Raw genomic sequence first — 461373 nt, 5'->3', positions numbered from 1 at the left:
CATGGTTGTAGACGGGGATCACCGCGCACGGACGCACACTCATGCGCCGGCCCCCAGCAGGATGCGCCCGGAGGAGCAGGCCGCGTCATCGCGGGTGAAGGCGAAGTACAGCTTGCCGCGCTCGGCGTCCCAGCGCAGGGACAGCTGACAGAGATCACCCGGCCGCAGCAGTTGCTGGAACTTCAGCACTTCCATGCCACCGAAGCGTGGCGGCAGGTCGAATACCTGGCGGCCCAGTTGCTGCGCCCACTGCACCTGGACCACGCCGGGCAGCACGGGGGCCTTGGGGAAGTGGCCGGGGAAGTAGGCGAGGTCCAGGGGGATTTCCAGCTGGAAGTGCTGCTCGCCGTCCACCGCATTGTGCGTCAGGACTTCGGGATCACGACTGCGCGGCGCGTGCAGCAGCTCGTCCACCAGGCCTTGCGGCAGCTTGCCCTGGGCATTGCCCGGCAGGCGCCGCAGCAGACGCCAGCGGCGCGGCAGGGCGAGCGCTTCGCAGTGATCGGCGAGGTGCTCGCGCAGGCCTTGGGTCAGCGCTCGGCGGCCGCCGTTACGCAGTTCATGCAGGCCGGCCTCACTGAGGGCGACCAGTGCGCCGAGGCTGGCGCGATTCTCCTGCACCACGCCCAGGCGGGCTTCGCTGACGAATGGATGTTTGGCCAGGGCGGCTTCCAGTTGTGGCAGGGAGATGCGTTTTTCTTCCAGCTTGACGATACGGTCCAGCCGGCCCAGCAGCTCGAAGCGGCCGTCGGGGCAAAGGCGTGCGGCATCGGCGGTCTGCTCGGTTTCGCCGGGCGGCAGGTAGGTCGATTCGATGCGCAGGGCGCCGTGCTCGTCCTGGCTCAGCGTTACGCCTTCGAACGGCTGCCACAGCTGGCCGCCCTGGCGCCAGGCGATGCCGCCGGTCTCGGAGCTGCCGTAGATTTCCGTTGGCGCCTGGCCGAGGCGTTCGTGCAGCCGTTCCCCGGCTTCGGCCGGCAGCGGGCCGCCGGAAGAGAACACCCGCACTACCGGGCGCAGCGCCGGCCAGTCGAGGTTGTCGCCCATGCGCTTGAGCAGCGCTGGGCTGCCCACCCAGGCGAAGCGGGGTTGTTCCAGGCTGTGGCGTTGCAGGTCTTCGGGGAAGGCGATCTGCCGTCGCAGGAAGGCGCGCCCGGCGGACAGCGGCCAGAGCACGCGGAACAGCAGGCCGTAGATGTGCTGCGCGGCGACGCTGCCGAGAATGTGGGCCGCGCCCAGCTCGGCGCCCCAGAGGTTTTCCAGCACCTGCACTTCGTTGCTCAGTTGGCGCAGGGATTTGCCGATCAGTTTGGGCTCGCCGGTAGATCCGGAAGTGCTCAGGACCAGGCGGCAGGTGTCGAGGTCAAGCTCGGCGGGTGCAAGCGAGGGGCCGTTCAGTTCGGCCAGCGTCAGGTCGCCGGGTTGGTCGCCGATCCAGGCATCGATTCGCGCCGCGAGGCGTTCACGGCTATGGGCGAGATTGTCTGCCGGCAGCACGGTTTCGGCGCCGGCCAGCCAGGCGGCATAGAGGGCGATGGCCAGTTCGGCGGCGTCTTCCAGGTGGATCGCCACGCGCTGCGTATCGCGTTGACGCAGGGCGCCCGCGGCAGCACAGACGCGCCGCACAAAATCATCGGCGGGCAGCGATGGCTCCAGCGCCAGGATGCGCCCGGCGGGCAGGTCCAGCAGTAGCCGGGCGAGAGAAATCGGTTTCATCCTTGACTCCTGACCCGCTGCCGCACCAGCCACTCGACGGCGAACAGCACGCCCATCAGCAGGTAGGAAATCAGGCCGTTGTACAGCGTCCACCAGGCCAGTGGCGCCCACAGCGTGAGGGCCGCGGCGATCAGGCCGTTGCCCAGGAAGAACAGCACCCAGACCTGCGTCACCTGGCGCGTGTAGCGCACCGCGTGGGGCGGCAGCTCAGGCTCGCGCAGGCGCGCGAGGCGTTCCACCAGCGGCGGGCCGAACTTCAGGCTGAGGGCGAACAGGCAGAGCAGGCCGGCGCTGATCAGCACCGGGTACCAGCGCAGCAGGTGCGGCTCGTTGACCAGCCACAGGGCGATGCAGAAGACCACGGCGGCCAGGGCCATCCAGCGCTGCCCGGGACGTTGCCCGCTGCCCAGGCTGCGGGCGAACCACAGGCCGCCCAGCAGCAGGGCGAAGAACTTCGGCGACAGGTGATCGATGCCGAAGTAGATCGCGAACGGGTAGAGCAGCCCGGCCAGCAACAGGCCGAGCCCGACCAGGCGTGTCATGGGTTGGCCAGGCGATAGACCGCTTCGACCACATCGCCCACGGTGCGCACCGATTTGAACTCTTCGGCGGCGATCTTCTTGCCGGTCTGGCGCTTGAGGTGATCGATCAGGTCGACGGCGTCGATGCTGTCGATCTCCAGGTCCTGGTACAGGTTGGCGTCGAGGCTGATCTGCTCCGGTTCCAGTTCGAACAGTTCGACCAGGGCGTCGCGCAGGGTGTTGTAGATGTCCTCACGGGTTTGCATGGTCGGCGTTCTCAGGCGGCTTTCTGGGCGGTCACGAAGGCGGCCAGGCTCGCCACGTTGGCGAAGTGCTGGCGGGTGTCCTTGGCATCGGCGTCGATCTTGATGCCGTAGCGTTTCTGGATGGCCAGGCCCAGTTCCAGGGCGTCCACCGAATCCAGGCCGAGGCCGTCGCCGAACAGCGCGTCTTCGGCGCCGATGTCATCAGGGCCGATATCCTCGAGCCCGAGGGCGTCGATGATCAGCTGTTTAATCTCCAGTTGCAGATCGCTCATCTCTTGCGAGCTCCTTGGTGAAATGCTGGTGCAGGAAGGCATTGAGCCGGCGTGAGGCAGCCGGGGCCGGGCCCTGGCTGGCAAAGACCCGCGGGTCCAGGTCGTCGCCGACGCGCAGCCGGAAGTGCACGCGGCGGGCGGGAATGCTGTACCAGGGCTCGGCCTTGGTCAGGGTGGTCGGGGTCACGGTGATGGTCACCGGGGTGATGACGCTCGCCCCGCGCAGGGCGATGGACGCCGCGCCGCGATGGAATTCGGGGGCCTTGCCCGGCGTGGTGCGGGTGCCTTCGGGAAAGACGATCAGGGTCTGGCCCTGCTGCAGCGCATCCACGGCTTCATCGAACATGTCCATGCTGCCGTTGTTGCTGATGTACTGCGCCGCCGTTACCGGTCCATGGGTGAAGGGGTTGTCGAACAGGCTTTGCTTCACCACGCAGTTGGCGTCGCGGATCAGCCCGATGAGGAACACCACGTCGATCAGCGAAGGATGGTTGGCGATCACCATCTGACCCGGCCGGCCCAGACGTTCGATACCTTCCACCTCATAGGTCAGCACGCCGCTGCGCTGCATGATCTGCACGAACAACCAGAACAGCCGGCTCACCGTATGGCGTGCGCGGGCGCGGCGGCGCTGTGCATCACCAGGCAGAAGCGCCAGCAGCGGAAACACCAGCACCCGCAGCAACAGGCCGCCGATGCCGAATATCGCAAAGCACATCCCGGTGGCGAACAGGCGCCACAGCCAAGCGTCGGCGCGCTTGCTCAGTGGTTGCGTTGCCAGGTCCATAGACGCTTCTTCCAGGAGTGGTGGATCAGGCCGGTGCGCTCGATCAGCGCGCGCACCAGGTTCAGGGCATTGGGGTGGGACGGTGGAGCAAGGGACGTGCCGTTTTCCGACAGCGTCAGCGACCAGTCCCTGCCGGCGCTCAGGCGCAGCGCCACGGCATAGGGAAAGGGCACATCGTCGATCCACGGCGAATAAAGCTCGGGCGGTAACTCCTCGCTGACGACCAGCATCACTTCCGGCGCCCCTTCGGCGAGAAATGCCGCGGCTTCCAGGAGGCCGTGCTCGAAGCCGTCACGTTCGCCGGCGATCGCTGTCATTTCGCTGGTGTCTTGCCGAAGGATGGACCACAGGCCGATGACCGCGTTGTGCACGGAAAGGCTGAACTGGGTCGGAGAAAGCGGCTGTTCGACGGCCAGTTCGCGCAGCAGTTCCAGGCTGCGGCCGGTTTCGCCGTGGCGGGAGACGAAGACAAGCGGCATCGGTGACCGCCCATCGGCCAGGGGCCAGGCGACACTGAACACCATGCGCGCCAGGGGGCTGAGGCGGCGGCGTTGCATGGCGGGGAGAAAGGCGACATCCGGCTGGGCAGCGGCGTCAGGAAGGCGTTCTTCCCGTACCCAGCTCTGCCAGTCGGCGATCGTGGACAGGCCGGGGGCCCAGGCGCTCCACTGGTCGATGTTGAATTGAATCACGCTGCGAGCTCTTGTTGGCCCTTGCGGGCGAATGGTCTTCCTTGATCCACCAAGAGCTGTGTCGGCACGGGCTATGGCGTAGTGCCGGCATTATCCGGGTCAAGGTAGGGCCAGGCAAACCTTTGCTTACAAAGATGTGCGGAAGACAGGGCATTTTACCCTTCGGTTTCCTGCTTTCTTCGCGATTCGTCGGAAGTGGTCCGACAGATGAAATACAGGGCCTACTCCGCTCGCCCTTGTCATGGGCTTTGCATAGAATCCCCCAGCACTCGAATGTTCCTGGAGGGATGGCTGATGCGACGCGTGGTGTTCAATCAGAAGGGCGGGGTCGGCAAGTCGAGCATCGCTTGCAACCTGGCGGCGGTGAGCGCGGCGGAGGGCTATCGGACGTTACTGGTAGACCTGGACGCCCAGGCCAACTCAACTCACTACCTGACGGGCCTGACCGGCGAAGACGTGCCCGTGGGCATCGCCGACTTCTTCAAGCAGACGCTGGCCTCCGGCCCCTTCAGCCGCAAGGGCAAGGTGGACATCTACGAGACGCCTTTCGACAACCTGCACATCGTCACCGCCAGCGCGGAGCTCGCTGATCTGCAGCCCAAGCTCGAGCAGAAGCACAAGATCAATAAGCTGCGCAAACTGCTGGACGAGCTCGCCGAAGACTACGACAGGATCTACCTGGATACTCCGCCGGCGCTGAACTTCTACACGGTTTCTGCGCTGATCGCTGCCGATCGCTGCCTGATTCCCTTCGATTGCGACAGCTTCTCCCGCCAGGCACTGTACGGCCTGCTGCAGGAGATCGAAGAGCTGAAGGAGGACCACAACGAAGGCCTGGAAGTCGAAGGCATCGTGGTCAACCAGTTCCAGCCGCGAGCCACGCTGCCGCAGCAACTGCTGGATGAGCTGGTGGAAGAGGAGCTGCCGGTGCTGCCGGTCTACCTGATGAGTTCGGTGAAAATGCGCGAGTCGCACCAGGCGTGCACCCCGCTGATCTTCCTCGAGCCCCGGCACAAGCTGACCCAGCAGTTCGTCGAACTGCACAACCTGCTGGAAGCCTGAGCGGTTACTGGCTGATCAGCACATCACAGGGTGGCCGGCGCAGGAAGTAACGCGTCGAGCTGCCCAGCATGGCTTGCTCGATGGCGCCGCGGCTGCGGCCGCCGAGTATTAGCAGGTCGGGCGACCACTCTCGCAACGCCGTTTCCAGCGCCTGCTGGGCTGTGCCCTGTTGCACTGCGCAGAGTAGCTGCGGCCCCGTGCTCGGCACGTGCTTGCGCTCATCCTGCAGCGCCTGGCGCAAGAGTTCGCGCTGCGTCTCCAGGTGGCTGTCGGCGCGGCCGGCCTTCTTGCCCGGCTGGTAGGCGTTGAGCGCCAGCAGCTCGGAGGCGGGTTCCAGCAGGCGGTAGCCGGCGCGCCAGGCCTGGCAGGAGCAGTGCGACAGGTCCAGCCCGGCCAATGCCTTGGCGTAAGGCGCGGCGGACTCTTCCACGGCCAGCAGGATCGGCGCGCGGCAATGCCGGGCGATGCGCTCCAGTGTGGTGCCGTCGAAACGCTCGAGCAGTTGCTGATGGTGCGCACCGATCACCAGCAGGTCGGCGCCCAGCTCCTGCACCGCCTGGGTGACGGTATTGGCGGCGCGCCCCTGGCGTATCACCAGCTGGTAGTCGGCGATGTCACTGGCGCGGGCTGCATCGCGCAATGCCACTTCAGCTGCTTCGCGGACGGTATCCATCATGCGGTCGGGGAAGAATTCCTCGATGACGTGCAGCAGCGTGACGCTGGCCCCGTGCTTGCGCGCCAATTGTGCAGCGCGCCGCACCGCGATGTCCGCCTCGACACTGAGGTCATGGGCGACGAGCAGGTTCCTGTACATGGTGGGTTCCCTCTATGGCGCTTCCACTGTCGCGCCACGTAGGAAATTTCACCTTGATGCAGGGCAATGGCTCGATTCAGCGACTGCGCAGCTGATAGATGGCATGGCTTTCGGCGACGACATTGCCTTCTTCGTCCTTCAACTGCAGGTCGAGGACAAACTCCGCCTTGCCTTGGTGCGTCGCCTCTTCGCCGATACGCTGGATTTCGGCTTCAGTGAGCTGCGCATCGACGGTCACGTCACTGGCGGCGGGGCGCAGGAAGCGCAACCCGGCTTCCTTGACGATGGGGTAGAAGCGCCGCGCATCGAAGCTGGTGAGCATCAGCACGCCACCGGGCAATTCGGCCACGGTGAACAGCGCGCCGGCGTACATGTTCTGGATGTGGTTCTCGTTGCCCTTGAGCGGCATGCGCAGGCGCACGTGGCCCGGCTCCAGCACTTCGGCCTTGAGGCCGCTGCGCTTGACGAAGGCGATGTGCTCTTCGGTGAGCTGGCGGATGAAGTCTTCGGGATAGGAAGGCATGGGCGTGCTCCGTTGGCTTTCGCCCAAGCCTAGACGTCCCGCGCGGCCTGGCAATGACCGCACGGATTGACCGAAACGCTCGCCCTCAGATGCCCTGGCGGGACAGCCAGTCGAGCAACTGCGGCAACGGCATCGCACCGCTCTGCCGCGCTACCTCCTGGCCATTGCGCAGCAGGATCAGGCTGGGAATCGAGCGAATGCCCAGGCGCGTGGACAGGTTCGGATTGGCATCGCTGTCCAGCTTGGCCAGGCGCACCTTGCCCGACAGCCGTGCGGCTGCCTGCTCGAATACCGGCGCAAAGCCCTTGCACGGCCCGCACCAGTCGGCCCAGACGTCCACCAGCAACGGCAGATCGCCCTTGGCCTGGGCGGCGAAACCGGCCTCGTCGAGGTCGAACGGCGTATCCAGCACTATCGGTGATTGGCAGCGGCCGCAGCTGGGCGAGTCATCCACACGGGCGGCGGGTACTCGGTTGAGGCCGTTGCAGTTCGGGCAGGGGATGATCAGGGAATCGGACATGGTGAGGCTCCAGAGTCTATGGAGCAAAGATGGAGCCTCCAAGCTCCGATCTCAACGGTACGTTGAATGCTTTTCCGAAGGTGGGCCGACGGAGCGTCGGCCCATTCACATCACACGCGGAAGTGGCTGACCAGCGTCTGCAACTGTCCGCCCAGGCGCGCGAGTTCAACGCTGGAGGCGGCGACTTCTTCGTTGGCTGAGGCAGTCTGTTCGGAGACGTCGCGCACGTTGACCACGCTGCGGCTGATTTCCTCGGCCACGGCGCTCTGTTCCTCGGCGGCGGTGGCGATCTGCTGGTTCATCGCCTGGATGTTCGACACGGTGCGGGTGATCTCGCCCAGTGACTCGCCGGCCTGGCGGCTGAGGGCGACGCTGCTGGCGGTGAGTTCGCGGCTGCCGAGCATGACGCTGGAGACCTGGCGGGTGCCGCTCTGCAGGCCGGCGACCAGGGCTTCGATTTCTTCGGTGGATTGCTGGGTGCGCTGGGCCAGCCTGCGTACTTCGTCGGCGACCACGGCGAAACCACGACCGGCTTCGCCCGCGCGGGCGGCTTCGATGGCGGCGTTGAGGGCCAGCAGGTTGGTCTGCTCGGCCACCGACTTGATCACGTCCATGACCTTGCCGATCTTCTCGCTCTCCTGCTCCAGGCGCTGCATGGCTTCGGCGGAGCGTTCGACTTCCTCGGCGAGGCGCTCGATCTGCTCCACGGCCTTGTTCACCACGCGGTCACCGTCCTGGGCCTGGTGGTCGGCGGCGGAGGCGGCCTGGGAGGCCTGCTCGGCGTTGCGCGCGACTTCCTGCACGGTGGCGGACATTTCGTGCATGGCGGTGGCGACCTGGTCCGTCTCGACCTTCTGGGTGTTCGCGCCGGCGCTGGTCTGCTCGGTGACGGCGGAGAGTTCCTCGGCGGCGCTGGCGATCTGGGTGACGCCGTCGCGGATGCCACCGATGAGCTCGCGCAGGCTCTGGCTCATGCGCTGCATGCTTTGCTGCAGGCGGCCGAGTTCGTCGCGGCGGGTGACCTGGACGGTCTGCGACAGGTCGCCGGCGGCGATGCGGTCGACCACAGCCATGGTTTCCTGCAGCGGGCGGGTGATCTGGCGGGTGATGATCAGCGCGGCGATGCCGCCCAGGACCAGCGCGAGCAGGGTGAACAGGGTCTGCAGGCTGCGGGCGCGGGCGCTTTCGGCGTCGCGGCGATCGAGCTGGAGTTGGTAGAGACTTTCGCTGATCTTGACGATGTCCTGGCCCTGGGTGGTCATTTCCTTGCGTGCCTGGACGATGGCGGCCATGTTGCCGCGCAGGGTGGTGACGGCATCGCGATAGGCGCGCAGGGCAGTGCCCAGTTGCTGGACGTACTGCGCTTCGGCGACGCCGAGGACGCTTTCCAGGGCCGGCAGGCCGGCGATGCTTTCATCCAGGCCGCGGGTCACGCCGTCACCGTTGCTGGTGAGGGCCGTGGCTAGGTAATCGCGCACGTCGTAGCGGGCCTGCAGCAGGTCTTCACGGGTGCCAGTGATGGCCTGGAAGCGGGTGGCGCGCTCTTCGTCCGCGGGGGCCTTGAGTACGTCCTGCTGGATGGTGGCCGTCAGTTCGGCGGCGCGCGTGGCGTTGTCCTGCAGGGCGCGGCGGGTGATGCCAGCGCTCTGGTAGCCGGCGCGCATGGCGGCCAGGGACTTCTCGTAGTCGGCGATGATGCCGCCGAGCTGGTCGAGCATGCGCACGTTCTCGGGGCTGACGAAGGAGGCGCGCAGTTTCTGCTGCTGCGCCTTGAAGTCGGCCAGGGTGGACATGACGTTGGCGGCTTCCTGCTCGGCGCCGTCGGCGATCATGTACTGCAGGCGAGTGATGCGCAGCTTGGTCAGGCGCGAGTTCAGCTCGGTGATATCGCTCATCCAGTTGCTGCGGTCGATCAGCGAGCCCAGGCCGACCCAACTGACGATGGCGAGGATGGCGGTGAAGGCGAGGACCAGGCCGAAGCCCAGGGCCAACTTGAGATTCACGCTCAGGTTGGAAATCCAGGTGTTCATTGACGATCTCCAGGAAAGGTTGTGTGAAGTCAGGCCGTTCGGAGATTGTTCTTGTTGGGGGCCAGGGTGGCGAACCACGTCCAAGCCCTATCGGCAGGATCGGGCGGAACCGTATGGTCACGGGCGAAAAAAGTTATCCGCCGGCCGGCGCCTGGAAGGCGGGTCGGAAAGGAATAGGCGGGGAAAGGCGGACGAAATCCCTGTTCGCTGGTGTGTCACTGGGTGCGGTCGCGCGCTGGCTTGCGGCGCTGGCCGGCATTCTACGGAAAGGCCGATGGAGCGTCTGCAAGATGATGGCAATTAGATATTGCAGGGGCCGCTGACCCGCGAATGAGGCGCCGGCCTGGCGCCTCATTCGGTTGCCGCGGGATCAGGCCTTGGCGGCGTCCAGCGCCTGGGCGAGGTCGGCGAGGATGTCGTCGATGTGCTCGATGCCGATGGACAGGCGCACCATGTCGCGCGGTACGCCGGCCTTCTGCAGTTCTTCGTCGTTGAGCTGGCGGTGGGTGGTCGAGGCCGGGTGGCAGGCCAGGGACTTGGCGTCGCCGATGTTGACCAGGCGCACCACCAGGTTCAGTGCGTCGATGAAGCGCGCGCCGGCTTCCTGCCCGCCCTTGATGCCGAACGAGAGGATCGACGCGGGCTTGCCGCCCATGTAGCGCAGCGCCAGTTCCTGCTCGGGGTGGTCGGCGAGACCGGCGTACTTCACCCAGCTGACTTGCGGGTGGTCCTGCAAATACTGGGCGACTTTCACGGCGTTCTCGCAGTGGCGCTCCATGCGCAGGGCGAGGGTTTCCAAACCTTGCAGGATCAGGAAGGCGTTGAACGGCGAGAGCGCGGCACCGGTGTTGCGCAGCGGCACGACACGGCAGCGGCCGATGAAGGCGGCGGGGCCGAAGGCTTCGGTGTAGGTCACGCCGTGATAGGACGGGTCGGGCGTGTTGAGCAGCGGGAAGCGTTCCTTGTTCTCGGCCCAGGGGAATTTGCCGGAGTCGACGACGATGCCGCCGATGCTGGTGCCGTGGCCGCCGATGTACTTGGTGAGCGAGTGCACGACGATGTCCGCGCCGTGTTCGAACGGGCGGCAGAGGATCGGCGTGGCGACGGTGTTGTCGACGATCAGCGGTACACCGTGGCGGTGCGCGGCGTCGGCCAGTGCCTGCAGGTCGACGATGTTGCCGGCCGGGTTGCCGATGGATTCGCAGAACACCGCCTTGGTGCGTTCGTCGATCAGCGCTTCGAGGGCGGCGATGTCGTCGTGCGGCGCGAAGCGCGTCTGGATGCCGAAGCGCGGCAGGGTGTGGGCGAACAGGTTGTAGGTGCCGCCGTAGAGCTTGGCCACCGAGACGATGTTGTCGCCGGCTTCGGCGACGGTCTGGATGGCGTAGGTGATGGCGGCCATGCCGGAGGCCACGGCCAGCGCTGCCACGCCGCCTTCCAGCGCGGCCACGCGCTCCTCGAGCACCGCGTTGGTGGGGTTCATGATGCGCGTGTAGATGTTGCCGGCGACCTTCAGGTCGAACAGGTCGGCGCCGTGCTGGGTGTCGTCGAAGGCGTAGGAGCTGGTCTGGTAGATCGGCACGGCCACGGCCTTGGTGGTCGGGTCGGGGCTGTAGCCGGCGTGGATGGCCAGGGTTTCCGGTTTCATTGTTCGAGCGTCCTTGTGGCAGAAAGCCCCGAGGATGCGAGCGGCGCCCCGCTCCGGTCAATGACCGGGAGCAATGTGGCCGGGGCGGCGCTAGATCGCTTTTGGCTGAGCTTATAACCGGCTCAGGAGGAGCAACTGATCTCCAGGTGCCGGCCCCAATCCGGCGGGCGGCGGGTGAAGTGCTCGGCATCCGGCTGCTCTTCGAAGGGCTTGCTGAGCACGTCATGCAGGCGCCGCACCACGCTGTTGTCACCCTGCTCGGCGGCGGTGATGGCCTCCTGGGCCAGGTAGTTGCGCAGCACGTAGAGCGGGTTGACGGCGTGCATGCGCGCGCGGCGCTGGTCCTGGCTGCCGCCTTCGCGTTCGGCGCGTGCTTGATAGTCGGCGGCCCAGGCGTCGAAGCCGGCGAGGTCGACGAAGTCGTCACGCACCACGGCCAGCGCCTGCTCCGGCGCCTGCTCGCCGAGGCGGCGGAAGAACAGCGAGTAGTCCACTGCGCCTTTCTGCATGCTCTGCAGCAGGCGCTGTACCAGCTCCAGGTCGCCATCCTCGGCAGTAGTGAAGCCCAGGCGCCGGCGCATCAGGTCCAGGTAATGCGCCTGGTACAGCGGCAGGAACAGGTCCAGCGTGGCGCGCAGGTCATCGACTTCGACGAAATGCACCAGCGTCTGGCCCAGCGCGGCGAGGTTCCAGTGGGCAATGGGCACCTGGTTGCTGAAGGAGTAGCGGCCGGTGTCGTCGGAGTGGTTGCAGATGTGGTTGGCGTCGAAGTCGTCGAGGAAGGCGTAGGGGCCGTAGTCGAAGGTGATTCCGAGGATCGACATGTTGTCGGTGTTCATCACGCCGTGGCAGAAACCGTAGGCCTGCCAGCAGGCGATCATTTGCGCGTTGCGCTCGACCACTTCGCGGAAGAATGCCAGGTAGGGCTTCTCGTCGTTCAGGCAGTCGGGGAAATACTCGCGCAGGACGAACTCGACGAGCGTCTTCAACTGCTCTTCCTGCTGGGTGTAGTAGAAGTACTCGAAGTGGCCGAAGCGCACGTGGCTGGGCGCCATGCGCAGCAGCATGGCGCCGGTTTCCCGAGTCTCGCGCCACACTGTGGTACTGGAGCCGGTGACGCACAGCGCGCGGCTGCTGGGGATGCCGAGGGCGTGGAGGTATTCGCTGGCGAGGAACTCGCGGATCGATGAGCGCAGCACCGCGCGGCCGTCGCCCATGCGCGAGTAAGGCGTTTGCCCAGCGCCCTTGAGGTGCAGGTCCCAGTGTTCGCCGGCCTCGTTCACCACTTCGCCCAGCAGCAGGCCGCGGCCGTCGCCCAGGCGTGGGTTGTAGGAGCCGAACTGGTGCCCGGAATAGACCATCGCGCGCGGCTCGGCTTCTTCCCAGAGCTTGTGGCCGGCGAAGATCTCCGCGAACACCGGGGTATCCGCCTCGCTCGGGTCTAGATCGAGCAGGGCCATGGCCGAGCGGCTGGCGACGACCAGGCGCGGGGCGGCGATGGGATCGGGCAGGACTTCGGTGGAAAACACGTCGCCCAGGCGGGCGAAGCGGTTATCGAAGGCGAGTTCGTCGAGCTTTTTCACAGGCTAACTCCGGACATGTCCGAGTATTGTGCTCGGATATGTCCGGAGGCGTCCAGCCTCAGGCCTTGTCGCCGGCGGGCTTGTCCTGGTTGATCTTCACGGGCGTGGCGGCGGGTTGCTGCTGACCGACGATGACCTGGGCTTCCTGCCCCTGGAAGTTCTTCAGGAACACGTCGACCTGGTTGAAGGCCATGTCGATACCGGCCTCGCGGAAGGCCAGGGCGATGCGCGTGAGGGTCTCGTCCACCGCCGGGTTGCGGTCGCCCAGCTCGCGCACGTGGAAGCGCAGCTCGTAGTCGAAGGTGCTGGCGCTGATGGTGGTGAAATACAGCACCGGCTCCGGGTCCCGCAGGATGCGGGTGTTGGCGTGGGCGGCGTCGAGCATGATCTTGCGCGCCAGCGGCAGGTCGCTCTCGTAGGCCAGGCCGATCTTGATGGTCACCCGCGTCACGGTATCGCTCAGCGACCAGTTCACCAGTTGCCCGGTGATGAAGGTCTGGTTGGGAACGATGATTTCCTTGCGGTCGAAGTCGGTGATGGTGGTGGCACGGATACGAATCCGGCTGACGGTGCCGGACAGCGTGCCGATGGTCACCACGTCGCCGATCCGCACCGGGCGCTCGAAGAGGATGATCAGGCCGGAGACGAAGTTGGAGAAGATTGCTTGCAGGCCGAAGCCCAGGCCCACCGACAGCGCGGCGACCAGCCATTGCAGCTTGTCCCAGCTCACCCCGAGGGTGGACAGCGCGCTGACGAAGCCGATGCCGCTGATGGTGTAGGACAGCAGGGTGGTGATGGCGTAGGCGCTGCCCTGGGCCAGGGTCAGGCGTTGCAGTACCAGCACTTCCAGCAGGCCGGGCAGGTTGCGCGCCAGGGCCACGGTGACAGCCGCGATGACCATGGCCATGAGGAAGTCGCTGAGGCTGATCGGCGTGGTGGAGGCCGCGTCGCCCGTGCCGCTGGTGTATTGGTAGAGGGTCACGTTGTCGAGGTAGGAGACCACGCTGATCAGGTCGGCCCAGACCCAGTACAGGGTGACCACGAAGCCGATCAGCAGGCCCAGGCGGATCAGGCGCATGGACTGCTCGTTGATCTGCTCGATGCCCAGGGTCGGTTCTTCCACCACCTCGGTGCCCTCGATGCCTTCCTTGGGCGCGTTCTGCCGTTTCGACAGGGCGCGCTGGTAGGCCAGGCGACGGGCGGCGACGCCCATGCCGCGGATGAAGGTGGCTTCCACGACCATCCAGAACATCAGCAGGAACAGGGTGTCGATCAGCCGGTCGGTGAGCTTGAGCGCGGTGTAGTAGTAGCCGAAGCCCACGGCGAGGAACAGCGCCACCGGCAGGGCGGTGAAGCCCAGGCCGACGACCATCTTGATCATCGACGGACGCTCGCTGGACGGGCTGTTGAACAGCAGTTGGGCGAGCAGCCAGGTCATGGCGCCGTAGCCGAAGAGCACCACGGCGATGCCGATCACGTCATCGGCGAGGGATGCCGGGGAATGCTCGGCGACGGTGACCACCGCGACCAGCGACATCACCACCAGGCCCAGTCGGCGCATCAGCTTGCCGAGGAACTGCACCTGCGACTGGCTCCAATGGAAGTGCCGCTCGGCGATGCCGCCCGGACGCAGGATGCGGTGCGCGGTGTAGAACACCAGCCAGACCTGCGCCATCTCCAGCAGCGCGCTGCCGAGGGTGGCGTTCTGGCCGCGGGCGTCGAGCAGCAGGGCGAGGCCGGCGATCCCCAGCGCCAGGGTGCCGGGCAATGCCAGCAGCACGGCGAGCAGCAGGGCCAGGGGGGTGTGGGCCTGGCTGTCGCGCTTGAAGTGGCCGATGTCGTCGTTCAGCGATTCCAGCTTGTCGTAGAGGAACTTGCGCTTCCACAGCAACCCCGCGACCAGCAGGAGCAGCGGCAGGAACAGGAACGGCCGGTCGATCAGGCCCTCGAACAGTTCCTGCACGCCCGATCCCCAGGGCACTTCGGCGAGTTGGTGGTGCAGCAGGGTCGGGGTCATCTTGAACCACGACAGGTCCAGCGGGCGGTTGCTGGGAATCCAGAACATCTGCTCGTCGAGGGTGGCGCGCAGGCTGTCGCTGGTTTCCTTGAGCTGCTTCTGGTTCAACTGCAGGGTGATGGCTTCGTTGAGCAGCGCGTTGAGCTCGTGATTGAGGCGCTCCATCAGTTCCAGCCGGGTGTCCACCAGCTCGCCGAGGTCGTGACGCAGCTGCGGGGTGATGCTCTCCTGCGGCTGCTGGGCCAGCAGGTTGTCGAGGTAGACCTGGGTGTTATTGATCTCGTCGCGCTTCTGGTTCAGCTCGAACTGGTACAGGCGCAGGTCGGCGATTTCGTCGGCGAGGTCCTGGTCGGTCCGGATGACCGGCAGCGACTGCTTCTGCTGGTAGAGAATCTTGGCCAGCAGCAGGCTGCCGCGCAGCACGTTGATCTGTTCGTCCAGGGCCTGCTCGCCCTGGGTCAGGTTGTCCAGTTGCTGCTTGGCTTCCAGGTTGCGCCGCGTGAGCGTGTTGAGGCGGTCGGTGGTGCGCAGCAGGTAGTCGGAGAGCTTGAGGTTGGCGGCGCTCTGCTGGCTCAGCAGGCTGTCGGTGCCGGCGGCCTGGCTGTCCTTGGACAGCTCGGCGACGGTCTTCTCCGACTGCTCGCGGCGCTTGTCGCTGATCATCGTCTGCAGCTCGAGGGTTTCGCGTTCCTCGCGGCCGATGCGCTCGGCCAGCAGGTCGCGCTGGCTGGAGGCGAGGTCGAGCAGCAGGTTGTTGCCGGCCAGTTGTTGGCGCAGCAGCAGGTTCTGCGACGTGAGCATCGCCTGTTCGGCGAGCAGCTCGTTGCGGCGCTCTTCGGTGATCGGCTTGGCGCCTTCCTTGCCAGCCTTGATCAGCCCGGCGATTTCCAGCAGGCGGGTCTGGTTCTTGCTCAGGTCGGCCTGAGCCCGTTCGGGGCGGGTCTGCGCGGTGAGTATCTCGCTCTTGGCGTCGACCATGTCCTTCTGCCAGGCGGCGAGCTGGGTGGATTGCTCGTTGAGCAGCATCTCCAGCTGGGTGGCGCTGGAATCCTTGTAGCGCTGGCTGGCGGGCTTTTCACTGCTGGCCTTGAGGCGGCCGAGCGCCTTCTGGTTCTCGTTGATCAGCTTGGGCGCATCGGCCAGCCGCCCCCTGAGCTCGATCAGCTGCTTTTCGCTGTCGGCCTTGGCCGCCAGCAGCTTCAGCGTGTTTTCCAGGCTCGCCTTGATCGGCTTGGCTTCGGCGTCGGCCAGCTTTCGGTCCGCCAGGCTGTCGAGGCTCTGTTGCACCTTCTCGGCGCTTGGCGGAGTCGTATCGGCGGCCAGCGCGGGCAGGCCGATGAATGAGCCGCCCAGCAGGACGGTGGTCAGAAGGGTACGCAGCAGGAATGACATGGTCGCGGGTGGCGGCTCGTGCGGAAAGTGGGCAGAGGGTAGTGCTGGCGGGCCGGCACCCGCAAGCGGGTACCGGTGGGCGGTCAGAGGAACAGACCGGGGCCGGGACGGCCTTCCGGGAATTTGACCCCGACCTTGCGAATCTTGTTCCCGTCCAGGGCGGCAACGGTCCAGGTCAGGCCGTTCCATTCCACCTGGTCGCCGATGATCGCCTGGCCGCCAATCTCGTGGGCGATGAAGCGGCCCAGGTTCTGCTCGCCGTCCACACCCTCCAGCTTCAGGCCATAGAGCGAGGCCACGGCGGAGAGCTGGGCGTCGCCCTCCAGGACGAAGTCGCCGAAGAAGCGGGCGCTCAGGCCGCGGTCCGGCGCTTGGCTGAACAGCTTGCCCAGCGGCGAGAGGTCATGCTCGTGGCCGATCACGCAGAGGATGTCGTCGGCTTCGAGGATGGTACTGCCGGACGGGTGCAGCAACTGGGTGCCGCGGAACAGTGCGGCGATACGGGTGCCTTCGGGCATTTTCAGTTCGCGCAGGGCGGCGCCGATGCACCACTTTTCCTTGCTCAGGTGATAGACGAACAGCTCCCACTCGCTGGTCGGGTGGACTTCCAGGCCGGCGCGGGAGATCGGCGCCGGGTCCGGCGGCACTACCACGCGCAGCAGTTTGGCGGCCCAGGGCAGGCTGGTGCCCTGTACCAGCAACGAGACCAGCACGATGAAGAAGGCGACGTTGAAGAACAGCTGGGCGTTGGGTAGGCCGGCCATCAGCGGGAACACTGCGAGAATGATCGGTACCGCGCCGCGCAGGCCAACCCAGGCAATGAAGGCCTTCTCGCGGCCGTGGAAGGCGCGGAATGGCGCAAGGCCCACCAGCACCGACAGCGGGCGGGCGAAGAGGATCATCCACAGCGCCAGGCCGAGGGCGGGCAGGGCGATGGGCCAGAGGTCGTGGGGCGTGACCAGCAGGCCGAGGACCAGGAACATGCCGATCTGCGCCAGCCAGGCCATGCCGTCGAGCATGTGCATGATGCCGTGGCGCGAGCGGATCGGCTGGTTGCCCAGTACCAGGCCGCACAGGTAGATGGCCAGGATGCCGCTGCCGTGCACCGCGTTGGCCACGGCGAAGATCAGCAGGCCGCCGCTGATGGCCAGCAGCGGGTACAAGCCGTTGGCCAGGTGGATGCGGTTGATTACCTGCAGCAGCAGCCAGCCGCCACCCAGGCCGAGCACCGAGCCGATGCCGAACTCGCGCAGGAAGTGCCAGAGGAAGCTCCAGGACAGGCCGCTTTCGCCGTGGACGAGCATGTCGATCAGGGTGACGGTGAGGAACACTGCCATCGGGTCGTTGCTGCCCGACTCGATCTCCAGGCTCGCGGTGACCCGTTCGTTCAGGCCCTTGCCGCCCAGCAGCGAGAACACTGCCGCGGCGTCGGTGGAGCCGACGATAGCGCCGATCAGCAGGCCCTCCATCCAGCTCAGCTTGAACAGCCAGGCGGCGGCAACGCCGGTCAGCCCGGCGGTGATCAGTACGCCTGCGGTGGCCAGCGACAACGCCGGCCAGAGCGCCACGCGGAAGCTCGACACCCGCGTGCGCAAGCCACCGTCCAGCAGGATGACCGCCAGTGCGAGGTTGCCCACCAGGTAGGCCATGGGATAGTTGGAGAAGCCGATGCCGCCGGGACCATCAGTGCCCGCGATCATGCCCACGGCCAGGAAGATCACCAGGATCGGGATGCCCAGCCGTGAAGACAGCGAGCTGACCAGGATGCTCATGCCGATCAGCACAGCAGCGATCAGGAAATAGCTGTTGATGGCCACGGCATCCAAGGTGTCGACCTCCTGGGGAATGGGGGAGTGGCGACGCTACTCAAGGATCAGGATGCAGGCCGCATGCCAATTGATTCTAACCTGCGGATTTACAAGGCTGTCAAAGGTTTGTTGAGGACCGTTCGGCGGTGCTTTCGAGCCAGCCCGCACTGCCTTGCCAGGTGGGCACCAGATTGAGCCCGGAGAGTGCGCTGGGCGCCCATTTCAGTGCCTCTTCCAGGGGCAGGCTGACGGCGTCCAGGCGGGATTGCCTGTCCCGTTGCAGGATGGCGCGCGCATTGGCGACCTCCCCGGCGATGCTATGCCCGGCGTCGGTGGTCAGGGCGCGAATCTGCGTATGCCAGAGGTGGCGGGCCGAGCTGCCGGAAACGCCGCAGCTTCCCAGCGGGTCGTAATAGGACGAGCCGAACTGCGCGTAGCCTGCATTGACCAGTGCATTGAAGTAGCGGCTCTGCGAGGTGATCGACTCGCTCTCTCCGCCGCGCAGCACGGCCAGCCCGTCGGTTATGGCCTTGTCGATTTCCTTCAGGTAGTCGTCGGCATGCTCGAAGGCTTCTGTGCTGGGCGTGCTGTAGATCGGCGAGGTGCGGGGTGAAAGGGCTGTTTCACGCTGTTTGCCGTCATCGGTCGAGCCGGTGTTGAACAGGACGAGCGTGCAGCCCAGCGCTACGGCGATAGCGAGCAGGACTAGAAAGTTCTGGTAGTAGCGCTGGAGTGACGGAAGGGTGACGGTCTGCATGGCCATGATCGTGAGGGGCGAAAAGTACGCGGGCGCTATTCAAACGCATCTGCCTCGGGCCTTGCTGTCGGTCGGTTCAGTACTGATAGTGGGAAGCTTCCTTCAATTTTTTGGACTGCCTTCCGGCAACGTGTGGGGCGCTTCTGAAGCCGTCGGCGAGGCCTTCATCCAGGCATAAAAAAGCCCCGGACGTGACCGGGGCGTAAGGGACATACGAGACGCTTAGAACCAGGCGTCCTGCATGGTGGAACAGGTGTCGTCGCGGGTTTCCAGCAGCGCCAGCTCGTGGTGGCAGGACGGTACTTCCCAGGTCAGGAAGTAGCGCGCAGCTTGCAGCTTGCCGCGATAGAAGTCGGCATCGGCGGCGTCGCCGCGTGCCATTCCTTCTTCGGCGCGGATGGCCTGCTCCAGCCAGCGCCAGCCGATCACGGCGTGGCCGAAGACCTTCAGGTACAACGCCGAGTTGGCCAGGCCTTGGGCCACGCGGCCCTGCATCAGGTCGCCGAGCAGGCTCAGGGTGGTGGCCGACAGGCGCGCCATCAGGTGTTCCAGCGGCTCGCGCAGCTTGTCCAGCGACGGATGCGCGCTGGCGCGCTCGCAGCACTGGTTGATCAGGCGGGTAAGCTGTTTCAGGCCGGCGCCGTTGTTCTGCGCCAGCTTGCGGCCGAGCAGGTCCAGCGACTGGATGCCGTGGGTGCCTTCGTGGATCGGGTTCAGGCGGTTGTCGCGGTAGTACTGCTCCACCGGGTATTCGCGGGTGTAGCCATGGCCGCCGAGGATCTGGATCGCCAGCTCGTTGGCCTTCAGGCAGAACTCCGAGGGCCAGGATTTGACGATCGGAGTGAGCAGGTCGAGCAGTTCATGGGCCTGCTTGCGCTCTTCCTCGGTGGGCAGGGTTTCGCAGTCGTCCACCAGGCGCGAGGCGTACAGGCCCAGGTCGAAGGCGCCCTCGACGTAGGACTTCTGGGTCAACAGCATGCGTTTCACGTCGGTGTGCTGGACGATGGAGACGGGCGCCGAGGTCGGGTCCTTGGCATCCACCGGGCGGCCTTGCGGGCGCTCACGGGCGTATTCCAGGGAGTACAGGTAGCCGGCGTAGCCGAGCATGATCGCGCCCATGCCGACGCCGATGCGCGCCTCGTTCATCATCTGGAACATATAGGCCAGGCCGTGGTGTGGCTTGCCGACGAGGTAGCCAACGCACTCGCCCTTGTCGCCGAAGTTCAGCGCGGTGGAGGTAGTGCCGCGCCAGCCCATCTTGTGGAACAGGCCTGCCAGGGTCACGTCGTTGCGTGCGCCGAGGGAACCGTCGTCGTTGACCAGGAACTTCGGCACGATGAAGAGGCTGATACCTTTCACGCCGGGCGGGGCGTCCGGCAGCTTGGCCAGGACCATGTGCACGATGTTCTCCGACAGCGGGTGGTCGCCGCCGGAGATGAAGATCTTGTTGCCCTTGATCCGGTAGCTGCCGTCGGCGGCCGGTTCCGCGCGGGTGCGGATATCCGCCAGCGACGAGCCGGCGTGGGGCTCGGTCAGCGCCATGGTGCCGAAGAAGCGCGCGTCGATCATCGGTTGCAGGAACAGGCGTTTCTGCTCGTCGCTGCCGAAGGTCTCGATCAGGTGGCTGGCGCCCATGCTCAGCATCGGATAGGACGAGGTGGCGATGTTGGCCGACTGGAAGTGTGCGAAGCAGGCGCGCGACAGCAGGTGCGGCAACTGCATGCCGCCCTGTTCGAAGCTGCGCGAGGCATTCTGGAAACCGGCTTCGTTGAACGCATCCACTGCCGGCTTCACTTCCGGAATCAGTACCGCGCCGCCGTCGACGTACTGCGGTTCGTTCTCGTCGTTCTTGCGGTTGTGCGGGGCGAACAGCTCTTCGGCGATGCCACGCGCGGTGGAGAGGGCCGCATCGAAGGTCTCGCGGTTGTGGTCGGCGAAGCGTTCGCGCTGGGTCAGGGCCTCGGCATCGAGCACTTCGTAGAGTTCGAAAGCGAGGTTGCGGGAGCTGAGCAGGGTCTCGGACATGGATCGACCTCCGTGGGAATCGGCGCAGTCTAGTCTGGTGAATGAAGCGCGCACAGAATCATCCATGAGCGTGATAAAGGGCTAAAACACTTGGCTCCCGGCAGGCCCCTGGCGACGGCGGACTCGCACCGCACCCGCCGCAGGACCTAAACTGCGCGCCTTGAGGAGTCCGCTATCCATGAACTACCGCCATGCCTACCACGCCGGTAACCACGCCGACGTGCTGAAACACATCGTCCTTGCCCGCATCTTCGCGCTGATGGCGCGCAAGGACACGCCCTTCGCCTACCTCGACAGCCATTCCGGCATCGGCCTCTACGACCTGCTGGGTAACGAAGCCAGCCGTACCGGCGAGTGGGAGTCGGGCATCGGTCGCCTGTGGGAGCGCGATGACCTGCCGGAGCTGCTGCAGGACTACCTGGAGGTAGTCCGCGCGCTGAATCCCGATGGCGGGCTGGAGTTCTACCCCGGCTCGCCCGAGCTGGCGCGGCGCCTGACCCGCCCGCAGGACCGGGTGATGCTCAACGAGCTGCACCCGGAAGACGGCCGCCTGCTCAAGGCCAACATGGCTGGCGAGCGCCGCATCTCGGTGCATCAGGGCGACGGCTGGTTGCTGCCGCGGGCCTTCCTGCCGGTTTCCGAGAAGCGCGGGGTGCTGTTGATCGATCCGCCCTTCGAGCAGCCCGATGACCTGGAGCGCTGCGTAACCGCACTGGACGAAGCCATCGGCCGCATGCGCCAGACCGTGGTTGCCATCTGGTACCCGATCAAGGACCGCCGCCAGCTCAAGCGTTTCTACCAGCGCCTGGAAAAGAGCTCGGCGCCGAAGATGCTCCGTGTGGAATTGTGCGTGCATCCGGCCGATACAGCCGATCGCCTGAATGGCTCCGGGCTGGTCATTGCCAATCCGCCGTGGCCGCTGGATGAGGAGCTGCGCGGCCTGCTGCCCTGGCTGGCCCAGACGCTGGCGCAGAGTGAAGGCAGCAGCCAGGTGGACTGGCTGATCGCCGAATGAAAAAAAGCCCCGGCAGTGCCGGGGCTTTTTCATGGTGCGGTCGCTCGTGAGGATTCGGCGCAGGCGCTGAGCCGATCGCGGACGGAGTCGGCTCCTGCGCTGCGGGCGAGCAGGGTGCTCCGTGTAGGAGCGGGCTTGCTCGCGAACAACCCCGCTGCGAGGTCAGTTTGCGAGCAGGGGCTGGGAATCCCCCATCCGTAACAGCTGGCTTACGCCGGCAGGCAGACGCCGGTACCGCCCAGGCCACAGTAGCCGTTGGGGTTCTTGGCCAGGTACTGCTGGTGGTAGGCCTCGGCGTAGTAGAACGGCGGCACCTCGCGGATTTCCGTGGTGATCTCGCCGTAGCCCTTGGCGCTCAGTTCCTTCTGGAAGGCCGCGCGGCTGGCGTCGATGGCGGCCTTCTGCGCCTGGTCGAACCAGTAGATCACCGAGCGGTATTGGGTGCCGGTATCGTTGCCCTGGCGCATGCCCTGGGTTGGGTCGTGGGATTCCCAGAACACTTTGAGCAGCGCCTCGATGCTGGTTTCGCGCGGGTCGTAGGCCACCAGCACCACTTCGCTGTGCCCGGTCAGGCCGGAACAGACTTCGTCGTAGGTCGGGTTCGGCGTGAAGCCGCCGGCATAACCCACCGCGGTAACCCAGACGCCCGGCTGCTGCCAGAAGCGCCGCTCGGCTCCCCAGAAGCAGCCCAGGCCGACAACGATCTGCTGCACGCCGGCGGGGAAGGGCGCAGTCAGCGGGTGGCCATTGACGTAATGCGCTTCGGGCACCGGCATCGGGCTCTCGCGCCCCGGCAGGGCCTGGGCGGAGCTGGGCAGTTCCAGTTTGTGGGCAAGTATTTGCGAGCGCAGGGTCATGGCATTCGTCTCCTGTCGAATAGGGGCGGCAATAGACTCGGGTACTCGCCGAAGATTACAGCGTTTGTTTTGCTTTGCGGGAGGTTTGAGACAGCTCGTGCAAATGGCTGCGGGCACGCCGCGCCAGAGTCGTTCAATGCGGGCGGCAGGGGTAGCGCTGCAGGCTGGAGGAGAGGTCGTGGCTGGGGATGGGCTTGTCGAACAGGTAGCCCTGGCCGATGTCGCAGCGGTTGCGCCGCAGGAAGGCCAACTGGGCGGCGGTCTCCACGCCTTCGGCGACCACCTGCAGCTTGAGGTTGTGCGCCATGGCGATCACCGCGGAGGTGATCTCCATGTCGTCCTGGTTGTCCGGGATGTCCTTGATGAAGCTGCGATCGATCTTGATCACATCGATGGGAAATTTCTTCAGGTAGCTCAGCGACGAGTAACCTGTGCCGAAGTCGTCCATGGCCAGGGTCAGGCCGAGGTTCTTCAGGCGTTCCAGCTGCTGGCGAGTGTCGTCGGTGGCGTCCAGCAGCAGGCTTTCGGTGAGTTCCAGTTCCAGCTGCGAGGCCGGGATGCTCTCCTCGTGGAGGATCGCGGCGATGGAGCCGACCAGGTCCGGGTCGCTGAACTGCTTGGGTGACAGGTTGATCGCCATGTGCAGGTCGCCCAGGCCCTTGGCGGCCAGCTCGCGGACCTGGCGACAGGCCTGGCGGATCACCCATTTGCCGATGGGGATGATCAGGCCGGTTTCCTCGGCGACGCTGATGAATTGGTCCGGGCGGATCATGCCCTTCTCCGGGTGTTGCCAGCGCAGCAGGGCTTCCAGGCCGAGCAGTGCGCCGCTGCGCAGGCACAGCTTGGGCTGGTAGTGCACGGCCAGCTCGTCCTGCACCAGTGCACGGCGCAGGTTGCTTTCGACGAACAGCTTGTAGCTGGCCTCTGCGGTCATCGCTTCGGTGAAGGTCTGCACCTGGTGCTTGCCGTTGGCCTTGGCCTTGTGCAGCGCGAGGCCCGCATGCTTCATCAGTGTTTGCGGGTCCTGCCCGTGCTGCGGCGCGTAGGCGATGCCCACGGAGCCGGTGATGCTGATCAGCTGGTTGTCGACGAACAGCGGCTTGTCGAGCACGTCGAGGATCTGCGCGGCGATCTTCTCGCCACGGCCCGCGACGGATTCTTCCAGCAGCACGGCGAACTCATTGCTGGCGAAGCGCGCCAGGGTGGCGCTGTCGCTCAGGCTGCTGCGCAGGCGCCGGGCGAGGTTGGCCAGCAGTTTGTCGCCGGTCTGGTGACCGAGGCTGTCGTTGATCCGCTTGAAGTTGTCGATGTCCACCAGCAGCAGGCTCAGCGAGTGCTCGCTGCCCACCTGCAGGCGCTCTTCCAGGGCATTGATGAAGAAGTGACGGTTGGCCAGCCCGGTGAGGTTGTCACGGTAGGCGAGCTTCTCGATGTGCTGCTGAGCCAGCTTGCTCTGGGTGATGTCTTCGTAGATGCCGATGTAGTGGGTCAGCTCGCCCTTGTCGTCGTAGACCTTGGACAGCGACAGCTGGCCCCAGTAGGGCTCGAGGTTCTTGCGCCGGCTGCGGAACTCGCCCTGCCAGCTGTTCTGCGTGACCAGGGTGGAGCGTGCGTCGAACAGCAGTTCGCTGAGATTCGCCAGCGCCGGCAGCTCCGGCAGGCGGCGGCCGCGGACTTCGTCGGCGCCGTACTGGGTGATCGCGGTGAAGCTCGGGTTGACGTATTCCACCAGGCCGTCGCGGTCGATCAGCAGGAAGGCGCTGGCGCTCTGCTCGACGGCGCGCTGGAACAGGTGCAGGGCGCTGGAGACGTTGCGCCGCTCGTGGTTCATCAGGACCTGGGCGTACTGGTCGGCCAGCTCGCCGGCGAAGGCGATTTCGTCGCTCTGCCACATGCGCACTTCACCGACATGTTCCAGGCAGAGCACGCCGACCACTTCGCCACCGACGCGGATGGTGGCGTCGAGCATGGCGCTGATGCCCTGCGGGCGCAGGTAGCGCATGGCCAGCTCCTGGGTGCGCGGGTCCTGCTGGGCGTTGTGGGCGTCGATGGCGCGGCCGCTGTGAACCGCGTCGAGGTAATTGGGGAAGTGGCTGGCGTCGATGTCCTGCGGCTTTTCGTACTGATCGGTATCGCGGCGGTAGATGGTCACCGCTTCCAGACGGTGGTCCGGGTGCAGGCGCCAGATGCCGGCGCGGGCGACGTCGTAAGCCTCGCAGGCGGCCTGGGCGATCAGTTGCGCAGCTTCCAGCAGCGGGTCGCTGGACAGGTAGCGGTGCCGCGCCAGGCGCACGATAAGGTTCTGCTGGGTACGCGAGCGCACCAGGTGCTGCAGGTGTTCGTCCTGGGAGCGCTGGTACATTTCCAGCGACATCTTCAGGCGGATGTTCTGTGCTTCCAGGTCCAGTAGGCGCGGGTCCAGCTCGGTTTCGTGCTCGTCTGCCTCGGTCTGTAGCAGGTAGCCGTGGAGCAGCTGGCGGCCGTGCTGCTGGAAGGCTTCGCCGACCTCCAGCACGTTCAGCGTGCCGCGCGGCGAATGGAGCAGGTAGCGCACCCGGTAACGGCCGTCCTTGAGCAGTTGCTGCTGCACCTGCTCGTGCAGGCGATGGCGCGCTTCGGGCTCCATCAGGCTGGCGTAGGGGGCGTCGAGGATGCCGCAGAGGTCCTGGGCCGGGACGCCGATCTGGCGTTCGCAGCCGGGGTCGAGGAACAGCAGGGTCCAGCTGGGCTCGTTCAGGCGCTCGAAGCGCAGCATCCCGAGCCTCGAAGGGACGGGAAGCTGCGTGACAACCTCGGCCGCCTGACGGCTGGCGGCATCGGGATGACTCTTCATGCGCGGGAGATTTCCAGGGTGCTGGATGGGGTACTTCGCCCCACCCGACTTCTATGGGCGTTGGCAAGATTTGCATGAGGCACGGGGCCATGACAAGCCAAGACTGTATCGGCCGTCACGCAGCGAAGTTGAGCGCGGTGCGGCCGCGACGCCGAGCCGCCGGTCAGAATCGTGCGGGCAAAAAGAAGCCCCGCCATCCGGCAGGGCTGGAGAGTACGAGCGTGGCGTGCTCGTCGAGAGGAAGGGCCGGCGCGGGCCGGCCCCTTACAACACTTACAGCAGCCGCACTTACAACAGCAACGTGCGGATATCACCCAGCAGGTCGGACAGGCGCTTGGTGTAGCGCGCGGCAGCGGCCCCGTTGATCACGCGGTGATCGTAGGACAGCGACAGCGGCAGCATCAGGCGCGGCTGGAAGGCCTTGCCGTCCCACACCGGCTGCATGGTCGCCTTGCTGACACCCAGGATCGCCACTTCCGGCGCGTTGACGATCGGCGTGAAGCCGGTGCCGCCAATGTGGCCGAGGCTGGAGATGGTGAAGCAGGCGCCCTGCATGGCGTCGGCGGAGAGCTTCTTGGTGCGCGCTTTCTCCGCCAGTTCGGCGGCCTCGGCGGCCAGTTGCAGCAAGCTCTTCTGGTCGACGTTCTTGATCACCGGGACCAGCAGGCCGTCCGGCGTGTCCACGGCGAAGCCGATGTTCACGTACTTCTTGCGGATCAGCGCCTTGCCGCTGGGGGCCAGCGAGCTGTTGAAGTCCGGCATTTCCTTGAGCAGGTGGGCACAGGCCTTCAGCAGGATCGGCAGCACGGTCAGCTTGACGCCAGCCTTCTCCGCCACGGCTTTCTGGGCCACGCGGAAGGCTTCCATCTCGGTGATGTCGGCCGAGTCGAACTGGGTCACGTGCGGCACGTTCAGCCAGCTGCGATGCAGGTTGGCGGCGCCGACCTGCATCAGGCGGGTCATCGCCACTTCTTCCACTTCGCCGAACTTGCTGAAGTCGACTTCCGGGATCGGCGGGATGCCCGCGCCACCGGTAGCGCCGGCCGGAGCCGACTTGGCGCGCTGCAGTTGTTCCTTGACGAACAGCTGCACGTCTTCCTTGAGGATGCGGCCTTTCGGGCCGGTGCCTTTGACTTCGCTCAGTTCGACGCCGAACTCGCGGGCGACCATGCGCACCGCGGGGCCAGCGTGGACCTTGGCGCCGTCACGGCTGGGCGCGCCCACCGGAGCGGCTTCCGCAGCCTTGGCCGGCGCGGCAGCCGGTGCCTGAGCGGCGGCTGGAGCGGCAGCGGCCGGAGCCGGAGCAGCCGCCGGAGCTGGTTCAGCAGCAGCCGGGGCAGCAGCGCCCGCGACCTTCAGCTTGAGGATCAGGTCGCCGGTGCCGACTTCGTCACCGATCTTGATCGACACGCTCTCCACCACGCCGGCAGCCGGCGAGGGGATTTCCATGCTGGCCTTGTCCGACTCCAGGGTGATCAGCGACTGGTCGGCTTCGACCGTGTCGCCGGCTTTCACCATGACTTCGATGACGTTGGCCTTGCCGGCGGAGCCGATGTCCGGGACATGGATGTCCTGGACGCTGGCGCCAGCGGCGGGTGCGGCAGCCGGCGCCGGGGCAGCGGCCGGAGCCTCTGCCTTCGGTGCCTCGGCGGCCGGTGCCGGAGCTTCGGCCTTGGGCGCTTCGGCGGTAGCCGAACCACCCTCGACTTCCAGCTCGAGGATCTCGTCGCCTTCCTTCAGGGTGTCGCCCACCTTGACCTTCAGGCTCTTCACCACGCCAGCTTTCGGCGAGGGAATCTCCATGCTGGCCTTGTCGGATTCCAGGGTCAGCAAGCTCTGGTCGGCCTCGACGGTGTCGCCGACCTTGACCAGCAGTTCGATGACTTCACCCTGACCATTGCCGATGTCGGGTACACGAATCAGTTCGCTCATCGTGCCTCTCCTCAGCAGTCCAGCGGGTTGCGTTTTTCGGGGTTGATGCCGAACTTGGCGATGGCTTCGGCCACCACTTTGGGTTCGATATCACCGCGATCGGCCAGGGCTTCCAGCGCGGCCAGCACAACCCAGTGGCGGTCGACTTCGAAGAAGTCGCGCAGCTTGCGGCGGCTGTCGCTGCGGCCGAAGCCGTCGGTGCCCAGGACCTTGAATTCCTTGCTCGGAACCCACTGGCGGATCTGCTCGGCGTAGAGCTTCATGTAGTCGGTGGAGGCGATGACCGGGCCCTTGCGGCCGGACAGGCACTCTTCGACGTAGCTCTGCTTGGGCTTCTGACCTGGGTGCAGACGGTTCCAGCGCTCAACGGCGAGGCCGTCGCGGCGCAGTTCGTTGAAGCTCGGAACGGACCAGACGTCGGCGCCGATGCCGAAGTCTTCGCGCAGGATCTTCGCGGCGGCTTCGACTTCGCGCAGGATGGTGCCCGAACCCAGCAGCTGCACGTGATGCGCGGCGTCCTTCTTGTCCTCATCGAGCAGGTACATGCCCTTGATGATGCCTTCCTCGGCGCCCTTGGGCATGGCCGGCTGGACGTAGTTCTCGTTCATCACGGTGATGTAATAGAAGATGTCCTGCTGCTCTTCGATCATCTGGCGCGAGCCTTCGCGGATGATCACCGCCAGCTCGTAGGCGTAGGTCGGATCGTAGGTGCGGCAGTTCGGGATGGTCGCCGCCAGCAGGTGGCTGTGACCGTCTTCGTGCTGCAGGCCTTCACCGTTCAGGGTGGTACGGCCGGCGGTGCCGCCGATCAGGAAGCCGTGCGCGCGGCTGTCGCCAGCGGCCCAGGCCAGGTCGCCGATACGCTGGAAGCCGAACATCGAGTAGAAGATGTAGAACGGCAGCATCGGCTGGTTGTGCGTGGAGTACGAGGTACCCGCGGCGATCCAGCTGGACATGGCGCCGGCTTCGTTGATGCCTTCCTCGAGGATCTGACCTTTCTTGTCCTCGCGGTAGAACATCACCTGGTCCTTATCCACCGGCTCATAGAGCTGGCCGACGGAGGAGTAGATGCCCAGCTGGCGGAACATGCCTTCCATACCGAAGGTACGGGCTTCGTCCGGCACGATCGGGACGATGCGCGGGCCGAGTTCCTTGTCCTTGACCAGCTGCGAGATGATCCGCACGAAGGCCATGGTGGTGGAGATTTCGCGGTCGCCCGAGCCGTCGAGCATGGCTTTGAGGGTTTCCAGTGGGGGAACCGGGACCTGGAAGCTCTTCTCGCGGCGAACCGGCATCACGCCGCCCAGCGCGGCACGGCGGGAAGCCAGGTACTTGGCTTCGGCGCTGCCTTCCTCGGGGCGGTAGAACGGCAGGTTTTCCAGATCGGCATCCTTGATCGGGATGTCGAACTTGTCTCGGAACGACTTCAGGGACTCGACGTCGACCTTCTTGACGTTGTGCGCGATGTTCTTCGCTTCGCCGGAACCGGTGCCGTAGCCTTTGATGGTCTTGGCCAGGATGACGGTGGGCTGGCCCTTGTGGTTGACCGCCTGGTGGTAGGCCGCATAGACCTTGTAGGGGTCGTGGCCGCCACGGTTGAGTTTCCAGACTTCCTCGTCGGAGAGGTCCTTGACCATCTCCAGCAGCTCCGGACGCGCACCGAAGAAGTGCTCACGCACGTAGGCGCCGTCTTTGGCCTTGTAATTCTGGTACTCGCCGTCGATGACCTCGTCCATGCGCTGCTGCAGCAGACCGGCGGTGTCCTTGGCGAACAGCGGGTCCCAGAAGCGACCCCAGACCACTTTGTTGACGTTCCACTCGGCGCCACGGAATACGCCTTCGAGTTCCTGGATGATCTTGCCGTTGCCGCGAACCGGGCCGTCGAGGCGCTGCAGGTTGCAGTTGATGACGAAGATCAGGTTGTCCAGCTTCTCGCGGCCGGCCAGGGAGATCGCGCCCAGGGATTCGGGCTCGTCGCACTCGCCGTCGCCCATGAAGCACCAGACCTTCTGCTTGCCGGCGGGGATGAAGCCGCGGCTTTCCAGGTACTTCATGAAGCGCGCCTGGTAGATCGCCTGGATCGGGCCCAGACCCATGGACACGGTCGGGAACTGCCAGAAGTCCGGCATCAGCCAGGGGTGCGGGTAGGAAGACAGGCCGTTGCCGTCCACTTCCTGACGGAAGTTGTTCAGTTGGTCTTCGCTGATGCGGCCTTCGAGGAAGGCGCGGGCGTAAACGCCGGGGGAGGCATGGCCCTGGAAGAACACCAGGTCGCCGCCGTGTTCGTCGGTCGGGGCCTGGAAGAAGTAGTTGAAGCCAACGTCGTACAGGGTCGCCGAGGAGGCGAAGGAGGAGATGTGGCCACCCAGATCCGGGTCGTTCTTGTTGGCCTTCATCACCATCGCCAGGGCGTTCCAGCGCACCAGGGAGCGGATGCGGCGCTCCATGAACAGGTCGCCGGGCATGCGCGCTTCGTGGGTGACCGGGATGCTGTTGCGGTACGGCGTGGTGATGGCGTAGGGCAGTTGGGTGCCGGACCGGCTGGCCAGCTCGCCCATGCGGGTCATCAGGTAATGGGCGCGGTCTTCACCTTCACGGTCCAGGACCGATTCCAGGGCGTCCAGCCATTCCTGGGTTTCGACGGGATCGAGGTCTTGCATGGCTTGCTCCAGGGCGGAAAGGCTTCCAGAATCGGAAGCCAGTAGATCGTTGCCGATAGCTGCGCCAACCTCGTGGGCGACGCGGCGAATTCTTGGAAGTGCTCCGGGGGTACGCCCGGCGGGTTGTAGTTTTACTACAAATCGCCAGCGGATACATCCCTCCCCTCGAAAAAGTTAGTAGTAAAACTACAGGGGCACGAAAAGACAGGAATGCCGGCGCCTCGCCGACCACTCAGGATAGACCATGAGCCTGCCGTCCCTGGCCGCTTTGCCGGCTACTCTCAAGCCCCTCGCCGAGCGGGCTGAACAGAATTTTCGTACTGCCATCGCCGCGTTTTCCCCCGAGCAGATCGCCAGCTTCGACAGCTGGTCCGACGAGCGGCACGCCGATTTCTCCCGCGTCACCGCCGGCAGCGATTTCGTTGCCGAACAGGTCCAGCGCGATCCTGCCTTTCTATTGGAGCTGGCCGCGACCGGTGAGCTGGAGCGCGTCCTGCAGCCCGGCGAAATGGGCGCGCAGCTGGAAGCGCTGCTCGCCGATTGCGCCGACGAGGACGAACTGGGTCGCCGCCTGCGTCGCTTCCGTCGGCGCCAGCAGGTGCGCATCATCTGGCGCGACCTGAGCCGTCGCAGCGACCTGGCGGGTACCTGCCGTGATCTGTCGGACCTCGCCGACGCCTGCATCGACCAGTCCCTGGCCTGGCTCTACCAGCGCCACTGCCAGCAGTTCGGCGTGCCCATCGGCAATCGCTCGGGCCTGCCGCAGAAGATGATCGTGCTGGGCATGGGCAAGCTGGGTGCGGGCGAGCTGAACCTGTCCTCCGACATCGACCTGATCTTCGGCTACCCCGAGGGCGGCGAAACCCAGGGCGCCAAGCGGGCGCTGGATAACCAGGAGTTCTTCACCCGCCTGGGGCAGAAGCTGATCAAATCGCTGGATGCCATCACCGTCGAGGGCTTCGCCTTCCGCGTCGACATGCGCCTGCGCCCCTACGGCTCCAGCGGTCCGCTGGTACACAGCTTCGCTGCGCTGGAGCAGTACTACCAGGACCAGGGCCGCGACTGGGAACGCTACGCGATGATCAAGGCGCGCGTGGTCGGCGGCGACCAGGAAGCCGGCCAGCGCCTGCTGGAGCTGCTGCGTCCGTTCGTTTACCGGCGCTACCTGGACTTCTCCGCCATCGAGGCGCTGCGCACCATGAAGCAGCTGATCCAGCAGGAAGTCCGGCGCAAGGGCATGAGCGAGAACATCAAGCTGGGTGCCGGGGGCATCCGCGAGGTGGAGTTCATCGCCCAGGCCTTCCAGCTGATCCATGGCGGCCGTGACCTGAGCCTGCAGCAGCGGCCGCTGCTGCGCGTGCTGGCGATCCTCGAAGGGCAGGGCTACCTGCCGCCGCAGGTGGTCGCCGAGTTGCGCGAGGGCTACGAGTTCCTGCGTTACGCCGAGCACGCCCTGCAGGCCATCGCCGATCGGCAGACGCAGATGCTGCCGGAGGACGAACTCGAGCGAATCCGCGTCGCCTTCATCATGGGCTTCGCCAACTGGTCGGCGTTCCACCAGGCCACCAATCAATGGCGCGATCGCATCGACTGGCATTTCCGCCAGGTCATCGCCGATCCGGACGAGGACGAAGACGGCCAGGTCGACACCACCATCGGTGGCGAATGGATTCCGCTCTGGGAAGAGGCGGTGGACGAGGAGTCCGCCTGCCGGCAGTTCGCCGACGCCGGGTTCGCCGAGCCCGCGCAGGCCTGGAAACGCCTGACCGACTTGCGCCATGGCACGCAGGTGCGTGCCATGCAGCGTCTTGGGCGCGAGCGGTTGGATGCCTTCATGCCGCGGTTGCTGAACATGATTGCCGAGCGCGGCCCGGCGGACGTGCTGCTGGAGCGCACGCTGCCGTTGATCGAGGCGGTGGCGCGGCGCTCCGCCTATCTGGTGCTGCTCACCGAGAACCCCGGTGCACTGGAGCGCCTGCTGACCCTCTGCGCGGCCAGCCCGATGGTGGCCGAGCAGATCGCTCGCTTCCCGATCCTGCTCGATGAGCTGTTGAACGAAGGGCGCCTGTTCCGCCCGCCGCAGGCCGCTGAACTGGGCGCCGAGCTGCGCGAGCGGCTGATGCGCATCCCCGAAGACGACCTTGAGCAGCAGATGGAAACCCTGCGCCACTTCAAGCTGGCCCACGGCCTGCGCGTGGTGGCCTCGGAGATCGCCGGCACCCTGCCTTTAATGAAGGTGAGCGATTACCTGACCTGGCTGGCCGAGGCGATCCTCGAACAGGTACTCGTCCTGACCTGGGACCAACTGGTGCAGCGCCATGGCCGGCCCACTCGCGTGGATGGCACGCCGTGCGATCCGGACTTCATCATCATCGGCTACGGCAAGTCCGGTGGCCTGGAGCTGGGCCACGGTTCGGACCTGGACCTGGTATTCATCCACGACGGCGACCCTCAGAGCGAGACCGACGGCGAGAAGTCCATCGACGGCGCGCAGTTCTACACGCGCCTGGGGCAGAAAATCATCCACTTCCTCACCGCGCAGACGCCTTCGGGCATGCTCTATGAAGTGGATATGCGCCTGCGCCCGAGTGGCGCTTCCGGGCTGCTGGTCAGTTCGCTGCGCGCCTTCGAGGCCTATCAACTGGGCGAGGCCTGGACCTGGGAGCACCAGGCGCTGGTGCGCGCCCGCGTGCTCGCGGGCTGCCAGCGGGTGGCCAAGGCGTTCGAGGCGATCCGCGCGAAAGTCATCGGTCAGCGGCGCGATCTGGGCGAGTTGCGCAAGGAAGTCAGCGAGATGCGCGCCAAGATGCGCGACAACCTCGGTACCCAGAGCACCGCTGCCGGTACCGCACCGAATGCCTTCGAGGCCGCGGCCCCGTTCGATCTCAAGCAGGATGCCGGTGGTATCGTCGATATCGAATTTATGGTGCAATACGCGGCCCTGGCCTGGTCGTGGCAGCACCCGGAGCTGCTGGAGTTCACCGACAATATCCGGATTCTGGAAGCGCTGGAGCGGGTCGGCTTGATGTCCGGCGAGGATGTCCTGAAGTTACAGGACGCCTACAAGGCTTACCGGGCGGCGGCGCACCGATTGTCCCTGCAGAAGCAGCCGGGCGTGGTGAGCGGCGATCACTTCCATGCGCAGCGGCGCATGGTGATGCAGATGTGGAAGGCTTTCGAGCTGACCTGAATCGCTGCGATTTCCCCTGAAGTAGCCAGCATCCGGCGATGATGTTCGCCGGAGCGCCCCGCGCTGTCAGTTGCGTTGCGCGGGTATATAGATGTCAGGAGCGAGGCGCGTGATGCCATTGCGCCAGGTCACAGGGAGTGACGAAATCCGCCCGGCCGGCTGATCGGCTGGGCTAGACTGCCGGCATTCGATGCTCGGCACCCGACCGTGAGGGCACGCGCCACACGGCTGGATGAATGGAGTACGGGGAGGCGAGAGCCTCCCCGGTCGTTTCTGGAAAAGGCATGAGAATTCTGATCGTAGGCCCCTCCTGGGTGGGCGACATGGTGATGGCGCAGACACTCTTCCAGTGTCTGAGGCAGCGGCACCCCGACTGCGTGATCGACGTGCTGGCGCCCGACTGGAGCCGGCCGATCCTCGAGCGCATGCCCGAGGTGCGCCAGGCCCTGAGCTTCCCGCTCGGCCACGGTGTGCTGGACATCGCCTCGCGCCGCCGTATCGGCAAGACCCTCAAGGGCCAGTACGACCAGGCGATTCTCCTGCCCAACTCGCTGAAGTCGGCGCTGGTGCCGTATTTTGCCGGCATCCCCAAGCGCACCGGCTGGAAGGGCGAGATGCGCTACGGCTTGCTCAACGACATCCGCGCGCTGGATAAAGAGCGCTACCCGCTGATGATCGAGCGCTTCATGGCCCTGGCTTTCGAGCCGGGCGCGGAGCTGCCGCAGCCTTATCCACAGCCGCGCCTGGCCATCGACCCGCAGAGTCGCGAGGCCGCGCTGGCCAAGTTCGGCCTGAGCCTGGACCGCCCGGTGCTGGCGCTGTGCCCCGGCGCCGAGTTCGGCGAGGCCAAGCGCTGGCCGGCGGAGTACTACGCCAAGGTCGCCGAGGTGAAGACCCGCGCCGGCTGGCAGGTGTGGATCTTCGGCTCGAAGAATGACCACCCCGGCGGCGAAGACATCCGCATGCGCCTGATCCCCGGCCTGCGTGAAGAGTCGGTGAACCTGGCGGGCGAGACCGCCCTGTCCGAAGCCATCGACCTGATGTCCTGCGCCAGTGCCGTGGTCACCAACGATTCGGGCCTGATGCATGTGGCCGCCGCGCTGAACCGCCCGCTGGTAGCGGTCTACGGCTCCACCTCGCCGCAGTTCACGCCGCCGCTGGCCGACCAGGTGGAGATCGTTCGCCTCGGCCTGGAATGCAGCCCGTGCTTCGACCGTGTGTGCCGCTTTGGTCACTACAACTGCCTGCGCGAGCTCAAGCCGCGCCCGGTGATCGAAGCGCTGGACCGACTGGTCGCCGACCCGGTGGATGTGGATAGCGCGGAATGAGGGTGCTGCTGATCAAGACCTCGTCCCTGGGCGATGTCATCCATACCCTGCCGGCGTTGACCGACGCCGCCCGCGCCATTCCCGGCATCCAGTTCGACTGGGTGGTGGAAGAGGGTTTCGCCGAGATTCCCGCCTGGCACCCGGCCGTGGCCCAGGTGATCCCGGTGGCGATCCGCCGCTGGCGCAAGAATCTCTGGCAGACCATCAAGAGCGGCGAGTGGAGCCGCTTCAAGCGCCGCCTGAAGGAAGTCGACTACGACCTGGTGATCGACGCCCAGGGCCTGCTCAAGAGCGCCTGGTTGACCCGCTACGCTCGCCGTCGCACGCCGATCGCCGGGCTGGACAAGGAGTCCGCGCGCGAGCCGGCTGCCAGCCGCTTCTATAACCGCACCTATCCGGTCGCCTGGGGCCAGCATGCCGTCGAGCGCGTGCGCCAGTTGTTCGCCCAGGCGCTGGATTACCCGCTACCCACTGGCACCGGCGATTACGGCCTGGATCGCAATCGCCTGCTGGATGCGGTGGAGACCGAGCCGTACCTGGTCTTCCTCCACGGCACCACCTGGGTGACCAAGCACTGGCCCGAGGTCTACTGGCGCGAACTGGCCCAGCGCATGGGCGAGCGTGGCTGGAAGGTTCGCCTGCCCTGGGGCAACGAGGTCGAGCGGCAACGCGCCGAGCGGCTGGCCGAGGGCTTGGAAAACGCCTCGGTGCTCCCCAGATTATCCCTCGCAGGCATGGCCAAGGTGCTGGCCGGCGCTTCCGCCTGCGTGGCGGTCGACACCGGTCTCGGACACCTGGCCGCCGCGCTGGACGTGCCGACGCTGTCGCTGTTCGGCCCAACCAATCCCGGTCTGACCGGCGCCTACGGGCGCTCGCAGGTGCACCTGGGCAGCGACTGGCCCTCGTGTGCGCCCTGCCTGCAGAAGACCTGCACCTACCAGCCGACGGCCGAAGACAAGCGCCAGTTCGACCTGCGGCATGAACAGCCTCTGTGCTTCACGCGCCTGAACCCCCAGCGCGTGGCGACCCAGCTGGAGGCACTGCTGCTGGCCCCGGAGACGCTTCGATGACCCTGGCTTTCGTCCTCTACAAATATTTCCCGTTCGGCGGGCTGCAGCGCGACTTCATGCGCATCGCCCTGGAGTGCCAGAAGCGCGGCCACTCCATCCGTGTCTACACGCCGATCTGGGAAGGCGAGGTGCCGCCCGGCTTCGACGTGCGCGTGGCACCGGTGAAGTCGCTGTTCAACCATCGCCGCAACGAGAAGTTCAGCGCCTGGCTGGCCGCGGACCTCGCGCGCTCGCCGGTAGATCGGGTGATCGGCTTCAACAAGATGCCGGGCCTGGATGTGTACTACGCCGCCGACGGCTGCTTCGAGGACAAGGCGCAGACCCTGCGCAATTCCTTCTACCGCCGCTGGGGTCGCTACAAGCATTTCGCCGACTACGAGCGCGCGGTGTTCGCGCCGGAATCGAAGACCGAGATCCTGATGATCTCCGAGGTGCAGCAGCCGCTGTTCATCAAGCATTACCGAACCCCGGAGGCGCGCTTCCACCTGTTGCCGCCGGGCATCGCCCAGGACCGCCGCGCTCCGGCCAATGCCGCCGAAATCCGCGCCGAGTTCCGCCGCGAATTCAAGCTGGCCGAGGATGACCTGCTGCTGGTGCAGATCGGTTCCGGCTTCAAGACCAAGGGCCTGGACCGCAGCCTCAAGGCGCTGGCCGCGTTGCCGCGCTCGCTGCGCAAGCGCACCCGCCTGATCGCCATCGGCCAGGACGATCCCAAGCCGTTCCTGTTGCAGGTGAAGGCGCTGGGCCTGTCGGACAATGTGCAGATTCTCAAGGGGCGCAGTGATATCCCGCGCTTCCTGCTCGGCGCTGACCTGCTGATCCACCCGGCGTACAACGAGAACACCGGTACCGTGCTGCTCGAAGCGCTGGTCGCTGGCTTGCCGGTGCTGGTCACCGATGTCTGCGGCTACGCCCATTACATCGACGAAGCGAAAGCCGGCCGTGTGGTGCCGTCGCCCTTCGAGCAGGAGCGGCTGAACACCATGCTCCAGGAGATGCTGGAAGACGACACCACGCGCGCCGACTGGTCGCGCAACGGCCTGGCCTTCGCCGACACCGCCGATCTCTACAGCATGCCGCAGCATGCGGCAGACGTGATCCTGCGGGGGCATGCATGAACGCTTTGGCTCTCGCAGGAGCGAGCTTGCTCGTGAAAGTTTTTCCGGCAAGCTGCCGTGCCCTGCGGGTTCGCGAGCAAGCTCGCTCCTACAAAGGGCGTCGCCATGAAGCTTGAGTTGCACGAGCCCTTCAAGACCCTCTGGGCCGGCAAGGACCCGTTCGTCGAAGTCGAGCGCCTGCAGGGCAAGGTCTACCGGGAACTGGAAGGCCGCCGCACGTTGCGCACCGAAGTCGACGGGCGCGGTTTCTTCGTCAAGATCCACCGCGGCATCGGCTGGGGCGAGATCGTCAAGAACCTGTTCAGCGCCAAGCTTCCGGTGCTCGGTGCAGGCCAGGAGCAGCGCGCCCTGGAGCGTCTGCACCAGGCCGGCGTGGCAACCATGACCTCGGTGGCCTACGGCGAGCGCGGCGGTAATCCGGCCAGCCAGCATTCCTTCATCGTCACCGAGGAACTGGCGCCGACCACCGACCTGGAAGTCTTCTCCCTCGACTGGCTGCAGACGCCGCCCGAGCCGCGGCTCAAGCGCGCGCTGATCGCCGAGGTGGCGAAGATGATCGGCACCATGCACCGCGCCGGGGTCAACCACCGTGACTGCTACATCTGCCACTTCCTGCTGCACACCGACCGCCCGATCAGTGCCGACGACCTGCGCCTGTCGGTGATCGACCTGCACCGCGCCCAGACCCGCAGTGCCACGCCGCGCCGCTGGCGCAACAAGGACCTGGCCGCGCTGTACTTCTCGGCGCTGGACATCGGCCTTACGCGTCGCGACAAATTGCGCTTCCTGCGCGGTTACTTCCAGCGGCCGCTGCGTGACATCCTCCGCGAGGAAGCTGCGCTGCTGGCGTGGATGGAGCGCAAGGCGGCCAAGCTCTACGACCGCAAACAACGTTACGGAGACCTGCTCTGATGGCCGGCTGGGTACTCGAAGCCGACTACCAGCACCTCGCCGCCGATTTCGGCAGCCTGGATGCCGTGTTCGCCCTCGAAGGGGAGCGCATCACCAAGGACGCGATGTCCGATGTCGTGCGCGTGGAGCGCGATGGCGTGCGCTACTACGTCAAGCGCTACCGCAAGCCGGGCAAGGGCTTTCGCCGCTTCCTGCCGCGCCCCCGGGTGAAGGCCGAGTGGCAGAACCTCAAGCAGTTTGCCAAGTGGGGTATCCCCACGGCGAAGGTAGTGGCCTACGGCCTGGAGCGCGAGCACGGTGGCTTTTCCCGTGGTGCGATAATCACACGCGAATTGCTCGGCACCGAGGACCTGCAGGCGCTGGCCAAGCAGAGGGATCCGCGCCTGAAGGACCGAGCCTGGGTCGACCACGTCATGCAGCAACTGGCGCGCTACACGCGGACCATGCATGACCACCACTTCACCCACAACGACCTGAAGTGGCGCAATATCCTGGTCGATGGTGAAGGCACGGTGTATTTCATCGACTGCCCGATCGGCGACTTCTGGATCGGTTTCATGCTGCGCTACCGGATCACCAAGGACCTGGCGACGCTCGACAAGGTCGCCAAGCGCCAGTTGTCCGCCACCCAGCGCCTGCGCTTCTATCTCCTGTACCGTCGGCGCGAGCGCCTGAATGCGTCGGACAAGAAGCGCATTCGCCACATCGTTCATTTCTTCGAGGGACGCGAGTGAAGGACTTCATCGCCAGCGACGACCAGGACCTGCTGGAAAGTAATGCCCTGGCCGATTTCGATGCCCTGTGGGACCTGGAACTGGTGGCCGTCGACGAGCCCAACACCGAGCGTGGGGGCTGGAGCAGCGTCTATCGCCTGGAGCTGGACGGCACCGCCTACTACCTCAAGCGCCAGAGCAACCACCTGACCCGCAGCCTGAAGCGCCCGCTGGGCGAGCCCACCTTCAGCCGCGAGTTCCGCAATATCCAGCGCTACCACCAGCTCGGCATTCCCTCGATGCAGGCGGCCTTTTTCGGCGCGCGGCAGGTCGGCGGCGAGCGACGGGCGATCCTCATGACCCGTGCCCTGGATGGCTGGCGTGATCTGGACAGTCTGCTGCAAGGCTGGTCGAACCTGCCTGCCGAGCGCCGCCAGGCAGTCCTGCGTGCCTGTGGCATGCTCGCCCGGCGCCTGCATGAGGCCGGGCAGATGCACGGCTGCTTCTATCCCAAGCACATCTTCCTGCGCGAGACCGACGACGCCTTCGAGGCGACCCTGATCGACCTGGAGAAGACCCGCCCGCTGTGGTTCGGCCAGCGCGACCGCGTCCGCGACCTGGAGCCGCTGCTGCGCCGCGCGCCGGACTGGAACGAGGCCGACGTACGCAACCTGCTGGCGGCTTATCTGGGTACTGCCTCGGGTGGCCCGGAGGTCGACGACTGGTATCGCCGCCTGGGCGCCCGCCGCAAGAAGAAGGAAAACCGCGCATGAGGCTGTCCGCCCTGCGCGATGCCGGCCGCGCTCCGGCGCTACCGCTGCGCATCGAACTGGAAGACGGCGCCGGCCCGGCCGAGTTGCGCCTGGACAGACTGTTGCGGGTACTGCCCGGGCAGCGCTACGTCGGTGCGGCCAATTGGCGCGGCCGCCCGGTGTTGGCCAAGTTGCTGGTCGGCAGCAAGGCTGCGCGCCATTTCCAGCGTGAGCGAGATGGCGTGCGCCTGCTCGCCGAGCAGGGCCTGACCACGCCGCAACTGCTGGCCGATGGCCTGAAGGACGGCGAGGGCGGCTGGTTGCTCTTCGAGTTCCTCGACAACGCCCAGAGCCTCTGGGATGCCTGGCGCGCCGTGGAGGGCGAGCCACTGCTGTCCGATGGCCAGACCGCCGTCATTGCCGAGGCGCTGACGGCCATCGCCCAGCTGCATGCCAAGGGCCTGTGGCAGGAAGACCTGCACCTGGACAACCTGCTGCGCCACGCCGGCAAGCTCTACCTCATCGATGGCGCCGGCATCCGCGCGGAAACTCCTGGTCAGCCGCTGTCACGCAAGCATGTGCTGGAAAACCTCGGGGTGTTCTTCGCCCAGTTGCCGGCCAGTCTCGATCCTTTTCTCGAAGAGCTGCTGATCCACTACCTGCTGGCCAATGGCGAGCACGCGTTGCCACTGGAGGCCTTGCAGAAGGAAATCGCCAGGGTGCGCCGCTGGCGCGTGGGCGACCTGATGAAGAAGATCGCCCGCGATTGCAGCCTGTTCAGCGTCTTCAAGGGGCCGTTCGGCCTGCGCGCGGTGCGCCGCGAGGAAGAGTCGGGCCTGCAGCCGTTGCTGGCCGATCCCGACGCCTTCATCGGCAAAGGGCATATCTACAAGACCGGCGGTGCCGCCACGGTTGCCCGAGTCGAGCTCGACGGCCGGCCATTGGTCATCAAGCGTTACAACATCAAGAACCTGCTGCACTGGTTCAAGCGCTTCTGGCGCCCGAGCCGCGCCTGGGCCTCCTGGCGCGAAGGCAATCGCCTGGACTTCCTCGGTATCGCCACGCCCAAACCCCTGGCGGTGATCGAGCGGCGCTGGCTGTGGCTGCGCGGGCCGGCCTTCCTGATTACCGATTACCTGGCGGGTCAGGATATAATCGCCCGTTTCAAACCCTACCTGGATCAACCGGAGGGGGGCGGCCTGCCGCCGGAAGCAGACCTTGCAGCCCTGGACAGACTGTTCGCGGCGCTGGTGCGCGAGCGCATCAGCCACGGCGACCTGAAGGGGCACAACCTGTTCTGGCAGGAGCAGGGCGAAGGCGGGCAGTGGTCATTGATCGACCTGGATGCCATGCAGCGCCACTCGCGAGAAGCGAGCTTCGCCCGCGCCTATGCCCGCGACCGTGCGCGCTTCCTGCGCAACTGGCCAGAGGGCAGCGCACTGCACCAGCTGCTCGACGAACGTTTACCGCGGGTGCCTGGCACCCGCCCAGATGAAAGAGGCTAGACCCTGTGGCATTGACCATCCTCGGCCTGTCCGGCGCCGTAAGCCATGACCCTTCCGCCGCCCTGTACATCGACGGCAAGCTGGTCGCGGCCGTCGAAGAAGAGCGCTTCGTCCGCGACAAGCACGCGAAGAACCGCATGCCCTACGAGTCGGCCAAGTTCTGCCTGGAACAGGCCGGGATCAAGCCGTCGGACGTTGACGTGGTGGCCATTCCCTTCGCCCCCATCAGCATCTTCGACAAGGCCCGCTGGCACTACGCCAAGCGCTACGCCTACGCGCCGGACCGTGCGCTGGACGCCATCCTGCTCGGCAACCGCCGCTACCACCGCTACTACAAGCGCATCCAGTGGTGCCTGCAGCAGCTGGGCTTCGACCTGAAGAAGGTCAAGATCCAGCCGGTCGAGCACCACCTGGCCCACGCCTCCAGCGCCTACCACTGCTCGGGCTTCAAGGAGAAGACGGCGATCCTCGGGATCGACGGCAAGGGCGAGTACGCCACCACCTTCTTCGGCTACGGCGAGAACGGCAAGATCCACAAGATCAAGGAGTTCTACGATCCGGACTCCCTGGGCGGCCTGTACGGCGCGCTGACCGAATACCTCGGCTTCGACATGCTCGACGGCGAGTTCAAGGTCATGGGCATGGCGCCCTACGGCGATGCCAGCAAGTACGATTTCTCCCGTCTTGCCAAGTTCGAGAACGGCGAGCTGATCATCAACACCGATTACGCCAACGTCATCGGCTTCCGTCGCTACAAGGAAAAGGGCAAGGGCTACTACTTCTCGCCCAAGCTGATCGAGTGGCTCGGCCCGAAACGTGAAGGCGACATCGCCGACGACCCCTATATCCATTACGCCGCTAGCATCCAGGCGCTGTTCGAGAAGCTGGCGCTGGAGATGATGGATTACTACCTGGGCGACATCATCCGCGAGACCGGCAAGATCGCCTTCGCCGGCGGCTGCGCGCTGAACGTCAAGCTCAACCAGAAGATCATCGCCCGTCCCGAGGTCAAGGAGCTGTACGTGCAGCCCGCGGCCAGCGACGCCGGTACCGCGGTTGGCGCGGCGGCCTATGTCTCCTGGGAGCGTGGCGTGCCGGTCGAGAAGATGGAGCACGTCTACCTCGGCCCGGAATACAGCAACGAAGACGTCATCGCCGCCTGCGCTCGCCACGAGGCCAAGCCGCAATGGCGCAAGATCGACAACGTGCCCGAGCACATCGCCAAGGTGCTGGTCGAGGGCAATCCGGTGGCCTGGTTCCAGGGTCGCCTGGAGTTCGGCCCGCGCGCCCTGGGCGGTCGCTCGATCATCGGTTGCCCAAGCATCGCCGGCGTCGCCGACCGCATCAACGCGCAGATCAAGTTCCGCGAGCGCTGGAGGCCCTTCTGCCCGTCGATGCTGGATACCGTCGGCCCGCAGATGTTCAAGATCGACCATCCGGCGCCCTTCATGACCTTCACTTTCGAAGTCAACGAAGAGTGGAAGACCCGCGTGCCGGAAGTCGTCCATGAAGACGGCACCTCCCGCGCCCAGGTCCTCAAGCGCGAGTTCAACCCGCGCTACTACGACATGATGAAGGAGCTGGAGAAGCTCACCGGCAACGGCGTGGCACTCAACACCTCGCTGAACCGTCGTGGCGAGCCGATGGTCTGCTCGCCGACCGACGCGCTGAACATGTTCTACGGCTCGGACCTGCAATACCTGATCATGCAGGACATCCTGGTGGTCAAGGACGGCGTGCAGTGACGACCGGAGCGCCCGCATGCGTGTTCTGATCATCAACCGACAGGAGCGCGCACGCTCGCTGGATACCCTCTATGAAGGCCTGATCGCACTGAACCCCGGTTCGCGCATGATCAAGCTGAGCAAGGAGGAAATCCGCGACCTGCCGCGTACCCTCGCCAACCTGGATACCTCCGGTTTCGAGCGAGTGCTCTTCGACATCCCCTTGCGCCGCGCCGCGCACGCCTTCGACAGCGTGCGCGCCTTGCCGGGGCTGGTGTACTACGAAGAGGACGCGTACCAGGAGTTCATGGGCGAGAGCAAGTTCTACGGCAAGTTCCTGCGCTTCTTCCATTCGCTCAAGGGCGCGCCGGTGATCTACACCAGCGAATCGGTGCGCAGCTATTTCGCCCAGCAGGGCGTCAATGCGCACTTCGTCGCCAAGGCCTTCGATGACCGTCAACTGAAGGACCTCGGGCAACCGCGCGACATCGACCTGGCCTTCGTCGGCCGGGTGAAGAGCAAGGTCTATGGCCGTCGCAAGGAGCTGCTCGATCGTGTCGCCGAGCTGACCCCGCTGCAGCTGCTGCGTACCGAGAATCCCGACGAGTACCTGGGCGTGCTCAACCGCATCCGCTGCTTCCTCAGCGCGGACATCGGCTTCAACGAGTACATGGCAAAGAACTTCGAGGCCATGGCGTGTGGTTGCGTGCTGGTCGCCAAGCGCCAGCCCACCGAGGATGCTCTGCTCGGCCTGGTCGACATGCACAACGTGGTGCATTACGACACGCTCGAGGAGCTGATGGAGAAGTACCGGCAACTGCTGGCCGATCCGCAGCAGGCCCAGGCCATCGCCCGCGCCGGGCATGACCTGGTGTTCGAACGGCATCGCCTGAGTCAGCGCGCCGAGGAGTTCTCCCGAGTCCTCGCGCTGCCCCATCCGAATCCCCAAGGAATCAGCCGGCCGGGTCTCCTCCGCCGGCTCGGGTCGCTGTTCTCCCGCGCCTGATGCGGGAGCCGCGGCCCCGCAATAGCAGGGTCTGAGCATGAAAATCACGATCTTCGGAAGCGGTTACGTCGGTCTGGTGACCGGTGCCTGCCTGGCAGACGCCGGCCACCAGGTGGTCTGCGTCGATACCAACAGCGAGCGCACGCAGATGCTGTGCCGGGGCGAAATCCCGATCTTCGAGCCGGGGCTGGACGTCATGGTCCGCAACAACCTGGCGGCAGGGCGCATCAGCTTTACCGAGGATGCCGCCGAGGCCATCGCCTTCGGCACGCTGCTGTTCATCGCAGTGGGCACGCCGCCGGACGAGAACGGCTCCGCCGACCTCACCTACGTACTCAACGTGGCGCGCACCATTGGCCAGCACATTGATGGCTACAAGGTGGTGGTGAACAAGTCCACTGTACCCGTTGGCACCGCCGACAAGGTCCGCGCCGCCGTGCTCGACGAGCAGGGCAAGCGCGGCTGCGACTTCCGTTTCGATGTCTGCTCCAACCCCGAATTCCTCAAGGAAGGCGCGGCGATCGAGGACTTCACCCGTGGCGCGCGCATCGTCGTCGGCACCGATTCGGAAGAAGTGCGTACGCTCATGCGTGAGTGCTACGCGCCTTACAACCGCAACCACGACAAACTGTTCTTCATGGGCGTACGCGCCTCCGAGCTGACCAAGTACGCCGCCAATGCGATGCTGGCGACCAAGATCAGCTTCATGAACGAGATCGCCAACATCGCCGAGCGCGTGGGTGCCGATGTGGAGCAGGTGCGCCTGGGGATCGGTTCCGATCCGCGCATCGGCTACCACTTCATCTACCCCGGCTGCGGCTATGGCGGCTCGTGCTTCCCCAAGGACGTGCAGGCCCTGGAACGCACCGCTGGCGAGATCGGCTACGACGCCGAGCTGCTGCGGGCGGTAGAACGGGTCAACGACCGGCAGAAGCATGTGCTTCTGCGCAAGCTGCTGCAGGCCTTCGATGGCGAGCTCTCGGGGCTGACCGTGGGCATCTGGGGCCTGGCCTTCAAGCCCAATACCGATGACATCCGTGAGGCGCCCAGTCGTGTGCTGATGGAAGCCCTGTGGGAGCGCGGTGCCCGCGTGCGTGCCTACGATCCGGTGGCATCTCACGAGATCGCCCGGGTCTACGGCGAGCGTGCCGACCTGGAACTGGTCGGCAGCCGTGAAGCTGTGCTGGAAGGCGCGGATGTGCTGGTGATCTGCACCGAGTGGAAGGAGTTCCGCGCGGTGGACTTCGCCTGGCTGGCCAAGACCCTGCGACGCCCGGTGATCGTCGATGGGCGCAACCTCTACAACCCCGACGAAGTGCGCGCCGCCGGGCTGCTCTACTACGCAGTTGGGCGCGGTGATTCGCTGGAGAAGGACGTCTGATGGGGCGTCGCTCGGAGGGTTCGAAGCTCGCCCGCAAGGTCCGCAAGTACCGTACCCGCCTGCAGCGTAAATGCCTGCTGCTCAAGTACGCCCTGGCCAACCGCTTCGGCACGAAGAAGGTGTTGGGCGAGGGCGGCCCCGTCGTTTCGCTGACCAGCTACTCGACGCGGCTGCGCAAGGTACACATCACCCTGGAATCCATCGCCGCTGGCAGCCTGCTGCCGTCGCGGCTGATCCTCTGGGTTGACGAGGAAAAGACCCTGGCCGACCTCCCGGCGCCGCTGCGGCGCTTGCAGGCACGCGGCCTGGAAGTAAAGCGCTGCAATAATTATGGGCCGCACAAGAAGTACTTTCCCTACGTCCAGGGTGAGAGAATCGGCGCGCCGCTGGTGACCGCGGACGATGACGTGCTCTATCCCGACGGCTGGCTGGCTGGCCTGCAGGCGGCCCATGAGCAGACCCCGCAGCAGGTGGTGTGCTACATGGCCAAGCGCATCGGTATCGAGGCCGGTGTTATCCAGCCCTACCACGGCTGGGTCACCCAGCTGGGCAAGGCGCCCAGCGTGGGCAACTTCGCCATCGGGGTTTCTGGCGTGCTTTATCCGGCGGCCTTGCAGGAAGTGCTCAAGCGTGAGGGCGAGGCGTTTATGCAGATCACGCCCAAGGCCGATGATATCTGGCTGCACTGGCATGCCCTGCGTGCGGGCGTTGCGGTGCGACAGATTTCCGACAGCGACGAGCATTTTCTCAGCGTGCCGGGCACTCAGGACATCGCCCTGTACAGCCAGAACCTCAAGCAGGGCGGCAACGATCAGGTCATCGCAAAGCTGTACACGGCGGACGATATCGCCACGATGTTAAAGGACTGAAGACCGATGCTGTCGGCCGCCCAACAATCATTGAACCACCTGTCGCCGGCACTGCTGGCGCGCATCCAGGCGTCGCGCCGGGTAATCCTGCTGGCGAACAACCCGGCGATCACCCGCGAACACGTCGATGCCCTGGCCCTGGGCCCGGACGACCTGGTGGTAAGCTTCAACAAGTGCCGCAACCGCACCCTGCTGCGCCGCCAGTTGCACAACCTGTTCATCCATCGGCACAACTACCGCAAGGGCGGCTACTTCGGCTTCCCCTACAAGGGTTGGTTGCGGCTGTTCCCCTGGTTCAACAAGCGCTTCCACAGCGTGCTGCTGGGCGGTGAGCAGGCCGAACTGCCGGCTTCGCACCGCGCTTCCTCGTTCCTACCGCTACGCCAGCCATTCCCGGCGCTTGAGGGATATCCCTACGAGCGCCTGCCGACGCGTGGTGGCCCGTCCACCGGCTTCTACGCGGTGGCGTTCTTCGATTATGTGAAACGACTGAAACAGGCCGACTATGAGATCGTGCTGGTCGGCTTTTCCGATGAGGGCGGGTCATTCTGGGATGGCCATGCCTGGGACTTCGAGCGGGAATGGACGCGCTCCTCTGACGTTACCGTCATCAAACTCTAATTTTCAGCGGTGGCACAGACTGCCCCTGATCACTGACTTGCCAGCGTGGTGTTATGCAACTCGAAAGACGGTCGGATTGGTTGAAACTGGTGGGGCTCGCCTTTGCGGTCGTCACCTTGAGCATGCTGGTAGTGGGGCGTTTCTGGTGGCCGACGGAGAACGGCGACTGGCTCAAGAGCATTCGCCTGGGGGCGTTCCTGGCGATCATTTTCCTGTCGCTGCAGCTGTTCCGTGAGCGCGCGCGGCTGGCCACCGTGCCCTTCCTGGCCTACCTGGTGTTCTGGGTCGGGCTGATGCTCAACTCGATACTCACCGACTCGCCCAGCTCGGTGAAGCAACTGCTGGTGATCCTGTTCTTCACCTGGATGGTGATGGTGATGGGCGGCCGCGAAAGCCGCCCCTGGCTGTTCGTGCTAGGGCTGGATGCGCTGGCAGGCGCGGGTTTTGCCGGATTCTCACTGGTCAACAAGGCGATCATGGGCCAGTTCGACGTCGGCTATCGGGTGATGAACATCAAGGATTCCGGCGTGCTCGGCATTGCGGATTTCGGCATCACCATCGAGGCTGGCATGCACTATGCCTTCTGCTTCATCGTTGCGGTCTGGCTGCTGATGCGTGCGCGAAACCTGGCGATGCGCGCGGTCTGGCTGGCCTGCTCGCTGGTTCTGTTCACCTACCTGTATTTCACCTTCGCACGTTCCGCCTGGGTCGCCGGCCTGATGGGAGCGGGCCTGCTGATCCTGTGCATGATCGAGGGTCGGCAGCGCATCTTTGCCGTCGGCCTCGCGGCGCTGGCCGGCCTGGCCGTGCTGGTATTTGGTTTCGAGCAGGTGGCGTACGAGTTTGGCGCGCGCGGGCTGACCAAGCGCGACGAGATCTGGCGCGTAGTCATCGAACGGATCGGCGAGGCCTGGTGGTTTGGCCATGGCTCGCACACCGAACTGGGCAAGGTGATGCTCTCCACTGGACAGATCGTACGCAACCCCCACAGCCTGTACCTGGAAGTGCTCTACCAGTTTGGCCTGGTGGGGCTGTTCACCATGCTGGCGGCCATGGCGGCCTGCATCTGGGGTGCCTGGAAGGCTCGCACCGACTTTGCGCGGCTGTGGTTTGCGGTGATGGTGTCGGCGGCGGTGGTGATGACCGTCGAGTTGCACTTCTTCGTGGCCGCGCCGAACCTGGTATGGATGTGGTTCTGGCTGCCGATCGCCGGCTGCCTGGCGGTGGCGACCCAGCATCGGGTCGAACGGCTGTCCTGAGCAAGTGGCCATCACGCCGGGCGGCGTGATGGCCCTGACTGTCAGCGGCCGAACAGGCGGCTGAACAACCCGCCGTTCTTCTTGCCGCGGGTCACGTCGTTACCCTTGTAGTTCTTCTGCGACGCCTTGGTGATCGTGCCGAAGCGCTGCTTCACCTTGTAGCTGTCCAGCGAATAGCCGGCAGCCTGGGCTTCGGCCAGGTAACCGTCGAACAGCTCGATCAGGTCCTTGCGCGGGTGGTCGAACACCGCGCCGTCGAACCAGTGCTTCTCGCCGTTGCCCTCCAGGCGCTTGAACGAGTGCTTGTGCGACAGCTGGGTGCCGATGTCCGAGTAGTGCAGGATTTTGATGGCCTCGATCGGGTGGCCTTCGCCGTCGATATTGTTGAACTGCGTATCGAACGCCTGGATCAGCTGGGTGTGGTCGCGGAAGTAGTCGCGCAGCTTGTGGTGAGCCTTGCGGTCGCTCTTGATTTCGCCGAGCGGCGGAAGGTGCGCCTTTGCCGCGGCGCAGTCCCACATCGACACGCAGAAGCGCCAGGATTCCTCGCCGCCCTTGGCCATGACGATCTTGCCGGGCTCGAAGGGTGCGTTCCACAGTTCGGCGATGTCGCTGAGGATCACCACGTCGGCGTCCATGTAGATCGCACGGCCTTCGAAGTTGCAGAACGCCGGAATGCTCCAGCGGAAGCCCGAGAAGGGCGTGGTCCAGTCGTCGCTGCGCCAGCCTTCGCCAGCTTCGGGGCGCGAATACCAGAAGCTCTCGGGGTTGCGGGACAGCTGCATCCAGTGGATTTCCACTGGTTGCGAGGCGTGTTTGCGCAGGCTGTACTCGAGCACCATCATTTGTTCGAGATCGCAGTCGTTCGGATCACATCCGACGAAGATCTTCATCGTTTCGCTCATTTCGGACATTCCCTGATCTGGGTGGAGTCTGGCTCCCGTTGTCTGGTTACGCCCTGGAGGCTTCGTATTCGGCGATCAGCTCGCGGCTGTCCAGGGGCGTGGTGGCGTTCTTGTTATAAAGCTCGAAGAAGGCGGCAAGGCCCAGCTTGCGCAGCAGGGCGAGGTCCTTCTTGTAGCGCAGCAAGTGCTTGAAATTACGTTTTCGCTTGGCGCGGGACAAGGGTGCCGGGCTGGTCCGCAGGTCGGAAAGATCTATCAGTCCGTAGGCGCCGGACGGCGTAAGGATCACGTTGCCCAGGTGCAGCGAGCGGAAATAGATGCCCAGGTCGTGCAGGTGCGCGATGAACACCGCCAGCTCGCGGAGCATCTCCAACTGGCGCTCCGGTTCCTGCGTGGGAATGTAGCTGCGCAGGGTGTGGCCGGGCAGCGGCTCGTAGCGCACAGCGGTGCGTTCGATCTCCGGGAAGGCGTAGGTGCGCAGCGTGCGCGGGCACGGGATACCCTTGTCGGCCAGGACCTGGCAGTTGTTCTGGAAGCGTTTTTCCGGCGGCGAGAGCAGGGCGGTGGAAATCAGGCGCTTGCGCCGGAACAGCTTGAGAAAGCTGCCGTCGCGCAGGTGCAGGACCTTGTCGCCATGGGGGTCGCGTTCGATGACTTCGGCGCCGTCGACGAGTGAAAGGTAAGTGGAATCGTCGAGGGCATTCATCGGGACGGACTGTCAGACCTGGAGGCAACATGGAGTGGGACGGCGGTGGTATCATCCGCAGTCTTCTTACGACAAGGCAGCTTGCACTTCATGAGTGATTCTCCCCGGAGCGCCCAGCCGGTGTCCAGCGTCAAGATCTACTTCCGCCTGCTCTCCTATGTGCGCCCGTATGCGGGTCTGTTCGCACTGAGCATCGTCGGCTTCCTGATCTTCGCGGCCACCCAGCCGATGCTTGCCGGCATCCTCAAGTACTTCGTCGACGGCCTGACCAACCCGGACGCCGCGCTCTTCCCTGACGCCCCCTGGGCCTGGCTGCGCGACCTGGAGCTGCTCTACGCGGTGCCCCTGCTGGTGGTGCTGATCGCTGTCTGGCAGGGCGTCGGCTCCTTCCTGGGCAACTATTTCCTGGCCAAGGTTTCCCTGGGCCTGGTGCATGACCTGCGGGTCGAGCTGTTCAACAACCTGCTGACGCTGCCCAACCGCTATTTCGACCGGCACAACTCCGGACACCTGATCTCGCGCATCACCTTCAACGTGACCATGGTCACCGGTGCTGCCACCGACGCCATCAAGGTGGTGATCCGCGAGGGCATGACCGTGGTGTTTCTGTTCGCCTCGCTGCTGTACATGAACTGGAAGCTGACCCTGGTGATGTTGGCGATCCTGCCGATCATCGCCGTCATGGTGACCAGCGCCAGCCGCAAGTTCCGCAAGCAGAGCAAGAAGATCCAGGTGGCCATGGGCGACGTGACCCACGTCTCCTCGGAAACCATCCATGGCTACCGCGTGGTCCGCAGCTTCGGCGGCGAGCCCTACGAGAGCAAGCGCTTCCTCAAGGTGAGCAGCGAGAACACCAAGAAAAACCTGCGCATGAACAAGACCTCCGCGGTCTACACGCCCATGCTGCAGCTGGTGATCTACAGCGCCATGGCCGTGTTGCTCTACCTCGTGCTGCTGCTGCGCGGCGATGCCACCGCCGGTGAACTGGTCGCCTACATCTCCATGGCCGGCCTGTTGCCCAAGCCGATCCGCCAACTGTCGGAAGTCAGCTCGACCATCCAGAAGGGCGTGGCCGGCGCGGAGAGCATCTTCGAGCAGCTCGACCAGCCGCAGGAAGTAGACAACGGTACCGTCGAGCGTGATCGCGTCAGTGGCCGCCTGGAAGTGAAGAACCTCAGCTTCACCTACCCCGGCACCGAGAAGCAGGTGCTCAACGATCTGAATTTCAGCGTCGAGCCGGGCCAGATGGTGGCGCTGGTGGGGCGCTCTGGCAGCGGCAAATCGACCCTGGCCAACCTGATCCCGCGCTTCTATACCCACAACGACGGGCAGATACTGCTCGATGGGTTGGACGTCGAGGATTACAAGTTGCGCAATCTGCGCAAGCACATCGCGTTGGTGACCCAGCAGGTCAACCTGTTCAACGACAGCGTGCTCAACAACATCGCCTACGGCGACCTGGCCAGCAAGCCGCGCGAAGCGGTGGAGAAGGCCGCCGAGGACGCCTTTGCCCGTGAGTTCATCGACCGTCTTCCCGAAGGCTTCGATACCGAAGTCGGCGAGAACGGCGTGATGCTCTCCGGCGGCCAACGCCAGCGTCTGGCAATTGCCCGCGCGCTGCTCAAGGATGCGCCGGTGCTGATCCTCGACGAGGCCACCTCGGCGCTGGACACCGAGTCCGAACGGCACATCCAGGCCGCCCTGGAAAAGGTCATGGAGGGCCGCACCACGCTGGTCATCGCCCACCGCCTGAGCACCATCGAGGCGGCGGACCTGATCCTGGTGATGGACCAGGGCCATATCGTCGAGCGCGGCAGTCACGACGAACTGATCGCGCAGAACGGCTACTACGCCCGCCTGCATGCCCGTCAGTTCGCCGACGACCCGGTCGACGGGACCGAAGAAGCACCGGTCGAGCAACCGGTATGACGGTAGTGGGGAATCGCCGTCCATGCTGAACCGCCTGCGCGTCTTCCGCGAGCGCGGCTGGACCTCCCTCAGCGCCGCCGATTACGCCGCCGCCTGGCAGCGCTTCGGCGGCAGCGTCGCGACCCATCCGGACGTGGTCGAACGTCTCGCCGCCCTGGCCGGTATCCCGGTGCGCTACCTCGGTTGGTTCGAAGGCGACGAACTGCGCGCCGCCGTGCCCACGTGGGGGCGCAACCTGGCCTTGTCCAAGGACGTGCTCAAGCGCGAAGGCAAGAAGGCGCTGTTCGACCTGGGCAACGCCGAGATCATCCTGCCGATCGCCGAGGGCGCGCGCATCGAGTTGCGCCATCAGGTGCGCTATCTCTCGGAGCTGAACCGCGAGCAAGTCAGCGACGCCCGCGAGCAACCCGAGCAGTTGGCGATGAATCGCGCGCCAGCGGATTTCTCGAAGAAATTCCGCTACAACCAGCGCCGCGAACAGCGTTTGCTGGAAGAGGCGGGCGGCGTGCTGCAGCCGATGAGCGAGCTGAGCCCCGAAGAGCAGGCGAGCATCTACGCCGACCTGTTCCAGCGCCGCTGGGAATTCGAGGTGCCGGGCAAGGCTCGGCTGGCCGAAGTTTTCAGCCTGATGCGCGAGTTCATGCGTGGTTCGCTGGTGCGCCTGGACGGCGAGCCGGTGGCGATCCAGATTCTTTACAGGGTCGAGGCGCCGAAATGGATCAGCGTCGAATATATCAATGGCGGCGTGGCACCGGAGAACCGCGAGTTCAGCCCCGGCAGCGTGCTCAGCTTCGTCAATACCCAGGAGGCCTGGGCCGAAGCCGAAGCGCTGGGCAAGCCGCTGCGCTATTCCTTCGGTCGCGCCGACCGCGAGTACAAGGACCGCTGGTGCCACCGCGTGCCGGTGTTCCAGGTCTGACCCCGCTTTTCGTAGGAGCGAGCGTGCTCGCGAACCGCATGACACGACAGTGCCAGGTGGAACACCGTTCGCGAGCAAGGGCCAGGCGCGCCCTCGTTCCTACAGTTCGTGTACGGTGCCTTGGCCCGTGCGCAGGAGTGGACTCCGTCCGCGATCGGTTTCCACGGAGAACGACATGACCGCCCGCAAACAGCACCTGCTCAAACAGCACCGCCGCAAGAAGCGTGTGGTCCTGCTCATCGCCCTGCTGGCGCTGATCCTGCTGGGTATCTTCGCGCCCTGGTGGAGTGTGCCGCTGGCCGTGTTGCTCGGCTGGGTCGCCCATGAGGCGTGGTTCGCCGATCACCTGTTCTACTCGCCGCGCGACGACTATCGCTACGACTTCCCCAACGGCTCCATCGCACTGCCGGTCTCCCTGGGCCCGCACGGCTTGCACGTTGCCACCGGCGCGTTGCCGGAGCGGGAAGAGACCCTGGTACTGGAGGTCGAGGTGAAAGCCTCGCTGCTCGGCCGCTGGCTCGATCCGCAGGTATTGATCGAGGGCGTCGAGAACGACCGCCAGGACTTCGAACGGGGTGTCAGCGGCAAGCGCTACATCAACCTCTCCGGCCAGGGTGCAGCGTTGCGTGCCGGGCACCTGCGCATCCGCAGTCGCCATTGCCGGCTGGCGCAACAGGGCGTGCTGCACGCCTTCGACAATCCCGATTACGCCCGGCAGCGCCTGCTGATCATCGCCCCTCACGCGGATGACGCCGAGCTGGCTGCCTTCGGCCAGTACAGCCGCTGCCCGGAGGCCTGGATCGTCACCCTGACCCAGGGCGAGATCGAGGCCGAATACTACCAGCGTCTCGGGCTGGGCAAGGCCGAGGCCGCCAGGCTCAAGGGCCGGCTGCGCACTTGGGACAGCATCGCCGCGCCGCTCTGGGGTGGCGTGCCGGCCGAGCGTTGTGTGCAACTGGGTTACTACTGCCTGCAACTGCCGGCCATGGCTGCCGAGCCGAGCCAGGCGTTCGGCTCGAAAGAGTCCGGTGAGACCGACATCCGCAGCGTGCGCAGCTTCAATCCGTTCGCGCTGCCGGCCGACAGCGACGGCGCACCGACCTGGCTCAATCTGGTGGCTGACCTGACAACGCTGATCGAGCACATCCGCCCGGAGGTGATCCTCACCGCCCACCCGGAGCTGGACCCCCACGCCGACCACGTCCACGCCACCCGCGCGACGCTGGAGGCGATCGAACGCAGCAGATGGAAGCCGCAGACCCTGCTGCTCTACGCCAACCACCTGCACGACAACGACCGCTGGCCCATGGGCCCGGCCGATGGTGGCATAGCCCTGCCACCTTGTATCGAGGCATTGCCGGCTGACCCGCTGTGGAGCCCGGTGCTGGATGCCGCAACGCGCATCGACAAGGCCCAGGCCCTGGCGCTGCAGCACGACCTGCAGACCCCGCTCACCGGCAAGAAGCGCCTGCGCCGGCTGATCCAGCGGGTGCTCGCCGGTCGCCAGTGGCCGGTCACCGGCGACGACGAGTTCTTCCGCAAGGCGGTGCGTCGCCACGAGCTGTTCTGGGTGCGCAGACTGCCCTGACCGGCGCAAGTCGCACCGGGCGGCTATGGTATTATCCGCGGCGATTTCGACCTGCGGAGTTCCCATGAAATTGACCATGCCCCGATTCGATCAGGCCCCTGTGCTGGTGGTAGGCGACGTGATGCTCGACCGCTACTGGCACGGAGCGACCTCGCGCATCTCGCCCGAGGCCCCGGTGCCCGTGGTGCGGGTCGAGCAGCATGAGGACCGCCCCGGTGGCGCCGCCAACGTCGCGCTGAACCTCGCCGCCCTCGGCGCCCCGGCTTTCCTGGTCGGCGTCACCGGCGTCGACGAAGCTGCCGACAGCCTGAGCGACAGCCTGCAGGCCGTGGGCGTGACTACCCGCTTCCAGCGCATCGCCGGCCAGCCGACCATCGTCAAGCTGCGGGTCATGAGCCGTCACCAGCAACTGCTGCGCGTGGACTTCGAGGAAGCCTTCCGCACCGACGCCGTGGCGCTGTCCGCCGACGTCGAGGCGCTACTGGATAAGGTCCGCGTGCTGGTGCTCTCCGACTACGGCAAGGGCGCGCTGAAGAACCACCAGGCGTTGATCCAAGCCGCCCGCCAGCGCGGTATCCCGGTGCTGGCCGACCCCAAGGGCAAGGACTTCGCCATCTACCGTGGCGCGAGCCTGATCACCCCGAACCTCTCCGAATTCGAAGCCATTGTCGGTCGTTGTACCGATGAGGCCGATCTGGTCGCCAAAGGTCAGCAACTGATGACCGAGCTGGAGCTTGGCGCCTTGCTGGTCACCCGTGGCGAACACGGCATGACCCTGCTGCGCCCCGGTCACAGTGCCCTGCACCTGCCGGCCCGCGCCCGTGAAGTGTTCGACGTCACCGGCGCCGGCGACACGGTGATTTCCACCCTGGCCGGCGCCATCGCCGCCGGTGAGGACCTGCCGCAGGCCGTGGCCCTGGCCAACCTGGCTGCTGGCATCGTCGTCGGCAAGCTGGGTACCGCCGCCATCAGCGCCCCGGAACTGCGCCGCGCCGTGCAGCGCGAGCAGGGCTCCGAGCGTGGTGTGCTGAGCCTCGACCAACTGCTGCTGGCCATCGAGGACGCCCGCGCCCACGGCGAGAAGATCGTCTTCACCAACGGCTGCTTCGACATCCTCCACGCCGGTCACGTGACCTACCTGGAACAGGCGCGCGCCCAGGGCGACCGCCTGATCGTCGGGGTCAACGACGACGGTTCGGTCACCCGCCTGAAAGGCCCGGGCCGCCCGATCAACAGCGTCGACCGCCGCATGGCAGTACTCGCCGGCCTCGGCGCGGTGGACTGGGTTGTCAGCTTCGGCGAAGACACCCCCGAGCGCCTGCTCAGCGAAGTCCGCCCGGACGTACTGGTGAAAGGTGGCGACTACGGCGTCGAGCAGGTGGTCGGTGCCGACATCGTCAAAGCCTACGGCGGCGAAGTCCGCGTGCTGGGCCTGGTGGAAAACAGCTCCACCACCGCCATCGTCGAGAAGATTCGCCACCAGGGCTGATCTGCTTTCGCTTGCCTGGGTCGTTCCAGCAGGGAACGCCTTTTGTAGGAGCGAGCTTGCCCGCGAACAAACCCCGCTGCGGGGCCATTCGCGAGCAAGCTCGCCCCTACAGACTCCCATCACCCCAGGTAGCCCCGTATACGCCCCACTGACCGCTCTGCCAGCGACCAACGGCAAAGCGGTCATGGTTCCCCCGCCATTTCCCGGCGCATGATCGGGGCATCCACCCTCCGCGGAGCGAGATGCCATGACCACCGACGTGCAGGGCCGCGCCCTGGCCGTGCTGAACCGTGTCGCCCAGGCCGATTGGCCGGACCGACTCAAGCTGCGCAAACCTTTCGAAAGACTGCTCTACAGCGGCAGCCGCACCGGTTTCCGGCTGGCCAGCGAGCGCGCCGCCAAGCAGCCCAAGACCCCACGCAAGGCCGATCCCGATGGGCTGTTCGACCTGTCCCTGTCCGACGAGCAGCAGATGTTGGTGGAGATGCTCGAAGGCTTTGCCGCCGAGGTGCTTCGCCCGGCCGCCCATGAGGCTGACGCCAAGGCCACTCTCAGCCTTGAGTTGCTGGCCCAGGCGCAGGAGCTGGGGCTGACCCACTATGGCGTCAGCGAAGTGCACGGCGGCATGGCCGGCGAACGCACCGTGGTGACCAACGCGCTGATCGCCGAATCCCTCGCCCGCGGCGACCTGAGTCTGGCTGCCGCGCTGCTGGTACCGTTGTCGGCGGCCAACTGCATTCGCCGCTGGGCCTCGCCCGAACAGCAGGCGCGCTGGCTGCCGGCCTTCGTCGCCGAGGAAGCTGCGCCGCTGATCGCCATCGCGGTGAACGAGCCGCAGTTGCTGGCCGACCCGCAGCGCCTGTCCACCAAGGCCCGCAAGCGTGGCTCAAGCTACACCCTGTCCGGCGAGAAGTGCCTGGTGGTGCGCGGCGTGGATGCGCAGAAGCTGATCGTCGCGGCGGATGCCGGGGACGGCCCGGCGCTGTTCCTCGTCGATACCCGTGCCAAGGGCGTCGAAGTGCGTGCTGAGCCGGCGATGGGGCTGAAAGCCACCGGCACCGCGCGGGTTCGCTTCAAGGGGGTGAGAGTCCCGGCCGAACAGCGGTTGGCAGCCGAGGGCTTCGACTATCAATCCTTCCTCGATTACACCGCGCTGGCCTGGTGTGCGCTGGCCGTGGGCACCGCGCAGGCTGCGCTGGACTACGTGATCACCTACTGCAACGAGCGCGAGGCCTTCGGCGAGCCGATCAGCCATCGCCAGGGCGTGGCCTTCATGGTCGCGGATATCGCCATCGAACTCGACGCCATGCGCCTGATGGTCTGGCGCGCGTGCGCGCTGGCCGAGCGCGGGCAGGCTTTCCATCGCGAGGCCTATCTGGCGAAGCTGCTCTGCGCCGAGAAGGCGATGAAGATCGGCACCGACGCGGTGCAACTGCTCGGCGGCCACGGTTTCACCCAGGAACACCCGGCCGAGCGCTGGTACCGCGACCTGCGCGCCGTCAGTTTGATGGCCGGCGCCCTGCACCTGTAAGGAGCCTTGCATGTACCTCGAGACACCGAAGAAATTCCGCACCTTGCAGAACCAGGCCCGTCAGGTCGCCGAGAACTACCTGCGGCCGATTTCGCGCAAGTACGACAAGGCCGAACACGCTTATCCCAAGGAGCTGGACTTGCTCGCTGCGCTGCTGGACGGCATGAACGCCGGTTCGCCGGACGCCGTCGGCGCCACCTCGGCCAGCAAGCGCAAGGCCGGCGCGGAGGAGGGCGTGAAGAACGGCGGCAACCTCTCCGCCTGCCTGGGCGTGATGGAGATGTGCTGGGGCGACACCGGCCTGTTGCTGGCCATGCCGCGCCAGGGCCTGGGCAACGCCGCCATCGCCGCGGTGGCCAACGAGGAGCAGCTCAAGCGCTTCTCCGGCACCTGGGCAGCCATGGCCATTACCGAGCCGGGCTGCGGCTCGGACTCGGCAGCGATCCGCACGACTGCAACCCGCGATGGCGATCACTACCTGCTCAACGGCGAGAAGATCTTCGTCACCTCCGGCGCTCGAGCCGATGCGGTGGTGGTGTGGGCGACCCTGGACAAGAGCCTTGGCCGCGCGGCGATCAAGTCCTTTGTGGTGGAGAAGGGCACGCCGGGCATGACCGTCACCCGGCTGGAGAAGAAGCTCGGGATCAAGGCCTCGGATACCGCCTCGATCAGCTTCACCGATTGCCGCGTGCCGGCGGCGAACTTGCTGGGCAATGCCGAGATCGACGTGCAGAAAGGCTTTGCCGGGGTGATGGAAACCTTCGACAACACCCGGCCGCTGGTGGCAGCCATGGCCATCGGCGTGGCGAAGGCCTCGCTGGACCGTACTCGCGAGCTACTGAAGAAGGCGGGTTGCCGCTTCGACTATCGCCAGCCGCTGCTGACCGCCAGCCATGCCGAAGCCACGCTCTATCGCCTGGAAGCTGAATGGGAAGCCGCGCGCCTGCTGACCCTGAAGGCGGCGTGGATGGCGGACAATCGCCAGCCCAATTCCAAGGAGGCCTCCATCGCCAAGGCCAAGGCCGGGCGGGTGGCCAATGAGGTGACACTCAAGTGCGTCGAGCTGGCGGGCGCGTTGGGCTACGGGGAGGAAGAGTTGCTGGAGAAGTGGGCGCGGGATTCGAAGATCCTCGACATCTTCGAGGGCACCCAGCAGATCCAGTTGCTGATCGTGGCGCGGCGCTTGCTGGGCAAGAGCTCCAGTCAATTGAAGTGAAGCTGTTGTAGGAGCGAGGGGGACGCCCAGTTATTGCTCGCGAACTGCTCAACGCCGGCGTACCCGCCTGACATGGTTCGCGAGCAAGCTCGCTCCTACAGACGTCGCCCTACCGTCAGGCAGGGCGAATCAGGTTACGGCCTCAGGCCGTGCGTCGCCCGCTACCGGCATTGCCGGCGGCGGGCGGCCACTGCTCCATCCATTCGCGGAAACGGATGCGCTCTTCGCGCACCAGCCAGCCTTCCTGTTCGGCGAAGCTTTCCGATAGCCAGAGGCCGCGGGTACTCGCCTTGCACAGTTCGCCCTTGCTCAGGGTGAAGAGTTCGCCAGTGGGTTGGCCGTGTTCCAGCGGCAACAGGTAGAGGTCCGGACGACGGCGGTCCAGGCGTGCCACCAGCGGGCCGCTTTCGAGTTTCTCATCGACATGGAACAGGCTGACCTCGCGGGCGTCCTTGGGCAGCTCCATGCGCAGGTCGTAGACCAGTTGCAGAGAGGCCGTCGGCAGGTGCACGTAGGCTTGCGGGCGCTCCAGCAGGCGCAGCGCGCCGGCCTGTACCGGACGCGAGGCGCCGGACAGCGGGGTGAGCGAGAAGTGGCTGGTTTCGCGGTAGCGCAGGATGCCCTCGTAGGGCGTCGGCAGCCAGGTATCGCCGAAGCGCCCGCCGAGCCAGCCGTCGGCGGTTTCCACCAGGCATTCCTCGGCCACTTCCTGAATTGCCGTGAGCAGCGGCAGGTTCAGTTCATGGGCCGGCACGTAGCCGGAAATCAGCTTGAGCACGGTGTCGCCACGATCCAGGCGGCGCTGGCGCACCAGGATCCAGTGGTCGCGGCCCTGGTAATTCAGGGTCAGGCGCACCGAGACGCCGAGATTGGCCAGTTCGGTGGTAAAGCGTTCGGTCTCGTTGATCTCGATGGGGCGGCGTTTCTCCAGGACCTGGGCGAAGTTCAGGGGCTTGCCGAGGGTCTGGTAGGCGAGCCCTTCCGCGCTGGCTTCGACCAGCAGCGGCAGGGTCTTGAAGGCGGTCGGGTCCTTGCGGGCGAGCGTACGGGGCATGTGGGCTTCCTTTTTCTTGCAGGGCCTGGTCGTACAGGGCACCGGGTTGCGCTGGCGCGTCTTCTTCTAGTGGCAGCTAGCAGACGACGCCGACGCGAACGCTGACCGTCTGTTCTGGGACGGTCCGGCCGATCGTTCTTTACGGGGTCGCTACAACCTAGACAGCCTGACACCGATCCTGGTGTCATCGAAAATCAAAAGGATTTCCGGATTTTTCCCTGAAAGGCTTGGCGATTCCGAGATTTTTACAGGGGAATCGCCGGCTGGCGACAGTTTCTGTGCCCACGGTTTTTGCCGGGGGAGTTGGAGCATGGCACAGGAATACGCAATCCACATGACCGAACGGCGTCTGCCGATCAGCGGTCGAGGACCTCGGCGGCGATGCTCACGTTGTGGCTCAAGTGCAACGGGTTGATGGTGCCGACGATGGCGCTGGTGACGCCTGGATGGCCCAGCACCAGCTCGAAGCTGGCGCGCACCGGGTCCACTCCTGGCGCCAGTGTGGCGTGGCCGCTGGCCAGGGCCTTCTTGATCAGGATGCCGCGACCCTGGGCCAGGGCATGGTCGATCACCGGCTTTTCTGCCTGTTCGTTGAGGTTGTAGGTGACCATGGCGCAGTCGCCGCGCTCCAGGGCCAAGAGGCCGCCGTCGGCGGTCTTGCCGGAGAAGCCGAAGCCGCGGATCAGCCCTTCGTCCTTCAGGCGCTCCAGGGTTGCGTAGACCTCGGTGCCGCGCAGGATATCCAGGTCGTTGCCGTCGGAATGCACCAGCACCAGGTCGATGTAGTCGGTCTCCAGGCGCTGGAGGCTGCGCTCGACCGAGCGGCGCGTGTGAGCAGCGCTGAAGTCGAACTGCGACTGGCCGCCGACGAACTCTTCGCCGGTCTTGCTGACGATCACCCACTGGTCACGCTGGCCGCGCAGCAACGGGCCGAGGCGCTCCTCGCTGCGGCCGTAGGCTGGCGCAGTGTCGATCAGGTTGATCCCCAGGTCGCGGGCCAGGGCGATCAAGTCGGCGGCCTCGCGGTCATTGGGAATACGGAAGCCGGAGGGGTACTTCACGCCCTGGTCGCGGCCCAGTTTCACAGTGCCCAGGCCCAGCGGCGAGATATTCAGGCCGGTGCTGCCCAACGGGCGGTGCAGGTGATGCAGGGTCTTCATCCGAACAGCTCCTCCCAGACCGGGCGGGCCATGGCCGGGCGCGGCAGGTCGGGCAGGGCGGCGCTGGCTTGCGGACGGACGCCGCCCTTCTCCAGGGATTCCAGCACGCGATCGGCGAAGTTTGGCGCGAGGGCCAGCTTGGTCGGCCACCCGACCAGCAGCGCGCCGTTCTCGGCGAGGAAGGCGCTGTCCGGGCGCAGCAGGTTGTTCTGCGAGGGTTCGGCGCGGTCCACACGCAGGGTGGCCCAGCGCGCGGCGGAGAGGTCGATCCAGGGCACCAGCTTGTGCAGTTCGCGCTGCGCCTCGGCGATCTGCTCGGCCTCGTTGCGCGCCACGCCGCCGGCTTCAGCGATGTCGCCGCCCAGGTACCAGACCCAGTCGCCATTGCTCAGCGGGTGGGTGGTGACGGTGACGCGCGGCTTCGGCCCGCCGCCGAGGCAGTGGGCGTAGAGCGGCTTCAGGGTCGGCGCGGTGACCAGCACCATGTGCAGCGGGCGGCGCTGCATTTCCGGGCGCTCCAGGCCCAGTTCGCGCAGCAGCGCCTCGTTGCCGGCGCCGGCGCTGAGCACCACGCGCTGGGCGCGGATCTCGCGGCCGTCCACGCGCAGGCCGACCAGCTTGTCGCCTTCGCGCAGTGCTTCGATGCGTTCGCCGGCCAGCAGGCCGTCACCGGCCAGTTCGGCGAGGCGCGCAACCAGGCTGGGCACGTCCAGCACCAGTTCGGTGAGGCGATAGGCCTTGCCCTTGAAGGCCTTGTCCTGCAGGGCTGGCGGCAGGTCGGCGCCCTTCACCTGGGCGACACGGCTGCGCACTGCCTTGCTGGCGAAGAAGCTGGTGAGGTTGCCGGCGAGGCCGCCCGGGGACCACAGGTAGTGGGCGTCAGAGAGCACGCGCACGCCGCGCAGGTCCACTTCGCCAGTGCCGGCCAGGCAGTCGCGCCACAACGCGGGCATGTCGGCGATGGCTTCGGAGGCACCGGTCAGCGCGCCGTGCAGCGCGTACTTGGTGCCGCCATGGATGATCCCCTGCGAGCGCATGCTCTGCACGCCGCCCAGCGCGGAGTTCTCTACCAGTACGGTAGAGAAGCCGGCGCGACGCAGGCGGGCGTTGAGCCAGAGACCGGCGATGCCGCCGCCGACGATGAGGATGTCGGTGCTCAGGGATTCGGACATGAAAGCGCCTCGAAGGGAAAAACGAAGCGCGCAGTATAACCCTTGGGAGCAGCGGCAAACGTCCGTCGCCTCAGGCTGACTTGTAGGAGCGAGCTTGCTCGCGAACCAGCTTGAGGAAGGCGTTCGCGAGCAAGCTCGCTCCTACAGGTGGCTGATGAGTGCGTCAGTGACCCGCGGTGCGGGAGAACAACTGGATGACCACCACGCCGCTGACGATCATGCACATCCCCAGCACGGCGGCAGTGTCGAGTTTCTGCTGGTAGAGGAACAGCGCCGCGATGCTGACCAGCACGATGCCGAGGCCGGCCCAGATGGCGTAGGCAATGCCCACGGGAATGCTGCGCACCACCAGGGTGAGCATCCAGAAGGAAATGGCGTAGCCGACGATGACCAGGATCAGCGGCAGGGGCGTGGAAAGGCCTTTGACCGACTTCAACGAAGCGGTGGCAACGACTTCGGCGACGATGGCGATGGCGAGGTAGAGATAGCCGGGCATGGTGGGTGCTCCCCGGAACGACACGCCGCTCGGTATGAGCGACACGCTGCTGACGTTCGATTCTGCCGGGCATTCTAGTCTTCCCGGCGATGGGATAAAGTCATTACCTATCTGTATACGAGATAGGTTGGAGAGGTGGCGATGCAGTGGAACCTGGACCAGTTGCGGCTCTTCGTCAGCGTCGCCGATCAGTCTTCCTTTTCGGCAGCGGCGCGCCAGTTGCAGCGCGTGCAGTCGGCGGTGAGTTCGTCCATCGCCCTGCTGGAAAGCGACCTGGGCGTGACCCTCTTCGAACGCAGCAGCGGCCGCCAGCCAGTGCTGACCGCCGAAGGGCGCGCGCTGCTGGACGAGGCACGGGAGGTGTTGCGCCAGTGCGAGCGCCTGGAGAGCCGTGCGCGCTCGCTGGTTTGCGGCACCGAGCCACTGTTGCGCCTGGCGCAGGACGAGGCGATGCCCTATCAGCCGGTGCTTTCGGGGCTGGAAGCGCTGGCGCAGGAATTCCCCAGCGTGGAGGTACAGCTTTCCAGCAGCGCCCAGGGCGACGTGGCGCGCAAGCTGCTGGAGCGCCGTGCGGACCTGGGCCTGCTGTTCCATCACGAGGGCATGCCGGAGGAGCTCGAGCGGCAGCGCCTGGGCACCATCGAGATGGTCACCGTGTGCGGCGCCGGGCATGAGCTGGCGAAGCTCGACTATGCCGACCGCCGCGAGCTGGCGCGGCATCGCCAGTTGTTGATGGCCCCGCAGGACAGCCATTACCCCGGCGGCGAGCAGATCAGCCCGCTGGTCTGGCGCGCCGACAGCTTCTACGCCATGGCCGAACTGCTGATGCGCGACCTCGGCTGGGCCTGGTTGCCGACTCACGTGGCGCAGTACCCGGCCTACCAGCCGTTGCTGGTCGAACTCGCCAGCGACTGGACGCCGCCGCCGCTGGTGGTGGAACTGGTCTGGCGCCGCGACGAGCCGCTGGGGCCGGCGGCGAACTGGCTGGGCGAGTGCTTTGCGGAGCATCTCGCCGCGCCGGTGTGACCTGCTCTTCGTAGGAGCGAGCTTGCTCGCGAACAGGATTTCCTGGCCGCTCCAACGTCAAGCGCTTCGCGAGCAAGCTCGCTCCTACCAGGAACAGTGCACCATGCAGGATTGTGCGGCCGCCAAGCGCGCGAATTTGCTACTCTCCGCCGCCATGAACCGGACCCTCTATACCCTGCTGTTCCACCTGGGCCTGCCGCTGGTCGCGCTGCGCCTGTTCCTGCGTTCGCGCAAGGCGCCGGCCTACGCCCAGCGCATCGGCGAGCGCTTCGCCCTCGGCCTGCCGGCGCTCAAGCCCAGCGGCATCTGGGTGCATGCGGTATCGGTGGGTGAGAGCATCGCCGCCGCGCCGATGATCCGCGCGCTGATGCAGCGTCACCCCGGCCTGCCGATCACCGTCACCTGTATGACGCCCACCGGCTCCGAGCGCATCCGCGCGCTGTTCGGTGACCAGGTGCAGCACTGCTACCTGCCGTACGACTTGCCCTGGGCAGCGGCGCGCTTCCTCGACCGCGTCCGCCCGGTGCTGGGCGTGATCATGGAAACCGAGCTGTGGCCCAACCACATCCACCAGTGCGCCAAGCGCGGCATTCCAGTGACGCTGGCCAACGCGCGCCTGTCCGAGCGTTCGGCGCGCGGCTACGCGCGTTTCGCCGGGTTGACCCGGCCGATGCTGGAGGAAATGAGCTGGATCGCCGTGCAGACCGAGGCCGAGGCCGAGCGCTTCCGCCAGCTCGGCGCGCGCCCGGAGTGTGTGAGCGTCACCGGTTCGATCAAGTTCGACCTGACCATCGACCCCGAACTGCTGGCCCGCGCCGCTGACCTGCGCAACCAATGGCAAGCACGGCAGCGGCCGATCTGGATCGCTGCCAGTACCCATGCCGGCGAAGATGAAATCGTCCTGGCGGCGCACCGCCAACTGCTGGAAAAACATCCGGACGCCTTGCTGCTTCTGGTGCCACGTCACCCGGAGCGCTTCGGCCCGATGTTCGAACTGTGCCAGCGTGAAGGCTTCCGTACCCAGCGCCGCTCCACCGGCGAACGGGTCACGGCGGACACCCAGGTCCTGCTCGGCGACACCATGGGCGAACTGCTGTTCCTCTATGCGCTGGCGGATGTCGCCTTCGTCGGTGGCAGCCTGGTGCCCAATGGCGGCCACAACCTGCTGGAGCCGGCGGCGCTGGGCAAGCCGGTGCTGTCCGGCCCGCACCTGTTCAACTTCCTGGAAATCGCTGCGCAACTGCGCGAGGTCGGCGCGCTGCGCGAAGTGGCCGATGCGCCGTCGTTGGCGGTGGGCGTGGCGGCGTTGTGGGATGAGCCGGCCAGCGCCGGGCGCATGGCCGAGGCTGGGTTGGGGGTGATGAAGGCCAATCAGGGCGCTTTGGAGCGGTTGCTGGAGGGGCTGGGCCGACTGATCAAGGGTTGATCGGGCTTCGGTGCGACGGATTTTCCTCACCCTAGCCCTTTTCCAGGGGAAGAGGGGGCCGTTCGGTGTAGGGCCAAGCGCCGAGTCAGCCGGATGTTACCGTTCTTGAAAGCCGGCAAACGGAGCCTGACAAAACGTTCACCCAGAACTTCCCGCTGCCTCGACTGTAGGAGCGAGCTTGCTCGCGAACGCTCTTTCGGCAGCAACGGTATCAGGCAGGTTCGCGAGCAAGCTCGCTCCTACGAAAAGCCCCGAGACTTCAGAAAGTCGGCGGCGTAATCACCCACAGCACCACCGCGTCCACGTCACCCGGATTGCCATAGCGGTGCGGCTCCTGGCTGGAGTAGCTGAAGCTGTCTCCCTCATTGAGCAGGAAATAGCGCTCGCCCACCCATAGCTCGAACGTGCCACTGAGCAGGTAGCCGGCTTCCTCGCCCTCATGGCTGTAGCTTTGCTGGCTGTAGGTGCCGGGCGGGAACTTCGAGTGGAGGATTTCCAGCTGGCGGCTGGGTTGCGGGCTGAGCAGTTCGTCGACGATGCCATCCTCGTAATGCACGCTGGTACGGGCGTTGCGCCGCACCACGTAACCGGCGTCGGCCGGATCGACCTGCACTTCGCTGGCGAAGAACCACTGGATGGTCACGCCCAGGCTGCGGGCGATATTGAACAGCGCCGGAATCGACGGATACGCCAGGTTGCGCTCCAGCTGGCTGATGTAGCCGGCGGTGAGCCCGCTCTGCTCGGCCAGCGCCGCCAGGGTCATGCCGCGCCGCTTGCGCAGGCCGCGGATGCGGGTGCCGAGGAACTGCGCTTCGGCGTTGGCGGGTGCTTCCTGCGGGGCTTTGCGGCTCATGCGGCGAGAGTCCTGGCGAATGTCGTCGTGGGGCATTCTAAACAATGCGCCGGGGCTGTGGCCCGTTTGCTCTTCGTAGGAGCGAGGGGGACGCCCAGTTCTTGCTCGCGAACGAGGCTCCCGGCGAGTTCGGCGCTGGGCGGTTCGCGAGCAAGCTCGCTCCTACAGGAAGTTGCCGTGCCGGGGCTCAGATCGCCCAGCCCGCCTTCAGCCCTTCGTAGATTGCTTCCTCTGCCGTGCGCGGCGCCAGGCAGTCGCCGATACGGCGGACCTCGGCGAGGTCGGCGATCTCGTCGGCCAGTTCGTCCACCGGTTGGTGGCCCTGGCAGAGCACCAGGGTATCGATGTTTTCCACCAGCATCGGCTCGCCGCTGGCGGTGTGCTGCAAGTAGACGGTGCTGTCGTCCACGCCGTACAGGCGGGCGTAGGTGGTGATGCTGATGCCCAGGCGGTGCAGCTCGCCAGCCAGGTGATCGCGCACATAGAGGGGCAGGCTTTCGCCGGCGTGGGTGCCGTTCACGGCGAGTTGCACCTGGTGGCCGTCGCGTACCAGGCGCTCGGCGATGCCGGGGGCGATCCAGTCGGCGCGCCAGTCAGTGACCAGAACGGAGCGGCCGAGCTTCACTTCGCCGCGCAGCACCTGCCAGGCGTCCACCACCTGCAGCTCGCCCGCTTCTTCGTAAGGGGGGCGATAGGGTTTGGCGCCGGTGGCGACGATCACTACATCGGGGCGCTCCGCTTCTACCAGCGCGCGGTCGACGCGGGTGTTGCGGCGCACTTCGACGCCAGCCAGCTGCATCTCGCGTTGCAGGTTGGTGGAGGCACCGCCGAACTCCGCGCGGCGCGGCAGGAGTTGGGCGAGGTTGACCTGGCCGCCCAACTGAGCGGTGGCTTCGCAAAGGGTGACGTCATGGCCACGCTGGGCAGCGACAGCGGCGGCCTTCATGCCGGCCGGCCCGCCACCGACCACCAGTACGCGCTTGCGCTGGGCGGCCGGTTTGCGTTCGGCGTAGATCAGTTCGCGGCCGGTTTCCGGATGCTGGATGCAGGAGATCGGGTAGCCGCGGTGGAAGTGGCCGATGCACGCCTGGTTGCAGGCGATGCAGGCGCGCACGTCCTCGACGTGGCCGCTTTCGGTCTTGCTCGGCATCTGCGGGTCGCAGATCAGCGCGCGGGTCATGCCGCAGACGTCGGCCTGGCCACGGGCGACGATCAGCTCGGCTTCCTGCGGCTGGTTGATGCGCCCGGTGACGAACAGCGGGATGTCCAGATTGCGCTTGAAGGTACCGGCTTCGTTGGCCAGGTAGGCCGCTTCGATGGCCATCGGCGGCACGATGTGGATGGCGCCGCCCAGGGAGGCGGATGTGCCGGCGACGATGTGCACGTAGTCCAGGTCTTTCTGCAGCCCTTTGACGCCCTGCAGCGATTCGTCTTCGGTGAGGCCTTCGGGATCGCGTTCGTCGGCGGAGATGCGCAGGCCGATGATGAAGTCCTCGTCGGTGGCGGCGCGGATGGCGGCGATCACTTCGCGGGTGAAGCGCAGGCGGGCGTCGAGATCGCCGTTGTAGCCGTCGCTGCGGCGGTTCACCCGTGGGTTGAGGAACTGCGCCGGCAGGTAGCCGTGGCTGGCCACCACTTCCACGCCGTCGATGCCGGCAGTGTGCAGGCGCCGTGCGGCGGCAGCGTAGCCTGCGATGATCTCGTCGATCATCGCCTGGCTCAGCTCGCGGGGCATCACGCGGAAGCGTTCGTTGGGCGAGGCGGACGGCGCGTAGGCCACGGCCAGCAGGCCGTCACTGGATTCCATGATTTCGCGGCCCGGGTGGAACACCTGGGACAGCACCACCGTGCCCTCGGCGTGGCACGCCTCGGCAATGCGCCGGTAGCCGGGGATGCACTCGTCATCGGTGGCCATCAGCACGTGGGAGGTGTAGCGGGCGCTGTCGTGCACGCCGGCGACCTGCAGCACGATCAGGCCGACGCCGCCCTTGGCGCGGGCGGTGTGATAGGCCACCAGCTGGTCGTTGACCAGGTTGTCGGTGGGCATCGAGGTGTCGTGCCCGGTGGACATGATGCGGTTCTTCAGCGCCTTGCCGCGGATCTGCAGCGGGCTGAACAGGTGGGGAAACTGGCTCATCGGGCAACTCCGGATTCTTGTTGTAAATACAGCACTAAACATCGACCGCGCGAGCTAGAGCGCAACAAGGCGGAAACCGGAGAGGCAGCGGAGTTTACTCCAGTAAATGAGCATGCCGAGCCGGTTTCCAACGCAGTTGCGCCGACGCGCAGCCGGTCGATCAGCTAGGCGTTGCGCGCCTGCCAGTCCACCGGGTAGAGGGCGTAGAAGACGCAGGCTTTTTCGCCTTCGTAGGCCAGCGGCGTGCGCTCCGGCACCCAGATCACATCGCCCGGCTTGGCCTCGATCACCTGGTCGGCCAGGCGCAGGCGGAAGTTGCCTTCCAGCACCACGATCAGTTCGTCGTAGAGCACTGTCCACTCGATGGAGACGCCGTCGAAGCGCGCCAGGCCCGCGCCCATGGTCTCGCTGTCCGCCGGGCCGATCAGGCGGCAGATGGCGGCGCGTTCGATGTCTTGTCCGCCGTAGGACTGGAACTGCAGGGCGGATTGCTGGAAGTGGCGAACCTGGGGCACGGCGGCTTCTCCTGGGTGGAAAGTGTTGTTTAAGTTCTTTCTATGGAAATTTACCGCCAGTAAAAAATCAACTTGTTTTTTTAAAAGTGACTGGGTAGTTTCGATGCCGCACCCGGAGTTTTCCGGGGCAACCGCGACGTGCTCCACAACAACTACAAGAGGAGAGGCGCATGAACCGTCCCGTACGGTCCCCCCTCGCACGGCGGGTCCACCCGCTGGCAATCGATTCATCTCTGCCCTGTCTTTCTTGCTCCGTGGTTCCGGCGCGCCCGTCCTGCGTGTGTGCAGCCATTCCGGCTGCGCCCGCTGCCACCTACGACTGGGGGTATGCCCGATGACTTTGCGTCAAAACACTTTCCACAAACGCTTCTTCCTCAAGACCGCCGCCGCGCCACTGCTGCTAGCCCTCGGGCTGTGCTGCGGCGTCGCCCAGGCCGCCGAGAACATGGTGGTGGTCGGTTATGGCGGCGCGGGTCAGAAGGCCCAGGAAGCGGCCTTCTTCCAGCCGTTCAGCAAGCAGTCCGGGGTTGGTGTGACCCAGACCGAATACAACGGCGAGATGGCGCGCATCAAGGTGATGGCCGATACCGGCCACGCCGACTGGGACGTGGTGCAGATCGAAGGGCCAGACCTTGCGCGTGGTTGCGACGAGGGCCTGTTCGTGCCGCTGGACTGGCAGCAGATCGGCGGCAAGGACCAGCTGATTCCCAACGCCGCCAAGGATTGCGGTTCGGCTGCGCTGGTTTGGGGCGTGGCCATCGCCTACGACGCGGACAAGCTCAAGCCGGCACCGCAGTCCTGGGCCGATTTCTGGGATGTGAAGAAATTCCCCGGCAAGCGTGGCCTGCGCAAGCGCGCCATCTACAACCTGGAGTTCGCCCTGATGGCCGACGGTGTGAAGCCGGCGGACGTCTACAAGGAGCTGGGTACCAAGGCCGGCGTCGACCGCGCCTTTGCCAAGCTCAACCAGATCAAGCCCTATGTGCAGTGGTGGGAAGCCGGCGCGCAGCCCGCGCAGTGGCTGGCCGCCGGTGACGTGGTGATGACCACCACCTACACCGGGCGCATCGCCGATGCCTTCAAGGGCGGGCGCAACCTGCAGCTGGTCTGGCCGGGCAGCCTGTATGGCATGGACTACTGGGCGATCATCAAGGGATCGCAGCACGTCGACGCGGCGAAGCGCTTCATCGCCTTCGCCAACCAGCCCGATGCGCAAGTCGACTACGTGAAGCACATTGCGTATGGTCCGACCAACAAGCAGGCCGCTGAACGCCTGCCGTCCGACCTCGCCGGCTGGGTGCCGACCTCGACGCAGAACCTGCCCCAGGGCCTGGCGATGGACGATGAGTTCTGGGTCGACCATGGCGAGGAGCTGGAAGAGCGCTTCAACGCCTGGGCCGCGCAATAACCAGAACGTGACCGTGATGCCGGGGCCTCTGCCCCGGCGTCTTCTTGCCTTGAGGAGAAGTGCACCATGACGTCGCTGCAGGCGCCCAGCCGCGCCACCTGTTCACCCGAGGAATGGAAGCTGCGCGAGGAACTGGCGGCCTGCTACCGCCTGATCGCGTACTACCGCATGTCCGACCTGATCTTCACGCATATCTCGGTGCGGATTCCCGGTCCCGAACACCATTTCCTGATCAATCCCTACGGCCTGATGTTCGACGAGATCATCGCCTCGAGCCTGGTGAAGATCGACCTGTCCGGTCATGCCGTGGAGCCGTCGCCGTACAAGGTCAACCCGGCCGGCTTCGTCATCCACAGTGCCATCCACGGTGCCCGCGAGGACGCGCAGTGCGTGCTGCACACCCACACCCGCGCCGGCTGCGCGGTGGCGGCTCAGGCTTGCGGGTTGCTGCCGCTGAACCAGATGTCGATGGAGTTCTACGGCCGGCTGGGCTACCACGATTACGAAGGGATCGCCCTGTCCATGGACGAGCAACAGCGCCTGGTCGCCGACCTGGGTGATCACCTGGGCCTGATGCTGCGCAACCATGGGCTGCTGACGGTCGGCCAGACCGTGCAGCAGGCGTTCCTGCGCATGTACTACCTGGAGAAGGCCTGCGACATCCAGTTGGCGGCCCAGGCGGGCGGCGAGCTGGTGATTCCGCCGGAGGAGGTGTGTCGTCACACCGAGCAACAGTTCAACGCCCCGGCGCGACCTCTGGCCGAAGGCGAACTGAGCGATCCGGATGGTTACGACCTGGCCTGGTCGGCGCTGCTGCGCATGCTGGATCGCGTCTCGCCCGGCTATCGGGATTGAGGAAGGGTGAAGTTCCTGCGTTGGCATTGAGCAATCGCGGACAGAGTCCGCGACCGGGTTCGCTTTACGCTGAGCTATCGGCGTGACGATCGGCCATAGAAAAAGCCCCGCATCGCGGGGCTTTTTCATGGGGCGGGATCAGTACTTCGAACCGGCCTTGAGCTGCGCCTCGGCGGCCTTGGCCAGGTCTGGCGGGAGGAAGTCCTTGTCCGGGTTGTAGTCCGGCTTCAGGTAGCTGCCCAGCGCTTCCAGATCGCTCGGCGCGAGGGTGCCGGCGGTCTGCTTGAGGCTCAGGTTGTCGAGGATGTAGTCGTAGCGGCTGTTGTTGTAGTCGCGAACCGAGTTGTACAGCGAACGCTGGGCGTCCAGTACGTCGACGATGTTGCGGGTACCGACCTGGTAGCCGATCTCGGTGGCTTCCAGCGAGCTCTGGTTGGAGATGATCGCCTGGCGCCGGGCCTTCACGGTCTCGACGTCTGTGTTGACCGCGCGGTGCTGGTTGCGCGCGTCCTGTACCACCTGGCGGCGCTGGCTTTCGCGCAGTTGCTCGCTCTGGTTCAGGCGCTGGTAAGCCTCGCGGACCTGGGAACTGGTCAGGCCGCCGCTGTAGATCGGTACGTTCAGTTGCAGGCCGATGCTGCTCTGGTCGACGTACTTGCCATAGTGCGGCTCGCCCGGTACGCCGGAGTTGGCAAAGCCCAGGGCATCGTTGTCGCCCTTCTGGTACTGGGCCACGGCGTCGACGGTCGGCAGGTGGCCGGCCTTGCGCTGGCGCAGGGTCTCTTCGGCGGCGTCGACTGCGTAGTTGCTGGCCTGCAGGCGCAGGTTCTGCTGCACCGAGGTATCCACCCAGGCCTTGGCGTCGTTGGGGATTGGCGCCACCACCGGCAGCGAGTGGAGGATGCCCTCGATGGCGCTGTACTCGCGGTTGGTCAGGGTCACCAGGGCCTGGAAGGCGTCATCCACCTGCTGCTCGGCCACCAGGCGGTTGGCCCGCGCGGTGTCGTAGCTGGCCTGGGACTCGAGTACGTCGGTCTTGTCGGACAGGCCGACGTCGAAGCGCTCGTTGGACTGGTCGAGCTGGCGCTTGAACGCCGATTCCTCGGCCTTGCTGGCGGCCAGGTTGTCCTGGGCGCGGAGCACGCCGAAGTACGTCTGGGCGGTCTGCAGGATCAGCTGTTGCTGTGTTGCAGAGAATTCCAGCTGGGCCTGTTCGGTGGTGTTTTCCGCGGCCTTGAGCTGGAACCAGCGGTCCGCACGGAACAGCGGTTGGCTCAGGCTTGCCTGCACCAGCTGCGTATTGCGGTTCAGCGTGGCGCTGGGGGTGTCCAGCGAGGTGCGGGTCGACCCGGTGCTGGCGCCTGCGTTGATCTGCGGCAGCAGGCCGGAGCGTGCCTGGGGCACGGCTTCCTTGCGCGCCAGGTAGTCAGCCTGGGCGGCGGCGAGGTCGGCGTTATTGTCGACAGCGTCCTTGTAGACGCTGATCAGGTCCGTCTTGGTGGGCAGCGGAGTAGCGGCCGGAGCGGGCTGGGCAGCCCAGGCAAAGCCTGTCGTAGCGGCAACAGCGACAGCCAGAGAGAGTCTGCGCAGCATTCGTTCATCCTGGAAAGTGATGCGAGGTGGGGCAAGGCTACGGTCGCCGCCGGTGGCGGTCAAGGCACGTTCGTACGAGCCTTCCGAGGCTGGAGTGTAGCTGCCTGTAGGAGGTCGCAAGGAATTCTGTCAGACGGCGATTGGCTAATCGCTGTGCACTTGATTAGACTGCGGGCGTTCTTGTCGGGGTGCCCCATTGCGAGGGGCTGAGATCGGATAGTTCCGGATCCCGTTGAACCTGATCGGGTTAGCACCCGCGTAGGGAACAAGAAGACCGCATCCCGCGGCGTATTCCGCCCCGGCCCCAGCCCTTCACGGGATGCGTCCCTTCGCTGCAGCAAGCAGCTCCTCTCGTTCCAGGTTCTCCCCGGCAATCAACCCAAGGAGAGCCAGGATGAGCACCCAGAAGAACAACGTCACCCGCCTTGAACAGCTTGATCGCCAGTCGACCCAGCCGTTTCCGAATTCGAAAAAGGTCTATCTGACCGGCTCGCGCCCGGACATCCGCGTCCCTGTGCGGGAAATCTCCCTCGCCGACACCCCGACCGCCTTCGGTGGCGAGAAGAACGCTCCGGTGATGGTCTACGACACCTCCGGCCCCTACACCGACCCGGATGTCCGTATCGACCTGCGCAAGGGCCTGCCGGACGTGCGTTCGGCCTGGATCGACGAGCGCGGCGACACCGAAATCCTCCCCGGCCTGACGTCCGAGTTCGGCCAGTCGCGCCTGGCCGATGCCAGCCTCGACGCCCTGCGCTTTGCTCACGTCCGCACCCCGCGCCGCGCCAAGGCAGGCGGGAACGTCACGCAGATGCACTACGCACGCCAGGGCATCATCACGCCGGAAATGGAATACATCGCCATCCGCGAGAACATGAAGCTGCAGGAGGCCCGCGCCGCCGGCCTGCTGGACGCACAGCATCCGGGCCAGAGCTTCGGCGCGAGCATTCCGCAGGAGATCACCCCCGAGTTCGTCCGCGACGAAGTGGCCCGTGGCCGCGCGATCATCCCGGCGAACATCAACCACACCGAACTGGAACCGATGATCATCGGCCGCAACTTCCTGGTGAAGGTCAACGGCAACATCGGCAACAGCGCGCTGGGTTCCTCCATCGAGGAAGAAGTGGAAAAGCTCACCTGGGGCATTCGCTGGGGCGCCGATACGGTGATGGACCTGTCCACCGGCAAGCACATCCACGAGACCCGCGAGTGGATCCTGCGCAACAGCCCCGTACCGATCGGCACCGTGCCGATCTACCAGGCGCTGGAGAAGGTCAACGGCATCGCCGAGGACCTGACCTGGGAAATCTTCCGCGACACCCTGATCGAACAGGCCGAGCAGGGCGTGGACTACTTCACCATCCACGCCGGCGTGCTGCTGCGCTATGTGCCGCTGACCGCCAAGCGGGTCACCGGCATCGTCTCCCGTGGCGGCTCGATCATGGCCAAGTGGTGCCTGGCCCATCACCAGGAGAATTTCCTCTACACCCACTTCGAGGAAATCTGCGAAATCATGAAGGCCTATGACGTCAGCTTCTCGCTGGGCGATGGCCTGCGTCCGGGTTCGATCGCCGACGCCAACGACGCCGCGCAGTTCGGCGAGCTGGAAACCCTCGGCGAGTTGACCCGCATCGCCTGGAAGCACGACGTCCAGGTGCTGATCGAGGGCCCCGGCCACGTGCCGATGCACCTGATCAAGGAAAACATGGACAAGCAGCTGGAGTGCTGCGACGAGGCGCCGTTCTACACCCTCGGCCCGCTGACCACCGACATCGCGCCGGGCTACGATCACATCACTTCCGGCATCGGCGCGGCGATGATCGGCTGGTTCGGCTGCGCCATGCTCTGCTACGTCACGCCCAAGGAACACCTGGGCCTGCCGAACAAGGATGACGTGAAGACCGGCATCATCACCTACAAGATCGCCGCGCACGCCGCCGACCTCGCCAAGGGCCATCCGGGCGCACAGATCCGTGACAACGCCCTGTCCAAGGCGCGCTTCGAGTTCCGCTGGGAAGACCAGTTCAACCTCGGCCTCGACCCGGACACCGCCCGCGCCTTCCACGACGAGACCCTGCCCAAGGACTCGGCCAAGGTCGCGCACTTCTGTTCCATGTGCGGGCCGAAGTTCTGCTCCATGAAGATCACCCAGGAAGTCCGCGACTACGCCAAGGAAAACGGCCTGACCGATGAGCAGAAAGCCATCGAGGCCGGCTTCCAGCAGCAGGCCGCGCGCTTCAAGGACGAAGGCTCGGTGATCTACAAGCAGGTGTGATGCCTGTGCAATACCTGTAGGAGCGAGTTTGCTCGCGAACCTTTGCCGGCGACTCCGCAACTGGGCGGTTCGCGAGCAAGCTCGCTCCTACAAAAAACAACAAAACCTAATCCAACCTTCGAGCCCTGCACGCATCGTGACCACTACCGCCATCGATTATTCACCGACCTCCGCCGTGGGCAGCGCCCAGCGCGTGCTCGGCCTGCGCGACCTGTTCTCCCTCTGGTTCTCCCTGGGCATCGGCCTGATGGTGCTGCAGACCGGCGCGCTGCTGGCGCCGGGCCTGGGCCTGGCCGGCGCGCTGGGCGCGATCCTGCTCGGCACCCTGGTCGGCGTGCTGCTGCTGGCCAGCGCCGGGGTGATCGGCACCGACACCGGCCTGTCCGCCATGGCCTCGCTCAAGCTCAGCCTGGGCGGCCACGGCGCCGCGTTGCCGGCGCTGCTCAACCTGCTGCAGCTGGTCGGCTGGGGCGCCTTCGAGATCATCGTCATGCGCGATGCGGCCAGCCTGCTGGCCACCCGCGCCTTCGGTGAAGGTGGCGCCTGGAGCAACCCTGCGCTGTGGACCCTGGTGTTCGGTGCGCTGGCAACCCTGCTGGCGGTCGCCGGCCCGCTGGCCTTCGTGCGCCGCGTGCTGCGCCGCTGGGGCATCTGGCTGCTGATCGCCGCGTGCATCTGGCTGACCATTGACCTGTTCAAGCGTGCCGACCTGGCCGCGCTCTGGGCCAAGGCCGGCGATGGTTCGCTGTCCTTCGCCGTGGGCTTCGACATCGCCATCGCCATGCCGCTGTCGTGGCTGCCGCTGATCGCCGACTACTCGCGCTTCGGCAAGCGCGCCGGGCACACCTTCACCGGCGCGGCACTGGGTTTCTTCATCGGCTGCTTCTGGCTGATGGGCCTGGGCGTGGCCTACACCCTGGCGTTCGCCCAGGGCAGTGACGCCAACGCGCTGCTGCTGGCGCTGGCCGGTGCGGGCATGGGCATCCCTCTGCTGCTGATCCTGCTCGACGAATCGGAGAAGGCCTTTGCCGACATCCACTCGGCGGCGGTCTCCAGTGGCATCCTGCTACCGCTCAAGGTCGAACACCTGGCGCTGGCGATCGGTGTGATCTGTACCCTGATCGCCTGGTTTGCGCCTCTGGAGCAGTATCAGAATTTCCTGCTGCTGATCGGCTCGGTGTTCGCCCCGCTGTTCGGCGTGGTGCTGATCGATCACTTCGTCCTCCGTCGCCGCGCGCCGGCCGCGATTCCCCATGGCTTACGCTGGGGCTCGCTGCTGGCCTGGGGCGGCGGCGTGGTGGTGTATCACCTGCTGGCGAACTACCAGCCGGACCTGGGCGCGACCCTGCCGGCGCTGGTGGTGGCGGGTGTGCTGCAATTGCTGCTGGGGCGTGTGGGCGTGAAAGGGCCGGCTTCTGCGTAACGCTGTTCGCGAGCAAGCTCGCTCCTACAGGCACCCGGTAACGCCGGGTGTGCTCTTCGTAGGAGCGAGCTTGCCCGCGAACCGGGCCTTTACTGCGCCCCGCGCCCAGGGAAGTAATAGGTCTTCACGATGCCGTTCAGGCGCGGGTACGGAATCTTCAGCTCCGGGTGCCCGACCGAATGCGGGGCGATGCGGTCGATGTCGTACTTGAGCGTCAGCGCGCCGAAGGTCAGGGCGAAGTGCTCGGTCGGCTGGAACGGCCAGTTCTTCGAGAAGTTCGGGTCCTGCTCGTCCAGCTTGTTCTGCAGGATCCAGGCCTGGTGCGCCATGCGCGCCACTTTCCAGAAGTTGTCCTCCTGGCCGGGCTGGAGAATGTCCTGCAGGGTGAGCACCTTGTGGAGGCGTCGATCATAATTGATGAAGGCGCGGCCGGGCTGGCCGTACTCGCCGCCGGTGAAGCGATAGCTGGACAGCTCGATGATCACCAGACCGTCATGCTGTTCGCGGATCTTCGCTTGCAGGTAGGAGCTCCAGCCGGGCTGCGCCGAATCGAGGAAGCGCTTCTCGTAGACATCCAGGCTGGCGGGGGCCGCACCGTCGCCCTCGCGGGCCAGTTGCAGCAGTTGGGCATTGATCGCTTCGTTGAGCGCCGGCTCGTCGTCGAAGCTCAGGGTATCGAGGTTGAACAGCGGGCATTGCTCGCCCTGGCAGCCCGGCTGCGCGTGTTCGAAAGCGGTGTGGCGCGCAGTGAGCGGCTCGTCGAGCGAGGGCTTGAACAGACCCTGGCACGCCCCCAGTAACAGGCAGATGCTGCCCAGGGCGGCAAGTTTCAGAAGTCGCATGGGAATCCTTGTCGTTGACGTTCGCCGGCAATTGGAGTGGTTCGACCGCCATCGGTGCTGCCGGTTCGGCGGGTGAGTATGAACCACTTTGGCGGAACGCCGGCAGTGTGCGACGGTCACAGCAGACCGGCCGCCCGGCCGCCCGCGAAAGAGGCTGCGCCTGCTCCGGCGGCGCGATAGGATGGCGCGAAGTTCAACGTACTGTCAGTAGGAACGGGAGTAGAACGGGATGTCGGAAACGTTCAAGCCAGGCCCGCAGGATATCGAGATCCAGGAGCGCGAACAGTGCTTCAAGGGCTTCTACAAGGTCGACCGCCTGCGCCTGCGGCACCGCCAGTTCGCCGGCGGCATGGGGCCGCTGCTGACCCGCGAATTGTTCGTGCGCCACGATGCCGTGTGCGTACTGCCCTACGATCCGCAGCGCGATGAAGTGGTGCTGATCGAGCAGTTCCGCGTCGGCGCCATGGACGCCGGGGTCAATCCCTGGCTGATGGAGCTGGTCGCCGGGCTGATCGACAAGGACGAGGAGCCCGAGGAGGTCGCCCGCCGCGAAGCGGTGGAAGAAGCCGGCCTGACTCTCGGCGCGCTCTGGCCGATCGCCCAGTACCTGCCGTCGCCCGGCGGCAGCAACGAACTGGTGCACCTGTTCGTTGGTCGTTGCGACAGCAGCAACGCCTCCGGCATTCACGGGCTGGAAGAGGAGGGCGAGGACATCCGCGTCCACGTCATGCCGCTGGAAGAAGCACTGCAGGCCGTGCGTGACGGCCGTATCAACAACGCGGCGAGCATGCTCGCCCTGCAATGGCTGGCGCTCAATCGCGCCGAGGTAAGGGGGCTATGGGTGTGAATCTGCTGCGCGAGCGCTATCGCGTCGACCTGGCGGGGTTGCAGGCGACCTGTGAGGCGAACTACTTGCGCCTGATGCGCCTGTTGCCGGAAATGCGCGAGGCCCAGGTCTCGCGCCGTGTGGCGCTCAGCGAAGGCGAGCGGCTGCTCGGCGTGCTGGCGCTGGACGTGATCGAAGCCTGCCCATACACCACTGTCCTGCAGGTACGCCAGGAACTGGGGTTGCCCTGGCTGCCGGCGCCGAAGCTGGAAGTGCGGGTGTACCACGATGCCCGCATGGCCGAGGTGGTCGGTGCCGAACAGGCGCGCCGCCTGCTGGCGATCTACCCCTACCCGAACCAGGCGATGCACCAGCCGGACGAGAAGAATCAGCTCAACCAGTTCCTCGGCGAATGGCTGAGCCATTGCCTGTCCTGCGGCCATGAGCTGGAGCCGGTACTGCAACGCTGAGATGGCGGTAGTGGCAGCATGCCATGATATCCTGCCCGTCCATCGCAGACTCGTGTCCCTAACTGTGATCTGTGACGCTTTCCCGGTTTGCTCAGGGGGGCGCCTGTCACCATACTTCGTCACGAATCCCCGCACGCCCGCCTCACAGGAGAAGGCGCATTGCCCACCCAGCCCACCGCTTCCGATTCCGTCCTGGTCGTCCAGCTTTCCGACAGCCACCTGTTCGCCGAAGAGAACGGCCGGCTGCTGGGCATGGACACCGCCGACAGCCTGACCCAGGTCGTCCGACTGGTGGGCGAGGAGCAACCGGCGATCGACCTGGTGCTGGCCACGGGTGATCTCTCCCAGGATGGCTCGGTAGAGTCCTACCAGCGCTTCCGCGAAATCACCGCATCGATTGCCGCGCCGGCCCGCTGGTTCCCCGGCAATCACGACGAAATGGGACCGATGCGCGAGGCCGCCGCCGATACCGACCTGCTCGACCCGGTGATCGACCTGGGCGCCTGGCGGGTGATCCTGCTGGACTCCACCATTCCCGGCGCGGTGCCGGGGCAGATGACCGTCGAGCAGATCCATCTGCTTGAGCGCGCCATCCAGGCCGCGCCAGACAAGCACCTGCTGATCAGCTTCCATCACCACCCGGTGCCCATCGGCAGCCAGTGGATGGACCGCATCGGCATCTACAACCCCGAGCGCCTGTTCGCCGTGATTGACCGCCATCCGAACGTGCGCTGCCTGCTCTGGGGCCACGTGCACCAGGAGATCGACCGCATGCGCGGCGACGTGCGCCTGCTGGCTTCGCCGTCCACCTGCGTGCAGTTCACTCCCGGCAGCGAAGACTTCTGCGTCGACAGCCCGGCGCCGGGCTATCGCTGGTTGCGGCTGATGGCCGATGGTCGGGTGGAGACAGGCGTTTCGCGCGTGACCGACATCGAGTTCGAAGTCGACTACAGCATCAAGGGTTATTGATCGGTCACGCTTCGAACGCCTTGCGACGCTGACCCACTTGCGGCATGCCACTTGCAGCTTGTAGCCTCCCGGCCCATGACCGCATTCCTCTATATCCACGGATTCAACAGTTCGCCCGGCTCGCAGAAGGCGCGCCAGTTCACGGCCGCCATGGAGCGCCTGGGCGTGGCCGAGCAACTGCGCGTGCCCGCGTTGCACCATCATCCGCGCAAGGCCATGGCGCAGCTGGAATCCGCCGTTGCCGACCTGGGCCAGCCAGTACTGATCGGCAGCTCCCTGGGCGGCTACTACGCCACGTATCTGGCCGAACGCCATGATCTGAAGGCCGTGTTGATCAACCCGGCCGTGGCCCCGCACCGGCTGTTCGACGGCCAGCTCGGCCCGCAGACCAACTACTACAGCGGCGAGACCTGGGAACTGACCCTGGACCACGTCGCCGCCCTGGCGGAACTGGAAGTCCCCACGCCCACCGACGGCTCGCGCTATCAGGTGTGGCTGCAGACCGCCGACGAAACCCTCGATTACCGCGCCGCCGAGCGCTACTACCGGGCCGCTGCCTTGCGCATCGAGTCCGGCGGCGATCACAGCTTCCAGCGCTTCGTCAGCCATCTGCCGGCGCTGCTGGCCTTCGCCGGCGTGCCGTCCAGCCAGTGGCGCGACATCGACTTCTCCGCCTTTGAAGCCATCACATCTTCGACTGATTAAGCAGGAACCCCATGGCCCAGCAGAACGCCTATAACGCAGACGCCATCGAGGTTCTCTCCGGCCTCGATCCGGTGCGCAAGCGCCCGGGCATGTACACCGACACCTCGCGCCCGAACCACCTGGCCCAGGAAGTCATCGACAACAGCGTCGACGAAGCCCTCGCCGGCCATGCCAAGAGCGTGCAGGTGATCCTCCACGAGGACAACTCGCTGGAGGTAATCGACGACGGCCGCGGCATGCCGGTGGACATCCACCCCGAAGAGGGCGTGCCCGGCGTCGAACTGATCCTCACCAAGCTGCACGCCGGCGGCAAGTTCTCCAACAAGAACTACCAGTTCTCCGGCGGTCTGCACGGCGTGGGCATCTCGGTGGTGAACGCGCTGTCGACGCTGGTCGAGGTGCGCGTCAAGCGCGACGGCAACGAATACCGCATGACCTTCGCTGACGGTTTCAAGTCCAGCGACCTGGAAGTCGTCGGTACCGTCGGCAAGCGCAATACCGGCACCAGCGTGCACTTCTGGCCGGACGCCAAGTACTTCGACTCGCACAAGTTCTCCGTCAGTCGCCTGAAACACGTGCTCAAGGCCAAGGCCGTGCTTTGCCCCGGCCTGCTGGTCAGCTTCGAGGACAAGGCCAGCGGCGAGCGCATCGAGTGGCACTACGAGGATGGCCTGCGTTCCTACCTGGTCGACTCGGTCTCCGAGAACCTGCGCCTGCCCGACGAGCCGTTCTGCGGGTCGCTGGCCGGCAACAAGGAAGCAGTGGACTGGGCCCTGCTGTGGCTGCCCGAGGGTGGCGAATCGCTGCAGGAAAGCTACGTCAACCTGATCCCCACTGCCCAGGGCGGCACCCACGTCAACGGCCTGCGCCAGGGCCTGCTGGACGCGATGCGCGAGTTCTGCGAATTCCGCAACCTGCTGCCGCGCGGCGTCAAGCTGGCGCCGGAAGATGTCTGGGAGCGCATCGCCTTCGTCCTCTCGATGAAGATGCAGGAGCCGCAGTTCTCCGGCCAGACCAAGGAGCGCCTGTCTTCCCGCGAGGCTGCCGCGTTCGTTTCCGGCGTGGTCAAGGACGCCTTCAGCCTGTGGCTCAACGCCCACCCCGAACTGGGCCTGCAATTGGCGGAGCTGGCCATCAGCAACGCCGGCCGCCGCCTTAAGGCGGGCAAGAAGGTCGAGCGCAAGAAGATCACCCAGGGCCCGGCGCTGCCCGGCAAGCTGGCCGACTGCGCAGGGCAGGACCCGATGCGCGCCGAGCTGTTCCTGGTGGAAGGTGACTCCGCCGGTGGCTCGGCCAAGCAGGCGCGGGACAAGGAGTTCCAGGCGATCATGCCGCTGCGCGGGAAGATCCTGAACACCTGGGAAGTGGACGGCGGCGAAGTGCTCGCCAGCCAGGAAGTCCACGACATCGCCGTGGCCATCGGCGTCGATCCGGGCGCGGCCGACCTCACCCAACTGCGCTACGGCAAAATCTGCATCCTCGCCGACGCCGACTCCGACGGCCTGCACATCGCCACCCTGCTGTGCGCGCTGTTCGTCCGCCACTTCCGCCCGCTGGTGGAAGCCGGCCACGTCTACGTCGCCATGCCGCCACTGTTCCGTATCGACCTGGGCAAGGAAGTCTTCTACGCCCTGGACGAAGCCGAGCGCGACGGCATCCTCGACCGCCTGGCCGCCGAAAAGCGCCGTGGCAAGCCGCAGGTCACCCGATTCAAGGGCCTGGGCGAGATGAACCCGCCGCAGCTGCGCGAAACCACGATGGACCCCAACACACGCCGCTTGGTCCAGCTGACCCTGGAAGACGCCGAAGGCACCCTGGAAATCATGGACATGCTGCTGGCCAAGAAGCGCGCCGGCGACCGCAAGTCCTGGCTGGAAACCAAAGGCAACCTGGCGGACTTCGCCTGATGCGCTGGCTGCTGGCCTGCTCCTGCCTGTTGACGAGCCTGTTCGTCGGCACCGCGGGCGCTGCCCAGGCGCCCGAACAGGCGCCGAAGGCGGGCGCGCCGCTGGCCGCGCCCGTGGCTCCTGCGTCGCTGCAGTTCGTCGCCGAGCATCCGGTGGAGGGCATGCCCAGCGGCAACCTTTCCGGCCTCGCACTGTGCGGCAACGAGATGTGGACGGTGTCCGACCGCGACGACGACCGTATCTATCGACTGCTGATCGACGAAGCGCCGGGCAAGGCCTGGCAGGCCACTGCAGAACCCTTCGTGGTGCCGGGCACCCCGGAAAGCGGGCTGTCCTGGGGCACCCGTGCGCGGGTTGCCGTCGGTGGGCTGTTGCGGGGTGGGGCCATGGACTTCGAAGGCATCAGCTGCGACCAGGCAGGCAACCGCTATGTGGTCAGCGAAGGCTACGCGGCCGTCCTGCTGCTTCCCGCCGCCGGCGAGCCGAGCTGGCTTCCGCTGCCGCAGAGCCTGCTGCGCCAGGCGCGCGCCAGCGGCCTGCTGATGGAGTTCAACGCGCTTTACGAAGGCATCGCCGTCAGCGCCGATGGCAAGCAGCTGTGGCTGGCCGCCGAGCGCCAGCGCCGTGGCCTGCTCAAGGTGCGCAACGAGAACGGCACCTGGAAGTGCGAAGGCAACTGCGTGATGCTCAGCGAGGGCGGTACGGCAATGCCGCCACCGGAACTGGGCAGCGAGCGCGCGCTGCCGATCGATTTCTCCGATATCGCGTTGTTCAAGGACAAGCTGTTCACCCTGGAGCGCCTGGCGCACCAGATCTGCCGCCGTGACGCCAAGACCGGCGCGCAGGAGTTGTGCTGGTCCTTCGCCGCCGGTGCACTGGCCCCGGAGCGCCGCTACGATCTGCCTTATGGCGTGGCCGAAGCGTTGATCCTCGACGAGCAGGGCGCCTGGATCGGCCTGGACAACGGCGAACATGCCCGCGCCGACGGCGATGGCCGCCCCTACGTGCTGCGCTTCGCGGCGCCGGCCGGCGGCTGGCTTGGTGGCAAATGAACGACGCAGTACCGGGCAAGCGGGTCGGCAAGGTCATGATGTTCCTCGCCTGGGGCGCGGGCATCCTGCTCGCCACCCACTATTTCGGCGCTTGGGAAACCCGTCAGCACAATCCCAATCCCCAACCGCAGTCGACTCGCGCCAATGGCGCCGTGGAAGTGCGGCTGGTGGGCAACCGCGCCGGCCACTATGTGGCCGACGGCCGGATCAATGGCGAGGCGGTGACCTTCATGCTCGACACCGGCGCTACCCAGGTAGCCCTGCCGCAGCGCCTGGCCGACCGGCTCGGCCTGCCGCGCGGGTTGCCGATCACCCTGGACACCGCCAACGGCCGCAGCCAGGGCTGGCGCACGCGCCTGCCCAGCCTGCAGCTCGGCGACATCCGCCTCACCGATGTGCCGGCGCTGATCGCGCCGGGCATGGAAGGCGACGAGGTGCTGCTCGGCATGAGCGCACTCAGACAACTGGATTTCACCCAGCAGGACGGCACCCTGGTGCTGCGCCAGCGATCTACACCGTGAGGCACGCATGAGCGAAACCCTCGATCTGAGTCTGGAGGGCGTGGAGCGCCGGTCACTGGCCGACTTCACCGAACAGGCTTACCTGAACTATTCCATGTACGTGATCATGGACCGCGCCCTGCCGCACATCGGCGACGGCCTCAAGCCGGTACAGCGGCGCATCGTCTATGCCATGAGCGAACTGGGCCTGGACGCGGACTCCAAGCACAAGAAGTCGGCGCGTACCGTCGGCGACGTGCTGGGCAAGTACCATCCCCATGGCGACTCGGCGTGCTACGAAGCCATGGTGCTGATGGCCCAGCCGTTCTCCTACCGCTACCCGCTGGTGGATGGCCAGGGTAACTGGGGTGCGCCGGACGACCCCAAGTCCTTCGCTGCCATGCGTTACACCGAGGCCCGCCTGTCGCGCTACGCCGAGACCCTGCTCTCCGAGCTGGGCCAGGGCACCGTGGACTGGGTGCCGAACTTCGATGGCACGCTGGACGAGCCGGCCGTGCTGCCGGCGCGCCTGCCCAACCTGCTGCTCAACGGCACCACGGGTATTGCCGTGGGCATGGCTACCGACATCCCGCCGCACAACCTGCGTGAAGTGGCGGCTGCCTGCGTGCACCTGCTGGATAACCCGGGTTCGACGGTCGCCGACCTGATCGATTTCGTGCCGGGCCCGGATTTCCCCACCGAGGCGGAAATCATCACCCCGCGTGCCGACCTGCAGAAGATCTACGAAACCGGCCGCGGCTCGGTGCGCATGCGCGCCGTCTACCGCGTCGAGGACGGCGACATCGTGGTCACCGCGCTGCCGCACCAGGTCTCCGGGGCCAAGGTGCTGGAACAGATCGCCGGGCAGATGCAGGCCAAGAAGCTGCCGATGGTCGCCGACCTGCGCGACGAGTCGGACCACGAGAACCCGACCCGCATCGTCATCATCCCGCGCTCCAACCGCGTGGACGCCGAAGAGCTGATGACCCACCTGTTCGCCACCACCGACCTGGAAAGCTCGTACCGGGTGAACATGAACGTCATCGGCCTGGACGGCAAACCCCAGGTCAAGGACCTGCGCCAGGTGCTCAGCGAGTGGCTGACCTACCGCACCGACACCGTGCGTCGCCGCCTGCAGTTCCGCCTGGACAAGGTCGAGAGGCGCCTGCACCTGTTGGAAGGCTTGCTGGTCGCCTTCCTCAACCTCGACGAAGTCATTCACATCATCCGCACCGAGGACCAGCCCAAGCCGGTCCTGATGCAGCGTTTCGAGCTCTCCGAGCTGCAGGCCGATTACATCCTCGACACCCGCCTGCGTCAGCTGGCGCGCCTGGAAGAGATGAAGATCCGCGGTGAGCAGGACGAACTGGCCAAGGAGCGCGCCAAGCTGCTGGCGATCCTGGGTTCCAATGCCAAGCTGCGCAAGCTGGTGCGCGACGAGCTGGTCGCCGACGCCGAGACCTACGGCGATGACCGCCGTTCGCCCATCGTCGCCCGCGCCGAGGCCCGTGCCCTGTCGGAAACCGAGCTGATGCCGACCGAGCCGGTGACCGTGGTGCTGTCCGAGAAGGGCTGGGTGCGTTGCGCCAAGGGCCACGATATCGACGCTACCGGCCTGTCCTACAAGGCCGGCGACGGCTTCAAGGCCGCTGCGCCGGGCCGTTCGAACCAGTATGCGGTGTTCATCGACTCCACCGGCCGCAGCTATTCGCTGGCCGCCCACGGCCTGCCATCGGCCCGCGGCCAGGGTGAGCCGTTGACCGGCCGCCTGACGCCGCCGCCGGGCGCGTCCTTCGAGCGCGTGCTGCTGCCGGAGGATAATGCCCTGTACGTGCTGGCCTCCGACGCCGGCTACGGCTTCGTCGCCAAGGGCGAAGACATGCAGGCCAAGAACAAGGCCGGCAAGGCGCTGCTCAGCCTGCCCAATGGCGCGCAGGTCATGGCGCCGCGGCCGGTCAGCGACCTGGAGCAGGACTGGATCGCCGCTGTCACCACCGAAGGCCGTCTGCTGCTGTTCAAGGTTTCCGACCTGCCGCAGCTGGCCAAGGGCAAGGGCAACAAGATCATCAGCGTGCCGGGCGACCGCGTGGCGAGCCGCGAGGAGTATCTCACCGACCTCGCCGTGCTTCCGACGGGCGCAACCCTGGTGCTGCAGGCGGGCAAGCGTACGCTTTCGCTCAAGGGTGACGATCTGGAGCACTACAAGGGCGAAAGGGGCCGTCGTGGCAACAAACTGCCGCGCGGTTTCCAGCGAGTGGACGCCTTGCTGGTAGAATCGCTGTCTCAGGATTGAAACGCGGTTCGATACATTCTGCCTCTGGAGCTGAGGCGCCGGTTGAGGGATGATACGTCCCTTTGGCTACTGGCGCCTCGGCGCGTTGCCTGAAGCCATAGTGAAATTTGTTGGAAGTAGCGCCGATTTTCGGCGAATGACGGTGAACCAGATGAGCGCTTGGCGCGTCTTGGCCTTATTTTCCCTCGTCAGCCTCCTTGGGCTGACGGGCTGTACAGTGAATCGACCGACCCAGTTGTACCAACTGGACGCGGGCGCGGTTCCTGTCCCGACCCGCGACAACGGCGTCGCTGTTCTGCTCGGCCCGGTGTCCCTGGCCGATTACCTGAAGCGCGAGACCATGGTCCAGCGCCAGGCCGACGGTATTCTCAACCTGTCGACCGAAGCCCGCTGGGCCGGCAGCCTGGAAACCAACGTCAGCCAGCAGCTGATGCGTCTGCTGTCGGGCGAGCTGGACAGCACCCGCCTGGCCCTGTTCCCGGAGAAGCCCGGCTTCACTCCGCAGGTGCAGGTCATGCTGACCATCAGTCGCCTGGATTCCGGCCCGAAGGAGCCGGCGGTGCTGGAGGCGCGCTGGCGCCTGCTCGACCAGAAGGGTGAGCTGCGCGACAGCCGCGTGTTCCGCGAGGAAGAGGCGCACTCGGGCAGCGTGCAGGACCAGGTCCGAGCCCAGGGTGACCTGCTGCGCAAGCTGTCCGCACAACTGGCTCGCGACGTGCGCCCGGTTGCCGCGGCAGTCGCTGAACAGCAGGCCGCGCCGCCGCGCAAGCCCCAGGTGGCCAACACCGAGCAGGCGGCCAAGCCCAAGGAAGAGGGGCCGAAGATCCCGCTGGTGGTGCCGATCCGCACTGACGTCGAGGTCTACCGCTTCTAAGCCGGCACGTCTCGGCGCGAAATCCCACGGCCCGCAGAGCTTGGCTTTGCGGGCCGTTTTGCTTCTGCCGTGGCCGGTTTTGACATCTTCTTGACGGCCCCTGTGGTATCTACGGGCGCTTGTGCAGGCTATTGGCGCCCGGACGTTTCCGCGCGGAGCTTGCGAGAGACTCAAGCGTGTCGTCATTCCTTCCTACCTCCGGTATTCAGGCGGATTCCGCCCTGAGTCGTCAGACGCTTTGCGTCATGCTGGCGGCTTTGGTGCTGTTCCTGCTCGGTGTGCACGGTGACGCCTTCGTTGGCTTCGATTCGCGCTTCGTGCTGTTCGCCCGCGAAATGCTGCGCCACGGACCCAGTTGGTTCCCGACCACCTACGGCGCGCCCTATCCGGACTATCCGGCTACCTCCACCTTCCTGACCTACCTGCTCTCGCTGCCGCTGGGGCGGGTCAACGAGCTCACCGCCTGGCTGCCCACCGCGGTGGCGGCGGCCATTTGCGCCGGGGTGGTGTATCGCCTGGTGGCTCCGTTCTCGCGCTCCTGGGCGCTGGTCAGCCTGGCGATGCTGTTGCTGACGGCCACCTTCGTCAGCGAGACCCGGGCTGTGTCCCTCGACTTGATGGTCGCTGCCGTAGGGCTGCTGGCCTTCTACCTGGCCTTCCACGCCGAGCGCCACCGCGTGCCGGGCCTGCTGTTGCGCCTGCTGCCGCTGCTCTTCATCGGGTTTGCCCTGCGCGGCCCGCTGGGGCTGGTGGTGCCGGCCGGCATGGTGTGCAGCCAGTTGCTGCTGGACCGGCGCTGGAAGCCCCTGGTTGCCTTCTCGGCGAGCGCGCTGGTGCTGCTGATTCTCTGCGTGCTCGGGCTGATTGCCCTGGCGCGCGCCACGGGCGGAGACGCGTTTGTCCAGGATGTCCTGCGGATGCAGGTGATCGGTCGTCTGGACGGCTCCGCCGGCTCCAGCGATGCCCTGTATTACTTCCGCAGTTCGCTGGGCAATTACGCCCTGGCGTTCCCGCTGGCGTTGCCGGCGTTGGCGCTGCTCTGGCAACGGCGCCGTGAGCCGGCGTTCCGCCTCGTGGCGGGTTGTGCCCTGGCGGCGCTGGTCGTCATGGTCGGCCTGTCCGTGCCGCAGGCCAAGAAGGCCCGCTACATCGTTGCCCTTGCGCCCTTGGCAGCCATTGTCGCCGGGTATCCCTTCATGGTCGCCGGCAGCCGTCTGGCGCAGGTGCTGCGTGGCGTACTGCGCGTGCTGTGGCTCGCCTTGCCGGCCATGCTGCTAGCCGGTTTGTGGCTGGCCTGGAAACGCTACCCGCAGGAACTTGCCGCACTGGGCTGGCGCCTGCCGGCCTGCATCGTGGTGCTTGCCGCGCTGCTGGTGCAGGGCGCATTGCGCTGGCGGCGGCCGGCTGTACTGGCCCTGGGTGCGGCGCTGGCGCTGTGGGCAAGCTACATCCTGGTCTTCGAGCCGGTGGAGCATCGCCTGTACGACAGCCAGGCGTTTTCCCGCGAGCTGGTCCTGCAGCTAGATGCGCAGCCCGCGCCACTGGCGCTCTATGGCATGGCGCCTGACGCGCGGGCGATCAAGTTGATGGTCAATCTCGACCGTGACCTGCAGCCGCTGTTCCTTAATCGTCCGGAGCAGGTGGCTGCCCAGCGCGGCCCGCTGTACCTGATGATCCAGGCGCGCGATGCCGAGCGTGTCGCCGCCTCCCTGCCCATGGCCCCGGAGCAGTTGTTCGAGGGCCGTTTCGACAATGACACCTATCGCCTGCTGCGCCTCCCCGGAGTGGGCTCCAATCCGTGATGAAAGCACTGACATCCCTTCTTGCCTGCTGCCTGCTGCTGGTCGGCTGCGACGATTCCGATACCCAGGATGTGGTGGAGAAGGATCAGGCGTTTTTCCGCCAGCATCCGCTGCCACCGCTGGAGATCGCTTCCGGCGGCGGCAGCTTCGTGTTGCCGCTGCTGCCGGACACCCAGTTCTACGCGGAGAACAACCACCGCAAGCGTCACCTGTTCCGCAGCGAGCAGCGCTTCCCTGACCTGCCTTACCAGCCGGCGCTGGCTTTCTTCGCCCAGACCTACTGGCTGGCCAAATACGCGGAGATGTTGCAGGTCCCGCTGGTGGTACACCTGGGCGACGTGGTGGAAAACGCCGGCGTCGTCACCCAGTGGCAGACGGCCAGCGGCGCCATGCGCACGCTGGAGGAGCGCGGCGTGCCCTACAGCATCGCCACGGGCGAGCGCGACGTGCATGAGGAAGCCAGTAGCGATGACCGTCGCTCGTTTCTTGACCGCTTCGCTGACCACTTCGGGCCTCAGCGCGCGGCCTGGCAGAGTACCTATGTCGGAAGCGATCCCAAGGGGCTGAGCCAGGTTCACCTGTTCCAGCGCTATGGCCAGTCGTTCCTGCTGCTGGCGCTGGACTGGAACCCTTCCGAGGCCACCCTGGTGTGGGCGCAGAGCGTTATCGACGAGCACCCGCACGTGCCGGTGATCCTGGCGTCGCACAGCATCCTGCGCCGGACTGCCGGTGGCGATGCCGAGCTGTCCCACGAGGACAACGCCAGTGGCGCGCTGCTGTGGGAGCGGCTGATCCGTCATAACGACCAGATATTCCTCACCCTCAATGCCCATTCCGATGGGGCAGTCCACAAGCGCCTGCTCAATGATCAGGGGCACAGTGTCGACATGGTCATGGTCGACTACCAGCACCAATACCTGGGAGGCAACGGCCTGCTGCAATTGCTGGAGCTGGACCTGCGGCGCAACCACCTCGGCGGGCTGGCGCTGTCGCCTTGGGTGTTGTGGAAGCGCCAGTTCTACCCGCAGGCCTACACGCCCTGTGAAACACCCCAGGCACTGCGTGATTGCGATCAACTGATGCCAGCCAATGCTCCTGGCTGGGAAAACCGCTTCCAGGTTGAGCTGGACTACGCCGCGCGCTTCGCCAGCTTCCAGGGCTACAGCGCGAGCCTTCCGCTACAGGGCGCGCAGGCGTCGCTGCTGGAGCAGCTGCAGACTCAGCTTTCTGGCCGCTGAAGTACGCGGCGCGTTCCAATGCCCGCCAGCGCCACGCCCAGGCAAGGCAGCCAGACCCAGCGCGCCTCGGAGAGCAGCACCGCCAGGCCGCGCGGGCTGAGGAAGCGCGACAGGCCGATGGGCGAGACTTCGATCGGGTGCACGGGCAGGAAGTAGCGCTGATCGCTCCAGGGCCAGAACCAGGCTACACCCAGCCCACCGTCGGTCATCGCATCCAGCACACTATGGGAGGCGGTCGCCAGGCCGATCCACAGGCCGGCTTTCAGCGGGCCGCTTCCCAGCAGCCGGCTGCAAAGGGCACCCAGCACACCGAGGCACGCGGCGAACAGCAGTGAATGGCTGAAGCCTCGATGGCCGAAGGCGTCGTGGTAGGCAATGCCCAGCTTGAAGGCCAGCACATCGAGGTCGGGCAGGCACGCGGCGATCATGCCGGCCAGCAGCAGGCGCGGCCCGATGACGCGCGAGCCGAGCGCGAGGCCCACGGCGAGCACGGGCAGGGGATGGGTGATCAGGGTGGTCATGGAATCCTTTCCACGTGGGGCCGGGCGGCCCCCTCTCTTTCTATTGGGGGTCAGGTGGTGCGCAGGGCGCGCATGCGCGAGAGCTGGCGCTCCAGCATGGACGGGTAGGGCTCTTTCAGCCATTCCACGCAGCAGGCGTTCTCCGGGCTGGCGATGGGGCGGATGCGTGCCCGCTCGCGGACCTTCTCGTCGTCGCCGATGGATTTCTCCACCAGCAGCAGATTGCGGCTGTGCTGGCTGAGGGCCAGGGCATCCTGGGCAGAGGCATCCTGCAGCAGGTCGGCCTGTTCGAGGTCCGCAACGTCTTCGCCCAGCACCAGGCCCAGTTGCAGCTGCAGGGTGATGCCGCTGTCGGCCACCTCGATCTGCAGGGCATGGCCCAGGGCGCGCATCAGCTCGCCGCAGCACAGTGCGTTGGTGAGGAATTCCTCGTCCTGGTCGCGGCTGTGGAAAAGGATCAGGCTGCCGCCGTCGCTGAGGGTGTAGAGCGTACCCTTGTACAGGCGCGCGGCTTGCTCCAGGCAGTCGCGGTAGCGTTCCAGCAGGTCGACCAGGCGTGCGCGCGGCAGGCGGCGCAGCTGTTCCTGGGCGCCCAGTTGCACGGCCAGTACAGCGCTGGTACCGGCGGAAATCGGCTCCGGCTCGGCTTCAGGTTCTTCTTCCTCGACGCCGATTTCGTCTTCGGCCTCCTCTTCCGCCACGGTCTCGAACTCTTCCTCGGGGAAGTCGTCGTCAGCATCGGCCTTGCGGCGCGCGGCGGGGGCGAGCAGCTCGTCGTCGGAGAAAATGTTTTCGTCGAACTCGTGTTCGTCTGCGGGGCCCGTTGCTTCCAGCGACGGCTCTTTGGCGGCGGGCTTGCCGGCCTTGGCGGGCGCTTTCGGGCGCGGCGCGGGAGCGCTGGCCACCGGTTCGGGAGCTGGCGGCTTCTCGGGCACCAGGCGCGCTTGCAACTGGCGGGCAAGGTCGCCGATCTCGTTCTGCAGGCCGGCGCCTGGAGCGGGGTCGTCCGGGTCACGCAGCCAGACACGAAGCTGTAACAACGGTGTGGAAATCTGCCGCCCCAGACGCAGGCCGAAGGTCAGGGTGAGCAGCAGCAGGATCAGGCTGATCAGCCCCATGCTCTGCAGGCTGACGGTCATCGGTTGCTCGAACTGGTGCATGTCGAGGCTGATGCGCAGGTGGCCGGCGATCACTTCCTGGAAGGTGATCGGCGTGGAGTACAGGCCCTCGGCATCGCCCAGCAGGCCCTGCTTGGGCCGCGTGCCGGACTCGGCGAGGATGCGGTTGTCCACGCTGTAGATGGCTGCGTGGGCCACCAGCGGGTTCTTGGATAGGTTGTTGAGCAGCACGTTGAGGCTGAGGATGTCGTTGGACACCAGCAACTCGGTGGCCGACTGCGCGGTCTGCGTGGTCAGGCTCTGGCCGAGGGCGTCGGCCTGCTGCTGCATGGCCTGCTTGAACTGCATGCCCATCACCCAGGCGTAGATCACCAGGGCAGCGGCCACCAGCAACAGGCTGTGGATGGCGATGCGCAGGGCGATCGGCACGCGGCGCTGGCGCAGGGCGTGGAAGAGCAGCAGGAAGAAATTGTCGGGCTTGACGGAGGTGGGCCGGGTCACAGTGGGCTCGGTCTTCTCTAGGGCAGATGCGGGGCAGTATAACGAGGCCCTACCGGGGGGCAAAGCGCCGCAGGGCCCGTCAAGTCGAACCGGGCCGGAATGACCCGGGCAACTCGCCGTTAATCCGATCGACGGCGCCGCTCCCGAACGGGCGAGCGGAGCATCCGCAGACGGTGAAAGCAGGTAGAATGTCTGCCTTTTTTCCATGGCGGAGACAGCGCCTTGCGCGAGATCGTCCTGATCAACATCACCGGGGAAGACCGCCCCGGCCTCACCGCAGCCATCACCGGCGTCCTGGCGCAGGGTGGCGTGAACATCCTCGATATCGGCCAGGCGGTGATCCACGACACGCTGTCCTTCGGCATCCTCGTGGAAATCCCGGACAACGAGCGCGCTTCGTCAGTGCTCAAGGATGTGCTGTTCACGGCCTATGAGCTGGACCAGCAGGTGCGCTTCACACCGGTCTCCGAGGACGATTACCGGCAGTGGGTCGGTGGCCAGGGCAAGCCGCGCCACATTGTCACGCTGCTGACTCGCCGGGTAACCGCCGAACAGTTGCAGCGGGTCAGCTCGATCACTGCCAAGTACGGCCTGAATATCGACCAGATCGATCGCCTGTCCGGACGTATGCCGCTGGACATGCCGGCCGACCAGGGCAAGGGCTGCATCGAGTTCTCCGTGCGCGGCGAGCCCGCCGATCCGGCAGCCCTGCGCGCCGAGTTTCTCAGCGTGGCCCAGGAGCTGAATGTCGACATCGCCTTCCAGCAGGACTCGGTGTTCCGCCGCAACCGTCGCCTGGCGGTGTTCGACATGGACTCGACGCTGATCGAGGCCGAGGTCATCGACGAGCTGGCCAAGGCGGCCGGCGTGGGCGAGCAGGTTTCCGAGATCACCGAGCGTGCCATGCGCGGCGAGCTGGACTTCCGCGCCAGCTTCAAGGAGCGCCTGGCGCTGCTGCAGGGGCTCTCCGAGGATGTGCTGGAAGAGATCGGCGCTTCGCTGCGCCTGACCGAAGGTGCCGAAACCCTGTTCGCCGAGCTCAAGCGCCTGGGCTACAAGACGGCCATCCTCTCCGGCGGCTTCAGCTATTTCGCCAAGCAGCTGCAGGCCAAGCTGGGCATCGACTATGTGTTCGCCAACGAACTGCAGATCGTCGACGGCAAGCTGACCGGCGTGGCCATCGAGCCCATCGTCGATGCCCAGCGCAAGGCCGACCTGCTGCGCGAACTGGCGGCGAAGGAAGGCCTGCAGCTGGAACAGACGATTGCTGTGGGCGATGGCGCCAACGACCTGCCGATGCTCGGCCTGGCCGGCCTGGGCGTGGCCTTCCGCGCCAAGCCGCTGGTCAAGCAGTCGGCCAAGCAGGCGATCTCCACTCTGGGGCTGGACGGCATCCTCTACCTGCTCGGCTTCCGTGATCGCGAAGGTGTGGACGGACTCTGATTCGCCGCAGAATGAAAAAGCCGCCTCGATGGGCGGCTTTTTTATGGGCTTCCGGCTGCTTTTTGTAGGAGCGAGCTTGCTCGCTCCCACAGGTTCCGTTCCGGGTTATTCGTCCGAGGCGAAGTCGTAGTCCATCGCCTGGCTCGGGCCCTGCAGGTAGCGGCCCTGGATGTAGTTGGCGCCGGCCTGCCACAGGGTGGCCAGCGCGGTGGCGCTTTCTACCATGGGTACGATGGTCAGTTTGGCCTGGGCGTGCAGGCTGGCCATCAGGGTCTTGAGGTTTTCCTGGTTCTCCGCCGTGTTCAGGTCCTGCACATAGGAGCCGTCGACTTTCACAAAGTCGACGTTCATGTGCTTGAGCGTGTTGAACGGGTTGAGTGCGCAACCGAACTGGCACAGCGCGACCTGGCAATGCAGTTCCGCCAGACCCTGGCTGAGCATCTTGGCCTGGCGCAGGTAGGCAATGGCGTCCGGCTCGCTGATCTGGACGATCAGCGCATCGGCTGGCAGGCGCGAGGCCTTCAGCGCCACGCTGAGCCACGGCAGCAGTTCCGGGTCCTGCAGGCTGGGGCCGGAGAGGTGCACGAAGAGCTTGGTCTCGTGACCCTTGGCGCGGTGCTCGGAAAGCAGCTTGATGGAGTTGAGCAGCACCCAGCGGTCGATTTTCTCGGCCAGGCCGCTGGCCTTGGCGGCGTTGAGGAAATCTGCCGGCGGTACTTCCTCGCCTTGCGGGTTGAGCAGGCGCAGCAGTACTTCGTAGTGCTCGTGGGTGTCGCCACGCAGGCTGATGATCGGCTGGAACAGCAGGCGGAAGCTGTTCTGCTCCAGCGCCTGGCGGATGATCGCGACGATGTCGCCACGGTAGGCGGCAGCGGCGAGTTCATCGGCCGGGTTGTAGATCTTCAGGCCGTTACCGTCCTTCTGCGCGACATCGTCGGCGCCGCGGTGGGCGCGCTCGATGACTTCCTGCGCGCGAGTGGTCTTCTCGTCCAGCCCGGCGGTGCCGATGGACAGGGTGACCTGTGCGGTGCGGCCATGGATGTCGAACAGGTGGCCTTCGACCTTCTTCAGCAGCGCATTGAAGCGCGGTGCCGATTGTTCCGGGGTTTCGCCCTGCAGCAGCACGGCGAACACGTCGTCGCCCAGGCGGGCCAGTTGTGCCTGTTCCGGGAACTGCCCGCGCAGCAGGTTGCCCAGGTCCGCCAGCAGCAGGTCGATGCTGGCGACGCCGAGGTCGAGCTGCAGGGTCTGGGCGCGATCGAGCAGCATGTAGGCGAAGGTCGCCGGCTGGCCGGCGGTCACCGCGCGTTCCACGGCGCTGTCCATCAGGTCGAGGAAGTGCGCGCGGTTGAACAGGCCGGTGACCAGGTCCTGGCTGCTGACTTCGCGCAGTTTTTCCTCGAGTTGGGCGTTGTCCGACTCGGCGCGGATTACCACCTGGATGCACGGTTCGCCGTCATAGGTGGCCGGCGAGAAGGTCATGCGCGCGGCGAAGGCCTGGCCATCGCTGCGGATGCCGCTGCAGGCCAGGTCGGCGTTGTCCTCGGTGCTTTCCTTGGTGAGATGGTAACCCTTGAGGAAGTCCTTGAAGTTGGCCTGGTCGCAGCCGGCGATCAGGTCGATCATCGGCATGCCTTCCAGCTCTTCGGCATCCTCGTAGCCGAACAGGCCGACGTAGGCCCGGTTGGCGTAGATGTGCATGCCGTCGTGGACGTAGGTGATGGCGTCCACCGAGCTGTCCAGCAGCAACTGGCAACGTTTCTCTGCTTCACGCAGCGCGACTTCGGCAGAGCGGCGGGCGCGGCGCTCCTCGAGGTTGGCCAACTCGCGGTTGGCGACCAGGATCAGCCGCTCGTCCTCGCCTTGCGGCAGGGCGTCCTGTGCGCCGAGGGCCAGGGCCTCGGTGACGGCGTCGGAGTCGTTGCCGCTGACCAACTGGATAAAGGGAATGTCCTTGGCCTGGCGGCGGATGGCGCCCAGCGCTTCGCTCGGGTCCAGTGCCTCGGCTTCGGGGGCGGCGATCAGCAGGTCCCAGCCCTGGGGCAGGATGTCCGTCAGATCTTCGCTGGAGGTGATGCGGTGGACGCGGGTCGCACGACCGGCGTTGCGGAACAGGCTGACCAGGCGCTCGGCTTCATTCTGCGAGTCTTCCAGGATCAGCAGGCGGATGGTTTTCTTTTCATTGGCCATGAGGAAGGCTGCTTATACCGCGCTGGACGGCAGCAAATTGGCGACGAATGGGAATTCTCCGGAATCTACAGAGACTTCCATAGTGAGTCAAAGTCTTCCTCCCCGCCAGCACCACGAGCATTCGGCGCTGTGATGGGTTTATCGCTCGGCGTGCTGGCCGCATCCTGGGCCTGGTATTCGAACTGGGTGAAGCTGGCGGTGGCGGTGACCTTGCGGGTCAGCGTGGCACGGCGCTCGTCGCCCTGCAGGTTGAGCTGCACGCGATTGCCTTCCTGGAACGGCAGGCGCGGGGTGATCACGGTGGCCGGGCGGGAGATGGCGGCGATTTCCGGCAGCAGCAGCGCCCGCAGGTACTGGCTGCCCTGTTCGGTCTTGCGCAGCAGTTGCAGGCCGCAGGGCTGGGCGAGCGGGGCGATCAGCTCGATGCCCATCTGCGTGCCGCCGCCACGGACCTGGCGGATCCAGCGCACCACGGCGACGCTCCAGCTGTGTTCCGGAGTGTCCTGGATGCCGAGCAACTCGCCGGCCTGCAACTGGCTGGGGATTTCCTTCGGCCAGGTCAGGCAGTAGCCGCCGGGGCTGTGGTTGACGATGTTCAGGGTGAAAATCGGGTAGTCGTCGCGCGGAGCCTCGGGTGCTGCGCCAACGCCGGTGTCTTCGGCAGTGCGCGGTGCGCTGTACTCGATCTCCTCCAGCGGCATGCCGGGTTGCCAATCATTGACCTTCTGCGCGTCGAAGGCGCCGGACCAGGCGTCCTTCACGTCGGCCTTGAAGGTTGGCAGCTGTTCCTGAATCTGGATTTTCAGCAGGTCGTTGAAGCTTTTGCGGCCGGCGAGGAAATAGTGCAGGGCGCTCATGCCGATGCACAGGGTCAACTGGCCCTGGCCGGGCGTGCGGTGGAAGGTGCGCTCGGCGATATCGCCCCAGGCGGCGGCAAGGTGCTGTAGCAGGTCGATGCTGACGCCCTCGGGGACTTTCAGACGCGCCTTGCTGCGATCCTCAGCGGGCAGCAGCAGGTATTCGCGGATTGCGTCCACCAGCGGCTGTGGGTCGATGCCCAGGGCGCCAGTGAGGTCAGCATCCTTGAACAGGGTGCGGTAGCGCGGCGGACCGTCCACCTGCGGCACCACCACGAACAGGGTGGAGGGCGCATCGGCGGCCTGCACTTTTACCTGCGCAGCCCAGCCCTCGAGGGCCTCGGCGACACGGGCGATGTTGTTCTGGCGCATCTGGTTGCAACGCGCGGAGCCGAGCATCAGCGCCGTCACGTAGGCGTGCTCGATGGACAGCCCCTGGGACTGGCGGGCCAGCGCATCGCGTACCGGTGTGTGCTGCAAGCCGTGCTGGCGAGCGAGCTGGTAGAGCTGGTGGAGTTCCAGCCAGAGGTTTTCCGGCACTGGGCAGTACAGCTGGGAGGCACGAACCAGCGGGCCGCAGAGGCTGCGGATGGCGCGCTGGGTGGCGGCGGTCATCACCTGGGCACGTTCGCGGGTGAAGCGCGAGGCTTCGCGCACGACGATCAGCTTGTAGCCGATGGCCAGGTGGTTCTGCAGCGCCTGGCAGAGATTGGCGACCTTGCGCGGGCGCTCGTCCAGGACGATGGATTGGTTGAGGAAGTGCCGCTCCAGGTTATGGCAGACGAAGTGGACTTCCGGGCGGAACAGTTCCAGCAATTGCAGGCGCGTCTCGACCGGCAGCTTGAGCTGGTTGAGTTCGATCAGCCCCTGGTAGAGCTGGCGAGCCGTCTCGCCGAGGTTGGCCTTGGGCAGGTGATCCAGCCAGTTTTTCAGCTCGCGCGCGTTGGCGTTGCAGAAGCTCAGGCTCTCGTGCGTTGGTGTGGGGACACGTAGAAACTGCTGGGGACTGTTGTCCATGGTGAGAGTCGATTCTCCACAATCCGGCTCGTTGTACGAACCAGTTGTTCAAAACTGTCGGCTTTTTCCGAACTCTAGCAGCATCCGTCGCCCGCCGCAGCCCATCGCCCGGATGGTGCGCGGACAGGTCACGGCCGAGGGCTTTGCCCCTTGATCTGACGTTGCAGGGCGTCCTTCGCCGAGTCCTGCGCCGTGCTGCGCACCCAGCCGTCGCCCTGTGCCGTCACCGGGTGGGCGGCCCAGTCGAGCAGGTCCTGGCGGCGGCAGACGCCGGTATTGCCCTTGCCGGCGCCGGCGACCACCTTGTAGACCAGCTGCTCCTGGCGGCCGCGCTTGTCCGGATGGTCGTCGATCACCTGGCGCACGGCCCAGGCGTCGCCGCTCAGGGCATTGCTGTAGCTGGCCCCTAGCAGGATGTCGCCGGGCGTCAGGCGCTGCGCCTGGGCATGTTCCTGGGCCAGTTGGAGAATCTTCAGCAGGTCGTCGAACTGCACGTCGATGTACGAATCCATCTTGCGCAGCGCGTGGTAGAGGTCCTCGGGCGCCGGGCCCGCAGGCAGCTTCGGTGTGGCCGGCAGACGTGCCAGCGGTGCGGGATAGCGGCGCCAGGCGAACAGGCCGTTGAAGGCCACCGCGACGGCCAGGATCAGCACCACGTTGAGCAGCACCGGGCTGAGCACGTAGTGGAAGCCCAGGGCCGTGATGGCCGGGCCGCCGGATACCGCCGCCAGTGCCGTAGCGCCGCCCGGAGGATGGATGCAGCGGGCGTAGTGCATGACCAGGATCGCCGCGCCCACCGCAAGGGCGGGGGTGAAGGCCTGGCCGGGGAAGAGTTTCTGGCAGATCACCCCGACGCAGGCCGAGAGGACCTGGCCGCCGAGAACAGCCCAGGGCTGCGATAGCACGCCATGGGGTACGGCGAACAGCAGCACGGCGCTGGCGCCCATGGAGGCGACGACCCAGATGGCTGCTTCGCTGGGCAGGACCCAGTGGGTGACGGCGTAGATGGCGGCGATGCCGCACAGCGCTCCCATTGCGGAGAGCCACTTTTCAAGATGGCTGGTGGCGTTGGCACGCCAGCCCATCAGGTGCAGGAAGCGTTTCATGGCAGGGAACTAGCACGATGAGGCGAAAAGCAGTGGCGGACGGCTCGTTGGCCGCCCGCCTTATGGACAGCGGGCCTTAGCCCTGGCGGGCGCCACCCAGGCGCTCGCCCATGCGCACGGCGCTGGTGGCGGCGAGGTTTTCCGCCCAGTTCACCTGCTCGGGGCCGAACAGCACGATGGCGGTCGAGCCCAGCTTGAAGCGGCCCAACTCGGCGCCTTTCTCCAGGTGGATCGGCGCACGGGAAGCTTCGTCGTAGGAGAACGATTTCAGCTCACGCTTGGGCGGCGTGACCAGGCCGGCCCAGACGGTCTCGATGGAGGCGACGATCATTGCGCCCACCAGCACCACGGCCATTGGCCCGCGCTCGGTGTCGAAGATGCACACCACGCGCTCGTTGCGAGCGAACAGCTCCGGCACCTGCTCGGCAGTCAGCTGGTTCACCGAGAACAGCCGGCCCGGCACGTAGACCATCTCGCGCAGGGTGCCGGCCAGGGGCATGTGCACGCGGTGGTAGTCCTTGGGCGACAGGTAGACGGTGGCGAACTCGCCGCCCATGAAGGGCGCGGCGCGCTCGGCGTCGCCGCCCAGCAGTTCCATCAGGCTGTAGCTGTGGCCCTTGGCCTGGAACACGCGGCCGTGCTCGATCGGGCCGAGCTGGCTGATGGCGCCGTCGGCGGGGCAGAGCACCGCGCCTGCGCTTTCATCCAGCGGGCGGGCGCCGTCTTTCAGGGCGCGGGTGAAGAAGGCGTTGAAGTGCTCGTAGGCGCGCAGGTCCTCGACCTGGGCTTCGCGCATGTCCACCTGGTAGCGACGGGCGAACCAGGGAATCAGGCGGTCCTTGAACCAGGGCGCGCGGCACTCGGCGGCGCAGCCGATCAGGCGCGACAGCAGGTGATGCGGCAGCAGGTACTGGCTGAGGATAAACAGACGATCTTTGAACGACATTCCTTAAACCTCTACGGGGGTGTCGGGATGGTTGCCCCATTCCGACCAGGAACCGGCATAACCCTTGACCCGCGGATAGCCGAGGGCCTTGGCCACCAGGTAGGTGAAGCCGGAGCGGTGGTGAGTCTGGCAGTGGGTGATCACTTCCTTGTCCTTGGTGATGCCCAGGTCCTCGAGGATCTGCGGCATATCGGTACGGATGCGCAGGGCGCGGGCCGGGTCCATGCCGGCGGTCCATTCGAAATTGACCGCGCCTGGCACGTGGCCAGCCTTGGCGGCGAGGACTTTCTGGCCACTGTACTCGCTGGGGTTGCGGGCGTCCCAGACGGCCAGGTCGGCGGCGCCCAGGCGGCTCTGCAGGTACTCGCGGGTGGCGGTCGGCTCATCGTGCAGGGTCAGCGGCAGCGGGCCGCCGGCCGGCGCAGGGACGTCCTGGCTCAGCGGCAGGTCGTCGGCGAGCCAGGCGTGCAGGCCGCCGTCGACGTAGTGGTAGTTGCCGTGGCCGATCACATCCAGCAGCCAGATGAAGCGACCGGCCCAGCCGCCGCCTTCGTCGTCATAGACCACATAGACGGCATCGGGGTTGTGGCCCAGTTCGCCGAACAGCGCTTCCAGGTCGGCCTTGGCCGGCAGCAGGCCCGGTGCCGGGCCGCCCAGCTGGGTGCGCGCAGGGGCGACGAAGCGGGCGCCGGGGATGTGGCCCTGGGCGTAGCGCGCGGCGCTGGTCAGGTCGACCAGGATCAGTTGCGGAGCATCGAGACGGCTGGCGAGGTCAGCCGGTTCGATCACCAGGGGCAGGGCGGAGAAGGCGGACATGGCGGAGACTCCCGGCGAAAAGGGTGGGGGAGGCAACGTGAGCGCGTGCCCTGGGCTACCCCGTGAGGGCGGTTAGTTTAAAGGGCAGAAGGCGGGGAGCAAACCTTTCCCGGATCACGAGCCCCGCGCCATCTGCTTCACCGCGTGCTCGATGCACTGCACGGTGCGGCCGAAGGCCTGCGCGTGCAGGTCTGCCAGCGGCTGCCCGAGGCGGTCGCAGACGACCAGCATGACTACCCGCGCGCCGTTGCCCAGCGAGCGCAGCAGCAGATGCTCGCTGGGGAGCAGCGCCTTCAGCGAGCCGGGAATCAGCGCGGAGAACTCGGCCATGTTGGTCGGGCTCAGGCGCAGTTGACCGGGTTGTTGCAGGAGTTTGCGCAGCACCGGGCTGGCGGCGACTTCCAGCTTGAAGTCGCCGATCTCGCCGTCCAGGCCGAAGTGCCGGCGCGCCTGCAACCAGCTGCCGCCCTTGTCGGCCAGCAGGATCATCCCGCGTTGCAGCCCGCAGGCCTGCAAGGCAGCCGTGGCGCAGTCGAGCAGTTGCACGGCGTTGCCGAACGGGCTGGGCGTCTGCATCAGGCGGGTGCAGTGCTGGCGCCATTCGGCGAGGGTGTCCGGCGCCTTGGCCGGCTCCTCGGCCTTCGGCCCGTTGAGCCAGCGGCGCGCATCCCAGGGCCAGAGCAACGCCTGCGCCGGGTGCCAGAGCAGCGGGCGGGCGTGGCGGCGGGCGCTCTGCGCGGCGAGGCCGTGGACGGTCTGCTGCAATTCTTCCAGCGGCATCTGCAGATAGAGGCTGGTCAGGCGCTGCCAGCGCAGCATGTGCACGCCGCCCCAGGACTGGTGTGCGGCCATGGCGATGCTGTTGGCCAGGAGGATGGTGTTGGCCGGGCGGGTCAGCCAGCGTTGCAGTTCCGGATCGGCGTCCAGGCGCTGCTGTTGGCCCAGCGGCTCGTGTTCGGTGTGGGCGACGTGCAGGGCGCGCACCAGCAGGCGCTTGTCGTCGCTGAGCAGGGCGTAGCCCTGGCCGACCCAGTCCGGCAGCCGCCAACTGTCGGCCAGCACGCGGCACAAGGGCAGCAGGGGAGTGCCGAGCAACTCCTCTTCGACTTCGCTGCTGCAGCGGCCCAGGCCGTAGACCTGGCGCTGCCAGCTCTCCATCAGCTCCGGTTTCGCGGTGGCCAGCGCCCACAGCGGCGCAAGGGTGAACAGGCTGCCCCAGTGGATTTCCTGCCAGAGCCGCGCCAGGCGGTTGGCGAACAGGCCGCTGGCCTGCTGCATGGCATGGCGGCTGATCAGCAGCAGTTGGCTCAGGGCGCGTGGCATCTGCGCCTCGGGCATCGCGGGCAGGCTGTCGAGCAATTGAGTGACGCGGGACAAGCCCAGGCGGTTGAGGGCGACCTCCAGGCTTTCCGCCGGATTGTCCCGGGCGCTCTGTGCGCGGTTGGCTTCGCGCAGGATGGCAAAGGCCAGGGTCGGCGCGTCCTGCAGCAGTTCGGCGATATCGCGGATCGAGCGGCGGCTGTCGTTCAGCGCCCGGCGAATGTCATCGCGCTGTTCCAGCGGAACTGGCAAAGGCAGGTCTTCCAGCTGGGTTAGCCAGGCCTTGAGACGCTCTGGATGAAGCAATTGCTTAGACATGCGTGAGGCGCCGAACTGGTTTTTAGTGTTTTCGGCCTATAGTCTTGCCCGAAATCTCCGATAACAACAGGGAGGCGGGAATCATGCCTCCTTTCTGTTCACAGTTTCAGTCCGGTCCCCATGGCAAAAATCATCGGCATCATCGTCATTCTGGGTAGCGTGCTCGGCGGCTACATGCTCTCCGGCGGCAAGATCGCGGCCATCATCCAGCCGTTCGAAGTGCTGATCATCGGCGGCGCCGCGCTGGGCGCCTTCCTCCAGGCCAACCCTGGCAGCACCTTCATGACCGTGCTGAAGAAGGCGCCGAAGATGTTCGGCAACCGCTTCACCCATACCTTCTACCTGGAGGTGCTGGGCATGCTCTACGAGGTGCTCAACAAGAGCCGCCGCGAAGGCATGATGGCCATCGAGGCCGACGTCGAGGACCCGGCCGCCAGCCCGATCTTCAGCAAGTACCCCGCGGTGCTCAAGGATGACCGCATGACGGCCTACGTCTGTGATTACCTGCGCATCATGTCCTCGGGCAACATGGCGCCCCACGAGCTGGAAGGCCTGTTCGACATGGAACTGGGCAGCCTCAAGGAAGACCTCGAGCACCCCGCACATGCCGTGACCCGCGTCGCCGACGCCCTGCCGGGCTTCGGTATCGTCGCCGCGGTACTGGGTATCGTGATCACCATGGCGCTGCTCGGCCAGGGCAGCCAGGCCGAGATCGGCCACCACGTCGCCGCGGCGCTGGTGGGTACCTTCCTCGGTATTCTCGCCGCGTACGGTTTCGTCGGCCCGCTGTCCAACGCGCTGGAGCACGACGCCAAGGAAGAGCTGAACCTCTACGAAGCGATCAAGGCCTGCCTGGTGGCTTCGGCTTCCGGCATGCCGCCCTCGCTGGCCGTGGAGTTCGGCCGCAAGGTGCTGCTGCCGGCGCACCGTCCGAGCTTCAGCGAGCTGGAGCAGGCCGTTCGCGGTCGCTGATAGGTCGCCTGACGCATGGATAACAATCAGCCGATCATCGTCAAGCGCGTCAAGCGCTATGCCGCTGGCCACCACGGCGGCGGCTGGAAGATCGCCTTCGCCGACTTCGCCACCGCCATGATGGCGTTCTTCCTCGTGCTCTGGCTGCTGTCCTCGGCGACGCCCGAGCAGAAGAAGGCCATCTCCGGTTACTTCCAGGACCCCATCGGCTTCACCGAGAGTGCCAGCCCCTACGTCATCGACCTGGGCGGCACGCCGACGCCGGCGCCGGACAAGACGCTGAATCCGCAGATCCAGGCTCAGCCGGATGCCGACGAGACGCGGATCAACCCGGACGAGAACGCCAAGATCAACGAGCAGCAGGCCGAGGACGTCGCCGAGAAGGTCGAGAAGGAGCGCCTGGAGTTGCTGCTGCAGGAACTGCAGAACAAGGTCGACGAGAACCCGACGCTCAAGCGCTTCAAGGACCAGATCCTCTTCGAGATCACCCAGGACGGCCTGCGTATCCAGATTGTCGATTCGGACAACCGGCCGATGTTCGATCTGGGCAGCGCGCGTTTGCAGTCCTATTTCGAGGACATCCTGCTGGCGCTGGCCGAGACCATCAAGCAGGTGCCGAACAAGATCAGCATCAGTGGCCACACCGACGCCAAGCCCTACGCCGGCAATGGCGACTTCGGCAACTGGGAGCTTTCGGCCAACCGCGCCAACGCGGCGCGGCGCGCGCTGGAAGCCGGCGGCTACCCGGAAGACCAGATCGCCCGCGTGGTGGGCTACGCCTCATCGGCGCTGTTCGACCGCGACCAGCCGCTGAATCCAGTGAACCGTCGCATCGACATCATCGTCCTGACCAAGAAGGCCCAGCGCGCCATCGAGGGGCAGGACGGCGGCAGCGACAAGCCGGTCGATGGCGCAACCCCGGCTGCCCCGGGCGCCGCCACACCGGCAGCGGCCAATGGCGCACCGGCCAAGCCGGCGAGCGGGCAGGGCGACCCTGTGCCGCCGGACCAGCTCAAGCAGAAGCTCAACCTGTTCGACGACGGCGGCACGCTGAAACTCGACGAGCTGAACAAGCAGCAGTAGGAAACGAAAAAGGCCAGCGGATCAGCTGGCCTTTTTCTTCACGTGTTCACCTCAGATCGGCGAGATGCTTTTTGTAGGAGCGAGCTCGCTCGCGAACCAGCGCCGCTGCGGAAACTGTTCGCGAGCAAGCTCGCTCCTACAGGTCTGGCGTATTCGTCTAGTACTCGTCTTCCGGCAGGCTCGCGAGGATGTGCCGGTAGCTGGCCATCCGTTGCGGCGAAACACGCCCGTCTTCCAGCGCCTTGAGTAGCGCACAGCCCGGTTCGCGATCGTGCTTGCAGTCACGGAAGCGGCAATGGCCGAGCAGGTCGTGGAACTCGATGAAGCCGGCTTCGACATCGTCACGGCTGACATGGCCGAGGCCGAATTCACGGATGCCGGGGGAGTCGATCAGGTCGCCGCCGGCGGGGAAGTGGAACAGCCGCGCGGTGGTGGTGGTGTGGGTGCCCTTGCCGGTGACTTCCGACAGATCGCCAACACGGGTATCGACGCCGGGTAGCAGCGCGTTCACCAGCGACGACTTGCCCACGCCCGACTGGCCGACGAACACGCTGACGTGCTCGTTCAGCGCCGCGCGCAGGGCGTCCAGTGCCAGGCCATTGGCGGCCGAGACTTCCAGCAGCGGGTAGCCCAGTTCGCGGTAGGTGCCCAGCAGCGAATCGAGGAAGGGCGCGTTCTCTTCGTCAATCAGGTCGGCCTTGTTCAGCAGCAGCAGCGGCTTGATACCGGCGTGCTCGGCGGCCACCAGGTAGCGGTCGATCAGGTTGGCGTGGGGTTCCGGGCGCGGGGCGAAGACGATCACGATGCGATCGACGTTGGCCGCCACCGGCTTGAGTACGCCGCGCATGTCCGGGCGACGCAGCTCGGACGTTCGCGGCAATTGCGCGACGATCACCCCGATTCCCTGATTGCCGGGGCGCCAGACCACCTGGTCGCCGGTCACCAGCGGGGGCAGGTTGGCGCGCAAGTGGCAGCGGAACACCTGGCCGGCGTGGTCGCCTTCCTGCGCTTCGACTTCCACCTGTACCCCGAAGTGAGCAATTACCTGGCCGGTCTGCTCCGGGCCGAGGTCGCCGCCTTCCAGTTCTTCCAGGGCGCGCGACTCGCGCTTCGCCGCGCGCGAAGCGCGTTCTTCCTGGACTTTTTCGATCCGCCAGCTCTGCCGGCGGGTGAGATGACGCTTGGCCATAGGGTATCCACAGGGAAAATCGCGCCGCAGTTTAGCATGCGCAGGCCCGCTTCCCGCTAAACTAGAGGGCTGAGCTGAGGAGCCCCATCATGCAGAACCCACAGAACCTGATCTGGATCGACCTGGAAATGACCGGGCTGGACCCGGACAAGGACGTCATCATCGAGATGGCGACCATCGTCACCGACAGCGACCTGAACATCCTCGAGGAAGGCCCGGTGATCGCCGTGCACCAGAGTGAGGAGCTGCTCGCCGGCATGGACGAGTGGAACACCCGTCAGCACGGCCAGTCCGGCCTGACCCAGCGCGTGCGCGAAAGCAGCATCTCGGCGGCCGAAGCCGAGGCGATGACCATCGCCTTCCTGGAAAAGTGGGTGCCCAAGCGCAGTTCGCCGATCTGCGGCAACAGCATCTGCCAGGACCGCCGCTTCCTCTACCGCCACATGCCGAAGCTGGAAGGCTACTTCCACTACCGCAACCTGGATGTCTCCACTCTCAAGGAACTGGCCGCGCGCTGGGCTCCGTCGGTGCGCGACGGCTTCAAGAAGGGCAACACCCACCTGGCCCTGGACGACATCCGCGAATCCATCGCCGAGCTGCGTTACTACCGCGAGCATTTCATCAAGGTGTAAGCGGTTCCGATCGGAGCACACTCTCCCTAGCCCTGGCTGCGCGCCCCGATCCGAAGGGAGAGGGGGCTGGATTGGCGTGATGCTGGCGCGGCATCCTTCCTGATACAGAAGTATTAGGAAAACACAGTAGACAGGCTTGGCGCGGATACTCCCTCTCCCTTCAGGGAGAGGGCGGGGGAGAGGGGCTTTCAGGCGCCGTGCCGACCCAGCGCCCACTCCACATGCTCGCGCACCAGCTCCGACGGGAACTCCCGCCGCGCGCGCAGCGCCTCGATTACCGGGATGGTCGATGGGGCGTTGCCCAGGCCCACGGCCAGGTTGCGCAGCCAGCGTTCGTAACCGGCGCGCCGCAGCGGCGAGCCCTCGGTACGGCTGAGAAATTCTTCCTCCGTCCACAGGAACAGCTCCGCCAGCGCGGCGTTGTCCAGGCTGTGGCGCGGCTGGAAGTCGCCCTGGTCGGTGGCGCGGGCGAAGCGGTTCCACGGACAGACCATCTGGCAGTCGTCGCAGCCGAACACGCGGTTGCCAATCAGCGGGCGCAGGTCCACGGGAATCGGGCCTTTCAGCTCGATGGTCAGGTAGGAGATGCAGCGCCGCGCGTCCAGCACATAGGGCGCCACGAAGGCGGCGGTGGGGCAGATATCCATGCAGGCAGAGCAGCGCCCGCAGTGCTCCGTGCCGTGCGGTTCGTCCACCGGCAGCGGCAGGTCGGTGAACAGCTCGCCGAGGAAAAAGTAGCTGCCGGCCTTGCGGTTGAGCACCAGGGTGTTCTTGCCGATCCAGCCCAGGCCCGATTGCTCGGCAATGGCTTTCTCCAGCACCGGCGCGCTGTCGACGAAGGCGCGGAAACCGAACGGACCGACCTGCTGCTGGATGCGCTCGGCCAACTGCTGCAGGCGTTTGCGGATCAGCTTGTGATAGTCGCGACCCAGGGCGTAGCGCGAGACATAGGCCTTCTCGGCATCGCCCAGCACCTGCGCCATGCGTGTGTCGCCGGGCAGGTAGTCCATGCGTAGCGAAACCACGCGCAGCGTGCCGGGCACCAGTTCGTCCGGCCGCCAGCGCTTGCTGCCGTGGGCGCCCATGTAGTCCATCTCGCCGTGGTAGCCCGCATCCAGCCAGCGCTGCAGGTGGGCGCCGTGCTCCTTGAGGTCGAGCCCGCTGATGCCGACCTGCTGGAAGCCGAGTTCGCGCCCCCAATCCTTGATGGAGCGGGCGAGGTCGGCGTAATCGAGCGTTGAATCGTGCATGGAAGGCGGGAAACCGAAGTCCGGGTGCGTATAATTCTGCCAGACCTGGCTGGCGTCGGCCCGTCCGTACGCCAATAGCCGTTCAAAATCTGCTGCGCGTCGGCACAGCTGCGTTAAAAACAGACTCGGAATGCTCATTTACAGCAGTAAACTGCGCTCCCTCGTCTCTTTTTGCCTTGCTCTGCTCTAGCTCGCGAGCTTTTGAACAGGCTCTCAGGCGACACATTCTGCCGCCCGGAACAGCGATGACTGCCCACGACGATCTGCCCCTGAATCTCTACAGCGCCCAGCAGGTGCGCGATCTTGATGCACGCCTCATCGCCGCCGGCACGCCCGGCTTCGAGCTGATGCGTCGCGCCGCCCATGCTGCCTGGCGCGCGCTGCGCCGCCAGTGGCCGGATGCTGGCGAGATCACCGTGCTGGCCGGCCATGGAAACAACGCTGGCGACGGCTACCTGATCGCTGCCCTGGCCCTGCGCGCCGGTTGGCGCGTGCGCGTGCTGGCGGTGGGCGATGCCGCCTGCCTCTCTGGCGATGCCGCCTCGGCCCATGGCGAGGCGCGCGCGGCCGGCGTGGATATCGAAGTCTGGAGCGACCGCGCCGAACTGCGTGGCGTGCTGGTCGATGCGCTGCTGGGCACCGGCCTCGGCGGCGAGGTGCGCGAACCTTATGCCTCGGCCATCGCGGCGATCAACGCCAGCAGCCTGCCAGTCCTGGCCGTGGACATTCCTTCCGGCCTCAGCGCGGATACCGGGCAAGTGTTGGGCTGCGCGGTGAACGCCGACCTGACCGTGACATTCATTGGCCTCAAGCTTGGCCTGTTCACTGCCCAGGGGCCCGACCAGTGCGGCGAACTGGTTTTCGACGGGCTCGATGCCGATCCTGCGCTGCTTCCAGAAAATGGCGTGGCGCGCCGACTCGCTCCGGCTTCCCTGCCTCTTCTCGCCACGCGCCCGAAGGCCGCGCACAAGGGCCTGTTCGGCCATGTGCTGGTGGTCGGCGGCGATACCGGCCTGGGCGGCGCCGTGCTGCTGGCCGCAGAGAGTGCGCTGCGCTGTGGCGCCGGGCTGGTTTCCCTGGCGACCCGCGTGGCCCACGTGCCCGCTGTGCTGGCTCGTCGCCCCGAACTGATGGCGCGCGGCGTCTCCTCTTCCGCAGAGTTGCTGCGCCTCGCCGAGCGCGCCGATGTGCTGGTGGTCGGCCCTGGCGTCGGTCGTGATGCCTGGGGGCGCGTACTGGTCAGCGCTGCAGCGAGCCTGGAGCGCCGACAGGTGTGGGACGCCGATGCGCTCAATCTGCTGGCCGAAGAGCGGGTGGCCCGCCCATCCGGCGACTGGGTGATCACTCCCCATCCCGCCGAAGCGGCCCGCCTGCTGGGTACCTCCACCGCGGAGGTTCAGGCGGATCGCCCCAAGGCTGCTCTCGCACTGGCGCAGCGCTATCAGGCGGTGGTCGTGCTCAAGGGCGTCGGTAGCCTGATCGCGTCCCCGGATGGCCGGCTCGCGCTGTGCGATCACGGTCATCCAGCCATGGCGGGCGCCGGGCTGGGTGACGTGCTTTCCGGCATCCTCGGTGCGCTGCTGGCGCAGGGGCTGCCGGCGTTCGATGCCGCTTGCCTGGCGGTCTGGCTGCACGCGCGCGCCGGCGAGTCGCTCGGCGCGCAAGGTCGCGGCCTGGCCGCCGCCGATCTGATTCCTGCCGTTCGTCAGTTGCTCGAGGAGTTGTGCCCATGCCTGAACTGAATCTGTTCGCCGACGGCGAAGAGGCCATGGTCGATCTGGGTCGGCGGATCGCCGAGGCGACCGGCGGGCGCGGGGTGATCTATCTGCATGGCGACCTGGGGGCGGGCAAGACCACGCTGTCGCGCGGCATCCTGCGGGGATTGGGCCACGGTGGGGCGGTCAAGAGTCCGACCTTCACCCTGGTCGAGCCCTACGAAATCGGTGATCTGCGCGCCTTCCACTTCGATCTCTATCGCCTGGCCGATCCGGAGGAACTGGAGTTCCTCGGCATCCGCGACTACTTCGAGGGCGACGCTTTGTGCCTGATCGAGTGGGCGGAGCGTGGCAAAGGCATTTTGCCAAAGGCCGACATGGACATTACCATTGTTCCGCATGCGGGCGGACGCATGCTGCGCCTCGACTCGCACGGAACACGGGGCGAAGCCTGGTGTGCCGCCCTGGCCACGGGAGCATAGAAAAAAGATGGGTTGGGGGTTGCGCCTTCGGGCGTTGTTTATCGGGGTGTCCGTTCTGCTGGCATTCGTTGCCGGCGAGGTTTCTGCCGCCACGCAAATCAAGAGCGTGCGCATCTGGCGCGCGCCGGACAACACACGTCTGGTGTTCGATCTGTCCGGCCCCGTGCAGCACAGTCTGTTCACCCTGAGCGCGCCCAACCGCATCGTCGTCGACATCAACGGCGCACAGATGTCCGCCGCCCTCGACAAGCTCAAGCTTGGCAATACCCCGATCACCGCGATGCGCTCTGCCCAGCGCTCGCCCACCGATCTGCGCCTGGTGCTGGACCTGAAGAACCAGGTCACGCCCAAGAGCTTCGTGCTGCCGCCGAACCAGCAGTACGGCAACCGCCTGGTCGTCGACCTGTATGACCAGGGCGCCGACATTGCCCCGGACGTCCCGGCGACCCCGACGCCCAGCGTGCCCGCCACGCCGGTCAGCCCTGCCCAGTCGGTGGCCAAGATTCCCGCGCCCAGCAGTGGCGGCAAGCGCGATGTGGTGATCGCCATCGACGCCGGTCACGGCGGTGAAGACCCTGGCGCCCTCGGCCCGAATGGTCTGCACGAGAAGAACATCACCCTGTCGATCGCCCGCGAACTGCAGCGGCAGATCAACCAGATGAAAGGCTTCCGCGCCGAACTGACGCGGACCGGCGACTACTTCATCCCACTGCGCAACCGCACCGTGATCGCCCGCAAGAAGGGCGCGGACCTGTTCGTTTCGATCCACGCGGACGCCGCGCCCAGCCGCAGCGCCTTCGGTGCATCGGTATTCGCCCTGTCCGACCGTGGTGCCACTTCCGAGACCGCGCGCTGGCTGGCCGACACGGAAAACCGCTCCGACCTTATCGGCGGTGACGGCGGCGTGAACCTCGACGACAAGGACAAGATGCTTGCTGGCGTGCTGCTCGACCTGTCGATGACCGCCACCATGTCCTCCAGCCTGGACGTCGGCCACAAGGTGCTGACCAGCGTCGGCCGCGTCACCCCGCTGCATAAGCGCCGCGTGGAACAGGCCGGCTTCATGGTGCTGAAGTCCCCGGACATCCCGTCGATCCTGGTGGAAACCGGGTTCATCTCCAACCCGAACGAATCGGCCAAGCTGGCCAGCGGCTCGCACCAGCAGGCCCTGGCGCGCTCCATCGCTGCGGGTGTGCGTCAGTACTTCGTGCAGACCCCGCCGCCGGGCACCTATATCGCTTCGTTGCGCGACGGCGGCCAGTTGGCTTCCGGCCCGCGTGAGTACGTCGTGCGCAGTGGCGACAGTCTGGCGATGGTTGCCAGCCGCTTCGATGTCAGCACGTCCTCGATCCGCAGCGCCAACTCGCTCAAGAGCGACGAGCTGAAAATTGGTCAGGTGCTGAAGATCCCGGGCACCTCCCTGGCGTCGCAGCAATGAGTGACGTTCGCCGAATCCAGCTGCTGACTCCGCGGCTGGCGAACCAGATCGCTGCCGGAGAAGTGGTCGAGCGGCCCGCCTCGGTCATCAAGGAACTGCTGGAAAACTGCCTGGACGCCGGTGCCAAGCGCATCGACATCGAAGTTGAGCAGGGCGGCGTCAAGCTGCTGCGTGTGCGCGACGATGGCAGCGGCATTCCTGCCGACGACCTGCCTTTGGCACTGGCGCGCCATGCCACCAGCAAGATCCGCGAGCTGGAAGACCTGGAGCGGGTAATGAGCCTGGGCTTCCGTGGCGAAGCGCTGGCCTCGATCAGCTCCGTTTCGCGCCTGACCCTGACCTCCCGTACCGCCGATGCCGAGCAGGCCTGGCAGGTGGAGGTCGAAGGCCGCGATATGGAGTCCACCGTGAAGCCGGCGGCACACCCGGTGGGCACCAGCATCGAAGTGCGCGACCTGTTCTTCAACACCCCGGCGCGTCGCAAATTCCTGCGCGCCGAGAAGACCGAGTTCGATCACCTGCAGGAAGTCATCAAGCGTCTGGCGCTGGCGCGCTTCGATGTGGCTTTCCACCTGCGCCACAACGGCAAGACCATCCTCTCGCTGCATGAGGCGAAGGACGAGGCCTCCCGCGCCCGTCGCGTCGGCGCCGTGTGCAGCGCTGGTTTCCTCGAACAGGCCCTGCCCATCGAAGTGGAGCGCAACGGCCTGCACCTGTGGGGCTGGGTCGGTCTGCCGACCTTCTCGCGTAGCCAGCCGGACCTGCAGTACTTCTACGTGAACGGCCGCATGGTGCGCGACAAGCTGGTCGCCCACGCCGTGCGCCAGGCCTATCGCGATGTGCTGTACAACGGCCGGCATCCGACCTTCGTGCTGTTCTTCGAAGTCGATCCCGCGGTGGTGGACGTCAACGTCCACCCGACCAAGCACGAAGTGCGCTTCCGCGACAGCCGCATGGTCCACGACTTCCTCTACGGCACCCTGCACCGGGCGCTGGCGGAAGTGCGTCCGGACGACCAGTTGGCTCCGCCGGGCGCCACCACCCTGACTGCGCCGCGCCCCACGGGGGCGGAAGCCGGCGAGTTCGGCCCGCAGGGCGAGATGCGCCTGTCCGAGACCGTGCTGGAGGCTCCGGCCGCCGCACGTGCCTGGCAGCCCAGCCCATCTTCCGGCGGATCCGCTGGCGGTGGCTACAGCTACCAGCCGACGCGCTCGGAAATGCCTCCTATCCAGGAGGCCCAGGGCGCCTACAAGGCCTACTTTGCTCCGCTCCCCGACCAGGCGCCGCAGGCGTTGCCGGAGAGCAGCCAGGATGTGCCGCCGCTGGGCTATGCCCTGGCGCAGCTTAAGGGCATCTACATCCTTTCGGAGAACGCCCACGGCCTGGTGCTGGTGGATATGCACGCCGCCCACGAGCGCATCATGTACGAGCGCCTGAAGACTGCGATGGCCAGTGAAGGCCTGCGTGGCCAGCCGCTGCTGGTGCCGGAGTCTATCGCCGTCAGCGAACGCGAGGCGGACTGCGCCGAAGAGCATGGCAGCTGGTTCTCCAAACTCGGCTTCGAATTGCAGCGGCTCGGCCCGGAAACCCTGGCGATCCGCCAGATTCCCGCGCTGCTCAAGCAGGCCGAGGCGACGCAGTTGGTGCGCGACGTACTTGCCGACCTGCTGGAGTACGGCACCAGCGACCGTATCCAGGCACACCTCAACGAGTTGCTCGGCACCATGGCCTGCCACGGCGCCGTGCGCGCCAATCGCCGCCTGACGCTGCCGGAGATGAACGGCCTGCTGCGTGACATGGAAGTGACCGAGCGCAGCGGCCAGTGCAACCACGGCCGGCCGACCTGGACGCAGTTGGGGCTCGACGAGCTGGACAAGCTGTTCCTGCGCGGACGTTGATTTCCGTAAGGTTGCGTTCAGGAAAGTGCAGTAAACTGCGCGCCAATCGATTCAGCAGTGCGCAATAACGAGCTCCCGATGTCCCTGCCTCCCGCCATTTTTCTCATGGGCCCCACCGCCGCCGGCAAGACCGACCTGGCGCTGGAACTGGCGCGTCTGCTGCCGGTGGAGCTGATCAGCGTGGACTCGGCGCTGATCTACCGCGACATGGACATCGGTACCGCCAAGCCTTCTCGTGACGTGCTGGCCGAGTTCCCGCATCGCCTGATCGACATCCGTGACCCCAGCGAGGCCTATTCGGCTGCGGAGTTCCGCGCTGACGCCCTGGCGGCCATGGCCGAAATCACCGCGGCCGGAAAGATCCCGCTGCTGGTCGGCGGCACCATGTTGTATTTCAAGGCGTTGCTGGAAGGCCTGGCCGATATGCCCAGTGCTGACCCCGCCGTGCGTGCCGAACTGGAAGCCTGGGCCGCCGCCGAAGGCTGGGGCGCCCTGCACGCGGAGCTTGCTCGCGTCGACCCGGAGTCGGCTGCGCGCATCCATCCCAACGATCCCCAGCGACTCGTCCGTGCCCTCGAAGTCTTTCGCGTCAGCGGTATGTCAATGACTGCACACCGCCTGCGCCAGGCGAGTGAAAATGCGGGTCTTGGCGCGCAAGGCAGTGGACAATTACCGTATACTGTGGCTCATCTGGCGATCGCACCTCTGCAGCGCCAGGTGTTGCACGAGCGTATCGCGCAACGTTTTGACCAGATGCTGGAACAGGGCTTCATCGCCGAGGTCGAACGCCTTCGCGCAAGGAGTGACTTGCACGTGGGGCTACCGTCCATAAGAGCGGTGGGTTACCGACAGGTATGGGATTACCTCGAGGGCAAACTGTCCTACGCTGAGATGGTGGAGCGCGGCGTCATCGCCACGCGGCAGCTGGCCAAGCGCCAGTTCACCTGGCTCCGCAGCTGGAGCGATCTACACTGGTTGGACAGTCAGGCAAGCGACAATTTGCCGCGTGCCTTGAAATACTTTGAGGCGGTCTCCATATAGGTTCGAGACCTTAATTCCGGCCGTCTATCCTTGGGGTTCAGGACGGCGTTAAGCCAAATTCGACTACTACTAAATCAGTTTTTTACCCTTACAAGGAGTGCGGCATATGTCAAAAGGGCATTCGCTACAAGACCCTTACCTCAATACCCTGCGCAAAGAACGCGTTCCGGTTTCCATCTACCTGGTCAACGGCATCAAGCTGCAGGGTCAGATCGAATCCTTCGACCAGTTCGTCATCCTGCTGAAGAACACTGTCAGCCAGATGGTCTACAAGCATGCGATTTCCACCGTGGTTCCCAGCCGCCCCGTGCGCCTGCCCACCGGTGATCAACCGGCCGAGCCGGGCAACGTTTGACGGGAGTCCGCCTTGTTCTTTGAGCGCCCGGGTGGTGGGGAACGGGCCATTCTGGTCCATCTGGAAGGTCAGGACCCCGAGGCGCGCGAAGACCCGCAGGAATTCCAGGAGCTGGCCCGTTCGGCAGGCGCGGAATCGGTTGCTTTCGTCAGCATTTCGCGCCATCAGCCCTCAGCCAAGTACCTGATCGGCAGCGGCAAGGTCGAAGAGTTGCACGACCTCGTCCACGCCGAGAAGGTCGAGCTGATCATCTTCAATCACACCCTTACGCCGAGCCAGGAGCGCAACCTCGAGCGAGCGCTCGAATGTCGCGTGCTCGATCGTACGGGGCTGATCCTCGATATCTTCGCCCAGCGCGCCCGTACCCATGAGGGCAAGCTGCAGGTGGAGCTCGCCCAGTTGGAACACATGAGCACGCGTCTGGTACGCGGCTGGACTCACCTTGAGCGCCAGAAAGGCGGTATCGGCCTGCGTGGCCCGGGTGAAACCCAGCTGGAAACCGACCGCCGCCTGCTGCGTGGGCGTATCCGGCAGATCAAGTCACGCCTGGAAAAGGTCCGCAGCCAACGCGAGCAGGCCCGTCGCGGCCGTCGCCGTGCGGAGATTCCGGCGGTGTCCCTGGTGGGCTACACCAACGCCGGCAAGTCCACGCTGTTCAATGCGCTGACTACTTCCGAGGTCTATGCGGCCGACCAGTTGTTCGCCACCCTCGACCCAACCCTGCGCCGCCTGGAACTGAATGACGTCGGGCCGATCGTGCTGGCCGATACCGTGGGCTTCATTCGTCACCTTCCGCACAAGCTGGTAGAGGCGTTTCGAGCTACCTTGGAAGAGTCCAGTAACTCCGATCTGCTGCTGCATGTGATCGACTCCCACGAGCCGGATCGCGATGCTCAGATCGAACAGGTGCTGGCGGTGCTGAAAGAGATCGGTGCGAATGAGTTGCCGATGCTCGAGGTGTACAACAAGATCGACCTGCTGCCGGACATGCAGCCGATGATTCAGCGCGACGAGCTGGGCAAGCCGGTGCGCGTCTGGCTGTCGGCGCGGGAGTCGCGCGGGCTGGAGTTGCTGGAGCAGGCGGTCGCCGAGTTGCTGGGGGAGGACATGTTCGTGGGAACACTCTGTCTGCCACAGCGCCTGGGACGACTCCGGGCTCAGTTCTTCGAGCTGGGTGCGGTACAGTCGGAGAATCACGACGAACAAGGACGCGCCGTTTTGCAGGTCCGCCTGCCGCGTGTCGAGTTGAACCGCATGGTGAGCCGCGAAGGCTGGCAGCCGTCGGAGTTCATTGCGCAACACACTTTGCAATAAAGCCCGGCACACTGTTTTTGGCAGGGTAAGGGGCATTCGGTAGCATAGGTGGGCGCGCCGTAGGCGCGTTTTCGCGTTATCAGATGGAGAGCGCTATGGCTTGGAATGAGCCGGGTGACAACTCGAACAAGAACGACCAGGACCCCTGGGGTGGACGCCGTGGTGGTGGTCGCCAGGGTCCTCCTGATCTGGATGAGGCCTTCCGCAAGCTGCAAGACAGCCTGAACGGAATTTTTGGCAAACCCAAGCGCGGCAGTGGTTCGGGCGGTGGCGGCGGTGGTCGGGGCGGTAGCCTCGGTCTGTTCGGTATCGGCCTGGCGATCCTTGCCGTGCTGTGGCTGTACAACGCCATTTACGTGGTGGACGAACAGGAGCAGGCAGTGATCCTGCGCTTCGGTCAGTACCACGAGACCGTGGGCCCCGGCCTGAACATCTACTTCCCGCCGATCGACAAGAAGTTCCAGGAGAACGTCACCCGCGAGCGTGCCTACAGCAAGCAGGGTCAGATGCTCACCGAGGACGAGAACATCGTCGAGGTTCCGCTGACCGTGCAGTACAAGGTCAGCAACCTGAAGGACTTCGTGCTCAACGTCGACCAGCCGGAAGTGAGCCTGCAGCACGCCACCGAAAGCGCCCTGCGCCATGTGGCCGGCTCGACCACCATGGACAAGATCCTCACCGAGGGTCGTGAACAGATGGCCACCGAGGTGCGTGATCGCCTACAGCGCTTCCTCGATACCTACAAGACCGGTATCACGGTGACTCAGGTGAACATCCAGAGTGCCGCCGCGCCGCGTGAAGTACAGGAAGCGTTCGACGACGTGATCCGTGCCCGCGAGGACGAGCAGCGCGAGAAGAACCAGGCCGAAGCCTACGCCAACGGCGTGGTGCCCGAAGCCCGTGGCCAGGCTCAGCGCATCATCGAGGAAGCCAACGGCTACCGCGATGAAGTGGTTTCCCGCGCCCAGGGTGAGGCAGACCGCTTCACCAAGTTGGCCGGTGAGTATCACAAGGCTCCGGAAGTCACCCGTCAGCGTCTGTACCTGGACTCCATGCAGGATGTCCTGAGCCAGACCAGCAAGGTGCTGGTCACCGGCCAGCAAGGTCAGAACAACCTGATCTACCTGCCGCTGGACAAGATGATGGATGGCCGTGGTTCGGCAGCTCCGAGCACCGCGCCCAGCGCGAGCAGCAGCACGCCGGATATCGGTTCGCGGGTCGCCAGCGACCTGCAGCAGCGTGACACGCGTACCCGGGAGAGCCGCTGATGAGTAACAAGTCCCTGATCGCCCTCATCGCGGGTGTGGTGGTTGCTGTTGCCGTCTGGAGCAGCGTCTACGTGGTGCAACAGACCGAGCGCGCCGTCATGCTGCGCTTCGGTCGCGTGGTCGAGCCGGACGTGAAGCCCGGTCTGCACTTCAAGATTCCGTACGTCAACACGGTGCGCAAGTTCGATGGCCGCCTGCTGACCCTGGACTCGCCGACCCAGCGCTTCCTGACGCTGGAGAAGAAAGCGGTGATGGTCGACGCCTACGCCAAGTGGCGCGTCTCCGATGCCGAGCGCTTCTACACCGCGACTTCCGGCATGAAGCAGATTGCCGACGAGCGTCTGTCCCGTCGTCTGGAAGCCGGTCTGCGTGACCAGTTCGGCAAGCGCACCCTGCACGAAGTTGTGTCTGGAGAGCGTGATGCGCTGATGGGTGACATCACTGCGTCGCTGAACCGCATGGCGCAGAAGGAGTTGGGTATCGAAGTGGTCGACGTTCGCGTCAAGGCCATCGACCTGCCCAAGGAAGTGAACCGTAGCGTGTTCGAGCGCATGAGCACCGAGCGTGAGCGGGAAGCCCGCGAGCACCGTGCCAAGGGTCGCGAACTGGCTGAAGGTATCCGCGCAGATGCCGACCGTCAGCGTCGTGTGCTGCTGGCCGAGGCCTATCGCGAATCGGAAGAAACCCGTGGTGACGGCGATGCCAAGGCGTCGGCGATCTACGCCAAGGCCTACTCTGCCGATCCGGAGTTCTACGCCTTCACCCGCAGCCTCAAGGCTTATCGCGAGAGCTTTGCGGACAAGAAGGACGTGCTGGTGCTCGATCCGAGCAGCGAGTTCTTCCGCTATCTGGAAAAAGCTAAACCGTAAGTCAAAGTCTCCGGCGGGCGGCAGCGCCCGCCGGAGAAATCGTGTTATCATGGGTCAGCCGGGAAATCCCGGCTTTTTTGCGTCCGCGAGAATGATCGACGAGAGCCATGTGGCAGGAATTCGGCAAGGCGTTCTGTCTGTTGCTGGTGCTGGAAGGCATCCTTCCATTCCTGTACCCGCGTGGTTGGCGCGACGCCGTGAGCGGGCTCGGGCGCCTTGGCGACCGCAGTCTGAGACTCATCGGGCTGGGCAGCATGCTGCTCGGCACCGTCCTTCTTTACTGCATTCATTGAAGTGCCGCCCGGCCTAAAAAAGGAGAGAGGCGACATGGCAACGGTAGACCGCTGGCTGCTGCCAGATGGAATCGAAGAAGTGCTGCCACCGGAGGCGGCTCGCGTTGAAGCAGCCCGCCGTCAGGTGCTGGACCTGTTCCAGCGCTGGGGTTACGAGTTCGTTGTCACCCCGCATATCGAATACCTGGAATCCCTGCTGACCGGTGCCGGCCAGGATCTGGACCTGCGTACCTTCAAGGTCACTGATCCGGCGTCCGGCCGTCTGATGGGCTTCCGTGCGGACATCACGCCGCAAGTGGCACGCATGGACGCCCACAGCCTGCGTCGCGAAGGGCCGAACCGCCTGTGTTACGCCGGCAGCGTGCTGCATGCCCGCCCGCGTGCGCTGGCTACTTCGCGCAGCCCGATCCAGTTGGGCGCCGAACTCTACGGTAATACCGGCTCGGCCGGTGACGTCGAAGTCATCAGCCTGCTGCTCGACATGCTCGAGATGGCCCAGGTGCCGGATGTGCACATGGACCTCGGTCATGTTGGCATCTACCGTGGCCTGGCCCAGGCTGCCGGGCTGTCCGGCGAAGTCGAGCAACTGCTGTTCGACGCCCTGCAGCGCAAGGCCGTGGATGAAATCGCGGCGCTGACCGAAGGCCTGCCAGGCGATCTCGCCGGCATGCTGCGTGCGTTGGCTGAGCTGTGTGGAGGCCGCGAGGTGCTGAGTCAGGCGCGTGAAGTGCTTGCCGGGGCTCCGGCTCCGGTGCAGGCCGCACTGGCGGACATCACGGCTATTGCCGACTCGCTGGCTGCGCGCTTCCCGCAACTGCCGCTGTACTTCGATCTCGGCGAGCTGCGTGGCTATCACTATCACACGGGCGTGGTGTTCGCCGCGTTCGTACCTGGGGTTGGCGAGTCCATCGCCCAGGGCGGCCGTTACGACGACATCGGCGCTGATTTCGGCCGTGCCCGTCCGGCGACCGGTTTTTCCACCGACCTCAAGACCCTGGTCACTCTCGGCCGCGCCCAGCTCGACGAGCTGCGCACCGGAGTCTGGGCGCCGGCCGATGGCGCCGGCTTGTGGCAGGCGGTGCAGCAGCTGCGCCGTCAGGGCGTGCGCGTGGTACAGGCGCTGCCCGGGCAGGATGCGGCTTCGGCTACCGAAGCGGGCTGCGACCGGCAACTGCTGGTTCGCGATGGCAATTGGCAGGTGGCCGCGCTCTGAGGCGCGTCACTCGAGTTTCTGCCGGCCGCGGCCGGCACCGAACATCCACGATGGGGATAAGAGTTATGGGTAAGAATGTCGTAGTCCTGGGCACCCAGTGGGGTGATGAGGGCAAAGGCAAGATCGTCGACCTGCTGACCGACCAGGCTGCTGCCGTGGTGCGTTACCAGGGCGGCCACAACGCCGGTCATACCCTGGTGGTCGCTGGCGAGAAGACCGTGCTGCACCTGATCCCGTCGGGCATCCTGCGCGAAGGCGTGCAGTGCCTGATCGGCAACGGCGTGGTGCTGGCGCCCGATGCGCTGATGCGCGAGATCGCCAAGCTGGAAGAGAAGGGCGTACCGGTGCGCGAGCGCCTGCGCATCAGCCCGTCCTGCCCGCTGATCCTGTCCTTCCACGTGGCCCTGGACCAGGCTCGCGAGAAGGCCCGTGGCGACGCCAAGATCGGCACCACCGGTCGCGGCATCGGCCCGGCCTACGAAGACAAGGTGGCCCGCCGCGGCCTGCGCGTGGGCGATCTGTTCCACCGCGAGCGCTTCGCTGCCAAGCTGGGCGAGCTGCTGGACTACCACAACTTCGTCCTGCAGAACTATTACAAGGAACCGGCCGTCGACTTCCAGAAGACTCTGGACGAGTGCATGGCCTACGCCGAAGAGCTGCGTCCGCTGATGGCCGACGTAACCTCGACCCTGCATGACCTGCGCCGTGCCGATGAGAACATCATGTTCGAAGGCGCCCAGGGCTCGCTACTGGACATCGACCACGGTACCTATCCGTTCGTCACCAGCTCCAACACCACGGCCGGCGGCACCGCCACCGGTTCGGGCTTTGGTCCGCTGTTCCTGGATTACATCCTGGGGATCACCAAGGCCTATACCACCCGCGTGGGTTCCGGCCCGTTCCCGACCGAGCTGTTCGATGAAGTCGGCGCCCGCCTGGCCAAGGTCGGTCACGAGTTCGGCGCCACCACCGGGCGCGCCCGTCGTTGCGGCTGGTTCGATGCCGTCATCCTGCGTCGCGCCATCGAGATCAACAGCCTGTCCGGCCTGTGCCTGACCAAGCTGGACGTCCTCGACGGCCTGGAAACCGTGCGCATCTGCACCGGCTACCAGAATGCCGCCGGCGAGCTGCTGACCGATGCGCCGACCGACGCCGACAGCTACATCGGCCTGCAGCCGATCTACGAAGACCTGCCGGGCTGGAGCGAGTCGACCGTCGGCGTGCAGAGCCTGGAAGGCCTGCCGGCCAATGCGCGTGCTTACATCAAGCGCATCGAGGAGCTGGTCGGTGCGCCCATCGACATCATCTCCACCGGCCCGGACCGCGCCGAGACCATCGTCCTGCGTCATCCGTTCGGCTGATCCATACGCTGTACTGCAACGGGCCGCTTATGCGGCCCGTTGTCGTTTCTGCCCTCCGTGTTTTGCTGCCCGGCACGCGCTTTGCTGGTGAAACGGATCGGCGCGCCATCTGCGCCAGAGTTCCGTTGCCTCCCGGAGGAAGCCTGCCGTGTCCGCCGTCCTGTCGCTCCTGCGCAGCCGCTTGCTGCGCCCCGCATTCATCGCCTTGGGCATTGCGCTGCTGGTGCAGCTGGCGATTGCCCTATGGCTCACTCGCAGCACCGTCGATGGCCTGGTCAGCGATCTGGGGGATCACCTGGGTAACGAATCGCAACGCCTGGCTGGTGAGCTGGAGCAGGCCGGTCGCGAAGTTACCTCCGGTTTGAATGATCTTTCCGCGCGTACTCGCGAGCGCCTGGGCTCGGCGCTCTCCGCGCGGCTGGAAGAAGAGCAGGGCGAGTTGCGCCAGAGCCTGGAGCAGAGCCTGCGCCAATCCGCCACCGAATTGGCGCAGCTGTTGGCCGCCGTGGCGCCCAAGGCCATGTGGGACAACGACGTGCCGCTGCTCTCCGATTACGCTCGGCGCGCCCAGGCCAATCCTAATGTGCTCTTCGTGGTCTACGACGATCCGCAAGGCCAGCACCTCACCCGTTACCTCAATCGCGAGGATGAGCGGGTCAAGGCGCTGCTGGAAAAAGGTAAGGGTGAGCGGGCGCTGGACAAGGTGCTGGAGGCCGCGAGCCACGACAGCTCGGTGTTTCTCGTCGAAGCGCCGATCAGCCCGAATGGCGTGGAAATCGGCAAGGTGCGCCTGGGTGTTTCCACCGATGCGATCGAAAAGCAGATCGCCGCGCTGGATCAACGCTTCTCTGCCCTGGTCGCCAGTGGCGATCAGTTGGTGGGGGACAGCCTTGCCGGCGCAGCTGCCGACAGCACCAGGGCGCTGACTGCGCGTCTGCAGTCGGCGAAACAGGCGGCAGACGGCATGAGCCAGGGCGCGAAGACTTCCATCGAAGAAGCGGCGGGTACCCTGCGTTGGCGCATCGGTATGGGCTTGGTGCTGGTTGGTCTTGGTGTGCTGCTGTGCCTGGCAATCGTGCTCGGCCATCGCGTGGTGAATCGTCTGCGCCTGCTGATCAATGCCTTGAATGACCTGGCGGCGGGAGAGGGCGACCTGACCCGCCGGGTGCGCCTGGATAGTCGTGATGAGCTGGGCGAGATGGCGACAGCGGTGAATCGCTTCGTCGACAAGCTTCAGCCCATCGTGCGAGAGGCCGGGCAGGTTGCTCAGCAGACCGGCAGTGAAATTGCCGCGCTGGCCACTCGCAGTGCCAGCGCCGAGGCGGCGACGGACCGGCAACGCAATGAAGTCGCTGGCAGCCTGGAGGCGCTCTCAGAGATGGCGGCAGAAGCGGAAATGGAGAGTCGCTCCATGGAGGCGGCCTTGGCGCGGGTCGGAGAGATCCGCAAGGCGGCGCAGGACAATGCAGCCATTGCTCGCAAGGTCGGTGGCCTGATCGAAACCCTGGAATCCCGCGTGCAGAGTGGGGCCGGTGTGATCGAGCGCCTGGCGCGGCAGAGCGAGCAGATCGAGGTGGTGCTCTCGGTGATCCATGGCATCGCCGAACAGACCAACCTGCTGGCGCTGAACGCCGCCATCGAGGCGGCCCGTGCGGGTGAAAGTGGGCGCGGTTTCGCCGTGGTGGCGGACGAGGTGCGAGCGCTGGCGAGCAAGACGCAGCAGTCCACGGGCGATATCCAGTCGCATATCGGTGCGTTGCAGCAGGGTGCACGGGAGGCAGTCTCCGCTATTGGGCAGGCTCGTGAGCAGGCTGTTCAGGGGTTGGCCGCGTTGCAGGATAGCGAGCGGCTGCAGCGGGAAGTGCAGAGTGCGGTGGAGGAAGTGCACGGGGCCATCGAGGCGGCGACCCATTCGGCGCAGCAGCAGGCGGCTGGTGCTGCCGCGGTGCGCGGCCGGGTCGAGGTGATCCATGCTGAAGCAAGTCGAGCCGCGGAAGCGGTGAGTGCGACGGCCAGCAGTGGGCGAGTGCTCGATGGGTTGGCCGGCCAGTTGCGCGCCAGCCTGGGGCAGTTCAAGGCGTGAGGGTGCGCACGGCCCCAGTGTTTGTGGGGAGGCGAACGCTGTCGGCGATTGGGTCGGGCTCGGCGCGGAGCTGATTCATTGCCGGCGGAGCCCGCTCCTGCGCCAGGTTTGAATTCTTGGCGAGGCGGAAAGCCGAAAACGAAAAAGCCGAGCAGTGCTCGGCTTTTTCGTTTGAAGATGGTGCCCAGGAGAAGACTCGAACTTCCACGGTGTTGCCACCGCTAGGACCTGAACCTAGTGCGTCTACCAATTCCGCCACCTGGGCATGCTTTTCAGCATGGGGTGCGATGATCTCTCATCGTCTTGCGGTGATGCAACCCTTGGTTGCATCTGGCGGTCTATCGTTCGGTTTCAGGGTTCCGAACCCGCCTGATAAAGCCCGTCAGTGACTGACTTTATCCTTAAATAAGTGGTGCCCAGGAGAAGACTCGAACTTCCACGGTGTTGCCACCGCTAGGACCTGAACCTAGTGCGTCTACCAATTCCGCCACCTGGGCACTGGAGTCGATGATTACTCATCGTTTCCGTGTTACAACGTCTGTGTGACGCTGTGGGCGCGAACTATACGGAGAGCGTTTTCGCTTGTAAACCCCTGATGCGATAAAAAATTTATTCCCGTCCAAAGCTGACCGACGAGCGGATTTCGCGCTTCAATAAGCAGATGGCGAACCATACCCCTATATATAAGGTGACCGCACTTTAATGGCCGATTGGCAAAACCTCGATCCCGAGGCCGCCCGCGAGGCGGAAAAATACGACAACCCTATCCCCAGCCGTGAACTCATCCTGGCGCACCTCGCCGAACGCGGCGCGCCCGCTACGCGGGCCCAATTGCTCGACGAGCTCGGCCTCTCCGGTGAGGAGCCGGAAGAAGCGCTGCGCCGCCGACTGCGCGCCATGGAGCGCGATGGCCAGCTCATCTATACCCGCCGTGGCGCCTACGCGCCGGTGGACAAGCTCGACCTGATCCTCGGACGTATCGCCGGCCACCGCGACGGCTTCGGCTTCCTCATCCCCGATGATGGCAGCGACGACCTGTTCCTCAGCCCGACGCAGATGCGCCTGGTGTTCGACGGTGATCGCGCCTTGGCGCGCGTCTCCGGCTTCGACCGCCGCGGCCGCCGTGAAGGCGCCGTGGTGGAGGTGGTCGAACGCGCCCACGAGACCATCGTCGGCCGCTATTTCGATGAAAGCGGCATCGGCACGGTCGTGGCCGACAATCCGAAGATCCAGCAGGAAGTGCTGATCCCGCCGGGCAAGGCCGGCAAGGCCAAGCACAACCAATTCGTCCAGGTGCGCATCGACGTCTGGCCGAGCGTGCACCGCCAGGCCCAGGGCGAAGTGGTGGAAGTGCTCGGCGACTACATGGCGCCGGGCATGGAAATCGAAGTCGCGCTGCGCAGCTACGACATTCCCCACACCTGGCCCGAGGCAGTGGAGAAGGAAGCCGCCAAACTCAAGCCCGAAGTGCTGGAGAAGGATAAGGAGAAGCGCGTCGACCTGCGCGCCCTGCCTTTCGTCACCATCGACGGCGAGGATGCCCGTGACTTCGACGACGCGGTCTACGCCGAGAAGCGCAAGGGTGGTGGCTGGAAGCTGTTCGTTGCCATCGCCGACGTCTCTCATTATGTGAAGGTCGGCTCGGCCCTGGATGAAGAAGCGGCCAAGCGCGGCAACTCGGTGTACTTCCCCGAGCGGGTGATCCCGATGCTGCCGGAGATTCTCTCCAACGGCCTGTGCTCCCTGAATCCGCTGGTCGATCGCCTGGCCATGGTCTGCGAGATGAATCTCTCCAAGGCCGGCAAGATGACCGACTACCAGTTCTACGAGGCCGTCATCCATTCCCACGCGCGACTGACCTACACCAAGGTCAGCCAGTACCTGGAAACCCCCGACAGCCCCGAAGGCCAGCGCCTGAAGGAACAGCTGCCGGCGGTGGTGCCGCACCTCAATACTCTTTATGACCTGTACAAGGTATTGCTCGGCGCGCGCCACGTGCGCGGGGCGATCGATTTCGAGACCCAGGAAACCCGCATCGTCTTCGGCGCGGATCGGAAGATCTCGGAGATCCGCCCGACCCAGCGCAACGATGCGCACAAGCTGATCGAGGAGTGCATGCTGGCGGCCAACGTGGCTACTGCCAGGTTCCTCGAAAAGCATGGTATTCCCGCGCTGTACCGCGTCCACGACGGCCCGCCGCAGGAAAAGCTCAACAACCTGCGCCAGTTCCTCGGCGAGCTGGGGCTGACGCTGTATCGCGGCAAGGGCGATCCAACTCCCGCGGACTACCAGAAGCTGCTGGAGTCCATCCAGGGCCGGCCGGACCTGCAACTGATCCAGACCGTGATGCTGCGCTCCCTGAGCCAGGCGGTGTACAGCCCCGAGAATGCCGGCCACTTCGGCCTGAACTACGAGGCCTACACCCATTTCACCTCGCCGATCCGTCGCTACCCGGACCTGCTGACCCACCGCGCCATCCGTGGCCTGATCCGCTCCAAGGCGGTATCGGAACACGTACAGCGCGTTGGCGCCGCCAGCATGCCGAAGGCACGCATCTACCCGTACGACGAAGCGCGCCTGGCTCAGTTGGGCGAGCAGTGCTCGATGACTGAGCGTCGTGCCGACGAGGCGACCCGCGATGTCACCAACTGGCTGAAGTGCGAGTTCATGCGCGAGCGCGTGGGCGAGACCTTCCCCGGCGTGATCACCGCAGTGACCGGTTTCGGCATCTTCGTCGAGTTGAGCGACATCTATGTCGAAGGCCTGGTGCACGTCACCGCCCTGCCGGGCGACTACTACCACTTCGACGCCGTGCATCACCGCCTCGCTGGCGAGCGCACCGGCCGCAGCTTCCGCCTGGGTGATACCGTGGAAGTGGTCGTGGCGCGCGTCGACCTGGATGAGCGCAAGATCGACTTCGAGCTCTCCGACAACGTGCTCAGCGCGCCGATTGGTCGCAAGAAGCGCGGCGAGAAGGCCGAGCCGGTTGCCAAGGGCAAAGTGGCCAAGGGCAAGGCGCCGAAGGGCGCAGTTGCCAAGGAGAAGCCGGCCAAGGCCCGCGGCCAGGTGGCGGATGATCCATTCTTCGCTCCCGACGTGGCCGTGGTGCCGTCGCACCAGCCGCGCAAGCGCAAGGTTGGCGTGGTCCAGGCGCTGCCGTCGGTGGCGCCGGAGATGCTCGCCAAGGCCGAGGAGATGCTCGGCAATACCGATGTGCGCAAGAGTCGCGAAGTGAAGAAAGCGCTGCTCGAAGAGGCCAAGGTCGGCGGTAACAAGCCGGCAACCGGCAAGGGTAAGTCCGCGTCCGCCGCAGGCAAACCGCGCAATCCTTCGAAGCAGAAGGCCCGGTCCGGCAAGTCAACCAAGCACCGCAAGGGGGCGTCGCAGCCTAAGGCGGGTGCATCGACCGGCGCTCCGGCAGGCAAAGGTAAGGCGAAGAAATGAGTCAGTGGGAAAAGGTCTACGGGGTCCATGCCGTAGAAGCGTTGCTGCGCCATCACCCGAAGCGGGTCAAGCAACTGTGGTTGGCCGAAGGTCGGCATGATCCGCGCGTCCAGGCGCTGGTCGAGCTGGCCGGCCAGGTGCGCGTGCCGGTGGGTACGCGCGACCGCAAGGAGCTGGACGAGTGGGCCGAGGGCGTTCACCAGGGTGTGGTCGCCGAGGTCAGCCCGAGCCAGGTGTGGGGCGAAAACATGCTGGAGGAGCTGCTGGAGCGCTCCACCGGTCCCGCACTGCTGCTGGCACTGGACGGCGTGACCGATCCGCACAACCTCGGCGCCTGCCTGCGCACCGCCGATGCAGCGGGCGCGCTGGCGGTGATCGTGCCTAAGGACAAGTCTGCGACCCTCAACGCCACCGTGCGTAAAGTTGCCTGCGGCGCCGCCGAGGTGATCCCGCTGGTGGCGGTGACCAACCTCGCTCGTACGCTGGAAAAGCTCCAGCAGCGCGGGCTGTGGATCGTCGGCACTGCTGGCGAAGCGACCCAGATGCTCTACGAACTCGACCTCACCGGGCCGACCGTGCTGGTGATGGGTGCCGAGGGCAAAGGCATGCGCCGCCTGACCCGCGAGCACTGCGACTACCTGGCCAAGCTTCCGATGCAGGGCAGCGTGAGCAGCCTGAACGTCTCGGTGGCTACCGGTGTGTGCCTGTTCGAGATCGTCCGCCAGCGTCAGATCAAGGCTGGCGCCTGACGTCCCCACGCAAGGCGGCCCGTGCCGCCTTGCGCTGTTCAAAGTTTCACCAGTTTTCCTTGCGCCCCCCGGCACGCTTCTCTAGAATGTCGGCCCTTGCCGTCCGGGCAGGCGCTCGCGCGCCTTCTCTGGTAGCAAGGAAAAAATCATTCACTCCTTGTCTGACCGCTTTGTCGGCAGGCTGCAATCCGTAAGGAGCATTTATGCGTCATTACGAAATCGTGTTCCTGGTTCACCCGGACCAGAGCGAACAAGTCGGTGGCATGGTCGAGCGTTACACCAAGGCCATCGAAGAAGACGGCGGCAAAGTCCACCGTCTGGAAGACTGGGGCCGTCGTCAGCTGGCTTACGCCATCAACAACGTGCACAAGGCTCACTACGTTCTGATGAACGTCGAGTGCACCGCCAAGGCCCTGGCCGAGCTGGAAGACAACTTCCGCTACAACGACGCCGTGATCCGTAACATGGTCATCCGTCGCGACGAAGCCGTTACCGGCCAGTCCGAAATGCTGAAGGCCGAAGAGAGCCGCAACGAGCGCCGCGAGCGCCGTGAGCGTCCCGAATCGAACGAGGGCGAGTCCGCTGACGGCGAAGATAGCCGCGACAGCGCTGACGAGTAATCCCGGACCAGTATTGAGGAGCCACACACATGGCACGTTTCTTCCGTCGTCGTAAGTTCTGCCGTTTCACCGCTGAAGGCGTGAAAGAGATCGATTACAAAGATCTGAACACCCTGAAAGCCTACGTTTCCGAAACCGGCAAGATCGTTCCGAGCCGTATCACCGGCACCAAAGCCAAGTACCAGCGTCAGCTGGCGACCGCTATCAAGCGCGCCCGTTACCTGGCCCTGCTTCCCTACACCGACAGCCACGGCCGTTGATCGGGCAGTCGACTGGAATTGATGGATAGATCGCATGCGCGCATTGGCTGAATTTGTCATGCGAGGCCGCATGCAGGCGACCCTGGTGGTCGTCGCAGCCGCGGTACTGCAGCCTTTGTTCTGGCTCGGTGCCGCAGCGGGCAGTCTGGTGCTGTTGCGCCGTGGCGCCGGCGATGCCTTTGGCATCCTGGTGTGGGCGCTGCTTCCGGCACTGGCCTGGTGGTACCTGGGTGACCCCAGCGTGAGTCTGGTTCTGGTGGGTAGTGCCGTGCTGGCGCAGGTTCTGCGCAGCAAGGTGTCCTGGAACCAGGTGATGCTGGCGAGCGTTGTGCTCGGTGCGGTGTTCGTGCTGCTGCTCAGCACGGTGTCGGCCGGGTTGGTCGAGGGTCTTGCCGATGCATTCGGCAAGGCACTGCCGCAGGTTCTGGCCGAAGCCAAGCTTTCGCCGGAACAGATGGCCGCCTTGCAGGCGGAGATGGTTCCGACCATCACCGGCCTGATGGCAGCCTCGCTGCAGACGATCAGCCTGTTGTGCCTGATGCTGGCGCGTTATTGGCAAGCAGTACTGTTCAACCCGGAAGGGTTTGGCCGTGAGTTCCGCGCACTGCGCCTGTCGCCGGGCACGGCTGTAGCGCTGCTGGTCGGCGTTGTGGCACTGCCCTTCGCAGGGCCCGCGGCCACCATGCTGGCGCCGCTTTGCATGATCCCGTTGCTGTTCGCCGGGATCGCACTGGGGCACGGCCTGGCCGCGCTGAAGAAGCTTCCGGGCTTCTGGCTGGCACCGCTGTACCTGCTGGTATTCGTACTGGGCAATGTGATCTGTCTTGTCGCCGTAGTCGACAGTCTGTTTGATTTTCGCGGTCGCCTGGCCAAACGCCAGAAAGCTGCGAACGGTGAAGGTTAAAAGTTAAGAGGTAAGACTCAAATGGAAGTCATCCTGCTGGAAAAGATCGCCAAACTGGGCAACCTGGGCGACAAGCTGAACGTAAAGGGCGGTTACGCTCGTAACTACCTGCTGCCGCAGGGCAAAGCCACCGCTGCCACCGCTGCTAACGTCGCTGCTTTCGAAGAGCGCCGCGCAGAGCTGGAGAAAGCCGCTGCTGAGAAAAAAGCCGCTGCCGAAGCTCGTGCTGCCCAGCTGGCCGAACTGATCGTGACCATCGGCGCCCATGCTGGCGACGAAGGCAAACTGTTCGGTTCGATCGGCACCCGCGACATCGCCGACGCCGTTTCGGCTGCCGGCTACCCGCTGGAAAAGAGCGAAGTTCGCCTGCCCGACGGCGCCCTGCGCGCTGTAGGCGAATACAACATCGAAGTGCAACTGCACATGGATGTTGATGCAACCCTGCACGTGGTTGTAGTCGCCGAGTAAGCGATCCGTCGCTAGGACGCTTCCCACGGCTTGCCTGTGTGAAGCTGTCCGCTAACAATGGGCACGGTTCCGATCTTCGGTCCGTGCCCTTTGTTTTTTCCGCCGTTTCATTCAACACGAAGAGCCCATGAACGACATCACCGTCCCCGAGCAATACGACCTGCAGACCGCTTCCCTCAAGGTGCCGCCGCACTCGATCGAAGCCGAACAGGCGGTGCTGGGTGGCCTGATGCTCGACAACAACGCCTGGGAGCGCGTCTCCGACGCCGTGTCCGATGGTGACTTCTACCGCCATGACCATCGCCTGATCTTTCGCGCTGTCTACAAGCTCGCCGAAGCCAACCAGCCGATCGACGTGGTGACGCTCTCCGAGCAGCTCGAACGCGAAGGGCAATTGCCCCAGGTGGGTGGCCTTGCTTACCTCGCCGAGCTGGCGAAGAACACGCCTTCGGTGGCGAACATCAAGGCATACGCGGGCATCATCCGCGAGCGCGCCACCTTGCGGCAGCTGATCGGCATCAGCAGCGATATCGCCGACAGCGCCTTCAACCCCGAAGGACGCAGCGCCAACGAAGTGCTCGACGAAGCCGAGCGCAAGATTTTCGAGATCGCCGAAGCGCGGCCCAAGACCGGTGGCCCGGTGGGCATCGGCGATATCCTGGTCAAGACCATCGATCGCATCGACCACCTGTTCAACACCTCGGACGCGCTGACCGGCATCACCACCGGCTTCACCGATCTCGACGAGAAGACCAGCGGCCTGCAGCCGTCCGATCTGATCATCGTGGCCGGCCGACCCTCCATGGGCAAGACCACCTTCGCCATGAACCTGGTGGAGAACGCCCTGATGCGCAGCGACAAGGCGATCCTGGTGTACTCGCTGGAGATGCCCTCCGACTCCATCGTGATGCGTATGCTCGCCTCGCTCGGGCGCATCGACCAGACCAAGGTGCGTACCGGCAAGCTGGACGACGAGGATTGGCCGCGACTGACCTCGGCGGTGAACCTGCTCAGCGACCGCAAGCTGTTCATCGACGACACCGCCGGCATCTCGCCCTCGGAAATGCGCGCGCGGACCCGTCGCCTGGCGCGCGAACACGGCGAGATCGGCATGATCATGGTGGACTACCTGCAGCTCATGCAGATCCCCGGTTCCGCCGGCGACAACCGGACCAATGAGATTTCCGAGATTTCCCGCTCGCTCAAGGCGCTGGCGAAGGAGTTCAACTGCCCGGTGGTGGCGCTCTCCCAGCTCAACCGCTCGCTGGAGCAGCGCCCCAACAAGCGCCCGGTGAACTCCGACTTGCGCGAATCCGGAGCGATCGAGCAGGACGCCGACGTGATCATGTTCGTCTACCGCGACGAGGTGTATCACCCGGAGACCGAGTTCAAGGGCGTCGCCGAGATCATCCTCGGCAAGCAGCGTAACGGCCCCATCGGCACGGTGCGCGTGGCCTTCCTCGGTCGCTACAGCCGCTTCGAGAACCTCGCGCCCGGCATGTACAACTTCGAAGACGAGTAACGATGCCGCATTCCGCGTGACCGACGGGCGCCTTAAGATAGGCGCCCGTTTTCTTTTCAGAGGCCGCCATGCGCCCGCTCGTCGCCCACGTCGATCTTGCCGCCATTCGCCACAACTACGCCGTTGCCAAGCGCTGCGCGCCTGGGCGCGAGGCTTTCGCAGTGGTCAAGGCGAACGCCTATGGGCACGGCGCTCGGGAGGTGGTGAGCTGCCTGCACGACGAGGCTGACGGCTTCGCGGTGGCTTGCCTGGAGGAGGCCGCCGAGGTACGCGCTCTGCACGCGGGCGCCCGCATCCTGCTGCTGGAGGGCTGTTTCGAGCCGGCGGAATACCTGATCGCTGCCCAGCTGCGCCTGGATGTGGCGGTGCAAGGCCCTGAGCAGGCCCCGGCGCTGCTCGCCGCGCAACTGCCCAGCGCGCTGAATGTGTGGATGAAGCTGGATACCGGCATGCACCGCCTGGGCTTCTCGCCCGAGGCGCTACGCGACTGGCATTCGCGCCTGCGCCAGGCTCCGCAGGTGGCGGAGCTGAACCTGATGAGCCACTTCGCCAACGCCGACTTGCGCGGCGACGAGCTGACCGAAGACCAGGTGGCCTGTTTCCTCAGTGTGCTGGACCTAGATTTCGACCTGCGCTCGCTGGCCAACTCTGCCGCCGTGCTGACCATTCCTGCCGCACACATGGACTGGGTTCGCCCCGGCATCATGCTCTATGGCGCCACGCCCTTCGCCGACATCGGCGCCGCTGAACTGGGCCTGCGCCCGGCCATGAGCCTGGAGGCGCGACTGATCGCCGTACGCGAGGTGGCGGTGGGTGAGAGCGTTGGTTACGGCGCGACCTGGGTGGCCGAGCGGCCGTCGCGTATCGGCACGGTGAGTTGCGGCTACGCCGATGGATACCCGCGCCACGCGCCGAGCGGTACGCCGGTGCTGGTGGATGGGCGGCGCGCATCGCTGGCCGGGCGTGTATCCATGGATATGCTTGCAGTGGACCTGACCGATCTGCCCGGCACCGCCGTGGGTGATCGCGTCGAGCTGTGGGGCGCCAACCTGCCGGTGGACGAGGTGGCCGCCCATGCCGGGACCATCGGCTATGAGCTGCTGACCAAGGTCACCGCCCGCGTGCCGCGCCGTTACCGCAGCTGATCAGGCGCGGTCTTCGCTTTCCAGCCATTCGTTTTCCAGCCAGAGATCGCTGGTCTCGCCGGCGGCCTCGCTGGCCATGGCGTAGGCCGCCCGGCCATTGCCCTTCACCTCGTAGAGCGCCTGGTCGGCGGCCTTGTAGAGCTTGCTGAACTGCATGGCGTGGCTGGGATAGATGGCCACGCCGATGCTCGGCGTGACGCGCAGCTCCAGGCTGTCGAACTTCACCGGCCGCGACAGTTCATTGAGGATGCGGCAGGCGATCTCCTTGGCGTGGCTCTCGGCATCGGGCCCGGAAATCAATGCTGCGAATTCGTCTCCGCCCAGGCGCGACACGCAATCACTGCCGCGCACGCACTGGCGCAGGCGGTTGCCGACGTTCTGCAGCATGAAGTCGCCCGCGTCATGCCCGTGGCTGTCGTTGATCGGCTTGAAGTGGTCGAGGTCGATCAGCATCAGCGCCAGGGTCTCGCCGTTCTGCTGGGCATGGGCCAGGGCGTGCTCGGCATGTTCCACCAGGTAGCGACGGTTCGGCAGGCCGGTCAGCGGGTCGTAGTGTGCGGCGTGTTGCAGCTGCACTTCGCGCTCGCGCAGCAGCTGGTTGCTCTGGGTGAGTTCGGCGGTGCGCTCGGCCACGGCTGTCGCCAGGTCTTGCTGGGCGCTCTGCATGAGGGTCAGGCGCGCGCTCTTTTCCCGATCCGCCTGCTCCAGTGCCTGCGCGCGCTCGCGCTTGAGGCCCTGGATTCGCGAGGTGAGGGCGAAGGAGAACAGTACCGACTCCATCGCTACGGCGATGGGGAAGATGTACGAGGTCAATGGCGAGGGCTGCACCACGCCGGTGGCGCGCATCACCGAGATGCTCACGCTGGTCAGTACCAGGCCGAAGCCGAGCAGGTAGAGGAAGGCCGGGAACGAACCCTGGCGCCAGCGCACCACGGCACCGCCCAGCGCTGCCGGCACGCCGATCAGGGTGATCGCCACCAGCATCCAGCCGGCCACGCCGCGCAACTGCAGTGCGCCGAGGACGATGGTCAGCACGTACAGCGCGCAGTTCAGGTTCAGCAGCCAGTGCGACCAGCGCACGTAGCGGCGGGTCTGCAGCAGGGTGATGGTGAAGCGGTGTACGCAAAGGCCCCAGAGCGAGGGCAGGGTGATGCGGTCGAGCCACCAGGGCACCGGGTGATCGGGCCAGAAGTACTCGAAACCGTGGCCGCTCATGCCCAGGCTGAACAGCAGGGCGCTGGCGGTCGTCAGCACGTACCAGAAGTACGCCGGGTCGCGCAGGGTCAGCAGGATGAACAGGTTGTACAGCAGCAGGGCGGCGATCAGGCCGTAGATGAAACCCAGGAACAGGCTGGTATCGGCGCGATGATCCTGCAGGTCATCCAGCGACCAGATGCGCAGTGGGAACGAATTGCCGGCCGGGTCGTAGACGCGGGCATAGATGCGCACCGGGCCGGTGCCTTCGGGCAGGTGGAAGAGCGGTCGGCGGTAGTCGCGGTCACGGCCCTGGGCGAAAGGCACGGCCTCGCCGGACAGCGTTTCCCGGTAGATGCCCCGCTCGTCGGGTATGTAGAGGCGCAGGTCCTTCAGGTTGACGGCATCGACTTCCAGCCACCAGCCGCCCAGCGGCGCGGTACGGCGGTCCAGGTCCAGGCGCAGCCACCAGCCGTCAGGACTCTGGCCCACGCTGGTGCGGCCGTTGGCCGGAACGAAGTCGCGGCTGGCCTGCACGGCTGCCAGCGATAGCGGGCCGTCGCGCTCCTGCAGCAATTCGAGGTGATCATTGAGCCAGGCGCCGCTGGCCTTGTCGTCGAGTTCGAAGGCTAGCGCCGTGTGGCAGAACAGCAGGGTAAGCAACAGTACGATGGCACGACGCACGACAGGCACTCCCTGGCCTGGGCGGGTTGGCCAGGCGTACTGCGGATAGTGGCTGAAGTATAGCCAGATGATGGCATTGGCAATCTACCGTCGGAAGGTTAAATCCCCCGTAAATCTGAGTTCGCTGGTCGGATTTGTACACTTTTTGTGCTATATTCCGCGCCCGCGTTTTTCCGCGATCCCTACTAGAGATACCCACGGTGCCCGTGATGCAAGCCGCCAAGCCGCTGTTCGACTATCCCAAGTTCTGGGCCGAGTGTTTCGGCCCGGCGCCGTTCCTGCCCATGAGCAAGGAAGAGATGGATCAGCTGGGCTGGGATTCCTGCGACATCATCATCGTCACCGGGGACGCCTACGTCGACCATCCGTCGTTCGGCATGGCCATCATCGGCCGCCTGCTGGAAGCCCAGGGCTTCCGCGTGGGCATCATCGCCCAGCCGGACTGGCGTTCGAAGGACGACTTCATGAAGCTCGGCCAGCCGAACCTGTTCTTCGGCGTGGCGGCGGGCAACATGGACTCGATGATCAACCGCTACACCGCGGACAAGAAGATCCGCAGCGATGACGCCTACACCCCGGGTGGCCTGGCCGGTCGTCGCCCGGATCGCGCCAGCCTGGTCTACAGCCAGCGCTGCAAGGAAGCCTTCAGCGATACCCCGGTCATCCTCGGCGGCATCGAGGCTTCGCTGCGCCGCATCGCCCACTACGACTACTGGCAGGACAAGGTGCGTCGCTCCATCCTGATGGACGCCACCGCCGATATCCTCCTGTACGGCAACGCCGAGCGCGCCGTGGTGGAGATCGCCCAGCGCATGGCTGCCGGCGAGCGGGTCGAGCAGATCACCGACGTACGCGGTACCGCCTTCGTGCGCCGCGATACCCCCGAAGGCTGGTTCGAGGTGGACTCCACCCGCATCGACCGTCCGGGCAAGGTCGACAAGATCATCAACCCCTACGTGAACACCCAGGACACCGCCGCCTGCGCCATCGAGCAGGAGAAGGGCGAGCAGGAAGATCCGAACGAAGCCAAGGTCGTGCAACTGCTGGCGCACCCGCGCCTGGAGCGCGAGCGCACGGTGATCCGCCTGCCGTCGTTCGAGAAGGTGCGCAGCGACGCGGTGCTCTACGCCCATGCCAACCGCGTGCTGCACCTGGAGACCAATCCGGGCAACGCCCGCGCCCTGGTGCAGAAGCACGGCGAGGTGGACGTGTGGTTCAACCCGCCGCCCATCCCGATGAGCACCGAGGAAATGGACTACGTGTTCGGCATGCCCTATGCGCGCGTGCCGCACCCGCTGTATGGCAAGGAGAAGATCCCGGCCTACGAGATGATCCGATTCTCGGTGAACATCATGCGTGGCTGCTTTGGTGGCTGCACCTTCTGCTCGATCACCGAGCACGAAGGGCGGATCATCCAGAACCGCTCCCACGAGTCGATCCTTGCCGAGATCGAGGCGATGCGTAAGGTGCCGGGCTTCACCGGCGTGGTCTCCGACCTCGGCGGCCCGACCGCGAACATGTACCGCATCGCCTGCAAGGACCCGGAAATCGAGCGTCACTGCCGCAAGCCGTCCTGCGTGTGGCCGGGCATCTGCGAGAACCTCAACACCGACCACTCCTCGCTCATCGAGTTGTACCGCAAGGCCCGCGCCCTGCCGGGCGTGAAGAAGATTCTGATTGCCTCCGGCCTGCGCTACGACCTGGCCGTGGAGTCGCCCGAGTACGTCAAGGAACTGGTGACGCACCATGTCGGTGGCTACCTGAAGATCGCCCCGGAGCACACCGAGGAAGGCCCGCTGTCGAAGATGATGAAGCCGGGCATCGGTACCTACGACGCCTTCAAGCGCATGTTCGAGAAGTTCTCCAAGGAGGCGGGCAAGGAGCAGTACCTGATCCCGTACTTCATCGCGGCGCATCCGGGTACCACCGACGAGGACATGATGAACCTCGCCCTGTGGCTCAAGCGCAATGGCTTCCGCGCGGACCAGGTGCAGGCGTTCTATCCCTCGCCCATGGCCAGCGCGACCGCCATGTACCACTCGGGCAAGAACCCGCTGCGCAAGGTGACATACAAGAGCGACGGCGTGACCATCGTCAAGAGCGACCAGCAGCGCCGCCTGCACAAGGCCTTCCTGCGCTACCACGACCCGAAGGGCTGGCCGATGCTGCGCGAGGCGCTGGAGCGCATGGGCCGTGCCGACCTGATCGGCAACGGCAAGCATCACCTGATCCCGACCTACCAGCCGCAGACCGACGAGTACCAGAGCGCGCGCCGCAAGAACTCCACCCCGGCCGGCAGCAAGAAGACCGGCAAGCCGCTGCTGACCCAGCACACCGGCCTGCCGCCGCGCGCCAGCAACGGCTCCAAGCCGTGGAACAAGGCCGAGGAAGGCAAGGCCAGCGGCTACGCCAAGGGCAAGAAGCGCACCACCAAGCGACAGCCCAATATTCCGCGCTGACCCCTGGTTTGCTGCAATCGAGAAAAGGCGTGCCCGCTAATCGGTCACGCCTTTTCCTTTGAAGAACGCCACGTAAGCCTTGTCCACCTTCAGGATATGGTGGATCAGCCAGGACTTGAGCAGCTCCAGGGCCTCGACCGAGACGACTTCGCCATCCTCGTGGCGGTACAGCAGGTCGATGATCTGCCGATTGAAACGATCGTGCTCGGCCCGGTGCGCTTCCTCCTCGGGGTAGCCCAGGCGCTGGAACAGCACTTCCTCGACGATGAAATGATTCATCGTGTACTCCACCAGTTGCTCCAGCAACTCGCCGATGGGCTGGCCTTCGTCCTCCGGGCCGTTCAGGCTGTCGTACAGCGCATTGGTGAGGTCGACCAGCCAGCGGTGCTGTTCATCGATCCGCTCGATTCCGATCACGAACTCGTCGTTCCAGGGCATGAAGCTCATCCGTGCACTCCTTGGGTTGGAAGCGCAGATCATCCCGATCCGCCACCGCTAAACCCTGACGTCAATCAATCAAAGTGCGATGTGCCTGAAGGGCTGGCGTGGCGCGGGATGTAGGAGTATTCTCGGTCTTATTTGGTACGATAGTTCCATATCATAAAAACAAGACCGGAGCCCGCCATGCGTCTCGCCACTCTTTCCCTTCTCGCTCTCTCCGTTGCCCTGGCCGCCTGCGGCGAAGGTGACAAGCCCACCGCTGCCGTCAGCGCCGACTTCCAGAAAGACCTGCAGGCGCGCCTGATCAAGGCCAAGGCCGGCGATGTCATCGACATTCCCGCCGGCACCTACCACCTGGACCGCAGCCTGAGCCTGAAGGTGGACGGCGTGACCATCCGCGGCGCCGGGATGGACAAGACCATCCTCAGCTTCAAGAACCAGAAGGCCGGTGCCGAAGGCCTGTTCGTCGACGCCTCCGACTTCACCATCGAGAGCCTGGCCATCGAGGACGCCAAGGGCGACGGCCTGAAGGTCATCGGTGGCAAGAACATCGTCATCCGCAACATCCGCACCGAATGGACCAACGGCCCGGCTACCGAGAACGGCGGCTACGGCATCTACCCGGTACAGACCGAAAACACGTTGCTCGAAGGCAACGTCGCGATCGGCGCCTCCGACTCGGGTATCTATGTCGGCCAGTCGCGCAACGTGGTCGTGCGCAACAACCGCGCCGAGCGCAACGTCGCCGGTATCGAGATCGAGAACACCATCGGCGCCGACGTCTACAACAACGTCGCCACCGACAATACCGGCGGCATCCTCGTCTTCAACATGCCCAACCTGCCGCAGCCGGGACGCGGCACCCGCGTCTTCGACAACGATGTGCAGGGCAACAACCACGAGAACTTCGGCCACAAGGGCACGCCAGTGGCCAGCGTACCGGCGGGCTCGGGCGTGGTGGTGAACTCCAACGATGACGTGGAGATCTTCGACAACAAGATCGGCAACCACAAGACCGCCAACGTCATCGTCAGCAGCTACTTCAGCACCGGTTATTCGGGCAAGGCCACCCAGCCCAACTTCGACCCGTACCCCGAAGGCATCTTCATCCACGGCAACACCTTCGGTCCGGGCGGCGACAGCCCCGACCACCTGGAGCTCAAGGCCCTGAAGATCGCCAAGTTCGGTCTCAACGGGCGCCTGCCGGACATCCTCTGGGACGGCTACTTCAACGACAAGAAACTGGTCGACGGCAAGCTTCCGGAAGCCCTGGCCATCTGCATCGACAACGGCAGCGCCGGCATCGTCAACGTCGACGGTCCCAACGGCTACAAGAACATCAGCACCGACATGAGCAGCCACCAGTGCAAGCTCAAGCCGCTGCCGAAAATCGAGCAGGCCGGCCTCGGCGAGAAGGGCAACAAGGCATGACGAAACCCGCTTCGTTCCTGTTGTCGCTCGCCCTGGCCGCTGCCCTTGCTGGTGCACTGGCCGGATGCGGGCAGGAGAGCAAGCCGCGTTATCAGCCCGAAGGTGATGACTACCCGGAAAAGCTCAGCGGCTGGGGCATGCTGCACCTGGCGGACGGCCACCTGACGCCGGCCGCCGAGGTGCTGCCGTATGACCTCAACACCCCGCTGTTCACCGACTACGCGCACAAGCTGCGCACCGTATGGATGCCCGAGGGTCAGTCGGCGCAGTACGCCGAGGACCGCTTCGACTACCCCGTCGGCACCGTGCTGACCAAGACCTTCTATTACCCCAGGGACGCCCAGGGCAACTTGCTGCAGAACAGCCAGGACGACCGCGACCCCAAGGCCGGGCTGGACATGGGCAAGGTCCACCTGGTGGAAACCCGTGTGCTGGTGCGGCAAAAGGACGGCTGGGCGGCGCTGCCCTACGTGTGGAATGCCGACCAGAGCGAGGCGACGCTGGAACTCGCCGGCGACAGCCCGGCGCTGGAGTTGACCGCCGAGGATGGCAAGAAGGCTGCCTTCACCTACATGGTGCCGGACGCCAATCAGTGCTCCGAATGCCACGCCGAGCAGAAGGGCGGCGGCATCGCCCCGCTGGGGCCCAAGGCGCGGCACCTGAACAAGGACTTCGCCTACGCCGAGGGCAGCGAAAACCAGCTGCAGCACTGGCAGGCACGCGGCTTCCTCAAGGGCCTGCCGGCGTTGGCGCAGGTGCCGCAGAACGCCTTGTGGGGCCATCCGCGTCCCGGTGAGGACCTGGAGAAACAGGCGCGCAGCTACCTCGACGCCAACTGCTCGCACTGCCATAACCCCAAGGGCGCGGCACGTACTTCGGGCCTGCACCTCGACCCGCACACGCCGGTTTCCATCGCCTATGGCCTCTGCAAACCACCGGTGGCGGCGGGCGGCGGCACGGGCGGGCGGTTGGAGGACATCCACCCCGGTAGCCCGGACAAATCGGTGCTCAGCTACCGGGTCGGCAGCGACAAGCCGGGCGACATGATGCCCGAGCTGGGCCGCACCCTGGTGCACCGCGAGGGGCTGGAACTGCTCAATCGCTGGATCGCCTCGCTACCCGGCGACTGCTAGCTCCATGACGCCCGGAGCCCGCCGTGGCTCTGGGCTGCGCACTGCAACGAGCAAACCGCTGGGGCCGTGCTAGCGTTCATCTGGTCCCTTTCTCTCGCAGGTGCGCTTCCATGGACGATACGAACATCATCAACGTGGGTACGGAGAAGATCAACGCACTGTGGGCGACGGTTTCGCAGTACGCGCTCGCGTTCGGTGTGAAGATTCTCGTAGCCATTCTCTTCTGGGTGCTCGGTCGCTGGCTGATCAGCTTCGCCGTCAACCTGGTGGAAAAGGCGCTGGCCAAGCAGAGCGTCGATCCGACGGTGCTGCGCTACGTCGGCTCCTTCATCACCGTCACCCTGAACATCCTTCTGGTCGTCGGCATCCTCGGCTACTTCGGCGTGCAGACCACCAGCCTCGCGGCGCTGATCGCAGCCATCGGCCTGGCCATCGGCATGGCCTGGTCGGGGCTGCTGGCGAACCTGGCAGCCGGCGGCTTCATCATCGTGCTGCGACCGTTCAAGGTGGGCGACTTCATCTGCGCCGGCGGCGTCACCGGCACCGTGAAGGAGATCGGCCTGTTCGCCACCGCGATCAACACCCCGGACAACGTGATGACCCTGGTGGGCAACAACAAGATCTTCAGCGACAACATCCAGAACTTCACCCACAACCCGTACCGTCGCGTGGAGCTCAAGGCGCAGCTTTCCGGCGCTGCCGACTGGCAGGCCGCGGCGGCCGTGCTCAAGCAGCGCATCGCGGCGATTCCCAACGTGCTGAGCGATCCGCCGGTGGATGTGGAAATCCTCGAGTTCAACCTTGTCGGCCCGGTGCTGGGGGTACGTCCGTACTGCCATAACGACGTCTACTGGCAGGTCTACTTCGACACCAACCGCACCATCAAGGAAGCCCTGGGCACCGACTTCCCGGCACCGATGCCGGCGCAGACGGTGATCGTGCAGCAGTCGGCCAACGGCTGATCGCTACGGGATCGGAAAAGGCCACCGCACGGTGGCCTTTTCTTTGGGCCCGCCGTGATGAGCGGTCGTGCCTCCGGGATCGGTGGTTTCCACCGTCGAAAGCCTTCCCGCGCCTGCGCCTGATCGTCTATTCGCGCGGAAATTTCCCGGCGATTTCGGCGCGCAGTCTGGCTGACCCGGCCTTGAAACACCTCGCACTCTAGAGATCGGAGCGCCGTCCCACGACGACGCACAATCCGCTCAGTAGCGAGGCGAAGCCATGGGAAGTCGCTTGCTGGCCAGAGGGTTCACCCTGGTCGAACTGCTCGTTTCGGTGGTGATCCTGTCCATCGGCCTGCTGGGGCTGGCGGGCCTGCAGAACGTCGGAGTCGCCGCCAGCTACAGCGCATTGCAGCGCTCACAGGCTTCCTGGCTGGCCAGCGAGATGAGCGACCTCCTGCGGGCGAACCTGCCGGCGGCCCGCGCGGGCGCCTACGACCTCGCCTTTGCCGAGCCGACCGGAGATTGCCCGGCGGTTTCCGGCAGCAGTCGTGCGCAACTCGATCTCAGCCAATGGCGCAATACGGTCTGCACGGCGCTGGGCGGATCAGGCGGCGGCTCGGTGCGGGTGTTCCGCGGCGGCGAACTGTACCGCGTGGAGATCGCTATCCGTTGGGACGACAGTCGTGCGCGAGGTCGGTGGCCCAGCGATGGCGAACGCTGGGAAACCTTTACCTATCGCACCTCACTCTGACATGGACGCCACCGCCCAGCGCGGCCTGTCGTTGGTGGAATTGCTGATCGCCATGGCACTCAGCCTGCTGCTCATGGCGGGCGTGATCGAAGTGCTGCTGAGCAGCAAGCAGACCTACCACGCCAGCCTTGCCCTGGCCGAGCTTCAGGAAAGCGGGCGTTTCGCCTTCGACATCCTCGCACAGGACCTGCGCACTGCCGGGTTCGTCAGTGCTTGTCCGTCCGGCGTGGTGAATGCCAGCGGGGCTGGCACTGCGCAGTTTGCCCTGGAAAGGGCGGGCATCGAAGGCTACGGCAGCGGCATGACGGCGCCGGCCTGGGTGCCCTCCGGGAAGCTGGCGAATACGGATGCGTTGTTGCTGCGCTATGTCGGCGAGCCCGCGCTTGCGGCGCGCTCGGTCGTCGGCAATCAGGTCGTCCTGGCCTCCGCTGGTGCCTCGACCGGGGCGTATTACCTGCTCTCCGATCTGCAGTCGTGCCTGCTGATGCGAAACGCCGGCAGTGCGAGCACCCTGGTCGCTAACCGCGCGTTGGGCCACTTCCTGGCCTCGGCCACCCGCGCCTATCCCTATCGCTACGCCATCTACTGGATCGGCAAGGGGGAAGGGGGCTCGCCGGGCCTCTTCGTCACCTACAACAGCGAGAGCAGCGACAAGCAACAGACCGACGAGCTGGTTTCCGGCGTGGCTGGGCTAAGCCTGCGCTATGGCGTTGCTGGCGTAGGCGGCGACGCCGTCGCGATCTACAAGGCCGCGTGGGAGATGGCCGCTATCGAGTGGAGCAGGGTGCGCACGGTGCGCGTCAGCCTGCTGTTGCAGAGCCTGACCCGCAACGTCGACGAGGCGCCGACAGCGCTGGTATTCGACGGACGAACGCTGACCGCCAATGCGGAGCGTCGTCTGCGCATGGTGATGAGCAGCACCACTGTGCTGCGCAATGCCGTGAGGGCCGAATGAGGCGTTGGCGCGCCCAGCGCGGCGCAGTGCTGCTGGTCACCCTGGTGATGCTGTTGCTGCTGACGCTCATCGGGCTGGCCGGTATGCGCCTGGCGAGCCTGGAGGAGCGCATGGCAGGGAATCTGCGTGATCGTCAAATGGCATTTCAGGAAGCTGAGTCTGCGTTGCGTGCGGGCGAACTGGCGGCACGCGACCTCTACAGGCGTGTTCATCTCGACGCTGCTGCCTATGACGTTGCCGCGGACATTTCGACAGGCGACGCAGGCGCTCCGGATCTCGCGCGCCAAGCGCGTTACCAATTGAAGTTCCTGCGGCTGCTGAACAACGAAGGCTTGGAAGTGGGCATGGGCAGGGCTGCGTATGGCGTGGCAGTGGAAGTGAGCGCAGCGGGCTACGGTGTGCGCCGCCAGCCTTCGGGCGAGCCGGTCTCCAGTGCGCGGTTGCGCAGCATCTACTTCATTCGCTGATGGACGACAGGGAGGTGGTGGTGGCACGAGGATGGAAATACGCGCCGCTGGCGCTCATGGCAGGGTTGCATGGGCTGGCAAGCGCCACGCCGATCAGCCAGGTGCCGTTGCAGGTTGGTGGCGGCGCTCCGGGCAATCTCGTGCTGCTGCCTACGACGGCTCATTCGGCCGTTGCGGCGGCTGCCCACTCGGGGGATACCTACATTCCCGAGTGGACGTACGCCGGCTATTTCGATCCTGCGAAGTGTTATGGCCAGGAGCCCGCGCAGCAGTACTTCCAGCCCCTGCGGGCGGCGCAGGAACATCTCTGCTCTGGCGCCTGGAGCGGCAACTTCCTCAACTGGGCAACGGCTCAGCGCCTCGATGTCGTGCGCTCCGCGCTGACCGGCGGAGACCGTTACATCGATACCGCCGGCACGACAGTGCTGCAGAAGGCGCGCAATACGGAAGTCGACGGCAGCTTCCCGGACCGCCATTTATCCACGGTGCTCGCGGGTGGAGCCACGCTGTTTTCCGGGCTGTCCTTGTCGTTCCGCATCGCCGGGCAGGATCGCAGCCTCCTGTTCAGCCGCAGCCCGGCGTTTGCCGGTGAGCCGCAGGACTACCTCGCCGGGACTGTTGTGCAGGCCGCGGAAACCTATCGCTTGCCAGTCCGGGTACAGGTCTGTGTGGCTGGCATGCTCGAGCGGAACTGCCACCGCTATGACGGCCAGTCCAAGCCCGAAGGTCTATTGCAGCAGTACGCCAGCCGGCTGCAGGTCAGCGTGCTTGGCCGGGCTGATAGCGACGGAACGAGCAATGTCGTGCTGCGCGCCCGACACACGTTCATCGGCCCGAAACTGGACGACGGCGCGGATAATCCGCAAGCGGAATGGTCCGCACGCAGCGGCATATTTCTCGCCAACCCGGACCAGGATGCATCCGGCCGCAGCGGCGTAATCGACTACCTCAACCGCTTCGACGAAGCGGCGTTGCGACGCGGGGATGACCTGGGCGAGTCGTTGTATGCGGCGATCCGCTACCTGAGAAACCAGGGCAGCCTTGCGGGGCCGGCCGATGCTGGCGCCGGCCGTGTGTTTCCTGCCGTCGCGCCCTGGGGGGACCCGATCAGCCATGCCTGCCAGCGCAACAGCGTTCTCGGCCTGGGTGGTGCGGGGCAGGCGCGAATTGGCGAGAGCCTGCCTCGCCTCGCGGGGAAGGACCCGGCCGTGGATATGGCCCAGGCCGGTAGCCGCGTGGTCGCCATCGAGGGAGCAGGTGCCGACGACGCGACCCTCGACTTCGCCGGCCTCGCTTACGACGCGCACACCCGCGATCTCCGTACGGACATTCCGGGGCGACAGACGCTTTCCACCTACTGGCTCCCCATCGAGCCGGCAGGACAGGGCAGCGCCCTCTGGCTGGCGACGAAATATGGCGGTTTCTCCGTGCCCAAGGGCTACCGCTATGAGCGGGATGCGCCGCTGCCGACGGCCTGGTGGCACGATGCAGCGATCTCCCTTGCGGTACGCCCGGACAATCTTCTGGACGCCACGGAGCCGGCGCGCTGGCGTGATGAGCTGCAGCGGGCGTTCGCACGCACTGCAGAGAGCGGCGCAGGGGCGTTCAGCCAGTTCATTGCGGGCGGGCGTTCCGACGAGGTATTCAGCACGACATTGGACCCGACGAAGTGGAGCGGCGACCTGCTGCTTTGGCAGGGGAGTTCGGCGAAGCCTGTCTGGTCGGCGGCGCAACGATTGGATGAGCTTAACCAGGCACAACTGGGCGGGAGAAACATCTTCACTGTCCGCACGCCGGACGGTTCGGGTATCGCGCGGCAGGGAGTCGCCTTCGCCTGGCCCGCGCTGGATGATCGGCAGCGTGAGGCGCTGGTCGACGATGGCAATGACGGTGAGCGCCTGCTCGACTACCTGCGTGGTTCCAGGCTGGACGAGCGCGACTCGGCGGCGAGCCTCCGACCTTACCGGCAGCGCGGCAGCCGGCTGGGCGACATCGTCCATTCGCGCCCGGCTTACTCCTGGCATGACCCACAGCCGTATGCCGCGCTGCCCCAGCCGCTGGCCAGCGGGCAGACCCTGGGCAGCGCCTATCGCGACTTCCTCGACAGTGCGGCCTATCAGCAGCGTGCGCCCCTGGTGGTGGTCGGTGCCAATGACGGCATGCTGCATGGTTTCGATGCACGCGATGGGCGTGAGCTGTTTGCCTATGTGCCGGCTGCGGTCTTCGCCCATCTGCGCGAACTGGCCGCTCCGGGCTACGTGCACCGCTACTTCGTGGATGGCTCGCCGAGCATTGGGAATGCCTGGATCGAAGGGCGCTGGCGCACCTTGCTGGTAGGCACTCCAGGAGCGGGAGGCAACAGCGTCTTCGCCCTGGATATCAGCGATCCGCAGCGTATGCAGCCAGGCAGCGTGCTGTGGGAGTTCAGTCACCCGGAACTCGGCTACAGCCTGGGCCGCCCGGCCTTGCTGGCGTTGGCGTCGGGAAGGTTTGTGGTGGCGCTGTCCTCCGGCGCCCGTGACCCGCAGGGCAAGGACGGCGAGCTCTGGCTGCTCGATGCAGCGGATGGTCGCCCGCTCAAGCGCATCAGGCTGCCCGGCGCCGGAGACCTGGGGCCGGTGACGGCGATCAGCAGTACGGGCGATGTCACGGCCGATCGCCTGTACGTCGGGGACGGTCGTGGCAATCTCTGGCGCGTGGATCTCGCAGGCGATGACGGCCAGGATTCGGCCATTCCCGTTTCGCTGGCCGGAGGGGCGCTGTTCAAGGCCGTCGATGCGAAGGGAGCGGCTCAGGTGATTTCTGCGCCCATCGCTGTGGCGCGCGATGGCAGTGGTGCGGTGCGAGTGATGTTCGGCACCGGGCGATATTACCGTGTGGGCGATAACCTGCCCGCCGAGCCTGAGAAAGTCGAAAGCCTGTACGGCGTTCTCGACGACGGTAGGGCGTACCCGCTTGTCGGCGCAAAGCCTCGACGTGCAGTCGCTGGCGCTGTCCGCCCGTTCGCCAGGCGACGGTAGTCGAGGCTGGTATCTGGACCTGCCCGCCGACGGCACTCGCGTGATCGAACGGGCGCAGGTGCGCGCGGATCGCTTCGTGCTGTTCAACCTCATGACGCCCGGGGACGACCCTTGTGACGATCCCCTGCGCTACGGCTCCGTCGTCCTGGATATTGCCAGCGGTGGTGATCCCGGCATGGCGGCGCCGGTGGTGTCAGCGGCAGGCAATGTGGTGATCGGGCAGCCTGGTGGTCTGCTGGTGCGGCCTGGGGAGGGGGGAAACGGCGTGCAGCTCACGACGCTGGACGAAGACGGGCGCCCCCGCACGCGTGAGCTCGACTGGCCGGGCGACAGCGGACGCAAGGCCTGGCAGGAGCTGCGCTGAGATGAAGGCTTCCGTGCATCGCAATGGTTTCACGTTGCTGGAAATGCTTACGACGGTGGCGCTGATCGGCATCCTGCTGGCCATCGCCGTACCGACCTACCAGGACCATATCCGCCGGGTCCACCGGGTGGACGCACAGAAATCCCTGGTGGAGTTGGCGCAGTATCTGGAACGCTACTACACCAGCCATGGCAGCTACGTGGGCGCGAGCCTGCCGTATCAGCATTCACCACGAAACGGGCCGGTGCGCTATCGCCTGGGCTTCGCCGACGAGCCTGGGGCCGCGAGCTTCACGCTGATGGCCGAACCTCAGGGCAGCATGGCGGGCGATAGCTGCGGAACACTGACGCTGGCCAGCAGCGGGCTCCGTGGTGCGGCCGCGGAGCGCTGCTGGTAGTGGCGCGTCACGTTGGCGTGCGGTCCACCCACTTGGGCGCCGCCAGGGGCTTCCACGCGGCCAGGGCGTCGACCAGTTCAGCGGGCGAGGCGGCGCGCTGCAGCATTTCGCGGTGGGGCTGGCGCACGAAACGCTCCTGAACCAGGTGGTCGAGGAAGGTCAGCAGCGGGTCGAAGAAGCCGTTCACCTCCAGCAGGCCCAGGGGCTTGGCGTGGTAGCCGAGCTGGCCCCAGGTCCAGACCTCGAACAGCTCTTCCAGGGTGCCCAGGCCACCAGGCAGGGCAATGAAAGCGTCGCTCAGCTCGGCCATGCGGGCTTTGCGCGCGTGCATGCCGTCGACCACTTCCAGGCGCGTCAGACCGCTGTGGCCGACTTCGGCGTCCTTCAGGCTCTGCGGGATGATGCCGATGACTTCGCCGCCAGCGGCCAGCGCAGCGTTGGCGACCATGCCCATCAGGCCTACGGCGCCACCGCCATAGACCAGTTGGATGCCGTTCTCGGCGAGGTGGCGGCCGAGGGCTTCGGCGGCTTCCTGGTAGATCGGGGTGGCGCCGGGGCTGGCGCCGCAGAATACGCAGATGGAACGCAAGGTCATGGAGCTTCCTCGATTGGCCGGCCTCGTTTTGCAGGCCGTCAGGGTAGCGGCAGCTTCGAGTGTGACCAAGCCCGAATTTTCCTAGTCCATTTCGGCCCGTCGGCCACCCCCGCCGCAGGCGCCGAGTGCGTAGCATGCGAGCAGGCTTTGCAGCAGTTGGCTTTGTAACATCGGAAGACGGTGCATGGCGCGAACTCCTGTTGGGCCGGGGGATGGGGTCTATGCTAGGCGGGGTGCGCTGTTCTGCCTCGTTGATCCTGCTGATCGACCTGATAGACAGTTTGAAGCTTGGCTCGTGGCTGATGGCCATTGATGCAGATCAGGGGAACCCCGATCGCCTTCGGGCAGTCTTCCCCTTCAGGATTCTCCGCCCAACCTGCCTAGGAGGCATGTCATGTTCCGTAAACTCGCCGCTGTATCCCTGCTTGGCCTGTTCAGTGCCCCGCTGCTGGCCGCCGAATGCTCCGTGGACATCCAGGGCAACGACCAGATGCAGTTCAGCACCAACGCCATCAGCGTCGACAAGAGCTGCAAGACCTTCACCGTGAACCTGTCCCACCCGGGCAGCCTGCCGAAGAACGTCATGGGCCATAACTGGGTGCTGACCACCGCCGCCGACATGCAGGGCGTGGTGACCGACGGCATGGCCGCTGGTCTGGACAAGAACTACGTGAAAGACGGCGACACCCGTGTCATCGCTCACACCAAGATCATCGGCTCCGGCGAGAAGGATTCGGTGAGCTTCGACCTTTCCAAGCTCAAGGAAGGCGAGCAGTACACCTTCTTCTGCTCCTTCCCGGGCCACTCGGCCATGATGAAGGGCACCCTGACCCTGAAGTGATCCGGCTTTGCTGAAAAGCTTGTGATTCGAAAAGCCCGACTATTGGTCGGGCTTTTTATTTCACCCTTTTTATTTCAAAAAACGGAGTTAGGGTGTCCGTTGCTGGAATTCAAACGGGGGGCCTCATGTACCACGGTGAACGCTTCAACGCCTGGACCCACCTGATCGGCGCCTTGCTGGCGCTGGTGGGCGGCATCTGGCTGCTGGTCGCCACCAGCCTGCTGGGCGAGCCGCTACGCATCGTCAGCGTGGCGATCTATGGAACGACGCTGCTTCTGCTCTACAGCATCTCCACGCTGTACCACAGCGTGCGCGGGCGGGCGAAGGTGATCCTGCGCAAACTCGACCACCTGTCGATCTATCTGCTGATTGCGGGGAGCTATACGCCTTTCTGCCTGGTGACGCTGAAGGGGCCCTGGGGCTGGACGTTGTTCGGCATCGTCTGGTCGATGGCGGTGATCGGCATGCTGCAGGAGATCAAGCCGCGCTCCGAGGCGCGGGTGCTGTCGATCATCATCTATGCGGTGATGGGGTGGATCGTGCTGATCGCCGTCGGCCCGCTCTATCGCGCACTGGGCGGTGCGGGGTTTGCCTGGCTGGTGGGCGGCGGGGCCTTCTACACCATCGGCATCATCTTCTTCGCCTATGACAGCCGCTTTCGCCACTGGCATGGCATCTGGCACCTGTTCGTGATTGCCGGCAGCCTGCTGCACTTCATCGCCATCTGGCGCTACGTCATTCCCCAGCATTGAGCCGGGCGGCGCGGGACTGCTCCCGCGCCGCCGGTTGCCGACGGCTTACGGGGCGGTCGGCAGGGCGCGCTTGTGATGGGTCTTCTCGAAGGTGCGGACGATGATGTCGAAGGCTTCCTGGCTGACCTCCTGGCCGTGCAGGAAAGCGTCGATTTCCTTGTAGGTCACACCATGGGAATGCTCGTCCGGCTTGCCGGGGGCGAGGTCTTCGAGGTCCGCAGTCGGCACCTTCTCCACCAGATGCTCCGGCGCGCCCAGGCTGCGGGCGATGCTGCGCACCTGGTTCTTCACCAGGCCGGTGAGCGGGGCGAGGTCGCAGGCGCCGTCGCCGAACTTGGTGAAGAAACCCATCACCGCCTCGGCGGCATGGTCGGTGCCGACCACCAGGCCGGCGCGGGCGTTGGCGATGGTGTACTGGGCGACCATGCGAATGCGCGCCTTGGTGTTGCCCAGGGCAAAGTCGCGGGTGGCCGGCGCCAGGCCTTCCAGCGCCTGGGTTTCAGCAGCCAGCGCCTGGACCGATGGGCCGATGTTCACGGTGTGGCGCTCGTCGGGGGCGATGCAGTCCACCGAGTCCTGGGCGTCCTGCTCGTCACCCTGCACGTTGTAGGGCAGGCGCACGGCGAGGAAGCGGTGGTCCTGGTTGCCGGTCTCGGCGCGCAGGCCTTCCACGGCGCGCTGGCAGAGCATGCCGGCGGTGAGCGAGTCGACGCCACCGCTGATGCCCAGCACCAGGGTCTTCATCCCCGAACCCTTCAGGCAGTCCTGGATGAAGCGAATGCGGCGCTGGATCTCGGCCTGCAGTTCGGCGTCGGACTGGAAGGGCGGCTGCACGTTGAGTTCTTTGGCGATGGCGGCCTGTCTGTCTTTCATCTGATGGGCTCCTGGTCGGATGCGAAAAGGGTTACACCGGCACCTTGAACACATGGCGCAGGTAGGCGACGAAATTCTCGTCGCGGCATTGGGTTTTGCCCGGGGTGTCGGAAATCTTCGCCACGGGATGGCCGTTGCAGGCCGTCATCTTGATCACGATGTTCATCGGTTCCACGCCGGGGATGTCGCAGGTCAGGTTGGTACCGATGCCGAAACTGACGTTGATCTTGCCACGCAATGCACGGAAGAGCTGCAACGCCTTGGGCATGTCGAGGCCGTCGGAGAACACCAGGGTCTTGGTCATCGGGTCGATCCCCAGGCGGCGGTAGTGGGTGATGGCCTTCTCGGCCCAGACCAGCGGGTCGCCCGAATCGTGGCGCAGGCCATCGAAGAGCTTGGCGAAGTACAGGTCGAAGTCGCTGAGGAAGGCGTCCATGGTAATGCAGTCGGTCAGCGCGATGCCCAGCTGGCCGCGGTACTCGCGCACCCAGCAGTCCAGCGCAGCGATCTGGCTGTCGATCAGTCGCGGGCCGAGCTGCTGGTGCGCCATCAGCCATTCGTGGGCCATGGTGCCAATGGGCTTCACGTCGAATTCGCGGGCCAGGTGCACGTTGCTGGTGCCGACGAAGCGGCCGGGGAAGTCCCGCTTGAGGATGTGCACGACTTCTTCCTGGGCGCGGTAGGAGAAGCGCCGACGGGTGCCGAAGTCGGCTACCTGGAATTCCGTCAGTTCGTCCGCGCTGGCGTTGCCGGCGAGCCAGTCGAGCTTACGGTACAACTGCTCGCCGACCTGCTCCAGCACCACCTCGCGGTAGCGATATCGGTTGCGCACCTCGCTGACGATGGCCAGCAGCGGCACCTCGAAGAGGATCACGTGCAGCCACGGCCCGCGCAGGCGGATGGCCAGTTGGCCGTCCTCGATACTGGTGTGCACGTAGCGCAGGTTGAAGCGGAACAGGCTGAGGAAGCGGATGAAGTCCGGCTTGATGAACGGGATGCGCTCAAGGAAGGCGAGCTGGTCCGGCGTGGCTTCCAGTTCGGCCAGGCGTTCGATCTGGTAGCGGATTTCTGCCAGGTACGGCCGCAGGTCCTCGGCGTTGCGGCAGCGGAACTCCCACTCCACTTCGGCGTTGGGATAGTTGTGCAGCACCGCCTGCATCATCGTCAGCTTGTAGAAGTCGGTGTCCATCAGGTTCTGCACGATGCTCTCGGCAAATACGCTCTCGGCCATGGTCAGTTCTCCCTGATGCCCGCGAGGGCGCTATCCAATTCGTTCTCGTCTGCGCAGAGGATCACTCCGGCGTCGCGCATCTCGGCGCAGGCAGTCTTGGCGGTTTCTTCCGCGATGGCCCGGCAGGCCGGCAGGTACAGCAGTACCTCGAAGCCGGCGCGGCGCAGTTGCAGCGCGGTGGTCTTCACGCAGTAGTCCAGCGCCAGGCCGCCCACCAGCACGTGGCTGACCGCGTTCTGCCGCAGGTATTCGATGGCCCCGGTGCTGCGCCGTTCCGCCAGGTCGTGGTAGCACGCACCGTAGGGGTGCAGGTCAGGCTCGACGCCCTTCCAGATGAAGAAGTCGTACTCCATCGGCTGCGGCAGTTCGTCCAGCAGTTCGAAGCCCGGCGTGCCCGGCACGCAGTGGCTGACCCAGGTGAGGTCGGCGTTGGGCAGGGACAGCGGTTGCAGCATCTGTGCCGGCTCGCTCACTACCCAGGGCGCTTGCGCGGTGTGCGCGTCCTTGCTGCCCAGGCGCAGGCTGGCGCGTTCAGCCAGCAGGTTCAGTGCGCCGCCGATGGCATCGCCGCCGGGCACCGGCAGTTCGTTGGGGCAGAGCGGGGTGAAGCCCTTCTGGGCATCTACGTCGAAGCTGGCGATCAGGTTCATGGAAGCCTCCGCTTGACCGTTGGTGGCCTGTCGTGACTACATAATTCACGACGTGAAATAAGTCGTCAAGTAAAAAGAACGGAAATGATCGGCAGTGGAAGATGCTTTCTATACGTGATGAAATAAGTCGCAGGATTTTCCCCGGCGAAAACCTATTCAAGGAGTTTTGATGAGTACCGCTGAAGTGCTGGCCACCGTGGATATCGTGGCGCTGCGCCTGAACCCGGAGCGCGGGCTGGAACTGCTGCTGATCCGTCGCGCCCACGGGCCGTTCGAGGGGCAGTGGGCGTTGCCCGGCGTGCTGATCAACGGCCGCTGCGCGGATCACGGCCTGGACGATGCGGCTCTGCGCGCGTTGCGCGAGAAGGCGCGGGTACAGCCGGCCTACATGGAACAGGTGGCCACGGTCGGCAACGCAGTGCGCGACCCGCGCGGCTGGTCACTGAGCGTGTTCTATCTCGTGCTGGTGGCGCCGGAGACCGAACTGGCCGCCGACGATCTCGACTTCGTGCCGCTCGACGCTGTGCGCGGCGAGCGCCTGGCCTTGCCCTTCGACCATGCCCATCTGGTGCAGCAGGCCTGTGAGCGGCTGGCCAGCAAGTCGGTGTACAGCGCATTGCCGCTGCACCTGCTGCCAGCGCGCTTTACCGTGGCGGAGGCGCTGAAGGCCTTCGAGCTATCCATCGGCGAGGAAATCCAGCATTCCAGCCTGCGCGGGCGGCTGGAGCGGATGAAGGCGGCGGGCTGGGTGCAGGACACCGGCGAGCGCCACCAGCCGCCAATGGGGCGGCCGCAGCATGTGTTGCGCTTTACGCCGCAGGGGGATGGGGCGTTTGTGTTTGATCGGAGTTTGTTGGTCTGACGCTCCGGCGCTCGGGCATTCCCCCTCACCCCAGCCCTCTCCCGGAGGGAGAGGGAGCCGTCTGTGCCAGTGAGAACAGTGGTGTACACCTGCACCGATCAGTCCCCTCTCCCTTTGGAGCGGGGCGCGCAGCCAGGGTTAGGGTGAGGGGCTCTTGGCGCCGAGCTGAACTCACCCCTCCATCCGCTCCCCAATCCACTCCACGAACGCCCTGACCTTGGGCACCGCTGCCGCATGCTCGGGGTACGCCAGGTAATACCCGCTGCGGCTTGCCAGCCCGTGCTCCCAGGCGATTACCAACTTGCCCTCGCTCAGCTCCTCCTCCACCAGGAAGCGCGGCAGCAGCGCCACACCGCAACCGGCCTGGGCGGCGCGGATGCACATGTAGAAGGTGTCGAAGCGCGGCCCGTGGTAGCTGTGCTCGCTGTGCTGGCCGAGGCTGAGGAACCACTCGTGCCAGGCCTCCTGGCGCGTGGCGTTCTGCAGCAGGACCAGGTCGGCCAGTTGGGTCGGGTCGCTCAGCGGCTGCGCCGGCAGGATCGCCGGTGAGCACACCGGCACCATTTCCTCGCCGAACAGCGCTACGCACTCCGCGCCGGGCAGGGTGCCGGCACCGAAGAAGAAGGCGATGTCGCAGCGCGACTGCAGCAGGTCGCCCGGCTCCAGTTCCTGGCGCAGGTCCAGGTGGATGTTCGGGTGGCGATGGCGCCAGCCGTTCAGCCGCGGGATCAGCCAGCGCGCACCGAAGGTCGGTGGTGTTGCCACGCGCAGTACTTCGGTTTCGCCGCCGTAGGACAGCAGGTAGTGGGTGGACATCTCTACCTGGGTGAGGATCTTGCGCACTTCCACCAGGTACAGGTCTCCCGCAGGCGTCAGCTGCAGGCGGCGGCGTACGCGACGGAACAGCAGGTGCTGGAGCATTTCTTCCAGCTGCGCCACCTGCTTGCTGACCGCGCTCTGGGTCAGGTTCAGCTCCTCGGAAGCACGGGTGAAACTCAGGTGCCGCGCCACCGCTTCGAAGCATTGCAGGGCGGTCATGGACGGCAGGTGGCGTTTGCTCAGCATGGTGGGCAGTTCATGAATTTACGGAATGATGTGCATAGGAAACGTCGTTTGTTGTGCCCAGGCAAGCCGTTTATTACTGCTGGCATTCCAACTGGTTCTGAACCCATTCAGGAGTCCGCATGATTTCCGCACTGCTCGAATCCCTCGGCGTCGACGCCCGCCTGGTCACCGGTGGCGATCAGGTCATTCACACTCCCATCGACGGCAGCCGCCTGGGCGCGGTGCGCCTGGAAAGCGCTGCCGAGGTGGAGCAGAAGATCGGCCGCGCCGCTCATGCCTTCGACGCCTGGCGCAAGGTGCCGGCGCCGCGCCGCGGCGAACTGGTGCGGCTGTTCGGCGAGGAGCTGCGGGCAAGCAAGGCCGCCTTGGGCGAGCTGGTGTCCTGGGAGGCCGGCAAGATCACCCAGGAAGGCCTGGGGGAAGTGCAGGAAATGATCGACATCTGCGACTTCGCCGTTGGCCTGTCGCGCCAGCTCTACGGCCTGACCATCGCCTCCGAGCGCCCCGGCCACCACATGCGCGAGACCTGGCATCCGCTGGGCGTGGTCGGGGTGATCAGCGCCTTCAACTTCCCGGTCGCCGTGTGGTCGTGGAACACAGCGCTGGCGCTGGTGTGCGGCAACTCGGTGGTGTGGAAGCCGTCGGAGAAGACCCCGCTCACCGCGCTGGCCTGCCAGGCGCTGTTCGAACGCGCGCTGAAGAAGTTCGGTGATGCGCCGGAGCACCTCAGCCAGGTGGTGATTGGTGATCGCAGCGCTGGCGAAGCGCTGGTGGATGACGTGCGCGTCGCCCTGGTCAGCGCCACCGGCAGCACTCGCATGGGCAGCGAAGTCGGACCGCGCGTAGCGGCTCGCTTCGGCCGCAGCATTCTCGAACTGGGCGGCAACAACGCGATGATCCTGGCGCCCAGCGCCGACCTCGACATGGCCGTGCGCGCCGTGCTGTTCAGCGCCGTCGGCACGGCGGGGCAGCGCTGCACTACGCTGCGCCGGCTGATCGCCCACGAGTCGGTGAAGGACGAGTTCGTCAGTCGCCTGAAGACGGCCTATTCCAAGGTGCGCATCGGCCATCCGCTGGAAGGCAATCTTGTTGGCCCGCTGATCGACGAGCGCAGCTTCCTGGCCATGCAGGGCGCGCTGGAGCAGGCGCGCGGCGAGGGCGGCGTGGTGTTCGGCGGCGAGCGCCAACTGGCCGATAAATTCCCCGACGCCTATTACGTGTCGCCGGCCATCGTCGAGATGCCCGAGCAGAGCGACGTGGTGCGCAGCGAGACCTTCGCGCCGATCCTCTACGTGGTGCCCTACAAGGACTTCAACGACGCAGTGGCGCTGAACAATGGCGTACCGCAGGGGCTGTCGTCGTGCATCTTCACCACCGACCTGCGCGAGGCGGAAGCCTTCATCTCGGCGGTGGGCAGCGACTGCGGCATCGCCAACGTCAACATCGGCCCCAGCGGCGCAGAGATTGGCGGCGCCTTCGGTGGCGAGAAGGAAACCGGCGGTGGCCGCGAGTCCGGCTCCGACGCCTGGAAGGGCTACATGCGCCGGCAGACCAACACCGTGAACTACTCGCGGGAACTGCCGCTGGCGCAGGGCATAGTCTTCGATTGATCGCACCGGGGCACATGCCCTTGTAGGAGCGAGCTTGCTCGCGAACGGATTCCGAGTGGACTTCGGCATCATGCGGTTCGCGAGCAAGGGCTAGGCGCCCACCTCGGTCCTGCACAACAACACAGCACCGTAGGGCGAATAACCTGGAACAGGTTATCCGCCAGCCCTCTGCGGCGGATAACGCTGGCGCGTTATGCGCCCTACGACGGCCCAACCGCCGTACAGAGTCATTCACAAGGTTCGCGTAGAAGGATCGCTGGATGTCGCTTCGCCAAGAATGTCTGTGGGAATACCTGACCCCCGATCGCCCGGAAGCTCCGGAGCTGCGCGGGGATCGCAAGGTCGACGTGTGTGTCATCGGAGCGGGCTTCACCGGCCTGTCCGCCGCGCTGCATCTGCTGGAGCGGGACCAGACGGTTTGTGTGCTGGAAGCCCACACCACCGGGCACGGTGGCTCGGGGCGCAACGTCGGGCTGGTCAACGCCGGCCTGTGGATTCCCCCGGACGAGATCGAGGCAGGCATGGGCGCGGAGGTTGGCCAGCGGGTCAACCGCATGCTCGGCAATGCGCCTTCGCTGGTGTTCTCGCTGATCGACAAGTACGGCATCGATTGCCAGGCGCGCCGCGAAGGCACCCTGCACATGGCGCACAACGCCCGCGGCCTGGCCGACCTGCGCAGCCGCTGTGAGCAGTGGGATCGCCGTGGTGCTCCGGTGGAACTGCTCACCGGCAGCGAGTGCGAGCAGGCCTGCGGCACCGACAAGATCGCCGGCGCGCTGCTCGACCGTCGCGCCGGCACGCTCAACCCCATGGCCTACGTCAGCGGCCTCGCCCGCGCTGTCGTCGGGCTGGGCGGTGAGCTGTACTACCATTCCCCAGTGGTCGGCCTGGTGCGCGTAGGCAACGCCTGGAACGTGATCACTGCCGGTGGCGTTGTGACTGCCGAGCAGGTGGTGATCGCCTCCAGTGCCTACACAGAAGGCGAGTGGACAGAACTGCGCCGCACCTTCTTCCCCGGTTACTACTACCAGGTTGCCTCGCGTCCGCTGGAGGGCGCGGAAGCCGCGCGCATCCTGCCGGGCGGGCAGGGCTCCTGGGATACCCGCCAGGTGCTCAGCAGCATCCGCCGCGATGCCGACGGCCGCCTGTTGCTCGGCAGCCTCGGCAAGGGTACCGGCAAGCCGGCGTGGTTCCTCAAGAGCTGGGCGGATCGCATCCAGCAGCATTACTTCCCCAGGCTGGGCAAGGTGGACTGGGAGTTCACCTGGACCGGCTGCATCGACTTCACCCCCGACCACCTCATGCGCCTGTTCGAGCCGGCGCCGGGGCTGGTCGCCATGAGCGGCTACAACGGCCGCGGCGTCACCACCGGCACGGTGGTGGGCAAGGCCTTCGCCGACTTCCTGCTGGACGGTGACGCCAGCGCCCTGCCGATGCCGCTGCGGCCGATGGAGGAAATCTCCGCCGTGGGCCTGCGCAGCTGTCTGTACGAAGCCGGCTTCTCCCTCTACCACGCCGGGCAGTGCCTGCGGGTGGTGATCTGAGCCTGCCGCTAAGGCGGCGCAAGCCGCCTCCGGGGTAGCCCGCCAACGCTCGCTGCACTTTGGTCTAGCCTCTTATGGTGCGTTACCCCGACGGGTCTGCACCGCGGATGTGCAGTTCGGTGACAGCGATGGTTACGGTTGGGGTTGCGCCTGTGGTGGCTGGAAAAAGGCCGCCCACGGGAAGGCGGGTTGCACCCTTTTTAGTGCTTGGTTGCACCTTTTGCTTTCAATGGGTTGCACGTGTCTAGCGCTTGATGTCTGCCAGCTCGAGCTATTTTCGCTGTAGGACTTGGTTAATAACAAAAACGAATGGCACGCCGCTTGCTGTTGATATTTCGCTGAATCGCTTAAACGAGAAATCGCCAACAAGAAATACAACGCGCCATTACAAAAACCCTCAGGAGCAAAACTCCATGTCGCAGAAGATTTACAGAAAAGGTTTTCTGGCTCTGGCGGTCACCACCGCGCTGGGCATGTCTTCCGTAGTACAGGCCGATGTTGTTATCGGGGTCGCAGGACCGCACACCGGGGCCAACGCCTCGTTCGGGGAACAGTACTGGCGTGGGGCTAGCCAGGCCGCGGAAGACATCAACGCCGCCGGCGGTATCAATGGCGAGAAGATCAAGCTGGTGAAGGCGGACGACGCCTGCGAACCGAAACAGGCCGTGGCCGTCGCCAACCGCCTGGTGGACCAGGACAAGGCGGTCGCCGTGGTCGGCCACTTCTGCTCCTCCTCCACCATTCCTGCCTCGGAGGTCTACGACGAGGCCGGCATCATCGCCATCACCCCCGGCTCCACCAACCCGCAGGTCACCGAGCGCGGCCTTTCCGGCATGTTCCGCATGTGCGGCCGTGACGACCAGCAGGGCATCGTCGCCGGCGACTACATCGTCGACGTGCTGAAGGCGAAGAAGGTCGCGGTGATCCACGACAAGGACACCTACGGCCAGGGCCTGGCGGACGCCACCAAGGCGCAGCTGAACAAGCGCGGCGTGAAGGAAGTGCTGTACGAAGGCCTGACCCGTGGCGAGAAGGACTTCAACGCCCTGGTCACCAAGATCCGCGCCTCGGGCGCAGAAGTCGTCTACTTCGGCGGCCTGCACCCGGAAGCCGGCCCGCTGGTTCGCCAGATGCGCGAGCAGGGCCTGACCGCCAAGTTCATGTCCGATGACGGTATCGTTACCGACGAACTGGTCACCACCGCCGGCGGCCCGCAGTACGTCAAGGGCGTGCTGATGACCTTCGGCGCCGACCCGCGCCTGATCCCGGACGGCAAGGCCGTGGTGGAAAAATTCCGCGCCAATGGCTTCGAGCCGGAAGGCTACACCCTCTACGCCTACTCCTCGGTTCAGGCACTGGCCGCTGCCTTCAACGGCGCGGGCAAGACCGACCCGGCCAAGGCCAGCGCCTGGCTGAAGGCCAATCCGGTACAGACCGTGATGGGCAAGAAGGAGTGGGACAAGAAAGGCGACCTGAAAGTCTCCGACTACGTGGTCTACGAGTGGGACGACAAGGGCAAGTACCACCAGCTCGACGCGTTCAAGAAGTAACCGCCTGACCCGGCCGGCGCCGCTACCCGCGGCGCCGGCTTCCCCGCAGGTCGGCGGTACGCGCGCAGCTGGTCACGAGCCGGTGATTGCGCGAGCCGTCAGCCTTTCCTGCCCTGCTTGCGCGAGTACCCAATCGTGGACGGTATCTTCCTTCAGCAAATGATCAACGGGCTGACCCTCGGGTCGGTCTACGGTCTGATCGCCATCGGCTACACGATGGTCTACGGCATCATCGGCATGATCAACTTCGCCCACGGCGAGGTGTACATGATCTCCGCCTATCTCTCGGCGGTGGGCCTGGCCCTGCTGGCCTTCTTCGGCCTGCAGTCGTTCCCGCTGCTGATCCTCGGCACCCTGGTCTTCACCATCTTCGTCACCGGCGTCTATGGCTGGGTGATCGAGCGCATCGCCTACAAGCCGCTGCGCAACTCCACGCGCCTGGCGCCGCTGATCTCTGCCATCGGCATGTCGCTGATCCTGCAGAACTACGTGCAGCTGGCCCAGGGCCCGCGCCAGCAAGGCGTGCCGACCCTGCTCGACGGTGCCTTCAAGTTCCACATCGGCGAAGGCTTCGTGCAGCTGACCTACACCAAGGTGTTCATCCTCATCGCCGCCTTCGTCGGCATGGGCGTGCTGACCTACGTGATCCAGTACACCAAGCTCGGGCGCATGTGCCGCGCCACCCAGCAGGACCGCAAGATGGCCTCGATCCTGGGGATCAACACCGACCGGGTGATCTCCTACGTGTTCGTCATCGGCGCCGCCATGGCCGCGCTGGCCGGCGTGCTGATCACCATGAACTACGGCACCTTCGACTTCTACGCCGGCTTCATCATCGGCATCAAGGCGTTCACCGCCGCGGTGCTCGGCGGCATCGGCTCGCTGCCTGGCGCCATGCTTGGCGGCCTGATCCTGGGAGTAGCCGAGGCGCAGTTCTCCGGCATGGTGAACACCGACTTCAAGGACGTGTTCGCCTTCGGCCTGCTGGTGACCATCCTGATCTTCCGACCGCAAGGGCTCCTGGGTCGTCCCCAGGTATCGAAGGTGTAAGCATGACGTCCGTTACCCAGACTTCAGCCGCGCCGGCCCCGGCGCGCATCGATATCAGGAAGAGCCTCATCGACACCGTGCTGGCCGGCCTGATCGCCCTGATCGTGTTCGGCCCCATCGTCGGCATCGTGCTCGATGGCTACAGCTTCAAGGTCGAACCGCTCCGCCTGGCCTGGATGATCGGTGCGGTGATGCTCGGCCGCCTGCTGCTCAGCCTGTTCCTGCAGACGCCCGCCGGCCTGCGTATCATGGACCGCTTCGAGAGCTCCGACTCGGGCATCAGCGTACTGCCGCCGGGCTACAAGACGCGCCTGCGCTGGATAGTCCCGCTGGTGATCCTGGCCGCGGTGATCTTCCCGTTCTTCGCCAGCAAGTACCTGCTCACCGTGATCATCCTCGGGCTGATCTACGTGCTGCTCGGCCTGGGGCTGAACATCGTGGTCGGCCTCGCCGGCCTGCTCGATCTCGGCTACGTGGCCTTCTACGCCATCGGCGCCTATGGCCTCGCGCTGGGCTACCAGTACCTCGGCCTGGGCTTCTGGACGGTGCTGCCGCTGGCCGCCATCGTCGCCGCGCTGGCGGGGGCGCTGCTGGGCTTCCCGGTGCTGCGAATGCACGGTGACTACCTGGCCATCGTGACCCTGGGCTTCGGCGAAATCATCCGCCTGATCCTCAACAACTGGCTGTCCTTCACCGGCGGCCCGAATGGCATGCCGGTGCCGTCGCCGACCTTCTTCGGTCTTGAATTCGGCCGCCGGGCGAAGGAGGGCGGCACGCCGATCCACGAGTTCCTCGGCATCGATTACAACCAGAACTTCAAGTTCCTGTTCATCTACATCGTCTTGTTCCTGGTCGTCATGCTGGTGCTCTACATCAAGCACCGGCTGACCCGCATGCCGGTCGGCCGCGCCTGGGAAGCGCTGCGTGAGGACGAAATCGCCTGCCGCGCCATGGGCCTGAACCACGTGCTGGTGAAACTCTCGGCGTTCATGCTCGGTGCCTCCACCGCAGGCCTGGCCGGAGTGTTCTTCGCCAGCTACCAGGGCTTCGTCAACCCGTCGTCGTTCACTTTCTTCGAGTCGGCGCTGATCCTCGCCATCGTGGTGCTGGGCGGCATGGGATCGACGGTCGGCGTGGTGATCGCCGCGTTCGTCCTCACCGTGGCGCCGGAACTGCTGCGCAGCTTCGCCGACTACCGCGTGCTGCTGTTCGGCATCCTCATGGTGCTGATGATGATCTGGCGGCCGCGCGGGCTGATCCGCATCAGCCGCTCGGGCTTCGCCGTACGCAAGGGGGTGGCGCCATGAGCGGTGACAAGATCCTCAGCGTCGAGCACCTGATGATGCACTTCGGCGGCATCAAGGCGCTCAACGACGTCAACCTCGATGTGGAACGCGGCTCCATCACCGCGCTGATCGGCCCCAACGGCGCCGGCAAGACCACGGTGTTCAACTGCCTCACTGGTTTCTACAAGGCCACCGGTGGCAACATCCTGCTCAACACCCAGGGTGGCACCACCGACGTCATCAAGGTGCTCGGCCAGCCGTTCCAGGGCGGCGACTTCGTCAACCCGGCGCAGTTCGGCAACCGCCTGTACTACAAGATGTTCGGCGGCACTCACCTGGTGAACCGCGCGGGCCTTGCTCGCACCTTCCAGAACATCCGGCTGTTCCGCGAGATGTCGGTGGTGGAGAACCTGCTGGTGGCCCAGCACATGTTCGTCAACCGCAACCTCATCGCCGGCGTGCTCAATACCCCCGGCTACCGCCGCGCGGAAAGCGAAGCGCTGGATCACGCTTTCTACTGGCTGGAAGTGGTGGACCTGGTGGACTGCGCCAACCGCCTGGCCGGCGAGATGTCCTACGGGCAGCAGCGCCGCCTGGAGATCGCCCGCGCCATGTGCACCCGGCCCGAGCTGATCTGCCTGGACGAACCCGCTGCCGGGCTCAACCCTGCCGAAACCCAGGCGCTGGCGCGCATCGTCCGCTACTTGCGCGACCACCACGGCATCACCGTGCTGCTGATCGAGCACGACATGGGCATGGTGATGAACATCTCCGACCACATCATCGTGCTCGACCACGGCGTGGTCATCGCCCGCGGCGGCCCGGAGGAGATTCGCCACAACGACAAGGTCATTGCCGCCTATCTCGGCGCAGACGAAGAGGAGCTGGCATGACGGCGCCGATGTTGGAATTCCGTGATGTGGATGTGTTCTACGGGCCGATCCAGGCGCTGAAGAAAGTCTCGCTGACCGTCAACGAAGGGGAGACCGTGGCGCTGATCGGCGCCAACGGCGCGGGCAAGTCCACGCTGCTGATGTCGATCTTCGGCCAGCCGCGCGCGGCGGGCGGCGCGATCCTCTACAAGGGCCAGGACATCCGCCACAAGTCCGCGCACTACGTGGCCTCCAACGGCATCGCGCAGTCGCCCGAAGGGCGCCGGGTGTTCCCCGACATGACCGTGGAGGAGAACCTGCTGATGGGCACCATCCCCATCGGCATGGACCATGCCCAGGAAGACATGCAGCGCATGTTCGACCTCTTCCCGCGCCTGAAGGAGCGACGCAACCAGCGCGCCATGACCATGTCCGGCGGCGAGCAGCAGATGCTTGCCATCGCCCGCGCGCTGATGAGCCGGCCCAAGCTGCTATTGCTCGACGAACCTTCGCTGGGGCTGGCGCCCATCGTGGTCAAGCAGATCTTCCAGACCCTGCGCGAGCTGGCACAGAGCGGGATGACGCTGTTCCTCGTGGAGCAGAACGCCAACCACGCGCTGAAGCTGTCGGACCGCGGCTACGTGATGGTCAACGGCGAGATCCGCCTGAGCGGCACGGGTGCGGAATTGCTGGGCAATCAGGAGGTTCGCAACGCGTATCTGGGCGGGCATTGACGCAGCCGCCTTTCGTAGGAGCGAGCTTGCTCGCGAACCAACCCCGCTGCGGGGCTGTTCGCGAGCAAGCTCGCTCCTACAAGGGCGTTTCCCGCCATTTTTCAGAGGGGTTTCCATGCAAGACCTCCGCTTCCTCACCAACGCCGACGTCGCCCAGCACCTGGGGTATCCCCAACTGATCGAAGCCCTGCGCATCGGCCTCGCCCATGAGTGCGAAGCCCCGGTGCGCGGCTGCCATGAACTGCCGGACAACGCCTCCCTGCTGACCATGCCGGTGTGGCGGCCGGGGCAGGACATCGGCGTGAAACTGGTCACCGTGTTTCCCGGCAACGGCGCGAAGAACCTGCCGGCGGTGGCCGCGCTGTTCTGTCTCTTCGACGGCACCAGCGGCCGCCCGCTGGCCATGCTCGAAGCCTCGGAACTGACTGCCCGGCGCACCGCCTGCACCTCCGCGCTGGCCGCCGATTACCTGGTGCGTCGCGATGCACGGCGGCTGCTGATCGTCGGTAGCGGCACCCTGGCGCCGCACATGGTCCGCGCCCACTGCTCGGTGCGCGAGTACGAAGACATCGCCCTCTGGGGTCGCCACGAAGACAAGGTACTGGCCCTGGTGAAGCAATTGCCGGACGAAGGCTATCCCGTCCATGCCTGCCCCGACTTGCGCGGCGGAGTCGCGGCGGCGGACTGCATCAGCTGCGTGACCACCTCCCGCGAGCCCATCGTGCTAGGCGAATGGTTGCGCTCGGGCTGCCACCTCGATCTGGTCGGCGCTTTCCTGCCGAGCATGCGTGAGACCGACAGTGAAGCCGTGCGCCGTGCGCGCATCGTCGTCGACACTCGCGAAGGCGCGCTGGAGGAAGCGGGCGACTTGTTGATCCCGATGGGCGAGGGCGTCATCGATAAGAGCGCCATTGCTACCCAATTGAGCGACCTGTTGCAGGGGCGCGGTGCGCGGCGGGACGACAGCGAGATCACCCTATTCAAATCCGTCGGTTATGCACTGGAAGACTTGATCGCCGCGCGCCTGTTGGTGCAGTGAAGTTGTCCCGAAAATCTGTGGGCCGGGCTGTGGATAACGTCTGGGAGAACGCTGCCAGGCCCCGTGGCCACAGGCGCCGTCACGGGCGGTCGATTTCTGTTCGATCACACCGCAACCCCTGTATGGATGGACAGTTACGGCTTCGCGGAAAAGTTCCGGGAAACTGACAGTTGTCCCCGTCAGCCGTTGAAAGACCTGTGGATAACCTTGGGAAGAACTTCTCCAGCGCAACGGCGGCGCGGCCTGCGCTGGTACGCTCGAAAATCGTCCAGCGAAAAGGGCGCTTTCTGTTTGCCCACAGAATCCGTGGAGCAGCCTGTGGAAAAGGTGAGTGCAACTTGCGCCAGGCCCGTGACCACGGGGCTTTCAAGCAGCTGTGCGGGTTTTATCCAGCGCGGCTGTAACGCAAGGCGGGCAGCCCGGGCTGTTATGCTCGACCGACCGACAAGAACGCGCGCGGCACGAATGTCCGGCAGGTACCGGCGACGGCTGCGTCCAGCATCTGGCAAGAGGAACCTGCGATGACCACTCCCACCCTGTTCATTACCGGCGCAACTTCCGGCTTCGGCGAAGCCTGTGCGCGACGTTTCGCCCGTGACGGCTGGTCGCTGGTGATCACCGGCCGCCGTGAGGATCGCCTGAATGCACTGGCCCAGGAGCTTTCCGCCGAGACCGACGTGCTGCCGCTGGTACTCGACGTGCGCGACCGCGCCGGCATGACCGCGGCGGTGGACAGCCTGCCGGAGAAGTTCGCCAGGCTGCGCGGCCTGATCAACAACGCCGGCCTCGCACTGGGCACCGACCCGGCGCAGGAATGCGAGCTGGATGACTGGGACACCATGGTCGACACCAACATCAAGGGCCTGATGTACGCCACCCGCCTGCTGCTGCCGCGCCTGATCGCCCATGGCCCGGGCGCGAGCATCCTCAACCTTGGCTCGGTCGCCGGCCACTGGCCCTATCCGGGCGGCCATGTGTACGGCGCCACCAAGGCCTTCGTCGAGCAGTTCTCGCTGAACCTGCGCTGCGACCTGCAGGGCACCGGCGTGCGCGTCACCAACCTCGAGCCGGGCATGTGCGAGAGCGAGTTCTCCCTGGTGCGCTTCGGCGGTGACCAGGCCAAGTACGACAAGACTTACGCTGGCGCCGAGCCGATCCAGTCGGCGGACATCGCCGAGACCATCCACTGGATCATGAACCAGCCGCCGCACATCAACATCAACACCCTGGAAATCATGCCGGTGAGCCAGGCGTGGGCGGGGTTCTCGGTGCATCGCAAGGTGTGAGGCGAGATCGGCCCCCGGCGGTTTCATCACTTTTGCCTTGGGGCATCTGTGCAGGGGCTTCCCCTCACCCCAGCCCTCTCCCAGAGGGAGAGGGTTAGAGTGCGGGGCTCTTGATCTTGTAGGAGCGAGCTTGCTCGCGAACCATGTCCCGCTGCGGAGGCTTGTCCGCGAGCAAGAACTAGGCGTCCCCCTCGCTCCTACAGGTAAAGCATCAGCCGGCGAGCAACCAGGCACCGGCGCCGGCCGAGGCCAGGCCGGCGGCACGCACCAGCGGTGCCGCCGCTTGTGGCAACAGGCGAACAATCCCGTAACCGGCCGCATGCAACGCGGCAGTTGCTGCGACGAAGCCGGCGGCATACAGCCACGGGCTGCTCAGTGCCGGCAGCTCCAGTCCGTGGGCCACGCCGTGGGCGAGGGCGAACAACGCGGTTGCGCCCATCGCCAGGAACAGCGGCGGGCGCACGGCCAGCGCGACGCACAGCCCCAGCGCGAGCACGGAAGCGGCGATACCGGTCTCCATGAACGGCATCTGCATTCCTTCGAAACCGAGCAGTCCGCCGATCAGCATGGTGCCGACGAAGGTGCAGGGCAGCGCCAGACGCGCCGCGCCTTTCTGCTGCGCGGCCCAGAGGCCGACGGCGAGCATCGCCAGCAGGTGGTCGAGGCCGGTGATGGGGTGGGCGATGCCGGCGACCAGGCCATGGTCGCCATGGCCCGGATGGGCGAAAGCCGCCGCCGGGATGAGGAACAGCGCCAGGCTGTAGAGGGCTTTGCGCAACTGCATGGAAAACTCCCTGGTTCTTGTCATGTGGCGGCCCCGTTTCCGTGGTCGCAGAAAATACATCAGGCCGCGGTCAACAGTCCCTGGCGCTCGATGAAGGCGATGATCTCGGCCAGGCCCTGGCCGGTCTTCTGGTTGCTGAAGACGAAGGGCTTGTCGCCGCGCATGCGCGAGGCGTCCTGGTCCATCACTTCCAGCGAGGCGCCCACCAGCGGGGCGAGGTCGATCTTGTTGATCACCAGCAGGTCGGACTTGCAGATGCCCGGCCCACCCTTGCGCGGAATCTTGTCGCCGGCCGAGACGTCGATCACGTAGAGGGTCAGGTCCGACAGCTCGGGGCTGAAGGTGGCTGAGAGGTTGTCGCCGCCGGATTCCACCAGGATCAGGTCGAGGCCGGGGAAGCGCCGGTTGAGCTGGTCCACCGCCTCCAGGTTGATCGAGGCATCCTCGCGGATTGCCGTGTGCGGGCAGCCGCCGGTTTCCACGCCGATGATCCGCTCCGGCTCCAGCGCCTCGTTGCGCACCAGGAACTGCGCGTCTTCCTGGGTGTAGATGTCGTTGGTGACCACGGCGATGTTGTAGCGCTGGCGCAGGGCGCGGCACAGCGCCAGGGTCAGGGCGGTCTTGCCGGAGCCCACCGGGCCGCCGATGCCGACGCGAAGAGGTTGAGAGTTCATGGCAGTTCTCCTAGGAGCGGAACAGACGGCTGTATTGGGTTTCGTGGTTCATGCAGGCCAGCGCGAGACCGAAGGGCGCGCCGCCGTGGGGCTGATTGGCGAGTGCTGCCTGGCAGGCGTTGTCGAGGTCGGGGAGCAATTGCGAGGTGAGCTTCTGCGCGGCCAGTTGGCCCAGCGGCAGGGTCTTCATCAGTACCGCCAATTGGTTCTCCAGCCAGCTCCACAGCCAGGCACCGAGGGCCTGTTCCGGGGATAAACCCCAGGCGCGGGCGGCCAGAGCCCAGGCGGCGGTGAAGGAGGGTTCGGGTTGCGCGGCGAGCCATTGGCGCGCGGGCTCGTCCAGCTCCGGCAGGGCTTCGAGCAACTGGCGGAGGGAGAAACCCATCTGGCGGTTTTCCAGGCCCAGCTCGCGGGTCTCGCGGCTGGCGCGGTGGCGTTCGGCGGCGTCGCGCAGGGCGGCCCAGTCTTCGGCCTGTGCCGCGCGCAGCAAGTCGGCCAGCAGCGGGCCCTCGAAGCGGGCGAGGTTCAACTGCAGCTGGTCGCTGAGCCAGATGTGCGCCGCTTCGGCGTCTGCCACCAGTCCCTGGTCGATGGCGCTTTCCAGTCCCTGGGAATAGCTGTAGCCGCCGATGGGCAACTGCGGGCTGGCCAGGCGCAGCAGTGACCAGAGGCTGGAAGAGTCACTCATGAACGACGACCTGCCCGCGTACACCGAACAGCCCTCGCTCCCTGAGGGAGAGGGCCGGGGTGTGGGAGAAAGCCCAACGCCGAAACATCACAAGCGAACTCCGAACTGATGCAACTTCGGCGCGTAGTTGAACTGCTCTTCGCCATGGTGAGAGTGATGATGGCCGCCACCATAGGCTCCATGCTCCGGCTGGAACGGCGCCTCGATGGCTTCCACCGTGGCGCCAAGCTGGTCGAGCATGGCCTTGAGCACATAGTCGTCGAGCAGGCGCAGCCAGCCGTCGCCGACCTGCAGGGCGACGTGGCGATTGCCCAGGTGATAGGCCGCGCGATTCAGTTCGCGAGGGTTGGCGCAGGTGACGTGCAGCAGCTTCTCGGGGGCCGCGCAGACACGTACCACCCGGCCATCGTTGGCCAGCAGGAATTCGCCATCCGCCAGCGGCGGCTGTCCTCGTTCGAGGAACAGGCCGACGTCTTCACCGGTGATGCTGAAGCAGCGCAGGCGGCTCTTGCTGCGCGCCTCGTAATTCAGGCGCAGCTCGGCGTCCCAGTGTTCGCGGGGTTCGGTTCGTTGGTGGATGACCAGCATGGCAGTGTCCGGCAGCAGCAATGATCGAGCTACAGCAAGGGGCTTGCCAGCGTGAGCCAACGTCAGCACTGGCGCGGGTTGCAGTGGTTGTCCGATCGATCAGGAATGGCGCGGGCGCTCGATGATGGTGCGCACGAAAACGGTGCGCACCAATACGGGGCGAAGCGAATCTTTGTGGGAGCGAGCCTGCTCGCGAACAAACTCCGCCGTGCAGCGATTCGTGAGCAAGAACTGGGCGTCCCCCTCGCTCCGACAGGTAAACGATGAGCGCGTGCGGGCGATTCAGGGCCGCGAGCCGATCCCGGTCCAGTGCTTGGCGCCGATCATGATGAAGCGCAGCTGTTGGGTGATCTTGGCCTGGGGCGAGAGGTGCGTGGGCAGCGAGTCGGCCGGCGGGTCGATCAGCTCGGGCAGGGTGGCGAATACCGTCTTCACCACCAGGTCGGCGATCACATCGATGTCCTGTGCACCCAGGTGTGGCAGCTTGTTGAGCAATGCCAGGTCGGCGGCGAGGTCGTCGGTGATGCGCTGGCGCAGGGCGCCGACTGCCTGGCGGATCGGGTGCGAACCACCGTACTGCTCGCGGGCGAGGAAGAGGAACTGGGTGCGATTGGCGGTGACGGCATCGAGGAAGATGCGCACCGAGGCCTCGATCACTCCGCCCAGCTCGAATTCGTTGTGGCGCACCACGCGCAGGGTCTCGCGGAAGGTTTCGTCGACATCGGCGACCAAGGCGAGGCCGAGCTGGTCCATGTCGGTGAAATGCCGGTAGAACCCCGCTGGGACAATCCCAGCCGTCTTCGCCACTTCCCGCAGGCTCAGGCTGCCGAAACCGCGACCGCTGTCCATCAGGCTGCGCGCGGCATCCATCAGGGCCAGGCGGGTCTGCTGCTTCTGTTCGGCGCGGGGAGTGGACATACGGCTATCCATGGTGAGGGCGCAGGCACTCTAACAAATGCCGGTCGTGGCGGGGCAAGTTCTGAGCGAAATAGTGAACAAGTGTTGACTGAAAACTCTTACGCGTGAGATTTTAAGTGAACACCTGTTTACTGTTCGGTATCCATCCATGTCCCTGCTTCCCTTCGCTGGCCTGCGTCTTGTCTCACCGCTGCTGTCGCCGCTGCGTGCCCTGGTGCGCGGCCAGTGGCTGCGCGAGTCGGACGTCGACGCGTTGCTGCGCGCCTGCAACCGCGGCTGGTCGTTGCAGCGGGTGTTCGCGCGGGTCGAGGCGCGGCAGTGGGTGGCCGATGACATGCTCGAACTGCGCCTGCGCCCCAATGCGCACTGGCGCGGTGCACGCCCGGGCCAGCACCTGCAGTTGTTCGTCGAGCGCGACGGCGTGCGACACAGCCGCAGCTACAGCCTGACGCGCATCGCCGCAGATGGCTGCCTGGAGTTCGCCGTGAAGCTGCAGCCGGGCGGCCGGGTATCTTCCTTCCTGCTGCAGCAGTTGTGCGTTGGCGATGTGCTGGAGCTGGGGCAGCCGGGCGGCGACCTGAACTGGCCGGTCGACGGGCAGGGCGTACTGCTGCTGGCGGCGGGGAGCGGGCTGACGCCGTTGCTCGGCCTGCTGCGCGAGGCACTGGCACGTGGCTACAACGGGCCAGTGACGCTTTTGCATTACGTGCGTGAGCGCGGCCAGAAGGCTTTCGTCGCCGGACTGGAAGCGCTGGCGCGACAGTATCCGAACCTTGAGCTGCGCTGGGCGCTGAGCCGCGATGCTGCGCTGGAAGGCGAGCTGGCCGGCCGCTTCCAGCGCGATCACGTTGCCGATCTGGATGGCCGCCATGTGCTGGTGTGCGGTCCCGGCGGGTTCGTCGAAAGCGTACGCCAGGCACTGGGCGCGATCAGCCCCAGCCTGCAGGTGGAAAGCTTCAGCCCTCCGGCCTGGAGCGCAAGCGAGGCGGCGAAGGCTGTGAGCCTGCATTTTGCCCGCAGTGCGCTGCAGGTGACCGGCGACAGCCATCGCAACCTGCTGGAGCAGGCCGAGGCCAGCGGCCTGCGCCCGGTGCATGGCTGCCGCCAGGGCGTCTGTACCCGTTGCACCTGCACCCTGGTCAGCGGTTGCGTGCGTGACCTGCGCAGCGGCGAGCTGTTCAGCGAACCGGGCCAGCCCATCCGTATCTGCGTCAGCGCGCCCCAGGGCGACCTGACGGTCGATCTCTGAGTCAGGACAGCCAACGATGCGCGAAGACCGCAACCTCACTGCCGCCGAGCTGGCGGCCTTCGGTGCCGAACTGGACGCCCTGCGCCAGCGCACCCTGCACGACCTGGGCGAGAAAGACGCCCGCTACATCCGGCGCATCCGCGCGGCAGTGCGCCTGTGCTGCTGGAGCGGCCGCGTGCTGCTGATGGCCGGCTGGTTCCCGCCGACCTGGCTGCTGGGCACCCTGCTGCTCGGGCTGGGCAAGATCCTGGAGAACATGGAGCTGGGCCATAACGTCATGCATGGCCAGTACGACTGGATGAACGATCCGGAACTCTCCGGCCAGCACTACGAGTGGGACATCGTCGGCCCCGCGGATTTCTGGCGGCATACGCACAACCATGTGCACCACACCTACACCAATGTGCTGGGCATGGACGACGACGTCGGTTACGGCGTGGTACGGCTGTTCCCGGAGCAGAGGTGGAAACCCTTCTACCGCTGGCAGCCGCTGTGGGTGACTCTCCAGGCGCTGCTGTTCCAGTACGCCGTGGCGGTTCAGCACCTGCGCCTGGACAAGTACGTGAAGGGGCGGATGAGCAAGGAAGAACTGCGCCCGCTGCTGCGCCAGTTCAATGCCAAGGTCGGGCGCCAGTGGGTAAAGGACTACGTCGTGTTCCCGCTGCTCGGCCTGTTCACCGGCGCCTTCGGCGCGGTGCTGCTGGGCAACGTCGTCGCCAACCTGATGCGCAACCTGTGGACCTTCACCGTGATCTTCTGCGGCCACTTCACCGAGAAGGCCGCGGTGTTCCCCCCCGAGGTACTGCAGGACGAGACGCGCGGCCACTGGTATCTGCGCCAGCTGCGCGGGTCGAGCAACCTGGAAGGCGGGCCGATCTTCCACATCATGACCGGCAACCTCAGCCACCAGATCGAGCACCACCTCTATCCGGACCTGCCCGCGCGGCGTTATGCGGCACTATCGCGGGAGGTCCGCGAAATCGCTGCGCGCTACGGCCAGACCTACAACAGCGGCCGCTTGTCGGCGCAGTTCGCCACGGTGCTCAAGCGCATCTGGATTCATCGCCGGCCCACGGTGCCGGCCGGAGCCTGATCCGGATCAGGCGCGGCGGGAAAGCGGCGAGGCGACTTCTTCGCGCAGGGCGCGCAACTCGGCGGCGTCCTGATTGAGATGATGGATGGCCTTGAGCAGTTTCTGCCGGAGCAGGTCGTCCTGGACCTGTTCGACCGCCCGCATGACCTCAAGGGCCGTGGCCTCGTTGTTGCTGGCGACGGCGTCAAGGGTCTTTCGCAGGCTGCGCGTTGTGTGGTGCACGGTGAGTTCTCCTGAAAACTGCGTGCACCCTACGACCTGATTATTTCCAATAAATTTCAACAAGTTGCTTTCTGATCGGCGGTCACGATGTCGCAGTGGTGGCGCATCGATTCAGGAAAGCATGCACAGCGCCAGCAGCGGCGCCAGGTTGAACAGCAGGACGCCGATCTTGTAGGCCGCCATGCCGCCGTAATGAATGGCGTCGAATTTATCCACCGGCAGGTCGAACCAGCGTGTGTGCAGGCGGTAGACAACGTCGTGGGCGAGGCTGAAGGCGAAGAACCAGGCCAGCAGGATGGCGTAGTTGATCAGGGTGCAGTAGAGCAGGAAGGGCTTGAGATCCTGGAGCAGCATGGCGATTCTCCGGGTACATACTGTTTAGGATCGATCCTACGACGGTATGGTTTCATGCAACTGAAGGCGCGAGGTCTGATAGCCGACGTGGTGTTGGATCACCATAATGCGCGGCTTCGTAAAACCTGTGATCTTTGTTGCGCCAGCACTGTCCGATATCGGGACGGTTTTTTCGTCGCCGCACCCTTTCATCCCATTTGCCTGCCGGACTCGCCATGTTCAGCCCGCTCGTCACCTTTCCTGCGCTCTACACTGCCACGCTGTTGATGCTTGCCGGCTCCGGCCTGTTCACCACCTACATGGGCCTGCGCCTGACCCAGGAGGGCGTCAGCGACCTGTGGGTCGGTGGCCTGATGGCGGCTTACTATTTCGGCCTGGTCTGCGGCGGCAAGTTCGGCCACAAGCTGATCGCCGGCTTCGGCCACATTCGTTCGTACGTGGCCTGTGCGGGCATGGCGACGGTGATCGTGCTGATCCACGCGCTGGTCTCGCAGCTGGAGGTGTGGATTGTCCTGCGCTTCGTGATGGGCGCGGTGATGATGAACCAGTACATGGTGATCGAGAGCTGGCTCAACGAGCAGGCCGAGGGACACCAGCGCGGCAAGGTGTTCGCTGGCTACATGGTGGCGGTGGATGCTGGCCTCGTTGTCGGCCAGGGCTTGCTGGCGCTGAGCCCGGTGCTGGATTACAAGCCGCTGCTGCTGGTCGCCATCTGCTTCTCCTCGTGCCTGATCCCGCTGGCTCTGACCCGCCGCGTCCACCCGGCCAAGCTGGTAGCGGCGCCGCTGGAGATCGGTTTCTTCTGGAAGCGCGTGCCGCAATCGCTAGGCACTATCTTCGTCGCCGGCCTGATGGTCGGCGCCTTCTACGGCCTGGCGCCGGTGTATGCGGCGCGCAACGGTCTGGACACCTCGCAGGCGAGCCTGTTCGTCGGCATGTGCATCGTCGCCGGCTTCTGCGCGCAGTGGCCTTTGGGCTGGTTGTCCGACCGGATGAACCGCAGTTGGCTGATCCGCGCCAATGCCTTGCTGCTGTGCCTGGCTGCGGTGCCGATGTGGGGGTTGATCGAGCTGCCGTACACGCTGTTGCTGGCCAACGGTTTTGTCACCGGCATGCTGCTGTTCACGCTTTATCCGCTGGCAGTGGCCTTGGGCAACGACCACGTCGAGCAGTCGCGCCGCGTGGCTCTCTCGGCGATGCTGCTGACCACCTACGGCGTTGGCGCCTGTATCGGCCCGCTGTTCGCCGGCGCGATGATGCGCCACTTCGGCCCGGGCATGTTCTACATGCTGGTGTCAGCTTATGCGCTGATCCTGATCTTCTGGGTGCAGCCCAAGCGTGTCACCGGCGTGCACCGTGTCGACGAGGCGCCGTTGCATCACGTGGCCATGCCCGACACCGTCAGCCCGATGGCTGCAGCGCTGGACCCGCGTGTCGAGGAAGTGCCGGAAGAGCTGGTGGTGGAAGCACCGGCCAGCATCGGCCGCTCCGATGGCGAGCCGGACGGCGCCGATTCGAAAAGCTGATAGGCCGCCGGATCGAGACCCTGGAAATGAGAAAGCCCGGCAGATGCCGGGCTTTTCTTTCGCCTGTTCGGCGTATTTCGCATCAATCAGGAAACACGCTTCAGGTGGGCATCGAACACGGTGTCACCACCCGACTCGGCGACCATGTTGCTGTGCAGCTTGTCGATGGTGTGCTCGGAGCCGTTCTCGGCAACGCGGGCGTCGTCCATCTGCTTGTGCAGGCGGTCGATGGTGCGCTCGGAACCGTTGTCGGCAACGCGGGCATCGTCCATTTGCTTGTGCAGGCGGTCGATGGTGCGCTCGGAGCCGTTGTCGGCGACGCGGGCTTCATCCATCTGCTTGTGCAGGCGATCGATGGTGCGCTCGGAGCCATTATCGGCAACACGGGCTTGGGCGCTCTGCTGCTGGAATTGGTGCGTGCTGCGCGGGCCGTTGTTGAGGATGGCCGGGGCGGCGAAGACGGCGCTGGCGGTCATCAGGGAGGTGAGTGCAAGGCTGAGGGCGATCTTGGTTTTCATGTTGGGTGGCTCCGAAAGGGGGCGGTTTGTTTTGGCTACAGGGTTATTTTCCCTTCGGATAAATCGATTTAAAAACGATGCCGGGTGATACAGAGCATCAGTGATGTCGATTATTTAGCCGGCTAATTTCAACTATCGCCGCCAATGATGGAACGACAAAAACCGCTCTAGGGCGGTGTTTTAAGGCGTTTCACAGGAGGTTTCAGGCAAGACGCCGTTACAAATCACGGGTGGCCTGGTATCGATGGCGTGCCTTTGCGGCCCTGGAGCGATAAGAAAGCCCGGCGGGGCCGGGCTTTTCTCTCACCTTGCGGTGTACTGCCTGGAGACTTATGCCTTCAGGTGGGCATTGAAGACGGTGTCGCCACCCGACTCGGCAACCATGTTGCTGTGCAGCTGGTCGACGGTGTGCTCGGAGCCGTTTTCGGCCACGTTCATCTCGCTGTGCAGGCGGTCGATGGTTTTGCTCGAACCGTTTTCAGCGACACCCAGTTGCTTGTGCAGGCGGTCGACGGTCTGGCTGGAGCCGTTCTCGGCGACGTTCATCTGCTGGTGCAGGCGGTCAACCGACTTGCTCGAACCATTTTCGGCAACGCTCATCTCGCTGTGCAGACGGTCGATGGTTTTGCTCGAGCCGTTTTCAGCGACGCCCAGTTGCTTGTGCAGACGGTCGACGGTCTGGCTGGAGCCGTTCTCGGCGACGTTCATCTGCTGGTGCAGGCGGTCAACCGACTTGCTCGAGCCGTTTTCGGCAACGCTCATCTCGCTGTGCAGGCGGTCGATGGTTTTGCTCGAACCGTTTTCAGCGACGCCCAGTTGCTTGTGCAGACGGTCGACGGTCTGGCTGGAGCCGTTCTCGGCGACGTTCATTTTCTGGATCAGGCGATCGACCGACTGGCTCGAGCCGTTTTCGGCGATACGGGCCTTGGCGGCGTCCAGTTGTTTCTGTTGTTGATCCAGGGTGCGCTCTGCGCCGTCCTGGACCAGAACCTGAGTCTGGCTGGCGTTGATGACCGGGGATTCCTGCTGGGAGCCGGCGAAAGCGGCATTGGCAGCAAGTACGGAGAGGGCAAAGCCAAGTACGAGGGTGCGTTTCATGATGCGGCTCCAGAAAGAGTGGGGGAGTTCGTTGGACACGGACTCAGTATCTGTTCTGGATTATCGATTGGAAAACGATGCTGGAAGATAGTCGCTATCGATGCCGATGATTGTTGGATAAATTGTTTAAAATCATATAGTTGATTTTGAAAATTGACTTCTATCAATGCCTTCGATTGGCGGTATCGGTGGGATTGTTAGCATCTGATTAATCGATATATTTGGGGCGAAATCTGCGGGCAAGGCTCTGGAACGGGGCTTTACGCTCAGCGGGAGAGGCGCGCCCACGATGCCCGGCCGGAGCCGGGTATCGATGACAGCGGTGGGGGATTGGCTATTTCAGGTCCTGGAGCAGGTCCGCCATGTCGTCGGCGTGTTCTTCTTCCTGGGCGAGGATCTCCTCGAACAGGCGGCGCGTGGTCGGGTCGTCATCGCCCAGGTAGACCACGATCTCGCGGTAGCTGTCGACGGCGATGCGCTCGGCGACCAGGTTCTCGGTGATCATCTCGCGCAGATTCTTGCCGGCCACATACTCGGCGTGGGAGCGCTCGGTCAGGCCGGCCGGGTTGAAGTCCGGTTCGCCGCCCAGTTGCATGATGCGCTCTGCCAGCAGGTCGGCATGTTGCAGTTCCTGGGTGGCATGCTCGAGGAATTCCGCCGCGGCGACGCTCGCCTTCAGGCCCGTGGCCATGAAGTAGTGGCGTTTGTAGCGCAGGTAGCAGACCAGCTCGGTGGCCAGCGACTCGTTGAGCAGACGCAGCACGGTCTTGCGATCGGCATGGTAGCCCTCGGTCACCGCGCCGTCCTCGATGTTCTGGCGCGCCCGCTGGCGCAGGGTCTGGACGTCGGTCAGTTGTGCCTGGTTCATCAGTCATCTCCTTGTGGCAAACCGGCGCTGCGGTGGCGCACGGCTCAAATCGGGTCACTAGGGTGTGAGTCGCCGGTGACGGCGAAAGTTTAAGTTTTCTCGCCATGGCGTCTGCATCGGACCTTCTGCGTACAAATCGGTGGATACAACGCACCGCTATGCTGGTCCAAGTGAACAGGCCAAGGGAGAATGCCGGCCCGGCATGCTCAGGCGGCCGATGATTACCGGCAGCGGCGTGGGGACGTCGCTGCTTCCACCGACGCGGCCAGCAGGGAGTTCAGGTATGACGCGCGGGAAACGAATCTGCCTTTGGAGCTTCACCGGTTTCATTGCGGTGATCGCCGCGCTGGTGGTGTTCATCGCCACGTTCGACTGGAACCGCGTGAAGCCGACCATTAACGAGAAGGTCTCGGCCGAGCTGGGGCGCCCCTTCGCCATCAATGGCGACCTGCAGGTGTTCTGGCGCACGGAACCTGCGGAGGGCGGCTGGCGCGCCTACGTGCCGTGGCCGCACTTCAGCGCGCAGGACATTACCCTGGGCAATCCGGACTGGGCGGCGGGCAAGACGCGCGCGCCGAACTTCGCGAGCCTCGAAAAGGTCGAGTTCCGCCTCGCCCCGCTGCCGCTGTTGTGGCAGACGGTGCGCATTCCGCAGATCGTCCTCACCCGCCCCAGCGCCGACCTGCTGCGCCTGGCCGACGGCCGTGCCACCTGGACCTTCGAGCTGCCGAAGAAGGAAGAAGACCCCAACGCCATGCCCGAGCAATCCTCGTGGAAGCTGGACATCGGCGAGATCGGCTTCGACAAGGGCAGCGTCACCCTCGATGACCAGAGCCTGAAGACCCGCCTTGAGCTGCTGGTGGATCCGCTCGGCAAGCCGGTGCCCTTCGGCCAGTTGGCGGGCAAGGCGCTGGCCGGCGGCGACAAGGCGGCCACCCAGGACTACGTGTTCGGCTGGAAGCTCAAGGGCCAGTACAAGGGCCTGCCGCTCGCGGGCGCGGGCAAGGTCGGTGGCGTGCTGGCGTTGCAGGATGCGGCCAAGCCGTTCCCGGTGCAGGCCGACGTATCCGCCGGGAGCACCCGCGCGAGCATCGTCGGCACCCTGACCGATCCGCTGAACCTTGGCGCGCTGGATTTGCGCCTGCAACTGGCCGGCACCAGCATGGCCAACCTCTTCCCGCTCACCGGCGTGACCCTGCCCGATACGCCGGCCTACGAGACCGACGGCCGCCTGAAGGCCGAGCTGCACGACTCGGGCGGCGCGCAGTTCCACTACGAGAACTTCAACGGCAAGGTCGGCGACAGTGACCTGCATGGCGACCTCGTGTTCGTCAATCGCCAGCCGCGGCCCAAGCTGTCCGGCAAGCTGCGCTCGGACCAGTTGCGCATGGCCGACCTAGGCCCGCTGATCGGCGCCGACTCGAACCAGGAGAAGCAGGCGCGTGGACAGAGCACCCGCCAGCCGGCCGACAAGGTATTGCCAGTGGAAGAGTTCCGCACCGACCGCTGGCGCGCCATGGACGCTGATGTGGAGTTCACCGGCAAGCGCATCGTGCACAGCGACAAGCTGCCGATCAGCGACCTCTATACCCACCTGGTGCTCAACGATGGCCTGCTGACCCTGGAGCCGCTGCGCTTCGGCGTGGCCGGCGGTACGCTGGATTCGCACATCCGCCTGGACGGCGGCAAGACGCCGCTGCAGAGCAAGGTCCAGTTGCAGGCGCGCAGCTTCAAGCTCAAGGAGTTGTTCCCCAGCTTCGCGCCGATGCAGTCGAGCTTCGGCGAGCTCAACGGCGACGCGACCATTGCCGGCACCGGCAATTCGGTGGCGACCATCCTGGCCGGCGCCAATGGCGAGATGAAGCTGCTGATCAATGACGGCCGCATCAGCCGCAGCCTGATGGAGATCGCCGGGCTCAACGTGGGCAACTACGTGGTGAACAAGCTGTTCGGCGATGATGAGGTGAAGATCAACTGCGCCGCCGCCGACGTGGGCATTACCAATGGTTTGGCCAAGCCGCGGGTATTCGCCTTCGATACCGAGAACGCCATCATCACGGTGAATGGCACGGCCAACTTCGCCACCGAACAACTCGACCTGGACATCACCCCGCGGAGCAAGGGCGTGCGCATTTTCTCCCTGCGTTCGCCGCTTTATGTGCAGGGCACCTTCAAGAATCCGAAAGCCGGCGTGCATGTGCTGCCGCTGGCGGCGCGTGGCGCAGGGATGGTCGCTCTCGGCGTGGCGGTGGCTCCGGCGGCGGCGCTGCTGGCGCTGATCGCTCCGAGCAAGCAGGACGACAACCAGTGTGCGGCGCTGCTGCAGCAGATGAAGCAGCCGGCGAAGGCACCGACCACGCGCAAGTGATTAGGAGGCGCCTGTAGGAGCGAGGGGGACGCCTAGTCCTTGCTCGCGAACCGCCTCGCAGCGGGGTTTGTTCGCGAGCAAGCTCGCTCCTACAAGAAGCAAAATGCGAGTGCGGTGCGTCTCAGTAGATCGGCACGTACAGGTCGGTTTCCGAGGCCGGATCTTCCGGCCCCAGGAAGCGCTCGGTGTAGCGCTCCAGGTCCACGCCCTTCTTCGGCTCCAGGCCGTGGCGGGCCAGCAGGCTGGAATAGATGGCCTGGAAGCTGTCGGCGATGGCGGTGACCGGGCCGATGTGGGTGAACACCGCGTACTTCTGCGCAGGAACCTCGTAGCGGGTCATGCCCGCGGGCACGTTCGCGCCGGGCTCCACCGGCAGCCCGGCGATGTAGTGGAACTCGCCGCCCGGCAGCTGCGTGCAGATGCCATAGGCGGCCTTGTCCTGCGCGCTGGCGCTGACTTCCTTTTCACGTGGCAGGAAGCGCTGCCACAACTGGCCGATGCTGTCGCCCGGCGCGCTGCCACGGAAATCCATGCCCACCACGTCGAAGGCGGGCAGTTCGATGATGCGGTATTTCATGGTCGGCTCCTCAGGTGGCTGCTGGGATGATAGACGGCCACCGCATGGCGGGAATATTCCCGCCTGCAGGACTGTGGCGATGTGCCGAACGAAAAAGCCCCCGCCGGCAGGCGAGGGCATGTCGTCACGCTCGGGCGGGCGTTACGGCTGGGCGTCGCGCTCGTGTCGGTCGAGCTCGGAGCAGGTCATGAAGCCCGACCCATCGACTCGGCCACTGCCGTCAAAGCTCACGTAGAAGGGCTGTTGCTGCCCGTCCTTGCTGAGGATGTAGCTGTTGCAGCTGCCCGGTTTCATCAGGCGCTTCTGCGTCGACGACGGCGTGCCGCCGATCTTCAGGACTTCTTCCTGGCTCATCCCCTTTTCGACATTGCGCACCAGCGGCTGGTCGCGGAAGGTGATGTAGTTGACCGGGTTCTGCACCTTGGTGGAAGCACAGCCCGCCACCGAAGCCAGTACCAAGAGCGCCAGCAGTGATCGCTTGTACATGGTGTTCTCCTTGGTTGAGCAACTCACTCGCACAACTTGGAGCCTAGGCCAGGATCAGGCGTTCAAGAAATCTGCAGGGCAGGCTTTTATTCGGCTTCTTTCAGGGCTTTGTCCAGGCGCTGCTGGTTCTGTACGTTGGCGGCATCGATCTGCTGCTTGAGCTGCTCGATCTGCTGCTGGGCCTGTTGCGCCTGCTGGGCTTGCAGCTTGGCGGTGGCGGCCGTGGTCGCGGCGGTTTCGCCGAGGCCGCAGGCCGAAAGGGCGGCGCAAAGCATCAGGAGGCTGCTCAGGTGGAAGAGGCGCATGGCGGGCTCCGGCGCGGGGGAGGAATGACCGCCACACTAGCGCATGGCGGCCCCGGCGTCAGTGCGCGACCGCTCAGCCGTAGCGCTTCATCGCTTCGATGGCCAGGCCGTTGCCGATCCCGCCGAAGCGGTCGCCGTCGACGTGTCGGGCGTTGGGCAACATGGCCGCCACGCTCTGGCGCAGCGCCGGTACGCCGGAGGAGCCGCCGGTGAAGAACACCGTGTCCACGCGTGCCGGGTCCACGTCGGCCGAATTGAGCAGGTTGGTGATGCTGCCGCGCACGCGCTCCAGCAGCGGGGCGATGGCGCCTTCGAACAGGTCACGGCTCAGCTCGGCGACCAGCCCCGGTTCGATGCGCATCAGGTCGATGTCGCGGCGCTCGGTGTCGGACAGCTCGATCTTGCTGGCTTCCACCTGCATCGCCAGCCAGTGGCCGGCGCGTTGCTCGATGAGCTTGAACAGGCGGTCGATGCCGGTGGCGTCGACGATGTCGTAGCGCATGTTCTGCAGCGCCAACTGGGACTTCTGCGCGTACACCGCGTTGATGGTGTGCCAGGTGGCCAGGTTGAGGTGGTAGCTGGTCGGCATGAAGGCGTCGCTCTTCATCTTGCTGCCGTAGCCGAACAGCGGCATCACGCCCTGGATGCTCAGCTGCTTGTCGAAGTCGGTGCCGCCGATGTGCACGCCGCCGGTAGCGAGGATATCGCCCTGGCGGTCGGCCACTTCGCGGCGCTCGGGCGACAGGCGCACCAGCGAGAAGTCCGAGGTACCGCCGCCGATGTCGACGATCAGCACCAGCTCCTCACGCTCGATGCTGCGCTCGTAGTCGAAGGCCGCGGCGAGGGGTTCGTACTGGAAGGAGACATCCTTGAAGCCGAGTTTCTGTGCCACGGCAACCAGGGTGTCCTGGGCTTCCTGGTCGGCCTTGGGATCGTCGTCGACGAAGAACACCGGGCGACCCAGCACGACGGACTCGAACTCGCGCCCGGCAACCGCTTCGGCGCGCTTCTTCAGCTCGCCGATGAACAGCCCCAGCAGGTCCTTGAACGGCATGGCGCTGCCCAGCACGGTGGTCTCGCTTTTCAGCAGCGAGGAACCCAACAGGCTTTTCAGTGAGCGCATCAGGCGGCCTTCGTAGCCTTCCAGGTATTCGTGCAGGGCCAGGCGGCCGTACACCGGGCGGCGTTCCTCGACGTTGAAGAAGATCACCGAGGGCAGGGTGATCTTGTCGTCTTCCAGGGCGATCAGCGGTTCGGTGTCCGGGCGCCACCAGCCGACGGTGGAGTTGGAGGTGCCGAAGTCGATGCCCAGGGCGCGGGCCGCAGTAGTCGGGAACATGGTGCGCGAGTGTCCGGAGAAAAAACGGCCGCGCAGTTTACGCGAGCGCGGAGGGAAAACCAGGGTATCCGTCGGAAGGCTATGGTGGCAAAGAGGGCTTGGGGAGTAGCTTGTAGTTTTGCTACATTGTGTTCCTGTAGTTTTCCTACAAGAGTTTTCGACTATCTGATTTCCGTTCTCCCACCCCGTATTAGCAGTTGGATCCCACCATGCACAGAGCCTCCTTCCACGAATTGCGCAAGGATTTCCGCGCCTTACTGAATTCTTCAGCCTGCTATCACACCGCTTCGGTGTTCGATCCCATGTCGGCGCGCATCGCCGGCGACCTGGGGTTCGAGGTGGGCATCCTGGGCGGTTCTGTAGCTTCACTACAAGTCCTGGCGGCGCCTGACTTCGCGCTGATCACCCTCAGCGAATTCACCGAGCAGGCCACCCGTATCGGTCGCGTTGCCCGTCTGCCGGTGATCGCCGATGCCGACCACGGCTACGGCAACGCGCTGAACACCATGCGCACCATCGTCGAACTGGAACGTGCCGGCGTGGCCGCGCTGACCATCGAGGACACGCTGCTGCCGGCGCAGTTCGGCCGCAAGTCCACCGACCTGATCCCGGTCGAGGAAGGCGTCGGCAAGATCCGCGCCGCGCTGGAAGCGCGTATCGACCCGGAAATGGCGATCATCGCCCGCACCAACGCCGAGGTGCTGGAAGTGGACGATGTGATCCGCCGTACCTTGGCCTACCAGGCCGCTGGCGCCGATGGCATCTGCATGGTCGGTATCCGCGACTTCGACCACCTGGAAGCCATCTCCCGCCACCTGTCCGTACCGCTGATGCTGGTGTCCTACGGCAACCCCGAGCTGCGTGACGACGCGCGACTGGCCGAGCTGGGCGTGCGCATCGTGGTCGACGGCCACGCTGCCTACTTCGCCGCGATCAAGGCCACTTACGACTGCCTGCGCGAGCAGCGTGGCGTGCATGCCTCCGACCTGACCGCTTCGGAACTGGCGAAGAAGTACACGCTGCCTGAGGAGTACCAGATCTGGGCACGCGAATACATGGAAGTCAAAGAGTAGGACAGCCCGTTCTGTCCTGTGCCGCTCAGCTACGCGGCAGATGCGCCAGCAGGTATTCGACCTGGGCGTTGAAGGGATAGAGCAGAGTGCCTTCGGGTTTCTCCGCCTTGCGCAGATAGCTCCAGCGCGAGAGCAGGGAGTCCCGGCTGGCACCGGCGGGTAGTGCCGCCAGACGTTCGCCGATCCGTTCCTGCAACTCCCCGATGCGCTTGGCATCGTCCCCGGTTTCCTTTCCCAGCAAGCGTTCGTTGGCTCGCCGCGCCTCCAGCAGCGCCAACTCGCGCAATTCATTTTCCAGCCCCGGTGTCAGCGTCTCCCGCGCCAGTATGAAACTGTCGAACAGGCCGGCGACTTCCCGTGTCTGCGCCACGGCGTGCTGCAGGTCTACGTCTTTCTGCACGTAAGCCGCGCGCACCTGCTCCAGTGTCTGCCGATAGAGCTGCCAGAGGTCCTGCAGGCTCGCTGCGTTCTTCTGCTGCGCGAGCTGCTGCTCGAAACTTGTGCCGAGATTGTCTAGGCGGGTCAGGAAGCGCTCGTCGCCCGTGGCGCTGTACAGCAGCAGGTAGCGCTCCATGTCGCGCAGGCTGGCATCGGTGGTATCGGCATTGGCGGCGCGGGGCAGCAGGCCGGTGAGCAACAGGCTGGCGATCAGGGCGGAGGCGTAGCGCATGGCGGATTCCCAGGCAGACGGAAGGACCGGCCATTTTCGGCAGCCGCCGGGGCGCGGAACATCAGACGCTTCTGGATTTCCACGCACGACGCACTCGTCGCTTCGTGCGCCAACGCCCTTGCAATCACCGGCTGCGCCCTGCATATCTGCAGGACATGCGAACAATCCACGGGAGGTCGCCATGGCCAGCGGCTGGGCAAACGACGGAGCGGTTCAGGAGCAGATCGACAGCACCATCGAGGATGCCATTGCACGGGCGCGCAGCCAGTTGCCCAAAGGCGAGAGCCTGACCCATTGCGAGGAGTGCGATGCGCTGATTCCCGAAGCGCGGCGCAAGGCCATTCCCGGCGTGCGCCTGTGCGTCAACTGCCAGGCCGAGCATGACAAGGAGCAGTCCGCCCACAGCGGCTACAACCGTCGCGGCAGCAAGGACAGTCAGCTGCGCTGAGCTTTTTTCGTCCACTGAGAACGGCGCCCCGAGGCGCCGTTCTGCATTGTAGGAGCGAGCTTTCCGGTATCAGGGTGTTGGCATGAGCGGCACCAGCACGCTGAAGGTGATGATGCCGTCAGCCTGTTCCACTTCGATGCGGCCGCCATGGGCGCTGACGATGGCCTGGGAAATGTACAGGCCGATGCCCAGCCCGCTCTTGTTGCGGCCATGGCCGCCGGCGTCCTGCTTGAACGGCTCGAAGAGGTTGCCCAGACGCGCCTCGTCCAGCGCTTCGGCCTCGTTGAGGATGCTCAGCCGCGCCAGCTCGCCCTGGCGGCGCAGCTCCACCAGCACCGGGCGGCCGGGGCGGCCGTGGTGGCGGGCGTTGCTCAGCAGGTTGGCGACCACCTGCAGGTAGCGGTCCGGGTCGACCTGGGCCTGCACGTCATCCTCGATGGCGGTCTCGATGGACAGGCCCGGATAGGCCACGTCGGTTTCCTGGACGATATCGCGCACCAGCCGCGAGAGCTCGGCGGCTACCGGCTTGACCGTCATTCCCGCGCCGCTTTGCAGGCGGCTCATCTCGAGAATCTGGCTGATCAGGCGCTCCATGCGGCTGCTGGAGTAGGTGATGTGCTGGCGCAGTTCGGCATTGCGCACGTCGCTGGAGGAGAGCATCGCGGCCGCCATGGAGATGGATTGCAGCGGGTTGCGCAGGTCGTGGCCGAGCACGGCGATCAGGCGCTGGCGCATGCGGTCGATCTCGCCGGCGCGGTTCAGGCACAACTCCACCAATTCGGTGCGCAGCTTGTCGGCGATGCTCAGGTCGATGCCGGTCCAGGGCATCGAGCGCCCACGCACCACTTCCTCCCAGGCTTCGAACGAGCCGCGCGGCGTCAGGCGCGCGCCGGAAGGGCCGGTCTTGACGATCTTCTCCGGCTTGCCACCCCAGCGGATGCGGTGCACCTGCTCCAGGCGCAGCCAGACGATCCAGCCCGACTCCTGGCGATGGAAACGAATCGCCATGACGCCGCAGTAGCGCGGGTCATGCAGGCCCTCGGGCAGATCCAGGCGGCGGTCGCTGTGGAACAGGTCCAGCTCGTCGTCCTGTTGCAGCTGGGCGACGATGGAAACGGCCAGGTCCTCGAAGTCGCCGCCGATGCTGCTGGCGCGCCCGCCGAGCATCACCACCGCGCCATCGCAGGGCAGCAGGTCGGCGATGCTCGCATCGGGGCGGGCCAGGGCGCTGAGCAGGTCGTCGGAGTCGCGGGTGCGGCGCAGCAGTGCCTGCTGGCGCTCGGAAGCCTGGCGCAGGAGTTCGCTGGTGCGGCTCTGTTCCAGGCGCTCGACCATGGCGCTGCAGACCTGGGAGAACACCTGGAAGGACATGCGGATCGGGTAGGGCACCACCTTCGGGCTCATGTGGTGGCAGGAGAACAGCCCCCACAGGCGCCCGCCGACCACGATGGAAATGCTCATCGACGCGCGCACGCCCATGTTCGCCAGGTACTCGCAGTGGATCGGCGAGACGCTGCGCAGGGTGCTGAAACTCAGGTCGAACGGCTTGCCGCTGCCGGGGTTCAGCGTGGGGTGCACGGCCACTGGCTGGTAGGCGGCATCGCCGATCAGCCGCACTGGATTCTGCAGGTACAGGCGGCGCGCCTGGGCGGGAATGTCCGATGCCGGGTAGCGCTGGCCGAGGTAGGTCTCCAGGTCCTCGCGGCGGGATTCGGCGACGACTTCGCCGGAGTCGTCTTCATTGAAGCGGTAGGCCATGACGCGGTCGTAACCGGTCATCCGCCGCACTTCCTCGGTGACGCTGATCAGCAGGCTCTCGACGTCGTTGCGCAGCTGCAACTGGCTGACCAGGCGCTGGGCGTTGAGGGCAAAGGTGGTGAAGGAGGCGGTGCCGGCCGCGCGCCGCTCGAACTCCAGGTAACGCACGCCGTCATGGCTGTGGCCGATCACGTCGAAGAAGCGCCGGTTGATCCGCGCTTCCACGCTGTTGACCCAGGGACCTTGCTCGGCCAGCCCTTCCGCGAGCATCGCCAGCACACCGTGCCCGACGCAGGCCTCGGCCAGCGGCTCGCCCAGCGGCGGGGCGATGCCCAGCAGGGTGCCGAGGTTGTCGCTGAAGCCGAGTACGCGACCCTGCTCGTCGAGTGCGATCAGCGCGCCGTGGGGCTGGATCGCGCCGGGCACATGGATGGGCTCGTCCTCGCAGTTGGCGAGGGTGACAGGCTGATCGCTCATGCCTGGCACGTCCGGTCGGGTGTGGCGTCGATCACCCAGTCGCGGAACGACGTGAAGGCCTGCACGGCGGCCTGTTGCGCAAGGGCGATGTCTTCGGCGGTGCTGACGTGTTCGGCCAGCAGGCGCTGGAAGCTGCCCCAGCGCTCGCCCGTGTGCTCGCCGTAGCCTTGCAGCCAGCGCAGTGGCAGGGGATCGAGGGAGGTTTTGAGGCGCTTGTAGAGTACGCGCCCGCCGAGGGTCGCGCCTTCGGCGACGTAGGCGATGCCGAAGGCTTCGGCCAGGCCATTCGGCGTGGGTACGCAGGGGCAGTCGGCCACGGGCTCTTCGGCGTGAGCGCCGGCCCGCAGGTCGTCTTCCAGCCACCGGCTCTTGCCGCGGCGCAGGGCTGCATCGTCGGCGTCCGGCCAGAGCGGCCAGAGTGCCTGCTCCAGCGGGCGCATCCAGCCGAGCACGCGGGCGGCATGATCGAGATAGTCGGCGCGGGTCAGCGCGGCAGTCAGCGGCGAGCGGCTGTCGAGGTCGGCATGCAGGGCATGGGTGGCTGCGCGCAACGCGGCCAGAGCGGGCGAAATACCCGTGCGGTCGTTTGTCTGCGGAGTCATCGCCGTCATCGCTGGTCCACCTGATTCTTCGAGCAGCAGAGCATAGCAGCCCAGCTGTACGACAGGGCCGACGGATGAAAGCTGATCGAAACGTCAGGTGTTTCCAGGAAGAGGCGAAGTGCAAAAAAAGGCCGCCGCACTCTCGTGCGACGGCCCTCGTTCAGCCTGGGATCAGAAGTTGACCTTCAGCCCCAGCGTCACCGCCTGGTCGCGGTAACCGTTGTCGCCGAACTGCTTGCCCACTTCACCCCAGACGTTGACCCGGCTGTTCACCTTGCTGGTGGCGCCGAGCTTCACTTCGAAGATGTCGCTGGCGCCGTCCATCTCGAACTTGCTGCTGCCCATCTTTGCGCCGAAGTCCTTGGAGTTGTGGATCCAGTTGGTCTCCAGGTACGGCTCCACGCCATAGGTGTTGGCGAAGCCGCCAGCCTCGTTGCTGCGCACGGCAGCGCGGGCGCCCAGGCGGGTCATGATGTTGCCGTCGCCCTTGCCGGTAACCTTGGTACCGTTGGCCTCGCGATGGCTGTCAGCCTTGACGCCCATGTACACCACCTGCGCCTGGGGCTGCACGTAGTAGCTGGCGCTCTCGGTCTTCGCCACTTCGAAGGTCTTGCCGGCCTCGATGGAAGCAGTGATGCCCTTGAGGTCGTAGCTCTCCTTGGCCAACTGGTCGCCTTTCACGTCGGCATCGAATTCGTTGTAGAGAATCCAGCTGTCGACGTACGCACCGTTCTCATCGTCCTTGTTCTCGTACCAGGTGCCATAGACGCCCAGGCTGTAGCCGTCGATCTCGCCGCGCGAGCGGTAGCCGGTGACGCGGGACTTGGTCGTCGAGTTGCCGTTGGCGTAGCCGGCCATCACACCCAGTACCCAGTCGCCGTTGTCGGTTTCCTTGCGGTACAGGTCGCTGCCGATCTGCAGCACGTAGCGGTTGGCTTCGGTCTTGAGCTGGCCGGTGCTGTCTTCCCAGCGGGTCGAGCCATCGACGTTGCGCATCCAGAGCATGGAAGTGACTTCCTTGCCGGTATCCGGATCGACGTAGGTCAGGTTGCCGGTGCGATCATGCAGGCGGTGCAGGAACATGGTGTTGGCCGCCGCGATGTTGGCGGTGTAGCTGCCGCCTTCGGGCTGGCGCACGCGGTCCTTGTCGCTGGGCTTCGGCGCTGGGTCCACGGGGCCTGGTTGCTCCGGCGCGGGATCGACCGGATCGGGGTCTTCCGGGGTCGGGTCGACCGGGCCCGGCGGGTCGACTGGCGGCGGATCAACTGGCGGCGGATCAACCGGTGGCGGATCAACCGGCGGCGGGTCAACGGGTGGCGGATCCTCCGGATCGGGATCGTTCGGCTTGTACGAGGTCAGGTACCAGTCGCTGTCCGCACCGGTGGAGCCGACGAAGCTGCCGCCGCGGCGCAGCACGTATTCATAGCCGCCAGCAGTGACGCGGTCGGATTTGAACTCGCCCGCGGAGGTGCCTCCGACGGTGATCATCTCGATCCCCTGTTCGGTTTCGTCGCCCAGCCCGGTGGTGTTGTTGACCGTGACGCGGGTCTCGCCCGAGGTACTGCCGGTGATGGCCAGCTTGTCGGTTTCCGAGGTGTCGTCGCCCAGGTAGGTGTTCATGACCAGATGGCCGCCACCGCTGAAATCGCCATCCACGGTCAGGGTCTTGTAGGTGTATGCGCCGTGTTCGTCGTGGCGGTCATAGACCAGTTGCGCGCCATTGGTGAGCGTCAGGTTGGTGAGGTTGGAGTTGCCGGTCATGAACCACTGGCTGGCGGCGCCATCCATGGCGAGGTCGATCACGCCATCGGTGGCGGTGCTGGTGGTGCCATTGAGGTAGGAGCCGGCGGCCATTTTCAGGTCCAGCTTGCCCTGGTTCTCGGCATAGAGGGCTACGCCTTTGCGGTTGGCTGTGTCGACTGCGGCACTACTGTCGAGCAGGTAGATCGCCGGGTTGTCCGATACGATGCTGGAGTCTGCGCCGTTGGCGGCCATGGCGCGGTTGCCATCGGTGACGATGACCTGAGTGTCGCCTTGCAGGTGCACCTTGCCGCCGCGCATGCCGTTGAAGTCTTCCAGGGTCTGCGCGTAGATACCATAAGCATTCGCGTCGGTGGTCTTGATCTGGGTACTGCCCAGGTTGATCACGCCACCCCGGTTCGCGAAAACAGCATGGGCTGCCTTGCCGGAGGTGGAGATAGTGCTGTCGTCGCCGATGGTGACTTCGGCATCGCCCTTGAAGGTGGCATACCCGGAATCGCGGTTGCCGGCATAGACGGCGTAGCCGTTGCCATCCGAGCCGTTGCTTCCGGCGCCGGTCGTGTTCAGTGTGGCACCGTTGCCGATGATGATCCGGTTGGTGCCACCGTTCTTCGATGTGTTGGCACGTACAGCCATGCCCGAGGTGTTGATGATGGCATCGTCGCCGACGGTGACGGTGGAGTTATAGGCGTTTTCGGTGACGTTGATACCATCGGCGGAGCTGCCAGTGGTGGAGATGGTCAGTTGGTTGACGGTGATCGTGTTGGTCCCGTTATTGGCCTGGATGGCGTCCGCCATGGCGCCCTTGGTCGTGATCGACAATTCATCGAGCGTATAGCGGCTGCTGTTGCCGTAGATGCCAAATCCCTGCAGCGGCATCCCAAGTGCTGGTATCCCGGTAGTCCCCATCTTGGTGCCGGTGTCGATGATCACGGTCGGGAAGCTGTTAGGGTCGAAACCGCTGGTGTAGTACAGCGTGTTGTCGCAGGACAGGGTCGTGTCATTGACCTTGGTGCAATCGGCCTGTGCCAGGCCCACCTGTCCCATGACAGCAATGGCCAGGGCCACGTGCGTGGCCAGAAGGGTTTTGGTAAAGCGCATTGCAAACCTCCTTGCACCCGCCGCCAGAGGGCGATGCGGGGCGGATTACCAGCGCCTTGAGCCTTTCCTGGCGGGTCTACCGGAGGGGAGGTTTCCGGAGCATTTCCTGTTTCGCTGGACGTTTTGGGGAGGCATGGTCGCGAGCTTGTGCGCCACGCCAGATCCGCGGCCGGTAAGGGCTTTGCTGGATCAGTGGGCACATTGTTCAGCGCGTGTTCAGGCAGCCGAATAAGACGAATCTCAATCGGCGGGCGGCGGGAAAGGAGATGGAGAAAAGCTTGATCTATGGCAGGGGCGGCAACCGGACCGGGCATTGCGCGCCGGTCCGGCAAGCAGGCAGGGCCTTACTTGTTCAGCTTGATCACGTCACCGGAAACGGTGGTGGTGTAGCCGGTGAGGACCCAGGCCCAGAACCAGTTTTCCTGCACCTGGGTGTTGATCAGTGCATCTCCGCCCTTGGTCTTGACTGCAACGTTCTGCGCGCGAACGAAGCGGTCGTTCTGCTGGATCGGAATGAAGCCGAACAGCAGGATCCCGGTGGCCTTGCCTTCGCCGTGTCCGATAACGGTGTACTGCTCGGGGCTGTAGGTCTGGGTCTTCATCGGGGTGCCGGTGCAGCCGGCGAGGATGGCAGTGGCCAGCAGGGTGGCGGCGATACGGGTGAACTTCACGTGACTCTCCTGAGATGTAACCCCCGGGACTCTTTCCCAGGGGGCGCGCAGGGTAGCCATCATCGTGATGTTGTGGAAGCCAGCAAGCTGCCGTTGCTGGGCTTTACCTGCTTCAGAACAGAAAATACCGCTGCGCCATCGGCAGCACATCGGCCGGTTCGCACCACAGCAGTTGTCCATCCGCGCGCACCTGATAGTTCTGCGCGTCCACCTCGATGTGCGGCAGGTAGGCGTTATGGATCAGGTCGGTCTTCTGCACGCTGCGGCAGCCCTTCACCACACCGATGGCCTTGCGCAGGCCGAGCTCGTGGTGCACGCCGAGGTCGAATGCGGCCTGGCTGATGAACGTCAGGCTCGTGGCGTGGCGGCTGCCAGCGTAGCTGGCGAACATCGGCCGGTAGTGCACCGGCTGCGGCGTCGGGATCGAGGCGTTGGCATCGCCCATCAGGCTCGCGGCGATGGCGCCGCCCTTGAGGATCAGGCTCGGCTTCACACCGAAGAAGGCCGGGCGCCAGAGCACCAGGTCGGCCAGTTTGCCCACTTCGATGGAGCCCACTTCATGGGCCACGCCGTGGGTGATCGCCGGGTTGATGGTGTACTTGGCGATGTAGCGCTTGGCGCGGAAGTTGTCGTTGCGCGCGCCGTCGCCCTCCAGCGCGCCGCGCTGCTTCTTCATCTTGTCGGCGGTCTGCCAGGTGCGCGTGATCACTTCGCCGACGCGGCCCATGGCCTGGCTGTCGGAGCTGATCATGCTGAAGGCGCCGAGGTCGTGGAGGATGTCCTCGGCGGCGATGGTCTCGCGGCGGATGCGTGACTCGGCGAAGGCCACGTCCTCGGCGATGCTCGGGTCCAGGTGGTGGCAGACCATCAGCATGTCCAGGTGCTCGTCGATGGTGTTGCGGGTGAAGGGCCGGGTCGGGTTGGTCGAGCTGGGCAGCACATTGGCGAAGCCGCAGGCCTTGATGATGTCCGGTGCGTGGCCGCCACCGGCGCCTTCGGTGTGGTAGGTGTGGATGGTGCGGCCCTTGAAGGCGGCCAGGGTGGTTTCGACGAAGCCGGACTCGTTGAGCGTGTCGGTGTGGATCGCCACCTGCACGTCGAGGCGATCGGCCACGGACAGGCAGTTGTCGATCGCCGCCGGGGTGGTGCCCCAGTCTTCGTGCAGCTTCAGGCCGATGGCGCCGGCGCGCACCTGTTCTTCCAGCGGCAGCGGCAGGCTGGCGTTGCCCTTGCCGGTGAAGCCGATGTTCATCGGGAAGGCGTCGGCGGCCTGGAGCATGCGCGCCATGTGCCAGGGCCCCGAGGTGCAGGTGGTGGCGTTGGTGCCGGTGGCCGGTCCGGTGCCGCCGCCGATCATGGTGGTCACGCCGCTCATCAGCGCCTCTTCGATCTGCTGCGGGCAGATGAAGTGGATGTGCGTGTCGATGCCACCGGCGGTGAGGATCATGCCTTCGCCGGCGATCACTTCGGTGCTGGCGCCCAGGGCGATGCTGACGCCGGGCTGGATGTCCGGGTTTCCGGCCTTGCCGATGGCGGCGATGCGCCCGTGCTTGAGGCCGACGTCGGCCTTGACGATGCCCCAGTGGTCGATGATCAGCGCGTTGGTGATCACCGTGTCGACCACTTCGGCGGCACACCGTTGGCCCTGGCCCATGCCGTCGCGGATGACCTTGCCGCCGCCGAACTTCACTTCCTCGCCGTAGACGGTGAAGTCCTGCTCCACCTCGATCCACAGGTTGGTATCGGCCAGCCGAACGCGGTCGCCGACGGTGGGGCCGAACATGTCGGCGTAGGCTTGTCTGCTGATTTTCATTGGGGCTCCCTGGTCGGTACCTGCGTTGACTCGCCCTCACCCCAACCCTCTCCCGGAGGGAGAGGCGGCGGATCGGCGCACTGCGTTTCTCCCTCTCCCCTTGGGAGAGGGCCGGGGTGGGGGGCTGTCAGAGCGCGCCCATCACCCGTCCGGCAAATCCGTAAACCTTTCTCTCGCCCGCCAGTTCCACCAGTTCCACGTCACGACGCTGCCCCGGCTCGAAGCGCACGGCAGTGCCGGCGGGAATGTTCAGGCGCATGCCGCGAGCCGCGTCACGATCAAATAGCAACGCGTCATTGGTCTCGAAGAAGTGGTAGTGCGAGCCGACCTGGATCGGCCGGTCGCCGCTGTTGGCCACCGTCAGGCCCAACGTGCGGCGGCCGGCGTTGAGTTCGATCTCGCCGGGCTGGATGTCGTATTCGCCTGGGATCATGGAGTGCTCCGTGAGTCGAGGTTGAGTTGCATGAAGGTCAGGTCCAGCCAGCGGCCGAACTTCTGGCCTACCTGCGGCATCTGCCCGGTGGTGACGAAGCCCAGGCGTTCGTGCAGGCGGATCGACGCCGCGTTACCGCTCTCGATGGCTGCAACCATCACATGCAGGCCCTGGGCGCGGGCGCGCTGGATCAGCGCCTGCATCAGGATCGGGCCGAGGCCCTTGCCGCGCTGGTCGGCGCGCACGTAGACCGAATGCTCCACGGTTTCGCGGAAGCCATCGAAGGCCCGCCACGGGCCGTAGCTGGCATAACCCAGCACCTCTGCGCCGTCTTCGGCCACCAGCACCGGGAAGCCTTGCTGCGCGCGCAGCTCCAGCCATTGGCGGCGGTTCTCCAGGTCGATGGCGACCTCGTTCCAGATCGCAGTGGTGTTGAGCACGGCGTCGTTGTAGATGTCGCGCAGACTGCCGAGGTCGGCTTGGCTGGCGTCGCGGATGAGCATGTCGGTTCCTCTGTACTGTGGGCGAATGACGCGTAAGGCTTCATCCGCCATTTTCGCCGCCCCTGGGGTGTGGGACGCGCGCGTTCAGGCGATGGGTTGGTGCACAGTGACCAGTTTGGTCCCGTCGGGGAAGGTCGCTTCTACCTGAATCTCCGGGATCATTTCCGGTACTCCCTCCATCACCTGTTCGCGGGTCAGCAGCGTGGTGCCGTAGTGCATCAGGTCAGCAACCGTCTGGCCATCGCGTGCACCTTCGAGCAGCGCGGCGGAGATCAGTGCGATGGCTTCCGGGTAATTGAGCTTCACACCGCGGGCGAGGCGGCGCTCGGCAACCAGGCCGGCGGTGAAGATCAGCAGCTTGTCTTTCTCGCGAGGGGTCAGGTCCATTTCAGGTACTCCAGATTCGGGGAGGAACGGCCTCGCGGCCGAGCAGCGCTGGCCGTAGCCGGCGCCAGAGTTCGATGAGCCAGGCGCGGGCGTGCAGCGCCTCATGGGCGAGGCAGCGGGCGACCACCAGGCCGGGCAGTTGGGTGAGGTTGCCGCGCCCCTGGCAGGGGATGGCGCGGCAGGCCTGGATGAGTGCAGCGTCGATCTGCCCGCTGGCGATCAGCGTGGCCATTACCGGATGGCCGGCGAGGCCGATGGGCGAGTCGAGCAGGCGGTCGCCGCCGTCCACGCGCTGGCGCTCGTGCCACAGGCGCTGGCCGTCACGATGGATATCCAGGGCGGCGGCGAAGTGGCCGTTGTCGAAGCGCTCGCCGCTGGCCGGGCGACCGAGGGCGACGATGTCCCAGTAGAACAGCCGGGCGTCGTGTTCGAGATCGATGCAGGTAGCCAGCTCCGCCTGGGCGCCGGAATAGACGATGGTTTCCTGCGGTAGCCATTCCAGGGTGGCGCCGGGCGCGACACGCAGTTTCAATTGCTGTTTTGCCGGACACGTGGCGCGGTACCACTTGGCTGCGCCGGGGCTGGTGAGCTGTGCCCAACTGCCGGCGCCGGCGTGGATATCCAGGTCCAGGGTGTCGCCGCCGGCGATGCCGCCGGGCGGGTGCACCACGATGTGCTGGCAGACCTGTGGGCCTTCTGCGTAGAGGTGCTTCTGCACCCGCAACGGGCCGAGATGCCTTCGCGTGACTGGGCGGGTGCAGTCGCCGACGCGGGCATAGGCCAGCTCGAGCTCGGCGTGCCAGGCAGGGTGGAAGAGGGTGGCCGGTGCGTTCATGGGCAGCTTCGAAAACGAAGGATGCACATGACAGTGCAAGCGTCGTGCCGGGGTGCGCCAGGATAGTGCGTGGCCACTGCCTGGCTAGGTGAAGCTCAGGTATGGCGCGGGATTGACGGCGATGGAGGTGATTGTCCGATCGGTCAGGTATTGGCGCGGTTGCGGTGCGTTATCGCCAGGCGTGCACCATGTTGGTGCAATGGCCGTGGGGCGAGCTTGCTCGCGAACAGTTGGTCAGACTAACGCCGGAATCATCGGTTGAATCGGCGGTTCGCGAGCAAGAACTGGGCGTTTCGCTCGCTTCTACTGGGCGAGCTGCTTGCGCATGTACACCCGGCGGAAACCGTTCTCGACCTTGCGCGCGTACTCCTGGTAACCGTTCTTCGCGTACAGCTCGATGTTCTCGGTCATCCGCTCGTTGGTATAGAGGTACAACGACGCGTAGCCCAATTGCGCGGCGGTTTGCTCAGCATGGATCAGCAGGGTGCGGCCGATGCCCTGGCCGGCGCATTCGGGCAGCACGGCGATGTTGTCGAGCAGGAAGCCCTCGTCGGTCTCGCGCATCACCAGCAGGCCGACGGGGACGCCGTCCTGTTCGGCGATGAGCACGCGGTCCTCGGCGATGATGGCGTGGTAGTCATCCAGCATCGGCCCCGGCTTGCGGCCGAGGGTGGGAATCCACTGGGCGTAGGCGGCGGCCACGCAGACTGCGGCGAAGCCGGCGTCGTCATTGACGGCGGGGCGCAGGATGAGGGGCATGACGAACTCCGGAAAGAACAGTACGGGGCCTGGCAGCTTGCCACTGGCCGCCGTCATGCGCCAGTGACAGGTCGTCTCGGCGTCGGGCGTGGTTCGCGAGGCCGAATTCGTTCCCTACGGATAACGGCATTCCCCACATCCCTGTGGGTCACAAGCTCGCTCCTACAAGGAGCATGCAGGCCCGACCTGTAGGAGCGAGCTTGCTCGCGAACCGGCGCAGAATGCCGTCGCCTCAGATGGTCACCAACCCCCGCACGCCCTCGGCTTCCATGTCCACGCCGCGCCCCTGCTGGACGATTTCCCCGCGCGACATCACCAGGTACTGGTCCGCCAGCTCGGCGGCGAAGTCATAGAACTGCTCCACCAGCAGGATGGCCATGTCGCCGCGCTCGGCAAGCTTGCGGATCACCGCGCCGATCTCCTTGATCACCGAGGGCTGGATACCTTCGGTGGGCTCGTCGAGGATCAGCAGGCGCGGCTTGCTGGCCAGGGCGCGACCGATGGCGAGCTGTTGCTGCTGGCCGCCGGAGAGGTCGCCGCCGCGGCGCTGCTTCATTTCCTTGAGCACAGGGAACAGCTCATAAATGTGCTCGGGCACCGTCTTGGCCTCGCTGGCGCCGAAGCGCGACAAGCCCATCAGCAGGTTTTCCTCCACCGTCAGCCGGGGAAAGATTTCCCGCCCCTGCGGCACGTAGGCGATGCCGGCGTGTACGCGCTGGTGCGGCTTGAACCCGGTGATCGGTTTGCCTTCCCAACTGACCTTGCCTTCCTTGGCCGGCACCAGGCCCATCAGGCAGCGCAGCAGCGTGGTCTTGCCCACGCCGTTGCGGCCGAGCAGGCAGGTGACCTCGCCGATCTTCGCGTCGAACGACAGGCCACGGAGGATGTGGCTGCCGCCGTAGTACTGGTGGAGCTTGTCGACTTGCAGCATGTGCGTATTCCTTGGAGTCGGGCTGCGGCGGATAACGCTGCGCGTTATGCGCCCTACGGTTGGCTCTGGCGTGGGGCGAATGAAGCGGAACGCTTCATCCGCCATCGGTCTAGCGCCCCAGATAGACTTCAATGACCTGCTCATTCGCCTGCACTTCCTCCAGCGAACCCTCGGCCAGCACATGCCCCTGGTGCAGCACGCTGACGTGGTCGGCGATGCTGCCGACGAAGCCCATGTCGTGCTCCACCACCATCAGCGAGTGCTTGCCGGCGAGGGACTTGAACAGCTCGGCGGTGAACTCGGTCTCGGCGTCGGTCATGCCTGCCACTGGTTCGTCCAGCAGCAGGAGTTGTGGCTCCTGTACCAGCAGCATGCCGATCTCGAGGAACTGCTTCTGCCCGTGGGAGAGCAGCCCGGCGGGGCGATTGCGCGACTCGCGCAGGCGGATGATGGTGAGGACTTCCTCGATGCGGTCCTTCTGCTCACCGGACAGCTTCGCCCTGAGGCTGGCCCACACCGACTTGTCGGTCTTCTGCGCGAGCTCCAGGTTCTCGAACACCGAAAGCGCCTCGAACACCGTGGGTTTCTGGAACTTGCGGCCGATGCCGGCCTGGGCGATGTCCACCTCGCTCATGCGGGTGAGATCGAGGGTTTCGCCGAAGTAGGCCTTGCCGTTGTCCGGGCGGGTCTTGCCGGTGATCACGTCCATCAGCGTGGTCTTGCCCGCGCCGTTGGGGCCGATGATGCAGCGCAGTTCGCCGACGCCGATGTACAGCGTCAGGTCGCGCAGGGCGCGGAAGCCGTCGAAGCTGACGTTGATGTCTTCCAGGGTGAGGATGGTGCCGTGGCGCACGTCCAGCTGGCCGCTGGCGCTCGAACCGAGGCCGATGGCATCGCGGCTGGCGCCGGGGTCACGGTTGGGATCGTAGGCCGGTTCCAGCATCAGGTGGGGGACCGCTCTCATTGCTCTTTCTCCCGCTTGATCAGGCCGAGGATGCCGCGCGGCAGGTACAGGGTGACGAGGATGAACAGCGCGCCGAGGAAGAACAGCCAGTACTCGGGGAAGGCCACGGTGAACCAGCTCTTCGCGCCGTTCACCACACCGGCGCCAAGCAGCGGGCCGATCAGCGTGCCGCGTCCGCCGAGGGCGACCCAGACGGCGGCTTCGATGGAGTTGGTCGGCGACATCTCGCTGGGGTTGATGATGCCCACCAGCGGCACGAACAGTGCGCCGGCCAAGCCGCAGATCACCGCGGAGAGTGTCCAGACGAACAGCTTGTAGCCGCGCGGGTCGTAGCCGCAGAACATCAGGCGGTTCTCCGCGTCGCGCAGGGCGGTGAGTACCCGGCCGAACTTGCTGCGTGCCAGGGCGAAACCGACCGCGAGGCTGGCCGCCAGCAGCACGACGATGGCGATGAACAGGGCCACTCGCGTGCCCGGCGCGGTGATGGAGAAGCCGAGGATGCTGCGAAAGTTGGTGAAGCCGTTGTTGCCGCCAAAGCCGGTCTCGTTGCGGAAGAACAGCAGCATGCCGGCGAAGGTCAGCGCCTGGGTCATGATCGAGAAGTACACGCCCTTGATCCGCGAACGGAAGGCGAAGAAACCGAACACCAGGGCCAGCAGCCCGGGCGCCAGCACCACCAGGCACAGCGCCCAGAGGAAGTGTTGGGTGCCGGCCCAGTACCAGGGCAGCTCCGTCCAGGAAAGGAAGGTCATGAAAGCGGGCAACTGGTCGCCGGCCGCCTCGCGCATCAGGTACATGCCCATGGCATAGCCGCCCAGGGCGAAGAACAACCCATGGCCCAAGGACAGCAGGCCGGCGTAGCCCCACACCAGGTCCAGCGCCAGCGCGACGATGGCGTAGCAGAGGATCTTGCCGGTGAGCGTCAGCCCGTAGGCGGACAGGTGCAGCGCGTTGCTCTCCGGCAGCAGGTGCAGCAACGGCAGGATCAGCAGCGCGACGAGCGCGGTCCCGACGATGCCGGCGGTGAGTTTCGGGCCGGCCTTCTGCGCGGCCGTGACGGTAAGTGGCTGGTTCACGAGTCAATCTCCCCGGCTTCTTGTAGGAGCGAGCTTGCTCGCGAACAGGTTTCCCGTTGGCTTCGGAGTTGGGCGGGTTCGCGAGCAAGCTCGCTCCTACAAAAGAAGCCTTGTTCGAGCATGGATGTTTTCATCAATCGATGACCCTCCCTTTCAGAGCGAAGAGCCCCTGCGGACGTTTCTGGATGAACAGGATGATCAGCGCGAGGATCAGGATCTTGCCCAGCACCGCGCCGATCTGCGGTTCGAGGATCTTGTTCGCCACGCCCAGGCCGAAGGCGGCGAACACGCTGCCGGCGAGCTGGCCAACACCGCCGAGCACCACCACCAGGAAGGAGTCGATGATGTAGCTCTGGCCCAGGTCCGGGCCGACGTTGCCGACCTGCGACAGCGCCACGCCACCGAGGCCGGCGATGCCCGAGCCGAGGCCGAAGGCGAGCATGTCCACGCGGCCGGTGGGCACGCCGCAGCACGCGGCCATGTTGCGGTTCTGGGTGACGGCGCGCACGTTCAGGCCCAGCCGCGTGCGGTTGAGCAGCAGCCAGGTAAGCGCCAGCACGAACAGCGCGAAGCCGATGATGACGATACGGTTCCACGGCAGCACGAGGTTGGGCAGCACCTGGATGCCACCGGACAGCCAGGCCGGGTTGGCGACCTCGACGTTCTGCGCACCGAACAGCACGCGCACCAGCTGGATCAGCACCAGGCTGATGCCCCAGGTGGCGAGCAGGGTTTCCAGCGGGCGACCGTAGAGATGGCGGATCACCGTGCGCTCCAGGGCCATGCCGACGCACGCGGTGACCAGGAAGGCCACCGGCAAGGCCAGCAACGGGTACAGCTCCAGCACGCCGGGCGCGTAACGCTGGCAGAGCAGCTGCACCACGTAGGTGGAGTAGGCGCCGAGCATCAGCATCTCGCCGTGGGCCATGTTGATCACCCCGAGCAGCCCGTAAGTGATCGCCAGGCCCAGGGCGGCGAGCAGCAGGATCGAGCCCAGCGACAGGCCGCTGAAGGCCTGGCCGAACAGGTCGCCCATCAGCAGCCGGCGCTTCACCTGGCCGAGGCTGGTGGCGGCGGCGGTGCGCACGGACTCATCCGGTTCCACGGCGGGGTCGAGGAGGTTTTCCAGGCGGGTGCGTGCCTGCGGATCGCCGGATTCGCCGAGCAGGCGTACGGCGGACAGGCGCACTGCTGGCGCCGGATCGGCCAGCTGCAGGTTGGCCAGGGCCAGTTGCAGCGCGGCCTTGACGCCGTCGTCGGACTCTTCGTTGAGGCGGTATTCGAGGAGCGTGCGTTGCGCGGGGCGTGCGCTTTTCTGCAACTGCCGTGCGGCTTCCAGGCGCACCTCGGCGTTGTCGGCGACCAACTGGTGGCTGGCCATGGCGGTATTCACCAGGCCGCGCAGGCGATTGTTCAGGCGCAGCTTGTCGGGTTCACCGACCGGTCCCGCGCCACCCTCGGCGGCGTGGTACTGCTGGTCGTCGCCCAGGAGAAAGGCGCGGTTCTGTGCGTCGAGGGCCAGGCGGCCGGACTGGATGGCCTCCAGCAGGGGCAGGCGGTCGGCGTCGGGCGCGGCGGCCCATTGTTCAAGCAGTTTCGCGCGGCCGTCGTTGTCGGCACTGGCGAAGTCCTGTGCGGGGCCGGCGAAAGCCAGCTGTGGAAGCAGCGCGGCCAGTGCAATGGCGAAGTGACGGAAAAGGTGAAGCAAGGCAGTGGGCATTGGCGTATTCCCTGGGCAGCCGTGTGGGCGTTTTGCCCTCTCCCTGTCCCTCTCCCTGAAGGGAGAGGTGACGTTCCGCCGGCCTCGGGAGTGGCCGGTCGCGCCGTGCTATCGGCAACGCGCCGAACGGCTCCCTCTCCCTTCAGGGAGAGGGCTGGGGAGAGGGACTTTGCGGACTGGCACTCAGTTACTACGCACCGCGTAATCCGGCTTCTTGTCGTTGCCCGGAATGAACGGGCTCCACGGTTGGGCGCGGATCGGCTCGGGGGTCTTCCAGACCACGTTGAACTGACCGTTGTCCTCGATCTCGCCGATCATCACCGGCTTGTGCAGGTGGTGGTTGGTCTTGTCCATGGTCAGGGTGAAGCCCGACGGCGCCTTGAAGGTCTGCCCGCCCATGGCCTCGCGGACCTTGTCGACGTCGGTGCTGCCGGCCTTCTGCACGGCCTGCGCCCACATGTGGATGCCGACGTAGGTGGCCTCCATCGGGTCGTTGGTCACGGCGGTGCTGTAGTTGGGCAGGTTCTTGGCTTTGGCGTAGGCCTTCCAGTCAGCGACGAACTTGGTGTTCTCCGGGTTCTTCACCGACTCGAAGTAGTTCCACGCGGCGAGGTTGCCCACCAGCGGCTTGGTGTCGATGCCGCGCAATTCCTCCTCGCCCACGGAGAAGGCCACCACCGGCACTTCGGTGGCTTCCAGGCCCTGGTTGGCCAGTTCCTTGTAGAACGGCACGTTGGAGTCGCCGTTGACGGTGGAGATCACCGCGGTCTTGCCGCCGGCGGAGAACTTCTTGATGTCGGCGACGATGGTCTGGTAGTCGCTGTGGCCGAACGGCGTGTAGACCTCCTGGATGTCCTTGTCGCCCACGCCCTTGCTGTGCAGGAAGGCGCGCAGGATCTTGTTGGTGGTGCGCGGGTAGACGTAGTCGGTGCCGAGCAGGAAGAAGCGCTTGGCGGCGCCGCCATCTTCGCTCATCAGGTATTCCACCGCCGGGATGGCCTGCTGGTTCGGTGCGGCGCCGGTGTAGAAGACGTTGGGCGACATTTCCTCACCCTCGTACTGCACCGGGTAGAACAACAGGCCGTTGAGTTCCTCGAACACCGGCAACACGGACTTGCGCGACACGCTGGTCCAGCAGCCGAAGACCACCGCGACCTTGTCCTGGGTCAGCAGCTGGCGCGCCTTCTCGGCGAACAGCGGCCAGTTGGAGGCCGGGTCGACCACCACCGCTTCGAGCTTCTTGCCGTTCACTCCGCCCTTGGCGTTGATCTCGTCGATGGTCATCAGCGCCATGTCCTTGAGCGAGGTCTCGGAGATCGCCATGGTGCCGGACAGCGAATGCAGGATGCCGACCTTGATGGTCTCGGCAGCCTGGGTGCTGAACGGGAACAGACCGGTGAGCAGCAGGGCACTCACGGCCAGCGTACTTTGCAACAGCGGACGACGTTTCATCGCGGCAGCCTCCTTGGCTATCCAGGGGCGGGGAGTTGCCGTCGGCGGCAGCTTCCCCGGAAATGGGGCGATCCTTGAGCGGGATCGAAGCTGCCATCGCAGCATCCGTGCCAAACAGGCAAAAGCCTCGGCGCAGATGGGCTGAACGCGATTTTCTGTCGTATTGGTGAGGTTTTTCAGTGCGCAGCTTTGGTGCGCCAAACGCCAAATGGTGCGCGGCGCTCCCCAAAGGAGCGCGTCATTGCGGGATGAAGTAGCCGCGCACGCCGGTCATGATGATCTGCGCGGCGAGGGCGCAGACGAACAGCCCCATCAGGCGGCTGACGATCATCAGGCCCTGCTCGCCGAGGACCTTCTCGATCTTGTCGGAGAGGTAGAGCGTCACACCCACGGTCAGGCAGGCCAGGAAGATCGCCGCCAGGGACAGCAGCTTGTGCTCCCAGTCCTGGTTCACGCCCATCACCAGCAACGCACCGATGGTGCCGGGGCCGACGGTGATGGGGATGGTCAGCGGGACGATGGTGACGTCCTGTTGCACGTTGTCCGCCTGCACTGCCGAGCGCCCTTGCGCCATGCCCAGCGCGGAGATGAACAGCACGGAGCCGGCGCCGATGCGGAAGGCGTCGGCGGTGATGCCGAAGAGCGTGAAGATGTAGCGCCCGAACAGATACAGCAGCACGCTGGCGATCAGCGCCGCCAGGGCCACGCGCCAGGCCATGCGCTTGCGGTCGCGGGGGGCGAAGCCGCGGTTCAGGCTGATGAAGCAGGAGAGCACGAAGAAGGGGCTGTAGAGCACCAGCATCTTCAGGTACACGCTGAACATCGCTTGCATGGGAACGACTCGTCCGGATTGAGAGGGCGCGGCTGGGCAAAGCATAGCGGGTGGGACGGCGGGTGGCATTGCGGCGGGGCAATTGCCGCTGGGGCCGTCAGGTTGTGTAGGAGGTGATCCTGAGCCTGTAGGCGCGAGGGGGACGCCATCGTTATTGCTCGCGAACGGATTTGCCGGCGGCATCAGAGTGAGGCGGGTTCGCGAGCAAGCTCGCTCCTACAAGGCCTCCTGGCTGCTCGGCGCAGTGCTTGATCCGCTCCCACCGGGATAAGAAGTGCGGCAGGTCAGGAAGGCAGTGCGTCGCTCTGCTGCTGGCGCAGGCGGCGATCACGTTCGCCGACCCAGTAGGCCACCAGCTCGCGCAGCTGCGACAGCTCCACCGGCTTGGCCATGTGGCCGTCCATGCCTACCAGTCGCGCGCGTTCCTTGTGCTCGCTGAGGATGTGCGCGGTGAGCGCCACCACCGGGGTGTGCGGGCGGTGCTCGCTGGCTTCCCAGGCGCGCAGGCGCTCGGTGGCGGAGAAGCCGTCGAGTACCGGCATCTCGCAGTCCATCAGCACCAGGTCGTACTGGGTGGACTTCATCGCGGCGAGGGCTTCCTCGCCATTGCTGGCGGTATCCGGTTGCAGATTGAGCTTGCTCAGCATGCCGCGGATGACCTTGGTGGAGATGCTGTTGTCCTCGGCGACGAGGATGCGGAAGTCGCTTGGCGGCACGTTGGACACCGGCTCGCTGGTCGGCGAGAGGTAGTTGCTCACGCCGCTCGGGCCGCGCTGCGACAGCTCCTCGGCGAGGGTCGCCTTGAGCGTGTAGCCGGCCACCGGCTTGGCCAGGATGCGCTTGATCCCGGCGTTGCGGGCGATGATCTTGCTCGGCGCGTTGCTGATGCCGGTGAGCATGATCAGCAGGATGTCGTGGTTGAGGTTCGGGTCTTCCTGGATCTTGGTGGCCAGCTGCATGCCGGTCATGCCGGGCATGTCCTGGTCCAGCAGGACCACGTCGAAGTACTCGCGCAGGTGCGCCTTGGTACGCAACTGGGCCAGCGCTTCCTTGCCCGAAGACACCGCGCTGACGTTCATGCCCCAGGCGCTGCACTGCTGCACCACCACCTTGCGGCAGGTCTGGTTGTCGTCCACCACCAGCAGGCGTGCGCCCTGCAGCGGGCTGTCGAGGTCGGCGCCGGCCTGGTCGATCTGCTGTGGGTCCAGTGGCAGGCTGAGCCACAGCAGGTTGCCCGCGCCTTCGGCGCTGTTGCCGCTCTCAATGCCGCTCTCTATTCCAAAGTCGCCCGACATCAGGCGGATCAGCTGGCGCGCGATGATCAGGCCGAGGCGGCTGCTCATGCGGGTGGCGGAGAGGAAGTCGCGGCTATGCAATTCGGCGGTGAGCAGCGCCTGGCGGTCGGCGCTGTCCAGGGGCCTGCCGCTGTCCTGCACGGCGATGCGCAGGCGTGGGCGCTCGGCCGGGCCGTCGAGGGCGACGACGAGAAGGATCTCGCCCTCGTCGGTCTGCTTGAAGGCATTGTCCAGCAGGCTCAGCACGGCCTGGCGCAGGCGCGTCGGGTCGCCACTGATGATGCGTGGCACTTGCGGCTGGGTGAAGCTGATCAGCTCGACCTTCTGCTGTTCGGCCTTGGCGCGGAAGATCGCCAGGCAGTCCTCGATCAGCGCGCCGAGGTCGAACTGCACCTCGTCCAGTTCGATCTGACCGGACTCCAGCTTGGAGATGTCGAGGATCTCGTTGATCAGCGAGAGCAACTCGTTGCCCGCACTGTGGATGGTCTGTACGTAGTCGCGCTGCTTGGCCGAGAGCGGGGTGCCGAGCAGCAGCTCGGTCATGCCCAGCACTCCGTTCATGGGGGTGCGGATCTCGTGGCTGATCTTGGCCAGGAAGTCGCCCTTGGCCTTGAGTTCGGCAACGTTGGCGGCACGCACGCGGCTGGCGGCGAAATGGTCGTTCTGGATCTTCCGCTGGCGTTCGGCCAGGGCCAGGCTGAGCAGGAAGCCGACCACCGCCGAAAGCCCCAGCAGGCCGCTGCCGAGCCATTCGGCGCGGGTCGCCGCATAGCCCAGCAGCGACGGCAGGCACAGGCACCAGATCACGACGAAGAGGCCCATGCCGATAGCGAACAGGCGCGCCGGGCGGTAGGCGTGGATCCAGTAGTAGACCGCGACGCCGAGCATGCCCAGGGTCACCAGGGTGATCAGCCCGTACACCAGGCTGCTGACGGACAGGGAGAACAACAGGTTGAGCGCGATGCCCAGCACCACGAGTGCGGCGGTGCCGCCCAGCAGCAGGCGCCTGAGCGGCAGGCGCGGGCTGAGGCCCGAGAAGAAGCTGGCGGTATAGCCCAGCGCGCAGAACAGCGTCACCACCAGGCAGGCCAGGGCGGCTATTGGCTGCAGCGACTGGCTGTTGCCGTACCAGGGGCTGAGCAGGCCGAACAGGTTGAGGCAGGCCAGCAGCAGGCTGGCGTGTACGCCGGCCAGCCACAGTCCGCTGGCAACGCGGGTGTAGGCGAAGCGCACGAGGTTGTAGGCCAGCAGCATGGCCAGGCAGCCGATCAGCACGCCGAAGTGCAGCGGGCGCTGGTCGTTGCTCGGCTGGCCGGCGGCCTCGATGCTGATGTTCGGCCGCAGTGGCATCGTCGAGGCGAGGCGCAGGTAGAGGTCCAGCGGCTCGGCGGCGGCGCGCAGGGGAATCACCAGGTCACTGTTGAGCAGCGGGCGCTGCACCGGGGAGAGGTTGCCGGCGCTCTTCTGCTCGAGCACCTTCTGCCCGTCGAGAATGAACATCTCGAAGCTGTCCAGGCTCGGCGCGAACAGGCGCAGTTGCTGGGGCTCGTCGCTGGCGGGAAGACGGAAGTGCAGCCAGGTCGCGCCGGGGCCGGCGGGGGCGTGCAGGTCGTTGATGTCGAGGGGGCTGAAGAGGGTGCGGTAGCGCGGGGAGATTACGTCCTGCAGCTGCAGGCGGGCGTCACTGTCGTGGAGCTGGGACCAGCCGGGATCCTGGCTTGCCGCGTAGGTCGGAAGACAGACCAGAGCGGCCAGCAGCAAGCTGACGAGGAGTCCTGTGGCAGTCCAGAGCCGACGCACGGCGAAGTCCCTTCGGTAGTGAGTGGGCGGATTATAGCCAAGTGTGCTGAAGGCCGTAATCCACCCGTGCACGCGGGGACCGGTGCAGCGGAGGCGTCCGACGAAGGACGCCTCCGGCCGTCGGATCAGCCTTCGCCGCGCTCGCGGGCGATGGCGCGATAACCGATGTCGGTGCGGTAGAAACTGCCGTTCCAGCGAATCTTCTCGGCCAGGCGGTAAGCCTGTTGCTGCGCGGAGGAAACGGTCGGGCCAATGGCCGTGGCGCATAGTACGCGGCCGCCGGCGGTGACGATCTGACCGTCCTTGAGCGCGGTGCCGGCGTGGAACACTTTGCCGTCGAGCTTGGCGGCTTCGTCCAGGCCTTCGATGACGTCACCCTTGGCGTAGTCGCCCGGGTAGCCGCCCGCGGCGATCACCACGCCCACGGTGGGACGTGGGTCCCAGGTGGCTTCGACCTTGTCCAGCGCCTTGGCCAGCGCAGCTTCGACCAGCAGGACCAGGGAGCTTTCCAGGCGGACCATGATCGGCTGGGTTTCCGGGTCGCCGAAGCGGCAGTTGAACTCGATGACCTTCGGCTTGCCGCTCTTGTCGATCATCAGGCCGGCATACAGGAAGCCGGTGTAGACATTGCCTTCCTCGGCCATGCCGCGCACGGTCGGGTAGATCACTTCGTCCATCACGCGCTGGTGCACGTCGGCGGTCACCACCGGTGCGGGCGAGTAAGCGCCCATGCCGCCGGTGTTCGGGCCGCTGTCGCCGTCACCGACGCGCTTGTGGTCCTGGCTGGTGGCCATGGGCAGCACGTTCTGGCCGTCGACCATGACGATGAAGCTGGCTTCCTCGCCGTCGAGGAACTCTTCGATCACCACGCGCGAACCGGCGTCACCGAAGGCGTTGCCGGCGAGCATGTCGCGCACGGCTTCTTCGGCTTCGGCCAGGGTCATGGCGACGATCACACCCTTGCCCGCGGCCAGGCCGTCGGCCTTGATGACGATGGGTGCGCCTTTCTCTTTCAGGTAGGCCAGCGCTGGCTCGACTTCGGTGAAGTTCTGGTAGTCGGCGGTGGGGATCTGGTGGCGTGCGAGGAAGTCCTTGGTGAAGGCCTTGGAGCCTTCCAGCTGGGCGGCGCCGGCGGTGGGGCCGAAGATGTCCAGGCCACGGCTGCGGAACAGATCAACCACGCCTTTGACCAGCGGAGCCTCGGGGCCGACGATGGTCAGTTGCACGTTCTTCGCGGCGAAATCAGCCAGTTCTTCCAGGGCCAGTACGTCGATGGCGACGTTCTCGCACTTGGCTTCGGTGGCGGTGCCGGCGTTGCCCGGCGCGACGAAGACCTTCTGCACGCGCGAATCCTGCGCGACCTTCCAGGCCAGCGCGTGCTCGCGACCGCCGCTGCCGATGATGAGTACGTTCATTGGAGTTCTCCTGAACAGTTCCGGCAGTGCCGGATCGTTGGGTATCGCTTCGCTCCACCCAACCTACGAAAGCTTCACGACCGAATCGCGCTTTTAATCAATCGATCTCAAGGGGCGCGATGAAGCGGGTAGATGCAAGGCGCCCGAGCGTTCACCAAGCGGAGTTGCCTTCTGGCAATGAGCATTGGGGAACGTTCGGGCAACGCAGCAGATACCTGCTTCAGCGCGTCCGATCCACCTTAGTGGCGGAAGTGGCGCATGCCGGTGAACACCATGGCAATGCCGGCTTCGTCGGCAGCGGCGATCACTTCGTTGTCACGCATCGAACCACCCGGCTGGATCACCGCGGTGATGCCGGCCTTGGCAGCGTTGTCGATGCCGTCACGGAACGGGAAGAAGGCGTCGGAAGCCATGACTGCACCCTTCACTTCCAGGCCAGCGTGCTCGGCCTTGATGGCGGCGATGCGGGCGGAGTTCACGCGGCTCATCTGGCCGGCGCCGACGCCGACGGTCTGGCGCGCCTTGGCGTAGACGATGGCGTTGGATTTGACGAACTTGGCCACTTTCCAGGCGAAGATCAGGTCATGGATTTCCTGCTCGCTCGGGGCGCGCTGGGTGACGATCTTCAGGTCATCGGCGGTGATCATGCCGATGTCGCGGCTCTGTACCAGCAGGCCACCGTTGACGCGCTTGAAGTCCCAGCCCGGCGCACGCTCGGCCGGCCACTCGCCGCATTCCAGCAGGCGCACGTTGGCCTTGGCGGCGACCACGGCGCGGGCGGCTTCGGAGATTTTCGGGGCGATGATCACTTCGACGAACTGACGCTCGACGATGGCCTGGGCGGTCTCGCCGTCCAGCTCGCGGTTGAAGGCGATGATGCCGCCGAAGGCCGACTCGGTGTCGGTGGCGTAGGCCAGGTCATAGGCCTTGCGGATGCCGCCTTCGTTCTCCGGAACCACGGCCACGCCGCACGGGTTGGCGTGCTTGACGATGACGCAGGCCGGCTTGACGAAGCTCTTCACGCACTCCAGCGCGGCGTCGGTGTCGGCCACGTTGTTGAACGACAGTTCCTTGCCCTGCAGCTGGATGGCGGTGGAGACGCTGGCCTCGCCCTTCTTCGCCTCGACGTAGAACGCCGCGCTCTGGTGCGGGTTCTCGCCGTAGCGCATCTCCTGCGCCTTGATGAACTGGCTGTTGAAGGTTCGCGGGAAGGCGCCGCGGTCGGCGGTGGACAGGGTGTCGCGCGCCTGGTCGATGGTGCCCAGGTAGTTGGCGATCATGCCGTCGTAGGCCGAGGTGTGCTCGAAGGCCTTCAGGGCCAGGTCGAAGCGCTGGGCGTAGGTCAGGCCGCCGGCCTTCAGGGCTTCGACGATGCCGGCGTAGTCACCGGCATTGACCACGATGGCGACGTCCTTGTGGTTCTTCGCCGCAGAACGGACCATGGTCGGGCCGCCGATGTCGATGTTCTCGATGGCGGTCGGCAGGTCGCAGTCGGCCTTGGCCACGGTCGCTTCGAACGGGTAGAGGTTGACCGCCACCAGGTCGATCGGCTTGATGCCGTGCTCTTCCATCACCGCGCCGTCGAGGTCGCGACGGCCGAGGATGCCGCCGTGGATCTTCGGGTGCAGGGTCTTCACGCGGCCGTCCATCATCTCCGGGAAGCCGGTGTAGTCGGCCACTTCCACGGCGGCGATGCCATTGTCCTTGAGCAGCTTGTAGGTGCCGCCGGTGGAGAGGATCTCCACGCCGAGGGCTGCCAGCTCACGGGCGAAATCGACGACGCCGGTCTTGTCGGAAACGCTGATCAGCGCACGGCGGACGGGCAGGCGGGTGGTTTGGTCGGTCATAACGGCTTCCACAAAGGCTTCGGGCTTTTCGCGTGTCAGGCGTGGGCCCGGCTGACCTTGCGGTCGCGGGCCCGCGCCTGCCACCTGTCAGAGAAGATCGTACTGCTTGAGTTTCTTGCGCAGGGTCCCGCGGTTCAGCCCCAGCAGTTCGGAGGCTTTGGTCTGGTTACCCTTCACGTGGTTCATGACGGTTTCCAGCAGCGGCGCTTCGACTTCGCAAAGCACCATGTTGTACACGTCCGTGACCGGCTGCCCTTCGAGATGGGCGAAATAGTTATGCAGTGCCTTTTCCACGCTGTCGCGGAGGGTCTGGCCCTCCTGCGTCGGAGTGGTCAGGTGCTGTTTAAGGTTGGCGTTGTCGCTCACGGGTGTCATTCCACTCACTAATGTCTCGGTCATCGTTGTCATGCGGCCACCCCTTCTCCGTTATTGTGGCGCTCGGCGAAGAACTGCCTGACGCTGGCGCTCTGTGCATCCGTGTCCTGCAAACGATTGAACTGGGCGCGGAACTCCGCCGCGCCCGGTTGGGTTGCGAGGTACCAGCCCACATGCTTGCGGGCAATGCGCACACCCATTTCCTCCCCATAAAACGCATGCAATGCAGCGAGGTGTTCGAGCAGGATGCTCTGCACCTCGTGCAGACTCGGCGCCGGCAATAGCTCGCCGGTGCTCAGGTAATGATCGATCTCGCGGAAGATCCAGGGATTGCCCTGGGCGGCGCGGCCGATCAGCAGGGCATCCACGCCCGTCTGTTCGAATACCTGCCGTGCCTTGCGCGGTGAATCGATATCACCGTTGGCGAAGACCGGAATCGAAACCGCCTGCTTGATCGCCGCGATGGTTTCGTACTCTGCTTCGCCGGTGTAGAGGTCGGCACGGGTCCTGCCGTGTACCGCCAGCGCCTGGATGCCCGACTGCTCGGCGATCCGCGCCACCGTCACACCGTTCTTGTTCGACCGGTCCCAACCGGTGCGAATCTTCAGGGTGACGGGAACCTCTACCGCCGCGACCACCGCCTCGAGGATGTCGGCCACCAGCCGTTCATCCTTCATCAGCGCCGAACCCGCGGCCTTGTTGCACACCTTCTTTGCCGGACAGCCCATGTTGATGTCGATGATCTGGGCGCCGAGCTCCACATTGCGCTGGGCAGCTTCCGCGAGCATCTGCGGGTCGCCGCCGGCGATCTGCACCGAACGCGGCTGATCTTCGTTGTCGTGCTGCAGGCGCAGGCGCGACTTGCGGCTGTTCCACAGGCGGACGTCACTGGTGACCATCTCCGATACCACCATGCCGGCGCCGAGGCGGCGGCACAGCTGGCGGAACGGACGATCGGTGACGCCGGCCATCGGGGCCAGGATCAGTCTGTTGGGCAGTGTGTAGGAGCCGATGCGTACCACCGACTGGATTTCCATGGTCAATGGGGCGGGAACACCGAGGCGCCGCGCGTTGTACCACTCGCGGATGCGTTTCGGGGCCTGCCACCGGTGCTAGCAAAAAAGGGAGGGCATGATACCCGCTCTCGATGACCGGATAAAGGCGATTTTGGATAAATTCTGAACAGCTTCGGGCTTAGCACCCAAGGTAGGAAGACGAGCGGAACTGGCGCTCTCAGGCGCTTTGAGCTACCCGCGGGGTCATTCCGGCGAGTGGAAGCTCAGGCTGTAGTTCACCGCTTTCGGGCCCGGGTCGAGGATGTCCAGGGAGATGTGGATCGGCGTCTGCGGCGGCATCTCGCTCTGCCCGGCCAGCTCGCCGGAGAGGTATTCGCTGGGCTTGAAACGGCGGCTGGCGATCAGTTGGCCGTTGAGGTCGGCGAAGCGCATTTCCAGCAGCGGGAAGGGCTGGGAGAAGTTCGCGCGGTTGTAGATGATCGCGTCCACGACCAGTGCGCCGCTGAAGTCCGGGTGGCTGCGCACCACCAGGTTGCTGCTGCGGATCTGCTCCACGTCGACCTTGGAAGGCAGGGTGCAACCCAGCTCCGGGCAGGCCTGGGCGAACCAGGGACGGTACTGGTCCTGGCGGGCCAGTTCGTCGAAGTGATAGGCGATGTACTGGCCAGCGAGGCCGGCCAGGGCCAGCAGCACCAGCAGCAGCCAGAACAGGCGGCGGCCCCAGCGGCTCTTGGGTTTCTGCCAGTCCAGTTGCAGCGGTTCGTCGCTCAGGTCGTGCAGGCCGTCGCCACCCAGCCCCGGCTCGGCGCGGCGGCTGTCGGCGCGCTGGTCGGCCAGCGGCGGCTCTTCGTCCTCATCGTCGACGGCATCGGGCTCGTCGTCATCGCGGCGGGCGCTGAAGGCAGGGAGCTTCTCGTCGTCGGTCTCGGCGCGCAGGGGGGCGGGGGCGATGCGCGGTTCGTGCGCCGGTTCGTCCTCTGCCTCTTCCGGCTCGGGCTCCTGGTCAGCTACCAGGCGTGCGCTGGCGAGCGACTCCTCCGGCTCATCGGCGGGCAGCTGGCCGAGGCTGGGCTCCTGGCGGGACACACGGCTGGCGCCTTTCTGTTCCTCTTCGATCAGGGCTTCGGCCCAGCGTTCGTCGTGCGGGTCGCGCTTCTCTTCCTGGCGAGTCTGCAGGGCTTCGCTGGGGCGCGGCGCGCGTTCGATGCTGAGAAATTCCTGGGACAGCTCGAACTCGTCGAGCTTCGCCAGCTCCTCGTCGAGATTGAGGCTATCCAGGTCGAGATCGTCGTGGATCCACAGCGTCTCGTCTTTCCTTGCCGTCATCGGGGCGGGCTTGGCTGGCTCGCTGATCACGGTTGCCGCCGGGGCGATCACCGTGGTCGCGGCAATGGTCGGGGCGGGTTCGGGGGCCGGTGTCGGTTTTGTTTCCACCTTCGCTTCAGTGATGGCGGGCTTTTCCGCCACATCGCTGGAGTGCCGCGCGGCGTGGGGCGCCAGCGGCCAGCCAAGGGTGGCGGTGCCGGGAGCGCTCACTGTGGCGGCCTTTTCGGGGGTGAAAGTGCTGAAAGCCGGCGCGGAAATCGGCGCAGAGGCGACCGGCTCCGGAGCTTTGGCTGGAGCCGCTTGCACGACCGGCTCCGGGGCAGATGCCGGTTTGGCGGCTTCGATGGGCGGTGCCGCGGTGGCAGCCACTGCCGGCCCCTGGGGCGGCTCGCCCACCATGTTCTGCGGTGCGCTGAACACTTTCAGGCAGGTTCCGCAGCGCACAGCACCGCTGGCCGCGCCCAATTGCGCCGCGTTGACGCGGAATCGGGTCTGGCAATGGGGGCACTGTGTGATGAAGCTGTCGCTCATGCGGCGGTCCGGCGGAAAAATCTGGCGGTTAGTCTAACTCAAGCCCCGTACAGCGGGCACTCAGCGGCGGCGGCCGCTGATGCGGATCCAGCCATCGCGCTCGGCGGTCGGGTCGAGGTCGAAGGCGCCGGCATAGGCGGCGCGCACTTCCTCGGCCTGCTCGGCGAGGATGCCCGAGAGGGCCAGCAGGCCACCGGACTTCACCAGCCCGGTGAGCTGTTCTGCCAATGTGACCAGCGGGCCGGCCAGAATGTTCGCCACCAGGACGTCCGCTGGTTCCTTCGGCAGATCAGCGGGCAGGTAGACGGGGAATTTCGCCGGGTCGATGCCATTGCGCGAGGCGTTGTCGCGGGAGGCTTCCAGCGCCTGCGGGTCGATGTCGGTACCCACCGCCTGTTCGGCCCCCAGCAGCAGGGCGGCGATGGCGAGGATGCCCGAGCCGCAGCCGAAATCCAGCACCTGCTGGCCGGCCAGTTCCTGGCCGTCGAGCCATTCCAGGCACAGCGCGGTGGTCGGGTGGGTGCCGGTGCCGAAGGCCAGGCCGGGGTCGAGCAGCAGGTTCACCGCTTGCGGTTCCGGGGCGTCGTGCCAGCTGGGGACGATCCACAGGCGGCGGCCGAAACGCATGGGCTTGAAGTTGTCCATCCAGCTGCGTTCCCAGTCCTGGTCCGCGATGTGCTCGATCTGGTGCTGGGGCAGTTCGCCGCCGGTCAGCAGGGTCAGATGGGCGATCAACGAGGTTTCGTCGGTGTCCGCCTCGAACAGCGCGAGCAGGTGGGTGTGGCTCCACAGCGGCGTGGTGCCCAGGTCCGGCTCGAAGATCGGCTGGTCTTCGGCATCCATGAAGGTCACCGATACAGCGCCGACTTCCAGCAGCGCATCTTCATAGGTTTCCGCCTGATCCGGGGTGATGGCGAGTCGGACTTGGAGCCAGGGCATGGGGCGGTACCTCGATCGTGCAGGGATGGCGCTGGAAAAGACAACGGACCGCCTGGGCGGCCCGCAGATAAAGGCGGCAAGCTTACTGCACGGCACCTTGCCATGCCAGCGGGCAGGAGCCGCAAAGCACAAGGGCCGCCCGGAGGCAGCCCTTGTGGTGGAGGCGAAGCAGCTTTCGACAGGCGCTTAGTGCTTGTCCATGCCCAGCTTCTTCTCCAGGTAGTGGATGTTCACGCCACCCTTGCAGAACTCTTTATCGCGGACCAACTCCTTGTGCAGCTCGGTGTTGGTCTTGATGCCATCGACGATCAGCTCGTCCAGCGCGTTGCGCATGCGCGCCATGGCTTCATCGCGATCCTTGCCGTAGGTGATGATCTTGCCCACCAGCGAGTCGTAGTTCGGCGGTACTGCGTAGCCGCTGTACAGGTGCGAATCCACACGCACGCCATTGCCGCCCGGTGCGTGGAAGTGCTTCACCTTGCCGGGGCTTGGCATGAAGGTCTTCGGGTCTTCGGCGTTGATCCGGCATTCCAGCGCATGGCCACGGATGACCACGTCCTCCTGCTTGAACGACAGCTTGTTGCCCGAGGCGATGCTGAGCATCTCCTTGACGATGTCGATGCCGGTGACCATCTCCGACACCGGATGCTCCACCTGGACGCGGGTGTTCATCTCGATGAAGTAGAAGCGGCCGTTCTCGTAGAGGAACTCGAAGGTGCCGGCGCCACGGTAGCCGATTTCCACGCAGGCCTGGACGCAGCGGGCCAGCACTTCGGCGCGGGCCTTCTCGTCGATGCCCGGGGCTGGGGCTTCTTCCAGGACCTTCTGGTGACGACGCTGCAGGGAGCAGTCGCGGTCGCCCAGGTGGATGGCGTTGCCCTGGCCGTCGGAGAGGACCTGGACTTCCACGTGGCGCGGGTTGGTCAGGAACTTCTCCAGGTAGACCATCGAGTTGCCGAAGGCCGCGCCCGCTTCGGTGCGGGTCAGCTTGGCGGACTTGATCAGGTCTTCCTCGTGGTGCACCACGCGCATGCCGCGACCACCACCGCCACCGGCGGCCTTGATGATCACCGGGTAACCCACTTCGCGGGCGATGGCCAGTGCGGTCTCTTCGTCTTCCGGCAGCGGGCCGTCGGAGCCCGGCACGGTCGGCACGCCGGCTTTCTTCATGGCGTCCTTGGCGGACACCTTGTCACCCATCAGGCGGATGACGTCGGCGCTCGGGCCGATGAAGGTGAAGCCGGAGCGTTCGACCTGCTCGGCGAAGTCGGCGTTCTCGGCGAGGAAGCCGTAGCCGGGGTGGATACCCACGGCGCCGGTGACCTCGGCCGCGGCGATGATCGCCGGGATGTGCAGGTAGGACTGCGCGGCCGGGGCCGGACCGATGCAGACCGCTTCGTCGGCCAGCGACAGGTGCATCAGCTCACGGTCGGCGGTCGAGTGCACGGCCACTGTCTTGATGCCCAGCTCCTTGCACGCGCGCAGGATGCGCAGCGCAATTTCGCCGCGGTTGGCGATCAGTACTTTTTCCAACATCGCAGGCTCCCCGCGCTTTAAACGATGGTGAACAGGGGCTGGTCGAACTCGACCGGCTGACCGTTCTCCACGAGGATCTGACCGATCACGCCGCTGGTCTCGGCCTCGATGTGGTTCATCATCTTCATGGCTTCGACGATGCAGAGGATGTCGCCTTTCTTCACGCTCTGGCCGACTTCGACGAAGTTGGCGGAAGTCGGCGAGGCAGCGCGGTAGAAGGTGCCGACCATCGGCGAGCGCACGGCGCCGGCGAGGTTCTGCGCAGCCGGGGCGGCTTCAGCGGCCGGAGCGGCAGCAGCGACCGGAGCTGCGGCAGGCGCCGGGGCGGGGGCGTAGGCAGGAGCGGCGGCATAGATCGGCTGGGCGGCGGTCTTGCTGTGGCGGCTGATGCGTACGGACTCTTCGCCCTCTTTGATCTCCAGTTCGTCGATACCGGATTCTTCGAGCAGTTCGATCAGTTTCTTGACTTTACGGATGTCCATCAGTGTTCGCTCTCCCAGGTGAGGTCACGGGCGTTCAAGTTGTTCGAGGGCGGATTCCAGGGCCAGGCGGTAGCCTGTGGCTCCCAGACCGCAGATCACCCCTACCGCCACGTCGGAGAAGTAGGAGTGATGCCGGAAAGGTTCACGTTTGTGCACGTTGGAGAGGTGCACTTCGATGAATGGGATGCTCACTGCGAGCAATGCGTCACGTAGAGCGACACTTGTATGCGTAAAAGCGGCCGGATTGATCAGGATGAAGTCCACGCCTTCGTTGCGCGCGGCGTGGATCCGGTCGATCAGTTCGTACTCGGCGTTGCTCTGCAGGTGCATCAGGTGGTGGCCGGCCTCGCGGGCGCGGCGCTCCAGGTCCTGGTTGATCTGCTCAAGGGTGACGGAGCCGTACTTGTCGGGCTCGCGGGTGCCCAGCAGGTTGAGGTTGGGCCCGTGCAGTACCAGTAAGGTCGCCATCTGGATGCTGTAGTCCTTGTTCTTGGCGGGATAAAGATAGGGCGGGACTATGCCGGAAAGCCGGCGTGACTGTCCAGTCATGCGGGTTTTGCCGTAGATGTCAGCATGTTGCCAGCCGATTACGGCAAAACCGTTGCAGTCAAACGCTGCTCAGGAGCGCGTTCCCGCCTGTTTGAGACGGTCGGCGAGGGTGGCGGCATCGGTCTCGCCGATGATGCGCAGATCGCTCCATTCGTCGCCTTTTGGCGAGAAGAACAGCAGCGCGGGCGGGCCGAACAGGTTGTAGCGGTCGAGCAGGGCGCGCTGTTCTTCGGTGCTGGCGGTCATGTCGAAACGCAACAGGACGAAGCCGGGCAGCTGCGACTGGACCTCCGGCGCCGGCAGTACCTGGCGCTCGATGATCTTGCAGCTGATGCACCAGTCGGCGTACCAGTCCAGCAGTACCGGGCGGCCGGCGGACCGGGCACTGGCCAGGGCGGCATTGAGCTGCGCGGGGCTGGTGATGTTCTGCCAGTCGCCAGGCGTGGAACTGGGTGGGCCGGCATGGATGCGCTGACCGCTGCGGCCCAGCGGGTGCAGCGGGTCGGACTCACCGCGCAGGGCGCCGGTCCAGGCGGCCACGGCGTAGACCAGCAGCATCAGGCCAAACAGTTGCCCAAGGCGCTGCAGCGGCTTCTTCGGCCCCAGTTCGAGGGTGCCGATGGCCAGGGCGACGCCGCCGGCAAGGGTGCCCCAGAGCGTCAGCGCTACCGGGCCGGAGACCAGTCGTTCGAGCATCCAGATGGCCACTGCCAGCAGCATCACGCCGAAGACGTTGCGCACGCCGTTCATCCAGGCGCCGCTCTTGGGCAGCAGTGCCCCACCGCCGACGGCGAAGATCACCAGCGGCGTGCCCATGCCCAGGCCGAGGGAGAACAGCAGCAGGCCGCCGCCCACTGCATCACCGGTGCTGCTGATATAGAGCAGCAGGCCGGCCAGCGGAGCGGTGACGCAGGGTGATACCAGCAGGCTGGAGAGCACGCCGAGGGTCGCCGCGCCGGCGATGGAGCCGCCTCGGGTGTTGTTGGCCATGTTGTCCAGGCGTTCGCGCAGGAAGCCCGGCAGGCGCATTTCGAACACGCCGAACATGGCGACGGCGAAGACCACGAAGAACGCCGCGAAGGGAATCAGCACCCAGGGCGACTGCAGCATCGCCTGCAGGTTGAGCTTGGCGCCGAACAGGCCCATCAGGGTGCCGAGCACCGCGTAGCAGGCGGCCATCGGCAGCACGTAGGCCAGCGACAGTGCCAGGCCGCGCATGCCGCCCGGACGGCCGCGCAGGACCACGCCGGAGAGGATTGGCAGCATCGGCAGCACGCAGGGGGTGAAGGTCAGCGCCAGGCCCAGCAGGAAGAAGATCACCAGCGCGCGGCCGAGTTTCTTGATCTTGCCCGGCTCGTGGTCGCCCAGCAGGCTGGCCAGCGGGTTGCCCGCGCTGGAGGCGGACTGGGCGGCGGCAGAGGGCGCGGCGCCGGCCACGACGCTGGCGGCCTGGCCGTCGGCGATCTGCAGGCGGGTGGTTTCCGGCGCGTAGCACAGGCCCTTGTCGGCGCAGCCCTGGTAGTTGACGACCAGGGTGAAGGGTTTGTGCTGCGGGTTGACCAGCGGCACGTCGATATCGGTGATGGCGTAGTAGACGACGGTGTCGCCGAAATAATCGTCGTGGTGCTGCTTGCCCGGCGGCAGCTTCACTTCGCCGACGCTCACGCCACTGTCGGCGGGCTCGATCTTGAAGCTGAACCGGTGCTGGTACAGGTAGTAGCCGTCGGCGTTGATGAAGCGCAGTTTCACCTGCTGGCTGTCGCTGTCCTCGACGCTGACGCGGAAGGCCTCGGCCACCGGCAGGAAGTCGCCCTTGGTCGGTTGCCCGACGGCGAAGCCGCCCTTGTCGGCGGGTTTGTCGAACAGGCCGGCGGAGGCGGGCAGGGCGACGAGGAGCAGGAGCAGGGTAAGCAGGCGGCGCATGGACATCTCGCGGACTACAGGGGTGGCGGGCATGATAGCGGAAAGCTTCCGGCGCAGCCCGAGGCGATGCCCGACGAGCTGTCACAAGAAGTGATCGGCCGCTTGGGACTGCGCCAGAGCGGTCGGGTTCCCCTGCTGCTCCTGCGTCAATCCGTCGCGTGCTGGCCGAAGGCTGCCAGCAGGTCGCTGACGAAAGCCTGTTCGGCGTCGCCGGGATGGCGACCGCGATGTCGCGTCAGGCTGAAGGCTACGTCGAAACCCAACTCGCCGGGCAGCAGTTCGCGCAATTGGCCGCGTTCGATCCAGGGCTGGGCGACGTGCCGGGGCAGATAGCCGATGTGCGCGCCGGAGAGGATGAAGGCCAGGCTGCCGTCCACCTGCTCGCAGCGTGCGCTGCTGCGGCTGGTCTGCAACGGTTCGTCGGCGGCGATGAAGCGGTAGGGGTGCAGCACCTGGTCGGCGTCCGCGAGGGAATCACGGGTCGGCTTCCTTTCCTTGAAGGCCGGGTGGCCGGTGCCGCAGTACAGCCCCTGCGGTTCGATGAACAAGGTGCGGTGCTGCAACGCGGCCTGGGTTCCGGCGAAGTAGCCGACCGCCAGGTGCAGCCGGTCCTGCAGGAGCAGGCGCTCCAGTTCGGCGGGCGTGGCGGTGAGCAGGTCGAGGGTGACCGCCTCGTTGCGTTGGCGGAAGCGCCGGATGGCCTCGGACAGTCGCTCCAGCGCGCTCTCTTCGAGGCTTTCCGACAGGCCGATGCGCACCTCGCCGAGCAGTTTGTCGGCCACCCCGCGCGCCTCGTCGCGGAAGTCCTCGATGGACAGGAACAGCCGCCGCGTCGCCTGCAACAGGTGCTCACCCTTGGGCGTCAGGCGGAAGCCGCCCTTGCCGCGTTCGCACAGGCGGTAGCCCAGGCGCGTCTCCAGCTTGGCCATCTGGATGCTGATGCTTGGCTGGCTCAGCCCCAGCTCGCCTTGTGCGGCGCTGAAGCCGCCGCATTCGACCACGGTGACGAACAGGCGCAGCAGCTGCAGGTCGAGATCGCGCAATTGGCTGAGCATGGTTGTCTCCAAACATTGTTATGATGAAATGCCAAAGTAATTAACTTTGTATTTTTGCAAAGTAAAGCCCGGCCCATGCTCGCCGCATAACCACAACAACTCCGAGGCGATGATCATGCGTGTGTTCTTCCGGGCGACTCTCGCGGCGCTGACCGTGGCGCTGGCCGTGCCCCTGCAGGCGCAGGAGCGGGTGCTCAACCTGTACAACTGGGCGGATTATGTCGGCGCGGATGCGCTGCAACGCTTCCAGAAGGAAACCGGCATCCGCGTCAAATACGACACCTTCGACAGCGCCGAGGTGCTCGACAGCAAGCTGATGACCGGCCGCAGCGGCTATGACGTGGTCTTCCCGGCCAGCAGCGGGCTGGCCCGCGCCATCCAGGCCAAGGCCGTGCAGCCGGTGGACGATGGGCAGCTGAAGAACTTCGCCAACCTCGATCCGGAACTGCTGGCGAAACTCGCAACCATCGATCCGGGCAATCGCTTCGGCGTGCCCTACACCTGGGGCACCGTGGGCCTGGCGATCAACAAGGACGCGGTGCTCAAGCGCATTCCCGATGCGCCGCTGGACAGCCTCGACCTGCTGTTCAAGCCCGAGTACGCCAGCCGCCTGGCTGACTGCGGCATCTCGCTGATCGATTCGCCCCAGGAAGTCATCAGCGTGGCGCTGAACTACCTGGGCAAGTCGCCCTACAGCACCGAGCCGGCTGACCTTGCCCAGGTGCGCGAGTTGCTGGCCAAGCTGCAACCCAACGTTCGCTACATCGCCAGCGGCAAGCACATCAATGACCTTGCCAACGGTTCGCTGTGCGTCGCGCTGACCTACACCGGCGACGCGCTGATGGGCGCCGCGCAAGCTAAGCAGGCGAACAAGCCGTTCGAGGTGATCTACCGGATACCCAAGGAGGGCACGCTGATCTGGTTCGACACCATGGCCATCCCGGTGGACGCCCCCCACCCGCAGGAAGCCCGCGCCTTCATCGACTTCATGCTGCGCCCGGAGTCCATCGCCGAGCTGACCAACACCCTGTATTTCGCCAACGCCAACCAGAAGGCCACGCCGCTGCTCAACGCTGACGTGGCAGGCGACCCGGACATCTACCCGCCGGCGGCGATGCGCCAGAAGTTGTTCGGCGAGCAATTGCTGACGCTCAAACAGCAGCGCGACCGCACCCGGTTGTGGTCGGCGTTCCGCACCCGTAGCTGACCTGGAACCTTTTGTCGGGTGCATAACGCGCCAGCGTTATCCGCCGAGCCGAAACAGAGCTGGCGGATAACCTGTTCCAGGTTATGCGCCCTACGTTGTGGACCGTCCCCGAACACCGTGACCCACCGATAACCAAGATGAGGAAGCCATGGATCTCGCTAACGACAACGACCAGGCCATCACCCGCAACAGCCTTTACGGCACCGCTGCCGAATCCACTTATGCCGGCATCACCAGCTTCATGCGCCGCCGCTACAGCCGCGACCTGCGCGGCGTTGACCTGGTGGTCAGCGGTGTGCCCTTCGACACCGCCACCACCAACCGCCCCGGCAGCCGCTTCGGACCGCGCGCGATTCGTGCCGCCTCGGTACAGATGGCGTGGGCCCGGCACTTTCCCTGGGAGTTCGACCCCTTCGACCACCTGGCGGTGATCGACTACGGCGACTGCTCCTTCGACCACGGCGTGCCGCAGGAAACCCCGGAAGTCATCGAAGCCCACGCCGCGCGCATCCTCGATGCCGGTTGCGCGCTGCTGACCCTGGGCGGCGACCACTTCATCAGCTACCCGCTGCTCAAGGCCCACGCGAAGAAGCACGGCCCGCTGTCGCTGATCCACTTCGACGCGCACAGCGACACCTGGCCCGACGAGGACTGCCAGCGCATCGACCACGGCACCATGTTCTACCACGCGGCCCGCGAGGGACTGGTCGACCCGTCGCGCTCGGTGCAGGTCGGCCTGCGCACCACCAACGACGACGTGATGGGCTTCCAGGTGCTGGACGCCCGCGAAGTCCATCGCAACTCGCCGCAAGCCATCGCCGAGCGCATCCGTGCGCGGGTCGGCGACAACCCGGTGTACCTGACCTTCGACATCGACTGCCTTGACCCGGCCTTCGCCCCGGGCACCGGCACGCCGGTGTGCGGCGGGCTGAGCTCGCACCAGGCGCTGGAAATCCTCCGCGCATTGCGTGGCATCAACCTGGTGGGGATGGATGTGGTGGAAGTCGCGCCGCCCTACGATAGCGCCGAGATCACCGCCCTGGCCGGCGCGACCCTGGCGATGGAGATGGTTTGCCTGTACGCGGCACGGCACAAGCTGGGCGAGCGTTGACAGCCCGCGTCCGCAATCACGGGGAAACCTGGACGTAGGATGGCGTGGAGCGCAGCGATACCCATCGATCCTGCCCAGCAGCATGGGTATCGCTGCGCTCCACCCATCCTACGGGTGCCTTTGTTTCAGACCCGGAATGCTCGAACTGCCGTATGCAATGCCCCGCCCAGCTCCTGCAACTGCTCGCCCTGGCTACGCCCCTGGCCGATCAGGCGCAGGTTCTGGCTGCCCAGTTCATGGATGCGTTCGCTGTGCGAGCGAATCTCGCTGACTGCACCGCTCTGTTGCGCGGAGCTTTCGGCAATGCGTTCGGCCATGCTGGCGATGGTGCGGATGGCGCCGACCACTTCGTCCAGCGCGCCCTCGGCGGCGCCAGCCTGGTTGGCGGTGATTTCCGCGTGCTCGACCTGGCTGCGCATTGCGTCCACTGATTGCCGCGCGGCCTGTTGCAGGCGTTTGGTGAGCTGCTGGATTTCCTCGGTGGCGCCGGCGGTGCGCAGGGCCAGCGAGCGCACTTCCTCGGCCACCACGGCGAACCCGCGGCCTTGTTCACCGGCGCGCGCGGCCTCGATGGCGGCGTTGAGCGCCAGCAGGTTGGTCTGCTCGGCGATGGAGCGGATCACCCCCAGCACGTTGCCGATGGTGGCCGATTCTTCCGCCAGGTTCTCGATGGCCTGGGCGTTGCTCTGCACTTCGTCCACCAGTGCGCGCATGCCATTGAGGCTGTTGCCGATAACCTGCTGCCCCTGTTCGACGGCCGTGCCGGCGGCATGGCTGGCCGAGGCCGCCTGGCTGGCGTCGCCGGCCACCTGCTGGATGGCCGCTTCCATGTTGCCCAGCGCGTCGCGGATTTCCCCGGTATCGCTGGCCTGGCGCTCGGCCCCGGCGTGCAGGCCGCCGCTGAGTTCGGCCAGGGCGCGGCTGCTGCCGGCTACTTCCTCGGCGCGCTGGTGGATGGTGCCGACCAGGGTACCGAGGAAGTCGCGCAGGCGGTTCAGCGACTCCTGCAGTTCCACCAGGTCGCGGGTGCGGGTGTTCAGCGCGATGGGCGTGGCGAAGTCCCCGCGCGCCCAGGTCGAGAGCGCCGGGACCAACTGACCGAGCACGCGCGCCAGACGGCGTTGCAGGGTGTCGATGAGCAGCGCGGTGGCGAGGATCAGGGCGATCAGTGCGCCCTGTATGACGCGTACCTGTGCCTGGATCTTCGAGCGCTCTTCGCGCACCTGCGGCTCCAGCGTCGCCAGGGCCTGCTGCACGGCGCCCAGGCGCTGGGCGGTGGCACTGGCCAGCTCCTGGCGCTGGGCGACCAGTTGGCGGGTGCGGTCCAGTTCGTCGGGGTAGCGACGCAAAACACTGGCAAGGTCGCGCTTGAGGGTGATGCCGCGATCCTCACTCTGCGCCTCGGCGGCCGGCTGGGAGTCCAGGCCCATCATCGCGGCGAAGTCGTCGGAGGCGGAGGCCTGCTGCTCCAGCACGCCGAGCAGCGGCAGGGCGTCGATGCGCTCGGCCAGCTGGCGCAGGGTTTCCAGCTCGCGCTGGATATCCTCGGCCAGCGCCGGGTTGCCGCTTTCCACCAGCTTGGCGCGGGCGTGAGCCAGGCGCGTCAGGTGCAGGCCGGCCTGCAGCAGCGGGGTGCGGTACTCGGCGGCGGCAGGGTTCTGGCTGGCGTCGGCGTAGGCGCCGAGCTGGTCCAGCGCGGCCAACAGGTCACGCTCGGCCTGCAGCAGCAGCCCCTGCGGATCTCCCGCCAGCTTGCCGGCGGCGAGCAACTGGGTGCCGCTGAACTGGTGCAGTTCGTCGAGGCTCTGGCCGAGCAATTGGCTGAGGCTGTCCGGCAGTTGCGGCAGCTCCGCGGCCAGTTCGTCCAATGCCTGCTGCGCGGCTTTCTGCTTGAGTGCGTCGCCGCTGGCGAGGTAGGCCTGGATGTTCTGCGCCACCTTGCGCTCGAAGCCCTGGGAGAGTTCCAGGTAGCGGTCCATCAGCGTGAAGGGGCGCTCCAGCGCGCGTTGCGACCACCAAAGGGTGGCGCCCAGCGCGAGGCACACAAGCAGGAGCAGAAAGGTGTTGAGGTTGGTGAGCAGCTTGAGGCGCATGGCAGGTCTCGACCGACAGCGAAAAAACGGCGAGCCCTGAACCTATTGCAGTTTGGTTACTGGCTGATGACACGGTGCCAGCATTTGGTCGGAAAATGGCGCGGCAGAGCGCCGCGCTGCCACTGCTGGGTGTTACTTGAAGACCTCGACGCGATTGCGGCCACCGTGCTTGGCGGTGTACAGCGCCTCGTCGGCCTGCTTGGCGAGGGTCTTGATGTCCATCTCCTCGCCGAGCTCGGCGATGCCGCAGCTGAAGGTGCAGGAGAGGTCATGGGGCTGCGCCGGATAGTGGATCTCGGCGAAGCGCTGGCGGATTTCCTCCAGCACCTTGCGCGCCGACTCGGCGTCGGTGTCCGGCAGCACCACGGCGAATTCCTCGCCGCCGTAGCGGCCGATGTGATCGGTCTTGCGCAGGCGCTGCTTGAGGAACAGCGCCAGGCTCTTGATCACCCGGTCGCCCATGGGGTGGCCGTAGGTGTCGTTGACCCGCTTGAAGTGGTCGATATCGAGCATCGCGAAGGTCAGCGGGCGCTCGTCGCGGCGTGCGCGGAAGCGGGCGTCATCCAGCAGTTGCAGGGTATGGGTGTGGTTGTACAGGCCGGTCAGGCTGTCGCGCACCATCCGCGCCTTGAGGCTGCGGGCGCGGGCGGCGCGGTTGCGCACGGTGGCAATAAGGTGGCGCGGCTTGATCGGCTTGGTGAGGAAGTCGTCGCCGCCTTCGCTCATGGCGTCCAGCTGCTTGTCCAGGTCGTCCTCGGCGGACAGGTAGATGATCGGAACGCTAACATAGCGCTCGTGCTGGCGGATCACCTTGGCCAGCTCGGTGCCCAGGCACTCGGGCATGTACATGTCGAGGATGATCAGGTCCGGCTGGAACTCGGCCAGCTCGGCCATCACCGACAGCGGCGCCGTGAGGGCGCGGGTCACGATGCCGGCGCTGTTGAGGACCATCTCGGTGTGCGCGGCCTGGGCGCGGGAGTCGTCGACGATCAGCACGCGGAACGGCTCGTAGTGCGCCACGCGGGTCAGCGTCTCGATCTTCTCCAGCAGGCCGGAAGCGTCCAGGGCGCCGCTGAAGAAGTCCTGGCCACCGGCGCGGGCGGCAGCCAGGCGGGTCGGGGTGTCGGTTTCCTCATGGCTGAAGAACAGCACCGGCAGCTTCTGCTTGAGGCCGGCCTGGGCTTCGTCGGCCAGGGTCAGGCCCTGGCCGTTGGCAAAGTCGATTTCCATGACAATGGCTGCCGGATGGCGGTCGGCCATGGCGGCACGGAAGGCGTTGGCATGCTCGCAGGGCTGCGCGGCCATGCCGAAGAATTCCAGCTGCTGGGCCAGGCGCTCGGCGCGCTCAAGGTCCTGCAGGGCCAGGTAGACCGGCTTGCGCAGCGGCGGCAGGTGGGTATGTTCGAACTGGTCGCCATGGCGCAGGCCGGTGCGCGACAGGCGCTGCATCAGCCGGTTCAGCTCGGTGATCAGCTCGCTGGACAGGCGTCCGCGGTTGTCCTGCACGGCGCGCAGGCACTGGTCGATGGCCTTGGCGAGGTCGGCGTGCTCGGCCTGCTCGAAGCGTTCGGCATAGCGCTGCAGGCGCAGGCAGGCCTCGGCCAGCTCGGCCATTCCGGCGCTGTTCCACTCCGAGCGCGACAGGCGCTGCCAGACCTCCAGCAGGTGGCGGGCCTGGTGGATCACCCGCTGGGCGAAGTGATGCTTGAGGCGGTCGAGGGATGGATCGTCGAGCTCGGTCATCGCGCGCTTCTTTATAGGGCCGTACCGGCGGCCTGCGGGGCGAATATGTTTCCGCCGTGATACACACTGATGGCCCTATGCTACCAATCCTTGATGGCAATAACAGTGCCTTCGGTCAAACATCTCAAGCTTTGTAATTCGCACCATTACCTAGCACCATGCGCAGGGTAGGCTGCGCTGGCCTGCCCGCGTGCGGCATGCTTGCGCAGCGAGGCCTAAAATCGCGGCACCCTGGGGCCGGTTGTGGGTCCAAGCTATCTTCGAATTCGGGACATCAAGGAACTTGCCATGTGGAACTGGAAGAAACGCGGCTCCGTGCGTGATCGCGTGGATGACACGGTAGACAATGCACGCGCCTACTTCGGCGGCCCCTGGCTGGGTCGCGTACTGGGCGGCCTGCTGGGTGCCTACCTGGTGGTCTGCGGGGTGATCGGCTGGTACTGGAGCCAGGAACCGGCCCTGTTCCCCGTGCAGCAGAACGCCCAGGCCGCCGCCGAGCGCGCCGGCCGGCAGATGGTGGTGGGCTACACCACGGTGGAAACCCTCAAGGAAGTAGTCGCCACCATCCTCAACAAGCCCGGCGGCTACCTGTCCAACGACATCTTCCCGCCGGGCGTCTGGCTGGACAACATGCCCAGCTGGGAATATGGCGCCCTGGTCCAGGTGCGCGACCTGTCCCGCGCGCTGCGCAAGGACTTCGCCCGCTCCCAGTCGCAGTCCACCGAGGATGCCGACCTGGCGCGCGCCGAGCCGCGCTTCAACTTCGACAACAAGAGCTGGGCGCTGCCGTCCTCGGAGTCCGAGTACGCCGAAGGCATCAAGTCCCTGGACCGCTACCTCGGCCGCCTGTCCGCCGATCCGGCCGGCGCGCAGTTCTACGCCCGCGCCGACAGCCTGAACAACTGGCTGGGTGACGTCTCCACCCGCCTGGGCTCGCTGTCCCAGCGCCTCTCGGCCAGCGTTGGCCGGGTCAAGCTGAACACCAACATCACGCCGATGCAGCCGGTCGCGCCCGGCCAGGCGCCGCAGGTCGAGGAAGTGGTCCAGGAAACCCCCTGGATGCAGATCGACAACGTGTTCTACGAAGCCCGTGGCCAGGCCTGGGCGCTGTCGCACATCCTGCGTGCCATCGAGGTGGACTTCGCCGACGTGCTGGCGAAGAAGAACGCCACCGTCAGCGTGCGCCAGATCATCCGCGAGCTGGAGGCCGCCGAGGCGCCGCTGTGGAGCCCGATGGTCCTCAACGGCAGCGGCTTCGGCGTGCTGGCCAACCACTCGCTGGTGATGGCCAACTACATCTCCCGCGCCAACGCCGCGATCATCGACCTGCGCCAACTGCTGGCCCAGGGCTGATCGATGGAAGGCATCAGCCGCAAGGAGGCCGCCCACCGGGCGGCCTCGGACGCCGAGAAGATCGCCTGGGTCGACGATGACGACCAGTTGCTGGGCAGCCTGCCGCGTGCCGAACTGCGCGCGCGCGGGCTGATCGGCCGGGGCACCTTCATCCTGCTGTTCAACTCTGCCGGCGAGCTGTGCGTGCACCGCCGTACCCTTAGCAAGGCGGTCTACCCCGGCTACTGGGACCCGGCTGCCGGCGGCATGGTCCAGGCCGACGAAAGCTACGCCGAGTCCGCCGCCCGCGAGCTGGAAGAAGAGCTGGGCATCGCCGGCGTCGAGTTGCGTCCCCACGGCACGTTCTTCTTCGACCAGCCGGACAATCGCCTGTGGTGCGCGGTGTTCTCCGCCGTTTCCGATGCGCCGCTGACATTGCAGCCCGAGGAAGTGCTGGAAGCGAAATTCATTGACCCGCACCAGGCGCTGGCCGAGGCCAAGGCGGGCACACCTTATTGCCCGGATTCGCTGGCGGCGTTGCGCAAGTACCTGGTCAGCTTCTGACGTCGGGTTGCTTTTCGTAGGAGCGAGCTTGCTCGCGAACTGAGCCCCGCTGCGGTGTTTGTTCGCGAGCAGGCTAGCTCCTACAGGCACCCCAAGACTCCGGTTGGGTTGGCCATGTCGCCAAACCACCGATCAATGACGCATTTTCGCTCTTAGCATTTGCCTCCAATGCTGCTAAATTGCGCGACCTTTCCGGCAGGGTCCTCCGCCGGGAATTGCGCAGCCCCTGCCTGAGTGGGGCGTCGCGGTCGGCACCCGCCGGCCATTCGTTGACCTGGCCCGAAGAGGCCAATCCTGGGGAAACGCCCGGTGGTCAAGAAAGCATCCTCCCTGTCCGCCCTCGGCGGGCTCGTCTACTCCACTGATTCCGGCCGGCATTGCCCGGACTGCAATCAGCCCGTTGGCGCGTGCATCTGCAAGCAGGCCGAGATTCCGGCCGGCGATGGCATCGCTCGCGTGCGTCGTGAAACCAAGGGCCGCGGTGGCAAGACCGTGACCACGGTGACCGGCGTGCCGCTGGCGGCCGATGCGCTGAAAGACCTGGCGACCGCGCTGAAGAAGCGCTGCGGCACGGGTGGCGCGCTGAAGGACGGCATCATCGAAATCCAGGGCGACCACGTCGACCTGCTGCTCGAAGAGCTGACCAAACGCGGCCTCAAGGCGAAGAAATCCGGCGGCTGAGCCGTCTCTCCCGAACGATTCTCCTCTGCAGAGAAGGGGTTCCAGGCGATGCGCGTTGCGTGCATTGCCGGCAAGCCCTTTCCCTAGATGGGAGATTTATCGGCGCGCCCTGGGCGTGTCGTCGGATTTTCCTAAACTTACCGCCAACCCCGGCGGTCAACACGGCAACGTCACGAGGCCCGGCTAGGTTTACACCACCAGGCTTTGACGACTCACCCGCACGCCGGGCGGGCGCCTGCACACATTCGCGCAAATTGAGGAGACCACCCCGCATGGCCGCTAGACGGACCCGCAAAGACGACGGCAGCAACTGGACCGTGGCAGACAGCCGCAGCATCTATGGAATTCGCCACTGGGGCGCTGGTTACTACGCCATCAACGACGCCGGTAACGTGGAAGTTCGCCCGCAGGGCGCCGATGCCCAGCCGATCGATCTGCACGGGCTGGTCGAGCAGCTGCGCGAGGCCGGCCTGTCGCTGCCGCTGCTGGTGCGTTTCCCGGACATCCTGCAGGACCGCGTGCGCAAGCTCACCGGTGCCTTCGATGCCAATATCGCGCGTCTGGAATACACCAGCCGCTACACCGCGCTGTACCCGATCAAGGTGAACCAGCAGGAAGCGGTGGTGGAAAGCATCATCGCCACGCAGAACGTCTCCATCGGCCTGGAGGCCGGCTCCAAGCCCGAGCTGATGGCCGTGCTGGCGCTGGCGCCCAAGGGCGGCACCATCGTCTGCAATGGCTACAAGGACCGCGAGTTCATCAAGCTGGCGCTGATGGGGCAGAAGCTCGGCCACAACGTGTTCATCGTGATCGAGAAGGAATCCGAGGTGCAGCTGGTGATCGAGGAAGCCGCCGTCATCGGCGTGTTGCCCCAGGTCGGCCTGCGCGTGCGCCTGTCCTCGCTGGCATCCTCCAAGTGGGCCGATACCGGTGGCGAGAAGGCCAAGTTCGGCCTGTCCGCCGCGCAGCTGCTGTCGGTGGTCGAGCGCTTCCGCGCTGCCGGCCTGGACCAGGGCGTGCGCCTGCTGCACTTCCACATGGGTTCGCAGATCGCCAACCTGGCCGACTACCAGCACGGCTTCAAGGAAGCCATCCGCTACTACGGCGAACTGCGTGCCCTCGGCCTGCCGGTGGACCACGTGGACGTCGGCGGCGGCCTGGGCGTGGACTACGACGGCACCCACTCGCGCAACGCCAGCTCGATCAACTACGACATCGACGACTACGCCGGTGTGGTGGTGGGCATGCTCAAGGAGTTCTGCGACGCGCAAGGTCTGCCGCACCCGCACATTTTCTCGGAGAGCGGCCGCGCGTTGACTGCGCACCACGCAGTGCTGATCACCCAGGTCACCGACGTCGAGCGCCATAACGACGAAGTGCCGAAGATCACCGACATCGCCGAACAGCCGGAGATTGTCCAGTGGCTGGCCGACCTGCTCGGCCCGACCGATGCCGAGATGGTCACCGAGACCTACTGGCGCGCCACCCACTACATGAGCGACGCCGCCGCACAGTACGCCGAGGGCAAGATCAACCTCGCGCAGAAGGCCCTGGCCGAGCAGTGCTACTTCGCCATCTGCCGTCGCCTGCACAACCAGCTCAAGGCCCGCCAGCGCTCGCACCGCCAGGTGCTGGATGAGCTCAACGACAAGCTCGCCGACAAGTACATCTGCAACTTCTCGGTGTTCCAGAGCCTGCCCGACACCTGGGCCATCGGCCAGGTGCTGCCGATCCTGCCGATCCACCGCCTGGGCGAAGAGCCGGACCGCCGCGCCGTCCTGCAGGACCTGACCTGCGACTCCGACGGCAAGATCACCCAGTACGTCGACGAGCAGAGCATCGAGACCAGCATGCCGGTGCACGATGTGAAGGAAGGCGAGGACTACCTGATCGGCACCTTCCTGGTCGGCGCCTACCAGGAAATCCTCGGCGACATGCACAACCTGTTCGGCGACACCGATTCGGTGAACGTCTACCAGAACGCCGACGGCAGCTACTACCACGCCGGCATCGAGACCCACGACACCATCGAGGACATGCTGCGCTACGTGCACCTGTCGCCCGAGGAACTGATGACCCACTACCGCGACAAGGTCGCCGGGGCCAAGCTCACTGCGCGCGAGCGCACGCAGTTCCTTGACTCCCTGCGCCTGGGGCTGACCCGCTCGGCCTACCTGTCGTCCTGATGGATTGGCGGTACGCGTAAGCAAAAGCCCCGCTTCGGCGGGGCTTTTCTTTGCCTGCGAATTACTAACGCCGCAGGCCCGCTGTAGGAGCGAGCTTGCTCGCGAACCGACGTCCGCAGTGGGGTTCGTTCGCTAGCAAGAACTGGGCGTCCCCCTCGTTCCTACAGAAATTCTGTGCCGCTGCGGGATATTGGCGTTCGGGGTTGCCCTCTCCCTGAGGAAGAGGGCTGGGGTGAGGGGGAAGTGCTCGCCTGGAGCTCCCGGAAATTGACCGTGGTTCCTAGCTGTCCTGGCGCAACTCGAAGTGAGGGAAAAGCGCTTCCAGTTCCCGCCAGAAATCCTCGGCCCCGTGGGGCGCAGGAGTGGCGAGCAACTGCGGATCGAGCTGCCGCCCGTTGCGGGCCAGTTGCACCACGAAGTTTTTCACACCCATTCCGCGCAGGCGCAGGGCCAGGCGCCGGAGTTTATCCAGATCGAACAACTGCCAATGCACGGTCGTCCGGCATTCGTGGTTCACGCCGCTCTCCAGCAACAGTTCCAGGCTGCGCCAGTTGGCCAGCCCGCTGCGCTTCACGCCGGTGATAGCGTCGATGTCTGCGGCCAGTCCCTTTACGTCGAAGCCGACCCAGTCCGCATGGGGCAGTGCACGGGCAAACGACTCCGGGCGGATGCCGGCGCTGTGCAGGCCGACGCGAAAGCCCATCTCGCGGACGGTCGCCATGGCACCGGGCAGGGCGTTCTGCAGCGTCGCTTCGCCGCCGCTGAAGACCACGCCTTGCAGCAGCCCCTGGCGACGACGGAGGAAGGTGAGGATATCGTCCCAACAGATTTCCTCCTCGCCGCGCGGCGCAATCAGCTCCGGGTTGTGGCAGTACCGGCAGCGCCACGCGCAACCCTGGCAGAACAGCACACAGGCGAGCAGGCCGGGATAGTCGAGGGTGGTCAGGGGCACCAGGCCCCCGACCCTGAGCGTGGCACTCATCGCGTCTCGCGGAAGTGGCGGCGCTCGCGGTGCTCGGATTGCTTGCCGGCGTTGAAGGCCGACACCGGGCGGTGATAACCCATCACGCGGGTCCACACCTCGCAGCGCTGGCGCTGGCTTTCGGGCAATTGGTTCGCGGTCATCGGTAGTGCTCCTTTTTGCGGGGATGAAAGTGAACGGAGGATCAGCCGCCACAGCAACTCTTGGGCGCGGCTTTCTGCAGCGCGGCTTCGTCGCACTTCGGGCAGAACTCATGTTCGCCGGCGAGGTAGCCGTGCACGGGGCAGATAGAGAAGGTCGGCGTTACCGTCAGATAGGGCAGGCGGAAGCGTCCGAGGGCGGTGCGCACCAGCGTCTTGCAGGCCTCGGCGCTGGAGATGCGCTCGGCCATGTACAGGTGCAATACGGTGCCGCCGGTGTACTTGCACTGCAGGGCGTCCTGCAGCTCCAGCGCCTCGAACGGATCGTCGGTGAGGCCCACCGGCAACTGCGAGGAGTTGGTGTAGTAGGGCGCGTCCGGCGTGCCGGCCTGGAGGATGTCGGCGTGGCGCTTCTGGTCCTCGCGGGCGAAGCGGTAGGTGGTGCCTTCGGCCGGGGTGGCTTCGAGGTTGTAGAGGTGGCCGCTGTCTTCCTGGAAGCGCACCAGCCGCGCCCGTACATGGTCCAGCAGCTCCAGCGCGATCTGCCGGCCGGCCTCGGTGTGCAGGCCTTCGCGGTCATCGGTGAAGTTGCGCACCATCTCGTGCAGGCCGTTCACGCCGATGGTGGAGAAGTGATTGCGCAGGGTGCCGAGGTAACGTTTGGTGTACGGGTAGAGCCCGGCGTCCATGTGCTGCTGGATGACCTTGCGCTTCACTTCGAGGCTGTCGAAGGCCAGCTCCAGCAGGTAGTCCAGCCGGCGGTGGAGCCCGGCGAGGTCGCCGCGATGGCGGTAGCCCAGGCGCGCGCAGTTGAGGGTCACCACGCCCAGCGAACCGGTCTGCTCCGCCGAGCCGAACAGCCCGTTGCCGCGCTTGAGCAGCTCGCGCACGTCCAGTTGCAGGCGGCAGCACATGGAGCGCACCTGGTTGGGCTGCATGTCCGAATTGAGGAAGTTCTGGAAGTACGGCAGGCCGTAGCGCGCGGTCATCTCGAAGAGGCGCGTGGCGTTGTCGCTGTCCCAGGGGAAGTCGTGGGTGATGTTGTAGGTCGGGATCGGGAAGGTGAACACCCGGCCATGGGCGTCGCCGGCCTGCATCACTTCGATGTAGGCGCGGTTGATCAGGTCCATCTCGGCCTGCAGGTCGCCGTAGGCGAACGGCATCTCCACGCCGCCGACGTAGGGAATCTGCTCGCGCAGGTCCTCCGGGCAGACCCAGTCGAAGGTCAGGTTGGTGAAGGGCGTCTGGGTGCCCCAGCGCGACGGCACGTTGAGGTTGTAGATAAACTCCTGCAGCGCCTGGCGCACCTGTTGATAACTCAGGCCGTCCTTGCGCACATAGGGCGCGAGGTAGGTGTCGAAGGAGCTGAAGGCCTGGGCGCCGGCCCACTCGTTCTGCAGCGTGCCGAGGAAGTTGACCATCTGCCCCAGCGCACTGGAGAGGTGTTTCGGCGGCCCGGCCTCGACCCGCCCCGGTACACCGTTCAGGCCTTCGCTGAGCAGGGTGCGCAGCGACCAACCGGCGCAGTAGCCGGCGAGCATGTCGAGGTCGTGGATGTGCAGGTCCGCCTCGCGGTGGGCGACGGCGATGGCTTCGCTGTACACCTCGTCCAGCCAGTAGTTGGCGGTGACCTTGCCGGACACGTTGAGGATCAGCCCGCCCAGGGAGTAACCCTGGTTGGCGTTGGCGCGCACCCGCCAGTCCTCGCGCGACAGGTATTCGTTCATCGAGGCGGCGACGTCCACCAGCGTCTTGCGCTCGCGGCGCAGGCGCCCGTGGCGTTCGCGGTAGACGATGTAGGCGCGCGCGGTGGGGTAGTGGCCGGCTTCCATCAGGGCGCGCTCGACCACGTCCTGCACCTGTTCCACGTCGAGATCATTCTGTGCCGGCAGGCGCGCCAGCACGCGGCGCGTCAGCTCCTGCGCGTGGGGCGCGGAGAACTCGCCGCTGGCCTCGCCGGCGGCGGCAATGGCGCGTTCGATCTTGCTCGGGTCGAAGTAAGCTTCGCTGCCGTTGCGCTTGCGCAGGCTGGTGGGAAGGGGAGCGGTCCGTGTCAGGGGCATTGGCTGTATTCCACAACATGCTGTGTCTCGATTTATTCAAGACAACAAGATGTTGTGGGAATCTAACGATATTGCCCGTAGGAAAATTGACCTCGGTCAACGTCGCCTGTCAGTCAATTTTTGCCATCGGAGGTATTGACCGTCGCTCGGCGCGACTCCGCCCGGCAAGTGCGCCAGTTGCTCTGTGACAGATGTCAGGGCTGGCTCCAGGCGGTCTGCGGTCGGTTCGCGAGCAAGCTCGCTCCTACAGCCCGGGCCGACCTGCTCTACGTAGGAGCGAGCTTGCTCGCGAACGGGACTGCGCGCCGAACGCGGAGTGCCTTCAGTCCAGCAACGGCGCCAATCGCTCTGCCAGGCGTCCGGCGAGCTTCTCGTCGGTGACGTTGGTGAAGCTCATGAGCAGAGCCGGCTCGCGCCTGGCCTCCACGCACCAGGCGTTCAGCGCTTGCAAACCGAGGCCATCCGCGTGGGCGCGGCGGGCGACGGCGAGGTCATCCTGTTCCAGCGCGCCGATCAGGTGCAGTCCGCCGGGTGTTTCGGCGAAGCGCAGGCGCTCGCCGAGGCGGTCTTCCAGCGCGCTGCGCAACCATTGGCGGCGCTGGGCGTAAAGCGTGCGGGTGCGCTTGATGTGACGGGCGAAATGGCCTTCCTGCATGAAGTCGCAGAGGGTCGCCTGGAGCAGTTCGGCGCAGCCCGAGGTGAATACCTGCTGGGCGCGCACGAAGTCTTCCACCAGCTCCGCCGGTACCACGAGATAGCCCAGGCGCAGCGCCGGGTAGAGCACCTTGCTGAAGGTGCCGGTGTAGAGCACGCGGCCGGCGCGGTCGAGGCTTTTCAGTGCCGGCAGGGGGAAGCCGGCGTAGCGGTATTCGCTGTCGTAGTCGTCCTCGACGATCCAGGCGCCGCTGCTCGCCGCCCAGTCCAGCAGGGCCAGGCGCCGCGGCAGGCTGAGGGCGACGCCGGTGGGGCTTTGCTGCGACGGCGTGATCAGGGCGAAGCGCGCATCCGGCGCGCGGGCGATGCCGTCCTCCACGCGCAGTCCATCTGCATCCACCGAGACCGGCACCGGCACGCCGCCGGCACGGCGCAGCAGCTCGCGCCCGCGCGGGTAGCCGGGGTCCTCGTGCCAGAAGCGCTGGCCGGGCTCCAGCAAAGTGCGGCTGATCAGGTCCAGCGCACCCTGGTAACCCGCGCAGATGAATACCTGTGCCGGGTCGCAGGCGATGCCGCGGGAGATGCCCAGGTAGCCCGCCACCGCCTCGCGCAGTGGGCCGTAGCCGCAGGGTTCCGGATACGCCAGCATCGATGCGCTCTGCTGGCGCAGACGGCGTGCGCACAGGCGCGACCAGAGCGCGCGGGGGAAGGCGTCCAGCGCCGGCACGCCGAGTTGGAACGGCCGTAGGGCCGGGCCGTGGGCGATCAGGCCGGGCAGGCTGCGCTCCACGGTCGCCGGGGCGATGGCCACGGGCGGTGCGCTTTCCGTGCGGCCGGCGAGTTGCGGGGAGACCACCGTGCCGGCCGGACCGCGCGCCAGCAGGTAGCCCTCGCTGGTCAGCAACTGGTAGGCGAGCTCCACCGTGCCGCGCGCCACGCCCAGTTCGCCGGCCAGCCCGCGCACCGGCGGCACGCGCTCGCCCGGTCGCAGTGCGCCACGGGTAATGGCGTCGCGAATGCGCTCATAGAGCTGCCGATAGATCGGTAGCTCATGGCTGGGGTCCAGCGGCTGGCGGAACGAATCGGTGGGCGCGCTCATGGCCTGGAAGGTTTGTGGGGAAGTGAGGAGGGTGACTATGCCATGACCGGTATCAAGTCGTCCCGGCAGACCCGATGCAGGATCAGCGTCTAGGCTTGCAGGCAGTGTTGAAAAACGGGCGCGACGCCTCCATCTGGTAGGTCAGAACCCGCTTTTTCCACCTGTTCGCCTCGCAGTGCGCGCAGTGGCTTCGGCTGCCCGCGCGAATCCCCCGTGTCCCAGGCGCCGACAGGTCCAACGCATGTGAGGAGTGACCGCTACCGATGGAATTCAAGGACTATTACGCGGCGCTCGGGGTTGAACCCGACGCCGACGAGAAGGCGATCAAGACTGCCTACCGCAAGCTCGCGCGCAAGTACCATCCGGACGTCAGCAAGGAGCCGGACGCCGAGGCGCACTTCAAGGAGGTCTCCGAGGCCTACGAAGTGCTGAAGAGCCCGGAAAAGCGCGCCGAGTACGACGAACTGCGCCGCTACGGCCCGCAGGGGCCGCAATTCGAGGCGCCACCCGGCTGGCAGCCGCGTGGCGGCTTCGATGGCCCGCCGCCAGGGCACGAGCAGGACTTCAGCGACTTCTTCGAGCAGATCTTCGGCGGCCGCGCAGGCGGCGCCCAAGGCGGTTTCGGTGGCGCTCGCCAACCGCGTCAGCACCGTGGCCAGGACATCGAGATGGAAGTGCCGCTGTTCCTCGAGGAGACCCTGTCCGGCGAGAGCCGGCCAATCAGCTTCAGCCTGCCCAGCTATGACGAGTACGGTCGCAAGCTGCCACCGCAGAACAAGACGCTGAACGTGAAGATTCCCGTGGGCACCGCCGACGGCGAACGCATCCGCCTCAAGGGGCAGGGCGCGCCAGGCATCAACGGCGGGCCGGCGGGCGACCTGTACCTGGTGATTCGCCTCGTACCGCACCCGGTGTTCGACGTCGATGGCCGCGACCTCATCGTCACCGTCCCGGTGGCGCCCTGGGAAGCGGCGCTCGGCGCCAAGGTGGAAGTGCCCACCCTCGGCGGCCGGATCAACCTCGGCATCCCGGCCAACAGCCAGGCCGGCCAGCGCCTGCGCATCAAGGGCAAGGGTCTGCCGAACAAGGGCGATGCCGCTGCCGGTGATCTCTACGCCGTGCTCAAGGTGGTGATGCCGAAAACGGCGGACGAAGCGACCCGTAAACTCTGGGAAGAACTGGCTGCCAGGGCGGCCTTCGACCCCCGTGCCGAATGGGGTAAACGCGCATGACGACGACAGTGATGGTGGTGGACCTCGACGAGCTCTGCCAGTCGGTGAACCTCCCCCGCGACGTGCTCGTCGAGATCGTCGAGGTGGGCATTGTGGAGCCGCGCGAACAACGCGCCGGGCATTGGCTCTTCGATTACCAGGCAGTCAGCGTGGTGCGCCGTGCCGTGCGCCTGCGCCGCGAGTTCGAACTGGACTGGCCGGGCATCGCCCTGGCACTGCGCCTGCTGGACGAGGTGGACGAATTGCGCGCGGAGAACCGTTACCTGCGCCAGCGCCTCGCACGCCTGCTGGAGGACTAGGCCGCTATTGCGATGCCGCTGCCGTGGCGGCATCCAGCGGGATGAACTGCACCAGGCCGATGATCGGCGCGGCGAGGATGCCTTGCACATAGTTGATGCCGCTGCGCCGCAGGCTTTCATTGGTCATCTGTGCCAGCAGCTCCAGGCGGCCCATCATGCGACCGAGCTCGCGCTCGAAGGACAGGTTGCGCCCCTTCTCGCTGATCTCGTTCGATAGCAGCAGGGGCTGCCCCTGGTCGTCTTCGCGGCTGGCCAGCAACCAGGCGGCCACCTCGATGTTCCAGGCGGCATTGGCGGTCTTCTGCGAATCCAGCCCGCTGAGCAGGTGCTGGGTCGTGGTGCCGCCGTAGAGTTCCATCAGCATGCTGCCCAGCCCGTAGATAAGGGTGCCGGCGCGGTCACCCGCGAAGCTGGCGTCGAAAGCCAGAGGTAGCACGGCGACGGATTTCTGCTCGTTCAGCCCTGCCAGTGGCCTGTTCCCGCTGATGGCGTCCATCACCGCCTTGTGTGCCTCGTCGCGGCTGGCGGCGCCGGTCTTCTTCCATTCCCGTGGGTTGCGCTTGTAGAGCTTGTCCAATAGCAGCGACAGGCTTTCCAGATTGTCACGCATGGCCAGGTTGGCGGCCCGGTTGGCGTCGCTCTGCAGCAACTGGCCGGAGCTGAAATCTTCGCCGCGGACGTCTTTGTCCACCGGCGCAGAGCTGCAGGCAGCGAGCAGGGCGAAGACACAGAGGGCGATGAGGCGCAGCGACATGATCGGTCAAGGCATGGGAGTCGGCCTTGAACCATGGCGCGCGGGGCTGGGGGCAGCCAGTTGAAATGGCGGTTATCGGGGCCGCGCCTGGAAGCCTGCGACCGGTTGCACAGATTGGCGGGAGAGGGCGCCGGCAGGAGCCGGCGCCGTGAACGATCAGCGCGGCTGGTTCTGTTCGATCCAGCCGGCGAAGGCGTCGATGATGCTCTGCAGGAAGGGCTGGGTCTTCTCGGACAGCTTGCCGGATTCGTCGAAGAAGCCACCGGCGCCGCCCAGGTAGGCCTCGGGTTGCTGCAGCACCGGCATGTTGAGGAATACCAGTGACTGGCGCAGGTGGTGGTTGGCGCCGAAGCCGCCGATGGCGCCCGGAGAGGCGCTGACCACGGCGCAGGGCTTGGCGTTCCAGGCGCTCTTGCCGTACGGCCGGGAGCCGACGTCGATGGCGTTCTTCAGCACGCCCGGCACCGAGCGGTTGTACTCGGGGGTGACGAAAAGCACCGCGTCGGCGCGGGCGATGCGCTCGCGGAAGGCGGTGTAGCTGGCGGGCGGGCTGCCCACGTCGATCTCTTCGTTGTACAGCGGCAGGTCGCCGATCTCCACGATTTCCAGCTTCAGGTTGGCCGGCGCCAGCGCGGCGAAGGCCTTGGCGATCTTGCGGTTCAGGGATTCCTTGCGCAGGCTGCCGACGACCACGGCAACATCGAAGACTTGGCTCATGACGACTCCTCGGGAAAGCGGTAGTTGAGCCGTTTGTTATAGACGATGCCGGCGGTCCTGCCCGGACCTGGGTCAACGATCCGCCGGTATGTCCCAGTCATTCTTGATGATCTTGGCTCTGTGGAGTGGGGCATGGCGTCCTTAGAGTGGGCCATGTCCTGAATGCCCGAGTCGAGGTCCACCATGTGCATGAAAGTGTTTTTCGCCGGCGCCAGCGGTGCCATCGGCCAGCGCCTGCTGCCCTTGTTGCTGGAGCGTGGCTACGAGGTGCTGGCGATCAGTCGCTCGCCGGAGCGCGCCGCTCGCATCGAGGCTGCCGGCGCTCGGGCGCTGGTGCTGGATGTCTTTGATGGTGACGGCCTGCGGGACGCCGTGCAGGCGTTCGCGCCGCGCTGGGTGATCCATCAACTGACCGATCTGCCGGCCGGTCTCGATCCGGCGCAGATGCCCGCTGCCCAGCCGCGCAATGCCCGCGTTCGCCGCGAGGGCACTGCCAACCTGGTGGCGGCTGCGCGTGCCGCCGGCGTCGAGCGCATGGTCGCGCAGAGCATTGCCTGGGCCTACCAGGCCGGCGAGCGGCCATTGCACGAGGAGCAAGCGCTGGACCTTGGCGCCGAAGGCCCGCGCGCCATCAGTGTTGGCGGCGTGGCAGCGCTGGAAAATGCCGTGCTCGGCGCCCAACCGATGGAAGGTATCGTGCTGCGCTACGGCCGGCTCTATGGCCCTGGAACAGGAGCCGAAACGGCTGATCCGTGTTTGTCCGTGCATGTCGATGACGCGGCTCGTGCCGCGCTGCTGGCGCTGGAGTGGGGCGCCCATGGCGTCTACAACATCGCCGAGCAGGACGTCGAGGTCAGCTCTGCCAAGGCCCGCCATCGGCTTGGTTGGCAGCCGGGCTTCCGCCTGGCGGGGGCTTCGGCATGAGCCTGGCCGCGGGCCGCGAGTGGCGTATCGGGTTGGCGCTGGCGGCAGCCGTTGCGGCGGGTGCATTGCTCTGGCATCCCGTATCGCGCCCCGTGGTGCTTCTTGCCGAAAGCCATGTCGGGCACTCCGCCGACGTGCGGCCGGCTACGCAGGTGAAGCGCCTTTCCTGCGAGCCCCTGGCGGACATGCCCGGCAAGGTTGTCACCACGTTGCAGGTGGACTTCCCGCCCGGGGGCTTCACGCCCGCTCACCGCCATCCCGGCGCGGTGACTGCCATCGTGCTCAGCGGCCAGGTCCGCTCGCAGATGCAGGGCCTGCCGGCGCAGACTTACGGACCGGGCGAAACCTGGTTCGAGCCCAGCCGCGAGCTGCACCTCTTCGCCGAAAACCCCAGCGCCAGCGAACCCGCGCGGCTGCTGGCGGTGATCGTCAGCGAAGAGAATTGCGGGCCGCTGGTGATTCCCGAACCCGCTGCCCGGAGCACACCTTGATGCTTCGCGAAAGGAGACTCGCATGACCCCGCTCACCCCCTTCGACGCTGCTCAACTCGATGCCACCCTGGCGCGCCTCGGCCTGCCGCCGGAGCGTCCCGCCCCGACCCTGGGAAATCTCGACCGGCTGATCGTTGCAGCACTGCACCGGTTGCCCTTCGAGAACCTCGACGTCCTGCTGGACAAGCCGGTACGGATCGAGCCGGACGCGGTGTTCGAGAAAGTCGTCGAGCGCCATCGCGGCGGCTACTGCTTCGAGCTCAACAGCCTGTTCGCCCGCCTGCTGAGCAGCCTGGATTACCGGGTGACGCTGCTGGTGGCGAGGGTGCGCTGGGGGCTTCCGGCGGATGCGCCGCTGACGCCGCAGACCCACCTGCTGCTGCGAGTCGACCTGGAGGAAGGCGCCCATCTGGTGGATATCGGCTTTGGCGGCCCGGCGTCGCCGCGCGCCCTGCCGTTGCGCGTGGATGAGGAGCTGCCCGGTGGCTGGCGCATCAGCCGCAGCGCGGATGGAGAGCTGGAAATGGCGACGCGCTCTGCATCCGGTTGGCAGACGCTTTACCGCTTCACTCTGGAGGCGCAGCACTGGGCCGATTACGCCATGCGCAACTGGTACACCTCGACCTACCCGCAGAGCGTGTTCCGCAACTCCCTGCGGGTCGCGCTGAGCGAAGAGGGGGCGCGGTTGTCGCTGCTCAACGGGCAGTTCAGCCGGCGCACAGCGGAAGGTGATGTCGAGCAGTCCAGCATCGCTGACGCGGATGACCTGCTGGAAGTCTTGCGCCAGCGTTTCCACCTGCAGCCCGCGCCGGGAGAGATCAAGGCACTGCGCATGCGGCTGGCGCAGTTGCTGCCGCCGAACAGTTGAGAGGGGTTATTGACCGAAGGCGGTGACGGTGGCGGGCACGTCGGGTGCAGAACCTATGGTCAGGCGCACGGTACGCCCCGCCAGGTCACTGCGCCGCAGCGTACCGCCCGGCGTGGCGTCGAACCAGCGGCCTTGCAGGTCCGAGGCGCTGCATTGCAGTTGCCGCTCGACGGCGGTGCCGGCCCCTGTCGGTGGGAGCAGCCAGCGACATTGGCCGTCGAAGATGATTGCCCCCTGGCTCGGTGGTTCCCAGACGCTTGCCGGCAGCTGCTCGCGGAATGTCAGGATGGCGAAGGCCAGGTCCGGCTGCACGGCGTCATTGGGGTGGACGGCGGATTCGCCGTCGAGCTGGATCCGTATGCGGCTGAGCTGGAGGTCGCAACCCTCCGCCCGAGTGCTCAGCGGCACCTGGAAGCTCACGCGCTGCGGCCGCGCTGCATGCCCCGGCGTGTTGAACAGGCGGTGCCTGAGGTTATGTCCCGTCGCACCCTGGCAGCTGTCGCCGGCGGACTGGGTGTACTCGGCATCGCCTGCCAATTGGAAGTCACCGGGCAGGTCGGCCTCCAGGGTGAATTCGTCACTGGCGCAGCCGCCCAGGGCGGTGGCAAGCAGGATGAGGGCCGGTGATGAAACGCGCCGGACGAGCGTGAGAAGCGGACGGAACATGCAAGGGGCCTGCAGCAGTTGCAACTGCACAGGAGCATCCACCGATCAGAACGGCGCCTGAATCGGACTGGTCTCGATTGGTTGTAGGAAATTGGCAGTCAAGGCGGCGCTATCGGCGGCTCAACCGATCATCCCGAAACCGCGCGCCATCAGGCTCGCCAGCAGCGGCAGGATCAGCAGCGCGAGCAGCTCGATGCGGATGGTCATGATCACCAGCTTCGCCTGGCGCTCGCTGGGCACCGGCACGCGCCCGGCCTTGAGCTCGTTGCGCCAGTTGAGGAAGGTCATGGTCGGCAGGATCGACAGCAGCGCCACCAGCACGAACAGGCCGATCTTGGCGTGGAAGATGCTGTTGTGCAGGTAGTACTCGGTGCCCTTGGCGAACCACACCACGCGTGCTGCGCCGGTCAGCAGGACCAGGCCGGCGCAGGCACCGTAGGCGAGGTCGACGATGACCAGGCTGCGCGCCCGCGACAGGTCCAGCGGCAGGCGGAACAACTGGTGCTCCAGCACCAGCAGGGCGAACAGGATGAAGATCGACAGGTAGTGCAGGTACGCGGCAATGGCTTGGGCCATGGAGGCTTCCTCGGATGGGGCCTTCTTTTGGGGATTCAGGCTTGGGCCGATGACGCGTGGAAAACCACCCGGTTGCGTCCGGCCTGCTTGGCACTGTAAAGCGCGGCGTCGGCGCGTTCCAGTGCCTGGTCCACGGCTTCCTCGCCGACCAGCAGGGTGCAGCCGATGCTCAGGCTCACCGGCAGCGGCCCGCTGGCCAACGGGACCGGCTCGTTGCCGATCAACTGGCGCACGCGTTCGGCGACCCGCTGCAATTCCTCGCCATCCTTCACCTTGAGCAGCGCGACGAACTCCTCTCCACCCTGGCGCACCAGCAGATCGTCGGGGCGGAGCGCGGCGCGCAGGCGCCGGGCACATTCGCACAGCACCTGGTCACCGGCAGCATGGCCATGCTGGTCGTTGATCGACTTGAAGAAGTCGAGGTCGGCATACAGCACACCCAGCTGCGCGTGGCTTTCCCGCGCCATCCGGCATTCGCGCTCCTGGAAGGTCTGCAGGCCGCCCCGGTTCCACAGCTGCGTCAGTGGGTCGAGCAGGGCCTTGCGCTGTTCGCGGTCCATCTCCACGCGCAGGTCGCGGTTGTTCTGGATCAGTGTGCGCAGTTGCAGGTAGCCCTCGGCGAGGGTGGCGAGGTCGCGGAAATTGGCCTGTTGCGCCTGGGTCATGCTGCGCGGGCGCGGGTCGACCATGCACAGGGTGCCGATGGCCTGACCATTGCCGGCGCGCAGCGGGCGCCCGGCGTAGAAGCGGATGTAGGGCGGGCCGAGGACCAGCGGGTTGTCGGCGAAGCGCGCGTCGAGGGTGGCGTCGGGTACCAGCAGGGTGTCCTCGCCAAGAATCGCGTAGCCGCAGAAAGACACGTCGCGCGTCGTCTCGTTGGCGTCCAGGCCGACGCGGGCCTTGAACCACTGGCGGTCCTGGTCGATCAGGCTGATCAGAACTGTGTCGACCTTCACCAGATCCTGGGTCAGCTGGACCAGGGTATCCAGGTAGTGCTCGGCCGGGGTGTCGAGCAGGTTCATCTCATCCAGGGTCTGCTGACGCAGGTGTTCGTCAACGGGAATGGGACAAGCCGGCATGGCGTTTCCTCACAGGTTCAGGGGCTGGCAGGCACCTGCCAGGCATCTTGGCGCGTGAGCCTCCAGGCGTAGAGGGCGAGGATCACGCCGCGCAGCAACATGAAGCATAGGAAGGTTAGCCATAAACCGTGATTTCCCCAGCCCTGCAGCGCGATACCCAGCGGCAGGCTGGCGGCGCAGGCGAGCAGCATGGCGTTGCGCATCTCGCGGGCGCGGGTGGCGCCGATGAACAGGCCGTCGAGCAGATAGCTCCACATGCCGATCAGCGGCAGGCAGGCGAGGTAGGGCAGGTATTGGTCGGCGGTGGCGCGTACTTCGGGGATGTCGCTCTGCAGGGCGATGAACAGGTGCCCGGCGAAGGTGAAAAGGGCAACGAACAGCAGGCTGGCGATCAGTGACCAGCCGCAGGCGACCACCAGCGAACGGCGCAGCGCGGTGCGGTCGCGGCCGCCGATGGCGTGCCCGCACAGGGCCTCCACCGCATGGGCGAGGCCGTCGAGGGCGTAGGAGGTGACCATCAGCCCGTTCAGCAACAAGGCGTTGGCGGCCACCGTGGCGTCGCCCAGGCGCGTGCCCTGCACCGTCAGCAGGAAGAACACGCCCTGCAGCGCCAGGCTGCGGATGAAGATGTCGCGGTTGACCATCAGCAGCGGGCGCCAACTGGCCCAGGCGCGCAGGCGAGTCCAGTCCGGCAGGCCGGAGTAGCGCGCCAGGGTCCTGCGGGTCAGCGCCAGGCCGAGCAGGGCGCCACTCCACTCGGCGAGCACGGAGGCCTTCGCCGCACCGGCCACGCCCCAGCCCAGGCCGATCACGAACCAGAGGCTGAGGACGATGTTGATGACGTTGGTGGTCAGCAGGATCGCCAGTGGCGCGCGGGCATTCTGCGTCCCGAGGAACCAGCCGACCAGCGCGTAGGTGGCCAGCGCTGCCGGCAGGCCGAACAGGCGGATGTGGAAGAATTCGCGAGCCAGTGCATCCAGCTCGGCAGACGGACGCATCAGCCCCAGCGCCGGACCCGTCAACGGCACCGCCAGCACGCCGAGCAGCAGCGCCAGGCCCAGTGCGAGCAGCAGGCCCTGGCCGAGAATCCGCCGCAGCGCTCCACCGTCGCCGCGTCCGGCCGCCTGCGCGGAGAAACCGGTGGTGCCCATGCGCAGGAAGCCCAGCACTCCCACCAGCAGCGTGTAGAGCCCGCCGCCGACGGCGACGGCGCCCAGTTGGTGCGCGTGTGGCAGGTGACCGATCACCGCGCTGTCGACCAGGGTGACCAGCGGCACGGAGACGTTGGAGAGGATCATCGGCGCGGCGAGCGCCCAGACGCGACGGTGGGTCGGCGAGTGCCGCCAGGCTTCGAGCAGGGAATTCATTCGGGGCTCCTGAGCAGGCCCGCAGTATAGCGAGCCACCTCAGGGACTGTCGGAGCGAGCAAGGGCTAGGCGCCCCCTCGTTCCTACGAAAAGCAGACAGCGCCCTGGGCGCTCAGGCGGGCTTCTTGCGGTACGCGCAGTAGCCAGGGCGCGGGCCGACCTGCGGGTGGTTGCGGCAGGTGTCCGGGCGCTTGGCGTAGACGCTGCAGAGGCGGGTCTTGCGGTCGAGGAAGTAGCAGTCGCCGTTGCTGGTGCGGGTCAGGGTGAAGATGCCGCTCTTCTGGTTGAAGCGTTCGACGACGCCTTCCTTCAGCAGGCGCTTGGCAATGTTCTTCGCCGGTTCGTCGCGCTCGAATTCGTCGACCACGCCGATCCGGATCAAGTCGTTGACGTTCACTTCCGCCGGCATGGTGCAGCAGGTGGCGTTGCAGTCCTTGCACAGGCCCGAGGTGTACTTGGCCCAGGTTTCCAGGCGGTCCAGTTCGGCGTTGGCGATCAGCGGTGGTTTTCTCATGGGGGCATTCGGCGGGGCGTTGCGAAGGCGCGCATCATAGTGGCGCCGCCGGAGAATTGCGCGGCCTTTCGTCTAACAGCGGGGCTGCGGGACGCCGTGGCGACGAGCAGCAGGGTTCAGTTTGCCGAAAGGCCCTGGAGCTCGCCGTGTTCGCGCAGGTGCTGCCTGAAGGCGGGATAGCAGATCAGGAACCAGGGCGTGAAGCGCTCGGGCTGCGCGGCCATCTCGGTTTCCAGGTCCGCCAGGGCGACGTAGCGGAAGTCGTCAGCCTCGTCGGGATCGGGGTGTGGCGGTTGGTCGTCGATGGCGGCGAAGATATGCCCGTACTCGTTCTCGGTCATCCCACCGGGCAGTTCCAGGCAGTAGCTGAATTCGAACAGCTTGCGCAGTGTCACGCGCACGCCCATTTCCTCGAACAGCCGCCGCTCGGCAGCATGCCTGGCCAGCTCATCCGGATAGGGATGGCCGCAGCAGGTGTTGCTCCATAGCCCGCCGCAGTGGTACTTGCCGGCCGCACGACGCTGCAGCAACAGCTCGCCGGCGCGATTGAGCAGGTAGACGGAGATGGCCCGGTGACGCAGGCCCTGCCGATGTGCCTCGAGCTTCTCCATCGTGCCGGTCGGGTGGTCGTGCTCGTCGACCAGGATCACCTGGATATCGGTCATGCTGTTCTCCTGCGAGAAAGCTTTCCGGGCTGAGCATAGAAGGATGAGGGCCAGACGACGGCGGTTCAGCCCCGGCGGATCATCCAGATACCGATGGCGATGGCGACCATGCCGGCGACCTTCATGGCGCTGACCGGCGCTTCCTTGAAGCCGGCCCAGCCGAAGTGGTCCAGGGCCAGCGCCATGCCCAGTTGCCCGGCGAGCACCAGCACCATGAACATCAGCGCACCGACACGCGGCGCGGCGAAGGCGGCGATGAAGATGAAGAACATCCCCAGGAAACCGCCGCACCATTGCCACCAGGGCATCCCGCGCATCGCTGCGAGGCTGGGGAATTCACGGTTGGCCAGGGTCAGCGCGAGCAGGCCGAGCATGCCGACGAAGAAGGAAATCAGCGCGGCGGCCAGTACGCTGGACACCTGCTTGGCCAGTTGACCGTTGATGCCCGCCTGCAACGGCAGGCAGGCGCCGGCGATCAGCGGCAGGACGAACATCCACCAGGGCGGCGTAGGCATGGGAAACTCCGGAAACGGTTCGCGGGCAGGGCGGCGAAGGGCCGTCCTGCGATCGAACGATGAAATGTAGCCGCGTAGTATGCACCAGACCGGAGTATTGCTCCCGTCCCGATGGAGGTCCCGATCATGGCCACCCGCGCTTCCCGCGTCCTCAGCGTCCGCATCGAGCGGCCTCGGGATGCGGCCTACGACTTCCTCGCCGACCCGAAGAACTTCCCTTACTGGGCTTCCGGGCTGTGCAGCGCCATCGCGCCGCTTGAAGGCGACCTGTGGCTGGCACAGACACCCCAAGGGCCCCTGCGTGTGCGCTTCTCGCCGCGCAACGGGTTCGGCGTGCTGGACCACGACGTGCTGCCCGAGCAGGCGCCGGCCATTCATATCCCGCTGCGGTTGATCCCCAACGGCGATGGCTGCGAGTTGCAGTTGACCCTGCTGCGCCAGCCGCAGATGGACGACGCCACCTTCGAGCGCGACGCGCAGTGGGTGGAGAAGGACTTGCGAGCGATCAAGGTGTTGCTGGAGTCGGCGTGAATCAGCGGGATCAGGCGACGGCTTTCAGCCGAGCGATGGGCGGGTGAGCTTGTTGGCTGACCTGCCAGAGGTCGTATGCGGCCTGCATGGCCAGCCAATGGCGGGCAGTCCCCAGGCCCGCCTGCTCTAGGCGCCAGGCCAGGTCGGCGCTGATCGGCGCGCGGCCATGGAGAACCTTGGACAGGTGCGGGCGGCTTATGTCGAGGTGGGTTGCCAGTGCCGTCACGGACAGGCATAGCTCCGGCAAGACATCCTCGAGCACGATTTCTCCGGGATGAGGCGGATTATGCATCGCCATGCTCTGCTCCTTCGGTCAGTGATAGTCGAGATAGTCCAGCAACTCTGTGTCGCTGTCGATGAAGCGGAAAATCACCCGCCAACTGCCTGAGACATTGACGGCCCAGTAACCGGCCAACGAGCCTTTGAGTCCATGCAGGCGGTAACCGGGCAGGTCCATATCCCTGGGGCCATTGGCTGTATCCAGCGCGGTGAGGATGCGTTGCAGCTTGGGCACGTGGTCAGCCCGCACGCCACGAGGATCACCATGCTGATAAAGGGCGCGCAGCCCTTTGTGGCGGAAGCTCCTGATCATCGCTGGACTGTAATCTAACAGATTACACTCTCCCTAGCTGAGATACTTGTGGGAAGTCTTCACTTGCCGGGCGCACGTCCTACAACCGCGCGGCCAGTTCGGCGCCCTCGCGGATCGCCCGCTTGGCGTCCAGCTCCCGCGCCACGCTGGCGCCGCCGATGACGTGGTAGCGCAGGTTCTCCGCCGCCAGCGTCGGTGGCAGTTCCAGCAGGGGTTCCTGGCCGGCGCAGATCACCACGTTGTCCACGGCCAGGCATTGCTCCTGGCCATCGACACGGAGGTGCAGGCCGTCATCGTCGATGCGCAGGTACTCGACGCCGCCAAGCATTCGTACACCGTGATGCCTGAGGTGTGCGCGGTGCACCCAGCCGCTGGTCTTGCCCAGCCCGGCGCCCGGTTGCCCGGCCTTGCGCTGCAGCAGCCAGAGCTGACGATGTGGTGCGGCGGCAATGGGGGCGATCAGTCCGCCCGCCGTGGCGTTGTCCAGGTCGATCCCCCATTGGCCGAGCCATTCACCGAGCGGCTGCGGCCCCTCGCGTTCGGTGAGCAGGAAACTGGCTACGTCGAAGCCGATGCCGCCGGCGCCGATCAGCGCGACCTTCGCACCCACCGGGGCGCCACGCAGCACGTCGAGGTAGCTGAGCACCTTGCTGTGGGCGATGCCGGGGATAGACGGCGTGCGCGGGCGAATGCCGGTGGCGACCACCACCTCGTCGTACTCGCCCTGCAGCTCTCCGCGGGTAATGCGCCGGCCCAATTGCACGTCGACGCCCAGCTCGCGCAGGCGTACGCCGAAGTAGCGCAATGCCTCGTGGAATTCTTCCTTGCCCGGCACGCGCTTGGCCAGGTTGAACTGCCCGCCGATTTCCTCGCTGGCCTCGAACAGTGTCACTCGATGCCCGCGCTCGGCGGCGACGCAGGCGGCGGACAGCCCGGCAGGCCCCGCGCCGATCACCGCAATGCGCTTGTGTACGCGCGCCTTGCGGTAGCGCAACTCGGTCTCGAATGCTGCGCGCGGGTTGACCAGGCAGCTGGCGCGGCGATTGGCAAAGGCGTGGTCCAGGCAGGCCTGGTTGCAGGCGATGCAGGTGTTGATCGAGTCCGCGCGGCCGGCGGCAGCTTTCTCCACGAGCTGCGGGTCGGCCAGCAGCGGCCGCGCCATGGAGACCAGGTCGGCGTGGCCCTCGGCGAGCAGCCGCTCGGCGACTTCCGGCGTGTTGATGCGGTTGCTGGCGATCACCGGCACGCGCAGTTCGCGGCGCAGGCGTGCGGTGACGTCGGCGAAGGCGGCGCGTGGCACCGAGGTGACGATGGTCGGCACCCGCGATTCGTGCCAGCCGACGCCGGTGTTGAGCAGGTCGATCCCCGCGCCTTCGAGCGCTCGTGCAACGGTGCGGACTTCGTCCCAGCTGTTGCCGCCTTCCACCAGGTCGAGCAGCGACAGGCGGTAGCTGATGACGAAGCGCTCGCCCAGTGCGCGACGCGTGCGGCGCACGATCTCCAGCGGCAGGCGCATGCGGTTGCCCAGGTCGCCGCCCCAGCGGTCCTCGCGCTGGTTGGTGCGCGGGCAGAGGAACTGGTTCAGCAGGTAGCCCTCGCTGCCCATGATCTCCACGCCGTCGTAGCCGGCGGCGTGGGCGAGCTTCGCGCAGCGCACGAAGGCGGCAATGGTGCGCAGGATGCCTCGCTCGGAGAGCTCGCGCGGGGCGAACCAGCTGATTGGCGATTTCAGCGGCGAGGCCGAGACCACCAGCGGGTGATAGCCGTAGCGCCCGGCGTGGAGGATCTGCAGGAGGATGCGCCCGCCCTCGCGGTGCACCGCCTGGGTCAACCGGCGATGGGCAGGCACCTGCAGGCCGCTGGTCAGGCTGCTGCCCAGCGGCAGCAGCCAGCCTTCGCGGTTGGGTGCGAAGCCGCCAGTAATGATCAACCCGACGCCGCCGCGTGCCCGCTCTCGGTAGTAGGCGGCGAGCTTGCCGAAGTCCCAGAGGCGATCTTCCAGCCCGGTATGCATCGAGCCCATCACCACGCGGTTGCGCAGCTGGAGGGCGCCCAGGTCGAGCGGGGCGAGCAGGTGAGGGAAAGGCGAGGCGGCGGGCGGCATGGAAGCACTCATGGGCAGTCAGGTCCTGCCACCCTAATGGGCCAGCGGTGGGTCGGTTAACGGCCCGGCTGCCGTCTCGTTCGGGCATTTCGGTCAAGCGTTTCGATTTGACAGGCTGGCCACAGGTTCCAGACTTGTTCCCATGGCAGGGCTTCGTGCCCCGAACGCTGGCTGAAGTGACGGAGGTCGTCATGAAAGCGATAAGAACAAGACATGCGCGCCATTACCTGCTCGCTGCCTTCATCGGTGTGGCCCTGCTCGGGCTGCACGAAACCCTTCAGCCGGATCGCGCGCAGTCCGCCTGTCGTTCCGATGGTGAAGCTATCTCCTGCGCCTACCCGCCCGTTGCCCATTTAGGGGTACTCGACAGCCCGTTCTGAGTGACGCACTGACGCGCGTCAATGCGCCGCAAAGTCTCCGCGTGCATGGTCAGCGCCCGGCTGAAGACTGGCTTATTGCCTCAGCTTGGCTATCTTTTAAGCAGCAAGGGTCCGGCCATGCACCGGACGTACGCTGCCTGATCAGGAGACGCACGATGGATATGAACCGTCGGCAATTTTTCAAGGTCTGCGCTGTGGGCCTTGGAGGATCGAGCCTGGCGGCACTCGGGATGGCACCCCCGGATGCATTCGCCGACCAGATCCGCCATTTCAAGCTTGCGCGCACCGTCGAGACCCGCAATACCTGCCCGTACTGCTCGGTAGGCTGCGGCATCCTCATGTACAGCCAGGGTGATGCAGCGAAGAACGTTTCGCAGAACATCATCCACATCGAGGGCGACTCGGACCATCCGGTAAACCGCGGCACCCTCTGCCCCAAAGGCGCCGGCCTCTTGGACTTCGTCCACAGCCCGAACCGCCTGAAATACCCGCAGATTCGCGAAGCTGGCTCCGCTGAGTGGAAGCGCATCGGCTGGGACGAGGCGCTCGATCGCATCGCCAAGCTGGTGAAGGACGACCGCGACGCTAACTTCATCGAGAAGAACGCCCAGGGCCAGACGGTGAACCGCTGGCTGACCACCGGCTTCCTGGCCGCGTCGGCGTCTTCCAACGAAGCCGGCTACATCACCCACAAGGTGATGCGTTCCCTCGGACTACTGGCGTTCGATAACCAAGCGCGTGTCTGACACGGCCCGACGGTGGCAAGTCTTGCCCCGACGTTTGGCCGTGGAGCCATGACCAACCATTGGACCGACATCAAGAATGCCGATCTGATTCTGATCATGGGCGGCAACGCCGCTGAAGCGCACCCGTGCGGCTTCAAGTGGGTGACCGAAGCCAAGGCGCACAACAAGGCGCGCCTGCTGGTGGTCGACCCCAGATTCACCCGTTCCGCCTCGGTGGCCGACTATTACGCGCCCATCCGCACCGGCACGGACATCGCCTTCCTCGGCGGCCTGATCAATTTCCTGCTGGAAAACGACCGGTACCAGAAGGAATACGTCCACAACTACACCGACGTCTCGTTCATCGTGAAGGAAGGCTTCGGCTTCGACGACGGCCTGTTCAACGGTTACGACGCCGAGAAGCGCACCTACCCGGACAAGTCATCCTGGCAGTACGAGCTGGGTGAGGATGGCTTCGCCAAGGTCGACCCGACCCTGACGCACCCGCGCTGTGTGTTCAACCTGATGAAGCAGCACTACAGCCGCTATACGCCGGACGTGGTGAGCAACATCTGTGGCACGCCCAAGGACATGATGCTCAAGGTGTGGGAGGAGATTTCCACCACCGCCGCGCCGACCAAGGTCATGACCATCATGTACGCCCTGGGCTGGACCCAGCACTCGGTGGGCGCGCAGATGATCCGTACCGGCGCGATGGTCCAGCTGCTGCTGGGCAACATCGGCATGCCCGGCGGCGGCATGAACGCCCTGCGCGGTCACTCCAACATCCAGGGCCTGACCGACCTCGGGCTGCTGTCCAACTCGCTGCCCGGCTACCTGACCCTGGGCATGGACGCGGAGCAGGACTACAACGCCTACATCACCAAGCGCACGTCCAAACCGCTGCGTCCGGGGCAGTTGTCCTACTGGCAGAACTATCCCAAGTTCCACGTCAGCCTGATGAAGTCCTGGTTCGGCAAGTCCGCGACCAAGGACAACAACTGGTGCTACGACTGGCTGCCCAAGCTGGACATGCCCGGCGCCGGCTACGACGTGCTGCGCTACTTCGACATGATGTACCAGGGCAAGGTCAACGGTTACTTCTGCCAGGGCTTCAACCCCATCGCCTCGTTCCCCAACAAGGCCAAGGTCAGCGCCGCGCTGGCCAAGCTGAAGTGGATGGTGGTAATGGACCCGCTGGCCACCGAGACCTCCGAGTTCTGGCGCAATGCCGGTGAACACAACGACGTCGACACCAAGGCCATCCAGACCACGGTGTTCCGCCTGCCCACCAGTTGTTTCGCAGAGGAGGACGGTTCCATCGTCAACTCCGGCCGCTGGCTGCAATGGCACTGGAAAGGCGCCGAGCCGCCGGGTGAAGCACGCACCGACATCGCCATCATGAGCGGCCTGCTGCATCGCCTGCGCGAGGCTTATCGCAAGGACGGCGGCAAGTTCCCCGACCCGATCCTGGGCCTGGACTGGCCGTACCTGACCCCCGATGAGCCGACTCCGGAGGAGATCGCCAAGGAGTACAACGGCAAGGCGCTGGCCGACCTCGTCGACCCCGCCAACGGCATGGCCCTGGCGAAAGCCGGCGAGCAGCTGCCTGGCTTTGCGCTGCTGCGTGACGACGGCAGCACCGCCAGTGGCTGCTGGATCTTCGCCGGCTCCTGGACGCAGCAGGGCAACCAGATGGGCCGCCGCGACAACAGCGACCCCTACGCCATGGGCCAGACCCTGGGCTGGGCCTGGGCGTGGCCGGCCAACCGGCGCATCCTCTACAACCGCGCCTCGGCCGACGTCAGCGGCAAGCCGTGGGACCCGGTGAAGAAGCGCCTGGTGTGGTGGAACGGCAAGGCCTGGGGCGGCACCGACATCCCGGACTTCAAGCCCGATTCGGCGCCGGAAGCGGGAATGAACCCGTTCATCATGAACCCCGAAGGCGTGGCGCGCTTCTTCGCCGTCGACAAGATGGCCGAGGGGCCGTTCCCGGAACACTACGAGCCGTTCGAAACGCCGATTGGCGTCAACCCGCTGCACAAGAACCCGCAGGCGATCAGCAGCCCGGCGGCGCGGGTGTTCAAGAACGACATGGAGCTGTTCGGCACGGCGAAGGAGTTCCCGTACGCCGCGACCACCTACCGGCTCACCGAGCACTTCCACTTCTGGACCAAGCATTGCCGCCTGAATGCCATCGTCCAGCCGGAGCAGTTCGTCGAGATCGGCGAGGCGCTGGCGAAGGAAATCGGCATCAAGGCCGGCGACCGCGTGAAGGTGTCCTCCAACCGCGGCTTCATCAAGGCGGTGGCGGTGGTGACCAAGCGCATCCGTCCGCTGCAGGTCAATGGCCAGACCGTGCACCACGTGGGCATCCCCCTGCACTGGGGTTTCTCCGGCGTGGCGCGCAACGGCTACCTGACCAACACCCTGACCCCCTTCGTGGGCGACGGGAACACGCAGACGCCGGAGTTCAAGTCCTTCCTCGTCAACGTGGAAAAGGCGTGAGGTGACCCATGAGTAGCCAAGACATCTACGCCCGCTCCGCTACCACCTTGCCGTCGCCCTCGGTGCGGCACGAGGAGGAAGTGGCCAAGCTGATCGACGTGTCCAAGTGCATCGGTTGCAAGGCCTGCCAGGTCGCCTGCTCGGAATGGAACGAGCTGCGCGACGAGGTGGGCCACAACCACGGCACCTACGACAACCCGATCGACCTGACGGACCAGTCCTGGACGGTCATGCGCTTCACCGAGCATGAGAACCCCAACGGCAACCTCGAGTGGCTGATCCGCAAGGACGGCTGCATGCACTGCGAGGAGCCCGGCTGCCTGAAGGCCTGCCCGAGCCCCGGCGCGATCGTGAAGTACGCCAACGGCATCGTCGACTTCAACCAGGACCATTGCATCGGCTGCGGCTATTGCATCACCGGCTGCCCGTTCAACATCCCGCGCATCTCGCAGAAGGACCACAAGGCGTACAAGTGCACCCTGTGTTCCGACCGCGTGGCCGTGGGCATGGAGCCGGCCTGCGTGAAGACCTGCCCGACCGGTGCCATCGTCTTCGGTACCAAGGAGGACATGAAGGAACACGCTGCCGAGCGCATCGTCGACCTGAAGTCCCGTGGCTTCGAGCACGCGGGGCTGTATGACCCCGAAGGCGTCGGCGGCACGCACGTGATGTACGTGCTGCACCATGCCGACCAGCCGTCGCTGTATGCCGGGTTACCCGACAAACCGGCGATCAGCCCGATGGTCAGCCTGTGGAAGGGCCTGACCAAGCCGCTGGGCCTGCTGGCCATGGCCGGCGTGGTGCTGGCCGGGTTCTTCCACTACACCCGCATCGGCCCCAACCGGGTCGAGGAGGACGAGGAAGACGGCCCCGACCCGCAGGCGCCGGTGCACAAGGTCGACCCTTCGGTGCATGGCTATGACCCGCGCGATCCCCGCTGATCGCCCACGCCGTACAGCTCCCTCTCCCTTCAGGGATTGGGTAGGGGAGAGGGCGCTTGCAAGCTCTCCCAGGAGCCGAGCATGAAAAAAGATATCCAGCGTTACAACGCCAACGAACGGAGCAACCACTGGATGGTGGCCATTCTGTTCTTCCTCGCCGGCCTCTCGGGGCTGGCGCTGTTCCACCCGGCCATGTTCTGGCTGACCAACCTGTTCGGCGGCGGGCCGTGGACGCGCATTCTCCATCCCTTCCTCGGGGTGGCGATGTTCCTGTTCTTCCTCGGCCTGGTGATCCGCTTCGCCCACCACAACCTGGTGGAAAAGCGCGATGTGCAGTGGCTGAAACAATGGCGCGACGTGGTGACCAACCGCGAGGAGAACCTCCCCGAGGTCGGGCGCTACAACGCCGGGCAGAAGCTGCTGTTCTGGACCCTGCTGCTGTGCATGCTGGTGCTGCTGGTGACCGGCTTCGTGATGTGGCGGGCGTACTTCAGCCACTTCTTCGGCATCGACATCATCCGCATCGCCTCGCTGCTGCATGCCTTCGCCGCCTTCGTACTCATCTGCAGCATCCTGGTGCACATCTACGCCGGCATCTGGGTGAAGGGTTCGATGGGCGCCATGCTCTACGGCTGGGTCAGCCGCGGCTGGGCGCGCAAGCACCACGCTGCCTGGCTCAAGGACGTGGACAAGGGAAAGGGCCACTGACCCTCGACGTAATCGCCGGCTGAGGCCAGTGCACCCGCCGGCACGAACCATCCCCTCTCCCCTCAGGGAGAGGGCTAGGGAGAGGGGCTATTCAGGCCCCGCTCCGAACCCAACAAGGAGTCCTGCGTGTCAGGCCGAATTCTCGAACCCGGGCAGATCGAAGCTGCCGCAAACATCCCGCCGCTGTTCAATCTACCGCCCCACGACCTGTTCTCCCGCCGCGCCGCACGCCTGCGCGAACTGGCGCCGGGCAATCCGCTGCAGGGCTACCTGGAGCTGATCGCCGGTGTCTGCGCCACCCAGCAGGTGCTGCTGGACCGCAAGCTGTTCCTGCCCACGCCGGATGCCGCCGCGCTGGCCCGCAGCCAGGAACACCGCACGCCGCCGCTGGCCTACGAAGTCCTGGTGCGCGACGGTGCCTGGCTGCCGCTGCTGGATGCTTTCCTCGATGCCTATGAACTCACCGCCAACCCGGCCGTGGTCGAGGCGCTGAAGACACTGCGCAACGCCGAATCCGGCCAGCGCAAGGCCTGGGCGCTGGGCCTGCTCAACGGCCAGTTCGATCTGCTGCCGCCAGCCCTGGTGCCCTTCCTCGGCGCCGTACTGCAGGTCGCCTTCAGCCAGTGGCTGCTGCAACTGCCGGAAGACACCCTGGTGGAAACCGACAGCCAGACCCTCTGCCCGGCCTGCGGCGCGCCGCCGGTGGCCGGGATGATCCGCCACCAGGGCAAGCACGCCGGGCTGCGTTACCTGGCCTGCTCGCTGTGCTCCTGCGAATGGCACTACGTGCGCGTGAAGTGCAGCCACTGCGCCGAGAGCAAGGGGCTGGCCTACTACTCATTGCAGCGCGAAGGCGTGGCCAGCGACCAGGCGCCGCTCAAGGCCGAGACCTGTCCCGGCTGCCAGTCCTATCTCAAGCAGTTCTACCTGCAGCACGACAAGCACGCCGAGGCCCAGGCGGACGACCTGGCCAGCCTCGCGCTGGACATCCGCCTCGCCGAGGACGGCTATTTGCGCAGCGCGCCAAACCTGCTGCTGGCGCCGGGTGGCGGTGGCTGAATCTGCTCTTCGTAGGGCGCATAACGCGGCACGCGTTATCCGCCCTACACTGACTCCAGCCATCGACTCCGCATTAAGGTTCGTCCATGACCTCGGTACGCCTGCCTTCCATCGACCGCCTGCTGCGCAGCCCGGCCTGCCAGCCGCTGCAGCAACGCTATGGCCGCGAGGCCCTGCTCAAGACCCTGCGCGACCTGCTCGACGAACTGCGCGAGCCCGCGCGCCACGGCCAGCTCGCTGCCGTCGAACTGGAAGAAACCGTACTTGCCGGCCGCGCCGGCGAACGCCTTGCCGCGCACCATGCCAGCCGCGTGCGCCGAGTGTTCAACCTGACTGGCACCGTGCTGCACACCAACCTCGGCCGAGCACTGTTGCCGGAGGAAGCCATCGAAGCCATCACGATGGCTGCGCGCTACCCGCTCAACCTCGAATTCGATCTCGCCACCGGCAAGCGTGGCGACCGTGACGACCTCATCACCGGGCTGATTCGCGAACTGACCGGCGCCGAGGCCGTCACCGTGGTCAACAACAACGCCGCTGCCGTGCTGCTGGCGCTCAACAGCCTGGGCGCGCGCAAGGAAGGGATCATTTCCCGTGGCGAGCTGATCGAGATCGGCGGCGCCTTCCGCATCCCCGACATCATGTCCCGCGCCGGGGTGAAGCTGGTCGAGGTCGGCACCACCAACCGCACCCACGCCAAGGATTACGAAGCCGTCATCGGCCCGCGCTCCGGGCTGCTGATGCGCGTGCACACCAGCAACTACAGCGTGCAGGGCTTCACTGCCAGCGTGCCGACGCCGCAACTGGCACAGATTGCCCACGCCCATGGCTTGCCGCTGCTGGAGGATCTGGGCAGCGGCACCCTGGTCGATCTCACACGCTGGGGTCTGCCAAAGGAGCCAACCGTGCAGGAAGCCCTGCGCGACGGCGCCGACATCGTCACCTTCAGTGGCGACAAACTGCTCGGCGGCCCGCAGGCCGGGTTGATCCTCGGCAGCAAGGAGCTGATCGGCAGGATCAAGAAGAACCCGCTCAAGCGTGCCTTGCGCGTGGACAAGCTGACCCTCGCCGCGCTGGAGGCCGTGCTCAATCTCTACCGCGACCCCGACCGCCTCGCCGAGCGCCTTACCAGCCTGCGCTTGCTCAGCCGGCCGCAGGCCGATATCCGCACCCAGGCGCAACGACTTGCGCCGGCCTTCGCTGCGCTGCTTGGCGATCGCTGGAGCGTCAGCGCCGTGGATGCCCTGGGCATGATCGGCAGCGGCGCGCAGCCGGTTGCGCGGCTGCCCAGCGCTGCATTGTGCCTGCGACCGAACCAGCCCAAGCGTCAGCGTGGCCGCGCATTGCTCGACCTCGAAGAGCGCCTGCGCTGCCTGCCCATCCCGGTGCTCGGCCGCATCGACGATGACGCGCTGTGGCTCGACCTGCGTCAGCTCGACGACGAGCCCGGCTTCGTCGCGCAATTGCCGATGCTGGCCGAGGGCGAGGCGTGATCGTCGGCACCGCCGGGCACATCGACCACGGCAAGACGTCCCTGCTGCGCGCCCTCACCGGCGTCGAAGGCGACCGCCGCCCGGCCGAGCGCGAGCGCGGCATCACCATCGATCTGGGTTATGTCTACGCAGAGCTCGGCGACGGTGCGTTGACCGGCTTTATCGATGTGCCGGGGCACGAGCGCTTCGTCCACAACATGCTCGCCGGCGCCAGCGGCATCGACCTGGTGTTGCTGGTGGTCGCCGCCGACGACGGCGTGATGCCGCAGACCCGCGAGCACCTGGCCATTGTCGAACTGCTCGGGATACGCCGCGCCATCGTTGCGCTGACCAAGGCCGACCGCGTGCTGTCCGAGCGGGTGGAGCAGGTCACGGACGATCTGCACGAACTGCTGGCCGCCGGACCCTTTGCCGGTGCACCGGTCATTGCGGTTTCCAGCGTCAATGGCGAGGGCATCGACATCCTGCGCGACGCTCTTCGCGAGGCGGCCCGCGAGACTCGCGAGCTGGCGGCGAACGGTGGATTCCGCCTGGCGGTGGATCGCGCGTTCAGCGTCAGTGGAGCGGGCATCGTCGTCACCGGAACGGCCTTCGCCGGCAGCGTTCAGGTCGGTGACGAACTGCTGCTGGGCACTGCCGGCCGCTGCGTTCGTGTGCGTGGCCTGCATGCACAGAACCGCGAAGCGCAGCAGGCCCACGCCGGCCAGCGGGTGGCGGTGAATATCGCCGGCGAGCGGCTGAGCCTCGACAAGATCCACCGCGGCGACTGGCTGATCGCCCCGGAGCTTCACGCACCCACCACGCGCATCGATATCGACCTGCAGTTGCTACCCAGCGAAAGCCGTGCCTTTGCACACTGGACGCCAGTGCATGTCCACCTTGGCGCGCAGGACGTCACCGCCCGTGTCGCACTACTGGAAGGCGAGCGGCTGCAGCCTGGCGAACGTGCTTTCGCGCAGTTGGTGCTGAATGCGCCCAGCCATGCCGTACACGGCGACCACCTGGTGCTGCGTGACCAGTCCGCGCAACGTACCCTTGGCGGCGGCCGCGTGCTCGACCCGTTTGCCCCGGCGCGCAACCGGCGCAGCCCGGAGCGCCTGGAACAGTTGCGCGCGCTGCAAGGCGACAGCCTCGAAGGTGCCTTGCCGACCCTGCTGGCGCACGCCGGTAGTGGCCTCGATCCGGCGCTCTTGGCGCGCCAGTTCAACCGCCCGCGAGAGGGCTGGCAACTGCCCTCGGCACTGGCCGAGATCAACACGCGGCTTGGTGCTCGGCTATTCGCCGCCGAGTGCTGGTCCGCGCTGCAGCAGCAACTGCTCGATGCCCTGCAACGCTTTCACGCAGAAGCCCCCGACGAACTCGGCCCCGACCGTGATCGCTTGCGCCGCTACGCTTTCTCTTCGCTGGAGCGGCCGGTCTTCATCGCCCTGCTGGAAAGCCTGCTGGCGACCGGGCAGGTCGCCAGCAGCGGTCCCTGGCTGCACTTGCCGGATCACCGGGTACAACTGGTCGAGGCCGACGAGAAGCTGCGCGAACGCCTCTGGCCATTGTTGCTGGCGGGCTCCTTCGACCCGCCCTGGGTGCGCGACCTGGCTCGGGAACTGGGGGAAGAGGAGGCCGACGTGCGCCTGCTGTTGCGCAAGCTCGCTCGCCTGGGCCAACTGCACCAGGTGGTGAAGGACCTGTTCTACCCCGAACAGACCCTGCGCCAACTCGCCGGCCACGCGCTGCAACTGCGCGACGAAGCCGGCATCATCCGTGCCGCCGCCTTCCGCGACCGTATCGGCATCGGCCGCAAGCGCTGCATCCAGTTGCTGGAGTACTTCGACCGCATCGGCTTCACCCGGCGCTTCGGCAATGAGCGACGGATCAGGGAGGATTCGGCGCTGGCGCAGGGCGCGTCTGACGACAATTCCTGACTATTGGTCGGAAGCGGATTCCGCTGAACAGGGGGGAGCGCCTACAGTGAGGCGGGTGTATATGAGGTATATACTTTTTCATCACCAGGTAATTCCCCCATGAGCAAAGAAGCCGTATTCACCATGAAGCTCGAACCCGAGTTGCGCGCCGAGTTCATGGCCGCCGCCGAGGCGGCTCATCGCCCTGCGTCTCAGGTCATGCGCGAACTGATGCGGGATTTCATACGCCAGCAGCGCCAGGCTCAGGACTACGACGAGTACCTGCAGGCCAAGGTCGAGGCGGGGCGTGCTTCGATGGCTGTGGGAGACGGGCGTTCGGACGAAGAAGTCGAGGCGGTATTTGCGGCGCTTCGATCAAGGGCAACCGAGCGTAAATGAAGGTCTTCTGGACGCGGGATGCCCAGCAGGATCGAATACCTTGCCTCCGAAAACCCAGGCGCTGCCGCGCAGATGGACATCCTTTTCAGCACTACCGCCGCCAGGCTCAGGAGCTTCCCGATGATGGGCAAGCCCGGCCGAATTCTCGGCACGCGTGAGCTGATTCTCCATGAGAGCTACCGGCTCGTCTATCAGATCGAGGCCGACGCTCTGTGGGTTCTCGCACTGGTGCACACATCCAGGATGTGGCCTCCATTGAGCGAGGATCGACGCCATCAACAGTGAGCCGCGCGGTTAGCGCCAATGCTTGTTTGGTACCGCCGAAGAGGCCTTCTGAACACTATATCCCCGCGTCCTTCGATAGCCTTGTTCTCTTGCGGGAAGTGGGCCCAATGCGTTCCTGGCTGATTCGACGGTTCATCACCGACAGCTGACTGCCGCCTTGCCGGACATCGGCAAGCGTTAGCGTGATGGCAAAACCTGATCCACCCGTTGCACGAGGTAGTCATAGAACGGGTTGGACGTCACGCGCTGGAACAGGTCCAGCCCGACGATCAGTACGCCCCGTTCACCGCGGGGCGTGAGGGTGCCCAGGTGGATGCCGAAGTCTTCCGATGGGTCCGGGTGCTGGCCATACAGCGCATCGTTGGGCGGGAAGGGCAACGCCACGTGGGACAGGGAGAAGAGGTCCGGCGGGTAGCTCGCCGCCAGCGCCTGACTTTCCTGTTGCTGGCTGTGGGCTGGGGTGTGCAGGGCTGAGGCCTGGCTGGACCGAGGGCTGTTGGAGATTACCGTCACGTCGTAGTTGCGCTGGCGCTCCGGCAGCAGGCGGTCGCTCAGCGTGGCCATTTCCGGGCGCAGTAGCGGGCCGTAGTTCAGCGAGCGGTTAAGGTCGAACAGCACGAGTTCGCTACCGTTGTCCGGCAGGCGGTCGTACAGGTTGCTGATTACCGCGGGGGTGCTGACGGTGCTGTCGGCCAGGGACTGGAAAGTGAGGATCGGTGGCAGGCGAGTGAGGCTACCGCTGCGATTGGCGCCCTCCAGGCTACGTTGTACGGCGTCGGTCAGCTCCACCGTCTGGCGCGCTGCAGCGATGGGGAAGGAGTTGTATTTGAAGGGATTGAACTCCGGCAGTACGTTGAGCCACGCCGCCTTGGCGAAAGCCGGCAACAGCGCGGGCAAACCGGCGAACCCGGCGAACTGGGCGTAACGGGTGACGCCGATCATCGGCGAGATCAGCACCAGTTGCTTCGGCATGGCCAGGCTCGCGTCGTCCAGCGCATCCAGGCTGTACTTCATCGCCAGCGCGCCACCGTTGGAGAAGCCCACCATCAGCAGCGGTGCGTCCTTGGGCAATTGCGCTGAGGCCTCGCGCACGGCCAGTCGGGTGGCGGCCATCCAGTCTTCCCAGTCCGCATCGGTCAGCCCGGCGGGCACCGTGCCGTGGCCCGGCATGCGAATCGCGATGACCACGAAACCCTGCTGCCGCAGGTGCTCGCCCAGATGGCGCAGGCTATAGGGCGAATCGGTCAGCCCGTGCAGCAGCACTGCAGCGCCGCGCACTTCGCCGGCGGGACGCATCTCGTAGGAACGGTTCCAGTCGGTGGCGAAGTGGCCGGGGTAGACCTCGCTCTTATCGAAATAGCGGTTGTAGGCCACCCGCTCGAAGGGCTGCAGGCTGGCCGCCATTTCCTTGTGCATGGCCTGCATGAGCCTGTCTTCGGCGGCCAGGTAACCGGTCCAGTCCAGGTGGTCGATTTCGTTGCTGCGCAGGTCGTTCGGTACCCAGGTATGCCAGGGCTCCAGCGGCGGGATGTTGCGCAGCGCGGCGACCCGCAGCCCCAGCGCCAGTACGGCGATGGCGAGGATGACGATGACTACCCAGAGCAGCGCCCTGGTGAGTTTGGCGTTCAGCATGGAGTTCCCTTGTCAGCGTGCGGGACAAGCATAGAGCCCCAGGTGCCACAAAGTCCGCCAGTGGCTCAAATGGCTGCGATCGCCTCGGCATAAGCGGAGTTGCCGATGCCCACCTGGGCCCAGACGGGGCGCGTCTCGTTGCCCTGGCGGTCGTATTGTTCGTCCGCATCCCACAACGTGATGATCTGGCCGGGGAACAGGTATTCACTGTCGGTGAATTCGTGGGCGCCGGAGTCATCCGTCGAGGCGATCAACGAGAACAGCTCGCCGGCCGACAGCGAAAACACGTCCACACCCTGGTAGCGAGCGAGGTATCGCTCGTTCTGGGAGATACCGATGAACCAGACCAGCCCTTGCTCATCGCATTCGGCCTGGATCGCCGCCTGGCAGAAGTAGTCCGTTGGCCCGTTGGACGATTCCAGCGGGAAACCGGCGGCAGCCAGCGCGTCGCGCGCCATGGCTCGCGTGTCGCCCAGACAGACCGGGCCGATGCCCTGGTGCGGGGAAATCTCGAGGATGGGTAGAGTGGGCTTCATGCCGTTGTAGCTCCCTGGGTTACTGCTAGCGAGGTTAGAGCACGGGCAGCCAGATTGCCGTCTTTTTCTGGCCAATCAATAGCAATTTGATTGTACTTGGCCATATTTGTACGCAGAACTGTCGGGAATGGCGTCACGCTCCAGCCAGCGCTGCGGCATCACTGCGCTGGCATCCTGCGTGGCAACAATGGCAACATCCGGGCTCCCGCTTTCGTCGCTGCATTCGCGCAGCCGGCTTCTGACCAGGGAAGGCAATCACGCCCGGTGGCGTGGCCGGGCTTCAAACCCGGTGGGGGACGGCAGCCGTTCCTGGGTGAGTTCGACTCTCACTGCCTTCCGCCAATTCCCCCGTCTACAGCCCGCGTGGCTCTAAGTTTCCGGCTCAGCCAGGGAAGTCCCTTCGACGTCGGTGTCGAAGCACGTTCAGTGCGTTTCGCTCTCGCCAGCCTGCATCCAGGATGGGATGTCGTTCATGCCGTGCAGCACGCGCCACACGTCGATGTGATCGCCGCGCTCGACGTAGAACACCTGGTAGGGATAGCGCTTGAGCGGCCAGCAATGCAGCCCCGGCAAATCCAGCTCATGGGCGTAGCGGGATGAACCGCTGGCAGGGTGACGGGCTATATGGGCGTATGCCTTTTCCAGGGCATCGACAAACCCCAGAGCAGCCTGTTCGGCGTCTTCGCTGAGGTAGTAATCGGCAGCTGCTTCAACGTCCTGATTGGCGAGTACACGCGGAATGACTGGCTTGGCCTTCATCCACGAGCCTTGCGCACCCGCGTGCGGAGCGATTCGAAGTAGTCACTGTCGGCAGGTGCCGCAGGCATCGACTCGGCGCCGGCAATCAGCAGGCCTCGCAGACGCTGACGGTCCTGATCCTTGCGAATCAGCTCGCGCACGTATTCGCTGCTGGTGCCGTAACCACGCTGGCTGACCTGCTCATCGACAAAGCTCTTGAGCGTATCCGGCAGGGAAATGTTCATCGTGCTCATGGGACCAGTCTCTCTGGAATGGCAAAATTTGCCAAAACATACTAGCACTCGTGATCCTCCCCGGTATGGAGCAGGTGACGAAAGTCCCTGATCCGCTCCGGCGTCAGCACATCCAGGAGGTGGCCCGGTGCGCATGGTCATGTTGAGCAAGGCGTGGCCGAGCACCCGCTGCAAGATCAGGATGTTCCCGCCACTCATCATGGAGTGGCTCGCGAAGATGTGGTGCAGCACGTGGGTTTTCTGACCCGGCGGCGGCTCCACGCCAGACATCTTCACCGTGAACTCGAAGCGGTCCCGGTTGGAGAGCGGCCCGTGCTCCTGGATGTGGTCGTGAATGCGCTGGAAGAAGCGCGTACCGGTAGTTCAGCAGCCAGAGCTGCCGGAGGAGTTCGCTCCTCTCGGCAATCGGAATCCAGATGATCCATCGGCGCACGCACTTGTCCCGCTTGCCGAGGCCCGTGTGATTGCTTACCTCTCAGGGCGTGAAAGTCGCCTTATGCAATCAGGACCTTCCATGCTTGCGCCGCCGCCACTCATCCACCACCGCACCCATGTCCGCTGGCGCGCCGCTGCGTATCCAGGCCATGAAGGCGCGGTCGAAATGGAAGTCGACGCCGCAGTGCTCGGTCATGAAGCGGCGGACGTTCTGGGTGTTGCGGTAGTGGCTATCCAGCGGGGTCTGCCGGGTGATCGGGTCGCTGTGCCAGTCGAAGGCCATGGCGTCCATTCCTGTGCCTTGGGGGAACTGCCGTTATAGCGCACTCGGCAGCCGCTGGCGCGGTCTGCCGAGGTGTTGCGGCGTCACTGGCCCCACATCATCCGCTGTTGCTGCGCCGAATAATCGTCGCTTTGCAGGCGCACGCGGGTGGGCTGGCGTTCGAGGTTGTCTTCGCCGAAGGATTCGCGCACGGGCGATTCGATGGCACCGAAGTGGTTGTAGTGCGGGGCATCGGCGCAGCCGACCAGAGTGAAGCAGGCGAAGGTGACCACGGAGAGCTTGAGCATGGGACTTCCTCCTGAGGGGGAGCCCCGAGCTTCGGCCGACTGGATTAACGGCGGATTAACGCAGGCTGTCCGGCCCCTGGATTTCGCCGCCGTGGGCTGCGTCGCCGTCACGGTGGTGCTCCGGCGGGTTGAGTGCGCGCCCCAGTATCTGCGCGACGACCTCGTCCTTGCCTTCGGTGTAGGCGTCGCGATCGGTGGGGAAGCGCTGTGCCAGGTCGTGTTTCACCTGCGCGTAGAGCCGGGCGTCTTCGGGGTGGGTGCGCAGCCAGTCGCGGAACAGCAGTCGGCGCGAGGCTTCGTTCAGTTCCATGACGTGGACATGATGGGTGCGCCCGCTGCCCAGCGGCGGCATGCCTTTGACGAAGAACAGTCGCGAGGTGTCGGGATTCTCCGCCCAGTACTGGTAACCCAGCCCTTGCAGCGGTGCGATGAGCCGGTGCGGGTCGCTGCCCGGCGGCGGCAGCAGGAGGATGTCGATGATCGGCTTGGCATCCAGCCCCGGCACGGCGGTGCTGCCGATGTGCTCGATGCCCAGGCCGGGGAGCTCGACCTGCTGGGCGATGGCGGCGGCTTCCTCGGCGAATCGTTGTGGCCAATGGGGATCGGCTGCAACGACTTCGATGCGGTCGTCTTCGGCGTTGCTCCAGCGCTGGCCGTCGAATTCGGGGGCTTGCGGGCTCATGTGGAAACTCCGGCGATAGCGGTGGGAGGGCGAGGATTGGAGGCAGGTCGGGCGGTTGGAGTTCCGAGCAAGTCCGGCAGGAGCATTCCAGGGACGCGATCATGTGGGAGACGCTCGTGGGGCGTGCTCATTGCACCGGAAAATCGAAGTAGGTCTTCGGGTAGGGCTCGGCCTTCAGGATGTAGTGCCACCACTCGGCGCCGTAGGGCTCGAAGCCGTGGCGCAGCATGGCCTGGCGCAGGGTCTCGCGGTTGCGTGTCTGCTGCACGCTGACCAGCGCGGTGCCGTGATGGGAGATGGGCCCGAAAAAGTCGAACGGGCTACCCATATCCAGTTCTTCCCCGGAGCTGGAATCCACCAGCGTGAGGTCGACGGTGCTGCCGCGCGAGTGGCCGGATTGCTTGGCGATGTAGCCGTCGCGGAACAATGCAGGCTTGTCCAGGGCCGGGTAATAGCGGGCCTTCTGGCGAATGTCCTGCGGGTCGGCGGCCCAGCGGCGGAACTCATCTACCGCCCGCTGCGGGCGATAGCCATCGAAGATCTTCAGTCCCAGGCCGCTGAGGGCGACGTCCTTCTCCACCGCTGCCAATGCGCGGGCTGCTTCGCGGGTGAGGATGATCCGCGCCTTCTGGTAGCCGTCGATGGGCTTGCCGACGAAGTTGTCGGCGCCGGCGTAGCGCACCTCATAGCGCGCGGATTTCAGTACCTGGTCGAGATAGACGAAGCCGTCCTGCGCGGGCTGGTCGGCGTACAGCGCCGGGCTGGCGAGCAGGCAGACCAGCAGCGCGAGGCGTCTGCCTGCCGGGCTCATGGGCGCAGCGCCTGGACCCCGTCGTCGTCCGGGTCGAAATTGTCCAGGTACATACGCTGCTCGAAGGCTTTCAGCGCGGCCTCGCCGTGCAGGAAACGGCCACGGGCGCTGGCCCAGTCGTCGGGCTTCAGGCGCACCATCCAGCCCTCGCCGTAGCAGTCCTGGTTGATCAGGCCGGGGCGGCGCACCACGGCTTCGTTGCTGGCGAGGACGGTGCCATCGAGCGGGCTGCGCGCCGAGGAAGCAGCCTTGGCGAACTCCACCACGCCGAAGCTGCGGTCGCAATCGATGTGCCAGCCATCGCGCTTGGGGGTGAAGGCGAAGATCTGCCCGTAGATCGCACAGCCGTAGGCCGTGAGGCCGAGGGTGACGGCGCCGCTTTCTTCCTCGCGCAGCCAGAGGTTGTACTCGGGGGCGTAGAGCAGCTGATCCGGGAATTCGAGGCCGTGCAGCTTCACAGGGTCAGTACCCGGTCACATTCAAGGATCATGCGCGCCATCTCGCCGCCGCTGGCGATCTCGTCGACCTCTTCTATCAATCGGCTCTCGTCGATGCTGATGCCCGGTGCGCGGCACATCAGCAGGCGCGCGCCGGCTTCCTTGGCCTGCTGGATGAAATGGCTGATGGGCTCGCCACCCTCCGCGGCATAAAGGTGATCGGCGATGTCCTGGAAGGCCAGGCGCGTGCCTTCGCCACTGAGGAACAGGGTGACCTGCGCGTCCATGCAGGCCAGCAGCGTGGCGGTGTAGAAGGGCGCGGCGCAGCGCGCCGGAGTACTCGGGCCGCTGCTGACGATGATCAGCACCCGCTGGACTTCAGGCATGGACAAGGGATTTCTCCAGTTGGACCAGGGCGACGCGCCGGCCTTGCGGGTCGGCGCGCTCGACGATGCCCTGCGGCCGGTAGCCCAGGCGTGCGTAGAGCAGCAGGCCGGCGGCGTTGGCATTGAAGCAGGACACTTTCATGACCTGCGCCTTGTACTGGTCGCGGGCGAGATTCTCCATGACCTCGATCAGGTACTGCGCGACGCCGTGACGCCGCGCCGATGGCGCCACCATCATGTTGCCCAGCGCGCAGAAATCGCCCGGCTGCCATTGGTAGAAATTGGCGAAGCCCGCGACGCGATCATCCAGCAGAGCGACCGTGCTGCCACGCCGCTCGGCCATGGCGGCAGCGAGTTGGCCGACGGTCAGTGGCCAGCTCGCCTTGGGGTAGCAGTAGAAAAGCTCATCGGCGTCCTGGGGGAATTCCACCACTTGCCCAAGGTCGTCGGCGAGGGCGGGTCGATGCTGCAGGGCGGGCTGGCTCACGGGGTCTCCTGTCAGTGCGGCGGGTACTGGGCGATGATCTTCTGCACCGTCTCGCGGATTGCCGCTTCGCGCTCGGCAGGCGTCGGTGGGCTGCTGCGCATGATCTGCTCGCCGCTGCCGCGCCAGACCAGCTTGCCGTCCTTGCCGTCGAGCATGTCGACCTGGATGGTGGCGACCTTGTAGGTCACGCTGCGGGTCTCGGCCATGGGCGGCGGGCCCCAGTAGCCACCCCAGTAACCGCCCCAGTAGCCGCCGGTGTAGGTGGTCACCTGGTCCTGGCGCTGGTCGACGATCAGGTAGGCGCGGATCTTCACATCGCCCGGGTTGCCGTCCTGGGCCTTGCGCAGGCCGCGCTGGTCGAACTGGTCGGCTATCGCGTCGCTGATGCGTTGCTCGGTAAGGTCGCTCTTGATGCGTGGGTCATCCGGGCGGTACTCGAACGCCGGCTGCGCCCAGCTCCAGGTCTGGTAGCGCGCGAAGTCGCGGGTGGTGTCGTAATCGCGGCTGACACTGGTGGTTTCGCAGGCGGCGAGGCCAAGCAGCAGGCCCCCGAGCATAAAGCGGCAGAGCAGACGGCGGATCATGGTCGCAGTTCTCCAGTCAGAGATTTCCATCCAAGCGCAAGGCACGGGGAATGGCAAGCACGGAATGTTCAGCGTCTGCGACGGCCCTTCCCGTTGCTAGAGTCGCTGCTTGTCTTTGATCTGGAGAAGGTCATGAAACAGAAGTGGCTGGGCGCTGCATTGGGGCTGGCAGTACTGACGGGATGCAGCCTGGACGGCATACGGCCGACATTGCAGGAACCGCAGGTGGTGGCGCACCGGGGCGGCACGGCGGATGCTCCGGAGAACACCTTGCTGGCGATTCGTCGGGCGCTGGAAAACCACAGTGAGGGGCTCTGGCTGTCGGTGCAGGTGTCTGCCGATGGTGTGGCGGTGCTGTACAGGCCAGCGGACCTGTCGGCGCTGACGGATGCGCAGGGTGCGGTCGCCTCGAAGACGCTGGAGCAACTGCGCGCGGTGAATGCGGGCTATCAGTTCAAGGACGCCGCTGGCGCTTATCCGTATCGCACGGCCCCTCAACCGATCCCGACGCTGGCCGACGCGCTGCGAACGATCCCGGCGCAGGTTCCGTTGTTCCTCGATATCAAGGCGCGACCGGTGGCCGACGTCATCGATGCGGTTGCGCGGACGCTGGATCAGGAGCGGGCCTGGGCGCGGGTGCGCTTCTACTCCACCGAGCGCGATGCCAGCGACTACCTGGCGCAGCACTATGCTGGCCGCGCACTGAATTTCGAAAGCCGCGAAGCGACGCGCAATCGACTGGTCGACCTGGCGCTGGGCGGGCGTTGTGCTCCGCCGACCGCAGGCGCCTGGATGGGCATTGAACTGGACCGCGAGCTGACGGTGACGGAACAGTTCACCCTCGGTTCGTCGTCCCATCCGGTGAAGCCGGCTCGGTTGTGGACTCCAGAGGCGATGGCGTGCGTGCGACGAGCCGGGGGAACCACGGTGATGATGTTCGGCATCAATTCGGCGGCGGCTTATCGGACGGCCCGCGATCTGGGCGCCGATGCGGTGATGGTCGATTCGCCGGCCAGCGTTCCCGACTATCGGCGCGCCGCGGCTCAGCCCGGCGGGTAACCGTCCATGGCCTTGCGCGCGGCTTCGCGCAGCGCGCGGGCCTGGTCGGTCTGGCTGCTGCCGTCTTCGTACTCGGCGCTGCCGCTCCATACCTGCTGGCGACTGTGCGCATCGAAGAGTGCGATGCGCACCACGCTGACGGTGACCACGTAGGTGCGGGTAACCGGGTAGGAGGCGCCGTAGCCGCCATACCACGGGTCGTTCCAGCGGCCGTAGCCGCCGTAGTAACCGCCGTTGTAGTAGTCGGTGGTCTGGCGGGTGCGCTGCTCGCTGGAAAGATGGGCGCTGACGGTCAGGTCCGCCGGCGCATTCGTGCGAGCCGGGCGCAGGCCGCGCTGGTCCAGCGCCTCACTGACGGCATCCTGCAGCGGGCCGCCGAAGCCGGTGCCGTCCATCCAGCTCCATGAGCGGAAGCGCCCGTAGTCCAGCGGCGGCGCGGGATAACTGCCTGGATCGAGGCTTGGATTGGCCGCCTGCGCGGGTGCCGGTGGCATCGGCAGCGAGGTGGCGGTGTAGGGGTTCTGGCCCTGGCAGGCGGCGAGGGCGGCGAACAGTGGCAGGACCAACAGATGACGCGGCATGACAGACTCCCGCACGCTCACTTCGATTGGCGTGCGCAGTGGCAACTATGCACCTAATCCTGCGGCCGGCACAGCCAGTGCAGGTAGCGGCCGAGGCCGGCGAAGGCAGGATGTCGACGGTATTGCAGCTCCATTTCCACCAGGTCCAGCGGCTCGGCCTTGTGCTGGAACTCCACCGGCATGTAGTCGTGGAACACCCGCACGCCGCTGCGCGCTTCGATGCTCCAGTGACCGGCCATGGCGGCCTCCAGTACGCGCGGATCGAGCGGTTCCTGCGGGGTCAGGCTTTGGCCCTCGCCGGCGAAGCGGTTCTTGCGCAGCTTGCGGAAATGCCCCTTGAGCAGGTTGCGGTAGATCAGCGCATCACGGTTGTAGAAGGCCAGGGACAGCCAGCCATCGGCGCGGGTCAGTTGGTGCAGCACGGGGAGGATGGCCAGCGGCTCGGCCAGCCATTCCAGCACGGCGTGGCAGATCACCAGGTCGTAGGGCTCGTTGAGCTGGCCGAGCAGATCCTGCCAGGGCGCCTCGATGAAGGTGGCGTTCAGACCTGCTTCCTCGAAGCGCTGGCGTGCAGCTTCGAGCATCGGTGCGGCAGGTTCGGCGAGGGTCACCTCATGGCCGCGCCCGGCCAGCCACAGCGACATGTGGCCCAGGCCCGCGCCGATGTCGAGTACTCGCAGCGGGCGATCGGGCAAGGCTTCGGCCAGGTCGGCCTGGAGCACGGCGAGGCGGATGGCACCCTTGGCGCCGCCGTAGATCTTCTCGGCAAAGCGTGTAGCCAGTTCGTCGAAGTGACGGTCGCCGGTCTTCGGGGATTCGCTCACTTGGCGCCTCCTTCGATGAAGCGCCGTTCGCTGTCGGCCAGCTTGGCGAGTACCGCCTGGTTCATGTCGATGCCCAGTTCTGCGCACATCAGTAGCAGGTAGAGCACGATATCGCCGACCTCCTGGCCGGCGTGGGCGAGTTTCTCCGGTGGCAACTGGCGCGATTCGTCCTCGCGCAGCCACTGGAAGATTTCCACCAGTTCGGCCATTTCCACGCTGGCCGCCATGGCCAGGTTCTTCGGGCTGTGGAAGCGACTCCAGTCGTTGTGGTCGCGGATGGCGTGCAGGCGTGCGGTGATGGCTTCGAGGTTCATTGCAGATGGGGCTCCAGCGTCAGCCCCATAGCTTCAAGCCTGGCGCTTCAAACGTCCAGCGGGCCCCAACTACCGGCCATATGCGGCAGGTCGTCCTTGCCGCGCAGGCTGAGTTGCCCGACAGGCGCGGGCTCGCTGGCCAGCAGGATGACGGAGGAGGGCAGCAGGACGGGCTTCTGGAAGCGCACATCGACCCGATAACCGGCGGCCGGCAGGCGCTCGCCCAGGGCAGCCAGGCTGCGCGCCTTGTTCCACAGGCCGTGGGCGATGGCGCGAGGAAAGCCGAACAGTTTTGCGCTGGCAGCCGACAGGTGGATCGGGTTGTAGTCACCGGCGACGCGAGCGTAACGCCGGCCGATGTCCGCTGGGCAGTTCCACGCGTCGATCTGCTGCAAAGGCAGCTCGGCCTCTTCGTGGCGCGCCGCTGGCGTGCCGTCCAGGCGCATGCCGCGGAACAGGATGCGGCTGTCACCTTCCCAGAGCAGGCCGAGCTGGTCGTGCAGCTGGGTGATGATGCTGAAGGTCACGCCTTTCTCGTGGGGCTGCAGGTCCGCCACCCGTACGCTGACGTTGAAGGGGCCCAGCCCGCCCAGCGGCCGCAACACGCTGATACGGTTTTCCAGGTGCACCAGGCCCAGCAGCGGGAACGGGAAGCTCGCGTCGGTGAGCAGGCCCATCTGCAGGCCAAAGGCGAGGATGTGCGGATAGGTAGGCGGCAACAGGTGGTTGTCGGTGAAACCGCAGACCTTGCGGTAGCGCTCCAGGTGCTTCGGATCGACCGTGACCGGGCAGCGCACGCCGCGGGTTGGCAGGCTGCGGCCACGCACGCCGCGGCGCAGCGCAGCGCGAACGAACAGGCCGGTGAGGGCGGGTGGGGCGGACAGGTCGAGCCAATCGCGGGACATCGGGTATCTCCTGAGGGGCATTCATTCAGCTTAGCCAGTGCTCGGCCCCAGGCATTGGCCGTGGCAACGCGGCACGCGGCAGGCAAGTCAATCTGACCCGCCATTGCCTGGATATTTCCCTCAACCTGCTTCCTGATTCTCTTGAGAGGCGATAAGAAAGCTGCCTAAGATGGGCCCGCCCCATGGATAACTAGAAAAAACACCATGCGTGATCTGACCGACGATGTGGCGCTGATGCGCCCGGTGATCGACGCCCTGCGCGCCAGCGGCACCGACCCCGACCGTGTGCTGGCCCGCGTCGGCCTGCCCGCCGGCAGCCTGCCTGCCGGACGATTCCCCCACAGCGCTCAGAACCTGTTCTGGAAAGCCGCCGCTGAAGAATGCGGCGAGGAGCATGTCGGCCTCTATCTGGCCGGACACCTGCCCGCATTCCATGGCTTGCTGCTGGAATACCTGTTCCTGTCCAGCGCCACGTTCGGCGAAGGGCTGCGCCATGCCCTGCGCTACGTGCGCCTGCTCTCCGACACCCTCAACGCGCGCCTGGAAGTGGAGGGCGAGAAGGCCGTGCTGCTGCTCGGCCACAGCGCCGGGACCAACCGGCACTTTCCCGAAATGCTGGCCGGTGCGGTCGTGCGCCTGTTCCATGCCCTCACCGAAGGCGACTTCAAGCCCCACGAAGTGCAGCTGATGCACGCGGAAGGCGCGCCGGCCGGGCGTTACCGTGAAGTCTACGGCTGCCCCGCCGTGCTGGGAGCCGAGCGTTATGCGCTGGTCTTCGACGCCGCCGTGCTGGACAAGGCCTCGCGCCATGCCGCCCCCGAGTTGCTGCGCATGCACGAGTCGCTGGCGCGCCGGCAACTGGCGGAAGTGGAACGCTTGGACCTGGTGCGCAAGGTACGCGAGCTGATCGGCGTGCTGCTGGTGGATGGCGGCGCAACGCTGGAGCAGGTCGCCGCGCGGCTGGACATGCCGGCCCGCCGCCTGCGCGAACGCCTGGCCATGGCGGGCGTGCGCTTCAATGACCTGGTGACCGACTACCGCTGTCGCCTGGCCAAGGAGCTGTTGCTCAAGACCGACGAGCGCATCGAGGTGATCGTCGAGCGGACCGGCTTTTCCGAGCCGAGCACCTTCTACCGTGCCTTCAAGCGCTGGGTCGGCGAGACCCCCGTGGAGTTCCGCCGCCGCGGCCGCCCGCAACCGCCGGCGGAGTGATCGAACCCTTTCGAGCCCGCCTGTGGATAGGCTTTACCGGTCAGTCCCACCTTGGAATCACCGATGCAAAGCCGAATCCGCCAAGCCTTCCTGCTGTCTGCCGCTCTGTTGTCCGCGCCCTGCGCCTTCGCGGGAGAAATGGGCGAAACGGCATTCTCCCGCCTGGATGCCAACGGCGACGGTTACATCGAGGCCAGCGACATGGCGCCGATGCGCGTGCGCATGTTCCACCGGCTGGACCGTAATCAGGACGGCTTGCTGACCCGCGAGGAAGTGACGCCGCCGAATCCCAGCGTGCAGGTCTCGCCCAATGCCATCGCCTGGCCGGACCATGACGGTGACGGCAAGGTCAGCCAGGTGGAGTTCATGACCCAGGAGCCGGCGTTGATCGTGCGTGCGGACCGCGATGGCGACCACCGGGTGAGCGCGGAGGAGTTTCGCGAGTTGATCGCCGCGCGACATTGATCGGCCGGCGCGACAGATGACCGGCTTGATGGCCGGATCGAGAGCATGGCGGGGGCAGGGGAGAGAGGCTTTATGTAGGGCGAATAACGCGCCAGCGTTATCCGCCATTAAGGGGCCGGCGCATAACCTGTTCCAGGTTATGCGCCCTACGGCCTGTGGCGTAGTTCGTAGGATGGGTGGAGCCCAAGCGATACCCATGCTGTTGCAGGGATTGATGGGTATCGCTTCGCTCCACGCCATCCTACAGATGGAGTCAATTGGAACGGATCAGGCGCCCAGCAGGCTCTGCCCGCAGACCCGCAGTACCTGGCCGCTCACTGCGCCAGAACCCGGCTGGGCGAACCAGGCCACGGCCTCGGCGACGTCCTGCGGCAGGCCGCCCTGGCCCATGGAGTTCATCCGTCGGCCGGCCTCGCGGATGGTCAACGGGATGGCGGCAGTCATCTGGGTTTCGATGAAGCCCGGCGCCACCGCGTTGATGCTGATGCCCTTCTTGCCCAGCGCCGGCGCCCAGGCCTGCGCCAGGCCGATCAGGCCGGCCTTGCTCACCGCGTAGTTGGTCTGCCCCATGTTGCCGGCGATGCCGCTGATGGAGGCGAGCAGCACCACGCGGCCATCGTCATGCAGCTTGTTCGCGTCCAGCAGGGCCTGGGTCAGCACCTGCGGCGCCTTGAGGTTCACCTCGATCACCGAATTCCAGAACGCTTCGCTCATCTTGGCGACGGTCTTGTCGCGGGTGATGCCGGCGTTGTGCACCACGATATCGACGCCATCGGGCAGTGCCGCCACCAACTGTTCTCCAGCATCAGCGGCGCAGATATCCAGCGCCACGCCACGGCCACCCAGGCGCGCGGCGAGGGCGTCGAGCGCGTCCTTGGCCGGTGGTACATCCAGCAGCACCACCTCGGCACCGTCACGGGCCAGGGTCTCGGCAATGGCTGCACCGATACCGCGAGCAGCGCCGGTCACCAGTGCGCGCTTGCCCACCAGCGGGCGGCTCCAGTCCTGCACCTGCTTGTCGTAGGCAGACAGGCGCACGACCTGCCCGGAGACATACGCGCTCTTGGGCGAAAGGAAGAAGCGCAATGCACCTTCAAGCTGGTCCTCGGCGCCCTTGCCGACATACACCAGTTGCACGTTGCCGCCGCGGCGGATTTCCTTGCCGAGCGAGCGGCTGAAGCCTTCGAGGCTGCGCTGCACGCTGGCGGCGATGGGGTCTTTGATCGATTCCGGCGCGCGGCCGAGGATCACCACGTGCGGGCATTTATCCAGGCCCTTGAGCGCGCCCTGGAAGAAGGTGCGCAATTCGATCGTCTGCTCGAAACGGGTCAGGCCGCTGGCATCGAAGACGATGGCCTTGAGCTTGGGGCCGTGCTCGGCGGTCCAGCGCGGCAGGCCGTACTGGCCGTCGCTGAAGGCGAATATCGAATCGGTCAGGCGCTCGGCGAAGGGCAGCACGGCATCGTTCAGGTTGCCCTCGCCACCGAGCAGCAGCGCCCCGTCCACCGGCCGCGTGCGCCCGGCGCTCCAACGCTCCAGGCGAACCGGCGCAGGCAGGCCGAGGGCGCCGACCAGACGGCGGCCGACGTTGGAGTTGGCGAAGGCAATGTAGCGATCGGTCATGGAACGGGCTCCTGAACGGATTCTCTAAAGTGCTGACCACTCTACGCAGGCAGGGGTTCGACGCAATTGACCGCGCTGACCTGCGCAACGGCGGGGCGGCCAATGCGACACAAGCGGCTAAGGTTAGCCTTGACCGCACTTTAACGCTCATCCATCCAGGAGCTCTGCATGACCCAATTGCGCCGGGTCGCCATCGTCGGCGGCAACCGTATTCCCTTCGCCCGCTCCAACACCGTGTACGCCACGGCGAGCAACCAGGAGATGCTGACCTCCGCGCTGGACGGCCTGATCGAGCGCTACAAGCTGCACGGCGAGCGCCTGGGCGAGGTGGTCGCCGGCGCAGTACTCAAGCATTCGCGCGACTTCAACCTGACCCGCGGATGCGTGCTGGGCACGCGCCTGGCGCCGGAAACCCCGGCCTATGACATCCAGCAGGCCTGCGGTACCGGCCTGGAAGCGGCGATTCTCGTGGCCAACAAGATCGCCCTCGGGCAGATCGACTGCGGCATCGCCGGCGGCGTGGACACCACCTCCGATGCGCCCATCGGCGTCAACGAAGGGCTGCGCAAGATCCTGCTGGAAGCCAACCGCGGCAAGTCCAACGGCGAGAAGATCAAAAGCCTGCTGAAAATCCGCCCGCGCCACCTGATGCCGCACATTCCGAAGAACGGCGAGCCGCGCACCGGGCTGTCGATGGGCGAACACTGCGAGCTGATGGCGCAGACCTGGGCCATCCCGCGCGACGAGCAGGACAAGCTGGCCTACGAGAGCCACCACAAGCTCGCCGCCGCCTACGACGAGGGCTGGCAGAACGACCTGATGACGCCGTTCCGCGGCCTGGTGCGCGACCAGAACCTGCGCCCGGACATCAACCTGGAAAAGATCGGCACCCTCAAGCCGGTGTTCGAGAAGGGCCCGCGCGGCACCCTGACGGCCGCCAACTCCACGCCGCTGACCGATGGCGCTTCCGTGGTGCTGCTGGCCAGCGAGGAGTGGGCGAAGGCGCGTGGCCTGCCGATCCTGGCGTACTTCAAGGATGGCGAAGCAGCGGCGGTGGACTTCGTCGGCGGCCACGAAGGCCTGCTGATGGCGCCGGTTTACGCAGTGCCGCGCCTGCTGGCGCGCAACGGCCTGACCCTGCAGGACTTCGACTTCTATGAAATTCACGAAGCCTTCGCCGCCCAGGTGCTGTGCACCCTCAAGGCCTGGGAAGACGCGGACTACTGCAAGGAGCGCCTGGGGCTGGACGCGCCGCTGGGTTCCATCGACCGCAGCAAGCTCAACGTGAAGGGCAGTTCGCTGGCAGCCGGGCACCCGTTTGCCGCCACTGGCGGGCGCATCGTCGCCAACCTGGCCAAGCTGCTGGATGCCGCCGGCAAGGGGCGCGGGCTGATCTCGATCTGCGCCGCGGGCGGTCAGGGTGTGACCGCGATCATCGAACGGTAATCCAATACAACGGGGCGGCCCTCTTTGCCGCCCCGCGATGTAGCAACTCCGTGACTTCAGGCGGCACCGCGCGAGCGGCGCCGCCTTTTTTTATCCTACGAAGAGCAGAGCGTAGGGCGCATAACCTGGAACAGGTTATCCGCCGATAGGGGAGTGGCGGATAACGCTGGCGCGTTATGCGCCCTACGAAACTGCGAGGGGCTGTAGGAGCGAGCTTGCTCGCGAACACCGGTTACGCCGAAGTCTGGGCTGTTCGCGAGCAAGCTCGCTCCTACAGAAAGCCGGCGGGCGGGCCTCGCCAGGTCGCTTCCGTAGGAGAGATTCTTCCCCTTGCAATTCCCTTCTAGAAAGGTCCTCAGCCACCCTGCAACATCCCCGGATGGATTCGCCGGGAGAAGGGCGTGGAGAGGACCAGTGATGTCTTGCTGGTGCCGAACTGGGCGAGGCGGTCGATCAGCTCTTCCAGTTCCTGGGTGCAGCTCACCGCTACCTTGAGCATCACGCAGGCCTCGCCGGTGATGCGGTAGCAGTCGATGATCTGCGGGATTTCCAGCAGCGGGTCGAGCATGGTCTTGCTGCGGTGGTCGTTCAGGCGCATCTCGATCAGGCACTGGATCGAACGGCCCATCTTCGACAGGTCTACGCTGGCGTGGTAGCCGGTGATCACGCCTTCGGCTTCCAGGCGCGCCACGCGGTCGGCCACGGCGGGAGGCGAGAGGTTGATGCGTCGAGCCAGTTCGGCGAAGGACAGGCGGCCGTCTTCCAGCAGGGCGGCGAGCAGGGCGCGGTCGTATTTGTCCATCAGTCTTGCCTCGGCATTCGGGTTAAAACAGATTCAACGGGAAATGACCGGAAAATCCATCGATTGAAAAGTGTTACGCCGCTATTGGCGTTGTCTGTGCCTTATCCGTGGGTGGATGCCTGCATAAAATGAATCGCCCCACCCGCCTTGTCGAGCCCCTTTCATGACCACCCTGCCCATGCCCAGAGCCCGCGTCTCCCTGACCCTGATCGCCGCGTTTTTCGCCCTCTATTTCATCTGGGGCTCGACCTACCTGGTCATCCGCATTGGTGTCGAATCCTGGCCGCCGATGCTGATGGCCGGCTGCCGCTTCATCATCGCCGGGGCGATCCTGTTCGCCTGGATGCTCTGGCGCGGTGCGCCGCTGCCGAGCCTCAAGCAGTGCTTGTCGGCGGGCGCCATTGGCATCCTGCTGCTCAGCTGCGGCAATGGCGGGGTGACGGTGGCCGAGCACTGGGGAGTGGCTTCGGGTGTGGCGGCGTTGGCCGTGGCAACCGTGCCGCTGTTCACCCTGGTGTTCGGGCGCTTCTTCGGCAACAGGACCAACGCGCTGGAGTGGGCCGGCATCGCCCTGGGCCTGTTCGGCATCGTGCTGCTCAATCTCGGCTCGAACCTGCAGGGCAGCCCGGCGGGCGCGGCGTTGATCATCTTTGCGGCGGCCACCTGGGCCTTCGGCTCGGTGTGGAGCCGGCGCCTGGACCTGCCCGCCGGCGCCATGGCCAGCGCGGTGGAGATGCTGGTGGGTGGCGGCGTGCTGCTGCTGGGCAGCCTGCTCAGCGGCGAGCGCCTGGAGCAGATGCCCACCGCCGCCGGCTGGGGCGCGCTGGCCTACCTGGTGGTCTTCGGCTCGATCATCGCCTTCAGCGCCTACATGTACCTGCTGGCCAATGTGCGCCCGGCGGCGGCGACCAGCTACGCCTACGTCAACCCGGCGGTGGCGGTAATGCTCGGCGTGGTATTCGCCGGCGAGCACATCGGCCTGGCGGAATCCCTGGCGATGGCGGTGATCATCAGCGCGGTGGTCTTGATCGGCCTGCCGCAGTGGCGACGCGGCCCCGCGAACTGATCCCGGAACGCAAAGCGCCCGCCCACAGGAGACTGTCGGCGGGCGCTGTGCTTTTCGGCGCGGGTCAGATCACGAAGAAGCCGTGGGTGCCGTCGCGGCCCAGTTGTTCGACCAGGCCGAACTCCCAGTCCAGGTAGCCCTGCATGGCTTCACGCGGGTTGTCGGTGCCTTCGTACGGGCGGCGGTAGCGATCGATGCGCGGTGCCGCCAGGCGGCTTTCGCCTTCCTCGGTGGGCAGGCCGGCGGCGACCCAGGCGCCGGTGCCGCCATCGAGCAGGAACACCGGCTTGTTGCTCAGGGCTTCCACTTCCGCCACGGCGAAGCGCGCCAGCAGGCTGCTGCCGCAGGTGAGCACATAGCGCTCGGCATTACCCAGCTGCGCCACTGCCTGCTTCAGCTGGCTGCGCAGGGCCCAGGCGGCGCCGGGGATGTGGCGCTTCACGTAGTTGGCGCTGGCGGTGAAGTCGAGCACGGCGGTGCCCGGTTCGCGCAGCCAGTCGGCCAGGGTCTGCGGGCTGATGGTCTCGGCCTGAGGCTTGGGCGGCAGCGGCGCATTCCACGCGCCCTGTTCGCTGAAGTCGGCGGCAGACAGCCCATCCAGCACTGCCACCTGCCAGCCCATCTGGGCCAGCCAGGAGGCGCTCATGTTGGCGCGCACGCCGTCGTCGTCCACCAGCACCAGACGCGCACCGCGCACGCTGGCGACGTGGTCGGTTTCCTGCACCAGCTGGCCGCCGGGAGTCGAGCGCGAACCCGGCAGGTGGCCGGCTTCGTATTCTTCCGGCGTGCGCACGTCGAACAGGTAGGTGGTGCGCTCGGTTTCGCCCTGCCATTGGCGCAGGCCGGCCAGGTCGATACGCGCGACGTTTGCGCGGTCAGCCACGGCGCGGGCGCGCTGGGCGGCGGATTCGCGAGTAGTGGCGGAAACCTCGGCGAAGCGCCGTGCCTGCCCGTGTTCCAGCTGCTGGCCGGCCAGGGTCCAGCCGATGGTGCCGTTGCGCAGCGCCGACACCGGGTTGGGAATGCCGGCGTTCACCAGCGACTGGGTGCCGATGATGCTGCGGGTGCGCCCGGCGCAGTTGACGATGACGCGGGTGGCCGGGTTCGGCGCCAACTCGGCGACGCGCAGCACCAGTTCGGCGCCTGGCACGCTGACGCCGCTGGGGATGCTCATGGTCTGGTATTCGTCGAAGCGGCGGGCGTCGAGCACCACCACGTCGGCCTGGGCGTCGAGCAGCGCCTTCACTTCCTCGGCGGCCAGCGACGGGGTGTGGCGCTCGGCCTCCACCAGTTCGCCGAACGACTTGCTCGGCACGTTCACGTCCTTGAACAGCTCGCCACCGGCCTCGCGCCAGCCGGCGAGCCCGCCGTCGAGAATGGCCACGTCGCTGTAGCCCAGCGCCAGCAGGCCCTGCGCGGCGATCTGCGCCAGGCCTTCTCCGTCGTCATAAACGGTGACCGGCGTATCGCGGCGCGGCACGCGGGCGTAGATCTCCAGCTCCAGCTTGGACAGCGGCACGTTGGCGGCGAACAGCGGGTGTTCCTGGGCGAATGGGTCTTCCTCGCGCACGTCCAGCAATGCCAACTCCTGGCGGGCGAGGAGGGCGGCGCGGATATCGTGGAAGGAACGACGGATGATCTGGCTCATGCAGGGTTCTCTTTCGACAGGTCCCAGATATTGGGCAACTGGCTGTTGGAATAGCCGGAGATGAAGGGTTTCTCTTCACCTTCGGCGCTGAAGACGGCACGCCGCACCGCGCCAATGTTGGCGCCGTAGACGTGGATGCTGATGGAGGGTTGGTCGGCGAAGGCATTGCTGACCTGGTGGATGTCGCCGATACGGGGTGACACCGCCTCCACTTCGCCCGGCTCCAGGCGATGTGGCTCGCCCACGGGTTGCAGGCTGCCATCGGCGGCGAAGGCGAACGGCTGCGAATACTCGGCGCCGCGCAGCATGCCGATCAGGCCCCAGACGCGGTGGTCGTGCACTGGCGTGCGCTGGCCCGGGCCCCAGACGAAGCTGACCACCGAAAAGCGCTGCCGCGAATCGGCGTGCAGCAGGTACTGCTGGTAGCGCTGCGGGTCGGGGCGGGCGTAGTCCTCGGGCAGCCAGTCGTCATGGCGCACCAGTTCGGCGAGCAACGGGCGGGCTTCGGCGAGCAGCGCGGCTTCGTCGGGGGCGGTGTCGATCAGGGCTGCCAGATCGCCGATGAACTGGCGCAGGCGGTCGAGGCGAAGGGGAGCTGACATGCGGGGGATTCACTCCGGAAGGATCTGGCGCTACGGTAGCAAACGCATTTTTATTCCTGAAATGCATTTTGAATCTAAGCTAATATGCGAGAAATGCAATTGGTGCCAGCCCCATGAAGATCGACGACATCGATGCCTTCGTCGCGGTGATCCGCAACGCCTCCCTCAGCCAGGCCGCCGAGAGTCTTGGCCTGACCCAGTCAGCCATCACCCGGCGGGTGCAGAGCCTGGAGGAGTCCCTCGGGGTGGAGCTGCTGGACCGCAACACCAAACCGCTCAAACCCACTGCCGCCGGGCGCCGCGTGTTCGAGCAGTGTTTGCGGGTGATGCGCGAGGTGGACGGCCTGCGTGAGCTGGTGGCCAGCGACAGCGCGCCCAGCGGCGTGTTGCGCCTGGGCGTGCCGCAGAGCATCGGCGAAGTGGTGTTGCTGGAGGCCCTGCGGCGGCTGGCCGGTGAATACCCGGAGCTGCGCGCGCAGGTCAGCAGCGGTTGGGGCAGCCATCTGCTGGCTCGGCTGGAGAATGCTGAGCTGGACGCGGCCGTGGTGCTGTTCCCGCCGAGCAAGGTGTTCCCCGATGACCTCGGCGCCACCGCGCTGGGCCGCATGGAGTTGTGCGTGGTGGCCGCGCGCGACAGTGACGTGAAGGCCCGCCGCCTGCTCGACTGCTACCAGCACGGCTGGGTGCTCAACCCCGACGGCTGTGGCTTCCGCGCCGGCCTGCAACGCGCGCTGGCCGATCAGGGGCTGGGCTTGCAACTGAACCTGGAAACCTTCGGCAGCGAGCTGCAGCTGGGCCTTGTGGCCGAAGGGCGCGGGCTGGGCCTCGTGCCGACGCCGGCCCTGGCGCGCAGTCGCTACCGCGAGCAGTTGCGCGTGCTGCAACTGGACGACTTCCAGCCGCTGATCCAGCTCTGGCTGGTGCGCCCGCGCCTGCTGGGCAATCTCGAATCGCCGGCGCGGCTGTTCGGCCAGGCCGTGGCCGAAGGTCTCGATATCGCGACGAGCTGACTTCGCTGTACCCACTTCCACCTTGTAGGAGCGAGCTTGCTCGCGAACCCCTCAACGCCACGTCTCTCTCGTAGGGCGGATAACCCGGAACGGGTTATCCGCCGATGTACCTCGCGGCGGATAACGCTGGCGCGTTATGCGCCCTACGATCCTGATTGGCTGCACCTGCTGCCCTTGTAGAAACGCGAAAATTCCGCTCTGCAACTTGGTCGCGTCTGAATATGCGTATTTAGCATATTAGGATATGACAAAAATGAATTTCCATCATGAAGAGCTTGCCTATAGCTTCTAAGAACAACGTCTAAACAGACGTTTTTCTTATAACGAAAGCCGCCGACCTTATGCAGCGGCCCAGGCGAGGGCAACACAGTGAGCGTGGAAATTCTCGGCATGATCACCGCCACCCCGAGTTCCGAGGTGGACCAGCCGCTGGGGGAGGCGGTGGATGCCGGATTCGTCCGGCGCTTTGCCCAGGCCCATGAGGACGCTGGTTTCGACCGCGTGCTGGTGGGGTATTTCAGTAATGCCGCCGAAGGAGCGGTGGTCAGTTCCTTCGTCGCTGCCGCTACCCGGCGGCTGGGCATCCTGCTGGCCTATCGACCCGGTGTGATCGCGCCGCCTCTGGCTGCCCGGCAACTTGCCACCCTCGATCAGTTCAGCGATGGCCGCCTGGCCCTCAACGTGGTCAGCGGCGGCAACGACGAAGACCTCGCCCGCGACGGCGACTACCTCGAACACGACCGCCGCTACGCCCGCACCGACGAATACCTGCAAGCGCTGCGCGACATCTGGACCGCTGAAGGCCCGGTGGACTTCGATGGCGAGTTCTACCGCTTCCAGGGCGCTTCGCCCGCCGTACGCCCGCAGCAGAAACCGCACATCCCGATCTACTTCAGCGGCTCCTCGGATGCCGCCATCGACGTCGCGGCGAAGCACGCGGACACCTACATGCTCTGGGGCGAGCCGCTGGCCGCCGTCGACGGCCACATCCGCCGCGTGCGGGCTGCCGCCCATGCCCAGGGGCGTGATCCACGCTTCTCGGTGTCCTTCCGCCCCATCGTCGCCGACACCGAGGAAGCTGCCTGGAAGCGCGCCGCCGAAGTGCTCGAACAGGTGCGGGAGAACCGCAGCCGCCTGGGCCTGCCGCTCAATGACCACCAGCCGGAAAACGTTGGCTCCCAGCGCCTGCTGGCCGCGGCGCAGCAGGGCGAGGTGCTCGACACACGCCTGTGGACCGGCGTGGCCCGGCTTACCGGTGCGCGCTGGAACTCCACTGCGCTGGTCGGCACGCCCGAGCAGGTCGCCGCCGCTCTGGGCGAGTACTACCGCCTGGGCGTTTCCACCTTCCTGATCCGTGGCTTCGACCCGCTCGGTGATGCCGTGCGCTACGGCCAGGGCCTGATTCCCGCCATCCACGACCATATCGCCCGCCTGCCGCAACTGCGGCGCGCCGGCTGAGGAGCTTTTCGATGAACCTGAAGCAACGCCTGCGCGCCACCTTCGCCGCGCTCGTCCTGGGCGCGCCGCTGGCCCAGGCTGCCGACCTGCCGACCCTGCGGGTGGGCGACCAGAACTACTACAACGTGCGCGCATCGATGGAAGCGTCCGGTGTGCTTGAAGGTGCGCCCTACACCGTCGACTGGAAGCACTTCCAGTCCGCCGCGCCGGTGGCCGAAGGCCTGCAGGCCGGCGCGCTGGACCTTGGCTTCCTTGGCGACTCGGGCTTCATCTTCCTCGCCGCCAAGGGTGCGCCGGTGAAGCTGATCGGTATCTCCCGGCAGAACCCGGACACCATTGCGCTGCTGGTGCCCAAGGATTCGCCGGTGAAAACCATCGCTGACCTCAAGGGCAAGAAGGTCGCCTACTGGCCGGGCGCCTGGAGCCAGCAATTAACCCTGCGTGCGCTGGAGAAGGCCGGCTTGCCCAGCGACTACGTGGAGTTCGTCAAGCTGATGCCCATCGACGCCGCCGCCGCATTGCCGCGCGGCAGCATCGATGCCTTCCCGGTGTGGGAGCCCTACATCTCGCAGCAGATCGTATTCTCCGGCGCGCGCCCGATCCTCACTGCCCGCGACCTGATGCCGGGGCTGTCGAGCATCGCTGCCAATGCCAATTCCATCGATCCCAAGCGCGAGCAGATCGCCGATTTCCTTGGCCGCCTGCAGAAGGCCCGCGCCTGGGTCGAGGCGCACAAGGAGCAGTACGCCGATATCTGGGCGAAAAAGGCCAACCTCGACCAGTCCGTGTCGCGCCACTGGATCGGCCAGGCCGCCATGAGCGTCGGCCCGGTGGATAAACAGGCCGCCGCCGATTACCAGGGCACCGCCGACTTCCTCCTGCAGACTGGCGCGCTGCCCAAGGCTTTCGATACCTCCAGCGTGATCGATACCTCCTTCACCACCTCATTCCACTGAGTGGCGGGTTCTCAGCTAAGGCAAAAAGGTTATTTAACCTTGCGGCGGTGCTTGGATATGGTTCTAAGTGCCGCCCCGGCCGCCGGCTCTGCCCGACGGCGTAACGGGGTTGTTCGAGGCTCCGTTTCCGCTTCAGTCCACCCGCGCGCCCAACGCCCAGGCCACTGATCCTCGCGTCTTTCCAGAGGTGTCCATGAGCGTTGTTCCATTCCGGCTGGCTGCGACCCGGCCGGTCGCACCGCCTGTTCCCAGCACGGCCGGAACCTGGGCTCGCGCCCTGCGCGAGTCCGGCCTGTTGCGGCTGTCCCTGCCGGCTCAACTGGGCGGTAGCGCCAGTCCCTGGCAAGACATCCTGCAAACCCTGCGCGATCTCTGCGAGCGGGACGGCGGGCTGGCGCGGCTGTTCGCCGTCCACCACCTGCAGCTGGCGCGGGTCAGCCTGCTGGGCAGCCGCGAGCAGGTGCAGCGCCTGCTCAACCTGACACTGTTGCGCGAGCCGCTGTGGGGTGCGCTGGGGGACGGGCAGTCGCTGCAAGCCGCCGAACATGTGCGCGGTGGTTTCCGCGTCAATGGCGCGGAGTGGGACGCCTTCACCGTCGAAGCCGCCGACTGGCTGGTGCTGCGCGCCTGGTACGAACCCGGTCGCGATTTCCTCCTCGCCGCGCTGCCCGGCGCCCGTGCGGGCCTGGTGCTGCGCGGCGGTGCGCAGTGCAACGAACTGCGTCTGCATCCGGAAGACATCCTCCTGCCGCCGGGGCTGGCGATCACGCCTCGGCGTTCGCTGTGCGATGGCTTGGCCTTGCTGCTGGAAGCCAACGTCGCCCTCGGTCTTGCACTGCATGCGGCAGAGCGGCTGGAACTGGCGCAAAGTTCTGATCTATTGCGGCTCCTCGGGCTGGGACTGGTGCTCAGCGAACAGGCCGCCGCGCAACTGGACGACGACATCGCCGCTGGCGCCGGGCTGAGCTTCAGCCGCAGCAGCCATTTCTCCAACCTGGCCATCCAGGCGCTGGCGGTGGCTCGCGAGGCCGCGCAATCGAGTCTCCGCGCGGAAGGCTTGAGGGCCCGGCTGCTGGGGGCTGCGCACTGATCGGCGGGTAAATCCGTCCGGCATTAGTTAAGAACTAAAAATTATTTATTTTGGATTTTTTATACCTGTAATCTTCGCTCTACCGGACCACCGGACTCATCCAGCATCACCTGACCTGTCCAGTGGTCCGCCTCGCTCTGCGGGCGGCCAACCCGTACCCGAGGAGCCGTATCCATGTCCCGCAGTCATTTCCTGCGCCGTTTCGCCGTTGGCCTCAGCGCGTCGGTCGCCCTGTTCGGCGCCCTGTCCGCCCAGGCCGAGCAGACCCTGCGCATCGGCTTCCAGAAGTCCTCCACGCTGCTGACCGTGGTGAAAGCCCAGGGCAACCTGGAGCGCGAACTGGGCAAGCAGGGCATCAAGGTCACCTGGCATGAGTTCCCCAGCGGCCTGCCGCTGCTCGAATCGCTGAATGTGGGCAACGTCGACCTGTCCGCCGACGTCGCCGATACCGTACCCGTCTTCGCCCAGGCCGCCGGCGCGCAGCTGACCTATTTCGCCCGCGAAACCCCGTCGCCCACCGCGCAGTCGATCCTGGTGCCGCACGATTCGCCGCTCAACTCCCTGGCCGATCTCAAAGGCAAGCGTGTGGCCGTGACCAAGGCCGCCGGCAGCCACTACCTGCTGATCGCCGCCCTGCAGAAGGCCGGGCTGAAGTTCTCCGACATCCAGCCGGCGTACCTCACTCCCGCCGATGGCCGCGCCGCCTTCGAGAACCACAAGGTCGATGCCTGGGTGACCTGGGACCCGTACGTGGCCAGCGCCCAGCGTCAGCAGAATGCCCGCGTGCTGGTCGATGGCAAGGGCCTGGCCAGCTACCAGCGCTACTACCTGGCGTCCACCGAGTACGCCAAGGCTCACCCGGAAGTGCTCAAGCAGGTCTTCGCCGAACTGCAGAAGACCGGCCGCTGGGTGAAGGAACACCCCACCGACGCCGCCAAGGTGCTCGGCCCGCTGTGGGGCAACCTCGATGTCGCCACCGTCGAACAGGCCAATGCCCGCCGCAGCTATGACGTGCAGCCGGTGCGCAAGGACGGCCTCGACGAGCAGCAACGCATTGCCGACGCCTTCTACGCCGAAGGTCTGCTGCCCAAACCTGTCGATGCCCGCGCGGTGCCGGTCTGGCAGCCGGACGTGGCGAGCAACTGATCCGCTATTTCCCGCCGCTCTCCCTAGCGGCCCGTCACGGCCCGGCCGGCCGCCTTTGTACGCATTTCCAGGAGCTCCACATGAAACACATCAGTGCCCCGCGCCGCCTGCTGGCCGCGCTTGCCCTGGTCGGCGTCGCTGGCGCCGCCCAGGCCGATATCACCCTCGGCTACCAGACCGGCATCGACCCGACCAAGGTGCCCCAGGCCGACGGTACCTACGAGAAAGTCATCGGCGAGAAGCTCGACTGGCGCCGCTTCAACAGCGGCCCGGAAGTGGTCGCCGCCATTGCCTCGGGCGACGTGCAACTGGGCAACCTCGGCTCCAGCCCGCTGGCTGCCGCGACTTCCCGTGGCCTGCCGATCGTCGCCTTCATCGTCTCCGCGCAGATCAACGCCGCCGAGGCCCTGGTGGTGCGCAACGGCAGCAAGATCGAGAAGCCCGAGGACCTGGTCGGCAAGACCATCGCCACGCCCTTCGTGTCGACCTCGCACTACAGCCTGCTGGGTGCGCTCAAGCACTGGAACATCGACCCCGGCAAAGTGAAGATCGTCAACCTCAACCCTACCGAGATCGCCGCCGCCTGGCGCCGTGGCGACATCGATGGCGCCTTCGTCTGGTCGCCCGCCCTGGGCGAGATCAAGAAATCCGGCAAGGTACTGACCGACGCCGCCGAAGTCGGCCAGTGGGGCGCACCGACCTTCGAGGTCTGGGTCGCTCGCAAGGACTTCGCCGAGAAGCACCCGGAAGTCATCGCCAAGTTCGCCAAGGTCAGCCTGGACTCCTTCGCCGACTACAACGCCCACAAGGCCGAGTGGACCGCCGATTCCGAGCAGGTGAAGAAGATCGCCAAGCTGACCGGCGCCGACCCGAAGGATGTGCCTGAGCTGCTGGCCGGTTCGGCCTTCCCTGAATCCCAGGCGCAGCTGTCTTCCGCACTGCTGGGTGGTGGCACCGCCAAGGACATCGCTGGCACCGCTGCCTTCCTGAAAGAGCAGAAGCGCGTGCCTTCGGTACTCAAGGACTACTCGCCCTACGTCAGCGCGGAATACGTGCGCCAGGCGGAGAGCGTGCAGGTCGGGCAGCGCTGACGAGTTGCTCTTCGTAGGAGCGAGCTTGCTCGCGAACTCGCCCGAGCTTCGGAGCAGACCTGGGTTCGCGAGCAAGCTCGCTCCTACAGAAAAGCGCTACGTAATCCTTCTCACCCTACGGAGGGCAGAACATGAGCCGTCTGACGGCCGAGGCGGTCAGCCTCACTTTCCAGCAGCGCGGACGCGAGCGCGTCGTGTTGCAGGACCTCACTCTCAGCCTGGCCAAGGGCGAATCCCTGGTGGTGCTCGGCCCGTCCGGCTGCGGCAAGTCCAGCCTGCTCAACGTGCTGGCAGGCTTCCAGGCGCCGGACAGCGGCCGCGTGCAGATCGATGGCCGGACCCTCGAAGGTCCTGGCGGCGAACGCGGCGTGGTGTTCCAGGATGACGCCCTGATGCCCTGGCTCAACGCCCTGGACAACGTGGCCCTGGGCTTGCGCATTCGCGGCGTGGGCGCTGCCGAGCGCAATGCCCGTGCCCACGAGGTGCTGAAACTGGTGGGCCTGGGCGAGCACGCGGACTACCGCATCTCGCAACTTTCCGGCGGCCAGCGGCAGCGACTGGGCCTCGCCCGCGCACTGGCGGTGGAACCGGATTTCCTCCTGCTCGACGAACCCTTCGGCGCGCTCGACGCGCTGACCCGCGAACGCATGCAGGTGCTGACACTCGACCTGTGGCGCAAGACCGGCAAGGGCCTGTTCCTGATTACCCACAGCGTCGACGAAGCGCTGTTCCTCGCCACTGACCTGGTGGTGATGGACGGGCCACCGGCGCGCATCGTCAAGCGCCTGTCGCTGGACTTCGCCCGCCGCTACGCCGCCGACGAGCCGGTGCGCAGCATCAAGTCCGACCCGGAATTCGCGCGACTGCGCCAACTGCTTCTCGATGAGTTCCTCGAAGAACCGGAGGCCGAGCATGCCCACTGAAACCCTCGCCGCCAAACTCCCCGCCGCCGCGCCGAAAGCCCGTAGCGTACCGGGTGATTACCGCCGCTGGGCCGCCGCCGGCAGCATCGTCGGCGTCTTCGTGCTCTGGTGGCTGGCCACGCACCTGGGCTGGGTCGACACCCTGTTCCTGCCGGCCCCGGAGCAACTGGTGGAGGCCTTCCAGCGCGTGCTGGCCGAAGGTTACGTCGACGCCTCGCTGTGGCAACACGTCGGCACCAGCCTGATGCGTGTGCTGCTGGCGCTGGGCGCTGCGGTGCTGACGGCGATTCCGCTGGGCATCCTGATGGGCCTCAATCCGCTGGTCAGCGCGGCGTTCGATCCGCTGGTGGAGTTCTATCGCCCGGTACCGCCGCTGGCGTACCTGCCGCTGATCGTCATCTGGTTCGGTATCGGCGAGCTGTCCAAGGTGCTGCTGATCTATCTCGCCCTGTTCGCGCCGCTGCTGATCGCCACCGCTGCCGGCGTGCGTCGCGTGGACAAGTCGCGCATCCAGGCCGTGCGCTGCCTGGGCGCGAGCCGCCTGCAGGTGGTGCGTCACGTCATCCTCCCCAGCGCGCTGCCGGAAGTCCTGACCGGCCTGCGCATCGCCCTGGGCGTGGGCTGGTCGACCCTGGTCGCCGCCGAACTGATCGCCGCCAACCGCGGCCTGGGCTTCATGGTGCAGTCCGCCGCGCAGTTCCTCGCCACCGACGTGGTGGTGCTGGGCATCCTGCTGATCGCCGCCATTGCGCTGAGCTTCGAGCTGGGGCTGCGCTGGCTGCAGAAGCGCTTTGCTTCCTGGGAATAAATCCACCGATTCGACACCCTCGCCTAGCCGGCGAGGGCAGGGGAGAGAACGCCTCTTCCCGTGAACCTCACGAGAGAACACGAACATGACCACCCTGAACATCGAACCCATCAGCCCGGCCCTGGGCGCCGTCGTTTCCGGCGTGCGCCTGGCCGACCCGCTGGACGACGCGGCGCAGCGACAGATCGAGCAGGCCCTGCTCGATCACCACGTGCTGTTTTTCCGCGACCAGCCGCTGACGCCGAGCCAGCAGGCGAACTTCGCCGCGCGCTTCGGCGACCTGCACATCCACCCGATCTACCCCAGCTCGCCGGAGCAGCGCGAAGTCATCGTCCTCGATACCGCCGTCACCGACGTGCGCGACAACGCCATCTGGCACACCGACGTGACCTTCCTGGAGACCCCGGCCCTGGGCGCCGTACTCGCCGCCAAACAGCTGCCCCCCTACGGTGGCGATACCCTGTGGGCCAGCGGCATCGCGGCGTTCGAGGCGCTGTCGAAACCGCTCCAGCAACTGCTCGACGGCCTTACCGCGACCCACGACATCAGCAAGTCCTTCCCCCAGGAGCGCTTCGGTGCCACCGACGCGGACCTCGCGCGCCTGGAAGAGGCGCGGAGGAAGAACCCGCCGCGCAGCCACCCGGTGATCCGTACGCACCCGGTCACCGGGCGCAAGGCGCTGTTCGTCAGCGACGGCTTCACCACCCGCATCAACGAGCTGGAGCCGGCGGAAAGCCGCGCCATTCTCGACCTGCTGTTCGCCCACTTCGCGCGTCCGGAGTTCACCGTGCGCTGGCGCTGGAAGGAAAACGACGTGGCCTTCTGGGACAACCGCGTGACCCAGCACTACGCGGTGGACGATTACCGCCCGCAGCGGCGCGTGATGCACCGTGCGACGATTCTGGGAGACAAACCGTTCTGAGTTCGCCACACGGATTGGCGGTTTGATTTGTAGGAGCGAGCTTGCTCGCGAACCGCATAACTCCGGAGTCATCCGGGAATCCGTTCGCGAGCAAGCTCGCTCCTACAGACGGCGCGGCGACTCGGAAATTACCGTCATCCCCGTGACTTAAGGCAACAAAGCCGCACGGCAGACCGCATTCGTCGCCATTCTGGGTCGCGGCGGCTGGCGCACTGTCCTACGCTTTGGCAGTTCCGCTTTATGAAGAGACTGCCTACATGCAAGAACGGATTCCCGACGAGTCCAACCTCGCCGAGCTGACGGTTCGCGGCCTGATCCTCGGCGCGCTGATCACCGTGGTGTTCACCGCTTCCAACGTCTACCTCGGCCTCAAGGTCGGCCTGACCTTCGCCTCGTCGATTCCCGCGGCAGTCATTTCCATGGCCGTGCTGCGCTACTTCTCCGGCTCCAACATCCTCGAGAACAACATGGTGCAGACCCAGGCCTCGGCGGCCGGCACCCTGTCCTCGATCATCTTCATCCTTCCGGGCCTCTTGATGATCGGCTACTGGAGCGGCTTCCCGTTCTGGCAGACGGCGGCCATCTGCTCCATCGGCGGCATCCTCGGCGTGCTCTACACCATTCCGCTGCGCCGGGTCATGGTGGTGCAGAGCAGCCTGCCATACCCCGAGGGCGTGGCGGCGGCGGAAATCCTCCGTGTCGGCAGCCAGGACGAGGAAGAGGAGAAGGCCGGCAAGCCTGCGAAAGCCGGCGGCCCGGGCCTGCGCGACATCCTTGCCGGTGGCGTGGTCGCGGCGGCCTTCAGCCTGTTCAGCAGTGGCTTCAAGGTGCTCGCCGAAGGCTTCAGCTTCTGGATCACCGCCGGGCAGGCGGCGTTCCGCTTGTCCACCGGCTTCTCCCTGGCGCTGGTCGGCGCCGGCTACCTGATGGGCATCACCGCCGGCATCGCCATCCTGATCGGCGTGGTCATCGCCTGGGGCGTGGCGGTGCCGCTGCTCTCGGTGAACAGCGTGCTGGCGGCGGGGCAAACTCTGCCGGAGCTGGCCACCAAACTGTGGAGCAGCCAGGTGCGCTTCCTCGGCGCCGGCACCATCGGCATCGCCGCACTGTGGACCCTGGCGACGCTGTTCAAACCCATGGTGCAGGGTGTCTGGTCGTCGCTCAGTGCCGTGCGCGGCCGCGGCGAAGTCAGTGACCTGCGCACCGAGCAGGACCTGTCCGCGAAATGGATAGTCGCCATCGCCGGCTTCCTGCTGGTGGCGCTGTTCGTGGTCTTCTCCTACTTCCTCAGCGACGCGGCGCCAGACCTGAAGGGCGTCGGCTTCTGGGGCCTGGTGGCGGTCTGCGTGATCTTCGCCTTCTTCTTCGGCTTCCTGATCGCCGCCGCCTGCGGCTACATGGCGGGCCTGGTCGGCTCGTCGAGCAGCCCGATCTCCGGCATCGGCATCATCGCGGTGATCCTGGTGTCGCTGCTGATTCTCGGCGTCGGTTCGCTGGAGACCGGCTTCCTCGACCAGCAGGGCGGCAAGCTCGCCATTGCCCTGGCGCTGTTCACCACCTCGGTGGTGATCGCCATCGCGGCGATTTCCAACGACAACCTGCAGGACCTGAAGACCGGTTATCTGGTCGGCGCCACGCCGTGGCGCCAGCAGGTGGCGCTGATTGTCGGCTGCCTGGTCGGCGCGCTGGTGATCCCGCCGGTGCTGGAGCTGCTGTTCAACGCCTATGGCTTCACCGGCGCACTGCCGCGCGAGGGCATGGACCCGAACGCCGCCCTGGCTGCACCGCAGGCGACACTGATGACCGCCATCGCCAGCGGGATTTTCCACAACGCGCTGAACTGGAACATGATCCTCATCGGCGTGGCGCTGGGCATCGCGCTGATCCTCGTGGACATACTGCTGCGCCGTACCGGCAAGGCCAGCCTGCCGGTGCTCGCCGTCGGCCTGGGCATCTACCTGCCGCCGACCATCGGCATGACTTTGGTGGTCGGCGCGGTGATCGGCTGGCTGCTGGAAACCGCGCTGGCCAAGCGCGCGGCAGCCGCCGGCAAGGACGTGGAGAAGTACTCCGACGAGCCCAAGCGCCGTGGCGTGCTGCTGGCTTCGGGCCTGATCGTCGGCGAGAGCCTGATGGGGATCCTGCTGGCCGGCATCATCGGTGCCACCGGTTCTGCCGCGCCCCTGGCCCTGGTCGGAGGGAGTTTCGAGGACACCGCGCAGTGGCTGGGCCTGGTGGTCTTCGTGGCGATCTGCGTGCTGTTCTACCGCAAGGTGCTGAGCGGCACCCGCGGCTGATCCTTCGCCGCGATGTGAAAAAGGCGCCTGCGGGCGCCTTTTTCATTCGGGTTTTTCGTAGGAGCAACTGTCTTTTCCTGGAAAATCCGTGCCTGTGTTTTCCTCCTCACCCCAACCCTCTCCCTCAGGGAGAGGGGGCAGATCGTGCCGGCTGACGACATAGCTTCATCCTGCACCGAACGGTCCCCTCTCCCGCGTGCGGGAGAGGGCTAGGGTGAGGGGCTCTTGATCTTTGCAGGGGGGCTCGCTCCTGCATCTGGTGCGCAAGTCCGAACCTAGCGCACCAGATGCAGGAACTGCAGGTGCCGTTCGTACTGGTCGAGCATGTCGTTGATGATCTGCTCCTTGCTGTAGCCCATCAGGTCGTAGTCCTGGCTGCCTTCGGAGAGGTGCACCTCGGCGCGGAAGTAACGACGGTTCTTCAGGTGCAGGCCACCCATGCCGGCGCGGGCGAAGGACGGAGTGAAGTAGCCGCGCATCGACACCTGGTAGAGGAACGTGTGCTGCTCGCCGTGGCCGATTTCCAGGACCAGCTCCAGGTTGCCCAGGTCGAGGTCGGACTCCACCTGCAGGCCCTTTTCGCGGAATACCTGGGACACCTCGGCAATCGCCGGGCTGACCACGTCGACCATGAAGCGGTACACCTCGTCCCGCGTGGGGAAGTGCACCGCCTGGGAGATGCGCCGCTTCCAGCCGCCGGGCTTGGCCGACGGCGGTGGCGCCAGGGAGTGGGTGCGCGCGCGCTGGCGCTGGGATTCAAGATAGAACGCCTTGTGCAGGCCCCACATCATCAGCAGCAGGATCAGCGAGAAGGGTAGTGACGTCAGCACCACGGCGGACTTCAGCGCATCGATGCTGCCGGCGAACAGCAGGCCGCCGGTGACCAGCGCGGTGGCCACGCCCCAGAACACCCGCAGCCACTTCGGGCCATCGTCGTCGGCGCTGCCGCCGTGGGCGGAGAGTGTGGAGAGCACCACGGTGCCGGAATCCGCCGAGGTAACAAAGAACACGAAGCTGACCAGCACCGTCACCGCGATCACTACACGGCTCGCGGGGTAGTTCTGCAGCATCTGGTACAGCGCCATGGACGGATCGGAAATGGCGACTCGGCCAAGCTCGCTGAAGCCGTGGTTGAGTACCTGATCCAGTGCGCTGTTGCCGAAGATCGACATCCACGCCAGGGTGAAGCCCAGTGGGATGAACAGCACGCCGAAGACGAATTCGCGAATCGTCCGCCCGCGCGAGATGCGCGCGATGAACAGCCCGACGAAGGGCGCCCAGGCGATCCACCAGGCCCAGTAGAACACCGTCCAGCCACCCAGCCAGTCGCTGCCGTCCTTGCCGTAGGCATAGAGGTCGAAGCTCTTGGTCGGCAGGCTGCCGAGGTAGTCGCCGATGTTCTGCACCAGGGTGTTGAGCAGGTGCTGGGTGGGGCCGGCGAACAGCACGAAGAGCAGCAGCGCGCAGGCCAGCAGCATGTTGATGTCAGAGAGCAGGCGGATGCCCTTGTCCACGCCTGAGACGGCGACCAGGATCGCCGCACCCATCATCAGCGCGATCAACGTCATCTGCACCGGATGGCTGTGGGCGATGCCGAACAGGAAGTCCAGCCCGGCGTTGAGTTGCAGCACGCCGAAGCCCATGTCCGCGCCCAGGCCGAACACCGTGGCGATGATGCCGAAGCAGTCCACGGTGTAGCCGATGGGGCCGTTGATGCGCTTGCCGATCAGCGGGTAGAGCGCCGAGCGCAGCGCCAGCGGCAGGTTGTGCCGGTAGGCGAAGTACGCCAGCGCCATCGCCACCAGGGCGAACACGCCCCAGCCGTGCAGGCCCCAGTGCAGGAACAGCAGCTGCATGGCCTGCCGCGCCGCTTCCGGCGTGCCGGCTTCGCCTTGCGGCGGTTGGGCGAAGTGGGTCAGCGGCTCGGACACGCAGAAGAAGAACAGGGTGATGCTGATGCCGGCGGCGAAGAGCATGCCGGCCCAGGACAGGTAGCTGAATTCCGGCTCGTCGTGGTCGGCACCGAGCTTGATCTTTCCGTAGCCGGAAAGCGCGGTGACCACCACGAAGATCAGGTACAGCGTCATCGCCAGCAGGTAGTACCAGCCGACGGTATCGGCGGCCCAGGACTGTGCGGCGAGCAGCCATTCACCGGCCCGTTGGGGCTGGCTGATGACGATCAGGGCGAAGAGAAGGATCAGCGCGGCCGCACCGTAGAAGACCGGTGGGTTCATGCGCATGGAGGGTGGGGGTGTTACGGACGGGGGCGATTGTGCAGCGGACAAAACGGGCGGGGTCCCTCGGATTTTTCCTTGAACAAGCATTCAATGAAAACACGGGAAGGCCCTGGAAAGCCAATCGGCGGGACCGATGGTCCCGCCGCCGGCCCTGTCAAAAGGGCCGAGCGGAGCGGGTACTGCTTACTTGCGGCGGTTCTTTTTGGCCTCACGAATCTCACGGCGCTCCGGATCGGCCTTGACTGGCGCGGTCAGGAAAGCGGTGGCGGCGAAAAAGTTAGCAAGAGCGGCGAAAGTCACGATGATCTCCAATGGCGCCGGGGAAAATGGGTCCCGACTGCCTGATAGCCATTTTCCCTGAACATTGTGACAAAAAGAAGTGAATGGTCTTGATGAGCGGTATTGATGTGGTCGATGAAGCTGCTTTGTTCGGTGTTTGTGGTGAATAGTCCTGATTTTGACTTCCTGCTCAGGATTCCCTCCTGCCGACCTGCAAGTCGGCACGGCCTTTCACTGCGACCATTCGTCGCCAAAGGTGAAACGGTTCAGCGCAGGCTCTGGCTTTGACGCGATAAACGGCTGTCAGCGGCGAGAAACAGGTACTCCCGTAGCACAATCGCCGAAATAGAGCGGCTTCAATTCCGGAAGCTTGAACGAGTGTGCAGTTTTTCGTGAAAAACTTGTGAATCGGCTATGGCGATTGACTTGTTGATTCCGTTAGTCTCCCCCGGCAGGACAAAAACCACCAACAGGGAGCATCTCGAGATGGACTTCAAACGCATCGCCCTTGCCACTGCACTCTTCGCTTCGCTGGCTGGCTGCCAGACCATGACCACCAACCAGGCCATCGTTCCGCTGCAGGCCGCCACCGCCCAGATGATCGGTCTGGCTTCCTCGGACGAGCTGGTCGTCAGCGACGTCAAGGCCGGCCAACCGGACGCCCTGGGTGGCCAGGAACTCTCCTACGTTGCCACCACCACCAAAGGCCGCGTGTTCAACTGCACCTCGCGCATGATGCCGGGCCTGCTGACCGATCCGGCCAAGCTGACCAACCCGTCGTGCACTCCGGTGGTCGCGCACTCCAACACCGCCACCAAGTAAGACTGCCCTGTCGCCCGTGCGCGGCCCTTCGGGTCGCGCTGGCGACTACAGCGCGGTATCAGCCGCGCTCGTGCTCCAGGCGTTGCAGCAGCGCACGTAACTGCGCCTCGACGCCGGGCTGGCGCACCAGGCGCTCCAGCGCCGCTTGGTTCACTTCCGTTTTCCCGCCTGTCCCCGCTATGCCGCCTGACCCGGCCGCGCCCCCTGAAAAATTCAGGTGCTCCGGGCGAATCTCTTCGTCCGGGCTGACCAGCAGGGCGAAGTGGATGACGTTTTCCAGCTCACGGATATTGCCCGGCCAGGAATAGCGTTCCAGCGCACGCTGGGTGTCGCTGGCGATCTGTGGCACCGGCAGTTCCAGGCGTTGTGCGTGCACGCCGAGGAAGTACTCGGCCAGCGGCTGGATATCGCCGATGCGCTCGCGCAGCGGTGGCAGCGTGAGGTTGCCGTCGTGCAGGTATTGCTGCAGTCCTTCGAGGAATTTCCCCGCCTTCACCGCCTGCCCCAGATCGATGCTGGTGGCGGCGACCAGACGCACGTCCACCGGTACCGGCTCGCGTGCGCCGACGCGCAGCACTTCACGCTCCTGCAATACGCGCAGCAGCTTCTGTTGCAGCGACAGCGGCAGGTCGGCGATCTCGTCGAGATAGAGGGTGCCGCCATTGGCCGAGCCGAACCAGCCGGCGCGGCTGCCTACCGGGCCGTTGTGCGCGCCCGGTGCGTAGCCGAACAGCTCGGCGTCGGCGTAGTTGCGGCTCAGCGCGCTGCAACTCACGGCGACGAACAGGCCGGGGCGCTCGCTGGCGCGGTGGATGTGGCGGGCCAGCAGCTCCTTGCCGGTGCCGGTCTCGCCATGGATCAGCACCGGTTGCGGCAACGGCGCCAGGCGCTCCACCTCGTCGCGCACTTCATGGGAGCGCGGGTCGAAGAACACCAGCGCCTTGGCGCGGATGCTCAGCGGGCTCTTGTCGGCGTCGGGGAAGGTCAGCAGCGGTAGCGGCGCGTGGGGTGCGTTCATGGAAAATCTCCTTCTGCTCTTAGAGCGCGTCCAGCGCCTGCAGGAAGTCACTGACGATGTCCTCGCTGTCCTCGATGCCCACCGAGACTCGGATGGTGCCGTCGTGGATGTCCAGCGCGGTCAGGGCCTCGGCGGACAGCGCGCGGTGCGAGGTCTTGCCGGGGTGGGTGATGCTGCTGGCGACACCGGCCAGCGACGGGGCGAAGGCGGCCAGTTGCAGCGCGCCGATCAGCGCGTCGACCTGGTCCAGGCCGCCCTTCAGGGTGAAGCTGAGCATGCCCGAGTGGCCTTTGCGGAACAGGCGTTGCGCCAGTGCGTGGTCCGGGTGCGAGGGCAGGCCGGGATAGTAGACGCGCTCCACCTGCGGGTGCGCCTCGAGGGCCTCGGCCAGTGCCTGGGCGTTCTGCGAATGCGCGCGCATGCGCAGTGCGAGGGTTTTCGCGCCACGGAAATTCAGCCAGCTCTCGAAGGGGCTGGCGCTGCCGCCGGCATTGATCTGGAAACGCCGCGCCGCGGCGATCCATTGTGCGTCGCCGACCAGTGCGCCACCCATGGCGTCGCTGTGGCCGTTCAGGTACTTGGTCGTGCTGTGGATCACCAGGTCGGCACCATCGTGCAGCGGCTGGTAGAGCACCGGCGAGAGGAAGGTGTTGTCCACCAGCAGCTTTAGGCCCTGGCGGTGGGCGAGATCGGCCAGCGCCGGGACATTGCTCACGCGCACCAGCGGGTTGGAGGCGGTCTCGGTGTAGATCAGTTTCGTGGTCGGGGTGATCGCCGCTTTCACCGCGGCCAGGTCGTTGAGGTCGAGCAGGGTGGCCGCGATGCCGAAGCGTGTCAGCTCCTTCTCGATCAGGCTCTGGGTGGTGCCGTACAGCTCGCGGCTGGCGATCAGGTGATCACCGGCGCCGAGCACGCCGAGCAGCGCGGCGGAAATGGCCGCCATGCCGGAGGCGGAGAACAGCGCGTCCTCGCCGCCTTCCAGGTCGCGCAGCAATTCCTCCACGGCGCTGTGATTGGGGTTGCCGATGCGCGTGTACATGTAGTTGTCGGGGTTGCCGGCGAGAAAGTCGTCGACCTGCTCCAGGGAGTCGTAGACGAACACCGAGCTCTGGTAGATCGGCTGGCTCTTGGCACGGGTGACCATGCGCCGGTCGGCGTCGTGGCCGCTGTGTACGGCGCGGGTGGAAGGGCCTTTGGCGTGGTCGCTCATGGCAAGTCCTTGGGAAAGAAAAACGCCGGTGGAACCTGCCCACCGGCGTTGAAGCGGGTGCGCCAAGGGCGCGCCCAGCGTGGGAGTCGTTGCGCCCGGCGGATGGCCGGGCGACGGATCAGAAGGCGGGCACCACGGCGCCGTTGTACTTCTTCTCGATGAAGGCTTTGACTTCCGGGCTGGTCAGGGCGGCGGAGAGCTTCTTCAGCGCATCGCTGTCCTTGTTGTCCGGGCGCGCCACCAGGTAGTTCACGTAGGGCGAGTTGCGGTCCTCGAGGATCAGCGCGTCCTTCACCGGGTTGAGCTTGGCTTCCAGCGCGTAGTTGGTGTTGATCAGGTCCAGGTCGACCTGGTCCAGCACGCGCGGCAGCAGGGCCGATTCCAGCTCCTTGAACTTCAGGTGCTTGGGGTTCTCGGCGATGTCTCGCGGGGTGGCCAGGGCGTTGCTCGGGTCCTTGAGCTTGATCACGCCGGCCTTCTGCAGCAGGAGCAGGGCACGGCCGCTGTTGCTGCCTTCGTTGGGGATGGCGACGGTGGCGCCGTCCGGCAGTTCGTCGATGGACTTGTACTTCTTCGAGTAGCCGCCGAAGGGCTCGACGTGCACGCCGGTCACGGTGACCAGGTTGGTACCCTTGCCCTTGTTGAAGTTGTCCAGGTAGGGCTTGGTCTGGAAGTAGTTGGCGTCCAGGCGCTTCTCGGCGACCTGCACGTTGGGCTGCACGTAGTCGGTGAAGACCTTGATCTCCAGGTCCACACCTTCCTTGGCCAGGGTCGGCTTGATCAGCTCGAGGATCTCGGCGTGGGGGATCGGCGTGGCGGCAACGACCAGCTTCTCGTTGGCGAAGGCGGAAGTGGTGAAGGCAGCGGCGAGGGCGGTCAGAAGCAGCAGCTTTTTCATTGCGATGTCCTTGTGGGGCAGATGACCGCTGGCGTCCGGGCCGGCCGGGATGGGGCCTTCGTACGGGCGGTGGATTCTATTTCCGCAGCTCACTTGGCAGCGGTTGAGGCGAAAGTTATCCGGCTTTTTTATTCCAATAAAATATTAATTTTTCATTTTCATATTCGATTTTGTTCATATCGAACGGGCTGATCGGATGAGACATCCTGTCGCGCGACACCCCGTCGCGCGGCAACCCACCACTCCAGGCTGCGCCGCAGGCACGCGTAAGATCGAGTCGTTTTCTTGAGCGGCGTCAATGCGGATGGCGGTCCATTCTGATTGAGCAGCGAAAGAAACCCGAACCGACAGGAGATCGGTGGCTCGAAAAAGATCCATCAAGCAACACAGACATCACGCAAGAACGCCCTGCGCATGCGCAAGGTACGGTGCCGACCCTCCGTGGGGTGGGCGTCAGCCTGAAGAGGAATCGTCATGTTCGGATTAGAGGCGCTCGACCTGGCTCGGATCCAGTTCGCCTTTACCGTGTCCTTCCACATCATCTTTCCTGCCATCACCATCGGCCTCGCCAGCTACCTGGCAGTGCTCGAAGGCCTGTGGCTGAAGACCCATGAGGAGGTCTACCGCGACCTCTATCACTTCTGGTCGAAGATCTTCGCCGTCAACTTCGGCATGGGCGTGGTCTCCGGCCTCGTCATGGCCTATCAGTTCGGCACCAACTGGAGCGCCTTCTCGGCGTTTGCCGGGAGCGTCACCGGCCCGCTGCTGACCTACGAAGTGCTGACCGCCTTCTTCCTCGAGGCCGGCTTCCTCGGCGTCATGCTCTTTGGCTGGCACCGCGTCGGCCCCGGCCTGCACTTCTTCGCCACGGTGATGGTGGCGATCGGCACGCTGATCTCGACCTTCTGGATCCTCGCTTCCAACAGCTGGATGCAGACCCCGCAGGGCCACGAGATCGTCAATGGCGTGGTGGTGCCGGTGGACTGGGTGGCGATCATCTTCAACCCGTCCTTCCCCTATCGCCTGCTGCACATGGCAATCGCCTCGTTCGTTGCCACCGCCTTCTTCGTTGGCGCCTCGGCGGCCTGGCACCTGCTGCGTGGCCGCGACAACCCGGCGATCCGCAAGATGCTGTCGATGGCGATGTGGATGGCGCTGATCGTCGCGCCGATCCAGGCCATGGTCGGTGACGCCCACGGCCTCAACACGCTGAAGCACCAGCCGGCGAAGATCGCCGCGATGGAAGGCCACTGGGATAACAGCAGCGGCGAACCGACCCCGTTGATCCTGTTCGGCTGGCCGGACATGGAGCGTGAGGAAACCCGCTTCAAGATCGAGATTCCGGTACTCGGCAGCCTGATCCTGAATCACAGCCTGACCGAGCCGATCCCGGCGCTGAAGGACTTCCCGAAGGCCGACCGGCCCAATTCCACCATCGTGTTCTGGTCGTTCCGCATCATGGCCGGCCTGGGGATGCTGATGATCTTCGTCGGCCTGTGGAGCGCCTGGCTGCGCTGGCGCAAGCGGCTGTTCGAGAGTCGCGCCTTCCTCAAGCTGGTGTTGTGGATGGGGCCGTCCGGCCTGATCGCGATCCTTGCCGGCTGGTTCACCACCGAGATCGGTCGCCAGCCGTGGGTGGTCTACGGGCTGATGCGTACCAGTGATGCGGTGTCCAACCACAGCGTGACGCAGATGAGCATCACCCTGGTGATGTTCGTGGTGGTGTACTTCTCGCTGTTCGGCGTGGGCATCGGCTACATGATGCGCCTGGTGCGCAAGGGCCCGATCACCCATGAAGGGCGCGAAACCAGCCAGGGTGGCGCTGGCCAGCAACGTACTCCGGCGCGGCCGCTGTCGGCGACCGCCGAGGGCCTCGACGACGATGAAACCGACAGTCCGGCAGGGAGGAACTGAGCATGGGCATCGACCTTCCGCTGATCTGGGCGATCATCATCATCTTCGGCGTGATGATGTATGTGGTGATGGACGGCTTCGACCTGGGGATCGGCATGCTCTATCCGTTCTGCCAGGACGAGGGCGACCGTGACGTCATGATGAACACCGTGGCGCCGGTCTGGGACGGCAACGAGACCTGGCTGGTATTGGGCGGCGCGGCGTTGTTCGGCGCCTTCCCGGTGGCCTATTCGGCGGTACTCTCGGCGCTGTACCTGCCGCTGATCCTGATGCTGATGGGGCTGATCTTCCGCGGCGTGGCCTTCGAGTTCCGCTTCAAGGCCCGGCCGGCGAAACGGCACATCTGGGACAAGTCGTTCATCGTCGGTTCGCTGGTGGCGACCTTCTTCCAGGGCGTGGCGCTGGGGGCCTTCATCGAGGGCATCCCGGTGGAAAACCGCGCCTTCGCCGGCGGCGCGCTGGACTGGCTGGCACCGTTCCCGCTGTTCTGCGGCCTCGGCCTGGTGGTGGCATACACCCTGCTGGGCTGCACCTGGCTGATCATGAAAACCGAGGGCCCGCTGCAGCAGCGCATGCATGACCTGGCGAAGCCCCTGGCGTTGGTGCTGCTGGCAGTGATCGGCATCGTCAGCCTGTGGACGCCGCTGGCCCACGAGGAAATCGCCCAGCGCTGGTTCAGCCTGCCGAACCTGTTCTGGTTCCTGCCGGTGCCGCTGCTGGTGCTGCTGACCTTCTACAGCCTGCTGCGCTCGGTGGCGCGCAATGACCATGTGAAGCCGTTCCTGCTCACCCTGGCGCTGATCTTCCTCGGCTACAGCGGCCTGGGCATCAGCCTGTGGCCGAACATCATCCCGCCGTCGATGTCGATCTGGGATGCCGCGGCGCCGCCGCAGAGCCTGGGCTTCATGCTGGTGGGCGCGCTGTTCATCATTCCCTTCATCCTCGTCTACACCGCGTGGAGCTACTACGTGTTCCGCGGCAAGGTGAAGCACGGCGACGGCTACCACTAGAGGTGCGCGTGATGACCCATGAAGAGCAGGAGAAGGCGCCGCTGCGCAAGCGGCTCGGCTGGCTGGTACTGATCTGGGCGCTGAGCGTCGCCGGCCTGGGCGTCGCAGCCTGGCTGATGCGCCTGTTCATGAGCGCGGCGGGGCTGGGCACGCCGCACTAGCCGCGCAATCGATCCCATCCGGGCGCCGTCCCCCGGCGCCCGTTCCCACATCCCTCGCCGGTGCTTCCAGCGGGGGATTTTTTTCGCCGGTTATTCGGGGCTGTTTGTAGGAGCGAGGGAGACCCACAGTCCTCGCTCGCGAACCGGCCAATTCCGGAGCCACCGGTGAACCGGCTCGCGAGCAAGCTCGCTCCTACAGAAACATCAGGCTCAGTGCAGCTTGTCGCGCTTGGCCAGCGTGGGGAACAGCTTCATCCATGCGCCGGTGACAATCAGCGTACCGACACCGCCCAGCACCACCGCCGGCACCGTGCCGAGCCAGTGCGCGGTGACGCCGGATTCGAACTCGCCCAGCTGGTTCGAGGCGCCGATGAACAGGCCGTTCACTGCGCTGACCCGGCCGCGCATCTCGTCCGGGGTTTCCAGCTGCACGAAGGCGCCGCGGATGACCATGCTGATCATGTCCGCCGCGCCCAGCACTACCAGCACCGCCAGGGAGAACCAGAAGGACGTCGACAGGCCGAAGGCGATGGTGGTGACCCCGAACACGCCCACGGCAGCGAACATGATCCGCCCGACGTTGCGCTCGATGGGGAAGCGCGCCAACCAGAACGACATCAGCAGCGCACCCACCGCCGGCGCCGAACGCAGCAGGCCCAGGCCCCACGGGCCGGTGAGCAGGATGTCCTTGGCGAACACCGGCAGCAGTGCGGTGGCGCCACCCAGCAGCACGGCGAACAGGTCCAGCGAGATGGCGCCGAAGATGTCCGGGCGGCTGCGGATGAAGCGGATGCCCGCCAGCAGCGATTCCAGTGTCGCCTTGCCCTGCGCCGCCGGCGCCTGGCGCTTGGGCAGGGTCAGCACCAGGGTGCAGGCGATGAAGTAAAGGATTGCGGTCGGCGTATAGACCCAGAACGCGCCGAAGGCATAGAGGAAGCCGCCGAAGGCCGGCGCGGCGATGGTCGCCGCCTGCATGGCCGAGGCGGACGCGGCGACGGCACGGGGGAACAGTGCCGTGGGCACGATGTTCGGCAGCAGCGCCTGGGTGGTCGGCATCTCGAAGGCCCGCGCGGTGCCCAGCAGGAAGGCCATCACGAAGATCATCTCGCGGGTCACGTTGTCGGTGCTGGCGCCCACCACCAGCGCCACGGCGATCAAGCCCTGGCCGACCTGGCAGAGCGAGGCGATGCGGCGGCGGTCGTAGCGGTCGGCGACGTGACCGGTATGCAGCATGAAGAGTACGCGCGGGGTGAATTCCACCAACCCGACCAGGCCCAGGTCGAGCACGTTGTGGGTCAGTTCGTAGATATGCCAGCCGATGGCCACGGTGATCATCTGGAAGGCGCTGGCGGTGCAGACGCGGGCCAGCCAGAAGGCGAGAAAAGGTCGGTGACGCAGCAGGGACGTGGCTTCGGCGGTCATCTTGGAGGCTTTTCTGGAGAGGTCGTTAGGAGGCTAAGCAAGGGGCGTGCAGCGTAGCACGGCGTAACACTTTTCCGCTTGTCGCCGAGGCTTTTTGCTATTGGCGAATAGTCGCGACCTGTCGACTAAAATTTTCATCTCCGCGACAAGCTGTCCGATTGACTTTGCTTCGCACTATTGAGGTGCGCTAAAGTTGACAGAAGAGTCAGGTTTTCCTGCAGGATCTTTCCTCCGGCGCCATCCCCGAGACGCCCGCGATTCCGCGGCCTCCGAACTCTCTCCAGCACAGAAAAAACCACATGGGCGGACCTTCACCGCCCAGAGGATGAACCATGTCCAACCGTGATATTTCCCGGCGCGCCTTCCTGCAAGGCGGGCTGATTGCCGGTGTCAGCGTGACCATGGCGCCGCTCGGCAGCCGGGCCTTCGCTGCCCTGATGGAAAACTCCGTCACCGTCTCGCCCCAGCAGTGGATGGGCCACGACGGCAAGGCGCGCTTCCGTAACGACGCGCTGTCCAAAGTCTGCGGCAACAAGGTGTTCGCCCGCGACATCCGCTCCAAGGACATGCCCGGCTGGCCGCAGCAGCAGGGCCACGCCATGCTGCTCAAGACCATCAAGGCCGACCGCATCTTCGACGGTATCGACCTCGCCTGGCTGGGCGCCGAGTTGCAGCCGGACCGCATCGTCACCGCCGAGGACCTGGACAAGGACGGCATCGTCTTCCCCGAAGCCCATGCCCCGGACCCGCTGCTGCCGCGCGGCAAGGTGCCGATGTTCATCGGCCACCCGGTGGCGATCCTGATCTGGAACGACTTCGAGCGCTTCCGTCAGGCCAAGCTGAAGATGAAGTTCAACGACAAGGCGATCCGCTACGGTGCGCAGGCGCCGCTGTACCAGGGCGACCCCTACGGCAGCTTCCGCTACGTGCGCGTGGGCGGGGCGACTTCGGCCGATCCGGACGAGTTTTCCAGCCTCAAGGACTCGATCCTCTTCCCGATGATCCGCGAGCGCAAACCGGTGTGGAACCAGCAGCCCAACCAGCACGGTGACCTCACCGAGCAGGGCCTGTTCTACGCGCAGAAGATCAAGGACCAGATCGAAAACCCGCCGGAGAACTGGCTGGTCTTCGACGAACGCTACAAGACCCCGTCCATCGAGCCGGCCGCCATGGAGCCGGACAACGGCAACGGCTGGTACGACCCGGCGAGCAAGACCCTGCATTTCGTGGTCGCCACCCAGTGCCCGTTCGAAGCGGCCTACGAGACGGCGCACATGATCGCCCCGTCGCGCTTCGGCCTGGCCAAATTGAACATGCACCCCGGCTACACCGTGGGTTACGGCTCCAAGGACCACAACATCTTCGTCTACTACGCGGCCCTGGCTGCGCTGTACGGCAACGGTGTACCGGTGCGCCTGGCCAACGACCGCTACGAGCAGTTCCAGAGCGGCATCAAGCGCCACCCGTTCGACATCCGCTACCAGCTCGCGGTGGACAAGAAGGACATGACCTTCAAGATCTTCCGCACCGAGATGAGCGTGGACGGCGGCGGCCGCATCAACTACAGCCCGTCCGTGGCCGCCGTGGGCGCGACCGCCGCGCAGTCGATCTACTACATGCCGCAGAACGACCTGCAGGTGACCGCCTACCATTCCCGCGCCGTCGAGGCCGGGTCCATGCGTGGCTACGGCACCCTGCAGAGCATGGCCGCCACCGAGATGATGGTGGATGAGATCGCCGGTCGCCTGGGCGTCGATGCCATCGAACTGCGCCGCGTCAACGCGCTGAAGTCGGGCATGAAGAACACCCAGGGCGCGATCCCTGCCGGTGCGCTGCGCCTGCACGAAATCCTCGACAAGGCCGCCGCCCACGAGTGGTGGAAGACCCGCGACGCGCGCAAGCAGTCGATGGACGCCAAGGACCCGGACCACTGGTACGGCGTCGGCTTCGCCATCTGCCAGAAGGACTTCGGCACCGGCTCGGAAGCGCCCATGGCGAGCATCGAGTTCGATGCCACCGGCAAGGTGCACATGCGCCACATCGGCATCGAGATCGGCACTGGCATGTCGACCTCCCAGGCGCTGGTGGTGGCCGACTTCCTCGGCAAGCCGGCGGACGAGATGAAGACCGCCGAAACCGAGTGGCCGGAACTGCAGCTGATCAGCGGTGAAGACCCCTACACCATGAGCCAGCCGACCCAGGACGAGAAGCTGCGCAACCCGCGCTGGGTCGGCAAATACGCCTCGGCGTCGTCGGCGACCAACTCGGCCTACTACTTCAGCCACGCCACCCGTGAAGCGGCGCGCGTGCTGTTCAACCACGGCCTGTGGCCGGCGGCCCTGGAAATCTGGCGTCGCGGCCCGTTCAACGGCGCTGCCAATCCGCTGGTGGTGCGCCGCGAGGACGCCCACTGGGTCGACGGCAGGCTCACCGCCAACGGCCTGCAGCCGCTGTCGTTCGCCGAGCTGGCGCAGGTCGCTCACGAGAAGGGCCTGGTCACTGGCGCCACCGTCCACGGCTTCAACCGCTGGAGCTGGGCGGAGTGCGATTACGTCATCGACGGCGTGCGCGACCGCCTGCCGCTGGACGCCCTGGCCGTGAAATACGGCGACGGCGCGCCGGGTGTGAAGAAGGCGCAAATGAACAGCGCCGGCTTCCACCTGCTGGATCGCCAGAACGTGGCCTATCCGCCGGTGCAGCTGAACAACGCCGCCGTGACCTACTACAGCCCGGTGGCGACCATCGTCGAGCTGAAGGTGAACAAGGGCAACGGCGAAGTCAGTGTGCTCAACCACCACAGCTGGATCGAGTGTGGCCGCGTGCTGGTGCCTGAACTGGTGAAAGGCCAGATCGAGGGCGGCACCGCGATGGGCATCGGCCACGCATTGCTGGAAGACATGCCGCTGTACGAGGGTGGCCCGGGCGAGGGCGACTGGAACTTCAACCGCTACCGTCTCCCGAAGGCGAAGGACGTGGCCGTCTGGCAGCAGAGCTCGGAAATCCTTCCGCCGCTCTCGCCCAGCGACCCGTCCAAGGGCATCGCCGAAGTGGTGATGATCCCGGTGGTCGGCGCCATCAGCAACGCCGTGGCCCATGCCATCGGCAAGCGCGTCCGCGACCTGCCCATCACCCCCGCTCGCATCAAGGAGGCCCTCAATGGCTAACCGTCCGCTCAACCTGACCTTGAATGGTCAAACCGTCGGTCCGGTCGAGGTTCCCGAGGACCTGCCGATGATCGACTACCTGCACGAATACCAGAACCTCACCGGTTCGCGCCTGGGCTGCGGCCAGGGCATCTGCCATGCCTGCGTGGTGATCGTCGACAACCCCGACGGCACCAGCGAGGAAGTGCGCACCTGCATCACCGGCGCGCACTACTTCGAAGGCAAGAAGGTGCGCACCATCGAGGGCCACGCCAAGCGCGAGGAAGACGGTTCGGTGAAGGAACTGAACCCCATCCAGCAGAAGTTCGTCGACCGCTTCGCCTTCCAGTGCAGCTACTGCGCACCGGGCTTCGTCAACGCCGCCACCGTGCTGGTGGAGAAGGCCCAGCGCCAGCCGTTGAAGAAGAGCGAACTGGAATCGACCATCGAGGCGAGCCTCGGCCACCACATCTGTCGTTGCACCGGGTACGTGCGTTACTACGACGCCACCCGCGAAGTGCTGACCGATCTCGGCCTGGTCAAGGAGGGTTGAGCATGCAGCGCATTCTTTCCGGCCTCGCGCTGGCTGTCGGCCTCGGCCTGGCGCTCAGCGCACAAGCCGCTGACCAGGAGCTGATCAAGCGCGGCGAGTACGTCTCCCGCGCTGCCGACTGCATGGCCTGCCACACCGCCGAGGGCGGCGCGCCGTTCGCCGGCGGCCTGCCGATCCACTCGCCGTTCGGCACCATCTACGGCAGCAACATCACCCCGGACAAGGACTTCGGCATCGGCAACTACAGCGCCGACGAGTTCTTCGCCGCCCTCACCGAGGGCAAGCGCAAGGACGGCGCCAACCTCTATCCGGCCATGCCCTACACCTCGTACCACCTCATTAAGCGCGAGGACAGCGATGCCCTCTACGCCTACCTGATGAGCCAGACGCCGGTGCACCGTGCCGCGCCGGAAACAAGCCTGAGCTTCCCGTTCAACGTACGGATGGGCCTGAGTGGCTGGAACATGCTCTACGGCAAGAGCGTCCAGCTGGAAAACACCGAGGGCAAGAGCGAGCCCTACAAGCGCGGCCAGTACCTGGTGGAAGTGCTCGGCCACTGCGGCGAGTGCCACACCCCGCGCAACCAGATCGGCGCCCTGGAGCAGGACAAGCGCCTGACCGGCGGCCTGCTCAACGGCTACAGCGCCCCGAGCCTGCTGGCCCAGGACCTGGCCGAGCGCGGCTGGACCAGCGCCGACCTGACCGGTTTCCTCAAGCACGGCATGAGCCCGCAGGGCAGCATGTTCAACGAGATGTTCCCGGTGATGCACCTGAGCACCCAGCACCTGGGTGACGAGGACCTCGCCGCCATGTCGACCTACCTGCTCGGCGAACAGCCGCCGCAGGCCAAGGTGGTCAAGGCGGTGGCCGAGGACCAGCTCAGCGACAGCGCCAAGCGTGGCCGCCAGCAGTACCTCAACGTCTGCGCCGGCTGCCACGGCAATGATGGCGAGGGCAAGCCGCACATCGCCGTGGCCATGCAGGGCAACACCACCCTGCGCCTGGCCGATTCGCGCAACCTGGCCAAGGTCATCGTCGAAGGCATCCGCGAGCAGCAGTTCACCGGTTTCGAGCGCATGCAGCCGATGCCGGGCTTTGCCGACAAGCTCAGTGACGAGCAACTCACGGACCTGATCAACTACCTGCGCCAGGCCTGGGGTGGCCTGCCGGGCGACATGGGCGTACAACAGGTCGCTCAACTCAAAGCGGAGTGAGTCGTGCAGCATCTCGATCTGCAAGTAGTCCGGCAGGCGCTCCAGTGGTCCAACGCCGGCCAGCGCGTGTGGCTGTGCAGCGTGCTCTTCACCTACGGCTCGGCGCCCCGCGCGCCGGGCTCGCTGCTGGCGGTCAACGCCAGCGGCCAGTGGGTGGGTTCGCTGTCCGGCGGCTGCGTCGAGGATGACTTTCTCGAACGCGTCGCCGAAGGCGAGTTCAGCGAGCCGGTAGTCGTCGTGCGCTATGGCGACGGCACCGATACCCGCACGAACATCCGCCTGCCCTGCGGCGGCATCCTCGACGTCCTGGTGGAAAACCTCGCGCCCGATTGCGACGTGCAGGCCCACCTGCGCGAGCTGGAGTCGGCGCTGCTTGGCCAGCGCCGCCTGCTGCGTGAAGTGAACCTGCAGGACGGCAGCCGCCGCCTGAGTGACGACCATGAGCACGGCCCGCGCGTGGAGCGGGATGAAGCCAGCGTTCGCCTGCGCGTCGGCGCGGCACAGCGTCTGCTGTTGGCTGGCTACTCCAGCGTCGCGCATTTCTGCGCGGAGTTCGGCAAGGGCCTGGGCTTCGAAGTGATCCTCTGTGATCCCCGCGAAGAGGCGCTGGATGGCGTGGTGCTGGACGGCATCGAAATCCGCCGCGAGTTGCCGTCGATCTTCATCGCCAACGGCGGCTGCCACGCGGACACCGCCGTGGTGGCGCTGACCCACGACCCGAAGATCGACGACCTGGCGATGCTCGAAGCCGTGCGCACCGAAGCGTTCTACATTGGCGTCATGGGTTCGCGCACCACTTCCGACAAGCGCCGCGAACGCCTGCACCGCATCGGTGGCCTGAACGAGACTGAGCTGGCGCGCGTGCACGCGCCCATCGGCCTCAACCTGGGCAGCAAGACCCCGGCGGAAATTGCCCTGGCGGTGCTTGCCGACATCCTGCGCACGCGCAGCGGTGTCGCCCGCGAGGCGCTGTGACAGCCGTTGCGCTGATCCTGGCCGCCGGCCAGGGCTCGCGTTTCGGCGCGGACAAGCGCCGCGCCGTTCTTCCGGATGGGCGCAGCCTGCTCGCGCATAGCGTCGAGCGGGCCCAGGCCGTGTTCAATGACGTGCGGGTGGTGCTGCGTGCTGGCGAGCAGGCGGAGGCCTTCGGTCTGCCGGTTGGCTGCCGCGTTATCCACAGCCCGGACGCAGCGCTTGGCATGGGGCACAGCCTTGCCGCGGGTGCAGCCTCATTGCAGGATTCCGACGCCCAGGCCGCGGCCATTCTGCTTGGCGACATGCCGTGGATCGCAGCGGAAACCCTGCGTGCGCTCGCCGATGCGGCCGGTGCCTCGACCATTCTCTTTCCGCTTCACGATGGCCAGCGTGGCCACCCCGTGCTGTTCGGTCGTGACTTCTGGCCGGAACTGACGCAGCTCACTGGCGATGAAGGCGCCCGCACGGTGGTGCAGGCGCATCGTGCCAGTTGCGTCGTCGTTGAAGTGAAAGACGCGGGTGTCTTGCGAGACGTAGACACCCCGGAAGCCCTGCGCTCCTGACAGGTTCGCGAGCAAGGACTGGGCGTCCCTCTCATTCCTACAGGAGAACTCCAGTGTCGTAGGGCGAATAACGCGCCAGCGTTATCCGCCGAGCAGATGCCGGCGGATAACCTGTGCCAGGTTATGCGCCCTACGGTGCTACAGGTATGCAAGGGCGCGCTCTGTGTAGGAGCGAGCTTGCTCGCGAATCCCGGCAGCACCGAATCTCGCGGTCTCAGCGCTGTTCCAGCCACTGTGCGATACGCGGCCAGATTTCCTGGCTGGCATTGCGCGACAGCAGCAGTCGGTTATGGCTGTAATTCTCTCGCGCGCCGGTCGCCAGGCCGAACAGCTCCAGCTTCGCGTCGTTGCCGCCGAACGCTTCCACCAGGGCTTCGCACCCGGCAACCGGAGCGATGAAGGTATCGCCGCTGCCTGCCACGCCCAGCACCGGTAAATCGACGTTCGCCAGTCCAGCCAGATAGTCGAACCCCGCCAGCGAGTCGAAGCGCCGCCGCAGGTTCCACTGGCACCACTGGCGCATCAGCCGTGCGCTCTCCGCCTCCGGCCCAACGCTCTTCGCCCGGCTCGGCGCGACGCGTCGCCAGCGTAGCAGCCAGTCGTAGCCGAGCACCGCCAGCCGATGAGAAAGACTGGCCCCGGCCGCCGTGGCCTGGGAGCCGATCAGCACCATCGAGCGCAGCCGCCGCTGCGCCAGTTCGGGATGGCGCGCCGCCCACATGGCGACGATCAATCCGCCGCCGGAATGGCCGATCCAGTGCAGCGCCGTTTGCCCGCTGCGCTGGCTCACCGCATCGAGAATCGCCGGCACGTCCTGCTCGGCGACATCATCGAAGCTGTGGATAAAACCGTTGCGCTCACTGTCGCCATGTCCGCGCCATTCGAACAGCCAGCAGGCGAACCCTTGTCCGGCGAGGAAGTTGGCCAGCCCCTGGCAACTTCGATGGTTGGAAAAGGTGCCGTGGGTCAGCACGACGGGCACACCATCCGCAGGGCCCACGAGGCGCAGCGCCAGGTTGACGCCGTCGGCGCTGCGGATCAGTTCCGGTGTAGAGGGGGAGGGCTCTTGTGCGGTCATGGCGTGCGTCCTGGCGAAGGCGATCCATGCTGCTCCGGCGCGCGGGCCGGAGCAATGCCAGTCGCTTATTTGGTCGCTTTCAGCACCACGAATTTCGGATTTGCCGCCACCTGCTCCACGCCGCGGAACAGGCGCTTGAGCTTGGCGTGGTAGCCCAGGTGGCGGTTGCCGACGATCCACAGCTCGCCACCCGTAACAAGCGCCGCGCGGGCCTGCTGGAACATGCGCCAGGCGAGGAAGTCGCCGACCACCTGCTGCTGGTGGAAGGGCGGGTTGCACAGCACCAGATCCAGCGAGTCGGCAGGTTGGCTGGCCAGGCCATCGTCGGGATGGATATCCACAGGTCGGTCGCCGAGGGCCGCTTGCCAGTTCTCGCGGGCCGACTGCACGGCCATGTAGGACTCATCCACCAGGGTCAGCTCGGCCTGCGGATTGAGCACGGCGAAGGCAATGCCCAGCACGCCATTGCCGCAGCCCAGGTCGGCGGCGTGCACGGCGTGATGGATCTGCGGAAGGTGCGGGAGAAAGGCGCGGGTGCCGATGTCCAGGCCGTCGCGGCAGAACACGTTGGCGTGGTTGACCAGCGTGAGTGCCGGTTTGTCCAGGCGGTAGCGGCTGGGGTAGGGCGAGGAGGGCGCGGCGCGCTGTTCGGCGGTCGCGACCAGCAGGCGGGCTTTCTTCACCGCTAGTGAGGCCTGCATTGGGCCGATGTACTTCTCCAGCAGATCACCGGCGGCGCGCGGCAGGTGCTTGATCATGCCGGCGGCGACCACCTTGGCGCCCGGCGCGAGCTGGCCGTGCAGGCGGATCAGTTGTTCCTCCAGCAGCGCCAGGGTCTTGGGCACGCGCACCAGCACGTGGCCGAACGGGCCCTGCGGCGTTTCGCTGGCGGGCACGAAGGTCAGCGGGGCGTCGGTCAGGCCGTTGCGTTCCAGGTTGCGCTGCAGGGCGATGAAACCCAGGTGTGAATCACCGCTGCTGGTCACCTTTACATGGGGCGCGAGGCTGGCGGCGAGTGCGCCGAAACTGTCGTTGAGCACCAGCACCCGGCTGTCCGCGCCAACGCCCTGTTCGTGGAGGTGCGCGAGCAGGTATTCGTCCGCCGCATCGAAGGCCTGCAGCGGGTCTTCGCGCTGTTCGGGGTGGCGGACCAGGTCGAGCTGGGCGAAGGGGCTGGCGAAGACGGGCATGGGACTCTCGAACGAAGAAGGGCTGGAAACAGGTGGAGCTGGAAGTCGCAATGAGACGAGGCTGATTGCAACGAGATTGTCATCAAACTGAGAAGCAGTTGGCCATCATCTGCTTGTGCAGGGCGGCGTTATACCGAAAAATTATGACCTATCCGCCCGCTGTCGTCTTTCCATCGCTGCGCGGCGGCCTCCCAATAATAACCGGGCGCTCCAGGCGACCCGGTAGGGCCCGATCCCGGAGCACGCCTCCGCCGACCGACGGCCACCACTCCAAGTCTTCACGAATCCTCGACACGCGACATTCGTTCGCGCGCCGGGCTATTGCCATTGCATAAGGATGTCGATGTACAAGTCGTTGCTCGGGGTGGCCCTGTCCGCCCTTTTCCTCGTGGCTCAAGCGGCCTTCGCCGATGCGCCCATCGTGATCAAGTTTTCCCACGTCGTTGCCGACGACACGCCCAAGGGCCGCGGGGCGTTGCTGTTCAAGAAGCTGGTGGAAGAGCGCCTGGCCGGCCAGGTGAAGGTCGAGGTATTCCCCAACTCCACGCTGTTCGGCGATGCCGACGAACTGCAGGCCCTGCAGGACGGCAAGGTGCAGATGCTGGCGCCATCGCTGTCGAAGTTCGAGGGCTACACCAAGCAATTGGAAGTCTTCGACCTGCCGTTCCTGTTCGATGACCTGGAGGCGGTGAAGCGCTTCCAGAAGCGCGACAAGAGCCGTGAGCTGCTGCACTCCATGGCGCGCTCGGGCATCTACGGCCTGGCCTACTGGAACAACGGCATGAAGCAGCTTTCCGCCAACCGCGAGCTGCGCGCGCCGGCCGATGCCAAGGGCCTGGCCTTCCGCATCCAGCCGTCCTCGGTGATCAACGCGCAGTTCGGCCTGCTCGATGCCACGGCGGTGAAGATGCCTTTCGCCGAAACCCTCAAGGCGCTGCAGGACGGCAAGGTGCAGGGTACCGAGAACACTTGGTCGAACATCGGCAGCCAGAAGCTCGATACCGTGCAGCCGTTCATCACCGAGACCAACCACGGTGTGCTCAGCTACATGGTGATCAGCAACCAGAAGTTCTGGAACAGCATGCCGTACCCGGTGCGCACCCAGCTGGAAAGCATCATCGAAGAGGTCACCGTCGAGGTGAACAAGGACGCCGAGGCGCTGAACCAGAAGGAGCGTGAGCACGTGGTGGCCAACGGCAAGGCGCGCATTATCGCCCTGACGCCGGCCGAGCGTGATGCCTGGCGCACCGCCATGCAGCCGTTGTGGAAGCAGTTCGAAGGCGAGATCGGCACCGATGTGCTGCGCGCCGCCCAGGTGGTGAACCGCAAGCACTGATCCCCTGGCAGTGATCTGGAGCAAGCTTGTGGCGATCTCCGCGGATAGCCACAAGCCTTGCGGGTGTTTCTATCGCCCTGAATACGGGAAAATGGGCCGTTGCCTGCAAAGGAGCGGACGATGACCGCCAGCGAAGAGAAGTTCACCCGCCAGACCCTGGTGGAGGTGCAGACGCTCACCTCGAGCCTGTTCACCCTGCGCACCACCCGCGACAGCGGCTACCGCTTCCGCGCCGGGCAGTTCGCCCGCCTGGGCGTGTACAAGCCCAGCGGCAGCATCGTCTGGCGCGCCTATTCGATGGTCTCGGCGCCCCACGACGACTTCCTCGAGTTCTTCTCCATCGTCGTTCCCGGCGGTGAGTTCACCAGCGAGCTCAGCCGCCTGCGCGTCGGCGACCAGTTGCTGGTGGATCGTCAGGCTTTCGGTTTCCTCACCCTCGATCGCTTCCCCGATGGTCGCGACTTGTGGCTGCTGTCCACCGGCACCGGCCTGGCGCCGTTCCTGTCGATCCTGCAGGACTTCGAGGTGTGGGAGCGCTTCGAGACCATCAAGCTGGTCTACAGCGCCCGCGAGGAAAAGGAGCTGGCCTACCGCGACCTGATCGCCAGCTTCGGCGCGATGGAGCACCTGGCCGAACATATCCACAAGCTGCAGTTCATTCCGGTGGTCACCCGCGAGCAGGTGCCCGGCTGCCTGAATGCGCGGATCACCACGCTGATCGAGAACGGCGAGCTGGAACGCGCCGCCGGGCTGGAACTCACCCCTGAGCATTCGCGGGTGATGCTCTGCGGCAACCCGCAGATGATCGAGGACACCCGTGCCGTGCTGAAGGCCCGCGGCATGAGCCTGGCGCTGACGCGCAAGCCCGGCCAGATCGCCGTGGAAAACTATTGGTGAGTATCGCTCGATAGATTTTGAAAAGATTGTCCGCTTAGGTCGCCCGGCCTTTGCCCTTAGGATAAGCGTCCGTTTCCCCTTTTTCGGACCTCGATGGACAGTCAAAGTACGAAGCCGACCCCGGTGCCTACCCCCGTAGAGCCCGTGATCGGCGAACCTCCCCCGGCACCCGCGCTCGCGGATGCTGCTTCCCGGCCTGCCATGGCGCGCACCCAGCGAGGTGAGTCGGCATGGAATGGCTGATGGACCCCACGGCCTGGCTTGGCCTGCTCACCCTGATCCTGCTCGAGCTGGTGCTCGGCATCGACAACCTGGTCTTCATCGCGATCCTCGCGGACAAGCTGCCGCCGCACCTGCGCGACCGCGCGCGGCTGATCGGCCTGTCGCTGGCGCTGCTGATGCGCCTGGGCTTGCTGGCGAGCATTTCCTGGCTGGTCACGCTCACCGAGCCGTTGGTCGAAGTATTCGGCAAGAGCTTCTCCGGCCGTGACCTGATCATGCTGTTCGGTGGCCTGTTCCTGTTGTTCAAGGCGACCCTGGAGCTGCACGAGCGCCTGGAGGGCCGCGTGCACACTTCCAATGGCAAGCGCGTCTATGCCGCCTTCTGGCCGGTAGTGGCGCAGATCGTGGTGCTGGACGCGGTGTTCTCCCTCGACGCGGTGATCACCGCCGTGGGCATGGTCGACCAGCTGGAAGTGATGATGATCGCGGTCATCTTCTCCATCGGCCTGATGATGGTCGCCAGCAAGCCGTTGACCCGCTTCGTCAACGAGCACCCGACGGTGATCATGCTCTGCCTGGGCTTCCTGCTGATGATCGGCTTCAGCCTGACCGCAGAAGGCCTGGGCTTCCACATCCCGAAAGGCTACCTGTACGCCGCCATCGGCTTCAGCCTGCTGATCGAGATGGCCAACCAACTGGTGCGCTGGAAGCGCCAGAAGAGCCAGCGCGGGCAACGTGGCCTACGCCAGCGCACCGCGCACGCCGTACTGCGCCTGATGGGTGGCAAGGTGGATGCCGACGAGGTGGGCGAGGAGATCGCTGACCTGGTCGGCCCGGCGGAGGGCAGCGAAGCGCCGTTCGACCGCCGCGAGCGGGTCATGATCAGTGGTGTGCTGGGCCTGGCCGAGCGCCCGGTGAAAGCCGTGATGATCGACCGCCAGCGGGTGCACCGCGTGGACGTCGCCGACAGCCCGGAGAACATCCGCCGCGCGCTGCTGGAGTCGCCGTACTCGCGCCTGCTGGTGATCCGCGAAGGCAATATCGACGAGCCGCTGGGCTATGTGCACAAGAAGGAACTGTTCGCGGACCTGTTGCAGGGCCGAGAGCTGGACATCCTGCCTCTATTGCGCGAGCCGTTGAGCCTGCCGGACAGCAGCACTGTGCTGGGCGCGCTGGAATTGATGCGCGAGGCCTCGACCCACCTGGCCTTTGTGGTCAACGAGTTCGGTGGCTTCGAAGGCATGCTGAGCATGACCGACGTGCTGGAGGCCATCGCCGGCGAGCTGCCTGATGCCAGCGAAGTCTCCGGCACTGATATCGAGCCCGATGCCGCTGGCTACCGGGTGGACGGTGCGGTGACGCTGAGTGCGCTCGCCGAGCGGGTCGGCTTCCACGCCCGCCCGACAGCGGAGTACCAGACCCTCGGCGGGCTGGCGCTCAAGCACCTTGGCCGCTTGCCGGCCAAGGGAGACACGCTGGAGCTGGGGGGCTGGCGCCTGGAAGTGACGGACGTCAGCGAGCGGCGCATAGGCCGCGTGCTGCTGACGCCGCCAGCCTGACCCGGCCGATGATCAGCGATCTGCTCAGGGAGCGCGGTTGTTCTGCTGCTTGAGCAGGTCGCGGATCTCGGTCAGCAGGGTTTCCTCGGGGGTCGGCACCGGCGGAACGCTGGGCTCCACGGCCTCTTCGCGCTTGAGGCGGTTGATCGCCTTCACGCCCATGAAGATGGCGAAGGCGACGATGATGAAGTCCAGGCAGGTCTGAATGAACTTGCCGTAGGCCAGGACCACCGCGGGCACGTCGCCTTCGGCGGCCTTGAGCGTGATCGCCAGGTCGGAGAAGTCCACGCCACCGATCAGCAGGCCAATGGGCGGCATGATCACGTCACCGACGAAGGACGAGACGATCTTGCCGAAGGCGGCGCCGATGATGATACCCACGGCCATGTCGACCACGTTGCCCTTGACGGCGAAGGCCTTGAATTCGCTAAGCAGACTCATGCACAGACTCCTTGTTACGCAATAGATGGGGACAGGCGCAGTTTAGCGGCCCGTCGTCGTCTGAACACCCCGGCAGCGTCCAATTCACACCGTATGACCGGCGGTGCTGGGCGGGTTCACAACCTGGTCTAGGATTACCGGGCAACCCATCACGCCCACGCATCCACAGAAGGAGGCCCGCCATGCCGCTCGAGCATCATCCGCTGTCCCGCGAATTTCCCGAGCAGAAGGCCCTGATGACCCGATTGCACGGGAAAGACGCCAATTTCACCCGCATGGCCGCCAGCTACGAGGAGCTGGACAAGAAGATCTACGACATCGAGGACGGCCGCGAAGCGATGGACGACCTCGCTCTCAACTCCCTCAAGCTGCAACGCGTGACACTGAAGGACGAGATTGCCGACCTGCTCAAGCGATCCGGTTGAGCTTGACCAGAGTCAAGGGTGTTGGGCGGAGCGAGGCGTAGGCTCCTGTCATCCTTTTCCAACTGGTGCCACCGCCATGCGTAAAGCCATTTCGTCCTCTGGCAAGTCCGTCACCAAGCCCTCCAAGCGTAACGTCGAAGCCCTGCGAGCCCAGGAGCGCCTGGTGCGCATGAAGTTGCAGTACGAATTGCTGGACCAGCGTATCGGGCGTGTGGAGGAGGGCATCGAGCGCCCTGATTGCACCCTCGCTTCGCTGCTGATGCGCCGCGAGAGCCTCAAGCACGACATGGAGAGCCAGTACCGCCGCCTGGCGGGCTGAAGCGCCTGGCCCGATTGGCTATGATGCGGGCTTTGTCTTTGACGGAGTCCGCCCATGGCCAAGGCCAAGCGCATGTACGGCTGCACCGAGTGCGGCGCCACCTATCCCAAATGGGCTGGGCAATGCCCTGACTGCGGCGCCTGGAACACCCTGGTCGAGGCCGTCATAGACACCACGCCCACCGGTGGCTCCGGCAGCAGCAGCTCCGGCCGCGGCGGTTGGGCCGGTCAGCAGGCCAACATCAAGACCCTCGCCGAAGTCAGCGTCGAGGAGATGCCGCGCTTCTCCACCGCCTCGGCGGAACTGGACCGTGCCCTGGGCGGCGGCCTGGTCGACGGCTCGGTGGTGCTGATTGGCGGCGACCCCGGTATCGGCAAGTCCACCATCCTTCTGCAAACCCTCTGCAACATCGCCACGCGCCTGCCGGCGCTCTATGTCACCGGCGAGGAATCCCAGCAGCAGGTCGCCATGCGTGCCCGCCGCCTGGGCCTGCCCGAAGACAAGCTCAAGGTCATGACCGAGACCTGCATCGAGACCATCATCGCCACGGCGCGCCAGGAGCAGCCCAAGGTGATGGTGATCGACTCGATCCAGACCATCTTCACCGAGCAGTTGCAATCCGCGCCCGGCGGCGTCGCCCAGGTGCGCGAGAGTGCGGCGCTGCTGGTGCGCTTCGCCAAGCAGAGCGGCACGGCAATCTTCCTGGTTGGTCACGTGACCAAGGAAGGTTCGCTGGCGGGCCCGCGCGTGCTGGAACACATGGTAGACACCGTGCTGTATTTCGAGGGCGAATCCGATGGCCGCCTGCGCCTGCTGCGAGCGGTGAAGAACCGCTTTGGCGCGGTGAACGAGTTGGGTGTTTTCGCCATGACCGACCGCGGGCTGAAGGAAGTATCCAACCCGTCGGCAATCTTCCTCACCCGTGCTCAGGAATCGGTGCCGGGCAGCGTGGTCATGGCTACCTGGGAAGGTTCGCGGCCGATGCTGGTGGAAGTACAGGCGCTGGTCGACACCAGTCACCTGGCCAATCCGCGCCGGGTGACCCTGGGCCTGGACCAGAACCGCCTGGCCATGCTGCTGGCGGTTCTGCACCGCCACGGCGGTATCCCGACCTACGACCAGGACGTATTCCTCAACGTGGTCGGTGGGGTGAAGGTGCTGGAAACCGCATCGGACCTGGCGCTGATGGCGGCGGTGATGTCCAGCCTGCGCAACCGTCCGCTGGATCACCAGTTGCTGGTGTTTGGCGAGGTCGGCCTGTCCGGTGAGGTGCGCCCGGTGCCCAGTGGTCAGGAGCGTCTGAAGGAGGCCGCCAAGCACGGTTTCAAGCGCGCCATCGTGCCCAAGGGCAACGCGCCGAAGGAGTCACCGCCCGGCCTGCAGGTCATCGCCGTTACGCGCCTGGAGCAGGCGCTGGATGCGTTGTTCGAATAGAGGCTCTTTGTAGGAGCGAGCTTGCGCGCGAACTCTCACCGGCGGCTCCGGAGTCAGGCTGTTCGCGAGCAAGCTCGCTCCTACAGGATCGGCTCAATGCTCGCTGAGCAACGTCAGCTCACGCTCCAGCAGCGATTCGTCCCCCAGGTTCAGCTCCACCAGGCGGCGCAGATGGCTGATGGAGTCCAGGTCAATGTGCCGGCAGTTGAACCCCAGCAGGCCTTCACGCTCCCAGGCGAGGTCGGCCTCCATATAGACGTTGACGTCGAAGCCCAGGTAGATGCGCACCTGCACCGGTTCCTGCGCGACTATGTTCCAGTGCTCCGGACGTTGCACCAGCAAGCCTTGCAGGGACAGATCGAGCAGCGTCACCTTCCAGCGCAGGTCGCCCTGGCTGATCTCCGTGCCGGCGTCGAAGGCGATGCGCTGGAAGCGCCGGCGCTCGTCGTGATCGTCAGTCATGTCGTGGCTCTCCGGCCGTTTCTGCTTCGCCTCACTATAGACAGAAGCCACGGGTAATGCGTCGAGCAGCCCTGCCGCCGATGTTTCGTCTGTCAGACACATCCTGCGTCGGTTTGACAGGGTGCCAGGCCTCGCCAAAGCTGCATGAGCGTTAATCCAATACCAACTGCGGAGTGCAGACGATGAATAAGAAGCTCGTGAGCAAGGGTCTGATCATTGGGGTGCTGAGCGCCGCCAGTCTGTTGGCGCAAGCCGATGAGGCGGGGCAGAGCGGCAAGGGATGCGGTTGGGGCAACATGGTCTTCGACGGTCAGCGCGGTCTGTTCCCGCACCTGCTCGCCACCACCACCAACGGCACCTCGGGTAATGCCACCTTCGGCCTGACCTCCGGTACCAACGGTTGCGATGCCAGCCAGCGCATCACTTACGGCGGCCGCTCGATCTTCGCCATGAACGGCATGCTCGACAACATCGCCGAGAACATGGCGCAGGGGCATGGCGAGGCGCTGGATGCCTACGCTGTCCTGCTGGGCATTCCGGCACAGGATCGCGCGCACTTCGCTCAAGTCACCCAGCAGCATTTCGGGGAGATCTTCGCTTCCAAGGACGCCACCGGCGAGCAGGTGCTGAACAACACCCTGGCGGTGATGAGCCGCGATCAGGTGCTGGCGCAGTACGCCAAGCAACCTGCCTGATTCATCGCCACACCACGAAGGGCCCGCCAATTGGCGGGCTTTTTCGTTTCCTGACTGTGCGGTCGGAATTCGATTGACCTCCGGCAATAAGCGCGTAATCGCCCTAGACTAAGGTCGTATGAATGGGTCGCGGGAAAGGACTAGAATTTTTCTGCGAATTCTCGCCTTCAATCTGTCGGAAGCCTCGCTATGACTAATAACAACAACCTGCTACGTCACCTCGCCTGGCTGGCGGTGGCGATAGTTGGTGCATTTGCCTTGGGAGTCGTGGCGCTACGCCGCGGCGAAGCCATCAACGCACTGTGGATCGTCGTCGCGGCCGTCGCCATCTATCTGGTCGCCTACCGCTACTACAGCCTGTTCATCGCCACCAAGGTGATGCAACTGGACCCCAATCGAGCGACCCCAGCGGTGCTCAACAACGACGGCCTGGACTACGTCCCGACCAACAAGCACATCCTCTTCGGTCACCATTTCGCCGCCATCGCCGGCGCCGGCCCGCTGGTCGGCCCCGTACTGGCCGCGCAGATGGGCTACCTGCCCGGCACGCTCTGGCTGATCGCCGGCGTGGTCCTGGCCGGCGCCGTGCAGGATTTCATGGTGCTGTTCATCTCCAGCCGCCGCAATGGGCGCTCGCTGGGTGAGCTGGTACGCGAGGAAATGGGGAAGGTGGCGGGGACCGTCGCCCTGTTCGGCGCGTTCCTGATCATGATCATTATCCTCGCAGTGCTCGCGCTGATCGTGGTGAAGGCCCTGGCCGAAAGCCCGTGGGGCATGTTCACCGTGATGGCGACCATCCCGATCGCGATCCTCATGGGCGTGTACATGCGCTACGTCCGCCCGGGCCGCATTGGCGAGATTTCCGTGGTGGGCATCGTGCTGCTGCTGGGTTCCATCTGGCTCGGTGGCCAGATTGCCGCCAGCCCCGAATGGGCCCCGGTGTTCACCTTCCATGGCGTGCAGATCGTCTGGATGCTGATCGCCTACGGTGCCATCGCCTCGGTGCTGCCGGTCTGGCTGCTGCTGGCGCCGCGTGACTACCTGTCGACCTTCCTCAAGATCGGCACCATCATCGCGCTGGCCATCGGCATCCTGATCGTCATGCCGGAACTGAAGATGCCGGCCCTGACCCAGTTCACCGATGGCACCGGCCCGGTGTGGAAAGGCGGCCTGTTCCCGTTCCTGTTCATCACCATTGCCTGTGGCGCCGTCTCCGGCTTCCACGCGCTGATCTCCTCGGGCACCACGCCCAAGCTGCTCAACCGCGAGCCCGACGCCCGCTACATCGGCTACGGCGGCATGCTGATGGAGTCCTTCGTGGCGATCATGGCGATGGTTGCCGCCTCGGTCATCGAGCCGGGCATCTACTTCGCCATGAACAGCCCGCCGGCCGTGGTCGGCACTGACGTTACCGCGGTGGCCGCGACCGTCAGCAGCTGGGGCTTCACCATCACCCCGGAAGTGCTGGCCCAGACCGCCAAGGACATCGGCGAGACCACCATCCTGGCCCGTGCCGGTGGTGCGCCGACCCTCGCCGTGGGCATCGCGCACATCCTTCACCAGGTGCTGCCGGGTGAGAACACCATGGCCTTCTGGTATCACTTCGCGATTCTCTTTGAGGCGCTGTTCATCCTCACCGCGGTGGACGCCGGTACCCGTGCCGGGCGCTTCATGCTGCAGGACCTGCTGGGCAACTTCGTCCCGGCGCTGAAGAAAACCGACTCCTGGACCGCCAACATCGTCGGCACCGGCGGCTGCGTCGCGCTGTGGGGCTGGCTGTTGTACCAGGGTGTGGTCGATCCGCTGGGTGGCATCAACACCCTGTGGCCGCTGTTTGGCATCTCCAACCAGATGCTCGCCGGCATTGCGCTGATGCTCGCCACCGTCGTGCTGATCAAGATGAAGCGCCAGCAGTACGTCTGGGTGACCGCGCTGCCGGCCGCCTGGCTGCTGATCTGCACCACCACCGCCGGCCTGATCAAGCTGTTCGACAGCAACCCGGCCGTGGGCTTCATCGCCTTGGGCAAGAAGTACTCGGCCGGCCTGGACGCCGGGCAGATCATCGCCCCGGCCAAGGACATTACGCAGATGCAACACGTGATGATGAACGCCTACATCAACGCCGGCCTCACCGTGCTGTTCCTGCTGGTGGTGCTCTGTGTGCTGGTGTATGCCATCAAGGTTGGCGCGGCTGCCTGGACCAAGAAGGAGCGCACCGACAACGAGTCGCCGTTCCAGCCGATCCCGGACGCCTGACGGAGGTTCATCATGTTCAACGACCTCAGCCGCATGGGTAAGTATCTCGGGCAGGCCGCGCGCATGTTGGTCGGCATGCCCGATTACGACACCTACGTTCAGCACATGCAGAACAAGCACCCGGACAAGACTCCGATGACCTACGAGGAGTTCTTCCGCGAGCGCCAGGAAGCGCGCTACGGCGGCGGCAAGGGGAGGCCGATCCGCTGCTGCTGATACGATGAAACTGGCTACGTGGCCGATGCTGCGTTGCCAGCGGCCGGAAAAATGCTCATCTAATGAAGTAGACACCGCTTTTTCCTGCCACTGGCGCCTTGCGTCGCCTGCCTCGTCGACGTTTCATAAAATAGAAATGCGGGCCGCGAGCGATCGCGGCCCGTTTTCTTTTCCGATTGCCTGGATGTTCCCATGACCGATTCCGCAAGCGTGCCGCAGATTCCGGTGACTGTTCTCACCGGCTTCCTCGGGGCCGGCAAGACCACCCTGCTCAAGTACATCCTCAAGGCCGAGCACGGCCTGAAGATCGCCGTGATCGAGAACGAATTCAGCGAGACGCCCATCGATGCCCAATTGCTCGGCGACGATGCGGTGCAGGTGACGACGCTGTCCAACGGCTGCGTCTGCTGCACCATCAATAACGACCTCGAGCGTGCGCTCTACGTCCTGCTGGAGCGCCGCGACAACGGCGAGCTGGATTTCGACCGCCTGGTGATTGAGTGCACCGGCCTGGCCGACCCGGCCCCGGTGGCGCAGACCTTCTTCGTCGACGAGACCCTGCGCGAGCGCTATCTGCTCGACGGCATCATCACCCTGGTGGACGCCGCCAATGCCGACCGCCACCTGCAGGAGGCCATTGCCCAGGCCCAGGTGGGCTTCGGCGACCGCATCCTGGTGAGCAAGCGCGACCTGGTGTCGCCGGAACAATACGACGCGCTGGTCGAGCGCCTGCAGCGCATCAATCGGCGCGCCGAAATCCACGCGGTGGAGCACGGCGCCATCGAACTGGAACGCCTGCTCGACGTGCGCGGTTTCAACCTCAATGCCGACGTTGGCCTGCGCCCGCTGCTGCGCCCGGTGCGCCCGGCGGCAGATACCACCGACCGCATCACCACCCTGGTGCTGCGCAGTGACAATCCGCTGGATATCGAGCGCCTCAGCGAGTTCATGGACGACCTGCTGCAATGGCACGGCAACTCGCTGCTGCGCTACAAGGGCGTGCTGAACATCGCCGGTGAGGAGCGCCGCCTGGTATTTCAGGGCGTGCTGCGGCTCTATGGATTCGACTGGGACACCGAGTGGAAGGGCGACAAACAGCGCGAGAGCGTGATCGTCTTCATCGGCGACAACCTGCCCGAAGAGGAAATCCGCCGGGGCTTCGATCGCATCACCGGCGGCCCGACCGCCTGAATGAAAACGCCCGGCCAATGCCGGGCGTTTTGCTCTCTGTAGGAGCGAGCTTGCTCGCGAATCTAACTCCAGCTTTCAACACTCGCGCCGCACAGCCCCCTATCCCCAGCTCTCTCCCTGAAGGGAGAGGGGGCCGCCCAGTGCGGTGGCGGGCTTCGGCGTAAGCTGGGAGCTGCGGTTCGCGAGCAAGCTCGCTCCTACACAAAAGCGGCGTGGCGTTACTCAGCCGCCAATCAGATGCTTGAGCGGGTGATAGTCCGCCTTCAGGTTCCCCGCCGCCTTGATGATCGCCTGTTCGATGGCGTTCAGGTGCATGCAGGTCAGCTCGATGGCCGCCGCCTGGTTGCCCGCTTCGATGTAGTCGATCAACTTCTGGTGCTCGTTGCCGCGGCAGGTCTCGTGCTGGTCGTCGTCCAGCGTGGTGGCGTAGAGCGAGGCGCGCTCGATCAGCTTGCGGAAGAAATCCAGCAGCACCGGATTGTTCAGCGCTGCCGCGAGCTTGAGATGGAACTCGCCGAGCAGGTGGACGAATCGTGCATGGTCGTGGTCATGGGTTGCCTCTTCCAGCGCCACGTGGTCACGCAGGTCCTGGATGATCGCGCTGTCTGCGCGGCGGCAGAGTTCGCTGACGATGCCGATCTCGATCAGCCGCCGCGTTTCGAACAGCGAGCGGATCTCCTCGTCGCTGGGTAATGACACCCATGCACCCTTGTTGAGCGCGCTGGACACCAGCCCATCCGCTTCCAGATGTTTCAGCGCCGCGCGCACCGAAGTGCGGCTGACCTTGAACAAATCCGCCAATGCCGCCTCGCCGAGCTTCATGCCCGGGCGCAGGCTGCGCTTGCTGATCGCCTCGTAAACCCCTTGGTAGACGCGTTCCACCGTGGATTCGGGGTGCTTCTCCGTCATGAGCGACTCCGCCTCTTGCTTGACCCTTCAAAGGATGCCGCAAAACCGTCCGTGCAAAACCAGTTGCAGAAGAAAAATACATCAGCTATTTCTAGATTGCATTCAAATATTGCATACAAAAACAAGAGGAATGCACCAAAATGAATCACTCGTCGTCAGTCGAGGTGCGTCGGGTCAGCAAGCGCTACACCGATGATCCCAACGTCGCTCCCGCCCTCAACGAAGTGTCGGTCGACATCGCCCACAACGAATTCTTCACCCTGCTGGGGCCGTCCGGCTGCGGCAAGACCACGCTTCTGCGCAGCATCGCCGGCTTCGAGAACGTCACCTCCGGCGACATCCTCGTCGGCGGCGAGCGGGTCAACGACCTGCCGCCCTACCGCCGCCGCATCAACACCGTGTTCCAGAGTTACGCCCTGTTCCCGCACATGTCGGTGAGCGAGAACATCGCCTTCGGCCTGGAGATGCAGGGCCTGCAGCGCTCGGAGATTCCGAAGCGGGTGAAGGAGATGCTCGCGCTGGTGCAGATGGAACACCTGGCGCGACGCAAGCCGGCCGAGCTCTCCGGCGGCCAGCAACAACGTGTGGCCCTGGCCCGTGCGCTGGCGCCCAAGCCTTCGGTCCTGCTGCTCGACGAGCCGCTGTCCGCGCTGGACCTGAAGCTGCGCAAGGAAATGCAGGTCGAGCTCAAGCGTGTTCAGGAAGAGGCGGGCATCACCTTCATTTTCGTCACCCACGACCAGGAAGAAGCGCTGACCCTGTCCGACCGCATTGCCGTGATGTCCCACGGCAACATCATGCAGATCGGCACGCCCAACGAAATCTACGAACGCCCGACGCATCGCTTCGTCGCGCAGTTCATCGGCGACATCAACTTCCTCCCCGGCCAGATGCGCCAGGGCGGCTTCCACCCCAACGCCATGGCCGCGGAAATCCCCTGCGAGCTGCCAGCCGGCCTCAGCAGCGCCAGCGTGCAGCTGGCCTTCCGCCCGGAGCGCTCCAAGCTGGTCGACCCCTCGCAGCCGCACCATCTGCGCGCGGTGATCGAGACGGTGATGTACGTCGGCACCGCCACGCTGTATCGCTGCCGCCTGCCCGATGCCTCGCAGATTACCCTGCGCGAGAGCAACGAGGGCGGCCGCGCCCGTGACGTCGGCGAGGCCGTGGCGGTGCATCTGCCGCCCCAGGCCTGCCTGCTGATGGAGGCTTGAGATGAAGGAGTCGCCCACCACCCGCCGCCTGTTGCTGCTCAGCCCGGTGGCGCTGACGCTGCTCGGGTTGATTGCCATCCCGCTGGCAATAATGGGCTACATCAGCCTGCTGCCGCGCAACCTCTACGGCGGCGTCGACTGGCACGCCGACTGGCAGATCCAGAGCTACGTGCAGCTGTTCTTCCAGGAGGATTTCGACGGCAACCTGGAGCTCAACTGGGTCTATGCCCAGGCGCTGCTGCGCTCGCTGTTCCAGGCCGGCGGCACCACGCTGCTGTGCTTCCTCTTCGGCTTCCCGGTGGCGCTGTGGATGACCAGCCTGAGCGAGCGCTCGCGCAACCTCATGGTGTTGCTGATCACCATCCCGTTCTGGACTAACCTGCTGATCCGCAACTACGCCTGGCTGATCATCCTGCGCGAGCACGGCTGGATCGCCCAGACGGTCAACGCGCTGTTCCCCCAGGCCGGCGGCATCACCCTGCTGTACAACGACTTCGCGGTCTGCGTCGGCCTGGTCTACAGCTTCCTGCCGTTCATGATCCTGCCGATCTACTCGACCCTGGAGAAGCTCGACTGGCGCCTCGTCGAAGCCGCCTACGACCTCGGTGCCAACCGCTGGAAGGCACTGCGTCGGGTGATCCTGCCGCTGTCCATGCCGGGCGTGATCGCCGGCTCCCTGCTGGTGTTCGTGCCGAGCCTGGGCGCCTTCATCACCCCGGCCATCCTCGGCGGCGGCAAGACGCTGATGATCGGCAACCTGATCCAGCAGCAGTTCGGCACCGCGCGCAACTGGCCCCTGGGCGGTTCGCTGTCGTTCCTGCTGCTGGCGATCATGCTGCTCGCGCTGATCGCGTTCGCCCTCTATAGCCGCCGCGCCGCCAAGGCCGTCCACCTGGGAGCTTCCGCATGATCGCCCAGCACCTGAAGAAACTCCCCGGCACCCGCGAGACCAGCCTGTTGGTGCTGGCCTACCTGTACCTGCCGATCTTCGTATTGATCGCCTACAGCTTCAACGCCAACCGTTCGGCCACGGTGTGGACCGAATTCTCCTTCGCCTGGTACGGCAAGATCGTCGCCAACCCGTCGATCCAGGCGGCGGCGTTCAACTCGCTGGTGGTTGCCGGCTTCGCCACCGTGCTGTCCACGGCGATCGCCCTGGCGGCGGCGCTGGCGACCTCGCGGCCGTTCTACGGGCGACGGATGGTCGAGGGCGGGATCAACCTGCCGCTGATCCTGCCGGAGATCGTCATCGCCGTGGCCACGCTGCTGCTGTTCATGTCGCTGGGCATCAAGCTCGGCCTGATGACGGTGATCGTTGCCCATGTCGGCTTCTGCATTCCCTTTGCCTACCTGCCGATCCGCGCGCGCCTGAACGATCTGGACAAGAGCCTGCTGGAAGCCGCCGGTGACCTCTACGCCAGCCCGTACCAGGTGTTCCGCCGGGTGACGCTGCCGCTGTTGTGGCCGGCGGTGCTGTCCGGCGCTGTACTGGCGTTCGTGGTCAGCCTCGACGACTTCATCATGACCTTCTTCGTCGCCGGCCCCGGTTCGACGACGCTGCCGGTCTACATCTTCTCGGCCATCAAGGCCGGGGTAACGCCCGAGATCAACGCCATCTCGACCCTCATGCTGGTGATTTCCATCGTCCTCGTGGTGCTGTCGTACTGGCTCGGCCAGCGCGGCAAACCGGACGCTTGATAACGACTGCCGACCCTGACCTTTAGCTTTTCGGAGAGCCCTATGAAGTTGAATGCCCTGCGTCACGGCCTTGCCGGTTTGTCTCTCGCCCTGCTGGCCGCCGGCGTCGCCCAGGCCGAGGAACCCAAGCAGCTGTTCTTCTACAACTGGACCGACTACTACCCCGTGGAACTGCTGGCCAAGTTCGAGAAGGAGACCGGCATCAAGGTCACCATGGACGGCTACGACAGCAATGAAACCCTGCTGGCGAAACTGCAGGCCGGCGGTGCGGCATACGACGTGATCGTGCCGTCGCACTCGATCATGCAGACGCTGATCAATCAGAACCTGCTGCTGGAAATCGACACGCCGACGCTGGCCAACTTCCAGTTCGTCAAACCGGCCTTCCGCGATCCGGGCTTCGATCCCGGCCGCAAATACTCGGCGCCCTACCTGTGGGGCACCACCGGTTTCTCCTACGACAGCGCGCGGGTGCCGGGCGGCAAGCTGGATGACTCGTGGAAGGAGTTCTTCGAGCCGCGTCCGGAGCTGCAGGGGCAGGTCGCCGCGCTCGACACGCCGAGTAGCCTGATCAACGCCGCCGCACATTACCTCAACGTCGACGAGTGCACCGAGAACCCGCAGGACGCGAAGAAGATTCTCGAACTGCTGCAGAAGCAGAAGCCCTTCCTGAAGATGTACAGCTCGGACAACACCGTGGACCGCATGGCCTCCGGCGAAGTGGTGCTGATGCAGAACTGGAACGGCTCCACCGCGCGCGCCACGTTGCAGAAGAGCACCATCAAGTACGTCTACCCACGCGAGGGCGTGGCCTCCTTCCAGGACAACTTCGCCGTGCCGAAAAGCGCGCCGCACCCGGAGAACGCCAAGGTCTTCATCAACTGGATGATGAAGCCGGAGAACGCCGCCGCGGTGACCAACGCCATCGCCTATTCCAACGGCATCCAGACCGACCAGTTGCTCGACGCCAAGTGGAAGGTGATGGACGCCATCAACATGCCGGAGGAATACGCACAGCGCCTGCGCCTGGAAAAGGAATGCAGCAACAAGTCCCGCGAGCTGCAGGACCGCATCTGGTCCAAGCTCAAGGGCTGACGCACCGCTTTCGCTTTTCGTAGGAGCGAGGGGGACGGCTAGTCCTTGCTCGCGAACCGCTTGATGCCGGCGTCAGGGCGGAATCCGTTCGCGAGCAAGCTCGCTCCTACAGGTTTGAACCCGGAGCACGCGTCGACGAGCTCATCGGCGGATAACCGCAAGCGCTTATCCGCCCTATGTTTTCAACAAGATCGAGGTCCCCATGACCGACAGCTACTGGCTGCGCAACATCCGTCCGCTGGGCAACGCCGCGGAAGACTTCCTCATTCGTGATGGCCGCATCGCCGAGCGCCGCCCCGCAAGCGGTGCCGACATCCAACCGGGTGACATCGACGGCGCCGGCCAGTTGCTCGTGCCGCCACTGGTAGAGAGCCACTGCCATCTGGACAAGACCCTCTGGGGCCAACCCTGGCGCCCCAATAGCGCCGGCTCCACGCTCAAGGACTACATCGCCAACGAGCGCCGCGTACTGCGCGAGATCGAAGCACCGATCTCCGAGCGTGCCGGCGCGCTCCTGGAGCAATGCATCGCCCGCGGCTCGCTGACCTTCCGCTGCCACGTCGACATCGATCCCGAGCTGGGCCTGCGCCACGTCGTCGCCATGCAGGCGCTGCGCGAACGTTACGCCGACCTGATCGACATGGAATTCGTGGTCTTTCCGCAGACTGGCCTGGTCAGCCGCCCCGGCACCGCCGAACTGATGCGCGAGGCCATGCAGCTGGGGGTGGAAAATGTCGGCGGCCTGGATCCCTGCGGCATTGATGACGACCCCATCGCCCAACTGGATATCGTCTTCGGCCTCGCTGTGGAGTTTGGCCGGGGCGTGGACATCCACCTGCACGACAAGGGCGAGCTCGGTCTCTGGCAGATCGCCCGCATCGCCGATTACACCGAGCGCCACGGTCTGCAAGGCAAGGTCATGATCAGCCACGCCTACTGTCTGGGCATGGCGCCCTGGGAGCAGGTCGAGCCGCTCGCCGAGCGACTCTCCGAGCTGGGCATTTCCCTGATGAGCTCCGCCCCGGCCGATACGCCGGTGCCGCCGTTCCTTGCGCTGCGCGACGCCGGTGTGAACCTGTGCCTGGGCAGCGACGGTATCCGCGATGCCTGGTCGCCCATGGGCAATGGTGACATGCTCGAACGCGCCATGCTGCTGGCCTTCCGCTTCGACCTGTGCAAGGACGAAGACCTTGCCGCCGCGTTTGCCGCCGCCACCGCCAACGGTGCGCGAGCGCTGGGCCGTGAGCCTGCACGCATCGAAGTCGGCGCAACAGCAGACTTCCTCCTGCTGCCGGTCCAGACCCTCGGCGAAGCCGTGGTTGCACGCCCTGCGCAGCGCCAGGTATTCAAATCCGGCAGGCTGATCGCCGAGCAGGGTCGCCTGTTGGAGTCGCGTCTGTGAACATCCCTCGTATCGGCCTGAAAGCCAGCTTCGTGGTCGGCTTCGACGGTCGCCGACACGTGCTCTGGCGCCACGGCGAAGTCGTGTTCGAAGGTGGGAAGATTGTCTTCGTCGGCCGCGGTTTTCCCGGCGAAGTCAGCCAGTGGATCGACTACGGCCAGGCGCTGATCGGCCCCGGCTTCATCGATCTCGATGCGCTTGGCGACCTCGACTCCACCGTGCTCACCTTGGACAACGGCGCCGAGTGGAACATGGGTCGCGTCTGGTCCGAGGACTATCTGCGCGCTGGCCCGAGCGAGTGCTACAGCCCGGACGAAGAGCTGTTCAAATACCGCTACGCCTTCACCCAACTGATCCGCAACGGCATCACCACCGCCATGCCGATCACCTCGATGTACTACCGGCGCTGGGCCGAGCATTACGACGAATTCGCCGGGGTTGCTGCGCTGTCGGGCGAACTTGGCCTACGCACCTATCTCGGCCCCTGCTACATGAGCGGCATGACCTACGCCCGCGCCGACGGCAGCGCCGCGCAGCATTGGAACGAAGCTGCCGGCCTCGCCGGATTGAAGGAAGCCGAACGTTTCTTCCGCGACTTCGATGGTGCGCACAACGGTCTGGTGCGCGGTGCACTGCTACCTGACCGCATTGAAACCTGCACACCCGCATTGCTGGAGCGCACCGCCGCCGTGCAGCGCGAACTGGATGCGCCGCTGCGCCTGCATTGCTGCCAGTCGCGCTACGAAGTCGAACTGGTACGCCGGCTGCGCGATACCTCGTCGCTACAGTGGCTCGATAACTACGGCCTGCTCAACCCACGCAGCGTGCTGCCGCACGGCATCCTGCACAGTGGCGAACACGAACTGCAGCGCCTCGCCGATACCGGCGCGAGCCTCGTACATTGCCCCGTCGTGTTCGCTCGCGAAGGCGATGCGCTGGACTCCTTCGGCGCTTACCGCGCACGCGGTATCAACCTCGCCATGGGTACCGACACCTTCCCGGCGGACATGCTCGACAACCTGCGCCAGGGCCTGAACATCGCGCGGGTGAAGGAGGGTGATGCCGAGCACACGCGCATGCTCGACCTCTACAACGCCGCGACACTCGGCGGTGCCCAGGCGCTGGGCCGCGATGACCTCGGCCGCCTCGCTCCAGGCGCCCGCGCAGACATCACGGTGTTCCGCCTCGGTACGTTCCACCAGGGGCCATTCTTCGATCCGCTGAAGAATCTGTTCACCGCGGGGCGGGGCGACGACTGCATTGCCAGCTTCATCGACGGCCGCAGCGTCATGCAGGACGGACTGGTGATCGGCGCCGACTACGCCGACCTGCAACGCCGCGCTGATGCGCTGTTCCAGAAGCAGATGCAGCACCACGCCGAGCGTGCCTTCGGCAACCCGCCGTGGCGCACGCTGTTCCATTCCGCGATTCCCTTTGCCGACTCGTACAGTGCCGATGCACCGCTGCTCGATGCGCGCGCACTGTCTGCCCATTGAAGGACCACCCCATGCTCAGCTTCGACTTCCAGCAGCTGTCCGCCCGCGAGAAATACAAGATCCTCATCGGCAGCGTGGTGCCGCGTCCCATCGCACTGGTCACCACCATCGACGCCGAAGGCCGCCCCAACGCCGCGCCCTTCAGCTTCTTCAATGCGTTGTCGGCCGATCCGCCGATCCTAGCCCTGGGCGTGGAGAACTACAGCGACCTGAGCCCTAAGGACACCACGCTGAACATCCGGCAGAACCAGGAATTCACCGTGAACATCGTTTCCGACGCGTTGGTGGAAGCCATGAACGTCTGCGCCGTGCCCTTCGAGCCGGGCTTCGACGAACTGGTCGCCGCCGGCCTCACCGCCATCCCTGGCACCCGCGTCGGCTGCCCGCGCATCGGCGAGGCGCCGGTGGCGCTGGAGTGCCGGCGGATGATGGCGCTGTCCATCGGCCAGTCGCGGGAAATCATCCTCGGCGAGGTGCTGATGGCCCACGTGCGCGACGACCTGATCGACCCCGCCACGCTCTACATCGACCAACTCGGCCTCGACGCCATCGGCCGCATGGGCGGGCACGGCTATGCGCGCACACGGGAGTATTTCGACCTGCCGACGCGTTCGCTCAAGCAGTGGATGGAATCGCCGGAGGCAGGAGAGCGCCTTTGGGCTTAGTCCAAAGAGTTTGTCTTGCCCTGGCGAGGGTGGGCTATGTCCCAATAGTGGGGAGGTGAGGGGCAGCAGAGACTCAGGGCTATCGTTGAGTGGCCTGCCCCTGCAGCGCTTCGTGCCAAACCTCGCGTCTTCATCGTCTCGGAGATGCTATTGGCTGCCGATCCTTCGTGCAGGCCAGGCTGTCCTGACTCGGCGGTTTTTCTCGTTCAGGTGCGGGAAATGACACGTCGAGGTCGTTCTGCATCGAACTGCACACGCACGGCATTGATACTTGCTATGGGCACCTGCGGGCGCAGTGCCAGTATCAGATTCTTCTGTTAGTCCCACTTCAAAAAGTCAACGCGTGCTGATGTGCCTGCCTATGGCCAGCAAACCAAATAAAAAACCGTTCCGCAGGCTCTGTATCGGGCTTCTAGCGGCTTTTGGATGTTACAAAATATGACTGTTTGATGATGTTTTCCGACAATCAGACGAACGGCTATTGATGTTTTTGTGTTTTTATAAAAATCAATATTGTGTGGTTTTTCCTGATATTCGCGAGCTTTTTGAAGATTTTCAGCTCATTTCTGCTGGTCGCACCCTGCTCGAAATAAAGGCAATTCGACATGCGTTCATTAATGGATCCTTAAGAAATCTATGGGTTCGTGCTAGGCTTCCCGCGTTTTTGTAATGGCCTTTTAGTGGCATTTTCAATTTGCAGGACGCCTCGCCTCGGCGAGTGTCATTCAGGGACGAAGATCAGTGACGGTGCTTTTTCAGCCTCCTGGCGCCGACATCGCGAGCAACCAGGCCTTTTCCCGAGAACTCAGTCTTCCGGGAACCCCCGTTGTCGCCATCCTCATGTGTACCTACAACGGAGCACAGTTCCTCGCCGAGCAACTCGACTCCTTCGAGCAGCAGGCTTATCGCAACTGGGTGCTCCATGTGTCGGACGATGGTTCGAAAGATGGCACGCAGGCGGTGTTGCAGGCTTATGCCGAGATGTGGGGCAGTCGCAGACTGAAGGTGGTACGCGGGCCGCGCGCGGGCTTCGCACGTAATTTCCTGTCTTTGACGTGCCGTGCGGACATCGAGGCCGACTATTTCGCCTGGTCAGATCAGGACGATATCTGGAGCGCCGACAAGCTGCAGGTTGCGCTTGACTGGCTGCGCGGAGTTCCCCCCGATGTGCCGGCGGTCTATTGCGGGCGTACCCAGATCATCTGTGAAGAGGGGGGGCGCCTCGGACTGTCACCGCACTTTTCGTTGGCGCCACATTTCAAGAATGCCCTGGTGCAGAGCATTGGGGGGGGCAACACGATGGTGTTCAACCAGGCTGCACGGGCGCTGATCGTTGAGGCGGGCGCCGAACTGAAGGTGCCTGCCCACGATTGGTGGTGCTACCAGCTGATTACCGGCGCGGGGGGAGTCGTTTATTACGACCCTGAACCTCGCGTGTTTTACCGGCAACATGGCGGAAACGTGATCGGCAGCAACTCTGATTGGTGCGCTCGCTTGCGTCGGTTGGGCATGGTCCTGCAGGGACGCTTCTATGAGTGGAGCGCGCAAAATATTCGTGCCCTCGAGTCGATGAGTCATCGCTTGAGCAAGGACCACCGTACGACTCTCAAGCTGTTCAAGGCAGCGCGCAAACGAAGACTCCCTGGCCGACTTGCCTGCATTCTCAAGGCAGGGCTGCACCGGCAGACACTCCTCGGCAACCTTGGACTGATACTCGCGATACTGCTGAATAAGATCTGATCACATGACAATTCTGGTAACTGGTGGTGCCGGTTTCATCGGCGCCAATTTCGTGCTCGATTGGGTCGCCCAGTCGGGCGAAGCCGTCGTAAACCTGGACAAGCTGACCTACGCTGGCAACCTGGAAAACCTGGCTAGCCTGGAGGGCAACGCCCAGCACATTTTCGTGCGCGGTGACATTGCTGACAGCGAACTGCTGCAGACGCTGCTGGTCAGGCATCGCCCGCGGGCTGTGGTCAATTTCGCGGCTGAATCCCATGTCGATCGTTCCATCCATGGTCCGGAAGATTTCATCCAGACCAACATTGTCGGGACATTCCGCCTGCTCGAGGCGGTGCGTGCCTACTGGAACGGGTTGGAAGGCGATGAAAACGAAAAGTTCCGCTTTCTGCATGTTTCGACCGACGAAGTGTACGGATCGCTGGCCAGCGACGCCCCGGCATTCACCGAGCAGCATCAGTACGAACCCAACAGCCCGTATTCGGCGAGCAAGGCCGCTAGCGACCATCTGGTCCGTGCGTACCACCACACCTACGGCTTGCCTGTACTCACCACCAACTGCTCGAACAACTACGGCCCCTACCACTTCCCGGAGAAGCTCATTCCTCTGACGATCGTCAATGCCCTGGCAGGCAAGGCGCTGCCGGTCTACGGCGATGGCCAGCAGATTCGAGACTGGCTGTACGTAAAGGATCATTGCAGCGCGATCCGCCGGGTGCTTGAGGCTGGCGTCGTAGGCGAGGTCTACAACGTTGGTGGCTGGAACGAAAAGCCCAACCTTGAAATCGTCAGACGTGTCTGTGCGCTGCTGGACGAGCTGCGTCCGCGCGCCGATGGCAAGGACTACTGCGAGCAGATCGCCTATGTCACCGATCGTCCCGGCCACGATCGCCGTTATGCGATTGACGCCCGCAAGCTCGAGCGCGAGCTCGGTTGGGTGCCGGCCGAAACGTTCGAGACCGGTATCCGCAAGACCGTCGAGTGGTACCTGGCTAACCAGGGCTGGGTGGAAAGTGTGCAGTCGGGCAGCTATCGCGAATGGGTAGAGACGAACTACGCCGGACGCAGCGCATGAAGATTCTCCTGCTGGGCAAGAATGGCCAGGTAGGCTGGGAGCTGCAGCGCAGCCTCGCCCCGCTGGGAGAGTTGCTGGCGCTGGACGCCCGCAGTGCGGACTACTGCGGTGACCTGGGGGACCTTGACGGCCTGGCAGAAACTCTGGCGAGCCATGCTCCGGACGTGATCGTCAATGCCGCGGCCTATACCGCGGTGGACAAGGCTGAGGCAGAGCCCCAGCAGGCCCGGCTGGTCAATGCCGAGGCGCTGCGTGTGATGGCTGAGGCCGCCGCACGCAGTGGCGCGCTGTTAGTGCACTACTCGACCGATTATGTGTTCCCTGGCCATGGCCGGACAGCCTGGCGCGAAGTCGATGCCGTAGGGCCGCTCAATGTCTACGGTCAGACCAAGCTGGCAGGCGAGCAGGCCATCCAGGCCAGTGGCTGCCGGCATCTGATCTTCCGGACCAGTTGGGTCTATGCCGCGCGTGGCAACAACTTCGCCAAGACCATGCTGCGGTTGGCGCGGGAACGCGAAACCCTGGGCGTGATCGACGACCAGTTCGGTGCGCCAACCGGTGCTGAGCTGATCGCTGATATTACGGCGCATGCCATTGTCGCAACGCTGCGCGCGCCCACGCTGTGCGGGCTGTATCACTTGGCCGCGGCTGGCGAAACCAGTTGGTATGGCTATGCCCGCTTCGTCCTTGAGTGGGCCGCCGCCGCGGGTGTCGAGCTGAACGTGACGGCCCAGGCAATCGATGCACTGACCACGGATGCCTTCCCGCTTCCGGCCAGGCGCCCGGCCAATTCTCGCCTGAACACCGAAAAACTGCAGAAAGCCTTCTTGCTGAGTCTTCCCGATTGGCAACGCGGGGTAGCACGGATGCTGACAGAAATTATCGAGAAGCAATCATGAGCAAACGTAAGGGAATTATCCTGGCCGGCGGGTCGGGCACTCGGCTGCATCCGGCGACACTGTCGATTTCCAAGCAGCTGCTGCCGGTGTACGACAAGCCGATGATCTACTATCCGCTGACCACGCTCATGCTGGCCGGAATCCGCGACATCCTGATCATCTCCACGCCCCAGGACACGCCGCGCTTCGAACAACTTCTGGGTGATGGCCATCGCTGGGGAGTGAACATCTCCTACGCGGTTCAGGCGTCGCCGGACGGCCTGGCCCAAGCATTCCTGATCGGCGAACAGTTCATCGGTAACGACCTGTCGGCGTTAGTGCTGGGCGACAACATCTTTTACGGCCACCAGTTCAGCGAGTTGCTCGACAGCGCCTCCGCGCGGGAGCAGGGCGCCTCGGTGTTCGCCTATCACGTGAATGATCCCGAGCGCTACGGCGTGGTCGAGTTCGATGGCCATGGCAAGGCTGTGAGCCTGGAAGAAAAACCTTCGCAGCCCAAGTCCAGCTACGCCGTCACTGGCTTGTATTTCTATGACCAGCAGGTCGTGGACATCGCCAAGAGTATCAAGCCATCCGCGCGTGGTGAGCTTGAGATCACCGATGTCAACCGGATCTACCTGGAGCAGGACAGCCTTTCGGTGGAAATCATGGGGCGCGGCTACGCCTGGCTCGACACCGGTACTCATGACTCGCTGTTGGAGGCCAGCCATTACATCGCGACCATCGAACACCGTCAGGGCCTGAAGGTCGCCTGCCCTGAGGAAGTGGCATTCCGTCAGCGATGGATCACGGCCGAGCAACTGGAAGAGCTCGCTGCGCCCATGCTGAAGAACGGTTACGGCCAGTACCTCAAGCGCCTGCTCCAGGAGACTATCTACGGATGAAAGCGACCCCGATGGCCATCCCTGACGTGGTGCTGTTCGAGCCCCGCGTTTTTGGCGACGAGCGCGGTTTTTTCTTTGAGAGCTTCAACCAGAAGGTCTTCGATGAGGTAGTTGGGCGTCCCGTGACCTTCGTCCAGGACAATCACTCGCGCTCGATCAAGGGTGTGCTGCGTGGCCTGCATTATCAGGTGCAGCAACCCCAGGGAAAGCTGGTGCGAGTGGTGCAGGGCGAGGTGTTCGATGTGGCGGTGGATATCCGCCGTGGCTCGCCCACCTTCGGCCAATGGGTCGGTGCTCACCTGTCTGCCGATAACAAACATCAGCTCTGGGTTCCGGAAGGCTTTGCCCATGGCTTCGTGGTGCTCTCAGATACCGCCGAGTTCCTCTACAAGACCACCGATTACTACGCCCCGGCGCATGAGCGCTGCATTGCCTGGAATGATCCGCAGATCGGTATCGAGTGGCCGATTGAGGGTGAGCCGCAGTTGTCGCCCAAGGATCGTGCCGGGTTTTCTCTGGCAGATGCCGAAGTTTTTAAATGACTGTCAGCGCCGTACCCGACACCAAGCCACTGGCCGCCGCCGATGCCTTTGAGCTCGCGCTCAAACCCATGCGAGAAAAACGCTGGGCCGATGCCTCGGCTCTCTGGAAAGTCTTTCGCGAGCAGTACCGGGGGCACCCAGCACCCTGGATACAAGGTGGCATCAGTCTGATGCGCCAAGGCGATATGATCGCAGCCGGAGAGTTGCTTGCCTTCGCGCGCGAGCATTTCGCCAAGCACTCCAGCGCTTGGCTGAGCAGTGCAGAGTGGGCGCGTCTGCAGAAGAACCCGGCTTTGGAGCGAGAGTTGCTGGCGCAGGGCTGCGGTCAATGCCCTGATCACTGGGAGTTGCTAGGCAAATCTGCTGATCTTGAACTGCGAACTGGCAATGTCCGTGAAGCCGAGAGCTTCAACAGTCGAGCCCGTGAGCACGCCCAGGGGCGTATCGAACCCTTGTTGCAGCATGCCGAGATTGCGGAACACTGTGAGGACTGGGAGCAGGCAGAGTCGCGTTGGCGTCGGGTTATAGAGACCAAGCCAGAGTACGCACGGGGTTATACGCAGCTTTCGAATGCCTGCAAGCAGCAGGGGAAGCTGGCGGAAGCGAAGAAGTTTCGCCTGGCCGCGCTGTACGGTGTCGATTGTGTGAGTGCCCCAGCGGCTGCACAGGCTGTGGAACGCAATAGTCAGGCATCTCAGGGGGGGAGGCACTTCATTCAGCTTGTCTTGATTAAGGCGCTGCTCAACCTTAAGTCCGAGTCGTCACGAAACCACCTGAACTATGCATGGGTGGTCATCGAGCCACTGTTGCATCTGGTTATCTACTACTTGCTGTTCTCCCAAGTACTCAATAGCGGCGGTGAGAACTACGGGTTGTTCCTGTTGTGTGGCCTGGTGCCATGGATGTGGTTCTCCAAGGCTATTTCCATGAGCGCGAACAGCATTATTGCCGGCCAGGGCCTGATGCTGAATACCGGCATCCTGCCGTCGTTCTTCCCGCTGGTCGCAATAGTGCAAGCGACAATGAAACAACTGCCGGCGTTGCTTTTCCTGCTGGCGCTAGGGCTTGCAGTTGATGAGAAGAGCTTGAGCCTGAATATTCTGTGGCTACCCGGAGTATTGCTCATCCAGTTTCTTTTGACGCTAGCCTTGGGGTTGTTGCTGGCGGCAGTTATCCCATTTCTCCGGGATCTTGCCAATTTAGTCGCGACTGGCTTGACGTTGCTGATGTTCTTGTCCGGGGTTATTTACGATTATCGCCATATACCTGGCGGCGTCGCCCAGATACTGGAGTACAACCCCATGGCCGTGCTGATCGCCTGTTATCGCGCAGTAGTGCTGGACGGTCGGCCGCCGGAGTGGACGGAATTGATATATGTAGGGTTTGTCGCGTTGGTTGTGATGGCTTTTGATTATGTGTTGTATCGCCATCATCGGCGGACGTTCGTGCGTCGGTGTATGCGTTGATGGCTAACAGGTTTCTATCGCTACGGAATGTAGGTGTACGATTTTCCCTAAGTGGAAAAACTAATCGCAATGGCTTCGTTGAGCCATTGAAAGACATAACCCTAGATGTGTATCGCGGGGAGACACTGGGAGTATTGGGGGGGAACGGAGCTGGTAAGTCGACGTTGCTCAAGGTGATGTCCGGAGCGCTTCGCCCTGATCGCGGAGAGGTGATTAATCATGGAGCCACGATTTCATTACTTGCGTTGCAGGCCGGCTTCGATCTGAACCTGAGCGGACGGGACAACGCACTGTTCGGTGGCATGTTGCTGGGTTACAAGCGCCAGGAAGTCCTCGCCCGTCTGGAGGAGGTCAAGGTCTACTCGGAGTTGGGTAACTTTTTCGACGAGCCGTTACGGACATATTCCAGCGGTATGGCGTCAAGACTGGGGTTCGCAATCAGCACCATCATAAGCCCGGAAGTCTTGTTGGTGGATGAGGTCCTGAGCGTCGGCGATGCACATTTCAAGAAGAAGGCCGAGCGCACCATGATGCAGAAGATCTCTGCTGGCCAGACTGTGGTGTTGGTTTCGCACTCCAGAACTCAAGTAGCCAACCTCTGTGACCGCTGCGTGATCTTGCATCAGGGTACGTTGATTGAATGTGCCTCGGTGGATGAAACATTGAGGCGCTATGACCAAATCATGCAAGTGCAATAGCTCAGGAGCAGTTGGATGTTCAGCAAGAACGTGGGTTTTCTGATTTCTGTGATTTTTCTGATGCTGCTCGCGGGATGCGGTCAGGAAATAGAGCGCAAGGCTGCAGTGCTAAAGAGCCATAAGTGTGCGGTGGACATTATTGCGGGTGAAAGGCGCAGTGTCGTCTGGACTAAGCCGGGTGTCATCGGATTTAGCGGATGGGCGGCGGACAGCGACACTAATACTGTCCCTGCTGCGCTCAATATTGTTATCACTGATCTGAACAGCAATGTCCCGACTACCTACAAGGTATCCGCTAGGCTCGATCGTCCGGATGTCGTGAAGTACTTCAATCAGCCGGCGCTGCTCAAGTCAGGCTTTAAGGCCAACATTGACCTGGGTGGCTTAGCGAAAGGGATATATGGAATTGCGTTGCAGATGCCAGTGAAGCATGGGGTAATCATGTGCTCCACCAAGAAGGCGGTTCGCATTATTTAGGGATTCTTGCTTTGAGCGACGTCTGTTCCCTCCAGTTTTCGGTGGAGTAGAGAGGACGCTTCGTTCAATTAAAAGTCATTAGATACGCACAGGATGGGTGGTGCTTTCGAGGCAGCTGCTTGGTGGGTCGTCTATTTGACTGAGCGCTACATATTTGTAAATTCGAGTTGAACTAGATCAGCATGAAAAAGACTGCAAGGAAAAAGCAAATCAGGCAGCCGAAGCTTGATAGCATCGCTGTATTAGGGAATAGGGACGCCGCGGCCGACAATGACCCGATCGTCCACCTGAACATGCTGCTGCACGACGAACTTGCAGAGCGGAAAAAGGAAAATGCTCTGCTGGAAGCCAAAATGCTTGATTCCGAAGAGAGCATCAAGGCCGAGCGCGAAAAGCTGCGATTGCAGAAAAAACAGGCCGATGACGAAATCATTCGGCTGCGTCACCAAATCGTTTCACGCGAGCGAAAGTATTCAGCGCTGCGCAAGGAGTTCCAGGAGTCGACCAGTTGGCGGCTCACTCGGCCTGTTCGCAAGTTTGGTGCACTGACTCGCCGCGCCCGATTGCTGAAAGCAACTATCACCTCCGTGTTCACCCGTGGCGGTGGGCTGAAGCAGAGCGTTCGCAAGGCTCTGGAGATTTACCGACGGGAAGGTTGGGGCGGTATCCGCTCGCGGCTGCGGCGCCATGCCTCGGAGCAGTCGATTCTTGCCGCTCATAATCTCAGCGGTGTATCGATCAAGCCTGCCCAAAAGGCAGTGAGCGCGCCTCAGGAGCGGAGCGTCTTCCTGTCTCAGGCCGTATCGCCGGAAATTCTCGTGGCCAGTGAGGAGTTCGCACAGGCCGACGCCGGCTTGCGCATCGCTGTCGTCATTCACGTGTTCCACCTGGATGTTCTGCCAGAACTGATCGGGCGTCTGAGCAACATCAAGGTCGAGCACGATGTGATCATGACCGTGGCGCCTGACAACTACGAAGCCCTCGAAGCATGGTTGGCTGATGTGTCTGTCGCTCGGCAGAACATCGAGATCGTGCAAGTCGAGAATGGCGGTTACGACATCTTGCCCTTCATCAAGGTGCTGCCCCGTGTAATCGAAGGCAAGTACGATCTAGTGTGCAAATTGCACACGAAGAAGGGGTTGGCCAATCTCGAAAAGCTTTATCCCGAAGCGGGGAATGTCTGGCTGGATATGCTGCTCAATCCTCTGATGGGCAGTGAAGAGGCTGTGCGTCAGGTGTTGCACGCTTTCGCGACTCGACCAGACCTGGGTATGGTTGGATCGGCTGATTGCTATAAATCAGTGCGCCATCTGATGTATGGCAACGAGGTGGAAGTTTCTCGCTTCGTTCAACTGTTGCAGCCTTCGGCTGACCCAGGACAACGCTGGGGCTTTTTTGCAGGCAGCATATTCTGGTCTCGACCGGTGCTGCTCAAAGGCCTGATCGACCTGATTCCGGCGCTCGAGCAACTGACCGCATCCAACGAGCAGACAGGCAACATCAGTTCCACCTGGCATGCTCTGGAGCGGGTGATGGGGCTGCTGCCCTCGCTGAGTGGTCTACACACTGCGCTCGCCTACAGTGCGAATGAAGCAGGTGAGACGACACGAGTCATGCTCGCGCAAGACAGTCCCCTGGTGAGTGGCAGCCCCTATCCCGTCGGCGCGTCGTTGGCAGGCTATATAAACCTGAAGAAGAACGCCGAGTTTCTTCAGGAACGCGTTGAGTTCAGTCAGCAGTTTTACCTTGAAGCCTATCCGTATGTGCGAACACTGGGCATCGAGCCCATTGTCCATTACCTGCGATATGGGGTCTACGAGCGCTGCAACCCTAGCCCGAATTTCGATTCGGCATGGTACTGGGATGAAAACAAGGACATTCTGAACAATCGTTGCAGCCCTTTGGTTCATTATCTGCAGCATGGCGCCAAAGAAGGTCGCAGTTGCTTCCCGGCCTCTGAAAACATCACGGCGCTCATGGCCCTGATCAGCGCGACTGGATATTTCGATAGCAAGTCCTATCTACAGGCCAATCCTGATGTCGCGCGCTCCAAGATCGAGCCATTAAGGCACTATAGCCAGTACGGTTGGCGCGAGCTTCGCCAACCGACCTCTGCTATCGACTTTGATGCCATTTGGTACGCATCCAAATATCTGGCGCAGTGGCGCAGCCCGATCAATCCATTGCTGCACTATGCAGTCTGCCAACAGCGTCAGAATCTGCTGCGTCGCCCGGTGCAGCGGGTACTAGATATGTCTTCCGGACATCGCTTGGCAACGGAGCGCAAAGCGAGACGTATTTGTCTTTTTGCGGGGTATGATCCTGACGGCTTAGTTGATCAGTATGTTCTGGATTTCATTAAGGAGCTTAAGAAGCACGCCGATGTCTATTACCTTGCGGATGGTGAGCTGCAACCAGGCGAGTTGCAGAAGTTAGCACCTATCACCAAGGGCGCCTGGGCTTTCCGTCATGGCGAATATGACTTTGGCTCTTATTCCCGTTTGGCCCGGGACTTAGTTGGCTGGGAGACGATTCGAGCATACGACGAACTGCTCTTGGTCAATGATAGTAGCTACCTACTTGGCAGCCTCCAACCGCTGTTCGACAAGATGGATTCGAAGTGCTGTGACTGGTGGGGGCTGCAGGCAACCAAAGGACTGACGGATACCCGTCACGTAGCAAGCAGCCGTTTCAATGAAAAGATTGCTATGGAAACTGTACTTCGCCGTCTCTTGCCAAGCTATGAGAGAGACGAATGCTATGACTTCCATATCGGCTCATACTTCCTCGCTTTTCGGGCGCCCGTTCTGAAAGAAAAGGGTGTGCTGCAGCAGTTGCTGGATAGTGTTCGCAAGGAACGGAACAAAAAGAATATTATTCTCCGTTATGAGATTGGCATAACTCGACAACTCTTGTTAGCAGGGCACAAGCCGGCCACCTTCATTGATCATCTATACCCGTTTCATCCGATATATACAAGATATCATTACGACCTGATAGCCGAAGGTTTTCCCTTATTCAAACGGTTCTTCCTGACCGAGAATCACTACCATGTTCCCGAACTGTGGCGCTGGAAACAATGGGTCCAAGAGGTTCTGCCAGGTGCTGATCTGCGTGTGGCTGAACGCAACTTGTTACGTATCGGTAATGCCGACAAGCTCTATCGCAGCCTGCATATCCCGGCAGATGGCAGACAGTGGCCTGAGCCGTTGCTGAGCGACGCGCAGTTCATTAAGGAAGATGCGGCAACGGTCAAGGATGACCGCTGCTGGGCGTTCCCGGTGTGTGCTTACGATCACTCACTGGGTGGTAATGAGCGCATGGTGTTCGAGGCGGTGAAGAATGACCCGAATATTCGCAAGGTAATTCTGACCCGTAGCAAGTCCGTTCTGGCAGATGGCGTCAACGTGGACATTGTGCCGCTCAAGAGCCTTGCCGGGCAGCGCTTGCTGATGCAGTCACGCTATATATTCGTCAAGCATGTACCACGTATCAATACGATTTTCCCTCTGGATGCCAAGCAACATCGTTTCATCAACCTCTGGCATGGCATTCCGTTGAAACGTATTGGTTATGCATCGCTCGATCTGCAGGACAAGTTGCAGTCCGTTTCCGCGGAGCATGCGCGCTGCCACTCGGTCATCGCCTCTTCGAAAATTGATCGCATGGCGATGGCATCGGCGTTCTATCCGCTGAACTTCCACAATATCTGGGTGACCGGTCTACCACGTAACGATGTCATCTTGCGTGAAGAAGCGTTACTGCCCGCTGACTTCCAGGAGCAATTGGTTCGCCTACGCCAAGTGCTGGGGGGGCGTCGACTGGTGCTATTCGCTCCTACATTCCGTAACGCACAGGCTGAGGCTTATTACGCCTTCAGCGAAGCGGAGCGAGAGGCTTTAGCCGAGTGTCTGCGTGCGAACAATGCGGTGTTGGGGATTCGCGAACATATGGCGGACAAGGCTCAGAGTTACTGCAAGGCCTTGGGTGGTGCCGGTGCTCCTGTAATTAGTCTGGATCGACGTTACTTTGTCGATATCGAGCTTCTTTATCGCGAGGCCGATCTGCTAATTACCGATTATTCAAGTTGTTTTATCGACTTCATGCTGACTGGCAAACCGGAAATCTGCTTTGCTTATGATTACGAATCCTATGCGGGCACGGAGCGTGGATTGTTCTACGAGTTGGCGGACGTTTTTCCTGGGCCGGTGTGTCATGACTTCAGTGCGCTGCTGCAGTCTTTGCAGGACACATTGTCCGGACAAAAGCTGGAAAGTCCGATGTCATACGAGTTCAAACGCAAAATATTCTTTGACCATGTAGATGATGGCAATACTCAGCGTGTGCTCGAACATGTTGCAAGAGATATGGAGAGGGGGAGCGTGTGAAAACTGTTATTACTTACGGTACTTTCGATGTCCTTCATGCAGGGCATATCCGTTTGCTGCAACGTGCTAGAGCGTTGGGTGACCGCCTAATCGTTGCCTTGTCCAATGATGAGTTCAACGCCGGAAAACATAAAAGCGCGTTGCTGGACTATAGCAACCGCAAAGCCGTGCTGGAGTCTATTCGATATGTCGACCTGGTCGTGGAAGAGGCGGACTGGGAGCAGAAGGTTGGCGACGTCAGCAAATACTCCGTAGATGTTTTCGTTATCGGTGATGATTGGAAAGGACACTTTGATTTTCTCAAGCCTCATTGCGAGGTCGTTTATTTGCCGCGTACGAGCGGTATCTCCTCGACGGAAATCCGTGACCAACTGAGTGAAGCTGTAGTGTAAAAAGCGCACGATGACAGTCGCCCAGTCAAGCCTCCGCAGGCTGCTTGGGCGTTTACAGGTTCGTGAGTCTGCATTGCCAGTTCTCGGCAAGCTCATGTCGCTGTGTAGAGCAAAAACGCCCGGCATCCTGCCGGGCGTTTTCATTTCACTCCAACACTTACTGCTGATGCAGCTTCCACGCGTCCCCATGGGGCGCGGTGCCCTTGTCGTACGGGCGGAACAGGGCCATGTAGGCCAGGCCCAGCACGATCACGATGCCGCCCACCAGGATGATCCCGTAGTTCAGGTACCAGGGCGCATCCGGCGTGCGCGGCCAGGACATGTTGATGATCGCCAGCACGCCGTAGGTCAGCGCCAGGATGTTCACGATCCAGCCCCAGTTGCCCAGGGTGAAGGCGCCGCTGGGCTTCCAGCCGCGCAGGCGGGCGAACAGGGCGCCACCGACGATCATCTGGAACGACAGGTAGATGCCGATGGCGGCGAAGCTCACCACCATGGCAATGGCGTTCTGCAGGTAGAAGCCGGCGCAGACGATCACGCTTGGGATCACGCCGCAGGCGATCAGCGCCGCGACCGGTACGTGGGTGTTGGGCGACAGGCGTTTGAGCAGGCCGCTGCCCATCACCATTTCGTCGCGGGCGTAGGAGTAGAGCAGGCGGCTGGCGGCGGCCTGCAGGCTGAGCACGCAGGAGACGAAGGAGACGATGATCACGGCCATCACCAGGCGCGCACCGGTCACGCCGAAGGCGTTGTCGAGGATGGTGGTCATCGGGTCCTTGTCGGCGCCGGAAATCACTGCCTGCATGTCCGGTACCGCGAGGATCAGCGCCAGGGCGGCGAAGATGGCTGCGCCGCCGCCGATCCAGATGGTCAGGCGCATGGCCTTGGGAATCCGGCGGCTGGGGTTCGGGGTTTCTTCGGCGACGTCACCGCAGGCCTCGAAGCCGTAGTAGAGGAACATCCCCGCCAGCGAGGCAGTGAGGAAGGCCGGCCAGTAGCTGCCATCGATGCGGATATCGAAGGTGTTGAACAGCACCGAGAACGGCTGGTGGCGCTCGAAGATCAGCAGGTAGGTGCCGATCACCAGGGCGCCGAGCAGTTCGCAGATGAAGCCGAACATCGCCACGCGGGCCAGCAGCTTGGTGCCGGACAGGTTGAGCAGGGTGGCGATCACCGTCAGCGCCAGGGCGACGAAGGTGTTGGTCACCGGCGTGGATTCGAAGCCGAGCAGTGTGGCGATGTACGGGCCCGCGCCAAGTGCCACGGCGGCGATGGTCACGCACAGCGACACGGAGTAGATCCAGCCGACCATCCAGGCCCAGCGCTTGCCCACCAGGCGCCGGGCCCAGGGGTAGACGCCACCGGAGATGGGGAATTGCGAGACGACTTCGCAGAAGATCAGGCACACCAGCATCTGCCCGATACCCACCAGCAGGTAGGACCAGAACATCGGCGGTCCGCCGGCGGCCAGGCACAGGCCGAACAGGGTGTATACGCCGACCACCGGCGAGAGGTAGGTGAAGCCCAGGGCGAAGTTCTGCCAGAGGGTCATGCTGCGTTCGAAATTGGAGGTGTAGCCCAGCGCGCGGAGTTGCTCCGCGTCGCGGTCCAGGGCGGCGCCTGGCTGGATAGAGCTGTTCATCGTGGGGTTCCTGTCTGAGGTTTTCGCGTCGGCAGCCAATCGGGTGCAACGGAAAGCGTTGTTGTTATTGTTCGGCGCGCGGCATTAGCCGCGCGCCGTCTTGCTCCAAACCTCTCGTGTTCCGGATCGCGTTACAGCTTGATCCAGGTCGCCTTCAGCTCGGTGTACTTGTCGAAGGCGTGCAGCGACTTGTCACGCCCGTTGCCCGACTGCTTGAAGCCGCCGAAGGGCGCGGTCATGTCGCCGCCGTCGTACATGTTCACCCACACGCTGCCGGCGCGCAGGGCGCGAGCGGTGAGGTGGGCCTTGGAGATGTCGCGAGTCCACACCGCCGCCGCCAGCCCGTATTGGGTATCGTTGGCGATGCGGATGGCCTCTTCGGCATCCTCGAACTCGATGACCGAGAGCACCGGGCCGAAGATTTCCTCGCGGGCGATCTTCATCGCGTTGCTCACGCCGTCGAACAGGGTCGGCTCGACGTAGGTGCCACCGGTTTCCTCCAGCACGCGTTTGCCGCCGGTGAGGATCTTCGCGCCTTCGTCCTGGCCTGCCTGGATATAGCCGAGCACCTGCTCCAGCTGGCGACCATCGACCAGCGCGCCGACGTTGGTTTCCGGGTCCAGCGGATGGCCGGCTTTCCAACCTTTGAGCGCCTCGACCACCAGCGGCAGGAATTTCGCTTTGATCGACCTCTGCACCAGCAGGCGCGAGCCGGCGGTGCAGACTTCGCCCTGGTTGAAGGCGATGGCGGCGGCGGCAGCTTCGGCGGCGGCCTGCAGGTCCGGGGCATCCTCGAAGACGATGTTCGGACTCTTGCCGCCGGCTTCCAGCCAAACGCGCTTCATGTTCGATTCGCCGGCATAGACCATCAGTTGCTTGGCGATCTTGGTGGAGCCGGTGAAGACCGCGGTATCGACGTCCATGTGCAGCGCCAGGGCCTTGCCGACGGTATGCCCGTAGCCGGGCAGCACGTTCAGCACGCCGGCGGGCAGGCCCGCGTCGATGGCCAGCTGGGCGATGCGGATGGCGGTGAGCGGCGAGCGCTCGGACGGCTTGAGGATCACCGAGTTGCCGGTGGCCAGCGCCGGGCCGAGCTTCCAGGCCGCCATCATCAGCGGGAAGTTCCACGGCACGATGGCGGCGACCACGCCCACCGGCTCGCGGGTGACCAGGCCGAGCTGGTCGTGGGAGGTGGCGGCTACTTCGTCGTAGACCTTGTCGATGGCCTCGCCGCTCCAGCGCAGGGAGTCAGCGGCGCCCGGAAGGTCGACATTCAGCGAGTCGCCGATCGGCTTGCCCATGTCCAGGGTTTCCAGCAGCGCCAGCTCCTCGGCATGTTCTTCCAGCAGGGCGGCGAAGCGGATCATCACGGCCTTGCGGATGGCTGGTGCTTCCCGCGACCAGACGCCGGAGTCAAAGGTGGCGCGGGCGCTCTGCACGGCACGCTCGGCATCGGCTTCATCGCAGCTGGCAACCTTGGCCAGCAGGCGGCCGTCCACCGGGCTGATGCAATCGAAGGTGTCGCCGGAGGCGGCGGCGAGGTACTCGCCCTGGATGAAGGCACGCCCCTCGATCTTCAGGGTCTTGGCGCGGGCTTCCCATTCGGCGCGGGTTGGCTGGCTCATGCGTATCGCTCCTCGTTCTTGCTGTTGTTGGCGGGGGACGGCTGGCTGGCCGTCTCTGGCAAATACATTTGAAACCATATCTTAAGATTTTGCGGTTGCCAATACGGGTCGAAAAACGAGCGTTTCAGAGCGCTTTTCGTAGCGAAATACCTTGCTGAAAGTGCGGAAAGCGATTTAAAAATATGGAGACATAGTTTTGAACGAAGCGGCTGCCAGCCTGCAGATAGACTTCGTCATCACCGCCAGAACAGGAACTTTTCGCGCAGGAAGCGTCCGCCACGAGCGCCCCTCGCACTGCCGCCTATGAATGAATTCAGGAAAGTCCGCCCCGCCAGCTTCATGCGCCTGCGCCAGGAAGGGCGCACCGAGGAAGTCGCGCGCCGTCTGGTGGAGATGGTCGATCTCGGCCTCTACGCCGAGGGCGAGCAACTGCCCAGCGAAAGCGAATTGGCCATGCAGTTCGGCGTCGCTACCGTGACCCTGCGCGATGCGCTGGCGGAACTGCGCGAGCGCGGCGTGATCGAGACCCGTCGCGGGCGCAACGGTGGCAGCTTCGTCTGCTCGCCGCAGCACACTTCGGAAGAGGCGCTGCTCGGTCAGCTGCGCCAGATGAGTGCGCTGGAGCTGCGCGACCTGGGCGACGAGCACGTCGCCATCGCCGGTGCTGCCGCACGGCTGGCTGCCCAGCGCTCCACGTCGGACGAACAGGCGCGCATCGCCCAGTACCTCGATGCCTTGGCCAGCGCCACCACGCGTCAGGAACAGCGCCGCGCCGATGCGCGCTTTCACATTGAGATTGCCGTCGCTGCCCAGTCCGTGCGCCTGACCCATGCGGAAACGCGCTTGCAGGCGGAAATCGGCGAATGGCTTTGGTTGCCGGTGGAAGGCTTCCCGGGGGCCGCGACCATTGAGCAGGAACACCGCGCCATTCTCGAAGCCATCAGCGCCGGTGACTCCAACCTTGCCGGTGCGCTGGCGGAGGCCCATGTCACCCGTGGCATCAAGCGGCTGATCAACCTGCGTCTGAGCCTGCTCGCCGACGATGGCTGACTGGCACAGCGCTTGCTGTCTTCCCGGCAGGCGCCTTCGAGCGTGCGCAGTGATTCACCGAGCAGATACAGCGGGCCGCCCTGGCCCGAGCGATAACAAGAACAGCGAGGCCACCGGTCATGTCCAGCGAACAACACACGGATGAACTCCAGTGCTGCGCCCAGCGCATCGACGCTTCCATCCGTAACGTTTTCCAGCGTCTCGACGAGCTGGCCGGCGAGGTCGTGGCGATCTGGCGCGAGCTGGCCGAGGAGGGCAGGCGGCCGTCGTCGAAGGATCTCGGCGCACTGCGTCCGCGCATCCAGCATGACCTCACCGATGACGGTACGCGCCTGCATGGTACCGGGGTGGTCATCGAGCCGGGCGAGCTGGCCGACCAGGACATGTACCTGGAATGGTGGTATCACGGCCGTGGCGACAAGGTCGTACCCATGAGCCTGAACTTCAACCGGCGCAGCGAAAGCTTCTACAACTACCTCAACATGCCGTGGTTCTCCCGGCCGCGCGCCAGCGGCCAGCCCTCGGTCGTCGGGCCCTTCGTCGACCTTTACGGCACCGATCTGTACATCCTCGCCTTCTCCGTACCGATCCAGGTGGATGGCCGCTTCATCGGCGTCGCCGCCGCAGATATTGCCCTGCATGAGTTCGAAGGCGTGCTGCTGGGCAGCCTGATGCAGATGGGGCACGAGGCCCTGGTGGTCAACGGAGAGGGGCGGGTGGTGGCTGCCAATACCGCCAATTGGTTCACCGGCGACCTCGCCCGGCGCACGCTCGGACGGGACGCGCAGGGGCGCGAACAGGAGCTGGCGGCGTCCTTCTCGCACTGGGCGGTCATCGAGCGCCCGCTGAACCGTCGCCTGGCTGGTGCGGCCTGAGGCTGCCAAACGCCGCGCAATTGGCTAGGCTAGGGCGGTTCCCAACCTGACGGAAACCGCCATGAGCCAGTCGCTCGACACACTGCCCGACTTCGAACCGCTGAGCGCCGTGGATGCTCGCGTACTCGGATGCCTGATCGAAAAGCAGCTCACCACGCCCGAAGCCTACCCGCTCACCCTCAATGCCCTGGTCACTGCCTGCAACCAGAAGACCAGCCGCGACCCGGTGATGAACCTGACTCCCGGCCAGGTCGGTCAATCCCTGCGCCACCTCGAAGGTCGCGAGATGACCCGCCTGGTCATGGGTAGCCGCGCTGACCGCTGGGAGCAGCGTCTGGACAAGGCGCTGGAGCTGGTGAAGCCGCAGGTTATCCTGCTCGGCCTGCTGTTCCTGCGCGGCCCGCAGACCCTCAACGAACTGCTCACCCGCAGCCAGCGCATGCATGACTTCGACGACACCGAGGAAGTCCGCCACCAACTCGAACGCCTCGCCGGCCGCGGCATGGCCATGCAATTGGAACGCCTGGGCGGCCAGCGCGAAGACCGCTATATGCATTTGCTGGGCACCGAGGAAGACCGCGAGGCCGCCATCGCCGCCAGCGGTAGCCGTGCCTCAGGGGAGCGCAGTGATGGCGGCGGTCATGACGAAGGGCGACTGGTTGAACTGGAAGGCCGTATTGCGGCTCTCGAAGAGCGTCTCGCCCTGCTGGAGCTGGGCGTCTCGCGCGACTGATGCAATGCGACGCGCAGGTGGACCCAGGTCAATCTGCGCGACGCTAATTCAGCGTTAAGATTTGCCGCCGATAGTTAAGCTTGACCCTTGCTGCACCCGGAGCTTTCTCATGAGTCAAAAACCCTCCCAAGCCCAGCTGAATGCAGTGCTCAGCCAGCTCACGGAAAGCGACTTCAAATCCATAACCGACCTGAGCGGGCCGCGCGAAGCCAACCTCTTCGCCATTCGTGAACTGTTTCGCCAGGGGTTGATCAAGGGCGTGCTGATTGATGACCCTTTCGGTGCCGAAGACGACGACGGGCCGCTGCTGTGCAATGCCGAACGGTTGAGGTTGCGCAAGCCTTCTGTCCAAACGGTAGGGGAAGAGCATGCCGAGTTGCTAATGCCGCGACTGGGCTTCCTCACACTCTAGGCAAATCGCAGACAAAAAAAAGGCGCTGGGCTTGAGGCTCAGCGCCTTTTTCTTTGGACTTGGTGGAGCCGGGGGGATTTGAACCCCCGTCCGCCAGTTCTCCGCTGTCGGTTCTACATGCTTAGCCATCTCTACTAGGTTAACTCCTCGCGGCCCGAGTGGCAGGGCGCTTGGAGCGAGCTGTATGAGTTTTAGCCGTTACGTCTACAGCGAACTTGGCGGCGATCCTGTTCTATATGACAGACCTAATCTTCGGGTTTACAGGCATCCCCTAGGGTCTGCTAGCGGCACTTAGGCTGCTAGGGCGTAGTTGTCGTCGTTGGCAACTATAAAGTTGTGGCAGCTGATTTACGAGAACTGTCACCTACTCGGCATGCCCCTAGAGTTTTGTTACCGGCGTCGAATCCTAATCGGCCCCAAAACCTGTCAAGGTCGGGATTCATTCTACGGGAAAGCCGCCCCGATAGCCACCGGGGCGGTGTAAAGGCTTGTCAGGCCAGGAATTTCAGGACGGCTTCGGCCACGGCCTCGGACGATGCGGGGTTCTGGCCGGTGATCAGGCCGCGGTCGACCTCCACATGGCTCTGCCAGTCCGGGCCCTTGCTGTAGCGGGCGCCGTTGGCCTTGAGCATGTCCTGGACGAGGAAGGGCACGACGTCGGTGAGGCCGACGGCTTCCTCTTCGCTGTTGGAAAAGCCTGTGACGTGGCGGCCTTGTACCAGCGGTTGGCCGTCCAGCCCACGTGGATGGCGGAACACGGCTGGGGCGTGGCAGACGGCGGAGACGGTCTTGCCGCTGGAGTGGAAGGCTTCGATCAGGGCCACCGAGGCGCGGTCCTCGGCCAGGTCCCAGAGGGGGCCGTGGCCGCCGGGGTAGAAGACGGCATCGAAGTCGTCGGCCTTCACCTCGCTGAGCTTCACGGTGCTGGCCAGCGCAGCCTGGGCTTCGCTGTCCTCGCGGAAGCGCAGGGTGGCCGGGGTCTGCGCGTCTTCCTCGTCGCTCTTGGGGTCCAGCGGTGGCTGGCCGCCCTTGGGCGAGGCCAGCGTCAGGCTGGCGCCGGCATCCTTGAAGACATAGTAGGGCGCGGCGAACTCCTCGAGCCAGAACCCGGTTTTCTTGCCGGTGTTGCCGAGCTGGTCGTGGGAGGTCAGGACTACCAGGATTTTCATGCTCACTCCTTCGGCGTATCGCTAGTCGTGCGGCTGCCGCCGAAGCGGCAGCCCGGACTGTCAGTGTAGGCAATGAGCCGCGCGCGTCAGCGCGACAGGGTGACACCCAGATAGGCGGCATACAGCACGCCATTGAGCAGCAGCACCCAGACCGGCAATCCACTGCTGCGCTGGGCGTTGAGTCGCAGCCAGAACGCGGCGCCCAGCGTGATCAGCACGCCGGTGAGGACCTCGACGCGCGGCTGCCAGGGCGTGAGCAGGATGCCGATGGCGGGCAGCAGGGTGCCCTGGAAAACCATGGCGCCACTGATGTTGCCGAAGGCCAGGGTGTCGCGGCCGCGGCGGACCCAGAGGATGCTGTTGATCTTCTCCGGCAGCTCCGTGGCGATGGGGATGATCAGCAGCGACAGCAGCAGCGCGGAGATGCCTAGCAGGTGCGACAGGCCTTCCACCCCATGGATGAAGCCTTTCGCGCCCAGCACCAGCAGCGCCAGACCCAGCAACAGCTGGAGCAGGATGGTGGCGAGGTTGGTCGGCAGGCCGATGCGCGACAGGTACATGTGGTGGTCGGCTTCGGTGCCGTGGCCGTCGTCCACCAGGCTCCGCGAGGCGCGCAGGGTCAGGGTGATGTAGGCGACGTAGGTGAGTACCAGCAGCACGCTGAGGGCGATGCGCACGGAGCGCAATTCCGCCGGCACGAACATGGCGATGGTGGCGAAGCTGAAGGCGACCAGGAAGAAGTTCAGGTCACGCTGCAGGCCGCTGCGTTCCGGGCGGATGCGCCCGAGCAGGCCGCGGGCGCGCCAGGCGAAGCAGGCCATCAGGCAGGTGGAGAGGGTGGAGAGCATCAGCGGTGCGCCGAGGATGGCGCCGACGCCGACTTCCTCGTTGAGCGTGATGTTGCTGGTGCCGGCGAACAGGGCGAGCAGCGGTATCAGGGTTTCCGGCAGCGCCGTGCCGACGGCGGCGAACAGCGAGCCTGTGACGCCTTCGGAGATACCCAGGCGTTCGCCAAAGTGTTCCAGCGCATTGGTGAAGAGTTCGGCGGCGACCAGGATCACCAGCAGCATGCCGAGCAGTTCGAGGATGAAGGTCAGCATGCGTGCAGCTCCAGACAGGTGGAGCGAAGAATGGGGTGGTGCATCACGGTGAAGCTCCCGGCCGGTGTAGTACCCATGACCACGCATCTCCCCGGCCGTTGCGGAGATCACGTGGTCAAAGGTCTTGCCAGGCAAAGCTGCTGACGACGCCATGGCCTGCGGGCCAAGTGTGTTGACGTCGCCCCCGTTCGCGGAACGGTCGGCTACTCCCCAATGACGCCGCGCATTTTAGCGGATCGGCCGCGCAGCTCAACCCATGGTTTACCAGGTATCGATCAGTGGACGCTTTTTCCCCTGACGCTGCGCCGGACGTGGCGTCGAAGCCAGCCCGCGCAGCAGCCAGCGACGAGTGTCGGCCGGGTCGATGACGTCGTCGATCTCCAGGTAGCTCGCCATGTTCAGCCCCTTGCCGTTGCGGTAGGCCGCGGCGACCAGCTTATCGAACAGCGCCTGGCGCTCCTGCGCATCTTCCACGGCGGCCAGCTCCTTGGCGTAGCCGAGGCGGATCGCGCCTTCCAGGCCCATGGCACCGAATTCGCCGCTGGGCCAGGCCACGGTGAACAGCGCCGCGTGGAAGCTGCCGGCGGCCATGGCTTGCGCGCCGAGGCCGTAGCCCTTGCGCAGCACGACGGTGAAGAAGGGCACCGTAAGGCTGGCGGCGGTAACGAACATGCGCGAGACATGGCGCACGGTGCCGGTCTTTTCCGCCTCCGGGCCGACCATGAAGCCGGGGGTGTCGCACAGCGAGATGATCGGCAGGTCGAAGGCGTCGCACAGCTGCATGAAGCGCGCGGCCTTGTCGCCGGCTTCGGCATCGATGGCGCCGCCCAGGTGCATGGGGTTGTTGGCGATCAGGCCGAAGGGTTTGCCTTCGATGCGCACCAGCGCGGTGATCATGCCGGCGGCGAAGCCACGGCGCAGCTCCAGCACCGAGCCGCTGTCCGCCAATTGTTCGATGACCAGGCGGATGTCGTAGACGCGCAGACGATTCTCCGGCACCGCATGGCGCAGCAGGCGCTGGTCGGCGCACTGCCAGTCGGCGGTGTCGCCCTGGAAGTAGGCAAGGTACTGGCGGGCGATGCGGGTGGCTTCGGCTTCGTCTTCCACCAGCACGTCGATCACGCCGTTGGCGCTCTGCACGTCGCTGGGGCCGACTTCCTCGGGGGCGAACCTGCCCAGGCCGCCACCTTCGATCATGGCCGGGCCGGCCATGCCCAGGCTGGTATCGCGGGTGGCGATGATCACGTCGCAGCAACCGAGCAGCGCGGCGTTGCCGGCGAAGCAGCGACCGGAGACCACGCCCACCAGCGGCACCAGCCCGGAGAGCCGCGCTAGGCCGACGAAGCTCATGTTGTCCAGTCCGGCCACGCCGACGAAGTCGGTATCACCCGGGCGCCCACCGCCACCTTCGGCGTAGAGCACCAGCGGGATGCGCCACTGCTCGGCGAGGTGCAGCATGCGGTCGGTCTTCTTGTGGTTCATCACGCCCTGGGTACCGGCGAACACGGTGTAGTCGTAGGCCAGGACCAGGCAGCGGGCTTTCTCGTCGCCGAACTGCGCGGCGTTGATGCTGCCCAGGCCGCTGACCAGGCCGTCGGCGGGGCTGCTGGTGATCAGTTCCTCGACGCTGCGCCGCCGCCGCTGTGCCGCGATGGCCAATGCGCCGTACTCGATGAAGCTGCCGTCATCCAGCAGGTCGGCGAGGTTTTCGCGAGTCGTGCGCTTGCCGATCCGGTGGCGCTTGGCGACGGCGTCCGGCCGACGTTCGTCGAGGCCGATGGCGTGGCGCTCGAGGACTTCGGCGAGGTCGGTGCGGATGGCGTCCAGGTCAATGGCGGCCTCGCTCTGGTTGTCCTGCGCCTGGATGTCGGCCGGTTCGACGAACAGCAGCGCGTCGCCTTCGCCGAGGCTGTCGCCGGGGGTGGCAGCCAGGCTGTGGACGATGCCGCTGGCGCTGGCCTTCACCTCGAACTCCATCTTCATCGCTTCGACCACTGCAATGGTCTGGCCCTGGGCGACGGCGTCGCCGGGCGCCACGTTCAGGCTGACGAGAACACCTGCACTGGGCGTCGCCAGCGGAACGCAGCCGGTGGGGGATTCGGCGGTGCGCTGGGCTTGCGGCGCAGCGCTGGCGTGGCTGAAGAAGCGGTGCGGGTGGGCGTGGTCCTGCGCACCGAGCAGCGCCGGCAGGTGTTCTTCGATGTAGCGCGTGGTGACCTGGTTGTCCGCCACCGCCGGCTGGCGCAGCAGGTTGAGCAGCAGCGGGATGTTGCTCGCCACGCCTTCCAGGCGGAACTCGCAGAGTGCGCGGTAGGCGCGCTGCACCAGTTGTGGATAACCACCGTTGCCGTGGACGATCAGCTTGGCCAGCAGCGAGTCGTAGCCGGCGCTGTTGCGGTAACCGGCGTAGCCGTAGCCGTCCACGCGCAGGCCGGGGCCGCTGGGTGGTTCGTAGGCGCTGAGGGTGCCGCAGGCCAGATGCGGCGTGCCGTCGCTGGCGAGGCTTTCCAGGTTGATCCGCAGTTGCAGGGCGTAGCCGCGCGGTGCGGGTATTTCGGTCTGGGTCAGGTTCAGGTCAGCGAGGCTGGCGCCGGCGGCGATGCGCAGTTGCGCCTGCACCAGGTCGATGCCGGTCACCGCCTCGGTGACGGTGTGCTCCACCTGCAGGCGCGGGTTGGCTTCCATGAAGACGAAGTCACCGCTGTCTTCGTCCAGCAGGAACTCGAAGGTGCCGAGGCCGCGATAGTTCACCGCCTCGGCCAGGCGTACGGCGGCGGCGAGGATGGCGCCACGCAGGCGTGGGTGGAGGTTGGGGCTGGGGGCGATTTCCAGCAGCTTCTGGTGGCGCCGTTGCAGCGTGCAGTCGCGTTCCCCGAGATGGCTGACGGAGCGGCCATCGCCGACGACTTGCACCTCGATATGGCGGGCGCGCTGGATCAGCCGCTCGACGTAGAGGCGATCATCGCCGAACGCCGCGCGGGCCTCGGCCTGGCAGCGGGCGTAGGCATCGGCGATGTCCTCGGCGCGGCTTACGGCGCGCATGCCGCGTCCACCGCCGCCGGCCAGGGCCTTGATCATCATTCCGGCGCCGGCGGGCAGCTCGCGGAAGAAGCGCTCGGCGTCCTCCTGCGAGGTGGCGCGATTGCTGCCGGCGGCCAGCGCAACACCATGGTCACGAGCCAGGTCGCGGGCGCGGGCCTTGTCACCGAATACATCCAGTACCTCGGCCGCGGGGCCGACGAAGGTCAGACCGGCGGCTTCGCAGCGGCGGGCGAATTCGGCGTTCTCGGAAAGGAAGCCGTAGCCTGGGTGCACGGCGTCGCAGCCGTGCGCCAGGGCGATATCAACGACCTGCTGCTGATCGAGGTAGGCACTGGCGCCACGCCCTTTCAAGGCCGCAGCCTCATCAGCCTGGCGCGTGTGCAGTGAGGCGACGTCGTCTTCGGCGTAGATCGCCAGGCTGTGGATGCCCAGTTCTGCAGCGGCGCGGGCGATACGAATGGCGATCTCGCCACGGTTGGCGATGAGCAGGCGGGACACAGGCATGGCGATTCCGGTTGTGATTCTTGTGGTCGGGAATCGCTACATCTTAGGCGTGTGAGGGGGGCGCGGAATCAACTGCGGGGCTGCGAATGCCAGAGGCTTCGCGAGCCTTATGAACGGCGACCGGCTGGATAGCCGGTCGCCATGCCGGGCATCACCCGTTGGCTCCGCCATCGCCGCTGTTTTTCTTCAGCAGCTGCAGCGCTTTTTCGGTGTGCGCGATGCACTCCTTGGTGTTGCCGGCGGCTTGCGCCTTGGCAGCCTGTTCCTGCAGGCGCATGGCCTGTTCCTGGGCCTGTGTGTTGTTGGTGGTGGTTTTCACCGCGTCATCGAGCTTCTGGATATTGTCGCTGCACAGATCGGCGGCAAAGGCCGGCGATGCCAGCAGGGCGGCGGTAATGAGCAGGGCGGCACGTTTCATGGCAGTACTCCTGTCAAATGTGACCGGTGGTAGCGGACCGTCCGAGCGGACCGTACAGGGTGGACTGCCGTTTTTTTCGTTGCGTTCAGGTTTATTGGTCGACGTTGGTCGGGAGTTCGACGCAGACGCCCAAGCCCGCACCTTCCAGGCCTTCGTGCAGGGAAATACGCCCGTGGTGGATTTCCACGATGCGCTTGACGATGGGCAGCCCCAGCCCGCTGCCGTGGCTGCTGGCAACGTTCGGGCTGCGGTAGAAGCGGGTGAAGATCGCCGCCTGTTCGGCTTGCGCGACGCCGGGGCCGTTGTCGCGCACCCACAGGGTCACCTGGTGATCGCTGGTCTCCAGAGTGACGGCAACGCGGCCGCCTTCAGGGGTGTAGCGCAGGGCGTTGCCGACGAGGTTGGTGAGCATCAGCCCGAGCCATGCTTCCACGCCCAGCAGGTTGGCGTGTTGGCTGTCGAGGGTCAGCTCGATGTGCTTGTCGATGGCTTGCGGGGCAAGGTCGGCGATGGTGTCTTCCGCCAGCAGGCCAAGATCGACGGGGCGGAAGATCTCATGCAATTCGTCGGCGTCCAGGCGGGCGAGCAGGAGGATCTGCTCCATCAGTGCACTGATCCGCTCGACACTGCGGCTGACCTGCTTCAGGCCATGGGCGTGGGCCGCGGGGTCGGAAGAGCGCAGCGCTACCTGGGCGTGGGTGCGCAGACTCGCCAATGGTGTGCGGATTTCGTGGGCGGCATCGCTGGTCAGCCGGCGTTCGGCTTCGATGGCCGAATTCAGCCGCTCCAGCAGCAGGTTCAGTTCGTTGACGAGGCTGTGTACTTCCACTGGCGCCCGACTCAGCGCCAGTGGGTGCAGGCTATGGGCGCTACGCTGGTGCACCTGTTCGATCAGGCCGCGCAACGGCGCGAGGCCCTGGCGCACGCCGAACCACACGAGTACCCCGAACAGTGGTAGGGCCAGCAGCAGCGGGAACAGTGCGCTGAACAGCAACAGGTGGAGCGTCTTGGAGCGGTAGTGCAGGTCCTCGAAGACCCAGATGCGGATTTCGTCGGCGCCAGGGGACTCGATCTGCAAGACGCGATAGTTCACCCCGTCCTGCTCAAGGTCGGAGAAACCCATCGGCTGGCGGTCCAGATGCGGAGGTGGGTTGCTGGTGGTCAGCAGCGGCTCGCCTAGGTACCAGATGGAGTACCCCAGGGTTGCTTCGCGGTGGATCAGCGGCAAGCCTTCGATGGCCTTGCGGCTGCGCGAGAGAATGTCACCGGGCGGCGTCGGCTCGGCGTCGATGGAGTCGGCAATGTCCACCAGGCTCAGTGCGGCCTGGCCGAAGTCGACCATGTCCTGGTCGTAGAGGTGGTTAACCTGTTGACGCGTGAGGTGGTAGGTGAACAGACCGGCTACCAGCCAGAGCAGCGATACGCCGCCGATCAGCGTCAGCAGCAGACGGCGGCTGATAGAGCCGGCGCGGCGCACGGTGCCGCTCAAGATTGTGTCGCGCTGTCGAGGCGGTCGATGCCGTAGCCGATGCCGCGCACGGTGCGGATCAGGCTGTTGCCCAGCTTGCGCCGCAGGTGATGGATGTGAACTTCGATGGCGTTGCTCTCCAGGTCGCCGTCCCAGCCATAGAGGGCTTCCACCAGACGAGCACGGGACAGAACCTTGCCGCGTTGTTCCAGCAGGAGGCGTAGCAGTGCGTACTCGCGCGGGGCCAGGTCGACCGGTGCACCCGCCAGGCTGACCTGGTGGGTGGCCGGGTCCAGTGAGAGCTCACCATGTTTCAGCAGCGGCGCGGCGCGCCCGGTATGGCGGCGGGTGAGGGCGCGGACGCGGGCGAGCAGCTCGTCGAGGTCGAAGGGTTTGGTCAGGTAGTCGTCGGCGCCGGCGTCCAGGCCTGCGACGCGATCGGCCACCTTGTCGCGGGCGGTAAGGATCAGGACGGGGGTCAGATTGCCACGCCGGCGCAGGCTGCGAAGCACTTCCAGGCCGTCCTTACGTGGCAGGCCGAGGTCGAGCACCAGTAGGTCGAACTCGTCGGTTTCCAGCGCCTGCTCGGCGGCTACACCGTCGTTTACCCAGTCCACGGTGTCGCCTTCCAGTCCCAGCCCCGCGCGAATGCCATCGCCCAGCAACTGGTCGTCTTCTGCCAACAGGATTCTCATGGTCGCCCCCTTTTCGTGCAGCTCCGCCGCCGTCTCGAGCAGGATAGCCGCCGCGGCGGTTTTGCGGCAAAGGGTGGCAGCGCTCGCTTAACGTGAAGTTAAGGGGCGAACCTGCAGGAGCGAGCTTGCTCGCGAAAAGCCGTCGGCCGCGTCGGCGTCAGGCGGTTCGCGAGCAAGCTCGCTCCTACGAAAAGCTCCAGGCTCCCGGTATGGTCAGTGCCTAGGCTCTTGCGCGGGTCACGCGGTCCACCAGATAGACCACGCCGCGATAGTCGATGCCGCCGTGGGCAGAGAGGCCGATTTCGCAAGTGCGGCTGGTGGAGACACCTTCCTCGCAGTACTGCACCGCGTCCTTGAGCGTGCGCAGTGAGTGTGCATTGAGCTCCGGCGTGGTGAAGCCCCTGTCGCCGGCGAAGCCGCAGCAGTGGATGCCCTCGGGGATTACTACTTCGCGGGTGCAGCGTTTCACCAGATCAATCAGCGCCTGGCTTTCGCCCAGGTGCTGGGTGCTGCAGGTGACATGCACGGCCACCGGCTTGTCCTGCGGCTGGAAGTCCAGGCGCTCCACCAGGTGCGTGCGGATGAACTTCACCGGGTCGTAGATCTTCAGTCGGTCATCGGCCAGCTCCTGCACCAGGCGCAGGGTGCAGGGGCTGGTGTCGCAATAGATCGGGTCGAGGCCGCCGCGGCTGGCGCGCAGCAACTCCGCGAGCAGCTCGTCGCGCTTGGCGTCAGCCTGCTGCTTGTAGCCCTTGGAGGCGAAAGGCTGACCGCAGCAGAGGTTGTCGGCGTTGTCCGGGAAGATCACCTGATAGCCGGCTTTCTCCAGCAACTGACGGGTCTTGTCGATCAGCGGCATCTGCTCCTCGTCCGCCGCTGCCGGTCCCATGGCGCGGGACACGCAGGCGGTCAGGTAGACCACGCGTGGGCGGCTGTCATCGAGCGTGCGCGGCGCTGCTGCGAGGCGCACCGGCTGCGGCATTGCTGGCGTCCACTGCGGCACACGGCCCTTGCTGGCGTGGCTGAGGGAGGCGCTGAGGCGGGCCAGGCGCGGCGGGCCCAGAATCATGCGCGCGCCGTTGGCCGCGTGGAGCATGAACTTCGCGCCCTTCATAGCGGTTGAGAAATTGCGCGCCAGCCAGGTGGCGGTGCCGGCGTGGTGTGCTTCCTCGCCGCGCAACTTCCTGATCAGCTCGCCGGTGTTGATGTTCACTGGGCAGCGCTGGGCGCACAGGCCGGTGGCGGCGCAGGTGTCGATGCCCTGGTACTGGTAGTCGCGCTCCAGTTCGGTGGTGTCGATGCCGGCGCGGCGCTTGGCCTGGATGTCGCGCCACAGGACGATGCGCTGGCGCGGGCTCAGGGTCAGCCCCTTGGACGGGCAGACCGGCTCGCAGAAGCCGCATTCGATGCACTTGTCGACGATCTCGTCGGCGGCCGGCAGCGGCTTGAGGTTCTTCAGGTGCAGCTGCGGGTCGTCGGTCAGCACCACGCCGGGATTGAGGATGCCGGTGGGGTCGAGCAGGCGCTTGAGTTGCCACATCAGCTGGTAGGCGTCATGGCCCCATTCCAGCTCGACGAAGGGCGCCATGTTGCGTCCGGTGCCGTGTTCGGCCTTGAGCGAGCCGCCGTACTCCACGGCGACCAGGTGCGCGACGTCGTCCATGAAGGCCGAGTAGCGCGCGATCTGTTCCGGCGATTCGAAACCTTGGGTGAAGACGAAGTGCAGGTTCCCTTCCAGCGCGTGGCCGAACAGGATGGCTTCGTCGTAGCCGTGCTTGTCGAACAGCTCGATCAGGCGATTCACGCCTTCGGCGAGTTGTTCGACGGGGAAGGTGACGTCCTCGATGATCACCGTGGTGCCGGTCTCGCGCACCGCACCGACGGCCGGGAAGGTGTCCTTGCGGATGCGCCAGAGCTGGTTGTAGACCACCGGGTCTTCGCTGAAATCGACCTGCTTCTCCACCGGGTAATCGGCGATGGAGGCGCTGATCTGCGCAAGTTGTTCGTGCAGCAGCGATTGGGTCGCTGCGCGGGATTCGATGAGCAGCGCGCAGGCGCCTTCGGAGAGGCTCTTCACCCACACCGGCATACCTTGCATGTTCTCCACCGAGCGCAGGCTGCGGCGGTCCAGCAGCTCGACGGCGGACACCGGTTGCTGCTTGAGCACGGTCACGGCCTTGCAGCAGGTTTCCACGTCGGGGAAGACGATCAGCGCGCTGGCCTTGTGCGGATGGTCCGGCACGGTGTCGTAGGTCACCGCGCTGATGAAGCCCAGGGTGCCCTCGGAGCCGACCATCAGGTGGGTGAGGATATCCAGCGGTTCGTCGTAATCGACCAGCGCATTCAGCGACAGCCCGGTGGTGTTCTTCAGCCGGTACTTGTGGCGGATCTTTGCGGCCAGCTCGGTGTTGGCACGGGTCTGCCGGCCCAGTTCGGCGAGCTGCCCGAGCAGCGCGCCGTGGCTTTCGCGGAAGGCGGCGATGCTTCCGGGCAACTCGCTGTCCAGCAGGGTGCCATCGGCCAGCAGCAGGCGCATGCCGGCCAGGGTGTGGTAGCTGTTCTGCGCGGTGCCGCAGCACATGCCGCTGGCATTGTTGGCGACGATACCGCCGATCTTGCAGGCATTGATCGAGGCCGGGTCCGGGCCGATCTTGCGGCCGAAAGGTGCCAGCCAGGCGTTGGCCTGGGCGCCGATGACGCCGGGCTGCAGGCGGATCTGCGTACCGCCTTCGCGAATGTCGCGGCCGTTCCAGTTGTCACCCAGCACCAGCAGTACCGAGTCGCTCACGGCCTGGCCGGAGAGGCTGGTTCCGGCAGCGCGGAAGGTCACTGCGACCTGGTGGGCGTGGGCGGATTTGAGCAGCGTGGCGACTTCATCCTCGCTCTCGACGCGGATCACCAGCTTGGGGATCAGCCGATAGAAGCTGGCGTCGGTGCCGAAGGCCAGGGTCGAGAGCGGGTCGTCGAAACGGCGTTCGCGGGGAATCAGGTGTTCTACCGTATCGAGGAAGGCGGCGGGGAGGCTCATGGCAGCTCCATTCATCATCGGTGAGCGTGGGCCGCTGGACGGCCCATCGGTGTTCTTTTGGATTCGAACGCACCGAGGTGTGCGTTCACTTGTAGGAGCGAGCTTGCTCGCGAACCGGGTGGGCTCGGGGCTGGGCAGGTTCGCGAGCAAGCTCGCTCCTACAGGAAAAGCTGTTATCGACCGAATTCGCGCACCAGCGAATCGCGGCTGATTTCGCCGATGGACTTGGTGCCGGTCAGCACCATGGCGACGCGCATCTCCTTCTCGAACAGGTCCAGCAGGTTCTTCACGCCGGCCTCGCCGTGAGTGGCCAGGGCGTACACGAAGGCGCGGCCGATGAGCACCGTGTCGGCGCCCAGGGCGATCATGCGCACCACGTCCAGGCCGTTGCGGATGCCGGAGTCGGCGAGGATCTTCAGGTCGCCCTTTACCGCATCGGCGATGGCCGGCAGGGCGCGGGCGCTGGAGAGTACACCGTCGAGCTGGCGGCCGCCGTGGTTGGAGACGACGATGCCATCGGCGCCGAATTTCACCGCATCCCTGGCGTCTTCCGGGTCGAGGATGCCCTTGATGATCATCGGGCCGTCCCAGAATTCGCGGATCCACTCCAGGTCCTTCCAGGAGATGGATGGGTCGAAGTTGGCGCCCAGCCAGCCGATGTAGTCGGCAAGGCCGGTGGGGTTGCCGCGGTACTTGGAGATGTTGCCCAGGTCGTGGGGCTTGCCCAGCAGGCCGACGTCCAGCGCCCAGGCCGGATGGGTCATGGCCTGCCAGACGCGGCGCAGCGGTGCGTTGGGGCCGCTCATGCCGGCGTGGGCGTCACGGTAGCGGGCGCCAGGCACGGGCATGTCGACGGTGAATACGAGGGTCTTCACGCCGGCCGCCTTGGCGCGTTCCAGGGCGTTGCGCATGAAGCCGCGGTCTTTCAGCACATAGAGTTGGAACCACATCGGCCGGTCGATGGCCGGCGCAACTTCTTCGATGGGGCAGACCGACACCGTGGACAGGGTGAAGGGGATGCCTTTCGCGGCGGCCGCGCGGGCAGCCTGCACTTCGCCGCGGCGGGCGTACATGCCGGTCAGGCCGACCGGGGCAAGGGCCATGGGCATGCTCAGGTTCTCGCCGAACAGCGTCGTTTCCAGGCTCAGCTCGGACATGTTCTTCAGCACGCGCTGGCGCAGGGCGATGCCGGCCAGATCGTCGACGTTGTTGCGCAGGGTGCGCTCGGCGTAGGCGCCACCGTCGGCGTAGTGGAAGAGGAACGGCGGCAGCTTGCGCTGGGCGGCGGCGCGGTAGTCGGTAGAGGCAGAAATGATCATGGGCGTCCCATCGGTGAAGGTCTGTCGATTAAGGCGTCACGGTGACGGCAGGAACCCTGAACAAGCTAGACGCTTTGCCGGGCTTGTTGCAGTTATCACGTGGCGCCTGGGCCGGCCGCACCGCCCTTCTGTCTGTGAATGGCGGTGCGGCGATGACTCCCTTAATGCACGAGCATGCCGGTGAAGATGTAGGCCTGCGCGAGGGTGATCAGACCCACCATGGCGGCGAACATCAGGCTGTGCTTGAGGGTGAAGCGGAACAGGTCGGACTCCTTGCCGACCATGCCGGTGGCGGCGCAGGCCACGGCGATGGACTGCGGCGAGATCATCTTGCCGGTCACGCCACCGCTGGTATTGGCCGCGACCAGGAGGGTGTCGTTGACGCCGATCTGGTGCGCGGTGGTGGCTTGCAGCGAGCTGAACAGCGCGTTGGAGGAGGTATCCGAACCGGTGAGGAACACGCCCAGCCAGCCGAGGAAAGGCGAGAAGAACGGGAACGCTGCGCCGGTGCCGGCCAGGACCAGCGCCAGGGTGGTGGACATGCCCGAGTAGTTGGTGACGAAGGCGAAGGCCAGCACCATGCCGATGGAGAGAATCGGCCACTTCAGCTCAAGCAGGGTTTCCTTGAAGGTGGTCAGACCAGTTTTCGCAGTGATCCGCAGAACAAGCATCGAGATCACGGCGGAGAGGAAGATCGCGGTACCGGTAGCGGAGATCGGGTCCAGCTTGAACACGGCGGCAATCGGCGTCGGGTTAGCGACGATGGGAGCGGTTTTCACCACCAGCTGGTCTAGGTGCGGGATGGAGAAGTTGAACACCAGGCTATACAGCGCGCCGCCCGGCGCGAACAACGCCTTGAACGGCTTCAGGGTCCAGATGGTGACCAGTACGGTCAGTACCAGGAAGGGCGACCAGGCTTTGAGGATTTCGCCGAAGCTGTAGGGCGACGGTTCGGTACTGCGAGCGCCGTTGCCGCTACCCATTACCGCCGCGCCACCTGCGGTAGCGACCACTGCACGCTCGCTGGCCGGCTGCCAGACCTTGAGGAACAGGGTCAGGGAAATCAGGCTGACCAGTGCGGAGGTGATGTCCGGCAGCTCCGGGCCGATGAAGTTGGAGGTGAAGTACTGGGTGATGGCGAAGCTGCCGCCGGCGACCAGTGCGGCCGGCCAGGTTTCCTTCACGCCCTTGAAGCCGTCCATCATGAACACCAGCCAGAACGGTACGAGGATCGACAGGAACGGCAGTTGGCGGCCGGTCATGGCGCCAATCTTGAAGGCGTCGATACCGGTGACCTGGCCGGCCACGATGATCGGGATGCCCAGGGCGCCAAAGGCCACCGGCGCGGTGTTGGCGATCAGGCACAGGCCGGCGGCGTACAGCGGGTTGAAGCCCAGGCCGACGAGCAAGGCGGCAGTGATTGCCACCGGTGCGCCGAAGCCCGCCGCACCTTCAAGGAAGGCGCCGAAGGAGAAGCCGATCAGCAGCACCTGCAGGCGCTGGTCGCCGGTGATCGACAGCACCGAGCTGCGGATCACTTCGAACTGGCCGCTCTTGACCGTGAGTTTGTAGAGGAACACCGCCGCGACGATGATCCAGGCGATCGGCCACAGGCCGTAGGCGAAGCCATAGCCGGCAGCGGCGATGGCCATGTCGGCGGGCATGCCGAAGGCGGCAATGGCGATGATGACGGAAAGGGCGAGGGTGATGCTGCCGGCGACGTGGCCCTTGAGGCGGAACACGGCGAGGGCGAGGAAGAAGAACACGATCGGGATGACGGCGACCAGCGCGGACAGGCCGAGGCTGCCGAGCGGGGTATAGATCTGCTGCCAGGTTTGCATCTGTGTTGGCTCCCTAATTGTTTTTGGGTGGAGGGCCTGGTTGCCGGTCGGGCGATTCCGGTGCGCTTGTGGCGCGTGGGCAGACGGTCGACTGATCGCGGCTTTATGTTGTCGTGCAATCCAGCTTGCGGTAAATTGGTATTACCAATTTACAAGGCTGAGCGCTCAGGGTAAAAGCCCTGCTGGCGGCGTGTCAATTTGCTGCTCTGCGACTTTTGTCGAGGGCGTTCGGAAAGGCGCGATGCTCTTGTTGCGCAAGTCCGCGCTGGGTAGGCTGCCGCGCACTGCGCAGATAGCGGCCTGGAGCGCGGCCCAGAGTGATGGAGCGAGGGAGTTCACGAAGATGAGTTTTGGTCAGGTCAAGCAGCGCCGTTTGTCGGACGACATCGTCGAGCGGCTGGAGGCGATGATCCTCGAGGGCACTCTCAAGGCCGGCGAGCGCTTGCCCGCCGAGCGCGTGCTGGCCGAGCAGTTCGGCGTGTCGCGGCCCTCACTGCGCGAGGCGATCCAGAAGCTCGGCGCCAAGGGGTTGCTGGTCAGCCGCCAGGGTGGGGGCAACTATGTCAGCGAGGGATTGGGCTCGATGTTCAGCGACCCGTTGCTGCACCTGCTGGAAAGCAACCCGGAGGCGCAGCGCGACCTGTTGGAATTCCGCCATACCCTCGAAGGTTCCTGCGCCTACTACGCGGCGCAGCGCGCGACCGAGGTGGATCACCAGCGCCTGAAGCAGGCGTTCGATGCCCTGCAGGATTGCTACCAGCGTGTTGGCAAGGTGAGCCGTGCGGAAGAAGGCGCGGCGGACGCAGCCTTCCACCTGGCCATCGCCGAGGCCAGCCATAACGCTGTCCTGCTGCACACCATCCGCGGGCTGTTCGACCTGCTCAAGCGCAACGTGGTGACCAACATCGGCGGGATGTACGCGCAACGCGACGAGACCCGCGAGCAGTTGATGCGCCAGCACCGCGAGTTGTACGAGGCAATTGTCGGCGGGCACGCGGAGGCTGCGCGGGAGATTTCCCAGCGGCATATCGACTACGTGCAGGAAGTGCTGGCCGAGGTACAGGCGAAAGAGTTACGCCTGCAGCGGGCACAGCGACGCCAGGGCGCGGTGGATGCCTGATCTGCAACACGCCCTCGCAGGAGGGCGGGTGGGGCTCAGTCGTCCTTGCCGTGACGGATGGCGCGCTGGATCTCCCGATCGGAGTCGCGCTCCTTCTCGGTGCCACGCTTGTCGTACTCTTTCTTGCCCTTGGCCAGTGCGATCTCGCACTTGATCAGGTGCTTCTTCCAGTACATCGACAGCGCGACGCAGGCGTAGCCTTTCTGCTGCACGGCACCGAACAACTTGCCCAGCTCGCGTTTGTGCAGCAGCAGCTTGCGCGTGCGCACCGGGTCGGCGATGACGTGAGTGCTGGCAGTGGTCAGCGGCGTGATGTGGCTGCCCAGCAGCCAGGCCTCGCCATCCTTGAGCAGCACGTAGCTGTCCACCAGCTGCGCCTTGCCGGCGCGCAGGCTTTTCACTTCCCAGCCGGCCAGGGCGACGCCCGCCTCGAAGCGCTGCTCGATGAAGTAGTCGTGCAGAGCCTTCTTGTTCTGCGCGATAGTCCCCGAAGGGTGTTTCTTCTGTTTAGCCATAGGCCGCGCATTATAGGGAGTCACTCGCCGCGCCGCTATCGGGACAGCATGCGACGGCATGCAAGCTTGAGGGTGCGTGGCTAATCTCGGAGAATGCGCGCTGTTTTTTTGATCAGAGGGCGCGCTGTCCGGTCAGATGCCGGTCAGATGCCCCACAACACAAAGCGAGAAATCTATGAGCACGCATATCCAGCGTTCGGCCCTGCTGCCCTATCCGGCGAAGGCGCTGTACGACCTGGTCAACGATGTGGCGCGCTACCCGGAGTTCCTGCCCTGGTGTTCGGCTTCCACCGTGCTTGCGGAAAGCGATACCGCCATGCGCGCCGAGCTGACCGTGGCCAAGGGCAGCATTACCCAGCGCTTCACCACCCGTAACGTGCTGGTGCCGGGGCAGAGCATCGAGATGAACCTCGAGGAGGGACCGTTCACCCAGCTGCATGGCGTGTGGACCTTCAAGGCGCTGGGCGACAAGGCCTGCAAGATTTCCCTGGACCTTACCTTCGACTACGCCGGGGCGCTGGTGAAAGCCACGCTCGGCCCGCTGTTCACCCAGGCGGCGAACACCATGGTCGACGCCTTCTGCCAGCGCGCCAAGCAGTTGCATGGTTGAATCCGCGAGCATCGCTATCGAGGTGGTCTACGCCTTGCCGGAAAAGCAGATGCTGCTGCGCCTGAGTGTTCCCCGCGGCACTCGGATGCGCGAGGCGGTGGTGCTGTCGGATATTTCCGCTCATTTTCCCGATCTGGATGTGCAGAGCTGTCCGCTGGGCATCTTCGGCAAGGTGGTAGCCAGGCCCGATGAGCGTGTGCTGGAGGAGGGGGAGCGGGTGGAAATCTATCGCCCGCTGATCGCCGACCCCAAGGAAGTACGCAAGCAGCGCGCGGCAAGAGCCAAGGCGGCGCGCGGTTGAATCTCCGGAAGTGAAATCACAGGCAACAAAAAGCCCGGCATTGGCCGGGCTTTTTCGTTGGCGCGAATCCCTTACTGGGGATTCTTGTCCAGCGGTTCCGGAGTCGGGATCGGTACGGTTTCCACCTGATCGACTTCCTTCTGGATCTGTTCTTCCACGGAGCCGGGCTTGGCCGGTTGCTCCTTGGGTTGCTCGGGCTGCTGCTGAGGCGCTTCCGGGGCCAGTGGCGGGGTGACGCCATCCTTGCCGAGGATCGACTCGTCGCGGCTGACGCCGGGCATGAAGTCGCCGTTCAGGCCGACCAGTTGGTCGTTCTGGCCGAAATACAGGCTCATCCGCTCCTGCTGGCGCTGACCGCCGCCGGGCTGGATGCTGTACAGGTAATCCCAGCGATTGGGGTGGAAAGTATCCACGATCAACGGGTTGCCCATGATAAACCGCACTTGGCGTCGGGTCATTCCGGGCTTCAACTGGTCTATCATATCCTGCGTTACAACGTTGCCCTGCTGGATATCGATCTTGTAGACCCCCGGGAACGAGCAACCGGCGAGTGCGGCGAGTCCCAGCCCGAAAGCGAGACTGGTCAGCATGAGCTTGGCGTTTTGCATCAAGGGGTGACTTCCACTATCTTGGCTGAGCGACGAAATCCCGATCATACCTGTATTGAGGGGTGCTGCGAAGCATTCCGCGGCGAGAAAGCACACATGGTTGAAAATAGCGAACTGCGCAAAGCCGGACTCAAGGTCACGCTGCCGCGCGTCAAGATCCTCCAGATGCTCGACTCCGCCGAGCAGCGCCACATGAGCGCAGAGGATGTTTACAAAGCGCTGATGGAGGCGGGTGAAGACGTCGGTCTGGCCACTGTCTACCGCGTCCTGACCCAGTTCGAAGCCGCCGGCCTGGTGGTGCGCCACAACTTCGATGGCGGCCATGCCGTCTTCGAGCTGGCCGACAGCGGTCACCATGACCACATGGTCTGCGTCGATACCGGCGAAGTCATCGAGTTCATGGACTCGGAAATCGAGAAACGCCAGAAAGAGATCGTCAAGGAGCGCGGCTTCGAGCTCGTCGATCACAACCTGGTGCTCTACGTGCGCAAGAAGAAGTAAGCGTACGCAGATGCAGAAACGGCGACCCTCGGGTCGCCGTTTTCGTTTGTGCGGCTCTTTGGTAGGAGTGGGCTTGGTCGCGAACAAGTTTCCCGGTTGTCTCAGTGCCAAGCGGTTCGCGAGCAAGCTCGCTCCTACAAGAGGGCCAAGGTGCTTGGGGGGATCAGCCTTGTACGGCCGAATCCACCATCTTGCGCGCGTGGGCCAGGGATTCCTTGGTCAGGTCGACGCCGCCGAGCATGCGCGCGACTTCCTCGATGCGTTCGGCCTTCTTCAGGTTGGCCACGGCGGTGCGGGTTTCGCTGGTATCACGGTCCTTGTGCACGAACAGGTGCTGGTGGCCCTGCGCGGCAACCTGCGGCAGGTGGGTGACGGTCAGCACCTGGCCGCGATCGCCGAGGCGGCGCAGCAACTGGCCGACCACTTCGGCTGTGGGGCCGCCGATGCCAACGTCCACCTCGTCAAAGACCAGCGTGGGAGTGCGTGATGTCTGTGCGGTAATCACCTGGATCGCCAGGCTGATGCGCGACAATTCGCCGCCGGAGGCAACCTTGGCCAAGCCTTTCAGCGGTTGGCCGGGGTTGGCGCTGACCAGGAATTCCAGTTGTTCGAGGCCATTGATCTGGGGCTCGTCCGAGCTGGATTCGCGCAGGTCGATGGCAAAGCGACCGCCGGGCATGCCCAGGCGCTGCATTTCCACTTCTACGGCCTTGGCCAGTTGTGGCGCGGCGCTCCGACGGATCTGGCTGAGCTCTTCGGCCTTCTCCTGATAATGGCGGGCGTAGGCGGCCAGTTCGTCGCCCAGGCGTTCCACGGCTTCGTCGTCGGCGTTCAGCGCTTCCAGTTCGTCGAGCAGGCGTTGCTGCAGGTCCTGTAGCTCGTGGGGCTGCACGCGGTGCTTGCGGGCGAGGCTATAGATAGCGTCCATGCGCTCTTCCAGTTGCTGCAGGCGCAGAGGGTCGGCGTCGAAGTGGTCGACGAAGCGATTCAGCTCGCCGATGGCTTCCTCGACCTGGATCTGTGCACTCGACAGCAGGTTCACCGCTTCGCTCAGCGCGGCCGGCTGGCTCTGGAAGGCAGTGAGGCGGTTGAGACTGGAGGTCAGTGCGGAGAGGACATTGCCAGCGTCGTTTTCGCTGCACAGTTCGACCACCTGGCGGCAGGCGGCGATCAGGCTGCCGGCGTTGCTCTGGGTCTTGTGTTCGGCTTCCAGGGCCTCCAGTTCGTTGTCACCCAGGCCGAGATTCTCCAGCTCTTCCAGCTGATAGCTGAGCAACTGGTGGCGAGCGCGCTGTTCCTCTCCGTTGCGTGACAGGCGGTCCAGTTCCTGATGGGTCTGCTTCCAGCGCTGTGCGGCGAGGTGTACCTGGCGCGCCAGGTCCTGGCTGCCGGCAAATTCGTCGAGCAGGCGGCGGTGAGTGTCGGCCTTGAGTAGCGACTGGTGCTCGTGCTGGCTGTGGATGTCGATCAGCAGTTCGCCCAGGTGCTTGAGGTCGCCCAGCGGGCAGGGCGTGCCATTGATGTAGGCGCGGGAGCGGCCTTCGGCGGTGATGACCCGGCGCAGGATGCATGGCCCGTCCTGTTCCAGGTCGCGCTCGGCGAGCCAGTCGCGGGCTTCGGCAATCGCGCTGACATCGAAACTGGCGAGAATGTCGGCCTTGTCGGAGTCGGGGCGTACCACGCCGCTGTCGGCACGATCACCCAGGGCGAGGCCGAGGGCGTCGAGCATGATCGACTTGCCGGCGCCGGTTTCGCCGGTGATCACGGTCATGCCGGCGGCGAGCTCGAGATCGAGGTGCTCGACGATGGCGTAATTGTGAACGGACAGATGAACCAGCATGGGCGGCGGCTCCGCAGATAGGTCTGTTTATTTATACAGTATTTTTTGCGGCTGGCAATTCTCCCTCGTCGCCTGCTGGTTGGTCCTTGAAGTCAAAGCCCTTGAAGTAAAAAAAACGCACCCCATATACACGGCAGAGCCGCGGACCATTGGGTTCGCCTTGTTTTCAAAGGCTTATTTTCTTTTTAGGAGAGTGGCATGTCTGACGAACAACAGACTCAGGATTCCCAGTTCAACGAGCAGCCCGAAGCCGGCGCTACCGGGGATCTGAACGCCCGCGTGCTGGAACTGGAAGAACAGGTAGCCGCGGCGAAGGATCAGAGCCTGCGCGCCGTTGCTGAGCTGCAGAACGTCCGCCGCCGTGCCGAGCAGGACGTGGAAAAAGCGCACAAGTTCGCCCTGGAGAAATTTGCCGGCGACCTGCTGCCGATCGTCGATACCCTCGAGCGCGCGCTGGAGATGTCGAACCCGGAAGATGAGGCGATCAAGCCGATGCGCGAAGGCATCGAGCTGACGCTGAAGATGTTCCACGACACACTGGTGCGCTACAACCTCGAGCCTGTCGACCCGCACGGCGAGCCGTTCAACCCTGAGCACCACCAGGCCATGGCCATGGAAGAGAGCATCCGCCTCGAGCCGGGCAGCGTGGTCAAGGTGTTCCAGAAGGGTTACCTGCTCAATGGTCGCCTGCTGCGTCCGGCCATGGTCGTGGTCAGCAAGGCACCGGAACAAACTCCGCCTTCGATCGACGAGAAGGCTTGAAATCCACCACCCGGTCCCCATCTGGGTAATCAACCGAGCCAAAGACCCGCAACAGGGTCAGCGCGGAATCTAATTTCTGGAGAGTGAAATATGGGCAAAATCATTGGTATCGACCTGGGGACCACCAACTCCTGTGTGTCCATCCTGGAGAACGGTAACGTCAAGGTCATCGAGAACGCCGAAGGCGCTCGTACCACCCCGTCGATCATCGGCTATGCCAACGACGGCGAAATCCTGGTAGGTCAGCCGGCCAAGCGCCAGGCTGTGACCAACCCGACCAACACCCTGTACGCCGTCAAGCGCCTGATCGGTCGCCGTTTCGAAGAAGACGTCGTACAGAAAGACATCAAGATGGTTCCGTACAAGATCGTCAAGGCTGATAACGGCGACGCGTGGGTCGAGGCCAAGGGCCAGAAGATGGCTCCGCCGCAGGTCTCCGCCGAAGTCCTGAAGAAGATGAAGAAGACCGCCGAGGACTACCTGGGCGAGCCGGTCACCGAAGCGGTCATCACCGTTCCGGCCTACTTCAACGACAGCCAGCGTCAAGCCACCAAGGACGCCGGCCGCATTGCCGGTCTGGACGTCAAGCGCATCATCAACGAGCCGACCGCGGCTGCGCTGGCTTATGGCCTGGACAAGGCCAAGGGTGACCACACCATCATCGTCTACGACCTGGGCGGCGGTACCTTCGACGTCTCCGTGATCGAGATCGCGGAAGTCGACGGCGAGCATCAGTTCGAAGTACTGGCCACCAACGGCGACACCTTCCTGGGTGGTGAAGACTTCGACCTGCGCCTGATCGACTACCTCGTTGAAGAGTTCAAGAAAGAATCCGGCATGGACCTCAAGGGCGACCCGCTGGCCATGCAGCGCCTGAAGGAAGCTGCCGAGAAGGCCAAGATCGAGCTGTCCTCGACCCAGCAGACCGACGTCAACCTGCCGTACGTCACCGCTGATGCATCCGGCCCGAAACACCTGAACGTCAAGGTTTCCCGTGCCAAGCTTGAATCCCTGGTGGAAGACCTGGTTACCCGTACCATCGAGCCGTGCCGCGTTGCGCTGAAAGACGCCGGCCTGGACGTCTCGAAGATCGACGAAGTGATCCTGGTCGGCGGTCAGACCCGCATGCCGCTGGTGCAGAAGACCGTTGCCGAGTTCTTCGGCAAGGAAGCGCGCAAGGACGTCAACCCGGATGAAGCCGTTGCCATGGGTGCTGCCATCCAGGGCGCCGTGCTGGCCGGCGACGTGAAGGACGTGCTGCTGCTCGACGTCACCCCGCTGACCCTGGGTATCGAAACCCTCGGTGGCGTGATGACCGCGCTGATCGACAAGAACACCACCATCCCGACCAAGAAGTCGCAGGTGTTCTCCACTGCCGATGACAACCAGGGCGCCGTGACCATCCATGTGCTGCAGGGCGAGCGCAAGCAAGCCGGGCAGAACAAGTCGCTGGGCAAGTTCGACCTGGCCGACATCCCGCCGGCTCCGCGCGGCGTGCCGCAGATCGAAGTGACCTTCGACATCGACGCCAACGGCATCCTGCATGTCGGCGCCAAGGACAAGGCCACCGGCAAGCAGCAGTCCATTGTGATCAAGGCCTCCTCCGGTCTGTCCGAGGACGAGATCCAGCAGATGGTCCGCGACGCCGAGGCGAATGCCGAGGAAGACCGCAAGTTCGAGGAACTGGCCGCTGCCCGCAACCAGGGTGACGCGCTGGTCCATGCGACTCGCAAGATGGTCACCGAGGCTGGCGACAAGGCCACTGCCGAGGAGAAGGCTGCCATCGAGAAGGCTCTTGGCGAGCTGGAAGTTGCCGTGAAGGGCGACGACAAGGCCGAGATCGAAGCGAAGATGAACGCGCTGTCCCAGGCGTCCACCCCGCTGGCGCAGAAGATGTACGCCGAACAGCCGCAGCCGGGTGCTGCCGCTCAGGGCGAGGCCGCTGACGACAAGGCAGGCGACGATGTCGTCGATGCCGAGTTCGAAGAGGTCAAGGAGAACAAGTAAGCCGCGTGCTTGCTTCCGCTCCGGCGCACCGACCAGCGTGTCGGTGCGCATGAAACGTCACGCGGGGGCTTGCTCCCGCGTTGGCGTGTCTGGGGGAACGGTTTTCAGAGTGCAGGAAAGTTATGGCCAAACGTGATTTTTACGAGGTACTGGGTGTCGAGCGCGGCGCCAGCGAAGCGGACCTGAAAAAGGCCTATCGCCGGCTCGCCATGAAGTTCCACCCGGACCGCAATCCCGGCGACAAGGAGGCCGAGGATAAATTCAAGGAGGCCAACGAGGCGTACGAGGTCCTGTCCGATGCCAGCAAGCGCGCGGCCTACGATCAGTACGGCCATGCCGGTGTCGATCCGCAGATGGGTGGCGGTGGTGCAGGCTTTGGTGGGGCGAGCTTCTCGGACATCTTCGGTGATGTCTTCAGCGATTTCTTCGGCGGTGCTGGCGGTCGCGGTGGTTCCCGTGGCGGTCCGGCGCGTGGCGCGGACTTGCGCTACACCCTGGACCTGGACCTGGAAGACGCGGTTCGCGGCACTACCGTGACTATCCGTGTTCCGACCCTGGTCGGCTGCAAGACCTGCAGCGGCAGTGGCGCCAAGCCCGGCACTACGCCGGTCACCTGTACCACCTGCGGTGGTATCGGCCAGGTGCGTATGCAGCAGGGTTTCTTCTCGGTGCAGCAGACCTGCCCGCGCTGCCATGGTAGCGGCAAGATGATCACCGACCCTTGTGGCTCCTGCCACGGCCAGGGCCGCGTAGAAGAACACAAGACCCTGTCGGTGAAAGTGCCGGCCGGTGTCGATACCGGTGACCGCATTCGCCTGACCGGCGAGGGCGAGGCCGGCGCCCACGGTGGCCCGGCAGGCGACCTGTACGTGGTGGTGAACGTGCGCGAGCACGATATCTTCCAGCGCGACGGCAAGCATCTGTACTGCGAAGTACCGATCAGCTTCGCCGATGCCGCCCTTGGAGGCGAGCTTGAAGTACCGACGCTCGATGGTCGCGTGAAGCTGAAGATTCCCGAAGGTACCCAGACCGGCAAGCTGTTCCGTCTGCGCGGCAAGGGCGTTGCCCCGGTGCGCGGCGGCGGTGCTGGCGACCTGATGTGTCGCGTGGTGGTGGAGACGCCGGTGCAGCTGGACAAGCGTCAGCGCGAGCTGCTCGAAGAGTTCCGTGGCACCCTGCAGGGCAACTCTTCCAACTCGCCCAAGGCCAGTGGCTGGTTCGAGGGCATGAAGCGCTTCTTCGACGATCTATGATGCAGGGCCCCGGCGGTGCGAATCGCCCGGGGCCTTTTTAGCTTGGAGCTGTTTTATATGCGACGTATAGCCGTAATGGGCGCCGCCGGGCGCATGGGCAAGACCCTGATCGAGGCCGTGCAGCAGACTGGCGGCAGCGCTGGCCTGACTGCTGCGGTGGACCGCCCGGACAGCACCCTGGTGGGCGCCGACGCGGGCGAGCTGGCCGGCCTGGGCCGTATCGGTGTGCCGCTGTCGGGCGATCTCGCCAAGGTGGTCGACGAGTTCGATGTGCTGATCGACTTCACTCACCCGACCGTGACCCTGAAGAACCTGGAAGTCTGCCGCAAGGCCGGCAAGGCCATGGTCATCGGCACCACGGGCTTCTCCGCGGCGGAGAAGGAACTGCTGAACGACGCGGCGAAGGAAATCCCGATCGTCTTCGCGGCCAACTACAGCGTTGGCGTCAATCTCTGTCTGAAGTTGCTCGACACCGCTGCCCGCGTGCTGGGCGACGATGTGGACATCGAGATCCTCGAGGCGCATCACCGCCACAAGGTCGACGCGCCGTCCGGCACCGCGCTGCGAATGGGCGAAGTCGTTGCCAATGCGCTGGGTCGTGATCTGGAGAAGGTCGCTGTCTATGGTCGCGAAGGCCAGACTGGCGCTCGTCCGCGCGAGACCATCGGCTTTGCCACCGTGCGTGCCGGCGACGTGGTGGGCGACCACACCGTGCTGTTCGCCGCGGATGGCGAGCGTGTGGAGATTACCCACAAGGCCTCGAGCCGCATGACCTTTGCTCGTGGCGCCGTGCGTGCCGCGCAATGGCTGGAAGGGCAGGCCAATGGCTTGTACGACATGCAGGACGTACTCGGCCTTCGCTGAGTGGCATGGCCGTACGTCGTGCAAAAGGTGGACCATGATGTCGCATTTCTGTAAACTACAGCTTTAGTGTGTCCACTAAAAGCAGCGCAGCATGAATCACATAAAAAGCGGGATGACTTCTTCTGATGTCATCCCGCTTTTTTACAATCTGCGCACGCCCAGCCAGGCTTGAACTACGGGAGGTCTTCTTGACTAAGCCAGCCATACTTGCACTTGCCGACGGCAGCGTTTTTCGCGGTGAAGCCATCGGCGCCGACGGCCAGACCGTCGGAGAGGTGGTGTTCAACACCGCCATGACCGGCTACCAGGAAATCCTTACCGATCCTTCCTACGCCCAACAGATCGTCACCCTGACCTACCCGCACATCGGCAACACCGGCACCACGCCGGAAGATGCCGAGTCGAACAAGGTCTGGGCCGCCGGCCTGATCATTCGCGATCTGCCGCTGCTCTCCAGCAGCTGGCGCGACAAGCAGTCCCTGCCGGACTACCTGAAAGAGAACGGCACCGTTGCCATCGCCGGCATCGACACCCGCCGCCTGACCCGCATCCTGCGCGAGAAGGGTTCGCAGAACGGCTGCATCCTGGTCGGCGACGATGCCACCGAGGAAAAAGCCCTCGAACTGGCACGCGGCTTCCCGGGGCTGAAGGGCATGGACCTGGCGAAAGTCGTGTCCTCCACCGAGAAGTACGAGTGGCGCTCCAGCGTCTGGAACCTGGAAACCGACAGCCACCCGGAAATCGCCGCCGCCGACCTGCCGTACCACGTAGTCGCCTATGACTTCGGCGTGAAGCTGAACATCCTGCGCATGCTGGTTGCCCGCGGCTGCCGCCTGACCGTGGTGCCGGCGCAGACCCCGGCGAGCGAAGTGCTGGCCCTGAATCCGGACGGCATCTTCCTCTCCAACGGCCCCGGTGACCCCGCTCCGTGCGACTACGCCATCCAGGCCATTCGCGAGTTCCTCGACACCGAGACGCCGATCTTCGGCATCTGCCTGGGTCACCAACTGCTGGCCCTGGCCTCCGGCGCCCAGACCGTGAAGATGGGCCATGGTCACCATGGCGCCAACCACCCGGTGCAGGACCTGGATTCGGGTGTGGTGATGATCACCAGCCAGAACCATGGTTTCGCCGTGGATGAAGCGAGCATGCCGGCCAACCTGCGCGCCACCCACAAGTCGCTGTTCGATGGCACCCTGCAGGGCGTCGAGCGCACCGACAAGGTGGCCTTCAGCTTCCAGGGTCACCCGGAAGCCAGCCCCGGCCCGCACGACGTGGCTCCGCTGTTCGACCGCTTCCTCGCGGCGATGGCCGAGCGCCGCTGAGTCCCGGCTTTCTCGAAAGAGACGGAAGAGGTAGAAGAAGATGATGCCGACCCTGGGAATCACCGACCTCTGGACCTACGTCCTGGGTACGTTGTTCATCGTCCTGTTGCCGGGGCCGAACTCGCTGTTCGTCCTCGCCACCGCCGCCCAGCGCGGTGTGGCTTCGGGCTACCGGGCAGCGAGCGCGGTGTTCCTGGGCGATGCGATCCTGATGTTCCTGTCGGCGCTGGGTATCGCCTCGGTCCTCAAGGCCGAGCCGATGCTGTTCCTGGGCCTGAAGTACGTCGGCGCCGCTTACCTGTTCTACTTAGGGTTAGGCATGCTCCGCGGAGGCTGGCAGAAGCTGCGCCAGCCACTGGATGCGGCCGCCGCGCCGGCCAAGGAAGTGGACGTCAACCAGCCGTTCCGCAAGGCGCTGCTGCTGAGCCTGTCCAATCCCAAGGCGATCCTCTTCTTCATCTCCTTCTTCATCCAGTTCGTCGACCCGGGTTACGCCTATCCCGGCCTGTCGTTCCTGGTACTGGGCACGATCCTCGAGATCATCAGCGCCCTGTACCTCAGCTTCCTGATTTTCTCCGGTGTGCGTCTGGCGGCCTGGTTCCGTCGGCGGCAACGGCTGGCTGCCGGCGCCTCGAGCGGCGTCGGCGCCCTGTTCGTCGGCTTTGGCGTGAAGCTGGCCAGCGCAACCCTTTCCTGAATATTGCAACGAGAGTCCCATGCCCAAGCGTACAGACATCAAGAGCATCCTGATCCTCGGCGCCGGCCCGATCGTCATCGGCCAGGCCTGTGAGTTCGACTACTCCGGCGCGCAGGCCTGCAAGGCCCTGAAGGAAGAAGGCTTCCGTGTCATCCTGGTGAACTCGAACCCGGCCACCATCATGACCGACCCGGCCATGGCCGACGCCACCTACATCGAGCCGATCAAGTGGCAGACCGTCGCCAAGATCATCGAGAAGGAGCGCCCTGACGCGCTGCTGCCGACGATGGGTGGCCAGACCGCTCTGAACTGCGCCCTGGACCTGGAGCGCCACGGCGTTCTGGAACAGTTCGGCGTTGAAATGATCGGCGCCAACGCCGACACCATCGACAAGGCCGAAGACCGTTCGCGCTTCGACAAGGCCATGCGCGACATCGGCCTGGCCTGTCCGCGCTCGGGTATCGCCCACACCATGGAAGAAGCCTACGGCGTGCTGGAGAAGGTCAACTTCCCGTGCATCATCCGTCCGTCCTTCACCATGGGCGGCACCGGCGGCGGCATCGCCTACAACCGCGAAGAATTCGAAGAGATCTGCACCCGTGGTCTGGACCTGTCGCCGACCAACGAGCTGCTGATCGACGAATCGCTGATCGGCTGGAAGGAATACGAGATGGAGGTTGTCCGCGACAAGAAGGACAACTGCATCATCGTCTGCGCCATCGAGAACTTCGACCCGATGGGCGTGCACACCGGTGACTCCATCACCGTCGCGCCGGCACAGACCCTCACCGACAAGGAATACCAGATCATGCGCAACGCCTCGCTGGCGGTGCTGCGTGAGATCGGCGTGGAAACCGGCGGCTCCAACGTGCAGTTCGGCATCTGCCCGAACACCGGCCGCATGGTCGTGATCGAGATGAACCCGCGTGTATCGCGTTCCTCGGCGCTGGCTTCCAAGGCCACCGGCTTCCCGATCGCCAAGATCGCCGCCAAGCTGGCTGTCGGCTACACCCTCGACGAGCTGCAGAACGACATCACCGGCGGCCGCACCCCGGCCTCCTTCGAGCCGGCGATCGACTACGTCGTCACCAAGATCCCGCGTTTCGCCTTCGAGAAATTCCCGAAAGCCGACGCCCGCCTGACCACCCAGATGAAATCCGTGGGTGAAGTCATGGCCATCGGCCGTACCTTCCAGGAGTCCGTGCAGAAAGCCCTGCGCGGCCTGGAAGTCGGCGCCACTGGTTTCGATCCCAAGCTCGACCTGAGCAACCCGGAAGCCGAGAGCATCCTCAAGCGCGAGCTGACCGTGCCCAATGCCGACCGCATCTGGTACGTCGCCGACGCCTTCCGCGCTGGCAAGAGCATTGCCGAAGTCTTCGACCTGACCCGCATCGACGAGTGGTTCCTGGTGCAGATCGAAGACCTGATCAAGGACGAGGAGCGTGTGAAGACCCTGGGTCTGTCTGCCATCGACCGCGACCTGATGCTCAAGCTCAAGCGCAAGGGCTTCTCCGATGCGCGCCTGGCCACCCTGCTGGGTGTGACCGAGAAGAACCTGCGCAACCATCGCCACAAGCTCAAGGTGCTGCCGGTGTACAAGCGCGTGGACACCTGCGCCGCCGAATTCGCCACCGACACCGCCTACATGTACTCGACCTATGAGGAAGAGTGCGAAGCCAATCCGTCGACTCGCGACAAGATCATGATCCTGGGCGGCGGTCCGAACCGTATCGGCCAGGGCATCGAGTTCGACTACTGCTGCGTACACGCAGCGCTGGCCATGCGTGAAGACGGCTTCGAGACCATCATGGTCAACTGCAACCCGGAAACCGTCTCCACCGACTACGACACGTCCGATCGCCTGTACTTCGAGCCGGTGACCCTGGAAGACGTGCTGGAAATCGTCCGCGTCGAGCAGCCCAAGGGCGTCATCGTGCAGTATGGCGGCCAGACCCCGCTGAAACTCTGCCGCGCCCTGGAAGAAGCCGGCGTGCCGATCATCGGCACCAGCCCGGACGCCATCGACCGCGCCGAAGACCGCGAGCGCTTCCAGCAGATGGTCCAGCGCCTGAACCTGCGCCAGCCGGCCAACGCCACCGCGCGCAGCGAAGACCAGGCTCTGGAACTGTCGAAGAACATCGGCTACCCGATGGTGGTGCGCCCGTCCTACGTGCTGGGCGGCCGCGCGATGGAAATCGTCTACCAGGAAGAAGAGCTCAAGCGCTACATGCGCGAAGCCGTGAAGGTCTCCAACGACAGCCCGGTGCTGCTGGACCGCTTCCTGAACTGCGCCATCGAAGTCGACATCGATGCGGTGTGCGACGGCGAGACCGTGGTGATCGGCGCGATCATGCAGCACATCGAACAGGCCGGCGTGCACTCCGGTGACTCCGCCTGCTCGCTGCCTCCGTACTCGCTGCCGCAGCACATCCAGGACGAGATCCGTGAGCAGGTCAAGAAGATGGCCCTGGAGCTCGGCGTGGTCGGCCTGATGAACGTGCAGATGGCCGTGCAGGGCGAAGACATCTACGTGATCGAGGTGAACCCGCGCGCGTCCCGTACCGTGCCGTTCGTCTCCAAGTGCATCGGCGAGTCGCTGGCGAAAGTTGCGGCCCGCGTCATGGCTGGCAAGTCCCTGGCCGAAGTCGGCTTCACCCAGGAGGTGATCCCGCCGTACTATAGCGTCAAGGAAGCGGTGTTCCCGTTCGCCAAGTTCCCCGGCGTCGACCCGATCCTCGGCCCAGAGATGAAGTCCACTGGCGAGGTGATGGGTGTCGGCGACAGCTTCGGTGAGGCATTCGCCAAGGCCCAGCTGGGCGCCAGCGAAATCCTGCCGAACGCCGGTTGCGCCTTCATCAGCGTCCGCGAGGACGACAAGCCGCAAGCCGTTCAGGTCGCCCGCGATCTGGTCGCGCTGGGCTTCGAGGTGGTTGCCACTGCTGGCACCGCCAAGGTGATCGAGGCTGCCGGCCTGCCGGTGCGTCGCGTGAACAAGGTGACCGAGGGCCGTCCTCACGTGGTCGACATGATCAAGAATGACGAAGTCACCCTGATCATCAACACCACCGAAGGTCGTCAGTCCATCGCTGACTCTTACTCCATCCGTCGTAACGCCCTGCAGCACAAGATCTACTGCACCACCACCATTGCGGCGGGTCAGGCGATCTGTGAGGCGCTCAAGTTCGGTCCCGAGAAGACCGTTCGCCGTCTGCAGGATCTCCATGCAGGAATCAACGCATGAGCAAATTTCCAATGACCGTCCAGGGCGCTCGCGCCCTGGAAGAAGAACTGAAGTACCTGAAGACCGTTCTGCGCCCGCAGATCACCCAGGCCATCGCCGAAGCGCGTGAGCTGGGTGACCTGAAGGAAAACGCCGAATACCATGCAGCCCGTGAGCAGCAGGGTATGTCCGAGGCGCGCATCCGCGACATCGAGGCCAAGCTGTCCAACGCGCAGATCATCGACGTGACCACCATCCCGCACAGCGGCAAGGTGATCTTCGGTACGACCGTGGATATCGCCAATGTCGAAACCGACGAGACGGTGACCTACCAGATCGTCGGTGACGACGAGGCGGACATCAAGAACAGCAAGATCTCCGTCAACTCGCCGATCGCCCGAGCGCTGATTGGCAAGACCGAAGGTGATGCCGTTCTGGTGAAGACTCCGGGCGGCGACGTCGAGTACGAGATCGTTGAAGTCCGTCACGCCTGATCGGCAATCCCTGAGCGCAGGCACCATCAGTTGGCTGCTGGCCCAGACATTCTGGGTCGGCGGCCTGTGGTTGCTGCAGTTCGTGGTGTTGCCTGCATTGGACAAGATCGGCCTGGCCCCGCTGCTGGTGGAGTCCGTCTCCGATGCGCTGAAGCCGTTGCTGCTGGGGTTTGCCGGTTTCTGCGTGCTGCTCCAGGCCCTGGTGCTCTGGCAGGCGCGCGGGTTCGCTGCCTTCACCCGTGAAACGCGAGGGCAATTGCTGCTCACCGTGCTGGTGATGGTGGTGGCTTATTTCGTGGTACGCCAGGTAGCGCCGGACGCTCAGCGCTGGCTGCTATTCAACTACCTGGTGGTGGCGCTGTGCGGTCTGCTGCTGGTGCTGCAGCCGGCGCCTGGGCGGGACGAGCGGGTCTGACGCAGCGGAGCCTTGCCGGCTCCGCGTTGCCGGTCTTGACTGTCAGAGGCCGCTGAAGCGGCTGATGTTCGACAGGTTCTTGTTCGGCTTCGGATTGCGGCGATAGATCAGTGCCATCTTGCCGATGGTCTGAACCAGCTCGCAGCTGCCGTTCTGGCAAAGTTCGTCGATCAGCGCGCGACGGTCGTCGCGTTCAGTGATGCGGAACTGCACCTTGATCAGTTCATGATCGTTGAGCGCGCGCTCAAGCTCGGCCATCACGCCTTCCGAAAGACCGTTTTCAGCAACGGTCAATACGGGTTTCAGGTGATGCCCGATAGATTTGAACTGCTTTTTCTGCTCCTGAGAGAGCGCCATAATCTGACCCCTGGTAAAAAAGGCGGATATTCTACCCGAGTTTCGGTACTACCGGGATGCCGCTCAGACGAGGTAATACGTGGCCCGTTCCAAGACTAGCCATCGCTGGCTGAAAGAACATTTCGACGATCCGTACGTGAAGATGGCACAGCGTGACGGTTATCGCTCGCGCGCCAGCTACAAGCTGCTGGAAATCCAGGAGAAGGATCGCATTCTGCGCCCCGGCATGACCGTGGTCGACCTCGGCGCAGCGCCGGGCGGCTGGTCGCAGGTCACCAGTCGGGTGATCGGTGACAAGGGTACCCTGATCGCTTCGGACATCCTGCCGATGGACAGCATCCCGGATGTCACCTTCATCCAGGGTGACTTCACGGAGGACGAGGTCTTCGCCCAGTTGCTCGCGGCCATCGGAGAAAATCCGGTAGACCTTGTGATTTCCGATATGGCCCCCAATATGAGTGGACTGCCCGCCGTGGACATGCCCCGTGCGATGTTCCTCTGCGAGCTGGCCCTGGACCTGTGCACCCGTGTGCTGCGTCCGGGTGGCGATTTCCTGATCAAGATTTTCCAGGGTGAGGGTTTCGACGCTTACCACAAGCAGGTTCGCGAGAACTTCGAGAAGGTGCAGATGCGCAAGCCGCTGTCGTCCCGCGACCGTTCGCGGGAGCAGTATCTGCTCGCACGAGGCTTTCGCGGCGCCTAGACTGGAATGATTGGGCCGGCTTCTGGTCTATGCCTTGCAGGTTTTGCTTGTACCGGTGAAAGCCGGGGTTCATAAAGGGTTACAGACGGCGCCTGCCTGGCGGCGGGCGTTGTGTAGTAATTTTGGCCGGAAGGAGTCTGGCCGTCGTGAGAAGCGGTTTCCAGGGCGGAGCCGGCTTCAGAGGGTAGTCAATTGAACGACATGGCAAAGAACCTGATTCTGTGGCTGATCATCGCGGCGGTACTCGTCACCGTGATGAACAACTTCTCCAGCCCGAGCGAGCCGCAGACGCTCAACTATTCGGACTTCATCCAGCAGGTGAAGGACGGCAAGGTCGAGCGCGTGACCGTGGACGGCGCGGTCATCACTGGCAAGCGCCAGGACGGTGACACCTTCAAGACCATCCGCCCGGCCATCGCCGACAACGGCCTGATTGGCGACCTGGTCAACAACAACGTCGTTGTTGAAGGCAAGCAGCCCGAGCAGCAGAGCATCTGGACTCAGCTCCTGGTGGCCAGCTTCCCGATCCTGGTGATCATCGCCGTCTTCATGTTCTTCATGCGCCAGATGCAGGGCGGCGGCGGTGGCCGCGGCGGCCCGATGAGCTTCGGCAAGAGCAAGGCGCGCCTGCTGTCGGAAGACCAGGTGAAGACCACCTTCGCCGACGTCGCCGGTTGCGACGAGGCCAAGGAAGAAGTCAGCGAACTGGTGGAATTCCTCCGCGATCCGGGCAAGTTCCAGCGCCTGGGCGGTCGTATCCCGCGCGGCGTGCTGATGGTCGGCCCGCCCGGTACCGGTAAGACCTTGCTCGCCAAGGCCATCGCCGGCGAAGCCAAGGTACCGTTCTTCACCATTTCCGGTTCGGACTTCGTGGAAATGTTCGTCGGCGTGGGCGCCTCGCGCGTTCGCGACATGTTCGACCAGGCCAAGAAGCACGCGCCCTGCATCATCTTCATCGACGAGATCGACGCCGTCGGCCGCCATCGTGGTGCCGGCCTGGGTGGCGGTCACGACGAGCGCGAGCAGACCCTCAACCAGTTACTGGTGGAGATGGACGGCTTCGAGATGAATGACGGCATCATCGTCATCGCCGCGACCAACCGTCCGGACGTGCTCGATCCCGCGTTGCTGCGTCCAGGCCGCTTCGACCGCCAGGTAGTGGTTGGCCTGCCGGACATTCGTGGCCGTGAGCAGATTCTCAAAGTACACATGCGCAAGGTCCCGCTGGGCGACAACGTCGATCCGGCCGTGATCGCGCGCGGTACGCCAGGCTTCTCTGGTGCCGACCTGGCCAACCTGGTCAACGAGGCCTCGCTGTTCGCCGCTCGTTCCAACAAGCGCATCGTCGACATGCGCGAGTTCGAACTGGCCAAGGACAAGATCATGATGGGCGCCGAGCGCAAGACCATGGTCATGTCCGAGAAGGAGAAGAAGAACACCGCGTTCCACGAAGCCGGTCACGCTATCGTTGGTCGCCTGGTTCCGGAGCACGATCCGGTCTACAAGGTTTCCATCATTCCGCGCGGCCGCGCCCTGGGCGTGACCATGTTCCTGCCGGAAGAGGATCGTTACAGCCTGTCCAAGCGTGCCCTGGAAAGCCAGATCTGCTCGCTGTTCGGTGGCCGTATCGCCGAAGAGATGACCCTGGGCTTCGAAGGTGTCACCACCGGTGCTTCCAACGACATCATGCGGGCCACTCAACTGGCGCGGAACATGGTGACCAAGTGGGGCCTGTCGGAAAAGCTCGGTCCGCTGATGTACGCGGAAGAAGAGGGCGAGGTCTTCCTCGGCCGTAGCGCCGGCGGCCAGCACTCCAATATCTCGGGTGAAACTGCCAAGCTGATCGACCAGGAAGTGCGCCGCATCATCGACGACTGCTACGGCACCGCCAAGCGATTGCTGGAAGAGAACCGTGACAAGCTCGACATGATGGCCGACGCGCTGATGAAGTACGAAACCATCGATGCCGATCAGATCGACGACATCATGGCCGGCCGCGACCCGCGCGAGCCGCGTGACTGGCAAGGTGGCAACTCCGGCTCTTCCGGCAACGCTGCTGCGCCCCGCGACGAAGGTCGCCAGGAAAACCCCATTGGCGGGCCTGCCGGCGAACACTGAGAACACTGAATGAGTTCGTTGTACCACCCGACCCGGTTGCCTTGCGGCAACCGGGTTCTTGATTTAAGTCGCCCGCACGTCATGGGCATCCTCAATGTCACTCCTGACTCCTTCTCTGACGGTGGGTGCTTCAATCGGCACGACGCTGCATTGCGGCATGCCGCGGAGATGGTCGCGGCCGGCGCCACGCTGATCGATATTGGCGGCGAGTCGACCCGCCCCGGTGCTCGCGTGGTTTCGCCCACCGAGGAGCTGGAGCGCGTCGCGCCGGTGGTCGAGGCCGTTGCCCGCGAACTGGATGTGGTGATCTCGGTAGATACCTCCACCCCGGCGGTGATGCGTGAAACCGCTCGTCTCGGGGCTGGGCTGATCAACGACGTGCGCTCCCTGCAGCGTGATGGGGCCCTGGATGCTGCTGTCGACACGGGGCTTCCGGTTTGCCTGATGCATATGCGCGGCGAGCCGGGGAACATGCAGGATGATCCGCGTTATCCGAATATCCTCGAGGAAGTCCGCGACTTCCTCGAGGAACGCATCGCGGTCTGCGAAGCCGTGGGCATTGCCCGCGAGCGGATCGTCATCGATCCTGGCTTCGGTTTTGCCAAGACTCAGAGTCACAACCTGAATCTGTTCCGGCAGATGGGGAGCCTGATGTCGATGGGCTGCCCATTGCTGGTCGGTGTTTCGCGCAAGAGCATGGTCGGGCGCGCGCTCGGTCGTGAGGTGGGCGAGCGCCTGTACGGTAGCCTAGCCCTTGCGGCTCTGGCGGTCGCCAAGGGAGCCAGCATTATCCGCGTCCATGATGTCGCCGAGACGGTGGATGTGGTCCGAATGATTCACGCAGTGGAAAGTGCAACAGAAGAGGGGATGCCCGCATGAGCAGGAAGTATTTTGGTACCGATGGAATTCGCGGACGCGTAGGCACCCCGCCGATCACCCCAGACTTCGTGCTCAAGCTGGGTTGGGCCGTGGGCATGGCATTCCGTCAGCAGGGCAAGTGTCGCGTCCTGGTGGGCAAGGACACGCGGATTTCCGGCTACATGTTCGAGTCCGCGCTGGAGGCTGGCTTGTCCGCCGCCGGTGCCGACGTGATGCTGCTGGGCCCCATGCCGACCCCGGGAATCGCCTATTTGACCCGTACCTTCCATGCGGAGGCGGGCATCGTTATCAGTGCCTCGCACAATCCGCACGACGACAACGGCATCAAATTCTTCTCCGGCCAGGGCACCAAGCTGCCGGACGAGGTGGAGCTGATCATCGAGGAGCTTCTCGATGCGCCGATGACGGTCGTCGAGTCCGCCCGCCTGGGAAAGGTCTCGCGGATCAACGATGCCGCCGGCCGCTACATCGAGTTCTGCAAGAGCAGCGTGCCATCGAACACCAGTTTCGCCGGTCTGCGTATCGCGCTCGATTGCGCCCATGGTGCGACGTACAAGATCGCTCCCAATGTATTCCGGGAGTTGGGTGCCGAAGTGTTTGTCATCGGTGCGGAGCCCAACGGCCTGAACATCAATGACCAGTGCGGCTCCACCCACATGGGAGCGCTGCAGGAGGCCGTGCTGGCCCATCATGCGGATATCGGTATCGCCTTCGACGGCGACGGCGACCGGGTGATGTTGGTCGATCACACCGGCACCATCGTTGATGGTGATGAGATCCTCTACCTCATTGCGCGCGACATGCTCGATCGCGGCAAGCTGCACGGTGGTGTGGTAGGGACTCTGATGAGCAACCTGGGGCTGGAGTTGGCTCTGCAGGATCTGCACATTCCCTTCGCTCGTGCCAAGGTAGGGGACCGCTATGTGATGTCCGAGTTGCAGTCGCGCAACTGGCAACTGGGTGGAGAGAATTCCGGCCATGTGGTCTGCTGCCAGCACACCACGACCGGTGATGCGATCATCGCCGCGCTGCAGGTGCTGATGGCGCTGAAAACCCGAGGTCAGAACCTGGCCGAGGCGCGCATGGGCATTCGCAAGTGTCCGCAAGTGCTGATCAACGTACGCTTTGCTGGTGGCGGGGTAGACCCGTTGGAGCATCCGGCGGTGAAGGAAGCCTGCGCCAAGGTGACCGAAGAGATGGCCGGCCGTGGTCGCGTGCTGCTGCGCAAGTCCGGCACCGAGCCATTGGTGCGGGTGATGGTCGAGGGCGACGAGGAAGCACGCGTGCGCGCCTATGCCGAGCAGCTGGCAAAAGTGGTTACAGAGGTATGTGCTTGATTTCTCTTGTCAGTTCCAAAAGCGTCGAGTAATATCTGCGCCCACTTTGCTCAGCGAGGTACAGCATGCGTCGACCCTTGGTGGCCGGTAATTGGAAAATGCACGGTACCCGCTCCAGCGTAACGGAGCTGATCAAAGGCCTGCGTCAACTGGCTCTTCCCACGGGTGTCGATGTGGCGGTGTTTCCGCCTTGTCTGTACATCAATCAGGTCGTCCAAGGCCTGAATGGAAAGGCGGTTGCCGTCGGTGCGCAGAATTGCGCGGTTGAGCCGATGCAGGGCGCCCTCACGGGCGAAGTCGCAGCCAGCCAGTTGGCGGATGCGAGTTGCTCCCTGGTGCTGGTCGGTCACTCCGAGCGTCGCCTGATTCTGGGTGAGAGCGATGGTGTGGTCAGTCGCAAGTTTGCGGCGGCTCAATCGTGTGGCCTGATTCCGATCCTGTGCGTGGGTGAAACCCGTGAGCAGCGTGAGGCGGGCAAGACTCTTGAGGTTGTCGGGCGCCAGTTGGGCTCGGTAATCGAAGATCTCGGTGTCGGGGCTTTTTCCCGCGCCGTTGTGGCTTACGAGCCGGTGTGGGCGATTGGGACGGGGCTGACCGCTTCTCCCGAGCAAGCCCAGGAAGTACATGCGGCGATTCGCTCGCAGATCTCGGCGGAAAACGCAGAGGTGGCAAGCGGCCTTCGTCTCCTGTACGGCGGCAGCGTCAAGGCAGCCAGTGCTGCCCAGCTGTTCGCGATGCCGGATATCGATGGGGGGCTCATTGGTGGGGCTTCCCTGAATGCGGATGAGTTCGGTGCGATCTGTCGCGCCGCAGGAAACTGAAGATGTTGGAAACAGTTGTAATCGTGATTCACCTGCTGATGGCGCTGGGTCTGGTTGTGCTGGTCCTGCTTCAGCAAGGCAAGGGTGCTGACGCTGGTGCGTCGTTCGGTGCAGGTGCTTCGGCCACCGTTTTCGGTAGCCAAGGTTCTGCTACCTTCCTGAGCCGCTTTACTGCTATACTCGCTGCGGTTTTTTTCATTACCAGCTTGGGTTTAGCGTATTTTGCTAAAGAAAAAGCTGATATGATTCGTCACGCTGGGCTTCCTGATCCAGCAGTGATGGAGCAGAAGCAGGAACAGGCTCCGGCAGCTAGCGATGTGCCGGGCGCGCAAGGGCAACCTCAAGCCCCTGCAGGCGGTAACGGCGACGTTCCGGCGGCTCCTGAGCAGAAGTAAGCAGGCAAGAGTTTTTGCCGAGGTGGTGGAATTGGTAGACACGCTACCTTGAGGTGGTAGTGGCCATAGGCTGTAGGGGTTCGAGTCCCCTCCTCGGTACCATATACGAAAGGGCCCGCAGTGCGGGCCTTGTCGTTTCGGAGTTTCGGTTGACCTTCAAGGGGCTCAACCGTATAATTTCGCACCAGCTTTGACGCGGGATGGAGCAGTCTGGTAGCTCGTCGGGCTCATAACCCGAAGGTCGTTGGTTCAAATCCAGCTCCCGCAACCAGTTTGGCAGAGCCCCTTTTCAGGGGCTTTTTGCTAGCTGGACAGTCCGCGCCGCCAGTTCAGGGCGGTCCTTAAGGGATGGGCGTTTCGCCCATTTTTTGTTTCTACAGCATACGCGAGGCGATCAGGTGTCGAGCAAGCTAGAACAGTTGCAGGCCTTGTTGGCCCCTGTAGTAGAAGCGCTCGGCTATGAGTGCTGGGGCCTGGAGTTCATTTCCCAAGGTCGCCATTCCCTGCTCCGGGTTTATATCGACCGTGCGGAAGGCATCCTGATCGACGACTGCGAAATCGTCAGTCGTCAGGTCAGTGGCATCCTCGACGTGGAAGACCCGATCAGTGGCGAGTACACCCTGGAGGTGTCGTCGCCCGGTATGGATCGGCCGCTCTTCACACTCGAACAGTTCGCCCGCTATGTCGGCGAGCAGGTGAAGATCAAGCTGCGCACGCCCTTCGAACGGCGGCGCAATTTCCAGGGCATTCTCCGTGGTGTGGAGGAGCAGGATGTGGTGGTCCTGGTGGATGACCATGAATACCTGCTGCCGGTCGACTCGATCGACAAGGCCAACATCATTCCCCGATTTGAGTGAGCCGCCAGAGCGCGGATTCCAATGGATTGAAAGGCGAGGCGTACGATGAGCAAAGAAGTACTGCTGGTTGTTGAGTCGGTATCCAACGAGAAGGGTGTACCGCCTGGCGTGATTTTCGAAGCGCTGGAGCTGGCCCTGGCAACCGCGACCAAAAAGCGTTTCGAGGACGAGGTTGATCTGCGCGTGGAAATCAACCGCGCCAACGGCAACTACGAAACCTTCCGTCGCTGGACCATCGTCGAAGACGAGGACTACTCCAATCCGGCGTCTGAACTGACCGTCGAAGACGTGCAGGAAGAGCACCCCGGCATGAAGGCCGGTGAAGTCATCGAAGAGAAGATCGAATCCATCGAGTTCGGCCGCATCGCCGCACAGACCGCCAAGCAGGTCATCGTGCAGAAGGTGCGCGAAGCCGAGCGCGCTCAGGTGGTCGACGCCTACCGCGAGAAGGTCAACGAGATCATCTCCGGCACCGTCAAGAAGGTCACCCGCGACAACGTGATCGTCGACCTGGGCAACAACGCCGAAGCGCTGTTGGCCCGCGACCAGATCATCCCGCGTGAAACCTTCCGCGTCGGCACCCGCGTGCGTGCCCTGCTGAAGGAAATTCGCAGCGAGAACCGTGGTCCTCAGCTGATCCTGTCGCGTACCGCGCCGGAAATGCTGATCGAGCTGTTCCGCATCGAAGTACCGGAAATCGCCGAGCAGCTGATCGACGTGATGGCCGCCGCCCGTGACCCGGGTTCGCGCGCCAAGATCGCCGTTCGCTCCAAGGACAAGCGTATCGACCCGCAGGGCGCCTGCATCGGTATGCGTGGCTCCCGCGTCCAGGCCGTCTCCGGCGAACTGGGTGGCGAGCGTGTGGACATCGTCCTTTGGGACGACAACCCCGCGCAGTTCGTGATCAATGCCATGGCCCCGGCCGAAGTGGCGGCGATCATCGTCGACGAAGATACCCACACCATGGATATCGCCGTTGCCGAAGACAACCTGGCCCAGGCCATTGGCCGTAGTGGCCAGAACGTACGTCTGGCCAGCCAGCTCACCGGCTGGACCCTGAACGTGATGACCGAGGCCGATATCCAGGCCAAACAGCAGGCTGAAACTGGCGACATCCTGCAGCGCTTTGTCGACGAGCTGGATGTCGACGAAGAGCTCGCCCAGGTACTGGTGGAGGAAGGCTTCACCACCCTGGAAGAAATCGCCTACGTACCGATGGAAGAGATGCTCAGCATCGACGGCTTCGACGAAGACATCGTCAACGAGCTGCGCTCGCGCGCCAAGGATCGCCTGCTGACCAAAGCCATCGCCACTGAAGAAAAACTTGCCGACGCACAACCTGCCGAAGACCTGCTCAGCCTCGATGGCATGACCAAAGAGCTGGCCGTGGACCTGGCGCTGCGCGGTGTAACCACCCGTGAAGATCTTGCCGAGCAATCGATTGACGATCTGCTCGACATCGACGGCATGGATGAAGAGCGTGCTGGCAAGTTGATCATGGCCGCCCGGGCCCATTGGTTCGAGTAAGCATTCGCGGCCTGAGGAGAGAAGTGCATGACGCAAGTCACGGTGAAAGAACTGGCCAAGACGGTCGATACGCCGGTGGAGCGCCTGCTGCAGCAGATGCGCGAAGCGGGTCTGCCCCATAACAATGCCGAGCAGGTGGTGACCGACAGCGAGAAGCAAGCGCTGCTGGCCCACCTGAAAGGCAGCCACGGTGATCGCGCGGATGAGCCGCGCAAGATCACCCTGCAACGCAAGACCACTTCGACCTTGAAAGTCGCTGGCAGCAAGACCGTCAGCGTCGAGGTTCGCAAGAAGAAAACCTACGTCAAGCGCGATCCCGAAGAGCTTGAGGCCGAGCGCCAGCGCGAGCTGGAAGAGCAGCGCGTCGCTGAAGAAGCGGTGCGTCTGAAGGCCGAGGAAGAGGCCCGTCAGCGCGCTGCTGAGGAAGAGGCCCGCCGCCAGGCGGATGCCGCTCGCCAGGCTGCTACTACCTCTGCGCCTGCCGCTGCTGCGGTTGCTGCCGACGCCCCGCGCGCCGCGGCTCCTGCTCCGGCTGTGCCGGCCGCTGCTGCTCCTGCTGCGGATGACCGCAAGAAGGAAGAGCCGCGTCGTGTGCCCAAGCGTGACGAGGAAGACGAGCGCCGCGATCGCAAGCATGCCCAGCATCGCCCGTCGATCAAGGAAAAGGAAAAGACCACCGCGCCGCGCGTCGTGCGCAGTGGTGGTGACGACGACGACAGCTTTGGCCGTCGCGGCGGTGGCCGTGGCAAGGGCAAGCTGAAGAAGCGTAACCAGCACGGGTTCCAGAGCCCGACAGGACCGATTGTGCGTGAAGTAAATATCGGTGAGACCATCACCGTGGCCGAACTGGCTGCGCAGATGTCGGTGAAGGGCGCTGAAGTCGTCAAGTTCATGTTCAAGATGGGCACCCCGGTGACCATCAACCAGGTACTCGACCAGGAGACCGCCCAGCTGATCGCCGAAGAACTTGGCCACAAGGTCAAGCTGGTCAGCGAGAACGCCCTGGAAGAGCAACTGGCCGAGTCGCTGAAGTTCGAAGGTGAGGCGGTTTCCCGTGCGCCGGTCGTGACCGTGATGGGCCACGTCGACCACGGCAAGACCTCGCTGCTCGACTATATCCGTCGTGCGAAGGTTGCAGCGGGCGAAGCCGGCGGCATCACCCAGCACATCGGCGCCTACCACGTGGAAACCGACCGCGGCATGGTCACCTTCCTCGACACCCCTGGCCACGCCGCGTTCACCGCGATGCGTGCCCGTGGTGCCCAGGCGACCGACATCGTCATCCTCGTGGTGGCAGCGGACGACGGCGTGATGCCGCAGACCCAGGAAGCCGTGCAGCACGCGAAAGCGGCTGGCGTGCCGATCGTGGTCGCGGTGAACAAGATCGACAAGCCCGATGCCAACCCGGACAACATCAAGAACGGCCTGGCCGCTCTGGACGTGATCCCGGAAGAGTGGGGCGGCGATGCTCCGTACGTTCACGTTTCCGCGAAGCTGGGTACCGGCGTCGACGAGTTGCTCGAAGCCGTACTGCTGCAGGCTGAAGTACTCGAACTCAAAGCTACTCCGTCGGCCCCGGGCCGTGGCGTGGTGGTCGAGTCCCGTCTGGACAAGGGCCGTGGCCCGGTAGCCACCGTGCTGGTCCAGGATGGCACCCTGCGTCAGGGCGACATGGTGCTGGTCGGCGTCAACTACGGCCGCGTCCGTGCGATGCTCGACGAGAACGGCAAGCCGATCAAGGAAGCCGGCCCGTCGATCCCTGTCGAGATCCTCGGCCTGGACGGCACCCCGGATGCCGGTGACGAGATGACCGTGGTCGCCGACGAGAAGAAGGCCCGCGAAGTCGCTCTGTTCCGTCAGGGCAAGTTCCGCGAAGTGAAACTGGCTCGTGCCCACGCCGGCAAGCTGGAAAACATCTTCGAGAACATGGGCCAGGAAGAGAAGAAGACCCTCAACATCGTCCTCAAGTCCGATGTCCGTGGTTCGCTGGAAGCCCTGCAGGGCTCGCTCAGTGGCCTGGGCAACGACGAGGTGCAGGTTCGCGTGGTCGGTGGCGGCGTCGGTGGTATCACCGAGTCCGATGCCAACCTGGCGCTGGCCTCCAACGCGGTGCTGTTCGGCTTCAACGTCCGTGCTGACGCTGGTGCGCGCAAGATCGTCGAGTCCGAAGGCCTCGACATGCGTTACTACAACGTGATCTACGACATCATCGAAGACGTCAAGAAAGCCCTGACCGGCATGCTCGGCAGCGATGTTCGCGAGAACATCCTGGGTATCGCCGAAGTGCGTGACGTGTTCCGTTCGCCGAAGTTCGGCGCGGTCGCCGGCTGCATGGTCACCGAGGGTCTGGTGCACCGCAACCGTCCGATCCGTGTACTGCGCGACGACGTGGTCATCTTCGAAGGCGAGCTGGAATCCCTGCGTCGCTTCAAGGATGACGTCTCCGAAGTTCGTGCCGGCATGGAGTGCGGTATCGGCGTGAAGAGCTACAACGACGTCCGCGTCGGCGACAAGATCGAAGTGTTCGAGAAGGTCGAAGTCGCTCGTACTCTGTAAGGGTATTCGAGCGTGAACGCAGCGCCCGGGCCAGCTAACCAGCTGCCCCGGGCGTTTGCCGCTTTCAGGCCCGGAGCCTCATGGCCCGGGTAAGTAGGTTAGGAAAATGGCCAAAGAGTACAGCCGTACCCAGCGTATCGGCGACCAGATGCAGCGCGAACTGGCGCTGCTGATCCAGCGTGAAATCAAGGACCCCCGTCTGGGCCTGGTGACCATCACCGGCGTCGACGTGGCGCGTGACCTGTCCCATGCCAAGGTGTACGTCACCGTGATGGGCCAGGACGACAATGCCGAAGTGGTGAAGCAGAACACCAGCATCCTCAACGATGCCGCGGGCTTCCTGCGCATGCAATTGGGCAAGGCGATGAAACTGCGCACCGTGCCGCAACTGCACTTCAGCTATGACGCCAGTATTCGCCGTGGTGCCGAACTGTCGGCGCTGATCGAGCGCGCAGTGGCAGCCGATCGCCGTCATGGCGGCGATTCCGAGGAGTAAAGCGTGGCCCAGGTGAAACGCATTCGCCGCGCGGTCAACGGCGTGCTGATTCTCGACAAGCCGCGTGGCATGAGTTCCAACCAGGCCCTGCAGAAGGTGCGCTGGCTGCTCAATGCCGAGAAGGCCGGCCATACCGGCAGCCTCGACCCGCTGGCCACTGGTGTCCTGCCACTGTGCTTCGGCGAGGCGACCAAGTTCTCCCAGTACCTGCTCGATGCCGACAAGGCCTACGAGACCGTCGCCCAGCTGGGCGTGACCACCACCACCGGCGATGCCGAGGGCGAGGTCCTTGAACAGCGCGAGGTGACCATTGGTCGGGACGCCATCGAGGCCATGCTGCCGCGTTTCCGTGGCGACATAGAGCAGGTGCCGCCGATGTACTCGGCCCTGAAGAAGGATGGTCAGCCGTTGTACAAGCTGGCTCGTGCAGGAGAGGTAGTGGAGCGCGAGGCGCGTTCTGTTACTATTGCGCGCCTGGATTTGCTCGCCTTCGAGTCGCCCTGTGCGACGCTGGCCGTTTCCTGCAGCAAGGGCACCTACATTCGCACCCTGGTCGAAGACCTCGGCGGCGAACTCGGGTGTGGTGCACACGTTGCCGCCCTGCGCCGGACCCAGGCCGGACCTTTCCAGCTGAACCAGTCGGTGACGTTGGAGGAGCTCGAGAAAGTCCATGCCGAGGGTGGCAATGAAGCCCTCGACCGTTTCCTGCTGCCGGTGGATGCCGGGCTGGAACACTGGCCGCTGTTGCAGCTCTCCGAGCACAGCGCCTATTACTGGCTGCATGGTCAGCCAGTGCGCGCTCCCGAGATGCCGAAGTTCGGCATGCTGCGGGTGCAGGATCACGAAGGCCGCTTCATCGGAATCGGTGAAGTGGTCGAAGACGGGCGCCTGGCGCCGCGTCGACTGATTCGGTCGTAAGGCCGAAACCGAGGGTGGCTGTCAGCAGGCACGGTCACTCCTCTTATTATGAACACAGGGAGAAGTCCCTGGCCTGTTACCTCAGAGGAAGCCCCATCATGGCACTGAGCGTCCAAGAAAAAGCCCAGATCGTCAACGAGTACAAGCAAGCTGAAGGCGACACCGGTTCCCCGGAAGTGCAGGTTGCACTGCTGTCCGCCAACATCAACAAGCTGCAGGACCACTTCAAGGCCAACGGCAAAGACCACCACTCCCGTCGTGGCCTGATCCGTATGGTTAACCAGCGTCGTAAGCTGCTGGACTACCTGAAGGGTAAGGACACCTCTCGTTACAGCGCCCTGATCGGTCGCCTGGGCCTGCGTCGCTAAGACGGCAAGCCTGAAGTGGGAAGCTGGGAGTCCGGAGTCGATGGGCGGTTCATACCGCTCATCGGCTCTGGCTCCCGGCTTTCTCGCTTTTATAGGGAATGAATTCGGGTCCGACTCCCGCCATTTCCACAATTTCCCCCAAGGCAACTAAAGAGAAGGTAGAGAAACCGTGAACCCGGTAATCAAGAAATTCCAGTTCGGTCAATCGACCGTAACCCTCGAGACTGGCCGCATCGCCCGCCAGGCCACCGGTGCCGTCCTGGTCACCATGGACGACGTGACCGTGCTCTGCACCGTCGTCGGCGCCAAGCAGGCCGACCCGACCAAGAGCTTCTTCCCGCTCTCCGTGCACTACCAGGAGAAGACCTACGCAGCTGGCCGTATCCCCGGTGGCTTCTTCAAGCGTGAAGGCCGTCCTTCCGAGAAGGAAACCCTGACCTCGCGCCTGATCGACCGTCCGATCCGCCCGCTGTTCCCCGAAGGTTTCATGAACGAAGTGCAGGTTGTCTGCACCGTCGTTTCCACCAACAAGAAGTCCGACCCGGACATCGCTGCCATGATCGGCACCTCCGCCGCCCTGGCGATCTCCGGCATTCCGTTCGCCGGCCCGATCGGCGCAGCCCGCGTTGGTTTCCACCCGGAAATCGGCTACATCCTCAACCCGACCTACGAGCAGCAGCAGAGCTCCAGCCTCGACATGGTCGTGGCCGGCACCTCCGACGCCGTGCTGATGGTTGAATCCGAGGCCGACGAGCTGACCGAAGACCAGATGCTCGGCGCTGTGCTCTACGCACACGAAGAGTTCCAGTCGGTCATCCGCGCCGTTGCCGAGCTGGCTACCGAAGCTGGCAAGCCGACCTGGAACTGGTCCGCTCCGGTCGAAAACACTGCCTTGGTCAACACCATCAAGGCCGAGTTCGGTGCTGCCATCTCCGAAGCCTACACCATCACCATCAAGCAGGACCGTTACGCGGCCCTGGGCGCCCTGCGCGACGAGATCGTCGCCAAGTTCGCCGGTGAAGGCGAAGGCCAGTTCCCGGCCGCTGAAGTCAAGGATGTGTTCGGCCTGCTCGAATACCGCACCGTTCGCGAAAACATCGTCAACGGCAAACCGCGTATCGACGGTCGCGACACCCGCACCGTTCGCCCGCTGCGCATCGAAGTCGGCGTACTGGGCAAGACCCACGGTTCCGCGCTGTTCACCCGCGGCGAAACCCAGGCTCTGGTCGTTGCCACCCTCGGCACCGCCCGTGACGCCCAGCTGCTCGATACCCTCGAAGGCGAGCGCAAAGACCCCTTCATGCTGCACTACAACTTCCCGCCGTTCTCGGTGGGCGAGTGTGGCCGCATGGGTAGCGCGGGCCGTCGTGAAATCGGCCACGGCCGTCTGGCACGTCGCAGCGTCGCTGCCATGCTGCCGACCCAGGATGAGTTCCCCTACACCATTCGCGTTGTTTCCGAGATCACCGAGTCCAACGGTTCCAGCTCCATGGCTTCCGTTTGCGGTGCTTCCCTGGCGCTGATGGACGCCGGTGTTCCGGTCAAGGCGCCGGTTGCCGGTATCGCCATGGGCCTGGTGAAGGAAGGTGACAAGTTCGCCATCCTGACCGACATCCTGGGTGACGAAGACCACCTGGGCGACATGGACTTCAAGGTCGCCGGTACCGACAAGGGCGTGACCGCCCTGCAGATGGACATCAAGATCAACGGCATCACCGAAGAGATCATGGAGATCGCCCTGGGCCAGGCCCTGGAAGCTCGCCTGAACATCCTCGGCCAGATGAACCAGATCATTGCCGCTCCGCGTGCAGAGCTGTCGGAAAACGCTCCGACCATGATCCAGATGAAGATCGACACCGACAAGATCCGCGACGTCATCGGCAAGGGCGGCGCCACCATTCGCAGCATCTGCGAAGAGACCAAGGCTTCGATCGATATCGAAGACGACGGCAGCGTGAAGATCTACGGCGAAACCAAGGAAGCTGCCGAGGCCGCCAAGCAGCGCGTCCTGGGCATCACCGCGGAAGCCGAGATCGGCAAGATCTACGTCGGCAAGGTCGAGCGCATCGTGGACTTCGGTGCCTTCGTCAACATCCTGCCGGGCAAAGACGGTCTGGTGCACATCTCGCAGATCAGCGACAAGCGCATCGACAAGGTCACCGACGTTCTGCAGGAAGGCCAGGAAGTCAAAGTCCTGGTTCTGGACGTGGACAACCGCGGCCGCATCAAGCTGTCCATCAAGGACGTAGCCGCTGCTGAAGCCTCTGGCGTATAAGCAAACGGTGAAATGAAAGAGGGCCCCTTGCGGGCCCTCTTTTTTTGCCTTGAGAATGCGACATTCGCCGATCTCGCTCCAAGGATGCCCCGAGATGGACAAGCGTTACTGTCACTACCACAGTGCCCAGCCCGCGACCTGGCATTGCCAGCCTTGCGAGCGCCATTATGGCGACTGCTGCATTCCGCTCAATGCCGACGCGCCGGAGTACGCGCCGTCGTGTCCGTTGTGCCGGGGCCATCTGCGCTACCTCGGCGCAGCGAATACCGCACAACCTTTCTGGGAGCGCTTGCCGAAGTTCTTCGCCTACGGCTTCCAGGTCGGGCCGTTGGCCTTCTGTGCCTTGCTGGCACTGGCCTGCGTGTTCATGCCGCCGATGTTCGTGCTGTGGATCGCTCTGTTCAGCGTGGCAACCAAATACCTGCATAGCGTGATCGAAACGGCGAGTTTTGGCGGCCAGGAAGCTCCAGGCCTGCTCGAAGCCTTCAGCCCCGACAGCCTGCGGACGTTCTTCCAGCAACTGGCGGTATTCCTGATCGCCCTGGTGCTGCTGTGGCTGGCGGCCGACTTCCATAGCGAGGCGATCTACTGGGCCGCGAACATCGGCATCATGCTGGTACTGCCGGCGAGCATCATCCGGCTGTCCCTGGACAAGAGCCTGGGGGCCGCGCTCAGCCCCAGCGAAGTGGGGCAGGTGATCGCGGCCATGGGCTGGCGCTACCTGATCCTCTGCGTGTTCCTGTTCATCCTCTGGCAGTCGCCCACTTATGTCGCCTGGCTCCTCTCCAATGGGCTGCCGCGGGTGGTGATGGTCCCGGTGGTGGCAGGCCTGACGGGTTATTTCGCCGTGGTGATGTGCGCCATGATGGGCTATGCCGTGTTCCAGTATCAGGGCGAGCTCGGCTACGTCTCCGCCGGAGAGGACGCCCCGGCCGGTTTCGCCGCGCCGGAATGGCACCGCCGCAAGGCACTGGCCGAGGCGGAGGTACGAGTCAAGGAGGGGCAGACCGGCGCGGCGCTGGAGATCCTCGTCGCGGCGCTTCGCGAAGGGCGCCAGGACCTCAAGCTGAACGAGCGCTATCACCAGTTGCTGTTCGCCCTGAACGAGCGTGCGGAATGCCTGAATCACCTGCCGCATTACCTGGGCCTGGCCAGCCGGCTCAACCCGCAGCTGGCTGCTAGCGCATTCCTCAATGCCCGGCAACTGCAGGCGGACTACCTGCCCGAGGACCCGAGCGTCTGCGAACGCATTGCCGAGGTGCTGATCGAGCGCCACAAGGCCCGCGAGGGGCTGAGCCTGCTGCGCAACCTGCACAAGCGCTACCCGGAGTACCCCGGCATTCCCCGCGCCTACCTGATGGCGGCACGGGCGTTTTCGGAGGAGCTGGGGCAGGTCGAACCCGCCCAGCAGTTGCTGGCTTTCATTCGCCAGCGTTATCCGGCGTTCGAGCAGATGGGCGAGGTTGTGCAGCTTGAGGCCGTGCTGGCGAAGTTGGGCAGAAGCTCAGGCACCTGATCGTGCAACCTGCATGGAGCGCAGCGGCAGACTTTGCAAACTGCAAGCGACTACTGTTTGGTATATGTTGATAACTTATTGATTAATAAGGTTTTTGCTGGAATGGAAAAGCTGGCACAGGGCTTGCGATAGTCCTAGTGCAACTGCAGCCAGGAACGGGCCGCAGTTTTCCAATAATTCAGGAGAAACCGCCATGAAACGTTTCAACAAACTGGCCCTTGCCGCTGCCACCGCAACCGCTCTGAGCTTCTCGTTCGCCAACTCGGTGTTCGCCCAGCCGACGACTCTGGCCGCCAATGACACCGTCCAGAAAACTGAAGAGGCGGTTTCCGACACCTGGATCACCAGCAAGGTGAAATCCAGCCTGATCGCCAACAAGGATATCAGCGGTACCAACATCAAGGTCGAAACCAACAAAGGTGTGGTTTCCCTGTCCGGTAACGTGAAAACCGACGCCGAGAAGGAACTGGCCGTCCAGACCGCCAAAGGCATCAAAGGCGTGACCGCTGTATCCGCCGATGGACTGAAGTCGGTCGAGTAAGGCCAAGCCCTTTTCCCACCGATCGCTAGAGGAGGATCGCCATGAACACTGACGTCATCAAAGGCAAGTGGAAGCAGCTGTCCGGCACGCTCAAGGAAAAGTGGGGCAAGCTCACTGACGACGACCTGCAGGCGGCGGACGGACACGCCGAGTACCTGGTAGGCAAACTGCAGGAGCGCTACGGCTGGACCCGCGAAAAAGCGGAAGAGGAAGTCCGCGACTTCAGCCGCCGTCTGTAGCGCCCACACCCAGGGATGACCCAAGCCTCGCCGGCACGCCGGCGGGGCTTTTTCATGGGTGGGATCAGGGGGCCAGGTGTTGCTGGTAGATCGTCAGTTGGCGCGTCGGGTCTGCTTCCGGGTAGTGCTGGCGGAGGAAGCGCGACAGCTCGCGTACAGCCTGCAGGTCACCCTTCTGGCCCACCTGCTTGGCCAGTTGCAGGGTCAGGCCCGGCAGCAGCTCGGGACGTTGGGCGGAGCGCGTCAGGCGGCGCCAACTGCTCAGTGCCTGCACGGACTCGTTGCGTTGCAGCAGCTTGCGCAGCAGGTGTAATTGAATGGTTGGATGGGCAAGCAGCCCGGTATCGCTGGCGGCACTTTCTTCAGCCAGCCTGCGCAGCAGTGCGTCGGCTGCCGGCGAAGGCGGCAGGGCAAACAACTGCTTGAGAGTTTCGCTCATCAAGCCCCGGTCCTGCCTCCCCTTGGCTACGCCGTACAGGCGTTCGACCAGCAAAGGTTGTCCCGGAAACTGCCGCAGCAGCTCCGCACCCCGTGCCGCGGCCTGGTCGAGGGCGAAGCGGCCGATCTGCTCATCCAGCGACGCCAGGGCGCGCTTGAAAGGGGCTTCGGGGTCTTCTTTCGCCAGGTACGCCTCGTCGACCGGCATCCGCCCCAGTTTGCGCGGCAGCCAGACGGCGAGGAAGCCGGAGACCAGCCCGCCGATGTGCGCGTAGTAGTTCACATGATCGGCGGCACGGACCAGCCCGAACAGTTCCTTGCCCAGCCACAGCGGCAGGATCCACAGCGCCGGTGCCTTCAGGTAGCCCATCAACGGCCCGAGCCAGTAGAAGAACTGGATGCGCCGCAGGCCATAGACGCCGATGTACATGCCCATCAGGCCGGAGATGGCGCCGGAGGCGCCGATGCCCGGCACCCAGGACGGATCCAGCGCCCACCACAGCAGGCCCGAGCAGAGGCCACTGAACAGGTAGAGGCCCAGGTACAGGGCACGCCCCAAGGCCGCTTCCAGAGCGAAGCCGAAGATGAACAGGAACACCATGTTGCCGGCCAGGTGCCAGAAGCTGCCATGAAGGAACATCGAGCCGAACAGGCCCTGGACGGTGAACCGCTCGGGGATGAAGCCGAAGCGCAGGCTGCTGGTCAGGTCGCGTGCGGTTTCGGCTTTCAGGCGCGCGGCCTGCCAGGCGCTGTCCTGCTGGAAGGCCGGCAGTGCACGCAGCTCATGGCCGAACTCCAGGTCCGAGAGAACGAGCCAGGCCAGCTGTTGACGCGGCAGGGCCTCCAGGGCGCGCTGCTGGTCGGCTTCCAGGCGGTCGCGGCGCTCCAGCGAGGCGCTGAACAAGGGGCGTTCATGACCCAGCAGGTCCTGGTCGAGATAGACGCGCACGGCCTCTTCGCGCCGGGTGCTGTCGCCCCCCTGGTAGCCGAAGTAGATCAGGACGTTGATGACGATGAGCAGCAGCGTGATAACGGGAGGCTTTTTCCAGTCCAGCGGATGCTCGGCGGGGACGATGACCATGGCGACCGGTCCTTGGCGCAAGTGGCGTGAGTGGCGGCGAGACTAGCACCTCGCCAGCACGGCTGTCAGTTACCGCTGCGCTTGCTCTGGATGTCGCTCAGCCGATTGCCCTCGAAGCGGACGAAATACAACATGCCGCTCCAGGGACCGTAGATCCATTCTTCCACGGCCACTTCCATGGATTCGCCGTAGCGGGGGCCAGGAACCTGCTTGTAGCCCAGGAAGGAGCGGCTGACCGGCTCGCCGCAGCGGCTGAGCACGTCGCTGGTGACGTCGCCGGTGCTGATGAGCATGCTATTGCAGCGCAAGCTGGCGGCCTGCACGTCCAGCGCAATGACAGTGAGCGGTAACACAAGCGCGGCCAGGCGCCGAGCGAAGGTGGTCTTCAATTGCGTTTGAACTCGATGCTTTTGAGTTTGTTGGCCTCGAAGGTGAGGATATAGCTGGTGCCGTTGCGCGGACCGTACACCCACTCCTCGACCCGGTACTCGCGGTGGTCGTAGCCGCTGAGGGTATAGCCGACTTCATCGCGGTGATCCGGCGCGCCGCACTTCTGCTCGACTTCCCAGGCACGGTCGCCGGCGTTGATCAGGGAACTACCGCAGCGCATGCTTTCCGCCTGGGCGCCCGCCGCGCAAAGCAGCAGGGCGCAGGGCATCCAGGTCAGGGCTTTCATCGAACGACTCCTTACTCGCTATCGAGGTGAAGCTGGGTGGCCACGTTGCCACCATTCTCCGCTTCGCCGAAGCTGACGTCGATGAGGTAGATGCGGTCGTCCCCCAGGCCGCCCTTGCTGACCAGATAGTCCTTGATCTGGGTCGCGCGCTCCTGACCGAGCTTGCGCAGCAGCAATTGGCTGTCGCTCCAGGAGTCGAGCACGGCCTGGCGCATCTTCGCCGAACGTTCGTCCTTGCTCAGGTCCTGCCACTCCGCCGGAGGTTGTTTCTTCAGGCGCGCACGGTAGACGCCTTCGAGCAGGATCGGCTGCAGGTCCTCGGGGACTTCCAACTGGCTGGCGTCACTGGGCACCTTGTCGCCGCGGCGCTGCAACATGCTGTAGTAGTTCTTCTGGTATTCCTGTTTCAGGCGCTTGTCGGCCAGCAGCGGGCCGTCGCTGGCTGCGGCGGCGACACCTTCGACTTCCAGCTTCAGGGCCGGGCGCTGCTTGAGCGCGCCGGCCAGTTTGTCGAGGTTGGCCTGGGCGGCGGAATCCAGCTCGCTGGAGCCGGGCGCGAAGGTCACGCTGCCCAGGTCCTCGTCGCCGCCGCCGGCGAGCCCGGCGATGAATTTGAAGGGTGCCTGCACCGCGCGTACCACCAGGTTGCGCAGGGTCTGCCAGACGATGGGCATGACGCTGAACTGCGGGTTGTTCAGGTCGCCTTCCACCGGCAGCTGGATATCGATGTTGCCGTTGGCGTCCTTGAGCAGCGCGATCGCCAGTTTCACCGGCAGGTCCACAGCGTCGGGGCTGTCGACCTTCTCGCCCAGTTGCAGGTGTTCTACCAGCACCTTGTTGTCGGCCTTCAGCTTGCCCTGGGTGATCTGGTAGTGCAGGTCCAGGTTCAGCCGGCCCTTGCGGATGCGATAGCCGGCGAACTTGCCGGAGTAGGGCGTCAGGGTAGTCAGCTCGACGCGCTTGAAGCTGGTGGCGATGTCCAGCTTCTCCAGCGGCGAGAAGGGGTTGAGGCTGCCCTTGATGGTGACCGGGGCGTACTTGTCGACCTTGCCCTTCACGTCCACCGAGGCGGGTGTCGGATTGCGGTTGTCGATGGTGCCGATCTCGCCGCCCAACTGCTGGATGGCGGTGGCGAAGTCCGGGCGCAGGGTCAGGTCGGCGAAGTTGGCCGAACCGTTGTTGATCTTCACCCCGCCGATGCGGATGCCCAGCGGCTTGCTGTTGCCACTGCCGCCTTTGTTCGCGGAGGACGATGCGGATTCCGGCTGCGCGATGATCAGTTCGCTGACGTTGGTGCTGCGGTCCTCGTTGATGATGAAGCGTGCGTAGGGCTCTTCCAGCGACACCGTCTGGATCACCAGGCTGTCGCCATGTTTGTAGGCCAGGCCGTCGAGGGTCAGCTTGGTCCATTTGACGAAGTCGCGGTTCTTGAGGGTGTCCAGGGTGTGCAACTGGGTGACCTGGGCGCTGCCGTTGACGCTGAAAGCCAGCGGCTCGGTGCCCTTGAGGTCGACATCTAGGTCGCTGGCCAGCAGGCCGCTGCGCAGTTCCAGGCGGATGAACGGATCGATGTAGGCCTGGGCGACGCGCAGGTCGATGTCGCGTGTGGAGACCTTGAGCTTCGCGCTGACTGGGTTGGGGATGACCTGGCCGCTGGCCTCGATCTGGCCGCGAGGGCCGAGACCGGTCTTGAGTTTGAGTTGCAGGGGCGAGGTCAGGCCGCTGTCGAGGTTCTGCAGGTCAAGGTCCAGAGGGCCGACTTCGAGATTCACCGGCTTGCTCGGTGCGCGATCGGCCAGGTGGGCCTTGTAGCCGCGCAACTGGGTGTCGCGCAGGACCACGTGCCAGGTCTTCTTCGGCTCAACCGGCGCGGCGGGCTGGGCATCTGCGGGCCGGGGTGCGGTAGCGGCTGCTGGCGGCGCCTTGGCCGTATCGTTGTCCGAAACCGTGGCGGCCTCCGCAGGGGACGTTTGCAGCTGGCCGGCGACAGTCTCGCCGGACGCTGCCTTGGCTTCGCTGGCGGGCTTCTGCTCGGGAGCGGCTTGCGCCTGCGGAGTCGGTTCCTCGGGGCGCTTGTAGGGTTTGAAGTCGGCGAAGAGCTTCTGCCAGTCCAGCTGCCCATCCTTCTCCCGCGCCGCCCAGGCTTCCAGGCCCTGGCTGCGGATCTGGCCAACGATCACTTCCTGCTTGGCGAGGTCCAGCGTAGTTTCGGCGACATCCAGGGTGGCGAGCTTGGCCAGCGGCTTGCCATCCGGCGATGCCAGGTCGAGGTCGCGCAGCTTGATGGCCGCCTTGTCCAGCAGCAACTGGGTGTCTTTCGACAGGTCCAGGTGGTAGTCGGAGGCGACGCTGAGAATGCCGTTGTTAAGGTTGAGCGGAGCGTTGTCACGCACATAGGGCCACCAGGCCTTCAGTGGCACGCCGTCCAGAGTGAAGCTGCCCTTGGAGGTGAAGGGCACGATGCTCAGGTCGCCTTTCCAGTCGAGCTTGCCGCCGTGCGGGCCGGTAGCGACCAAGGTCATTTCGGCGCCGTCGTCGGGCAGCGTGCTGAGGTTGTGCAGCTCGAACCCCAGAGGGTCGAAGACGAACTCCACCGGCTCGCTGGGGCGACGGTCGAGGAAGTGCAGGCTGCCCTCGGCCAGGCGAATGCGGTCGATGCGCAGCGGGAAGGGATCGCTCGGCTCCGCCGGCGGTGGGGTCGGTTCGCTGGGGGGCAGCTTGAACAGCTTGGTGAGATTGAGCGTGCCGTTCTCGGCGAACAGCAACTCGGTGTGCGGCGCATCCAGTTCGACATCCGCCAGGTGCAACTGGCGCTTCCACAGGCTATCGAGTTCGAGGTTGGCGTAGAGGCGGCGGAAACGTACCTGTTCCTGCCCCTCTTCGCCCAGGTGCAATCCCCAGAGGGTGAGTTCCAGGCTGAAAGGATTGAACTCGATACGTTCCAGGCGCGCCGGGCCGGTCGAGTATTGAGCCAGTTGTTGGTTGGCTACACGCAGGCCAATGCCGGGAAGGATGAGAAAACCCAGCAGGCAGTAGAGAGAGACCAGCAACAAGACCGCGCCGATGGCGCGTTTCAATCCTTTGGGCATGGCGAGAGTCGTTTCCGTCGTGACGTGCAGAACCAGTATGGCACGGCTGGGATGGTTCGATTCGAAAGTCGCCTTCGGACGCGGTTTTCAGTGATGTCTGTCAGTCGTTCAAGCGATTGGTGCGGGCGAACTCAACGAGGTCCACGAGGCTTTCGAGGTTCAGCTTCTCCAGAATGCGCGTCTTGTAGGTGCTGACGGTCTTCTGGCTGAGGAAGAGCTCCTCGGCGATGTCCTTGTTGCTCATGCCTCTCACCAGGCTGCGCAGCACCACCAGTTCGCGTGGCGTCAGGCTGGCCACCGGGTCGGCGTTCTTGTCGATGCTCAGTGCCTTTTCCGGGAAGCAGCGATAGCCCGACACCAGCATGCGGGCCGCATTGAGAATGGCGCTGGTGTCCTTGTTCTTGCTGACGAAGCCATGCGCACCCGCGGCTTCGACCTTGCTCGAGTACAGGCGTTCATCCTGCGAGCTCAAGACCAGCAGGCGGATGTTCTCGTCAAAGATGTGGATGCGCGCCAGCAGGTCGAGGCCGTCCATCCCCGGCAGGTTGAGGTCCAGTATCACGAGGTCCGGACGTTCCTTGCGGACAGCGTCCAGGCCGCCATGGCCATCGGCTGCCTCGCGTGTTACTTCGAACTGTGGATCCTGTTCAAGCAGCGAACGGATCGCCAGGCGCATCGCGGGGTGATCCTCGATCAGCACCACACGTTTCTTCATGGTTGACTCCCTGAGTCCAAATGATTGCGCGCATTGATCTTGAAGATAGACCAGTTGTTCAAGCACCTACGGAATATTCCTATGCGTAGGACCGAAAGCATGCGGGAAGTCAACTTGAGAGGGCATGGGCCTGCAAGCGTGCGTGGAGACTTGCTGTGCAGAAGGAATTCTGCTCAGCAAGTCCATGTAGGTCAGCGCTGCAGCGCCAGCGCTACACCTTGGCCACCGCCGATACAGAGCGTGGCGAGGCCCTTTTTCGCGTCGCGTCGTAGCATCTCGTGCAGCAAGGTGACCAGTACGCGGCAGCCCGATGCGCCGACGGGATGGCCAAGGGCGATGGCGCCGCCGTTGACGTTCACCTTCGAGGCATCCCAGCCCAGTTCCTTGCCCACGGACAATGCCTGGGCGGCGAACGCCTCGTTGGCCTCGATCAGGTCCAGTTCGGCGAGCTGCCAGCCGGCTTTCTCCAGGCAGCGGTGGGTAGCCGAGACCGGGCCGATCCCCATGATGGCAGGGTCGACACCGGCGTTGGCATAAGCGGCGATGCGGGCCAGGACCGGTAGGCCCAGTTCCGCAGCCTTGGCCGCGCTCATCAGCAACACGGCGGCTGCGCCGTCATTGAGGGTCGAAGCATTGCCGGCGGTGACGCTGCCGTCTTTCTTGAACGCCGGCTTGAGCTTGGCCAGGGATTCTGCGGTGGTGCCGGCGCGGGGCTGCTCGTCGGTGTCGAAGCGCAGGGCTTCGCCCTTGCGCTGGGGAATCTCGATGGCGGTGATTTCGGCCTTGAAGCGCCCCGCTTCAATGGCCTCGGCGGCCTTGCGTTGCGATTCGGCGGCGAAGGCGTCCTGGTCCTCCCGGCTGATGCCGTACTTCTCCACCAGATTTTCGGCGGTGATGCCCATGTGGTAGTCGTTGAAGGCATCCCACAGGCCGTCCTGAATCATGCTGTCGACCAGTTTGGCGTGGCCCATACGCAGGCCGGTACGGGCGCCAGGCATGACGTAGGGGGCGAGGCTCATGCTTTCCTGGCCACCGGCGATGACGATATCGGCGTCACCACAGCGGATGGCCTGCGCAGCCAGGTGCAAGGCCTTGAGCCCGGAGCCGCAGACCTTGTTCACCGTCATTGCCGGCACCGTGTTGGGCAGGCCTGCGGCAATGGAAGCCTGGCGCGCCGGGTTCTGGCCGGCACCGGCGGTCAGTGTCTGGCCGAGGATGACTTCATCCACCCGGGCCGGATCCAGGCCGGTCTGTTGCAGCAGGCTGCGAATCACCGCGGCGCCCAGTTCATGGGCCGGCAATGTGGCGAGGGAACCCTGGAAGCTGCCGATGGCGGTACGGGTGGCAGCGACGATGACGACTTCTTGCATGACGCGAATCCTCTGGCTGGCGCGGCAACGGCCGCAGCGAAGGAGCATGGTTGCACGCTCGCCGCCGGCTCACCACCCTCCGAACCGAGTGGTCACGCTTCAGCGCAGAGGGGGCAGGCCCATGCGCCGGCGCGCGCGGTGCAGCGAGCCGTTGCGTACCGCCCAGCGCAACAGCGGCACGCTGCGCTTCACGCTGGAACGGATCAGCTGGCGCTGCAAACTGCCGAGGCTCAGGCCGAGCTGGTCTGTCGCCCAGTCCGGGAGCAGGTCGATGCCGGCGCGCATCATCAGCATGCCGAAGGGCTTGGCGAGGAAGCTGGGGGCAGGGGCGTTGAAGAGCACGCTGACCACTTCTCGGGTGCGTTCGTCGTAGCGAAGCTGTGGGCGCATGCGTTGCAGGTAGGCAGCAACCTCCACCCGCGAGCGCGGGACATTGCGTGCACCGAGGCGCTCGGCGATCAGGGCTATCTCGTCGTAGTAGCGGTCCTGTTCTTCGCCGGAAAGATTCGGGTTCAGGTAGCGCAGGTGCGAGGCGAGGAAGCAGCTGACTTCGGCGACGTGCACCCAGGTGAGCAAGTCCGGGTTGCTGGCCGCATACGGGGTGCCGTCGGGAAGGGTGCCGTGGACGCCGTCGTGGATGCGGCGCACACGCTCGATCAGCCTCTCGGCGTCACCGCGCGAACCGTAGGTGGTAGCGGAGATGAACTGCCCGGTGCGGCGCAGGCGGCCGAGCATGTCGGCGCGGAAGTTGGAGTGGTCCCACACTCCACCGAGCGCGGCCGGATGGAGCATCTGCAGGAGCAGGGCGCTGATGCCGCCAATGAGCATCGAGCTGAAGTCGCCATGGACTTTCCAGCTGATGGATTCCGGCCCGAACAGGCCGGGGTCGCCCTTGGGCGACTCGAAGTCGACCCCGCCCAGGGCGAGGCCGGTCAGGCTGAGTACCTGGCTTTCGATATGACGGCGAACGGTTTCCATTGCGGCGGACAGGCCTCAGGGCAAGGACGACAGGTCTGTTCCATAAACCTAGCATCTTTGCGCCCTCGGCCTGTAGCGCAGGTCAACGGTTGAGGCGGTTGTCGATCAGCCCCTGGACCACGCTGGGGTCAGCCAGGGTCGAGGTATCGCCGAGATTTTCCAGTTCGTTGCAGGCGATCTTGCGCAGGATGCGCCGCATGATCTTGCCCGAGCGCGTCTTGGGCAGCCCCGGCGCCCACTGCAGCATTTCCGGCTTGGCGAAGCTGCCGATCTCCTTGCTCACCAGGGCCAGCAGTTCCTGCTTGAGTGCGTCGCTGGGCTCGATGCCGTTCATGGTGGTGACGAAGGCATAGATGCCCTGGCCCTTGAGGTCGTGCGGATAGCCGACCACGGCGGCCTCGGCGACCGAGTCATGCAGCACCAGCGCGCTCTCCACCTCGGCGGTGCCGATGCGATGGCCGGAGACGTTGATCACGTCGTCCACACGGCCGGTGATCCAGTAGTAGCCATCCTCGTCGCGCCGCGCGCCGTCGCCGGTGAAGTAGTAGCCGGGGTAGGGTTTGAAGTAGGTATCGATCATCCGCTGGTGATCACCGTAGACACTGCGGATCTGGCTGGGCCAGCTGGCTTTCACAGCGAGTACGCCGGAGCCGGGACCATCGATTTCCTTGCCCTGCTCATCCAGCAGCACCGGTTGCACGCCGAAGAAGGGGCGGGTCGCCGAGCCGGGCTTGAGGTCGGTGGCGCCGGGCAGCGGAGTGATCAGGATGCTGCCGGTTTCGGTCTGCCACCAGGTGTCGACGATGGGGCAGCGCTTCTCGCCGACGACTTCGTAGTACCACTCCCAGGCTTCCGGGTTGATCGGCTCGCCCACCGAGCCGAGCAGGCGCAGGCTACCGCGGCTGGTCTTCTGCACGGGAGCATCGCCTTCGCGCATCAACGCGCGGATGGCGGTGGGCGCGGTGTAGAAGATGTTCACCTGGTGCTTGTCGATCACCTGCCAGAAGCGCGAGGCGTCCGGGTAGTTCGGCACGCCTTCGAACATCAGCGTGGTGGCGCCGTTGGCCAGCGGGCCGTAGACGATGTAGCTGTGCCCGGTGACCCAGCCCACGTCTGCGGTGCACCAGTAGATGTCGCCATCGTGGTAATCGAATACGTACTTGTGGGTCATCGCCGCGCCCAGCAGGTAGCCGCCGGTGGTGTGCAGCACGCCCTTGGGTTTGCCGGTCGAGCCGGAGGTGTAGAGGATGAACAGCGGATCCTCGGCATCCATCGGCTCGGGTGCGCAGTCCTCGCTGGCCTCGCGGAGGGCCTCGTGGTACCAGAGGTCGCGGCCTTCGACCCATGGGATCTCGCCCTGGGTACGCTCGACCACGACCACGGTGGACACGTTCGGGCAGTCCGCCAGGGCTTTTTCCACGTTCTTCTTCAGCGGGACGTACTTGCCGCCGCGCACGCCTTCGTCGGCGGTGATCACGGTGCGGCAATCGGCATCGTTGATGCGGTCACGCAGGGCGTCCGGGGAGAAGCCGCCGAACACCACCGAATGGATCGCACCGATCCGTGCGCAGGCCAGCATCGCGTAGGCAGCTTCGGGGATCATCGGCATGTAGATGCAGACCCGGTCGCCTTTCCCGACACCGCGGCTCTTGAGCACATTGGCCAGGCGGCAGACATGGCTGTGCAGCTTGCGGTAGGTGATGTTGGCGGATTCAGCCGGGTTGTCGCCTTCCCAGATGATCGCGACCTGCTCGGCGCGCTGTTCGAGGTGGCGGTCGATGCAGTTGTAGGTGACGTTGAGCTCGCCGCCCTTGAACCAGGTCGCCTGGCCCTTCGCGAGGTCACCGTGGTGCACCGAGTGCCAGGGCTTGAACCAGTCGAGGAAGGTCTTGGCCTGCTCGCCCCAGAAAGTATGCGGGTCGTCTACCGACTGCTGGTAGAGGCGCTGGTAGGCATCGTTGTCGAGGTAGGCACGCTTGCGTACGGCCTCCGGCACGGGGTGAAGGCTGATCTCATGCATGGGGAATCCTTGTTGTTGTTTAGCCGAGATGCCCCAAGGGTGCATCCAAGGCAAGGCGGGTTCAAGGGTTGTCCATGCAGTTTCGACGCGCCACGAGACGGGAGCGTTCCCGCGCGGGTGTTCTGATCGGCGTTGCAGAGCGCTATGCGCAGAGGGTGGGGAGGGCGGATGGAGCTGAGGGGGATAGCGAAGAGGACCGTGCCGAGCAAACGGGTGAGCAGGCGCCCACCCGTTCGTAAAGCCATCAGCCGCGGTGACGGCCGCGGAAGAAGTCGATCAGGCCCTGGGTGGAACCGTCCTCGGCGGCGCTTTCTTCGCTGCCGACCAAGCGGCCATAGACCGCCTTGCCCAGCTCCTTGCCCAGTTCCACGCCCCACTGGTCGAAGGCGTTGATGCCCCAGAGGATGCTCTGCACGTAGACCTTGTGCTCGTACATGGCGATCAGTGCGCCCAGGCGGCGAGCGCTGATGCGCTCGAGCACCAGGGTGTTGCTCGGGCGGTTGCCGGGGATCACCTTGTGCGGCGCCAGGCGCTGCACTTCGGCCTCGTCCACGCCCTTGGCGCGCAGTTCGGCCTCGGCTTCGGCGCGGCTCTTGCCGACCATCAGCGCCTGGCTCTGCGACAGGCAGTTGGCGTACAGCCACTGGTGGTGATCGGCGACCGGGTTGTAGCTGGACACCGGGACGATGAAGTCGGCCGGGATCAGGTGGGTGCCCTGGTGCAGCAACTGGTGGTACGCGTGCTGGCCGTTGCAGCCCACGCCGCCCCAGATCACCGGGCCTGTGCCGGCGGACACCGGGGTGCCGTCCTGGCGCACGCTCTTACCGTTGGACTCCATGTCCAACTGCTGCAGGTGGTCGGTGATGTTCCGCAGGTAGTAGTCGTAGGGCAGGATCGCGTGGCTGCGCGCGCCCCAGAAGTCGCCATACCACACGCCGAGCAGGCCCAGCAGCACCGGGATGTTCTTCTCGAACGGCGCGGTGAGGAAGTGCTGGTCCATGCTGTAGGCGCCGGACAGCAGCTCCTTGAAGTTGTTGATACCCACCGACATGGCGATCGGCAGGCCGATGGCTGACCACAGCGAGTAACGGCCACCGACCCAGTCCCACATCGGGAAGACGTTTTCCGGGCGAATGCCGAAGGCGGAAGCGGCTTCCTTGTTGCTGGAAACGGCGATGAAGTGGCGGTACAGCTCCGCCTCGCTGCCGCCCTGGGCCAGGTACCAGGCGCGGGCGGCCTGGGCGTTCTTCAGGGTTTCCAGGGTGCCGAAGGACTTCGACGAGACGATGAACAGCGTGGTCTCGGCGTTGAGCTTGGCGGTCATCTCGCGGAATTCACTGCCGTCGATGTTCGCCAGGTAGTGGCAGCGCACGCCTTTCTGGGCGAAGGGCAGCAGCGCTTCGGAGACCAGCTGCGGGCCGAGGAAGGAGCCACCGATGCCGATGTTCACCACGTCGGTGATCGGCTTCTCGGTGTAGCCGCGCCACAGGCCGTTGTGCACGGCAGCGACCAGTTCGGTCATCTGGTGCAGCACGCGGTGCACCTCGGGCATCACATCGTTGCCGTCCACCAGCACCTTGTCGCCGATAGGACGGCGCAGCGCGGTGTGCAGCACCGGGCGGCGCTCGGAGGCATTGATCACCTCGCCACGGAACATGGACTGGATGGCCTCGCCCAGCTTGGCTTCCTCGGCGAGCTTCACCAGCAGGTCGAGGGTGTCCTGGCGGATCAGGTTCTTCGAGAAGTCGAGGAACAGGCCGCAGGCGCTGAGGGAGAAGCGCTTGAAGCGCTCCGGGTCCTCGGCGAACGCCTCGCGCATGGTGAAGTTCTGCAGATCCTGGCGATGTGCGGCCAACGCCTGCCAGCTCGCCAGTTTGGTGGCATCCAGCGGGGTGAGGTGGTGTTCCATGACGTACCTTCGGGTGAGACGTGCGTGTTTGAGCTTGAGGCTTTCGAACGGGAAAGATGCCCGGTGGTTCCGGGCATCGTCTCTTCGGATCAGGCGAGCTGGACCGGGATCGCGTTGCTGGTATGGCTCAGCTCGTTACCGGGAGCCATGTACAGCATGCGCGGCTTGTAGTCTTCCAGCTCGGCATCGCTGAACTGAGCGTACGCGCAGATGATCACCCGGTCACCCACCTTGGCCTTGTGGGCGGCGGCGCCGTTGACGGAAATCATCCGCGAACCTTCTTCGCCACGGATGGCGTAGGTGGTGAAGCGTTCGCCGTTGTCGACGTTGTAGATCTGGATCTGTTCGTACTCGCGGATTCCGGCGAGATCGAGCCATTCGCCGTCAATCGCGCAGGAGCCTTCATAGTCGAGCACGGCGTGGGTGACTTCGGCGCGGTGCAGTTTGGCTTTGAGCATGATGCTCTGCATGACGTGGCTCCTGTTTTTCTTCTGGTCGAGGAGAGCGGGGCGAGTATGCCCGAGCACCCGAAGTCGCTCAAGGCCGCGGTTGGCGCGGCTTCGAGGCGAAAATTCGGGTGTCGGGCGGGGAATCAGTCGATGTGGAAGGCGAGGTTGTCGATTAGCCGGGTGGTGCCGAGGAAGGCGGCGACCAGGATCACCAACTGATGGTCTTGCGCGCTGGCCGGGTGCAGGCCGGCGGGCTCACGGGCCTCCAGGTAATCGATGCGCAGGCCGGCGTCCTCGATCTGCCGGCGGCCTTCGGCCAGCAGGGCAGGGAAGTCACGCTCGCCCTGGCGGATGCGCTCGGCGAGTTGCTTCAGCGTGCGCTGCAGCACCGGCGCGACGGCGCGTTGCTCTTCGGTCAGGTAACCGTTGCGGGAGGACAGCGCCAGGCCATCCTCCGCACGCACGGTCGGCTCGCCGAAGATCTGCATCGGCAGGTTCAGGTCACGCACCAGCTTGCGGATCACCGCCAACTGCTGGAAGTCCTTCTCACCGAACAGCGCCATGTCGGGCTGGACCATGTTGAACAGCTTGCAGACCACGGTGGCGACGCCATCGAAGTGGCCCGGTCGGCTGCCGCCGCACAGGCCCTCGGAGACACCAGTCACGTGCAGGCGGGTCTGGCCGTCCATGCCGTCCGGGTACATCTCCTCGACGGTGGGGGCGAACAGCAGGTGGCAACCGGCGCTGAGCAGCTTCTCCTGGTCGGCGGCAAGGGTGCGCGGGTACTTGTCCAGGTCTTCGCTGGGGCCGAACTGCAGCGGGTTGACGAAGATGCTGGCGACCACGAAATCGGCGCGCTGGCTGGCCTTGGTCACCAGCGCGGCGTGGCCGGCGTGCAGGTTGCCCATGGTCGGCACCAGCGCGATGCGCTTGCCTTCGCTACGGGCGCGCGCTACAGCGGCACGCAGCTCGCGGACTGTCTTGACTGTGTTCATCAGGCGAAACCGTGCTCCGGGCCAGGGAAGGTACCGTCCTTCACGGCCTTCACATAGGCAGCGAATGCGGACTGGATATCGGGCTGGCCCTCGAGGAAGTTCTTCACGAACTTCGGCGAGCGACCGGACAGCGACAGGCCAAGCATGTCATGCATCACCAGCACCTGGCCGTCGGTGCCGGCACCGGCGCCGATACCGATGACCGGGATCTTCACGGCTTCGGTGATTTCCTTCGCCAGGGCGGACGGTACGCATTCCAGCAGCAACACTGCAGCGCCAGCCTGCTCCAGGGCAATGGCATCGGCACGCAGCTGGCGCGCCTGGTTTTCCTGGCGGCCCTGGACCTTGAAGCCGCCGAACAGGTTGACGGCCTGCGGGGTGAGGCCCAGGTGTGCGCATACGGGGATGCCCATCTGGGCCAGGCGGACGATCGGCTCGGCGAGCCAGGAGCCGCCTTCGAGCTTGACCATATGGGCGCCGGCCTGCATCACCTTGACCGAGTCGCGCAGCAACTGGTCCAGCGAGGTGCCGGATTCGAACGGCAGGTCGGTGACGATCAGTGCGCCCTTGTTACCGCGTTTGACTGCGGCGGTGTGGTAGGCCATGTCTTCGACGGTCACCGGCAGCGTACTGTCGTGACCTTGCAGCACCATACCCAGGGAGTCACCGATCAGCAGCATTTCGGCACCGGCCAGGCTGGCGGTGTGGGCGAAAGTGGCATCGTAGGAGGTCAGCATCGCGATCTTTTCGCCGCTTTGCTTGAGACCTTGCAGGGTGGTCAGGGTGACATCAGGCATGAAAGTGTCCTCGGTTCTGCGCCGGGCAGGGGCAAACGGGGCCCTATAGTCCGGATCGAAAAAGGCGAAGTCAATTGCAGGTGTTACCGGACTGTTACGGCGTTACTGTCAGTGCGCCCCACACCTGGGGCGCAGCATGCCTCAGGACAGGCGCTCGAGGCCGCTGAACGGACAGGCGGCGAGCAGCTCGGGCAGGGTACGACCGTCGGGGAAACGCAGTTGTGGGGCCAGGTCTGCCAGCGGGTAAAGCACGAAGGCGCGGGCGTGCATGTGGTAGTGCGGGACGGTGAGGCGCGGCTCGTCGATCACCCGGTCACCGAACAGCAGGATATCGAGATCGAGGGTGCGTGGCCCCCAGCGCTCGTCCTTGCGTACGCGCCCTTGTTCCAGCTCGATGGTCTGCAGGGCATCCAGCAGGGCGAGTGGGTCCAGGTCGGTATCCAGCGCGGCCACGGCATTGACGTAGCGTGGCTGGTCCGGCGGGCCCAGCGGATCGCTGGCGTACAGCGGGGAAACCACCGCTACCTTGCTGGCGGGAATCTGCGCCATGGCCTTCAGTGCGGCTTCCAACTGCTGGCGCGGCTCGGCGAGATTGCTCCCGAGCCCGATGTACACGCGCTCGCTCATTCGCTGCTGGTGCCTTCGGTGCGTGGGCCGCGGCGGCGGCGGTTGTTGCCGCCACGCCGGCGCTTGCGCGGGGCTGCGCCGGCTTCTTCCTGCTGGCTGGCCAGGTTGCGGATCATGCCGCGACGCTCGCCATCGCTGGCTTCCTGGTAGTCGGTCCACCAGTCGCCGAGACCGCCGGTTTCCTCGCCGGCGCTTTCGCGCAGCAGAAGGAAATCGTAGCCGGCGCGGAAGCGCGGGTTTTCCAGCAGCAGGTCGGCCTTCTTGCCCTGGCGGCGCGGCAGGCGTTCCTGCATGTCCCAGATCTCGCGGATCGGAATGGTGAAACGCTTGGGCACCGCAGTGCGACGGCACTGTTCGAGGATCAGTTCGTGGGCGGCTTCCTGCATCGCCGGGATCGGCGGCATGCCGCGGTCCTGCAGTTTCAGCACGCGGGCGGGCAGGGCCGGCCAGAGCAGCGCGGCAAACAGGAAGGCCGGGGTGACCGGCTTGCCCAGGCGAATGCGCTCGTCGGTGTTGGCCAGGGCCTGGCGCATCAGCTTGCCGGCGTATTCCGGGTCATCCTTCAGCGCCTTGGCGCTCGCCGGGAACAGCGGAGCGAACAGGTCATATTCGTTGAGCAATTCGAAGGTGCGCTCGGCCTTGCCGCTGAGGAACAGCTTGAGCACCTCGTCGAACAGGCGCGCGGACGGAATCTCGTTGAGCAGCGGGGCGAGACGGCGGATCGGCGCAGCACTGTGCTTCTCGATCTCGAAGTCCAGTTTGGCGGCGAAACGCACCGCGCGCAGCATGCGTACCGGGTCTTCGAGGTAACGCTGCTCCGGGTCGCCGATCAGGCGGATCAGGCGGTTGCGGATATCGCGCACGCCGTGGGCGTAGTCGAGGATGCGCTCGCCGGTAACGTCGAAGTACAAGGCGTTGATGGTGAAGTCGCGGCGCTGGGCGTCGTCTTCCAGGGTGCCATAGACGTTGTCGCGCAGGATGCGGCCGGCTTCGTTACGCGAAGCGTGGGCGCTGTCGGTATCGTCTTCGCTGACCGGGTGGTTAGCGCGGAAGGTGGCGACCTCGATGATCTCGCGGCCGAAATGGACATGGACCAGCTTGAAGCGGCGACCGATCACCCGCGCGTTGCGGAATTCGGCGCGCACCTGCTCCGGGGTGGCGCTGGTGGCTACGTCGAAGTCCTTGGGCGGAATGCCGAGCAGCGGGTCTCGTACGCCACCGCCGACGATGTAGGCCTGGTAGCCGGCCTTCGTCAGGCGCTCCACGACGTTCACCGCGTTCCTGCTGAACTGTTCCCGCCGCAGCGAGTGCTGATGATTGCCAACGACTTCCGGAGTAGTGCGGACAGCGCGCGGACGGCGCAATGGGGATCGGATGGACTGGATCAGCTTTTTCAGCATGTGTGCACTATCGGGAATGGGTGTATGGATGGCGTCTGCAGCGCCGCGTGTTCACGGCGTTTCCTGGAGGATGGCGGGTGCCTGCTGCTGCCTGGAAACAATTGGCAGCAAATCGTCTGCCGTCTGCGCCGCGGCGATTCTAGCATTGTGGGGTGGGATGATGAAGAAAACTGGGGAAAGGGACTTGCGGGGAGAAGGGGAGAGGGTGTAGCGAAAGCTACTGGGGGAGCCGAGGCTCCCCCCCAAATAGGTGCGTGCTTTGTTTTTATTATGATTACCGGGCTTGTTGTTTTTGTTTGTAGACCCGACCCTCGAAGCTACCTGCTTCGGGGAACCTTCCACACTTGGAAGGTGTTCAATAGCAAACGGATTGCTTTGGTCGCTGAGTGAGCAATGATCTTGCGATCCAACCAGTTTTGCGTGCTGCCTCAAGACAGTTTTATTCTTCTTGACTGGTTGCGGGACTGCTCCCGACGGCTACCCTTCTCCAAAAGAATCAGTTAGCTGCGCCTCCGCGATTTTGTTTTTGTTGTGCTGGAGTCGTTTCGTCTTGTTCTTATTTTGAGTGGTCGTGCTTGTTATTGTTGTTGTGCCAATAACAAAGCAGATGCCGTGCCAACTTTTGCGAATCCTTATTTTTCAATGGCTTGCGAGGATTCGCCTCCGAACGGCAGGCACAAAAAAGCCGGGTTTCCGTTACCGATGAACCCGGCTTTGTTACGGAGCATGTCTCCGGTAACAGTGTGGTGACCTGTTACGAGTCCGCCGCAGCACCCGATTTGCGGCGTGGGATGCCCAGGCGCTGGCGACGTTCCCACAGGCATTTGCGGCTGATGCCCAGCTTGCGGGCCAGCTCGGTCTCGGTCATGTGGTCCTGGTGTTCGAGGACGAAGTGCTGGAAGTAGTCCTCCAGCGACAGATCCTCGGTGGGCTCGTGATTGCTGGCGCTGCCGTTGGTCGGGCGCAGGTCGCCGTCATCGCCGAAGTCGTCTTCCAGATCGTCCAGCTCGATGTCGATGCCTAGCAGGTCGGCAGGGATTTCCTGGCTTTCGCTGAGGATCACAGCGCGCTCGATGGCGTTCTCCAGTTCGCGTACGTTACCCGGCCACGGGTAGTGACGGATGGCCTGCTCGGCTTCGTGAGAGAAGGTCAGCGCCGGGCGCCCCATCTGGGAGCACTGGCGCGCCAGGAAGGAGCGGGCGATTTCCATGACGTCGGCCCCGCGTTCGCGCAGGGGCGGCAGCTTCAGCGAGATCACGTGCAGGCGGTAATAGAGGTCTTCGCGGAACTGGCCGGTCTTGGCCAGCATTTTCAGGTCGCGGTGGGTGGCAGCGATCAGGCGGACGTCGACCTTCTGCGACTGCACCGAGCCGACCCGGCGGATCTCGCCTTCCTGCAATACGCGCAGCAGGCGCGCCTGGGCTTCCAGCGGCAGTTCGCCGATTTCGTCGAGGAACAGGGTGCCGCCGTCGGCGGCTTCCACGAGGCCCGCACGGCCAGCGCTGGCGCCGGTGAATGCGCCTTTCTCGTGGCCGAACAGTTCGGATTCGATCAGGGTTTCCGGGATCGCGGCGCAGTTCACCGAGATCAGCGGCGCCTTGGTGCGCTTGGACAGGTTGTGCAGCGCACGGGCGACCAGTTCCTTGCCGGTACCGGACTCGCCCTGGATCAGCACGTTGGAATCAGTCGGCGCGACCTTGCGGATCTTGGTGTAGAGCTCCTGCATGGGCGGGCAGGAGCCGATGATGCCGATATCGCCATCCGCGGCGGCGGTGTTACCGCTGCTACGCTCGGCGGCCTTGGCGTTACCGCGGGTTTCGGCGGGAGCGTTACGGTTCTCCTGGCGATCCTTGAGGATGCGCGCCACAGCCTGGAGCATCTCGTCGTGGTCGAACGGCTTGGCGATGTAGTCCACCGCGCCCATCTTCATCGAGTCCACCGCCGAGCGCAGGCTGGCGTAGCTGGTCATGATCAGCACCGGGGTGCCCTGGGCCAGCTTGATCAGTTCGGTGCCGGGGGCGCCGGGCAGGCGCAGGTCGCTGACGATCATGTCGAACGACGGGATGCTGTAGCGCTCCTGTGCCTCCTGCACCGAGCCAGCCTCGCTGACCTGGTACTGGTTCCGCTCGAGCAACCGTCGCAGGGCGGAACGGATGATGGTTTCGTCTTCGACGATGAGGATATGTGCCATGTATTCAGCTCTCTCGACGTGCTCGTTTACTGCTCGGCCGTCGGGCCAGGATGCCGCGGCAAGGTGACGCTGATGCGGGTACCGCATTCGCGTTCCGGGTCTGCCGGGCTGTCTATGGTGATTTGCCCATAATGCTCTTCCACGATCGAATAGACCAGCGCGAGGCCCAGGCCGGTTCCTTTGCCCGGGTCCTTGGTGGTGAAGAACGGCTCGAACAGGCGGTCGATGATCGATTTGGGTATGCCGCTGCCTTCGTCCTCGACGATCAGGTCGACGGTTTGCTCGGAGGCTTCGCTGCGTACGCGGATCGCGCCGTTGGGCGGCGAGGCATCACGAGCGTTGGAGAGCAGGTTGATCAGTACCTGCGCCAGGCGCTGGGAGTCGCCTTCCACCCAGTGTTCCGGGTCGCACAGGTTGAAGAACTGCACATCGACGCTGCGCTTGTTCAGCGAGAGCAGGCCGATGGCTTCCTGGGCGACGTCCGCCAGGCATACCGGCTCGGCCGCAACCTGTTTGCCGCCGGCGTGGGCGAAGCTCATCAGTGACTGCACGATGCGCGAGACGCGCTTGGTCTGCTCGAGGATCTGCCCGCTGATCTCGGTCAGTTCGCTATCGCCCTCGCGCTCTTCCCGCAGGTTCTGCGCCAGGCAGGCGATGCCGGTGATGGGGTTGCCGATCTCGTGGGCGACACCGGCGGCCAGGCGGCCGATGGAAGCCAGGCGCTCGGAGTGGATCAGTTTGTCTTCCAGGGACTGGGTTTCGGTGAGGTCTTCCACCAGCAGTACCAGGCCGCTGTTACCGGGCGCGAGCGGTTCCTCGATCGCCGCCTTGTGCAGGTTCAGCCAGCGGGTCTGGCCCTCGATGGACAGACGCTGCTTGTGCAGGTGCTCGTCCGGCGCATCGATGAAGCCTTCCAGCAGGCCGCGCCACGGGTCGGGCAGGGCGGCCAGGCGGGAGCCGACCACGCGTTGTGCGCTGACACCAGTGAGGTCCTCGATGGCGCGGTTCCACATGAGGATTTCCTGGTCCTTGGCCAGCGAGCAGACGCCCATGGGCAGATCCTGCAGGGTCTGGCGGTGGTAGCGGCGCAGGGTGTCGAGTTCGGCGGCCAGGCCGGTGAGCCGGGAGTGGTAATCCTCCAGGCGGCTCTCGATGAAGTGGATGTCCTCGGTGACATAGGCTTCGCTGCTGGCCTTGTAGGGCAGGAAGGTTTCCACCATGTCCTGCGCCACGCTCGGGCCCATCAGGCCGGAAAGGTTCGCTTCGATGCGGTCGCGCAGACGGCGCAGGGCATAGGGGCGGCGCTCGTCGAAGGGCAGGTGCAGGTCGCGCAGGGCCTGCTCCACCTCGCGCTGTGCAGTCTTTGCGCCCAACGGTTTGGCCAGCTGGCTGGCGAACTCCTGTGGGGAGACTGCGATCAGCTCGCGGCGCTGCGGGCGGCGGACATTGTCCACGGCGCAGGCTTCGGCGGCGCCCTTCTCTTCATCGCTGGCTTCGGTGAACAGCGAGACCAGGGTGAACACCAGCACGTTGGCCGCCAGCGAGGCGAGCGCCGCGAGGTGCCAGGTGGTGTCGTCCAGTACGTAGAGCGAGTTGAACAGCGGCAGATAGATGCTCTGCATGTTCGCGACCAGCGGGGTGAGCATGGTCGCGCCCCACACCAGCATGCCCGCCACCAGGCCGGCGATGAAGCCGCGGCGGTTGGCGGTCGGCCAGTAGAGCACGGCCAGCGCGCCGGGGAGGAACTGCAGGGTGGCGACGAAGGAGACGATGCCGAGGTTGGACAGGTCCTGCTCGGCGCCCAGCAGCAAGTAGAAGGCATAACCGGCCATGATGATCGCGGCGATCAGGGCGCGGCGTGTCCATTTCAGCCAGCGGTAGATGTTGCCCTCGGCTGGCGGCTGGTAGAGCGGCAGCACCAGGTGGTTGAGCACCATGCCCGAGAGCGCCAGGGTCATTACGATAATCAAGCCGCTGGCGGCGGAGATGCCGCCGATGAAGGCGGTCAGCGCCAGCGCCGGGCTGTCCACCGAGATGCCCAGGCCGAGGGTGAAGTATTCCGGGTTGGTCGAGGCGCCCAGGTGCAGGCCGGCCCAGAGGATTGGCGGCACTGCCAGGCTCATCGGCAGCAGGAACAGCGGCAGGCCCCAACTGGCGCTGAGCAGCGAGCGCGGGTTGAGGTTCTCGGTGAAGGTCATGTGGAACATGTGGGGCATCACGATGGCCGCGGCGAAGAACACCAGCAGCAGCGTGCGCCACGGGCCTTCGGCGAGTGGCGTGTGCAGGGTGCTCAGCGCTTCCTGGTTCTGCAGCAGCCAGACTTCCAGGCCGTCGGGGCCGCCGAACACGCCATACAGAGCGAACAGGCCGATGGAGCAGAGCGCCACCAGCTTCACCAGCGACTCGAAGGCGATCGCCATCACCAGCCCTTCGTGGCGCTCGCGGGTGGCGATGTGGCGCGCGCCGAAGAGGATGGCAAACAGTGTGATCAGTGCGCAGAACGCCAACGCCGCGCGGTTGGGCTCGGATTCGCGGGTGAGGATGCTGATCGAGTCGGTCACTGCCTGGATCTGCAGTGCCAGCATCGGCAATACGCCGATCAGCATGAACAGTGTGGTCAGCGCGCCGGCCCAGGTGCTGCGGAAGCGGAAGGCGAACAGGTCGGCCAGCGACGACAACTGGTAGGCCCGCGTGATGCGCAGGATCGGATAGAGCAGCACCGGGGCAAGCAGGAAGGCTCCGGAAACGCCCAGGTAGATCGCCAGGAAGCCGTAGCCGTACTGGTAGGCCAGCCCGACCGTGCCATAGAACGCCCACGCGCTGGCATACACGCCCAGCGACAGGGTGTAGATCAACGGGTGGCGCACCAGCCGGCGCGGGATGAAGCCGCGCTCGGTGATCCAGGCGACACCGAAAAGGACCATCAGGTAAGCGGCGCTGATCAGGATCAGCTGGGTGAGGCTAAAGCTCGTCAGCATCGCGCTGGCTCTGCAGGATGAAGGTGACGACGATCAGGATCAGCCACAGCAGATACGGGCGGTACCAGGCGCCGTGGGGATCGATCCACCAGTCCATGATGGCCGGTGAGAACAGGTAGATGCCCACGACCAGGAGCAACACCAGTCGGTAGATGTACATGTCGTCTCTCTCTTGGTTCGGCGGGCAGGCTACCTGTGCGCACAGTCGCCGGCAAGCCGGCCCGGCTCTTGCCGAAGGGGCGGCAGACCTTGTGGGAGCGAGCTTGCTCGCGAACAAGCCCCCGCAGCGGGATTCGGGTTCGCGAGCAAGGGCTAGGCGCCCCACTCGGTCCTGCGAAGAGCCGCTGCTGTTTACCAGTCTAGAGCTGCGCGTCTTCCAGCGTCAGGCTATGGGGGATGGCTTCGGCATTCCAGTGCCTGATGCCCCAGGTGAGGACATCACCCGGCGCGCTTTGCGCCAGCCCAGCGGGCGGATTCTGACCCAGCGCCTTCAGCGCGCGCACCAGCAGCGGGGCAGCCTGTTCGGCCTCCAGCGGCGGTGAGCGATAGGATTTGCCCAGCTTGTGGCCGTCGGGCTGGATGATCAGCGGGACGTGCAGGTAGCGCGGCGCGGCGATGCCCAGCAGTTCCTGCAGATAGAGCTGGCGCGGGGTGTTGTCCAGCAGGTCGGCGCCGCGGACGATGTCGGTGACACCCTGCCAGGCATCGTCCAGCACCACCGCCAGTTGATAGGCGAACAGCCCGTCGCGGCGGCGGATGATGAAGTCACCCACTTCGCGGCCCAGATGCTGGTGGAATTCGCCCTGCAGGCGGTCGGTGAAGCGATAGTCCAGTTCCGGCACGCGGATGCGGATGGCGACGTCGCCGTGCCAGTCATGCTGGGCGTCGCGGCAGGTGCCGGGATAGATGCCGTTGCTGCCTTCGAGCTGCTTGCGCGAGCAGGTGCAGGCGTAGGCCAGGCCGCTGCGCAGCCATTGTTCGACTTGCGCGGAGTAGGCTGCGTGGCGGTCGCTCTGGCGCTCCACCGGGCCGTCCCACTCGAAGCCGTAGCGTTCCAGGGTTTCCAGGATCGCCGCCTGGGCACCGGGCATTTCCCGTGGCGGGTCGAGGTCCTCCATGCGCACCAGCCACTTTCCACCCACCGAGCGCGCATCCAGGTAGGAAGCGACAGCGGCCACCAGCGAGCCGAAGTGCAGGTAACCGCTGGGCGTGGGGGCGAAGCGTCCGATGTACTGGGTGGCGGGCATGGCGGCTCTTCAGATGGCAGCAGAAACGAAACGGGGCGCCGCAGCGCCCCGTTCGGGATCAACCAGGCTCAGGAGCCCAGCTGCTTTTCCTTGATTTCCGCCAGGGTCTTGCAGTCGATGCACAGGGTGGCGGTGGGGCGGGCTTCCAGACGGCGGATGCCGATCTCGACGCCGCAGGAATCGCACCAGCCGTAGTCGTTGTCTTCGATCAGTTGCAGGGTCTCGTCGATCTTCTTGATCAGCTTGCGCTCGCGGTCGCGGGCGCGCAGTTCGAGGCTGAACTCTTCTTCCTGGCTGGCACGGTCGGCCGGGTCCGGGAAGTTTGCCGCTTCGTCCTGCATGTGGTGCACAGTGCGGTCCACTTCTTCCATCAGCTCAACTTTCCATTTGTTGAGGATGGAGGTGAAGTGCGCGCGCATGCGATCGCTCATGTACTCCTCGCCCTTGGTTTCCTGGTAGGGCTCGAAGCCACGAATCAGTTGGCTGCTCTGTTGTTTTGCTTTGGTGGGCATGGATGACCGCCTCTCACTCTCGCTAATCCTCTCGCGGATGGTCCCTCTCCGGCACCGCCGGCCCCGCGCTCGCAGCGGGCGAACTTACCAGAACGATAACGGGGACGCTACTCCCGGTTGTCGAGGCTGGCAGTGCCCGCACATACCTGACCGCCAGCTTGCCGACCCACTGGTCACGACCAGCGGGTTTCTCGGCAAACCTTTGCAGGATCGCTGGTGTTTGCCAGACGTAGCCTGCAAGTTCCCAGGCGCCGCGCTGTCTGTGCGCGGCTGCCCAGTATTCATCAGTGGCCTGTTAGAATCCCGGCTCTGTCGCAAAGTTCGGAATATTGCATGGCCACCACCTTCAGTGCGCGCAGTCGCGCCATCGAACCCTTCCACGTCATGGCGCTGCTGGCGCGGGCCAACGAGCTGCAGGCCGCGGGCCACGACGTCATCCACCTGGAAATCGGCGAGCCGGACTTCACCACCGCGGCGCCCATCGTCGAGGCCGGGCAGCAGGCCCTGGCAAATGGTCACACGCGCTATACCGCCGCACGTGGCCTGCCGGCTCTGCGCGAAGCCATTGCCGGCTTCTACGCCCAGCGCTACGGCCTGTCGATCGACCCGCAGCGCATCCTCGTCACGCCCGGCGGCTCCGGCGCCCTGTTGCTTGCCAGCAGCCTGCTGGTGGATCCGGGCAAGCACTGGTTGCTGGCCGATCCGGGGTACCCGTGCAATCGTCATTTCCTGCGCCTGGTGGAAGGCGCCGCGCAACTGGTGCCGGTCGGTCCGGAGAGCCGTTACCAGCTCACCCCGGAGCTCGTCGCACGGCACTGGGATCAGGACAGTGTAGGCGCTCTGGCCGCATCGCCGGCGAATCCTACGGGCACCCTGTTGCACAAGGATGAACTCGCCGCGCTGTCGTCCACGCTCAAGGCGCGCGGCGGCCATCTGGTGGTGGACGAGATCTACCACGGCCTGACCTACGGCATTGACGCGTCCAGCGTCCTGGAGGTGGATGACGACGCCTTCGTTCTCAACAGTTTCTCCAAATATTTCGGCATGACCGGCTGGCGCCTGGGCTGGCTGGTGGCGCCGCCGGATGCAGTGGGGGAGCTGGAGAAGCTGGCGCAGAACCTCTACATCAGCGCGCCGAGCATGGCCCAGCACGCCGCGCTGGCCTGCTTCGAGCCGGCCACCCTGGCGATCCTCGAGGAACGCCGCGAAGAGTTCCGCCGCCGCCGCGACTACCTGCTGCCTGCACTGCGCGAGCTGGGCTTCGGCATCGCCGTGGAACCGGAAGGTGCCTTCTATCTTTACGCAGACATCAGCGCCTTCGGCGGTGACGCCTTCGCCTTCTGCCAGCACTTTATCGAGACCGAGCACGTGGCCTTCACGCCTGGCGTCGACTTCGGGCGTTACCAGGCGTCGCACCATGTGCGTTTCGCTTACACGCAGAGCGTCGAGCGCCTGCAGCAGGCGGTGGAACGCATTGCCCGCGGCCTCAAGACCTGGCGCCCCTGATGCGCTTCGAGCCGGCGCTGGAAGAGGCGCGCCTGATCAAACGCTACAAGCGCTTCCTGGCGGACATCGAGACCGCCAGTGGCGAGTTGCTCACCATCCACTGCCCGAACACCGGCTCGATGCTCAACTGCATGAGCGAAGGTTGCCGCGTCTGGTTCAGCCGCTCCGATGATCCCAAGCGCAAGCTGCCCGGTACCTGGGAACTGGTGGAGACGCCGCAGGGTCGCCTGGCTTGCGTTAACACCGGGCGGGCCAATCGGCTGGTGGAAGAGGCGCTGCTGGCCGGTACGGTGACCGAGTTGGCCGGCTTCGATGAGCTGCGCCGCGAGGTTGCCTACGGACAGGAAAACAGCCGCGCGGACTTCCGCCTGATGTACGCCGGCAAGCCGGTGTTCGTGGAGGTGAAGAGCGTGACCCTGGGATTCGACGGCACCACCGTCGCCGCCTTCCCCGACGCCGTTACCCAGCGCGGCGCCAAGCACCTGCGCGAACTGGCGGCGCTGGCGCGCGACGGTATGCGTGCGGTGCTGCTGTATGCGGTGAACCTGTCGGAGATCGAAGCGGTGCGCCCGGCGACGGAGATCGATCCGGCCTATGCGGCGGCGCTGGCCGAGGCGCGTGCTGCCGGAGTGGAAGTGCTGGCGTATGGGGCGCGGATTGATACCCAGGAGATGTTTCTGGATCGGCCGCTGAGGGTGTTGCTCTAGTCGCTCGACTGCTGGTCTGGCGTTGGGCTGCTCGCGAGCCGGCCCGGAACCGTTCCTATCCTTGGTCGCTTTCGTCCAGCCAGATCCCCTGTTCATCCTCCCGGCAGGGCAGCGCTTGCAGAACATCCCCCAGGCACGGCCCCTGGATACACTCGCCGGTCTCGATCAGGAACAGCGCGCCATGATGGCCGCATTGCAGCAGGCGGCCGCTGGCATCGAGAACGTTCTCGGCGTCGTAGCCCAGGGGGATTTCCCGGTGCGGGCAGCGGTTGCGGTAGGCGTACACGCGGCCTTCGCGGCGCACGGCGAAAAGGTTCAGGCCGGCGGCCTTGAAGCCCCGGCTCTGGCCTTCGGCCAGGTCATGCGGGGCGCAGAGCAGGATCATTCGACACGGTCTCCATCAGGGCGGCCATTATCCGCGCGTGGATGGCAGGACCGGAAGAGGGTGCACTTCCGTGTGCTGAAGTCGGTGCTCGCCGGGAGCCAGGCGAAATCGGCGCCGACCTTAAGCCTCTCTGCAATCTAATGCAAATAATTATCAAATAGATTTCCTAATTTTCCTGTGGCAAGGTTCGTTCATGCTGCCGCACCGCGGCAGGCCACCTTTCGAACGAGGAACTCTGCAATGACGACCCTGACTGCGCCGGCCTCAGAGCTGTACCGCGCCTGGCAAGCCCTGCGCGCCGAGAAACCGCGCCTGCGCGCCCGCGATGCGGCGCACCACCTGGCCGTGAGCGAAGCCGAGCTGACGGCCAGCCGCCTGGGCGTAGACGCCGTGCGCCTGCGCACCGACTGGGCCGAGCTGCTGCCGGCACTGGGCGAGCTGGGGCAGATCATGGCGCTGACCCGCAACGAGCATTGTGTGCACGAGCGCAAGGGGCCGTACCGCGACGTGACCGTTTCCGCCAATGGCCAGATGGGCCTGGTGGTCTCCCCGGACATCGACCTGCGCCTGTTCCTCGGCGGCTGGGCCAGCGCCTTCGCCGTCAGCGAGGAGACCGCCCACGGCACCCAGCGCAGCATTCAGGTCTTCGACCGCCAGGGCACCGCCGTGCACAAGGTGTTCCTCACCGAGCAGAGCGACCTCGCCGCCTGGGACCCGTTGGTGCGCAGCTTCACTGCTGCTGAGCAGAGCGCCGATCTGGAGCTGGTACCGCTCGAGCCCAAGGCGGCTGCGCTGGCCGACGGCGAAATCGACGTTGCTGCCTTGCGTGAGGGCTGGTCGGCTCTGAAGGACACCCACCATTTCTTTGCCTTGCTGAAGAAGCACAAGGTCCAGCGCACCCAGGCGCTGCGCCTGGCCGGCCGCGAGTGGGCCGAGCCCCTGGATACTGCCGAGCTGCCGCGCCTGCTGGAAGCGGCCGGTGCAAGCCAGTTGCCGATCATGCTCTTCGTCGGCAACGCCCATTGCATCCAGATCCATACCGGCACCGTGGAAAACCTCAAGTGGATGGACGACTGGTTCAACGTCCTCGATCCGCTGTTCAACCTGCATCTGAAGACGCCGGGCGTGGTCGAGTTGTGGCGCGTGCGCAAGCCGAGCAGCGATGGCGTGATCACCAGCTGGGAAGCCTTCGATGCCCATGGCGAATTGGTGCTGCAAGTGTTTGGCGCACGCAAGCCGGGAGTTCCGGAGTTGCAGGGCTGGCGCGAACTTGCCGAATCCTTCCCGGCACTCTGAGGGCTGACGCGATGAAGAAGGCTTCCATGATTGCCCGTCCGCTGCTGGCCGGGTTGCTCACCGGCCTCTGCCTGACGGCCACCAGCGCGCTGGCCGATACGCTGCCGCAGCGCTGGGTGAGCGCTGGTGGTTCGCTCAGCGAATGGGTGGTTGCCCTGGGGGGCGAGGCCAAGCTGGTCGGCGTCGATACCACCAGCCTGCATCCGGCTTCGCTGCAGGCGTTGCCGAAGATCGGCTACCAGCGACAGCTCGCCGCCGAAGGCATCCTGGCGCTGAAGCCGGATATTCTGCTGGGCAGTGAGGAAATGGGCCCGCCGCCGGTGCTGCAGCAATTGCGTGCCGCGGGCGTGCGGATCGAAACACTGTCGGCCAAGGCTGACGAAAAGACCGTACACGACACCATCCAGCGCCTGGGCGAACTGCTCGGCGCAGTGGATAAGGCGAAGCGGGCCGAGTCGGACTTCGATGCACGCCTTGCCGCGCAGGGCGCCTGGGTGAAGAAGGCCCAGGCCGCACAGGCCGCTCCCGGTGTCGTGCTGCTGGTCGGGCATGCCGGCGGCAACCTGCTGGTGGCCGGGCAGGACACCTCCGGCGACTGGCTGATCCAGCATGCTGGCGGCCGCAACCTCGCGACCCATACCGGCTACAAGACGCTCTCCACCGAGGCGCTCACCGCGCTGAACCCGCAGGTGGTGGTGCTCAGCGACCGCGCCCTGGACGGCGACAAGGCACGTGCTGCATTGACCCAGCAGAACCCCGGCCTCGCTGCGACCAGCGCAGTGCGCGACGGTCGCGTGCTGGTGCTCGACCCGACCCTGCTGGTCGGTGGCCTCGGTCCGCGCATCCCCGACGGGCTGGCTAGCCTCGCTCAGGCCTTTTATCCTTCCGCGCAGGCTCTGAACACGGAAAGTCGTCCTTGACCCGGATCGTTACCGCTCGACCGTTGTTCCTGTTCCTCGGTTTTCTCCTGCTGCTGGTCGTCTGGCTCTCACTGGCCCTCGGGCCGGTGAGCCTGCCGCTGGGCGATACCCTGCGCGCGCTGGCGCACATGCTCGGGCTGCCGGTGTCCGTCGACGGGCTCGGCCAGGCTGAACTGATCGTCGGGCAGATCCGCCTGCCGCGCACCTTGCTGGGCATCGCCACCGGCGGCGTGCTGGCGCTGGCCGGTGTGGCGATGCAGGGCTTGTTCCGCAACCCGCTGGCCGACCCCGGCCTGATCGGGGTTTCCAGCGGTGCCGCGCTGGGGGCCGCCATTGCCATCGTCTTCGGCGCCTCCATCGGCGGGCTGCCGGAAGTCTTTGCTCCTTATTTGTTGTCCGCCTGCGCCTTTGTCGGTGGCCTGCTGGTGACGGCGCTGGTGTATCGGCTGGGTCGCCACAACGGCCAGACCAGTGTGGCAACCATGTTGCTGGCCGGCATCGCGCTGACGGCATTGGCCGGTGCGCTGATCGGGCTGTTCACCTACCTCGCCGACGACGCCACGCTGCGCACGCTGACCTTCTGGAATCTCGGCAGCCTCAATGGTGCGAGCTACCCGCGTCTGTGGCCACTGCTGCTGATCACGTTGCTGGTAGCCTGCTGGTTGCCGCGTCGGGTGAATGCGTTGAATGCGCTGTTGCTGGGCGAGTCCGAGGCGCGCCACCTGGGCTTCGACGTCGAGCGACTGAAAATCGAACTGATCCTCTGCACTGCCCTCGGTGTGGGCGCGGCGGTGGCGGCGGCCGGGATGATCGGCTTCATCGGCCTGGTCGTGCCGCACCTGCTGCGGCTGATCGTCGGCCCGGATCACCGCGTGCTGCTGCCGGCATCGATGTTCGGCGGTGCGATCCTTCTACTATTGGCCGACCTGATCGCTCGCCTGGCGCTGGCGCCGGCGGAGCTCCCGATCGGCATCGTCACTGCGCTGATCGGCGCGCCGTTCTTCCTCTACCTGCTGATCCGGGGGCGCTCCTGATGCTGTGCGCAGACAAGCTGCTGGTGAGTCGCGGCTCCCAGGTCGTCCTGCAGGATGTGAGCGTGACGCTGCAGCCGGGCGAAGTGCTCGGTGTGCTCGGCCCCAACGGCGCGGGCAAGAGCACGCTGCTCGGCGCCTTGAATGGTGAATTGCCGCTTATCAGCGGAGCGGTGAGCCTCGACGGTCGCCCGCTGGAGTCGTGGCAGGGCCCCGAGCGCGCGCGGCGGCTGGCTGTTCTGCCGCAATCGTCTTCGCTGAACTTCGCCTTCTCCGTCGAGGCGGTGGTGGGTTTCGGCCGGCTGCCTCACGACACTGGCCGCCAGCGCGATGAAACGATCATCCGCGAAGCGATGCGCGCCGCGGATGCCTCGCACCTTGCCGGGCGCAGCTACCTGGCGCTGTCCGGCGGCGAGCGCCAGCGCGTGCACCTGGCTCGGGTGCTGGCGCAGCTCTGGCCGGGCGGAGAGGAGCAGATCCTGCTGCTGGACGAACCGACGTCCGCCCTCGACCCGTTGCATCAGCACACCACGCTGCAGGCTGTGCGAGAGTTCGCCGGGCGCGGCGCGGCAGTGCTGGTCATCCTGCACGACCTGAACCTTGCGGCGCGCTACTGTGACCGCCTGTTGCTGCTGCACGAGACGCGTGCACATCTGTTCGGCACGCCGCGTGAGGTGCTTCAGGCCGAGCCCCTGCGCACGGTCTTCGGCCTCGACGTGCTGGTTCAGAAGCACCCGGAGCGCGGCCATCCGCTGATCATCGCGCGCTGATAGGAGTCGCCATGAAGAAGGTCCTGCTCGTCCCACTGCTGGCGTTGCTCGCTGCCTGCCAGGGCCAGGTGGCTGCGCCGCCGCTGCCAGCCTGGCAAAGCCCGGAAGGGCGCGACAGCGCCGAGCTGGGGGTGATCCGCGATCTGCGCAGCGGCGAGCAGCTTTCCACCGCGCAGCTGCTTGATCGACTTGCAGCGGCACCGCGGGTAATCGTTGGTGAGCAGCACGACAATCCGGATCACCATGCCCTTGAGCTCTGGCTGGTGCGCGCCCTGGCCGAGCGCCGCCCGAGTGGCAGCGTGCTGCTGGAAATGCTCGGTCCCGAGCAGCAGAACGCCGTCAGCGCCGCCCAGGCATCCGCCGCGAAGGGCGACATGCCGAGCGACCTGATCGCTGCGCTGCGCTGGCAGCCGGGCTGGGACTGGTCGCAATACGGCTCGCTGGTGACCTGGCTGGTGAAGCAGCCGGCGCCATTACTGGCGGCCAACCTGGATCGTGACGAGATCATGAACATCTACCGGACCAAGCCGCAGCTGCAAGGCTCGGCGTCCACGGCGGCGTCGGTGCGCGATGCCTTGCTGGAGGATATCCGTGCTTCCCACTGTGGCCTGCTGCCCGAGAGCCAGTACCCGGCGATGCTGGCGGTGCAGCAGCAGCGCGACCGGCGCATGGCCGAAAGCTTCAAGGCAGCTCCCGAACCCTCCGTGCTGATCGCCGGCGGCTTTCATGCGCGGCGCGATCTGGGAATGCCGCTGCACCTGAAGGACATCGACGCGGTGCAAGGGCTGCAGGTGGTGATGCTGGCGGAAGTCGGCAAGCCCGTGGAGCCCGGCCAGGCGGATTACCTGTGGTATACGCCGGCCCAGCCCCCCACCGATTACTGCGCGCAGATGCGCGGTAGCCTATGAGCCACACGACGGAGCCGGAAGGCTCCGTTTTTCATTGGCCCGCCGTCAGGCCGAAGAGCAAGAAATCGCGGGCAAAAAAAGACCCGGCAAAGTGCCGGGTCTAAAACCGTGATTAGCCTGATGAGGAGATAATCTGAAGAGTCCGACTGCGTGGTCTCTCTAGCTTATCCAACTGGCCTCGCAGCCAGTTGTTGTAATAATAACCATTATCATTTGAGAGTCAACAGCTTTTCTGCGACTGATGCGAAGTTTTTTTCTGCGGATTGGCGGTGGGGCGGAAAGGTAAAAACCGGGGCAAAAAAAAGACCCGGCAAAGTGCCGGGTCGAAACCGTGATTAGCCTGATGAGGAGATAATCTGAAGAGTCCGACTGCGTGGTCTCTTGAGGTTATCGATCTGGCCTCGCGACCAGATGACTCAATAATAATCATTATCATTTGAGAGTCAACCTCTTTTCTGCAGATTTTTTCTCATCGACGAATTACCTACCGCGGTAACGAAAAAGCCCGGCGCTAGGCCGGGCTTTCTAAAAGGGCTGGGGCTCAGTCCGGTTGGCGCTGCAGGCGCAACTGGGTGACTTCCTTGTTCAGCAGGTCGATGCGGCGTGCCATGCCCTCGATGAGGCTGTGGGCGATGCGCGGGTTGCTCTGCATCAGGCTGAGGAACTGGTCCTTGGGGATCACCATGACGGTGCACGGCTCGCTGGCGATGACCGACGCGCTGCGCTTCTCGCGGGTGAACACGGCCATGGCGCCGAAGATTTCGTCCTTCTGCACGTCACCGACCTTCTGCCCATCGACGAAGGCCTCGGCGTGGCCTTCGATGATGATGAACACGTGCTCGGCGTCATCACCCTGCTGGATCAGCTGCGCGCCGGCGGCGAAGTGCTGGAAGCCGGTAGCCGGGCGGATTTCTGGTTGCTTGAGGTGCGCCAGCGCGTCGGACAGCAGCGCGGTGTGGCCGATCAAGTAGTGCAGGAACTGCTCCTGGCGCTGCTCGTCGCTGTGGATATGGCGGAACACTTCGCTGCGCGAATAGGGGATCAGGCACAGTGGTTCTTCGCTGACGTAACGGCACGGTGGCAGCTCGATACCCTGGCGCAGGCCGACCAGGTCGCCTTCCTGCAGGTAGAACAGCGGGCGCTCATCCACCAGCGCATGGACCAAGCCATTCTCGATGAGGAACAGATGCTTGCCGGGCAGCTCGCCTTCCAGGTCGTCGGATCGCTCCAGGCGGATGGCTTCGCCAGCGGGTTCCAGGCCGGCGAGCAATTGCGCCGGAATGCCCTGCAGGCGATTGATCAGTCGATCGGCGTAGGCAGGTTGTTCACCGAGTAGGTACATGGCCGTAATTCCTTGATATGGCGACGGTCGAGGGCGCACGAAGGGCCCTGAGACCATAAGCGGACAGGCACCTTGCGTAAACATTTTCCCACAGAGCTTGTGAGCTAGCTCTTGTTACGTGCGGGAAATGTCTCAAGCTCGCCGAGAAGGGCTGCCTTGTGCGCGGGAGGAAGGTCGTTCCAGTGCACATCCAGCAGGGCACCCTCGATGGCGTAAAGGAGCACCTTGGAGGCACGGAAGCCCCGGGCGCGCACGGCCCGGTAAGCGCCGACCGCCCCCAGACGGCGCAGGTCGCCAGCGTTGTGGATGCCCACGGCGTGGAGCCACTGGGCAGAGGTCTTGCCGAGGTTCTTCAGGTGCAGCAGTTCGTCGTTCATCGTCGGTCCTTGCGATGGGCACGATGGGTGTCAGGTCTTGAAAAGGCCGAGAACTGCTCGTAGCGGCCGGACACACCCTGGAAAGTGTAGCGGTGGATGAGAAAAGCGTGGCGTTGTGACATCGCCCTGAAAGCGGGGCAGGGCGATGTGGCGCAGGCAGGGCGCGCCGTGCGGCGCTGCCCACCGGCCGGAGTCACCGCGTGGCGGTGATTCCGGCCGACAAACGGTGGATCAGAGGCCCGGCAGGCGCTGGCGGATGCTGGCGACCAGGGCGTCGAGGCTGGCGGCGTCGGGGGTGTCGACGCGCTTGCTGTGTTGCTGCTCTTCGGCGCTGAGGGCGTCGCGACTGGCCTGCTGCGCCTGGATCACTTCCAGGGTCGCATCGGAGGGGTCATTGCCCTCGGCCTGACGCTGGGTCAGCCAACTGCTGATCACCGCTTCCGGCGCCTGGCAGTCGAGGATCAGGAAGGGCACCCCGGTTTCCTCGGCAATTTCCCAGGCAGCGGCACGTTGCTCCTGCTTGAGGAAAGTGGCGTCGAGTACGACCGGGTAGCCGGCACGCAGGATATCCACGGCCAGCTCATTGAGGTGCTGATAGGTTGCGGTGGTGGCGTCGCCAGCATAGATGCCGCCCTTCAGTTGGCCTTGCTGATCAGCCTGCTGTTCGCCGAACAGGCGCTTGCGCTCCACGTCCGAACGCAGGCGAATGGCGCCCAGCGCTTCTACCAGCCGCAGTGCGACCTGGCTCTTGCCCACGGCGGAAACACCGACGGTCACTGCGAGGAAGCGCGAGGGAATGGCGCTGTAGCTCTCCGCCAGGTTGGCGTAGTTGCGATACTGGCGCAGCGTCGCGGCCTTCTGCACGGCGTCGGTCTGGTGTGCCAGGCTGAACAGCGCGATCTTGGCGCGGACCAGAGCGCGGTAGGCCTTGTAGAAGTTCAGCAGGGCCAGCGACTGGTAGTCACCGGTGTATTCCAGGTACTGGCTGACAAAGCGTCGCGACAGACACTTCAGGCCGCGGTCTTCCAGGTCCATGGCAAGGAACGCGTAGTCAGCGGTGACATCGGTGAAGCGGAAGGGCTCGTTGAACTCGATGCAGTCGAACAGCACTACCTTGCTGTCGATGATCGCGGCGTTACCCAGATGGATGTCGCCGTGGCATTCGCGGATGAAGCCATTGGCCTTGCGCTGCTCGAACACGCCGTGCAGGCGCTCGAAGCTGGACTCCGCCCAGGCCTCCAGGGCATCCAGTTGCAGCAGGTCGGCTTTGTCCGAGAGCAGCGGACGGATCTGTTCGAAGTTCTGCCGCACCGGCGCCATGCAGGCATCCGGCGTGCCCAGTGGGTGCTCGGTGGGGACGACCGGGGTGCGCAGGTGGAAGTCGGCGATCTGATGGGCCAGGCCGTCGATATGCTGGGCGCTCAGTTCGCCGCGGGCCTGAACTTCGCTGAGCAACTGGCTCTGCGGGAATTCGCGGCACTGGATCATGTATTCGATGGCCGGGCCGTCGCCGCCAATCTGCGGGGCGGATTCGCTGCCGGTAATGGCGATGACGTCGAGGTACAGGCCTTCGGTCAGACGCTGGTTCAGGCGCAGCTCTTCCTCGCAGAAGTGCTTGCGCTTGGCGAGGTCGGTGAAGTCGAGGAAGCCGAAGTTCACCGGTTTCTTGATCTTGTAGACATGGGAGCCAGTGAGCAGCACCCAGGAAATGTGGGTTTCGATGACCCGGAAGCCGTCGACCGGATGGGGGAAGAGGGCGGGGTTCTGCAGGGCTGCGAGTAGGGTCTGGCTCACGTGATGTCCTTTCCGGTCGAATTTTCTAAAGGCGGGCATTATGGCGGCTGGGTCGGCAGGTGCAAACTCTGCAGCCGGCTGGCAACCAAATGGCCATCGCGGGGTCATAGCTCGGCCACTGCCGTTCTTGTTGGATGCGCGGCAGTTCGCATCAAGCCCGGACGCCCGCTGGAGCGGCGTCTGTCTCCTGTGGACAAAGTACGTATAATGCGCCGCCATGACGCGTCCCCGATCTTCCAAACCTCGTAAAAAAAGCGGCAAATCGTCGCCTGCCATGCGCAAGTGGCTGGGCTGGGCTCTCAAGCTCGGTCTGGTTGGTGTCGTGGTGCTGGCCGGTTTTGCCGTGTACCTCGATGCGGTTGTCCAGGAGAAATTCTCCGGCAAGCGCTGGACCATTCCCGCCAAGGTCTACGCCCGGCCGCTGGAGCTGTTCGTCGGCCTGAAACTGGGCAAGGACGACTTCCTGCGCGAGCTGGATGCGCTGGGCTATCGCCGCGAGACTTCGGTCGCAGGCCCTGGCGCAGTGTCGGTGTCCGGCAACGCTGTCGACCTCAATACCCGTGGCTTCCAGTTCTATGAAGGCGCCGAGCCCGCGCAGCGCATTCGCGTGCGCTTCTCCGGTGACTACGTTGCCGGCCTGAGCCGCGCCAACGGTGGCGACCTCGCCGTCGCGCGCATGGAGCCGCTGCTGATTGGCGGCCTGTACCCGGCACATAACGAAGACCGCATCCTGATCAAGCTGGACCAGGTGCCGCCGTACCTGATCGATACCCTGGTGGCCGTGGAGGACCGCGACTTCTGGACCCACCACGGAGTCTCGATCAAGTCCATCGCCCGTGCGGTCTGGGTCAACGCCAGCGCCGGCCAGCTGCGCCAGGGTGGCAGTACGCTGACCCAGCAGTTGGTGAAGAACTTCTTCCTGACCAACGAGCGCAGCCTGTCGCGCAAGCTCACCGAAGCCATGATGGCGGTGTTGCTGGAACTGCATTACGACAAGCGTGAAATCCTCGAGGGCTACCTCAACGAGGTGTTCCTCGGCCAGGACGGCCAGCGCTCGGTGAATGGCTTCGGCCTCGCCAGCCAGTACTTCTTCAGCCAGCCGCTGTCGGAGCTGAAGCTGCCCCAGGTGGCTTTGCTCGTCGGCATGGTGAAGGGGCCTTCCTATTACAACCCGCGTCGGAATCCGGAACGTGCGCTGGAACGCCGCAACGTGGTGCTCGATGTGCTTGCCGAGCAGGGTGTGATCACCGCCCAGGAAGCGGCTGCCGCCAAACAGGCGCCGCTGGGTGTGACCACCCAGGGCAGCATGGCCAACAGCTCCTACCCGGCCTTCCTCGACCTGGTGAAACGCCAGTTGCGCGAGGACTATCGCGACGAGGACCTGACCGAAGAAGGCCTGCGGATCTTCACCAGCTTCGACCCCATCCTGCAGATGAAGGCCGAGTCCGCCGTCAGCGAAACCTTCAAGCGCCTGGAAGGCCGCAAGGGCGTCGCCGAGACCGAGACCGCGATGGTCGTGACCAACCCGGAAACCGGCGAAATCCAGGCGCTGCTCGGCAGCCGTGACCCGCGCTTCGCCGGCTTCAATCGTGCGGTAGATGCGGTGCGGCCGATCGGTTCGCTGGTCAAGCCGGCGGTCTACCTGACCGCGCTGGAGCGTCCGAGCCAGTACACCCTGACCAGTTACATCCAGGACCAGCCGTTCCAGGTGAAGGGCAAGGATGGTCAGGTGTGGACGCCGAAGAACTATGAAGGCACCGCCAACGGCACCATCTTCCTTTACCAGGGGTTGGCGCGTTCGCTGAACTTGTCCACGGCCAGGCTGGGCCTCGACCTGGGCGTGCCGAACGTCCTGAAGACGCTGGAGCGCCTGGGCGTGTCGCCGAATTGGCCGGCCTATCCGTCGATGCTGTTGGGCGCAGGTGCGCTGAGCCCGATGCAGGTGGCGACCATGTACCAGACCATTGCCAGTGGCGGCTTCAATACCCCGCTGCGCAGCATCCGCAGTGTGCTGGCGGCAGACGGTCAGCCGCTCAAGCGTTATCCGTTCCAGGTCCAGCAGCGTTTCGATCCGGGCGCCATCTACCTGCTGCAGAGCGCCATGCAGCGCGTGATGCGCGAAGGCACCGGGCGCTCGGTCTACAACCAGTTGCCGGCGTCCCTGACCCTGGCGGGCAAGACCGGTACCACCAACGATTCTCGCGACAGCTGGTTCTCCGGTTTCGGCCAGGACTTGCTGGCGGTGGTGTGGATCGGTCGCGACGACAACGGCAAGACGCCGCTCACCGGTGCCACCGGTGCGCTGCAGATCTGGACCAGCTTCATGCGCAAGGCCAATCCTGCGCCGCTGGACATGCCGATGCCGGATAATGTCGTGCAGGCCTGGGTCGATCCGCATACCGGGCAGGGTACTGACGCCAACTGCCCGGGCGCAGTACAGATGCCTTATATTCGTGGAAGCGAACCTGCGCTGGGCGCAGGTTGCGGAAACCAGACGCCAGCCGGCGAAGTCATGGACTGGGTGCGCGGCTGGTTGAACTGATGCAAGAGGATTGGAAGTGAGAAAAGCTTGGTTTGCAGCGTCGGCGACTCTGGCGCTTCTGTCCGGTTGTGCGACCCCACAGCAGGGGGCGATTCCCGTGCAGGACTCCGGTACCTCCGTCTCCAACTCGGAGCGCGTTGGCCGCAGCGGTGGCAACACCCAGGCGCCAGTTCGTGCCGGTGCCGGCCAGAGCATCCCGCAGGGTGACTCCGGCGTTACCGTGATGGTCCCGCAGGACGCCGGCATGGCGCCGATCCAGACCTTCCCGGCGCAGAGCGGCGCCGCGCCGATCAGCACCTCGCCGATGACCACGGCGCCGGGAGCAACGGGATCGAGCTACACGCAGCAGCCAATCTCCACCAGTGGTGGCATCACCTCCATTGGTGGCTTCCAGTCGCAGACCTACCAGCAGCCGATCAATCAGGCTCAGCAGGCTGCACCGATCACCCAGAACTACCAGGGGCCTTCCGGCATCCCGTCGAGCAATTCCGGCCTCTCGGCGGACGAGCAGCTGGATGGGCCGGTGCTGGCGCTGCTCACCTCCGCCTCGCAGCAGCAGGGTGGTGGCGATCTCAACGGCGCTGCCGCCAGCTTGGAGCGCGCCCAGCGCATTGCTCCGCGCGAGCCGCAGGTGCTCTACAAGCTGGCCCAGGTCCGCCTGGCCCAGGGCGATGCCGCGCAGGCCGAACAGGTGGCGCTGCGTGGCCTGTCGCTGGCCAACGGTCGCCCGACCATGCAGGCCAGCCTGTGGGATCTGATCGCCAAGTGCCGTGACCAGCAGGGCAATGCCGCTGGCGCCGCCGAGGCACGGCAGAAAGCCAAGGTGACCCTGTAATGGACGGGCGCGTGCTGGCCGTCGCCGATCAGTTGCTGCTGATCGAGCGGGAGCTGCGTGCAGTCGGTCTGTGGGGAAGCGAAAGCCCGTCGACGGACAGGCTTTCCAGCGTCGAGCCTTTCTGCGTGGATACGCTGGCGCTGGAGGAGTGGCTGCAGTGGATATTTCTGCCGCGGATGAAGCTGATCATCGAGAGCGGCGCGGACCTACCCACTGCCTCGGGCATCCGGGCCATTGCAGAAATGGCTTATGCCAATGAGGGCGCGCGGGTGGCTGGTCTGCTCGATGCGCTAGGCGCCTTCGACCAACTGATCAGCCCGACGCCCTGAGCGGGCGTCAGTTGCAGTTCTCGCGCAGGCTCTTTTCGCTGGCCGCGATACGGTCCTGACGTTCCTCTTCGGTGATGCGGCGAAGTTCGCCCTCACCATTGTCCACGCGGACGCGCGGATTGTTCTTCAACTGGGCCATGTCGCTACGCAGTTTGTCGCACTGCTTGAGGCGTTCGGCTTCCTGCTGCGCGACTTCCTGGCGCACCTTCTCGTCGGCGGCCTTCTGCTTTTCGTCCGCGCTGGGCGCGAGTTTCGGCAGGGCGGCGGCGGGCGGCGGGAAGTTGCTGCTGGCCTTGGGCGGTGCGGTGTTGGTGTTCACGGTGGCAGCATCGGCACCTTGTGGTGGCTGTGCCCCGAAGTGGGTGATGCCCTGGGCATCGACCCATTTGTAGACCTGCGCGGCCATCACGGTCGGGGCCAGTGCGAGCAGCAGGCTGCCCATGAAAATCGTCCGTCGCATGCTTTGTCGATCCTTGGGGTGCGGAGTCTGTCGGTAACTATAACCAAATCGTGGGCTTATTCACTCTGAGAAAGTTCACATCCCCGCTTCATTCAAAGCCATATATGGCTTGACTTGGCCGCTTCGTTTCAGAAGAATCCAAGGTTCGCTGCAGTGGGCCGGCCGCAAGCTGGTTTTACTCGGCAGACAAGAGGTGCTACCCGCGCCGCAAAGTTTCACCCTGTTTCGCGTTACCTCGCGCTGGGTGGAGGCTCTCCGTAACACAAACAGGAGTGTCTCCAGGTTCTGCTCAATCGGCAGTCGACGTAGCCGGCGATTACATTCGCCCATGTCTGCCGGGCAGCCATCCAAGTCGGTCCCCCACGTTGGGGGTTTCCGTATATAGCGTTCTAGAGGTGACAACGTGGAACTTTTATCCGGCGCTGAAATGGTCGTCCGCTCCCTGCGTGACGAAGGCGTTAAGTACATCTACGGGTACCCGGGCGGTGCCCTCCTGCATATCTACGACGCTCTCTTCAAAGAGAACGAAGTAACCCACATCCTGGTTCGCCACGAGCAGGCCGCTACCCACATGGCCGACGGCTATGCGCGCGCCACCGGCAAGCCGGGCGTGGTGCTGGTGACCTCCGGTCCCGGCGCGACCAATGCCGTCACCGGCATCGCCACCGCCTACATGGACTCCATCCCGATGGTGGTGATCTCCGGCCAGGTGGCGAGCAACATGGTCGGCACCGACGCGTTCCAGGAAACCGACATGGTCGGTATCTCCCGCCCGATCGTGAAGCACAGCTTCATCATCAAGCACCCGTCGGAAATCCCGGAGGTCATCAAGAAGGCCTTCTATATCGCCCAGTCCGGCCGTCCCGGCCCGGTGGTGATCGATATTCCGAAGGACATGGGCGACCCGACCCAGAAGTTCGAATACAACTACCCGAAGAAAGTGAAGCTGCGCTCCTACAGCCCCGCGGTCCGTGGCCATTCCGGCCAGATCCGCAAGGCCGCCGAGATGATGCTCGCCGCCAAGCGCCCGATCATCTACGCCGGTGGTGGCGTGATCATGGGCAATGCCGCCGAGCCGCTGACTGAAGTCGCGCGCATGCTCAATGTGCCGGTCACCAATACCTTGATGGGTCTGGGTGGCTATCCGGGTACCGATCGCCAGTTCGTCGGCATGCTTGGCATGCACGGCAGCTACACCGCGAACCTCGCGATGCACCACGCTGACGTGATCTTTGCCGTCGGTGCGCGTTTCGACGATCGCGTGATCAACGGCGAGACCGCAGCCAAGTTCTGCCCGAACGCCAAGATTATCCACGTCGACATCGATCCGGCCTCGATCTCCAAGACCGTCAAGGCCGACATCCCGATCGTCGGTCCGGTGGACAGCGTCCTGACCGAAATGGTCGCGATCCTCAAGGAAATCGGTGAGACCCCGAACAAGGAAGCCCAGGCGGCCTGGTGGAAGCAGATCGAGGAATGGCGTGGCACCCGTGGCCTGTTCCCCTACAGCATGGGCGACGGCAGCATCATCAAGCCGCAGACCGTGATCGAGACCCTCTGCGAAGTCACCAACGGTGATGCCTTCGTCGCTTCCGACGTAGGTCAGCACCAGATGTTCGCGGCGCAGTACTACCGCTTCAACAAGCCCAATCGCTGGATCAACTCCGGTGGCCTGGGAACCATGGGCTTCGGCTTCCCGGCTGCCATGGGTGTGAAGTTGAACTTCCCTGACGCAGACGTTGCGTGCGTGACCGGTGAAGGCAGCATCCAGATGAACATCCAGGAGCTGTCCACCTGCCTGCAGTACGACCTGCCGGTGAAGATCGTCAACCTGAACAACGGTGCGCTGGGCATGGTCCGCCAATGGCAGGACATGCAGTACAACAGCCGCTACTCGCACTCCTACATGGAATCGCTGCCGGACTTCGTCAAGCTGGCTGAAGCGTATGGCCACGTCGGCATGCGCATCACCGACCTGAAGGACCTGAAGCCGATGATGGAAGAAGCCTTTGCGATGAAGAATCGCCTGGTCTTCCTCGACATCCAGGTCGATACCAGCGAGCACGTCTACCCGATGCAGATCCGCGGTGGTGCGATGCGCGACATGTGGCTGAGCAAGACGGAGCGTACCTGATCATGCGACACATCATTTCCCTGCTGCTGGAAAACGAACCCGGCGCGCTGTCCCGCGTCGTCGGCCTGTTCTCCCAGCGCAACTACAACATCGAAAGCCTGACCGTCGCCCCGACCGAGGACCCGACGCTGTCGCGCCTGACCCTGACCACCGCCGGTCAGGACGAAGTCATCGAGCAGATCACCAAGAACCTCAACAAGCTCATCGAGGTGGTAAAACTGGTGAATCTCTCGGAGAGCGCACACATCGAGCGCGAGCTGATGCTGGTGAAAGTGAAGGCCACCGGTGCCCAGCGCGCCGAGGTCAAGCGCACCACCGACATCTTCCGCGGACAGATCGTCGACGTCACCAGCAGCGTCTACACCGTGCAGCTGGCCGGCACCAGCGACAAGCTGGACAGCTTCATCCAGGCCATCGGCACCGCGTCGATCCTTGAAGTTGTCCGCAGCGGCGTCACCGGTATTGCCCGTGGCGACAAGACTCTCAGCATCTGATTTGAAATACGGCCCACGAGGCCAACTGACAGGGGATTACCCAAATGCGCGTTTTCTACGATAAAGACTGTGACCTCTCCATCGTTCAGGGCAAGAAAGTTGCCATCATCGGTTACGGCTCCCAGGGCCATGCCCACGCCTGCAACCTGAAAGACTCCGGCGTCGACGTCACCGTCGGCCTGCGTGCGGGTTCTTCTTCCGTTACCAAGGCTCAGAACCACGGCCTGAAAGTCGCCGAAGTGGCCGAAGCCGTTGCCGCTGCCGACCTGGTCATGATCCTGACTCCGGACGAGTTCCAGGGCCGTCTGTACAAGGACGAGATCGAGCCGAACCTGAAAAAAGGCGCCACCCTGGCTTTCGCCCACGGCTTCTCCATCCATTACAACCAGGTCGTACCGCGCGCTGACCTCGACGTGATCATGATCGCGCCGAAGGCCCCGGGCCACACCGTACGCTCCGAGTTCGTGAAAGGCGGCGGCATCCCCGATCTGATCGCGATCTACCAGGACGCTTCGGGCAATGCCAAGAACGTCGCTCTGTCCTACGCCTGCGGCGTTGGCGGCGGCCGTACCGGCATCATCGAAACCACCTTCAAGGACGAGACCGAAACCGACCTGTTCGGCGAGCAGGCCGTTCTGTGCGGCGGTTGCGTCGAGCTGGTGAAAGCTGGTTTCGAAACCCTGGTCGAAGCCGGTTACGCTCCGGAAATGGCCTACTTCGAGTGCCTGCACGAACTGAAGCTGATCGTTGACCTCATGTACGAAGGCGGCATCGCCAACATGAACTACTCGATCTCGAACAACGCCGAATACGGCGAGTACGTAACCGGTCCGGAAGTGATCAACGCCGAATCCCGTCAGGCCATGCGCAACGCTCTGAAGCGCATCCAGGACGGCGAATACGCCAAGATGTTCATCTCCGAAGGCGCTACCAACTACCCGTCGATGACCGCCAAGCGCCGCAACAACGCCGCTCACGGCATCGAAGTCATCGGCGAGCAACTGCGCGCCATGATGCCGTGGATTGCTGCCAACAAGATCGTCGACAAGACCAAGAACTAAGGTCCTTTCGACAAACGAGGAAACGCGGCGCTTGCCGCGTTTTTTCGTTTAGGGGCGGTGATCTGGTATAAAGCGGGGGTGCCGGACGTGTCCACGCAAAAGCGTGCACCGGCAAATCTCAGCCTCAACGAGTTCTCAAGGAATCGTCCATGAGTGAAGGTCACGAGGAGCCGAACAAGGCTTCCGACACCGAAGAAAGTCTGCTGCCCATCGATGAGCACATCGAAGAGGGCCATGACGCCGAAGGTCGCAAGGTTCGTCATCGCGGCATCTACCTGCTGCCTAACCTGTTCACCACCGCGGCACTGTTTACCGGCCTCTACGCCATCATCAATGCCATGAACGGCGATTTCTCCAACGCCGCCATCGCCATCTTCGTCGCCATGGTCCTCGACGGCCTCGACGGTCGTGTGGCCCGTCTGACCAATACCCAGAGTGCTTTCGGCGCCGAGTACGACTCGCTGTCCGACATGGTCGCTTTCGGTGTCGCTCCGGCGCTGGTCGCTTTCGAGTGGGCGCTGAGCAGCCTGGGCAAGGTCGGCTGGATGGTCGCCTTCATCTATGTTGCTGGTGCCGCCCTGCGTCTGGCGCGCTTCAATACCCAGGTGGGCAAGGCTGACAAGCGCTACTTCATCGGTCTGGCCAGCCCGGCTGCTGCGGCGCTGGTTGCCGGTACGGTGTGGGCGTTCGCCGACTTCGACGTTCAGGGCGCCAAGGTTTCCCTGCTGGTTGCGCTGATGGTCGCTGCCGCCGGCATGCTGATGGTCAGCAATATCAAGTACTACAGCTTCAAGGATCTTGACCTGCGCGGCCGCGTGCCGTTCATGGCAATCCTGGTAGTGGTGCTGGCATTCGCCGTGGTCTTCACCGACCCGCCGCGCATCCTGCTCCTGCTGTTCCTTGCATACGCAACCTCCGGCCCGGTGCAATACTTGTTGCAATTGCGCCGTCGCAAGCAGCCGCCTGCCGTGTAATTTCCAGCGGGCTCCGCAGTCTACTGGCGCATACAGCCAGTTGTTGCGGAGCCCGTCATGCTGATCAAGTCGTCCCGCCTTTCCGATTGCCACGAATCGGAAGTCACGCCCGAATCCCTCTATCTCTCCCGTCGCCACTTTCTCGGTGGTGCGGTGGCGGCTGCGGCTCTATCCGGATTGCCGCGTCTGAGTTTTGCCGAGGGCGGTCGCTATGCCGATGTCGCCGAAGCGGCTGCACCTTCCTGGCTCACGGAAAAGCTCGCCGCTACACGCTGGGATGCCGTCACGGTAAAAGATGAAGCCATCACACCGTTCAAGGACGCGACCACCTACAACAATTTCTACGAATTCGGCCCGGACAAGGGTGATCCTGCTGCCAATGCGGGTGCCCTGAAGACCGAGCCATGGTCCGTAGTGATCGATGGGGAGGTGGGTAAACCCGGCAAGTACGCGCTCGAGGACTTCATCAAACCCTATCAGCTGGAGGAGCGCGTCTACCGATTGCGCTGTGTCGAGGCCTGGTCGATGGTCATTCCGTGGATCGGTTTTCCGATCTCCGAGCTGATCAAGCGGGTCGAACCGACCAGCAAGGCAAAATACCTGCGCTTCGAAACCTTGGTGGATCGCAAGGATATGCCGGGTGTGCAGTCCAACTTCGCCCTGATCGACTGGCCCTATGTGGAAGGGCTGCGTATGGATGAGGCGATGCATCCCCTGGCGATTCTGGCTGTCGGCATGTACGGCCGGGTACTGGCGAACCAGAACGGGGCGCCGCTGCGTCTGGTGGTGCCGTGGAAGTACGGCTTCAAGGGAGCCAAGTCCATCGTGCGGATCAGCTTCGTCGAGGAGCAGCCGAAGACTACCTGGCAGAGTCTGGCCTCGGACGAGTATGGCTTCTATGCCAACGTCAATCCGACGGTGGACCATCCGCGCTGGAGCCAGGCGCGCGAACGTCGTCTGCCAAGTGGACTATTCAGCCCCAATGTTCGTCCTACCCTCATATTCAATGGCTATGCCGATGAGGTCGCTTCGCTTTATGCGGGCATGGATCTGAGGAAGGACTACTGATGCGCTATCCGTTCTGGCGGGCCGGGGTGTTTCTGGCTGCATTGGCGCCGCCGCTCTTCTGGTTGTACCAGGCTTGGATCTTCGACCTGGGGCCGGACCCAGGCAAGGCGCTGGTGGACAGGCTGGGCCAGGGCGGTCTCGTCCTGTTGCTCATTACCCTGGCGATGACGCCTCTGCAGAAAGTTACCCGTTGGGGTGGCTGGGTACAGGTTCGCCGCCAGCTGGGTCTCTGGTGCTTCACCTATATAGTGCTGCACCTGAGTGCCTATGCCGTCTTCATCCTTGGGTTGGACTGGGCCCAATTGGGAGTAGAGCTGAGCAAGCGGCCCTACATCATTGTCGGCTTCGCGGCGTTCCTCGGGTTGCTGGCCCTGGCTATCACTTCCAACCGCTACAGCATGCGAAAGCTGGGGGCGAGCTGGAAGAAACTGCATCGCCTGATATATGTCATCCTCGGTTTGGGGTTGTTGCATATGCTGTGGGTCGTGCGGTCTGATCTGGAGCGCTGGGCGATCTATGCAGTCGTAGGGCTTGTGCTGATGCTCCTGCGCATGCCCCCGATAGCTCGTCAGCTGCCTCGATTGCGCAGTCGACCGACCGCCGGCTGAAGAAAGTTTAAATTAGTCGTTGACGGCCAATTTAAACTCCCTATAATGCGCACCACTCCCAGCGACGAAGCGCTGAAAGAACTTGAAAATCAAGTACTTACAGGGATTCGAGGTTGGGAGTGGTGATCAGGCGGGTGATTCACTTGCCGCTCTTCATTAGCTGCTCCGGCAGCGAGCTGAAAAGAAGGTCGCCGAGGTGCTTGACAGTGAGTTTGATCGCTGTAGAATGCGCCTCCCGCTGATGAGAGGTTTGACTTCTCGGAAGCCCAAGCGATTGAGTAGAAAAGAAATTTTCGAAAAATAAAGCTTGACGAAAGATGAGGTTAGCGTAGAATGCGCGCCTCGGTTGAGATGAAAGCATTAACCAACTGCTCTTTAACAAGTTGAATCAAGCAATTCGTGTGGGTGCTTGTGATGTAAGACTGATGATCGACTGATTATCAGCAACGCAAGTAACACTCGTGAATTCGAGAGTTTTAGCTCATTAAATTGAGCATGCGATTGCTGAGCCAAGTTTAGGGTTTTCTCAAAACCCAAGCAGTATTGAACTGAAGAGTTTGATCATGGCTCAGATTGAACGCTGGCGGCAGGCCTAACACATGCAAGTCGAGCGGATGATGGGAGCTTGCTCCCGGATTCAGCGGCGGACGGGTGAGTAATGCCTAGGAATCTGCCTGGTAGTGGGGGACAACGTTTCGAAAGGAACGCTAATACCGCATACGTCCTACGGGAGAAAGCAGGGGACCTTCGGGCCTTGCGCTATCAGATGAGCCTAGGTCGGATTAGCTAGTTGGTGGGGTAAAGGCCTACCAAGGCGACGATCCGTAACTGGTCTGAGAGGATGATCAGTCACACTGGAACTGAGACACGGTCCAGACTCCTACGGGAGGCAGCAGTGGGGAATATTGGACAATGGGCGAAAGCCTGATCCAGCCATGCCGCGTGTGTGAAGAAGGTCTTCGGATTGTAAAGCACTTTAAGTTGGGAGGAAGGGCAGTAAGTTAATACCTTGCTGTTTTGACGTTACCAACAGAATAAGCACCGGCTAACTTCGTGCCAGCAGCCGCGGTAATACGAAGGGTGCAAGCGTTAATCGGAATTACTGGGCGTAAAGCGCGCGTAGGTGGTTTGGTAAGATGGATGTGAAATCCCCGGGCTCAACCTGGGAACTGCATCCATAACTGCCTGACTAGAGTACGGTAGAGGGTGGTGGAATTTCCTGTGTAGCGGTGAAATGCGTAGATATAGGAAGGAACACCAGTGGCGAAGGCGACCACCTGGACTGATACTGACACTGAGGTGCGAAAGCGTGGGGAGCAAACAGGATTAGATACCCTGGTAGTCCACGCCGTAAACGATGTCGACTAGCCGTTGGGATCCTTGAGATCTTAGTGGCGCAGCTAACGCGATAAGTCGACCGCCTGGGGAGTACGGCCGCAAGGTTAAAACTCAAATGAATTGACGGGGGCCCGCACAAGCGGTGGAGCATGTGGTTTAATTCGAAGCAACGCGAAGAACCTTACCTGGCCTTGACATGTCCGGAATCTTGCAGAGATGCGAGAGTGCCTTCGGGAATCGGAACACAGGTGCTGCATGGCTGTCGTCAGCTCGTGTCGTGAGATGTTGGGTTAAGTCCCGTAACGAGCGCAACCCTTGTCCTTAGTTACCAGCACGTTATGGTGGGCACTCTAAGGAGACTGCCGGTGACAAACCGGAGGAAGGTGGGGATGACGTCAAGTCATCATGGCCCTTACGGCCAGGGCTACACACGTGCTACAATGGTCGGTACAGAGGGTTGCCAAGCCGCGAGGTGGAGCTAATCCCATAAAACCGATCGTAGTCCGGATCGCAGTCTGCAACTCGACTGCGTGAAGTCGGAATCGCTAGTAATCGTGAATCAGAATGTCACGGTGAATACGTTCCCGGGCCTTGTACACACCGCCCGTCACACCATGGGAGTGGGTTGCTCCAGAAGTAGCTAGTCTAACCGCAAGGGGGACGGTTACCACGGAGTGATTCATGACTGGGGTGAAGTCGTAACAAGGTAGCCGTAGGGGAACCTGCGGCTGGATCACCTCCTTAATCGAAGATCTCAGCTTCTTCATAAGCTCCCACACGAATTGCTTGATTCACTGGTTAGACGATTGGGTCTGTAGCTCAGTTGGTTAGAGCGCACCCCTGATAAGGGTGAGGTCGGCAGTTCGAATCTGCCCAGACCCACCAATTGTTGTGGTGTGCTGCGATCCGATGGGGCCATAGCTCAGCTGGGAGAGCGCCTGCTTTGCACGCAGGAGGTCAGGAGTTCGATCCTCCTTGGCTCCACCATTAAATCGTCGAAAGCTCAGACATGAATGTTCAGGTTGAACGAACATTGATGTCTGGTCTTTGTGCCAGAACTGTTCTTTAAAAATTTGGGTATGTGATAGAAGTAGACTGAATAATCTCTTTCACTGGTGATTATTCAAGTCAAGGTAAAATTTGCGAGTTCAAGCGCGAATTTTCGGCGAATGTCGTCTTCACGTTCGAGACAATAACCAGATTGCTTGGGGTTATATGGTCAAGTGAAGAAGCGCATACGGTGGATGCCTTGGCAGTCAGAGGCGATGAAAGACGTGGTAGCCTGCGATAAGCTTCGGGGAGTCGGCAAACAGACTTTGATCCGGAGATCTCTGAATGGGGAAACCCACCCGGCATAAGCTGGGTATCTTGTACTGAATACATAGGTGCAAGAGGCGAACCAGGGGAACTGAAACATCTAAGTACCCTGAGGAAAAGAAATCAACCGAGATTCCCTTAGTAGTGGCGAGCGAACGGGGACTAGCCCTTAAGCTTCTTTGAATCTAACAGAACGCTCTGGAAAGTGCGGCCATAGTGGGTGATAGCCCCGTATGTGAAAGGTTCTTTGAAGTGAAATCGAGTAGGACGGAGCACGAGAAACTTTGTCTGAATATGGGGGGACCATCCTCCAAGGCTAAATACTACTGACTGACCGATAGTGAACCAGTACCGTGAGGGAAAGGCGAAAAGAACCCCGGAGAGGGGAGTGAAATAGAACCTGAAACCGTATGCGTACAAGCAGTGGGAGCCTACTTTGTTAGGTGACTGCGTACCTTTTGTATAATGGGTCAGCGACTTATATTCAGTGGCGAGCTTAACCGTATAGGGAAGGCGTAGCGAAAGCGAGTCTTAATAGGGCGTTTTAGTCGCTGGGTATAGACCCGAAACCGGGCGATCTATCCATGAGCAGGTTGAAGGTTAGGTAACACTGACTGGAGGACCGAACCCACTCCCGTTGAAAAGGTAGGGGATGACTTGTGGATCGGAGTGAAAGGCTAATCAAGCTCGGAGATAGCTGGTTCTCCTCGAAAGCTATTTAGGTAGCGCCTCACGTATCACTCCAGGGGGTAGAGCACTGTTTCGGCTAGGGGGTCATCCCGACTTACCAAACCGATGCAAACTCCGAATACCTGGAAGTGTCAGCGTGGGAGACACACGGCGGGTGCTAACGTCCGTCGTGAAAAGGGAAACAACCCAGACCGTCAGCTAAGGTCCCAAAGTTATGGTTAAGTGGTAAACGATGTGGGAAGGCTTAGACAGCTAGGAGGTTGGCTTAGAAGCAGCCACCCTTTAAAGAAAGCGTAATAGCTCACTAGTCGAGTCGGCCTGCGCGGAAGATGTAACGGGGCTCAAACCATACACCGAAGCTACGGGTGCATCGCAAGATGCGCGGTAGAGGAGCGTTCTGTAAGCCTGTGAAGGTGAGTTGAGAAGCTTGCTGGAGGTATCAGAAGTGCGAATGCTGACATGAGTAACGACAATGGGAGTGAAAAACTCCCACGCCGAAAGACCAAGGGTTCCTGCGCAACGTTAATCGACGCAGGGTTAGTCGGTCCCTAAGGCGAGGCTGAAGAGCGTAGTCGATGGGAAACAGGTTAATATTCCTGTACTTCTAGTTACTGCGATGGAGGGACGGAGAAGGCTAGGCCAGCTTGGCGTTGGTTGTCCAAGTTTAAGGTGGTAGGCAGAGATCTTAGGTAAATCCGGGGTCTTAATGCCGAGAGCTGATGACGAGTCATCTTTCAGATGATGAAGTGGTTGATGCCATGCTTCCAGGAAAAGCTTCTAAGCTTCAGGTAACTAGGAACCGTACCCCAAACCGACACAGGTGGTTGGGTAGAGAATACCAAGGCGCTTGAGAGAACTCGGGTGAAGGAACTAGGCAAAATGGCACCGTAACTTCGGGAGAAGGTGCGCCGGCGAGGGTTAAGGATTTACTCCGTAAGCCCATGCCGGTCGAAGATACCAGGCCGCTGCGACTGTTTATTAAAAACACAGCACTCTGCAAACACGAAAGTGGACGTATAGGGTGTGACGCCTGCCCGGTGCCGGAAGGTTAATTGATGGGGTTAGCGAAAGCGAAGCTCTTGATCGAAGCCCCGGTAAACGGCGGCCGTAACTATAACGGTCCTAAGGTAGCGAAATTCCTTGTCGGGTAAGTTCCGACCTGCACGAATGGCGTAACGATGGCGGCGCTGTCTCCACCCGAGACTCAGTGAAATTGAAATCGCTGTGAAGATGCAGTGTATCCGCGGCTAGACGGAAAGACCCCGTGAACCTTTACTGTAGCTTTGCACTGGACTTTGAGCCTGCTTGTGTAGGATAGGTGGGAGGCTTTGAAGCGTGGACGCCAGTCTGCGTGGAGCCATCCTTGAAATACCACCCTGGCATGCTTGAGGTTCTAACTCTGGTCCGTTATCCGGATCGAGGACAGTGTATGGTGGGCAGTTTGACTGGGGCGGTCTCCTCCTAAAGAGTAACGGAGGAGTACGAAGGTGCGCTCAGACCGGTCGGAAATCGGTCGTAGAGTATAAAGGCAAAAGCGCGCTTGACTGCGAGACAGACACGTCGAGCAGGTACGAAAGTAGGTCTTAGTGATCCGGTGGTTCTGTATGGAAGGGCCATCGCTCAACGGATAAAAGGTACTCCGGGGATAACAGGCTGATACCGCCCAAGAGTTCATATCGACGGCGGTGTTTGGCACCTCGATGTCGGCTCATCACATCCTGGGGCTGAAGCCGGTCCCAAGGGTATGGCTGTTCGCCATTTAAAGTGGTACGCGAGCTGGGTTTAGAACGTCGTGAGACAGTTCGGTCCCTATCTGCCGTGGACGTTTGAGATTTGAGAGGGGCTGCTCCTAGTACGAGAGGACCGGAGTGGACGAACCTCTGGTGTTCCGGTTGTCACGCCAGTGGCATTGCCGGGTAGCTATGTTCGGAATAGATAACCGCTGAAAGCATCTAAGCGGGAAACTAGCCTCAAGATGAGATCTCACTGGGAACTTGATTCCCCTAAAGGGCCGTCGAAGACTACGACGTTGATAGGTCGGGTGTGTAAGCGCTGTGAGGCGTTGAGCTAACCGATACTAATTGCCCGTGAGGCTTGACCATATAACACCCAAACAATTTGCGTGTTGTACGGTGAAGACGTAACGAACCGAAAGTTCGTGTGAACCGCAAATACCTGTCACATACCCGAATCTGGATGAGCGTGTGCAACTGCCACGAGCGTCCGTAAAGAATTGCTTGACGACCATAGAGCGTTGGAACCACCTGATCCCATCCCGAACTCAGTAGTGAAACGACGCATCGCCGATGGTAGTGTGGAGTTTCTCCATGTGAGAGTAGGTCATCGTCAAGCTCCTATCCCAAGACCCCTGGTCAGCTTCGCTGGCCGGGGGTTTTGCTTTTGCGCGCGGGAACGTCGGGTTCGCCTGGGTTGGCACGGCCGCTCGGTTTCCAGAGTTTTCGAGACAATTTCCGGGCACCGAATCGAGGGTTGGGTCGTCTACAATAGCGACAAATTTTCCCTGAGTGCCTACATGCCCGAAGTCGAAGGACATGCCTTGCAGGATCTGCCTCTGGAGGAGCTGACGGCTTGCCACGAGTGCGACCTGCTGATGCGTCGCGAGCCTGTTCCGTCAGGGCATCGCTCCGTTTGCCCACGCTGCGGCTATGAGCTGGAGATCCACCGTCCCCATATGATCCGGCGTGCGCTGGCCCTGGTGCTGACGGCGCTGTTGCTCTATATCCCGGCGAATTTCCTGCCGATCATGCACATTACCATTCTTGGCCAGACCAGCATGGACACGGTATGGAGCGGCGTAATCGGTCTGTACGAGTCCGATATGAAGGGCGTCGCGGTCCTGGTCTTCCTCTGCAGCATGGTGATCCCTCTGGCCAAGTTGCTGTGCCAGCTGTTTGTCCTGCTGACCATACGTTTCAAGGTCTGGCGCGACCAGGGGATGTTGTTGCTCCGCGGTTACCAGCACCTGCGCGAGTGGGGCATGCTGGAGGTTTACCTGATGGGGATCATCGTTGCTATCGTCAAGCTGATCGACATGGCCGAGTTGCATGTCAGCGTCGGCCTGGCGTGTTTCATCGGGCTGCTGTTCACCCAGGTGTGGCTCGAAGTGACCATGTCCCATCATCAGGTCTGGGGTGAACTGTCCGGGGAGTTCGATGATGCGAGCCATTGATGCCGATATTCTGGTTTGTGGCGAATGCCATCAGCTCAATCGTCGTGAGGTGGATGACGAGACCCATTGCAGCCGCTGCGGTGCGCTGGTGCATGACCGCCGCCCGAACAGCCTGACCCGTACCTGGGCCTTGCTGATCACCGCCGCGGTGCTCTATATCCCGGCCAACCTGCTGCCGATCATGACGGTCAACTTCCTCGGCAACGGTATGCCCGCCACCATCATGGAAGGCGTGGTCGAGCTGATCAATGCGGATATGCTGCCGGTCGCGGCGGTGGTGTTCATCGCCAGCATCCTGGTGCCGACGTTCAAACTGGTGGGCATTGCCCTGCTGCTCTACTCGGTGCAGCGGCACCAGCCGATGTCCGCCAAGCAACGCATCATCATGTACCGCTTTATCGAGTGGATCGGCCGTTGGTCGATGCTCGACATCTTCGTCATCGCGATCCTGGTGACGCTGGTGAACTTCGGCAATCTGGCCAGCATCGAGGCGAACCTCGGTGCAGCCGCCTTTGCCTGCGTGGTGGTGCTTACCATGCTGGCGGCAGTGACTTTCGATCCCCGGCTGATCTGGGATAACACGGACGCGGAAAACGACGATGAGTGATCTCCCCAAACCCAAGATGCGCAAGACCACCAACTGGTCGGCAATCTGGATCCTGCCATTGGTCGCGCTGGCGATCGGTGCCTGGCTGGCCTGGCGTGCATACGACCAGGCGGGGATCGTGATCAACATCCAGTTCGAGAGCGGCGAGGGGATCCAGGCCAACAAGACCGAGGTGATCTTCAAGGGGATCGGCGTCGGCAAAGTGGTCGACCTTCACGTCAACCAGCCCACCCTTGGCGTCACGGCAACCGTGGAGATGCGCAAGGAGGCTGCCGAGTACCTCAGCAAGGGAACGCGTTTCTGGCTGGTGAAGCCACGCGTTTCGATTGCCGGCGTCACCGGGCTGGAGACCCTTGTGTCCGGCAACTACATCGCCATCGATCCGGTGAAGGGCGAGCAACAGAGAGAGTTCTCTGCGCTGAAGGAGCCGCCGCCGCTGTCCGACTCCCTGCCGGGCTTGCACCTGACCTTGAAGGCAGAGCGCCTCGGTTCACTGGAGCAGGGCAGCCCGATCTACTACCGGCAGATCCAGGTTGGCCAGGTGAAGAGCTACCGCCTGGCGGAGGACCAGAAGACCATCGAGGTGAAGGTCCACATCGAGCCAGCCTACGCCAACCTGGTGCGTAAGCACACGCGTTTCTGGAACGCCAGCGGCATCACCCTGTCCGGCAGCCTCAGCGGCCTGAAGCTGCGTACCGAGTCGCTGGCGAGCATCGCGGCCGGCGGTATCGCCTTCTCGACGCCTGACAATTACCCGGACAGCCCGCCCACCGACCCGACCAAGCCGTTCCGCCTGTATGAGGACTTCGACGCGGCTCAGGCCGGCCTCAGCGTCAAGGTGAAGGTCAGCGACGTCAGCGGCCTGACCCCGGGCAGTACGCCGGTGATGTACAACGGCGTGCAGGTCGGCACGGTGAAGAGCATCGACATGGACAAGGATTTCAATGGCGCCACCGCCACCTTGTCCATGGACCCGCGCACCGAGGACTTCCTCAACAGCAAGACCGAGTTCTGGATGGTCAAGCCGAGCATCTCGCTGGCGGGCATCACCGGGCTGGAGGCGCTGGTGAAGGGCAACTATCTGAGTGTGCGATTCGCCAGTGGCGGCGATCCGACCCGTGACTTCGTCATCCGCCCGAAAGCGCCTCCGTTGAATCTCGACTCGCCGGGCCTGCATCTGGTACTGACCACAGATCAACTGGGGTCGCTGGAGGTCGGTACACCGATCCTCTACCGCCAGATGAAAGTGGGCAGCGTGCAGAGTTACCAGCTCTCCCGTCGTGACCCTTCGCGGCTGATCATCGGTGTCCACATCGAGCCGGAGTACGCCAAGCTGGTGAATACCTCTTCGCGCTTCTGGAACATCAGTGGCGTCACCATCAGCGGCGGCCTGGACGGGATCAAGCTGAAGAGCGAGTCGCTGCAGACGCTGATCGCTGGCGGCATCGCCTTCGATACCCCGGACCCGAAGGCGGCTCCGGTGACCAAGGTGCGCCGCTTCGCGCTGTACGACAGCGAGGTCGATGCGCACCTCAAGGGCCAGATCATCGACCTGCGCGCCGATACGGCGGACGGTCTGAAGGAAGGCACTGTCCTGCGCTACAAGGGGCTGGAGGTTGGCCGCATCGAGCAGGTCGATCTGAGCAAGGACCTGCAGTCCGTGCAACTGAAGGCGCGCCTCACCCGGGGGGCGGATCGCATCGCCCGGCAGGGAACGCGTTTCTGGGTAGTGGGCCCGCAGGTCGGTCTTTCCGGCGTGTCCAACCTGAGCACCATCGTCAGTGGCCAGTACATCGAAGTGTTGCCGGCGCCCAAGGCCGGCCAAGCGCAGACCAGCTTCAGCCTGCTGGGCGGCGAACCCAACCGCCTGCTGGATGCTGACGGCCTGCGCCTGACCCTGAGTGCGTCTCGACGGGGTTCGCTCAAGGCTGGGGTTCCGGTGACTTACCGCGAGGTGCAGGTCGGCAAGGTCACTTCCTTCGAGCTGGGCGAGACGGCAGACCGCGTGCTGGTCCACATCCTCATCGAGCCACGCTATGCAGCGCTGGTGCGGACGGGCAGCCGCTTCTGGAATACCAGTGGCGTCGGTGTCGACGCAGGTTTGTTCAAAGGCGTGAAGCTGCGTACGGAGTCGATGGAAACCATCCTCGCCGGCGGCGTGGCCTTCGCGACACCGAACAACGACGAAATGGGCTCGCCGGCCAAACCCGGGCAGACCTTCGCGTTGTTCGACGAGTACGACGAGAAGTGGCTGGACTGGGCGCCGAAGATTCCGCTTGGGAAGGCGAACTGAGTTTCAGCCGTACAGGAAAAGGGCCGCATCAGCGGCCCTTTTCATTCCACGGGCTCGGTGGGTGCACGAGCAGCGTTTGTAGGGGGGCGTGGTGCGCACCGGTACCCATCAGCAATGGGTATCGAATAGGCTTCGGCGTTATGCGGTTCGCGAGCAAGCTCGCTCCTACAAGTGCAGGGTCGCGCAGAGTCGGAAAGGAAAAAGCCCCGCATGGCGGGGCTTTTTCGTTAACGCCGAGAAAGTGTTACGCCGGTTCGGCGCTGGCTTCCACGTCGTTGTGCGCAGCCTTTTCAGTGTCCCGGCGACGGATGTACTTCCAGTCTGCCTCGTCGATATAGATACCGTTCGGACCGCTGCCGCCTTCCAGGTCGATGGCCACCTGGGCTGAGACCTGCGGCTTCACGCTCGCCAGGATCGGCACGAAGCCCAGCTGCAGGCTGGTCTCCAGCAGCGCCGACTGGTTGCGTTCGTCGATGTCCGCCGCCTCGTCGAGGTAGTAGGGCAGACGCACGCGGCCGGCCTGCTCGCGGTCCATCAGGTGCAGCAACAGGTACATGTTGGTCAGCGCCTTGATGGTCATGGTGGTGCCGTTGGATGCCGCACCGTCGATGTCGGTGTGCATGATCGGCTGGCCGCCCATCTTGGTGATCTCGAACGCCAGCTCGAACAGGTCCTTCAGGCCCAACTGGTTGTTGTTCGCCGCCACCAGGCGCGACAGGTAGTCCTTGGCTTCCTCGTTCTTCGCATCCTGCTCGGCGCTCTGGGTCAGGTCGAAGACGGAGAGGTTCTCGCCCTCTTCGTACTGGCCGGCGCTGTGGATGATCTGGTCGATGTGCTTGAGCGCGTCCTTGTTGGGCGCCAGTACGATGCGGAAGCTTTGCAGGTTGGATACCTGGCGCTTGTTGATCTCGCGGTTGAACAGCGCCAATTGGTGTTCCAGGTTGTCGTAGTCGCTGCGGATGTTGCGCAGGGTACGGGCGATGTCGGTGACGGCTGCACGGCGCGCCTTGGCCAGGGTCATGGCTTCGTCAGTGCGGTGTGCGTAAGCGTTGATCAGCAGTTGCAGGCGACGCTCCGGATCATCCTCGCTGTCGAACTTGGCCACGCCCTTGAGGCGCACCTGGGCGTACAGCGCCTCGATCTGACCGTCCACACGCTGCAGCGATTGCCAGGTGTCCTGATAGTCGTTGAGCAGCGGCAGCAGGTTGTCCATGGAGTCGTCGACCGGGTCCATGAACGGGATGCCGAACGGCAGGTTGGCCGGCAGCAGTTGGCGGCGGCGCAGGGCATCGTCGAGGGTGCGTTGCTTGGCTTCCATGTCGGCCAACTGGCGGCCGATCAGCTGCAGTTTGGCGGAGAGCTGCTGGACGCGTTCGGTGAAGGCGTCGGCGGAGCGCTTGAGTTCGTCCTGGGTGGCTTCCAGCTGGGCGAGTTGCTCCAGCTTGGCCGGCTCTTCGGCGTTGAGCGTCTGGCTGCGACGGAAGTCTTCCAGCGCCTTCTGCGCATCGAGCACGTCCTGATAGAACTTGTCCGCTTGCGCCTTGCTGGCATTGCGGTCGGCGGCGACGGCCTGCTGGGTCTTGAGCTGCTTGAGCTCCTTCTCCAGGCGTTCCTTCTGGTCGCGCAGCGCGGCGCGGTCGGCCAGGGCTTGCAGGGCTGGTGGCTCGATGGTGGAGATGTCGATGGAGAGGCCGGGCACTTCGAAGCGCTCGCCCTTGAAGGCATCGAGGATCTTCTCGACGCTGCCGACCCACTGGCCGGCTTCGTCGAGGTCTACGCCTTTTTCGCCCAGCGGCAGGCTGAACAGCGCGCCGTTGAACAGACGCATCAGACGCTCCACGTCCTGCTGGGAGAATTCCTCGCGCAGGCGGGCATAGCTGTTGTTGTCGGCGTGCTCGAGTTGCTGGCGAACGCCTTTCAGGCGTTTTTCCAGATCGCGCATGCGTTCTTCCAGGTCTTCGCTGGAGAACTGCCGGGAGTGTGCCAGGGCGCCGGCCAGTTCGTCGTGGGCGTCCTTGGCGGCGAGCAGTTGCTGTTCCAGGACCTTGACGTCATCGACCAGCGCGAAGCGGTTCTTCAGCACGGCGAGTTCGCCCATCCAGCGCTGGATCTCGCTGATCTCGCGCTCCAGGCGCATCAGCTCGGCGGTGCTGCCGCGCTGCTCGTTCTGCAGGCCGTCCTGCTCGCGCTTGTAGTGCTCGGCCTGGATGACCAGCTCTTCCTTGCGCGCGCCGGAATAGTCTTCCCAGGTACCCAGCAGGTTATCCAGCAGCGGCGAGAGGCGGTGCATCTTGCCGCGCAGCAGTTCGCGCTGCTGCACGCCGTTGGCCAGGGCCTCGACCAGCGGGCCGGCGGCGACCAGGGCCTGGTAGTCACCTTCCATGCGGCGTACGTCGCGGAAGGCTTCCTCGCAGGCGGCGATGTAGTCGACGCTGCCCGAACGCAGGCTGTGCTCGAAGGCATCGAGGAACAGCTGCTTGAGCTTGGCGGCGGTGATCTCGCGCATGTGCAGCAGGTTGATGAACAGCGAGCGGAAGGTCTTCAGGCTCTGTTCGCTGGTGGAGCGCAGCGGGATCAGGGTCAGGTCCAGCGGGATCGAGGTGTGGCCGCCGACCAGCAGGCGACGCAGCTCGTCGGGCTTCAGTTCATAGGACTTGATGCCCTCGCGCTCGAGGTTGGCATACAGCTCGCGCAGGCGCAGGCAGGTGCCGTTCTTCTGGTAGTGCTCAAGGTCCAACTCGCCCTGGTAGGCGAAGAACTGGTGGCCGAAGCCGCCGCCCGGACCGCGGCCGCCGACGCCGATCACATGGCGGCCGTTGGGCAGGTCCAGCTCGATGAGGATGTAGCTGGTGTCGGTGGCGAAGTAGAACTTGCGCGAGGCTTCCAGGCTGTACTTGCCGAAGCTCATGTCGGACATGCGCGCGAGGATCGGGAACTGCAGCGCGTTGATCGACGCCGACTTGCCGAGGTTGTTCGCGCCGTAGACCGACAGTGGCTGTTCCAGCGGGAAGATGCCGAGGCTGTAGCCGGCGGTGTTGAGCAGGGCGAAGCGGCGGATGCCGTAGCGTTCCTGAGTCATGCCTGGGCCTCCTGTTCTTCGGCGATGGCGCGGGCGAGGGCGTCTTCTTCGCTCTCTTCTTCCGCGATGGCAGCGGGTTCGTCGATCACCACGATGGCGTCTTCGCTGTCTTCCAGCGGTTCGTTGGCGTAGGACTCCAGGATCACTACCGGCTCATCGTCCTCTTCCATCAGCGCGGGCGCGGTGAACTGCATTTCGCTGGCGTGCAGGTTGCTGGCCAGGTCGCGGTCCTGCTGGACCGACAGGCAGACGTCGAGGAAGCGGTGGATCGGCGGCAGGAAGCGGTACACGCCGTTGTCCTCGGCGGCGAAACCGAGCTGGGTGAGGCGGCGCATAACCTTCTCTTCCAGTTCTTCCTGGGTGGTCACTTCGGCCTGCAGGAATAGGTCGCGGTACTTCTCCAGCAGTGGCGGCAGCTCGTCGCGGCCGATGCTGCCGCCGTCGAGGACGGCCAGCGGGTCGCGGCCCTGGTCGGCGAGGTGTTCGACCAGGATGAAGGTGAACAGTGCCAGGCGCTGGGCGGTCTTGTTCACCTGGGCGCCGGTCTGCTCGGGGACGAAGTAGTAGAAGCCGCGGGTATCGCAGACCAGTTCGTAGCCCAGGCTGCGGAACAGCGCGCGGTAGGCGTCCTGCTGGTTGGACAGCTGGCTGTACAGCTCCGGATCACGGCGGCTGATGTGGAAGCCCTTGAACAGCTCGCGGAAGATTGGCGCGAGCTGGGTCATTTCGGTGAGATTAATCTGCATGCGATTCGCTCTTGCTGTCCTTGCCAGCGGTCGGGCCGGCGATCAGGGCGAAGGAGCACAGGCTGACGCTGTGCTGGAGAGTGTCGTATTGCGCGCGCTCGAGGCGGTCGCGCTGGAAGCGGGCATCGCGCGACAGGCGCGAGAACCAGTAGAGCAGTTCGTCGGTGGCGCCTTCGGGTTCCTGCTCCAGCAGCCATTGCATCAGGTCCGGCAGGGGCAGCGCGGCCTGGCAGCGGTCGAGCATTTCCCGCGCGGTGCGTGGCGAGCGCTGCGGGCCGTCGCTCTTGCGATTGCCACTGGCCTTGGGGAAATGCGCAGGCTTGGGCTGGAAGTTGGCGAGGGCGAAGACGTAGCTCTCGACCTGCGAGGCGGTGCCGAGGAAGTTGCTCTGCGGCCGGGTGAACATCGGCATCGCCGCCTGGGGCACGGCGTCGATGCCCTTGCGACGGATGACCGACAGCGCCAGGGCGGCGCCACGGGTGATCGCGTTGTGCCGGCGCGCTTCCTCACGCAACGGCAGCAGCAGTTCGCGGGCGCGGCGCAGGGTGAGCTGGGCGGTGGTCTGCATTTCCAGGATGCGCGCGTGGGTGCGCAGCAATTGGTCGTCATCCACCAGTTGGCCGAGGCGCGCCTGTTCGCTGAGCAGGCGCAACAGTACCTGCTCCACGCGGTGCACGCCCTGTTCGAAGGCGCCGTCGGCGGAAACCAGCTGGATCATCGGTTCGACGTATTCGTCCCAGGTCGCCAGGACTTCCGCATAGCGCTGGCGCAGCGGAATCTGCCGGTCCTGGGTCTTGGCCCGATCGGCCACGGCGACCAGCGCCTGTTCGTCGTTGGCGAGCTTCTTCAGCACGTCGCGCACGCGCATGTCGAGCAGGCGCAGTTGCCGGGCCAGGTCGTTGCCGTCGCGCGCCTCGAAAGCCTCGCGGATGTAGCCGGCGAGGCGCTCGAGGTGGCGCAGGTAGGCTTCGATCTCCAGGCACAGGCCCAGGCGGTGTTCCTGGCGCAGGTAGGCGAGGAAGTCGTGGATCTGCGCGTTCAGCTCGAAGCGGTTGGGGCTCTTGGCCACCGGGACGAGGATGTCCAGGCGGACCCACTGGTCGAGCAGGGCGGTGATGTCCACCGGGGTGCTGTCGGGCAACTGGCTGGTGAGCTGGATACGCAGCTCCACCAGGCTCAAGGTGCCGGCGTCGAAGCGCTCGCACAGCGGTTCGAGCAGCACCCAGTGTTCGGCGAGGGCGCGGAGTACGCGTCGTGGGTCGATCATCGGCTTGGTTGGGCCCGGAATGAACAAAGGGGGCGATTGTACTGCAAAGGTCCCCCCCTGGCCGACAGGGTGACGAAACGCGTCAGTTTGCGACGGCGACAGCGCCCCAGGTGTGCGCTGGTTCACGGAAAATCAGGGCTAACTCACTGAATTTTCTGGCAAGTTTTTTGCCATAGCCTGTTATCAGAGCCGGGATATCGAAAGGCTGATCGCTGCCATGACCTACGACGCCGCACTTGCCAAAGCCCGCTGGGCCGAACTGGAACGCCAGAACGACCTCGACTGGGACCTGGATGCGATCACCGATCGCAATGAAGCCATCGCTTTCCTGCAGCGCTTCGAAAATCGCTTGTGCATCTATTCGTCGTACGTCGAGAAGCTCTACAGCAACTACAGCTTCGTGATTCCGGAGAGCCAGGAGGGCGGCATCACCATCCTCCCGGACGAGCAGGCCTGGTTCGATACCTTCCACGACATTCCCGGCGATGCGGTGGAGCCCACCGGCATCCATATCCTGCCCGGCGAGACCATGGGCTACAGCGGCCTGTACCTGAAGATCCCCGGCGAGCACCGGCTGGTAGCGTCGCGGGAGCTGCCCTTCCAGGATGGCCTGAAGCTGCTGATCAACCGTTACCGGATGCGTGGGGACATCTTCCTGCCGGTGCTGGTGAAGGGCGACTTGCGCGAGTACGAGGCGCGCATGCCCTCGCTGCACCTGCATCGGCTGAACACTGCCAAGCTGCAGGCCCATTCGCGGCTGAACCTGGACGCCATCAAGGGCGCGATCGCCGAGCACCTGATCGGCCTGTTCCGCCACCAGTGAGCTTTCGGCCGCCCGAGTCTGTCACCCGGGTGTGACGATGGGTAACAACCGGGCCCGGACTTTCCATTCTTCGTCTATCGTTCGGAGCGATTTACTCGACTATGGGTCGGCCCGCCGTGGCGGGTGAGTTCCTATAGTGGCATCACGGCGCCGAGTCTCGACCTGCTTCCTGACCCGATAAGCCCGACGAATAACAACAGGCTCTCGCGAACAGGGGGCCAGGAAAGGAGAGTGCCATGCGTCAGTCCTCCGGTCCGCTCATGCGTGCCCTTGCCTTGTTCTGCGGCGGCCTGCTGGCCTTTTCCGCCCAGGCGCGCATGCAGTCGATGAACGATGAAGAGCTGTCCGCCATCTCCGGCCAGGGCGCGATGCTCACCGTCGACGCTTCCACCTACCAGAACTACCAGTACACCCGGCTCAACTTCGGCGCCGATATCAGCCTGCTGACCAACATCGATCAGTTGAGCCTGGGCAACTACAGCCGCACCGGTTCCACTACCGTCTCCGGCCAGCCGGCGGATATCCTGATCAACAACTTCGCCCTGGGACGGGTGGACAACGCCAATTCCGCCGATGCCAAGGTGGTGCCGTTCCAGATCCAGGATCCGTACGTCGAGTTCGCCTTCCAGACCAACAACGGCGTGCGCCAACTGGTGGGCGCACGGGTCGGCTTTGGCAAGGCGCAGGGCGATCTCTCCGGTGACATCCTGTCGATCACCGGCAACCTACAGGGGCAGATCTACGGCCCGGCATCCATCGCCTACGACTACTACACCCGCAACGGCTGCCCGAACCTGATCAACTGCCTGGCGCTGGCTGTTGCCGGGGACACGCCGGTATACGCCGACGTGGTTCTGCTCAAGGCCGGCACCGGCGAGGCCACCATCAATGGCCAGCCGATCAACCGTGCGACCCAGATCGGCATCGCCAAGGGCGACTCGCTGCATTCGGACGCCGGCGGCCTGATCGCCTCGCTGATCCCGACCCTGTCCACCACCAGCAATTGCCAGGCGCTGGGGTTGACCACCTGCTTCGACCTGACCAACTACAAGACCATCTACATCGGCAAGCCGGGCTCCACCGACATCAATACCGGCGCCCAGGGCATCTTCTTCTCCCTGCAGAACCAGAACGTGCCCTGGCAGGACCTGGCCAACGCCGGCAATTTCGTCAACACCCAGTCCGGCGCCTTCGCCAACTTCCCGAAAGTGGGTAGCGGCGCGGATGCGGTCTACCCGATCCTGATCAACCTCTACGACGCCCTGCGCGGCCTGCCCCGGCAGTCGACCTGCATGGGCTCGCAAGCGGCGGGTTGCTGACATGAGGAGCGCTGACATGAGCTGGCGCGCGACAGTATTCGCCTGCCTGGCCGGTTGCCTGGTCAGCCTGCCGGCGCTGGGCATGAAGGCGCTGGATGATGATCAGCTCGAAGAGGTCAGCGGCGCGGGCCTGGGCTTCTTCATCGATGGCTTCAGCTACGACCAGGCCGCTGCGACCTCGAAGATCACCGGCGTGAAGAACAGTGCCAACCAGGACGTGCAGGTGGACATCACCGGCGCCTACATCAAGGGCGCCGGCAGCCAGCGCGGCACGCTGGACACCAAGGCCTATCTGGGTACGCCCATGCACCCCTTCACCCTCGGGCCGATCAAGTACAAGGCCGGGCTGAACATCCCGGCCAACCAGGAAGCGCTGCAACTGATGACGCCGACCTGGACCGACCCGATCAACGATACGCACAAGTTCGGTCTCTGGTCCTACTACCAGGGCTGCCTCTACGGTGAGGCCGGTTGCACCAACCCGGCCCAGGCCACGACCAAGATCAACAGCGAGCTGAGCGCACTGAAGACCCAGCGCGACACACTGCTCACGACCTATTCGAACAACATGGTGAGCCTCAAGTCCGGCATCGACGCCGACATGGCGGTGGTCAACCAGCGCGAGACCCAGGTCGATGCGGCCCAGGCGGTGCAGAAGACCAACTACAACACCATGAACACCCGTTACACCTCGGCGCCTGCCCAGGTCTGCGGGCTCTGGTGCGTGGACCGCCCGGCGCTGGGGACGAAGTACGACTGCGGTATCCTCGCCGCCTGCAACAACAACACCGCGGTGAAGAACTACAACGCCTCGGTGGACACCTACAACACCAGCACCAGCGACCTCACGGCTGCCCAGCAGAACCTCAGCGCCGCCTGGTCCGTCAGTCGCAACGGCGTCACCCTCAGCCAGCGCGCCAGCGACTACGACAAGTTCGTCCAGCTCTGCGGTGCGCAAGGCGGCAGCGCCACCACTTGCGTCAGCGGCACCATTACGCGCACCGAGAAGAACGTCTCCACGGTGCAACTGGTGGCCGGCGCCATGCAGACTTCCTCCGGCACGCGTATCCAGGGGCTGGATATCGGCATCGCCACCAAGTTCACCCTGCCCAGCACGGCCTACAACAGCAACGGCTCGGCTGGCGCGACCACCACGCGCACGGACTTCTTCTCCATCGCTCTGGAGAACTTCACCCTCAACGGCTCCTACCTCAACCTGTGGGGCGACGCCGCCGGGCTGAAGGCCTCCATGAGCCTGCAGATGTATGCCGACAAATTGATCATCGCCGGCTGCGAGAACTGCGCCGACAGCAACAAGGTAGTGGCCAAGAACGTCTACTTCGACCTCAACCTGGGCGATGCCAACTACCAGCCGGCAACGCTCTCCGTGGCCAGCAACGGCGACCTGGTACTCAGTGCGCCGGGCGTTACCTGGGCCAACCACGAAGCCTTCTACCAGAACGTGCAGAAGAGCAATATCAGCATCGGCAACCTGAACATCAGCGGCACCGACGTCGGCTCCCAGGCCATCCGTGGCCTGCGTATCGACTACCTGAACGTTCGAACCGTGAACCTGCCGCGCTAGCGCATGAGGAGACTCGCCGTGAAAACTGCACGCCTTTCGAGCCGACTCCTGGCCCCCCTGTTCCTGTTGGCCGCCGCCGCCCACGGCGAGATGCGCGGCCTGGACGACAGCGAAATGGCCGATGTCAGCGGCCAGGACGGCGTCAGCCTGAGCGTCAACTTCAACCTCGCCGCCAACACCGCCGATACCCGCTGCACCGGCGGCTGTGGTGCGCGCCTGGCGATCCAGCCGCTCAACAGCACCGGCTATATCGTGCTGGACAACATCAAGGGCACCTTCAGCTTCGACGGCATGTCCATCGACATGGTGACCATCAACAATGGCTTCAACGGTGACGGCGCGCTGTTCAACCGCCAGGCCATGAAGATCGGCCTGACCAACGCCAGCGCCACCAACCTGCAGTTCACCCTGGGCGGCGCCAACCAGGGCAAGGTTTCCGGCAGCGGCCTGCAGCAGACCAACCTGCTCACCTACCAGGCTACCGGTGCGGTCAAGCTCACCGGCAACGTCTACGTCTTCGGCACTCCGTAAGCGAAACGCACGGGCTCTCCGCCCGCCGGCCTTTCCCCCCAGCGCGTTTCACGCGACAATCCCGCCTCGTCGTGTCGGCCTGCTCGCGCAGGCACCACCCACAGGTAAACGCCCCTTGATCGAAGAAGCCCGTCGCCGCGCCTACCTTGGCGCTATGCAGGTCGCCAGTTGGCTGCCGCGCGTGGTGCTGCCGTTCGCCGCTCCGTCGCGCCCGGAGTTGCTGGAAACGCCTGCGCCCGTCGTAGCCGAGCCGATTGCTCCCGCGTCCGTTGCGGTGGCTCGCGAGGCCATCGCCCCGGTTGCCACCCCCGCGCCTGCTGCACCGGCAATGCCGGCAGAACCCGGCTCGATCGCTGCGCGCCTGCTGCCCAAGGTCGGCGCTGCGGCCAAGCCGGCTGTTGCGGTCAAGGCCGAAGAGCCGGCCGAGGCGGAAGCCGAACCGGCTGTCCGCGCGCCGGTCGCACCGCCGCCACGCTTTGCCCTGCAACTGTTGCGTGCCGGTGAATGCACCTTGCTGGTCGAACTGCCCACCGGCGAGCCACTGACCAGCCGCGACCCGGCCTACCTGCTGCTCAAGGACCTGCTGCGCGCCGCCGGCCTGCCGGACAGCCCGCAACTGATGGGCGAGCCAGTACGCTGGCCGCTGTTCTCCCGCGGCAACATGGACCAGGGCCCGCAAGCCGCCCGCGAGTTCGTCCAGGGTTTCGTCGCCGCGCGGCTGGAGGAGGGCGCCCCGTGTTCCTGCCTGTGGCTGGTCGGCATGCCCGCCGTACGCTTCGCCGGCGAGGGCGATGAAGAGTCCCTGCTGCGCGAGTTGCAGGTCGAAGGCCTGGGCGTAGCCTGGGCACTGCCGGGCCTGGAGCGCCTGGCCGAAGAACCCACTTTGAAAGCCGACCTCTGGCGCGCCATGCGCCGAGTGCGGCAACGCTGGATGAGTCAGGCACCTGCATGAGCGACGCTGTTTCTTTCCGCCCGATGACCGAGGCGGACCTCGATGCCGTACTCAAGATCGAATACGCCGCCTTCAGCCACCCCTGGACGCGCGGCACCTTCGCCGATGGGCTGAAAAGCTATGAATGCTGGGTGATGTTCGAAGGTTCCCAGCAGGTCGGCCATGGCGTGATTCAGCTGATCCTCGATGAAGCGCACCTGCTCAACATCACCGTCAAGCCGGAGAGCCAGGGCCGCGGCCTGGGGCTGGCGCTGCTGGAACACCTGATGAAGCGCGCCCACGAGCGGGGCGGAGTGGAATGCTTCCTCGAAGTCCGCGCCTCCAACGGTCCCGCCTATCGCCTTTACGAGCGCTACGGCTTCAATGAAATCGGTCGCCGCCGCGATTACTACCCGGCAGTCGGCGGCCGTGAAGACGCGCTGGTGATGGCCTGCACGCTGGTCGACTGAACGCCCGCCACGCGGGCTTCTTCGCACTGACCAGGAAGTAGGATGGTGTGGAGCGAAGCGATACCCATCAATCGGTGCGTCTGCGGCATGGGTATCGCTCCGCTCCACCCATCCTACGAGAACTTCCCCAGACTCCCCGCTACCCCGCACGCTGGAATCCAGGACTGCGTGGGAGCGGACTCTGTCCGCGATCATCTCCCCGCCGCACTGTTCGTTCCGACCTGACCAGATCACTTCCATTCCGGGATAGCCCAGGCTAGAGCCCTCGACATTTCAACCCCCGCAAAGCCTGGAAATTTCCCACGAATCGGGTTTCTCCGAGGACGATTCCTGGCTTACGCTTAAGCCCAATAACAACAAGAACATAAGGTCGCAGACATGAATCGCAGCGATGTGATCGTGGTGGGCGCCGGTATTTCGGGGCTGACCGCGGCCTGGCGCCTGGCGCAAGCCGGGCAACGGGTCAAAGTGATCGAAGCCAACAAGCGCGTCGGTGGGCGCACCCTCAACCATCGCTTCGCCAGCGGCGAGGTGGTCGAGGTGGGTGGCCAGTGGGTCGGCCCGACCCAGGAACGCATCCTTTCCCTGCTGGCCGAACTCGGCCTGTCGACCTATCCGCAGTGGAACCAGGGCGACAACCTCACCCTCTTCGGGAATCGCCTGAGGCCCTATCGCGGCGCTATTCCGAAACTTCCTCCCCACGTTCTGCTCGATGTCCTTCAGGCTCATGTACGCCTGGACCGCATGGCGCGGGAAATTCCCCTGAGCGACCCCAGCCTGCACCCCAAGGCCGAGCTCTGGGACAGCCTCACCTTCGCCGAATGGCTGCGGCGCAACGTGCGCACTGCCACCGGGCGCAAGGTGTTCGAGCTGATGAGCGGCGCCGTGCTTGCCGCCAGCCCCCATGACCTCTCTTTCCTCCATGTGTTGTTCTACATCCACAGCGGCACCAACCTCGACACCCTGCTGGGCGTTGAGGGCGGCGCCCAGCAGGACCGCATCCTCGGCGGCTCCCAGCGCATCAGCGAAGCACTCGCCGAGCGTGTCGCAGACGTCATCACCGGCGAGCCGGTGCGCACCGTGCGGCAGAACGGCAGCAGCGTCGAGCTGATCACCGACCGCGGTACGCACCAGGCCGCCCGTGTCATCTTTGCCGTGCCACCCACCCAGCTGCTGCGGATTACCCAGGAGCCGCTGCTGCCCAGTTGGCGCGACCAGCTGCTGCAACGCCTGCCGCAGGGCTCGGTGATCAAGTGCATGGCGCTCTATGACACCCCGTTCTGGCGTGACAAAGGCCTCTCCGGCCAGGCCACCAGCGAGATCGGCCCGGTCCGCCTGACCTTCGACAACAGCGTCCCCGACTCCGGGCGCGGCGTGCTGCTGGGCTTTATCGAAGGCGACGAAGCGCGCCAGTGGAACGCCCGCCTCGCCGACGAGCGCCGCGGCCAGGTGCTGGAGTGCTTCGCCCGCTACTTCGGTGAGAAGGCGCTCCAGCCGATGGACTACGTAGACAAATCCTGGGCCGAGGAACCCTTCGCCCGGGGCTGCTATGCCGCCCTGTTCCCGCCGGGACTGTGGAGCAGCGGCGCGGCGCGCCTGCGCGAACCCTACGGGCGTTTGCACTTCGCCGGCACAGAAACGGCGACGCGCTGGATGGGCTATTTCGACGGGGCCGTGGAGGCCGGGGAGCGTGCGGCGCGGGAAGTGCTGGGCGCGCGGGAAGATCACGGGGAGGAAGACTATGTGCGACACCTTGGTATTGCGTAGCGGCGGGGCCACCTGGTTCGCCAAGAACAGCGACCGCGAGCCTGCCGAAACGCAACGCCTGATCCGCCTGCCCGCTGTGAGCGGCGACAGCACGGCCAAGGTGCGCACCACCTATCTGGAGATCCCCCAGGCTTCCCATCGCCATGGCGTCATCCTCAGCCAGCCGGCCTGGCTTTGGGGCGCCGAGATGGGTGTCAACGACAAGGGCGTGGCCATCGGCAACGAAGCCGTGTTCACCAGACTGACCCAGCGCGACGGCGAAGCCCTGCTCGGCATGGACCTGCTTCGCCTGGGGCTGGAGCGCGGCAGCAGCGCCCGCGAGGCGCTGTCGGTCATCACCGGACTGCTGGAACGCCATGGGCAGGGTGGCCCCGCCGGCTATCGCAACAAACGCATGCGCTACGACAACAGCTACCTGATCGCCGACCGCGACGAAGCCTGGGTGCTGGAAACCGCCGGGCGTCTGTGGGCGGCGAAGAAGGTCGAGCGCTGGGCCATCTCCAACGCCCTGACCCTGGGCCATGACTACGACCTCGCCAGCCCCGACCTGGAAACCCAGGCGCGCCGCTTCGGCTGCTGGAACGGCCGTGGCGATTTCCACTTCGCCCGCGCATTCGATGGCCGCGTGCTGCCCTGGGTCGCCGGCGCCCACCAGCGCCGCCAGCTCAACGAAGACTTCCTCGCCCACTGCCCGGCACAGGTCGACTGGCTGGCGCTGGTCGTTGCCCTGCGCAGCCACGGTCACCGCGGGCACCGCTTCAACCTGCACGACAATCGGCAGATCTG

Annotated in this window: 405 protein-coding genes, 7 tRNA genes, 3 rRNA genes, 1 other RNA gene, 3 pseudogenes and 2 riboswitches (2 of these 421 running past the window's edge); of the genes and pseudogenes, 234 read left to right on the top strand and 185 right to left on the bottom strand. The window is 64.8% G+C overall.

Annotation, left to right across the window (positions count from 1 at the left end):
• The 7 genes in view from RS899_RS23990 to RS899_RS23960 are tightly spaced (at most 11 nt apart) and all read right to left on the bottom strand, a layout consistent with a single transcriptional unit that may run on beyond the window.
• Window positions 1-43: the beginning of a glycosyltransferase family 2 protein gene (locus tag RS899_RS23990; RefSeq protein WP_054910013.1), read on the bottom strand. 701 nt of this gene lie to the left of the window's left edge; the window shows 43 of its 744 coding nt (coding positions 1-43); it begins with the start codon at window positions 41-43; its stop codon lies beyond the left edge, outside the window.
• The gene (locus tag RS899_RS23985; RefSeq protein WP_315808233.1) at window positions 40-1716 is read right to left on the bottom strand and encodes an AMP-binding protein; all 1677 of its coding nucleotides are present in this window, start codon (window positions 1714-1716) and stop codon (window positions 40-42) included. Before RS899_RS23985 ends, RS899_RS23990 begins: the two co-directional genes overlap by 4 nt.
• Window positions 1713-2258, bottom strand: coding sequence for a hypothetical protein (locus RS899_RS23980; protein WP_054910011.1), 546 nt, complete (start codon window positions 2256-2258; stop codon window positions 1713-1715). Before RS899_RS23980 ends, RS899_RS23985 begins: the two co-directional genes overlap by 4 nt.
• The gene (locus RS899_RS23975) at window positions 2255-2503 is read right to left on the bottom strand and encodes an acyl carrier protein (RefSeq protein ID WP_045216034.1); all 249 of its coding nucleotides are present in this window, start codon (window positions 2501-2503) and stop codon (window positions 2255-2257) included. Before RS899_RS23975 ends, RS899_RS23980 begins: the two co-directional genes overlap by 4 nt.
• Window positions 2504-2514: 11 nt before the next feature.
• Entirely contained in the window at window positions 2515-2775 is a 261-nt protein-coding gene (locus RS899_RS23970; RefSeq protein WP_045216036.1) for a phosphopantetheine-binding protein, read from the bottom strand.
• A complete protein-coding gene (locus RS899_RS23965) occupies window positions 2750-3562 on the bottom strand; it encodes a lysophospholipid acyltransferase family protein (protein ID WP_054910010.1) in 813 nt (270 codons plus the stop codon). The genes RS899_RS23970 and RS899_RS23965 overlap by 26 nt, the downstream gene beginning before the upstream one ends.
• On the bottom strand, window positions 3538-4254 hold the full coding sequence (locus RS899_RS23960) for a beta-ketoacyl synthase chain length factor (protein WP_315808232.1): 717 nt from the start codon (window positions 4252-4254) through the stop codon (window positions 3538-3540). Before RS899_RS23960 ends, RS899_RS23965 begins: the two co-directional genes overlap by 25 nt.
• 294 nt (window positions 4255-4548) lie before the next feature.
• Here RS899_RS23960 and RS899_RS23955 point away from each other — a divergent pair, with 294 nt between their 5' ends.
• Window positions 4549-5316 (top strand): ParA family protein, encoded by a 768-nt coding sequence (locus RS899_RS23955; protein WP_315808231.1) that lies wholly within the window; start codon window positions 4549-4551, stop codon window positions 5314-5316.
• A 4-nt stretch (window positions 5317-5320) separates the two neighbouring features.
• Here the strand turns inward: RS899_RS23955 and RS899_RS23950 are convergent, their stop codons facing one another.
• The 9 genes from RS899_RS23950 to RS899_RS23910 all read right to left on the bottom strand — a co-directional run bounded on the left by RS899_RS23950 (window position 5321) and on the right by RS899_RS23910 (window position 18408).
• Entirely contained in the window at window positions 5321-6130 is an 810-nt protein-coding gene (locus RS899_RS23950; RefSeq protein ID WP_315808230.1) for a universal stress protein, read from the bottom strand.
• Between the two features lie 76 nt (window positions 6131-6206).
• Window positions 6207-6653 carry a YiiD C-terminal domain-containing protein gene (locus RS899_RS23945; RefSeq protein ID WP_315808229.1) on the bottom strand — a complete coding sequence of 149 codons (447 nt, stop codon included), beginning with the start codon at window positions 6651-6653 and terminating at the stop codon, window positions 6207-6209.
• Between the two features lie 85 nt (window positions 6654-6738).
• Window positions 6739-7173, bottom strand: a complete 435-nt coding sequence (gene trxC / locus RS899_RS23940; RefSeq protein ID WP_315808228.1) for a thioredoxin TrxC — start codon at window positions 7171-7173, stop codon at window positions 6739-6741.
• A gap of 110 nt (window positions 7174-7283) precedes the next feature.
• Window positions 7284-9068, bottom strand: coding sequence for a methyl-accepting chemotaxis protein (locus RS899_RS23935; RefSeq protein ID WP_409978095.1), 1785 nt, complete (start codon window positions 9066-9068; stop codon window positions 7284-7286).
• A 505-nt stretch (window positions 9069-9573) separates the two neighbouring features.
• Window positions 9574-10851 (bottom strand): bifunctional O-acetylhomoserine aminocarboxypropyltransferase/cysteine synthase, encoded by a 1278-nt coding sequence (locus tag RS899_RS23930; protein WP_054910005.1) that lies wholly within the window; start codon window positions 10849-10851, stop codon window positions 9574-9576.
• Window positions 10852-10973: 122 nt separating this feature from the next.
• Window positions 10974-12434 carry a protein adenylyltransferase SelO gene (gene selO / locus RS899_RS23925; RefSeq protein WP_315808226.1) on the bottom strand — a complete coding sequence of 487 codons (1461 nt, stop codon included), beginning with the start codon at window positions 12432-12434 and terminating at the stop codon, window positions 10974-10976.
• A 58-nt stretch (window positions 12435-12492) separates the two neighbouring features.
• Window positions 12493-15843, bottom strand: coding sequence for a mechanosensitive channel MscK (gene mscK / locus RS899_RS23920; RefSeq protein ID WP_315808225.1), 3351 nt, complete (start codon window positions 15841-15843; stop codon window positions 12493-12495).
• Between the two features lie 83 nt (window positions 15844-15926).
• On the bottom strand, window positions 15927-17669 hold the full coding sequence (locus RS899_RS23915; RefSeq protein WP_054910002.1) for a potassium/proton antiporter: 1743 nt from the start codon (window positions 17667-17669) through the stop codon (window positions 15927-15929).
• Window positions 17670-17769: 100 nt separating this feature from the next.
• Complete coding sequence (locus tag RS899_RS23910; RefSeq protein ID WP_315808224.1) at window positions 17770-18408, bottom strand: hypothetical protein; 639 nt, start codon at window positions 18406-18408, stop codon at window positions 17770-17772.
• On the opposite strand from RS899_RS23910, the gene RS899_RS23905 reads away from it, so the two are divergent.
• Window positions 18407-18586: a hypothetical protein gene (locus tag RS899_RS23905; RefSeq protein ID WP_054910000.1), complete on the top strand. Its 180-nt coding sequence runs from the start codon at window positions 18407-18409 to the stop codon at window positions 18584-18586. The genes RS899_RS23910 and RS899_RS23905 overlap by 2 nt on opposite strands.
• A 44-nt stretch (window positions 18587-18630) precedes the next feature.
• On the opposite strand, the gene RS899_RS23900 is transcribed toward RS899_RS23905, so the two are convergent.
• On the bottom strand, window positions 18631-20433 hold the full coding sequence (locus tag RS899_RS23900; protein ID WP_315808223.1) for an acyl-CoA dehydrogenase: 1803 nt from the start codon (window positions 20431-20433) through the stop codon (window positions 18631-18633).
• Between the two features lie 178 nt (window positions 20434-20611).
• On the opposite strand from RS899_RS23900, the gene RS899_RS23895 reads away from it, so the two are divergent.
• A complete protein-coding gene (locus tag RS899_RS23895; protein ID WP_064979541.1) occupies window positions 20612-21448 on the top strand; it encodes a 23S rRNA (adenine(2030)-N(6))-methyltransferase RlmJ in 837 nt (278 codons plus the stop codon).
• A 209-nt stretch (window positions 21449-21657) separates the two neighbouring features.
• Here RS899_RS23895 and msrA read toward each other — a convergent pair whose 3' ends face one another.
• The 4 genes from msrA to aceE all read right to left on the bottom strand — a co-directional run bounded on the left by msrA (window position 21658) and on the right by aceE (window position 29730).
• Complete coding sequence (msrA, locus tag RS899_RS23890; protein ID WP_024764124.1) at window positions 21658-22305, bottom strand: peptide-methionine (S)-S-oxide reductase MsrA; 648 nt, start codon at window positions 22303-22305, stop codon at window positions 21658-21660.
• Window positions 22306-22438: 133 nt separating this feature from the next.
• Window positions 22439-25138 (bottom strand): putative bifunctional diguanylate cyclase/phosphodiesterase, encoded by a 2700-nt coding sequence (locus RS899_RS23885; RefSeq protein WP_064979542.1) that lies wholly within the window; start codon window positions 25136-25138, stop codon window positions 22439-22441.
• 288 nt (window positions 25139-25426) lie between these two features.
• A complete protein-coding gene (gene aceF, locus RS899_RS23880) occupies window positions 25427-27070 on the bottom strand; it encodes a dihydrolipoyllysine-residue acetyltransferase (protein WP_315808222.1) in 1644 nt (547 codons plus the stop codon).
• Window positions 27071-27081: 11 nt separating this feature from the next.
• A complete protein-coding gene (gene aceE / locus RS899_RS23875) occupies window positions 27082-29730 on the bottom strand; it encodes a pyruvate dehydrogenase (acetyl-transferring), homodimeric type (protein ID WP_045216080.1) in 2649 nt (882 codons plus the stop codon).
• Between the two features lie 244 nt (window positions 29731-29974).
• Between aceE and glnE the strand changes: the two genes are divergently transcribed.
• From glnE to RS899_RS23805, 14 genes are all read left to right on the top strand, one after another.
• Window positions 29975-32920 (top strand): bifunctional [glutamate--ammonia ligase]-adenylyl-L-tyrosine phosphorylase/[glutamate--ammonia-ligase] adenylyltransferase, encoded by a 2946-nt coding sequence (gene glnE / locus RS899_RS23870; RefSeq protein WP_315808221.1) that lies wholly within the window; start codon window positions 29975-29977, stop codon window positions 32918-32920.
• A gap of 284 nt (window positions 32921-33204) precedes the next feature.
• The gene (gene waaF, locus RS899_RS23865) at window positions 33205-34248 is read left to right on the top strand and encodes a lipopolysaccharide heptosyltransferase II (RefSeq protein ID WP_233297389.1); all 1044 of its coding nucleotides are present in this window, start codon (window positions 33205-33207) and stop codon (window positions 34246-34248) included.
• Entirely contained in the window at window positions 34245-35318 is a 1074-nt protein-coding gene (waaC, locus tag RS899_RS23860; RefSeq protein ID WP_315808220.1) for a lipopolysaccharide heptosyltransferase I, read from the top strand. The genes waaF and waaC overlap by 4 nt, the downstream gene beginning before the upstream one ends.
• Complete coding sequence (locus tag RS899_RS23855) at window positions 35315-36436, top strand: glycosyltransferase family 4 protein (RefSeq protein WP_315808219.1); 1122 nt, start codon at window positions 35315-35317, stop codon at window positions 36434-36436. Before waaC ends, RS899_RS23855 begins: the two co-directional genes overlap by 4 nt.
• Before the next feature lie 105 nt (window positions 36437-36541).
• Window positions 36542-37348, top strand: a complete 807-nt coding sequence (gene rfaP / locus RS899_RS23850) for a lipopolysaccharide core heptose(I) kinase RfaP (RefSeq protein WP_315808218.1) — start codon at window positions 36542-36544, stop codon at window positions 37346-37348.
• Window positions 37348-38082, top strand: coding sequence for a lipopolysaccharide kinase InaA family protein (locus RS899_RS23845; protein WP_170858851.1), 735 nt, complete (start codon window positions 37348-37350; stop codon window positions 38080-38082). The genes rfaP and RS899_RS23845 overlap by 1 nt, the downstream gene beginning before the upstream one ends.
• Window positions 38079-38834 carry a lipopolysaccharide kinase InaA family protein gene (locus tag RS899_RS23840; RefSeq protein ID WP_054909989.1) on the top strand — a complete coding sequence of 252 codons (756 nt, stop codon included), beginning with the start codon at window positions 38079-38081 and terminating at the stop codon, window positions 38832-38834. Before RS899_RS23845 ends, RS899_RS23840 begins: the two co-directional genes overlap by 4 nt.
• On the top strand, window positions 38831-40318 hold the full coding sequence (locus RS899_RS23835) for a lipopolysaccharide kinase InaA family protein (RefSeq protein ID WP_315808217.1): 1488 nt from the start codon (window positions 38831-38833) through the stop codon (window positions 40316-40318). Before RS899_RS23840 ends, RS899_RS23835 begins: the two co-directional genes overlap by 4 nt.
• Window positions 40319-40323: 5 nt before the next feature.
• A complete protein-coding gene (locus tag RS899_RS23830; protein ID WP_233297384.1) occupies window positions 40324-42063 on the top strand; it encodes a carbamoyltransferase family protein in 1740 nt (579 codons plus the stop codon).
• Window positions 42064-42079: 16 nt separating this feature from the next.
• The gene (locus tag RS899_RS23825; protein ID WP_170858855.1) at window positions 42080-43048 is read left to right on the top strand and encodes a glycosyltransferase; all 969 of its coding nucleotides are present in this window, start codon (window positions 42080-42082) and stop codon (window positions 43046-43048) included.
• A gap of 37 nt (window positions 43049-43085) precedes the next feature.
• On the top strand, window positions 43086-44429 hold the full coding sequence (locus RS899_RS23820) for a UDP-glucose dehydrogenase family protein (protein ID WP_170858856.1): 1344 nt from the start codon (window positions 43086-43088) through the stop codon (window positions 44427-44429).
• A complete protein-coding gene (locus tag RS899_RS23815; protein WP_315808216.1) occupies window positions 44429-45298 on the top strand; it encodes a hypothetical protein in 870 nt (289 codons plus the stop codon). Before RS899_RS23820 ends, RS899_RS23815 begins: the two co-directional genes overlap by 1 nt.
• 6 nt (window positions 45299-45304) lie before the next feature.
• The gene (locus RS899_RS23810) at window positions 45305-45919 is read left to right on the top strand and encodes a hypothetical protein (protein ID WP_233297382.1); all 615 of its coding nucleotides are present in this window, start codon (window positions 45305-45307) and stop codon (window positions 45917-45919) included.
• Window positions 45920-46041: 122 nt separating this feature from the next.
• Window positions 46042-47178, top strand: a complete 1137-nt coding sequence (locus RS899_RS23805; RefSeq protein ID WP_315810471.1) for an O-antigen ligase family protein — start codon at window positions 46042-46044, stop codon at window positions 47176-47178.
• A 41-nt stretch (window positions 47179-47219) separates the two neighbouring features.
• On the opposite strand, the gene RS899_RS23800 is transcribed toward RS899_RS23805, so the two are convergent.
• Entirely contained in the window at window positions 47220-48083 is an 864-nt protein-coding gene (locus RS899_RS23800; protein WP_315808215.1) for a hypothetical protein, read from the bottom strand.
• Between the two features lie 46 nt (window positions 48084-48129).
• Window positions 48130-48789: a phosphotransferase gene (locus RS899_RS23795; RefSeq protein WP_233297380.1), complete on the bottom strand. Its 660-nt coding sequence runs from the start codon at window positions 48787-48789 to the stop codon at window positions 48130-48132.
• 90 nt (window positions 48790-48879) lie between these two features.
• On the opposite strand from RS899_RS23795, the gene msbA reads away from it, so the two are divergent.
• The 6 genes from msbA to RS899_RS23765 all read left to right on the top strand — a co-directional run bounded on the left by msbA (window position 48880) and on the right by RS899_RS23765 (window position 57461).
• Complete coding sequence (msbA, locus tag RS899_RS23790; RefSeq protein ID WP_233297379.1) at window positions 48880-50718, top strand: lipid A export permease/ATP-binding protein MsbA; 1839 nt, start codon at window positions 48880-48882, stop codon at window positions 50716-50718.
• 22 nt (window positions 50719-50740) lie between these two features.
• Window positions 50741-51637, top strand: a complete 897-nt coding sequence (locus tag RS899_RS23785; protein WP_233297378.1) for a GNAT family N-acetyltransferase — start codon at window positions 50741-50743, stop codon at window positions 51635-51637.
• A 175-nt stretch (window positions 51638-51812) separates the two neighbouring features.
• Complete coding sequence (locus RS899_RS23780) at window positions 51813-53225, top strand: PIG-L deacetylase family protein (RefSeq protein WP_315808214.1); 1413 nt, start codon at window positions 51813-51815, stop codon at window positions 53223-53225.
• A 64-nt stretch (window positions 53226-53289) separates the two neighbouring features.
• Window positions 53290-54714, top strand: coding sequence for a bifunctional D-glycero-beta-D-manno-heptose-7-phosphate kinase/D-glycero-beta-D-manno-heptose 1-phosphate adenylyltransferase HldE (hldE, locus tag RS899_RS23775; RefSeq protein WP_315808213.1), 1425 nt, complete (start codon window positions 53290-53292; stop codon window positions 54712-54714).
• A gap of 247 nt (window positions 54715-54961) precedes the next feature.
• Window positions 54962-56245 (top strand): acyl-CoA dehydrogenase family protein, encoded by a 1284-nt coding sequence (locus tag RS899_RS23770; protein WP_315808212.1) that lies wholly within the window; start codon window positions 54962-54964, stop codon window positions 56243-56245.
• A gap of 10 nt (window positions 56246-56255) precedes the next feature.
• Entirely contained in the window at window positions 56256-57461 is a 1206-nt protein-coding gene (locus RS899_RS23765; protein WP_315808211.1) for an acyl-CoA dehydrogenase family protein, read from the top strand.
• 142 nt (window positions 57462-57603) lie between these two features.
• Here RS899_RS23765 and RS899_RS23760 read toward each other — a convergent pair whose 3' ends face one another.
• From RS899_RS23760 to RS899_RS23745, 4 genes are all read right to left on the bottom strand, one after another.
• Window positions 57604-58515, bottom strand: coding sequence for a hypothetical protein (locus RS899_RS23760; RefSeq protein WP_054906319.1), 912 nt, complete (start codon window positions 58513-58515; stop codon window positions 57604-57606).
• A 356-nt stretch (window positions 58516-58871) separates the two neighbouring features.
• The gene (locus tag RS899_RS23755; protein WP_315808210.1) at window positions 58872-59675 is read right to left on the bottom strand and encodes an aldo/keto reductase; all 804 of its coding nucleotides are present in this window, start codon (window positions 59673-59675) and stop codon (window positions 58872-58874) included.
• On the bottom strand, window positions 59672-60847 hold the full coding sequence (locus RS899_RS23750) for an NAD(P)/FAD-dependent oxidoreductase (RefSeq protein WP_054906321.1): 1176 nt from the start codon (window positions 60845-60847) through the stop codon (window positions 59672-59674). Before RS899_RS23750 ends, RS899_RS23755 begins: the two co-directional genes overlap by 4 nt.
• 163 nt (window positions 60848-61010) lie before the next feature.
• On the bottom strand, window positions 61011-61343 hold the full coding sequence (locus RS899_RS23745; RefSeq protein ID WP_054906322.1) for a DMT family transporter: 333 nt from the start codon (window positions 61341-61343) through the stop codon (window positions 61011-61013).
• Between the two features lie 141 nt (window positions 61344-61484).
• Here RS899_RS23745 and RS899_RS23740 point away from each other — a divergent pair, with 141 nt between their 5' ends.
• Entirely contained in the window at window positions 61485-62369 is an 885-nt protein-coding gene (locus tag RS899_RS23740) for a LysR family transcriptional regulator (protein ID WP_054906323.1), read from the top strand.
• Between the two features lie 154 nt (window positions 62370-62523).
• Window positions 62524-63795 carry a lipid IV(A) 3-deoxy-D-manno-octulosonic acid transferase gene (waaA, locus tag RS899_RS23735; RefSeq protein WP_315810470.1) on the top strand — a complete coding sequence of 424 codons (1272 nt, stop codon included), beginning with the start codon at window positions 62524-62526 and terminating at the stop codon, window positions 63793-63795.
• A 259-nt stretch (window positions 63796-64054) separates the two neighbouring features.
• On the opposite strand, the gene RS899_RS23730 is transcribed toward waaA, so the two are convergent.
• The 3 genes from RS899_RS23730 to RS899_RS23720 all read right to left on the bottom strand — a co-directional run bounded on the left by RS899_RS23730 (window position 64055) and on the right by RS899_RS23720 (window position 67300).
• Window positions 64055-64648 (bottom strand): helix-turn-helix domain-containing protein, encoded by a 594-nt coding sequence (locus RS899_RS23730; RefSeq protein WP_024764293.1) that lies wholly within the window; start codon window positions 64646-64648, stop codon window positions 64055-64057.
• 187 nt (window positions 64649-64835) lie between these two features.
• The gene (locus RS899_RS23725; protein ID WP_054906324.1) at window positions 64836-66785 is read right to left on the bottom strand and encodes an FAD-dependent oxidoreductase; all 1950 of its coding nucleotides are present in this window, start codon (window positions 66783-66785) and stop codon (window positions 64836-64838) included.
• 164 nt (window positions 66786-66949) lie between these two features.
• Window positions 66950-67300 (bottom strand): cupin domain-containing protein, encoded by a 351-nt coding sequence (locus tag RS899_RS23720; RefSeq protein WP_054906325.1) that lies wholly within the window; start codon window positions 67298-67300, stop codon window positions 66950-66952.
• A gap of 334 nt (window positions 67301-67634) precedes the next feature.
• Between RS899_RS23720 and RS899_RS23715 the strand changes: the two genes are divergently transcribed.
• Window positions 67635-68708 carry an ABC transporter substrate-binding protein gene (locus tag RS899_RS23715; RefSeq protein ID WP_054906326.1) on the top strand — a complete coding sequence of 358 codons (1074 nt, stop codon included), beginning with the start codon at window positions 67635-67637 and terminating at the stop codon, window positions 68706-68708.
• A gap of 66 nt (window positions 68709-68774) precedes the next feature.
• Window positions 68775-69563 carry a class II aldolase/adducin family protein gene (locus RS899_RS23710; protein ID WP_054906327.1) on the top strand — a complete coding sequence of 263 codons (789 nt, stop codon included), beginning with the start codon at window positions 68775-68777 and terminating at the stop codon, window positions 69561-69563.
• Window positions 69564-69701: 138 nt separating this feature from the next.
• Here the strand turns inward: RS899_RS23710 and RS899_RS23705 are convergent, their stop codons facing one another.
• Complete coding sequence (locus RS899_RS23705; RefSeq protein ID WP_054906328.1) at window positions 69702-71156, bottom strand: TolC family outer membrane protein; 1455 nt, start codon at window positions 71154-71156, stop codon at window positions 69702-69704.
• A 174-nt stretch (window positions 71157-71330) separates the two neighbouring features.
• Window positions 71331-71438: riboswitch (TPP riboswitch) on the top strand.
• A 112-nt stretch (window positions 71439-71550) separates the two neighbouring features.
• Here RS899_RS23705 and thiC point away from each other — a divergent pair.
• Both thiC and cytX read left to right on the top strand, forming a co-directional pair.
• Window positions 71551-73431: a phosphomethylpyrimidine synthase ThiC gene (thiC, locus tag RS899_RS23700; RefSeq protein ID WP_233297370.1), complete on the top strand. Its 1881-nt coding sequence runs from the start codon at window positions 71551-71553 to the stop codon at window positions 73429-73431.
• A 136-nt stretch (window positions 73432-73567) separates the two neighbouring features.
• The gene (cytX, locus tag RS899_RS23695) at window positions 73568-74854 is read left to right on the top strand and encodes a putative hydroxymethylpyrimidine transporter CytX (protein ID WP_315808209.1); all 1287 of its coding nucleotides are present in this window, start codon (window positions 73568-73570) and stop codon (window positions 74852-74854) included.
• Between the two features lie 89 nt (window positions 74855-74943).
• Here the strand turns inward: cytX and RS899_RS23690 are convergent, their stop codons facing one another.
• Window positions 74944-75696, bottom strand: coding sequence for an RsiV family protein (locus RS899_RS23690; RefSeq protein ID WP_233297368.1), 753 nt, complete (start codon window positions 75694-75696; stop codon window positions 74944-74946).
• A 229-nt stretch (window positions 75697-75925) separates the two neighbouring features.
• On the opposite strand from RS899_RS23690, the gene RS899_RS23685 reads away from it, so the two are divergent.
• From RS899_RS23685 to RS899_RS23635, 11 genes are all read left to right on the top strand, one after another.
• Window positions 75926-76543 (top strand): NUDIX domain-containing protein, encoded by a 618-nt coding sequence (locus tag RS899_RS23685; protein WP_054906335.1) that lies wholly within the window; start codon window positions 75926-75928, stop codon window positions 76541-76543.
• Window positions 76534-76992, top strand: coding sequence for a DUF1249 domain-containing protein (locus RS899_RS23680; protein ID WP_045216166.1), 459 nt, complete (start codon window positions 76534-76536; stop codon window positions 76990-76992). The genes RS899_RS23685 and RS899_RS23680 overlap by 10 nt, the downstream gene beginning before the upstream one ends.
• A gap of 159 nt (window positions 76993-77151) precedes the next feature.
• Window positions 77152-77961 (top strand): 3',5'-cyclic-AMP phosphodiesterase, encoded by an 810-nt coding sequence (gene cpdA / locus RS899_RS23675; protein ID WP_233297366.1) that lies wholly within the window; start codon window positions 77152-77154, stop codon window positions 77959-77961.
• Window positions 77962-78036: 75 nt separating this feature from the next.
• Complete coding sequence (locus RS899_RS23670; protein ID WP_315808208.1) at window positions 78037-78666, top strand: YqiA/YcfP family alpha/beta fold hydrolase; 630 nt, start codon at window positions 78037-78039, stop codon at window positions 78664-78666.
• An 11-nt stretch (window positions 78667-78677) separates the two neighbouring features.
• A complete protein-coding gene (parE, locus tag RS899_RS23665) occupies window positions 78678-80573 on the top strand; it encodes a DNA topoisomerase IV subunit B (RefSeq protein ID WP_054906338.1) in 1896 nt (631 codons plus the stop codon).
• On the top strand, window positions 80573-81625 hold the full coding sequence (locus RS899_RS23660; protein ID WP_315808207.1) for an esterase-like activity of phytase family protein: 1053 nt from the start codon (window positions 80573-80575) through the stop codon (window positions 81623-81625). The genes parE and RS899_RS23660 overlap by 1 nt, the downstream gene beginning before the upstream one ends.
• Window positions 81622-82146 (top strand): retropepsin-like aspartic protease family protein, encoded by a 525-nt coding sequence (locus RS899_RS23655; RefSeq protein ID WP_233297363.1) that lies wholly within the window; start codon window positions 81622-81624, stop codon window positions 82144-82146. The genes RS899_RS23660 and RS899_RS23655 overlap by 4 nt, the downstream gene beginning before the upstream one ends.
• 7 nt (window positions 82147-82153) lie before the next feature.
• A complete protein-coding gene (parC, locus tag RS899_RS23650) occupies window positions 82154-84418 on the top strand; it encodes a DNA topoisomerase IV subunit A (RefSeq protein ID WP_054906341.1) in 2265 nt (754 codons plus the stop codon).
• Window positions 84419-84569: 151 nt separating this feature from the next.
• Window positions 84570-85292, top strand: coding sequence for a PqiC family protein (locus RS899_RS23645; protein WP_169942531.1), 723 nt, complete (start codon window positions 84570-84572; stop codon window positions 85290-85292).
• A gap of 245 nt (window positions 85293-85537) precedes the next feature.
• Window positions 85538-87094 carry an ArnT family glycosyltransferase gene (locus RS899_RS23640; protein ID WP_409978094.1) on the top strand — a complete coding sequence of 519 codons (1557 nt, stop codon included), beginning with the start codon at window positions 85538-85540 and terminating at the stop codon, window positions 87092-87094.
• Window positions 87094-88332: a calcineurin gene (locus RS899_RS23635; RefSeq protein WP_315808205.1), complete on the top strand. Its 1239-nt coding sequence runs from the start codon at window positions 87094-87096 to the stop codon at window positions 88330-88332. Before RS899_RS23640 ends, RS899_RS23635 begins: the two co-directional genes overlap by 1 nt.
• On the opposite strand, the gene RS899_RS23630 is transcribed toward RS899_RS23635, so the two are convergent.
• Window positions 88314-88853, bottom strand: coding sequence for a metal-dependent hydrolase (locus RS899_RS23630; protein ID WP_315808204.1), 540 nt, complete (start codon window positions 88851-88853; stop codon window positions 88314-88316). The two genes, RS899_RS23635 and RS899_RS23630, sit on opposite strands and share 19 nt — an antisense overlap.
• Before the next feature lie 50 nt (window positions 88854-88903).
• Entirely contained in the window at window positions 88904-90472 is a 1569-nt protein-coding gene (locus RS899_RS23625) for an AhpA/YtjB family protein (RefSeq protein WP_315808203.1), read from the bottom strand.
• Between the two features lie 222 nt (window positions 90473-90694).
• On the opposite strand from RS899_RS23625, the gene serB reads away from it, so the two are divergent.
• Entirely contained in the window at window positions 90695-91915 is a 1221-nt protein-coding gene (gene serB / locus RS899_RS23620; RefSeq protein ID WP_024764311.1) for a phosphoserine phosphatase SerB, read from the top strand.
• Between the two features lie 105 nt (window positions 91916-92020).
• Here the strand turns inward: serB and RS899_RS23615 are convergent, their stop codons facing one another.
• From RS899_RS23615 to RS899_RS23590, 6 genes are all read right to left on the bottom strand, one after another.
• Complete coding sequence (locus tag RS899_RS23615; RefSeq protein ID WP_315808202.1) at window positions 92021-94105, bottom strand: EAL domain-containing response regulator; 2085 nt, start codon at window positions 94103-94105, stop codon at window positions 92021-92023.
• A gap of 65 nt (window positions 94106-94170) precedes the next feature.
• Entirely contained in the window at window positions 94171-95979 is a 1809-nt protein-coding gene (locus RS899_RS23610; RefSeq protein WP_054906347.1) for a hypothetical protein, read from the bottom strand.
• Between the two features lie 128 nt (window positions 95980-96107).
• Window positions 96108-97085 carry an HPP family protein gene (locus RS899_RS23605; RefSeq protein ID WP_315808201.1) on the bottom strand — a complete coding sequence of 326 codons (978 nt, stop codon included), beginning with the start codon at window positions 97083-97085 and terminating at the stop codon, window positions 96108-96110.
• Between the two features lie 76 nt (window positions 97086-97161).
• A complete protein-coding gene (gene asd, locus RS899_RS23600; protein WP_233297355.1) occupies window positions 97162-98031 on the bottom strand; it encodes an archaetidylserine decarboxylase in 870 nt (289 codons plus the stop codon).
• A 3-nt stretch (window positions 98032-98034) separates the two neighbouring features.
• Window positions 98035-98847, bottom strand: a complete 813-nt coding sequence (rhdA, locus tag RS899_RS23595; protein ID WP_315808200.1) for a thiosulfate sulfurtransferase — start codon at window positions 98845-98847, stop codon at window positions 98035-98037.
• A 114-nt stretch (window positions 98848-98961) separates the two neighbouring features.
• Complete coding sequence (locus tag RS899_RS23590; protein ID WP_315808199.1) at window positions 98962-100485, bottom strand: HDOD domain-containing protein; 1524 nt, start codon at window positions 100483-100485, stop codon at window positions 98962-98964.
• A gap of 120 nt (window positions 100486-100605) precedes the next feature.
• On the opposite strand from RS899_RS23590, the gene motA reads away from it, so the two are divergent.
• On the top strand, window positions 100606-101457 hold the full coding sequence (gene motA, locus RS899_RS23585) for a flagellar motor stator protein MotA (protein ID WP_054906352.1): 852 nt from the start codon (window positions 100606-100608) through the stop codon (window positions 101455-101457).
• Between the two features lie 15 nt (window positions 101458-101472).
• On the top strand, window positions 101473-102540 hold the full coding sequence (gene motB / locus RS899_RS23580) for a flagellar motor protein MotB (RefSeq protein WP_315808198.1): 1068 nt from the start codon (window positions 101473-101475) through the stop codon (window positions 102538-102540).
• A gap of 157 nt (window positions 102541-102697) precedes the next feature.
• Here motB and rsgA read toward each other — a convergent pair whose 3' ends face one another.
• Window positions 102698-103729, bottom strand: coding sequence for a small ribosomal subunit biogenesis GTPase RsgA (gene rsgA / locus RS899_RS23575; protein ID WP_054906354.1), 1032 nt, complete (start codon window positions 103727-103729; stop codon window positions 102698-102700).
• 89 nt (window positions 103730-103818) lie between these two features.
• Here rsgA and orn point away from each other — a divergent pair, with 89 nt between their 5' ends.
• Window positions 103819-104361: an oligoribonuclease gene (orn, locus tag RS899_RS23570; protein ID WP_233297351.1), complete on the top strand. Its 543-nt coding sequence runs from the start codon at window positions 103819-103821 to the stop codon at window positions 104359-104361.
• Between the two features lie 188 nt (window positions 104362-104549).
• Here orn and queG read toward each other — a convergent pair whose 3' ends face one another.
• The gene (queG, locus tag RS899_RS23565) at window positions 104550-105611 is read right to left on the bottom strand and encodes a tRNA epoxyqueuosine(34) reductase QueG (protein WP_315808197.1); all 1062 of its coding nucleotides are present in this window, start codon (window positions 105609-105611) and stop codon (window positions 104550-104552) included.
• A 245-nt stretch (window positions 105612-105856) separates the two neighbouring features.
• Between queG and RS899_RS23560 the strand changes: the two genes are divergently transcribed.
• From RS899_RS23560 to RS899_RS30900, 14 genes and pseudogenes are all read left to right on the top strand, one after another.
• The gene (locus RS899_RS23560; RefSeq protein WP_315808196.1) at window positions 105857-107353 is read left to right on the top strand and encodes an NAD(P)H-hydrate dehydratase; all 1497 of its coding nucleotides are present in this window, start codon (window positions 105857-105859) and stop codon (window positions 107351-107353) included.
• A complete protein-coding gene (tsaE, locus tag RS899_RS23555; protein WP_315808195.1) occupies window positions 107341-107808 on the top strand; it encodes a tRNA (adenosine(37)-N6)-threonylcarbamoyltransferase complex ATPase subunit type 1 TsaE in 468 nt (155 codons plus the stop codon). Before RS899_RS23560 ends, tsaE begins: the two co-directional genes overlap by 13 nt.
• Before the next feature lie 7 nt (window positions 107809-107815).
• Window positions 107816-109246, top strand: a complete 1431-nt coding sequence (gene amiB, locus RS899_RS23550) for an N-acetylmuramoyl-L-alanine amidase AmiB (RefSeq protein ID WP_315808194.1) — start codon at window positions 107816-107818, stop codon at window positions 109244-109246.
• The gene (gene mutL, locus RS899_RS23545) at window positions 109243-111144 is read left to right on the top strand and encodes a DNA mismatch repair endonuclease MutL (protein ID WP_315808193.1); all 1902 of its coding nucleotides are present in this window, start codon (window positions 109243-109245) and stop codon (window positions 111142-111144) included. The genes amiB and mutL overlap by 4 nt, the downstream gene beginning before the upstream one ends.
• A gap of 78 nt (window positions 111145-111222) precedes the next feature.
• Window positions 111223-112185 (top strand): tRNA (adenosine(37)-N6)-dimethylallyltransferase MiaA, encoded by a 963-nt coding sequence (gene miaA / locus RS899_RS23540; RefSeq protein ID WP_054906359.1) that lies wholly within the window; start codon window positions 111223-111225, stop codon window positions 112183-112185.
• Between the two features lie 106 nt (window positions 112186-112291).
• On the top strand, window positions 112292-112540 hold the full coding sequence (hfq, locus tag RS899_RS23535) for an RNA chaperone Hfq (protein WP_017520393.1): 249 nt from the start codon (window positions 112292-112294) through the stop codon (window positions 112538-112540).
• A 12-nt stretch (window positions 112541-112552) separates the two neighbouring features.
• On the top strand, window positions 112553-113854 hold the full coding sequence (gene hflX, locus RS899_RS23530) for a ribosome rescue GTPase HflX (protein WP_054906360.1): 1302 nt from the start codon (window positions 112553-112555) through the stop codon (window positions 113852-113854).
• 95 nt (window positions 113855-113949) lie between these two features.
• A complete protein-coding gene (gene hflK / locus RS899_RS23525) occupies window positions 113950-115122 on the top strand; it encodes an FtsH protease activity modulator HflK (protein ID WP_054906361.1) in 1173 nt (390 codons plus the stop codon).
• A complete protein-coding gene (hflC, locus tag RS899_RS23520) occupies window positions 115122-115991 on the top strand; it encodes a protease modulator HflC (protein ID WP_024764328.1) in 870 nt (289 codons plus the stop codon). Before hflK ends, hflC begins: the two co-directional genes overlap by 1 nt.
• Window positions 115992-116098: 107 nt before the next feature.
• A complete protein-coding gene (locus RS899_RS23515; RefSeq protein ID WP_037012084.1) occupies window positions 116099-116284 on the top strand; it encodes a DUF2065 domain-containing protein in 186 nt (61 codons plus the stop codon).
• Window positions 116285-116318: 34 nt separating this feature from the next.
• The gene (locus RS899_RS23510) at window positions 116319-117497 is read left to right on the top strand and encodes an ATP phosphoribosyltransferase regulatory subunit (RefSeq protein ID WP_315808192.1); all 1179 of its coding nucleotides are present in this window, start codon (window positions 116319-116321) and stop codon (window positions 117495-117497) included.
• Window positions 117498-117562: 65 nt separating this feature from the next.
• The gene (locus RS899_RS23505; protein WP_054906363.1) at window positions 117563-118858 is read left to right on the top strand and encodes an adenylosuccinate synthase; all 1296 of its coding nucleotides are present in this window, start codon (window positions 117563-117565) and stop codon (window positions 118856-118858) included.
• A 520-nt stretch (window positions 118859-119378) separates the two neighbouring features.
• Window positions 119379-120035: pseudogene (locus tag RS899_RS30905) on the top strand (methyl-accepting chemotaxis protein); the annotation flags it as partial.
• A 21-nt stretch (window positions 120036-120056) separates the two neighbouring features.
• Entirely contained in the window at window positions 120057-120941 is an 885-nt protein-coding gene (locus RS899_RS30900) for a methyl-accepting chemotaxis protein (protein WP_409978093.1), read from the top strand.
• A gap of 178 nt (window positions 120942-121119) precedes the next feature.
• Here RS899_RS30900 and RS899_RS23495 read toward each other — a convergent pair.
• A tRNA-Leu gene (locus RS899_RS23495) sits at window positions 121120-121206 on the bottom strand.
• A gap of 145 nt (window positions 121207-121351) precedes the next feature.
• Window positions 121352-121438 (bottom strand) — tRNA-Leu (locus tag RS899_RS23490).
• A gap of 205 nt (window positions 121439-121643) precedes the next feature.
• On the opposite strand from RS899_RS23490, the gene rnr reads away from it, so the two are divergent.
• The 8 genes from rnr to alr all read left to right on the top strand — a co-directional run bounded on the left by rnr (window position 121644) and on the right by alr (window position 130053).
• On the top strand, window positions 121644-124385 hold the full coding sequence (gene rnr, locus RS899_RS23485) for a ribonuclease R (protein WP_233297343.1): 2742 nt from the start codon (window positions 121644-121646) through the stop codon (window positions 124383-124385).
• Window positions 124382-125134, top strand: a complete 753-nt coding sequence (rlmB, locus tag RS899_RS23480; RefSeq protein WP_037012087.1) for a 23S rRNA (guanosine(2251)-2'-O)-methyltransferase RlmB — start codon at window positions 124382-124384, stop codon at window positions 125132-125134. Before rnr ends, rlmB begins: the two co-directional genes overlap by 4 nt.
• Before the next feature lie 203 nt (window positions 125135-125337).
• Window positions 125338-125754: a 30S ribosomal protein S6 gene (gene rpsF / locus RS899_RS23475; protein ID WP_054906367.1), complete on the top strand. Its 417-nt coding sequence runs from the start codon at window positions 125338-125340 to the stop codon at window positions 125752-125754.
• A 29-nt stretch (window positions 125755-125783) separates the two neighbouring features.
• Window positions 125784-126014, top strand: a complete 231-nt coding sequence (rpsR, locus tag RS899_RS23470) for a 30S ribosomal protein S18 (protein WP_003095634.1) — start codon at window positions 125784-125786, stop codon at window positions 126012-126014.
• Window positions 126015-126048: 34 nt separating this feature from the next.
• The gene (locus RS899_RS23465) at window positions 126049-126918 is read left to right on the top strand and encodes a hypothetical protein (protein ID WP_233297342.1); all 870 of its coding nucleotides are present in this window, start codon (window positions 126049-126051) and stop codon (window positions 126916-126918) included.
• Between the two features lie 21 nt (window positions 126919-126939).
• Entirely contained in the window at window positions 126940-127386 is a 447-nt protein-coding gene (gene rplI / locus RS899_RS23460) for a 50S ribosomal protein L9 (protein WP_015479134.1), read from the top strand.
• 127 nt (window positions 127387-127513) lie between these two features.
• Entirely contained in the window at window positions 127514-128908 is a 1395-nt protein-coding gene (gene dnaB, locus RS899_RS23455) for a replicative DNA helicase (protein WP_038803348.1), read from the top strand.
• Between the two features lie 68 nt (window positions 128909-128976).
• Window positions 128977-130053: an alanine racemase gene (gene alr / locus RS899_RS23450; RefSeq protein WP_315808191.1), complete on the top strand. Its 1077-nt coding sequence runs from the start codon at window positions 128977-128979 to the stop codon at window positions 130051-130053.
• On the opposite strand, the gene RS899_RS23445 is transcribed toward alr, so the two are convergent.
• Window positions 130054-131931, bottom strand: coding sequence for a GGDEF domain-containing protein (locus RS899_RS23445; protein ID WP_054906369.1), 1878 nt, complete (start codon window positions 131929-131931; stop codon window positions 130054-130056). It abuts the gene before it with no gap.
• 209 nt (window positions 131932-132140) lie between these two features.
• On the opposite strand from RS899_RS23445, the gene RS899_RS23440 reads away from it, so the two are divergent.
• Entirely contained in the window at window positions 132141-134390 is a 2250-nt protein-coding gene (locus RS899_RS23440; RefSeq protein ID WP_064979545.1) for a YgiQ family radical SAM protein, read from the top strand.
• Between the two features lie 36 nt (window positions 134391-134426).
• Here RS899_RS23440 and RS899_RS23435 read toward each other — a convergent pair whose 3' ends face one another.
• Entirely contained in the window at window positions 134427-134837 is a 411-nt protein-coding gene (locus RS899_RS23435; protein ID WP_315808190.1) for a bacteriohemerythrin, read from the bottom strand.
• A 177-nt stretch (window positions 134838-135014) separates the two neighbouring features.
• Between RS899_RS23435 and RS899_RS23430 the strand changes: the two genes are divergently transcribed.
• The 9 genes from RS899_RS23430 to RS899_RS23390 all read left to right on the top strand — a co-directional run bounded on the left by RS899_RS23430 (window position 135015) and on the right by RS899_RS23390 (window position 144293).
• Entirely contained in the window at window positions 135015-136262 is a 1248-nt protein-coding gene (locus RS899_RS23430; RefSeq protein ID WP_054906374.1) for a parallel beta-helix domain-containing protein, read from the top strand.
• Window positions 136259-137395 carry an SO2930 family diheme c-type cytochrome gene (locus RS899_RS23425; RefSeq protein WP_054906375.1) on the top strand — a complete coding sequence of 379 codons (1137 nt, stop codon included), beginning with the start codon at window positions 136259-136261 and terminating at the stop codon, window positions 137393-137395. Before RS899_RS23430 ends, RS899_RS23425 begins: the two co-directional genes overlap by 4 nt.
• Window positions 137396-137505: 110 nt before the next feature.
• The gene (locus tag RS899_RS23420) at window positions 137506-138357 is read left to right on the top strand and encodes a mechanosensitive ion channel family protein (protein WP_054906376.1); all 852 of its coding nucleotides are present in this window, start codon (window positions 137506-137508) and stop codon (window positions 138355-138357) included.
• Window positions 138358-138616: 259 nt separating this feature from the next.
• Window positions 138617-139090, top strand: a complete 474-nt coding sequence (gene pilV, locus RS899_RS23415; protein ID WP_054906377.1) for a type IV pilus modification protein PilV — start codon at window positions 138617-138619, stop codon at window positions 139088-139090.
• A 1-nt stretch (window position 139091) separates the two neighbouring features.
• The gene (locus RS899_RS23410; RefSeq protein WP_054906378.1) at window positions 139092-140045 is read left to right on the top strand and encodes a PilW family protein; all 954 of its coding nucleotides are present in this window, start codon (window positions 139092-139094) and stop codon (window positions 140043-140045) included.
• Window positions 140042-140512 carry a pilus assembly PilX family protein gene (locus RS899_RS23405; protein ID WP_315808189.1) on the top strand — a complete coding sequence of 157 codons (471 nt, stop codon included), beginning with the start codon at window positions 140042-140044 and terminating at the stop codon, window positions 140510-140512. The genes RS899_RS23410 and RS899_RS23405 overlap by 4 nt, the downstream gene beginning before the upstream one ends.
• Window positions 140512-143532, top strand: a complete 3021-nt coding sequence (locus RS899_RS23400) for a pilus assembly protein (protein WP_315808188.1) — start codon at window positions 140512-140514, stop codon at window positions 143530-143532. Before RS899_RS23405 ends, RS899_RS23400 begins: the two co-directional genes overlap by 1 nt.
• Entirely contained in the window at window positions 143468-143896 is a 429-nt protein-coding gene (locus RS899_RS23395) for a hypothetical protein (RefSeq protein WP_315808187.1), read from the top strand. Before RS899_RS23400 ends, RS899_RS23395 begins: the two co-directional genes overlap by 65 nt.
• A gap of 1 nt (window position 143897) precedes the next feature.
• Complete coding sequence (locus tag RS899_RS23390) at window positions 143898-144293, top strand: type IV pilin protein (RefSeq protein WP_315808186.1); 396 nt, start codon at window positions 143898-143900, stop codon at window positions 144291-144293.
• 7 nt (window positions 144294-144300) lie between these two features.
• On the opposite strand, the gene RS899_RS23385 is transcribed toward RS899_RS23390, so the two are convergent.
• Window positions 144301-144888 (bottom strand): TIGR00730 family Rossman fold protein, encoded by a 588-nt coding sequence (locus tag RS899_RS23385; RefSeq protein WP_233297333.1) that lies wholly within the window; start codon window positions 144886-144888, stop codon window positions 144301-144303.
• 394 nt (window positions 144889-145282) lie between these two features.
• On the opposite strand from RS899_RS23385, the gene azu reads away from it, so the two are divergent.
• Both azu and trhA read left to right on the top strand, forming a co-directional pair.
• Complete coding sequence (gene azu, locus RS899_RS23380) at window positions 145283-145729, top strand: azurin (RefSeq protein ID WP_054906383.1); 447 nt, start codon at window positions 145283-145285, stop codon at window positions 145727-145729.
• 125 nt (window positions 145730-145854) lie between these two features.
• The gene (gene trhA, locus RS899_RS23375; protein WP_024766000.1) at window positions 145855-146481 is read left to right on the top strand and encodes a PAQR family membrane homeostasis protein TrhA; all 627 of its coding nucleotides are present in this window, start codon (window positions 145855-145857) and stop codon (window positions 146479-146481) included.
• 45 nt (window positions 146482-146526) lie between these two features.
• On the opposite strand, the gene nadE is transcribed toward trhA, so the two are convergent.
• From nadE to RS899_RS23360, 3 genes are read right to left on the bottom strand one after another with little or no spacing between them, the layout of a single operon-like run.
• Window positions 146527-147354, bottom strand: coding sequence for an ammonia-dependent NAD(+) synthetase (gene nadE, locus RS899_RS23370; RefSeq protein WP_315808185.1), 828 nt, complete (start codon window positions 147352-147354; stop codon window positions 146527-146529).
• Window positions 147355-147385: 31 nt separating this feature from the next.
• The gene (gene pncB / locus RS899_RS23365) at window positions 147386-148585 is read right to left on the bottom strand and encodes a nicotinate phosphoribosyltransferase (RefSeq protein WP_315808184.1); all 1200 of its coding nucleotides are present in this window, start codon (window positions 148583-148585) and stop codon (window positions 147386-147388) included.
• Between the two features lie 2 nt (window positions 148586-148587).
• The gene (locus RS899_RS23360; protein WP_233297331.1) at window positions 148588-149235 is read right to left on the bottom strand and encodes a nicotinamidase; all 648 of its coding nucleotides are present in this window, start codon (window positions 149233-149235) and stop codon (window positions 148588-148590) included.
• A 169-nt stretch (window positions 149236-149404) separates the two neighbouring features.
• Between RS899_RS23360 and RS899_RS23355 the strand changes: the two genes are divergently transcribed.
• On the top strand, window positions 149405-150097 hold the full coding sequence (locus tag RS899_RS23355) for an NrtR DNA-binding winged helix domain-containing protein (protein ID WP_054906387.1): 693 nt from the start codon (window positions 149405-149407) through the stop codon (window positions 150095-150097).
• Between the two features lie 171 nt (window positions 150098-150268).
• On the opposite strand, the gene RS899_RS23350 is transcribed toward RS899_RS23355, so the two are convergent.
• A complete protein-coding gene (locus RS899_RS23350; protein WP_054906388.1) occupies window positions 150269-151162 on the bottom strand; it encodes a LysR family transcriptional regulator in 894 nt (297 codons plus the stop codon).
• Window positions 151163-151281: 119 nt separating this feature from the next.
• Here RS899_RS23350 and amaB point away from each other — a divergent pair, with 119 nt between their 5' ends.
• From amaB to RS899_RS23305, 9 genes are all read left to right on the top strand, one after another.
• Complete coding sequence (gene amaB, locus RS899_RS23345) at window positions 151282-152772, top strand: L-piperidine-6-carboxylate dehydrogenase (protein ID WP_054906389.1); 1491 nt, start codon at window positions 151282-151284, stop codon at window positions 152770-152772.
• Window positions 152773-153032: 260 nt separating this feature from the next.
• On the top strand, window positions 153033-154316 hold the full coding sequence (amaA, locus tag RS899_RS23340) for an L-pipecolate oxidase (RefSeq protein ID WP_315808183.1): 1284 nt from the start codon (window positions 153033-153035) through the stop codon (window positions 154314-154316).
• A gap of 413 nt (window positions 154317-154729) precedes the next feature.
• On the top strand, window positions 154730-155866 hold the full coding sequence (locus RS899_RS23335) for a branched-chain amino acid ABC transporter substrate-binding protein (RefSeq protein WP_054906391.1): 1137 nt from the start codon (window positions 154730-154732) through the stop codon (window positions 155864-155866).
• 135 nt (window positions 155867-156001) lie between these two features.
• Window positions 156002-156916 (top strand): ABC transporter permease subunit, encoded by a 915-nt coding sequence (locus tag RS899_RS23330; protein WP_054906392.1) that lies wholly within the window; start codon window positions 156002-156004, stop codon window positions 156914-156916.
• Between the two features lie 2 nt (window positions 156917-156918).
• Complete coding sequence (gene livM / locus RS899_RS23325) at window positions 156919-158223, top strand: high-affinity branched-chain amino acid ABC transporter permease LivM (protein WP_315808182.1); 1305 nt, start codon at window positions 156919-156921, stop codon at window positions 158221-158223.
• Window positions 158220-159095, top strand: a complete 876-nt coding sequence (locus RS899_RS23320; RefSeq protein WP_024765989.1) for an ABC transporter ATP-binding protein — start codon at window positions 158220-158222, stop codon at window positions 159093-159095. The genes livM and RS899_RS23320 overlap by 4 nt, the downstream gene beginning before the upstream one ends.
• Window positions 159092-159808 (top strand): ABC transporter ATP-binding protein, encoded by a 717-nt coding sequence (locus RS899_RS23315; RefSeq protein ID WP_054906394.1) that lies wholly within the window; start codon window positions 159092-159094, stop codon window positions 159806-159808. Before RS899_RS23320 ends, RS899_RS23315 begins: the two co-directional genes overlap by 4 nt.
• 115 nt (window positions 159809-159923) lie before the next feature.
• Window positions 159924-160847: an ornithine cyclodeaminase family protein gene (locus RS899_RS23310; protein WP_315808181.1), complete on the top strand. Its 924-nt coding sequence runs from the start codon at window positions 159924-159926 to the stop codon at window positions 160845-160847.
• A gap of 521 nt (window positions 160848-161368) precedes the next feature.
• A complete protein-coding gene (locus tag RS899_RS23305; RefSeq protein ID WP_315808180.1) occupies window positions 161369-162133 on the top strand; it encodes an SDR family oxidoreductase in 765 nt (254 codons plus the stop codon).
• A 211-nt stretch (window positions 162134-162344) separates the two neighbouring features.
• Here the strand turns inward: RS899_RS23305 and RS899_RS23300 are convergent, their stop codons facing one another.
• The 5 genes from RS899_RS23300 to RS899_RS23280 form a co-directional block, all read right to left on the bottom strand.
• Window positions 162345-162917 (bottom strand): HupE/UreJ family protein, encoded by a 573-nt coding sequence (locus tag RS899_RS23300; RefSeq protein WP_054906397.1) that lies wholly within the window; start codon window positions 162915-162917, stop codon window positions 162345-162347.
• Window positions 162918-162976: 59 nt separating this feature from the next.
• Window positions 162977-163591, bottom strand: coding sequence for an urease accessory protein UreG (ureG, locus tag RS899_RS23295; protein ID WP_233297325.1), 615 nt, complete (start codon window positions 163589-163591; stop codon window positions 162977-162979).
• 10 nt (window positions 163592-163601) lie between these two features.
• Window positions 163602-164279 carry an urease accessory protein UreF gene (locus RS899_RS23290; protein ID WP_315808179.1) on the bottom strand — a complete coding sequence of 226 codons (678 nt, stop codon included), beginning with the start codon at window positions 164277-164279 and terminating at the stop codon, window positions 163602-163604.
• A gap of 87 nt (window positions 164280-164366) precedes the next feature.
• On the bottom strand, window positions 164367-164867 hold the full coding sequence (ureE, locus tag RS899_RS23285) for an urease accessory protein UreE (RefSeq protein WP_054906399.1): 501 nt from the start codon (window positions 164865-164867) through the stop codon (window positions 164367-164369).
• A gap of 282 nt (window positions 164868-165149) precedes the next feature.
• The gene (locus RS899_RS23280) at window positions 165150-165785 is read right to left on the bottom strand and encodes a TetR family transcriptional regulator (protein WP_054906400.1); all 636 of its coding nucleotides are present in this window, start codon (window positions 165783-165785) and stop codon (window positions 165150-165152) included.
• A 148-nt stretch (window positions 165786-165933) separates the two neighbouring features.
• On the opposite strand from RS899_RS23280, the gene RS899_RS23275 reads away from it, so the two are divergent.
• Both RS899_RS23275 and RS899_RS23270 read left to right on the top strand, forming a co-directional pair.
• Entirely contained in the window at window positions 165934-167034 is a 1101-nt protein-coding gene (locus RS899_RS23275) for a ferredoxin reductase (protein ID WP_315808178.1), read from the top strand.
• On the top strand, window positions 167027-168127 hold the full coding sequence (locus RS899_RS23270) for a fatty acid desaturase family protein (RefSeq protein ID WP_409978092.1): 1101 nt from the start codon (window positions 167027-167029) through the stop codon (window positions 168125-168127). The genes RS899_RS23275 and RS899_RS23270 overlap by 8 nt, the downstream gene beginning before the upstream one ends.
• 6 nt (window positions 168128-168133) lie before the next feature.
• On the opposite strand, the gene RS899_RS23265 is transcribed toward RS899_RS23270, so the two are convergent.
• Both RS899_RS23265 and RS899_RS23260 read right to left on the bottom strand, forming a co-directional pair.
• Window positions 168134-168349 carry a hypothetical protein gene (locus RS899_RS23265; RefSeq protein ID WP_054906403.1) on the bottom strand — a complete coding sequence of 72 codons (216 nt, stop codon included), beginning with the start codon at window positions 168347-168349 and terminating at the stop codon, window positions 168134-168136.
• A gap of 111 nt (window positions 168350-168460) precedes the next feature.
• The gene (locus RS899_RS23260) at window positions 168461-168703 is read right to left on the bottom strand and encodes a DUF6868 family protein (protein WP_315808176.1); all 243 of its coding nucleotides are present in this window, start codon (window positions 168701-168703) and stop codon (window positions 168461-168463) included.
• 215 nt (window positions 168704-168918) lie between these two features.
• Between RS899_RS23260 and RS899_RS23255 the strand changes: the two genes are divergently transcribed.
• On the top strand, window positions 168919-170229 hold the full coding sequence (locus tag RS899_RS23255) for an MFS transporter (protein ID WP_054906404.1): 1311 nt from the start codon (window positions 168919-168921) through the stop codon (window positions 170227-170229).
• An 86-nt stretch (window positions 170230-170315) separates the two neighbouring features.
• On the opposite strand, the gene RS899_RS23250 is transcribed toward RS899_RS23255, so the two are convergent.
• The 3 genes from RS899_RS23250 to RS899_RS23240 all read right to left on the bottom strand — a co-directional run bounded on the left by RS899_RS23250 (window position 170316) and on the right by RS899_RS23240 (window position 172713).
• Window positions 170316-170747: a phage infection protein gene (locus RS899_RS23250; protein ID WP_315808175.1), complete on the bottom strand. Its 432-nt coding sequence runs from the start codon at window positions 170745-170747 to the stop codon at window positions 170316-170318.
• A gap of 330 nt (window positions 170748-171077) precedes the next feature.
• Window positions 171078-171845: a hypothetical protein gene (locus RS899_RS23245; protein ID WP_233297319.1), complete on the bottom strand. Its 768-nt coding sequence runs from the start codon at window positions 171843-171845 to the stop codon at window positions 171078-171080.
• Window positions 171846-172179: 334 nt separating this feature from the next.
• Window positions 172180-172713 carry a ferritin-like domain-containing protein gene (locus tag RS899_RS23240; protein WP_024766344.1) on the bottom strand — a complete coding sequence of 178 codons (534 nt, stop codon included), beginning with the start codon at window positions 172711-172713 and terminating at the stop codon, window positions 172180-172182.
• Window positions 172714-172996: 283 nt separating this feature from the next.
• On the opposite strand from RS899_RS23240, the gene RS899_RS23235 reads away from it, so the two are divergent.
• On the top strand, window positions 172997-175081 hold the full coding sequence (locus tag RS899_RS23235) for an AsmA family protein (protein WP_315808174.1): 2085 nt from the start codon (window positions 172997-172999) through the stop codon (window positions 175079-175081).
• 121 nt (window positions 175082-175202) lie between these two features.
• Here RS899_RS23235 and RS899_RS23230 read toward each other — a convergent pair whose 3' ends face one another.
• The 4 genes from RS899_RS23230 to RS899_RS23215 all read right to left on the bottom strand — a co-directional run bounded on the left by RS899_RS23230 (window position 175203) and on the right by RS899_RS23215 (window position 177788).
• A complete protein-coding gene (locus tag RS899_RS23230; protein WP_315808173.1) occupies window positions 175203-175658 on the bottom strand; it encodes a GyrI-like domain-containing protein in 456 nt (151 codons plus the stop codon).
• Window positions 175659-175799: 141 nt separating this feature from the next.
• Window positions 175800-176144 (bottom strand): osmotically-inducible lipoprotein OsmE, encoded by a 345-nt coding sequence (osmE, locus tag RS899_RS23225; RefSeq protein ID WP_017518219.1) that lies wholly within the window; start codon window positions 176142-176144, stop codon window positions 175800-175802.
• 86 nt (window positions 176145-176230) lie between these two features.
• Complete coding sequence (locus RS899_RS23220) at window positions 176231-176449, bottom strand: hypothetical protein (protein WP_233297317.1); 219 nt, start codon at window positions 176447-176449, stop codon at window positions 176231-176233.
• A gap of 73 nt (window positions 176450-176522) precedes the next feature.
• On the bottom strand, window positions 176523-177788 hold the full coding sequence (locus RS899_RS23215; protein WP_054906408.1) for an Hsp70 family protein: 1266 nt from the start codon (window positions 177786-177788) through the stop codon (window positions 176523-176525).
• Between the two features lie 209 nt (window positions 177789-177997).
• On the opposite strand from RS899_RS23215, the gene RS899_RS23210 reads away from it, so the two are divergent.
• On the top strand, window positions 177998-178861 hold the full coding sequence (locus RS899_RS23210) for an isocitrate lyase/PEP mutase family protein (protein ID WP_054906409.1): 864 nt from the start codon (window positions 177998-178000) through the stop codon (window positions 178859-178861).
• A gap of 25 nt (window positions 178862-178886) precedes the next feature.
• Here the strand turns inward: RS899_RS23210 and RS899_RS23205 are convergent, their stop codons facing one another.
• Window positions 178887-179531, bottom strand: a complete 645-nt coding sequence (locus tag RS899_RS23205; protein WP_054906410.1) for a hypothetical protein — start codon at window positions 179529-179531, stop codon at window positions 178887-178889.
• 181 nt (window positions 179532-179712) lie between these two features.
• On the opposite strand from RS899_RS23205, the gene RS899_RS23200 reads away from it, so the two are divergent.
• Entirely contained in the window at window positions 179713-179979 is a 267-nt protein-coding gene (locus RS899_RS23200) for a DksA/TraR family C4-type zinc finger protein (protein WP_054906411.1), read from the top strand.
• Between the two features lie 69 nt (window positions 179980-180048).
• Here the strand turns inward: RS899_RS23200 and RS899_RS23195 are convergent, their stop codons facing one another.
• The 28 genes from RS899_RS23195 to RS899_RS23060 all read right to left on the bottom strand — a co-directional run bounded on the left by RS899_RS23195 (window position 180049) and on the right by RS899_RS23060 (window position 214143).
• Window positions 180049-182214, bottom strand: coding sequence for a GAF domain-containing protein (locus tag RS899_RS23195; RefSeq protein WP_233297315.1), 2166 nt, complete (start codon window positions 182212-182214; stop codon window positions 180049-180051).
• A complete protein-coding gene (locus tag RS899_RS23190) occupies window positions 182211-182816 on the bottom strand; it encodes a biliverdin-producing heme oxygenase (RefSeq protein ID WP_315808172.1) in 606 nt (201 codons plus the stop codon). Before RS899_RS23190 ends, RS899_RS23195 begins: the two co-directional genes overlap by 4 nt.
• Before the next feature lie 171 nt (window positions 182817-182987).
• Entirely contained in the window at window positions 182988-185678 is a 2691-nt protein-coding gene (locus RS899_RS23185) for an autotransporter outer membrane beta-barrel domain-containing protein (protein ID WP_315808171.1), read from the bottom strand.
• A gap of 344 nt (window positions 185679-186022) precedes the next feature.
• Window positions 186023-186349: a hypothetical protein gene (locus RS899_RS23180; RefSeq protein WP_054906414.1), complete on the bottom strand. Its 327-nt coding sequence runs from the start codon at window positions 186347-186349 to the stop codon at window positions 186023-186025.
• 112 nt (window positions 186350-186461) lie between these two features.
• On the bottom strand, window positions 186462-188162 hold the full coding sequence (ureC, locus tag RS899_RS23175) for an urease subunit alpha (RefSeq protein ID WP_315808170.1): 1701 nt from the start codon (window positions 188160-188162) through the stop codon (window positions 186462-186464).
• 127 nt (window positions 188163-188289) lie between these two features.
• Window positions 188290-188595 (bottom strand): urease subunit beta, encoded by a 306-nt coding sequence (locus tag RS899_RS23170; protein ID WP_054906416.1) that lies wholly within the window; start codon window positions 188593-188595, stop codon window positions 188290-188292.
• The gene (locus RS899_RS23165) at window positions 188592-189098 is read right to left on the bottom strand and encodes a GNAT family N-acetyltransferase (protein ID WP_054906417.1); all 507 of its coding nucleotides are present in this window, start codon (window positions 189096-189098) and stop codon (window positions 188592-188594) included. Before RS899_RS23165 ends, RS899_RS23170 begins: the two co-directional genes overlap by 4 nt.
• An 84-nt stretch (window positions 189099-189182) precedes the next feature.
• Window positions 189183-189485, bottom strand: a complete 303-nt coding sequence (locus RS899_RS23160; RefSeq protein WP_045216369.1) for an urease subunit gamma — start codon at window positions 189483-189485, stop codon at window positions 189183-189185.
• 1 nt (window position 189486) lies between these two features.
• Entirely contained in the window at window positions 189487-190320 is an 834-nt protein-coding gene (locus RS899_RS23155) for an urease accessory protein UreD (RefSeq protein WP_315808169.1), read from the bottom strand.
• A gap of 303 nt (window positions 190321-190623) precedes the next feature.
• Window positions 190624-191079 (bottom strand): GNAT family N-acetyltransferase, encoded by a 456-nt coding sequence (locus RS899_RS23150; protein WP_054906428.1) that lies wholly within the window; start codon window positions 191077-191079, stop codon window positions 190624-190626.
• Window positions 191080-191311: 232 nt separating this feature from the next.
• Window positions 191312-192010 (bottom strand): urea ABC transporter ATP-binding subunit UrtE, encoded by a 699-nt coding sequence (gene urtE / locus RS899_RS23145; protein WP_315808168.1) that lies wholly within the window; start codon window positions 192008-192010, stop codon window positions 191312-191314.
• A 109-nt stretch (window positions 192011-192119) separates the two neighbouring features.
• Window positions 192120-192974 (bottom strand): urea ABC transporter ATP-binding protein UrtD, encoded by an 855-nt coding sequence (gene urtD, locus RS899_RS23140; protein WP_315808167.1) that lies wholly within the window; start codon window positions 192972-192974, stop codon window positions 192120-192122.
• The gene (gene urtC, locus RS899_RS23135; protein WP_233297308.1) at window positions 192971-194050 is read right to left on the bottom strand and encodes an urea ABC transporter permease subunit UrtC; all 1080 of its coding nucleotides are present in this window, start codon (window positions 194048-194050) and stop codon (window positions 192971-192973) included. Before urtC ends, urtD begins: the two co-directional genes overlap by 4 nt.
• A 133-nt stretch (window positions 194051-194183) precedes the next feature.
• The gene (gene urtB / locus RS899_RS23130; protein WP_233297307.1) at window positions 194184-195770 is read right to left on the bottom strand and encodes an urea ABC transporter permease subunit UrtB; all 1587 of its coding nucleotides are present in this window, start codon (window positions 195768-195770) and stop codon (window positions 194184-194186) included.
• Between the two features lie 183 nt (window positions 195771-195953).
• Window positions 195954-197222 carry an urea ABC transporter substrate-binding protein gene (gene urtA, locus RS899_RS23125; RefSeq protein ID WP_315808166.1) on the bottom strand — a complete coding sequence of 423 codons (1269 nt, stop codon included), beginning with the start codon at window positions 197220-197222 and terminating at the stop codon, window positions 195954-195956.
• A gap of 238 nt (window positions 197223-197460) precedes the next feature.
• Entirely contained in the window at window positions 197461-198054 is a 594-nt protein-coding gene (locus RS899_RS23120) for a MarC family protein (RefSeq protein WP_054906424.1), read from the bottom strand.
• A gap of 284 nt (window positions 198055-198338) precedes the next feature.
• Window positions 198339-201149 carry a hybrid sensor histidine kinase/response regulator gene (locus tag RS899_RS23115; RefSeq protein ID WP_315808165.1) on the bottom strand — a complete coding sequence of 937 codons (2811 nt, stop codon included), beginning with the start codon at window positions 201147-201149 and terminating at the stop codon, window positions 198339-198341.
• A 125-nt stretch (window positions 201150-201274) separates the two neighbouring features.
• On the bottom strand, window positions 201275-202564 hold the full coding sequence (gene purD / locus RS899_RS23110) for a phosphoribosylamine--glycine ligase (protein WP_064979549.1): 1290 nt from the start codon (window positions 202562-202564) through the stop codon (window positions 201275-201277).
• A 239-nt stretch (window positions 202565-202803) separates the two neighbouring features.
• Window positions 202804-204411, bottom strand: a complete 1608-nt coding sequence (purH, locus tag RS899_RS23105; protein WP_315808164.1) for a bifunctional phosphoribosylaminoimidazolecarboxamide formyltransferase/IMP cyclohydrolase — start codon at window positions 204409-204411, stop codon at window positions 202804-202806.
• Between the two features lie 87 nt (window positions 204412-204498).
• A complete protein-coding gene (fis, locus tag RS899_RS23100; protein ID WP_024766365.1) occupies window positions 204499-204819 on the bottom strand; it encodes a DNA-binding transcriptional regulator Fis in 321 nt (106 codons plus the stop codon).
• The gene (gene dusB / locus RS899_RS23095) at window positions 204816-205823 is read right to left on the bottom strand and encodes a tRNA dihydrouridine synthase DusB (protein ID WP_037007535.1); all 1008 of its coding nucleotides are present in this window, start codon (window positions 205821-205823) and stop codon (window positions 204816-204818) included. Before dusB ends, fis begins: the two co-directional genes overlap by 4 nt.
• Before the next feature lie 222 nt (window positions 205824-206045).
• A complete protein-coding gene (locus tag RS899_RS23090) occupies window positions 206046-207659 on the bottom strand; it encodes a DUF3426 domain-containing protein (protein ID WP_315808163.1) in 1614 nt (537 codons plus the stop codon).
• A gap of 60 nt (window positions 207660-207719) precedes the next feature.
• Window positions 207720-208598 (bottom strand): 50S ribosomal protein L11 methyltransferase, encoded by an 879-nt coding sequence (prmA, locus tag RS899_RS23085; protein WP_054906432.1) that lies wholly within the window; start codon window positions 208596-208598, stop codon window positions 207720-207722.
• Between the two features lie 186 nt (window positions 208599-208784).
• A complete protein-coding gene (gene accC, locus RS899_RS23080; protein WP_054906434.1) occupies window positions 208785-210134 on the bottom strand; it encodes an acetyl-CoA carboxylase biotin carboxylase subunit in 1350 nt (449 codons plus the stop codon).
• Between the two features lie 17 nt (window positions 210135-210151).
• Window positions 210152-210616, bottom strand: coding sequence for an acetyl-CoA carboxylase biotin carboxyl carrier protein (gene accB / locus RS899_RS23075; RefSeq protein ID WP_054906435.1), 465 nt, complete (start codon window positions 210614-210616; stop codon window positions 210152-210154).
• 24 nt (window positions 210617-210640) lie between these two features.
• A complete protein-coding gene (gene aroQ / locus RS899_RS23070) occupies window positions 210641-211084 on the bottom strand; it encodes a type II 3-dehydroquinate dehydratase (protein ID WP_015479055.1) in 444 nt (147 codons plus the stop codon).
• Window positions 211085-211234: 150 nt separating this feature from the next.
• Window positions 211235-213088, bottom strand: a complete 1854-nt coding sequence (locus tag RS899_RS23065; protein ID WP_315808162.1) for a protein-disulfide reductase DsbD — start codon at window positions 213086-213088, stop codon at window positions 211235-211237.
• Window positions 213089-213234: 146 nt separating this feature from the next.
• Window positions 213235-214143: a LysR family transcriptional regulator gene (locus RS899_RS23060; protein ID WP_315808161.1), complete on the bottom strand. Its 909-nt coding sequence runs from the start codon at window positions 214141-214143 to the stop codon at window positions 213235-213237.
• Between the two features lie 115 nt (window positions 214144-214258).
• Here RS899_RS23060 and RS899_RS23055 point away from each other — a divergent pair, with 115 nt between their 5' ends.
• Both RS899_RS23055 and speB read left to right on the top strand, forming a co-directional pair.
• A complete protein-coding gene (locus RS899_RS23055; RefSeq protein WP_315808160.1) occupies window positions 214259-215350 on the top strand; it encodes a polyamine ABC transporter substrate-binding protein in 1092 nt (363 codons plus the stop codon).
• A 148-nt stretch (window positions 215351-215498) separates the two neighbouring features.
• Window positions 215499-216461 (top strand): agmatinase, encoded by a 963-nt coding sequence (speB, locus tag RS899_RS23050; protein WP_054906438.1) that lies wholly within the window; start codon window positions 215499-215501, stop codon window positions 216459-216461.
• A 125-nt stretch (window positions 216462-216586) separates the two neighbouring features.
• On the opposite strand, the pseudogene RS899_RS30895 reads toward speB, so the two are convergent.
• Window positions 216587-217102, bottom strand: a pseudogene (locus RS899_RS30895) (methyl-accepting chemotaxis protein); the annotation flags it as partial.
• 1584 nt (window positions 217103-218686) lie between these two features.
• Window positions 218687-220297: a PleD family two-component system response regulator gene (locus RS899_RS23040; RefSeq protein ID WP_315808158.1), complete on the bottom strand. Its 1611-nt coding sequence runs from the start codon at window positions 220295-220297 to the stop codon at window positions 218687-218689.
• A gap of 288 nt (window positions 220298-220585) precedes the next feature.
• On the opposite strand from RS899_RS23040, the gene RS899_RS23035 reads away from it, so the two are divergent.
• The 4 genes from RS899_RS23035 (at window position 220586) to speA (ending at window position 225060) form a co-directional block, all read left to right on the top strand.
• Window positions 220586-221650 carry a DUF2333 family protein gene (locus RS899_RS23035; protein WP_315808157.1) on the top strand — a complete coding sequence of 355 codons (1065 nt, stop codon included), beginning with the start codon at window positions 220586-220588 and terminating at the stop codon, window positions 221648-221650.
• A 3-nt stretch (window positions 221651-221653) separates the two neighbouring features.
• The gene (locus RS899_RS23030) at window positions 221654-222193 is read left to right on the top strand and encodes an NUDIX hydrolase (RefSeq protein ID WP_315808156.1); all 540 of its coding nucleotides are present in this window, start codon (window positions 221654-221656) and stop codon (window positions 222191-222193) included.
• A gap of 309 nt (window positions 222194-222502) precedes the next feature.
• The gene (locus tag RS899_RS23025; RefSeq protein WP_024766966.1) at window positions 222503-222874 is read left to right on the top strand and encodes a translation initiation factor Sui1; all 372 of its coding nucleotides are present in this window, start codon (window positions 222503-222505) and stop codon (window positions 222872-222874) included.
• 272 nt (window positions 222875-223146) lie between these two features.
• Window positions 223147-225060, top strand: coding sequence for an arginine decarboxylase (speA, locus tag RS899_RS23020; protein WP_315808155.1), 1914 nt, complete (start codon window positions 223147-223149; stop codon window positions 225058-225060).
• Window positions 225061-225340: 280 nt separating this feature from the next.
• On the opposite strand, the gene RS899_RS23015 is transcribed toward speA, so the two are convergent.
• The 4 genes from RS899_RS23015 to RS899_RS23000 form a co-directional block, all read right to left on the bottom strand.
• Complete coding sequence (locus RS899_RS23015; RefSeq protein WP_315808154.1) at window positions 225341-226042, bottom strand: anaerobic ribonucleoside-triphosphate reductase activating protein; 702 nt, start codon at window positions 226040-226042, stop codon at window positions 225341-225343.
• A complete protein-coding gene (gene nrdD, locus RS899_RS23010; protein ID WP_024766965.1) occupies window positions 226039-226185 on the bottom strand; it encodes an anaerobic ribonucleoside-triphosphate reductase in 147 nt (48 codons plus the stop codon). Before nrdD ends, RS899_RS23015 begins: the two co-directional genes overlap by 4 nt.
• Window positions 226186-226226: 41 nt before the next feature.
• Entirely contained in the window at window positions 226227-228245 is a 2019-nt protein-coding gene (locus tag RS899_RS23005; RefSeq protein ID WP_315808153.1) for a ribonucleoside triphosphate reductase, read from the bottom strand.
• A gap of 322 nt (window positions 228246-228567) precedes the next feature.
• The gene (locus RS899_RS23000; protein ID WP_315808152.1) at window positions 228568-229998 is read right to left on the bottom strand and encodes a PLP-dependent aminotransferase family protein; all 1431 of its coding nucleotides are present in this window, start codon (window positions 229996-229998) and stop codon (window positions 228568-228570) included.
• 263 nt (window positions 229999-230261) lie between these two features.
• On the opposite strand from RS899_RS23000, the gene cbpA reads away from it, so the two are divergent.
• Together cbpA and RS899_RS22990 are read left to right on the top strand one after the other, a co-directional pair.
• Entirely contained in the window at window positions 230262-231230 is a 969-nt protein-coding gene (gene cbpA / locus RS899_RS22995) for a curved DNA-binding protein (RefSeq protein ID WP_315808151.1), read from the top strand.
• Entirely contained in the window at window positions 231227-231529 is a 303-nt protein-coding gene (locus tag RS899_RS22990; protein WP_045216441.1) for a chaperone modulator CbpM, read from the top strand. The genes cbpA and RS899_RS22990 overlap by 4 nt, the downstream gene beginning before the upstream one ends.
• Window positions 231530-231533: 4 nt before the next feature.
• On the opposite strand, the gene RS899_RS22985 is transcribed toward RS899_RS22990, so the two are convergent.
• Together RS899_RS22985 and RS899_RS22980 are read right to left on the bottom strand one after the other, a co-directional pair.
• Window positions 231534-232283, bottom strand: a complete 750-nt coding sequence (locus RS899_RS22985; protein ID WP_233297291.1) for a hypothetical protein — start codon at window positions 232281-232283, stop codon at window positions 231534-231536.
• 156 nt (window positions 232284-232439) lie between these two features.
• Window positions 232440-233000: an NAD(P)H-dependent oxidoreductase gene (locus tag RS899_RS22980; protein ID WP_315808150.1), complete on the bottom strand. Its 561-nt coding sequence runs from the start codon at window positions 232998-233000 to the stop codon at window positions 232440-232442.
• Window positions 233001-233183: 183 nt separating this feature from the next.
• Between RS899_RS22980 and RS899_RS22975 the strand changes: the two genes are divergently transcribed.
• Genes RS899_RS22975 through RS899_RS22965 form a run of 3 tightly spaced genes read left to right on the top strand, consistent with a single transcriptional unit; the run spans window position 233184 to window position 235283 of the window.
• Window positions 233184-233924, top strand: coding sequence for an NAD(P)-dependent oxidoreductase (locus RS899_RS22975; RefSeq protein ID WP_315808149.1), 741 nt, complete (start codon window positions 233184-233186; stop codon window positions 233922-233924).
• Complete coding sequence (locus RS899_RS22970; protein WP_315808148.1) at window positions 233921-234415, top strand: cupin domain-containing protein; 495 nt, start codon at window positions 233921-233923, stop codon at window positions 234413-234415. Before RS899_RS22975 ends, RS899_RS22970 begins: the two co-directional genes overlap by 4 nt.
• 22 nt (window positions 234416-234437) lie before the next feature.
• Window positions 234438-235283, top strand: a complete 846-nt coding sequence (locus RS899_RS22965; protein WP_315808147.1) for an arylamine N-acetyltransferase — start codon at window positions 234438-234440, stop codon at window positions 235281-235283.
• Between the two features lie 6 nt (window positions 235284-235289).
• Here the strand turns inward: RS899_RS22965 and RS899_RS22960 are convergent, their stop codons facing one another.
• The 7 genes from RS899_RS22960 to RS899_RS22930 form a co-directional block, all read right to left on the bottom strand.
• Window positions 235290-235949: a hypothetical protein gene (locus RS899_RS22960; protein WP_315808146.1), complete on the bottom strand. Its 660-nt coding sequence runs from the start codon at window positions 235947-235949 to the stop codon at window positions 235290-235292.
• Window positions 235950-236069: 120 nt separating this feature from the next.
• Window positions 236070-236525, bottom strand: a complete 456-nt coding sequence (locus tag RS899_RS22955) for a DUF2214 family protein (protein ID WP_315808145.1) — start codon at window positions 236523-236525, stop codon at window positions 236070-236072.
• A gap of 35 nt (window positions 236526-236560) precedes the next feature.
• Window positions 236561-237604, bottom strand: a complete 1044-nt coding sequence (locus tag RS899_RS22950; RefSeq protein WP_054906455.1) for a sensor domain-containing diguanylate cyclase — start codon at window positions 237602-237604, stop codon at window positions 236561-236563.
• A gap of 17 nt (window positions 237605-237621) precedes the next feature.
• Window positions 237622-238971, bottom strand: coding sequence for an MATE family efflux transporter (locus RS899_RS22945; protein WP_315808144.1), 1350 nt, complete (start codon window positions 238969-238971; stop codon window positions 237622-237624).
• Between the two features lie 112 nt (window positions 238972-239083).
• The gene (locus tag RS899_RS22940) at window positions 239084-239485 is read right to left on the bottom strand and encodes a YkgJ family cysteine cluster protein (RefSeq protein ID WP_054906457.1); all 402 of its coding nucleotides are present in this window, start codon (window positions 239483-239485) and stop codon (window positions 239084-239086) included.
• A 116-nt stretch (window positions 239486-239601) separates the two neighbouring features.
• Window positions 239602-240150 (bottom strand): isopentenyl-diphosphate Delta-isomerase, encoded by a 549-nt coding sequence (gene idi / locus RS899_RS22935; protein ID WP_233297282.1) that lies wholly within the window; start codon window positions 240148-240150, stop codon window positions 239602-239604.
• A gap of 65 nt (window positions 240151-240215) precedes the next feature.
• Window positions 240216-240665, bottom strand: coding sequence for a DMT family transporter (locus RS899_RS22930; protein WP_024766173.1), 450 nt, complete (start codon window positions 240663-240665; stop codon window positions 240216-240218).
• A gap of 126 nt (window positions 240666-240791) precedes the next feature.
• Here RS899_RS22930 and RS899_RS22925 point away from each other — a divergent pair, with 126 nt between their 5' ends.
• Complete coding sequence (locus RS899_RS22925; protein ID WP_315808143.1) at window positions 240792-241196, top strand: SRPBCC family protein; 405 nt, start codon at window positions 240792-240794, stop codon at window positions 241194-241196.
• Between the two features lie 10 nt (window positions 241197-241206).
• Here RS899_RS22925 and RS899_RS22920 read toward each other — a convergent pair whose 3' ends face one another.
• The 3 genes from RS899_RS22920 to RS899_RS22910 form a co-directional block, all read right to left on the bottom strand.
• Complete coding sequence (locus RS899_RS22920) at window positions 241207-241494, bottom strand: HigA family addiction module antitoxin (protein WP_233297280.1); 288 nt, start codon at window positions 241492-241494, stop codon at window positions 241207-241209.
• Window positions 241495-241509: 15 nt separating this feature from the next.
• Window positions 241510-241788, bottom strand: coding sequence for a type II toxin-antitoxin system RelE/ParE family toxin (locus RS899_RS22915; RefSeq protein ID WP_315808142.1), 279 nt, complete (start codon window positions 241786-241788; stop codon window positions 241510-241512).
• 79 nt (window positions 241789-241867) lie between these two features.
• A complete protein-coding gene (locus RS899_RS22910) occupies window positions 241868-243904 on the bottom strand; it encodes an NADPH-dependent 2,4-dienoyl-CoA reductase (RefSeq protein WP_315808141.1) in 2037 nt (678 codons plus the stop codon).
• A gap of 179 nt (window positions 243905-244083) precedes the next feature.
• On the opposite strand from RS899_RS22910, the gene RS899_RS22905 reads away from it, so the two are divergent.
• From RS899_RS22905 to RS899_RS22865, 9 genes are all read left to right on the top strand, one after another.
• On the top strand, window positions 244084-244272 hold the full coding sequence (locus RS899_RS22905; RefSeq protein WP_139092876.1) for a hypothetical protein: 189 nt from the start codon (window positions 244084-244086) through the stop codon (window positions 244270-244272).
• A gap of 155 nt (window positions 244273-244427) precedes the next feature.
• Complete coding sequence (gene fdnG, locus RS899_RS22900; RefSeq protein WP_315808140.1) at window positions 244428-247505, top strand: formate dehydrogenase-N subunit alpha; 3078 nt, start codon at window positions 244428-244430, stop codon at window positions 247503-247505.
• An 8-nt stretch (window positions 247506-247513) separates the two neighbouring features.
• Complete coding sequence (gene fdxH / locus RS899_RS22895; protein ID WP_054906462.1) at window positions 247514-248446, top strand: formate dehydrogenase subunit beta; 933 nt, start codon at window positions 247514-247516, stop codon at window positions 248444-248446.
• Window positions 248447-248527: 81 nt separating this feature from the next.
• Window positions 248528-249154 carry a formate dehydrogenase subunit gamma gene (locus RS899_RS22890; RefSeq protein WP_054906463.1) on the top strand — a complete coding sequence of 209 codons (627 nt, stop codon included), beginning with the start codon at window positions 248528-248530 and terminating at the stop codon, window positions 249152-249154.
• 126 nt (window positions 249155-249280) lie between these two features.
• Window positions 249281-250213: a formate dehydrogenase accessory protein FdhE gene (fdhE, locus tag RS899_RS22885; RefSeq protein ID WP_315808139.1), complete on the top strand. Its 933-nt coding sequence runs from the start codon at window positions 249281-249283 to the stop codon at window positions 250211-250213.
• 86 nt (window positions 250214-250299) lie between these two features.
• Window positions 250300-251706: an L-seryl-tRNA(Sec) selenium transferase gene (gene selA / locus RS899_RS22880; protein WP_315808138.1), complete on the top strand. Its 1407-nt coding sequence runs from the start codon at window positions 250300-250302 to the stop codon at window positions 251704-251706.
• Complete coding sequence (selB, locus tag RS899_RS22875; RefSeq protein WP_315808137.1) at window positions 251703-253625, top strand: selenocysteine-specific translation elongation factor; 1923 nt, start codon at window positions 251703-251705, stop codon at window positions 253623-253625. The genes selA and selB overlap by 4 nt, the downstream gene beginning before the upstream one ends.
• Window positions 253626-253724: 99 nt before the next feature.
• Window positions 253725-254003: a hypothetical protein gene (locus tag RS899_RS22870; RefSeq protein ID WP_024766185.1), complete on the top strand. Its 279-nt coding sequence runs from the start codon at window positions 253725-253727 to the stop codon at window positions 254001-254003.
• Window positions 254004-254021: 18 nt separating this feature from the next.
• Window positions 254022-254288, top strand: coding sequence for a type II toxin-antitoxin system RelE/ParE family toxin (locus RS899_RS22865; protein ID WP_409978032.1), 267 nt, complete (start codon window positions 254022-254024; stop codon window positions 254286-254288).
• 177 nt (window positions 254289-254465) lie between these two features.
• Here RS899_RS22865 and RS899_RS22860 read toward each other — a convergent pair whose 3' ends face one another.
• Window positions 254466-255920 carry an alpha/beta hydrolase gene (locus RS899_RS22860; RefSeq protein ID WP_315808136.1) on the bottom strand — a complete coding sequence of 485 codons (1455 nt, stop codon included), beginning with the start codon at window positions 255918-255920 and terminating at the stop codon, window positions 254466-254468.
• Window positions 255921-255985: 65 nt separating this feature from the next.
• Window positions 255986-256456 carry a hypothetical protein gene (locus tag RS899_RS22855; protein ID WP_054906469.1) on the bottom strand — a complete coding sequence of 157 codons (471 nt, stop codon included), beginning with the start codon at window positions 256454-256456 and terminating at the stop codon, window positions 255986-255988.
• A gap of 246 nt (window positions 256457-256702) precedes the next feature.
• On the opposite strand from RS899_RS22855, the gene RS899_RS22850 reads away from it, so the two are divergent.
• Window positions 256703-256798 (top strand) — tRNA-Sec (locus RS899_RS22850).
• Window positions 256799-256879: 81 nt separating this feature from the next.
• Here RS899_RS22850 and RS899_RS22845 read toward each other — a convergent pair.
• The 10 genes from RS899_RS22845 to RS899_RS22800 all read right to left on the bottom strand — a co-directional run bounded on the left by RS899_RS22845 (window position 256880) and on the right by RS899_RS22800 (window position 261840).
• A complete protein-coding gene (locus tag RS899_RS22845; RefSeq protein ID WP_315808135.1) occupies window positions 256880-257215 on the bottom strand; it encodes a type II toxin-antitoxin system RelE/ParE family toxin in 336 nt (111 codons plus the stop codon).
• The gene (locus RS899_RS22840; RefSeq protein WP_015479019.1) at window positions 257212-257448 is read right to left on the bottom strand and encodes a type II toxin-antitoxin system ParD family antitoxin; all 237 of its coding nucleotides are present in this window, start codon (window positions 257446-257448) and stop codon (window positions 257212-257214) included. Before RS899_RS22840 ends, RS899_RS22845 begins: the two co-directional genes overlap by 4 nt.
• Before the next feature lie 502 nt (window positions 257449-257950).
• Window positions 257951-258166 (bottom strand): DUF6434 domain-containing protein, encoded by a 216-nt coding sequence (locus RS899_RS22835; RefSeq protein WP_315808134.1) that lies wholly within the window; start codon window positions 258164-258166, stop codon window positions 257951-257953.
• A gap of 83 nt (window positions 258167-258249) precedes the next feature.
• Window positions 258250-258453, bottom strand: coding sequence for a hypothetical protein (locus RS899_RS22830; RefSeq protein ID WP_024766191.1), 204 nt, complete (start codon window positions 258451-258453; stop codon window positions 258250-258252).
• 55 nt (window positions 258454-258508) lie between these two features.
• The gene (locus RS899_RS22825) at window positions 258509-259135 is read right to left on the bottom strand and encodes a GrpB family protein (RefSeq protein WP_315808133.1); all 627 of its coding nucleotides are present in this window, start codon (window positions 259133-259135) and stop codon (window positions 258509-258511) included.
• 127 nt (window positions 259136-259262) lie between these two features.
• On the bottom strand, window positions 259263-259946 hold the full coding sequence (locus RS899_RS22820; RefSeq protein ID WP_315808132.1) for a M15 family metallopeptidase: 684 nt from the start codon (window positions 259944-259946) through the stop codon (window positions 259263-259265).
• Complete coding sequence (locus RS899_RS22815; RefSeq protein WP_315808131.1) at window positions 259943-260404, bottom strand: glycine cleavage system protein H; 462 nt, start codon at window positions 260402-260404, stop codon at window positions 259943-259945. The genes RS899_RS22820 and RS899_RS22815 overlap by 4 nt, the downstream gene beginning before the upstream one ends.
• Entirely contained in the window at window positions 260401-260769 is a 369-nt protein-coding gene (locus RS899_RS22810; protein WP_315808130.1) for a DsrE family protein, read from the bottom strand. Before RS899_RS22810 ends, RS899_RS22815 begins: the two co-directional genes overlap by 4 nt.
• Window positions 260762-261256 carry a GNAT family N-acetyltransferase gene (locus RS899_RS22805; protein WP_054906476.1) on the bottom strand — a complete coding sequence of 165 codons (495 nt, stop codon included), beginning with the start codon at window positions 261254-261256 and terminating at the stop codon, window positions 260762-260764. Before RS899_RS22805 ends, RS899_RS22810 begins: the two co-directional genes overlap by 8 nt.
• Window positions 261257-261267: 11 nt before the next feature.
• Window positions 261268-261840: a DUF4136 domain-containing protein gene (locus RS899_RS22800; protein ID WP_054906477.1), complete on the bottom strand. Its 573-nt coding sequence runs from the start codon at window positions 261838-261840 to the stop codon at window positions 261268-261270.
• A 132-nt stretch (window positions 261841-261972) separates the two neighbouring features.
• Here RS899_RS22800 and RS899_RS22795 point away from each other — a divergent pair, with 132 nt between their 5' ends.
• Window positions 261973-262899: a glycerophosphodiester phosphodiesterase family protein gene (locus RS899_RS22795; RefSeq protein ID WP_315808129.1), complete on the top strand. Its 927-nt coding sequence runs from the start codon at window positions 261973-261975 to the stop codon at window positions 262897-262899.
• Here the strand turns inward: RS899_RS22795 and RS899_RS22790 are convergent.
• Genes RS899_RS22790 through RS899_RS22775 form a run of 4 tightly spaced genes read right to left on the bottom strand, consistent with a single transcriptional unit; the run spans window position 262884 to window position 265523 of the window.
• The gene (locus RS899_RS22790) at window positions 262884-263480 is read right to left on the bottom strand and encodes a DUF4136 domain-containing protein (RefSeq protein ID WP_233297262.1); all 597 of its coding nucleotides are present in this window, start codon (window positions 263478-263480) and stop codon (window positions 262884-262886) included. The genes RS899_RS22795 and RS899_RS22790 overlap by 16 nt on opposite strands.
• Before the next feature lie 53 nt (window positions 263481-263533).
• The gene (locus tag RS899_RS22785) at window positions 263534-264304 is read right to left on the bottom strand and encodes a methyltransferase domain-containing protein (protein ID WP_233297261.1); all 771 of its coding nucleotides are present in this window, start codon (window positions 264302-264304) and stop codon (window positions 263534-263536) included.
• The gene (locus tag RS899_RS22780; protein WP_024766201.1) at window positions 264301-264618 is read right to left on the bottom strand and encodes a nucleotide pyrophosphohydrolase; all 318 of its coding nucleotides are present in this window, start codon (window positions 264616-264618) and stop codon (window positions 264301-264303) included. The genes RS899_RS22785 and RS899_RS22780 overlap by 4 nt, the downstream gene beginning before the upstream one ends.
• A gap of 47 nt (window positions 264619-264665) precedes the next feature.
• Window positions 264666-265523: a MaoC family dehydratase gene (locus tag RS899_RS22775; RefSeq protein ID WP_233297260.1), complete on the bottom strand. Its 858-nt coding sequence runs from the start codon at window positions 265521-265523 to the stop codon at window positions 264666-264668.
• A gap of 204 nt (window positions 265524-265727) precedes the next feature.
• On the opposite strand from RS899_RS22775, the gene RS899_RS22770 reads away from it, so the two are divergent.
• Both RS899_RS22770 and RS899_RS22765 read left to right on the top strand, forming a co-directional pair.
• Window positions 265728-266735, top strand: a complete 1008-nt coding sequence (locus RS899_RS22770; RefSeq protein ID WP_037017366.1) for an AraC family transcriptional regulator — start codon at window positions 265728-265730, stop codon at window positions 266733-266735.
• A gap of 63 nt (window positions 266736-266798) precedes the next feature.
• Window positions 266799-267200 (top strand): EF-hand domain-containing protein, encoded by a 402-nt coding sequence (locus RS899_RS22765; RefSeq protein ID WP_315808128.1) that lies wholly within the window; start codon window positions 266799-266801, stop codon window positions 267198-267200.
• 267 nt (window positions 267201-267467) lie between these two features.
• Here the strand turns inward: RS899_RS22765 and RS899_RS22760 are convergent, their stop codons facing one another.
• A complete protein-coding gene (locus tag RS899_RS22760; RefSeq protein WP_054906484.1) occupies window positions 267468-268823 on the bottom strand; it encodes a 3-oxoacyl-ACP reductase in 1356 nt (451 codons plus the stop codon).
• A 168-nt stretch (window positions 268824-268991) separates the two neighbouring features.
• On the opposite strand from RS899_RS22760, the gene RS899_RS22755 reads away from it, so the two are divergent.
• Window positions 268992-270269 carry an acetyl-CoA C-acetyltransferase gene (locus RS899_RS22755; protein ID WP_315808127.1) on the top strand — a complete coding sequence of 426 codons (1278 nt, stop codon included), beginning with the start codon at window positions 268992-268994 and terminating at the stop codon, window positions 270267-270269.
• 355 nt (window positions 270270-270624) lie between these two features.
• Here RS899_RS22755 and RS899_RS22750 read toward each other — a convergent pair whose 3' ends face one another.
• Window positions 270625-271071 (bottom strand): Lrp/AsnC family transcriptional regulator, encoded by a 447-nt coding sequence (locus RS899_RS22750; RefSeq protein WP_054906486.1) that lies wholly within the window; start codon window positions 271069-271071, stop codon window positions 270625-270627.
• Window positions 271072-271249: 178 nt separating this feature from the next.
• Here RS899_RS22750 and yedA point away from each other — a divergent pair, with 178 nt between their 5' ends.
• A complete protein-coding gene (gene yedA, locus RS899_RS22745; protein ID WP_233297584.1) occupies window positions 271250-272137 on the top strand; it encodes a drug/metabolite exporter YedA in 888 nt (295 codons plus the stop codon).
• A 64-nt stretch (window positions 272138-272201) separates the two neighbouring features.
• Here the strand turns inward: yedA and RS899_RS22740 are convergent, their stop codons facing one another.
• Both RS899_RS22740 and RS899_RS22735 read right to left on the bottom strand, forming a co-directional pair.
• Window positions 272202-273785 carry a rhodanese-related sulfurtransferase gene (locus RS899_RS22740; RefSeq protein WP_315808126.1) on the bottom strand — a complete coding sequence of 528 codons (1584 nt, stop codon included), beginning with the start codon at window positions 273783-273785 and terminating at the stop codon, window positions 272202-272204.
• Entirely contained in the window at window positions 273782-274387 is a 606-nt protein-coding gene (locus tag RS899_RS22735; RefSeq protein ID WP_054906488.1) for a 3-mercaptopropionate dioxygenase, read from the bottom strand. The genes RS899_RS22740 and RS899_RS22735 overlap by 4 nt, the downstream gene beginning before the upstream one ends.
• 113 nt (window positions 274388-274500) lie before the next feature.
• Here RS899_RS22735 and RS899_RS22730 point away from each other — a divergent pair, with 113 nt between their 5' ends.
• The 10 genes from RS899_RS22730 to RS899_RS22685 all read left to right on the top strand — a co-directional run bounded on the left by RS899_RS22730 (window position 274501) and on the right by RS899_RS22685 (window position 286088).
• On the top strand, window positions 274501-275397 hold the full coding sequence (locus RS899_RS22730; RefSeq protein ID WP_315808125.1) for a LysR family transcriptional regulator: 897 nt from the start codon (window positions 274501-274503) through the stop codon (window positions 275395-275397).
• A gap of 390 nt (window positions 275398-275787) precedes the next feature.
• Window positions 275788-276855, top strand: coding sequence for an LLM class flavin-dependent oxidoreductase (locus tag RS899_RS22725; protein ID WP_315808124.1), 1068 nt, complete (start codon window positions 275788-275790; stop codon window positions 276853-276855).
• Window positions 276856-276866: 11 nt separating this feature from the next.
• Entirely contained in the window at window positions 276867-277811 is a 945-nt protein-coding gene (locus RS899_RS22720; protein ID WP_315808123.1) for an ABC transporter substrate-binding protein, read from the top strand.
• A 193-nt stretch (window positions 277812-278004) separates the two neighbouring features.
• Window positions 278005-278901 (top strand): acyl-CoA dehydrogenase, encoded by an 897-nt coding sequence (locus RS899_RS22715; RefSeq protein WP_315808122.1) that lies wholly within the window; start codon window positions 278005-278007, stop codon window positions 278899-278901.
• 174 nt (window positions 278902-279075) lie between these two features.
• Complete coding sequence (locus tag RS899_RS22710; RefSeq protein ID WP_054906493.1) at window positions 279076-280047, top strand: aliphatic sulfonate ABC transporter substrate-binding protein; 972 nt, start codon at window positions 279076-279078, stop codon at window positions 280045-280047.
• A gap of 80 nt (window positions 280048-280127) precedes the next feature.
• Entirely contained in the window at window positions 280128-281138 is a 1011-nt protein-coding gene (tauA, locus tag RS899_RS22705; RefSeq protein WP_024764758.1) for a taurine ABC transporter substrate-binding protein, read from the top strand.
• Window positions 281139-281269: 131 nt separating this feature from the next.
• On the top strand, window positions 281270-282061 hold the full coding sequence (locus RS899_RS22700) for a taurine ABC transporter ATP-binding protein (RefSeq protein ID WP_315808121.1): 792 nt from the start codon (window positions 281270-281272) through the stop codon (window positions 282059-282061).
• Window positions 282051-282869 (top strand): ABC transporter permease subunit, encoded by an 819-nt coding sequence (locus RS899_RS22695; protein WP_054906495.1) that lies wholly within the window; start codon window positions 282051-282053, stop codon window positions 282867-282869. The genes RS899_RS22700 and RS899_RS22695 overlap by 11 nt, the downstream gene beginning before the upstream one ends.
• A gap of 85 nt (window positions 282870-282954) precedes the next feature.
• On the top strand, window positions 282955-283791 hold the full coding sequence (tauD, locus tag RS899_RS22690; RefSeq protein WP_054906496.1) for a taurine dioxygenase: 837 nt from the start codon (window positions 282955-282957) through the stop codon (window positions 283789-283791).
• A 257-nt stretch (window positions 283792-284048) separates the two neighbouring features.
• Entirely contained in the window at window positions 284049-286088 is a 2040-nt protein-coding gene (locus RS899_RS22685; RefSeq protein ID WP_054906497.1) for an OPT family oligopeptide transporter, read from the top strand.
• A 275-nt stretch (window positions 286089-286363) separates the two neighbouring features.
• Here RS899_RS22685 and betT read toward each other — a convergent pair whose 3' ends face one another.
• Window positions 286364-288322, bottom strand: a complete 1959-nt coding sequence (gene betT / locus RS899_RS22680) for a choline BCCT transporter BetT (protein ID WP_139092886.1) — start codon at window positions 288320-288322, stop codon at window positions 286364-286366.
• Between the two features lie 768 nt (window positions 288323-289090).
• Here betT and RS899_RS22675 point away from each other — a divergent pair.
• The gene (locus RS899_RS22675) at window positions 289091-289426 is read left to right on the top strand and encodes a hypothetical protein (RefSeq protein WP_024764762.1); all 336 of its coding nucleotides are present in this window, start codon (window positions 289091-289093) and stop codon (window positions 289424-289426) included.
• Between the two features lie 58 nt (window positions 289427-289484).
• On the opposite strand, the gene RS899_RS22670 is transcribed toward RS899_RS22675, so the two are convergent.
• From RS899_RS22670 to RS899_RS22660, 3 genes are all read right to left on the bottom strand, one after another.
• A complete protein-coding gene (locus RS899_RS22670; RefSeq protein ID WP_315808120.1) occupies window positions 289485-290444 on the bottom strand; it encodes a sigma-54-dependent transcriptional regulator in 960 nt (319 codons plus the stop codon).
• Window positions 290445-290463: 19 nt separating this feature from the next.
• Complete coding sequence (locus RS899_RS22665) at window positions 290464-291654, bottom strand: PLP-dependent aspartate aminotransferase family protein (protein ID WP_315808119.1); 1191 nt, start codon at window positions 291652-291654, stop codon at window positions 290464-290466.
• Window positions 291655-291772: 118 nt separating this feature from the next.
• Window positions 291773-292552: a MetQ/NlpA family ABC transporter substrate-binding protein gene (locus tag RS899_RS22660; protein WP_024764765.1), complete on the bottom strand. Its 780-nt coding sequence runs from the start codon at window positions 292550-292552 to the stop codon at window positions 291773-291775.
• A 474-nt stretch (window positions 292553-293026) separates the two neighbouring features.
• Here RS899_RS22660 and RS899_RS22655 point away from each other — a divergent pair, with 474 nt between their 5' ends.
• The 3 genes from RS899_RS22655 to RS899_RS22645 are packed head-to-tail and all read left to right on the top strand — an operon-like array spanning window position 293027 to window position 295637.
• The gene (locus RS899_RS22655; RefSeq protein WP_024764766.1) at window positions 293027-294466 is read left to right on the top strand and encodes a cytochrome ubiquinol oxidase subunit I; all 1440 of its coding nucleotides are present in this window, start codon (window positions 293027-293029) and stop codon (window positions 294464-294466) included.
• 2 nt (window positions 294467-294468) lie between these two features.
• Window positions 294469-295476, top strand: a complete 1008-nt coding sequence (cydB, locus tag RS899_RS22650) for a cytochrome d ubiquinol oxidase subunit II (protein ID WP_054906502.1) — start codon at window positions 294469-294471, stop codon at window positions 295474-295476.
• 11 nt (window positions 295477-295487) lie between these two features.
• A complete protein-coding gene (locus RS899_RS22645; protein ID WP_037007166.1) occupies window positions 295488-295637 on the top strand; it encodes a DUF2474 domain-containing protein in 150 nt (49 codons plus the stop codon).
• Between the two features lie 210 nt (window positions 295638-295847).
• On the opposite strand, the gene RS899_RS22640 is transcribed toward RS899_RS22645, so the two are convergent.
• Window positions 295848-297059 (bottom strand): MFS transporter, encoded by a 1212-nt coding sequence (locus RS899_RS22640; RefSeq protein ID WP_054906503.1) that lies wholly within the window; start codon window positions 297057-297059, stop codon window positions 295848-295850.
• Between the two features lie 332 nt (window positions 297060-297391).
• On the opposite strand from RS899_RS22640, the gene RS899_RS22635 reads away from it, so the two are divergent.
• From RS899_RS22635 to RS899_RS22615, 5 genes are read left to right on the top strand one after another with little or no spacing between them, the layout of a single operon-like run.
• On the top strand, window positions 297392-300223 hold the full coding sequence (locus RS899_RS22635; protein ID WP_233297248.1) for a xanthine dehydrogenase family protein molybdopterin-binding subunit: 2832 nt from the start codon (window positions 297392-297394) through the stop codon (window positions 300221-300223).
• Window positions 300216-300755, top strand: a complete 540-nt coding sequence (locus RS899_RS22630; protein WP_024764769.1) for a (2Fe-2S)-binding protein — start codon at window positions 300216-300218, stop codon at window positions 300753-300755. Before RS899_RS22635 ends, RS899_RS22630 begins: the two co-directional genes overlap by 8 nt.
• Window positions 300756-300757: 2 nt before the next feature.
• Complete coding sequence (locus RS899_RS22625) at window positions 300758-301969, top strand: cytochrome c (RefSeq protein ID WP_054906505.1); 1212 nt, start codon at window positions 300758-300760, stop codon at window positions 301967-301969.
• A gap of 3 nt (window positions 301970-301972) precedes the next feature.
• Window positions 301973-302944: an XdhC family protein gene (locus tag RS899_RS22620; protein ID WP_054906506.1), complete on the top strand. Its 972-nt coding sequence runs from the start codon at window positions 301973-301975 to the stop codon at window positions 302942-302944.
• Window positions 302941-303507 carry a nucleotidyltransferase family protein gene (locus RS899_RS22615; RefSeq protein ID WP_315808118.1) on the top strand — a complete coding sequence of 189 codons (567 nt, stop codon included), beginning with the start codon at window positions 302941-302943 and terminating at the stop codon, window positions 303505-303507. Before RS899_RS22620 ends, RS899_RS22615 begins: the two co-directional genes overlap by 4 nt.
• A 214-nt stretch (window positions 303508-303721) precedes the next feature.
• On the opposite strand, the gene RS899_RS22610 is transcribed toward RS899_RS22615, so the two are convergent.
• Window positions 303722-304585: an alpha/beta fold hydrolase gene (locus tag RS899_RS22610; protein ID WP_315808117.1), complete on the bottom strand. Its 864-nt coding sequence runs from the start codon at window positions 304583-304585 to the stop codon at window positions 303722-303724.
• A 65-nt stretch (window positions 304586-304650) separates the two neighbouring features.
• Window positions 304651-305775, bottom strand: a complete 1125-nt coding sequence (locus tag RS899_RS22605; protein ID WP_315808116.1) for a class I SAM-dependent methyltransferase — start codon at window positions 305773-305775, stop codon at window positions 304651-304653.
• Between the two features lie 343 nt (window positions 305776-306118).
• Here RS899_RS22605 and RS899_RS22600 point away from each other — a divergent pair, with 343 nt between their 5' ends.
• The 3 genes from RS899_RS22600 to RS899_RS22590 all read left to right on the top strand — a co-directional run bounded on the left by RS899_RS22600 (window position 306119) and on the right by RS899_RS22590 (window position 309789).
• Window positions 306119-307111, top strand: coding sequence for a TRAP transporter substrate-binding protein (locus RS899_RS22600; protein WP_054906510.1), 993 nt, complete (start codon window positions 306119-306121; stop codon window positions 307109-307111).
• Window positions 307112-307231: 120 nt separating this feature from the next.
• Window positions 307232-308008 carry a ferredoxin--NADP reductase gene (locus RS899_RS22595; RefSeq protein WP_315808115.1) on the top strand — a complete coding sequence of 259 codons (777 nt, stop codon included), beginning with the start codon at window positions 307232-307234 and terminating at the stop codon, window positions 308006-308008.
• 230 nt (window positions 308009-308238) lie between these two features.
• Entirely contained in the window at window positions 308239-309789 is a 1551-nt protein-coding gene (locus RS899_RS22590) for a TerC family protein (protein ID WP_054906512.1), read from the top strand.
• Window positions 309790-309813: 24 nt separating this feature from the next.
• Here the strand turns inward: RS899_RS22590 and mscL are convergent, their stop codons facing one another.
• Window positions 309814-310230, bottom strand: a complete 417-nt coding sequence (gene mscL / locus RS899_RS22585) for a large-conductance mechanosensitive channel protein MscL (protein ID WP_024764778.1) — start codon at window positions 310228-310230, stop codon at window positions 309814-309816.
• Window positions 310231-310412: 182 nt separating this feature from the next.
• Between mscL and RS899_RS22580 the strand changes: the two genes are divergently transcribed.
• The 3 genes from RS899_RS22580 (at window position 310413) to radA (ending at window position 312408) form a co-directional block, all read left to right on the top strand.
• Complete coding sequence (locus RS899_RS22580; RefSeq protein WP_054906513.1) at window positions 310413-310655, top strand: YdcH family protein; 243 nt, start codon at window positions 310413-310415, stop codon at window positions 310653-310655.
• A gap of 76 nt (window positions 310656-310731) precedes the next feature.
• Window positions 310732-310974 carry a hypothetical protein gene (locus RS899_RS22575; protein WP_054906514.1) on the top strand — a complete coding sequence of 81 codons (243 nt, stop codon included), beginning with the start codon at window positions 310732-310734 and terminating at the stop codon, window positions 310972-310974.
• Between the two features lie 54 nt (window positions 310975-311028).
• Window positions 311029-312408 (top strand): DNA repair protein RadA, encoded by a 1380-nt coding sequence (gene radA, locus RS899_RS22570; protein WP_024764781.1) that lies wholly within the window; start codon window positions 311029-311031, stop codon window positions 312406-312408.
• Between the two features lie 93 nt (window positions 312409-312501).
• Here the strand turns inward: radA and RS899_RS22565 are convergent, their stop codons facing one another.
• Window positions 312502-312870 carry a PilZ domain-containing protein gene (locus RS899_RS22565; protein WP_054906515.1) on the bottom strand — a complete coding sequence of 123 codons (369 nt, stop codon included), beginning with the start codon at window positions 312868-312870 and terminating at the stop codon, window positions 312502-312504.
• A gap of 182 nt (window positions 312871-313052) precedes the next feature.
• Here RS899_RS22565 and RS899_RS22560 point away from each other — a divergent pair, with 182 nt between their 5' ends.
• The 4 genes from RS899_RS22560 to yjiA all read left to right on the top strand — a co-directional run bounded on the left by RS899_RS22560 (window position 313053) and on the right by yjiA (window position 317228).
• Window positions 313053-313565, top strand: coding sequence for a DUF3015 domain-containing protein (locus RS899_RS22560; protein WP_233297242.1), 513 nt, complete (start codon window positions 313053-313055; stop codon window positions 313563-313565).
• 189 nt (window positions 313566-313754) lie between these two features.
• Window positions 313755-315821: a carbon starvation CstA family protein gene (locus tag RS899_RS22555; protein ID WP_315808114.1), complete on the top strand. Its 2067-nt coding sequence runs from the start codon at window positions 313755-313757 to the stop codon at window positions 315819-315821.
• A gap of 12 nt (window positions 315822-315833) precedes the next feature.
• Entirely contained in the window at window positions 315834-316037 is a 204-nt protein-coding gene (locus tag RS899_RS22550) for a YbdD/YjiX family protein (protein ID WP_015478970.1), read from the top strand.
• A 192-nt stretch (window positions 316038-316229) separates the two neighbouring features.
• A complete protein-coding gene (gene yjiA / locus RS899_RS22545) occupies window positions 316230-317228 on the top strand; it encodes a GTPase (RefSeq protein ID WP_315808113.1) in 999 nt (332 codons plus the stop codon).
• 222 nt (window positions 317229-317450) lie between these two features.
• Here yjiA and RS899_RS22540 read toward each other — a convergent pair whose 3' ends face one another.
• On the bottom strand, window positions 317451-318137 hold the full coding sequence (locus RS899_RS22540; RefSeq protein WP_054906519.1) for a GntR family transcriptional regulator: 687 nt from the start codon (window positions 318135-318137) through the stop codon (window positions 317451-317453).
• 140 nt (window positions 318138-318277) lie between these two features.
• On the opposite strand from RS899_RS22540, the gene RS899_RS22535 reads away from it, so the two are divergent.
• The 17 genes and pseudogenes from RS899_RS22535 (at window position 318278) to tagD (ending at window position 338265) form a co-directional block, all read left to right on the top strand.
• A complete protein-coding gene (locus RS899_RS22535) occupies window positions 318278-319348 on the top strand; it encodes an ABC transporter ATP-binding protein (protein WP_045216629.1) in 1071 nt (356 codons plus the stop codon).
• Between the two features lies 1 nt (window position 319349).
• On the top strand, window positions 319350-320258 hold the full coding sequence (locus tag RS899_RS22530; RefSeq protein WP_054906520.1) for an ABC transporter permease: 909 nt from the start codon (window positions 319350-319352) through the stop codon (window positions 320256-320258).
• The gene (locus tag RS899_RS22525; protein ID WP_045216633.1) at window positions 320255-321046 is read left to right on the top strand and encodes an ABC transporter permease; all 792 of its coding nucleotides are present in this window, start codon (window positions 320255-320257) and stop codon (window positions 321044-321046) included. Before RS899_RS22530 ends, RS899_RS22525 begins: the two co-directional genes overlap by 4 nt.
• Before the next feature lie 42 nt (window positions 321047-321088).
• Window positions 321089-322141: an extracellular solute-binding protein gene (locus tag RS899_RS22520; RefSeq protein WP_054906521.1), complete on the top strand. Its 1053-nt coding sequence runs from the start codon at window positions 321089-321091 to the stop codon at window positions 322139-322141.
• Window positions 322142-322343: 202 nt separating this feature from the next.
• A complete protein-coding gene (locus RS899_RS22515; RefSeq protein WP_315808112.1) occupies window positions 322344-323543 on the top strand; it encodes an amidohydrolase family protein in 1200 nt (399 codons plus the stop codon).
• Window positions 323544-323545: 2 nt separating this feature from the next.
• Window positions 323546-325039 (top strand): amidohydrolase family protein, encoded by a 1494-nt coding sequence (locus tag RS899_RS22510; RefSeq protein WP_315810469.1) that lies wholly within the window; start codon window positions 323546-323548, stop codon window positions 325037-325039.
• Between the two features lie 11 nt (window positions 325040-325050).
• On the top strand, window positions 325051-325704 hold the full coding sequence (locus tag RS899_RS22505; RefSeq protein WP_313462062.1) for a flavin reductase family protein: 654 nt from the start codon (window positions 325051-325053) through the stop codon (window positions 325702-325704).
• 741 nt (window positions 325705-326445) lie between these two features.
• A complete protein-coding gene (locus RS899_RS22500) occupies window positions 326446-327444 on the top strand; it encodes a glycosyltransferase family 2 protein (protein WP_313462059.1) in 999 nt (332 codons plus the stop codon).
• A 4-nt stretch (window positions 327445-327448) separates the two neighbouring features.
• Window positions 327449-328519, top strand: coding sequence for a dTDP-glucose 4,6-dehydratase (gene rfbB / locus RS899_RS22495; protein ID WP_233297236.1), 1071 nt, complete (start codon window positions 327449-327451; stop codon window positions 328517-328519).
• Window positions 328516-329418, top strand: coding sequence for a dTDP-4-dehydrorhamnose reductase (rfbD, locus tag RS899_RS22490; RefSeq protein WP_233297235.1), 903 nt, complete (start codon window positions 328516-328518; stop codon window positions 329416-329418). Before rfbB ends, rfbD begins: the two co-directional genes overlap by 4 nt.
• On the top strand, window positions 329415-330302 hold the full coding sequence (gene rfbA / locus RS899_RS22485; RefSeq protein ID WP_233297234.1) for a glucose-1-phosphate thymidylyltransferase RfbA: 888 nt from the start codon (window positions 329415-329417) through the stop codon (window positions 330300-330302). Before rfbD ends, rfbA begins: the two co-directional genes overlap by 4 nt.
• Complete coding sequence (gene rfbC, locus RS899_RS22480; protein ID WP_315808111.1) at window positions 330299-330844, top strand: dTDP-4-dehydrorhamnose 3,5-epimerase; 546 nt, start codon at window positions 330299-330301, stop codon at window positions 330842-330844. Before rfbA ends, rfbC begins: the two co-directional genes overlap by 4 nt.
• The gene (locus RS899_RS22475; protein ID WP_315808110.1) at window positions 330841-332310 is read left to right on the top strand and encodes an ABC transporter permease; all 1470 of its coding nucleotides are present in this window, start codon (window positions 330841-330843) and stop codon (window positions 332308-332310) included. The genes rfbC and RS899_RS22475 overlap by 4 nt, the downstream gene beginning before the upstream one ends.
• Before the next feature lie 116 nt (window positions 332311-332426).
• Window positions 332427-333008: pseudogene (locus RS899_RS22470) on the top strand (ABC transporter ATP-binding protein); the annotation flags it as partial.
• 15 nt (window positions 333009-333023) lie between these two features.
• On the top strand, window positions 333024-333485 hold the full coding sequence (locus RS899_RS22465; RefSeq protein ID WP_233297230.1) for a hypothetical protein: 462 nt from the start codon (window positions 333024-333026) through the stop codon (window positions 333483-333485).
• Between the two features lie 182 nt (window positions 333486-333667).
• A complete protein-coding gene (locus RS899_RS22460) occupies window positions 333668-337873 on the top strand; it encodes a CDP-glycerol glycerophosphotransferase family protein (RefSeq protein WP_233297229.1) in 4206 nt (1401 codons plus the stop codon).
• Window positions 337870-338265 (top strand): glycerol-3-phosphate cytidylyltransferase, encoded by a 396-nt coding sequence (gene tagD, locus RS899_RS22455; protein ID WP_233297228.1) that lies wholly within the window; start codon window positions 337870-337872, stop codon window positions 338263-338265. The genes RS899_RS22460 and tagD overlap by 4 nt, the downstream gene beginning before the upstream one ends.
• A gap of 157 nt (window positions 338266-338422) precedes the next feature.
• Here the strand turns inward: tagD and RS899_RS22450 are convergent, their stop codons facing one another.
• Both RS899_RS22450 and RS899_RS22445 read right to left on the bottom strand, forming a co-directional pair.
• Complete coding sequence (locus RS899_RS22450) at window positions 338423-339907, bottom strand: APC family permease (RefSeq protein WP_315808109.1); 1485 nt, start codon at window positions 339905-339907, stop codon at window positions 338423-338425.
• A 131-nt stretch (window positions 339908-340038) separates the two neighbouring features.
• Window positions 340039-341532: an aldehyde dehydrogenase gene (locus RS899_RS22445; protein WP_313462025.1), complete on the bottom strand. Its 1494-nt coding sequence runs from the start codon at window positions 341530-341532 to the stop codon at window positions 340039-340041.
• A gap of 303 nt (window positions 341533-341835) precedes the next feature.
• Between RS899_RS22445 and RS899_RS22440 the strand changes: the two genes are divergently transcribed.
• The 4 genes from RS899_RS22440 to RS899_RS22425 all read left to right on the top strand — a co-directional run bounded on the left by RS899_RS22440 (window position 341836) and on the right by RS899_RS22425 (window position 344602).
• Window positions 341836-342582, top strand: coding sequence for a FadR/GntR family transcriptional regulator (locus RS899_RS22440; protein ID WP_054909068.1), 747 nt, complete (start codon window positions 341836-341838; stop codon window positions 342580-342582).
• A gap of 119 nt (window positions 342583-342701) precedes the next feature.
• Window positions 342702-343457 (top strand): cache domain-containing protein, encoded by a 756-nt coding sequence (locus tag RS899_RS22435; RefSeq protein WP_315808108.1) that lies wholly within the window; start codon window positions 342702-342704, stop codon window positions 343455-343457.
• A 61-nt stretch (window positions 343458-343518) separates the two neighbouring features.
• Window positions 343519-344190, top strand: coding sequence for a YceH family protein (locus RS899_RS22430; RefSeq protein ID WP_054909066.1), 672 nt, complete (start codon window positions 343519-343521; stop codon window positions 344188-344190).
• A gap of 109 nt (window positions 344191-344299) precedes the next feature.
• Window positions 344300-344602, top strand: coding sequence for a hypothetical protein (locus tag RS899_RS22425; RefSeq protein WP_233297224.1), 303 nt, complete (start codon window positions 344300-344302; stop codon window positions 344600-344602).
• Window positions 344603-344662: 60 nt separating this feature from the next.
• Here RS899_RS22425 and ssrA read toward each other — a convergent pair.
• From ssrA to RS899_RS22375, 10 genes are all read right to left on the bottom strand, one after another.
• Window positions 344663-345020: a transfer-messenger RNA gene (gene ssrA, locus RS899_RS22420) on the bottom strand.
• A 73-nt stretch (window positions 345021-345093) separates the two neighbouring features.
• A complete protein-coding gene (locus RS899_RS22415; RefSeq protein WP_315808107.1) occupies window positions 345094-345771 on the bottom strand; it encodes a type 1 glutamine amidotransferase domain-containing protein in 678 nt (225 codons plus the stop codon).
• An 86-nt stretch (window positions 345772-345857) separates the two neighbouring features.
• Window positions 345858-346871 carry a sodium:calcium antiporter gene (locus tag RS899_RS22410; protein WP_315808106.1) on the bottom strand — a complete coding sequence of 338 codons (1014 nt, stop codon included), beginning with the start codon at window positions 346869-346871 and terminating at the stop codon, window positions 345858-345860.
• Window positions 346872-346922: 51 nt separating this feature from the next.
• Window positions 346923-347095, bottom strand: a riboswitch (yybP-ykoY riboswitch).
• Window positions 347096-347132: 37 nt separating this feature from the next.
• Complete coding sequence (locus RS899_RS22405) at window positions 347133-350417, bottom strand: acetyl-CoA carboxylase family protein (protein WP_315808105.1); 3285 nt, start codon at window positions 350415-350417, stop codon at window positions 347133-347135.
• 151 nt (window positions 350418-350568) lie between these two features.
• Window positions 350569-350835 carry a hypothetical protein gene (locus tag RS899_RS22400; RefSeq protein ID WP_054911204.1) on the bottom strand — a complete coding sequence of 89 codons (267 nt, stop codon included), beginning with the start codon at window positions 350833-350835 and terminating at the stop codon, window positions 350569-350571.
• Window positions 350836-350926: 91 nt separating this feature from the next.
• Entirely contained in the window at window positions 350927-352324 is a 1398-nt protein-coding gene (locus RS899_RS22395; RefSeq protein ID WP_315808104.1) for a sensor histidine kinase, read from the bottom strand.
• Window positions 352321-352998 carry a response regulator gene (locus tag RS899_RS22390; protein ID WP_233297207.1) on the bottom strand — a complete coding sequence of 226 codons (678 nt, stop codon included), beginning with the start codon at window positions 352996-352998 and terminating at the stop codon, window positions 352321-352323. Before RS899_RS22390 ends, RS899_RS22395 begins: the two co-directional genes overlap by 4 nt.
• Before the next feature lie 220 nt (window positions 352999-353218).
• The gene (locus RS899_RS22385; RefSeq protein WP_315808103.1) at window positions 353219-356026 is read right to left on the bottom strand and encodes an FAD-binding and (Fe-S)-binding domain-containing protein; all 2808 of its coding nucleotides are present in this window, start codon (window positions 356024-356026) and stop codon (window positions 353219-353221) included.
• Between the two features lie 173 nt (window positions 356027-356199).
• Entirely contained in the window at window positions 356200-357345 is a 1146-nt protein-coding gene (gene lldD, locus RS899_RS22380; protein ID WP_315808102.1) for an FMN-dependent L-lactate dehydrogenase LldD, read from the bottom strand.
• A gap of 161 nt (window positions 357346-357506) precedes the next feature.
• Window positions 357507-359186 carry a lactate permease LctP family transporter gene (locus tag RS899_RS22375; RefSeq protein WP_064979555.1) on the bottom strand — a complete coding sequence of 560 codons (1680 nt, stop codon included), beginning with the start codon at window positions 359184-359186 and terminating at the stop codon, window positions 357507-357509.
• A gap of 343 nt (window positions 359187-359529) precedes the next feature.
• On the opposite strand from RS899_RS22375, the gene RS899_RS22370 reads away from it, so the two are divergent.
• Window positions 359530-360306 carry an FCD domain-containing protein gene (locus RS899_RS22370; RefSeq protein ID WP_054910599.1) on the top strand — a complete coding sequence of 259 codons (777 nt, stop codon included), beginning with the start codon at window positions 359530-359532 and terminating at the stop codon, window positions 360304-360306.
• Between the two features lie 35 nt (window positions 360307-360341).
• Here the strand turns inward: RS899_RS22370 and smpB are convergent, their stop codons facing one another.
• Window positions 360342-360821, bottom strand: a complete 480-nt coding sequence (smpB, locus tag RS899_RS22365) for an SsrA-binding protein SmpB (protein ID WP_017518965.1) — start codon at window positions 360819-360821, stop codon at window positions 360342-360344.
• Window positions 360822-360996: 175 nt separating this feature from the next.
• Here smpB and RS899_RS22360 point away from each other — a divergent pair, with 175 nt between their 5' ends.
• The gene (locus tag RS899_RS22360) at window positions 360997-361431 is read left to right on the top strand and encodes a type II toxin-antitoxin system RatA family toxin (protein WP_024765305.1); all 435 of its coding nucleotides are present in this window, start codon (window positions 360997-360999) and stop codon (window positions 361429-361431) included.
• Window positions 361424-361732, top strand: a complete 309-nt coding sequence (locus RS899_RS22355) for an RnfH family protein (protein ID WP_054910600.1) — start codon at window positions 361424-361426, stop codon at window positions 361730-361732. The genes RS899_RS22360 and RS899_RS22355 overlap by 8 nt, the downstream gene beginning before the upstream one ends.
• A 71-nt stretch (window positions 361733-361803) precedes the next feature.
• Here the strand turns inward: RS899_RS22355 and RS899_RS22350 are convergent, their stop codons facing one another.
• Complete coding sequence (locus RS899_RS22350; RefSeq protein ID WP_024765307.1) at window positions 361804-362340, bottom strand: outer membrane protein assembly factor BamE; 537 nt, start codon at window positions 362338-362340, stop codon at window positions 361804-361806.
• Window positions 362341-362436: 96 nt separating this feature from the next.
• Between RS899_RS22350 and fur the strand changes: the two genes are divergently transcribed.
• Window positions 362437-362841, top strand: a complete 405-nt coding sequence (gene fur / locus RS899_RS22345; protein WP_009613072.1) for a ferric iron uptake transcriptional regulator — start codon at window positions 362437-362439, stop codon at window positions 362839-362841.
• Window positions 362842-363004: 163 nt separating this feature from the next.
• On the opposite strand, the gene recN is transcribed toward fur, so the two are convergent.
• A complete protein-coding gene (gene recN / locus RS899_RS22340; protein ID WP_315808101.1) occupies window positions 363005-364681 on the bottom strand; it encodes a DNA repair protein RecN in 1677 nt (558 codons plus the stop codon).
• A gap of 198 nt (window positions 364682-364879) precedes the next feature.
• Here recN and grpE point away from each other — a divergent pair, with 198 nt between their 5' ends.
• From grpE to RS899_RS22295, 9 genes are all read left to right on the top strand, one after another.
• Window positions 364880-365443: a nucleotide exchange factor GrpE gene (gene grpE / locus RS899_RS22335; protein WP_024765309.1), complete on the top strand. Its 564-nt coding sequence runs from the start codon at window positions 364880-364882 to the stop codon at window positions 365441-365443.
• Window positions 365444-365533: 90 nt separating this feature from the next.
• Window positions 365534-367450 carry a molecular chaperone DnaK gene (dnaK, locus tag RS899_RS22330; protein ID WP_045216722.1) on the top strand — a complete coding sequence of 639 codons (1917 nt, stop codon included), beginning with the start codon at window positions 365534-365536 and terminating at the stop codon, window positions 367448-367450.
• 122 nt (window positions 367451-367572) lie between these two features.
• The gene (gene dnaJ, locus RS899_RS22325; protein WP_045216723.1) at window positions 367573-368703 is read left to right on the top strand and encodes a molecular chaperone DnaJ; all 1131 of its coding nucleotides are present in this window, start codon (window positions 367573-367575) and stop codon (window positions 368701-368703) included.
• A gap of 57 nt (window positions 368704-368760) precedes the next feature.
• Window positions 368761-369567 (top strand): 4-hydroxy-tetrahydrodipicolinate reductase, encoded by an 807-nt coding sequence (gene dapB, locus RS899_RS22320; protein ID WP_054910602.1) that lies wholly within the window; start codon window positions 368761-368763, stop codon window positions 369565-369567.
• 188 nt (window positions 369568-369755) lie between these two features.
• A complete protein-coding gene (gene carA, locus RS899_RS22315; RefSeq protein WP_315808100.1) occupies window positions 369756-370892 on the top strand; it encodes a glutamine-hydrolyzing carbamoyl-phosphate synthase small subunit in 1137 nt (378 codons plus the stop codon).
• A 43-nt stretch (window positions 370893-370935) separates the two neighbouring features.
• The gene (gene leuE / locus RS899_RS22310) at window positions 370936-371589 is read left to right on the top strand and encodes a leucine efflux protein LeuE (protein ID WP_141678477.1); all 654 of its coding nucleotides are present in this window, start codon (window positions 370936-370938) and stop codon (window positions 371587-371589) included.
• A gap of 19 nt (window positions 371590-371608) precedes the next feature.
• A complete protein-coding gene (gene carB, locus RS899_RS22305) occupies window positions 371609-374830 on the top strand; it encodes a carbamoyl-phosphate synthase large subunit (RefSeq protein WP_315808099.1) in 3222 nt (1073 codons plus the stop codon).
• Window positions 374827-375303: a transcription elongation factor GreA gene (gene greA, locus RS899_RS22300; RefSeq protein ID WP_017518953.1), complete on the top strand. Its 477-nt coding sequence runs from the start codon at window positions 374827-374829 to the stop codon at window positions 375301-375303. Before carB ends, greA begins: the two co-directional genes overlap by 4 nt.
• 10 nt (window positions 375304-375313) lie before the next feature.
• Window positions 375314-375718 carry a DUF4149 domain-containing protein gene (locus RS899_RS22295; protein WP_315810468.1) on the top strand — a complete coding sequence of 135 codons (405 nt, stop codon included), beginning with the start codon at window positions 375314-375316 and terminating at the stop codon, window positions 375716-375718.
• Between the two features lie 42 nt (window positions 375719-375760).
• Here RS899_RS22295 and RS899_RS22290 read toward each other — a convergent pair whose 3' ends face one another.
• Window positions 375761-376075, bottom strand: coding sequence for a YhbY family RNA-binding protein (locus RS899_RS22290; RefSeq protein WP_024765315.1), 315 nt, complete (start codon window positions 376073-376075; stop codon window positions 375761-375763).
• Between the two features lie 79 nt (window positions 376076-376154).
• On the opposite strand from RS899_RS22290, the gene rlmE reads away from it, so the two are divergent.
• The 18 genes from rlmE to RS899_RS22200 all read left to right on the top strand — a co-directional run bounded on the left by rlmE (window position 376155) and on the right by RS899_RS22200 (window position 393621).
• Window positions 376155-376778 carry a 23S rRNA (uridine(2552)-2'-O)-methyltransferase RlmE gene (gene rlmE, locus RS899_RS22285; protein ID WP_054910606.1) on the top strand — a complete coding sequence of 208 codons (624 nt, stop codon included), beginning with the start codon at window positions 376155-376157 and terminating at the stop codon, window positions 376776-376778.
• Between the two features lie 201 nt (window positions 376779-376979).
• Complete coding sequence (gene ftsH, locus RS899_RS22280; RefSeq protein WP_054910607.1) at window positions 376980-378896, top strand: ATP-dependent zinc metalloprotease FtsH; 1917 nt, start codon at window positions 376980-376982, stop codon at window positions 378894-378896.
• A 9-nt stretch (window positions 378897-378905) separates the two neighbouring features.
• On the top strand, window positions 378906-379775 hold the full coding sequence (folP, locus tag RS899_RS22275; protein ID WP_315808098.1) for a dihydropteroate synthase: 870 nt from the start codon (window positions 378906-378908) through the stop codon (window positions 379773-379775).
• A complete protein-coding gene (glmM, locus tag RS899_RS22270; RefSeq protein WP_233297199.1) occupies window positions 379772-381112 on the top strand; it encodes a phosphoglucosamine mutase in 1341 nt (446 codons plus the stop codon). Before folP ends, glmM begins: the two co-directional genes overlap by 4 nt.
• A 65-nt stretch (window positions 381113-381177) precedes the next feature.
• Complete coding sequence (gene tpiA / locus RS899_RS22265) at window positions 381178-381933, top strand: triose-phosphate isomerase (protein WP_054910610.1); 756 nt, start codon at window positions 381178-381180, stop codon at window positions 381931-381933.
• A 2-nt stretch (window positions 381934-381935) separates the two neighbouring features.
• Complete coding sequence (gene secG / locus RS899_RS22260; RefSeq protein ID WP_024765320.1) at window positions 381936-382328, top strand: preprotein translocase subunit SecG; 393 nt, start codon at window positions 381936-381938, stop codon at window positions 382326-382328.
• Window positions 382329-382344: 16 nt separating this feature from the next.
• Window positions 382345-382430: transfer RNA gene (locus tag RS899_RS22255), tRNA-Leu, on the top strand.
• Window positions 382431-382522: 92 nt separating this feature from the next.
• A tRNA-Met gene (locus RS899_RS22250) sits at window positions 382523-382599 on the top strand.
• A gap of 127 nt (window positions 382600-382726) precedes the next feature.
• Window positions 382727-383185 (top strand): ribosome maturation factor RimP, encoded by a 459-nt coding sequence (rimP, locus tag RS899_RS22245; RefSeq protein WP_024765321.1) that lies wholly within the window; start codon window positions 382727-382729, stop codon window positions 383183-383185.
• 45 nt (window positions 383186-383230) lie between these two features.
• Window positions 383231-384712, top strand: coding sequence for a transcription termination factor NusA (nusA, locus tag RS899_RS22240; protein WP_017518943.1), 1482 nt, complete (start codon window positions 383231-383233; stop codon window positions 384710-384712).
• A 27-nt stretch (window positions 384713-384739) separates the two neighbouring features.
• Window positions 384740-387268, top strand: a complete 2529-nt coding sequence (gene infB, locus RS899_RS22235; RefSeq protein WP_315808097.1) for a translation initiation factor IF-2 — start codon at window positions 384740-384742, stop codon at window positions 387266-387268.
• Between the two features lie 106 nt (window positions 387269-387374).
• Window positions 387375-387764, top strand: coding sequence for a 30S ribosome-binding factor RbfA (gene rbfA, locus RS899_RS22230; RefSeq protein WP_169936507.1), 390 nt, complete (start codon window positions 387375-387377; stop codon window positions 387762-387764).
• A gap of 3 nt (window positions 387765-387767) precedes the next feature.
• The gene (gene truB / locus RS899_RS22225) at window positions 387768-388682 is read left to right on the top strand and encodes a tRNA pseudouridine(55) synthase TruB (RefSeq protein WP_054910613.1); all 915 of its coding nucleotides are present in this window, start codon (window positions 387768-387770) and stop codon (window positions 388680-388682) included.
• Window positions 388683-388780: 98 nt separating this feature from the next.
• Complete coding sequence (rpsO, locus tag RS899_RS22220) at window positions 388781-389050, top strand: 30S ribosomal protein S15 (protein ID WP_045216763.1); 270 nt, start codon at window positions 388781-388783, stop codon at window positions 389048-389050.
• Between the two features lie 169 nt (window positions 389051-389219).
• Window positions 389220-391325 carry a polyribonucleotide nucleotidyltransferase gene (gene pnp / locus RS899_RS22215; protein WP_054910614.1) on the top strand — a complete coding sequence of 702 codons (2106 nt, stop codon included), beginning with the start codon at window positions 389220-389222 and terminating at the stop codon, window positions 391323-391325.
• 94 nt (window positions 391326-391419) lie between these two features.
• A complete protein-coding gene (locus RS899_RS22210; RefSeq protein WP_315808096.1) occupies window positions 391420-392841 on the top strand; it encodes a hypothetical protein in 1422 nt (473 codons plus the stop codon).
• A gap of 193 nt (window positions 392842-393034) precedes the next feature.
• Window positions 393035-393382, top strand: coding sequence for a BON domain-containing protein (locus tag RS899_RS22205; protein ID WP_054910616.1), 348 nt, complete (start codon window positions 393035-393037; stop codon window positions 393380-393382).
• 41 nt (window positions 393383-393423) lie between these two features.
• Window positions 393424-393621 (top strand): CsbD family protein, encoded by a 198-nt coding sequence (locus RS899_RS22200; RefSeq protein WP_054910617.1) that lies wholly within the window; start codon window positions 393424-393426, stop codon window positions 393619-393621.
• Window positions 393622-393685: 64 nt separating this feature from the next.
• Here RS899_RS22200 and RS899_RS22195 read toward each other — a convergent pair whose 3' ends face one another.
• The 19 genes from RS899_RS22195 to dksA all read right to left on the bottom strand — a co-directional run bounded on the left by RS899_RS22195 (window position 393686) and on the right by dksA (window position 417093).
• Window positions 393686-395140 carry a rhomboid family intramembrane serine protease gene (locus RS899_RS22195; RefSeq protein WP_313462296.1) on the bottom strand — a complete coding sequence of 485 codons (1455 nt, stop codon included), beginning with the start codon at window positions 395138-395140 and terminating at the stop codon, window positions 393686-393688.
• A gap of 65 nt (window positions 395141-395205) precedes the next feature.
• The gene (locus tag RS899_RS22190) at window positions 395206-395529 is read right to left on the bottom strand and encodes a DUF2845 domain-containing protein (protein ID WP_409978031.1); all 324 of its coding nucleotides are present in this window, start codon (window positions 395527-395529) and stop codon (window positions 395206-395208) included.
• The gene (locus RS899_RS22185; RefSeq protein WP_315808095.1) at window positions 395526-395816 is read right to left on the bottom strand and encodes a DUF2845 domain-containing protein; all 291 of its coding nucleotides are present in this window, start codon (window positions 395814-395816) and stop codon (window positions 395526-395528) included. The genes RS899_RS22190 and RS899_RS22185 overlap by 4 nt, the downstream gene beginning before the upstream one ends.
• Window positions 395817-395827: 11 nt before the next feature.
• Entirely contained in the window at window positions 395828-398905 is a 3078-nt protein-coding gene (locus tag RS899_RS22180) for a DUF748 domain-containing protein (RefSeq protein ID WP_315808094.1), read from the bottom strand.
• Window positions 398906-399005: 100 nt separating this feature from the next.
• Window positions 399006-399620, bottom strand: coding sequence for a response regulator transcription factor (locus tag RS899_RS22175; protein WP_315808093.1), 615 nt, complete (start codon window positions 399618-399620; stop codon window positions 399006-399008).
• Between the two features lie 191 nt (window positions 399621-399811).
• A complete protein-coding gene (locus RS899_RS22170; protein WP_315808092.1) occupies window positions 399812-400990 on the bottom strand; it encodes an acetyl-CoA C-acetyltransferase in 1179 nt (392 codons plus the stop codon).
• A gap of 99 nt (window positions 400991-401089) precedes the next feature.
• Window positions 401090-401968 carry an oxygenase MpaB family protein gene (locus RS899_RS22165; RefSeq protein ID WP_315808091.1) on the bottom strand — a complete coding sequence of 293 codons (879 nt, stop codon included), beginning with the start codon at window positions 401966-401968 and terminating at the stop codon, window positions 401090-401092.
• Between the two features lie 82 nt (window positions 401969-402050).
• The gene (gene acs / locus RS899_RS22160) at window positions 402051-403988 is read right to left on the bottom strand and encodes an acetate--CoA ligase (RefSeq protein WP_313462305.1); all 1938 of its coding nucleotides are present in this window, start codon (window positions 403986-403988) and stop codon (window positions 402051-402053) included.
• A gap of 244 nt (window positions 403989-404232) precedes the next feature.
• Window positions 404233-405897, bottom strand: coding sequence for a glucose-6-phosphate isomerase (gene pgi, locus RS899_RS22155; protein ID WP_233297191.1), 1665 nt, complete (start codon window positions 405895-405897; stop codon window positions 404233-404235).
• 89 nt (window positions 405898-405986) lie between these two features.
• Window positions 405987-406367, bottom strand: a complete 381-nt coding sequence (gene panD / locus RS899_RS22150; RefSeq protein WP_169936518.1) for an aspartate 1-decarboxylase — start codon at window positions 406365-406367, stop codon at window positions 405987-405989.
• Between the two features lie 122 nt (window positions 406368-406489).
• A complete protein-coding gene (panC, locus tag RS899_RS22145; protein ID WP_315808090.1) occupies window positions 406490-407341 on the bottom strand; it encodes a pantoate--beta-alanine ligase in 852 nt (283 codons plus the stop codon).
• Window positions 407341-408138, bottom strand: coding sequence for a 3-methyl-2-oxobutanoate hydroxymethyltransferase (gene panB, locus RS899_RS22140; RefSeq protein ID WP_054910795.1), 798 nt, complete (start codon window positions 408136-408138; stop codon window positions 407341-407343). The genes panC and panB overlap by 1 nt, the downstream gene beginning before the upstream one ends.
• A 141-nt stretch (window positions 408139-408279) precedes the next feature.
• Entirely contained in the window at window positions 408280-408765 is a 486-nt protein-coding gene (gene folK / locus RS899_RS22135) for a 2-amino-4-hydroxy-6-hydroxymethyldihydropteridine diphosphokinase (protein ID WP_233297188.1), read from the bottom strand.
• Window positions 408762-410165: a polynucleotide adenylyltransferase PcnB gene (locus RS899_RS22130; RefSeq protein ID WP_054910797.1), complete on the bottom strand. Its 1404-nt coding sequence runs from the start codon at window positions 410163-410165 to the stop codon at window positions 408762-408764. The genes folK and RS899_RS22130 overlap by 4 nt, the downstream gene beginning before the upstream one ends.
• 754 nt (window positions 410166-410919) lie before the next feature.
• Complete coding sequence (locus RS899_RS22125; RefSeq protein WP_233297187.1) at window positions 410920-412356, bottom strand: sigma-54-dependent transcriptional regulator; 1437 nt, start codon at window positions 412354-412356, stop codon at window positions 410920-410922.
• Between the two features lie 26 nt (window positions 412357-412382).
• The gene (locus tag RS899_RS22120) at window positions 412383-415334 is read right to left on the bottom strand and encodes a sensor histidine kinase (RefSeq protein WP_054910799.1); all 2952 of its coding nucleotides are present in this window, start codon (window positions 415332-415334) and stop codon (window positions 412383-412385) included.
• Complete coding sequence (locus RS899_RS22115) at window positions 415318-415494, bottom strand: hypothetical protein (RefSeq protein ID WP_015478907.1); 177 nt, start codon at window positions 415492-415494, stop codon at window positions 415318-415320. The genes RS899_RS22120 and RS899_RS22115 overlap by 17 nt, the downstream gene beginning before the upstream one ends.
• A gap of 199 nt (window positions 415495-415693) precedes the next feature.
• Entirely contained in the window at window positions 415694-416581 is an 888-nt protein-coding gene (gene gluQRS / locus RS899_RS22110; protein WP_233297185.1) for a tRNA glutamyl-Q(34) synthetase GluQRS, read from the bottom strand.
• Between the two features lie 68 nt (window positions 416582-416649).
• On the bottom strand, window positions 416650-417093 hold the full coding sequence (gene dksA, locus RS899_RS22105; protein WP_015478905.1) for an RNA polymerase-binding protein DksA: 444 nt from the start codon (window positions 417091-417093) through the stop codon (window positions 416650-416652).
• 333 nt (window positions 417094-417426) lie between these two features.
• Between dksA and RS899_RS22100 the strand changes: the two genes are divergently transcribed.
• Window positions 417427-418599, top strand: coding sequence for a pyridoxal phosphate-dependent aminotransferase (locus RS899_RS22100; RefSeq protein ID WP_233297184.1), 1173 nt, complete (start codon window positions 417427-417429; stop codon window positions 418597-418599).
• A complete protein-coding gene (sfsA, locus tag RS899_RS22095) occupies window positions 418599-419306 on the top strand; it encodes a DNA/RNA nuclease SfsA (RefSeq protein ID WP_233297183.1) in 708 nt (235 codons plus the stop codon). Before RS899_RS22100 ends, sfsA begins: the two co-directional genes overlap by 1 nt.
• Before the next feature lie 55 nt (window positions 419307-419361).
• Here sfsA and RS899_RS22090 read toward each other — a convergent pair whose 3' ends face one another.
• Complete coding sequence (locus RS899_RS22090) at window positions 419362-419691, bottom strand: Rieske (2Fe-2S) protein (protein ID WP_054910803.1); 330 nt, start codon at window positions 419689-419691, stop codon at window positions 419362-419364.
• Between the two features lie 240 nt (window positions 419692-419931).
• On the opposite strand from RS899_RS22090, the gene RS899_RS22085 reads away from it, so the two are divergent.
• Genes RS899_RS22085 through RS899_RS22065 form a run of 5 tightly spaced genes read left to right on the top strand, consistent with a single transcriptional unit; the run spans window position 419932 to window position 424616 of the window.
• The gene (locus RS899_RS22085; RefSeq protein WP_315808089.1) at window positions 419932-420987 is read left to right on the top strand and encodes a hemin-degrading factor; all 1056 of its coding nucleotides are present in this window, start codon (window positions 419932-419934) and stop codon (window positions 420985-420987) included.
• A gap of 26 nt (window positions 420988-421013) precedes the next feature.
• Entirely contained in the window at window positions 421014-421907 is an 894-nt protein-coding gene (locus RS899_RS22080; protein ID WP_315808088.1) for a helical backbone metal receptor, read from the top strand.
• 50 nt (window positions 421908-421957) lie between these two features.
• Window positions 421958-422941: a FecCD family ABC transporter permease gene (locus tag RS899_RS22075; protein ID WP_139092889.1), complete on the top strand. Its 984-nt coding sequence runs from the start codon at window positions 421958-421960 to the stop codon at window positions 422939-422941.
• On the top strand, window positions 422941-423708 hold the full coding sequence (locus RS899_RS22070; protein ID WP_315808087.1) for a heme ABC transporter ATP-binding protein: 768 nt from the start codon (window positions 422941-422943) through the stop codon (window positions 423706-423708). The genes RS899_RS22075 and RS899_RS22070 overlap by 1 nt, the downstream gene beginning before the upstream one ends.
• 11 nt (window positions 423709-423719) lie before the next feature.
• Window positions 423720-424616 (top strand): ChaN family lipoprotein, encoded by an 897-nt coding sequence (locus RS899_RS22065; protein ID WP_315808086.1) that lies wholly within the window; start codon window positions 423720-423722, stop codon window positions 424614-424616.
• Window positions 424617-425157: 541 nt separating this feature from the next.
• Here the strand turns inward: RS899_RS22065 and RS899_RS22060 are convergent.
• From RS899_RS22060 to RS899_RS22050, 3 genes are all read right to left on the bottom strand, one after another.
• Window positions 425158-425958 (bottom strand): cyclic nucleotide-binding domain-containing protein, encoded by an 801-nt coding sequence (locus RS899_RS22060; protein ID WP_054910808.1) that lies wholly within the window; start codon window positions 425956-425958, stop codon window positions 425158-425160.
• A 104-nt stretch (window positions 425959-426062) separates the two neighbouring features.
• Window positions 426063-426335, bottom strand: a complete 273-nt coding sequence (locus RS899_RS22055; protein WP_024767178.1) for a TfoX/Sxy family protein — start codon at window positions 426333-426335, stop codon at window positions 426063-426065.
• A gap of 231 nt (window positions 426336-426566) precedes the next feature.
• Complete coding sequence (locus tag RS899_RS22050) at window positions 426567-428129, bottom strand: AAA family ATPase (RefSeq protein WP_315808085.1); 1563 nt, start codon at window positions 428127-428129, stop codon at window positions 426567-426569.
• A 217-nt stretch (window positions 428130-428346) separates the two neighbouring features.
• Between RS899_RS22050 and mrcB the strand changes: the two genes are divergently transcribed.
• The 3 genes from mrcB to RS899_RS22035 are packed head-to-tail and all read left to right on the top strand — an operon-like array spanning window position 428347 to window position 431835.
• Complete coding sequence (gene mrcB / locus RS899_RS22045) at window positions 428347-430671, top strand: penicillin-binding protein 1B (RefSeq protein ID WP_139092881.1); 2325 nt, start codon at window positions 428347-428349, stop codon at window positions 430669-430671.
• Window positions 430672-430687: 16 nt separating this feature from the next.
• The gene (locus RS899_RS22040; protein WP_315808084.1) at window positions 430688-431506 is read left to right on the top strand and encodes a tetratricopeptide repeat protein; all 819 of its coding nucleotides are present in this window, start codon (window positions 430688-430690) and stop codon (window positions 431504-431506) included.
• Complete coding sequence (locus RS899_RS22035; protein WP_315808083.1) at window positions 431506-431835, top strand: YqcC family protein; 330 nt, start codon at window positions 431506-431508, stop codon at window positions 431833-431835. The genes RS899_RS22040 and RS899_RS22035 overlap by 1 nt, the downstream gene beginning before the upstream one ends.
• Before the next feature lie 7 nt (window positions 431836-431842).
• Here RS899_RS22035 and RS899_RS22030 read toward each other — a convergent pair whose 3' ends face one another.
• Window positions 431843-432295, bottom strand: a complete 453-nt coding sequence (locus RS899_RS22030) for a DUF4124 domain-containing protein (RefSeq protein WP_233297174.1) — start codon at window positions 432293-432295, stop codon at window positions 431843-431845.
• A 403-nt stretch (window positions 432296-432698) separates the two neighbouring features.
• Between RS899_RS22030 and RS899_RS22025 the strand changes: the two genes are divergently transcribed.
• The 14 genes from RS899_RS22025 (at window position 432699) to RS899_RS21960 (ending at window position 448069) form a co-directional block, all read left to right on the top strand.
• Complete coding sequence (locus tag RS899_RS22025) at window positions 432699-434429, top strand: acetolactate synthase 3 large subunit (RefSeq protein ID WP_024767184.1); 1731 nt, start codon at window positions 432699-432701, stop codon at window positions 434427-434429.
• Between the two features lie 2 nt (window positions 434430-434431).
• The gene (gene ilvN, locus RS899_RS22020; RefSeq protein ID WP_017516326.1) at window positions 434432-434923 is read left to right on the top strand and encodes an acetolactate synthase small subunit; all 492 of its coding nucleotides are present in this window, start codon (window positions 434432-434434) and stop codon (window positions 434921-434923) included.
• Window positions 434924-434967: 44 nt separating this feature from the next.
• The gene (gene ilvC, locus RS899_RS22015; RefSeq protein ID WP_315808082.1) at window positions 434968-435984 is read left to right on the top strand and encodes a ketol-acid reductoisomerase; all 1017 of its coding nucleotides are present in this window, start codon (window positions 434968-434970) and stop codon (window positions 435982-435984) included.
• Between the two features lie 149 nt (window positions 435985-436133).
• Window positions 436134-436958 (top strand): CDP-diacylglycerol--serine O-phosphatidyltransferase, encoded by an 825-nt coding sequence (pssA, locus tag RS899_RS22010; RefSeq protein ID WP_017516328.1) that lies wholly within the window; start codon window positions 436134-436136, stop codon window positions 436956-436958.
• 57 nt (window positions 436959-437015) lie between these two features.
• Window positions 437016-438026 carry a protein-methionine-sulfoxide reductase catalytic subunit MsrP gene (msrP, locus tag RS899_RS22005; RefSeq protein WP_315808081.1) on the top strand — a complete coding sequence of 337 codons (1011 nt, stop codon included), beginning with the start codon at window positions 437016-437018 and terminating at the stop codon, window positions 438024-438026.
• Window positions 438026-438634 carry a protein-methionine-sulfoxide reductase heme-binding subunit MsrQ gene (gene msrQ, locus RS899_RS22000; RefSeq protein ID WP_054910815.1) on the top strand — a complete coding sequence of 203 codons (609 nt, stop codon included), beginning with the start codon at window positions 438026-438028 and terminating at the stop codon, window positions 438632-438634. The genes msrP and msrQ overlap by 1 nt, the downstream gene beginning before the upstream one ends.
• Window positions 438635-439179: 545 nt before the next feature.
• A 16S ribosomal RNA gene (locus RS899_RS21995) occupies window positions 439180-440716 on the top strand.
• 64 nt (window positions 440717-440780) lie between these two features.
• A tRNA-Ile gene (locus tag RS899_RS21990) sits at window positions 440781-440857 on the top strand.
• A 26-nt stretch (window positions 440858-440883) separates the two neighbouring features.
• A tRNA-Ala gene (locus RS899_RS21985) sits at window positions 440884-440959 on the top strand.
• A gap of 230 nt (window positions 440960-441189) precedes the next feature.
• A 23S ribosomal RNA gene (locus RS899_RS21980) occupies window positions 441190-444081 on the top strand.
• A gap of 134 nt (window positions 444082-444215) precedes the next feature.
• A 5S ribosomal RNA gene (gene rrf, locus RS899_RS21975) occupies window positions 444216-444331 on the top strand.
• Together the 16S, 23S and 5S rRNA genes with 2 tRNA genes alongside form the textbook arrangement of a ribosomal RNA operon.
• 181 nt (window positions 444332-444512) lie before the next feature.
• On the top strand, window positions 444513-445169 hold the full coding sequence (locus RS899_RS21970; protein ID WP_024766605.1) for a paraquat-inducible protein A: 657 nt from the start codon (window positions 444513-444515) through the stop codon (window positions 445167-445169).
• Window positions 445156-445776: a paraquat-inducible protein A gene (locus RS899_RS21965; RefSeq protein ID WP_054911227.1), complete on the top strand. Its 621-nt coding sequence runs from the start codon at window positions 445156-445158 to the stop codon at window positions 445774-445776. Before RS899_RS21970 ends, RS899_RS21965 begins: the two co-directional genes overlap by 14 nt.
• On the top strand, window positions 445769-448069 hold the full coding sequence (locus tag RS899_RS21960; RefSeq protein WP_315808080.1) for a PqiB family protein: 2301 nt from the start codon (window positions 445769-445771) through the stop codon (window positions 448067-448069). Before RS899_RS21965 ends, RS899_RS21960 begins: the two co-directional genes overlap by 8 nt.
• Before the next feature lie 244 nt (window positions 448070-448313).
• On the opposite strand, the gene mksF is transcribed toward RS899_RS21960, so the two are convergent.
• The 3 genes from mksF to mksB are packed head-to-tail and all read right to left on the bottom strand — an operon-like array spanning window position 448314 to window position 453161.
• Complete coding sequence (gene mksF, locus RS899_RS21955; protein ID WP_233300446.1) at window positions 448314-451148, bottom strand: Mks condensin complex protein MksF; 2835 nt, start codon at window positions 451146-451148, stop codon at window positions 448314-448316.
• Entirely contained in the window at window positions 451145-451894 is a 750-nt protein-coding gene (gene mksE, locus RS899_RS21950; protein WP_054911230.1) for an Mks condensin complex protein MksE, read from the bottom strand. The genes mksF and mksE overlap by 4 nt, the downstream gene beginning before the upstream one ends.
• Window positions 451884-453161 carry an Mks condensin complex protein MksB gene (gene mksB, locus RS899_RS21945; protein WP_024766610.1) on the bottom strand — a complete coding sequence of 426 codons (1278 nt, stop codon included), beginning with the start codon at window positions 453159-453161 and terminating at the stop codon, window positions 451884-451886. The genes mksE and mksB overlap by 11 nt, the downstream gene beginning before the upstream one ends.
• A gap of 217 nt (window positions 453162-453378) precedes the next feature.
• On the opposite strand from mksB, the gene RS899_RS21940 reads away from it, so the two are divergent.
• The 8 genes from RS899_RS21940 to RS899_RS21905 all read left to right on the top strand — a co-directional run.
• Window positions 453379-453984 (top strand): hypothetical protein, encoded by a 606-nt coding sequence (locus RS899_RS21940; protein ID WP_054911231.1) that lies wholly within the window; start codon window positions 453379-453381, stop codon window positions 453982-453984.
• Between the two features lie 236 nt (window positions 453985-454220).
• The gene (locus tag RS899_RS21935; protein ID WP_233300443.1) at window positions 454221-455303 is read left to right on the top strand and encodes a hypothetical protein; all 1083 of its coding nucleotides are present in this window, start codon (window positions 454221-454223) and stop codon (window positions 455301-455303) included.
• A 16-nt stretch (window positions 455304-455319) separates the two neighbouring features.
• Window positions 455320-456888, top strand: a complete 1569-nt coding sequence (locus RS899_RS21930; RefSeq protein ID WP_315808079.1) for a hypothetical protein — start codon at window positions 455320-455322, stop codon at window positions 456886-456888.
• An 18-nt stretch (window positions 456889-456906) separates the two neighbouring features.
• Entirely contained in the window at window positions 456907-457419 is a 513-nt protein-coding gene (locus tag RS899_RS21925) for a DUF6160 family protein (RefSeq protein WP_233300442.1), read from the top strand.
• A 115-nt stretch (window positions 457420-457534) separates the two neighbouring features.
• Window positions 457535-458371: an energy transducer TonB gene (locus RS899_RS21920; RefSeq protein ID WP_315808078.1), complete on the top strand. Its 837-nt coding sequence runs from the start codon at window positions 457535-457537 to the stop codon at window positions 458369-458371.
• Complete coding sequence (gene rimI / locus RS899_RS21915) at window positions 458368-458820, top strand: ribosomal protein S18-alanine N-acetyltransferase (RefSeq protein ID WP_024766615.1); 453 nt, start codon at window positions 458368-458370, stop codon at window positions 458818-458820. Before RS899_RS21920 ends, rimI begins: the two co-directional genes overlap by 4 nt.
• 378 nt (window positions 458821-459198) lie before the next feature.
• Window positions 459199-460587 carry a flavin monoamine oxidase family protein gene (locus tag RS899_RS21910; protein ID WP_315808077.1) on the top strand — a complete coding sequence of 463 codons (1389 nt, stop codon included), beginning with the start codon at window positions 459199-459201 and terminating at the stop codon, window positions 460585-460587.
• A protein-coding gene (locus RS899_RS21905; RefSeq protein WP_315808076.1) for a C69 family dipeptidase crosses the window boundary here: on the top strand, window positions 460562-461373 show its 5' portion. The gene runs 433 nt beyond the window's last position; 812 of the gene's 1245 nt are visible here — the first part of the coding sequence; its start codon is at window positions 460562-460564; the stop codon falls past the right edge of the window. The genes RS899_RS21910 and RS899_RS21905 overlap by 26 nt, the downstream gene beginning before the upstream one ends.

Origin of the sequence: Pseudomonas sp. C9-3 (assembly GCF_032392015.1) — a bacterium.
GTDB classification, from domain to species: domain Bacteria; phylum Pseudomonadota; class Gammaproteobacteria; order Pseudomonadales; family Pseudomonadaceae; genus Pseudomonas; species Pseudomonas nitroreducens.
Note: the sequence above shows the minus strand (reverse complement) of the source record. Positions and strands in the feature narration are given on the sequence as shown.

Coding starts and splice junctions, on each gene's coding strand:
- RS899_RS23985 (WP_315808233.1), bottom strand. CDS start 1,716: ATGAAACCGATTTCTCTCGCCCGGCTACTGCTGGACCTGCCCGCCGGG.
- RS899_RS23980 (WP_054910011.1), bottom strand. CDS start 2,258: ATGACACGCCTGGTCGGGCTCGGCCTGTTGCTGGCCGGGCTGCTCTAC.
- RS899_RS23975 (WP_045216034.1), bottom strand. CDS start 2,503: ATGCAAACCCGTGAGGACATCTACAACACCCTGCGCGACGCCCTGGTC.
- RS899_RS23970 (WP_045216036.1), bottom strand. CDS start 2,775: ATGAGCGATCTGCAACTGGAGATTAAACAGCTGATCATCGACGCCCTC.
- RS899_RS23965 (WP_054910010.1), bottom strand. CDS start 3,562: ATGGACCTGGCAACGCAACCACTGAGCAAGCGCGCCGACGCTTGGCTG.
- RS899_RS23955 (WP_315808231.1), top strand. CDS start 4,549: ATGCGACGCGTGGTGTTCAATCAGAAGGGCGGGGTCGGCAAGTCGAGC.
- RS899_RS23950 (WP_315808230.1), bottom strand. CDS start 6,130: ATGTACAGGAACCTGCTCGTCGCCCATGACCTCAGTGTCGAGGCGGAC.
- RS899_RS23945 (WP_315808229.1), bottom strand. CDS start 6,653: ATGCCTTCCTATCCCGAAGACTTCATCCGCCAGCTCACCGAAGAGCAC.
- trxC (WP_315808228.1), bottom strand. CDS start 7,173: ATGTCCGATTCCCTGATCATCCCCTGCCCGAACTGCAACGGCCTCAAC.
- RS899_RS23935 (WP_409978095.1), bottom strand. CDS start 9,068: ATGAGCGATATCACCGAGCTGAACTCGCGCCTGACCAAGCTGCGCATC.
- RS899_RS23930 (WP_054910005.1), bottom strand. CDS start 10,851: ATGAAACCGGAAACCCTGGCCATCCACGCCGGCTACAGCCCCGACCCG.
- mscK (WP_315808225.1), bottom strand. CDS start 15,843: ATGTCATTCCTGCTGCGTACCCTTCTGACCACCGTCCTGCTGGGCGGC.
- RS899_RS23905 (WP_054910000.1), top strand. CDS start 18,407: ATGGCCATGATCGTGAGGGGCGAAAAGTACGCGGGCGCTATTCAAACG.
- RS899_RS23910 (WP_315808224.1), bottom strand. CDS start 18,408: ATGCAGACCGTCACCCTTCCGTCACTCCAGCGCTACTACCAGAACTTT.
- RS899_RS23900 (WP_315808223.1), bottom strand. CDS start 20,433: ATGTCCGAGACCCTGCTCAGCTCCCGCAACCTCGCTTTCGAACTCTAC.
- RS899_RS23895 (WP_064979541.1), top strand. CDS start 20,612: ATGAACTACCGCCATGCCTACCACGCCGGTAACCACGCCGACGTGCTG.
- msrA (WP_024764124.1), bottom strand. CDS start 22,305: ATGACCCTGCGCTCGCAAATACTTGCCCACAAACTGGAACTGCCCAGC.
- RS899_RS23885 (WP_064979542.1), bottom strand. CDS start 25,138: ATGAAGAGTCATCCCGATGCCGCCAGCCGTCAGGCGGCCGAGGTTGTC.
- aceF (WP_315808222.1), bottom strand. CDS start 27,070: ATGAGCGAACTGATTCGTGTACCCGACATCGGCAATGGTCAGGGTGAA.
- aceE (WP_045216080.1), bottom strand. CDS start 29,730: ATGCAAGACCTCGATCCCGTCGAAACCCAGGAATGGCTGGACGCCCTG.
- glnE (WP_315808221.1), top strand. CDS start 29,975: ATGAGCCTGCCGTCCCTGGCCGCTTTGCCGGCTACTCTCAAGCCCCTC.
- waaF (WP_233297389.1), top strand. CDS start 33,205: ATGAGAATTCTGATCGTAGGCCCCTCCTGGGTGGGCGACATGGTGATG.
- waaC (WP_315808220.1), top strand. CDS start 34,245: ATGAGGGTGCTGCTGATCAAGACCTCGTCCCTGGGCGATGTCATCCAT.
- RS899_RS23855 (WP_315808219.1), top strand. CDS start 35,315: ATGACCCTGGCTTTCGTCCTCTACAAATATTTCCCGTTCGGCGGGCTG.
- rfaP (WP_315808218.1), top strand. CDS start 36,542: ATGAAGCTTGAGTTGCACGAGCCCTTCAAGACCCTCTGGGCCGGCAAG.
- RS899_RS23845 (WP_170858851.1), top strand. CDS start 37,348: ATGGCCGGCTGGGTACTCGAAGCCGACTACCAGCACCTCGCCGCCGAT.
- RS899_RS23835 (WP_315808217.1), top strand. CDS start 38,831: ATGAGGCTGTCCGCCCTGCGCGATGCCGGCCGCGCTCCGGCGCTACCG.
- RS899_RS23825 (WP_170858855.1), top strand. CDS start 42,080: ATGCGTGTTCTGATCATCAACCGACAGGAGCGCGCACGCTCGCTGGAT.
- RS899_RS23820 (WP_170858856.1), top strand. CDS start 43,086: ATGAAAATCACGATCTTCGGAAGCGGTTACGTCGGTCTGGTGACCGGT.
- RS899_RS23815 (WP_315808216.1), top strand. CDS start 44,429: ATGGGGCGTCGCTCGGAGGGTTCGAAGCTCGCCCGCAAGGTCCGCAAG.
- RS899_RS23810 (WP_233297382.1), top strand. CDS start 45,305: ATGCTGTCGGCCGCCCAACAATCATTGAACCACCTGTCGCCGGCACTG.
- RS899_RS23805 (WP_315810471.1), top strand. CDS start 46,042: ATGCTGGTAGTGGGGCGTTTCTGGTGGCCGACGGAGAACGGCGACTGG.
- RS899_RS23800 (WP_315808215.1), bottom strand. CDS start 48,083: ATGAGCGAAACGATGAAGATCTTCGTCGGATGTGATCCGAACGACTGC.
- RS899_RS23795 (WP_233297380.1), bottom strand. CDS start 48,789: ATGAATGCCCTCGACGATTCCACTTACCTTTCACTCGTCGACGGCGCC.
- msbA (WP_233297379.1), top strand. CDS start 48,880: ATGAGTGATTCTCCCCGGAGCGCCCAGCCGGTGTCCAGCGTCAAGATC.
- RS899_RS23785 (WP_233297378.1), top strand. CDS start 50,741: ATGCTGAACCGCCTGCGCGTCTTCCGCGAGCGCGGCTGGACCTCCCTC.
- RS899_RS23780 (WP_315808214.1), top strand. CDS start 51,813: ATGACCGCCCGCAAACAGCACCTGCTCAAACAGCACCGCCGCAAGAAG.
- hldE (WP_315808213.1), top strand. CDS start 53,290: ATGAAATTGACCATGCCCCGATTCGATCAGGCCCCTGTGCTGGTGGTA.
- RS899_RS23770 (WP_315808212.1), top strand. CDS start 54,962: ATGACCACCGACGTGCAGGGCCGCGCCCTGGCCGTGCTGAACCGTGTC.
- RS899_RS23765 (WP_315808211.1), top strand. CDS start 56,256: ATGTACCTCGAGACACCGAAGAAATTCCGCACCTTGCAGAACCAGGCC.
- RS899_RS23760 (WP_054906319.1), bottom strand. CDS start 58,515: ATGCCCCGTACGCTCGCCCGCAAGGACCCGACCGCCTTCAAGACCCTG.
- RS899_RS23755 (WP_315808210.1), bottom strand. CDS start 59,675: ATGAAGACCCTGCATCACCTGCACCGCCCGTTGGGCAGCACCGGCCTG.
- RS899_RS23750 (WP_054906321.1), bottom strand. CDS start 60,847: ATGTCCGAATCCCTGAGCACCGACATCCTCATCGTCGGCGGCGGCATC.
- RS899_RS23745 (WP_054906322.1), bottom strand. CDS start 61,343: ATGCCCGGCTATCTCTACCTCGCCATCGCCATCGTCGCCGAAGTCGTT.
- RS899_RS23740 (WP_054906323.1), top strand. CDS start 61,485: ATGCAGTGGAACCTGGACCAGTTGCGGCTCTTCGTCAGCGTCGCCGAT.
- waaA (WP_315810470.1), top strand. CDS start 62,524: ATGAACCGGACCCTCTATACCCTGCTGTTCCACCTGGGCCTGCCGCTG.
- RS899_RS23730 (WP_024764293.1), bottom strand. CDS start 64,648: ATGAGCCGCAAAGCCCCGCAGGAAGCACCCGCCAACGCCGAAGCGCAG.
- RS899_RS23725 (WP_054906324.1), bottom strand. CDS start 66,785: ATGAGCCAGTTTCCCCACCTGTTCAGCCCGCTGCAGATCCGCGGCAAG.
- RS899_RS23715 (WP_054906326.1), top strand. CDS start 67,635: ATGACTTTGCGTCAAAACACTTTCCACAAACGCTTCTTCCTCAAGACC.
- RS899_RS23710 (WP_054906327.1), top strand. CDS start 68,775: ATGACGTCGCTGCAGGCGCCCAGCCGCGCCACCTGTTCACCCGAGGAA.
- RS899_RS23705 (WP_054906328.1), bottom strand. CDS start 71,156: ATGCTGCGCAGACTCTCTCTGGCTGTCGCTGTTGCCGCTACGACAGGC.
- thiC (WP_233297370.1), top strand. CDS start 71,551: ATGAGCACCCAGAAGAACAACGTCACCCGCCTTGAACAGCTTGATCGC.
- RS899_RS23690 (WP_233297368.1), bottom strand. CDS start 75,696: ATGCGACTTCTGAAACTTGCCGCCCTGGGCAGCATCTGCCTGTTACTG.
- RS899_RS23685 (WP_054906335.1), top strand. CDS start 75,926: ATGTCGGAAACGTTCAAGCCAGGCCCGCAGGATATCGAGATCCAGGAG.
- RS899_RS23680 (WP_045216166.1), top strand. CDS start 76,534: ATGGGTGTGAATCTGCTGCGCGAGCGCTATCGCGTCGACCTGGCGGGG.
- RS899_RS23670 (WP_315808208.1), top strand. CDS start 78,037: ATGACCGCATTCCTCTATATCCACGGATTCAACAGTTCGCCCGGCTCG.
- parE (WP_054906338.1), top strand. CDS start 78,678: ATGGCCCAGCAGAACGCCTATAACGCAGACGCCATCGAGGTTCTCTCC.
- RS899_RS23660 (WP_315808207.1), top strand. CDS start 80,573: ATGCGCTGGCTGCTGGCCTGCTCCTGCCTGTTGACGAGCCTGTTCGTC.
- RS899_RS23655 (WP_233297363.1), top strand. CDS start 81,622: ATGAACGACGCAGTACCGGGCAAGCGGGTCGGCAAGGTCATGATGTTC.
- parC (WP_054906341.1), top strand. CDS start 82,154: ATGAGCGAAACCCTCGATCTGAGTCTGGAGGGCGTGGAGCGCCGGTCA.
- RS899_RS23645 (WP_169942531.1), top strand. CDS start 84,570: ATGAGCGCTTGGCGCGTCTTGGCCTTATTTTCCCTCGTCAGCCTCCTT.
- RS899_RS23640 (WP_409978094.1), top strand. CDS start 85,538: ATGCTGGCGGCTTTGGTGCTGTTCCTGCTCGGTGTGCACGGTGACGCC.
- RS899_RS23635 (WP_315808205.1), top strand. CDS start 87,094: ATGAAAGCACTGACATCCCTTCTTGCCTGCTGCCTGCTGCTGGTCGGC.
- RS899_RS23630 (WP_315808204.1), bottom strand. CDS start 88,853: ATGACCACCCTGATCACCCATCCCCTGCCCGTGCTCGCCGTGGGCCTC.
- RS899_RS23615 (WP_315808202.1), bottom strand. CDS start 94,105: ATGGCCAATGAAAAGAAAACCATCCGCCTGCTGATCCTGGAAGACTCG.
- RS899_RS23610 (WP_054906347.1), bottom strand. CDS start 95,979: ATGGACAACAGTCCCCAGCAGTTTCTACGTGTCCCCACACCAACGCAC.
- RS899_RS23605 (WP_315808201.1), bottom strand. CDS start 97,085: ATGAAACGCTTCCTGCACCTGATGGGCTGGCGTGCCAACGCCACCAGC.
- asd (WP_233297355.1), bottom strand. CDS start 98,031: ATGTCGTTCAAAGATCGTCTGTTTATCCTCAGCCAGTACCTGCTGCCG.
- rhdA (WP_315808200.1), bottom strand. CDS start 98,847: ATGTCCGCCTTCTCCGCCCTGCCCCTGGTGATCGAACCGGCTGACCTC.
- RS899_RS23590 (WP_315808199.1), bottom strand. CDS start 100,485: ATGTCTAAGCAATTGCTTCATCCAGAGCGTCTCAAGGCCTGGCTAACC.
- motA (WP_054906352.1), top strand. CDS start 100,606: ATGGCAAAAATCATCGGCATCATCGTCATTCTGGGTAGCGTGCTCGGC.
- motB (WP_315808198.1), top strand. CDS start 101,473: ATGGATAACAATCAGCCGATCATCGTCAAGCGCGTCAAGCGCTATGCC.
- rsgA (WP_054906354.1), bottom strand. CDS start 103,729: ATGGCCAAGCGTCATCTCACCCGCCGGCAGAGCTGGCGGATCGAAAAA.
- orn (WP_233297351.1), top strand. CDS start 103,819: ATGCAGAACCCACAGAACCTGATCTGGATCGACCTGGAAATGACCGGG.
- queG (WP_315808197.1), bottom strand. CDS start 105,611: ATGCACGATTCAACGCTCGATTACGCCGACCTCGCCCGCTCCATCAAG.
- RS899_RS23560 (WP_315808196.1), top strand. CDS start 105,857: ATGACTGCCCACGACGATCTGCCCCTGAATCTCTACAGCGCCCAGCAG.
- tsaE (WP_315808195.1), top strand. CDS start 107,341: ATGCCTGAACTGAATCTGTTCGCCGACGGCGAAGAGGCCATGGTCGAT.
- amiB (WP_315808194.1), top strand. CDS start 107,816: ATGGGTTGGGGGTTGCGCCTTCGGGCGTTGTTTATCGGGGTGTCCGTT.
- mutL (WP_315808193.1), top strand. CDS start 109,243: ATGAGTGACGTTCGCCGAATCCAGCTGCTGACTCCGCGGCTGGCGAAC.
- miaA (WP_054906359.1), top strand. CDS start 111,223: ATGTCCCTGCCTCCCGCCATTTTTCTCATGGGCCCCACCGCCGCCGGC.
- hfq (WP_017520393.1), top strand. CDS start 112,292: ATGTCAAAAGGGCATTCGCTACAAGACCCTTACCTCAATACCCTGCGC.
- hflK (WP_054906361.1), top strand. CDS start 113,950: ATGGCTTGGAATGAGCCGGGTGACAACTCGAACAAGAACGACCAGGAC.
- hflC (WP_024764328.1), top strand. CDS start 115,122: ATGAGTAACAAGTCCCTGATCGCCCTCATCGCGGGTGTGGTGGTTGCT.
- RS899_RS23515 (WP_037012084.1), top strand. CDS start 116,099: ATGTGGCAGGAATTCGGCAAGGCGTTCTGTCTGTTGCTGGTGCTGGAA.
- RS899_RS23510 (WP_315808192.1), top strand. CDS start 116,319: ATGGCAACGGTAGACCGCTGGCTGCTGCCAGATGGAATCGAAGAAGTG.
- RS899_RS23505 (WP_054906363.1), top strand. CDS start 117,563: ATGGGTAAGAATGTCGTAGTCCTGGGCACCCAGTGGGGTGATGAGGGC.
- RS899_RS30900 (WP_409978093.1), top strand. CDS start 120,057: ATGGCGACAGCGGTGAATCGCTTCGTCGACAAGCTTCAGCCCATCGTG.
- rnr (WP_233297343.1), top strand. CDS start 121,644: ATGGCCGATTGGCAAAACCTCGATCCCGAGGCCGCCCGCGAGGCGGAA.
- rlmB (WP_037012087.1), top strand. CDS start 124,382: ATGAGTCAGTGGGAAAAGGTCTACGGGGTCCATGCCGTAGAAGCGTTG.
- rpsF (WP_054906367.1), top strand. CDS start 125,338: ATGCGTCATTACGAAATCGTGTTCCTGGTTCACCCGGACCAGAGCGAA.
- rpsR (WP_003095634.1), top strand. CDS start 125,784: ATGGCACGTTTCTTCCGTCGTCGTAAGTTCTGCCGTTTCACCGCTGAA.
- RS899_RS23465 (WP_233297342.1), top strand. CDS start 126,049: ATGCGCGCATTGGCTGAATTTGTCATGCGAGGCCGCATGCAGGCGACC.
- rplI (WP_015479134.1), top strand. CDS start 126,940: ATGGAAGTCATCCTGCTGGAAAAGATCGCCAAACTGGGCAACCTGGGC.
- dnaB (WP_038803348.1), top strand. CDS start 127,514: ATGAACGACATCACCGTCCCCGAGCAATACGACCTGCAGACCGCTTCC.
- alr (WP_315808191.1), top strand. CDS start 128,977: ATGCGCCCGCTCGTCGCCCACGTCGATCTTGCCGCCATTCGCCACAAC.
- RS899_RS23440 (WP_064979545.1), top strand. CDS start 132,141: ATGCAAGCCGCCAAGCCGCTGTTCGACTATCCCAAGTTCTGGGCCGAG.
- RS899_RS23435 (WP_315808190.1), bottom strand. CDS start 134,837: ATGAGCTTCATGCCCTGGAACGACGAGTTCGTGATCGGAATCGAGCGG.
- RS899_RS23430 (WP_054906374.1), top strand. CDS start 135,015: ATGCGTCTCGCCACTCTTTCCCTTCTCGCTCTCTCCGTTGCCCTGGCC.
- RS899_RS23425 (WP_054906375.1), top strand. CDS start 136,259: ATGACGAAACCCGCTTCGTTCCTGTTGTCGCTCGCCCTGGCCGCTGCC.
- RS899_RS23420 (WP_054906376.1), top strand. CDS start 137,506: ATGGACGATACGAACATCATCAACGTGGGTACGGAGAAGATCAACGCA.
- pilV (WP_054906377.1), top strand. CDS start 138,617: ATGGGAAGTCGCTTGCTGGCCAGAGGGTTCACCCTGGTCGAACTGCTC.
- RS899_RS23410 (WP_054906378.1), top strand. CDS start 139,092: ATGGACGCCACCGCCCAGCGCGGCCTGTCGTTGGTGGAATTGCTGATC.
- RS899_RS23405 (WP_315808189.1), top strand. CDS start 140,042: ATGAGGCGTTGGCGCGCCCAGCGCGGCGCAGTGCTGCTGGTCACCCTG.
- RS899_RS23400 (WP_315808188.1), top strand. CDS start 140,512: ATGGACGACAGGGAGGTGGTGGTGGCACGAGGATGGAAATACGCGCCG.
- RS899_RS23390 (WP_315808186.1), top strand. CDS start 143,898: ATGAAGGCTTCCGTGCATCGCAATGGTTTCACGTTGCTGGAAATGCTT.
- RS899_RS23385 (WP_233297333.1), bottom strand. CDS start 144,888: ATGACCTTGCGTTCCATCTGCGTATTCTGCGGCGCCAGCCCCGGCGCC.
- azu (WP_054906383.1), top strand. CDS start 145,283: ATGTTCCGTAAACTCGCCGCTGTATCCCTGCTTGGCCTGTTCAGTGCC.
- trhA (WP_024766000.1), top strand. CDS start 145,855: ATGTACCACGGTGAACGCTTCAACGCCTGGACCCACCTGATCGGCGCC.
- nadE (WP_315808185.1), bottom strand. CDS start 147,354: ATGAAAGACAGACAGGCCGCCATCGCCAAAGAACTCAACGTGCAGCCG.
- pncB (WP_315808184.1), bottom strand. CDS start 148,585: ATGGCCGAGAGCGTATTTGCCGAGAGCATCGTGCAGAACCTGATGGAC.
- RS899_RS23360 (WP_233297331.1), bottom strand. CDS start 149,235: ATGAACCTGATCGCCAGCTTCGACGTAGATGCCCAGAAGGGCTTCACC.
- RS899_RS23355 (WP_054906387.1), top strand. CDS start 149,405: ATGAGTACCGCTGAAGTGCTGGCCACCGTGGATATCGTGGCGCTGCGC.
- RS899_RS23350 (WP_054906388.1), bottom strand. CDS start 151,162: ATGCTGAGCAAACGCCACCTGCCGTCCATGACCGCCCTGCAATGCTTC.
- amaB (WP_054906389.1), top strand. CDS start 151,282: ATGATTTCCGCACTGCTCGAATCCCTCGGCGTCGACGCCCGCCTGGTC.
- amaA (WP_315808183.1), top strand. CDS start 153,033: ATGTCGCTTCGCCAAGAATGTCTGTGGGAATACCTGACCCCCGATCGC.
- RS899_RS23335 (WP_054906391.1), top strand. CDS start 154,730: ATGTCGCAGAAGATTTACAGAAAAGGTTTTCTGGCTCTGGCGGTCACC.
- livM (WP_315808182.1), top strand. CDS start 156,919: ATGACGTCCGTTACCCAGACTTCAGCCGCGCCGGCCCCGGCGCGCATC.
- RS899_RS23320 (WP_024765989.1), top strand. CDS start 158,220: ATGAGCGGTGACAAGATCCTCAGCGTCGAGCACCTGATGATGCACTTC.
- RS899_RS23315 (WP_054906394.1), top strand. CDS start 159,092: ATGACGGCGCCGATGTTGGAATTCCGTGATGTGGATGTGTTCTACGGG.
- RS899_RS23310 (WP_315808181.1), top strand. CDS start 159,924: ATGCAAGACCTCCGCTTCCTCACCAACGCCGACGTCGCCCAGCACCTG.
- RS899_RS23305 (WP_315808180.1), top strand. CDS start 161,369: ATGACCACTCCCACCCTGTTCATTACCGGCGCAACTTCCGGCTTCGGC.
- RS899_RS23300 (WP_054906397.1), bottom strand. CDS start 162,917: ATGCAGTTGCGCAAAGCCCTCTACAGCCTGGCGCTGTTCCTCATCCCG.
- ureG (WP_233297325.1), bottom strand. CDS start 163,591: ATGAACTCTCAACCTCTTCGCGTCGGCATCGGCGGCCCGGTGGGCTCC.
- RS899_RS23290 (WP_315808179.1), bottom strand. CDS start 164,279: ATGAGTGACTCTTCCAGCCTCTGGTCACTGCTGCGCCTGGCCAGCCCG.
- ureE (WP_054906399.1), bottom strand. CDS start 164,867: ATGCTGGTCATCCACCAACGAACCGAACCCCGCGAACACTGGGACGCC.
- RS899_RS23280 (WP_054906400.1), bottom strand. CDS start 165,785: ATGTCCACTCCCCGCGCCGAACAGAAGCAGCAGACCCGCCTGGCCCTG.
- RS899_RS23275 (WP_315808178.1), top strand. CDS start 165,934: ATGTCCCTGCTTCCCTTCGCTGGCCTGCGTCTTGTCTCACCGCTGCTG.
- RS899_RS23260 (WP_315808176.1), bottom strand. CDS start 168,703: ATGCTGCTCCAGGATCTCAAGCCCTTCCTGCTCTACTGCACCCTGATC.
- RS899_RS23255 (WP_054906404.1), top strand. CDS start 168,919: ATGTTCAGCCCGCTCGTCACCTTTCCTGCGCTCTACACTGCCACGCTG.
- RS899_RS23250 (WP_315808175.1), bottom strand. CDS start 170,747: ATGAAAACCAAGATCGCCCTCAGCCTTGCACTCACCTCCCTGATGACC.
- RS899_RS23245 (WP_233297319.1), bottom strand. CDS start 171,845: ATGAAACGCACCCTCGTACTTGGCTTTGCCCTCTCCGTACTTGCTGCC.
- RS899_RS23240 (WP_024766344.1), bottom strand. CDS start 172,713: ATGAACCAGGCACAACTGACCGACGTCCAGACCCTGCGCCAGCGGGCG.
- RS899_RS23235 (WP_315808174.1), top strand. CDS start 172,997: ATGACGCGCGGGAAACGAATCTGCCTTTGGAGCTTCACCGGTTTCATT.
- RS899_RS23230 (WP_315808173.1), bottom strand. CDS start 175,658: ATGAAATACCGCATCATCGAACTGCCCGCCTTCGACGTGGTGGGCATG.
- osmE (WP_017518219.1), bottom strand. CDS start 176,144: ATGTACAAGCGATCACTGCTGGCGCTCTTGGTACTGGCTTCGGTGGCG.
- RS899_RS23220 (WP_233297317.1), bottom strand. CDS start 176,449: ATGCGCCTCTTCCACCTGAGCAGCCTCCTGATGCTTTGCGCCGCCCTT.
- RS899_RS23215 (WP_054906408.1), bottom strand. CDS start 177,788: ATGTTCCCGACTACTGCGGCCCGCGCCCTGGGCATCGACTTCGGCACC.
- RS899_RS23210 (WP_054906409.1), top strand. CDS start 177,998: ATGCACAGAGCCTCCTTCCACGAATTGCGCAAGGATTTCCGCGCCTTA.
- RS899_RS23205 (WP_054906410.1), bottom strand. CDS start 179,531: ATGCGCTACGCCTCCGCCCTGATCGCCAGCCTGTTGCTCACCGGCCTG.
- RS899_RS23200 (WP_054906411.1), top strand. CDS start 179,713: ATGGCCAGCGGCTGGGCAAACGACGGAGCGGTTCAGGAGCAGATCGAC.
- RS899_RS23195 (WP_233297315.1), bottom strand. CDS start 182,214: ATGAGCGATCAGCCTGTCACCCTCGCCAACTGCGAGGACGAGCCCATC.
- RS899_RS23190 (WP_315808172.1), bottom strand. CDS start 182,816: ATGACTCCGCAGACAAACGACCGCACGGGTATTTCGCCCGCTCTGGCC.
- RS899_RS23185 (WP_315808171.1), bottom strand. CDS start 185,678: ATGCGCTTTACCAAAACCCTTCTGGCCACGCACGTGGCCCTGGCCATT.
- ureC (WP_315808170.1), bottom strand. CDS start 188,162: ATGAAAATCAGCAGACAAGCCTACGCCGACATGTTCGGCCCCACCGTC.
- RS899_RS23170 (WP_054906416.1), bottom strand. CDS start 188,595: ATGATCCCAGGCGAATACGACATCCAGCCCGGCGAGATCGAACTCAAC.
- RS899_RS23165 (WP_054906417.1), bottom strand. CDS start 189,098: ATGCTCATCCGCGACGCCAGCCAAGCCGACCTCGGCAGTCTGCGCGAC.
- RS899_RS23160 (WP_045216369.1), bottom strand. CDS start 189,485: ATGGACCTGACCCCTCGCGAGAAAGACAAGCTGCTGATCTTCACCGCC.
- RS899_RS23155 (WP_315808169.1), bottom strand. CDS start 190,320: ATGAACGCACCGGCCACCCTCTTCCACCCTGCCTGGCACGCCGAGCTC.
- RS899_RS23150 (WP_054906428.1), bottom strand. CDS start 191,079: ATGCCCCTCATCCTGCGCCCCGCCGTCAATGACGACGCCGGCTTCGCC.
- urtE (WP_315808168.1), bottom strand. CDS start 192,010: ATGCTGCAAGTCGACAAGCTCCACCAGTACTACGGCGGCAGCCACATC.
- urtD (WP_315808167.1), bottom strand. CDS start 192,974: ATGAGAGCGGTCCCCCACCTGATGCTGGAACCGGCCTACGATCCCAAC.
- urtB (WP_233297307.1), bottom strand. CDS start 195,770: ATGCCCACTGCCTTGCTTCACCTTTTCCGTCACTTCGCCATTGCACTG.
- urtA (WP_315808166.1), bottom strand. CDS start 197,222: ATGAAACGTCGTCCGCTGTTGCAAAGTACGCTGGCCGTGAGTGCCCTG.
- RS899_RS23120 (WP_054906424.1), bottom strand. CDS start 198,054: ATGCAAGCGATGTTCAGCGTGTACCTGAAGATGCTGGTGCTCTACAGC.
- purD (WP_064979549.1), bottom strand. CDS start 202,564: ATGAACGTACTCATCATCGGCAGCGGCGGTCGCGAGCACGCGCTGGCC.
- purH (WP_315808164.1), bottom strand. CDS start 204,411: ATGACCGACCAAACCACCCGCCTGCCCGTCCGCCGTGCGCTGATCAGC.
- fis (WP_024766365.1), bottom strand. CDS start 204,819: ATGACAACGATGACCGAGACATTAGTGAGTGGAATGACACCCGTGAGC.
- dusB (WP_037007535.1), bottom strand. CDS start 205,823: ATGGAAATCCAGTCGGTGGTACGCATCGGCTCCTACACACTGCCCAAC.
- RS899_RS23090 (WP_315808163.1), bottom strand. CDS start 207,659: ATGAGCGACAGCTTCATCACACAGTGCCCCCATTGCCAGACCCGATTC.
- prmA (WP_054906432.1), bottom strand. CDS start 208,598: ATGCCCTGGCTCCAAGTCCGACTCGCCATCACCCCGGATCAGGCGGAA.
- accC (WP_054906434.1), bottom strand. CDS start 210,134: ATGTTGGAAAAAGTACTGATCGCCAACCGCGGCGAAATTGCGCTGCGC.
- accB (WP_054906435.1), bottom strand. CDS start 210,616: ATGGACATCCGTAAAGTCAAGAAACTGATCGAACTGCTCGAAGAATCC.
- aroQ (WP_015479055.1), bottom strand. CDS start 211,084: ATGGCGACCTTACTGGTACTGCACGGGCCCAACCTCAACCTGCTGGGC.
- RS899_RS23065 (WP_315808162.1), bottom strand. CDS start 213,088: ATGCGCCGCCTGCTTACCCTGCTCCTGCTCCTCGTCGCCCTGCCCGCC.
- RS899_RS23060 (WP_315808161.1), bottom strand. CDS start 214,143: ATGCTCAGCCAATTGCGCGATCTCGACCTGCAGCTGCTGCGCCTGTTC.
- RS899_RS23055 (WP_315808160.1), top strand. CDS start 214,259: ATGCGTGTGTTCTTCCGGGCGACTCTCGCGGCGCTGACCGTGGCGCTG.
- speB (WP_054906438.1), top strand. CDS start 215,499: ATGGATCTCGCTAACGACAACGACCAGGCCATCACCCGCAACAGCCTT.
- RS899_RS23040 (WP_315808158.1), bottom strand. CDS start 220,297: ATGACCGAGCTCGACGATCCATCCCTCGACCGCCTCAAGCATCACTTC.
- RS899_RS23035 (WP_315808157.1), top strand. CDS start 220,586: ATGTGGAACTGGAAGAAACGCGGCTCCGTGCGTGATCGCGTGGATGAC.
- RS899_RS23030 (WP_315808156.1), top strand. CDS start 221,654: ATGGAAGGCATCAGCCGCAAGGAGGCCGCCCACCGGGCGGCCTCGGAC.
- speA (WP_315808155.1), top strand. CDS start 223,147: ATGGCCGCTAGACGGACCCGCAAAGACGACGGCAGCAACTGGACCGTG.
- RS899_RS23015 (WP_315808154.1), bottom strand. CDS start 226,042: ATGAGTGCCACGCTCAGGGTCGGGGGCCTGGTGCCCCTGACCACCCTC.
- nrdD (WP_024766965.1), bottom strand. CDS start 226,185: ATGACCGCGAACCAATTGCCCGAAAGCCAGCGCCAGCGCTGCGAGGTG.
- RS899_RS23005 (WP_315808153.1), bottom strand. CDS start 228,245: ATGCCCCTGACACGGACCGCTCCCCTTCCCACCAGCCTGCGCAAGCGC.
- RS899_RS23000 (WP_315808152.1), bottom strand. CDS start 229,998: ATGAGCGCGCCCACCGATTCGTTCCGCCAGCCGCTGGACCCCAGCCAT.
- cbpA (WP_315808151.1), top strand. CDS start 230,262: ATGGAATTCAAGGACTATTACGCGGCGCTCGGGGTTGAACCCGACGCC.
- RS899_RS22990 (WP_045216441.1), top strand. CDS start 231,227: ATGACGACGACAGTGATGGTGGTGGACCTCGACGAGCTCTGCCAGTCG.
- RS899_RS22985 (WP_233297291.1), bottom strand. CDS start 232,283: ATGTCGCTGCGCCTCATCGCCCTCTGTGTCTTCGCCCTGCTCGCTGCC.
- RS899_RS22980 (WP_315808150.1), bottom strand. CDS start 233,000: ATGAGCCAAGTCTTCGATGTTGCCGTGGTCGTCGGCAGCCTGCGCAAG.
- RS899_RS22975 (WP_315808149.1), top strand. CDS start 233,184: ATGTGCATGAAAGTGTTTTTCGCCGGCGCCAGCGGTGCCATCGGCCAG.
- RS899_RS22970 (WP_315808148.1), top strand. CDS start 233,921: ATGAGCCTGGCCGCGGGCCGCGAGTGGCGTATCGGGTTGGCGCTGGCG.
- RS899_RS22965 (WP_315808147.1), top strand. CDS start 234,438: ATGACCCCGCTCACCCCCTTCGACGCTGCTCAACTCGATGCCACCCTG.
- RS899_RS22960 (WP_315808146.1), bottom strand. CDS start 235,949: ATGTTCCGTCCGCTTCTCACGCTCGTCCGGCGCGTTTCATCACCGGCC.
- RS899_RS22955 (WP_315808145.1), bottom strand. CDS start 236,525: ATGGCCCAAGCCATTGCCGCGTACCTGCACTACCTGTCGATCTTCATC.
- RS899_RS22950 (WP_054906455.1), bottom strand. CDS start 237,604: ATGCCGGCTTGTCCCATTCCCGTTGACGAACACCTGCGTCAGCAGACC.
- RS899_RS22945 (WP_315808144.1), bottom strand. CDS start 238,971: ATGAATTCCCTGCTCGAAGCCTGGCGGCACTCGCCGACCCACCGTCGC.
- RS899_RS22940 (WP_054906457.1), bottom strand. CDS start 239,485: ATGAGAAAACCACCGCTGATCGCCAACGCCGAACTGGACCGCCTGGAA.
- idi (WP_233297282.1), bottom strand. CDS start 240,150: ATGACCGATATCCAGGTGATCCTGGTCGACGAGCACGACCACCCGACC.
- RS899_RS22930 (WP_024766173.1), bottom strand. CDS start 240,665: ATGCCTACGCCGCCCTGGTGGATGTTCGTCCTGCCGCTGATCGCCGGC.
- RS899_RS22925 (WP_315808143.1), top strand. CDS start 240,792: ATGGCCACCCGCGCTTCCCGCGTCCTCAGCGTCCGCATCGAGCGGCCT.
- RS899_RS22920 (WP_233297280.1), bottom strand. CDS start 241,494: ATGGCGATGCATAATCCGCCTCATCCCGGAGAAATCGTGCTCGAGGAT.
- RS899_RS22915 (WP_315808142.1), bottom strand. CDS start 241,788: ATGATCAGGAGCTTCCGCCACAAAGGGCTGCGCGCCCTTTATCAGCAT.
- RS899_RS22910 (WP_315808141.1), bottom strand. CDS start 243,904: ATGAGTGCTTCCATGCCGCCCGCCGCCTCGCCTTTCCCTCACCTGCTC.
- RS899_RS22905 (WP_139092876.1), top strand. CDS start 244,084: ATGAAAGCGATAAGAACAAGACATGCGCGCCATTACCTGCTCGCTGCC.
- fdxH (WP_054906462.1), top strand. CDS start 247,514: ATGAGTAGCCAAGACATCTACGCCCGCTCCGCTACCACCTTGCCGTCG.
- RS899_RS22890 (WP_054906463.1), top strand. CDS start 248,528: ATGAAAAAAGATATCCAGCGTTACAACGCCAACGAACGGAGCAACCAC.
- selA (WP_315808138.1), top strand. CDS start 250,300: ATGACCTCGGTACGCCTGCCTTCCATCGACCGCCTGCTGCGCAGCCCG.
- RS899_RS22870 (WP_024766185.1), top strand. CDS start 253,725: ATGAGCAAAGAAGCCGTATTCACCATGAAGCTCGAACCCGAGTTGCGC.
- RS899_RS22865 (WP_409978032.1), top strand. CDS start 254,022: ATGCCCAGCAGGATCGAATACCTTGCCTCCGAAAACCCAGGCGCTGCC.
- RS899_RS22860 (WP_315808136.1), bottom strand. CDS start 255,920: ATGCTGAACGCCAAACTCACCAGGGCGCTGCTCTGGGTAGTCATCGTC.
- RS899_RS22855 (WP_054906469.1), bottom strand. CDS start 256,456: ATGAAGCCCACTCTACCCATCCTCGAGATTTCCCCGCACCAGGGCATC.
- RS899_RS22845 (WP_315808135.1), bottom strand. CDS start 257,215: ATGAAGGCCAAGCCAGTCATTCCGCGTGTACTCGCCAATCAGGACGTT.
- RS899_RS22840 (WP_015479019.1), bottom strand. CDS start 257,448: ATGAGCACGATGAACATTTCCCTGCCGGATACGCTCAAGAGCTTTGTC.
- RS899_RS22835 (WP_315808134.1), bottom strand. CDS start 258,166: ATGGCCTTCGACTGGCACAGCGACCCGATCACCCGGCAGACCCCGCTG.
- RS899_RS22830 (WP_024766191.1), bottom strand. CDS start 258,453: ATGCTCAAGCTCTCCGTGGTCACCTTCGCCTGCTTCACTCTGGTCGGC.
- RS899_RS22825 (WP_315808133.1), bottom strand. CDS start 259,135: ATGAGCCCGCAAGCCCCCGAATTCGACGGCCAGCGCTGGAGCAACGCC.
- RS899_RS22820 (WP_315808132.1), bottom strand. CDS start 259,946: ATGAGCCCGGCAGGCAGACGCCTCGCGCTGCTGGTCTGCCTGCTCGCC.
- RS899_RS22810 (WP_315808130.1), bottom strand. CDS start 260,769: ATGCCTGAAGTCCAGCGGGTGCTGATCATCGTCAGCAGCGGCCCGAGT.
- RS899_RS22800 (WP_054906477.1), bottom strand. CDS start 261,840: ATGATCCGCCGTCTGCTCTGCCGCTTTATGCTCGGGGGCCTGCTGCTT.
- RS899_RS22795 (WP_315808129.1), top strand. CDS start 261,973: ATGAAACAGAAGTGGCTGGGCGCTGCATTGGGGCTGGCAGTACTGACG.
- RS899_RS22790 (WP_233297262.1), bottom strand. CDS start 263,480: ATGCCGCGTCATCTGTTGGTCCTGCCACTGTTCGCCGCCCTCGCCGCC.
- RS899_RS22780 (WP_024766201.1), bottom strand. CDS start 264,618: ATGAACCTCGAAGCCATCACCGCACGCCTGCACGCCATCCGCGACCAC.
- RS899_RS22775 (WP_233297260.1), bottom strand. CDS start 265,523: ATGTCCCGCGATTGGCTCGACCTGTCCGCCCCACCCGCCCTCACCGGC.
- RS899_RS22770 (WP_037017366.1), top strand. CDS start 265,728: ATGCGTGATCTGACCGACGATGTGGCGCTGATGCGCCCGGTGATCGAC.
- RS899_RS22765 (WP_315808128.1), top strand. CDS start 266,799: ATGCAAAGCCGAATCCGCCAAGCCTTCCTGCTGTCTGCCGCTCTGTTG.
- RS899_RS22760 (WP_054906484.1), bottom strand. CDS start 268,823: ATGACCGATCGCTACATTGCCTTCGCCAACTCCAACGTCGGCCGCCGT.
- RS899_RS22755 (WP_315808127.1), top strand. CDS start 268,992: ATGACCCAATTGCGCCGGGTCGCCATCGTCGGCGGCAACCGTATTCCC.
- RS899_RS22750 (WP_054906486.1), bottom strand. CDS start 271,071: ATGGACAAATACGACCGCGCCCTGCTCGCCGCCCTGCTGGAAGACGGC.
- yedA (WP_233297584.1), top strand. CDS start 271,250: ATGCCCAGAGCCCGCGTCTCCCTGACCCTGATCGCCGCGTTTTTCGCC.
- RS899_RS22740 (WP_315808126.1), bottom strand. CDS start 273,785: ATGAGCCAGATCATCCGTCGTTCCTTCCACGATATCCGCGCCGCCCTC.
- RS899_RS22735 (WP_054906488.1), bottom strand. CDS start 274,387: ATGTCAGCTCCCCTTCGCCTCGACCGCCTGCGCCAGTTCATCGGCGAT.
- RS899_RS22730 (WP_315808125.1), top strand. CDS start 274,501: ATGAAGATCGACGACATCGATGCCTTCGTCGCGGTGATCCGCAACGCC.
- RS899_RS22725 (WP_315808124.1), top strand. CDS start 275,788: ATGATCACCGCCACCCCGAGTTCCGAGGTGGACCAGCCGCTGGGGGAG.
- RS899_RS22720 (WP_315808123.1), top strand. CDS start 276,867: ATGAACCTGAAGCAACGCCTGCGCGCCACCTTCGCCGCGCTCGTCCTG.
- RS899_RS22715 (WP_315808122.1), top strand. CDS start 278,005: ATGAGCGTTGTTCCATTCCGGCTGGCTGCGACCCGGCCGGTCGCACCG.
- RS899_RS22710 (WP_054906493.1), top strand. CDS start 279,076: ATGTCCCGCAGTCATTTCCTGCGCCGTTTCGCCGTTGGCCTCAGCGCG.
- tauA (WP_024764758.1), top strand. CDS start 280,128: ATGAAACACATCAGTGCCCCGCGCCGCCTGCTGGCCGCGCTTGCCCTG.
- RS899_RS22700 (WP_315808121.1), top strand. CDS start 281,270: ATGAGCCGTCTGACGGCCGAGGCGGTCAGCCTCACTTTCCAGCAGCGC.
- RS899_RS22695 (WP_054906495.1), top strand. CDS start 282,051: ATGCCCACTGAAACCCTCGCCGCCAAACTCCCCGCCGCCGCGCCGAAA.
- tauD (WP_054906496.1), top strand. CDS start 282,955: ATGACCACCCTGAACATCGAACCCATCAGCCCGGCCCTGGGCGCCGTC.
- RS899_RS22685 (WP_054906497.1), top strand. CDS start 284,049: ATGCAAGAACGGATTCCCGACGAGTCCAACCTCGCCGAGCTGACGGTT.
- betT (WP_139092886.1), bottom strand. CDS start 288,322: ATGAACCCACCGGTCTTCTACGGTGCGGCCGCGCTGATCCTTCTCTTC.
- RS899_RS22675 (WP_024764762.1), top strand. CDS start 289,091: ATGGACTTCAAACGCATCGCCCTTGCCACTGCACTCTTCGCTTCGCTG.
- RS899_RS22670 (WP_315808120.1), bottom strand. CDS start 290,444: ATGAACGCACCCCACGCGCCGCTACCGCTGCTGACCTTCCCCGACGCC.
- RS899_RS22665 (WP_315808119.1), bottom strand. CDS start 291,654: ATGAGCGACCACGCCAAAGGCCCTTCCACCCGCGCCGTACACAGCGGC.
- RS899_RS22660 (WP_024764765.1), bottom strand. CDS start 292,552: ATGAAAAAGCTGCTGCTTCTGACCGCCCTCGCCGCTGCCTTCACCACT.
- RS899_RS22655 (WP_024764766.1), top strand. CDS start 293,027: ATGTTCGGATTAGAGGCGCTCGACCTGGCTCGGATCCAGTTCGCCTTT.
- cydB (WP_054906502.1), top strand. CDS start 294,469: ATGGGCATCGACCTTCCGCTGATCTGGGCGATCATCATCATCTTCGGC.
- RS899_RS22645 (WP_037007166.1), top strand. CDS start 295,488: ATGACCCATGAAGAGCAGGAGAAGGCGCCGCTGCGCAAGCGGCTCGGC.
- RS899_RS22640 (WP_054906503.1), bottom strand. CDS start 297,059: ATGACCGCCGAAGCCACGTCCCTGCTGCGTCACCGACCTTTTCTCGCC.
- RS899_RS22635 (WP_233297248.1), top strand. CDS start 297,392: ATGTCCAACCGTGATATTTCCCGGCGCGCCTTCCTGCAAGGCGGGCTG.
- RS899_RS22630 (WP_024764769.1), top strand. CDS start 300,216: ATGGCTAACCGTCCGCTCAACCTGACCTTGAATGGTCAAACCGTCGGT.
- RS899_RS22625 (WP_054906505.1), top strand. CDS start 300,758: ATGCAGCGCATTCTTTCCGGCCTCGCGCTGGCTGTCGGCCTCGGCCTG.
- RS899_RS22610 (WP_315808117.1), bottom strand. CDS start 304,585: ATGACCGCACAAGAGCCCTCCCCCTCTACACCGGAACTGATCCGCAGC.
- RS899_RS22605 (WP_315808116.1), bottom strand. CDS start 305,775: ATGCCCGTCTTCGCCAGCCCCTTCGCCCAGCTCGACCTGGTCCGCCAC.
- RS899_RS22600 (WP_054906510.1), top strand. CDS start 306,119: ATGTACAAGTCGTTGCTCGGGGTGGCCCTGTCCGCCCTTTTCCTCGTG.
- RS899_RS22595 (WP_315808115.1), top strand. CDS start 307,232: ATGACCGCCAGCGAAGAGAAGTTCACCCGCCAGACCCTGGTGGAGGTG.
- RS899_RS22590 (WP_054906512.1), top strand. CDS start 308,239: ATGGAATGGCTGATGGACCCCACGGCCTGGCTTGGCCTGCTCACCCTG.
- mscL (WP_024764778.1), bottom strand. CDS start 310,230: ATGAGTCTGCTTAGCGAATTCAAGGCCTTCGCCGTCAAGGGCAACGTG.
- RS899_RS22580 (WP_054906513.1), top strand. CDS start 310,413: ATGCCGCTCGAGCATCATCCGCTGTCCCGCGAATTTCCCGAGCAGAAG.
- RS899_RS22575 (WP_054906514.1), top strand. CDS start 310,732: ATGCGTAAAGCCATTTCGTCCTCTGGCAAGTCCGTCACCAAGCCCTCC.
- radA (WP_024764781.1), top strand. CDS start 311,029: ATGGCCAAGGCCAAGCGCATGTACGGCTGCACCGAGTGCGGCGCCACC.
- RS899_RS22565 (WP_054906515.1), bottom strand. CDS start 312,870: ATGACTGACGATCACGACGAGCGCCGGCGCTTCCAGCGCATCGCCTTC.
- RS899_RS22560 (WP_233297242.1), top strand. CDS start 313,053: ATGAATAAGAAGCTCGTGAGCAAGGGTCTGATCATTGGGGTGCTGAGC.
- RS899_RS22555 (WP_315808114.1), top strand. CDS start 313,755: ATGACTAATAACAACAACCTGCTACGTCACCTCGCCTGGCTGGCGGTG.
- RS899_RS22550 (WP_015478970.1), top strand. CDS start 315,834: ATGTTCAACGACCTCAGCCGCATGGGTAAGTATCTCGGGCAGGCCGCG.
- yjiA (WP_315808113.1), top strand. CDS start 316,230: ATGACCGATTCCGCAAGCGTGCCGCAGATTCCGGTGACTGTTCTCACC.
- RS899_RS22540 (WP_054906519.1), bottom strand. CDS start 318,137: ATGACGGAGAAGCACCCCGAATCCACGGTGGAACGCGTCTACCAAGGG.
- RS899_RS22535 (WP_045216629.1), top strand. CDS start 318,278: ATGAATCACTCGTCGTCAGTCGAGGTGCGTCGGGTCAGCAAGCGCTAC.
- RS899_RS22530 (WP_054906520.1), top strand. CDS start 319,350: ATGAAGGAGTCGCCCACCACCCGCCGCCTGTTGCTGCTCAGCCCGGTG.
- RS899_RS22525 (WP_045216633.1), top strand. CDS start 320,255: ATGATCGCCCAGCACCTGAAGAAACTCCCCGGCACCCGCGAGACCAGC.
- RS899_RS22520 (WP_054906521.1), top strand. CDS start 321,089: ATGAAGTTGAATGCCCTGCGTCACGGCCTTGCCGGTTTGTCTCTCGCC.
- RS899_RS22515 (WP_315808112.1), top strand. CDS start 322,344: ATGACCGACAGCTACTGGCTGCGCAACATCCGTCCGCTGGGCAACGCC.
- RS899_RS22505 (WP_313462062.1), top strand. CDS start 325,051: ATGCTCAGCTTCGACTTCCAGCAGCTGTCCGCCCGCGAGAAATACAAG.
- rfbB (WP_233297236.1), top strand. CDS start 327,449: ATGACAATTCTGGTAACTGGTGGTGCCGGTTTCATCGGCGCCAATTTC.
- rfbD (WP_233297235.1), top strand. CDS start 328,516: ATGAAGATTCTCCTGCTGGGCAAGAATGGCCAGGTAGGCTGGGAGCTG.
- rfbA (WP_233297234.1), top strand. CDS start 329,415: ATGAGCAAACGTAAGGGAATTATCCTGGCCGGCGGGTCGGGCACTCGG.
- rfbC (WP_315808111.1), top strand. CDS start 330,299: ATGAAAGCGACCCCGATGGCCATCCCTGACGTGGTGCTGTTCGAGCCC.
- RS899_RS22475 (WP_315808110.1), top strand. CDS start 330,841: ATGACTGTCAGCGCCGTACCCGACACCAAGCCACTGGCCGCCGCCGAT.
- RS899_RS22465 (WP_233297230.1), top strand. CDS start 333,024: ATGTTCAGCAAGAACGTGGGTTTTCTGATTTCTGTGATTTTTCTGATG.
- RS899_RS22460 (WP_233297229.1), top strand. CDS start 333,668: ATGAAAAAGACTGCAAGGAAAAAGCAAATCAGGCAGCCGAAGCTTGAT.
- RS899_RS22450 (WP_315808109.1), bottom strand. CDS start 339,907: ATGAACAGCTCTATCCAGCCAGGCGCCGCCCTGGACCGCGACGCGGAG.
- RS899_RS22445 (WP_313462025.1), bottom strand. CDS start 341,532: ATGAGCCAGCCAACCCGCGCCGAATGGGAAGCCCGCGCCAAGACCCTG.
- RS899_RS22440 (WP_054909068.1), top strand. CDS start 341,836: ATGAATGAATTCAGGAAAGTCCGCCCCGCCAGCTTCATGCGCCTGCGC.
- RS899_RS22435 (WP_315808108.1), top strand. CDS start 342,702: ATGTCCAGCGAACAACACACGGATGAACTCCAGTGCTGCGCCCAGCGC.
- RS899_RS22430 (WP_054909066.1), top strand. CDS start 343,519: ATGAGCCAGTCGCTCGACACACTGCCCGACTTCGAACCGCTGAGCGCC.
- RS899_RS22425 (WP_233297224.1), top strand. CDS start 344,300: ATGAGTCAAAAACCCTCCCAAGCCCAGCTGAATGCAGTGCTCAGCCAG.
- RS899_RS22415 (WP_315808107.1), bottom strand. CDS start 345,771: ATGAAAATCCTGGTAGTCCTGACCTCCCACGACCAGCTCGGCAACACC.
- RS899_RS22410 (WP_315808106.1), bottom strand. CDS start 346,871: ATGCTGACCTTCATCCTCGAACTGCTCGGCATGCTGCTGGTGATCCTG.
- RS899_RS22405 (WP_315808105.1), bottom strand. CDS start 350,417: ATGCCTGTGTCCCGCCTGCTCATCGCCAACCGTGGCGAGATCGCCATT.
- RS899_RS22400 (WP_054911204.1), bottom strand. CDS start 350,835: ATGAAACGTGCCGCCCTGCTCATTACCGCCGCCCTGCTGGCATCGCCG.
- RS899_RS22390 (WP_233297207.1), bottom strand. CDS start 352,998: ATGAGAATCCTGTTGGCAGAAGACGACCAGTTGCTGGGCGATGGCATT.
- RS899_RS22385 (WP_315808103.1), bottom strand. CDS start 356,026: ATGAGCCTCCCCGCCGCCTTCCTCGATACGGTAGAACACCTGATTCCC.
- lldD (WP_315808102.1), bottom strand. CDS start 357,345: ATGATCATTTCTGCCTCTACCGACTACCGCGCCGCCGCCCAGCGCAAG.
- RS899_RS22375 (WP_064979555.1), bottom strand. CDS start 359,186: ATGCAAACCTGGCAGCAGATCTATACCCCGCTCGGCAGCCTCGGCCTG.
- RS899_RS22370 (WP_054910599.1), top strand. CDS start 359,530: ATGAGTTTTGGTCAGGTCAAGCAGCGCCGTTTGTCGGACGACATCGTC.
- smpB (WP_017518965.1), bottom strand. CDS start 360,821: ATGGCTAAACAGAAGAAACACCCTTCGGGGACTATCGCGCAGAACAAG.
- RS899_RS22360 (WP_024765305.1), top strand. CDS start 360,997: ATGAGCACGCATATCCAGCGTTCGGCCCTGCTGCCCTATCCGGCGAAG.
- RS899_RS22355 (WP_054910600.1), top strand. CDS start 361,424: ATGGTTGAATCCGCGAGCATCGCTATCGAGGTGGTCTACGCCTTGCCG.
- RS899_RS22350 (WP_024765307.1), bottom strand. CDS start 362,340: ATGCAAAACGCCAAGCTCATGCTGACCAGTCTCGCTTTCGGGCTGGGA.
- fur (WP_009613072.1), top strand. CDS start 362,437: ATGGTTGAAAATAGCGAACTGCGCAAAGCCGGACTCAAGGTCACGCTG.
- recN (WP_315808101.1), bottom strand. CDS start 364,681: ATGCTGGTTCATCTGTCCGTTCACAATTACGCCATCGTCGAGCACCTC.
- grpE (WP_024765309.1), top strand. CDS start 364,880: ATGTCTGACGAACAACAGACTCAGGATTCCCAGTTCAACGAGCAGCCC.
- dnaK (WP_045216722.1), top strand. CDS start 365,534: ATGGGCAAAATCATTGGTATCGACCTGGGGACCACCAACTCCTGTGTG.
- dnaJ (WP_045216723.1), top strand. CDS start 367,573: ATGGCCAAACGTGATTTTTACGAGGTACTGGGTGTCGAGCGCGGCGCC.
- dapB (WP_054910602.1), top strand. CDS start 368,761: ATGCGACGTATAGCCGTAATGGGCGCCGCCGGGCGCATGGGCAAGACC.
- leuE (WP_141678477.1), top strand. CDS start 370,936: ATGCCGACCCTGGGAATCACCGACCTCTGGACCTACGTCCTGGGTACG.
- carB (WP_315808099.1), top strand. CDS start 371,609: ATGCCCAAGCGTACAGACATCAAGAGCATCCTGATCCTCGGCGCCGGC.
- greA (WP_017518953.1), top strand. CDS start 374,827: ATGAGCAAATTTCCAATGACCGTCCAGGGCGCTCGCGCCCTGGAAGAA.
- RS899_RS22290 (WP_024765315.1), bottom strand. CDS start 376,075: ATGGCGCTCTCTCAGGAGCAGAAAAAGCAGTTCAAATCTATCGGGCAT.
- ftsH (WP_054910607.1), top strand. CDS start 376,980: ATGGCAAAGAACCTGATTCTGTGGCTGATCATCGCGGCGGTACTCGTC.
- folP (WP_315808098.1), top strand. CDS start 378,906: ATGAGTTCGTTGTACCACCCGACCCGGTTGCCTTGCGGCAACCGGGTT.
- glmM (WP_233297199.1), top strand. CDS start 379,772: ATGAGCAGGAAGTATTTTGGTACCGATGGAATTCGCGGACGCGTAGGC.
- tpiA (WP_054910610.1), top strand. CDS start 381,178: ATGCGTCGACCCTTGGTGGCCGGTAATTGGAAAATGCACGGTACCCGC.
- secG (WP_024765320.1), top strand. CDS start 381,936: ATGTTGGAAACAGTTGTAATCGTGATTCACCTGCTGATGGCGCTGGGT.
- nusA (WP_017518943.1), top strand. CDS start 383,231: ATGAGCAAAGAAGTACTGCTGGTTGTTGAGTCGGTATCCAACGAGAAG.
- infB (WP_315808097.1), top strand. CDS start 384,740: ATGACGCAAGTCACGGTGAAAGAACTGGCCAAGACGGTCGATACGCCG.
- rbfA (WP_169936507.1), top strand. CDS start 387,375: ATGGCCAAAGAGTACAGCCGTACCCAGCGTATCGGCGACCAGATGCAG.
- rpsO (WP_045216763.1), top strand. CDS start 388,781: ATGGCACTGAGCGTCCAAGAAAAAGCCCAGATCGTCAACGAGTACAAG.
- RS899_RS22210 (WP_315808096.1), top strand. CDS start 391,420: ATGGACAAGCGTTACTGTCACTACCACAGTGCCCAGCCCGCGACCTGG.
- RS899_RS22205 (WP_054910616.1), top strand. CDS start 393,035: ATGAAACGTTTCAACAAACTGGCCCTTGCCGCTGCCACCGCAACCGCT.
- RS899_RS22200 (WP_054910617.1), top strand. CDS start 393,424: ATGAACACTGACGTCATCAAAGGCAAGTGGAAGCAGCTGTCCGGCACG.
- RS899_RS22195 (WP_313462296.1), bottom strand. CDS start 395,140: ATGGTCATCGTCCCCGCCGAGCATCCGCTGGACTGGAAAAAGCCTCCC.
- RS899_RS22185 (WP_315808095.1), bottom strand. CDS start 395,816: ATGAAAGCCCTGACCTGGATGCCCTGCGCCCTGCTGCTTTGCGCGGCG.
- RS899_RS22180 (WP_315808094.1), bottom strand. CDS start 398,905: ATGCCCAAAGGATTGAAACGCGCCATCGGCGCGGTCTTGTTGCTGGTC.
- RS899_RS22175 (WP_315808093.1), bottom strand. CDS start 399,620: ATGAAGAAACGTGTGGTGCTGATCGAGGATCACCCCGCGATGCGCCTG.
- RS899_RS22170 (WP_315808092.1), bottom strand. CDS start 400,990: ATGCAAGAAGTCGTCATCGTCGCTGCCACCCGTACCGCCATCGGCAGC.
- RS899_RS22165 (WP_315808091.1), bottom strand. CDS start 401,968: ATGGAAACCGTTCGCCGTCATATCGAAAGCCAGGTACTCAGCCTGACC.
- acs (WP_313462305.1), bottom strand. CDS start 403,988: ATGCATGAGATCAGCCTTCACCCCGTGCCGGAGGCCGTACGCAAGCGT.
- pgi (WP_233297191.1), bottom strand. CDS start 405,897: ATGGAACACCACCTCACCCCGCTGGATGCCACCAAACTGGCGAGCTGG.
- panD (WP_169936518.1), bottom strand. CDS start 406,367: ATGCAGAGCATCATGCTCAAAGCCAAACTGCACCGCGCCGAAGTCACC.
- panC (WP_315808090.1), bottom strand. CDS start 407,341: ATGAACACAGTCAAGACAGTCCGCGAGCTGCGTGCCGCTGTAGCGCGC.
- panB (WP_054910795.1), bottom strand. CDS start 408,138: ATGCCTGATGTCACCCTGACCACCCTGCAAGGTCTCAAGCAAAGCGGC.
- folK (WP_233297188.1), bottom strand. CDS start 408,765: ATGAGCGAGCGCGTGTACATCGGGCTCGGGAGCAATCTCGCCGAGCCG.
- RS899_RS22130 (WP_054910797.1), bottom strand. CDS start 410,165: ATGCTGAAAAAGCTGATCCAGTCCATCCGATCCCCATTGCGCCGTCCG.
- RS899_RS22125 (WP_233297187.1), bottom strand. CDS start 412,356: ATGGCACATATCCTCATCGTCGAAGACGAAACCATCATCCGTTCCGCC.
- RS899_RS22120 (WP_054910799.1), bottom strand. CDS start 415,334: ATGCTGACGAGCTTTAGCCTCACCCAGCTGATCCTGATCAGCGCCGCT.
- RS899_RS22115 (WP_015478907.1), bottom strand. CDS start 415,494: ATGTACATCTACCGACTGGTGTTGCTCCTGGTCGTGGGCATCTACCTG.
- gluQRS (WP_233297185.1), bottom strand. CDS start 416,581: ATGCCCGCCACCCAGTACATCGGACGCTTCGCCCCCACGCCCAGCGGT.
- dksA (WP_015478905.1), bottom strand. CDS start 417,093: ATGCCCACCAAAGCAAAACAACAGAGCAGCCAACTGATTCGTGGCTTC.
- RS899_RS22100 (WP_233297184.1), top strand. CDS start 417,427: ATGGCCACCACCTTCAGTGCGCGCAGTCGCGCCATCGAACCCTTCCAC.
- sfsA (WP_233297183.1), top strand. CDS start 418,599: ATGCGCTTCGAGCCGGCGCTGGAAGAGGCGCGCCTGATCAAACGCTAC.
- RS899_RS22090 (WP_054910803.1), bottom strand. CDS start 419,691: ATGATCCTGCTCTGCGCCCCGCATGACCTGGCCGAAGGCCAGAGCCGG.
- RS899_RS22085 (WP_315808089.1), top strand. CDS start 419,932: ATGACGACCCTGACTGCGCCGGCCTCAGAGCTGTACCGCGCCTGGCAA.
- RS899_RS22080 (WP_315808088.1), top strand. CDS start 421,014: ATGATTGCCCGTCCGCTGCTGGCCGGGTTGCTCACCGGCCTCTGCCTG.
- RS899_RS22070 (WP_315808087.1), top strand. CDS start 422,941: ATGCTGTGCGCAGACAAGCTGCTGGTGAGTCGCGGCTCCCAGGTCGTC.
- RS899_RS22065 (WP_315808086.1), top strand. CDS start 423,720: ATGAAGAAGGTCCTGCTCGTCCCACTGCTGGCGTTGCTCGCTGCCTGC.
- RS899_RS22060 (WP_054910808.1), bottom strand. CDS start 425,958: ATGTACCTACTCGGTGAACAACCTGCCTACGCCGATCGACTGATCAAT.
- RS899_RS22055 (WP_024767178.1), bottom strand. CDS start 426,335: ATGAACGACGAACTGCTGCACCTGAAGAACCTCGGCAAGACCTCTGCC.
- mrcB (WP_139092881.1), top strand. CDS start 428,347: ATGACGCGTCCCCGATCTTCCAAACCTCGTAAAAAAAGCGGCAAATCG.
- RS899_RS22035 (WP_315808083.1), top strand. CDS start 431,506: ATGGACGGGCGCGTGCTGGCCGTCGCCGATCAGTTGCTGCTGATCGAG.
- RS899_RS22030 (WP_233297174.1), bottom strand. CDS start 432,295: ATGCGACGGACGATTTTCATGGGCAGCCTGCTGCTCGCACTGGCCCCG.
- ilvN (WP_017516326.1), top strand. CDS start 434,432: ATGCGACACATCATTTCCCTGCTGCTGGAAAACGAACCCGGCGCGCTG.
- ilvC (WP_315808082.1), top strand. CDS start 434,968: ATGCGCGTTTTCTACGATAAAGACTGTGACCTCTCCATCGTTCAGGGC.
- pssA (WP_017516328.1), top strand. CDS start 436,134: ATGAGTGAAGGTCACGAGGAGCCGAACAAGGCTTCCGACACCGAAGAA.
- msrP (WP_315808081.1), top strand. CDS start 437,016: ATGCTGATCAAGTCGTCCCGCCTTTCCGATTGCCACGAATCGGAAGTC.
- msrQ (WP_054910815.1), top strand. CDS start 438,026: ATGCGCTATCCGTTCTGGCGGGCCGGGGTGTTTCTGGCTGCATTGGCG.
- RS899_RS21970 (WP_024766605.1), top strand. CDS start 444,513: ATGCCCGAAGTCGAAGGACATGCCTTGCAGGATCTGCCTCTGGAGGAG.
- RS899_RS21965 (WP_054911227.1), top strand. CDS start 445,156: ATGCGAGCCATTGATGCCGATATTCTGGTTTGTGGCGAATGCCATCAG.
- RS899_RS21960 (WP_315808080.1), top strand. CDS start 445,769: ATGAGTGATCTCCCCAAACCCAAGATGCGCAAGACCACCAACTGGTCG.
- mksF (WP_233300446.1), bottom strand. CDS start 451,148: ATGACTCAGGAACGCTACGGCATCCGCCGCTTCGCCCTGCTCAACACC.
- mksE (WP_054911230.1), bottom strand. CDS start 451,894: ATGCAGATTAATCTCACCGAAATGACCCAGCTCGCGCCAATCTTCCGC.
- mksB (WP_024766610.1), bottom strand. CDS start 453,161: ATGATCGACCCACGACGCGTACTCCGCGCCCTCGCCGAACACTGGGTG.
- RS899_RS21940 (WP_054911231.1), top strand. CDS start 453,379: ATGACCTACGACGCCGCACTTGCCAAAGCCCGCTGGGCCGAACTGGAA.
- RS899_RS21935 (WP_233300443.1), top strand. CDS start 454,221: ATGCGTCAGTCCTCCGGTCCGCTCATGCGTGCCCTTGCCTTGTTCTGC.
- RS899_RS21930 (WP_315808079.1), top strand. CDS start 455,320: ATGAGCTGGCGCGCGACAGTATTCGCCTGCCTGGCCGGTTGCCTGGTC.
- rimI (WP_024766615.1), top strand. CDS start 458,368: ATGAGCGACGCTGTTTCTTTCCGCCCGATGACCGAGGCGGACCTCGAT.
- RS899_RS21910 (WP_315808077.1), top strand. CDS start 459,199: ATGAATCGCAGCGATGTGATCGTGGTGGGCGCCGGTATTTCGGGGCTG.